At 35.6% G+C, this 461,373-nt stretch carries 445 protein-coding genes, 1 tRNA gene, 24 pseudogenes, 3 riboswitches and 3 other annotated features (2 of these 476 cut by a window edge); of the genes and pseudogenes, 324 read left to right on the top strand and 146 right to left on the bottom strand.

The window, feature by feature from the left end; translation table 11 throughout:
• The 10 genes and pseudogenes from MHH66_RS22580 to MHH66_RS22535 all read left to right on the top strand — a co-directional run.
• Positions 1 to 425, top strand: partial view of a DUF3238 domain-containing protein gene (locus MHH66_RS22580; protein ID WP_078184500.1) — the 3' portion only. It extends 160 nt beyond the left edge of the window; the window shows 425 of its 585 coding nt (coding positions 161–585); the start codon falls outside the window, past its left edge; it ends in the stop codon at positions 423 to 425.
• Positions 426 to 558: 133 nt separating this feature from the next.
• Entirely contained in the window at positions 559 to 1,143 is a 585-nt protein-coding gene (locus MHH66_RS22575; RefSeq protein WP_078184501.1) for a DUF3238 domain-containing protein, read from the top strand.
• A gap of 388 nt (positions 1,144 to 1,531) precedes the next feature.
• Positions 1,532 to 2,611: an RNA-guided endonuclease TnpB family protein gene (locus tag MHH66_RS22570; RefSeq protein WP_033714645.1), complete on the top strand. Its 1,080-nt coding sequence runs from the start codon at positions 1,532 to 1,534 to the stop codon at positions 2,609 to 2,611.
• A gap of 198 nt (positions 2,612 to 2,809) precedes the next feature.
• On the top strand, positions 2,810 to 3,073 hold the full coding sequence (locus MHH66_RS22565) for a metal-sensitive transcriptional regulator (RefSeq protein WP_000456201.1): 264 nt from the start codon (positions 2,810 to 2,812) through the stop codon (positions 3,071 to 3,073).
• An 88-nt stretch (positions 3,074 to 3,161) separates the two neighbouring features.
• A complete protein-coding gene (locus tag MHH66_RS22560) occupies positions 3,162 to 3,722 on the top strand; it encodes a sulfurtransferase TusA family protein (RefSeq protein WP_002186722.1) in 561 nt (186 codons plus the stop codon).
• Positions 3,723 to 3,760: 38 nt separating this feature from the next.
• A complete protein-coding gene (locus MHH66_RS22555) occupies positions 3,761 to 4,897 on the top strand; it encodes an MBL fold metallo-hydrolase (RefSeq protein ID WP_078184502.1) in 1,137 nt (378 codons plus the stop codon).
• A 21-nt stretch (positions 4,898 to 4,918) separates the two neighbouring features.
• The gene (locus tag MHH66_RS22550) at positions 4,919 to 5,149 is read left to right on the top strand and encodes a sulfurtransferase TusA family protein (RefSeq protein WP_002029907.1); all 231 of its coding nucleotides are present in this window, start codon (positions 4,919 to 4,921) and stop codon (positions 5,147 to 5,149) included.
• Positions 5,150 to 5,187: 38 nt separating this feature from the next.
• A complete protein-coding gene (locus MHH66_RS22545; RefSeq protein ID WP_002010729.1) occupies positions 5,188 to 5,547 on the top strand; it encodes a rhodanese-like domain-containing protein in 360 nt (119 codons plus the stop codon).
• 88 nt (positions 5,548 to 5,635) lie between these two features.
• Positions 5,636 to 6,112: pseudogene (locus tag MHH66_RS22540) on the top strand (DsrE/DsrF/DrsH-like family protein); the annotation flags it as partial.
• A 40-nt stretch (positions 6,113 to 6,152) separates the two neighbouring features.
• A complete protein-coding gene (locus tag MHH66_RS22535; RefSeq protein WP_002029911.1) occupies positions 6,153 to 6,926 on the top strand; it encodes a sulfite exporter TauE/SafE family protein in 774 nt (257 codons plus the stop codon).
• Between the two features lie 33 nt (positions 6,927 to 6,959).
• Here the strand turns inward: MHH66_RS22535 and MHH66_RS22530 are convergent, their stop codons facing one another.
• Together MHH66_RS22530 and MHH66_RS22525 are read right to left on the bottom strand one after the other, a co-directional pair.
• Positions 6,960 to 7,400, bottom strand: coding sequence for a hypothetical protein (locus tag MHH66_RS22530; RefSeq protein WP_002029912.1), 441 nt, complete (start codon positions 7,398 to 7,400; stop codon positions 6,960 to 6,962).
• Positions 7,401 to 7,548: 148 nt separating this feature from the next.
• Positions 7,549 to 8,754 (bottom strand): LCP family protein, encoded by a 1,206-nt coding sequence (locus tag MHH66_RS22525; protein WP_063219344.1) that lies wholly within the window; start codon positions 8,752 to 8,754, stop codon positions 7,549 to 7,551.
• A 314-nt stretch (positions 8,755 to 9,068) separates the two neighbouring features.
• On the opposite strand from MHH66_RS22525, the pseudogene MHH66_RS22520 reads away from it, so the two are divergent.
• Positions 9,069 to 10,068 (top strand): annotated as a pseudogene (locus MHH66_RS22520) (YhdH/YhfP family quinone oxidoreductase).
• Positions 10,069 to 10,103: 35 nt separating this feature from the next.
• Here MHH66_RS22520 and MHH66_RS22515 read toward each other — a convergent pair.
• The 3 genes from MHH66_RS22515 to MHH66_RS22505 all read right to left on the bottom strand — a co-directional run bounded on the left by MHH66_RS22515 (position 10,104) and on the right by MHH66_RS22505 (position 14,648).
• Entirely contained in the window at positions 10,104 to 11,759 is a 1,656-nt protein-coding gene (locus MHH66_RS22515) for a Na/Pi cotransporter family protein (protein ID WP_078184503.1), read from the bottom strand.
• A gap of 510 nt (positions 11,760 to 12,269) precedes the next feature.
• Positions 12,270 to 13,259 (bottom strand): NAD(P)-dependent alcohol dehydrogenase, encoded by a 990-nt coding sequence (locus MHH66_RS22510; RefSeq protein WP_063219341.1) that lies wholly within the window; start codon positions 13,257 to 13,259, stop codon positions 12,270 to 12,272.
• A 186-nt stretch (positions 13,260 to 13,445) separates the two neighbouring features.
• Complete coding sequence (locus MHH66_RS22505; RefSeq protein WP_078184504.1) at positions 13,446 to 14,648, bottom strand: MFS transporter; 1,203 nt, start codon at positions 14,646 to 14,648, stop codon at positions 13,446 to 13,448.
• 321 nt (positions 14,649 to 14,969) lie between these two features.
• On the opposite strand from MHH66_RS22505, the gene MHH66_RS22500 reads away from it, so the two are divergent.
• The 8 genes from MHH66_RS22500 to MHH66_RS22465 all read left to right on the top strand — a co-directional run bounded on the left by MHH66_RS22500 (position 14,970) and on the right by MHH66_RS22465 (position 22,562).
• On the top strand, positions 14,970 to 16,058 hold the full coding sequence (locus tag MHH66_RS22500; protein ID WP_078184505.1) for a DUF871 domain-containing protein: 1,089 nt from the start codon (positions 14,970 to 14,972) through the stop codon (positions 16,056 to 16,058).
• 78 nt (positions 16,059 to 16,136) lie between these two features.
• Positions 16,137 to 18,077, top strand: coding sequence for a BglG family transcription antiterminator (locus MHH66_RS22495; protein WP_078184506.1), 1,941 nt, complete (start codon positions 16,137 to 16,139; stop codon positions 18,075 to 18,077).
• Positions 18,078 to 18,187: 110 nt separating this feature from the next.
• Complete coding sequence (locus MHH66_RS22490) at positions 18,188 to 18,508, top strand: PTS lactose/cellobiose transporter subunit IIA (RefSeq protein WP_002125414.1); 321 nt, start codon at positions 18,188 to 18,190, stop codon at positions 18,506 to 18,508.
• A 1-nt stretch (position 18,509) separates the two neighbouring features.
• Positions 18,510 to 18,815: a PTS sugar transporter subunit IIB gene (locus tag MHH66_RS22485; RefSeq protein WP_002087440.1), complete on the top strand. Its 306-nt coding sequence runs from the start codon at positions 18,510 to 18,512 to the stop codon at positions 18,813 to 18,815.
• 76 nt (positions 18,816 to 18,891) lie between these two features.
• On the top strand, positions 18,892 to 20,202 hold the full coding sequence (locus MHH66_RS22480; protein ID WP_001013048.1) for a PTS sugar transporter subunit IIC: 1,311 nt from the start codon (positions 18,892 to 18,894) through the stop codon (positions 20,200 to 20,202).
• Positions 20,178 to 20,456 (top strand): hypothetical protein, encoded by a 279-nt coding sequence (locus MHH66_RS22475; protein ID WP_002087437.1) that lies wholly within the window; start codon positions 20,178 to 20,180, stop codon positions 20,454 to 20,456. Before MHH66_RS22480 ends, MHH66_RS22475 begins: the two co-directional genes overlap by 25 nt.
• The gene (locus MHH66_RS22470; protein WP_078184507.1) at positions 20,446 to 21,531 is read left to right on the top strand and encodes a DUF871 domain-containing protein; all 1,086 of its coding nucleotides are present in this window, start codon (positions 20,446 to 20,448) and stop codon (positions 21,529 to 21,531) included. Before MHH66_RS22475 ends, MHH66_RS22470 begins: the two co-directional genes overlap by 11 nt.
• Positions 21,532 to 21,638: 107 nt before the next feature.
• On the top strand, positions 21,639 to 22,562 hold the full coding sequence (locus tag MHH66_RS22465) for a HEAT repeat domain-containing protein (RefSeq protein ID WP_016126599.1): 924 nt from the start codon (positions 21,639 to 21,641) through the stop codon (positions 22,560 to 22,562).
• Between the two features lie 54 nt (positions 22,563 to 22,616).
• Here the strand turns inward: MHH66_RS22465 and entC are convergent, their stop codons facing one another.
• The 4 genes from entC to MHH66_RS22445 all read right to left on the bottom strand — a co-directional run bounded on the left by entC (position 22,617) and on the right by MHH66_RS22445 (position 27,741).
• Positions 22,617 to 24,071, bottom strand: coding sequence for a cell wall-binding protein EntC (gene entC, locus MHH66_RS22460; protein ID WP_078184508.1), 1,455 nt, complete (start codon positions 24,069 to 24,071; stop codon positions 22,617 to 22,619).
• Between the two features lie 717 nt (positions 24,072 to 24,788).
• Positions 24,789 to 25,940: an ABC transporter permease gene (locus tag MHH66_RS22455; protein WP_002063918.1), complete on the bottom strand. Its 1,152-nt coding sequence runs from the start codon at positions 25,938 to 25,940 to the stop codon at positions 24,789 to 24,791.
• A 26-nt stretch (positions 25,941 to 25,966) separates the two neighbouring features.
• Positions 25,967 to 26,641 (bottom strand): ABC transporter ATP-binding protein, encoded by a 675-nt coding sequence (locus MHH66_RS22450; RefSeq protein ID WP_002087431.1) that lies wholly within the window; start codon positions 26,639 to 26,641, stop codon positions 25,967 to 25,969.
• Positions 26,638 to 27,741: an efflux RND transporter periplasmic adaptor subunit gene (locus tag MHH66_RS22445; RefSeq protein ID WP_078184509.1), complete on the bottom strand. Its 1,104-nt coding sequence runs from the start codon at positions 27,739 to 27,741 to the stop codon at positions 26,638 to 26,640. Before MHH66_RS22445 ends, MHH66_RS22450 begins: the two co-directional genes overlap by 4 nt.
• Positions 27,742 to 27,952: 211 nt before the next feature.
• Between MHH66_RS22445 and MHH66_RS22440 the strand changes: the two genes are divergently transcribed.
• From MHH66_RS22440 to MHH66_RS22425, 4 genes are all read left to right on the top strand, one after another.
• Complete coding sequence (locus tag MHH66_RS22440; RefSeq protein WP_002029937.1) at positions 27,953 to 28,687, top strand: YwaF family protein; 735 nt, start codon at positions 27,953 to 27,955, stop codon at positions 28,685 to 28,687.
• 87 nt (positions 28,688 to 28,774) lie between these two features.
• Positions 28,775 to 29,641, top strand: coding sequence for an ABC transporter permease subunit (locus MHH66_RS22435; RefSeq protein WP_063219336.1), 867 nt, complete (start codon positions 28,775 to 28,777; stop codon positions 29,639 to 29,641).
• 1 nt (position 29,642) lies between these two features.
• Positions 29,643 to 30,647: an ABC transporter permease gene (locus MHH66_RS22430; RefSeq protein ID WP_078184510.1), complete on the top strand. Its 1,005-nt coding sequence runs from the start codon at positions 29,643 to 29,645 to the stop codon at positions 30,645 to 30,647.
• Positions 30,648 to 30,786: 139 nt separating this feature from the next.
• On the top strand, positions 30,787 to 32,709 hold the full coding sequence (locus tag MHH66_RS22425) for an FtsX-like permease family protein (protein ID WP_078184511.1): 1,923 nt from the start codon (positions 30,787 to 30,789) through the stop codon (positions 32,707 to 32,709).
• Between the two features lie 38 nt (positions 32,710 to 32,747).
• Here MHH66_RS22425 and brnQ2 read toward each other — a convergent pair whose 3' ends face one another.
• The 4 genes from brnQ2 to MHH66_RS22405 form a co-directional block, all read right to left on the bottom strand.
• Positions 32,748 to 34,064: a branched-chain amino acid transport system II carrier protein BrnQ2 gene (brnQ2, locus tag MHH66_RS22420; RefSeq protein ID WP_002029943.1), complete on the bottom strand. Its 1,317-nt coding sequence runs from the start codon at positions 34,062 to 34,064 to the stop codon at positions 32,748 to 32,750.
• Between the two features lie 220 nt (positions 34,065 to 34,284).
• Positions 34,285 to 34,854: a spore coat protein CotJC gene (gene cotJC / locus MHH66_RS22415; RefSeq protein ID WP_078184512.1), complete on the bottom strand. Its 570-nt coding sequence runs from the start codon at positions 34,852 to 34,854 to the stop codon at positions 34,285 to 34,287.
• 12 nt (positions 34,855 to 34,866) lie between these two features.
• A complete protein-coding gene (locus tag MHH66_RS22410) occupies positions 34,867 to 35,130 on the bottom strand; it encodes a spore coat protein CotJB (RefSeq protein WP_002140482.1) in 264 nt (87 codons plus the stop codon).
• Positions 35,131 to 35,138: 8 nt separating this feature from the next.
• Positions 35,139 to 35,354: a spore coat associated protein CotJA gene (locus MHH66_RS22405; protein ID WP_000357172.1), complete on the bottom strand. Its 216-nt coding sequence runs from the start codon at positions 35,352 to 35,354 to the stop codon at positions 35,139 to 35,141.
• Positions 35,355 to 35,462: 108 nt separating this feature from the next.
• Between MHH66_RS22405 and MHH66_RS22400 the strand changes: the two genes are divergently transcribed.
• The 5 genes from MHH66_RS22400 (at position 35,463) to MHH66_RS22380 (ending at position 37,855) form a co-directional block, all read left to right on the top strand.
• Complete coding sequence (locus MHH66_RS22400) at positions 35,463 to 35,837, top strand: VOC family protein (RefSeq protein ID WP_002063930.1); 375 nt, start codon at positions 35,463 to 35,465, stop codon at positions 35,835 to 35,837.
• Between the two features lie 275 nt (positions 35,838 to 36,112).
• The gene (locus MHH66_RS22395; RefSeq protein WP_078184513.1) at positions 36,113 to 36,394 is read left to right on the top strand and encodes a YkvA family protein; all 282 of its coding nucleotides are present in this window, start codon (positions 36,113 to 36,115) and stop codon (positions 36,392 to 36,394) included.
• A gap of 11 nt (positions 36,395 to 36,405) precedes the next feature.
• On the top strand, positions 36,406 to 37,011 hold the full coding sequence (locus MHH66_RS22390; RefSeq protein WP_002134575.1) for a DedA family protein: 606 nt from the start codon (positions 36,406 to 36,408) through the stop codon (positions 37,009 to 37,011).
• A gap of 110 nt (positions 37,012 to 37,121) precedes the next feature.
• On the top strand, positions 37,122 to 37,490 hold the full coding sequence (locus MHH66_RS22385; protein WP_063219330.1) for a DUF3992 domain-containing protein: 369 nt from the start codon (positions 37,122 to 37,124) through the stop codon (positions 37,488 to 37,490).
• Positions 37,491 to 37,510: 20 nt separating this feature from the next.
• A complete protein-coding gene (locus tag MHH66_RS22380; RefSeq protein ID WP_078184514.1) occupies positions 37,511 to 37,855 on the top strand; it encodes a DUF3992 domain-containing protein in 345 nt (114 codons plus the stop codon).
• Between the two features lie 56 nt (positions 37,856 to 37,911).
• Here the strand turns inward: MHH66_RS22380 and MHH66_RS22375 are convergent, their stop codons facing one another.
• On the bottom strand, positions 37,912 to 38,337 hold the full coding sequence (locus tag MHH66_RS22375; RefSeq protein ID WP_078184515.1) for an S-Ena type endospore appendage: 426 nt from the start codon (positions 38,335 to 38,337) through the stop codon (positions 37,912 to 37,914).
• 355 nt (positions 38,338 to 38,692) lie between these two features.
• On the opposite strand from MHH66_RS22375, the gene MHH66_RS22370 reads away from it, so the two are divergent.
• Positions 38,693 to 41,155, top strand: a complete 2,463-nt coding sequence (locus tag MHH66_RS22370) for a LamG-like jellyroll fold domain-containing protein (protein WP_078184516.1) — start codon at positions 38,693 to 38,695, stop codon at positions 41,153 to 41,155.
• A gap of 80 nt (positions 41,156 to 41,235) precedes the next feature.
• Positions 41,236 to 41,439 carry a hypothetical protein gene (locus MHH66_RS22365; protein WP_000391506.1) on the top strand — a complete coding sequence of 68 codons (204 nt, stop codon included), beginning with the start codon at positions 41,236 to 41,238 and terminating at the stop codon, positions 41,437 to 41,439.
• Positions 41,440 to 41,583: 144 nt separating this feature from the next.
• Here the strand turns inward: MHH66_RS22365 and MHH66_RS22360 are convergent, their stop codons facing one another.
• Positions 41,584 to 42,987 carry an amino acid permease gene (locus MHH66_RS22360; protein WP_002029953.1) on the bottom strand — a complete coding sequence of 468 codons (1,404 nt, stop codon included), beginning with the start codon at positions 42,985 to 42,987 and terminating at the stop codon, positions 41,584 to 41,586.
• A gap of 289 nt (positions 42,988 to 43,276) precedes the next feature.
• Between MHH66_RS22360 and MHH66_RS22355 the strand changes: the two genes are divergently transcribed.
• The 10 genes from MHH66_RS22355 to MHH66_RS22310 all read left to right on the top strand — a co-directional run bounded on the left by MHH66_RS22355 (position 43,277) and on the right by MHH66_RS22310 (position 51,807).
• Entirely contained in the window at positions 43,277 to 44,404 is a 1,128-nt protein-coding gene (locus MHH66_RS22355) for a cation:proton antiporter (RefSeq protein ID WP_078184517.1), read from the top strand.
• Positions 44,405 to 44,528: 124 nt separating this feature from the next.
• Positions 44,529 to 44,858, top strand: coding sequence for an outer surface protein (locus tag MHH66_RS22350; protein WP_078178214.1), 330 nt, complete (start codon positions 44,529 to 44,531; stop codon positions 44,856 to 44,858).
• A 17-nt stretch (positions 44,859 to 44,875) separates the two neighbouring features.
• A complete protein-coding gene (locus MHH66_RS22345) occupies positions 44,876 to 45,739 on the top strand; it encodes a MurR/RpiR family transcriptional regulator (RefSeq protein ID WP_002010793.1) in 864 nt (287 codons plus the stop codon).
• A 155-nt stretch (positions 45,740 to 45,894) separates the two neighbouring features.
• Positions 45,895 to 46,779 (top strand): N-acetylmuramic acid 6-phosphate etherase, encoded by an 885-nt coding sequence (gene murQ, locus MHH66_RS22340; protein ID WP_002125454.1) that lies wholly within the window; start codon positions 45,895 to 45,897, stop codon positions 46,777 to 46,779.
• Positions 46,780 to 46,802: 23 nt separating this feature from the next.
• Positions 46,803 to 48,167, top strand: coding sequence for a PTS transporter subunit EIIC (locus tag MHH66_RS22335; RefSeq protein WP_063219326.1), 1,365 nt, complete (start codon positions 46,803 to 46,805; stop codon positions 48,165 to 48,167).
• A 50-nt stretch (positions 48,168 to 48,217) separates the two neighbouring features.
• The gene (locus MHH66_RS22330) at positions 48,218 to 49,291 is read left to right on the top strand and encodes a DUF871 domain-containing protein (protein ID WP_078184518.1); all 1,074 of its coding nucleotides are present in this window, start codon (positions 48,218 to 48,220) and stop codon (positions 49,289 to 49,291) included.
• A 153-nt stretch (positions 49,292 to 49,444) separates the two neighbouring features.
• A complete protein-coding gene (locus MHH66_RS22325) occupies positions 49,445 to 49,849 on the top strand; it encodes a DoxX family protein (RefSeq protein WP_001077748.1) in 405 nt (134 codons plus the stop codon).
• 182 nt (positions 49,850 to 50,031) lie between these two features.
• The gene (locus tag MHH66_RS22320) at positions 50,032 to 50,832 is read left to right on the top strand and encodes an MBL fold metallo-hydrolase (protein ID WP_078184519.1); all 801 of its coding nucleotides are present in this window, start codon (positions 50,032 to 50,034) and stop codon (positions 50,830 to 50,832) included.
• Positions 50,832 to 51,236: a nuclear transport factor 2 family protein gene (locus MHH66_RS22315; RefSeq protein WP_078184520.1), complete on the top strand. Its 405-nt coding sequence runs from the start codon at positions 50,832 to 50,834 to the stop codon at positions 51,234 to 51,236. Before MHH66_RS22320 ends, MHH66_RS22315 begins: the two co-directional genes overlap by 1 nt.
• A gap of 88 nt (positions 51,237 to 51,324) precedes the next feature.
• Entirely contained in the window at positions 51,325 to 51,807 is a 483-nt protein-coding gene (locus MHH66_RS22310; RefSeq protein ID WP_002063949.1) for a PRK06770 family protein, read from the top strand.
• Between the two features lie 33 nt (positions 51,808 to 51,840).
• Here the strand turns inward: MHH66_RS22310 and MHH66_RS22305 are convergent, their stop codons facing one another.
• Entirely contained in the window at positions 51,841 to 52,752 is a 912-nt protein-coding gene (locus tag MHH66_RS22305) for a DMT family transporter (RefSeq protein WP_078184521.1), read from the bottom strand.
• A 206-nt stretch (positions 52,753 to 52,958) separates the two neighbouring features.
• Between MHH66_RS22305 and MHH66_RS22300 the strand changes: the two genes are divergently transcribed.
• Positions 52,959 to 53,453: an Lrp/AsnC family transcriptional regulator gene (locus MHH66_RS22300; protein ID WP_063219320.1), complete on the top strand. Its 495-nt coding sequence runs from the start codon at positions 52,959 to 52,961 to the stop codon at positions 53,451 to 53,453.
• A gap of 291 nt (positions 53,454 to 53,744) precedes the next feature.
• Positions 53,745 to 54,200, top strand: coding sequence for an N-acetyltransferase (locus MHH66_RS22295; protein ID WP_063219319.1), 456 nt, complete (start codon positions 53,745 to 53,747; stop codon positions 54,198 to 54,200).
• Between the two features lie 78 nt (positions 54,201 to 54,278).
• On the opposite strand, the gene MHH66_RS22290 is transcribed toward MHH66_RS22295, so the two are convergent.
• A complete protein-coding gene (locus MHH66_RS22290; protein ID WP_063219318.1) occupies positions 54,279 to 55,049 on the bottom strand; it encodes an SDR family NAD(P)-dependent oxidoreductase in 771 nt (256 codons plus the stop codon).
• Between the two features lie 140 nt (positions 55,050 to 55,189).
• Here MHH66_RS22290 and MHH66_RS22285 point away from each other — a divergent pair, with 140 nt between their 5' ends.
• The 5 genes from MHH66_RS22285 (at position 55,190) to MHH66_RS22265 (ending at position 58,992) form a co-directional block, all read left to right on the top strand.
• On the top strand, positions 55,190 to 55,549 hold the full coding sequence (locus MHH66_RS22285) for a MerR family transcriptional regulator (protein WP_002188427.1): 360 nt from the start codon (positions 55,190 to 55,192) through the stop codon (positions 55,547 to 55,549).
• A 492-nt stretch (positions 55,550 to 56,041) separates the two neighbouring features.
• Complete coding sequence (locus MHH66_RS22280) at positions 56,042 to 56,398, top strand: DMT family transporter (protein ID WP_002134594.1); 357 nt, start codon at positions 56,042 to 56,044, stop codon at positions 56,396 to 56,398.
• A gap of 2 nt (positions 56,399 to 56,400) precedes the next feature.
• The gene (locus MHH66_RS22275; RefSeq protein ID WP_063219317.1) at positions 56,401 to 56,715 is read left to right on the top strand and encodes a DMT family transporter; all 315 of its coding nucleotides are present in this window, start codon (positions 56,401 to 56,403) and stop codon (positions 56,713 to 56,715) included.
• Between the two features lie 138 nt (positions 56,716 to 56,853).
• A complete protein-coding gene (locus MHH66_RS22270; RefSeq protein ID WP_078184522.1) occupies positions 56,854 to 57,429 on the top strand; it encodes a TetR family transcriptional regulator in 576 nt (191 codons plus the stop codon).
• 360 nt (positions 57,430 to 57,789) lie between these two features.
• A complete protein-coding gene (locus MHH66_RS22265) occupies positions 57,790 to 58,992 on the top strand; it encodes an MFS transporter (RefSeq protein WP_078184524.1) in 1,203 nt (400 codons plus the stop codon).
• A gap of 53 nt (positions 58,993 to 59,045) precedes the next feature.
• Here MHH66_RS22265 and MHH66_RS22260 read toward each other — a convergent pair whose 3' ends face one another.
• On the bottom strand, positions 59,046 to 59,384 hold the full coding sequence (locus tag MHH66_RS22260; protein ID WP_002087382.1) for a winged helix-turn-helix transcriptional regulator: 339 nt from the start codon (positions 59,382 to 59,384) through the stop codon (positions 59,046 to 59,048).
• A gap of 169 nt (positions 59,385 to 59,553) precedes the next feature.
• Between MHH66_RS22260 and MHH66_RS22255 the strand changes: the two genes are divergently transcribed.
• Positions 59,554 to 60,093, top strand: coding sequence for an ester cyclase (locus MHH66_RS22255; protein ID WP_063219315.1), 540 nt, complete (start codon positions 59,554 to 59,556; stop codon positions 60,091 to 60,093).
• Between the two features lie 19 nt (positions 60,094 to 60,112).
• A complete protein-coding gene (locus MHH66_RS22250; protein WP_078184525.1) occupies positions 60,113 to 60,658 on the top strand; it encodes an NAD(P)H-dependent oxidoreductase in 546 nt (181 codons plus the stop codon).
• A gap of 146 nt (positions 60,659 to 60,804) precedes the next feature.
• Here MHH66_RS22250 and MHH66_RS22245 read toward each other — a convergent pair whose 3' ends face one another.
• Positions 60,805 to 61,323, bottom strand: coding sequence for a general stress protein (locus MHH66_RS22245; RefSeq protein WP_078184526.1), 519 nt, complete (start codon positions 61,321 to 61,323; stop codon positions 60,805 to 60,807).
• A gap of 32 nt (positions 61,324 to 61,355) precedes the next feature.
• A complete protein-coding gene (locus MHH66_RS22240; protein WP_063219313.1) occupies positions 61,356 to 63,095 on the bottom strand; it encodes an SgrR family transcriptional regulator in 1,740 nt (579 codons plus the stop codon).
• Positions 63,096 to 63,249: 154 nt separating this feature from the next.
• Here MHH66_RS22240 and MHH66_RS22235 point away from each other — a divergent pair, with 154 nt between their 5' ends.
• Entirely contained in the window at positions 63,250 to 64,512 is a 1,263-nt protein-coding gene (locus MHH66_RS22235) for an MDR family MFS transporter (protein WP_078184527.1), read from the top strand.
• A 51-nt stretch (positions 64,513 to 64,563) separates the two neighbouring features.
• Here the strand turns inward: MHH66_RS22235 and MHH66_RS22230 are convergent, their stop codons facing one another.
• The 3 genes from MHH66_RS22230 to MHH66_RS22220 all read right to left on the bottom strand — a co-directional run bounded on the left by MHH66_RS22230 (position 64,564) and on the right by MHH66_RS22220 (position 67,613).
• On the bottom strand, positions 64,564 to 64,767 hold the full coding sequence (locus MHH66_RS22230; protein ID WP_078184528.1) for a hypothetical protein: 204 nt from the start codon (positions 64,765 to 64,767) through the stop codon (positions 64,564 to 64,566).
• Between the two features lie 161 nt (positions 64,768 to 64,928).
• Positions 64,929 to 66,128 (bottom strand): ABC transporter permease, encoded by a 1,200-nt coding sequence (locus tag MHH66_RS22225; RefSeq protein WP_078184529.1) that lies wholly within the window; start codon positions 66,126 to 66,128, stop codon positions 64,929 to 64,931.
• A gap of 60 nt (positions 66,129 to 66,188) precedes the next feature.
• Complete coding sequence (locus MHH66_RS22220; RefSeq protein ID WP_002125494.1) at positions 66,189 to 67,613, bottom strand: amino acid permease; 1,425 nt, start codon at positions 67,611 to 67,613, stop codon at positions 66,189 to 66,191.
• 146 nt (positions 67,614 to 67,759) lie between these two features.
• A riboswitch (Lysine riboswitch) is annotated at positions 67,760 to 67,941 on the bottom strand.
• Between the two features lie 201 nt (positions 67,942 to 68,142).
• Between MHH66_RS22220 and racE the strand changes: the two genes are divergently transcribed.
• Complete coding sequence (gene racE, locus MHH66_RS22215; protein ID WP_078184530.1) at positions 68,143 to 68,970, top strand: glutamate racemase; 828 nt, start codon at positions 68,143 to 68,145, stop codon at positions 68,968 to 68,970.
• 51 nt (positions 68,971 to 69,021) lie between these two features.
• On the opposite strand, the gene gapN is transcribed toward racE, so the two are convergent.
• Positions 69,022 to 70,461, bottom strand: a complete 1,440-nt coding sequence (gene gapN, locus MHH66_RS22210) for an NADP-dependent glyceraldehyde-3-phosphate dehydrogenase (protein WP_002125495.1) — start codon at positions 70,459 to 70,461, stop codon at positions 69,022 to 69,024.
• Positions 70,462 to 71,089: 628 nt separating this feature from the next.
• Between gapN and MHH66_RS22205 the strand changes: the two genes are divergently transcribed.
• The 5 genes from MHH66_RS22205 (at position 71,090) to MHH66_RS22185 (ending at position 77,396) form a co-directional block, all read left to right on the top strand.
• Positions 71,090 to 72,850, top strand: coding sequence for an ABC transporter ATP-binding protein (locus MHH66_RS22205; protein ID WP_002125499.1), 1,761 nt, complete (start codon positions 71,090 to 71,092; stop codon positions 72,848 to 72,850).
• Positions 72,847 to 74,847, top strand: a complete 2,001-nt coding sequence (locus MHH66_RS22200; RefSeq protein ID WP_002140515.1) for an ABC transporter ATP-binding protein — start codon at positions 72,847 to 72,849, stop codon at positions 74,845 to 74,847. Before MHH66_RS22205 ends, MHH66_RS22200 begins: the two co-directional genes overlap by 4 nt.
• A gap of 303 nt (positions 74,848 to 75,150) precedes the next feature.
• Positions 75,151 to 75,948 carry an amino acid ABC transporter substrate-binding protein gene (locus tag MHH66_RS22195; protein WP_002030008.1) on the top strand — a complete coding sequence of 266 codons (798 nt, stop codon included), beginning with the start codon at positions 75,151 to 75,153 and terminating at the stop codon, positions 75,946 to 75,948.
• Positions 75,935 to 76,633, top strand: a complete 699-nt coding sequence (locus MHH66_RS22190; protein ID WP_033706449.1) for an amino acid ABC transporter permease — start codon at positions 75,935 to 75,937, stop codon at positions 76,631 to 76,633. The genes MHH66_RS22195 and MHH66_RS22190 overlap by 14 nt, the downstream gene beginning before the upstream one ends.
• 28 nt (positions 76,634 to 76,661) lie before the next feature.
• A complete protein-coding gene (locus tag MHH66_RS22185) occupies positions 76,662 to 77,396 on the top strand; it encodes an amino acid ABC transporter ATP-binding protein (RefSeq protein WP_078184531.1) in 735 nt (244 codons plus the stop codon).
• Positions 77,397 to 77,447: 51 nt separating this feature from the next.
• Here MHH66_RS22185 and sasP read toward each other — a convergent pair whose 3' ends face one another.
• Entirely contained in the window at positions 77,448 to 77,651 is a 204-nt protein-coding gene (gene sasP / locus MHH66_RS22180; RefSeq protein ID WP_000013349.1) for a small acid-soluble spore protein, SasP family, read from the bottom strand.
• A 653-nt stretch (positions 77,652 to 78,304) separates the two neighbouring features.
• On the opposite strand from sasP, the gene MHH66_RS22175 reads away from it, so the two are divergent.
• Positions 78,305 to 78,550 carry a hypothetical protein gene (locus MHH66_RS22175; protein WP_002087367.1) on the top strand — a complete coding sequence of 82 codons (246 nt, stop codon included), beginning with the start codon at positions 78,305 to 78,307 and terminating at the stop codon, positions 78,548 to 78,550.
• Between the two features lie 16 nt (positions 78,551 to 78,566).
• On the opposite strand, the gene MHH66_RS22170 is transcribed toward MHH66_RS22175, so the two are convergent.
• Positions 78,567 to 80,027: a YheC/YheD family endospore coat-associated protein gene (locus tag MHH66_RS22170; RefSeq protein WP_002010847.1), complete on the bottom strand. Its 1,461-nt coding sequence runs from the start codon at positions 80,025 to 80,027 to the stop codon at positions 78,567 to 78,569.
• A gap of 19 nt (positions 80,028 to 80,046) precedes the next feature.
• On the bottom strand, positions 80,047 to 81,099 hold the full coding sequence (locus tag MHH66_RS22165) for a YheC/YheD family protein (protein ID WP_002010850.1): 1,053 nt from the start codon (positions 81,097 to 81,099) through the stop codon (positions 80,047 to 80,049).
• Between the two features lie 125 nt (positions 81,100 to 81,224).
• Here MHH66_RS22165 and MHH66_RS22160 point away from each other — a divergent pair, with 125 nt between their 5' ends.
• Complete coding sequence (locus MHH66_RS22160) at positions 81,225 to 82,370, top strand: DUF445 domain-containing protein (protein ID WP_078184532.1); 1,146 nt, start codon at positions 81,225 to 81,227, stop codon at positions 82,368 to 82,370.
• A gap of 143 nt (positions 82,371 to 82,513) precedes the next feature.
• Positions 82,514 to 82,867, top strand: a complete 354-nt coding sequence (locus tag MHH66_RS22155) for a YlbF/YmcA family competence regulator (protein WP_063219306.1) — start codon at positions 82,514 to 82,516, stop codon at positions 82,865 to 82,867.
• A gap of 152 nt (positions 82,868 to 83,019) precedes the next feature.
• Here the strand turns inward: MHH66_RS22155 and MHH66_RS22150 are convergent, their stop codons facing one another.
• Together MHH66_RS22150 and MHH66_RS22145 are read right to left on the bottom strand one after the other, a co-directional pair.
• Positions 83,020 to 83,616, bottom strand: coding sequence for an NDxxF motif lipoprotein (locus MHH66_RS22150; RefSeq protein WP_078184533.1), 597 nt, complete (start codon positions 83,614 to 83,616; stop codon positions 83,020 to 83,022).
• A gap of 24 nt (positions 83,617 to 83,640) precedes the next feature.
• Positions 83,641 to 84,180 carry an HAAS signaling domain-containing protein gene (locus MHH66_RS22145; RefSeq protein ID WP_407060701.1) on the bottom strand — a complete coding sequence of 180 codons (540 nt, stop codon included), beginning with the start codon at positions 84,178 to 84,180 and terminating at the stop codon, positions 83,641 to 83,643.
• A gap of 418 nt (positions 84,181 to 84,598) precedes the next feature.
• Between MHH66_RS22145 and alsS the strand changes: the two genes are divergently transcribed.
• The 4 genes from alsS to MHH66_RS22125 all read left to right on the top strand — a co-directional run bounded on the left by alsS (position 84,599) and on the right by MHH66_RS22125 (position 89,519).
• Complete coding sequence (alsS, locus tag MHH66_RS22140; RefSeq protein ID WP_078184534.1) at positions 84,599 to 86,287, top strand: acetolactate synthase AlsS; 1,689 nt, start codon at positions 84,599 to 84,601, stop codon at positions 86,285 to 86,287.
• Between the two features lie 16 nt (positions 86,288 to 86,303).
• Entirely contained in the window at positions 86,304 to 87,062 is a 759-nt protein-coding gene (gene alsD, locus MHH66_RS22135) for an alpha-acetolactate decarboxylase (RefSeq protein ID WP_002125519.1), read from the top strand.
• 218 nt (positions 87,063 to 87,280) lie between these two features.
• Positions 87,281 to 88,360 (top strand): glycosyltransferase, encoded by a 1,080-nt coding sequence (locus tag MHH66_RS22130; protein WP_002125520.1) that lies wholly within the window; start codon positions 87,281 to 87,283, stop codon positions 88,358 to 88,360.
• A 49-nt stretch (positions 88,361 to 88,409) separates the two neighbouring features.
• Complete coding sequence (locus MHH66_RS22125) at positions 88,410 to 89,519, top strand: glycosyltransferase (RefSeq protein WP_063218435.1); 1,110 nt, start codon at positions 88,410 to 88,412, stop codon at positions 89,517 to 89,519.
• Between the two features lie 179 nt (positions 89,520 to 89,698).
• Here the strand turns inward: MHH66_RS22125 and MHH66_RS22120 are convergent, their stop codons facing one another.
• The gene (locus tag MHH66_RS22120; protein WP_063218436.1) at positions 89,699 to 90,313 is read right to left on the bottom strand and encodes a DNA-3-methyladenine glycosylase; all 615 of its coding nucleotides are present in this window, start codon (positions 90,311 to 90,313) and stop codon (positions 89,699 to 89,701) included.
• A gap of 134 nt (positions 90,314 to 90,447) precedes the next feature.
• On the opposite strand from MHH66_RS22120, the gene MHH66_RS22115 reads away from it, so the two are divergent.
• On the top strand, positions 90,448 to 91,320 hold the full coding sequence (locus tag MHH66_RS22115; RefSeq protein ID WP_063218437.1) for a Cof-type HAD-IIB family hydrolase: 873 nt from the start codon (positions 90,448 to 90,450) through the stop codon (positions 91,318 to 91,320).
• A 394-nt stretch (positions 91,321 to 91,714) separates the two neighbouring features.
• A complete protein-coding gene (locus MHH66_RS22110; protein WP_078184535.1) occupies positions 91,715 to 95,680 on the top strand; it encodes a SpaA isopeptide-forming pilin-related protein in 3,966 nt (1,321 codons plus the stop codon).
• A 101-nt stretch (positions 95,681 to 95,781) separates the two neighbouring features.
• Here the strand turns inward: MHH66_RS22110 and MHH66_RS22105 are convergent, their stop codons facing one another.
• Positions 95,782 to 97,485, bottom strand: coding sequence for an S-layer homology domain-containing protein (locus tag MHH66_RS22105; protein ID WP_063217448.1), 1,704 nt, complete (start codon positions 97,483 to 97,485; stop codon positions 95,782 to 95,784).
• Positions 97,486 to 97,735: 250 nt separating this feature from the next.
• Between MHH66_RS22105 and MHH66_RS22100 the strand changes: the two genes are divergently transcribed.
• On the top strand, positions 97,736 to 99,226 hold the full coding sequence (locus MHH66_RS22100; RefSeq protein ID WP_002010930.1) for a coproporphyrinogen III oxidase: 1,491 nt from the start codon (positions 97,736 to 97,738) through the stop codon (positions 99,224 to 99,226).
• Between the two features lie 271 nt (positions 99,227 to 99,497).
• Positions 99,498 to 101,054 carry a fatty acid--CoA ligase gene (locus tag MHH66_RS22095; RefSeq protein WP_078184536.1) on the top strand — a complete coding sequence of 519 codons (1,557 nt, stop codon included), beginning with the start codon at positions 99,498 to 99,500 and terminating at the stop codon, positions 101,052 to 101,054.
• A 38-nt stretch (positions 101,055 to 101,092) separates the two neighbouring features.
• Here the strand turns inward: MHH66_RS22095 and MHH66_RS22090 are convergent, their stop codons facing one another.
• A complete protein-coding gene (locus MHH66_RS22090; protein WP_078184537.1) occupies positions 101,093 to 101,560 on the bottom strand; it encodes a hypothetical protein in 468 nt (155 codons plus the stop codon).
• Positions 101,561 to 101,911: 351 nt separating this feature from the next.
• Between MHH66_RS22090 and MHH66_RS22085 the strand changes: the two genes are divergently transcribed.
• The 4 genes from MHH66_RS22085 to MHH66_RS22070 all read left to right on the top strand — a co-directional run bounded on the left by MHH66_RS22085 (position 101,912) and on the right by MHH66_RS22070 (position 108,479).
• Positions 101,912 to 103,381 (top strand): SulP family inorganic anion transporter, encoded by a 1,470-nt coding sequence (locus tag MHH66_RS22085; protein WP_012260397.1) that lies wholly within the window; start codon positions 101,912 to 101,914, stop codon positions 103,379 to 103,381.
• Positions 103,382 to 103,715: 334 nt separating this feature from the next.
• A complete protein-coding gene (locus MHH66_RS22080; RefSeq protein ID WP_078184538.1) occupies positions 103,716 to 105,236 on the top strand; it encodes a putative polysaccharide biosynthesis protein in 1,521 nt (506 codons plus the stop codon).
• A gap of 143 nt (positions 105,237 to 105,379) precedes the next feature.
• On the top strand, positions 105,380 to 106,468 hold the full coding sequence (gene csaB, locus MHH66_RS22075) for a polysaccharide pyruvyl transferase CsaB (protein WP_078184539.1): 1,089 nt from the start codon (positions 105,380 to 105,382) through the stop codon (positions 106,466 to 106,468).
• 148 nt (positions 106,469 to 106,616) lie between these two features.
• Positions 106,617 to 108,479, top strand: a complete 1,863-nt coding sequence (locus MHH66_RS22070) for an S-layer homology domain-containing protein (RefSeq protein ID WP_078184540.1) — start codon at positions 106,617 to 106,619, stop codon at positions 108,477 to 108,479.
• Between the two features lie 99 nt (positions 108,480 to 108,578).
• Here MHH66_RS22070 and MHH66_RS22065 read toward each other — a convergent pair whose 3' ends face one another.
• Positions 108,579 to 109,958 (bottom strand): O-antigen ligase family protein, encoded by a 1,380-nt coding sequence (locus MHH66_RS22065; RefSeq protein ID WP_078184541.1) that lies wholly within the window; start codon positions 109,956 to 109,958, stop codon positions 108,579 to 108,581.
• Between the two features lie 329 nt (positions 109,959 to 110,287).
• On the opposite strand from MHH66_RS22065, the gene MHH66_RS22060 reads away from it, so the two are divergent.
• The 4 genes from MHH66_RS22060 to MHH66_RS22045 all read left to right on the top strand — a co-directional run bounded on the left by MHH66_RS22060 (position 110,288) and on the right by MHH66_RS22045 (position 113,323).
• Entirely contained in the window at positions 110,288 to 111,076 is a 789-nt protein-coding gene (locus MHH66_RS22060) for an enoyl-CoA hydratase (protein ID WP_078184542.1), read from the top strand.
• 514 nt (positions 111,077 to 111,590) lie between these two features.
• Complete coding sequence (locus tag MHH66_RS22055; RefSeq protein WP_078184543.1) at positions 111,591 to 112,670, top strand: RNA-guided endonuclease InsQ/TnpB family protein; 1,080 nt, start codon at positions 111,591 to 111,593, stop codon at positions 112,668 to 112,670.
• Between the two features lie 120 nt (positions 112,671 to 112,790).
• Positions 112,791 to 112,979, top strand: coding sequence for a hypothetical protein (locus MHH66_RS22050; protein ID WP_078184544.1), 189 nt, complete (start codon positions 112,791 to 112,793; stop codon positions 112,977 to 112,979).
• 17 nt (positions 112,980 to 112,996) lie between these two features.
• Positions 112,997 to 113,323: a nucleoside triphosphate pyrophosphohydrolase gene (locus tag MHH66_RS22045; protein ID WP_078184545.1), complete on the top strand. Its 327-nt coding sequence runs from the start codon at positions 112,997 to 112,999 to the stop codon at positions 113,321 to 113,323.
• A 20-nt stretch (positions 113,324 to 113,343) separates the two neighbouring features.
• On the opposite strand, the gene MHH66_RS22040 is transcribed toward MHH66_RS22045, so the two are convergent.
• Positions 113,344 to 113,523: a hypothetical protein gene (locus tag MHH66_RS22040; protein ID WP_078184546.1), complete on the bottom strand. Its 180-nt coding sequence runs from the start codon at positions 113,521 to 113,523 to the stop codon at positions 113,344 to 113,346.
• A 127-nt stretch (positions 113,524 to 113,650) separates the two neighbouring features.
• Here MHH66_RS22040 and MHH66_RS22035 point away from each other — a divergent pair, with 127 nt between their 5' ends.
• The 3 genes from MHH66_RS22035 to MHH66_RS22025 all read left to right on the top strand — a co-directional run bounded on the left by MHH66_RS22035 (position 113,651) and on the right by MHH66_RS22025 (position 117,737).
• Positions 113,651 to 114,700: a M42 family metallopeptidase gene (locus MHH66_RS22035; RefSeq protein ID WP_078184547.1), complete on the top strand. Its 1,050-nt coding sequence runs from the start codon at positions 113,651 to 113,653 to the stop codon at positions 114,698 to 114,700.
• Positions 114,701 to 115,007: 307 nt separating this feature from the next.
• The gene (locus tag MHH66_RS22030) at positions 115,008 to 116,612 is read left to right on the top strand and encodes an N-acetylmuramoyl-L-alanine amidase (protein ID WP_078184548.1); all 1,605 of its coding nucleotides are present in this window, start codon (positions 115,008 to 115,010) and stop codon (positions 116,610 to 116,612) included.
• Positions 116,613 to 116,783: 171 nt separating this feature from the next.
• Complete coding sequence (locus MHH66_RS22025; protein WP_002087319.1) at positions 116,784 to 117,737, top strand: TRM11 family SAM-dependent methyltransferase; 954 nt, start codon at positions 116,784 to 116,786, stop codon at positions 117,735 to 117,737.
• 153 nt (positions 117,738 to 117,890) lie between these two features.
• Here the strand turns inward: MHH66_RS22025 and MHH66_RS22020 are convergent, their stop codons facing one another.
• Complete coding sequence (locus tag MHH66_RS22020) at positions 117,891 to 118,106, bottom strand: YflJ family protein (RefSeq protein ID WP_002030060.1); 216 nt, start codon at positions 118,104 to 118,106, stop codon at positions 117,891 to 117,893.
• A 240-nt stretch (positions 118,107 to 118,346) separates the two neighbouring features.
• On the opposite strand from MHH66_RS22020, the gene MHH66_RS22015 reads away from it, so the two are divergent.
• The 7 genes from MHH66_RS22015 to MHH66_RS21985 all read left to right on the top strand — a co-directional run bounded on the left by MHH66_RS22015 (position 118,347) and on the right by MHH66_RS21985 (position 124,997).
• Entirely contained in the window at positions 118,347 to 118,700 is a 354-nt protein-coding gene (locus MHH66_RS22015) for a DUF3870 domain-containing protein (RefSeq protein ID WP_001225455.1), read from the top strand.
• A 529-nt stretch (positions 118,701 to 119,229) separates the two neighbouring features.
• Positions 119,230 to 120,168, top strand: coding sequence for a glutarate dioxygenase GlaH (glaH, locus tag MHH66_RS22010; RefSeq protein WP_078184549.1), 939 nt, complete (start codon positions 119,230 to 119,232; stop codon positions 120,166 to 120,168).
• Between the two features lie 58 nt (positions 120,169 to 120,226).
• On the top strand, positions 120,227 to 121,429 hold the full coding sequence (gene lhgO / locus MHH66_RS22005) for an L-2-hydroxyglutarate oxidase (protein ID WP_078184550.1): 1,203 nt from the start codon (positions 120,227 to 120,229) through the stop codon (positions 121,427 to 121,429).
• Between the two features lie 141 nt (positions 121,430 to 121,570).
• Positions 121,571 to 122,032, top strand: coding sequence for a VOC family protein (locus MHH66_RS22000; RefSeq protein ID WP_078184551.1), 462 nt, complete (start codon positions 121,571 to 121,573; stop codon positions 122,030 to 122,032).
• A 256-nt stretch (positions 122,033 to 122,288) separates the two neighbouring features.
• Positions 122,289 to 123,341, top strand: coding sequence for a proline racemase family protein (locus tag MHH66_RS21995; RefSeq protein WP_078184626.1), 1,053 nt, complete (start codon positions 122,289 to 122,291; stop codon positions 123,339 to 123,341).
• A 19-nt stretch (positions 123,342 to 123,360) separates the two neighbouring features.
• The gene (locus MHH66_RS21990) at positions 123,361 to 124,338 is read left to right on the top strand and encodes an ornithine cyclodeaminase family protein (RefSeq protein ID WP_078184552.1); all 978 of its coding nucleotides are present in this window, start codon (positions 123,361 to 123,363) and stop codon (positions 124,336 to 124,338) included.
• Between the two features lie 146 nt (positions 124,339 to 124,484).
• A complete protein-coding gene (locus MHH66_RS21985) occupies positions 124,485 to 124,997 on the top strand; it encodes a protein kinase (protein WP_078184553.1) in 513 nt (170 codons plus the stop codon).
• A 107-nt stretch (positions 124,998 to 125,104) separates the two neighbouring features.
• On the opposite strand, the gene MHH66_RS21980 is transcribed toward MHH66_RS21985, so the two are convergent.
• Positions 125,105 to 125,443, bottom strand: a complete 339-nt coding sequence (locus MHH66_RS21980) for a hypothetical protein (protein WP_078184554.1) — start codon at positions 125,441 to 125,443, stop codon at positions 125,105 to 125,107.
• A 470-nt stretch (positions 125,444 to 125,913) separates the two neighbouring features.
• On the opposite strand from MHH66_RS21980, the gene MHH66_RS21975 reads away from it, so the two are divergent.
• The 5 genes from MHH66_RS21975 (at position 125,914) to MHH66_RS21955 (ending at position 131,418) form a co-directional block, all read left to right on the top strand.
• A complete protein-coding gene (locus tag MHH66_RS21975; RefSeq protein WP_078184555.1) occupies positions 125,914 to 127,503 on the top strand; it encodes an ABC transporter substrate-binding protein in 1,590 nt (529 codons plus the stop codon).
• 122 nt (positions 127,504 to 127,625) lie between these two features.
• On the top strand, positions 127,626 to 128,576 hold the full coding sequence (locus MHH66_RS21970) for an ABC transporter permease (RefSeq protein WP_002035186.1): 951 nt from the start codon (positions 127,626 to 127,628) through the stop codon (positions 128,574 to 128,576).
• A gap of 6 nt (positions 128,577 to 128,582) precedes the next feature.
• A complete protein-coding gene (locus MHH66_RS21965) occupies positions 128,583 to 129,434 on the top strand; it encodes an ABC transporter permease (protein WP_002035185.1) in 852 nt (283 codons plus the stop codon).
• A gap of 27 nt (positions 129,435 to 129,461) precedes the next feature.
• Positions 129,462 to 130,454, top strand: coding sequence for an ABC transporter ATP-binding protein (locus MHH66_RS21960; protein ID WP_002087306.1), 993 nt, complete (start codon positions 129,462 to 129,464; stop codon positions 130,452 to 130,454).
• A complete protein-coding gene (locus MHH66_RS21955; RefSeq protein ID WP_078184556.1) occupies positions 130,447 to 131,418 on the top strand; it encodes an ABC transporter ATP-binding protein in 972 nt (323 codons plus the stop codon). The genes MHH66_RS21960 and MHH66_RS21955 overlap by 8 nt, the downstream gene beginning before the upstream one ends.
• 411 nt (positions 131,419 to 131,829) lie before the next feature.
• On the opposite strand, the gene MHH66_RS21950 is transcribed toward MHH66_RS21955, so the two are convergent.
• Both MHH66_RS21950 and MHH66_RS21945 read right to left on the bottom strand, forming a co-directional pair.
• Positions 131,830 to 132,129, bottom strand: a complete 300-nt coding sequence (locus MHH66_RS21950) for a hypothetical protein (protein ID WP_013246223.1) — start codon at positions 132,127 to 132,129, stop codon at positions 131,830 to 131,832.
• Positions 132,130 to 132,145: 16 nt separating this feature from the next.
• A complete protein-coding gene (locus MHH66_RS21945) occupies positions 132,146 to 133,183 on the bottom strand; it encodes a lipase family protein (RefSeq protein WP_078184627.1) in 1,038 nt (345 codons plus the stop codon).
• A 257-nt stretch (positions 133,184 to 133,440) separates the two neighbouring features.
• Here MHH66_RS21945 and MHH66_RS21940 point away from each other — a divergent pair, with 257 nt between their 5' ends.
• Entirely contained in the window at positions 133,441 to 133,746 is a 306-nt protein-coding gene (locus MHH66_RS21940) for a hypothetical protein (RefSeq protein WP_063217468.1), read from the top strand.
• Positions 133,747 to 133,812: 66 nt separating this feature from the next.
• On the opposite strand, the pseudogene MHH66_RS21935 reads toward MHH66_RS21940, so the two are convergent.
• Positions 133,813 to 134,160: pseudogene (locus MHH66_RS21935) on the bottom strand (alpha-ketoglutarate transporter); the annotation flags it as partial.
• A gap of 322 nt (positions 134,161 to 134,482) precedes the next feature.
• Between MHH66_RS21935 and MHH66_RS21930 the strand changes: the two are divergent.
• The 5 genes from MHH66_RS21930 to MHH66_RS21910 all read left to right on the top strand — a co-directional run bounded on the left by MHH66_RS21930 (position 134,483) and on the right by MHH66_RS21910 (position 137,559).
• Positions 134,483 to 135,751, top strand: coding sequence for a histidine kinase (locus MHH66_RS21930; RefSeq protein ID WP_078184557.1), 1,269 nt, complete (start codon positions 134,483 to 134,485; stop codon positions 135,749 to 135,751).
• A complete protein-coding gene (locus MHH66_RS21925; protein WP_162532035.1) occupies positions 135,727 to 135,882 on the top strand; it encodes a hypothetical protein in 156 nt (51 codons plus the stop codon). The genes MHH66_RS21930 and MHH66_RS21925 overlap by 25 nt, the downstream gene beginning before the upstream one ends.
• A 393-nt stretch (positions 135,883 to 136,275) precedes the next feature.
• Positions 136,276 to 136,800: a hypothetical protein gene (locus MHH66_RS21920; protein ID WP_078184558.1), complete on the top strand. Its 525-nt coding sequence runs from the start codon at positions 136,276 to 136,278 to the stop codon at positions 136,798 to 136,800.
• Positions 136,801 to 137,087: 287 nt separating this feature from the next.
• A complete protein-coding gene (locus MHH66_RS21915) occupies positions 137,088 to 137,249 on the top strand; it encodes a hypothetical protein (RefSeq protein WP_165689461.1) in 162 nt (53 codons plus the stop codon).
• 151 nt (positions 137,250 to 137,400) lie between these two features.
• The gene (locus tag MHH66_RS21910; protein ID WP_002087303.1) at positions 137,401 to 137,559 is read left to right on the top strand and encodes a hypothetical protein; all 159 of its coding nucleotides are present in this window, start codon (positions 137,401 to 137,403) and stop codon (positions 137,557 to 137,559) included.
• Positions 137,560 to 137,776: 217 nt separating this feature from the next.
• Here MHH66_RS21910 and blaIII read toward each other — a convergent pair whose 3' ends face one another.
• Positions 137,777 to 138,724, bottom strand: a complete 948-nt coding sequence (gene blaIII / locus MHH66_RS21905) for a class A beta-lactamase BlaIII (RefSeq protein ID WP_078184559.1) — start codon at positions 138,722 to 138,724, stop codon at positions 137,777 to 137,779.
• A 563-nt stretch (positions 138,725 to 139,287) separates the two neighbouring features.
• Complete coding sequence (locus MHH66_RS21900) at positions 139,288 to 140,610, bottom strand: MFS transporter (RefSeq protein ID WP_078184561.1); 1,323 nt, start codon at positions 140,608 to 140,610, stop codon at positions 139,288 to 139,290.
• A gap of 224 nt (positions 140,611 to 140,834) precedes the next feature.
• Between MHH66_RS21900 and MHH66_RS21895 the strand changes: the two genes are divergently transcribed.
• From MHH66_RS21895 to MHH66_RS21870, 6 genes and pseudogenes are all read left to right on the top strand, one after another.
• Positions 140,835 to 142,424 carry an ATP-binding protein gene (locus tag MHH66_RS21895; protein ID WP_078184562.1) on the top strand — a complete coding sequence of 530 codons (1,590 nt, stop codon included), beginning with the start codon at positions 140,835 to 140,837 and terminating at the stop codon, positions 142,422 to 142,424.
• Between the two features lie 19 nt (positions 142,425 to 142,443).
• Positions 142,444 to 143,121: a response regulator gene (locus MHH66_RS21890; RefSeq protein WP_078184563.1), complete on the top strand. Its 678-nt coding sequence runs from the start codon at positions 142,444 to 142,446 to the stop codon at positions 143,119 to 143,121.
• Positions 143,118 to 144,086 (top strand): tripartite tricarboxylate transporter substrate binding protein, encoded by a 969-nt coding sequence (locus tag MHH66_RS21885; RefSeq protein ID WP_078184564.1) that lies wholly within the window; start codon positions 143,118 to 143,120, stop codon positions 144,084 to 144,086. Before MHH66_RS21890 ends, MHH66_RS21885 begins: the two co-directional genes overlap by 4 nt.
• A 225-nt stretch (positions 144,087 to 144,311) precedes the next feature.
• The gene (locus MHH66_RS21880) at positions 144,312 to 144,713 is read left to right on the top strand and encodes a (deoxy)nucleoside triphosphate pyrophosphohydrolase (RefSeq protein ID WP_002134691.1); all 402 of its coding nucleotides are present in this window, start codon (positions 144,312 to 144,314) and stop codon (positions 144,711 to 144,713) included.
• A gap of 113 nt (positions 144,714 to 144,826) precedes the next feature.
• Complete coding sequence (locus tag MHH66_RS21875) at positions 144,827 to 147,727, top strand: DUF3427 domain-containing protein (RefSeq protein WP_078184565.1); 2,901 nt, start codon at positions 144,827 to 144,829, stop codon at positions 147,725 to 147,727.
• Positions 147,728 to 148,026: 299 nt separating this feature from the next.
• Positions 148,027 to 148,152 (top strand): annotated as a pseudogene (locus MHH66_RS21870) (nuclease domain-containing protein); the annotation flags it as partial.
• A 35-nt stretch (positions 148,153 to 148,187) separates the two neighbouring features.
• Here the strand turns inward: MHH66_RS21870 and MHH66_RS21865 are convergent.
• Positions 148,188 to 148,253, bottom strand: a tRNA-Val gene (locus MHH66_RS21865).
• 390 nt (positions 148,254 to 148,643) lie between these two features.
• Between MHH66_RS21865 and MHH66_RS21860 the strand changes: the two genes are divergently transcribed.
• The 5 genes and pseudogenes from MHH66_RS21860 (at position 148,644) to dnaB (ending at position 154,701) form a co-directional block, all read left to right on the top strand.
• Positions 148,644 to 150,698, top strand: coding sequence for a hypothetical protein (locus MHH66_RS21860; RefSeq protein WP_078184566.1), 2,055 nt, complete (start codon positions 148,644 to 148,646; stop codon positions 150,696 to 150,698).
• A gap of 495 nt (positions 150,699 to 151,193) precedes the next feature.
• Positions 151,194 to 151,768: pseudogene (locus MHH66_RS21855) on the top strand (MerR family transcriptional regulator); the annotation flags it as partial.
• 252 nt (positions 151,769 to 152,020) lie between these two features.
• Positions 152,021 to 152,346, top strand: a pseudogene (locus MHH66_RS21850) (nucleoside triphosphate pyrophosphohydrolase).
• A 208-nt stretch (positions 152,347 to 152,554) separates the two neighbouring features.
• Positions 152,555 to 153,415, top strand: a complete 861-nt coding sequence (locus MHH66_RS21845) for a DnaD domain-containing protein (protein ID WP_078184567.1) — start codon at positions 152,555 to 152,557, stop codon at positions 153,413 to 153,415.
• The gene (dnaB, locus tag MHH66_RS21840; RefSeq protein WP_078184568.1) at positions 153,412 to 154,701 is read left to right on the top strand and encodes a replicative DNA helicase; all 1,290 of its coding nucleotides are present in this window, start codon (positions 153,412 to 153,414) and stop codon (positions 154,699 to 154,701) included. The genes MHH66_RS21845 and dnaB overlap by 4 nt, the downstream gene beginning before the upstream one ends.
• A 92-nt stretch (positions 154,702 to 154,793) precedes the next feature.
• On the opposite strand, the gene MHH66_RS21835 is transcribed toward dnaB, so the two are convergent.
• Positions 154,794 to 155,579, bottom strand: a complete 786-nt coding sequence (locus MHH66_RS21835) for a TrmB family transcriptional regulator (RefSeq protein ID WP_078184569.1) — start codon at positions 155,577 to 155,579, stop codon at positions 154,794 to 154,796.
• Between the two features lie 110 nt (positions 155,580 to 155,689).
• On the opposite strand from MHH66_RS21835, the gene MHH66_RS21830 reads away from it, so the two are divergent.
• Positions 155,690 to 156,457: a TSUP family transporter gene (locus tag MHH66_RS21830; protein WP_078184570.1), complete on the top strand. Its 768-nt coding sequence runs from the start codon at positions 155,690 to 155,692 to the stop codon at positions 156,455 to 156,457.
• 143 nt (positions 156,458 to 156,600) lie between these two features.
• Here MHH66_RS21830 and MHH66_RS21825 read toward each other — a convergent pair whose 3' ends face one another.
• Positions 156,601 to 157,488: a DMT family transporter gene (locus MHH66_RS21825; protein ID WP_078184571.1), complete on the bottom strand. Its 888-nt coding sequence runs from the start codon at positions 157,486 to 157,488 to the stop codon at positions 156,601 to 156,603.
• Positions 157,489 to 157,615: 127 nt separating this feature from the next.
• Here MHH66_RS21825 and MHH66_RS21820 point away from each other — a divergent pair, with 127 nt between their 5' ends.
• A complete protein-coding gene (locus tag MHH66_RS21820) occupies positions 157,616 to 158,002 on the top strand; it encodes a hypothetical protein (RefSeq protein WP_235676407.1) in 387 nt (128 codons plus the stop codon).
• Positions 158,003 to 158,172: 170 nt separating this feature from the next.
• Positions 158,173 to 158,328, top strand: coding sequence for a hypothetical protein (locus MHH66_RS21815; RefSeq protein WP_016128825.1), 156 nt, complete (start codon positions 158,173 to 158,175; stop codon positions 158,326 to 158,328).
• 173 nt (positions 158,329 to 158,501) lie between these two features.
• On the opposite strand, the gene MHH66_RS21810 is transcribed toward MHH66_RS21815, so the two are convergent.
• Positions 158,502 to 159,077: a TetR/AcrR family transcriptional regulator gene (locus MHH66_RS21810; protein WP_078184573.1), complete on the bottom strand. Its 576-nt coding sequence runs from the start codon at positions 159,075 to 159,077 to the stop codon at positions 158,502 to 158,504.
• Between the two features lie 143 nt (positions 159,078 to 159,220).
• Between MHH66_RS21810 and MHH66_RS21805 the strand changes: the two genes are divergently transcribed.
• Positions 159,221 to 160,696 carry an MDR family MFS transporter gene (locus MHH66_RS21805; protein WP_078184574.1) on the top strand — a complete coding sequence of 492 codons (1,476 nt, stop codon included), beginning with the start codon at positions 159,221 to 159,223 and terminating at the stop codon, positions 160,694 to 160,696.
• Between the two features lie 40 nt (positions 160,697 to 160,736).
• Here MHH66_RS21805 and MHH66_RS21800 read toward each other — a convergent pair whose 3' ends face one another.
• The 8 genes and pseudogenes from MHH66_RS21800 to MHH66_RS21765 all read right to left on the bottom strand — a co-directional run bounded on the left by MHH66_RS21800 (position 160,737) and on the right by MHH66_RS21765 (position 168,122).
• A complete protein-coding gene (locus MHH66_RS21800; RefSeq protein WP_078184575.1) occupies positions 160,737 to 161,264 on the bottom strand; it encodes a permease in 528 nt (175 codons plus the stop codon).
• Positions 161,261 to 161,743, bottom strand: coding sequence for a hypothetical protein (locus MHH66_RS21795; RefSeq protein ID WP_078184576.1), 483 nt, complete (start codon positions 161,741 to 161,743; stop codon positions 161,261 to 161,263). The genes MHH66_RS21800 and MHH66_RS21795 overlap by 4 nt, the downstream gene beginning before the upstream one ends.
• Positions 161,736 to 162,077 carry a PadR family transcriptional regulator gene (locus tag MHH66_RS21790; protein ID WP_078184577.1) on the bottom strand — a complete coding sequence of 114 codons (342 nt, stop codon included), beginning with the start codon at positions 162,075 to 162,077 and terminating at the stop codon, positions 161,736 to 161,738. The genes MHH66_RS21795 and MHH66_RS21790 overlap by 8 nt, the downstream gene beginning before the upstream one ends.
• A 406-nt stretch (positions 162,078 to 162,483) precedes the next feature.
• Positions 162,484 to 163,005: pseudogene (locus MHH66_RS21785) on the bottom strand (TrmB family transcriptional regulator sugar-binding domain-containing protein); the annotation flags it as partial.
• Between the two features lie 115 nt (positions 163,006 to 163,120).
• Complete coding sequence (locus tag MHH66_RS21780; RefSeq protein WP_060489073.1) at positions 163,121 to 163,726, bottom strand: response regulator transcription factor; 606 nt, start codon at positions 163,724 to 163,726, stop codon at positions 163,121 to 163,123.
• Positions 163,704 to 165,293, bottom strand: a complete 1,590-nt coding sequence (locus MHH66_RS21775; RefSeq protein WP_078184579.1) for an ATP-binding protein — start codon at positions 165,291 to 165,293, stop codon at positions 163,704 to 163,706. Before MHH66_RS21775 ends, MHH66_RS21780 begins: the two co-directional genes overlap by 23 nt.
• A gap of 79 nt (positions 165,294 to 165,372) precedes the next feature.
• Positions 165,373 to 167,343 carry an FtsX-like permease family protein gene (locus MHH66_RS21770; protein WP_078184580.1) on the bottom strand — a complete coding sequence of 657 codons (1,971 nt, stop codon included), beginning with the start codon at positions 167,341 to 167,343 and terminating at the stop codon, positions 165,373 to 165,375.
• Between the two features lie 23 nt (positions 167,344 to 167,366).
• Positions 167,367 to 168,122, bottom strand: a complete 756-nt coding sequence (locus MHH66_RS21765; RefSeq protein WP_060489079.1) for an ABC transporter ATP-binding protein — start codon at positions 168,120 to 168,122, stop codon at positions 167,367 to 167,369.
• 544 nt (positions 168,123 to 168,666) lie between these two features.
• Here MHH66_RS21765 and MHH66_RS21760 point away from each other — a divergent pair.
• From MHH66_RS21760 to MHH66_RS21745, 4 genes are all read left to right on the top strand, one after another.
• Positions 168,667 to 168,798, top strand: coding sequence for a type A2 lanthipeptide (locus MHH66_RS21760; protein ID WP_060489082.1), 132 nt, complete (start codon positions 168,667 to 168,669; stop codon positions 168,796 to 168,798).
• Between the two features lie 84 nt (positions 168,799 to 168,882).
• Entirely contained in the window at positions 168,883 to 169,014 is a 132-nt protein-coding gene (locus MHH66_RS21755; protein ID WP_060489082.1) for a type A2 lanthipeptide, read from the top strand.
• 84 nt (positions 169,015 to 169,098) lie between these two features.
• On the top strand, positions 169,099 to 169,230 hold the full coding sequence (locus MHH66_RS21750; protein ID WP_060489082.1) for a type A2 lanthipeptide: 132 nt from the start codon (positions 169,099 to 169,101) through the stop codon (positions 169,228 to 169,230).
• A gap of 82 nt (positions 169,231 to 169,312) precedes the next feature.
• Complete coding sequence (locus MHH66_RS21745) at positions 169,313 to 169,444, top strand: type A2 lanthipeptide (protein ID WP_060489082.1); 132 nt, start codon at positions 169,313 to 169,315, stop codon at positions 169,442 to 169,444.
• 328 nt (positions 169,445 to 169,772) lie between these two features.
• Here the strand turns inward: MHH66_RS21745 and MHH66_RS21740 are convergent, their stop codons facing one another.
• Positions 169,773 to 169,919 carry a YjcZ family sporulation protein gene (locus MHH66_RS21740; protein ID WP_000540380.1) on the bottom strand — a complete coding sequence of 49 codons (147 nt, stop codon included), beginning with the start codon at positions 169,917 to 169,919 and terminating at the stop codon, positions 169,773 to 169,775.
• A gap of 200 nt (positions 169,920 to 170,119) precedes the next feature.
• On the opposite strand from MHH66_RS21740, the gene MHH66_RS21735 reads away from it, so the two are divergent.
• Positions 170,120 to 170,356 (top strand): hypothetical protein, encoded by a 237-nt coding sequence (locus MHH66_RS21735; protein ID WP_002134711.1) that lies wholly within the window; start codon positions 170,120 to 170,122, stop codon positions 170,354 to 170,356.
• A gap of 127 nt (positions 170,357 to 170,483) precedes the next feature.
• Here MHH66_RS21735 and MHH66_RS21730 read toward each other — a convergent pair whose 3' ends face one another.
• Positions 170,484 to 170,789: a hypothetical protein gene (locus tag MHH66_RS21730; protein WP_078184581.1), complete on the bottom strand. Its 306-nt coding sequence runs from the start codon at positions 170,787 to 170,789 to the stop codon at positions 170,484 to 170,486.
• Between the two features lie 179 nt (positions 170,790 to 170,968).
• Entirely contained in the window at positions 170,969 to 171,124 is a 156-nt protein-coding gene (locus tag MHH66_RS21725) for a hypothetical protein (protein WP_165689460.1), read from the bottom strand.
• A 424-nt stretch (positions 171,125 to 171,548) separates the two neighbouring features.
• Here MHH66_RS21725 and licT point away from each other — a divergent pair, with 424 nt between their 5' ends.
• The 6 genes from licT to MHH66_RS21695 all read left to right on the top strand — a co-directional run bounded on the left by licT (position 171,549) and on the right by MHH66_RS21695 (position 177,590).
• A complete protein-coding gene (gene licT, locus MHH66_RS21720) occupies positions 171,549 to 172,397 on the top strand; it encodes a BglG family transcription antiterminator LicT (protein WP_078184582.1) in 849 nt (282 codons plus the stop codon).
• Positions 172,398 to 172,541: 144 nt separating this feature from the next.
• Entirely contained in the window at positions 172,542 to 174,434 is a 1,893-nt protein-coding gene (locus MHH66_RS21715; protein WP_078184583.1) for a beta-glucoside-specific PTS transporter subunit IIABC, read from the top strand.
• A 95-nt stretch (positions 174,435 to 174,529) separates the two neighbouring features.
• Positions 174,530 to 175,966 (top strand): 6-phospho-beta-glucosidase, encoded by a 1,437-nt coding sequence (locus tag MHH66_RS21710; protein ID WP_078184584.1) that lies wholly within the window; start codon positions 174,530 to 174,532, stop codon positions 175,964 to 175,966.
• Between the two features lie 177 nt (positions 175,967 to 176,143).
• Complete coding sequence (locus MHH66_RS21705) at positions 176,144 to 176,602, top strand: MarR family winged helix-turn-helix transcriptional regulator (protein ID WP_078184585.1); 459 nt, start codon at positions 176,144 to 176,146, stop codon at positions 176,600 to 176,602.
• Complete coding sequence (gene pssA, locus MHH66_RS21700; protein WP_078184586.1) at positions 176,595 to 177,179, top strand: CDP-diacylglycerol--serine O-phosphatidyltransferase; 585 nt, start codon at positions 176,595 to 176,597, stop codon at positions 177,177 to 177,179. The genes MHH66_RS21705 and pssA overlap by 8 nt, the downstream gene beginning before the upstream one ends.
• 39 nt (positions 177,180 to 177,218) lie before the next feature.
• Positions 177,219 to 177,590 (top strand): ATP synthase subunit I, encoded by a 372-nt coding sequence (locus MHH66_RS21695; RefSeq protein WP_078184587.1) that lies wholly within the window; start codon positions 177,219 to 177,221, stop codon positions 177,588 to 177,590.
• A gap of 122 nt (positions 177,591 to 177,712) precedes the next feature.
• On the opposite strand, the gene MHH66_RS21690 is transcribed toward MHH66_RS21695, so the two are convergent.
• The 4 genes and pseudogenes from MHH66_RS21690 to MHH66_RS21675 all read right to left on the bottom strand — a co-directional run.
• The gene (locus tag MHH66_RS21690) at positions 177,713 to 177,814 is read right to left on the bottom strand and encodes a YjcZ family sporulation protein (protein ID WP_000505688.1); all 102 of its coding nucleotides are present in this window, start codon (positions 177,812 to 177,814) and stop codon (positions 177,713 to 177,715) included.
• A 644-nt stretch (positions 177,815 to 178,458) separates the two neighbouring features.
• Complete coding sequence (locus MHH66_RS21685; protein ID WP_078184588.1) at positions 178,459 to 179,634, bottom strand: MFS transporter; 1,176 nt, start codon at positions 179,632 to 179,634, stop codon at positions 178,459 to 178,461.
• A gap of 292 nt (positions 179,635 to 179,926) precedes the next feature.
• Positions 179,927 to 180,238: an ArsR/SmtB family transcription factor gene (locus MHH66_RS21680; RefSeq protein WP_000433545.1), complete on the bottom strand. Its 312-nt coding sequence runs from the start codon at positions 180,236 to 180,238 to the stop codon at positions 179,927 to 179,929.
• Positions 180,239 to 180,413: 175 nt separating this feature from the next.
• Positions 180,414 to 180,515 (bottom strand): annotated as a pseudogene (locus MHH66_RS21675) (TetR family transcriptional regulator); the annotation flags it as partial.
• A 244-nt stretch (positions 180,516 to 180,759) separates the two neighbouring features.
• Here MHH66_RS21675 and MHH66_RS21670 point away from each other — a divergent pair.
• Both MHH66_RS21670 and MHH66_RS21665 read left to right on the top strand, forming a co-directional pair.
• Positions 180,760 to 181,377 (top strand): VanZ family protein, encoded by a 618-nt coding sequence (locus tag MHH66_RS21670; protein ID WP_064774543.1) that lies wholly within the window; start codon positions 180,760 to 180,762, stop codon positions 181,375 to 181,377.
• 41 nt (positions 181,378 to 181,418) lie between these two features.
• Positions 181,419 to 181,673, top strand: a pseudogene (locus tag MHH66_RS21665) (hypothetical protein); the annotation flags it as partial.
• A 244-nt stretch (positions 181,674 to 181,917) separates the two neighbouring features.
• Here MHH66_RS21665 and MHH66_RS21660 read toward each other — a convergent pair.
• The 3 genes from MHH66_RS21660 to dhaS form a co-directional block, all read right to left on the bottom strand.
• Positions 181,918 to 182,025 carry a YjcZ family sporulation protein gene (locus tag MHH66_RS21660; RefSeq protein ID WP_000505673.1) on the bottom strand — a complete coding sequence of 36 codons (108 nt, stop codon included), beginning with the start codon at positions 182,023 to 182,025 and terminating at the stop codon, positions 181,918 to 181,920.
• A 294-nt stretch (positions 182,026 to 182,319) separates the two neighbouring features.
• Positions 182,320 to 183,318 (bottom strand): DhaKLM operon coactivator DhaQ, encoded by a 999-nt coding sequence (dhaQ, locus tag MHH66_RS21655; protein WP_078184590.1) that lies wholly within the window; start codon positions 183,316 to 183,318, stop codon positions 182,320 to 182,322.
• Positions 183,319 to 183,337: 19 nt separating this feature from the next.
• Positions 183,338 to 183,904 (bottom strand): dihydroxyacetone kinase transcriptional activator DhaS, encoded by a 567-nt coding sequence (dhaS, locus tag MHH66_RS21650; RefSeq protein WP_078184591.1) that lies wholly within the window; start codon positions 183,902 to 183,904, stop codon positions 183,338 to 183,340.
• 178 nt (positions 183,905 to 184,082) lie between these two features.
• Between dhaS and dhaK the strand changes: the two genes are divergently transcribed.
• The gene (dhaK, locus tag MHH66_RS21645; RefSeq protein ID WP_078184592.1) at positions 184,083 to 185,834 is read left to right on the top strand and encodes a dihydroxyacetone kinase subunit DhaK; all 1,752 of its coding nucleotides are present in this window, start codon (positions 184,083 to 184,085) and stop codon (positions 185,832 to 185,834) included.
• Between the two features lie 97 nt (positions 185,835 to 185,931).
• Here the strand turns inward: dhaK and MHH66_RS21640 are convergent, their stop codons facing one another.
• Positions 185,932 to 186,483, bottom strand: a complete 552-nt coding sequence (locus tag MHH66_RS21640) for a DUF4352 domain-containing protein (RefSeq protein WP_078184593.1) — start codon at positions 186,481 to 186,483, stop codon at positions 185,932 to 185,934.
• Positions 186,484 to 186,775: 292 nt separating this feature from the next.
• Here MHH66_RS21640 and MHH66_RS21635 point away from each other — a divergent pair, with 292 nt between their 5' ends.
• On the top strand, positions 186,776 to 187,165 hold the full coding sequence (locus tag MHH66_RS21635) for a hypothetical protein (RefSeq protein WP_078184594.1): 390 nt from the start codon (positions 186,776 to 186,778) through the stop codon (positions 187,163 to 187,165).
• Positions 187,166 to 187,234: 69 nt separating this feature from the next.
• Here MHH66_RS21635 and MHH66_RS21630 read toward each other — a convergent pair.
• Both MHH66_RS21630 and MHH66_RS21625 read right to left on the bottom strand, forming a co-directional pair.
• Positions 187,235 to 187,492: pseudogene (locus MHH66_RS21630) on the bottom strand (hypothetical protein); the annotation flags it as partial.
• 35 nt (positions 187,493 to 187,527) lie between these two features.
• Entirely contained in the window at positions 187,528 to 187,734 is a 207-nt protein-coding gene (locus MHH66_RS21625) for a hypothetical protein (protein WP_078184595.1), read from the bottom strand.
• A 256-nt stretch (positions 187,735 to 187,990) separates the two neighbouring features.
• A riboswitch (SAM riboswitch) is annotated at positions 187,991 to 188,098 on the top strand.
• Positions 188,099 to 188,332: 234 nt separating this feature from the next.
• Here MHH66_RS21625 and MHH66_RS21620 point away from each other — a divergent pair.
• The 3 genes from MHH66_RS21620 to MHH66_RS21610 all read left to right on the top strand — a co-directional run bounded on the left by MHH66_RS21620 (position 188,333) and on the right by MHH66_RS21610 (position 193,008).
• Positions 188,333 to 189,391: an LLM class flavin-dependent oxidoreductase gene (locus MHH66_RS21620; RefSeq protein ID WP_016093174.1), complete on the top strand. Its 1,059-nt coding sequence runs from the start codon at positions 188,333 to 188,335 to the stop codon at positions 189,389 to 189,391.
• Positions 189,384 to 190,340: an ATP-grasp domain-containing protein gene (locus MHH66_RS21615; RefSeq protein WP_063217510.1), complete on the top strand. Its 957-nt coding sequence runs from the start codon at positions 189,384 to 189,386 to the stop codon at positions 190,338 to 190,340. Before MHH66_RS21620 ends, MHH66_RS21615 begins: the two co-directional genes overlap by 8 nt.
• Before the next feature lie 283 nt (positions 190,341 to 190,623).
• Positions 190,624 to 193,008 (top strand): immune inhibitor A domain-containing protein, encoded by a 2,385-nt coding sequence (locus MHH66_RS21610; protein WP_201096074.1) that lies wholly within the window; start codon positions 190,624 to 190,626, stop codon positions 193,006 to 193,008.
• A gap of 638 nt (positions 193,009 to 193,646) precedes the next feature.
• Here the strand turns inward: MHH66_RS21610 and MHH66_RS21605 are convergent.
• Both MHH66_RS21605 and MHH66_RS28665 read right to left on the bottom strand, forming a co-directional pair.
• Positions 193,647 to 194,477, bottom strand: coding sequence for a VanW family protein (locus MHH66_RS21605; RefSeq protein ID WP_061689897.1), 831 nt, complete (start codon positions 194,475 to 194,477; stop codon positions 193,647 to 193,649).
• Positions 194,478 to 194,565: 88 nt separating this feature from the next.
• Positions 194,566 to 194,769 (bottom strand): annotated as a pseudogene (locus tag MHH66_RS28665) (hypothetical protein); the annotation flags it as partial.
• A 692-nt stretch (positions 194,770 to 195,461) separates the two neighbouring features.
• Here MHH66_RS28665 and MHH66_RS21595 point away from each other — a divergent pair.
• Positions 195,462 to 197,201: an S-layer homology domain-containing protein gene (locus MHH66_RS21595; protein WP_078184596.1), complete on the top strand. Its 1,740-nt coding sequence runs from the start codon at positions 195,462 to 195,464 to the stop codon at positions 197,199 to 197,201.
• Positions 197,202 to 197,324: 123 nt separating this feature from the next.
• Positions 197,325 to 197,969, top strand: a complete 645-nt coding sequence (locus tag MHH66_RS21590) for a hypothetical protein (RefSeq protein ID WP_078184597.1) — start codon at positions 197,325 to 197,327, stop codon at positions 197,967 to 197,969.
• Positions 197,970 to 198,279: 310 nt separating this feature from the next.
• On the opposite strand, the pseudogene MHH66_RS21585 reads toward MHH66_RS21590, so the two are convergent.
• From MHH66_RS21585 to MHH66_RS21575, 3 genes and pseudogenes are all read right to left on the bottom strand, one after another.
• Positions 198,280 to 198,438, bottom strand: a pseudogene (locus MHH66_RS21585) (IS4 family transposase); the annotation flags it as partial.
• Between the two features lie 75 nt (positions 198,439 to 198,513).
• Positions 198,514 to 199,542, bottom strand: a complete 1,029-nt coding sequence (locus MHH66_RS21580; RefSeq protein WP_002202913.1) for a sensor histidine kinase — start codon at positions 199,540 to 199,542, stop codon at positions 198,514 to 198,516.
• The gene (locus MHH66_RS21575) at positions 199,539 to 200,213 is read right to left on the bottom strand and encodes a response regulator transcription factor (RefSeq protein ID WP_063217516.1); all 675 of its coding nucleotides are present in this window, start codon (positions 200,211 to 200,213) and stop codon (positions 199,539 to 199,541) included. Before MHH66_RS21575 ends, MHH66_RS21580 begins: the two co-directional genes overlap by 4 nt.
• 246 nt (positions 200,214 to 200,459) lie before the next feature.
• Here MHH66_RS21575 and MHH66_RS21570 point away from each other — a divergent pair, with 246 nt between their 5' ends.
• From MHH66_RS21570 to MHH66_RS21540, 7 genes are all read left to right on the top strand, one after another.
• On the top strand, positions 200,460 to 201,227 hold the full coding sequence (locus tag MHH66_RS21570) for an ABC transporter ATP-binding protein (RefSeq protein WP_002202911.1): 768 nt from the start codon (positions 200,460 to 200,462) through the stop codon (positions 201,225 to 201,227).
• Positions 201,214 to 203,091, top strand: a complete 1,878-nt coding sequence (locus MHH66_RS21565; RefSeq protein ID WP_063217517.1) for an ABC transporter permease — start codon at positions 201,214 to 201,216, stop codon at positions 203,089 to 203,091. Before MHH66_RS21570 ends, MHH66_RS21565 begins: the two co-directional genes overlap by 14 nt.
• Before the next feature lie 396 nt (positions 203,092 to 203,487).
• On the top strand, positions 203,488 to 203,802 hold the full coding sequence (locus tag MHH66_RS21560; protein ID WP_001078071.1) for a PadR family transcriptional regulator: 315 nt from the start codon (positions 203,488 to 203,490) through the stop codon (positions 203,800 to 203,802).
• Positions 203,803 to 203,818: 16 nt separating this feature from the next.
• Complete coding sequence (locus tag MHH66_RS21555; RefSeq protein ID WP_078184598.1) at positions 203,819 to 204,430, top strand: DUF2812 domain-containing protein; 612 nt, start codon at positions 203,819 to 203,821, stop codon at positions 204,428 to 204,430.
• A gap of 257 nt (positions 204,431 to 204,687) precedes the next feature.
• Complete coding sequence (locus MHH66_RS21550) at positions 204,688 to 205,344, top strand: uridine kinase family protein (RefSeq protein WP_078184599.1); 657 nt, start codon at positions 204,688 to 204,690, stop codon at positions 205,342 to 205,344.
• Between the two features lie 75 nt (positions 205,345 to 205,419).
• Complete coding sequence (locus tag MHH66_RS21545; RefSeq protein ID WP_002202908.1) at positions 205,420 to 205,857, top strand: NUDIX hydrolase; 438 nt, start codon at positions 205,420 to 205,422, stop codon at positions 205,855 to 205,857.
• A gap of 390 nt (positions 205,858 to 206,247) precedes the next feature.
• On the top strand, positions 206,248 to 206,808 hold the full coding sequence (locus MHH66_RS21540) for a DUF2199 domain-containing protein (protein ID WP_078184600.1): 561 nt from the start codon (positions 206,248 to 206,250) through the stop codon (positions 206,806 to 206,808).
• A gap of 103 nt (positions 206,809 to 206,911) precedes the next feature.
• Here the strand turns inward: MHH66_RS21540 and MHH66_RS21535 are convergent, their stop codons facing one another.
• Both MHH66_RS21535 and MHH66_RS21530 read right to left on the bottom strand, forming a co-directional pair.
• Positions 206,912 to 207,019 carry a YjcZ family sporulation protein gene (locus tag MHH66_RS21535; RefSeq protein WP_078184601.1) on the bottom strand — a complete coding sequence of 36 codons (108 nt, stop codon included), beginning with the start codon at positions 207,017 to 207,019 and terminating at the stop codon, positions 206,912 to 206,914.
• Positions 207,020 to 207,284: 265 nt separating this feature from the next.
• Positions 207,285 to 207,755, bottom strand: a complete 471-nt coding sequence (locus tag MHH66_RS21530; RefSeq protein ID WP_078184603.1) for a hypothetical protein — start codon at positions 207,753 to 207,755, stop codon at positions 207,285 to 207,287.
• A gap of 273 nt (positions 207,756 to 208,028) precedes the next feature.
• Here MHH66_RS21530 and MHH66_RS21525 point away from each other — a divergent pair, with 273 nt between their 5' ends.
• From MHH66_RS21525 to MHH66_RS21515, 3 genes are all read left to right on the top strand, one after another.
• Positions 208,029 to 208,418 (top strand): general stress protein, encoded by a 390-nt coding sequence (locus tag MHH66_RS21525; RefSeq protein WP_063217523.1) that lies wholly within the window; start codon positions 208,029 to 208,031, stop codon positions 208,416 to 208,418.
• A 50-nt stretch (positions 208,419 to 208,468) separates the two neighbouring features.
• Positions 208,469 to 208,669: a CsbD family protein gene (locus MHH66_RS21520; RefSeq protein ID WP_078184604.1), complete on the top strand. Its 201-nt coding sequence runs from the start codon at positions 208,469 to 208,471 to the stop codon at positions 208,667 to 208,669.
• A 75-nt stretch (positions 208,670 to 208,744) separates the two neighbouring features.
• Positions 208,745 to 208,996, top strand: coding sequence for a GlsB/YeaQ/YmgE family stress response membrane protein (locus MHH66_RS21515; protein WP_000522902.1), 252 nt, complete (start codon positions 208,745 to 208,747; stop codon positions 208,994 to 208,996).
• Between the two features lie 182 nt (positions 208,997 to 209,178).
• On the opposite strand, the gene MHH66_RS21510 is transcribed toward MHH66_RS21515, so the two are convergent.
• Positions 209,179 to 209,379 (bottom strand): methyltransferase, encoded by a 201-nt coding sequence (locus tag MHH66_RS21510; protein ID WP_002140674.1) that lies wholly within the window; start codon positions 209,377 to 209,379, stop codon positions 209,179 to 209,181.
• Positions 209,380 to 209,577: 198 nt separating this feature from the next.
• On the opposite strand from MHH66_RS21510, the gene rsbV reads away from it, so the two are divergent.
• From rsbV to MHH66_RS21485, 5 genes are all read left to right on the top strand, one after another.
• The gene (gene rsbV, locus MHH66_RS21505; RefSeq protein WP_063217525.1) at positions 209,578 to 209,916 is read left to right on the top strand and encodes an anti sigma b factor antagonist RsbV; all 339 of its coding nucleotides are present in this window, start codon (positions 209,578 to 209,580) and stop codon (positions 209,914 to 209,916) included.
• Between the two features lie 6 nt (positions 209,917 to 209,922).
• Entirely contained in the window at positions 209,923 to 210,405 is a 483-nt protein-coding gene (gene rsbW / locus MHH66_RS21500; RefSeq protein WP_063217526.1) for an anti-sigma B factor RsbW, read from the top strand.
• Complete coding sequence (sigB, locus tag MHH66_RS21495) at positions 210,368 to 211,144, top strand: RNA polymerase sigma factor SigB (protein ID WP_063217527.1); 777 nt, start codon at positions 210,368 to 210,370, stop codon at positions 211,142 to 211,144. The genes rsbW and sigB overlap by 38 nt, the downstream gene beginning before the upstream one ends.
• Positions 211,145 to 211,214: 70 nt before the next feature.
• Complete coding sequence (locus MHH66_RS21490; protein WP_002011070.1) at positions 211,215 to 211,655, top strand: ferritin-like domain-containing protein; 441 nt, start codon at positions 211,215 to 211,217, stop codon at positions 211,653 to 211,655.
• Positions 211,656 to 211,979: 324 nt separating this feature from the next.
• Positions 211,980 to 213,122, top strand: coding sequence for a fused response regulator/phosphatase (locus MHH66_RS21485; RefSeq protein WP_063217528.1), 1,143 nt, complete (start codon positions 211,980 to 211,982; stop codon positions 213,120 to 213,122).
• A 39-nt stretch (positions 213,123 to 213,161) separates the two neighbouring features.
• Here MHH66_RS21485 and MHH66_RS21480 read toward each other — a convergent pair whose 3' ends face one another.
• The 3 genes from MHH66_RS21480 to MHH66_RS21470 form a co-directional block, all read right to left on the bottom strand.
• Positions 213,162 to 214,019 (bottom strand): CheR family methyltransferase, encoded by an 858-nt coding sequence (locus MHH66_RS21480; RefSeq protein WP_002168988.1) that lies wholly within the window; start codon positions 214,017 to 214,019, stop codon positions 213,162 to 213,164.
• 16 nt (positions 214,020 to 214,035) lie between these two features.
• Positions 214,036 to 216,726: a response regulator gene (locus tag MHH66_RS21475; RefSeq protein WP_078184605.1), complete on the bottom strand. Its 2,691-nt coding sequence runs from the start codon at positions 216,724 to 216,726 to the stop codon at positions 214,036 to 214,038.
• Between the two features lie 207 nt (positions 216,727 to 216,933).
• Positions 216,934 to 217,185: a hypothetical protein gene (locus MHH66_RS21470; protein ID WP_002168986.1), complete on the bottom strand. Its 252-nt coding sequence runs from the start codon at positions 217,183 to 217,185 to the stop codon at positions 216,934 to 216,936.
• Between the two features lie 235 nt (positions 217,186 to 217,420).
• On the opposite strand from MHH66_RS21470, the gene MHH66_RS21465 reads away from it, so the two are divergent.
• The 4 genes from MHH66_RS21465 to MHH66_RS21450 all read left to right on the top strand — a co-directional run bounded on the left by MHH66_RS21465 (position 217,421) and on the right by MHH66_RS21450 (position 218,947).
• Positions 217,421 to 217,561, top strand: a complete 141-nt coding sequence (locus MHH66_RS21465) for a hypothetical protein (RefSeq protein ID WP_002011076.1) — start codon at positions 217,421 to 217,423, stop codon at positions 217,559 to 217,561.
• A gap of 36 nt (positions 217,562 to 217,597) precedes the next feature.
• On the top strand, positions 217,598 to 218,128 hold the full coding sequence (locus MHH66_RS21460) for a general stress protein (protein ID WP_063217531.1): 531 nt from the start codon (positions 217,598 to 217,600) through the stop codon (positions 218,126 to 218,128).
• 165 nt (positions 218,129 to 218,293) lie between these two features.
• The gene (locus MHH66_RS21455) at positions 218,294 to 218,497 is read left to right on the top strand and encodes a DUF4028 family protein (protein WP_063217532.1); all 204 of its coding nucleotides are present in this window, start codon (positions 218,294 to 218,296) and stop codon (positions 218,495 to 218,497) included.
• Positions 218,498 to 218,635: 138 nt separating this feature from the next.
• Complete coding sequence (locus tag MHH66_RS21450; protein ID WP_078184606.1) at positions 218,636 to 218,947, top strand: YbjQ family protein; 312 nt, start codon at positions 218,636 to 218,638, stop codon at positions 218,945 to 218,947.
• A 120-nt stretch (positions 218,948 to 219,067) separates the two neighbouring features.
• Here the strand turns inward: MHH66_RS21450 and MHH66_RS21445 are convergent, their stop codons facing one another.
• From MHH66_RS21445 to MHH66_RS21430, 4 genes and pseudogenes are all read right to left on the bottom strand, one after another.
• Positions 219,068 to 220,255 carry an MFS transporter gene (locus tag MHH66_RS21445; protein WP_078184607.1) on the bottom strand — a complete coding sequence of 396 codons (1,188 nt, stop codon included), beginning with the start codon at positions 220,253 to 220,255 and terminating at the stop codon, positions 219,068 to 219,070.
• A gap of 70 nt (positions 220,256 to 220,325) precedes the next feature.
• Positions 220,326 to 221,006: a FadR/GntR family transcriptional regulator gene (locus MHH66_RS21440; protein ID WP_078184608.1), complete on the bottom strand. Its 681-nt coding sequence runs from the start codon at positions 221,004 to 221,006 to the stop codon at positions 220,326 to 220,328.
• 137 nt (positions 221,007 to 221,143) lie between these two features.
• Complete coding sequence (locus MHH66_RS21435) at positions 221,144 to 222,160, bottom strand: zinc-dependent alcohol dehydrogenase family protein (RefSeq protein WP_063217535.1); 1,017 nt, start codon at positions 222,158 to 222,160, stop codon at positions 221,144 to 221,146.
• Between the two features lie 475 nt (positions 222,161 to 222,635).
• Positions 222,636 to 222,821 (bottom strand): annotated as a pseudogene (locus tag MHH66_RS21430) (hypothetical protein).
• 94 nt (positions 222,822 to 222,915) lie between these two features.
• Between MHH66_RS21430 and MHH66_RS21425 the strand changes: the two are divergent.
• The 4 genes from MHH66_RS21425 (at position 222,916) to MHH66_RS21410 (ending at position 225,886) form a co-directional block, all read left to right on the top strand.
• Complete coding sequence (locus MHH66_RS21425) at positions 222,916 to 224,133, top strand: sensor histidine kinase (protein WP_078184609.1); 1,218 nt, start codon at positions 222,916 to 222,918, stop codon at positions 224,131 to 224,133.
• Positions 224,123 to 224,767: a response regulator gene (locus MHH66_RS21420; RefSeq protein ID WP_063217537.1), complete on the top strand. Its 645-nt coding sequence runs from the start codon at positions 224,123 to 224,125 to the stop codon at positions 224,765 to 224,767. The genes MHH66_RS21425 and MHH66_RS21420 overlap by 11 nt, the downstream gene beginning before the upstream one ends.
• A 163-nt stretch (positions 224,768 to 224,930) precedes the next feature.
• Positions 224,931 to 225,365 carry a hypothetical protein gene (locus MHH66_RS21415; RefSeq protein ID WP_063217538.1) on the top strand — a complete coding sequence of 145 codons (435 nt, stop codon included), beginning with the start codon at positions 224,931 to 224,933 and terminating at the stop codon, positions 225,363 to 225,365.
• 122 nt (positions 225,366 to 225,487) lie between these two features.
• Positions 225,488 to 225,886: a hypothetical protein gene (locus tag MHH66_RS21410; protein WP_078184610.1), complete on the top strand. Its 399-nt coding sequence runs from the start codon at positions 225,488 to 225,490 to the stop codon at positions 225,884 to 225,886.
• A 66-nt stretch (positions 225,887 to 225,952) separates the two neighbouring features.
• Here the strand turns inward: MHH66_RS21410 and MHH66_RS21405 are convergent, their stop codons facing one another.
• A complete protein-coding gene (locus tag MHH66_RS21405; protein ID WP_000273535.1) occupies positions 225,953 to 226,093 on the bottom strand; it encodes a YflJ family protein in 141 nt (46 codons plus the stop codon).
• A gap of 152 nt (positions 226,094 to 226,245) precedes the next feature.
• Here MHH66_RS21405 and MHH66_RS21400 point away from each other — a divergent pair, with 152 nt between their 5' ends.
• Positions 226,246 to 226,608 (top strand): hypothetical protein, encoded by a 363-nt coding sequence (locus MHH66_RS21400; RefSeq protein WP_078184611.1) that lies wholly within the window; start codon positions 226,246 to 226,248, stop codon positions 226,606 to 226,608.
• Between the two features lie 27 nt (positions 226,609 to 226,635).
• On the opposite strand, the gene MHH66_RS21395 is transcribed toward MHH66_RS21400, so the two are convergent.
• Entirely contained in the window at positions 226,636 to 226,821 is a 186-nt protein-coding gene (locus MHH66_RS21395; protein WP_000539550.1) for a YhzD family protein, read from the bottom strand.
• A gap of 353 nt (positions 226,822 to 227,174) precedes the next feature.
• Between MHH66_RS21395 and MHH66_RS21390 the strand changes: the two genes are divergently transcribed.
• The 23 genes and pseudogenes from MHH66_RS21390 to MHH66_RS21280 all read left to right on the top strand — a co-directional run bounded on the left by MHH66_RS21390 (position 227,175) and on the right by MHH66_RS21280 (position 251,162).
• Entirely contained in the window at positions 227,175 to 228,416 is a 1,242-nt protein-coding gene (locus MHH66_RS21390) for a metallophosphoesterase family protein (RefSeq protein ID WP_078184612.1), read from the top strand.
• Positions 228,413 to 231,337, top strand: coding sequence for an ATP-binding protein (locus MHH66_RS21385; protein ID WP_078184613.1), 2,925 nt, complete (start codon positions 228,413 to 228,415; stop codon positions 231,335 to 231,337). Before MHH66_RS21390 ends, MHH66_RS21385 begins: the two co-directional genes overlap by 4 nt.
• A 41-nt stretch (positions 231,338 to 231,378) precedes the next feature.
• A complete protein-coding gene (yhaM, locus tag MHH66_RS21380; RefSeq protein WP_002030183.1) occupies positions 231,379 to 232,323 on the top strand; it encodes a 3'-5' exoribonuclease YhaM in 945 nt (314 codons plus the stop codon).
• 498 nt (positions 232,324 to 232,821) lie between these two features.
• On the top strand, positions 232,822 to 233,751 hold the full coding sequence (locus MHH66_RS21375; protein WP_063217543.1) for an AAA family ATPase: 930 nt from the start codon (positions 232,822 to 232,824) through the stop codon (positions 233,749 to 233,751).
• Positions 233,748 to 234,845 carry a DUF58 domain-containing protein gene (locus tag MHH66_RS21370; protein ID WP_002202897.1) on the top strand — a complete coding sequence of 366 codons (1,098 nt, stop codon included), beginning with the start codon at positions 233,748 to 233,750 and terminating at the stop codon, positions 234,843 to 234,845. The genes MHH66_RS21375 and MHH66_RS21370 overlap by 4 nt, the downstream gene beginning before the upstream one ends.
• Positions 234,846 to 234,856: 11 nt before the next feature.
• Entirely contained in the window at positions 234,857 to 235,627 is a 771-nt protein-coding gene (locus tag MHH66_RS21365; RefSeq protein ID WP_063217545.1) for a hypothetical protein, read from the top strand.
• 133 nt (positions 235,628 to 235,760) lie between these two features.
• Positions 235,761 to 235,989: pseudogene (locus MHH66_RS21360) on the top strand (quorum-quenching N-acyl homoserine lactonase AiiA); the annotation flags it as partial.
• Between the two features lie 522 nt (positions 235,990 to 236,511).
• Positions 236,512 to 237,456: a ring-cleaving dioxygenase gene (locus MHH66_RS21355; RefSeq protein ID WP_002202895.1), complete on the top strand. Its 945-nt coding sequence runs from the start codon at positions 236,512 to 236,514 to the stop codon at positions 237,454 to 237,456.
• A gap of 55 nt (positions 237,457 to 237,511) precedes the next feature.
• On the top strand, positions 237,512 to 238,489 hold the full coding sequence (locus MHH66_RS21350) for a ring-cleaving dioxygenase (RefSeq protein WP_078184614.1): 978 nt from the start codon (positions 237,512 to 237,514) through the stop codon (positions 238,487 to 238,489).
• A gap of 256 nt (positions 238,490 to 238,745) precedes the next feature.
• Positions 238,746 to 239,840: a response regulator aspartate phosphatase gene (locus tag MHH66_RS21345; RefSeq protein ID WP_078184615.1), complete on the top strand. Its 1,095-nt coding sequence runs from the start codon at positions 238,746 to 238,748 to the stop codon at positions 239,838 to 239,840.
• Positions 239,841 to 240,143, top strand: a complete 303-nt coding sequence (locus MHH66_RS21340; protein WP_063217549.1) for a hypothetical protein — start codon at positions 239,841 to 239,843, stop codon at positions 240,141 to 240,143. It begins immediately after the preceding gene.
• Positions 240,144 to 240,382: 239 nt separating this feature from the next.
• A complete protein-coding gene (locus tag MHH66_RS21335; RefSeq protein WP_063217550.1) occupies positions 240,383 to 241,255 on the top strand; it encodes an alpha/beta fold hydrolase in 873 nt (290 codons plus the stop codon).
• 77 nt (positions 241,256 to 241,332) lie between these two features.
• Positions 241,333 to 241,533 (top strand): sporulation YhaL family protein, encoded by a 201-nt coding sequence (locus tag MHH66_RS21330; RefSeq protein ID WP_002087191.1) that lies wholly within the window; start codon positions 241,333 to 241,335, stop codon positions 241,531 to 241,533.
• Between the two features lie 211 nt (positions 241,534 to 241,744).
• On the top strand, positions 241,745 to 242,194 hold the full coding sequence (locus tag MHH66_RS21325) for a helix-turn-helix domain-containing protein (protein ID WP_002087188.1): 450 nt from the start codon (positions 241,745 to 241,747) through the stop codon (positions 242,192 to 242,194).
• A gap of 90 nt (positions 242,195 to 242,284) precedes the next feature.
• Positions 242,285 to 242,845, top strand: coding sequence for a glycerol uptake operon antiterminator GlpP (glpP, locus tag MHH66_RS21320; RefSeq protein WP_000394293.1), 561 nt, complete (start codon positions 242,285 to 242,287; stop codon positions 242,843 to 242,845).
• A 227-nt stretch (positions 242,846 to 243,072) separates the two neighbouring features.
• Positions 243,073 to 243,894, top strand: a complete 822-nt coding sequence (gene glpF, locus MHH66_RS21315) for a glycerol uptake facilitator protein GlpF (protein WP_002030197.1) — start codon at positions 243,073 to 243,075, stop codon at positions 243,892 to 243,894.
• Positions 243,895 to 243,906: 12 nt separating this feature from the next.
• Positions 243,907 to 245,397 (top strand): glycerol kinase GlpK, encoded by a 1,491-nt coding sequence (gene glpK, locus MHH66_RS21310; RefSeq protein ID WP_002011107.1) that lies wholly within the window; start codon positions 243,907 to 243,909, stop codon positions 245,395 to 245,397.
• A gap of 133 nt (positions 245,398 to 245,530) precedes the next feature.
• Positions 245,531 to 247,213, top strand: coding sequence for an aerobic glycerol-3-phosphate dehydrogenase (glpD, locus tag MHH66_RS21305; protein WP_002134793.1), 1,683 nt, complete (start codon positions 245,531 to 245,533; stop codon positions 247,211 to 247,213).
• 115 nt (positions 247,214 to 247,328) lie between these two features.
• Positions 247,329 to 247,661 carry a PadR family transcriptional regulator gene (locus MHH66_RS21300; protein ID WP_078184616.1) on the top strand — a complete coding sequence of 111 codons (333 nt, stop codon included), beginning with the start codon at positions 247,329 to 247,331 and terminating at the stop codon, positions 247,659 to 247,661.
• Positions 247,654 to 248,427 (top strand): VanZ family protein, encoded by a 774-nt coding sequence (locus MHH66_RS21295; RefSeq protein ID WP_061674044.1) that lies wholly within the window; start codon positions 247,654 to 247,656, stop codon positions 248,425 to 248,427. Before MHH66_RS21300 ends, MHH66_RS21295 begins: the two co-directional genes overlap by 8 nt.
• A 510-nt stretch (positions 248,428 to 248,937) precedes the next feature.
• Positions 248,938 to 249,471 (top strand): sigma-70 family RNA polymerase sigma factor, encoded by a 534-nt coding sequence (locus MHH66_RS21290; RefSeq protein WP_002011110.1) that lies wholly within the window; start codon positions 248,938 to 248,940, stop codon positions 249,469 to 249,471.
• 4 nt (positions 249,472 to 249,475) lie between these two features.
• Positions 249,476 to 249,883 carry a PadR family transcriptional regulator gene (locus MHH66_RS21285; RefSeq protein WP_002168969.1) on the top strand — a complete coding sequence of 136 codons (408 nt, stop codon included), beginning with the start codon at positions 249,476 to 249,478 and terminating at the stop codon, positions 249,881 to 249,883.
• A gap of 7 nt (positions 249,884 to 249,890) precedes the next feature.
• Positions 249,891 to 251,162 (top strand): FtsW/RodA/SpoVE family cell cycle protein, encoded by a 1,272-nt coding sequence (locus MHH66_RS21280; RefSeq protein WP_078184617.1) that lies wholly within the window; start codon positions 249,891 to 249,893, stop codon positions 251,160 to 251,162.
• A 6-nt stretch (positions 251,163 to 251,168) separates the two neighbouring features.
• On the opposite strand, the gene helD is transcribed toward MHH66_RS21280, so the two are convergent.
• The 3 genes from helD to MHH66_RS21265 form a co-directional block, all read right to left on the bottom strand.
• Positions 251,169 to 253,505: an RNA polymerase recycling motor HelD gene (gene helD, locus MHH66_RS21275; RefSeq protein ID WP_078184618.1), complete on the bottom strand. Its 2,337-nt coding sequence runs from the start codon at positions 253,503 to 253,505 to the stop codon at positions 251,169 to 251,171.
• A gap of 267 nt (positions 253,506 to 253,772) precedes the next feature.
• Positions 253,773 to 254,645 (bottom strand): peptidylprolyl isomerase PrsA, encoded by an 873-nt coding sequence (prsA, locus tag MHH66_RS21270; RefSeq protein ID WP_063217555.1) that lies wholly within the window; start codon positions 254,643 to 254,645, stop codon positions 253,773 to 253,775.
• 447 nt (positions 254,646 to 255,092) lie between these two features.
• Complete coding sequence (locus MHH66_RS21265) at positions 255,093 to 255,287, bottom strand: hypothetical protein (protein WP_000172693.1); 195 nt, start codon at positions 255,285 to 255,287, stop codon at positions 255,093 to 255,095.
• A 118-nt stretch (positions 255,288 to 255,405) separates the two neighbouring features.
• Here MHH66_RS21265 and MHH66_RS21260 point away from each other — a divergent pair, with 118 nt between their 5' ends.
• The gene (locus MHH66_RS21260; protein WP_002134804.1) at positions 255,406 to 255,741 is read left to right on the top strand and encodes a DUF1878 family protein; all 336 of its coding nucleotides are present in this window, start codon (positions 255,406 to 255,408) and stop codon (positions 255,739 to 255,741) included.
• Positions 255,742 to 255,746: 5 nt separating this feature from the next.
• Here the strand turns inward: MHH66_RS21260 and MHH66_RS21255 are convergent, their stop codons facing one another.
• The 3 genes from MHH66_RS21255 to MHH66_RS21245 all read right to left on the bottom strand — a co-directional run bounded on the left by MHH66_RS21255 (position 255,747) and on the right by MHH66_RS21245 (position 257,609).
• The gene (locus MHH66_RS21255; RefSeq protein WP_002134805.1) at positions 255,747 to 256,304 is read right to left on the bottom strand and encodes an HTH-type transcriptional regulator Hpr; all 558 of its coding nucleotides are present in this window, start codon (positions 256,302 to 256,304) and stop codon (positions 255,747 to 255,749) included.
• 299 nt (positions 256,305 to 256,603) lie between these two features.
• Positions 256,604 to 256,966 (bottom strand): YtxH domain-containing protein, encoded by a 363-nt coding sequence (locus tag MHH66_RS21250; protein WP_002011120.1) that lies wholly within the window; start codon positions 256,964 to 256,966, stop codon positions 256,604 to 256,606.
• A 208-nt stretch (positions 256,967 to 257,174) separates the two neighbouring features.
• Positions 257,175 to 257,609, bottom strand: a complete 435-nt coding sequence (locus tag MHH66_RS21245; RefSeq protein WP_001016832.1) for an HIT family protein — start codon at positions 257,607 to 257,609, stop codon at positions 257,175 to 257,177.
• Between the two features lie 562 nt (positions 257,610 to 258,171).
• Here MHH66_RS21245 and ecsA point away from each other — a divergent pair.
• The 6 genes and pseudogenes from ecsA to MHH66_RS21215 all read left to right on the top strand — a co-directional run bounded on the left by ecsA (position 258,172) and on the right by MHH66_RS21215 (position 263,821).
• Positions 258,172 to 258,915, top strand: coding sequence for an ABC transporter ATP-binding protein EcsA (ecsA, locus tag MHH66_RS21240; protein ID WP_001292616.1), 744 nt, complete (start codon positions 258,172 to 258,174; stop codon positions 258,913 to 258,915).
• Entirely contained in the window at positions 258,908 to 260,119 is a 1,212-nt protein-coding gene (locus MHH66_RS21235; protein WP_063217556.1) for an ABC transporter permease, read from the top strand. The genes ecsA and MHH66_RS21235 overlap by 8 nt, the downstream gene beginning before the upstream one ends.
• A 13-nt stretch (positions 260,120 to 260,132) precedes the next feature.
• Positions 260,133 to 260,840 carry an ecs operon protein EcsC gene (ecsC, locus tag MHH66_RS21230; RefSeq protein WP_063217557.1) on the top strand — a complete coding sequence of 236 codons (708 nt, stop codon included), beginning with the start codon at positions 260,133 to 260,135 and terminating at the stop codon, positions 260,838 to 260,840.
• Positions 260,841 to 260,976: 136 nt separating this feature from the next.
• A complete protein-coding gene (locus MHH66_RS21225; RefSeq protein WP_078184619.1) occupies positions 260,977 to 261,714 on the top strand; it encodes a (Fe-S)-binding protein in 738 nt (245 codons plus the stop codon).
• A 2-nt stretch (positions 261,715 to 261,716) separates the two neighbouring features.
• Positions 261,717 to 263,139: pseudogene (locus MHH66_RS21220) on the top strand (LutB/LldF family L-lactate oxidation iron-sulfur protein).
• Entirely contained in the window at positions 263,120 to 263,821 is a 702-nt protein-coding gene (locus MHH66_RS21215) for a LutC/YkgG family protein (protein ID WP_078184620.1), read from the top strand. Before MHH66_RS21220 ends, MHH66_RS21215 begins: the two are co-directional and overlap by 20 nt.
• Before the next feature lie 193 nt (positions 263,822 to 264,014).
• On the opposite strand, the gene MHH66_RS21210 is transcribed toward MHH66_RS21215, so the two are convergent.
• The gene (locus MHH66_RS21210; RefSeq protein ID WP_100248569.1) at positions 264,015 to 264,128 is read right to left on the bottom strand and encodes a sporulation protein YjcZ; all 114 of its coding nucleotides are present in this window, start codon (positions 264,126 to 264,128) and stop codon (positions 264,015 to 264,017) included.
• A 156-nt stretch (positions 264,129 to 264,284) separates the two neighbouring features.
• Here MHH66_RS21210 and MHH66_RS21205 point away from each other — a divergent pair, with 156 nt between their 5' ends.
• From MHH66_RS21205 to MHH66_RS21140, 14 genes are all read left to right on the top strand, one after another.
• Complete coding sequence (locus tag MHH66_RS21205) at positions 264,285 to 264,869, top strand: TetR/AcrR family transcriptional regulator (RefSeq protein WP_078184621.1); 585 nt, start codon at positions 264,285 to 264,287, stop codon at positions 264,867 to 264,869.
• A gap of 2 nt (positions 264,870 to 264,871) precedes the next feature.
• On the top strand, positions 264,872 to 265,042 hold the full coding sequence (locus MHH66_RS21200) for a hypothetical protein (protein ID WP_002188645.1): 171 nt from the start codon (positions 264,872 to 264,874) through the stop codon (positions 265,040 to 265,042).
• Positions 265,043 to 265,125: 83 nt separating this feature from the next.
• Positions 265,126 to 265,602, top strand: a complete 477-nt coding sequence (locus MHH66_RS21195) for a PH domain-containing protein (protein WP_063217561.1) — start codon at positions 265,126 to 265,128, stop codon at positions 265,600 to 265,602.
• Entirely contained in the window at positions 265,595 to 267,034 is a 1,440-nt protein-coding gene (locus tag MHH66_RS21190) for a PH domain-containing protein (protein ID WP_063217562.1), read from the top strand. The genes MHH66_RS21195 and MHH66_RS21190 overlap by 8 nt, the downstream gene beginning before the upstream one ends.
• 200 nt (positions 267,035 to 267,234) lie before the next feature.
• Positions 267,235 to 267,888 carry a DUF975 family protein gene (locus tag MHH66_RS21185; RefSeq protein WP_078184622.1) on the top strand — a complete coding sequence of 218 codons (654 nt, stop codon included), beginning with the start codon at positions 267,235 to 267,237 and terminating at the stop codon, positions 267,886 to 267,888.
• Positions 267,889 to 268,107: 219 nt separating this feature from the next.
• On the top strand, positions 268,108 to 268,542 hold the full coding sequence (locus MHH66_RS21180) for a hypothetical protein (RefSeq protein ID WP_002087154.1): 435 nt from the start codon (positions 268,108 to 268,110) through the stop codon (positions 268,540 to 268,542).
• A 9-nt stretch (positions 268,543 to 268,551) separates the two neighbouring features.
• Positions 268,552 to 268,818, top strand: a complete 267-nt coding sequence (locus MHH66_RS21175) for a CPCC family cysteine-rich protein (protein WP_002168957.1) — start codon at positions 268,552 to 268,554, stop codon at positions 268,816 to 268,818.
• 417 nt (positions 268,819 to 269,235) lie between these two features.
• A complete protein-coding gene (locus tag MHH66_RS21170; RefSeq protein ID WP_078184623.1) occupies positions 269,236 to 269,772 on the top strand; it encodes a TetR/AcrR family transcriptional regulator in 537 nt (178 codons plus the stop codon).
• A 172-nt stretch (positions 269,773 to 269,944) separates the two neighbouring features.
• Positions 269,945 to 270,035: riboswitch (cyclic di-GMP riboswitch) on the top strand.
• A gap of 58 nt (positions 270,036 to 270,093) precedes the next feature.
• The gene (locus MHH66_RS21165; protein WP_340867207.1) at positions 270,094 to 277,923 is read left to right on the top strand and encodes a SpaA isopeptide-forming pilin-related protein; all 7,830 of its coding nucleotides are present in this window, start codon (positions 270,094 to 270,096) and stop codon (positions 277,921 to 277,923) included.
• A 5-nt stretch (positions 277,924 to 277,928) separates the two neighbouring features.
• Positions 277,929 to 278,357 (top strand): LPXTG cell wall anchor domain-containing protein, encoded by a 429-nt coding sequence (locus MHH66_RS21160; RefSeq protein ID WP_340867205.1) that lies wholly within the window; start codon positions 277,929 to 277,931, stop codon positions 278,355 to 278,357.
• 800 nt (positions 278,358 to 279,157) lie between these two features.
• Positions 279,158 to 280,153, top strand: coding sequence for a hypothetical protein (locus MHH66_RS21155; protein WP_078184048.1), 996 nt, complete (start codon positions 279,158 to 279,160; stop codon positions 280,151 to 280,153).
• 259 nt (positions 280,154 to 280,412) lie between these two features.
• Positions 280,413 to 280,709, top strand: a complete 297-nt coding sequence (locus MHH66_RS21150; protein WP_063217632.1) for a hypothetical protein — start codon at positions 280,413 to 280,415, stop codon at positions 280,707 to 280,709.
• Between the two features lie 74 nt (positions 280,710 to 280,783).
• Positions 280,784 to 281,260, top strand: a complete 477-nt coding sequence (locus tag MHH66_RS21145) for a PH domain-containing protein (RefSeq protein WP_002186468.1) — start codon at positions 280,784 to 280,786, stop codon at positions 281,258 to 281,260.
• A complete protein-coding gene (locus tag MHH66_RS21140) occupies positions 281,253 to 282,671 on the top strand; it encodes a PH domain-containing protein (protein ID WP_078184049.1) in 1,419 nt (472 codons plus the stop codon). Before MHH66_RS21145 ends, MHH66_RS21140 begins: the two co-directional genes overlap by 8 nt.
• Positions 282,672 to 282,791: 120 nt before the next feature.
• On the opposite strand, the gene hmoB is transcribed toward MHH66_RS21140, so the two are convergent.
• A complete protein-coding gene (gene hmoB / locus MHH66_RS21135; RefSeq protein ID WP_078184050.1) occupies positions 282,792 to 283,307 on the bottom strand; it encodes a heme-degrading monooxygenase HmoB in 516 nt (171 codons plus the stop codon).
• A 127-nt stretch (positions 283,308 to 283,434) separates the two neighbouring features.
• Here hmoB and MHH66_RS21130 point away from each other — a divergent pair, with 127 nt between their 5' ends.
• The 4 genes from MHH66_RS21130 to hemY all read left to right on the top strand — a co-directional run bounded on the left by MHH66_RS21130 (position 283,435) and on the right by hemY (position 289,179).
• Positions 283,435 to 285,552: a transglycosylase domain-containing protein gene (locus tag MHH66_RS21130; protein ID WP_078184051.1), complete on the top strand. Its 2,118-nt coding sequence runs from the start codon at positions 283,435 to 283,437 to the stop codon at positions 285,550 to 285,552.
• Between the two features lie 189 nt (positions 285,553 to 285,741).
• The gene (gene hemE, locus MHH66_RS21125) at positions 285,742 to 286,788 is read left to right on the top strand and encodes a uroporphyrinogen decarboxylase (RefSeq protein WP_002011155.1); all 1,047 of its coding nucleotides are present in this window, start codon (positions 285,742 to 285,744) and stop codon (positions 286,786 to 286,788) included.
• 14 nt (positions 286,789 to 286,802) lie between these two features.
• Positions 286,803 to 287,738, top strand: a complete 936-nt coding sequence (gene hemH / locus MHH66_RS21120) for a ferrochelatase (protein WP_050000049.1) — start codon at positions 286,803 to 286,805, stop codon at positions 287,736 to 287,738.
• Positions 287,739 to 287,757: 19 nt separating this feature from the next.
• Positions 287,758 to 289,179 (top strand): protoporphyrinogen oxidase, encoded by a 1,422-nt coding sequence (hemY, locus tag MHH66_RS21115; RefSeq protein WP_063217635.1) that lies wholly within the window; start codon positions 287,758 to 287,760, stop codon positions 289,177 to 289,179.
• Between the two features lie 61 nt (positions 289,180 to 289,240).
• On the opposite strand, the gene MHH66_RS21110 is transcribed toward hemY, so the two are convergent.
• Positions 289,241 to 290,593, bottom strand: a complete 1,353-nt coding sequence (locus MHH66_RS21110; RefSeq protein WP_002125811.1) for a DUF4026 domain-containing protein — start codon at positions 290,591 to 290,593, stop codon at positions 289,241 to 289,243.
• Positions 290,594 to 290,834: 241 nt separating this feature from the next.
• Between MHH66_RS21110 and MHH66_RS21105 the strand changes: the two genes are divergently transcribed.
• On the top strand, positions 290,835 to 293,201 hold the full coding sequence (locus MHH66_RS21105; protein WP_078184052.1) for a DUF6359 domain-containing protein: 2,367 nt from the start codon (positions 290,835 to 290,837) through the stop codon (positions 293,199 to 293,201).
• Positions 293,202 to 293,314: 113 nt separating this feature from the next.
• Complete coding sequence (locus tag MHH66_RS21100) at positions 293,315 to 293,614, top strand: hypothetical protein (protein WP_063217638.1); 300 nt, start codon at positions 293,315 to 293,317, stop codon at positions 293,612 to 293,614.
• Between the two features lie 48 nt (positions 293,615 to 293,662).
• Here MHH66_RS21100 and MHH66_RS21095 read toward each other — a convergent pair whose 3' ends face one another.
• Entirely contained in the window at positions 293,663 to 294,508 is an 846-nt protein-coding gene (locus MHH66_RS21095; RefSeq protein WP_016094587.1) for a hypothetical protein, read from the bottom strand.
• Between the two features lie 240 nt (positions 294,509 to 294,748).
• Here MHH66_RS21095 and MHH66_RS21090 point away from each other — a divergent pair, with 240 nt between their 5' ends.
• The 6 genes and pseudogenes from MHH66_RS21090 to MHH66_RS21065 form a co-directional block, all read left to right on the top strand.
• Complete coding sequence (locus tag MHH66_RS21090; protein ID WP_002134844.1) at positions 294,749 to 295,150, top strand: BlaI/MecI/CopY family transcriptional regulator; 402 nt, start codon at positions 294,749 to 294,751, stop codon at positions 295,148 to 295,150.
• A 2-nt stretch (positions 295,151 to 295,152) separates the two neighbouring features.
• Positions 295,153 to 297,090, top strand: a complete 1,938-nt coding sequence (locus MHH66_RS21085; protein WP_063217639.1) for a M56 family metallopeptidase — start codon at positions 295,153 to 295,155, stop codon at positions 297,088 to 297,090.
• Between the two features lie 273 nt (positions 297,091 to 297,363).
• Positions 297,364 to 297,936 (top strand): TetR/AcrR family transcriptional regulator, encoded by a 573-nt coding sequence (locus tag MHH66_RS21080; RefSeq protein WP_002064145.1) that lies wholly within the window; start codon positions 297,364 to 297,366, stop codon positions 297,934 to 297,936.
• Between the two features lie 206 nt (positions 297,937 to 298,142).
• A pseudogene (locus MHH66_RS21075) lies at positions 298,143 to 298,367 on the top strand (hypothetical protein); the annotation flags it as partial.
• 641 nt (positions 298,368 to 299,008) lie between these two features.
• A complete protein-coding gene (locus MHH66_RS21070) occupies positions 299,009 to 300,139 on the top strand; it encodes an RNA-guided endonuclease InsQ/TnpB family protein (RefSeq protein ID WP_078184054.1) in 1,131 nt (376 codons plus the stop codon).
• A gap of 143 nt (positions 300,140 to 300,282) precedes the next feature.
• Positions 300,283 to 302,703, top strand: a pseudogene (locus tag MHH66_RS21065) (YhgE/Pip family protein); the annotation flags it as partial.
• 83 nt (positions 302,704 to 302,786) lie between these two features.
• Here the strand turns inward: MHH66_RS21065 and MHH66_RS21060 are convergent.
• Entirely contained in the window at positions 302,787 to 303,506 is a 720-nt protein-coding gene (locus tag MHH66_RS21060; protein WP_078184055.1) for a hypothetical protein, read from the bottom strand.
• A gap of 343 nt (positions 303,507 to 303,849) precedes the next feature.
• Between MHH66_RS21060 and MHH66_RS21055 the strand changes: the two are divergent.
• The 3 genes and pseudogenes from MHH66_RS21055 to MHH66_RS21045 all read left to right on the top strand — a co-directional run bounded on the left by MHH66_RS21055 (position 303,850) and on the right by MHH66_RS21045 (position 305,103).
• Positions 303,850 to 304,051 (top strand): annotated as a pseudogene (locus MHH66_RS21055) (hypothetical protein).
• A gap of 47 nt (positions 304,052 to 304,098) precedes the next feature.
• The gene (locus MHH66_RS21050) at positions 304,099 to 304,401 is read left to right on the top strand and encodes a DUF2087 domain-containing protein (protein WP_033708874.1); all 303 of its coding nucleotides are present in this window, start codon (positions 304,099 to 304,101) and stop codon (positions 304,399 to 304,401) included.
• 24 nt (positions 304,402 to 304,425) lie between these two features.
• Entirely contained in the window at positions 304,426 to 305,103 is a 678-nt protein-coding gene (locus MHH66_RS21045) for a Yip1 family protein (protein ID WP_078184056.1), read from the top strand.
• A gap of 83 nt (positions 305,104 to 305,186) precedes the next feature.
• Here the strand turns inward: MHH66_RS21045 and MHH66_RS21040 are convergent, their stop codons facing one another.
• The gene (locus MHH66_RS21040; protein WP_078184057.1) at positions 305,187 to 305,540 is read right to left on the bottom strand and encodes a PH domain-containing protein; all 354 of its coding nucleotides are present in this window, start codon (positions 305,538 to 305,540) and stop codon (positions 305,187 to 305,189) included.
• 149 nt (positions 305,541 to 305,689) lie between these two features.
• Here MHH66_RS21040 and MHH66_RS21035 point away from each other — a divergent pair, with 149 nt between their 5' ends.
• A complete protein-coding gene (locus MHH66_RS21035; RefSeq protein ID WP_078184058.1) occupies positions 305,690 to 306,199 on the top strand; it encodes a GNAT family N-acetyltransferase in 510 nt (169 codons plus the stop codon).
• A 215-nt stretch (positions 306,200 to 306,414) separates the two neighbouring features.
• Entirely contained in the window at positions 306,415 to 307,428 is a 1,014-nt protein-coding gene (locus MHH66_RS21030; protein ID WP_002087115.1) for a LacI family DNA-binding transcriptional regulator, read from the top strand.
• Between the two features lie 39 nt (positions 307,429 to 307,467).
• Here the strand turns inward: MHH66_RS21030 and yhfH are convergent, their stop codons facing one another.
• Entirely contained in the window at positions 307,468 to 307,596 is a 129-nt protein-coding gene (yhfH, locus tag MHH66_RS21025; RefSeq protein ID WP_078184059.1) for a protein YhfH, read from the bottom strand.
• 202 nt (positions 307,597 to 307,798) lie between these two features.
• Between yhfH and MHH66_RS21020 the strand changes: the two genes are divergently transcribed.
• The 22 genes and pseudogenes from MHH66_RS21020 (at position 307,799) to MHH66_RS20915 (ending at position 333,688) form a co-directional block, all read left to right on the top strand.
• Entirely contained in the window at positions 307,799 to 308,533 is a 735-nt protein-coding gene (locus tag MHH66_RS21020; protein WP_002125830.1) for an MBL fold metallo-hydrolase, read from the top strand.
• Between the two features lie 9 nt (positions 308,534 to 308,542).
• The gene (locus MHH66_RS21015) at positions 308,543 to 309,532 is read left to right on the top strand and encodes a lipoate--protein ligase (protein WP_002125833.1); all 990 of its coding nucleotides are present in this window, start codon (positions 308,543 to 308,545) and stop codon (positions 309,530 to 309,532) included.
• 145 nt (positions 309,533 to 309,677) lie between these two features.
• Positions 309,678 to 310,103, top strand: a complete 426-nt coding sequence (locus tag MHH66_RS21010; protein ID WP_078184060.1) for a hypothetical protein — start codon at positions 309,678 to 309,680, stop codon at positions 310,101 to 310,103.
• A 177-nt stretch (positions 310,104 to 310,280) separates the two neighbouring features.
• Positions 310,281 to 311,813, top strand: a complete 1,533-nt coding sequence (locus MHH66_RS21005; protein ID WP_078184061.1) for a fatty acid--CoA ligase family protein — start codon at positions 310,281 to 310,283, stop codon at positions 311,811 to 311,813.
• A gap of 185 nt (positions 311,814 to 311,998) precedes the next feature.
• A complete protein-coding gene (locus MHH66_RS21000) occupies positions 311,999 to 312,250 on the top strand; it encodes a hypothetical protein (protein ID WP_000435463.1) in 252 nt (83 codons plus the stop codon).
• Between the two features lie 309 nt (positions 312,251 to 312,559).
• Entirely contained in the window at positions 312,560 to 313,615 is a 1,056-nt protein-coding gene (locus MHH66_RS20995; RefSeq protein ID WP_002011197.1) for a sulfate ABC transporter substrate-binding protein, read from the top strand.
• A 21-nt stretch (positions 313,616 to 313,636) separates the two neighbouring features.
• Positions 313,637 to 314,464, top strand: a complete 828-nt coding sequence (gene cysT / locus MHH66_RS20990; protein ID WP_002011198.1) for a sulfate ABC transporter permease subunit CysT — start codon at positions 313,637 to 313,639, stop codon at positions 314,462 to 314,464.
• Between the two features lie 11 nt (positions 314,465 to 314,475).
• Positions 314,476 to 315,333, top strand: a complete 858-nt coding sequence (cysW, locus tag MHH66_RS20985) for a sulfate ABC transporter permease subunit CysW (protein WP_000433837.1) — start codon at positions 314,476 to 314,478, stop codon at positions 315,331 to 315,333.
• A gap of 12 nt (positions 315,334 to 315,345) precedes the next feature.
• On the top strand, positions 315,346 to 316,419 hold the full coding sequence (locus tag MHH66_RS20980; protein WP_078184062.1) for a sulfate/molybdate ABC transporter ATP-binding protein: 1,074 nt from the start codon (positions 315,346 to 315,348) through the stop codon (positions 316,417 to 316,419).
• Positions 316,420 to 316,967: 548 nt separating this feature from the next.
• Positions 316,968 to 323,678: a DNRLRE domain-containing protein gene (locus MHH66_RS20975; RefSeq protein ID WP_165689452.1), complete on the top strand. Its 6,711-nt coding sequence runs from the start codon at positions 316,968 to 316,970 to the stop codon at positions 323,676 to 323,678.
• Complete coding sequence (locus MHH66_RS20970) at positions 323,675 to 324,157, top strand: hypothetical protein (protein WP_063218764.1); 483 nt, start codon at positions 323,675 to 323,677, stop codon at positions 324,155 to 324,157. The genes MHH66_RS20975 and MHH66_RS20970 overlap by 4 nt, the downstream gene beginning before the upstream one ends.
• Before the next feature lie 323 nt (positions 324,158 to 324,480).
• Positions 324,481 to 324,993, top strand: coding sequence for an SMI1/KNR4 family protein (locus tag MHH66_RS20965; RefSeq protein WP_002158948.1), 513 nt, complete (start codon positions 324,481 to 324,483; stop codon positions 324,991 to 324,993).
• A 166-nt stretch (positions 324,994 to 325,159) separates the two neighbouring features.
• The gene (locus MHH66_RS20960; RefSeq protein WP_063218763.1) at positions 325,160 to 325,537 is read left to right on the top strand and encodes a hypothetical protein; all 378 of its coding nucleotides are present in this window, start codon (positions 325,160 to 325,162) and stop codon (positions 325,535 to 325,537) included.
• A 92-nt stretch (positions 325,538 to 325,629) separates the two neighbouring features.
• Positions 325,630 to 326,376, top strand: a pseudogene (locus MHH66_RS20955) (RHS repeat-associated core domain-containing protein); the annotation flags it as partial.
• A 55-nt stretch (positions 326,377 to 326,431) separates the two neighbouring features.
• Entirely contained in the window at positions 326,432 to 327,136 is a 705-nt protein-coding gene (locus MHH66_RS20950) for a hypothetical protein (RefSeq protein ID WP_063218762.1), read from the top strand.
• Between the two features lie 102 nt (positions 327,137 to 327,238).
• The gene (locus MHH66_RS20945; RefSeq protein WP_063218761.1) at positions 327,239 to 327,703 is read left to right on the top strand and encodes a DUF6882 domain-containing protein; all 465 of its coding nucleotides are present in this window, start codon (positions 327,239 to 327,241) and stop codon (positions 327,701 to 327,703) included.
• 136 nt (positions 327,704 to 327,839) lie between these two features.
• Positions 327,840 to 328,769 carry a hypothetical protein gene (locus MHH66_RS20940; protein ID WP_063218760.1) on the top strand — a complete coding sequence of 310 codons (930 nt, stop codon included), beginning with the start codon at positions 327,840 to 327,842 and terminating at the stop codon, positions 328,767 to 328,769.
• Positions 328,770 to 328,826: 57 nt separating this feature from the next.
• Positions 328,827 to 329,675 (top strand): hypothetical protein, encoded by an 849-nt coding sequence (locus tag MHH66_RS20935; RefSeq protein WP_063218759.1) that lies wholly within the window; start codon positions 328,827 to 328,829, stop codon positions 329,673 to 329,675.
• 10 nt (positions 329,676 to 329,685) lie between these two features.
• A pseudogene (locus MHH66_RS20930) lies at positions 329,686 to 329,937 on the top strand (hypothetical protein); the annotation flags it as partial.
• Positions 329,938 to 330,375: 438 nt separating this feature from the next.
• Positions 330,376 to 331,482, top strand: a complete 1,107-nt coding sequence (locus MHH66_RS20925) for a metallophosphoesterase (protein ID WP_078184063.1) — start codon at positions 330,376 to 330,378, stop codon at positions 331,480 to 331,482.
• A gap of 133 nt (positions 331,483 to 331,615) precedes the next feature.
• The gene (locus MHH66_RS20920; protein ID WP_078184064.1) at positions 331,616 to 332,593 is read left to right on the top strand and encodes an HD domain-containing protein; all 978 of its coding nucleotides are present in this window, start codon (positions 331,616 to 331,618) and stop codon (positions 332,591 to 332,593) included.
• A gap of 483 nt (positions 332,594 to 333,076) precedes the next feature.
• Positions 333,077 to 333,688 (top strand): hypothetical protein, encoded by a 612-nt coding sequence (locus tag MHH66_RS20915; protein ID WP_002087082.1) that lies wholly within the window; start codon positions 333,077 to 333,079, stop codon positions 333,686 to 333,688.
• A 67-nt stretch (positions 333,689 to 333,755) separates the two neighbouring features.
• On the opposite strand, the gene MHH66_RS20910 is transcribed toward MHH66_RS20915, so the two are convergent.
• Both MHH66_RS20910 and MHH66_RS20905 read right to left on the bottom strand, forming a co-directional pair.
• Positions 333,756 to 334,877 (bottom strand): anti-sigma factor, encoded by a 1,122-nt coding sequence (locus MHH66_RS20910; RefSeq protein WP_078184065.1) that lies wholly within the window; start codon positions 334,875 to 334,877, stop codon positions 333,756 to 333,758.
• Between the two features lie 5 nt (positions 334,878 to 334,882).
• On the bottom strand, positions 334,883 to 335,368 hold the full coding sequence (locus MHH66_RS20905; RefSeq protein ID WP_078184066.1) for an RNA polymerase sigma factor: 486 nt from the start codon (positions 335,366 to 335,368) through the stop codon (positions 334,883 to 334,885).
• A 136-nt stretch (positions 335,369 to 335,504) separates the two neighbouring features.
• Between MHH66_RS20905 and MHH66_RS20900 the strand changes: the two genes are divergently transcribed.
• Positions 335,505 to 336,407 carry an AraC family transcriptional regulator gene (locus MHH66_RS20900; protein WP_033730687.1) on the top strand — a complete coding sequence of 301 codons (903 nt, stop codon included), beginning with the start codon at positions 335,505 to 335,507 and terminating at the stop codon, positions 336,405 to 336,407.
• 153 nt (positions 336,408 to 336,560) lie between these two features.
• Here the strand turns inward: MHH66_RS20900 and MHH66_RS20895 are convergent, their stop codons facing one another.
• Positions 336,561 to 338,303 (bottom strand): ATP-binding response regulator, encoded by a 1,743-nt coding sequence (locus MHH66_RS20895; protein WP_078184067.1) that lies wholly within the window; start codon positions 338,301 to 338,303, stop codon positions 336,561 to 336,563.
• A 9-nt stretch (positions 338,304 to 338,312) separates the two neighbouring features.
• Complete coding sequence (locus MHH66_RS20890; RefSeq protein ID WP_002064182.1) at positions 338,313 to 339,014, bottom strand: response regulator transcription factor; 702 nt, start codon at positions 339,012 to 339,014, stop codon at positions 338,313 to 338,315.
• 139 nt (positions 339,015 to 339,153) lie between these two features.
• On the opposite strand from MHH66_RS20890, the gene MHH66_RS20885 reads away from it, so the two are divergent.
• From MHH66_RS20885 to aceA, 11 genes and pseudogenes are all read left to right on the top strand, one after another.
• Complete coding sequence (locus tag MHH66_RS20885) at positions 339,154 to 340,002, top strand: CPBP family intramembrane glutamic endopeptidase (RefSeq protein ID WP_078184068.1); 849 nt, start codon at positions 339,154 to 339,156, stop codon at positions 340,000 to 340,002.
• 1 nt (position 340,003) lies between these two features.
• On the top strand, positions 340,004 to 340,360 hold the full coding sequence (locus MHH66_RS20880; protein WP_016094570.1) for a hypothetical protein: 357 nt from the start codon (positions 340,004 to 340,006) through the stop codon (positions 340,358 to 340,360).
• Positions 340,361 to 340,391: 31 nt separating this feature from the next.
• Positions 340,392 to 340,691, top strand: coding sequence for a hypothetical protein (locus tag MHH66_RS20875; protein WP_078184069.1), 300 nt, complete (start codon positions 340,392 to 340,394; stop codon positions 340,689 to 340,691).
• Positions 340,692 to 340,913: 222 nt separating this feature from the next.
• Positions 340,914 to 342,182 carry a M48 family metallopeptidase gene (locus MHH66_RS20870; RefSeq protein WP_002166167.1) on the top strand — a complete coding sequence of 423 codons (1,269 nt, stop codon included), beginning with the start codon at positions 340,914 to 340,916 and terminating at the stop codon, positions 342,180 to 342,182.
• Between the two features lie 135 nt (positions 342,183 to 342,317).
• A pseudogene (locus MHH66_RS28660) lies at positions 342,318 to 343,097 on the top strand (MCP four helix bundle domain-containing protein); the annotation flags it as partial.
• Entirely contained in the window at positions 343,092 to 344,045 is a 954-nt protein-coding gene (locus tag MHH66_RS28655) for a methyl-accepting chemotaxis protein (RefSeq protein WP_445661876.1), read from the top strand. The pseudogene MHH66_RS28660 and the gene MHH66_RS28655, both read left to right, overlap by 6 nt.
• Before the next feature lie 219 nt (positions 344,046 to 344,264).
• Positions 344,265 to 345,161 (top strand): DMT family transporter, encoded by an 897-nt coding sequence (locus MHH66_RS20860; protein ID WP_078184071.1) that lies wholly within the window; start codon positions 344,265 to 344,267, stop codon positions 345,159 to 345,161.
• Between the two features lie 401 nt (positions 345,162 to 345,562).
• Positions 345,563 to 346,219: an S-layer homology domain-containing protein gene (locus MHH66_RS20855; protein ID WP_078184072.1), complete on the top strand. Its 657-nt coding sequence runs from the start codon at positions 345,563 to 345,565 to the stop codon at positions 346,217 to 346,219.
• Between the two features lie 347 nt (positions 346,220 to 346,566).
• Positions 346,567 to 347,244, top strand: coding sequence for an S-layer homology domain-containing protein (locus MHH66_RS20850; RefSeq protein WP_063218747.1), 678 nt, complete (start codon positions 346,567 to 346,569; stop codon positions 347,242 to 347,244).
• A gap of 176 nt (positions 347,245 to 347,420) precedes the next feature.
• Positions 347,421 to 349,010 (top strand): malate synthase A, encoded by a 1,590-nt coding sequence (aceB, locus tag MHH66_RS20845; protein ID WP_078184073.1) that lies wholly within the window; start codon positions 347,421 to 347,423, stop codon positions 349,008 to 349,010.
• Positions 349,011 to 349,035: 25 nt separating this feature from the next.
• Positions 349,036 to 350,313 carry an isocitrate lyase gene (gene aceA, locus MHH66_RS20840; RefSeq protein WP_063218745.1) on the top strand — a complete coding sequence of 426 codons (1,278 nt, stop codon included), beginning with the start codon at positions 349,036 to 349,038 and terminating at the stop codon, positions 350,311 to 350,313.
• 136 nt (positions 350,314 to 350,449) lie between these two features.
• Here aceA and MHH66_RS20835 read toward each other — a convergent pair whose 3' ends face one another.
• Positions 350,450 to 350,944, bottom strand: coding sequence for a DUF6584 family protein (locus tag MHH66_RS20835; RefSeq protein WP_002011284.1), 495 nt, complete (start codon positions 350,942 to 350,944; stop codon positions 350,450 to 350,452).
• Between the two features lie 275 nt (positions 350,945 to 351,219).
• On the opposite strand from MHH66_RS20835, the gene cspA reads away from it, so the two are divergent.
• Together cspA and MHH66_RS20825 are read left to right on the top strand one after the other, a co-directional pair.
• The gene (gene cspA, locus MHH66_RS20830; protein ID WP_002011282.1) at positions 351,220 to 351,423 is read left to right on the top strand and encodes an RNA chaperone/antiterminator CspA; all 204 of its coding nucleotides are present in this window, start codon (positions 351,220 to 351,222) and stop codon (positions 351,421 to 351,423) included.
• Positions 351,424 to 351,449: 26 nt separating this feature from the next.
• Positions 351,450 to 351,711, top strand: a pseudogene (locus MHH66_RS20825) (hypothetical protein).
• Between the two features lie 50 nt (positions 351,712 to 351,761).
• Here the strand turns inward: MHH66_RS20825 and MHH66_RS20820 are convergent.
• On the bottom strand, positions 351,762 to 351,947 hold the full coding sequence (locus MHH66_RS20820; RefSeq protein WP_002011281.1) for a hypothetical protein: 186 nt from the start codon (positions 351,945 to 351,947) through the stop codon (positions 351,762 to 351,764).
• A gap of 416 nt (positions 351,948 to 352,363) precedes the next feature.
• Between MHH66_RS20820 and MHH66_RS20815 the strand changes: the two genes are divergently transcribed.
• The 8 genes from MHH66_RS20815 to MHH66_RS20780 all read left to right on the top strand — a co-directional run bounded on the left by MHH66_RS20815 (position 352,364) and on the right by MHH66_RS20780 (position 363,814).
• Positions 352,364 to 352,945 carry a competence protein ComK gene (locus MHH66_RS20815; RefSeq protein WP_002064195.1) on the top strand — a complete coding sequence of 194 codons (582 nt, stop codon included), beginning with the start codon at positions 352,364 to 352,366 and terminating at the stop codon, positions 352,943 to 352,945.
• 244 nt (positions 352,946 to 353,189) lie between these two features.
• Positions 353,190 to 353,786, top strand: coding sequence for a DUF4306 domain-containing protein (locus MHH66_RS20810; protein ID WP_078184074.1), 597 nt, complete (start codon positions 353,190 to 353,192; stop codon positions 353,784 to 353,786).
• Positions 353,787 to 354,141: 355 nt separating this feature from the next.
• A complete protein-coding gene (locus tag MHH66_RS20805; protein WP_002140801.1) occupies positions 354,142 to 354,735 on the top strand; it encodes a TVP38/TMEM64 family protein in 594 nt (197 codons plus the stop codon).
• A 56-nt stretch (positions 354,736 to 354,791) separates the two neighbouring features.
• A complete protein-coding gene (gene lepB, locus MHH66_RS20800) occupies positions 354,792 to 355,355 on the top strand; it encodes a signal peptidase I (RefSeq protein WP_016119804.1) in 564 nt (187 codons plus the stop codon).
• Between the two features lie 116 nt (positions 355,356 to 355,471).
• Entirely contained in the window at positions 355,472 to 358,987 is a 3,516-nt protein-coding gene (gene addB, locus MHH66_RS20795) for a helicase-exonuclease AddAB subunit AddB (protein ID WP_078184075.1), read from the top strand.
• Complete coding sequence (gene addA / locus MHH66_RS20790; protein ID WP_078184076.1) at positions 358,984 to 362,709, top strand: helicase-exonuclease AddAB subunit AddA; 3,726 nt, start codon at positions 358,984 to 358,986, stop codon at positions 362,707 to 362,709. Before addB ends, addA begins: the two co-directional genes overlap by 4 nt.
• Positions 362,710 to 362,732: 23 nt before the next feature.
• A complete protein-coding gene (locus MHH66_RS20785; RefSeq protein ID WP_002064201.1) occupies positions 362,733 to 363,011 on the top strand; it encodes an RNA polymerase alpha subunit C-terminal domain-containing protein in 279 nt (92 codons plus the stop codon).
• 95 nt (positions 363,012 to 363,106) lie between these two features.
• Positions 363,107 to 363,814, top strand: coding sequence for a DNA alkylation repair protein (locus tag MHH66_RS20780; RefSeq protein WP_078184077.1), 708 nt, complete (start codon positions 363,107 to 363,109; stop codon positions 363,812 to 363,814).
• A 55-nt stretch (positions 363,815 to 363,869) separates the two neighbouring features.
• On the opposite strand, the gene gerPF is transcribed toward MHH66_RS20780, so the two are convergent.
• From gerPF to MHH66_RS20745, 7 genes are all read right to left on the bottom strand, one after another.
• On the bottom strand, positions 363,870 to 364,085 hold the full coding sequence (gene gerPF / locus MHH66_RS20775) for a spore germination protein GerPF (protein WP_001141570.1): 216 nt from the start codon (positions 364,083 to 364,085) through the stop codon (positions 363,870 to 363,872).
• A 42-nt stretch (positions 364,086 to 364,127) separates the two neighbouring features.
• Complete coding sequence (locus tag MHH66_RS20770) at positions 364,128 to 364,514, bottom strand: spore germination protein GerPE (protein WP_063218741.1); 387 nt, start codon at positions 364,512 to 364,514, stop codon at positions 364,128 to 364,130.
• A 14-nt stretch (positions 364,515 to 364,528) separates the two neighbouring features.
• The gene (gerPD, locus tag MHH66_RS20765; RefSeq protein WP_001052805.1) at positions 364,529 to 364,723 is read right to left on the bottom strand and encodes a spore germination protein GerPD; all 195 of its coding nucleotides are present in this window, start codon (positions 364,721 to 364,723) and stop codon (positions 364,529 to 364,531) included.
• Positions 364,724 to 364,729: 6 nt separating this feature from the next.
• A complete protein-coding gene (gene gerPC / locus MHH66_RS20760) occupies positions 364,730 to 365,344 on the bottom strand; it encodes a spore germination protein GerPC (RefSeq protein ID WP_001070757.1) in 615 nt (204 codons plus the stop codon).
• Between the two features lie 67 nt (positions 365,345 to 365,411).
• On the bottom strand, positions 365,412 to 365,618 hold the full coding sequence (gene gerPB / locus MHH66_RS20755; RefSeq protein ID WP_001012505.1) for a spore germination protein GerPB: 207 nt from the start codon (positions 365,616 to 365,618) through the stop codon (positions 365,412 to 365,414).
• A 14-nt stretch (positions 365,619 to 365,632) separates the two neighbouring features.
• On the bottom strand, positions 365,633 to 365,854 hold the full coding sequence (gene gerPA / locus MHH66_RS20750; RefSeq protein ID WP_001111190.1) for a spore germination protein GerPA: 222 nt from the start codon (positions 365,852 to 365,854) through the stop codon (positions 365,633 to 365,635).
• Positions 365,855 to 365,950: 96 nt separating this feature from the next.
• Positions 365,951 to 366,130 (bottom strand): aspartyl-phosphate phosphatase Spo0E family protein, encoded by a 180-nt coding sequence (locus MHH66_RS20745; protein WP_002087032.1) that lies wholly within the window; start codon positions 366,128 to 366,130, stop codon positions 365,951 to 365,953.
• A gap of 243 nt (positions 366,131 to 366,373) precedes the next feature.
• Here MHH66_RS20745 and MHH66_RS20740 point away from each other — a divergent pair, with 243 nt between their 5' ends.
• On the top strand, positions 366,374 to 367,276 hold the full coding sequence (locus MHH66_RS20740) for a fumarylacetoacetate hydrolase family protein (protein ID WP_002125896.1): 903 nt from the start codon (positions 366,374 to 366,376) through the stop codon (positions 367,274 to 367,276).
• A 34-nt stretch (positions 367,277 to 367,310) separates the two neighbouring features.
• Here the strand turns inward: MHH66_RS20740 and MHH66_RS20735 are convergent, their stop codons facing one another.
• Positions 367,311 to 367,595, bottom strand: a complete 285-nt coding sequence (locus tag MHH66_RS20735) for a hypothetical protein (protein ID WP_078184078.1) — start codon at positions 367,593 to 367,595, stop codon at positions 367,311 to 367,313.
• A 105-nt stretch (positions 367,596 to 367,700) separates the two neighbouring features.
• Positions 367,701 to 368,891 carry an ornithine aminotransferase gene (gene rocD, locus MHH66_RS20730; RefSeq protein WP_000616665.1) on the bottom strand — a complete coding sequence of 397 codons (1,191 nt, stop codon included), beginning with the start codon at positions 368,889 to 368,891 and terminating at the stop codon, positions 367,701 to 367,703.
• A gap of 150 nt (positions 368,892 to 369,041) precedes the next feature.
• On the opposite strand from rocD, the gene MHH66_RS20725 reads away from it, so the two are divergent.
• Positions 369,042 to 369,410 (top strand): YisL family protein, encoded by a 369-nt coding sequence (locus MHH66_RS20725; protein WP_002011256.1) that lies wholly within the window; start codon positions 369,042 to 369,044, stop codon positions 369,408 to 369,410.
• Between the two features lie 57 nt (positions 369,411 to 369,467).
• Here MHH66_RS20725 and MHH66_RS20720 read toward each other — a convergent pair whose 3' ends face one another.
• The gene (locus MHH66_RS20720) at positions 369,468 to 370,022 is read right to left on the bottom strand and encodes a DUF2777 domain-containing protein (RefSeq protein ID WP_002140810.1); all 555 of its coding nucleotides are present in this window, start codon (positions 370,020 to 370,022) and stop codon (positions 369,468 to 369,470) included.
• A 242-nt stretch (positions 370,023 to 370,264) separates the two neighbouring features.
• Here MHH66_RS20720 and asnB point away from each other — a divergent pair, with 242 nt between their 5' ends.
• The 3 genes and pseudogenes from asnB to katB all read left to right on the top strand — a co-directional run bounded on the left by asnB (position 370,265) and on the right by katB (position 374,270).
• Complete coding sequence (asnB, locus tag MHH66_RS20715; protein WP_078184079.1) at positions 370,265 to 372,112, top strand: asparagine synthase (glutamine-hydrolyzing); 1,848 nt, start codon at positions 370,265 to 370,267, stop codon at positions 372,110 to 372,112.
• Between the two features lie 192 nt (positions 372,113 to 372,304).
• Positions 372,305 to 372,566: pseudogene (locus tag MHH66_RS28650) on the top strand (ferrochelatase); the annotation flags it as partial.
• Between the two features lie 237 nt (positions 372,567 to 372,803).
• Positions 372,804 to 374,270: a catalase KatB gene (katB, locus tag MHH66_RS20705; protein WP_078184080.1), complete on the top strand. Its 1,467-nt coding sequence runs from the start codon at positions 372,804 to 372,806 to the stop codon at positions 374,268 to 374,270.
• Between the two features lie 202 nt (positions 374,271 to 374,472).
• Here katB and MHH66_RS20700 read toward each other — a convergent pair whose 3' ends face one another.
• Positions 374,473 to 375,705 carry an ammonium transporter gene (locus MHH66_RS20700; protein ID WP_002158903.1) on the bottom strand — a complete coding sequence of 411 codons (1,233 nt, stop codon included), beginning with the start codon at positions 375,703 to 375,705 and terminating at the stop codon, positions 374,473 to 374,475.
• A gap of 157 nt (positions 375,706 to 375,862) precedes the next feature.
• On the opposite strand from MHH66_RS20700, the gene MHH66_RS20695 reads away from it, so the two are divergent.
• Together MHH66_RS20695 and MHH66_RS20690 are read left to right on the top strand one after the other, a co-directional pair.
• Positions 375,863 to 377,218 carry an alpha-amylase family glycosyl hydrolase gene (locus MHH66_RS20695; RefSeq protein ID WP_078184081.1) on the top strand — a complete coding sequence of 452 codons (1,356 nt, stop codon included), beginning with the start codon at positions 375,863 to 375,865 and terminating at the stop codon, positions 377,216 to 377,218.
• Positions 377,219 to 377,267: 49 nt separating this feature from the next.
• Positions 377,268 to 377,495 carry a hypothetical protein gene (locus tag MHH66_RS20690; protein WP_078184318.1) on the top strand — a complete coding sequence of 76 codons (228 nt, stop codon included), beginning with the start codon at positions 377,268 to 377,270 and terminating at the stop codon, positions 377,493 to 377,495.
• 38 nt (positions 377,496 to 377,533) lie between these two features.
• Here MHH66_RS20690 and MHH66_RS20685 read toward each other — a convergent pair whose 3' ends face one another.
• Complete coding sequence (locus MHH66_RS20685; RefSeq protein WP_002030284.1) at positions 377,534 to 378,025, bottom strand: YajQ family cyclic di-GMP-binding protein; 492 nt, start codon at positions 378,023 to 378,025, stop codon at positions 377,534 to 377,536.
• Positions 378,026 to 378,309: 284 nt separating this feature from the next.
• Between MHH66_RS20685 and MHH66_RS20680 the strand changes: the two genes are divergently transcribed.
• From MHH66_RS20680 to MHH66_RS20645, 8 genes and pseudogenes are all read left to right on the top strand, one after another.
• On the top strand, positions 378,310 to 379,164 hold the full coding sequence (locus MHH66_RS20680; RefSeq protein ID WP_002158901.1) for a CvfB family protein: 855 nt from the start codon (positions 378,310 to 378,312) through the stop codon (positions 379,162 to 379,164).
• 144 nt (positions 379,165 to 379,308) lie between these two features.
• A pseudogene (locus MHH66_RS20675) lies at positions 379,309 to 382,005 on the top strand (RHS repeat domain-containing protein); the annotation flags it as partial.
• A 19-nt stretch (positions 382,006 to 382,024) separates the two neighbouring features.
• The gene (locus tag MHH66_RS20670; protein ID WP_078184083.1) at positions 382,025 to 382,387 is read left to right on the top strand and encodes a hypothetical protein; all 363 of its coding nucleotides are present in this window, start codon (positions 382,025 to 382,027) and stop codon (positions 382,385 to 382,387) included.
• A gap of 172 nt (positions 382,388 to 382,559) precedes the next feature.
• Positions 382,560 to 383,165 (top strand): RHS repeat-associated core domain-containing protein, encoded by a 606-nt coding sequence (locus MHH66_RS20665; RefSeq protein ID WP_234803702.1) that lies wholly within the window; start codon positions 382,560 to 382,562, stop codon positions 383,163 to 383,165.
• Between the two features lie 104 nt (positions 383,166 to 383,269).
• On the top strand, positions 383,270 to 383,623 hold the full coding sequence (locus tag MHH66_RS20660; protein ID WP_078184084.1) for a hypothetical protein: 354 nt from the start codon (positions 383,270 to 383,272) through the stop codon (positions 383,621 to 383,623).
• A gap of 406 nt (positions 383,624 to 384,029) precedes the next feature.
• Positions 384,030 to 384,473 (top strand): hypothetical protein, encoded by a 444-nt coding sequence (locus MHH66_RS20655; protein WP_078184085.1) that lies wholly within the window; start codon positions 384,030 to 384,032, stop codon positions 384,471 to 384,473.
• Between the two features lie 139 nt (positions 384,474 to 384,612).
• Positions 384,613 to 385,098 carry a hypothetical protein gene (locus tag MHH66_RS20650; protein WP_078184086.1) on the top strand — a complete coding sequence of 162 codons (486 nt, stop codon included), beginning with the start codon at positions 384,613 to 384,615 and terminating at the stop codon, positions 385,096 to 385,098.
• A gap of 86 nt (positions 385,099 to 385,184) precedes the next feature.
• On the top strand, positions 385,185 to 385,880 hold the full coding sequence (locus tag MHH66_RS20645) for a hypothetical protein (RefSeq protein WP_078184087.1): 696 nt from the start codon (positions 385,185 to 385,187) through the stop codon (positions 385,878 to 385,880).
• Between the two features lie 126 nt (positions 385,881 to 386,006).
• Here the strand turns inward: MHH66_RS20645 and prsA (MHH66_RS20640) are convergent, their stop codons facing one another.
• Positions 386,007 to 386,864 (bottom strand): peptidylprolyl isomerase PrsA, encoded by an 858-nt coding sequence (gene prsA / locus MHH66_RS20640; RefSeq protein ID WP_002011303.1) that lies wholly within the window; start codon positions 386,862 to 386,864, stop codon positions 386,007 to 386,009.
• A gap of 129 nt (positions 386,865 to 386,993) precedes the next feature.
• Complete coding sequence (locus MHH66_RS20635) at positions 386,994 to 387,125, bottom strand: DUF3941 domain-containing protein (RefSeq protein ID WP_001120851.1); 132 nt, start codon at positions 387,123 to 387,125, stop codon at positions 386,994 to 386,996.
• Between the two features lie 100 nt (positions 387,126 to 387,225).
• On the opposite strand from MHH66_RS20635, the gene MHH66_RS20630 reads away from it, so the two are divergent.
• Positions 387,226 to 388,083 (top strand): YitT family protein, encoded by an 858-nt coding sequence (locus MHH66_RS20630; RefSeq protein ID WP_002125914.1) that lies wholly within the window; start codon positions 387,226 to 387,228, stop codon positions 388,081 to 388,083.
• A 26-nt stretch (positions 388,084 to 388,109) separates the two neighbouring features.
• On the opposite strand, the gene MHH66_RS20625 is transcribed toward MHH66_RS20630, so the two are convergent.
• The 3 genes from MHH66_RS20625 to MHH66_RS20615 form a co-directional block, all read right to left on the bottom strand.
• Complete coding sequence (locus tag MHH66_RS20625) at positions 388,110 to 388,307, bottom strand: DUF3813 domain-containing protein (protein WP_002011309.1); 198 nt, start codon at positions 388,305 to 388,307, stop codon at positions 388,110 to 388,112.
• Positions 388,308 to 388,448, bottom strand: a complete 141-nt coding sequence (locus MHH66_RS20620) for a hypothetical protein (RefSeq protein ID WP_000516816.1) — start codon at positions 388,446 to 388,448, stop codon at positions 388,308 to 388,310.
• Positions 388,449 to 388,553: 105 nt separating this feature from the next.
• The gene (locus tag MHH66_RS20615) at positions 388,554 to 389,363 is read right to left on the bottom strand and encodes a Cof-type HAD-IIB family hydrolase (protein WP_078184088.1); all 810 of its coding nucleotides are present in this window, start codon (positions 389,361 to 389,363) and stop codon (positions 388,554 to 388,556) included.
• Between the two features lie 490 nt (positions 389,364 to 389,853).
• Here MHH66_RS20615 and MHH66_RS20610 point away from each other — a divergent pair, with 490 nt between their 5' ends.
• Together MHH66_RS20610 and clpB are read left to right on the top strand one after the other, a co-directional pair.
• On the top strand, positions 389,854 to 390,033 hold the full coding sequence (locus MHH66_RS20610) for a YjzC family protein (protein ID WP_002086997.1): 180 nt from the start codon (positions 389,854 to 389,856) through the stop codon (positions 390,031 to 390,033).
• 171 nt (positions 390,034 to 390,204) lie between these two features.
• A complete protein-coding gene (gene clpB, locus MHH66_RS20605; RefSeq protein ID WP_078184089.1) occupies positions 390,205 to 392,805 on the top strand; it encodes an ATP-dependent chaperone ClpB in 2,601 nt (866 codons plus the stop codon).
• A 33-nt stretch (positions 392,806 to 392,838) separates the two neighbouring features.
• Here clpB and MHH66_RS20600 read toward each other — a convergent pair whose 3' ends face one another.
• Positions 392,839 to 393,021, bottom strand: coding sequence for a YjzD family protein (locus tag MHH66_RS20600; RefSeq protein ID WP_001211111.1), 183 nt, complete (start codon positions 393,019 to 393,021; stop codon positions 392,839 to 392,841).
• Between the two features lie 155 nt (positions 393,022 to 393,176).
• Here MHH66_RS20600 and MHH66_RS20595 point away from each other — a divergent pair, with 155 nt between their 5' ends.
• The 7 genes from MHH66_RS20595 to MHH66_RS20565 all read left to right on the top strand — a co-directional run bounded on the left by MHH66_RS20595 (position 393,177) and on the right by MHH66_RS20565 (position 399,650).
• Positions 393,177 to 393,911, top strand: coding sequence for a hydrolase (locus tag MHH66_RS20595; RefSeq protein ID WP_063217364.1), 735 nt, complete (start codon positions 393,177 to 393,179; stop codon positions 393,909 to 393,911).
• Between the two features lie 29 nt (positions 393,912 to 393,940).
• Entirely contained in the window at positions 393,941 to 394,813 is an 873-nt protein-coding gene (locus MHH66_RS20590; RefSeq protein WP_063217365.1) for an NAD-dependent epimerase/dehydratase family protein, read from the top strand.
• Positions 394,814 to 394,877: 64 nt separating this feature from the next.
• Complete coding sequence (locus MHH66_RS20585) at positions 394,878 to 395,054, top strand: ComZ family protein (RefSeq protein ID WP_002011319.1); 177 nt, start codon at positions 394,878 to 394,880, stop codon at positions 395,052 to 395,054.
• 598 nt (positions 395,055 to 395,652) lie between these two features.
• On the top strand, positions 395,653 to 396,585 hold the full coding sequence (gene fabH, locus MHH66_RS20580) for a beta-ketoacyl-ACP synthase III (protein ID WP_001100550.1): 933 nt from the start codon (positions 395,653 to 395,655) through the stop codon (positions 396,583 to 396,585).
• Positions 396,586 to 396,616: 31 nt separating this feature from the next.
• Positions 396,617 to 397,855, top strand: a complete 1,239-nt coding sequence (fabF, locus tag MHH66_RS20575; RefSeq protein ID WP_078184090.1) for a beta-ketoacyl-ACP synthase II — start codon at positions 396,617 to 396,619, stop codon at positions 397,853 to 397,855.
• A 115-nt stretch (positions 397,856 to 397,970) separates the two neighbouring features.
• On the top strand, positions 397,971 to 398,762 hold the full coding sequence (locus MHH66_RS20570; protein WP_063217367.1) for a DUF2268 domain-containing protein: 792 nt from the start codon (positions 397,971 to 397,973) through the stop codon (positions 398,760 to 398,762).
• 141 nt (positions 398,763 to 398,903) lie between these two features.
• On the top strand, positions 398,904 to 399,650 hold the full coding sequence (locus MHH66_RS20565; protein ID WP_002030367.1) for a YjbA family protein: 747 nt from the start codon (positions 398,904 to 398,906) through the stop codon (positions 399,648 to 399,650).
• 267 nt (positions 399,651 to 399,917) lie between these two features.
• On the opposite strand, the gene trpS is transcribed toward MHH66_RS20565, so the two are convergent.
• Together trpS and MHH66_RS20555 are read right to left on the bottom strand one after the other, a co-directional pair.
• The gene (gene trpS / locus MHH66_RS20560) at positions 399,918 to 400,907 is read right to left on the bottom strand and encodes a tryptophan--tRNA ligase (protein WP_000110999.1); all 990 of its coding nucleotides are present in this window, start codon (positions 400,905 to 400,907) and stop codon (positions 399,918 to 399,920) included.
• A gap of 74 nt (positions 400,908 to 400,981) precedes the next feature.
• Positions 400,982 to 401,199 (bottom strand) — a binding site (T-box leader).
• 105 nt (positions 401,200 to 401,304) lie between these two features.
• On the bottom strand, positions 401,305 to 401,685 hold the full coding sequence (locus MHH66_RS20555; RefSeq protein WP_033708890.1) for a DUF3899 domain-containing protein: 381 nt from the start codon (positions 401,683 to 401,685) through the stop codon (positions 401,305 to 401,307).
• Positions 401,686 to 402,004: 319 nt separating this feature from the next.
• On the opposite strand from MHH66_RS20555, the gene MHH66_RS20550 reads away from it, so the two are divergent.
• The 5 genes from MHH66_RS20550 (at position 402,005) to MHH66_RS20530 (ending at position 407,718) form a co-directional block, all read left to right on the top strand.
• A complete protein-coding gene (locus MHH66_RS20550; RefSeq protein WP_002125925.1) occupies positions 402,005 to 403,660 on the top strand; it encodes a peptide ABC transporter substrate-binding protein in 1,656 nt (551 codons plus the stop codon).
• A gap of 125 nt (positions 403,661 to 403,785) precedes the next feature.
• Complete coding sequence (opp3b, locus tag MHH66_RS20545) at positions 403,786 to 404,715, top strand: oligopeptide ABC transporter permease (RefSeq protein WP_000534165.1); 930 nt, start codon at positions 403,786 to 403,788, stop codon at positions 404,713 to 404,715.
• The gene (gene opp3C, locus MHH66_RS20540) at positions 404,712 to 405,728 is read left to right on the top strand and encodes an oligopeptide ABC transporter permease (RefSeq protein WP_012260546.1); all 1,017 of its coding nucleotides are present in this window, start codon (positions 404,712 to 404,714) and stop codon (positions 405,726 to 405,728) included. Before opp3b ends, opp3C begins: the two co-directional genes overlap by 4 nt.
• An 18-nt stretch (positions 405,729 to 405,746) precedes the next feature.
• On the top strand, positions 405,747 to 406,790 hold the full coding sequence (locus MHH66_RS20535; protein WP_002011337.1) for an ABC transporter ATP-binding protein: 1,044 nt from the start codon (positions 405,747 to 405,749) through the stop codon (positions 406,788 to 406,790).
• Complete coding sequence (locus MHH66_RS20530) at positions 406,783 to 407,718, top strand: ABC transporter ATP-binding protein (protein WP_002086978.1); 936 nt, start codon at positions 406,783 to 406,785, stop codon at positions 407,716 to 407,718. The genes MHH66_RS20535 and MHH66_RS20530 overlap by 8 nt, the downstream gene beginning before the upstream one ends.
• Positions 407,719 to 407,908: 190 nt before the next feature.
• Here the strand turns inward: MHH66_RS20530 and MHH66_RS20525 are convergent, their stop codons facing one another.
• Complete coding sequence (locus MHH66_RS20525) at positions 407,909 to 409,354, bottom strand: MATE family efflux transporter (protein ID WP_078184091.1); 1,446 nt, start codon at positions 409,352 to 409,354, stop codon at positions 407,909 to 407,911.
• 354 nt (positions 409,355 to 409,708) lie between these two features.
• Between MHH66_RS20525 and MHH66_RS20520 the strand changes: the two genes are divergently transcribed.
• Positions 409,709 to 411,355, top strand: a complete 1,647-nt coding sequence (locus MHH66_RS20520) for a peptide ABC transporter substrate-binding protein (RefSeq protein ID WP_063217369.1) — start codon at positions 409,709 to 409,711, stop codon at positions 411,353 to 411,355.
• Positions 411,356 to 411,384: 29 nt separating this feature from the next.
• Here MHH66_RS20520 and MHH66_RS20515 read toward each other — a convergent pair whose 3' ends face one another.
• On the bottom strand, positions 411,385 to 411,588 hold the full coding sequence (locus MHH66_RS20515; RefSeq protein ID WP_000559981.1) for a hypothetical protein: 204 nt from the start codon (positions 411,586 to 411,588) through the stop codon (positions 411,385 to 411,387).
• A gap of 579 nt (positions 411,589 to 412,167) precedes the next feature.
• Between MHH66_RS20515 and spx the strand changes: the two genes are divergently transcribed.
• Positions 412,168 to 412,563 carry a transcriptional regulator Spx gene (gene spx, locus MHH66_RS20510; protein ID WP_002011348.1) on the top strand — a complete coding sequence of 132 codons (396 nt, stop codon included), beginning with the start codon at positions 412,168 to 412,170 and terminating at the stop codon, positions 412,561 to 412,563.
• Between the two features lie 50 nt (positions 412,564 to 412,613).
• Here the strand turns inward: spx and MHH66_RS20505 are convergent, their stop codons facing one another.
• The gene (locus tag MHH66_RS20505) at positions 412,614 to 413,288 is read right to left on the bottom strand and encodes a TerC family protein (protein ID WP_061674935.1); all 675 of its coding nucleotides are present in this window, start codon (positions 413,286 to 413,288) and stop codon (positions 412,614 to 412,616) included.
• A 436-nt stretch (positions 413,289 to 413,724) separates the two neighbouring features.
• Between MHH66_RS20505 and mecA the strand changes: the two genes are divergently transcribed.
• The 4 genes from mecA to pepF all read left to right on the top strand — a co-directional run bounded on the left by mecA (position 413,725) and on the right by pepF (position 419,229).
• On the top strand, positions 413,725 to 414,408 hold the full coding sequence (gene mecA / locus MHH66_RS20500) for an adaptor protein MecA (RefSeq protein WP_002011351.1): 684 nt from the start codon (positions 413,725 to 413,727) through the stop codon (positions 414,406 to 414,408).
• 72 nt (positions 414,409 to 414,480) lie between these two features.
• Positions 414,481 to 416,025, top strand: a complete 1,545-nt coding sequence (locus MHH66_RS20495; protein WP_078184093.1) for a cardiolipin synthase — start codon at positions 414,481 to 414,483, stop codon at positions 416,023 to 416,025.
• A 91-nt stretch (positions 416,026 to 416,116) separates the two neighbouring features.
• A complete protein-coding gene (locus MHH66_RS20490; protein WP_078184094.1) occupies positions 416,117 to 417,352 on the top strand; it encodes a competence protein CoiA in 1,236 nt (411 codons plus the stop codon).
• Positions 417,353 to 417,402: 50 nt separating this feature from the next.
• A complete protein-coding gene (gene pepF, locus MHH66_RS20485) occupies positions 417,403 to 419,229 on the top strand; it encodes an oligoendopeptidase F (protein ID WP_002134970.1) in 1,827 nt (608 codons plus the stop codon).
• Between the two features lie 132 nt (positions 419,230 to 419,361).
• Here the strand turns inward: pepF and MHH66_RS20480 are convergent, their stop codons facing one another.
• From MHH66_RS20480 to MHH66_RS20465, 4 genes are all read right to left on the bottom strand, one after another.
• Positions 419,362 to 419,535 (bottom strand): hypothetical protein, encoded by a 174-nt coding sequence (locus MHH66_RS20480; RefSeq protein WP_002086970.1) that lies wholly within the window; start codon positions 419,533 to 419,535, stop codon positions 419,362 to 419,364.
• 230 nt (positions 419,536 to 419,765) lie between these two features.
• A complete protein-coding gene (locus MHH66_RS20475; protein ID WP_002011359.1) occupies positions 419,766 to 420,659 on the bottom strand; it encodes a ClpXP adapter SpxH family protein in 894 nt (297 codons plus the stop codon).
• Positions 420,659 to 421,057: a globin domain-containing protein gene (locus MHH66_RS20470; protein WP_000043388.1), complete on the bottom strand. Its 399-nt coding sequence runs from the start codon at positions 421,055 to 421,057 to the stop codon at positions 420,659 to 420,661. The genes MHH66_RS20475 and MHH66_RS20470 overlap by 1 nt, the downstream gene beginning before the upstream one ends.
• Positions 421,058 to 421,242: 185 nt before the next feature.
• Complete coding sequence (locus tag MHH66_RS20465) at positions 421,243 to 421,821, bottom strand: CYTH domain-containing protein (protein WP_078184095.1); 579 nt, start codon at positions 421,819 to 421,821, stop codon at positions 421,243 to 421,245.
• 144 nt (positions 421,822 to 421,965) lie between these two features.
• Between MHH66_RS20465 and MHH66_RS20460 the strand changes: the two genes are divergently transcribed.
• Genes MHH66_RS20460 through MHH66_RS20445 form a run of 4 tightly spaced genes read left to right on the top strand, consistent with a single transcriptional unit; the run spans position 421,966 to position 424,731 of the window.
• Entirely contained in the window at positions 421,966 to 422,337 is a 372-nt protein-coding gene (locus MHH66_RS20460) for a UPF0738 family protein (protein ID WP_078184096.1), read from the top strand.
• A gap of 30 nt (positions 422,338 to 422,367) precedes the next feature.
• The gene (locus MHH66_RS20455; RefSeq protein ID WP_002125951.1) at positions 422,368 to 423,006 is read left to right on the top strand and encodes a GTP pyrophosphokinase; all 639 of its coding nucleotides are present in this window, start codon (positions 422,368 to 422,370) and stop codon (positions 423,004 to 423,006) included.
• A gap of 18 nt (positions 423,007 to 423,024) precedes the next feature.
• A complete protein-coding gene (locus tag MHH66_RS20450; RefSeq protein ID WP_078184097.1) occupies positions 423,025 to 423,822 on the top strand; it encodes an NAD kinase in 798 nt (265 codons plus the stop codon).
• 15 nt (positions 423,823 to 423,837) lie between these two features.
• Positions 423,838 to 424,731, top strand: coding sequence for an RluA family pseudouridine synthase (locus MHH66_RS20445; protein ID WP_063217372.1), 894 nt, complete (start codon positions 423,838 to 423,840; stop codon positions 424,729 to 424,731).
• 45 nt (positions 424,732 to 424,776) lie between these two features.
• Here the strand turns inward: MHH66_RS20445 and MHH66_RS20440 are convergent, their stop codons facing one another.
• From MHH66_RS20440 to MHH66_RS20410, 7 genes are all read right to left on the bottom strand, one after another.
• Complete coding sequence (locus tag MHH66_RS20440; RefSeq protein ID WP_061674938.1) at positions 424,777 to 426,171, bottom strand: peptidase G2 autoproteolytic cleavage domain-containing protein; 1,395 nt, start codon at positions 426,169 to 426,171, stop codon at positions 424,777 to 424,779.
• Between the two features lie 223 nt (positions 426,172 to 426,394).
• On the bottom strand, positions 426,395 to 427,135 hold the full coding sequence (gene prpE, locus MHH66_RS20435) for a bis(5'-nucleosyl)-tetraphosphatase PrpE (protein ID WP_063217373.1): 741 nt from the start codon (positions 427,133 to 427,135) through the stop codon (positions 426,395 to 426,397).
• A gap of 79 nt (positions 427,136 to 427,214) precedes the next feature.
• The gene (locus MHH66_RS20430; protein ID WP_078184098.1) at positions 427,215 to 428,375 is read right to left on the bottom strand and encodes an FtsW/RodA/SpoVE family cell cycle protein; all 1,161 of its coding nucleotides are present in this window, start codon (positions 428,373 to 428,375) and stop codon (positions 427,215 to 427,217) included.
• Between the two features lie 130 nt (positions 428,376 to 428,505).
• Complete coding sequence (locus MHH66_RS20425) at positions 428,506 to 429,432, bottom strand: glycosyltransferase family 2 protein (protein WP_002030400.1); 927 nt, start codon at positions 429,430 to 429,432, stop codon at positions 428,506 to 428,508.
• A 6-nt stretch (positions 429,433 to 429,438) separates the two neighbouring features.
• On the bottom strand, positions 429,439 to 430,197 hold the full coding sequence (locus tag MHH66_RS20420) for a class I SAM-dependent methyltransferase (protein ID WP_002030399.1): 759 nt from the start codon (positions 430,195 to 430,197) through the stop codon (positions 429,439 to 429,441).
• A gap of 224 nt (positions 430,198 to 430,421) precedes the next feature.
• Positions 430,422 to 431,267, bottom strand: coding sequence for a TylF/MycF family methyltransferase (locus MHH66_RS20415; RefSeq protein ID WP_002186420.1), 846 nt, complete (start codon positions 431,265 to 431,267; stop codon positions 430,422 to 430,424).
• 123 nt (positions 431,268 to 431,390) lie between these two features.
• Positions 431,391 to 432,296 (bottom strand): BclA C-terminal domain-containing protein, encoded by a 906-nt coding sequence (locus MHH66_RS20410; protein ID WP_078184099.1) that lies wholly within the window; start codon positions 432,294 to 432,296, stop codon positions 431,391 to 431,393.
• Between the two features lie 165 nt (positions 432,297 to 432,461).
• Between MHH66_RS20410 and MHH66_RS20405 the strand changes: the two genes are divergently transcribed.
• The 10 genes from MHH66_RS20405 (at position 432,462) to MHH66_RS20360 (ending at position 440,483) form a co-directional block, all read left to right on the top strand.
• Entirely contained in the window at positions 432,462 to 433,559 is a 1,098-nt protein-coding gene (locus tag MHH66_RS20405) for a tetratricopeptide repeat-containing glycosyltransferase family 2 protein (protein ID WP_063217377.1), read from the top strand.
• Positions 433,560 to 433,714: 155 nt separating this feature from the next.
• Positions 433,715 to 434,404 (top strand): class I SAM-dependent methyltransferase, encoded by a 690-nt coding sequence (locus tag MHH66_RS20400; RefSeq protein ID WP_063217378.1) that lies wholly within the window; start codon positions 433,715 to 433,717, stop codon positions 434,402 to 434,404.
• On the top strand, positions 434,401 to 435,087 hold the full coding sequence (locus MHH66_RS20395) for a glycosyltransferase family protein (RefSeq protein ID WP_002140852.1): 687 nt from the start codon (positions 434,401 to 434,403) through the stop codon (positions 435,085 to 435,087). The genes MHH66_RS20400 and MHH66_RS20395 overlap by 4 nt, the downstream gene beginning before the upstream one ends.
• Before the next feature lie 11 nt (positions 435,088 to 435,098).
• Positions 435,099 to 435,779 (top strand): glycosyltransferase family protein, encoded by a 681-nt coding sequence (locus tag MHH66_RS20390; RefSeq protein ID WP_063217379.1) that lies wholly within the window; start codon positions 435,099 to 435,101, stop codon positions 435,777 to 435,779.
• Between the two features lie 14 nt (positions 435,780 to 435,793).
• On the top strand, positions 435,794 to 436,531 hold the full coding sequence (locus tag MHH66_RS20385) for a sugar phosphate nucleotidyltransferase (RefSeq protein ID WP_002030415.1): 738 nt from the start codon (positions 435,794 to 435,796) through the stop codon (positions 436,529 to 436,531).
• 8 nt (positions 436,532 to 436,539) lie between these two features.
• On the top strand, positions 436,540 to 437,085 hold the full coding sequence (rfbC, locus tag MHH66_RS20380) for a dTDP-4-dehydrorhamnose 3,5-epimerase (protein WP_002011381.1): 546 nt from the start codon (positions 436,540 to 436,542) through the stop codon (positions 437,083 to 437,085).
• A 15-nt stretch (positions 437,086 to 437,100) separates the two neighbouring features.
• Complete coding sequence (gene rfbB, locus MHH66_RS20375) at positions 437,101 to 438,072, top strand: dTDP-glucose 4,6-dehydratase (RefSeq protein ID WP_002125972.1); 972 nt, start codon at positions 437,101 to 437,103, stop codon at positions 438,070 to 438,072.
• 11 nt (positions 438,073 to 438,083) lie between these two features.
• Positions 438,084 to 438,938: a dTDP-4-dehydrorhamnose reductase gene (gene rfbD, locus MHH66_RS20370; protein WP_063217380.1), complete on the top strand. Its 855-nt coding sequence runs from the start codon at positions 438,084 to 438,086 to the stop codon at positions 438,936 to 438,938.
• Between the two features lie 108 nt (positions 438,939 to 439,046).
• Positions 439,047 to 439,817, top strand: coding sequence for an enoyl-ACP reductase FabI (gene fabI / locus MHH66_RS20365; RefSeq protein ID WP_002011384.1), 771 nt, complete (start codon positions 439,047 to 439,049; stop codon positions 439,815 to 439,817).
• A 147-nt stretch (positions 439,818 to 439,964) separates the two neighbouring features.
• Entirely contained in the window at positions 439,965 to 440,483 is a 519-nt protein-coding gene (locus MHH66_RS20360) for a CotO family spore coat protein (protein ID WP_002030408.1), read from the top strand.
• 48 nt (positions 440,484 to 440,531) lie between these two features.
• Here MHH66_RS20360 and exsY read toward each other — a convergent pair whose 3' ends face one another.
• The gene (gene exsY / locus MHH66_RS20355) at positions 440,532 to 440,996 is read right to left on the bottom strand and encodes an exosporium assembly protein ExsY (protein ID WP_002166137.1); all 465 of its coding nucleotides are present in this window, start codon (positions 440,994 to 440,996) and stop codon (positions 440,532 to 440,534) included.
• A gap of 124 nt (positions 440,997 to 441,120) precedes the next feature.
• Here exsY and MHH66_RS20350 point away from each other — a divergent pair, with 124 nt between their 5' ends.
• Complete coding sequence (locus tag MHH66_RS20350; protein ID WP_000899658.1) at positions 441,121 to 441,480, top strand: DUF1360 domain-containing protein; 360 nt, start codon at positions 441,121 to 441,123, stop codon at positions 441,478 to 441,480.
• A gap of 164 nt (positions 441,481 to 441,644) precedes the next feature.
• On the top strand, positions 441,645 to 441,830 hold the full coding sequence (locus MHH66_RS20345; protein ID WP_044438098.1) for a hypothetical protein: 186 nt from the start codon (positions 441,645 to 441,647) through the stop codon (positions 441,828 to 441,830).
• A gap of 76 nt (positions 441,831 to 441,906) precedes the next feature.
• Here the strand turns inward: MHH66_RS20345 and exsF are convergent, their stop codons facing one another.
• The 6 genes from exsF to MHH66_RS20315 form a co-directional block, all read right to left on the bottom strand.
• Entirely contained in the window at positions 441,907 to 442,410 is a 504-nt protein-coding gene (gene exsF / locus MHH66_RS20340) for an exosporium protein ExsF (RefSeq protein ID WP_078184100.1), read from the bottom strand.
• 167 nt (positions 442,411 to 442,577) lie between these two features.
• A complete protein-coding gene (gene cotY, locus MHH66_RS20335; protein ID WP_078184101.1) occupies positions 442,578 to 443,048 on the bottom strand; it encodes a spore coat protein CotY in 471 nt (156 codons plus the stop codon).
• Positions 443,049 to 443,192: 144 nt separating this feature from the next.
• Entirely contained in the window at positions 443,193 to 445,259 is a 2,067-nt protein-coding gene (locus MHH66_RS20330) for an ATP-dependent helicase (protein WP_078184102.1), read from the bottom strand.
• Between the two features lie 223 nt (positions 445,260 to 445,482).
• Positions 445,483 to 445,905 (bottom strand): GNAT family N-acetyltransferase, encoded by a 423-nt coding sequence (locus tag MHH66_RS20325; RefSeq protein WP_002064289.1) that lies wholly within the window; start codon positions 445,903 to 445,905, stop codon positions 445,483 to 445,485.
• A gap of 1 nt (position 445,906) precedes the next feature.
• Positions 445,907 to 446,425, bottom strand: a complete 519-nt coding sequence (locus MHH66_RS20320) for a YjcG family protein (RefSeq protein ID WP_002011397.1) — start codon at positions 446,423 to 446,425, stop codon at positions 445,907 to 445,909.
• Positions 446,426 to 446,515: 90 nt separating this feature from the next.
• Positions 446,516 to 447,247, bottom strand: a complete 732-nt coding sequence (locus MHH66_RS20315; RefSeq protein WP_002030493.1) for an alpha/beta hydrolase — start codon at positions 447,245 to 447,247, stop codon at positions 446,516 to 446,518.
• A 203-nt stretch (positions 447,248 to 447,450) separates the two neighbouring features.
• Here MHH66_RS20315 and MHH66_RS20310 point away from each other — a divergent pair, with 203 nt between their 5' ends.
• Both MHH66_RS20310 and MHH66_RS20305 read left to right on the top strand, forming a co-directional pair.
• Positions 447,451 to 448,362 (top strand): DMT family transporter, encoded by a 912-nt coding sequence (locus MHH66_RS20310; RefSeq protein WP_002030492.1) that lies wholly within the window; start codon positions 447,451 to 447,453, stop codon positions 448,360 to 448,362.
• Positions 448,363 to 448,542: 180 nt separating this feature from the next.
• Positions 448,543 to 449,118 carry a Crp/Fnr family transcriptional regulator gene (locus tag MHH66_RS20305; protein WP_061674952.1) on the top strand — a complete coding sequence of 192 codons (576 nt, stop codon included), beginning with the start codon at positions 448,543 to 448,545 and terminating at the stop codon, positions 449,116 to 449,118.
• On the opposite strand, the gene MHH66_RS20300 is transcribed toward MHH66_RS20305, so the two are convergent.
• Positions 449,108 to 449,779 carry a DUF4386 domain-containing protein gene (locus MHH66_RS20300; protein WP_078184103.1) on the bottom strand — a complete coding sequence of 224 codons (672 nt, stop codon included), beginning with the start codon at positions 449,777 to 449,779 and terminating at the stop codon, positions 449,108 to 449,110. The two genes, MHH66_RS20305 and MHH66_RS20300, sit on opposite strands and share 11 nt — an antisense overlap.
• An 87-nt stretch (positions 449,780 to 449,866) precedes the next feature.
• Here MHH66_RS20300 and MHH66_RS20295 point away from each other — a divergent pair, with 87 nt between their 5' ends.
• Positions 449,867 to 450,262: a PH domain-containing protein gene (locus MHH66_RS20295; RefSeq protein WP_078184104.1), complete on the top strand. Its 396-nt coding sequence runs from the start codon at positions 449,867 to 449,869 to the stop codon at positions 450,260 to 450,262.
• A 24-nt stretch (positions 450,263 to 450,286) separates the two neighbouring features.
• On the opposite strand, the gene MHH66_RS20290 is transcribed toward MHH66_RS20295, so the two are convergent.
• The gene (locus tag MHH66_RS20290) at positions 450,287 to 450,685 is read right to left on the bottom strand and encodes an Ig-like domain-containing protein (protein ID WP_078184105.1); all 399 of its coding nucleotides are present in this window, start codon (positions 450,683 to 450,685) and stop codon (positions 450,287 to 450,289) included.
• A gap of 163 nt (positions 450,686 to 450,848) precedes the next feature.
• Positions 450,849 to 452,327 (bottom strand): sodium/proline symporter PutP, encoded by a 1,479-nt coding sequence (gene putP / locus MHH66_RS20285; protein WP_078184106.1) that lies wholly within the window; start codon positions 452,325 to 452,327, stop codon positions 450,849 to 450,851.
• Positions 452,328 to 452,635: 308 nt separating this feature from the next.
• Positions 452,636 to 452,874: a binding site (T-box leader), on the top strand.
• 42 nt (positions 452,875 to 452,916) lie between these two features.
• Positions 452,917 to 453,161, top strand: a binding site (T-box leader).
• Between the two features lie 51 nt (positions 453,162 to 453,212).
• Here putP and trpE point away from each other — a divergent pair.
• The 9 genes from trpE to MHH66_RS20240 form a co-directional block, all read left to right on the top strand.
• Positions 453,213 to 454,631 (top strand): anthranilate synthase component I, encoded by a 1,419-nt coding sequence (gene trpE / locus MHH66_RS20280; RefSeq protein WP_063217386.1) that lies wholly within the window; start codon positions 453,213 to 453,215, stop codon positions 454,629 to 454,631.
• A complete protein-coding gene (locus MHH66_RS20275) occupies positions 454,628 to 455,215 on the top strand; it encodes an aminodeoxychorismate/anthranilate synthase component II (RefSeq protein ID WP_063217387.1) in 588 nt (195 codons plus the stop codon). The genes trpE and MHH66_RS20275 overlap by 4 nt, the downstream gene beginning before the upstream one ends.
• Entirely contained in the window at positions 455,212 to 456,237 is a 1,026-nt protein-coding gene (trpD, locus tag MHH66_RS20270) for an anthranilate phosphoribosyltransferase (protein ID WP_078184107.1), read from the top strand. Before MHH66_RS20275 ends, trpD begins: the two co-directional genes overlap by 4 nt.
• 1 nt (position 456,238) lies before the next feature.
• Positions 456,239 to 457,000, top strand: coding sequence for an indole-3-glycerol phosphate synthase TrpC (trpC, locus tag MHH66_RS20265; protein WP_002125998.1), 762 nt, complete (start codon positions 456,239 to 456,241; stop codon positions 456,998 to 457,000).
• The gene (locus MHH66_RS20260) at positions 456,997 to 457,611 is read left to right on the top strand and encodes a phosphoribosylanthranilate isomerase (RefSeq protein ID WP_078184108.1); all 615 of its coding nucleotides are present in this window, start codon (positions 456,997 to 456,999) and stop codon (positions 457,609 to 457,611) included. Before trpC ends, MHH66_RS20260 begins: the two co-directional genes overlap by 4 nt.
• Entirely contained in the window at positions 457,608 to 458,801 is a 1,194-nt protein-coding gene (trpB, locus tag MHH66_RS20255; protein WP_002086917.1) for a tryptophan synthase subunit beta, read from the top strand. The genes MHH66_RS20260 and trpB overlap by 4 nt, the downstream gene beginning before the upstream one ends.
• A 3-nt stretch (positions 458,802 to 458,804) precedes the next feature.
• Entirely contained in the window at positions 458,805 to 459,581 is a 777-nt protein-coding gene (trpA, locus tag MHH66_RS20250) for a tryptophan synthase subunit alpha (RefSeq protein ID WP_016094533.1), read from the top strand.
• 74 nt (positions 459,582 to 459,655) lie between these two features.
• Positions 459,656 to 460,006 carry a DUF4029 domain-containing protein gene (locus MHH66_RS20245; RefSeq protein WP_078184109.1) on the top strand — a complete coding sequence of 117 codons (351 nt, stop codon included), beginning with the start codon at positions 459,656 to 459,658 and terminating at the stop codon, positions 460,004 to 460,006.
• 127 nt (positions 460,007 to 460,133) lie between these two features.
• Positions 460,134 to 461,373, top strand: the 5' portion of a protein-coding gene (locus tag MHH66_RS20240; protein ID WP_078184110.1) for an L-lactate permease. It continues 260 nt past the right edge of the window; the window shows 1,240 of its 1,500 coding nt (coding positions 1–1,240); the start codon lies at positions 460,134 to 460,136; its stop codon lies beyond the right edge, outside the window.

Below are 461,373 nucleotides of genomic sequence, written 5' to 3'. Positions count from 1 at the left end.
AAGTGGTTGTTGATTTTTATAAAAGAGAAATTTTCACATATGCAGATGCTTGTATCGTTACTGTGAAAATTACAAATCCAGATGGCTCAATTGAGTATCAAAAAGGAGAAACAAGTACAGAAAACATTGCATGTACAAATATTGTATGGAGTGAAGATGAGGTTTCATTTGAAATGAGAGCAAGTGCAAGTAATCCGTTAAACGCGGCAGCACCTGCAGCTGATTATTTTTTGACTATACGAGTTAATGAAAGTGGTACTGTGCATGTTGAAGGTTTACATGATGGTTTTCCTTGCTATGAATTTTATAAACAAATAGACTTTGGTTCATTTGAATTAATATACACACATGATTTCAGAGAAACGGATGATACCCCAGCAGCACTAGCTGGAGAAATGGAATATAGTTTTAAAGCGACAATCTAATAAATATAGCGCTATTTTTCAGAAGGAAGTAGCAAACGTAAAAGAGAAAGCTATTGGTTCTAGGATTGAAATTGTGGTCTATTTTATTCAATAGTATGCAGTATATAAAATTAGAATTATAGGGGTGTTTCTTATGACGAATATCGTTAAAATTAGAGCCAGTGTATTTATTCCAATGTCTTGGACAGAACCGCGGAAGGATGTACAAACAGGGAAATTAATCCAGTTTGAAGGTGATTCACGTGAATTTACACCACATGCGGTAAATACTATGCGCTCTAGAGTTGAGCAAGAGGTAGTAGTGGACTTTTATAAAGAAGAAGTGTTTTCATATGCAAACACGGGTATTACGACAGAGAAGGTCACAAATCCAGATGGTTCTGTGAATAAAAGAACAGGAAAAGCGAGTACTGAAAATATTGTGTGTACGGATATTTCATGGAATTCTGATGGTGTGCAATTCAAAATGAGTGCAAGCGCTAGTAATCCGTTAAATGTGTATGCCCCTCCTGTGGACTATTTATTAACTGTATGTGTGAACAAGGATGGTAGTATCGATATTCAAGGAGAACATGATGGATTCCCTTGTTTCGAATTTTATAAGCAAGTAGATTTCGGTTCATTTGAACAAATTTATACACATGATTTTAGAGAAACTGGTGATACACCTGAAGCGTTAGGTGGAGAGATGGATTATAGTTTTACAAAGAGGTTATAAGGCATAAGATAGTAGACCAGTTAACCTCTAGAAGGTTGAGAAAAAAATAAGCCTCTTTACAATATACCATCAAGGGTATATTGTACAAAGTTACAGCCCTTTCCGAACGAGAAAGCCCATCGCCTTTAGGCATGGGATGAAAGTGAGGTTGGATACGGAGTGCCACTAAAAATCGTAAGGTTCGTGGTACTTTAAGTATAAAAAGTATAGGTAGTTTCATTGGGTCTTTTTGTTGTGATTTTTCGAAAATAAATGATACATTGTAACTATGGTAAATGATTATAGAAGAACGTTGCAAAGTTTATGGACACGTTCTTATTTTGTTTCTACAGCTAAAAATGTAGCAAATGAAAATATGTTGAAAATCAAAAAACAAGGGGTGAAACGTATGTCACAGACCCTAACAGTGAAAGTGAAATTGATTCCAACAAAAGAACAAAGTCGTTTATTAGAAGAAAGTAGTCGTGAGTATATCAAAGTCATGAATATGCTTGTATCGGAAATGGTTGAAGCAAAGAAAAGTACGAAAAAAAGCACAAAAGATATCGAAGCGAATATCCCCAGTGCGGTGAAGAATCAAGCAATCAAAGACGCGAAAAGTTTGTTTGCTACAAAAGTAAAGAAAAGTAATTATAAAATCATTCCGATTCTAAAGAAACCTGTTTGTGTATGGAACAATCAAAATTATTCATTTGACTCCACTCATATTTCAATCCCGTTTAAGGTAAATGGAAAGTCCACTCGTTTAAAGGTCCGTGCTTTATTAATCAATAAAAAAAATCGCAATTTGGATTTGTTAAAACATAAGTTAGGTACACTTCGTATCACAAAGAAATCGAATAAGTGGATGGCCCAAATATCTGTCACACTTCCTACAAATGAAAGAGCAGGAACGAAAGTTTTAGGGGTAGACCTAGGCCTCAAGGTCCCTGCAGTAGCAATCACAGATGATGACAAGGTTCGTTTCTTTGGGAATGGTAGGCAAAATAAATATAGGAAGCGTAAGTTTCGTAGTGTTCGTAAGAAGTTAGGAAAAGACAAAAAAGTGAATGTGATTCGGCGATTTGATGATAAAGAACAAAGATGGATGCAAGATAAAGATCACAAAATAAGTCGTGAAATCATTGATTTTGCAATTGCTAATCATATTTCTGTCATTCGTTTAGAGCAACTAACGAATATAAGACAGACGGCAAGAACAAGCCGTAAAAACGAAAAGAACCTACACACTTGGTCATTCTATCGTTTGGCACAATTTATTGCTTATAAAGCAACGATAGCTGGTATTCAGATTGAATATGTGAATCCAGCTTATACAAGTCAAAGTTGTCCGAAATGTGCTGAAAAGAATAAGGCTCGAGATAGAAAATACAAGTGTCCATGTGGGTTTAAGACACATCGTGATATCGTTGGAGCGATGAATATTCGCTACGCAACTGTGATTGATGGTAACAGTCAATCAGCCTAAGCACCTATATGGTCTGGTTTAGGAGGGGCAATGAGATGCCCTTATCTTGAAGGCTGTTCAAAACAGAAATGGACTGCGAACGCTTAGTCATTCAAGAATCCCACCCGTAAATCCGTAAGGATTCGGGCTTGCGACTTTAGTTGTGGGAGTCTCAAAAAGTAATGTATAATATAGTTATAATTACGGAGGTGATCTACAGTGGAATATAATCAAGATATGAAAAATAGATTGAAACGTATTGAAGGTCAAGTTCGTGGTGTGCTTCGCATGATGGAAGAGGGAAAAGATTGCCGAGATGTTATTACACAGTTAACTGCATCCCGTTCTGCACTTGATCGTACAATTGGACTCGTTGTTGGAACAAATTTAGAGCAATGTTTGCGCGAGCAGTTTGAGACAGGTAATGGCTCAAATGAAGAGTTAATTAAAGAAGCTGTTCAATTACTTGTAAAAAGCAGATAATCTGTCAAACGTATGTGTTGACAGATTTTCAAAAACATTTTATTATACCCCTACAGGTATGCGTATAATGGTTAGGGAGGAAATGATTATGAGTATAAAAGTTGATATGAATTTAGACTGTAAAGGCTTGGCTTGTCCGATGCCAATTGTGAAGACAAAAAAGGCGATGGAAGGATTGGCATCAGGACAAGTTATTGAAATAGAGGCGACGGATAAAGGATCGACATTAGATATACAAAGTTGGTCAAATAAAGTAGGGCATCAATATATTGGAACGAAACAAGAGGGAGATATATTAAAGCATTATGTACGAAAATCCCATGAACATGAAGTAAATGAAGTTGTGAAGTATCCTCATACAATTACGAATGGGGAATTGCAAAATATATTATTAAGTGGTGAAGAGTGCACTGTATTAGATGTTCGTGAAGAAGCGGAATTCGTCTTTGGTCATATTCCATCCGCAATTTCGGTGCCGTTAGGTGAATTAGATAGTGCTATGTTAGACAGTGCGAAACCAATTTATGTTGTTTGCCGAACTGGTAACCGTAGTGATGCAGCTTGTCAAATGTTGAAAGAGAAAGGTTATTCAAATGTGAAGAATGTCATTCCAGGTATGTTAGAGTGGCAAGGGAATGTGGGGAAATAAAATTTTTTAAATAAAAACATACCCATGGGGGTAATTGGATGAGTGTTAAGATATTACAAGCAAAAGATGTCGCAGAGAAAGTTTTATTCGGAGAATTGTTTATTTTAGATGTTCGTAATGAAACGGACTATGAAGATTGGAAAATTGAAGGGAAACAAGTTTCTTCTATAAATAAACCGTATTTTGACTTATTAGATGGTGTAGATCATATTGTAAATGAATTGCCGAGGGAGAAAGAAATTTTAGTCGTATGTGCGAAAGAAGGTTCTTCGCAGTTTGTCGCAGAGCAATTGTTACATGCCGGATTCAATGATGTTTATTATTTAGCTGGTGGTATGAAAGCTTGGAGTGAATATGTAAAGCCGTTAAAAGTAGGAGATGTACAGGGCGGAGGAAGTGTATATCAATTTAACCGTCTTGGAAAAGGCTGTTTATCTTATATGATCGTCTCAAACGGTGAAGCAGCAGTTATTGATGCAGTCAGAACGGTTGAAGCATATGAAGATTTTGCGGAAGAGCATGGCGTTACTATTACGAATGTCATGGATACACATTTGCATGCAGACCATATTTCTGGAGGACGTAGGTTAGCTGAAAAAGTAGGGGGTACGTATTGGTTACCTCCAAAAGATGCGGAGGAAGTCGTTTTCTCATATAAACCGCTTGTTGAAGGATCTGTTATTACGGTGGGGGGTACCAAAATTGAAATTGACGCATTATACTCACCGGGGCATACGATTGGAAGTACATCATTTATTGTAGATGATTCCTATTTATTATCAGGCGATATTTTATTTGTAGATTCAATCGGGCGTCCAGATCTTGCTGGGAAGGCGGAAGACTGGGTAGGGGATTTACGAAATACTTTATATAAACGTTATAAGGAATTATCTCAAGATTTAATTGTTTTACCGGCTCACTATTCAAAAATAAGTGAAATGGACGACAGAGGTATTGTGAGTGCGCATTTACAAGATTTATTTAAGGAGAATGTAGGGTTAAATATTGTTGATGAAGTAGAGTTTCGTAAAACTGTGACAGAGAACTTACCGCCTCAGCCGAATGCTTATGAAGAAATTCGTCAAACGAATATGGGTAAGATTTATCCGAGTTTGGAAGAAGAGCGTGAAATGGAGATTGGTCCAAATCGCTGTGCAGTTCATGATTCATTATAAAATAACAAACTGGAGGAATAGATGATGAATGTAAAACAAGTATTAGATGCGAAAGGTTTAGCATGTCCAATGCCGATCGTAAGAACGAAGAGAGCGATGGATACTTTACAAACTGGAGAAGTGTTAGAAGTACATGTAACGGATAAAGGATCAGTAAAAGATATTCCAGCATGGTCAAAAACAGGCGGTCATGAAATAGTAAAGCATAATATAGAGGACGATGTACTGAAGTTTTGGATTAAGAAGGCGTAGTGAAGAACTAGTTTTGTAAAGGCGGAGAGGTTGGTTATATGAATACAATATTAAGTACGCTTTTCATTGTAATTGCTGTATGGTTTGTTATTTCACGTTTTTTACCGGTGAAAGGTGTTCAAAATATAAATGGAAAAGAATTAAAGAGTATAGTGGGAAAACAGGGAAAGCAGTTTATCGATGTTCGTACAGTAGGTGAATATAGAGGAAATCATATGAAGGGATTTCAGAATATCCCGCTAAATGAGTTAGCTAGTAGAGCAAATCAATTAGATAAAAATAAGGAAATAATCGTTATTTGTCAGAGCGGGATGAGGAGTAAGCAAGCAGCAAAAGTATTAAAAAAATTAGGGTTTCAGCGCGTTATCAATGTTTCAGGTGGCATGAACGTTTTGTAAGGAGAAAGTAGGATCAGGTGTAGCTAGATAATTTGAGCCTTTTTACAATTTTTAAAATACCCCTATAGGTAATTAGGAGGAGAACAACATGGAACAACAGAAGAAAACGACGATTGTTTTATTTAGTGGAGATTATGATAAGGCGATGGCAGCTTATATTATTGCAAATGGTGCAGCGGCGTATGATCAAGAGGTGACTATTTTTCATACTTTTTGGGGATTAAATGCTTTAAGGAAAGATGAGCATGTGAAAGTAAAGAAAACGTTCATAGAAAAAGTATTTGGAAAAATGATGCCGCGCGGCGCTGATAAGATGGGATTATCAAAAATGAATTTTGCTGGTATGGGGCCAAAGATGATTAAAGGTATTATGGAAAAACATAATGCGATGCCTTTACCAGATTTAATTGATTTGGCTAAAGAACAGGGAGTTAAACTTGTAGCTTGTCAAATGACAGTAGATTTATTAGGGTTAAAAGAGGAAGAGATTATGGAAGGGGTAGAGTTTGCAGGAGTAGGTGCATATTTAGCAGATGCTTCGGATGGGAATGTGAATTTATTTATTTATTTAAATCACCTTCTTTTTAGAAGGCGGGGGATACAATATGAGTTTAACAGTACTGCTTTTTATTATTGGGTTTATAGGGTCGTTTATATCAGGAATGGTTGGGATTGGCGGGGCAATTATTAATTACCCGATGATCTTATACATTCCAGTATTGCTAGGATTTGCTGGATATACATCACATGAAGTGAGCGGTATTACAGCGATTCAAGTATTCTTTGCAACTTTTGCAGGCGCGTGGGCGTATAGGAAAAGTAACGATATGGATAAAACTTTAGTTGTGTATATGGGAGCTAGTATATTAATAGGAAGCTTTGTAGGTAGCTTTAGTGCGAATTTATTAAATGAGCATGCTGTAAACGTTGTTTACACATTACTAGCTACTATTGCGGCTATTATGATGTTTATACCGAAGCGAAGCAATCGTAAGGGGACAGAAGGAATTACGTACAATAAGTGGCTCGCTAGTTTGCTAGCGTTTATTGTAGGAAGTGTTTCCGGCATTATTGGGGCTGGTGGTGCATTTCTTTTAGTACCGATTATGCTAGTTGTTTTAAAACTACCGATACGTACGACAATAGCAACATCTATCGCTATTACTTTTATTTCCTCGATAGGAATTACTACTGGGAAAGTGATTACTGGACAAATAGTTGTTATTCCGGCTCTTATCGTTGCGATAGCAAGTTTATTTGCCGCTCCTCTTGGAGTGAGAGTAGGGAAGAGAGTGAATCAAAAAGTTTTGCAATACGTATTGTCTACTTTAATTGTAGGAACTGCGATAAAGATGTGGGTTGATATGATATCGAAATAAAAAGATGGTGCTCTTGTAGCACCATCTTTTTAATTACGCCCAAATCACTTTCATTAAGTTCTTATATTCATCGTTTGCCAGTTTATATAGCATTCTCGTATGTTCAAAGACAAGTGCGGGATTAAAGTTTGGTTCTGAGAATGCAAGAGATGTTGAAATATCAATTGCATTTTGTTTGTTTAGCGTGAATTTTGCAAATCGATAAGATGTGTTTAATTCATTGATGACATGTAAAATATCATTTGTTGATGTTGAATCAGGTACAAGAGCAACATTGAAGCAGTATATATCCACAGCAGGATGTTCGCTTTGGAAAGCAGCGATAAGTTGAATTTTTGCGCCAGCTTCTGTTTCTAATCCTACTGAAAAATGTACCGAACCATCATTTTCATCTATATTTTCTTCCATGTATATATCGTTTGATTTTAAGTACTCTTTAAAATCTGAAATGTTATGTTTTACTGCAGCTTTCATATGTATGAGCCCCCTGATAATTGGAATAGATTACTACTATTTATTATAATTTAAAAATATTAAAAAAGATAGTTGGAAAGTTCTGATTTTTTATTTTGAAAGCATTAAAAAGAAGCAGTGCTCTACCTCCATAGAGCACTGCTTCACTTTATTCATTGTCATTAGACGATGTTTCTGTATCTGCACTGTTATTCTTCTTATTTTGAGTTTCATCGTTACTTGATTCGCGTTCACTCGTATTTTCAGACGTAGATTCTTTTGTTTTCTCTGAGTTTGTTTTTTTCGAATCAGAATCAGATTTTGTATAGGCAGGTAGTCCAAGGTGACTACGAAGTTCGTTTGTAACATTAGCTAATTCTTTTTTATCTGGATTGTAGTAGTAAGTTCGACCACCACCAGCTGACTTACTACATGTATCATCACCTTTTGCCATGTAACAATCTTCACCTTGAAGTTGTAATTTCTCAATTTCCGAATCCGATCCATATTTATAGAATGAAAGCATGTCATCGAATGTTAAGTTTGTAACGAATTGTCCGTTAATATCATCAATGATGTTACCAACTTTTGTTACGGATCCAACGCTTGTTAGTTTCTTTAAAATGGCTTCGATAACGAGTTGCTGACGTTGACCACGCATCGCATCACTATCAATGTGCCTTGTTCTAGCAAGAGCAAGAGCTTCTTCACTATTTAACTTTTGAACACCTTTTTTCAGGTGAATTGCTTCGGCGTTATCATTACTATCTTGTTCAGTAAACTCAACTGGTACGTCAACTTCAATGCCGCCTAAATCATCAACGATTTTCATGAATGATTTAAAGTTGAATTTTACAAAGTAATCGACGGGAACATTCATTAATTTTTCAACTGCATCAATACTAGCTTGTGGTCCACCATCTTTTCCGTTTTTAGTAGAACCAAATGCATGAGCGTGTGTAATTTTATCTTTTTTCTTTTCTACTGGAATATAAGTATACGTGTCACGTGGAATACTTAATAGCTTTACAGTTTTGCTATCTTTATTAAACGTTGCAAGTAATAGTGCATCCGTTCTTATAGCTTCACCATATTCTTTCCCACGGACATCGCTTTCATCAACACCCATTATTAAGACAGAGACGTTATTTGTAATAGGTTTTACAGCTTTAGCACGTAAATCAGACTTATCACCGCGTGCTAAATCGTGAGCGGCGTTTCGAACAGCAGAAGATGCTTTATTTACTAAAAACCATGTATAACCGCCACCTATTATTAAAACTAATAGAATAACGCTTATAATAATTTTTGTTTTTTTCTTACCTTTTTTCGGTTTATTGCGTGTATTTTCTTGCAAAGATGGGTTTTGCTCCATTTCTTGTACTCCTTCATTTGAATTGAAATACGACACTCATATCCACTTATTATAATGAAATTTAGCGAAAAAAAACATTACAAATCATTTACATTTCGTAAAAATTCAATTTATTTATAAAAAGTCAGATTTTCTATATTTTATTTTTAAGATGTAGAACAAGTATAATGTGTTTTAGTAGAAATGAAAATATGTAATGTGAGAAAGTGATAGAGAAGTAAGATTTGTTGAAATATAGCCAAGAAGATGTGATTAGCTGTATATGTACTTCTTATATAATAAAGAAGGATTTTACGGATGAAGGAGAGAGCGTAATGAATCATACACCATTCCGAGCAATTGTCGTGAAAGAAAAGGAAAATAATCAATTTGAAAGAAAGCTTGTTGAGAGAGAAGTAAATAGTTTACCTGAAGGAGACGTATTAATACGTGTTCATTATTCTTCATTAAATTATAAAGATGCCCTTTCAGCTACTGGTAATAAAGGTGTAACGAGAACATATCCTCATACACCTGGCATAGATGCAGCGGGAGAGGTAGTTAGTAGTGAAAATAACGCCTTTCAGGAAGGCGATCAAGTTATTGTAACTGGATATGATTTAGGTATGAATACTTCTGGTGGTTTCGGAGAATATATTCGCGTGCCATCATCTTGGGTTGTTCCTTTACCGAAAGAAATGTCTTTGAAGGAAAGTATGATGTACGGGACAGCCGGTTTTACAGCTGCCTTATCGGTATATAAGCTCATTAGAGCGGGAATTACGCCCTAGTATGGGAGATGTTTTAGTAACGGGTGCTACGGGCGGAGTAGGCAGTGTAGCAGTTAGTATTTTAGGGAAGCTAGGATATAGCGTAGTAGGGGCAACAGGGAAAATGGAAGAGAAAGAGATGCTGCTACGTTTAGGTGCAAAAAAGATGATTCGCCGCGAGGAGTTGAGTGATGAATCAGGAAGACCGATGCTTAAAGGAATATACGCTGGGGTTGTCGATACCGTAGGTGGAAACATGTTAGAAAGTTCTTTAAAGGTGGTTAAGTATGGAGGTTGTGTAACAACGTGTGGTAACGTAGCGGGGCATGAATTAAATACAACTGTATACCCATTCATATTACGAGGGATTAGCCTTTTAGGAATAGATTCAGTTCAATGTCCAGTAGATGTGAGAAGAGAAGTGTGGGCATTGCTAGCTGGTGAGTGGAAAAATTCAGAGCTATTATCTTATACAGAAGAATGTACATTAAAAGAATTAGATGAGAAGTTTACACTTATACTGCAAGGAAAGTTAAAAGGAAGAACTATTGTAAATATGAAATGAAAAAAGAGACGCTCAAATTAGCGTCTCTTTTCCTATTATAATGATTGTTTTATTCCTATTTTTCCTTGTTCGCCCAAAACACCGTCAGCAATATTTACAGCATGATCACCGATACGCTCTAAGTTACTTACCATATCAACGAAGATGATGCTTGCATCACCTGAACAGCTACGTTCGTTTAGACGTAATACGTGACGTTTACGAAGAACACGTTCCATTTGGTCAATTTTACGTTCTTTTGCAATAACAGTTTGAGCTAGTTCAGTATCGAAGTTTGTTAAAGCTTCAACTGAGTCTTGTAATGTTGAAATTGTTAATTCAAGCATTTCATTTAGTTCAGCTAGTGCTTCATCCGATAGTGAAACACGGTTTGAAATTTGGAAATCTACAAGTTCTACAAGGTTTTCTACATGATCACCGACACGTTCAATATCTCCGACAACACCTGCTAAAACGGAATGTTTTTCAGAATCTGAAGGTGAAAGTGGTTTTTCTGATAGTAAAACTAAATACTCGGTAATTTTTTTATCTAAATTGTTAATAGCGCCTTCTAATTGAGTAGCCATGTTCGCGTGTTTTTTGTCTTGTGTATTTAAAAATTGGTTTGCTTCTTTTAATCCATGTAATGAAAACTCAGCCATACGAATGATTTCTTTTTGAGCTTCTGTTAAAGCGATAGCTGGAGATTGCTCAATAAAGATTGGATTTAAATGTTGCGGTTTGAAGTTAATAGATGCATCTTCACCACGAATAATTTTTGTTACAATCCAGGCTAATACTGCAATGAATGGGAACTGAATGATTGTATTCGTTACGTTAAACGTCCCGTGTGCAAATGCAATCGTCATTTCTGGATTTAAGTTTAATGACGTTTGGAAATATTGAATTAAACTTGTAAATGGTATCAATATAATCGTAAAGATAATGGTACCGATAATATTAAAGATAACGTGAACTAATGCTGCACGTCTTGCTGCAATTGAAGTACCGATTGCTGCTAATACTGCTGTAATTGTCGTACCGATGTTATCACCGAATAATACAGGAAGGGCAGCTTGTAAATCGATTGCACCCTGGCCAAATAATTCTTGTAAAATACCGATTGTTGCGCTTGAGCTTTGTACAATTAAAGTGAAGACTGTACCGACAATAATTCCTAGAATTGGATTATCACTCATGCTAATCATTAAATCTTGGAATGACTCTAAAGAACGAAGAGGTTTCATACCTGCGCTCATTAATTCTAAACCGAAGAATAACATACCAAAACCGAATACAACTTGACCTACAGAATGTACTTTTTTATTTTTAAAGAAGAATAGTAAAATCGCTCCAACTGCCATAACTGGGAGAGCGTATTCTCCGATTTTAATTCCGATAATAAATGCAGTAACTGTCGTACCGATATTCGCACCCATAATAACACCAATTGCTTGTCTTAATGTCATAAATCCGGCACTTACAAGTCCGACCGTTAAAGCAGTTGTTCCTGAACTTGATTGAATTAATACAGTAACTAACATACCTGCTAGTACACCCATAAGTGGGTTCGTTGTAAAGCGATCTAGAATATCGCGAAGACGATCTCCAGCTGCTTGTTGCAGTCCATCGCCCATGTATTTAATCCCGAATAAGAAAATACCTAATCCACCAATGAACTGGAAGATCATTTCTTGAACATTATATTCCACGCATTCCACTCCTTAAATTTCATGTACGATGTAATTATTAACTGAACCTTGAGTGACTGTAAACGGTTTGTTAGTAAAATTTACACTAAATTTACAAAGAGGTGAAAAGTTTACAAATCTTTAAAGAAACACCTGTATTTAATTGGTTTTTCAGATAATATATCTGATCGGTTTGTAAAGAAGTCACATTTATCACACTATTTTTGGATAGTAAAAATAGGTGAAGGGAAACTACCCAATTGGATATGCGGATTGGAATTTTATTTTGTTATGCTGATGGTTCTTTGCATATTTTTTGATTAAAGTTAGAAAAATATGTAGGGAAACGGGGGAGGTTTGAAATGGATTTATTTAATGAGAGTAAAAAACGATTAAATTATTTTAAACTGTTTTCTTTTGAGATGCTCGCAACAATAAAAAAGAGCAATTCGCATATGAATTTGCTCTGCTTTTTTATGTTAAAAACTTTCGGTGCTTTGCATTTTAACAATTATGCAAAGTGTTTTTTCTTTATTTAGAATCGTCATTATGCTCCATAGTTATGACGACATTTCCCTTCTTATGTCCTTTTTCAACATATATGTGAGCTTCAATAATTTCCTCAAAAGTGTATTGCCTATCAATGACCACTTTTATTTTACCGTTCTCAACAAGTTTTTTAAGGAAATTTAATGCTTCGGAAGTTTCAGGTGCGTTTTGACTTAATATGAGTTTCACGCGACTTGTCAATTTAGTCCAGAGCATTTGAGCACTTGGTAACGGTTCAACGATATTTATATAGGTACCATCTTCTTTTAACATTTTAATACACTCTGAAAAGGAGCTCCTGTTTACCGCTTCAAAGATAACATCATAAGTTTCGTCTGTAGTAGAAAAATTTTTTGTGGTGTAATCAATTACTTCGTCAGCTCCTAGAGATTTGACCAATTCTAAATTGGAGCTACTGCACACACCTGTAACTGTTGCGCCGAAATACTTGGAAATTTGTACTGCATAACTTCCGACACTTCCAGAAGCTCCGTAAATAAGAATGTTTTGACCGCTTTGAACGTTAGCTTTCCTAAGGAAAAACAAAGCTGTACGTGCTCCAATTGGGATGGCTGCGGCTTTTTCATAGGATATATTGGAGGGCTTGATGCACACTGCTCCACCTTCAGGTAGGCAAATATACTCAGCATAAGAACCAAAATTTACTTGGGTAGCTGCAAAAACTTGGTCTCCTTTTTTAAATCGTGTGACGTCTTTTCCTACCGATTCAACTTCACCAGCCAATTCCATTCCGAGTATTTGTTTTTTCGGTTGCTTAAAGCCAAGTGCGATTCGAGCGGGTAGCCAAACAGAAGAGGGAACCGTAAAACTTCGTGAGCGAATATCTCCTGCTGTTACGGTTGTCGCTTTTATTTTTACTAGTATTTCATTGTCCTTAGGAGCAGGTTTTTCTATCTCTTTCAGTTGAAGAACGTCGGGGAGACCGTATTTTGTGTACACTATTGCTTTCATTAATATTTCCTCCAATTCGTTCTATATATATTAATATCATACGAACAACATGAATAAATAGAACAGCGGTTCACTCTTCAATACAATGCAAAAAGCAGTGTGATTTTTTTAGGAATCCACTGCTTTTTGTATTTGTGTATATATGATTTTCTTAGTCCAAGTATCTCAAAAAAGAATCAATTAGCATTACCCAACAGCTTTTTCTGTATTTTTATCTCTATGCTTTTGTTTTCTTATACTTGTAATATAAATGAACAAGAAAGCAATAAGTAATAAAGAGGAATATCGATATACAGTTGCATAATTGGTAAAGTGTGCAATGAATCCAAAAATAATCGCTCCAGCACCAATTCCAAGATCAAATGCTGAGAAGAATGTTGCTGTTGCTACTCCTCTCCGGTGCGGTGCTACTCGGTCAATCATCCATGCTTGTAGTGCCGGTTGAATTGCTCCGAAACCACTGCCGTAGCACGCTGCGGCAATAATTAAACTCGGAATTGTAGTTGTATACGACAGCAAGATAATACCTGTAAACGTAATAATAACTCCTGGAATGATGACGAATGTATGGCCTTTCGTATCATATAATCTTCCAGAAAACGGACGAGTTACAGCGATTGCAAGTGCGTTAAATAAAAAGAAGAGACTGATATCAGCAATCCCGACTTCTGTAGCAAATAATGTGATAAAGCTCCCAATTCCCCCGTACATTAATGTAATACATAATATTAATAGTGAAGGAAGTAAAGCTTTACGCTCAATAAATCCATCGAGAAAGGTACCAGATGTTTGCTGTGGTGGTTGCGGCGATTTTTTGATTTGAAGTAGTTTCGTTAATATTAATGAAACTATTGTGCATGAAAGTGCACATAAAAAAAGAATCGTGAAGTTATATGCTTGCATAAGCCAAAGTCCGATAAGCGGACCGAGCGCCATGGCGATAGTTCCAGAAAGACCGAAATACCCCATGCCTTCACCGCGGCGAGCTTGCGGAATTAAATCTGAAACGACAGTTCCGTATGTAGTCGTTGTAATACCAAAACCAGCTCCGTGTAAAATTCGAACGGCAAGCAATAGGAAAATGGTAGAAGCGAAAAGATAACTGCCCATAGCGAGTAAACAAATAGCGGTACCGATCATTAAAATGATTTTTTTGTTGAATTTCTGCAAGGCATTTCCAGTTAGCGGCCTAATAAAAAGTGCTGCAACGGTAAACATGCCGACAACGAATCCGATATTTGAACTTGTGCCCCCAATTTCTTTCACATAAACAGGTAAAGTTGGAATTAACATTTGAAATCCTAAAAACATACATAAGTTTGCTAGAATTAGCGCAATAAACTCTTTTGTCCATAACGGTTCTCGTTTTACGAGTACTGCCTCTCCCATATATTCATCCCCTATATAAAAGTTTTCTCTATTCTTTCGAGTATATGTATTGGTCAACGTAACAGTCAAGGAAGGTGCCTTGAAAACGTATAACAATTTTCGAGGCGAAAAAACTGACAAATTTGTGGAAAGACTACACAACTATGAAAAAAAGATGTAAAGTATAGATGTATAGACTAGTAGTTGTTATGAATGATAGAAATTATTTTTTCTTTAAAGAAAGCGAATTCAAATGGTAGTGGACGAGAAGGGGATACATACTTTTTTCACTACAAATATTTGAAAGGGTTTACAATATGATGAAGAAAGAGGCGTGTACATATGAGACGATTTGGTATTTCTATTTATCCAGAACATTCGACAGTAGAGGAAGATAAGGAGTATTTAACATTAGCAAGTAAATACGGATTTACACGTGTATTCACATGTTTATTATCTGTAGATGGCGAAAAAGAGAAAATTGTAGAAGAGTTTAAAGAAATAATTTCTCATGCGAATGCATTAGGGTTCCAAGTATTGGTTGATATTAGTCCGTCTGTTTTTGAGCAACTAGGTATTTCTTATAATGATTTATCGTTTTTCCATGAACTAGGTGCTTACGGTATTCGTTTAGATGTTGGTTTCTCAGGATTAGAAGAATCGATTATGACGTACAATCCATACGGTTTAAAAATTGAGATTAATATGAGTAACGGTACGAAGTATGTAGATAACATTATGAGTCATAGACCAAATCGTGAAAATTTAATTGGCTGTCATAATTTCTATCCGCATCGTTATTCAGGATTATCATACGATCATTTCATTAAATGCTCGAAACAATTTAAAGATTACGGTATGAGAACAGCTGCTTTTATTTCATCATTCGATGCAACATATGGACCTTGGCCAGTAACAGAAGGGTTATGTACGTTAGAGCAACATCGCGAATTACCGATGACAACACAGGCGAAGCATTTGTTTGCAACAGAATTAATTGATGATGTTATTATTGCGAATGCTTATGCTTCAGAAGAAGAATTACAAGCACTAGGTGCGTTAAATAAAGAGAAACAAACATTTGATATAGAACTATACGATACAACAACAGATTTAGAAAGAATTATCGTATTAGAAGAACCTCATTTTTATCGCGGGGATGTATCTGAATATATGATTCGTTCTACACAAAGTCGTGTGAAATATAAAAAAGAAGAGTTTAAACCGCATAATACGCGTGAAATTAAGCGTGGCGATCTTTTAATTGATAATGAGCAATATGGCCAATATAAAGGTGAATTGCAAATTGCTTTAAAAGATATGGTGAATACAGGAAAAACAAATGTAGTTGGCCGAGTTGTAGAGGAAGAAATCTTCTTATTAGATTATTTACAAGCTTGGGATAAGTTTGGATTTACGCTAAAGAAATAATGAACGCGGGATAAAGGGGAAAAAACTACTGATTTCAGTGGCTTTTTCCCTTTTATATAAAGAGCGAGAGGAAGAGCTATGACAAAAGTGCATCAGCGATTAATTTCCATTTTAGAGGAGTTTTTAGAAGAGAAATCGATGTTAAGTCGAGCTTTTTTAGCGAGCCGTTTACACGTATCAACGAAGACGATTCAAAAGGATATAAAATTATTAAATGATATATTGGAAGAACACGGAGCGAAAATTGAATCACAAAGAGGGAATGGGTACGAGCTAGAAATTATACAAACTAAGAAGTTTGAAGATTTTTGCGTAAATGTATTTCAAAAACAGACAGAAAAGATTCCAACTTCTTATGAAGAAAGAGTAGCGTATATTTTACACCGTATTTTAACGACAGATGGGTATGTGAAGCTTTCACAGCTAGCGGAAGAGATTTATGTGAGTAAATCTACTGTAAACTTAATTATGAAAGATGTTACGGATATTTGTAGTCGCTATGAGTTACAAATTGAAAAAAGACCATATTATGGTATACGTATTGTAGGAGAAGAATTTAATATTCGTTCTTGTTTATCACAATATGGTTTACCGCGGTATGAACATACTCCGTTTCATGAGAACTATGAGCAGACGGACACATATTTATCGTTACCCCATATTTCTCTCATCCGCTCAGTTATACTAAAGTATATCGAGGGAGGAACGATATATTTATCAGATATAGAAATTGATAATTTATCAATTCATATTGCGATTGCTTTAAAGAGATGCAGGGATGATCATTACATTCAAGCACTGCATGTAGAGGAATCTGAACTTATAATAAAGAAAGAATATAAAATTGCGAAACAGATTTTAGGGAATTTAGGGGCAGAGCTAAAGCTTCAATTTCCAGAAGAAGAAATTTTATATGTGACGATGCATTTATTAAGTACTGCTGTTACAGCGAGAGATCGCTATGAAAATGTGGAAGAGCTATTAGGGAAAGACGTATATGCATTCATGCAGCATATTCTTTTCAAAGTAGCGGAAGAACGGAATCTTACTTTTTATTACGATGAAGAATTATTATTTGGTTTTGGTGTTCATTTAAAAACGTTATTAAATCGTTTGAGATATAAGTTAAATACGAGAAATCCTCTTTTGGCAGAAGTGAAAAAAAATTATCCATATGCTTTTGAAATTGCAGTTCTCGTTGGAGATATAATTGGTGAATATATGGGTGAATCCATTCCAGAGAGTGAGATTGGTTATATTGCCATTCACTTTGGTGGGGCGATGAGCCGCTTGCAGGAAAATAATCAAAAGAAAAGATGTTTATTAGTTTGTGCAACTGGTCAAGGGAGTGCACAACTACTGAAATATAAAATTCTATCACATTTCCGAGATAAACTAGAGATTGTAGGTATTACAGGGTACTATCAATTGAAAGTGGAAGATCTTTATAAAGATAAAATAGATTGTATTATTAGTACGATTCATATACCGAGTGGTTTGCCTGTTCCGGTTATAAAGGTAAACTCGATATTTGATGATAAAGAGATTAAATCAATTGGTAAGCAGTTATTTACACATGTGAATGATAGTATGCAGCAATACATTAAGGAAGATTTGATCTTCTTAAATCGTAGTGCTTCTACGAAAGAAGAGGTTATTCAGTTTTTATGTGAGAAAGCTGCTGAGAAAAACTATGTACCCGCAAACTTTTATGCTTCTGTTATGGAGAGAGAGAACACATCTCCTACAGCGGTTGGAAACTTAGTGGCAATTCCGCATCCGATGCAATTATTAAGCGATACGACATTTTTGATGTTTTGTACACTCGATAAGGCGATTGACTGGGGAGATAAAAAAGTACAAGTTATTATTTTATTTAGTGTGAAGCGCAATAATAATGAAGATTTACAAAAGCTTTATGATTTTTTATATGATATTATGTCTAATCAAACTATAATAGAAAAATTGCATCAGGCTCAAGCTGTTGATGATTTTCAAGAAATCTTACTATCATTATGAAAAAGTATATTAAAACTTCCGTTACATAACGGAAGTTTTTTATGTTTAATTGTATGCGTTTTCATAATAAGATGAAAATATAGAAAAAACATAGCTTGGAGGAATTTAAAATGACTGATATGCAAACTCCATTTGCGTTAATTTTACATGGTGGTAACGCGAGAAGCGCGGCACTTGAAGCAATTGCTTTTGCAAGACAAGGAGATTTTCAGAATGCGAGTGAAAAGATGGAACTTGCTAGTGAGGAAATATCATCCGCTCATCGTATTCAAACCGATTTAATTCAAGAGGAAGCAAGAGGCAATCATGCAGAAATAAGTTTATTATTAGTGCATGCACAAGATCATTTAATGAATGCCATTACAGTGAAAGAACTTGCTGAGGAATTTATTACTCTTCATAAACGAGTGGAAGAGAAAGTGACAGTATAATATGTACATTTTATTATGTTGTGCAGCAGGCATGTCAACGAGTATGGTTGTAAGAAAAATGCAAGAAGAGGCAAAGAAACAAGGGAAGGATTATAAAATTAAAGCAGTTGATTCGGAACTTGTGAAACTGGAAATAAAAAATGCTGATGTTGTTTTAATTGGACCACAGGTGAAGTATTTGTTTCCAGCGGTAGAGTTTCTTGCAAAGTCATACGATATACCAGTTGCAATTATAGAGCAGCGAGATTATGGTATGTGTGATGGTTTGAAAGTACTTAAGCAAGCTGAACAATTAGTTTTAGCGTAATTATATTTTTTTAAATATAAACATTATAATGTTATAACTTTTACTTTTGTCAGATTGAACATAGGGAGGGTTATCGATGAATGGTTTTATGAGTTTTATGGAACAGAAGATTATGCCAACAACGCAAAAGATTGCGGGGCAACGACATTTATTAGCAATTCGAAATGGAGTTATTTCTACATTACCGTTAACGATTGTCGGGTCATTTTTCGTTATCTTTTTAAACTTACCAATTGATGCATATATGGAGTGGATTGCACCGTTTCGTCATATTTTAGATATTCCATTCCGATTTACAGTAGGCTTAATGGCTTTATACGCAGCATTTGGGGTAGGGGCCTCACTCGCGAACTTTTATCAGCTCAATCAATTAAGTGCAGGATTATTATCTGTACTCGCCTTTTTACTAGCATCAGTTGAACCAATTCAAATAACAAAAGCTGTACCAGGTGTTATTGATGCAGGAAGATATATTTCAGTAGGGACATTAAGTGCAACTTCTTTATTCGGAGCTATTGTGACAGCATTAATTGCAGTAGAAATTTATCACTTTATGATTAAGCATAATATTTCGATTAAATTACCAGATAGTGTACCACCAGCAGTTGCAAACTCGTTTGCAGCATTAATTCCAACTTTAGTAGTTATTCTTTTATTCTGGGGTATTCGTTACGGTTTGAAATTTGATGTAAACACAACAATCACATATTTAATCGCACCATTAAAATCAGTATTAGTAGGAAATAATTTATTCGGCGGTTTATTAACAGTATTCTTAATCGTGTTCTTCTGGTCGTTCGGTATACATGGCCCAGCGATTTTAGGACCAATCATCCGTCCGATGTGGGATTCAGCAATTCTTGAAAATATGGAAGTATTCACGGCTACAGGAAATGCACATCAGTTACCAAACTTATTTACAGAGCAATTTATTCAATGGTTCGTATGGATTGGTGGATCAGGCTCAACGTTAGCTTTAGTAATTATGTTTATGTTCTCTAAATCTAAGTTCTTAAAAGAGTTAGGTAGATTATCATTCGTACCAGGTTTATTCAATATTAACGAGCCAATTATTTTCGGGGCACCAATTGTAATGAATCCAATCTTAATTATTCCGTTCGTTATTACACCGTTAGTTACAACGACGGTATCATATTTCGCAGTTGTTTCAGGTATGATTCCGCTCATGATGGCGAAGCTGCCATTTACGATGTTAGCGCCAATTGCAGCGATTATTAGTACGGACTGGACAATTATGGCTGGTGTACTTGTACTTGTTAACTTTGTTATCTCATTCGTTATTTACTATCCATTCTTCAAAATGTATGAGAAACAACAATTAGCAGGAGAGGAGAAAACAGAATGCTCGGAGCAATTATCATCTTAATTACATTCGTGGCGGGGCAGTGTATTGCACATTATTCAAAGTGGGTACAAAGTAAATCGCTATTAGTTTTACTACTTGTGTCGATATTATTTATTGGATGTTCAATGGGGGCTTATGTGGCATTTAGTTTAGAATCACCGTACTTTATCATCGTACCAACGATTTTATGTGCAACATGTTTATCTGCAAAATATAGATTTACGAGCATGGCATTAATACAACGTGTGAAGGAGATGCAAAAGCATGGAGCGTAAATTAGGAATTTCACTTTATCCAGAGCATTCAACGAAAGAACAAGATATGGCATACATTTCGGCAGCGGCACGCCACGGTTTTTCAAGAATATTTACATGTCTATTATCTGTGAATCGTCCGAAAGAAGAAATTGTAGCTGAATTTAAAGAAATTATTGGGCATGCAAAAGAGTATAATATGGAAGTTATTTTAGATGTAGCTCCGGCTGTATTCGATCAACTTGGTATTAGTTATAGTGATCTATCATTCTTTGCAGAGTTAGGTGCAGATGGAATTCGTTTAGATGTAGGGTTTGACGGGTTAACAGAAGCGAAAATGACGAATAATCCATATGGCTTAAAAATTGAGCTGAATGTAAGTAATGATATTGCCTATTTAGAAAATATCCTTTCGCATCAAGCGAATAAATCAGCTTTAATTGGTTGCCACAATTTTTATCCGCAAAAATTTACTGGTCTTCCGTATGATTATTTCATTCGCTGTAGTGAACGCTTCAAAAAGCATGGTATTCGCAGTGCAGCCTTTATTACATCGCATGCAGCTGACATCGGTCCATGGGATATTAATGACGGATTATGTACGTTAGAACAACATCGTAACTTACCAATTGAAGTACAAGCGAAACATTTATGGGCAACAGGGTTTATTGATGATGTTATTATCGGAAATGCTTATGCGAGTGAAGAAGAGTTAGAGAAACTAGGAAACTTAAATCGTTACATGTTACAGCTAAAGGTACAATTTGTAGAAGAAGCGACTGAAGTAGAGAAGAGAGCGACACTGCAAGAATTACACGTAAGACGCGGTGACATAACAGAGTATATGGTACGTTCTACAGAAGTACGTAAAAAGTACAAAGACTATGACTTCCCAGTGCGCGAAAGTGTACGACAGGAAAGAGGGCAAGTTGTAATTGGTAATAACTTATTCGGAAAGTATAAAGGTGAACTACAAATCATTCTGAAAGAAATGCCAATAGATGAACGGAAAAATATTGTCGGTACAATTGCAGAAGAAGAGTTATTCTTACTAGATTATGTAGGAGCTTGGACACAGTTTACTTGTGTGGAATAGGGAAGGTAAGAGAGGGTGCTATAGCAGCCTCTTTTTTCTGTTGAAATAGTAGTCTATCGTATATAGAATTCAAAGGGATAGATTTAACTTGGACGGGGGAGAAGGAGATGGAAGAGTATATAGATGATTTATTAAGGCGGATGGCGGATGAAGAAGCAGGTATTCGGCAATGTGCTTATGAAGAAGCGAGGCAGTTAAATGATGTATCGCTTTTTTCTTGTTTCCAAGAGAAAGTAATGGAAGCACGAAAAGTATATATAAAAACAAATCTTTATTTTTTAATTACACGACTTGCAATAAATACTAAAGAGATGTATATTGCAGATTATTTGATAGATCGGTTAGAAAGTGAAGAAAGCAGGATGGTGTTAGATAGCATGCTCATAGATTTAAGTAAATTATCTGAAGCAAGCAATGCACATAAAATTATTCCTTACATATATCATAAAAATAGTGGAGTTCGTTATTCTGCTGTCATCGCTTTAAAGTTGTGTAAATCGTTGGAAGCAGAAGATGCTTTATTGAAGTTACTTACAGTGGAAGAGAATCGAGATGATATTGTAAATATATGTGCCACTTTATATGAGATTGGAACAAAGCGATCAATCTTACCTTTAACAAAGCTTTTACATTGCGATAGTGCTTATGTTCGTTCAACTGTTATTGAGGTTTTAGCGAAAATAGGGGGAGCGGACTTACAAATAGTTTATATTGAAGCTTTAAAGGATAGAAATGTTATGGTGAAATACGAAGCTGTTCGAGCTATTTATGCATATGGAGATGAAATGGCGATTCAACCAATTAGCGAACGTGTAACTAAAGTTGTTTCTAGAAGACGTAAAAATGAAGTAGAGCCTACTGATGAATCAGAGATCGTCATTGCTCTTCGTTTCTTACATAAGTTTGCTACTCATGAAGAAGTTTTAAAGACGTTTGATAAAGTATATAAAAAACGAGGAAACTTGTTTTTGTCAGAGAGAAAATGGATTCGGGATAATATTAGTTACTTTCAAGAGAAAGAAAGAGTGTAAGAATCATAAAAAAAGAGTTAGCCTCAATAATGAGACTAACTCTTTTTTTAATAATTAGTTTAAAATTTTCACTGTAACTGTTTTACGTCCCCAGTTACTTGATGTACCTTTATCTGGCATTAAAACATCGATTTTATTTCCTTTAATAGCTCCACCAGTATCACCAGCGATTGCTACTCCGTAACCTTCAACCCATACTTTTGAACCTAATGGAATGACACTTGGATCAACTGCAATTAGTTTCATGTTTGGATTAGCTGTTAAGTTATGACCCATAGCTGATTTTACTTGGTCTCCTGCTTTGTAACCATTTTCAAGTGGATCCGCTGTGTAAGCTGTTGCTTGAACTCTTAATTCACGAGAAGAAGATGGTGCACTTGTTTCAGTTTCTTTTGCAACAGGTTGTTGTGTAGCTGGTTTTTGAGCTTTAGCCGCTTCACGAGCTTTAGCTGCCTCTTGAGCCTTAGCCGCTTCACGAGCTTCAGCTGCTTCCTCGGCTTTAGCCGCTTCACGAGCCTTAGCTGCTTCCCCGGCTTTAGCCGCTTCACGAGCTTTAGCTGCCTCTTGAGCCTTAGCTTCTGCTTGAGCTTCAGCTTCTGCCTGAGCTTTGGCTGCTTCACGAGCTTTAGCTGCTTCTTGAGCCTTAGCTTCTGCTTGAGCTTTAGCTGCTTCAGTTGCTTCTTGAGCTTTAGCCGCTTCACGAGCTTTAGCCGCTTCTTGAGCCTTAGCTTCTGCTTGAGTTTCAGCAGCTTCACGAGCTTTAGTTGCTTCTTGAGCCTTAGCTTTTGCTTGAGTTTCAGCAGCTTCACGAGCTTTAGTTGCTTCTTGAGCCTTAGCTTTTGCTTGAGTTTCAGCTACTTCCCCGGCTTTAACTGCTTCACGAACTTTAGCTGTATCTTGAACGTTAGTTACTTTTTCAGCTTTAACTACTGGCTGAACTTTAACTGGTGCTTTTCCTGTTAAGTAAGGAATGTGTACATAAGCTGTTTGGCCGTTATATTCAAATTGGATCCAATCATTTTGTACTTGGTGTGTTGTTTCGATTACATCATCTTTTTTCAATTTACCAAGAATCGCTGAATCTGTATTTGCTCCAGCACGTACGTTTAATACGTTTGCTGTTACGTAGTAAGTATCTTTTGTGTAGTCAGCGCTTATGAAAGCCTCTTTACCACTATTTAATTTAACTTTTGACCATCCGTTTTCTGTATGTAAAACGTTAACTTTATATCCATCTAATAACTTTCCGACAACTTGTGATTCAGTAGTTGGGTTTTCTCGTACATTTAGTACATCAGTCGTTACGATTGTTTCTGCTTTAGCAGATGTTGTGAAAATCCCAAGACCAAAAACCGCTGCTGTTGCTATACCCATAAATTTTTTCATAATAGCCTCCATTGCATTTGTTTTCGTTGACCTCATTATAGCAACCATTATTTTCTTATTTGCGGAAAACACAAAACTACAAAGCATTCGTAACGAGGCATTAATATTCTGTAATAATTCCATTTATATCCTGATAGCGTTTTCTTTGCGTTTTTGAGGGGATTAGAACATACGATTCATAAAATCAACACTTTTTTAATTACTAATAGATTAATAATGTTTCATTAGTGTTACTTGAATGTTTCTGTAATGTTACAAAAAAGGGATATTTAACTATTTGAATCGTAATGTAGTTATGAAAATATAATCTTCTTGTGTGTGAAGTCGTATATATAGGGGGGATTTTAATGAAATAGAGATATAATTGTTACAAAATAAGTTGTAGTATGGAAAAAATTACGCCTTGAATTTGTTCTTTTACATATTATTTTTGCAATAATAAGATTGTAGGATAGTGGTAATGCGAAATGAAAGTTGCAAGGATAAAAAGATAATCGCAACATGAAACATATATAATAGAAGAAACATGATTTAAAGGGATGATATCGTTATGAGTTGGTTCGCGAGTTGCAGTAGAATTATCCCGCTATTTGTGGGCAGTAAAACCCTCACCTCAAAATTCGGCTGAAGCAAAGAAGTTAGGTGGGAGATTAACTGCCGGTAAAAGCCCGATTGGTGAAGGCTAATAATCAGTGGGGGATGAACAAAACCCCCACTGATTATAGTTTCACTTTATATAATAGAAGTTAGAGGTTCTTATTTTTGTCAAAACGTCGATGAAATTACATTTGCCTTCAACAAAATAAAAAACGTAGGAGTGTAAACTCCTACGTTTTTTATTTACTCATATCGTAAACATTCAATTGGATCAAGTTTTGCAGCTTTGTTAGCTGGTAGTAAACCGAATGCAATACCGATTAGCATTGAAATACCTACTGAAAGAAGTCCAAGTTCTTTTGAGATAACGAGTGGCCATCCGGCAAAGATTGAGACGATCCAAGCGAAGAATATACCGAGCATGAATCCGATGAAACCACCGAGTCCTGTTAAAATACAAGATTCAATTAAGAATTGTGTTAATACTTTACCGCGCGTTGCACCAAGTGCTTTACGAATACCAATCTCACGTGTACGTTCTGTTACAGATACAAGCATGATGTTCATTACACCGATACCACCAACAAGTAAGGAGATAGCAGCAATACCACCGAATACCATTTTCATCATACCAATTGATTCGTCTAATTGCTTCGTAAACTCACCCATATCTTGAGCTTCAAATTTATGCTCAAATTTAGGAGCTTTCATTTCGTTTAAAACAGAAGCAGCTTGTTTTTCTACACTTTTACGTTCTGCTGGCGAAGTTAATATTAATCTTACAGAGTCATACTCAGTTACTCCTGAGATTACAGGAGCGTTTTCAAGTGATGTATAACCTTCTGACATAGCCATTCCGAAATCATTTTTTGCTTCATACACACCGACTACTTTATATGGCTTTCCTTTTATATCAGTATATAAATTTGATTCCCAACCATTAAACAATTTGTTGAAAGCTTCTTCATTTAAAATAACAGCAGGAATTGCTTGCTTTAATTCACTATCATTTAATTCACGACCGTGAACTAATTTTATTTTCGCATCTGTCATGAAGGCACCTGTTCCACCTTTTAAATCAAGAGAGACATCTTTTGAACCAGAAGATGCTTTTACTTTCATACTTACATCTGGATAAACATCTTTAACGCCAGGAACAGTTTGAAGACGTTTTAACATATCAGCTGTAATTTTGGCACTATCAGTTCCGTAATCAGGGTTGTTGTAGTAAATCGTTACTTCAGTATCTTTTCCTTGGCCTAACTCTTTTTTAAACTTTGCATTTGTACCATCACCCATTGAAATGATAGTAATAATGGCGCTAATACCGATAATAATACCTAGCATTGTTAATATAGAACGCATTTTATGAGCAAAGATAGAGGAAAGGGCCATGCGTATATTTTCACTCGTGTTCAAAATTAACCTCTCCAATCTTGGACGATATTTCCGTCACGAATTACAATTTGACGTGCTGCCGCTTCCCCAATTTCACGATCGTGGGTAATCATAATGATTGTTGAGCCTTGTTTGTTTAATTCGTAAAAGAGATCCATAATTTGTGTACTTGTTTTCGTATCAAGTGCACCCGTCGGTTCATCTGCTAAGAGAAATTTCGGGTTATTTACGATTGCACGTGCGACTGCGACACGCTGCTTTTGTCCACCTGACAATTCATTTGGTAAGTGAGTAGCACGATCAGCTAAACTGACTTTTGTTAAAGCTGCTAATGAGCGCTCACGTCTTTCTTTTTTATCGACTCCAGCGTAAATAAGAGGTAGTTCTACATTTTGAAGTGCTGTAAGTCTCGGTAATAACATAAAGTTTTGGAATATGAATCCGATCTCTTTATTACGAACATGTGCAAGTTCTGTTTCAGACATGTTTGAAATGTTTTGACCAGCTAGTTCGTACGCACCTGTCGTTGGTTTATCTAAGCAACCGATAATGTTCATTAATGTTGATTTACCAGAACCAGACGGTCCCATAATAGAAGTGAATTCTCCTTGGTTTAGTGTTACATCAATTCCATGTAATATTTGAACGGACTCTGCACCATTTTGGAAAGATTTCGTGATGCCTTTTAAGTTAATCATTGAGTGACAACCTCCATACCGTCTTTTAAGTCTTTTTCAGGTTTAGAGATAATTTCCTCTCCTTTTTTCACTCCAGAAACTTTTGCTTCGCTATCTGTCTCAAATTCAACAGTAACTGCTTGTTCTTTCGCTTTACCGTCTTTTACAACGAAGACAACATTTTTGTCACCTTTTTTCACAATGCTGCTTTTCGGAACAATCGTACCAGTTGCTTCGCCAGATTTACTTGTTACGTAAACATGGAAGCCGTTTTGTAATTCTTCACTATTATCTAATGTGACAGTGAATTGATAATTAGAAACAGTTTTATTTTCGTCCATGCTCTTTAATGGTGTAGAACCGATTTCTGTTACTTTTCCTGTCCAAGTCTTACCAGCGACAGTTTTTGATGAAACAGTTACTTCTTGCCCAACTTTCATACTAGCAAGTTCATATTCAGAAAGTTGACCTTTTACTTTAAATTGACCAGCGTGACGAAGTGTAATGCCACTCATACCTGTTTTTTCATCAGCAGTTTTTACGATATCATCAATTACACCGTCGGCTGGACTTGTTACAGAAAGTGTGTTTACTTTCTCTTTTGCTACTTTAATCATTTCATCAGCTTTTTCTACTTCAAACTTCTTCATTTCAAGTTGTGATTCTAATTGCCCAACTTCAATTTCTGATGCTTTTAATGCTTCAGCTGGAAGGCCTGCATTTTTATCTTTTTGTAATTTTTGTTTCGCTGCATCAATTTGTTTTTGGAACAATGTTACTTCTTTTTGTGCGATTTTCTTTTGCATTTCTACTTCTGTTACACCTTGTTTAGCAGTAGGGTCATTATATTTAAATAGAAGCTGACCTTTTTTCACTTCATCACCTTTTTTAACAGCTAATTCATACGTACCTTTTGTTGGATCGAATGAAATTGTTTCAATACCATTTGGAATAACTTCGCCGCCAAATTTTTGTGCATTTTCAATTTGTTTTTCCGTAATTTTATAACCGCTATATGCCATTGCTACTTCTGAACTACCGCCAGCAAATGCAAAATATGATCCAGCTGCAATTCCGATCGCTACTACACTAGTAATTAACACTTTATTTTTCTTCTTCATCTATTTATCACCTTTTCGTTCGTTTTAGTATCTACATTAAGTATAGAAGAGGTGAAGAATCTGACAAATCGTTTTAGCTTACAATAACCTTACAGTTTTGTAAGGTATAAATATGTAAATGTAAGGTGGAGGTTTTCCTAGTTTAAGCAAATGAATTGACTCGTTGTTTTTTTCTAATAATAATATTGTATGAAGGAGAGGAGGAAGGAAGATGGAAGCTTATTTTAGTGCGCATCCATTAAAACCATTTATTCCGTACTCGAGGCAACATGTCATTATATTATTTATTATGTTGGTGGGGATATTTTTTCTGTATCAATACCAAGATTTATTGCGTCAAAGTGAGTGGAATATAACGGTTCGATATGCGATTGCATTTCTATTTATAGGAAGTGAGATTGGACTTCATATGTGGGAATGGAAAGCCGGTATTTTTGAGCTAGGCACTTCATTACCATTTGAGTTATGTACGATTAGTTTATTGTTAGCATCGATTATGATTGTAACGAAAAGCTATCGAATATATGAGATTGTGTTTTTTACAGGAATTATCGGTGCATCGCAAGCCATTTTAACGCCGAACGTGCAATACGCTTTTCCGCATTTTCGCTTTATAGAATTCTTCATTGCACATGTATTACTCATTTGGGCACCGCTCTTTATGACGTGGGTAGAAGGATATAGACCTACCTTGCAATCGATTAAGCGTACGATGATATTTTTAAACATAGTAATTCCAATCGTTTCATTTGTTAATTATAAAACGGGTGGCAATTATATGTTTTTAGCTCATAAGCCAGAAACTGCTTCATTACTCGATATGTTAGGGCCGCATCCCTACTATATTATTTCATTAGAAATAGCTGCGCTTATGGGATGTTTCATTTTGTATATACCATTTGCGAAAAGAGAAGGGCATGCGCATAAAGAATCACTAGGATCATAACCTAGTGATTTTTTTATTATAAATATTTACAATTCAGAAAATTAAGAATAAAATTAAATGGTAAATTATATAGAGAGAAGGGGGAAAATGGTAAAGAAAGTTTTTTTGAATGGGATGGAAATGACAATTCAATTTATCATTTCAATTTTGGGTATTATTTTTTTAGGGGCACTGCCGAAATTATTTTATGGATTTGAGCTGAATGTATCAGCGTACATAAAGAGTTTAAAAGAAGTATTTGCGAAATTAATGGATATTTCCAATATGCAATATGCAAGTGATAAATTTTTATTTCCACAGTTGTTTGTTCATTATAAAGAAACAATGGTTATTTTCTTGTCTGCATTTTGCATTTCATTATTTGTAGCATTTTGTATCGTTTATATGATTATGAGTAGTTCACCGCGTATACAACATCGAATTAAATCATTTCTCATCTTCCTAGAATCCATTCCAGACATTCTTCTTATTTTGGGATCACAAATTTTAGTTATATGGTTTTTTAAACAGACAGGTTTTTTACCCTTTCAAATTGCGTCAATCGGAGGCGAGTCTATTAGAGGATTGCCAATATTTTGTTTGAGTATACCGACTACGATTCTGTTTGTAAAACTGTTAGTGCTTCGTTTTGAAAATGAGCTAGAAAAAGATTATGTACTATTTGCTAAGGCGAAAGGGTTGGGGCGTTTTCACATTTTAAATCGTCATATTTTACGAAATGTGTTGCTTAGTACACTGTTCTTTGCGAAAACGAATATTTTTTTTATGTTATCTAATTTATATATTATAGAATGGATTTTTAATACGAGAGGTATTTTTATGTTTTTGAAATCATATCCGGATATTAGGGTTGAGGTTTTCATCGTTAGTGTGCTGCTTATTTATATTCCGATTTTTATTTTGTTTAAATTGTTTCATTATCTCATTCCAGCTGCGATGAAGGAGAGGCTATAATATGTGGACGTATATAAAACGCGATAAAAGATTTTGGATAAGCATTGGGTTTCTTCTCATATTAGTTCTTTTGAGCATCGGAAATACGATATGGAATGATGGACATATTAGACAAGTTACGTTGCAATATGATGCGGATGAAAATCCACAAGTACCACCGTTTTCACCTTCATTACAATTTTTACTTGGGACAGACCGGAAAGGATATGACCTTTTACATTTAGTAATTGAGGGAGCAAAGTGGACGATTGGAATATCGTTTTTAATCGCATTACTTAGAATGGTAATGGGTGTGTTTTTCGGTGTTTTGCTCGGAACATACATAAAAAAAGGCTTTTCAAAGATTGAGGCTTTCTTTGATAGTTTTACAGTCATTCCAACAGTTATGATTGCGTATTTCTTGCTTCGCTCTGTGAATACCTTTGGAAATGGAGAGGAAACAACAACCTTTTTTGAAAGAGCTTCGTTTCAAGTTTTATTACTTGTAATGCTTGTGATGCCAGTTATTGCACTGTATGTTGCGAAGGAAGTACGTAAATTGAGAACCGAAGAATTTATTGAAGCTGCGTGCATATTGGGTGGATCGAGAAGGCACATTGTTATAAAGCATATTTTCCCGCATCTCTATATGACGTTTATACTTGTATTTTTTCAGCAGTTTACGCAAACTCTTACTATTTTACTGCACTTAGGATTACTGGAAATATTCTTTGGTGGAACAGTTCAGTTTTTAGGACCGATAGAAGAAATAGAATCTTACACGCATGAATGGTCAGGTTTAATTGGAGTCTATTTTAGATCATTAACAGTGAATCCGTGGATTCCGCTCGTTCCCATCACGTTTTTTGGACTTACTATTTTTTCAGGAAATATGATTGTAAAAAGTATAGAAGAGGCGATGATGAAAGTAAGGTTAGGAGGAGAGATAAAGAAGGACGTTGCAGAAGAGGAACAATCTGCTGTGCAGTCAAAAGAAGAGTTATTTACTTTTAAACATACGATGTGAAGAACCTAGGAAACTAGGTTCTTTTATTTTGCTATATTACAATATCGTAAGAGAGATGTAATGAAAATCGATAGGGGAGAAATACAATTTCGTATACACTTCATGTATAGAGAAATGCGAGAGCAGGTGAAGGTGTACGATGGATTTTTTAGAAGTATCAAAACGTAGTATAAAACGAAATATGAAAGATTATTTTCTATACTTTATTTCATTAGTAGGCAGCATTATTATTTATTTTACATTCGTATCGATTAAACGAAATGAAAGTGTAGTAGCGCTTTTAAAAGAATCGGATAAAGTGGAAACGACATTTACGTTTGCACAAATTTTATTGATTATTTTTTTAACGATTTTTATTTTTTATTGTAATAGCTTCTTTTTACGAAAGAAGAAGAAAGAAATTGCATTGTATAGTTTATTAGGAATTCGTAAAGAAGAAATTGCTAAGTTACTCTTTTATGAAACACTATTAGTTGGTGCTGCGGCAAGTGTACTAGGTATTATTTCTGGTTTATTTATAGCGAATATATGTGCAGGGCTTCTTGTGAAGTTAATGGGAAGTGCGTTTACGTTCACATTTACGATTTCATTTTTATCTATAGTAGAAGTCCTTATAACGATAGGTGCGATTTTCTTTATTGCATCATGGAAAAGTAAAAAGTTAATTTATGAGCATCGTTTAGTTGAATTACTATATGGTGAAAATCAGAAGGAAGAGGCACCTACGTATTCAAGTAAGAAGGCAAAACGAGCGATTGTTTTATTAATTACAGGTTATATAATTGCGTTACTCACACAAGTTTTTGGGTTTGGAGCAATTTTTATTACAGGTCTACTTATTTTTGGGTGTATTGTAAAAGGTACGTTTTTACTATTTGAGCAATATACAGTGAAATCACTCCATAAAATAAAGGGAGATAAAATGAAATATTGGAATGGAACGAACATTTTATCGATTTCTTCACTGTTCTTTAGAATAAAAGGGAACGTAAAGATGCTTGCGTTATTATCTTTATTAAGTGCAGTGACGCTATGTACAATTGGGATTAGTTCTAGTATGTATTATGGGGCTCAGAAAACGGCGACATTAATGAATCCAGTTAGTTATGAGTATGTAACAACTGGAAAGGAATTAGATAAGAAAGTTAGAGAAGAAATTCAAAAACATGAGTTAGGAATCAAAAATGAAACATCCGTAGCTTTACTTTCTACGCAAGGGAAGATAGATGGAGAACAAATATTAACTGGGTATTTAATAGGTAATGGTAATGTACAAGTTATAAAAGAGTCGGATTTTAATAAATCAGCTTCTATGTTAGGGAATAAAAAAGCTGTGCTTCATTCGGAAAAGGAAGCAATTTTATTAGATCCGTATAAATCATATAACATTGAAAAGAATTCGCTTGAAGGAAACAACGTGTCCTTTGAAGGGATGAAGAATGGTATAACAATTGTTGAGCATCGTGAGGAAACAATTGTTAGTGCGAAACTTGCGCCAGTTGGACTTGTTGTTCAAGACTCGTTATTTAATAAGTTGCAGCAAGGAAATGCTGTTTCAACAGTTAGCGGATTTATCGTTGAAGGAAACGGTAGTAGAGAGCTAACGAAAGAGTTAGGGACTATCCTATCTAAGGAAGAAAAATTCCAATCATTTGAACAGGCGAGTCAAGCTGAGTTGCAAGATGGTGCAGTGTTGTTATTTGCAAGTGTATTTTTAGGGATTGTTTTTATTCTTGCTACTGGCTGTATTTTATACTTTAAACAAATAACAGAAGCGCTGGCAGAGCGACCAGCATACGGAATGTTAAAGAAAATCGGACTAACGAAAAGAGAAGCAACAGAGTCTGTAAGAAAACAAGTAGGAGCGATTTTCGTAGTACCATTACTGCTTGCGATTTGTCATACATTCTTTGCATTTTTAAGTTTGATGGGCTTTACAGGGATGTTTGAATATAGTCTTCCTTTACTAGGTAGTATAGGAGTGTATATCATGATTTACTTAGGCTACTATATGTTAACTGTTCGCTCATATACAAATACTGTATTCAGCGATAGAAAATAAAAAGAAGCAAGCATGGATTTCATGCTTGCTTTTTTTCTTTATTTTGTAGAAACTTCACCTGCAGCTTCTGTTTGTGGAATACAGTATCCGATTATACCACCGATTATTGCTGGAACGATCCAGCCGATTCCTAAGTTATAAAAAGGAATTGTGTGTACGATATTAGCGATAAAACTTGGTATCATTCCCACATTATCAAGTGCATGAATACAGCTAATAATGAATGCTGCGATCATCGCTCCGATATAGACAGAAGGTTTACGTTTCGTATATTTATCGATAAATGATACGAAAATTAAAATGATTGTAATTGGATATAAAATAATTAATACGGGTAATGTAATTTTGATTAATAAACTTAATCCTAAGTTTGAAATAACGAAGCTAAAAATACAAACGTATAGTACAAGCTTCTTATATGAAACATTTGTTAATACTGTTGTGAAATAGTTGGCGAATGCACTTACAACACCGATTGCAGTCGTTAAACAAGCAGCTATAATTGCGATACTTAATAAAACATTACCGCTTGTCCCAAAAAATTGATACATAATAGTTGCTAATAGTTGACCGCCATTTTCAAATTGTCCTAAGTTTCCGTTTGAAGCGCCGATATAACCTAGTAAGAAGTAAACAATTGTTAAGAAAAGAGCCGCAATGCTTCCGCAAATAATTGTATATTTTGCAATGGATTTCTTATCTTGTATCCCGTTTTGGCGAATTGCATTTACAACAATTGTTGATAATACGAGAGCTCCGATTGCATCTAATGTTAAAAAGCCTTCGAGAAATCCTTTGAAAAATGGGATTTCTTTATAGTCACCAACTGGTTCTGCGAACGATACTGGTGAAAGAATCGCCTTTGTTGCCATAATTGCAATAATTCCAAGCAAAATTGGCGTTAATATTTTTCCGATATGATCTACTAATTTGGATGGATTTAACGATAAGAAGTAGACGACTATAAAGAAAATCGCACTAAAAACTAACATAGAGTACCATTGATCTGGGAAAAGTGGTGCAATCCCAATTTCATAAGATACAGTTCCAGTTCGTGGAATAACAAATAGTGGGCCGATGGAAAGATAAATAATGATAGCGAATACTGCTGCGAATTTTGGGTGGACACGGCTCGCTAAAGTATTAAAACTACCACCAGCAAGGGCAACAGCGACGATAGCTAGTAAAGATAAACCGACATCTGTAATAATAAATCCTGTAATGGAAACCCACATATTTTCTCCGGAAGAAAGACCGAGAAGAGGCGGGAAAATCATATTACCAGCACCGAAGAAAACTGCGAATAGTAATAAACTAATCGAAAGTATTTGCGCTGGTTTTAAAGTTGTACGCATATAAAGAAAAGCCTCCTAATGAGCGTTTTTTTGTCGAAAATTCAAATAATTTGTCGATTAACTGTTATTATTTTAAAGGTCTGATGACTAGAAAGCAAGAGGGAATTTTAAAAATATTTTAAAATAATGCGTAAAATTGAATAAATATACTATTTATATGTTAATGCAGGAAGAATTTCACTTTTAACGTAAAAAAACACATATCGCTAGGATATGTGTATTAAAAATAAATTTGCCTATCACGTTCTTCTTTTAAAATTTCTACAGCCTCTCGGAAACGTTGAGAATGGACAATTTCTCGTTCGCGTAAAAAGCGTAAGCTATCATTTATATCGGGATCGTCTGATAAATCAATTAGCCATTGATAAGTCGCTCGTGCTTTTTCTTCAGCTGCAATATCCTCGTATAAATCTGCGATAGGATCTCCTTTCGCTTGAATGTAAGTGGCAGTAAAAGGAACACCACCTGCATTATGGTAAAACAAGGCGCTATCATGATTCGCATAATGCGCGTCTAATCCGGCAGCTTTCATTTGTTCAGGTGTTGCATCTTTTGTTAATTTATAAATCATTGTAGCAATCATTTCTAAATGTGCGAACTCTTCTGTACCAATATCGGTTAGTAAGCCAACGACTTTATCAGGAATAGTATAACGCTGATTTAAGTAGCGCAGAGCAGCAGTCAGTTCGCCGTCCGCACCACCGTACTGTTCAACTAATAATCTTGCGAGTGCTGGATTACAAGTACTCACCTTAACAGGATACTGTAATTTTTTTTCATAAATCCACATAGTTTCTCTCCTTCATATTTGCCATGGCCACGGTCCTTTGCTCCATTCCCATGGAGCGTTAGAATAACTATTTCCAAACTGCTGAAGTGGTCCGTATTTTTCTTCAATTTTTTGTTTTAATACTCTTCGTTTATAAGAAAAATCGTTGAATTGATTTATAGCTGCAGTATCGTCGGGATGCGTATCTAAATAGAGAGTAAGTTCAACTAATACAAAGTCTAATTCTTGAAGTTCTTCAATCCATTTGTAATATTCATCAGGCAATGTTTGTGTCACGTCTTTATTCACCGTCCTTTTTTGTAAGGATTTTCATAATAATCATAAAAGGCAGGCCATAAAGTCCCTTTTCTTAAAGCTTCTTTTGGTGTGAATTGGGGTAAATTAGTTGGTTGAAAACCCATATATAAGTGCGGGGGAGTTGAGTAATATTTCTTTCCAATTGGAGGACAAGGATCGTTTGGACCATGATAAGGTATGTAGGATTTCATGAATTTATCCATGTCACAACCCTCCTTTATAAATGAAATATCCATCACTACGTATTATATTCGTACATAATTGCAAATTATGACTCATATAGAAAACTAAGAGGGACAGGGGGAGTACGGATGGAAAGTATTACGACATGCATTGTATTAGAATCTAAAAACTTAAAGGAAACATTATATTTTTATGAAGGAATTTTAGGTTTTAAACCGAGCGAGGAGAGGCCGCAATTACGTGTAACAGGTGTTTGGTATGATATTGGTTCGACGAGAATTTGTTTTGTTGTAAACAGGGGATTGGGAGAGTATAGAGAGACTGTCACATCATCAGCTACAGAGATATTTTTAAGAACCTCAGATATCGAGCGGATAAAGAAAAAATTAGAGTTTTATCATATATCATTTGTGGAAGATTGCTGTGGTGAAGAAGTAAGAATAACTTTCTATGACCCAGATCGTTTTAAACTCCAATTTGTATTAAAAGAGAATACAGAATAGCTTCTTTTGTAATGTAATAATCTTAATGGCGAATGAAAAAAATATTGACAAGCCCCTCCAAATATCTTAATGTGATTGTATAAAATTGTGTATCTAAAGGGGAGTAACTTATTACAGTAAAGTCGTCATTACAGGGAGAAACCCTCGGCTTTATTGGCAACGTTTCGTTGTTAGTGAGACCTTTACCAGCAATGGTAAAGGCCCCTTATTGTCTTTTTAGGACCCTTACCATATTTGGTAGGGTCCTTTTTGTATACAAAGAGAGGAGATAGAAAATGAAAAAACTTTTTAGTAGATTAAGAGTTGTATTTCATGTCCGCCGTTTTGTTCCATTCCTATTTGACTTTTTTACTTCAAAAGAGGTTTCAATAAAGAAGAAAATTTTATCTATTGCTTTTTTAGTTGGTTATGTAGCGATGCCGCTCGATTTAATTCCAGACTTCCTACCGCTCATTGGTATTTTAGATGATATTGGAATTGTGTTATTTATTTTGAACCGAATTGTAAAGATGGCGCCAGTTCAATTACAAGAAAAGCATAACGTAAACGTAGGATAGGAGTTGAAAATATGGAGCAAATTATTTTAGATATAATCGAGTTTTTAAAGCAGTTTTCTTATTTTGGAGTCGTGTTAGCTTTAACTTTTGAGTTTATTCCAGCAGAGGTAGTTTTGCCTATGGTTGGATATTGGGTATACGAGGGTGATATGAATTTTTGGCTAGCTGTATTAGCTGGAACACTAGGGGGAACGACAGGACCATTAACGTTATACGCACTAGGTTATTACGGTGGTCGTCCTCTATTAATAAAATACGGGAAATACTTCTTTATTAAAGAAGAACAAATTCAAAAAGCAGATGATTTCTTTGAGAAATATGGGCCGGTTGTAGCATTTTTAGGACGCTTCATCCCGGGAGTTCGAACGCTTATTTCCGTTCCATGTGGTATGGCGAAAATGAACATATGGAAATTTAGCATATATACATTTGTAGCAATGTTCCCGTTAACGACTTTGTATATTTATTTTGGAATGAAATTAGGTCCGCATTGGGAAAAAGCAGCGGGTGTTGTTGGACAATATATGCTACCGATATTAGCCGTCGTTCTTATTATTGTAGGTGGTATTTTAATCTATAAATTTATGAAAAAACGAAACAGATCGGAATCTATCTAGTCATTGGTAATGGAATTTGCATATTTTTTGAAAATAGATGAATAGTACAGGCAAAAGACTCTGAGGGACATACACATATAGGGAATATAAAAGAGAGAGGGGAAACAACTATGTCTTGTGAGTGCTCAGGGTCAGCATTAACTTGCTGTCCAGATAAAAATTATGTGCAAGATAAAGTGTGTAGTCCGTGGTCTGCTACTGTAGTTGCAACAGCAATTGATAATGTTCTCTATACAAATAATATTAACCAAAACGTAATTGGTACTGGTTTTGTTAAATATGATGTTGGACCAGGCCCGATTACTGTAGAAGTACTTGATTCTGCTGGGGCTACAATTGATACACAAACATTAAACCCAGGAACGAGTATTGCTTTTACGTATCGCCGCTTTGATAGTATACAAGTTGTGTTACCTGCAACACCTGCTGGAACGTATCAGGGAGAATTTTGTATTACAACACGTTATCCACTTTCATAGCAGAATAGGAGAGGATCAAAATGGGAATGAGAAGTTCCGGTTTGTCTTGTTGTTCTAATAAAACGCTTGTACAAGATCAAGTATGTACAGACTGGTCTATTACAGGTGCTGGTACTCAAATTGTATACACGAATAACATTACACAAGAAGTGTACGGTTCAGGTTATGTGAAATATGATGTAGGCGCAAACCCGATCACCGTTGATTTTTTAGTAGGTGCTACAGTAGTTGATACAATTACTGTTCAACCGCAGAGTAGTGGTACTTTTACTGTCCGATATTTTACTACAATTCGAATTACTACGACAGGAACAACTGTTAATCAAGGAGAGTTTTGTATTACAGTACGTTATCCGATTTCATAAAAAAGCATACCGTAATGGTATGCTTTTTTTGCTGAAGAAGTAATGAAATAGTTATTTTATAAACAACATGTAAATTGGCAACAGTACTTGCCTTCTAAATATAGTGAAGGATTACTTTGTATATTGATAATACTGACAGACTGTAAATCTTTTCCTGTGTAAGAAATTGTATTACCAGGAAACACAGTGAAAATATTGGTTACTGCTCCAACGATTTGAATTGTAATTGCTTCGGTGCTGCTAGTACTATTGTAAACCGAGACAGTACCTGATATAAGCAGTATCCCATCACTTTGCCACAGTATCATTGATTGTAGTGCATCTTTGGTAGAGGGAATGGTGTTGTTAGTTATGAGGAAATTCCCTGCAAATTCATTTGTTACTCGCTCACAACTTGGATTTGGAGGAGGGGGCGGTGGACAAGGGTCTGGACAAATGATAGATAAAGGAGCGAAACAGCCAATATTTTTTTTGTTCTTCAATACAACCCCTCCTTTTTAAGTTGTCTTTTACTACTATTAAATGTAGAAGCATGGCCGATGTGTTAAGAAAAGAAGAAAATTTTTAAAATTAAGATTGTCTAATAGGCTTACACAGCTTAACTTATCATTAATGTTATAGAAAAGATTATATGTGAATAGACATGGGAAAAGAATGATCAGACTCTTTTAGACAAAAGGTGGTTGTATACAATAGTAGAAGTAGTGTTGAAGTTAATGAACAATTAACTGTATATTTACAAAAATCTAATAAAATTAATTTGTCATTTAAACGGAGTTAATATGTTTTCGTTACAATAACCCTTGTAATTAATCAATTATTATGAGGAGGATTTACGTGGACAGAACTGTTTTACGAAAAGTAAAAGGCCTTATTGGAGTATTAATGGTGTTTGTATTGGCATTCGTATCATTTCCCTGGAGTACGTCGGTTAAAGCGGAAGAGAAAAAGCAAGAAAAGGCACCAAGTGAGAAGAAAATTGTTTTCCCAGTTGTAAGTGATGTGCATATTAAGAATAGTGGAACAGATGATACGTTTCGTTGGAAACGAGCGATTGAGCAATTTAATACGCTTGCACCAAAGCAAGATGCTTTTGTTATTGTAGGAGATTTTACTGATTCTGGGTCACTGCAGCAATATGATCGTTTCATGCAAGTGTATAACGAAAATGCAAATAAAGATGCGGTACGAATGAATTCTCTAGGTAATCATGATTATTGGAACGGTTTATCTGTAGAGGGAGCGCAGAAGCGTTTCTTAGAAAAGACAGGAATGGAATCGGTTTATTATCATAAGGTGGTAAAAGGGTATCATTTCCTTGTTATGTCTCCAGAGGATGGGACAACACATGGGTATTATTCGGACAAGCAAATTAATTGGTTAAAAGAAGAAATGGCAAAGGCACAAAAAGATGATCCAGAAAAACCGATTTTTGTGTTTTTACATCAACATATTAAAGATACAGTGTACGGTAGCCAAGAATGGGGAACGAAAGATAGTGCGAAAATTAATGCGGTATTAAAAGAATATCCACAAGTAATTACGTTTTCAGGTCATTCACATTATCCGTTAGATGATCCAAGATCGATTCATCAAAAAGATTTTACGTCTGTTGGAACATCTTCTGTAAGTTATATGGAAGTTGAAGGTGGTAAAGTGCAAGGGAATATCCCTTCAGAATCTCGTGCATTAAGCCAAGGCTTATTAGTAGAGGTAGATGATAAGGAAGTAACAATTAATCGTCGTGATTTCCATACGAATTCTTGGACAGGCGAGCCATGGAAAATTCAGTTGCCATCAAAGAAAGAAACATTTACGCATGTAGAAGATCGTGATAAAGAAAAGCCATCTTTTGCAAAAGATGCGAAATTGTCAGTATCAAATGTAACGGAAAATGCAGCAACAGTAACATTCCCGCAAGCGGTGGATAACCTTCTTGTTCATTCTTATCGTGTACAAGCGAAGGATAAGCAAACAGGTGAGATTAAAAATAAGTTATTAGCATTCTCAGAGTTTTATCGTGATCCAGTTCCAAAAGAACTTACATTTACACTTGCAGGATTAGATGGCGGGAAATCATATACACTTGAAGTAGTTGCGATTGATTCATTCGGCAATGAAAGTGTACAACCATTAACGGCAGAAATTACTACGAAAAAAGATAATATTGACCCGAATGTGAAAGTACCAAAGGCAGATGTTTTTGATGTAAACTTTGCAGATGGTACATTTAAAGACAGTTCATCATTTGGTACAAAAGGTGATGTTAAGGGCAATGTGACTATTGAATATGATAAAGCATTGAAAAAGAATGTTATGAAGTTAAACGGAAAAGCAAATACATTTGGATACCTTCCATTTTCAGCAGCACAAAAAGAAAAAGTAGCAAATTCATTTACGTTAGAAACTGTATTTTCAATGAATGAAATTCGCGGACAAGGTATTTTGCAAAATACAGAGAGCGGTGGAATTGGTTTTGAGTCTACAGGAAGTGGCTATGTAGAATTATGGGCTCATATTGGTGGAAGCTATAAACGTGTTGGCGTTCAATTAGAAGCAAACAAAACGTATCATTTAACAGGAACGTATAATGGAAGTGAAGTAGCAATTTATGTAGATGGTAAAAAAGTAAATAGTCAGCCAGCTCAAGGGAAAGTATATCATCCGAACGTACCATTCGCACTTGGTGCAGATCCAGATAGCAACGGAAATGGCGGTATTCCGTTAAATGGACAAATTGCATTAGCAAAATTATATAGTAAAGCATTAAGTTCTTCAGAAGTAGTAGCGGCATATAACGAGTTTTCTACTCGTACAAAATTAGAGCAAGTAAATGCGTTATATGAAGAGAGTGGAAAAGTGAAAGAAGTGTTGGCTGGTACTTATGAATTTGGTGAAAAGCCAGGTCAGTATTCACAAGCAGCTTTTAACGAATTACAAAGAAGTTATGACAATGCAAAGAAAGTGTTTGAGAATATAGCAAGTACAGGAGAACAAATTGTTCAAACGTATAATGAATTAAAAACAGCAAACCAAACATTTGTACAATCAAAGGTAGCAGAAGAACAGCCAAAAACACCGAAAGAAAAATTACAAGTGAATATTGAATCTGCAAAAGCTTTAGTAAAGAAAGCGCAAGATGGAAATGTAACAGACGGTTCTGTTAAATCATTAAGTCAAAAAATCACAGTTGCAGAAGCTGTGTTAAAAGATAAAAATGTAAAAGATGAGTATGTGGAATCAATGAATCGTACGCTAGAGCACGCTATTTCACTTGTTGAAAAAAGCATCAACAAATAAGGTATAAGAAAAAGAAGCTTATCATGATAGGCTTCTTTTTTGTTATACTAAAAGTAGTATAGAAAAAGGGAGCGAATAATTTGGAAGAGAAAAAGCTAAAAAGAATTCTTGAATATGTATGGATCGCCGTTGTGCTCCTTGTAGGATATTATTTATTAAAAGATAAAAGTATATGGATTCTATTTTTAATGACATTTTTATTAGCGGGATTAGGAACGCTATTTATTAACTTTTTCTTTGATAGTGTAAACGCGTGGAGAAAGAAAAAGAAAGAGACGAAGTAAGGGAGAATAAAGTGAAACTTTAATCAGTGGGAGTCTTACTGCCCGGCAAATAGCGGGATAAGTATACAAAAGTTGATCGGTATATTTTTCGTTTTACAATCGTTAATGAAAATAGCTCGCCTTTATTATAGGCGAGCTATTTTTTTATACTTCTTTTTTCTCATCATTTGTTTTTTTAGTAGCTAAATGACTATGTTTTCTAGAGTAGAAGAAGTATACGCATAAACCGACTATAAGCCAAAATGAAAAGCTGATCCATGTCGTTTTGGACAAATTAGTCATTAAATATAAACAACAAAGAATAGCGACAACCGGTAGTGCAGGTACGAGTGGTGTGCGGAAGCCTCGTTTTAAATCAGGATGAGTTTTCCGTAAAATAAGTACAGCAAAGCAAACGAATGTGAAGGCTGTTAACGTACCGATGTTTACTAAATTCGCTAGTAAATGTAGGTCTAAAAGTCCTGCTAATAAAGCTGCAAATACTCCAGTAATCCATGTGTTTAATAAAGGGATTTTTACTTTTTTATTTACGCGTGATAAAGCTTTTGGGAGTAAGCCGTCTCGGCTCATTGCATAAGAAACACGAACTTGTCCATACATAACGACTAAAAGAACGGTTGTCATTCCTGTCATCGCACCTACTGCAAGTAGCCCCGCAATAGTATCTTCACCAACGAAATGTAGTGCAAATGCAACTGGATCAGAAACATCTAATTGTGTATAAGGAACCATACCTGTTAAAACGAAAGATACGATCATGTATAAAACTGTACAAATAAGAAGGGAACCGATAATGCCAATTGGTAAATCACGCTGCGGTTTTTTCGTTTCTTCTGCCGCAGTTGCGATTGCATCAAAACCTAAAAAGGCGAAGAAGACAGTGGCAGCGCCAGTAATAATACCGTCGTACCCGAATGGAATGAACGGTGTCCAATTTTCAGGTTTTACATATTTTGCGCCTGCTACGATAAAGGCGATAATAACTGCTAATTTGATAAGGACCATAACATTATTAATGCGTGCGCTTTCGCGTATACCAAAACTTAAAAGACCAGTAATGAGAAGTAAAATACAAACAGCTGGTAAATCAATGAGACCACCTTTCCCTGTACCAGGGGCCGAGGAAATAATGGTGGGAAGGTGTATATTGAACCCTTGAAGCAATGATTGTAAGTATCCAGACCAGCCAACAGCTACCGCTGCAACAGCGAGTAAATATTCGAGCATTAAACACCAACCAACGATAAAGGCGACGACTTCCCCGACTGTCATGTATGCGTAAGTATACACACTTCCTGAGACAGGAATAGAAGAAGCAAATTCGGCATAACAAAAGGCTACACAAGCACAAGTAAATGCAGCAATAAGGAATGATAGCATAATACCAGGGCCAGAATGTTTTGCCGCTACGATACCTGTTAATACAAAAATCCCTGTCCCAATTACGGCGCCGATTCCTAAAAACGTTAAATCGAGTGCCGTTAATGTTCGATCTAGCTGTCTTGGTGATTCAGTACTAAGTGCTTTTTTTCGTAATAATGACTTCACTTTGAACTCTCCTCCTTTAGTTTTCATTTCCATAACTGCGAATATAGTACGAGCCCATTGGAAAAGAGTATGTAAGTGAATGAAAATACAGTTATGGTATGTAGTTTTTTAAAATTTCTGGGTTAATCTTATTATAATTCAGAATATTTTGTCAAATAAAATTTTAACAAATAAAAAGCCGGTTGTAAGGAGAAACTATGTGCAGAAATAGATGCAGGTTAACAATCAGTAGAGATGAAGAATAATCCACTGATTAAAGTTTTACTTTATTATAGTAGGAGAAGATGTTATGTTATTTTATTTTGAACTTGTCGTCATTTTACTTTGTACGAAATTAGCTGGTGATATTAGCGTTAGACTTGGCCAGCCCTCTGTACTTGGTAAATTAATCGTTGGTATTATTATCGGTCCTGCTGTGCTAGGTATTATTAATAGTTCAGAACTTATTGATGAGCTTAGCGAAATCGGTGTTTTGCTACTTATGTTTATGGCAGGACTCGAAACTGATTTAGAAGAGTTAAATCGTAATTTAAAATCTGCATTCGCAGTAGCGATGGGAGGAATTATTTTCCCATTCCTTGGTGGGTATTTAGCAGGACTTGCGTTTGGAATGTTACAGTCGCATGCGATCTTTTTAGGGTTATTACTTTGTGCCACTTCGGTTAGTATTTCTGTTCAAACATTAAGAGATTTAGGGAAAATGAATACGAGAGAAAGTACGACGATTTTAGGTGCAGCTGTATTTGATGATGTAATTGTCGTTATTTTATTAGCATTTGTGATGAGTTTTTTAGGTACACAAGATGTAAATGTAACGCTAGTCATTGCAAAGAAAATTATCTTTTTTGTAAGTATTGTTTTCATCTCTTGGAAAGTTGTTCCATGGATTATGAAAATGCTCGTACCACTTCGCGTAACAGAAGCATTAATTAGTGCAGCTCTTATTATTTGTTTCTCTTTTTCGTATTACAGTGAACTGATGGGGATTGCAGGTATTATTGGAGCATTCGCAGCTGGAATTGCCATTTCTCAAACAGAGTATAAGCATGAAGTGGAACATAAAATTGAACCAATTGCTTATGCAATATTTGTTCCAGTGTTCTTCGTAAGTATCGGAATGGAAATTACATTTCAAGGTATAGGAAGCCAGCTTTGGTTCATTATCATCATGACTCTTATTGCGATATTCACAAAGTTAATCGGATCAGGTTTAGGCGCAAGACTGACAGGATTCAACCTTCAATCTTCTATTAGTATCGGTGCGGGAATGGTTTCGCGCGGAGAAGTGGCGCTTATCATCGCAGCAAATGGACTTGCGGCGAATTTGTTAGCGAAAGAAAATTTCACAGCGATTGTCATTGTTGTTATATTGACGACAATTATTACGCCGCCGCTTTTGAAGAAGTATTTTGTATAGAGAGGAAGGGCTTATCTGATGTAGGTAAGCTCTTTTTTTATTGCAAAATGCAGTGGTCATGTAGCATGAATGGATTGTAATTATGATAAAATCTATGTATGTGATATGACAAGGAGAGGGAAGTGTGAAGATTACAAAGGGGAAAGTTATAGGTGTAATCATACTTATTGCACTATGTATACCATTTACTGCATGGAAAGAGTCGAAAGTGAAAAATTTTCCAATTTCTATTTTTTCTTCCTATGTAGAAGACGAAAATCCGAAAGACTATAAGTACACTGCTTTTGTACCTGACTTTGCAATTTGGATACATGGATGGGAAAAACAGCGATCTGAAGGTGAAATAACGTCATATAAAAAAGGGGATCGAACTGTAATTGTTCACCATCCACCTGGCAATGATGGTTTTTATCTATATGATACAAATGATATTAGAGAATATACGCAACCATAAGAAGTGGAGGTTAAATAGTGAAAGCTTCAACATTACTATTTAAAATTGAAAGTAATATGGATCAATTTTCACCAGCCGAAAAGAAGGTTGCCATGTACATAATGGAGAATGCAGAAATTGTTCCGAACTTAACGACGAAAGAAGTGTCAACGAATGCAGGCGCAAGTGAGGCAAGTGTTGTTCGCTTTTGTAAGTCGATTGGGATTGGGAGCTTTAAATCATTTAAAATCGCGCTCGTTCGTGAATTAACGATTGCTGATTATAATATTAATGATTTTTCAGTGATGAATACGGAAGATGGACCGTACGATTTGTTTAATAAAGTTACATATGTGAATAAAGCTGCAATTGAGGCGAGCGTTACTGCGATAGATAAAAAGGAACTTGAGAAAGCTGCAGATCGTATTGTAAATGCAGATAAAATTATATTTTACGGAGTAGGCGGATCAGCTACTCCGGCGATGGACGGGGCTTATAAATTTACAAGGCTCGGGTTTACAGCGATGATGCTATCTGATTTTCATATGATGTTGCCGCTTGTGACGAATTTAAAAGAGGGCGATATATTTGTTGCGATTTCAACTTCTGGTCGTACGAAAGATGTACTTGAAATGGCACAATATGCGAAGAAGCGAGGAGCTACAGTTATTGCGATTACGAAGCTAGACCAATCATCTCCTTTATATAAAGCGGCAGATATTCGCCTTTGTATGCCGGATGTAGAGCAAGACCATCGCATTGCGAGTATTGCTTCGAGAATGACGCAACTGAATATGATTGATGCTTTATATGTGATTACTTTCAATCGAATTGGTAATAAAGTATTAGATCAATTTATGGAGACGAGAGAAGAAGCATTACGGTTACGGAAATTGAAGTAGAAGAAAAGATGGGGAGACTCATCTTTTTTATTATCTTGGACACAAATATGTCATGTTGTGAAATTTTATTTCATAAAATAAGAAAGAGTTATTGATTTTTAGTTTCTTAAAGTTATAATAAAAGTGTGAAATATAATTTCGAAGAGGGTGGCAATATGTTAGAGAATTTATCGACAGAACACCGTAATGAGAAAACGATGAATCTAGATGAGATGAGTATAAAAGAAGTTTTACAAAGTATGAATGAAGAAGATCGAACTGTTGCGTTAGCAGTTGAAAATGAAATAGAAGAAATTGAAAAGGTTGTACAAATTGTTACTAAGTCTTTTGAAGAAGAAGGCCGTTTAATTTATATTGGGGCTGGTACGAGTGGCCGTTTAGGCATTTTAGACGCAGTAGAATGTCCCCCGACATTTGGAACAGATGATAACATGGTTCAAGGATTTATAGCAGGTGGATTGAAAGCGTTTACTAAGGCGGTGGAAGGTGCCGAAGATCGTGAAGAGTTAGCAAAAGAAGATTTAAAAAGTATTGGATTAAACGAGAAAGATACGGTTATTGGAATTGCAGCAAGTGGTAGAACACCCTATGTAATTGGCGGATTGAAATATGCAAGTAGCATGGGAGCAAGTACAGCTAGTATTTCCTGTAATAAAAATGCTGAAATAAGTAAATATGCAAAACTAAATGTGGAAGTGGAAACAGGCGCAGAAATATTAACAGGCTCAACACGGTTGAAGGCTGGCACAGCGCAAAAGTTAGTACTCAATATGATTTCTACAGCGTCTATGATTGGTGTAGGGAAAGTATATAAAAACTTAATGGTAGATGTTCAATCTACAAATGAAAAATTGGTAGAACGCTCAAAACGAATTATTGTTGAAGCGACAGGCGCTAGTTATGAAGTAGCTACAGAGTGTTATGAGAAAGCAGATCGAAATGTGAAAGCTGCAATCGTTATGATATTACTACAGTGTGAATATGGGGAAGCACTAGAAAAATTAAAAGGTGCGAAAGGATTTGTGAAGAAAGCACTTTAAACTTTGGGGAGGGGGATTCTATTATGAAGAAAGAAGAGAGAATGGCCAAAGAAATTTCAGAGCAGCTTGGGGGAGTAAAAAATATTCGTGGCATTGCTCATTGTATGACGAGGTTACGATTAACGCTTCATGATGAAAGTAAAGTGAACATGGACCTTTTAAAAAAGGTTGAAGGTGTTATGGGCGTTATTGAAGATGAAACACTTCAAGTTGTTGTTGGACCAGGGACAGTAAATAAAGTAGCAGCTGAGATGGAAGGTTTAACGGGACTGCGAATTGGTGAGGTGGCAGATCACCACCTTGAAGATCTTGGGCAAGAGATGAAGTCAGAGATTAAGAAGAAAAATAATACACCAGTGAAAAACTTTTTAAGAAAAATAGGAAGTATTTTCATTCCGCTAATTCCGGGGCTTGTTGCGTCAGGAATTATAAATGGAGTTGCTAACTTCGCAAAAAACGCAGGTGCTGATCCGAATGCAACATGGCTACAAATGTTACTACTTATTGGCGGCGGTATCTTTACATTTTTAGGGATTTTAGTCGGTTGGAATACAGCGAAAGAATTTGGCGGGACACCAGTTCTTGGAGCGATTGCGGGTATTTTAATTTTCAATCCAGCGATGGCAAATGTGAAATTATTTGGTGAAGCAATGGTACCCGGGCGGGGCGGATTGTTTGCAGTTATTTTTGCAGCATGGCTTATGGTAGTAGTTGAGAGAAGAGTACGAAAAGCAGTGCCGAATGCAGTTGATATTATTGTAACACCGCTTATTACTGTATTAGCTGTAAGTATAGTAACGATGTTAGCGATTCAGCCAGTAGCAGGCTTCTTATCTGATGGTATTACAAGCGGTATTAATGCAATTTTAAATGTTGGCGGAGCATTTGCTGGAGCTGTGCTTGCCGGAACATTTTTACCTCTCGTAATGGTCGGATTACATCACGGTTTAACACCGATTCATATGGAATTTATTAATCAAACGCACGTAACGCCTTTATTACCAGTACTCGCAATGGCTGGCGCTGGGCAAGTAGGAGCAGCAATTGCGATTTATGTGAAAACAAAAAATAAACGCCTTCGTAATGTGATTAAAGGTGGATTACCAGTAGGATTTTTAGGAATTGGCGAACCGCTATTATACGGGGTTACATTGCCACTTGGGAAACCGTTTATTACTGCTTGTTTAGGAGCGGCTGTCGGTGGTGCATTCCAAGCTGTTATGAAAACGGCTTCACTCGGAATAGGTGTATCAGGATTATCATTAATTCCGTTAATTGCTGATAATAAATATTTATTATATTTCCTTGGATTAGTAGTTGCATATATTTTCGGATTCATCTTTACGTACTTCTTCGGCTTTAAAGAAGAAATGGCAGAAAACATATAGAGAAAGGGATTCCTTTCTCTTTTTTTATATTAATAGAAGGAGAGATTTATATGATAGGAGTTTCAATTTATCTTTCAAAAGAGCGAGTAGAGAAACAAGAAGCATGGTTAAAACTAGCGAAAGAAAACGGATTTTCATCTATTTTTACATCTCTTCACATTCCAGAAGATGATCCGAATACGTATAAGGAGTTAATTCAAATACTTGGGAAACAAGCTCTCGAAAATGAAATGGAATTAATGGTTGATGTCTCTCCAAAATCGTTAAACCATTTAGGGATGACTTATGAAAATGTGGAAGAGTTATTAGACTTTGGCATTACGGGTTTACGAATGGATTACGGTATTACGCCAAAAGAAATCGCACGTGTATCTCATAAGATGAAGGTAGCTTTAAATGCGAGTACGATTACAGAATCATTTTGGAAAGAGCTACTTGCGGAAAATATACGAGTAGATCGAGTAGAAGCGTGGCATAATTTTTATCCGCGTCCAGAAACAGGACTAGCAAAGTCGTTTTTGCAAAAACAAAATAAATATTTACATGAGTGCGGAATAAAAACGATGGCGTTTATTCCGGGAGATGGTGAAAAACGCGGTCCGTTATATGAGGGTTTACCAACTTTAGAAAAGCACCGCTATATGCGCCCGCTTCAAGCATATTTAGAACTTGTGCAAGATTGTGCTGTTGATAAAGTTTTAATTGGCGATATAAGCGGGAGTTTAGAAAGTGTACAAGAAATAGCAAGTGCGAGTAGAGGGATTATTCCGCTGGGATATGAGCCATTTATAAATGAAAATGAAGTATTAAAAGTGGTAGAGAAAGTGCATACGAATAGATTAGATCCAGCACGTGATGTCATTCGCTCTGTAGAATCAAGAGAAGAAAATAAAGTTGCATTACAACCGATGAATACAATTTCAAGAAAACGAGGCAGTCTTACAATTGATAATGAATTGTACGGTAGATATGCTGGGGAGATGCAAGTTGCTGTAAATGATTTACCTGTAGATGAGAAAGTGAATGTTGTCGGAATGGTTGTGGAAGAGGACGTACCGTTATTGCCTTATATTGGTGCTGGAAAAAAGTTTCAACTTTTTCTGTGTGATAAAGTAAAAGCTTGAATTAGCGCTATTTTATAAAAGACATTATTCGTAAAACGGATAATGTTTTTTGTTTTCTTTAAAAAAAGCATTTGACGAATGAAAAGAAATACCGTATTGTTTTGTCTTGTGAATAAATGTTCACCATAACAAAACAAAGAAGGAGAGTTCAAAATGAATCAATATATTGGGAATTTAATTATTCGTATCGTGTTAGGAGTGACATTCTTTGCACACGGTTTAGCAAAGTTTCAATCAGGTATAGATAACGTAGCAGGATGGTTTACAAGCATCGGTTTACCAGGTGGTCTTGCATATGGCGTAGCAACAGTTGAATTAGTTGGTGGTATATTATTAATTATCGGTTTAGGCGTGAGGTATGTAGGATTGTTATTCGCTCTTATTTTGGCTGGAGCTATCGTAAAGGTAAATGGAGCAGCAGGTTTATTAGGGGATGGAAAGAATCCAGGGTATGAATTAGATCTTGCATTATTAGCAATGGGTGCGTATTTATTTGTTGTAAAAGCAGAAGGATATGTAGATCGTTTCTTAAAAGAGAAAGTAATGAAAACGAAGTAAATTTTATTTTTTTAGTGTTGACTTGATGACTTGGTGTAACTATAATGATTACACCAAGTCGATTAGTAATAAAATGATTCGTATATTTTTTTATTCTAGTTGTAACTAACTTAGTTACAACTAGAATAAAGCTTAAAGAATAAAGGAATATAAAAGAGTAAATAAAAAGTGGAGGAAATAACATGTCAAAATTACATTTAGAGGTTTTTACAGGATCTGAGCAAGCATTTCAAGTTACATCCACAATTGTATACGGAGAAAAAGATGCAATTCTTATCGATGCACAATTTTTATTAAGTGATGCGCACCGTTTAGCAGCTCAAATTATTGAAACAGGAAAGAATTTAACTCATATTTATGTGACTCATTTCCATCCAGATCACTATTTTGGATTAAATGTATTACATGAAGCATTTCCAGAAGCGAAGATTGTTGCATTACGGAATACTGTTGAAGATATTCGTAACACATTTGAGAAGAAAGTGGAACAGTGGAAACCATCTATTGGGCATAATGTTCCTCATCAACCAATTGTTCCAGAGGAATTAACAGAAGAGAAATTGATTTTAGAGGGAAATGATTTAATCATTAAAGGTAGTTTGCAAGGTGATACACCGAATAATAGTTATGTATGGATTCCATCATTAAAAGCCGTTGTTACAGGCGATATCGTTTATAACAATACTTTCGTATGGACGTTAGAAACAGATGCTGAAGCTCGTCATAAATGGTTAGAAACATTAAGTGAACTTGAAAATCTTCATCCTGAAATTGTTGTAGCGGGTCATCGTGATTATGACGTACCAAATACAGCAGACGCGATTAAACATACTCGTAAATATTTAGTTGCATTTGATGAAGTTCTTGCAGGAAATCCTTCAAGTGAAGAAATTCAGACGGCAATAAAGGAACGATTCCCGCGCGTTAAAGCGTTAGAAATTGGACTTGTTTTAGCGGCAAATGCATTTGGGGTGAAAAAATAATGGTACAAAAAACAAATTTAGAAATTGTTCGAAGCACATATGAAGGACCATCTTCTTCAAATGCAAAACATTTAGCGGAAGCTCTCTCTGAAAAAGTAGAGTGGACAGAGGCAGCAGGTTTTCCGTACGGCGGAACGTATATAGGTACAGAAGCTATAATGGAAAATGTATTTAGTCGTTTAGGATCAGAATGGGATGATTATAAAGCGAGTGTAAATACGTACCATGAAGTAAACGGAAAAGATGTGATTATTGCTGAAGGTGTTTACTCAGGAGTTTATAAAGAGACGGGAAAATCATTTGAGGCGGAATTTGTTCATGTATGGCAGCTTGAAAATGGAAAAATCGTGAAATTTAAGCAATATGTGGACAGTTACATTGTACGAGAAGCGATGAAGGCTTAAAATAAAATAAGGAAACAAATGGAATCGACTATGTGCAGGCGATTCCATTTGTTTATGTAATTATTAGGGGGAATGGGGAGTACATAATATGAAAAAATGGATAATAGGGACAATTACAATGATTGTAATTGCGGTAGGAGCTGTATTCGGTGTTACTAAACTTCTTAATTATATAGAGGAGGAGGAGAAGAGCCTTAAAGTACAAAAAGTAATGGATCAACAAGGGAAGAAAGCAAAGGAAGAGAAGCAACAAGCTAGTGAAGATGAAATTATTTCTACAATGCATAGGATGGTACATCAAAAAGTGAAATCCTCTGATAAATGGGGATTTATCGAAATGACAAATAAGGAAATTCGTAGTGCGAAGAACGCAGTAGAAAGCAGTACAAATTTTAAATATAAAGCAAAGCTACTTTCTACTTTAGAGCGCTGGGAGAAAGGGGATTTTTCACAAACGGTTGAGGATCATAACTTTTTGTGGGAAATTCAAGGTGGTGATACCGGAAAGGCAACAGAACGTTTATCGCCAGAAGAAGAAAAACAGTATGTGAAAGAAATGAAAGGTAAATAAAAACATCGCCACTCTGGTGGTGATGTTTTTTCATTAAGAATGCTTTCGTACTAAAGCTCTAGTCGTCTGAGGAGAAACAGTTTTAAAATGAGAGAATAAATAGCACCCTGTAACGACGATAATTGTCCCGAAAATTTGAGTCCATGTTAGTTCTTCTCCAAGGAAAATAAATGCTAAAATAGCTGTGAAAATTGGATTGAAATTTAGAAAAACGCCCGATGTAGTAGCTCCTAATTTCTGTACACCAATGTTCCAAAATACCATACAAAGGACCGTTGAAACGAGTCCTGTATATAAAAGTGATGTTATGAAGGAAGAATTAATATTGGAAACAGTGAAGCTTCCTATGTTAAATGGAAGCAATAAAATGACGCCGAAAATACCAGAATATAACGTCGCCATTAGCGGTGTAACTGTTTTTGTCGCCCATTTACTAGAAACAGAATAAATACCCCAAATACATACTGCCGCCATCATCCATAAATCTCCGCTATTAAAATGTAGTGAAAATAAAAGTGCGAAATTTCCTTTTAAAAGGACGAGCATAACCCCGAAAAATGAAAGAATCATAGAAAGAATTTGAAGCATATTTACTTTTTCTTTTAGAAACAGCACAGAAAATAATGCAATTGAAATAGCGTTCAATGTAGAAATAAGACCTACATTCGTTGCGGATGTTTTTTCTAGTGCTAAAAATTGAAAAATGTTGAAAAGGGCGACGCCTGTAATTCCCATAATTACTAACGGGATTATAGCAGCACGCGGTGGAATAATTTTCTTCTCTTTAAACCATACGAGTGGTAATAAACAAACAATCGCAATCATCCATCTTAAACTTGTCAGTGTCATCGGAGACGCATGATCGACAAGTGATTTCCCAACGACAAAATTTCCTCCCCATAATAAGCTTGTTAATAATAGTAAAAAGACGTAAAAATAAGGCATACTAAAAACCCCTTTGTTGAAATAAGAATGAACTTGTAAATAATTTTAGCATTTTTCTTTATTATCTAATATATTCTTTTGTATAATGGTAAAAACTCGATAAAATGTTTCGTTAGAAATCTTATTTACAGAAAAACATTCAGTTTTATATAAGTTATGAGATGTTTCTTCGAATAATCGTCGGTAAGAAAAAAGGGGGAATTTTGATGGAGTCATCTGTTATTAAAGTGCTTGATGATTTGGATGTGAAAATTTTAGATATATTGCAGAAGGAGTCACAAGTAAGTAATGCAGAACTAGCACGCCGCGTTAATTTATCACCAGCTGCGATGCATGCAAGAATAAAAAGATTAGACGGGGAAGGATTCATTGATAAGCAAGTAGCAATTTTAAATCAAGAAAAGCTTGGATTTGATTTATTATGTTTCATTTTTATGAGCACGAATATTCATCAGTATGAAAAGCTTGAAGTGTTAGAACGAGAATTAGAATCTATGCCTGAAGTGTTAGAATGTCACTGTTTAACAGGAGAGTATGATTATTTATTAAAAGTTGCAAATCGTGATCGTAAGGAACTGGAGCATTTTATTAGGAAACTAAATAAATTAGGGATTACACGTATACAGACGAGTTTAGCACTTCGTGAAATTAAATATTCGACGGTATTGCCGATACGAAATGAGGAACCGAGCATCGATTAAGTTGCTTGGTTTTTTGTTTATGTAAAGTGAAACTTTAATCAGTGGGGGTTTTGTTCATCCACCACTGATTATTAGCCTTCACCAATCGGGCGTTTAGGGGCAGCCCGACTCCCACCTACCTTCTTTGCTTCAGCCGAATTTTGAGGTGGGAGTCTTACTGCCCGTTAATGCGGGATAAAATTCAGAAAAGTGATTGACGGAGAGAAAAGAGAGATGTATTATTATATGAAATTATGAATTAAAATTCATATAATGTTATAAATATTAATGCTGGGGGCAAGGGGATATAATATGAAAATCTTTAATGCGGTTACAAGTGATGTGAAAGAAATTTATAATCTCATTGAAATGTATGCAAAAGAAGGAGTTGTTTTGCCGCGTTCTCTTTTGTCTCTCTATCAATATTTACAATGTTTATATGTTATGAAAGAAGGGGAGGAAGTCGTTGGAGTTGCTGGTTTGCATGTGTTAGGAGAGGATCTCGCAGAAGTACGATCGTTAGTAGTTTCGCATACATATGCAGGAAAAGGGATAGGGCGTAAGTTAGTGAATCATGTAATGAATGAGGCGGCAAAGATAAAAGTGAACAGGGTAATTTCTTTAACATATGAAACAGAATTTTTTCAAAAGTGCGGGTTTGATTTTGTGAATAGACAAGCATTGCCAGAAAAAGTGTGGATTGATTGTAGACATTGTCCAAAAGTTGATTATTGTGATGAGGTGGCGATGATACGGTATGTGGGGTGAAATTTTTAGAGAGAAAAAAGACCCACTATTATTTAAGAAATAGTGGGTATCTATATTTTAATCAGAAATGAGATGTTGTTAAGAATTTGAATTCGTTTGTCTCACTGCAAAATTAAAAATGGGATTTTTAAGCTCATAGTTATAAGTAGAACCATCGACAAGTCCTACAACTTTATCGCTATCATAAAGGTCGAGCATAAATTGTGCCATTTGTTTTGCAGTGTGGAATTTTGGTACAACATTATCGTATTGGAATTCATCAATATCAAATGAACGTTTTGCGAATTCTGTTTCAGTTGCAGCAGGAGCTAAAACTTTTGCTTGTAGTTTTGCACCTTGTTCTTTCAGTTCGTGAGATAGTCCTTCTGTAAATGCACTTACATAAAATTTCGTAGCGCAATACGTAACAGCATTGGCAACAATCGTATATCCACCGCCTGATGAAACGTTAATAAGCTGTGTTCCTTCGGTCATTGAATAATCTCGAACGAAAAGGGAAGATAGTATTGTTAGTGCTTCTATATTTACATGCAACATCGTTTCTATCTTGTTTAAATTTTGTTCAGCAATTGAGGCGAAATTACCAAAACCTGCGTTGTTAATCCACGTTTCAATTTGAAAACTTTGTAGACCTTCATAAAATTTATAAACTTCTTCAGTGACTGATAAATCAGTTCTTCGAATGACAACATCCAATTCCGGATGCATTTCGTTAATTTTCAATTTTAATTCTTCTAATTCTGCTTGTCTTCGAGCTACAAGTATTAAGTTTTTTCCGCGAGATGCAAAGGCTAAAGCGGATTCATAGCCAATTCCTGAACTAGCACCAGTAATAACAGTATATTTCATATAAAAGCCTCCTAAATTCAAATTAATTTATCATGGTTAGATTGTATTTGTTAGAGTATACTCTAAGTCAAATGTTTTTTATAATTTGGATAAGGCAGTAAAATATATGAGAGTAAATGGCGTGCGGAGGGAGAATGGTTATGTACACAATTAGCGAGGTAGCTAAATTATTAGGAGTGAGCACACATACATTACGTTATTATGAAAAGGAGAACATATTAATTGCAAATCGCGATGCAAATGGGAATAGATTGTATGAAGAGTCACATATAAAGTGGTTGCAGTTTGTAATGAAATTAAAACAAACACAAATGCCGATAGCGAAAATAAGAGAATATGCTAGATTATATTTAGAAGGGGAGCATACAACCGAAGCTCGTTTACAGCTCTTAGAAGATCATAGGAAATCTATTCAGATTCAAAGAGAAAATTTAGAAGTTACAGAGAAGATGCTCGAAAATAAAATTATTGCATACAAAGACTCGTTGAAAAGTAAATAGCGTACAAAATATTTCGTTCTTTGTTGCATGTTGAAAAGGGAGTACAGGTCTTTGTTTTGAAATTTATCTATGAGTATTTAATTATAATGTGCCGATAAATTAAAAAAGAGCAGTTAGCTAAAAGCAACTGCTCGATTCAAAGGGATCTCCAAGGGGGGAATGGAGAAAATATTATGTTACTACCATTATTGACAGATTATTAAGAAATATACATGTGGATTTAAGAAATTTAAAATATTTTTTGGTTAATAGAATCCGGGTGTTGACACTTTATCAATTGGTCATGTAGAATATTTATGAATGACATTCAGTCATTTTTTCTGTGAAAGGGTGTAGATAAGTAACTTTTATATGTAGTTAGCTTAATAACGGAACAAATATAAGGATAAATGAGGATGATATTGGTTTTTTAAATAGTAGTTAGCGTGAGATTATATTTTTTAAATTAAAAATGACTGACGGTCAGTCAGTAAATAATAGAAGGTGAGAGATATGAAAAATAAAGCTTGGTTATATGTCATATTAACATGTATCTTTGAAATTTTTTGGGTGTTTGGTTTTAATACAGCTCATACTTGGTGGCATTGGGTCATTATTGTAGGAGTTATCGCTGTTGATTTTTACTTCCTATCGAAAGCGTGCGAACATCTTGCAACAGGGACTGTATATGCTGTGTTTGCCGGAGCTGGTACGGTAGGTACTTTCCTAATGGATGTATTCCTTTTCGGCGGCAGTTTCAGTGTAGGAAAACTATTCTTTATCGTGATGGTCGTAGCGGGCGTTATCGGTTTAAAACTGGCTGATAATAAAGAAGAAACCGCGGAAGAAATTGTGAAAGGAGCTGCTTAAAAATGGGTTGGTTTTTCGTATTTTTTGCTGCAATTAGTGAAATAGTCGGTGTGATAGGCCTTAAAATGTATAGTAAAGATAAGACGTTAGCAAATGGAGCGATTTATATAGGTGGATTTGCAACTTCCTTTGCATTCTTATACACATCTTTCTTGTTCTTACAAGTAAGTGTAGCTTATGCGGTTTGGATTGGCATTGGAACAGCAGGAGCTGTTTTATTAAATATGTTTCTGTTTGGTGAATCGAAAAGTAAGGCACGTTTGATTAGTGTAGCTCTTATCGTATGTGGAGTTACGGGATTAAAGGCTCTTTCATAAGAAAAGGATATTAAAGTTAAATCTCCTAACGATTTGTTGGGAGATTTTTATTATGAAAAGTGCACGATGATTGACAGTACAGCTAGTTATTTTATAAAATGAGTGACAGTCATTCAATACGCGTGTGAAAGGGTTTAGATGATGAATAAAAAAGAAAAAATTGTCTATGCAGCTATTGAAGTGTTTCAGGAAAAGGGCGTTGAAAAAACGAAGATTTCTGATATCGTGAAATTGGCTGGCATTGCACAAGGAACTTTCTATTTATATTTTCCTTCTAAGTTATCTGTTGTGCCTGCAATAGCAGAAGTGATGGTTGAGAAGATGATACTTGCAGTGAAAGAAAAAGTACAGAACGATTCACCTTTTTCAAGTAAAGTTGAGCAAGTAATAGATGCAGTATTTACCTTTATAGCTGAATATCGTGAAATACAAGCATTAATGTATGCGGGCCTTGCATCAACTGAACATATAAAAGAATGGGAAGCTGTGTATGAGCCTCTTTATATATGGCTAAGTGACTTTTTAAGTGAGGCAAAAGAATCAGGTGAAATTCGTGATTCGGTTCACGCAGAGCGAACAGCGAAGTTATTTATCGCTCTTGTTGAATCAGCAGCGGAACAAGTTTATTTATATGATCATAAAGATGATGAGCAAGTCGAGCTACAAAAGGCAGAAGTACTAGATTTTTTAACACATGCACTACATATAAAGTGAAACTTTAATCAGTGGGAGGGTTCATCCCCACTGATTATTAGTTGAACCAATCGGGCATTTAAGGGCAGTTATCTCCCACCTAACTTCCTCGCATTCGCTGAATTTTGAGGTGGGAGTCTTACTGCCCGTTAATGCGGGATAAAGAAGTAGTAAGATGAACCTGTCTGAAAAGGTAGGTTCATTTCTGCGGGAAACTGAATGATAGTCATTCACCCTGTGTTTATGTATGTGTGGAAGGATAGAGTGAAATTCTAATGAGTGGGGACATCTTTACTCAGTATGAGCCCACAAATAGCAGGATAAAGAAAAAGCTTCTTGGGCATTATTTTTGAGAGGAACTACGGGAAGAGGTGTTAAAAATTGAAGAAACCGATAAAAGAACAAAAGATGGTATTGATCATTCTTTTGAGTAATATATTTATCGCTTTTTTAGGGATTGGATTAATCATTCCGGTTATGCCATCCTTTATGAATGATATGAATTTAACAGGAAAGACGATGGGTTATCTCGTTGCAGTGTTTGCAATGGCGCAGCTTATTACTTCACCTATTACGGGTCGTTGGGTCGATCTTTACGGTAGGAAGAAAATGATAATCATTGGATTATTTATTTTTGGTGTTTCAGAGCTTCTTTTTGGATTAGGTACAGATGTGTGGATGCTTTATGCAGCGAGGGTGTTAGGTGGAATTAGTGCTGCATTTATTATGCCGGGTGTTACGGCATATGTTGCGGATATTACATCTATTCAAGAACGTCCAAAGGCGATGGGCTATCTTTCAGCAGCTATCAGCACTGGATTTATTATAGGGCCTGGAATCGGCGGATTTATTGCAGAATACGGTATACGTGTGCCGTTCTTTGTGGCAGCAGTGATTGCCTTTATAGCATGTGTGATTTCCATCTTTATTTTAAAAGAACCGTTAACGAAAGAGCAAATTGCAGAGATTTCTGCTAATACGAAGGAATCAAGCTTTATCGGGGATTTAAAGAAATCATTAAATCCAATGTATGCAATCGCATTTATTATTGTATTTGTACTCGCATTCGGATTATCGGCATATGAAACTGTGTTTAGTCTGTTTTCTGATCATAAATTTGGTTTCACACCGAAAGATATTGCTGCAATTATTACGATTAGCTCCATCTTTGGGGTAGTTGTGCAAGTATTTATGTTTGGCAAATTGGTTGACATGTTCGGTGAGAAAGTATTAATTCAAATATGTTTAATTGTAGGTGCAGTATTAGCATTCGTCTCAACTGTAGTCTTTAATTATTGGAGTGTACTTCTCGTTACTTGCTTTATTTTCCTAGCATTTGATTTACTTCGTCCAGCTTTAACGACGTTTTTATCAAAAGCAGCTGGAAAAGAGCAAGGATTCGTTGCTGGTATGAACTCAACGTATACGAGTTTAGGAAATATCGCAGGACCAGCGATGGGCGGAATATTATTTGATATAAACATTAATTATCCATATGCATTTTCAGGTGTTGTTTTAATCGTTGGTCTCGGCATTACATTTATGTGGAGAGAGAAACAACTAGCTCAAAGTTTTGCGAAGTAATGTAGTGAATAAAGAAAAGCCTCTTACTATTTTTATGGTAAGGGGCTTTTCGTTTATAAACTTAATCCAAACCGCTTTAATTCAATAAATATCCCCTCTAATTGCTTTCCTTTATCCGTTAACGTGTACTCTACGCGAGGTGGAACCTCTGGATATACTTTTCGCGTTATAATCCCTTGCGTTTCCAATTCTTTTAGGCGAAGCGATAAAGTTTTCGGACTAATCCCATCCATTGATTTTTGTAAATTACTAAAGCGTAAAGTTCCTTCGATAAGAAGGTCACGAATGATTAAAAACGTCCATTTTGTACTAATTACGTCAAGCGTTTTAGCGATAGGACAAGGTATACCAGGTAAACCTTTCGTTAATACAACTGGATCTATATTGCTCATGGAAATAGCCTCCATAAAAATTTTTCGGATGAATTTTCCTTATCGTATCACAAAACTATCTTTTTGGTAACTATATGAAAAAAATACCACTACTTCCATAAAGGAAGTTAGTGCATATACAATAGCAATACGAAATACAAAGGGTTTGTATGAGAAGGAGGTGATTTCCATGAGTATAAAAAAGTTGTTTGGGTTCTTTAGTTTTTTTGTCATTTGTATTGTGCTTGTAGCATGTAGTGTTGAGCAAAAAAATGAAATTCAGTTATTAAAGGAAATGCCGAAGCCAAAAGCAATGACAATTGATTCTTCATTAAGTAAAAAGGAAGCGACAGAAATCGTGCATGCAGCTCAGCGTTTTTATGCATTTTGGGATACAGGTAAAGAGGAGCTTATTCCGCAGACGGTTACTGAAAATTTTTTCGATAACACACTGCCGAAAGGTCGACCACAAGGCACTGAAGGATTAAAGCTTGCGGCGCAAAACTTTCGTAAAGTAGTTCCTGATATACATTGCGAGATTGAAGATTTATTAGTGGTTAGTGATAAAGTAACAGCTCGTCTTTCTTTTACAGGAACTCATAATGATAAGAAAATCAATTTTTTTGCAATTGATATTTTGCATGTGAAAGACGGAAAGATAACGGAAGATTGGCATTTAGAAGATAATCTTACGCTGAAGCAGCAACTGGGGTTAATAGCTGAGGAATAAAATAAGGGAGAGAAAAGTGATGAAAAATATATTTATTATAAATGGACATGAAAAATACGGTACGAAAGAAGGTCGATTAAATAGAACGTTAGTTGATTATATGATAACTGTATTAAGTGAGAATCATTATGTGAAAACAACGACGATTCAAGATGGATATAGTATGAAAGAAGAACAAGATAAATTTCTATGGGCTGATGTTGTAATTTATCAAACACCTATTTACTGGTTTAGTGTACCGGGATTATTTAAAACATATATGGATGAAGTGTATGAATACGGTTTGTTCTTTAAAGGTGCAGATGAATATGGAACAGGTGGTTTATTAAAAGAGAAGCAGTATATATTTTCTACAACTTGGAATGCACCTGAAAAAGCATTCGGAGATAAGACGAAGTTCTTTGAAGGAGAAAGTTTAGAATCAGCACTTAGTCATTTACATCGTGTGCAGAAGTTTCTTGGTATGAGTCCGTTAAAGAGCTTTGCTTGTTATGATGTGGTGAAAAATCCGGATATTGAGAAATTTTTGATGGACTTGAAGAATCATTTGGCTGAGGTAATTTAATAGTAGTTTGCATCTTTGTGCGTAAAAAGGTTCATCTTTAAACATGTAAAAGAAGGTACTACTAAGGAGGTAGTACCTTCTCTTGCATTCATAAAAATTTCTTAGTTTTTCTTAGCTTAAAGTCTTCATAAGCGGAATTTAACCTTTTATGAAATACGTTGAAAATCTTTACTCATACAGGACTGTTTTAGTTTTTTTGATTTGACTAAATGTTTAATATCAGAGATGTTATCGTATGAAAGCTGAGTATGATAATAGTTAATGTACTCAAATAATGCAAAAATATAAATAAATAGAGTGAATGATAGCCCACCTAAAGGTAAGTGGGGATACCAAATTACAAAATCAATAGTAAACGTAATAAATCCCGTGATAAGTAATGCTATATTTATCTTTTTAAGTATTTTTAAATATTGAATCATCCTAATGGGTGTAACAGATGTTTTCTCTTTTTTTAGTCGTTTCCACTTTACGTACCAGTAAAGTGTTCCTTGTAATAAGATAAACTCTAAAAGAAGAAATGAGATCCAAAAAGAATATAAGGAATATAAATGTAACGTAGGATAAGCATAATTAAGTAAGTAACTTGTGAAAATAAAAGTAATGACTGAAAATAACTCACCTGTGTATAGATAGGAAAGCCTTTTTTCTAGGTTGCTTTTCATGGTTCTTCTCCTTTTATAAAAAACTTCACATTTTAATGCGGGGATGGCTGTATCCATAACTTCGCAAAATTCGCCCAACCGAATGAATCAATTGTTACGTTTTTTAAAGAAGAAGGGTATGTTTTTCTTTTTAAAACGTGATAGTTAAATAAAATGATGTTTTCAGCTTGTAAAAACTCTTCGATCTCATACATGAGCTTATACCGTTTTTCTTTATTGTCTTCTAATAAAAAGGTATCAAGTAAACAATTAATTTGTTTTGCATAGTGTGGGTCCATGAATCGATTTACGAAGCAACTTTTATTTTTAAATACATTTAAAAATGCAATTTCATGATCAGCAGCAAACACTTCGCCCATAAAAATAATATCCGCATGTTTATCAATAGAACGATCCATATAATCTGAAACGAGAAATGGGTGAAGTTCTACGTGTACTCCTAATTGTTCGCAGCGTTCTTTTAGGAAATGTGCATCATTTGCACTATCTTTAAATGCGAAGAAATAAATATGTATCGTTTCTCCATTATAGGTGCTCTTTTTTAAATAATCTTTCGCTTTTTCTAAAGAGTAGGATCTTCCATGAGCTTGGCGGCTTCTTTCAGGGAAAAAGCTTGATGCAGCAATTGTTCGTCGCCCCTCTATATTACGAAGTATCGTTTCAACGTCATATATTTCTCTCCAAGCTTTACGAAAGTAAATGTCGTGGTGGGGACCAGGTTTTGTAAAGTTGAAGCTAGCATAAATACAGCCTATTTCTTCTATTTGTATGTCATGTCTTTCATTTTCATTCTCATTTGGTAATTCATAATCAGCATCTATTTGCACATGATCAGGAATACCCCAAAATTCAATACGGTCTAATAACGCGCGCTCTTTAAAATAATGGGTGAACGCTTCGAGTACGATATTATCTTCAGAGTAATGAGCAAGCCTGAAAGGTCCAGTACCTATATAATGATGATTTTGAACGGCTGCATCATGTGGCAAAATTGCTAGTTGCATGGAACTCACATAGTGTAAGAAAAATAAATTTGGTTTTGCTAAATGAAATCGTATTTGCAGTGGTGATGGTGTTTCAATTTGAACAATTTCCTGTGTTAACCATGCGTAAGGAGATTGAGCTTGCTGCAATCTTTCAAATGAAAATTGTACATCTTTAGAAGTTAGAACAGTTTCGTTATGAAAATATATATCTTTTCGTAAATGAAACGTCCACGTAAGCCCGTCTTCGCTTAATTCCCACGTATGTGCAATGTGTGGTTCCATTTTTTCTGTAATATCGTTATAAATGACTAATGTATCAAAAATTTGGTTAATAAGATGACCCTCTGTTGTTACAGCCGTAAAAGCGGGATCTAATGGTAATATCTTTCTTGATATAGGGATCTTCAATATGTCATACATATCATTTGAAGGTTCGTATCCAAAATGATGATGTAGTTTATTTTCTATCTTTTTTTGAATTGCAAGGGGTAGAGGTTCTTTTAAAAGAAGAAAAACATCCTTTAACTTTTCTTGCGCTAACAGTTCATCTGTATAGGATTCAATTGCTTCTAGGAAACTATGTGCAAATAAAATTTCCGTTTTATTTCCGCGACCACGTCCTGGAGTCCAGTGAATTAATTGCTCCTCGTTCATTTTCTTTAATAAAATCTTTACGTTTTTCGTACTGCAATATAAAACATCCGCTAATTCTTGTAAGCTATTTCGTATATGTTGTTGGTCTTGTGCATGTAATCTTAAACGAATGTAATAGTCCATAATTTTCATATATACACTTCCTTCTATAATAAAGTGAAACTTTAATCAGTGGGGGTCTTACTGCCCGTTAATGCGGGATAAAAGGGGAAACTCTTTAGAATATTCTAACCTTTTTCTTCCTCTTTTTCAAAGTAAAATGAATAAGCATAAGGAGGGGGAAACAATGGGATTTTGGAGTATGCACCGAAATATAAAAATCAGAATTATAACTTCGTTTTTAACACGCACTGTATCCACAATGATTTTTCCATTTATGGCGATTTATTTTTCAATAAAATTAGGTAGTGCGATTGCTGGTGCTTTATTACTCATCAATGTGCTAGCTGCATTAATTATCGGTTTATATGGTGGGTATGTTGGAGATCGGCTCGGTCGTAAAAAAGTAATGATTATCGGCCAAAGTATACAAGTCGTTTCCATTGCTTGTATGGGAATTGCAAACTCAGATTATGTAGATTCACCGTGGCTAACATTTGTGTTTATGTTAGTGAATAGTTTAGGATCTGGACTTATGAATCCAGCGACGGAAGCGATGTTAATAGATGTGAGCACACCTGAAAATCGAAAAGTGATGTACAGCATTAACTACTGGGCTATTAACTTATCAATTGCGATTGGAGCAATATTTGGCGGATTACTATTTGAGAACTATAGATTGCAATTGTTTATCGGATTAACAGTTATTGCAGTTATTACTTTATATGTGATGGCTGTATATATGGAAGAAGTGTATGTGGCACGAAAAACGGTGGAGAAGAAAAATGTATTAAAAGATATGGCAGATAGTTATAAAGTCGTGATGAAAGATAGAGCGTTTTTAATTTTTTGTGCAGCAAGTATATGTACACTATCGTTAGAGTTTCAAATTAATAATTATTTAGGGATACGTTTACAGAAGGAATTTGAAACGATTCACCTTTTCTTTGGCGATGGTTTTACTTTTGATTTAACAGGTATTCGAATGCTGAGCTGGATTTCAGCAGAGAATACAATTTTAGTTGTGTTATGTTCGGCGCTTCTTATTAAAATGCTGAAAAGCTTTAACGATTTAAAAATTTTATATGTAGGCTTATTCATTTATACAATTGGATTTACAATACTCGGAACGAGCAATAGTTTATGGATCTTATTAATCGCAGGGCTTTTCCAAACTGTAGGAGAGATGATGTATGTGCCAGTTCGTCAATCTATTATGGCAGATATGGTGCCGAATGAGGCAAGAGGCTCTTATATGGCGATTAACGGAATGGTCTTTCAAGTTGCGAAAATGAATGGTGCATTAGGTGTTATGCTAGGGTCATTTATTGTATCTTGGGGCATGAGCGCTCTATATTTCATCGTTGGTATGAGCAGTATTTTATTATTTATGAAGGCGATAGGGAAAGAGAAGTATCAGAATGAAGGAAATGTTTCTCAGATTGGATGAAACTATATAAAAGCGAACCAGTTATACTGGGACTCGCTTTTTATATAATTTTTAAAACGGATCAACTTCAGCTAAGTCAGGGTTGGCATTCGGACTTGTTAATAAGGTTTTCAGCTCACCTACTTCTGAGAGAGCGACGAGGATATAACCACTAATAAGGACGATGAGTCCGATGACACGTAATGTTTGCAGTGAAATTTCACGGCTATGTTCTTCTGAATCGTGTGGTGGCGTTGAAGGTGGATTATTGTTCATAATAAGGCTCCCATCTATTTTTATTTACATATGTGTAAATCATTATTTAACGTATGGATAGGAATTGTATAGTCATTTTCACTATATGAGAAATGCCTACGAAAAGTGATTAGAAATTTTAGGACGAGAAAAAGAGGCTGTTATGTACAGCCTCTTTTTCGTTAAAATGAAGAAATGCGTTTCTTCGTTTTTGGTACAATAATAAACCTTATCCAAAGTACACCGATTACCATAATAATCAAAGCATGTAGTAATTGTCCTGTAGAAATGAGTATAACACTTGAAAATACAATGAGTTGAATACTTAGCAATATGAAAATTAAGCTAAGAAATTGACTCATTCGTTCTTCAGTATCAATTGGATATAATGCTACAATAATATTTCCCGAAAAATATTTCCACAGGGAACGGAGCTGCATAGAAATCATATATAGGACGATATAAGCGATAGCACCTTTTACATATATATTCGGAATAAAATATAGAGCGAAAGCACCGATCAACCCTAAGCGAATATATATACCGAAATAATCATTACCGCGTAAAAATGCTAGTGTATGTAAATAGAAGAAAGTTGCTCGTTTTTTATGTAATAAAGGTTCAATCCAATTTGTAAGCCATTTTCTTTTATTTACTTGCTTATTCAGTTGCGGAACATCGGTGAAAATGCTAGCAAATTGATAGAAACGAACGTCCATTTTTTCTTCTTGTTCGATTATGTAATCCCACGGTATTCGTTTTGTAGGTTGTTTCTTCGTGTATAGAAGCAGGAAAGCAAGAAGTAAGAGTAGTCCGCCTAACACGATCACATTTGCAGTATAAAACAGCATGTAAATGATCAGGGCGTTACAAGCAATGCGAATGATAAACCATATGCTTTTTTCATAACTATCACGCCACATCCAATGTATGTATATGTTCCAGCCCTTTAGAATCATTAAAATTATAAAGATTGTACATAAGAAAGGTACGGTTAGTTGTAATGATTGCATGGCAAGCGGTACGATAACAAGGAACGTAAATATAAGCGGGAAAAGCTGAATGATGTAATTATATAGAAGAGATTTTTTAAAATAAGATGTTAATTTCTCTTCTAATGCAAGTAAATAGACAGCGTCCGGTTTTTGAATAAATGTGCGAACTTGGCATCTCGTTATAATGAGTGTAAGTACGATCGTGATGAGTAATAAAGATATTCCTTTAGAAGGATCCGTTTTAAGAAACTTAGCGTAATAATATGCACCTACACATGAGACGAAGATGAAGCTATATAGTAAACCGTTAATCATACGTGCAAAGTATGTGATGGCATTTTGAATATGTTGTTGAAAGCGAGAGCTCCATAGTGATTCGATTGACATGTTTTTCACCTCTTTTTTCTATTATATATGTTTTATAAAGTAAAAAACGAGCAAATTGCGTTACGCAACTTGCTCGTTTTTCTTTTCTTTATTTTTTTTCTGATCACGATTCATTAATGGATAGAAGGCAAAGCCAATTCCGAATAAACCAATTCCGAGAAGAAATGTTTTTATATCGGATGCGCCGGTTTTAATAACCCATAGTGCATAGCAAAGTGCGATAACTGCAACTACACCATCCATAATTCTTGAACCCATTTCATTCTTATATGTTTCACCAGTTGCGACTAGTTTTAACTGGAAGATTGGTGAAACGAGATATGGAATGAGGTAGGCCAGTGTTGATACGGTAATAACGAATGTATAAGCTTCCGCAATTGTTCCTGATAATGTTGAGAATAAGAACACTTGCGACATAATGTTTGTTAATCGTAGTGAATGAATTGGACTTCCTTTTTTATTCGTTTTTGCGAAGAAGGAAGGGAAGAAACCTTCTTTTGCTGCTTGATAAGGTACTTCTGAGCTTAATAAAATCCAGCCTAATATTGAACCGAATAGGGAAGTAAGAGCAAGTAATGCCATAAGTTTCCCGCCGCCGTGACCCATTGCAGCGTTTAATGCATCTGCTAATGGACGTTCAGAAGCTTGTAATTTATCAACGTGAAGTACACCCATTGTTAAAATTGTAATACCTAAGTAAATTGCAACTGTGATAAGTAATCCTGCAACAGTTGCGCGTTTTACCGTTTTTGGAGAGGTAGCTCGGTTTGATAAAAGAACGGCTGATTCAATCCCGATAAATGCCCAAAGTGTTGTAAGAGCAGCTAAGTTTACTTGTGAAAGTAGACCGTGTGATACGCCTTCTTTATCGATCATCGGTGTGTACCATTGTCCAAACTTTGAAGCTTCGAACGCAAATAACGTAACGACGATGAATAGAAGGAATCCAGTCACTTTCGTTGTTGTTGCTAAGAAGTTTAGCTTCCCAGCTCCGCTTACACCGTTTGTTAAAATTAAATGTGTTCCCCAAAGTAAGACAGAACAAATAGTAAATGTAATTAGTTTTCCAACTTCTATATTGAAAGAGCCAATTGAAAATAGTAGTCGTGTATCTTTCATAATTGGGAAGAAGAGCGATAAATATCCCGCGAAAGATGTAATAATGGCAACGTTACTTGCCCAGTTTGCAACCCAATATCCCCATACCATGCTGAAACCAGCCATTTTCTTTCTTTTTGGTGTTGAGAATAAAGCATATGCATGACTTTGTGGTCCTGTCGTTAAATCAGGACGACGAATTGCTAAATTACCGAAAACAAGAGCTAGCATTAAAACACCAAACCCTGTTGTTAACCAAGCTAAAGTGACACCGAGTGGGCTTGCTGTTTGTGCTAACGTACTTGGCACCATGAAAATACCAGCGCCAACCATGTTACCGACAACGAAAGCTGTTAGTACCCAAAAGCCCCATTTTTTTTGTTGCATAGAAAATACCTCCAAAGTTAGTATAACCAAGTCAAGCGAGGAGATATGTATGTCTTCCTGATAAGGAAGAGAAGGTCCAAACAAAACAAAAAAAGCACGTAATCTGCCGCTACATGCTTTCTATCTTATAAGAAACCCACGACATACCTCTCGATAGCTCTCCACAAACGAAACGTTTGTGACAGTTCTGCACTTATTAAATGCAGACCCAGCAAGCGTGTATGGTGGACACGACTTACTTCGGCAATCATTCCTTTCTCATTTCTTCATCAATGCCACTACATCTCCTGAAATGATACTCTTAATGACTGCAACCTCTACCTCACCGAGATACGAATGAGGATTTATGTATTAAATTAACATGTTTAAGAGTAACAAATGTATTTTTATACGTCAATGGATATGGTAATAATCAGATTATAGAGAAGAGTTTGTGATTAAAAGTGAGAGGGATTGTTATACAATATTTGAATTTTCGTAATATAATACATGTTATTAGTGCTAGAAGATTGAGAAGGGGATGAAGTATATGTCTGTATGTAATAAAAATTCCGTAATAGGTGTACTAGATTCAGGGGTCGGGGGATTAACAGTTGCTAGTGAGATTATGCGTCAATTGCCTAAAGAGAGCATTTACTATATTGGTGATAATGAGCGTTGTCCGTATGGGCCAAGAAGTGTAGAGGAGGTACAATCTTTCATATTTGAAATGGTTGAGTTCCTCAAACAGTTTCCATTAAAAGCTCTAGTGGTAGCATGTAATACTGGTGCAGCTGCTGCATTGACTGATTTGCAAGAAGCACTTTCCATTCCAGTTATTGGCGTTATACATCCGGGAGCAAGAGCTGCAATTAAAGTGACAAAGAAAGGGAAAATAGGGGTAATTGGAACTGTAGGTACGATAAAATCTAACATGTACGAAAAAGCATTACACGAGCTTGATACATATTTGGAAGTGCATAGTCATGGGTGTCCGACTTTAGCTACAGTTGTAGAAAATCACTTAGAAGATACAGCATATGTAACGCAGCAAGTGAAACAAGCTTTACTGCCATTAACGAAAGAAGATATAGATACGTTAATTCTTGGGTGTACGCATTATCCACTTTTAGAGTCCTATATAAAAAAGGAGTTAGGAGAGGCTGTGACAATTATTAGCTCTGCAGAAGAAACAGCGATAGAGTTAAGTACCATTTTACAGCACAAAGGAATTTTGTCTGACAATCTTAATCCGAAGCATCGATTTTTTACAACAGGCTCTGTTTTATCGTTTGAACATATTGCTGAGCGTTGGCTAGGGTATCAAATTTCTGTAGAATGTTTGAATTTACCTATGGAAAAACAACTCGTGAACTAAATTGTATAAAAAGAAGCTGATCTAAAACTAGATCAGCTTCCACATATAAGATTAAACTAAGTTTAATACAGTTACTTTTTCACGTGTCATAGACTCAAGGCTCTTATGAATACCTTGTGCGCCCATACCTGAACCTTTTATACCGATGAATGGGAAGTGGTCAGGACCGCGCTCTGTGCGTCCGTTAATTTGAACAGAACCAGTGTCGATTTTGTTAGCAATTGCAAACGCTTTGTTAATGTCTTTTGTGAAGACACTTGCTTGCAGACCGAACTCTGATTTGTTAGCAATTTCAATCGCTTGTTCATCAGAAGAAACACGGATGATTGGAAGGATTGGGCCGAATGGCTCTTCCCAAGCAACTTTCATTTCTTCTGTTACGTTGTCAATTAATGTTGGGTAAATTAAGTTGCGCTCACGTTTGTTACCGATAACGATTGTTGCACCTTTTTCTACAGCATCATCAACTAAGCCTTGAACGAAGTCAGCAGATTTGTCGTCGATTAATGGGACGATTGTGCTGTCTTGTTCTGGAGATCCAACTGATAATTTAGCTACTTGCTCTTTTAATAAGTCAACAAGCTCGTCTGCTACATTTTCGTGTACAAGTACACGTTTAATAGCTGTACAACGTTGACCAGAGTAAGAGAATGCACCGCTTACGATATGATTTGCAGCATCTTGTAAGTCAGCATCTTCACGAACGATACCAGGGTCTTTACCACCAAGTTCTAATACAAGTGGAATCATTGCAGCTTTTTTCGCTAAGTGCTTACCTGTGTTTGTACCACCTGTGAACGATACCATATTGATGCCAGGATGTTCTACTAAGTAGTCACCAATTACAGAACCGCGTCCTGTAGCTACGTTTACAAGACCTTTTGGAAGGCCAGCTTTATGAAGTGCTTCAACCATTTTAACACCGCTAATTGCACCTTGTGTTGCTGGTTTGAAGATAACAGCGTTACCCATAATAAGTGCTGGTGCAAGTTTTGCAGCAGATAAGTTTACTGGGTAGTTAAATGGTGCGATTGCTAATACAACACCAAGTGGTGCGCGTTGGATAATCGCAAGTTTAGATTTCGTTCCGCCAGGGAAGCTATCGCCCATCATGCTTTCTCCGTGCATATGAAGAGCTTCTTCAATAGTGTAACGAATGAAGTCAGCTGTACGAACAACTTCTTTTTTCGCATCTTTATATCCTTTACCGACTTCTTTCATAATGATATCGGCAATTTCATCTTGCATATTTACGAGCTCATCAGCCCATTTATATAAATATTTTGCGCGATCTTGTAGAGAAGCTTCAGCCCATGATTTTTGAGCTTCTTTTGCAGATGCAATTGCTTCATCCACTTCTCCTTGAGTAATTGCTTGTACTTGCCCAATTACTTCGTGTAAGTATGGAGATGGAATGTCGATTGTTTGACCTGAAGAGCTTTCTCTCCATTCTCCGTTTAAATAAAATTTGTACGTATTGCTAGTTGTCATGATTAGTCCTCCTAAAATAGCAACTTGTAAGAGTGAGTATAAGGTGATTGTAGGTGGTTTGATAATATTTTTCAAATGAAATGTTTGTGAAAACGATTTCTTATTATTTTTTTATTTTGTATGCCCTTTCTTACAGAAGATTCTCTTATTTCAAACTGAATTATAAGTAGAATGCATCACTTTCATTTTTTGTGATAAAAGATGATTTTATTCTAAAGCGAAAAAAACAATTGACAGAATACTCAATAAAGTTGTAAGATTATAAATGGAAAATAAATGAAGGGGGTGTGCGTAATGATTGTAATCGTAAATGTAATGGGCTTAGCTCTGTTAAATGGCGGAAAACATTCATATCATTACGCAACCCGTGCGGATATATAGGACCTTTTTGTCTTATGAGAAGCGTACGTTGCGTATATCGTAACGTACGCTTTTATGCATTCTTTTGCATATCGTCAAGCGGCGGTATGCTTTTTTTTGTTTATTTTCCTCGTTACTATAAAAAATCAGAATTTGGAAGGTGGAAAAATGTGATGAAATTGTATGGCTTACGAAATGTAAATGTGATGGGTTTGGATAGCGGATAAAGAAATGTGAATCAAACGAGAAAGAGAAAGGAGAGGTTATATTGTTTTCAGTATTACTAAAGTTAAGCTGGTTTTTTAGAGAGCATTGGAAAAGGTATAGTATTGCAATTGGGGTACTTTTAATTGTAAACGTGATAGAGGTAATTCCACCGAAAGTGTTAGGGATTACAATTGATAATATTAAAACGGGAGCCTTAACGAATGAGGCGATTATGCAATATATTCTTATTTTACTTGGGGTAACGATTGGTGGGTATGTACTTACTTTCATTTGGCAGCACCAACTATTTGGCGGTGCGTTCGTACTTGAGAAAACGATGCGTTCAAAATTTATGGGGCATTTACTTAAGATGACACCGACGTTTTATCAAAAAAATCGTACTGGCGATTTAATGGCGAGAGCGACAAATGATTTAAAAGCAATCTCCATGACAGCTGGTTTTGGTATATTAACGCTCGTTGATTCTAGTCTATATATGCTTACAATCGTTTGTATGATGGGCTTTTCAATTAGTTGGCAGTTAACATTTGCTGCGCTTATACCGCTTCCGATTATGGCGTATGCGATGAATAGATACGGAAAGAAATTGCATGAAAGATTTACAGTCGCACAAGATGCGTTCGGGGATATGAACGATAAAGTACTTGAATCAATTGCGGGTGTACGCGTTATTCGTGCGTATGTACAGGAGAGCGCTGATCAAGGAAGGTTTCATCATTTAGGAGATGACGTATACGAGAAAAATATGAGAGTAGCAAGAATCGATGCATTATTCCAGCCAACTGTAAAAATGCTCGTCGGTCTTAGTTATTTAATTGGTTTAGTGTACGGTGCATATCTCGTATTCCAATCAAAGGTGACACTTGGTGAGCTCGTTTCTTTTAACGTCTATTTAGGGATGATGATTTGGCCGATGTTTGCAATTGGTGAATTGATTAATGTTATGCAAAGAGGAAATGCGTCGCTCGACCGTGTAAATGAAACGTTAGCTTATGAACCGGATGTAAAGAATCCGAAAGATCCAAAGGTTGTACAAGAGCCAGATTACATTCAATTTGATAATGTTACTTTTTCATATCCTTCATCAATTGAAACAAATTTAAAAAATGTTTCATTCTCATTAAAACAAGGAGAGACACTTGGAGTTGTTGGGAAAACAGGAAGCGGGAAAACGACGCTCGTTCGTCAGCTTCTTCGTCAATATCCACTTGGGGAAGGGGATATTGCGGTTTCTGATGTGAAGCTAGATAAAATTACGAATGATAACGTACTTGGCTGGATTGGGTATGTACCTCAGGAACACATTTTGTTCTCAAAAACAGCGAAGGAAAATATTTTATTCGGAAATAGAGAAGCGACTGAAGAAGAACTTGAAAAAGCGATTGAAATAGCTGCGTTTAAAAAGGATTTAGAGTTTTTACCGGAAGGTTTAGAAACGCTCGTTGGAGAGAAAGGTGTTTCTTTATCAGGTGGGCAAAAGCAAAGGATTTCGATTGCGAGGGCTGTTATTCAAAATCCGGAAATTTTAATTTTGGACGATTCTTTATCAGCTGTTGATGCTCGTACTGAAGCGGCAATTATTGAAAACATACGAACAGAAAGAAGCGGGAAGACGACGATTATAACAACGCATCGTTTGTCAGCAGTGCAGCATGCTGATTGGATTCTCGTTATGGATAACGGTGAGGTTATTGAAGAAGGTTCGCATGAAGCGCTCGTTCGAAATGGGGGCTGGTATGCAGAGCAGTTCGAAAGACAACAAGGTGAAAGTGAAAGTACGGATAGTGGGGTGAAAATATGAGTGTTTCAAAACGATTGTTTCAATACGCGATGAAAGTAAAAGGGCCGATTTTTGCAGCGATGGCGATGCTATTTGTTTTCGTTATTGCAGAACTCGCGGGTCCTTTCGTCGCAAAAACGATGATCGATGAGCATATCGTTGGAATAGAGAGACCCTGGTATGAAACAGAAAAGAGTGAGGATGCTGTTTCATATAATGGCGCCTTTTATAAGCGAAGTGATCGCTTTGAACAAGGTGAGCAAAAAGGGAAAGAAGTCCGAGTGATTCAAGTTGGTTTTCAGTACTATTTTGTACCGAATAAAATAACGCTTGAAGGAACTCGTTCTGTTAAGGGTGATGTGCTTACAGTACAAAGTGGTAAGGCAGTGCAAGTGTATAAATCGAAAGCCTTAACGAAAGAAGAAGTATTTGCGTTTTATAAACCAGAAATAAATAGGTTATTACTACTTGGCGGTGGATATTTCGCTTTATTAGTAGTCGTATCATTATTTGCATACGGAAAGCAGTTCTTCTTACAGAAGGCGGCAAACAAAATTATTCAAATTATGAGGGAAGACGTCTTTTCTCATATTCAAACGTTGCCAATTCGTTATTTTGACCATTTACCAGCAGGGAAAATTGTTTCGCGTGTAACGAATGATACAGAAGCGATTCGTGATTTATATGTAACAGTGCTTGCGACATTCGTCTCTAGTATCATCTATATTATCGGGATTTTCGCTGCGCTATTTTTACTTGATGTAAAACTGGCGGCACTATGCTTACTCATCATCCCAATTTTAATTGTTTGGGCGATTATGTATAGAAAGTATGCGTCTGTATACAATCATAAAATGCGTTCGCGTTTATCGGATATTAACGGAACAGTGAATGAATCAATTCAAGGGATGCCAATTATTCAAGCATTTCGTCAAGAACATGAAACGAAGAAGGAATTTGAAGAGTTAAATGGTGATTATTTTAAATATCAAAATAAAATTTTAAATTTAAATGCAGCAACTTCGCATAATTTAGTGTCTGTATTAAGAAACATCGCTTTTACAGGTGTAATTTGGTATTTCGGTGGTGCTTCATTAAGTGCTTCTGGCCTCCTTTCTCTAGGGATACTGTATGCTTTCGTCGATTATTTAACGAGATTGTTCTCGCCAATTACGAACATGGTGAACCAACTTGCTAACTTAGAGCAATCGCGTGTTGCATCAGAGCGCGTCTTTGAATTGCTAGAGGAAAAGGGAGAGGCAGTAGAAGAAGAACGTATGCCTCGCTTAACCGGAAATGTGAAATTCGATAATGTTTCGTTTTCTTACAATGGAAAAGATGAAGTATTAAAAAATATTTCTTTTGAAGCGAAACAAGGGGAGACAGTGGCACTTGTCGGTCATACTGGATCAGGAAAAAGTTCCATTATGAATGTGCTCTTTCAGTTTTATGAATTTCAAAAAGGGAAGCTTACGATTGATGGTCATGATGTAACAGAGATGCCGAAACAAGCAACACGTGAACATATGGGAATTGTATTGCAAGATCCGTTTTTATTTAGCGGGACAGTGGCATCCAATGTAAGCTTAGAAAATGAAAAAATTTCAAAAGATCGCATCGTGAAGGCGTTACGTGATGTTGGTGCGGAAAGGTTTGCGAACAATATAGATGAAAAAATTACGGAGAAAGGAAGTACACTTTCAACCGGAGAACGTCAGCTTATATCGTTTGCTAGGGCACTTGCTTTTGATCCTGCTATTTTAATTTTAGATGAAGCGACTTCCAGTATTGATACAGAAACAGAAGCGATGATTCAACAAGCGCTAGAAGTTGTGAAAAAAGGACGAACGACGTTTATTATCGCTCATCGTCTTTCAACAATTAAGAGCGCTGATCAAATTATTGTGCTTGATAGAGGAACGATTTTGGAAAAAGGTTCCCATGATGAATTAATGAAAAAGCGCGGGCGTTATTACGATATGTATAAAACGCAAATGGAAGGAAACCAGAGTGCTTAATTTTTAGAAGAACTTGCGATTTTCGCAAGTTCTTTTTTGATCGGATTGTCCGCTTAGAAGTTAATATATTTCACCGGCTGAAAAACTTATAAATAAGTAGGTATTGTTTTACCTTTTTCTTTATAAATGCTATATTAAAAAATGTTACTTATTTTTTGTATGTAGCGCTATTTTTCCATTTTGTTTGATTATGAAGAAAAAGGTTAAACTAAATAAGAACATTTTCATTGAAAAATTGTTCGAAATTGCATACAATCAATATAGTTTTTAAATTCCTATCAGAATACTTGGAGGACTACTATCATGAAAAAATTATTTTCAGTGCTTGCAGTAACTACATTAGCGATTGGGATTGTAGCGGGCTGCGGTAAAGAAGAGAAAAAAGATACAGCTAATCAAGATGCATTACAGAAGATAAAACAAAGCGGTGAGCTTGTAATTGGTACAGAAGGTACATATCCACCATTTACGTTCCACGATACAAACGATAAATTAACTGGGTTTGACGTTGAATTAGCAGAAGAAGTTGCAAAACGTTTAGGTGTAAAGCCTGTATTTAAAGAAACACAATGGGATAGCTTACTTGCAGGAATAGATGCAAAACGTTTCGACATGGTTGCGAACGAAGTTGGTATTCGTGAAGATCGCCAAAAGAAATATGACTTCTCTAGTCCATATATTTCTTCTTCAGCAGCATTAGTTATTGCGAAAGATAAAGATAAACCTGCTACATTTGCTGACGTAAAAGGATTAAAAGCAGCACAATCTTTAACAAGTAACTACGCAGATATTGCTAAGAAAAATGGTGCGGAAATCACAGGTGTAGAAGGATTTAGCCAAGCAGCAGAATTATTAAGTTCTGGCCGCGTTGATTTCACAATCAATGATAAATTATCAGTGTTAAACTATTTAGAAACGAAAAAAGATGCAAAAATTAAAATTGTAGATACAGAAAAAGAAGCGTCACAAAGTGGATTCTTATTCCGTAAAGGTAGCGACAAACTTGTACAAGAAGTAAATAAAGCGTTAGAAGATATGAAAAAAGATGGTACGTACGATAAAATAACGAAAAAATGGTTCGGTGAAAATGTATCTAAGTAGCGCATTGATGTCAGATCGATTGTCTACTTGGATAGATATTATGCAGACTTCCTTCGCGCCTATGCTGAAGGAAGCTGTCTTTACGACAATTCCGTTAACGCTTATTACATTTATTATCGGTATTATACTTGCGACGTTAACCGCGCTCGCACGTATTTCAGGTAGTCGTATTTTACAATGGATTGCTCGTATCTATGTATCTATCATTCGCGGAACACCACTTCTTGTACAGTTATTTATTATTTTCTATGGTCTTCCAACTCTTAATATTGAAGTTGAGCCATATACAGCAGCAGTTATTGGATTTTCATTAAATGTAGGTGCATATGCATCTGAAATTATTCGTGCTTCTATCCTTTCAATCCCGAAAGGACAGTGGGAAGCAGCTTACACAATTGGGATGACATACCCGCAAGCATTGAAACGTGTTATTTTACCACAAGCAACACGCGTATCAATTCCGCCGCTTTCGAATACATTTATTAGTTTAGTGAAGGATACTTCATTAGCGTCGTTAATTTTAGTAACAGAAATGTTCCGAAAAGCGCAGGAAATTGCGGCAATGAACTATGAGTTTTTAATTGTTTATTTTGAAGCAGGTCTAATTTATTGGGTAATTTGCTTCTTATTATCTATCGTGCAACAAATATTAGAAAAACGTTCAGAACGTTATACTCTAAAATAACCCTTTCATAAAAGGAGTTTTTGTTTTTATGATTTCAATTCAACATTTACAAAAAAGTTTCGGAGATAATACCGTATTAAAACATATAGACCTATCAGTTGAGAAGGGCGAAGTGGTTGTTATTATCGGGCCATCTGGATCTGGTAAAACAACATTCTTACGTTGTCTCAACGTGTTAGAAACGCCGAACGCTGGTAACATTCGCATCGGCAATAAAGAGCTCGATTTCTCTCAAAAAGTATCGAAGAAAGATATTGTAAATCTTCGTACGCAAACAGGTATGGTATTCCAGCACCATAATCTATTCCCGCATTTAACAGCAATTCACAATGTAATGGAAGGGCTCGTTACAGTGAAAAAGATGGGGAAAGAAGAAGCGAAGAAAAAAGCAAACTATTTCCTTGAAAAAGTTGGTCTTGCGGATAAAGTAGACTTATATCCGTTCCAATTATCAGGTGGACAACAACAGCGCGTTGGAATCGCTCGTGCGCTTGCGATGGAGCCAGAAGTTTTACTATTTGATGAGCCAACGTCAGCACTTGATCCTGAGCTAGTTCAAGAAGTTTTAAAGGTTATGAAAGAACTTGCTAAAGAAGGAATGACGATGGTCATTGTAACGCATGAAATGCGCTTTGCTCATCAAATTGCGAACCGTGTTATTTTCATGGATGGCGGTGTCGTTGTCGAACAAGGTACACCGGGAGATGTATTTACAAATCCAAAAGAAGAACGAACGAAGAAGTTTTTACAAATGTTGCAATAAATTAAGGAAGGTCTCAAGGCATATGCCTTGAGACCTTTTTGCCATATATATTTATTTTTGGAATCCGCCAAGGCTTTGCTCAGCCATTGCAACTAAACGTTTTGTAATTTCTCCACCAACAGAACCGTTAGCGCGAGCCGTAGAATCTGCTCCTAATTGTACACCAAATTCTTGAGCGATTTCGTACTTCATTTGATCGATTGCTGCTGTTGCACCTGGTACTACTAATTGATTGTAAGAACTTTGGTTTGCCATAGGAATATATCCTCCTTAGAGTTATAAAAATTTTTTTGGTTGGACTAGCTGGATTTGAACCAGATTATCGCCCCGTTTGGCGCTAATCCATCGGTAATTAAGTTTGTACTCATAGTATGGATGTTACCTAGAAAGATATACAAAAAAATAATTTGTAAATTTTGTAAAAAACATTTCATCATTTCGTAAATTATGAAATAAGAGTAATCGTTGTATTTTTAAGAAAGAAGGCTAAACTAAGAGCGAAATCATATGCGTTTTTTTCTTTGTATAACCAGCTTGGCTTACTTAACTTATGATTTGTTAAAGTGAGACAAATTCCAGTTTAGTAAAATGAAAATTAAATCGGGAGCAACTGCATAGTTCTGTTTTAACCCAGGGTGGGCAGAAAAAGGAACTGACCGCGTCTATGCACGGCTAGATGCTCTTTTTAATCTAAAAAAGAGGCTTTTAAACGAAAATGTAATTAAAGTGAGAAAAATTAAAGCTTAGTAAAATGAAAATTAAATCGGGAGCAACTACATAGTTCTGTTTTAACCCAGGATGGGGCAGAAAAAGGAACTGACCGCGTCTATGCACGGATAGATGCTCTCTTCAATCTAAAAAAAGGGCTTTTTAATTGTTTTTAAACGATAACGTATGGAGGAATCATGATGGGAATTTGCCCGCTTTGCAACGCGCTAGAATCACAAACATATTCTTGTCAAAATTGCCAAGGTATACTCCAAGATTATGGGAAAACTGTAGATTACATAGACGATTACAGTGCATATATGGATCAAGAATTATTAAGTGCAGTAGACGGTTTAACACATAATAATTCACAGGAGTATTGCAATCATGTTTTTTATTGCGGAGTATGTAATGTGGAAACAGAAGTTGTAGTGAAGCTCGTTTAAATAAAAAACTTCCACCTTATGAAGGAGGTGGAAGTTTTTGTTTTTGTATTTGTGAGTTAATCATAGGGGAAGGGATGTTTTCGGTATGTGACGAAGGACCTGATTTTATTTGTGACATTTTTTCTTTCGTGTCGCGCAAAGAGTGTTCAGTTAAATAGATGGCATATTCATAAAATAATTGGCGCGTAAGTTCACTTTGTTCTTTTAACTTTTCATCTTGGAATACAGTTCGCCCCGGTTTAGAATTTGCTTCAAATAGCCACGGGTTTTCCGTGGTGTCTAAACCAATGTCAAAACCAATTTCTCCAATGTTCCCGGTTACTTGCCCATCAAGTGCATAACTGATTTGTAAGGCTGTTTGTTTTAGTTTATTTTCAATTTGAACTTGCTTTGTTGAATCAGGAAATAGTTCCTGAAGTAATTTCGTATCACCGCCGCTATTTACATGAGTTGTTAAGCTACCTTTGCCGGCGATTTTTGCGACGATTGCACTGACTACCCAATTACCAAAATGGTTTTTATTTGTATGAATGCGAAAATCGACGGGTTGCCCTTCGAAGCGGAGCAGTGAGATACCTTGTTGTACGATAAACTTTTTTAAATCATGTCCTTTTAACACATGGTTAAGAAGGGCTTCTAATGATTGATACTTTCTTAGTTTGTTTTGTTCATTTTCACGATAACGACAATAGTAGCAATTATCAGTTTGAGAATAGAGTATTTGATGAATATTTCTTCCGAAGCTACCGTGTATTGGTTTCATATAAATGTACTTATACGTACCGAGAAGTCGTTCTACTTGTTCAAAATGTTGAAATACTTCTGTATTTGGTAAGAATGGTTTAATTGAATCTTCTTTCATTAAAAGTTGATGCACTTCCCATTTATTGAAAAATCCCGGATTAAACCACGGAATCGCATAGTCGCTTTCTAAACGTTTTTTTGCTCTTACGATAGGTTTGTAATTTTCTGCTTGCCGATTTGGTAATCGGTCGTAAATGACATTTGGTAAAGGGACTTTGTTTTTTACCCATTTTCCTTCTTGAAAGAAGTACCCTTCAATTGTTTCCTCTTCCCAGTTTATATGTTGAATGCCGAAGACAAATACAAATGGCTGCAATGTGAATGGTGGTGTTAATAACTCACTGAGAGAGATGGAACGACTTCCTAAAGGAGAATTAGAATCATCGTTAAAGCCAGTTGTGAAAATCCCGATTAATGGGCCGAAAACAATGGTTTGATTGTGTAAGAAGGCATGGATTGTTGCTGAATGCGGTAGTAAAAGATCGGCTGCAATCTGTTCGCCAATAATAATTTCTCGCGTGAATGAATAATGAATTTTAATATTCTCACATGTAATATAACGTAAGCCAAAGAAAAAGGATGTAATTGGTGGTGTAATAGAAAAAACGTAAGGTAAAGTAATACTATTTGGATGCTCATCTGAAATACTTAATGTATATATGTGCTCTTTCAACGGGGATTTCCTCCTTTCGTTATGGTGTAAATCGGCTAAACTTTAATGGACCATGAAAAATTTGTTCAGCCAGTTCGTCGTTGTACCTAGTATAAACATCGTAAGAAGGCATCGTATTGACGTACATAAGCCAAATGGCACCTTTTTGATCCATAATGGTAGAAAGCTCTAGTTCAAATAATGAAGAATAGGACTGATCGAGTGTTTTAAACACTTCATTTACAACATCATGTAAAGCATCTTTTAATAATTGAACGCCAGTTGGAGAAAGTAAATATTTAATTTTAGAAAATGGATGTAACATAGAACGTTCTGTTGCTGAAAGTAAAAATTGTGCTGGGAATGAAGATTTTTGTATAAATTGACCGAGCACTTTCCAATTCTGTTCTTTATTTTTTTGCATAATGGTTCGAATATGAATCGGATATGATAGTTGATTTGGAGGTTGTAACATTGGATGAATCATATAACGGAATGAGTGTATGTTCGATTTGCACCATGATATAAATTTATCTGTTCGTTTGAATTGAGTAGAAGTATGATGTTGTTCATTTATTGTATCGATATGAAATGTTTTATTTTTGTAAGTGGCCCGATATAAATTTTCATTGGAGTGTATATTGATTGGTCTTATAATAATATCTCTTGTTTCTAGTAGTAATTTAAAAATTCCTTGTACTGTTCCTTTTATTATTTTTGGTACGTAAGGGGAAAGACGTTTATTAGTAAGAAAAAGATTGTGTAAATCGCTTGGGTTAATAAGTGTGTTGTTTAAAAAGGTAGTGGAAGAACGTTTGTGTAATGAATGAATAATCGCATTTGCTTGTTGGAATTCCTCATCCTCTTTGAAATGACAACGATCATATATATATGAAGGAATGGGAAAGGTTTGATCTATCCAATTTCCTGTATCTGTATCGTAAATAAGACCAGAAACAAGATCTGTCTTTGAATCAATGCTAAACGGTGTGAATTGGGCAACGACGTTATGATAAAGACGAGCTCGCTTAGCGATTTCGGTGTAATACGTTTGCTCGTGATGGAGCCCGGAAGTTAAAAGACCAAGAACCAACGAAATCACTCCTTTAGTAATAAGATGTTTGCATTATAGGCGAAGCTATATATTGCAAATACGTTTTTATACCATTATACTTTTGTCCGTATGATGATATGCTATAGTTTTGGAGAAGTGAAAGGTTGATTGTGATGAATATATGGTTAAATATGTTAATAACGACAGGGCTCGGGGCAATTATTGGAGGATACACAAATCATTTAGCGATAAAAATGTTATTTCGTCCTCATCGTCCGATTTATATTGGGAAGTTTCAAGTTCCATTTACGCCAGGGTTAATTCCGAAGCGCCGCGATGAGCTTGCTGTTCAATTAGGTAAAATGGTTGTAGACCATTTGTTAACACCAGAAGGAATCGGAAAAAAACTAACAAATAAAGAGTTTCAAACCAGTTTAATTCGCTGGACACAAGTGGAAGTTGATAAAGTAATTACAAATGAACAGTCGTTACGGGATATGTTAGAAAAATGGAATTTAGAACATGTAGAAGAAGAGGCGATCGGGAAAATCGAACATGTTATTACAGAAAAAATTCATGCATTTTTAGCAGAGTACTATACATATACATGGGAACAGGCGTTACCTCATTCTGTTCATGAAAAAGTAGAGAATGCGATTCCGAATGTAGCATCTTTTATTTTAAAAAGAGGAATTAGCTTTTTGGAAAGTGAAGAAGGAAAGGAACGCCTTTCAAAAATGATTGATGACTTTTTCGCTTCCAGGGGAACGCTGCTTAACTTAGTTGGTATGTTTTTAGGGAATGTAAGTTTAGTTGATCGCGTGCAGCCGGAAGTCATTAAGTTTTTAGGACAAGATGGAACAGAGCGTCTGTTAACTGATGTACTGCAAAAAGAGTGGGAAAAGTTAAAAGGAAGAGACGTAAAAGAATTAGAAACGTTCGTAGAGAAAGAAATGATTGTGAACTCCATATTGTCAGCGGTTAAAGTAGAGGAAACAGTGAGTAGATTTTTAAATCAGTCTGTTCAGCAAGTATGTGAGCCAGTTCGAGAAACAATCGTTGAAAAAGTGGTCCCTAGCGTAGTAGAGAAAGGCTTGAAGTGGGGGACAGAAAATGTGGGAAGTATATTGGGAAATCTACAGCTTGCGGAAATTGTCCAGCAAGAAGTATCTACATTTTCAACAAAGAGACTAGAAGATCTCGTATTGTCCATTACAAAAAATGAGTTAAAAATGATTACATATTTAGGGGCGTTATTAGGAGGAACAATTGGATTTATTCAAGGCTTGTTACTCTTGTTCCTTAAGTAATAAAGATGGGTGTATAGAAATAAAAGTGAAATTTCTTCCCATCTCTTGCATAGTTTGATATGGTAGGAAGAGGTGCGTATGTAAATGCACTTAAAAGGCAGTGCGAGCGAAAAGCGCTAGCCTTCTAAAGGAGGAAAAATAAAATGACAAAAAACATTCATGATGTTGCATATGAATTACAAAAAACAATCGCTGAAAACGAAGATTTCCAAACATTAAAAGCAAGCTACGCAGCAGTTCAAGCTGATACTGCTTCAAAGAACTTATTCGATGAGTTCCGTACAATGCAACTTGGCCTACAACAAAAAATGATGCAAGGCCAAGAAATCACTGAAGAAGATAACCAAAAAGCACAAGAAGTTGTAACTCGTATTCAACAAGATGCAAAAATTACAAAGTTAATGGAAACTGAGCAACGTTTAAACATCGTTATCACTGACGTTAACAAAATCATCATGAAGCCACTTGAAGAATTATATAGCGCGCAACAAGCGTAATGATGGAAGACGCTCCTAGTATGGGGGCGTTTTTTTTGTGGGGAATTTGATAGTCCTTCCACAAAAAAATCCCCTTCGAAATAGCCATGTGTTAGTGACTATTTTGAAGGGAATATATGATGTATCTTTCAATTTCCCTTTTACATATATAATTACTTGTTGAAATACTCAGTTTTAATATTTTTTTCCTTCAAAAACTTTTCAATCTCTTTTTGCTTTCTACCATTAACTTTCTCAAAGCGTTTTGTAAAAGAAAAATCAGTTTTGAATAAGTTACCATCTTGCGCGAGTTTGTCTAATTCGTCCTCTAGTTCTACTGAAAGTGCCGTAGATGCTGAAATAAAATCATGAATTTCCTTCGAAGGCTGTTTGTAATCATTGGGGATCGTATTGTTACTAATAAAAGTATGGAAATTCGCATCATTTTGTTGCGCTAAATCTACTAGTTGTTTTAATTTCTCTCGGTCGGATTCAGTGACATTCTCGTCAGACATAGATGATGAAAGTGGAACGATGTTTTCGTCTAACTCTCCGCTATAATTTAAATACGTCTTTATATTTTGTTTCATTTCGTCTTCGTTAATCGTTTCATTCTTTTTTGAGGAAGTGAATATAGTTTCTGGAATTTTTATCGTTACATCTTTAATAGATTGCACATCGTTTTCTTCCTTAGGTTGTGCACTGTTTGAACAAGCTGATAGAAATAAAATTGTAAGTAACATGAGTAGATATAAAGTATACTTCTTCATTTTAATCTCCTTTTATATTCATTATTATCTTTGTAAAATAGCTATATTCCATTTCAAATACTTTACTAAAGTTGCGTATAGATGTTTTACCATTTGGTAAGATATGACGGATATGAGTAAACCGCTGCAAAAAGCGATGAACACATTATAAACATCGGAATAACTAATTTGATGAAATCCTTTAAAAAAGCCTAACCCTATTAATAAAATAGGTGAGATGATTAATAGTGGAGTAGCAATGATAAGGGCTAGAAGAATCGGTAATAAAAAGAGTAGTACGAAAAAGGCGATAATGATAAAGGCAAAGTTTAAAACACTTAAGCTCATAACAGAAAATAGTGCGGTTATCATATTTTTGAAGCTTCGTTTATTGTCCGTGTTTTGTATTGCATAGGAAACATTAAGCTCTTTCGCGATCGTTTTAGGGTTTCCTAGTTTTCTAGCAATTTCTTCTTCACATTTCCCATCCTGTTTAGCACTGATAAAATGAGTTTCATACTCTGAAATAATATCTTTCTTTTCTAAACTAGGCATATTCCGCAGGGAAGAACTAAGTTGTTCCAAAAATTAACTTTTGTTCATAACAATCACTTTCCTTTATAAAATGATGAATTACAGCTGAGAATTCTATCTTTTGAAAAGGGGATACGAATTATAAGGTGCGTTCCAATTATTGGGCATTCCAATATTTACAAATATACCATTTAGTAATGTTCTTTGCAAGGTACTATAATTTTATTAATACTGTGATTAGATGGGATTTTTTCGTGCATTTTTAGAGGAGATATAAAAAAATTATTTTAGGATAAACAAAGGTTTGTAAGCGCATTCCTTAGAGGTTGTCAAAATACTGTCAAATTTATATCGTTGGAAAAATAATGCATTTGTAATATAATGATAAACAATACTTCACCACATTAATTAACTAGGTGAAATTAAAAATCTTTATTACACACATTATGAAATAAAGGGATGATTAGTTTTGAGTACAGATGTAAAAGCAAACGACGTGAAAACAAAAACAAAAGGAGCAGATCTTGTTGTTGATTGTTTAATTAAACAAGGTGTTACACATGTTTTCGGTATTCCAGGAGCGAAGATTGACTCTGTATTTGATGTACTGCAAGAAAGAGGACCAGAGTTAATTGTTTGTCGTCATGAACAAAATGCAGCTTTTATGGCAGCTGCTATTGGTAGATTAACAGGGAAACCGGGCGTATGTCTTGTAACTTCAGGACCAGGGACATCAAATTTAGCGACAGGTCTTGTTACTGCGAATGCGGAGAGTGATCCCGTTGTTGCTTTAGCTGGTGCAGTTCCGCGTACAGATCGATTAAAACGTACGCATCAATCTATGGATAATGCTGCATTATTCGAACCAATCACTAAATATAGCGTAGAAGTCGAGCATCCTGATAATGTACCAGAAGCACTTACTAATGCATTTCGAAGTGCTACTTCTACAAATCCAGGAGCAACACTTGTAAGCCTTCCGCAAGACGTTATGACTGCGGAAACGACAGTAGAATCTATCGGTGCGCTTTCTAAGCCACAGCTTGGAATCGCTCCCACAAATCATATTGAATACGTAGTAGAAAAAATAAAATCAGCAAAATTACCAGTTATTTTACTCGGTATGAGAGCAAGCACCAATGAAGTAACGAAAGCAGTTCGTGAGTTAATTGCTGGTACAGAACTTCCTGTTGTTGAAACGTATCAAGCAGCTGGTGCAATTTCACGTGAGTTAGAAGATCATTTCTTCGGCCGCGTTGGATTATTCCGTAACCAACCAGGTGATATTTTACTAGAAGAAGCGGATTTTGTTTTATCTATCGGCTATGACCCAATTGAGTATGATCCGAAATTCTGGAATAAACTTGGCGATAGAACAATTATTCACCTTGATGATCACCAAGCAGATATCGACCATGATTACCAACCAGAGCGTGAATTAATTGGCGATATCGCTTTAACTGTAAATAGCATTGCGGAGAAATTACCGAAGCTTGTATTAAATACGAAATCTGAAGCAGTTTTAGAACGATTACGCTTGAAATTATCAGAGCAAGCAGAAGTTCCAAATCGTGCTTCAGAAGGTGTTACGCATCCACTTCAGGTCATTCGTACACTTCGTTCTTTAATTAGTGACGATACAACCGTTACATGTGACATCGGTTCCCATTCTATTTGGATGGCGAGATGTTTCCGTTCTTATGAACCACGTAGACTATTATTTAGTAACGGTATGCAAACGTTAGGTGTTGCACTTCCTTGGGCAATTGCCGCTACTTTAGTTGAACCGGGCAAGAAAGTTGTTTCCGTGTCAGGTGATGGTGGTTTCTTATTCTCTTCGATGGAATTAGAAACAGCGGTACGTTTAAATGCGCCTGTTGTCCATCTCGTTTGGAGAGATGGTACATATGATATGGTTGCGTTCCAACAAATGATGAAATACGGTAGAACATCAGCTACAGAGTTTGGCGATGTTGATCTTGTGAAATATGCAGAAAGTTTCGGTGCAATAGGTCTTCGTGTCAATACACCAGACGAATTAGAAGGTGTATTGAGAGAAGCGTTAGAAGCAGAGGGTCCTGTCATTATTGATATTCCAATTGACTACCGTGACAACATTAAATTAAGCGAAAAATTATTACCAAACCAATTAAACTGATGGGGGCATGAGTGAGATGACTGTTGCGCAATTAATTGATATTGATGCAAAAAGAACGAAAATGAGTAATGAAGTATATCAAACATCTACAATGCTTGCGCTATTAGATGGTATATACGATGGTGTTATTAACTTTGAGGAACTGAAAGAACGTGGTGATTTTGGCATCGGTACATTTGATCAATTAGATGGTGAAATGATTGCGTTTGATAATGAGTTTTACCATTTACGTTCAGACGGTTCAGCGGAAAAAGTAGAACCGGAAGAAACAACACCTTTTGCGACTGTAACGTTTTTTGAAAAAGAAATGAGTTATACGGTAGAGCATCCGATGAATCGTGAAGAAGTGGAAGCATTATTACATGAGTTAATGCCAAGTAAAAACTTATTTTATGGTATTCGAATGGATGGAACGTTCCGTGAAGTTAGAACGAGAACTGTTCCAAGACAAGAAAAACCGTATACGCCGCTCGTTGAAGTGACGAAATCACAACCGATCTTTTCATTTAAAGATACAGAAGGTACGCTAGCTGGATTTTGGACACCAGATTACGCGCAAGGTATTGGTGTAGCTGGTTTCCACTTACATTACATTGATGATGAAAGAAGCGGTGGCGGACATGTTTTCGACTATGTTGTAGAAAACTGTACGATCCAAATTTGTCAAAAAGCTCATATGCATTTAGCACTTCCTGAAACAGCTGATTTTATGGCAGCTGAATTATCAAGAGAAAACTTAGAGAATGATATTGCGACCGCGGAAGGTGCGGAGTAAAAAGGAATCGAAATTATGTATTCTCTATATAAAGAACCGAGGTCTTGTTCAGGCTTCGGTTTTTTTCATTGATTTGCAATCTTCGAGTGAAATTCCCCTATCCAATTTCACTGCACCGCCTCATTATGTTTCTTTTGTAAAATGAAAACTCAATTTTGAAGCAAAAGAAATATAAATTTCTCTCCAAACATATACATCAAAAGGATAGGGGGGATATGATGGAAAACTCCATTACTATTAGTTTATGCATGATTGTAAAAGATGAAGAACAAACTATATCAAAATGCTTAGAATCGGTTAAAAGTGTTGTGGATGAAATTATTATTGTAGATACAGGTTCCACAGATGCTACAAAAGAAATTGTGAAGAAGTACGACGCGAAAGTTTATGATTTTCAATGGATTGAAGATTTTTCAGCGGCACGAAATTTTGCGTTTTCTAAAGCTACAAAAGAATATATTCTTTGGCTAGACGCAGATGACATAATAGATACGGAAGATATAAAGAAATTGTTGCAGTTAAAACATACGTTAGATCGTAGTACGGATGCAGTATCTATGAAATATTATTTAACTTTTGATATAGAAGGAAATCCAACACATTCTTTAAGGAGATATCGATTAGTCAACAGAAGTAAAAATTTTCAATGGTATGGATTTGTTCATGAATATTTAGAGGTGTATGGAAATCTTATAAATAGTGACGTAGGGGTAAGTCATAAAAAAGAAAAAGCATATACTAATCGTAATTTGAAAATATATGAAAAACATCTTGAGAGTGGAAAAGAGTTTAGCCCCCGCGATGTGTACTATTATGCAAATGAATGTAAGGATCACAGATTATTTGATAAGGCTGTTAAGGGGTATTCTAGGTTTTTAGATGAAGAAAAGGGTTGGGTTGAAGATAACATTCAAGCTTGTTTAAAAAGAGCCGAATGTTATTTAGAATTGGGGGACTTAAAAAAATCTATACAGTCTTGTTTACAATCATTTACGTATGACACGCCTAGAGGAGAACTTTGTTGCCACTTAGGACGTGTATTTTTGCAACAAGGGGAATATTCTAAAGCGATATATTGGTACCATGCAGCAATTGACGGGCCAAGGCCAAAGGATTCGCCGTTTGTCCGAGAAGAGTGTCATACATGGTTGCCGCATATTCAACTATGTATTTGTTATGATCGAATAAAAGAATATGAAAAGGCAATTTATCATAACGAACAAGCTGCACTGTTCATACCTAATAATCCGAGCATTGAATATAATAGAAAATATTTTGATAGTTTATCGGAAAAATAATATTTAATAATACTAGATATCATTTTGGCTGCTGAGAGGAGTTTGATTCATGCTCACAAGTATAATTATATTGACTCATAATCAATTACAGTATACAAAAGAATGCATCCAAAGTATTAGAACTTATACAGTGGAACAAGAGTATGAGTTAATAGTTGTGGACAACGCGTCAACAGATGGTACTGTAGAATGGTTACAAAAACAATCGGATATTATGCTAGTGGAAAATGCGGAGAATATGGGTTTTCCAAAGGGATGCAATCAGGGAATTAAAGAGGCAAAAGGTGACAATATTCTATTATTGAATAATGATGTGGTCGTAACTGAAAATTGGCTAAGCAACTTAATTCGGTGTTTATATGAAAGTAAGGATACTGGAGCGGTAGGGCCCATAACTAATAATGCCGCTTACTATACTGCTATACCAACCTTTTATAAAGATATTGAAGGAATGCAGAAGTTTGCAACTTTATATAATCAAAGTGATAAAAATAAATGGGAAGAACGTATGAAATTAATCGGATTCTGTATGCTTATAAAAAAATCAGTGTTAGATGAAGTTGGATTATTAGATGAACGATTTACACCGGGGAATTATGAAGATGATGATTTGTCACTAAGAATGTTTGAAAAAGGATATAAACTGTATTTATGTAAAGATACATTTATTCATCACTACGGAAGTGTCTCATGGAAAGAAGATAGTATGAAATTTTCTGTAGTTTTACATGCAAATAATATAAAATTGTATGAAAAATGGGGATTTTATGGTGAAAGTTTATACATTCATTATGATTTACTAGCAATTGTAGATCGATTTGCGCCTGATCAAGTGAATATTCTTCATATAGGAGCTGGATGTGGTGCAACTTTATTAGAAATGAAAAGGCGTTACCCGGCAGTTCCCATATTTGGAGCAGAAATTAATGAAAAAGCAGCAGCTCTTGCAAATAGGGTAGCTCCTACAACTTCTGCTGAGTATGACAAGTTACATGAGGTATTTACAGATGAAAAATTCCAGTACATTTTGTTATCACATCCTATTGAGCCAGCGAAATTACCGCATGTCATACAATCTATGTCACAACTTTTAACGCCAACAGGAACTTTTATTATGTCGAAATTCAATTTAGATAATTATTATACATTAAAAAAATAATGCTTTTAAGATTTTTTCTTTGGAGATGAACTGTATTTGGCAATGCTTTAGGAACAACGGTTTCTTTTATAGAAACAAAACCGAAATCCGATCCCGGATTTCGGCTTTTCGACGTGTGATGAATTATGAAAAAAGAGCTATCCTATAAGTTGGTTTCACTTACTTACAGGATAGCTTCTTTATTTTGAAACAAACGGATGCTTTTCATAATAAAACCGCCATGGGTAGTGAACGGCTTCTTCTGCGTAATCAATATTAATACGAGGGCCAGCTATTATGTTATGTGTGGATAATAAATGTTCTTCTTCCGGAACTAATTCAATATGTAACGTATCACTTTGTAATGATACCCCGCGCTCTTCTAAAGTGATTCCGAGCGCGCGGCATAGTTTTCCGGGGCCATTTGTTAAGTTTTTATACTGAGCTTTCGTAATGTCGGTTTTGTTGTAGCGCGCTAGTTTCATGTCTTCGATTCCATCTACAGGTTCAAGAGCACGAATGAGAACTCCTTGCGGGGTGCCGATTGGTGCTGTAATTACGTTAAAGCAATGATACATGCCGTAAATTAAATATACGTAAGCATGTCCTGGTGCGCCGAACATTACTTCTGTTCGATCAGTCCGTCTGCCTCCGTAACTATGAGCGGCCTTATCATCTGGACCTTTGTATGCTTCTACTTCTACAATAATTCCGCTCCGCTTTATGCCGTCTACAATATGAACGAGTTTATGTCCGAGTAACTTCTTTGCGACCTCTAACGTATCGCCTTCATAAAAAGAAGGAGGTGCCTGCATTGTACTATCTCCTTTGCCAGTTGTATATGTATATAGTAAACCAAATTTTCAGTAGTAATTCTAACTCGTTCTATTTACTACATTTATTTCATAAATTATGGATAGAGTACAACAGCGAAGAGGGGGAGTGCGACATGATTTATCGCTTACTAGCTCTTAATATAGATGGGACACTACTATACAACAACGGAAAAATCGCAAAAGGGTTAAGGGAGACAATTGACTTTGTGAAAAGAAAAGATGTATACGTTACATTGTTTACGAATCGTAATTTTCAATCTGCTCATAAAATAGCGAAGGCGTTAAAATTAGATTCTATATTAGTTACACATGGTGGTGCCTTCGTTTCAGCATCGTTAGATAAGCCGTTCGCTCAAAGGAGATTATCTGAAGAGAAAACCTTTAATATTGTGCAAGTGTTAGAGCATTTTGATTGTAATGTTCGCATTTCTCATGAACGATATTCAATTGGTAATCGTGAGAGAAATACACCAAACTTAATTGCGCGTACTGTATTATCAAGCGCAGATCCATTATTTTATCCGGTTCAATTTGTAGATTCGCTAGGGGATGCACTGCGTGATCATCCAGTAGCTGCACCAAAAATTGATATTGTTTTCCATACGAAAGGTGAAAAAGAAAGAGGGATGAATACGTTAAGAAAGGCATTTCAAGATGTAGAGTACGTTGAGTGTGATGAAAGACGTATAGAAATTCTCCCTCAAAATGTATCAAAACTACGTGGTTTACAATTACTTGGGGAGCATTTAAATATTAACCTTAGTGAAATGGTTGCGATTGGAGATAGCGTAGAAGACTTAGAGGTAATTGAAAATGTTGGGCTTGGGGTAGCAATGGGGAACGCCCCTGTAGAATTAAAGCAAGCGGCGGACTGGATTACACGTTCTAATACTGAGAACGGCGTAGAGTACATGATTAAAGAGCATTTTCGTAAGCAATTCCCGCTTCCTTTTTTAAAGAATCATAAACATACACCGAAACGATGAAAGAAAAACGTAGCTTTTTGGCTACGTTTTTTTGTTGAACTTATTAAAATGAATGAAAACGTTTTAGATTGTGAATTGTGTATGGAATATATACAATTTACTTGAATACTCTAGGAAACTGTTGTAAAGTGGATGATGTTGCCAAAGTAGTTACACCATATGAAATATTCTCCAGGTTAATTTTGTTGAGCTCCAAACGCAAAAAACACTTCCGCATGTTAGTTTAGTTCACGTATTATCTCAAAAATGGATTGTAGTAATTTTATTAATGAGTTGTAGAGTTTCTTTGTTTTATTTAAATGGATTATTTTAAGTTAATGTGAGTAAGACTTGGTACATACGAAATGTACTTCTTTTTGTGGTTTTAGGAAGTTTAAAAGGGGGAATGAATTTCTTGAGGAAATCATTTAATCAAAAATTTAAAAAAGTAAGTAGTAGTTTTATAGTTGTATTACTAATATGTATGAATTTTTTAATCCATTTACCATTTAAAGCAGAGGCAGCTACAACAGAATTAAAAGGTTTAGGTGATGTATCTTATTACAACGCCATCATTTTTGGAGATCATAGTGCAACGAGTGCGGATATTGAGGGTGCGATGGCTGTTCAAAAAAATATGAACGCATCAAGTTATACAGTCCTAGCGGCTGCAACTGGAGCAAACAACTTAGCTGGAGCAACATGGAAAGATGAAGGATATCCATCATTATTACTAGGTGGTCAATTTACGAAAGCGGGAGCAGGACAAGTAATTATCCAAGATGGAACAGTGGCGATGACAAAAGATGGCGACCCAGAAGGTGCAATGAAATCATCTTATGACCGTATCTCTTATAAAGAGCAAGCAGAGATTGATGCCAAGTTCAAAGAATTTAGAAAAGACGTTGATGGTGTAATTGGAGATGCGAGTCAATTACATACTGATAAACCAAAACCTAATATGAGCTTTGGAATCGGTGAAGATGTAAACAACCCTAATATTTACGTTTCTTCAGGCTTAACAGGAAAGAAAATATTTGATGTAAAAGATGTTTATCTTCCGAATGTAAATAACAAAGACTTTATTGTTATTTATTCAGACGCAGAAGAAGTGAATTTTGGTAGCGGTGCAATTTTGTACGATACGAGAAATACTGGGATGGCAACAGACTTAATTAATACATCTCAAGCATATGACCCTAATTCAGCTTTTACTGAGTTAGCTAGTAAAGTCATTTGGGTGTTCCCTAATGCTACAAAGATAACAACTAAAGGTTATGGTGTAGTAGGTAGTGTGTTTGCGCCTAATGCTGTTGTAGAGACAAAAGGTGGTTCTATTAACGGACAAGCCTATGTTGGAGGATTACACCAAAGAGATGGATTTGAGGTTCATAACTTTAAATTTAATTGGCCAAAGTGGAATAAGCCAGTAGTTGAAAAAGGAAACTTACAAATTAAAAAAGTTGATGCAAATGATGAAAATATTGTTTTAAAAGACGCAAAGTTTGATGTTATAGACAAAGATAATAATGTTGTGGCTACTGTTACAACGAATGAAAAGGGTATTGCTGAAATCAAGGATTTACCACTTGGTGACTATTTTGTAAAAGAAATAAGTGCACCAGAAGGATATATAAAAGTTGATACACCAGTAAAAGTAACAATTGATAGTACAAACGTAATTGAAATTGTTATGAAGAATACGAAAAAAGTAGAGAATGGCCAATTTAAATTATTGAAAAAAGATAGTGAATCTGGTCAACTTCTACCAGGTGCAAAATTTGATGTTATAGATAAAGATGGAAATGTTGTTGAAACAATTATTACAGATGGTAAAGGTGCAGCTTTATCAAAACAACTTCCAGTTGGAACATATACATTAAAAGAAGTTGAAGCACCAAAAGGTTATGAACTATCATCTAGCTCAGTTCGTGTTGATGTAGCTGCTAATAAAACAGTGACTGTAGATGTGTTGAATAAAAAAATCGCTGAAAAAGCTACAGGCCAATTTGAAATCGTAAAAGTAGATGCGAATGATAAAACGAAGCTATTATCGGACGCAGAGTTTGAAGTGTATAAAGATGGTGAAAAGGTAGATACGTTACGAACAGATAAAACAGGTAAAGTAATATCTACGAAATTAGAACCAGGAAAGTATACATTAAAAGAAACGAAAGCACCACAAGGATATAAGTTGTTAAAAGAAGAAATTGAAGTCGTTGTGGAAGCAAACAAAGTAGTACAAGTACAAGTAGAAAATGCGAAAGAACTAGGAAGCTTACAAGTAATCAAAAAGGATGCAGAGAGTGGAAAAGTTCTAGAAGGCGCAGAATTCAGACTGAAAAACGAAAATGGTCAAGTAGTTGGAGAAGCGAAAACAACGAATAAAGATGGTGTTGTGACATTCGAAAACTTAGTGCCAGGTAAGTATACGCTAGAGGAAACGAAAGCGCCAGAAGGCTACAAAGCGGTAGAATTAAAAGTGGAAGTAAATGTTGTAGCAAATGAAGTAGTAAAACAGGAAGTAATGAACGAAAAAGTTCTGGGTCAATTTGAAATCGTAAAAGTAGATGCGAATGATAAAACGAAGCTATTATCAGATGCAGAATTTACTGTGTATAAAGATGGTAAAAAGGTAGCAGAGTTGAAAACTGATGAGAGTGGAAAAGCGATGTTACCGAAATTACCATTAGGTGAATACACAGTGAAAGAAACGAAAGCACCAGCAGGTTACAAGATTTCAAATAAAGAATGGAAAGTAACAATTCAAAATGAGAAAGAAGTAGTAAAAGTAGAGGCAGAAAATGAAAAACTCTTGGGCTCTCTACAAATTATTAAAACAGATGATAAAGATCAAGCGGAACGTTTAGCAGGCGCAGTATTTACATTGAAAGATGCTAAAGGAAATGTTGTAAAAGAAAAAATTACAACAGATAAGTCTGGAACGGTTAAAGTAGAAGGACTAGTACCGGGTGAGTATACGTTAGAAGAAACAAAAGCACCAGAAGGTTATGAGTTAACAAAACAAGTAATTCATGTAACAGTCGACGGTGAAAAAGTTGTTGATGTAAAAGTAACGAATAGTAAGAGCCTTGGTCAATTTGAAATCGTAAAAGTAGATGCAAACGATAAAACGAAGCTTTTATCAGACGCAGAATTTGAAGTGTATAAAGATGGTAAGAAAGTAGAGATGTTACGAACAGATAAAACAGGTAAAGTCATCTCTGGAAAATTAGAACCAGGAAAATACACGTTAAAAGAAACGAAAGCACCAAAAGGATATAAATTACTAAAAGAAGAAATTGAAGTCGTTGTGGAAGCAAACAAAGTAGTACAAGTACAAGTAGAAAATGCGAAAGAACTAGGAAGCTTACAAGTAATCAAAAAGGATGCAGAGAGTGGAAAAGTTCTAGAAGGCGCAGAATTCAGACTGAAAAACGAAAATGGTCAAGTAGTTGGAGAAGCGAAAACAACGAATAAAGATGGTGTTGTGACATTCGAAAACTTAGTGCCAGGTAAGTATACGTTAGAAGAAACGAAAGCGCCGGAAGGCTACAAAGCGGTAGAATTAAAAGTGGAAGTAAATGTTGTAGCAAATGAAGTAGTAAAACAAGAAGTATTGAATGAAAAAGTGAAAGAAAAAATCACAGGTCAAGTAGAAATTACAAAGATAGATGCTAATGATACAGAGAAAAAATTAGAAAGTGCAGTGTTTGAAATTCTGAAAGATGGAATAAAAATAGACACATTAACATCAGATAAAAATGGTAAAGCAACTTCGAAGAAACTGGAACCAGGAGATTACGTTTTAAAAGAAGTCCAGGCTCCAGAAGGATATAATTTATCTGATAAGGGAATTGAATTTACGATTTCTAATGAGAAAGTAGAAGTTATAAAGCTTCAAATTACCAATGAAAAAGAAACAGGAAAAGGTCCAGAGAAACCAGGTGGAGAGACAGAAACACCAGGTGGAGAGACAGAAACACCAGGTGGAGAGACAGAAACACCTGGTGAAGGAACAGAAAAGCCAGGTGAAGGAACAGAAAAGCCAGGTGAAGGAATAGAAAAGCCAGGTGAAGGAATAGAAAAGCCAGGTGAAGGAACAGAAACACCTGGTGGAGGAATAGAAACACCAGGTGGAGAGACAGAAACACCAGGTGGAGAGACAGAAACACCTGGTGAAGGAACAGAAAAGCCAGGTGAAGGAACAGAAAGCCCAGGCGAAGAAGTAGAAAAGCCTAACTTACCAGAAAAAGAACAAGGCGGTTCTAATAATCAAAAACTTCCAGCTACAGGGCATAATACGGATTACCTTCCATTTATAGGTGTAATTCTGGTGTTATTAGGAATACGTTTAAGATTTATGACTAAAAATAGTTAATAGATGTATAAAAGGCAAAAGAGATAATATTATCTCTTTTGCCTTTTAGGTTAATACAGAAGGATTAAAGTAAAAACATCTATATTTAGTTATAAATGTTTTTAAGCTTCAATCACGTTAAGCATTCTGTTTATAAATGCAGCTGCGTGAGCACGTTGTGATGGTCCTTTTGGTACGAATTGATTAAATTCATTACCTTTTACAATTCCATATCCATACACTCTTTGTACTTCTTCTTTAGCGTAAATTAAGTTTTGGTCTACGAATGGTAGTTCAACTGGTTTTGCGAAAATACCAGCGTGTTTTAGAGAACGATCAATCATAATAACAGCTTCTTCGCGTGTAATTGTAGTATTTGGATCAAAGGTATTATCACCACGTCCGCGGATTATGCCTGCGCTTGCTGCACGATTAATACCGTCTCTTAAAGATGGATGTACTTGTTCTAAGTCTGTGAAATTAGCATTTCCACTTGGTAATTGTAAAGCACGAGTAATTAATGTAGCAAATTCAGCACGCGTTACAAGACGTTCTGGGAAGTACTTGCCGTTCCCTTCTCCTTGCATAATGCCTCTAGCTGCTAATTGACGAATGTCTGATTCATACCATCCACCTGTAATGTCATCAGTTACTGGATCTTTTCGGTTTTCCTTATAGTATGTTTCAGTTCCTTTTAAGAAAGCATCCCATTGTCCGCGTTGAATCATATACGCAGGGCAATTTTTTCCTGACCAAAATTGGTGTTTTTGGACCTTATCTAGAGAAATATTTAATTCGTTCATTAAATAAGCTGCTAATTTACGGGCATTCTCTACCGCTTTTTCATAGTTTCCATCTTGATTAACGGCAATTTCAATTCCGATAGATTCATAGTTTCCAGTTTTATTTCCAGCATGCCATCCAACTTCATTTACTGGAAGATGTTGATAAATTTCTTTATCATCTACTGTGAAATGCCAAGATGCGGCGCGATCAGCTGTTCCGCGTGCTTGACTATCTAAGAATTTTGCGTGATTTAGAGCATTGGCACCTTTCGCTGGATTAGCCGTTTCGTGAATCGTAATATATTTAGGGACCATCGCGTAGCCAGGGCGAATATCGTCATTTCCTTTTGGGACAATCATTTCTTTAAATGTAACGCCATAAATATTGTTTGTTTGTAGAGTAGCTGGAGCTCTCAATAAACTACTTTTAGCAGAACGACCGTTTTTTAATAATGAAGCTTTTGTACCTTCAAATGTAGCAGAAGGTGCATAAATCCATTTTGATGTTTCATTTATTTGGACTTTAAACCAATTTCCTGCTTGTTCAGTAGGAATAATTACTTGAGGCTGTAGTTTACCCTCTTCTTTAAACGTTTGGAATGGTAATGAATGTATGGAAGCTTCTTCTTTCACAATTAATTTTTGATTAGATAGTTTATGAATCTCTTGAACTTCTAAGCTATTATCATTGTTATTTATCCACCCCGCGCCAGCTGGAGTTGTTATGTAGTATGCATTCCCTTTTTTCTTTGTCGCCGTTACGACTTGTTCTGTAATCTCGATATTCGATTTGTTTTTTAAATCATTCGCGGTATATAATGAATGTTTTTTTGATGTGTATAGTAGGAATTGGCCAGTAACCTCGATATCTTCTTCATGAGTACTATGCTCTTTCACATGCTCTTTGATACTTTTAAAAACTTGATCCTCCGTATATACTTCGGCGGATTTTTCAGCATTCTCTGCAAATGAATAAGTAGGTGCAAGAACAGTTTGTAATGCAAGAGAGAGAGTTAAAACACTATAAAATTTCTTTTTCATATTTTTTTTAACACATTAGATTATGGAATCTAGTGTTAACATTCCTCCTTTATATATTGTATTTTCACTATGTATAGATTTTCGTACTAATAAATTTTAACAAGAGAAAATCATGATGTCTATATACATGAGCGATATTCATAAAAAGAATTATTTGAAAAAATGTAAGAGAAACAGGTAAAACCTTCTGTATTGACCTTCAAACGCCCTTCAAGTAAACTAAAGAGAGTTTGCAAATGAAAAGGTGATAATGTTGTTAATTTCAATTAAAACGTTACAAGATGATCGTTTTTTACGTCCGCTACAAAATATTGGCGGTTTATTTTTTGAAGAGAGCACGATAGGGTTTGAGAAAGAAGAAGCAAATCTTATCGTTGATATACAGATAGAAGGTAATGTGACAGCATCGGCTCGTTTAACAGATGTTGCAACCGGAAATGTATATGAAGAAACATTCGCAAAAGATTTATCTGCTTTCACAGAAGAAAAAGAACGTATGAAGCAAGTGAAACATGTTGTTTCTTACGTATATCTTTCTGTACTTCAACAGCTAACTGGACTTGAACAGAGCTGGGGAATATTAACTGGGGTACGCCCAACGAAACTTCTTCACAAACTGCTTCAAAATGGTATGTCAAAAGAAGAAGCGCATAAAGAACTTCGTGAAAGTTATTTAATTCATGAAGAGAAAATTGAACTTCTTCAGCGTATTGTTGATTGCCAATTAGCGGTTGTTCCGGATTTATACCGTTTGAAAGAAGAAGTAAGTATTTACATCGGTATTCCGTTTTGTCCTACAAAATGTGCGTACTGTACGTTCCCGGCTTATGCAATTAACGGACGCCAAGGATCAGTTGATTCGTTCTTAGGCGGGTTACATTATGAAGTTCGTGAAATTGGTAAGTTTTTAAAAGAAAAAGGTGTTACAGTTACGACGATTTATTACGGCGGCGGTACACCGACGAGTATTACAGCAGAAGAAATGGATATGTTGTATGAAGAAATGTACCAAGCTTTCCCTGATGTGAAAGATGTACGTGAAGTAACAGTTGAGGCAGGTCGCCCAGATACGATCACACCAGCAAAGCTAGAAGTGTTAAATAAATGGAATATTGACCGTATTAGTATTAATCCGCAGTCATACCACCAAGAAACACTAAAAGCAATTGGACGTCATCACACTGTAGAAGAAACGATTGAGAAGTATCATTTAGCACGTGAAATGGGAATGAACAATATTAATATGGATTTAATTATTGGTCTTCCTGGTGAAGGATTAGACATCTTTAAGCATACGTTAGATGAAACAGAAAAGTTAATGCCAGAATCGTTAACAGTTCATACGTTATCATTTAAACGTGCTTCTGAAATGACGCAAAACAAACGTAAATATAAAGTAGCAGGTCGCGAAGAAATTACTGCGATGATGCATGAGGCGGAAGAGTGGACGAAGAACCATAATTACGTACCATACTATTTATATCGTCAAAAAAATATTTTAGGTAACTTAGAAAACGTTGGGTATGCAATACCGACGCAGGAAAGTATCTACAATATTGTTATTATGGAAGAAGTACAATCGATTATCGGACTTGGTTGCGGGGCATCAAGTAAATTTGTTCACCCACAAACAGGAGCAATTACACACTTTGCGAATCCGAAAGATCCGAAATCATATAACGATGGCTTCGTGAAATATACAGAAGATAAACTGAAAATTTTAGAAGAGCTATTCGTGTAAGAAGAAGGGGGTTGTTCCGGTTTGGAACAGCCTCTTTTTATATTGTCAGTTTTTGTTGGTAAGTCGATATATTCGAAAAATAGCTGATATAAATTGAGTTGCGTCCGATATATTCAAAAAATCGCCGATATAATTTCATTTACCATCAAACGGTCCATATGTAAAACTATGTCGATAATAATCAGAAAAATTAGTCATATTATTAGAGGACAATGTCTACTTATAGACGAAATGATAGATTTATGAAAGAGAAAAGGGGGAAATTGTTGGCATGTACATGACGATAGGGAGAATTTTTGATTTGACAGTTGGCAAATATCCGAATAAAGAGGCGTTAGTAGAACCAGAAAAAAATATTCGTTGGACATATAAACAGTGGGATGAGCAAATAAATAAAACGGCGCAAGCTCTATTGAAAGAAGGAGTAAGAAAGGGAGATTGTGTATCTGTTTACCTATATAACTGTCGTGAATTTGTAAACGTTTACTTAGCTTGTGCGAAAATTGGCGCGATCTTCAATCCAATTAATTTCCGCTTAAAAGCAAAAGAATTATCGTATATCCTCCAAGATGCAGCCTCGAAAGTAGTTGTCTTTGAAAAAGCAGTCGAATCAACAGTTACTATGATTGAACGAGATTTTCCAAATTCGTCTTTTTGGTACGTGGAAGACGATGCACCTTCCTATGCTAGTTCTTACCATGAAAAAGTAAATGAAGCATCAGCTGAGAAAGTAGATATTGTAGTCGATGAAATGGATTTTTGTTCTATGCTTTATACGAGCGGAACGACTGGTCATCCGAAAGGCGTACTACATCGCCATCGTGATATGGCTGAGCATAGTATGATTTGTACGTATTTCATAAAATATAACAGGGATAGCGCCGGGCTTGTGGTAGCACCTTTATATCATTGCGGCGAGTTAAATGCTGGAATCATACCGCGCATTCAAGTTGGCGGAAAGAATGTTATTTTACATCATTTTGATACGGATAGAGTATTACATACCATTCAAGAAGAGAAGATTACGACGTTTTTTGCAGCACCGACGATGTGGAATATGTTACTGCAAAAAGATCTAACTAAGTATGATTTAACTTCAATGAAAATCGGTGTATATGGCGGGGCTGCGATGGCTCCGGCGTTAGTGAAGGAATGTAAAGAGCGTCTTTATATTGATCTTGTCCAAATTTACGGAATGACAGAAATGGGACCAGTTGTTGCGTTTCTCGTAGAAGAGGATCAAATTACGAAAGCTGGTTCAGCAGGAACACCGTGCTTTAGCCATGAAATTCGAATTGTGAAACCGAACGAAGATGGACCAGCAGAGCCAGATGATACGTTGCCTCCTTATGAAGTAGGGGAAATTATTTTGCGCGGTCCAACTATGATGGCTGGTTATCATAATCGAGAAGAAGCAAATGCAAAATCGATGTATAAAGGATGGTATCACTCTGGTGATTTAGGATACTTCGATAAAGACGGCTATTTATTCGTTGCAGACCGCGTTGATGATATGGTAATTAGCGGTGGCGTAAATATTTATCCTCGCGAAATTGAAGATTTTCTTCATAGTCATCCTGGTGTATTAGATGTTGCAGTACTTGGTGAGCCAGACGAACTATGGGGAGAGCGTGTCGTTGCGGTCGTTGTAAAGAAAGATAAAAATATTTCAGAAGCTGATTTAGAAATGTATTGCAAAGAAAGTGATGAATTAGCCGACTATAAACGTCCGCGTCATTACTTATTTGCAGATGAACTTCCTCGTAATGCGAGTGGGAAGTTGCAAAAATTTGTGCTGAGAGAGTCGTTAAAAGGTATGAAAAAATAATGAAAAAATGCCTTTCCAAATTCGGAAAGGCATTTTTATTACTTGCGTGAGAAACCTTCTTCATCAAGGTATTCCGCAGCTTCTGGATAAGAGTTGAATGTACCGTCTAAGTTTACGCCAGCGTAAACATTCCACATGTCATCCTCTTGAATAAGAGTTAGGATATGACCGTCTTCGTTCTTCCATTCTTCTTCTGCAGCAGGTTCCATTGCTACAATTTCCTCTGGCTCCTGTGATAGACGTTCAATTACTTTTTCAATTAATGAACGCAGTTCTTCTTCTGAAAACTCACGGATGTTAATCATACCTTTAGCATCTGTTTTATAACCTTTAATGAAGTATGCATATACAAATCCGTTTCCATTTGGGTGTAAATGATATACAACGTTCTTTTTATCTAAACGACTTTCTTCAAAGTGAAAGTTTACGCGTTTTAATGATACGTTCTTTCTTTCTAATTCCGGGAAAGATTCAATAATCGATAATTTTTCTTCAAAAGTTAGCATAGTGCCTCCAAGTATATAGTAAAAGATTTAATTTGTTCATTATAGCATAGTTGTAATTGTTTCCAAAGGTAAGGGGGAAACTTTTATTTGGATGCGTTTACTTCACGATACTGTAAAGAGTTTCTTATAAACGGGCTAACGGATGAGTATTTTTAGGTGTACAATGGAACGTGGACTTTATCCCGCATTAACGGGCAGTAAGACCTCCACCTCAAATTTCGGCGAATGCGAGGAAGTTAGGTGGGAGATCAACTGCCCGTAAACGCCCGATTGGTGCGGGCTAATAATCAGTGGGGATGAAAAAACTCCCCACTGATTAAAGTTTCACTTTATATGAAGGTGGTTATTTATATGTTTCAAAAAATAGCAAAGGAATGTTTAGCAGGATTTACTGTTGCGATTGTTGCGTTGCCGCTAGCAATTGCATTTGGTATTGCCGCGACAGGGACGTCTGAGGGAGCACTTGTTGGATTGTATGGTGCGATTTTTGCAGGTTTATTCGCAGCGTTATTTGGCGGGACACCTGGGCAAGTAACGGGGCCAACTGGACCAATTACTGTTATCGCAACAGGAGTTATTGCGACGCACGGCTTAGAGGCAAGTTTTATTGCCTTTATGATGGCAGGGTTATTTCAAATTTTATTCGGTGTATGTAAGCTCGGTTCTTACGTTCGATATATTCCGTATCCTGTCGTTTCAGGATTTATGAATGGTATTGCATTAATCATTATTTTAGGTGAAATAAAGCACGTACAAAATAGTTTTCTACTTGTTGTGTTAACGATTATTGTAATGATTGTTTCTGGCAAATGGATTAAGGCGATTCCGTCTAGTTTAGTAGCACTAGTCGGTGTGACAGCTTTGCTTCCTTTATTTTCTTCTCTACTCGAAGGACTTACAGTAAAGTTACCGATTATCGGAAATCTTTCATTAAATAAAGTAATTGAAAAGATTGGAACCATTCCAGAAGCGATGCCTACGCTTCATATTCCATCTTTAAGTGGAACAGGAATAGCAACACTTATTTTACCAGCGCTTAGTATTGCTTTATTAGGATCGATTGACTCGTTGTTAACATCGGTCGTAATGGATAATGTGACAGGTACACGTCATAAAAGTAATAAAGAGCTCATTGGACAAGGTATCGGTAATATGATGAGCGGATTGTTTGGCGGATTAGCAGGTGCAGGTGCGACTGTAAGGTCTATCGTGAATATAAGAAGTGGTGGTAAAACAGCACTTTCGGCATGTATGCATAGTGTTATATTATTTATTTTTATTATGGGTCTTGGTTCGGTCGTACAATACATTCCGCTTGCTGTATTATCAGGTATTTTAATTTTAACTGGTATTGGAATGTTCGATTGGGAAAGCATGAAAAAGATGCATGTCGCTCCTAAAGGTGATGTCGTTGTTATGCTCGTAACGATGATTGTAACGGTGAAGTTCGATTTAATGATTGCTGTTGCATTCGGTATTATTCTTTCGTTCATCATATATATGGTGAAGTGTAAAGAACGTAAAACTTCTATCGTAAAAGAAAGAGAAGAAACGTACACGATTCAAGGGCCGCTCTCTTTCCTATCAGTAGATCGTATTTTCTCTACTTTACAAGATGTGAAGTCACCGGTTGTTTTACGTATGAAAGATGTGCGTTATATGGATGTATCAGGAGCTATGGCATTATTAAATTTTGTTGAGCAATCAAATAAAGTAGGAGCAAGTGTAAAGCTTGAGCAAGTACATCCGAGTATTGAAAAAACAATCGTAGTAATGGCGAACGATGAACAGAAAGAGCAATTGAAAATCTTAAGTGTTTAGATGGTAATTAGAATATCTCACAATCTTACATACATTATAATGTAGAGTTGTGGGATATTCTTATAATGTTTTTAGTAATATGTATCGCATTGATAGAGAAGAAGAGCTTTTTTGAGTAACAGAAACAGTGATAATATGTACATATATAATGGAAAGAATTAGAAAATTAATTGTGAAGAAATAGGCGTGAACTGGTTCTCTTTTCTATTTTGAAAAAAAAACCAAGTATTCAACCTATAATAAATTTGTTATGATAATCAATGGGATAAAGTGAATCCCTATCGTTTAAAACAATATGTTTGAGAGTATATGTATAAAAGAAAAGAGAAAAAATATGAATAAAACATTTGTAAAAGGAGCAGCAATTTTAACCATTACAACTTTTTTGTCGAAATTGCTTGGTAGTTTTTTTCAAATTCCATTACAAAATATTGCAGGAGATGAAGTGCTCGGTATTTTCCGCCTTGTTTTTCCTGTATATATGATTGCTCTTACATTATCGGTAGCCGGAGTTCCGCTTGCAATTTCGAAATTAATTGCAGAGTTGAACGAAAAAAATAAGCAAAAGGAAATTGCGAAATTATTTAAATCAGCGTCAATTATAGGGATAGCATTTGGCGTTTTCGGCTGTTTAGTCATTGTATTATTTTCTATTGAAATTGCAAATATGCTTGGTGGACAAGAAACTAGAATGCCGTTGCTTATTACTTCATTAGCATTACTCATTGCGCCATACATGGCGGTTTATAGAGGGTATTTTCAAGGTTTCGGTGATATGAAACCAACAGGGGTATCACAAGTCATTGAGCAATTTGTACGTGTGTTTTTTATGCTAATAATTGCTTACATACTAGTATCATGGGATAAGAGTAATACTGTTATTACTAGTGGTGCGATGGTTGGCTCTTTTCTTGGAGTCATTAGTTCGCTTATATATTTGCGTATAAAATATAATAGAAGTCCATACTACAATAAAAGCAATTCCTATTCGCTCCGAGATTTAAGAGAAAACGGCAAAAAGATATTGCGGGTATCGATCCCAATCGCTATCGGAGCTTTATCAATGCCACTTTTAAATTTAGTAGACTCGCTTACAATACCACATGTATTACAAGGATCATCAACAGAAATTCAAGAACAATTTGGAATATACAGTCGCGGTTTTGCATTCACGCAAATAATTGTTATTTTTGCAAGTGCAATTGTATTTCCGTTAATACCACTCTTAACTTCCGCATTGGCCAAAAGAGATATAAATTTGGCGAAAATAACAATTCAAAATACAAATCGACTAGCGCATGTTTTGACAGCACCGTTAACAATATGGTTGATGGCATTAACAGTACCGTTAAATATCGGATTGTTCACAGACGTAAAAGGCAGTAGTATGTTAACAGTTATGATTGGCAGTTCGTATTTTACTGCGGTTATGGTATTAACAATAGGTGTTTTACAGGGGATTAATCGTTCTGCACAAGCTGCATGGATTGTTATTGGCGCGAGTTTTGTGAAAGTCGTGTTAAACATGATGTTAGTGCAGGAGTTTGGCATAGATGGAGCGGCGTATAGTACATTAATTACTTACGTATTGATTTGCATTATAAATTATTTGTATATTCGAAGCTACATTGCCTATTCTATTCATTTAAAAAGCTTTTTTGGTGTGCTAGGAATAGCATGTATTTTGGGACTAGGATTGTATGAACTGTGTAATGTGATAGATGTTACATCTTCAAGAATTATGACGTTATTATTCAGTGGTATAGCATTAAGTATTACAACCATTTTGTATGGTGTATGTGCTTTGAAATTAAAATGGATATCAATAAAAAAAATACCATTTTTGAAAAGATAAATATAGAAATTTAATTTTTTATTAAAATTCATATGAGCTGATAAAGAGGAAACTATGTAGGGTATTAAGTGTTTAGGTAAGGAATGGGTACCAGTTTATGTTAAATGAGATAAACGGTTACCTAGTTTTGGAGGAGATTTAGGGTGCGTTTAGTCTTATCAGGATATTATGGTTTTTATAATGTTGGAGACGAGGCGATTCTACAATCAATTATTGAATCGTTAAGTAAAGAGAACCCGGATATAGAACTATTAGTACTATCAAATGATTCTAAATATACAAAGGAAATGTATGGTGTAGAATCGGTAGATCGCTGGAATATAAAAGCTGTTTATCATGCGATTAAAAACAGTGATGGAGTTATTAGCGGTGGCGGGAGCCTTCTTCAAGATCAGACAAGTACGAAGAGTATTCTATATTATACGGGTATTATGGGACTCGCTCGATTATTAAAAAAGCCGTATTATATTTATTCACAAGGAATAGGGCCAATTACAAAAGGATATAATCGTCTATTAGTAAAATGGAACTTGTCAAAAGCTTCCTATGTATCAGTTCGAGATGAGGATTCGTTTTTATATTTAAAAGGACTTGGTATAAAAAACGATATTGAAATTGTTCCAGACCCTGTTTTAACATGGAAACGAACAAAACAATCGGATTGGTTGCAAAAGCATTCGATACATGGAAAAGTAATCGCGGTTAGTGTACGTTATTGGCATGCAAAAGAAGATTATATAAAAAAATTAGCTATGGCATTAAAAAAATTAAAGCAAGAAGGATACCAAATTTTATTTGTTCCAATGCATGAGCCATTTGATCAAAAAGCTTCGCGTGAAGTAATAGAATTAATGGGAGAAGAGACGTATATGCTTCCATATAAAATGGATATCGACGAGAAAATATTCATTTTATCACAATGTTCATTACTAATTGGTATGCGTCTTCATGCACTTGTTTTTTCTGCAGTAGCCAAAACTCCAATGGTCGGGATTTCGTACGATCCGAAAATTGATTCGTTTTTAAGTCAAGTGAATCAGCCAGTTATAGGAAGTGTGGATGGCGAATGGAGTGCTGAGTATTTATATGAACTTGCAAAAAAGCAATTAATGCAACAAGGAACTGTGCAGCAAGAGTTACAATTAACAATAGATGAACTTCGGTTGCAAGGCAAACAGGCAACAAAGAAACTCATTGATCATATGGAAAAAGACACTTTATTAAAAAAGTAAAGTGTCTTTTATTTTGTTTTTTAATTTAATGAAAATTCTAATTATAAAAACGTTTTATGTTAATTTCTATTTATTATGCTAAAATGATTGCGATTATTATATAATCAAATTTGTGATAATAAATTCGTAGATTACGAGGAGGATAACCTTGAAGACTTTTTCAAAAGGTATAACAGCAGTGGCATTAACGGGATCATTACTTTTAACTCCTATTTCAAGTTATGCGGCAAATGATGATATTACAGGACATATGTTTGAGACGCATATGCGTTCACTTATTACTAAAGGAGTTTTAATGGGGTATGGTGAGAATGTATATGCGCCTGATAAACTAGTAACAAGAGCAGAGTTTGCTACATTCATAGCAAGGGCTTTAAATTTACCGAAAGCTGATTCGAATTTCGAGGATGTGCCGAAGACTTACGGTTTATATGATGGTGTAAGTAGAGCATATGGAGCGAAAATTATTAATGGTCGTACTAACGAGACATTCTCACCAAATGATGTGATTACACGTGAAGAAATGTCGATAATGGTAAAGCGAGCGTTAGACTATAAAAATATTAAAATAGCTGTAAGTCCGCTTACCTTTACTGATAAAGATAGTATTAACTATAAAGAGCATGTACAAGTTATGGTGGCTACTCAAATTATTAAAGGGTATCCAGAAGATAATACATTTAGACCACATTTATCAGCTACAAGAGGTATGGCTTCAGCTATGTTGGATCGCATGCTTCAGACAATTGAAAAAAACGGAAATAGCAATCCTGTAGAAACTAAGAAATATGTCGTGATAAATGTAAGAGAAAACGGAACAGAGCAAGAAGTAGAGCGCTATAATACGTATAAAGAAGCGGTTACGGCTGCTCAAAATAAAGGTATGAATGCGGTGAAATACGAGAACGAATTTTTATGGATTAAAGATGGTTTTGCAAGTGCGAAGAGAATAACTGGGCAAAATATTATTAATATTTATGACGAGAAATTGTCAGCAGTATATACATATATTCAGTATGGAACAGAATTGAAAGTGTTAGAAATTGGCGAAGATCGTGTGAAAGTTCAAGTTTCTGGTTTGACAGGTTATGTGAAGAAGAATGAAATCACTTTAATTCCTACAAATGAAATGAAACAGTCTTCTTATTATGTGAAATCAGATGGATATTTATACCATAAATATTATACATATAATACAAGCTCACCTGGATATACAGAATTTAGATATGGTGTGGCACCTTCTTTCATGAAGCAAGGACAGCAAATGTATAGTGTAGATGGAAAGACATTTGGAGACGAAACTTTCTATCAATATTTCAATTATTTATCATTACGTTCGAAAACAGGTTATACAGCTGAACAACTAGATAGTTATGTGAAATCGATTAAGCCAGACTCTCCATTAATTGGTTTAGGAAAGAAATTTAAAGAAGTAGAAAGCAAGTATAATGTAAATGCATTATTCTTATATTCATTAGCAATTCATGAAAGTTATTATGGAACAAGCGCTCTTGCAAAAGACAAAAATAATTTATTTGGTTTAAAAGCAACAGACGATAGTCCATATGGTAACGGGGAAGCATTTAATTCAAAAGAAGATTGTATTGAACATGCAGCAAAAGTATACATGAATGAAGGATATTTAAATCCAGGACATTGGCGTTATACAGCAACATATACAGGTGATAAAGCTGCTGGTTTAAATGCGAAATATGCATCTGATGCGAATTGGGGTAAAAAAGTAGCGGGGCATATGAATCGTTTTGATTCTTATTTAGGTAAAAAAGAATACAACAAGTATAAACTTGCTCGTGTGAAGAATGATGTGGAAGTGAAAAAGGATCCTCATAGATCAAATGAACGACTTTATCGCTTAACTACAAATAAAGTTGTAACAGTTACAGGTGAAGAAACGATAAATGGACAAGTGTGGGTTAAAATTATTTCTGATAATCCTGCTGTAAATGAAGCATATATCGCAAAAGAAAACTTAGAATACGTAACACACTAATTAAATATAAAAGAGAAAAACTGTTTATCTAGATGCGTTTATAAAAAAGGTGCTCCAAAAGCCAGCATAACTGACTTTTTTGAGCACCTTCTTTTTTTATTATTCAATTTCAAAATCAACAATTAAGTAAGCGAGTATAACGACGAAGAAAATACTAACGGATGGCGCTGTTAATACGTGCCCGGACATAAAACCGACTCCAAGTGATAGGACAACGGTGCTAGCTAATAGCATATATTTCACGGTTAATATTTTCTTAAAGTTTGTTATGACGCGAATGAATAATTTAATACCGAAGTATAGAAGTGGTAGTAAGTAAATAAGGAAACCGACGATTCCGAATGCAAAGAATAGATCGTGGAAGTCCATTTCGATTAATTTAATTTTAACCGTATAGTTACCAGCATAGCCCATTCCGAATAATTTTTGTGATAGTGGTGCGTCTTTATAATATTGTTTGTATACTTTTAAAAACTTATCGCGATCACTGTAAATTAAACTTTTCATTTCAGAGTCTGTTAGTTCACCCTGCTCATGTTTTTCTTCTTTAATTACTTTTCCTTCTTTTCTATCCTTTTCTTCTTGTACTGATTTTTTGTATTCGTATATTTGCATGTGGATGCCCATATTTTTTGCGATAGGAGTATGTGGTGTAAGTACAATTAAACCTCCTAGTACAATAGCGACAACAACTGTATTTACGAGATATGTGAATCCTGTTCCTTCTTTTTTGCGATGAATCATATATTCAATGAATGAGAATAAAAGTGCCACGCCAAGCGTTAGAACAATTGCACCATATCCTACTTTCGTTCCGACCATAATACTTGCATACATCGCAAGCATTGTTGGAATCCAGTAATAGATTTTCGAGAAAGAAGTTGTTTTATGAATCGAATAGAGCACTACGATTGGGAACATAATTGCAAAAATAGAACTTAAATCATTTCCAGCAAAGAACCAACCTCTTGAGCCAATCTTTGAGTGAGGGTAGCTTGGGAAATCTGTACCAGTTTGCATTGCAACAATCAGTGTGATGCTTAAAATTAAAGTTGCATATAAGAAATATGTAATGATTTTATGCAACGTATATTCTTTATTTTTCAACTCTTTAAAGACGATGGTATATCCAAACAGTAGCACAATTGGATATATGCTCTTTAAAATAAACTTTACTTCTTCGCCAAATGAAACTGGAGATTTAATCATCATATTATTTGCAAGACCAATTGCTAGTACGATCCCGAGTAGGCATAAATAGAGAATGTACTTTTTCGCTCCAGGTTGTTCTCTATGAAGAAGTAGATAACCTAATGCAAGAAGCATAAAGGCGAAACGGACTACGATTCCAACTGTTGCGCTCATGTGTAATACATAGATTGAAAAAGACGTTAATAAATCTAAAATTGGTTGAAACACAATGAATAGCAATAGGAAATGCGGGAAGTAGTTATCCGTTTGTTTCAACTTATTAACCATATATTCCTCCATTTCTTCATTCCTTTAGTTCAATACCCAAGAGATGGGGATAAAAGCCTTGTTTACATAATAAGGCGAATGAATTTCAATATTTATTTTTTTGCATCAAAATTAAGAATACACCATTTCATTGTAATGGTAAATAGATGAAAAATATTGATAAACCGACTTTAATTTCTATATTTTTTAACGGAATTGGATGTTTTATACGGAGATATATACAAATTACGAGAATATTAGACAGAAAATTAAGAAAAAAGAAGGATTTTTAATATGCTTTCTATAATTATATAAGTATAATCTTTATGTGGAAAAGAGGGGTATTTATAATGGAAGTAACAAGTAAAACAGAATCTGTTGTTGTGAAATATGAAGGGCGCGTAGCAACGGTTATGGTCAATCGTCCAGAGGTTTTAAATGCATTAGACGAATCAACGTTAAAAGAGTTATTACAAAAGTTGAAAGAAGTGGCGGAAAGTTCTGTTCACGTTGTTGTGTTATGCGGAAGTGGCCGTGGTTTTTCTGCGGGTGGAGATATTAAATCGATGCTTTCAAGTAATGATGAAAGTAAGTTTGAAGGTATCATGAATACAATTTCTGAAATCGTTGTGACGTTATATACGATGCCGAAGCTTGTTATTAGTGCAATTCATGGGCCAACTGCTGGACTTGGATTAAGTATTGCATTAACAGCTGATTATGTCATGGCAGATATATCATCAGTTATTGCGATGAACTTTATTGGAATCGCTTTAATTCCAGATGGTGGTGGTCATTTCTTCCTTCAAAAGCGTGTGGGTGAAAATATGACGAAGAAAATCATTTGGGAAGGGAAGAAGTTATCGGCAACAGAAGCATTAGACATCGGTTTAATTGATGAAGTAATCGGTGAGGATTTCCAAATGGCTGTGAAGCAAAAAATTAATGAGTGGTTACAAAAACCAATCAAGGCAATGATTCAAACGAAACAAATTTTATGTGAAGTAAATCGTTCTAATTTAGAACAAACGCTTCAGCTCGAAAAGCGTGGTCAATATGCGATGAGACAAACAGCGGACCATAAAGAAGGGATTGCAGCTTTTCTAGAAAAACGTTTACCAGCATTTAAAGGGGAATAAAGTGAAACTTTAATCCGTGGGGGTTTTGTTTATCCCCCGCGGATTATTAATTTTACTGCCCGTTAATTCGAGATAAAGGGAAGAAAGTGCTAACACATTTTAGTATAATTGTGTTAGCACTTTTTTTAGGAGTAATAAATGAAGAAAATGATTGGTATTGTCGCTATTATTTTACTTACAGCCCTTCCCGAACGAGAAAGCCCATCGCCTTTAGGCATGGGATGAAAGTGAGGTTGGATACGGAGTGCCACTGAAAATCGCAAGGTTCGTGGTACTTTAAGTATCCAAAGTATAGGTAGTTTCTTCGAGTCTTTTTGTTGTAATTTTTCGAAAGTAAATGATACATTGTAACTAGAATCAATGATGATAGAAGTGCGTTTCAAAGTGTTTGAGAGGAAAATCTCCTCACCTCATGTAGTTGTAAAGTCTATGGACACGTTCTCATTTTGTTTCTATTGCTAGGAATGTATCACATGAACGATGTTGAAAATCAAAAAACAAGGGGATGAAACGTATGTCACAGACCCTAACAGTGAAAGTCAAATTGATTCCAACAAAAGAACAAATCCGTTTATTAGAACAAAGTAGTCAGGAATATATCAAAGTCATAAATACACTTGTATCAGAAATGGTTGAAGCAAAAGAAAGTACGAAAAAAAGCACGAAAAATATTGAAGCAAATATCCCAAGTGCGGTGAAGAATCAAGCAATCAAAGAAGCGAAAAGTTTGTTTGCTACAAAAGTAAACAAAAGCAAGTATAAAATCATTCCGATTTTAAAGAGGCCTGTTTGTATATGGAACAATCAAAATTATTCGTTTGACGCCACTCATATTTCAATCCCGTTTAAGGTAAATGGAAAGTCCACTCGTGTAAAAATCCGAGCTTTATTAAGCGATAAAAACAATCGTAATCTGAATCTGTTAAAACATAAATTAGGTACACTTCGCATCACAATGAAATCGAATAAGTGGATGGCCCAAATATCTGTCACGCTTCCTACAAATGAAAAGGCAGGAACGAAAATTTTAGGAGTAGACTTAGGTCTCAAAGTCCCCGCGGTAGCAATCACTGATGATGATAAGGTTCGTTTCTTTGGAAATGGTAGGAACAACAAATATAGGAAGCGTAAGTTTCGTAGTGTTCGCAAAAAGTTAGGAAAAGACAAAAAAGTAAATGCCATTCGGCGAATGGATGATAAAGAACAAAGATGGATGCAAGATAAAGATCATACAATAAGTCGTGAAATCATTAATTTTGCGATTGTAAATCATATTTCTGTCATTCGATTAGAACAATTAATGAATATAAGACAGACGGCAAGAACAAGCCGTAAAAACGAAAAAAACCTACACACTTGGTCATTCTATCGTTTGTCAAAATTTATTGAATATAAAGCGATATTAGCTGATATTCAGGTTGAATATGTGAATCCAGCTTATACAAGTCAAAGCTGTCCGAAATGCGCTAAAAAGAACAGGGCACAAGACAGAAAGTACAAGTGTCCATGTGGGTTTGAGACACACCGTGATATCGTTGGGGCGATGAATATTCGCTATGCAACTGTGATTGATGGTAACAGTCAATCAGCCTAAGCACCTATATGGTCTGGTTTAGGAGGGGCAATGAGATGCCCTCATCTTGAAGGCTGTTCAAAACAGAAATGGACTGCGAACGCTTAGTCATTCAAGAATCCCACCCGTAATTTCGTAAGGATTCGGGCTTGCGACTTTAGTCGTGGGAGTCTCAAATATTATGCTTTGCATAGTACACCATCTCTTGCGGTACGGACTGTATTATTCTTTGAGGGACATCCAACTGTTGCTTTCTCTGGTGAAGTGAAGGAAGAACGGGATGTGAAAAAAGAGTGGTTTTTCTATAAAGCAGAGCTTGGGTGTTATTAAAAATAGGAGGAACAGTGATGTCAATTTATAACAAATTAGTAAGAGATCGTATCCCGGAGAAAATTTTAATGTCTGGAAAAACATATACATCACAAAAATTAACAGGACAAGCTTACATACAAGCGTTAGCGAAAATTGGTACAGAAGAAATTCGTGAATTTGCTTCGATGAAAGAGCGTGAACATGCGCTAGATTCACTTGCAGATGCACTTGAAGTTATTGTTTCATTAGCTCGCGCAGAAGGTGCAACAATTGAAGATATAGAGCGTATTCGTAAGCAGAAAGAAGAAGAGCGCGGCGGGTTTACAAGAGGGATTTATTTGATGGACGTTTCGGAAGAGTAGTTTTATAGAAAAAGCACAGCTTACTCAGTAGCGCTGTGCTTTTTTCCTACAATTAGGCTAATGATTAAGAAGATAATAGTTAATGCCCAGCCAATTGTAATTGAGGTAGTAGTGTGAACGACATAAGAGACTTGTAAACATAGTAATGATGATAAAAACCAAATAAGTGCAATATGTACATGTTTTTTCATTACATTCATTTTTGTTATCTCCTTTTCACTTACTAAACTAAATTTTACTATAATTTAGAAAATTAGACTATATGAGTAGAGGTTTTATTGTAATTTCGCTATACTAAATAGTAGAAAAAACGAGGGGGAAACGACAATGGCACATCATGCGAAAGAAACGATGGAATTAATCAAGGAGCTTGTCTCTATTCCAAGTCCATCTGGAAACACGGCGAAAATTATTGATTTTATTGAAAACTATGTAAGTGAGTGGAATGTAGAGACGAAGCGTAATAATAAAGGCGCTCTTATTTTAACGGTTAAAGGGAAGAATGATGAGCAGCACCGTTTATTAACTGCACATGTTGATACGTTAGGCGCAATGGTGAAAGAAATTAAGCCAGACGGTCGTCTTCGACTATCTATGATTGGTGGATTTCGCTGGAACTCTGTAGAAGGGGAATATTGCGAAATTGAAACGTCAAGCGGTAAGACGTATACAGGTACAATTTTAATGCATCAAACTTCTGTCCATGTGTACAAAGATGCAGGGGAAGCGAAGCGCGATGAGAAAAATATTGAAGTGCGTATTGATGAGCGTGTCTTTTCAGCAGATGAAGTACGTGAGTTAGGAATTGAAGTAGGAGACTTCGTTTCATTTGATCCACGCGTTCAAATTACGAAGAGTGGATACATAAAATCACGCCATTTAGACGATAAAGTAAGTGTAGCAATTCTATTGAAATTAATTAAAAGATTACAAGATGAAAAGGTAACATTACCATATACAACACATTTCTTAATTTCTAATAATGAAGAAATTGGGTACGGTGGAAACTCGAATATTCCAGAGGAAACGGTAGAATATTTAGCAGTTGATATGGGAGCGTTAGGTGATGGACAAGCATCTGATGAATATACAGTATCTATTTGTGCGAAAGATTCTAGCGGTCCATACCATTACGCTTTACGTAAGCATTTAGTTGAACTGGCGAAAGCGAATGCTATTGAATATAAAGTGGATATTTATCCATACTACGGATCAGACGCATCAGCTGCGATTCGCGCCGGATTTGATGTGAAACATGCGTTAATTGGAGCTGGTATTGATTCTTCTCACGCATTTGAGCGAACGCATGAAAGCTCGATTGCACATACGGAAGCGCTTGTTTATGCATATGTAATGTCTAATTTAATTGAAGAATAATTTCATAGATAATAGAGAGCTGATTAAAGATACTATTTTTAATCAGCTTTTCATTTGGAGAAGCGATTAGGAGACATGTCCTAATCGCTTTTTTATCCCGCTATTTGCGGGCTGACTAATTTTTTACTTTATATACATTCATTACAAGTTATATATATGCGATTTTCGTTATACGGCGGAAACGTATTTACTATAGATATATAATGTTATACACTATGAAAGGAATTAATTGATAGTTAATATTTTTTAGTTAGATTGATTGAAAAAGTTGCATGAATATGAAGTTTTGAGAGGAGATTTATTTTTCATGAAGTACAAAGCAATAGTCGCAGGCTTATTAGCAGCAAATTTACTAGCACATCCAATTAGTAGTTTAGCAGAAACGAAGAAATTTCCCGATGTTTCAGACAATGCGTGGTCAAAAGACGCAATTTATTATTTAGTAGAGAGAAATGTAATTAACGGTATGCCAGATGGTAACTTTATGCCATACGGAAATTTAACACGTGCCCAGGCAGCAAAAATTATCGCAACAGCAATTGGTGCTAAAGTAGATCCAAACGCGAAGCCGTCTTATAATGATGCAAAAAATAATTGGGCAGCCCCATTTATTGCAGCCATGGAAAAAGAGAATATTATTAAAGGGCGAGAACCAGGAGTATTTGATCCTGAAGGGAAAGTAACTCGTGCTGAAATGGCAGCTATGCTTGTAAGAGCATATGAATTGAAAAGCCAAGTAACAGGACCAGTGCCTACAAAATTTGCTGATTTAGAAAATCATTGGGGTAAAGAAGAAGTTAATATTTTAGTAGAATTAAAACTTTCTTTAGGTACAGAGGATGGCTGGAAACCGAATGATTCTATTACGCGTGAACAAGCAGCTCAACTTACTGCGCAAACAGATAAATTTAGCAAAAATAGTGATCGCCCAGTAGAAACAAAGAAAATGTACATAGATAGAAAATTCATTACATATCACGCACCATCATTAGGTTCTGGGATTAGTGCAAATCAGCATAATCCACAAACGGTTGAAATTAAAGAAGAGCGAGATGGATGGATCAAAATTGCAACAAGTAACGGTGATAAATGGACACCTTTAGTAGAGAAAACAGAAGCTATTAATGAAGGATTCACTACATATGCAGAAGCTTTTTCTTCAAAAGTAATGGGAACACATAACGCACAACAAGTAACTGTTATTGAAGAGAAGGACAGCTGGATTCGCATCCGCATGGGCGCTGGTTTCCAATGGGTTAATAAAAACCAATTAAATCCAGTTAAGCAAGGTAACTTCTTAGAAGGAAAAGCGATTATCATTGATCCAGGTCATGGTGGAGCGGATTCAGGTAATCCAGGTTATTATGAGAAAGAAAGTCAAACCGTATTAGATGTATCATTACGATTACAGAAAATATTTGAGAAAAAGACACCATTTACTGTGTTATTCACTCGTACAGATGATACACGTCCAGGAACAAGTGCTTCTGATTCTTTAAAGAAACGTGTAGAATTTGCTCAAAAAAATAATGGGGATATCTTTGTAAGTATCCATGGTAATGGTACGGAAAGTAAAAATGGACAAGGTACAGAAACGTTCTACTATGAATCAGCGACAGCAAGAGGAACAAATCCTAACGTATCAGAAAGTCGTTTACTAGCAGAAAAAATTCAAGAGCGTCTTGTAGATGCACTGGGAACAAAAGATCGTGGTGTGAAAAAAGGCGATTTATACGTAATTAGAGAAAATACAATGCCAGCTGTATTAGCAGAATTAGCATTTGTAGATAATAAAAGTGATGCAGATAAACTAGCTACACCAGCACAGAGACAAAGTGCAGCGGAAGCTATTTATCAAGGTATTTTAGATTACTACGAAGAAACGGGTAACAACGTATCTTCTTTCCGTTAATTAATAGAGATAATAGTAAAAGAGATTGCCAATAGGCAGTCTCTTTTATTTGTGAAACGAATTATAAAGGTTTCTCTTTATTTCGGGCATGTGATATCATTTAATTTTATATAAATAGTATTCGAGTAATTGTAATCATAACAATTTAAAACGATAAAGGATGATCATAGATTGAATAATCATAGTAAAACACCTGCATGTATATATACATATGCGTTTCGCGAAGAGGAGCGTGCTTTATGTTACTTGGAAATGCGCTCGTTCTTTGGGATGGAGTCTCACGTTAATATTTTGAAAAGTGAAGTCAAGATTGCTCCGAGTAGAAGTCCGTTTATTAAAGAGCGCGTTGAGGTTATGTATGAAGGGGACGACTTAGAAAGCATTTTGGAACAAGTGGAACAAATTGACTTGGCGGGAGCGACGTTCAAAGTCATCTTCGTTAAGATTAATGACCTTGTTGGAGAGAATAAAATTGAATATGGAGACAGACGTCTTATTGAGCGAGACCTCGGCATGCATATTGAAGGAGAAGCAGACGTTCGTAATCCAGAGCGTGCATTCGGGATTGTTCCTCTTGGCGGACGTTGGTACTTCGGACACTATGTAGAAAGTGATCCGGTTTGGTATCATCACATAAAAAAACCGCATAGCTACTCGACATCACTGAGCACACGTGTTGCTAGAGCTGTCGCAAATATCGCTGTACCGAACCCAGAGGGAGTACGAGCTATTGACCCGTGCTGTGGTATTGGAACAGTAGTAGTAGAAGCACTTTCTATGGGGATTAACATCGTTGGTAGAGATATAAATCCACTTGTGGTTCTTGGAACGAGAAAAAACATCGCACATTTCGGGTTTGAAGGAACAGTAACAAATGGCCCGATTGAAGAACTTACTGAGAACTACGACGTCGCAATTATCGATATGCCGTACGACCTATTTACGCACGCAACACCAGAAGATCAACTCTCGATTCTGTCAAGTGCGCGCCGCATTGCAAAAAAAGTAGTCGTTGTAACGATGGAAACAATGGACGACATGATTCATGAAGCGGGATTTGAAATTACAGACCGCTGTATCACAAGAAAAGGATCATTTTCTAGACAAATTCTTGTTTGTGAATAGGAAAGAAAGGTCACCCGTTTGGGTGACCTTTTTTGGTTTGTATTATTGTAGCTTGATGTGTGATTGGTTGGTGGAATGGAAGGAGGGATTTGGCGATAAGTCGATATTCCATGTCGAATCGCCGATATATTCAGAGAATCAGCCGATATCAAATTATTCTTCTTTCGTTGTCTCTTGTTGTGCGATTAATAAATTGCGTAATACGTGTGCGCGGTAACTTTCTAGTTTTCGTCCTTCATGATAGCGAACACCTAATTTTTTTAGCTCAGCTACGTACCAGCCTTTTGTTCCGTAATACATGAGACCACTTCCTTTTTTCTTTTGAACAGTATATGTGCCTGGGTGAGAGAATTTTCTTTTTTTATTCATGAAATTCGCGGAGTTTGATATTGAATATTCAGTTTATTTTTATTATGATTAACTTATTATCGGATGACAGTGATTAGCCTCGCTGTAAGCCCAGATTTATGTTTGAAAATGAAGAGAGTAACTTCTTTCCACTTGAGCTTCTTTAGCAGAAGTACGAGCTATAAGGATAAGGGTAGTAAAATTCAATGCAAATGTGTACATTGTTTTTCTGGCTCTTAACATAGTAACGGAGGATGAAATATGCGTAAAGGGACTTTTTTTATGGCAGGACATTCGAGACTTCCGAAAGGTATGGCTGTTCGCAGTATGTATGAAACATTAACAATTACAATTGAGGCAGATCATAAATATCATGTCATTATTGAAGCATCATGTACGCTTGCGACAGAGCATGGTAGAGACTTCGTCGCTCAAATGTTGAGAGGACATAGTTTGCAAGATGGTATTGAGGAAATCGTTCAAGATATTACGGACCATTATCAAGGAAAAGCGCAAAATGCTATCGTCAGTGCGGTGAAAGATTTACATCGCCAATATGTAAGTTATTTAAATGATGAACAGCCCAGGGGAGAGTACGAGGAAACAACACCATAAAAACTATCTAGTTTACAACCATAAACGAGAGCCAGTTGTATTTCTTTTAAAGAGATACGACTGGCTTATTTTATTGAGGAGGCAAGAACTATGAAAAAGTTAAATGAAGTGTAAGTTGTAAAACAAGAGATGAAAAAAAGAGGGTGCGTAGAAAGTAAGGGGATTTTTAAAACATATAAAGTATGTAGAGAAAATAATAAAAAACGAATTGACAGTTAGAATATTTTGAATTATTATTTAATTAATGAGATCCATACGAGAAATTAGCCTTCTCTATATTCGATCTTGCTTTCCTGTTTTACAAATATTTTCATACAAACTGTCTATTATTATTGTACTTTAAGAGATTAAAGAACACTCGTAATTATGAGCCAGTTGTACGTTTCTACGATTTTATGTCGTGGTATGCGTATAACTGGCTTTTTCGTTGTTAGGACAGTAAGACCGAATCTCAGCATAAGAAGATAAGGATAACTGTCTGTAAAAAGCGTCAATACATTCTTCATATTTAAATTAGGGAGGAATTGAAATGTCGATTATTACAGAACAAAATGCAAAGATGAAATTTGCAAAGAAATATGAGGGGTATGAAATTGCTCCTCATCCAGAGCATAAACGTTTATATCATATTGTTTTAAATCAGCAATTGCTTAAGCAGTTTTTTGAAGAGGTAAAAGAGCATTCAGAGCAGTCACTGCAATACATTCCCTATTCTCGGTTTAATCTTGCGGATGGAATGAGAAAGATTTTTGGGCAATCATTTATGGATAACATTCGCGGCATTGTTCATGACCGTGAAACGGGCGGATTTACAATTGGGGTACAAGGTGAAACGTCAGATCCAGCAGACTACGTGAAATTTGCAACAGCATTAACACATTTAATCGGGGAGCCAAACTTTGATGCAATGACAGGAACGTACTATGCTAGATTTAATGTGAAAGATACGGATAGTAGTGATTCTTATCTTCGTCAAGCGTACCGATTGTTTACACTGCATACAGACGGTACATTCGTTGATGAGCCGACAGATTGGCTTCTTATGATGAAAATTGAAGAGCAAAATGCAGTAGGCGGAGAATCTCGTTTACTACATTTAGATGATTGGGAAGACCTTCATAAATTTAGAAATCATTCGCTCGCATCTGTTAAGGTTACGTATAAAGCGCCACCAAGTAAAAATGCGCAAGAAATCGTCTATCGTGAAACGTTTTTTGATGTGAATAACGCACCATGTATTTGCTTTATTGATCAGTTCGCTTATCCAGATAATATTGAACAAGCAAACTATCTGAAAGACTTATCATATTCTGTTGAAAACTCACCAGCAACACATGCATTGAAATTACCAATTGGTGACTTAGTTCTTTTAAACAACTTATTTTGGATGCACGGAAGAGCTGCGTTTGAGAAAAATAAAGATTTATATAGAGAACTAATGCGTCAACGTGGTTGTTTTTCTAAATAAGTTTGTACGGCGGGTCTTAAAAAAGACCTGCCTTTCATCATATTAAGGGGGAAGTAGGATGTATGACTTTATAATTATTGGCGGAGGAATTGTTGGCCTTTCAACGGGAATGGCTTTAACGAAAAAATTCCCTCGTGCGAAAATCGCGATCATTGAAAAAGAAAAGGAACTTGCACATCATCAAACTGGACATAATAGCGGAGTAATTCACTCTGGAATTTACTATAAACCAGGGAGTTATAAAGCAAAGTTTGCCAAAGAAGGAAATGCAGCTATGGTTCAATTTTGTGAAGAAAATGACATCGCTTATGACATGTGCGGAAAAGTAATTGTCGCTACAGAAAAGGACGAACTTCCTCTTTTACATAACTTATATGAGAGAGGCTTACAAAACGATTTACATATTGAAAAAATAGATAAGGAAGAATTAGCTGAAATTGAACCGCATGTAAAAGGACTTGGCGCAATCCGTGTTCCTTCTTGTGGGATTGCTGATTATAAAGGAGTAAGTTATGCGTTTGCTCGCTTAATTCAAGAAAGCGGGGGAGAAGTACATTTAGGAACAGCGGCGGAGCGTATTACTGAGAAGAAAGACGCTGTAACAATTGAGACAAACAAAGGCACATTTAAAACGAAATTTCTCATTAACTGCGCTGGATTACATAGTGATCGTATTGCGAAAAAGACAGGTATATTAACAGATATGAAAATTGTTCCGTTCCGCGGTGAATATTACGAACTTGTCCCAGAAAAACGCAATCTCGTCAAACATTTAATTTATCCAGTTCCAAACCCAGAATTCCCGTTTTTAGGTGTTCATTTCACAAGAATGATAAACGGGGATGTACATGCAGGACCAAATGCAGTATTAAGCTTTAAGCGAGAAGGCTATACGAAAACAGACTTTGATATAAAAGACTTCATGGAAACAATGACATACACAGGCTTTTGGAAAATGGCGATGCCAAATATGAAAGAAGGCATAAAAGAAATGGTGCGCTCATTCAGTAAACAATCATTCCTAAAAAGCTTGCAGCGCTTAATACCAGAGCTTACAGAGAAAGATATCGTGCCAACCCATGCAGGAGTAAGGGCACAAGCCATTTTATCAAACGGAAATATGGTTGATGACTTCTGCATTATCCCCGGCATCAATTCTCTGCATATTTGCAACGCACCATCCCCGGCCGCAACGGCTAGTATAAAGATTGGTGAGGAGATTGCTAAGCAAGTGCCGGATGTGGTGGCGGTTAGGATTTGATGGGTCAGGGTGATTTTTCTTTAGTATCAGGGCTACGAAATTGAAAACTATTTAAAGAAAATACGAGATCACTTCTATTTCTAGTTTATTAAAATAGGATTTATAGTAAGAATCTCTAAAAATATAAAGGAGGGATATGCTTTGTTTCCAGGTACTTTATATGAAACACATGTTAAAACAAAAAATTTAGAAGTGGCAAAAGAGTTTTATACTAAACTTGGATTATTTCATGCTCGCACTATTGAAGAACGCCGTGTAGCATTCTTTTGGTTTGATAAAGAAAATAAGAAGGAACAAATGCTGGGCATTTGGGAAGTATCGGAAGAAGCATTCCATACAAGTCACTTTGCATTCAAGGTTAACTATGAAGAAATCATTCATGCAAGAGAATGGCTTCTTAATAAAGGAATAAACCCAAGAGCCGCTTTCGGTCTTGAACCTTCCGAGCCTATGGTTCAAACGTGGACACCGACTGCAAATCTTTATTTTTATGATCCTGACGGCAATTCTTTAGAATTTCTATGTTTACTTCCTGAAAAGAAAAAAGTAAAACAAGATGTCATGTATTTGAGTGAGTGGGAAAGCTTGGAGAGTGAAGAATAAATTCGATTTTCAACTCAAATCCCGCAAAACTATGGCTTAAATCACCCCCTGAGTTTTCGGGGGATCTTTTTGTTTTAGGGCTAATAATCACCTACTGTATAAAAAAATAGACAGTAGTATGTATTTTTCAAAAAATGTATACAGATTTATCCCGCATTAACTGCCCATAAAAGCCCGATTGGTGTGGGCTAATAATCGGTGGGGGATGAAGACCCTCCGACTGATTAAAGTTTCACTTTATACTCTATGCGTTGGCATGATACTTGCAATGAAAATAGTATTAACATATAGGGGAGAGATAGAAATGAAGGTTAGTAAAATATACACAACAATTGATGCTCACGTAGCTGGGGAACCACTTCGAATCATTACGGGCGGAGTGCCAGAGATAAAGGGAGAAACGCAACTAGAAAGACGCGCATACTGCATGGAACATTTGGATCATCTTCGCGAGGTTCTTATGTATGAACCGAGAGGACATCACGGCATGTACGGTTGTATCATTACTCCGCCCGCAAGTTCTCATGCTGATTTTGGCGTATTATTTATGCACAATGAAGGCTGGAGTACGATGTGTGGTCACGGAATTATCGCTGTTATTACAGTTGGAATTGAAACAGGTATGTTTGAAGTGACAGGTGAAAAACAAAAATTCATTATTGATAGCCCTGCCGGGGAAGTTATTGCGTATGCAACATATAACGGGAGCGAAGTAGAGGCAGTATCATTTGAAAACGTTCCTTCGTTCGTATACAAGAAAGACATTCCTATCAAAATAGATGACTATGAATTTCAAGTAGATATCGCGTTTGGCGGAGCATTCTACGCTGTAGTGGATAGTAAAGAGTTTGGTTTGAAAGTCGATTTTAAAGATTTAGCTGCAATTCAAACGTGGGGCGGTAAAATTAAACACTACATTGAAAGTCAAATGGAAGTAAAACATCCACTTGAAGAAGATTTAAAAGGAATATACGGAGTTATTTTCTCAGATGAACCGAAAGGAAAAGACGCTACTTTAAGAAATGTAACGATCTTTGCTGATGGGCAAGTCGACCGTTCCCCTTGCGGTACAGGAACATCCGCAAGAATCGCAACTCTTTTTGAAAAAGATGCCTTACAAAAAAGAGAGATGTTCATCCACGAATGCATTACTGACGGCCAATTTGAGGGAGAAGTATTGTCGGTAACAGCGGTAGATACATATGAAGCTGTCGTTCCGAAAGTAACGGGGAATGCATTTATTACAGGATTTCATCAGTTCGTTGTAGACCCGAGAGATGATTTGAATAGGGGATTTTTGTTAGAGTAGAAGGAGGAGGTGGAAAGATATGCTAGTCATAAGCGCGAACGAACAACGAAACTTAGTAAATATGAAGGAAGTCATTGAATACGCGGCGCTTGCTTTAAAAGAATTTTCAGCAGAAAGAACGATCACACCAATTCGTGGCTCATTACCATTTGCGAACGAGCAAAATACCGCATTAATTATGCCTTCAGTAGCGGAAGGACTCGAAGCGCTCGGTTTAAAAGTAGTAACGGTAGCTCCGCATAATAAAAAGATAGGAAAGAAAACGATAAACGGGATCGTTATGCTATCAGACTTTCAAACGGGAGAACCGCTTGCGCTTTTAGAAGGATCGTACTTAACGATGATTCGAACAGGTGCCTTATCAGGAGTAGCGACAAAACATTTAGCTCGTCATAACGCAAAAAACTTATGCATTATCGGTACAGGTGAACAAGCGAAAGGAATTGCAGAAGCTGTATTCGCGGTTAGAGATATCGAAAAAGTAATTTTATACAACCGAACAGAAGAAAAAGCGTATGCATTTGCGCAATATATACAAGAAAAATTCAGCAAACCAGCGTACGTCTACAGAGATCCAAATGAAGCAATAAGCGAAGCAGACATCATCGTCACAACAACGAATGCATCCACACCAGTCTTCTCAGAAAAACTACAAAAAGGCGTCCACATAAACGCCGTCGGTTCATTTAGACCGAGCATGCAAGAACTACCATCTCACGCCATCGCGAACGCAAACAAAGTAGTAGTCGAATCAAAAGAAGCAGCACTAGAAGAAACGGGTGACCTTCAAGTTCCTATAAAAGAAGGATTATTTGAAGCGAGCGACATCTATGCTGAACTTGGTCAAATCATTAGCGGAGAAAAAGCTGGTAGAGAGAACGATGAAGAGATTACTATTTTCAAATCAGTTGGTTTGGCGGTAGTAGACATTATCGTTGCGAAGTATTTGTATGAAAAAGCGGTGGAATGTGGAGTGGGGAATAGGATTGAGTTTTGAGGCTGCCTTTTGGTGGTCTTTTTGTTTATAATGCGCGTATGCATCTCAATTGTAATGTGTAGTGTTTGCAAAGAAATTATGTGATGTATCATATATTCTGTTAAAATTAAACAAAAATGCATATAAAAAATTGCAGGTGAGAAACCTTGGATTTAGTTCGGAAATTAACTCGTATTTATGGCTTAGGGCTTTGCTGTGGGTTGTGGAGTAAAGCTGAAGTAATTCAATGGTGTGATAAATTGATTGAAGCAAGTGACAGTCCGCCATATGAAATAATTGAGATATCCTTAATGTCTAAAGCAAAGATAGATGATATTGAAGGGAAGTTATTTGAGTTTAGTAGCACAGTTGATGAAGAATACACTGTTAAGTTAACTCTTTCCGTCATTCATGAAAAACTAAAAGAACATGAACTGACCATTGAAGAATCAATTAAATGCACCACTAGACTTTTAGTCAACAGGGGGGTGCATTGGGAGGCGGAATACTTTGAATTGTATAGTCTAGACGATAGCTATGACTTAGCTAAAGATGGTGTTCATTTTGATTTAAGTCAAGTTATTCATACATATATTGAAATGTTAAGTATTTATAGTAAGTATTTTAGTGGGTTTGAAAAACTGTATTTTAAAGTAATGGGAAATGAATGGAGATTTTAATGTATATCAGTATTTGATTAGCTTTGTTTGTCCCTTATTTTCTAATTGGAGAATAAGGGACAAAGTTTTATGAAGGAGTAAATTTAGACACTAAGTATGCAGCTTTTTTACCATTCCCGCCATTCTTCTGTTATATCTTCTTCGGATTCTAAGCCAGCTATTCGTGCAGCTGCATCGATAAATTCATAGAGATCTTCTCTTTCCATTGTTTCGATAAAATGGTCATGTTCGATATTTAGTTCATTTAGTTTAATAACTACCTCTTTAACGACTTGCATTATTTCGACTTCGGTTGGATTCTCTCCCAATTGCTCTAAATTGTTAATGTAGGTGTCGAGGACTTTGTTTGTTGCACTTATATTTTCTTCAGTGAAAAATTCCCCATCTTCATCATACTCAACCCATGAGGTTGTTGGTTTATTTTTTTTCAATTCATCAAATGTCATGATAACCTCCTAAATGTGTTTTTTGTCCTTAATTTCATTCTACATTTTCGATCATATATAACAATCATTTTAGAGGGATTTTCTGTAAGTTGATAGTTTTTCAACTCATTTTATGAGGCTACTTATTCGTGGTCTTTTTATTTTCCCCTCCGCATAAATATATTTTATCCCGCATTAACGGGCAGTAAGACTCCCACCTCAAAATTCGGCGAATGCGGAGGAGTTAGGTGGGAGATCAACTGCCCGTAAAAGCCCGATTGGTGAAGGCTAATAATCAGTGGGGGATGGACAAACCCCCACTGATTAAAGTTTCACTTTATCGCAAGAATTCATTAATAGATTTCAAACTGTCTACCTTTGCGAAAAAGTTTGACAATACATACGGGTAGTGGTAATTTAAAACCTATAAGAAAACTCGGTATTAATTCCGAGTTTTCTTATAGGTGTAAATAGTCGAGAGGGGTCGAAATATGAAGAAGAAGTTGTTTGCATTACCATTTGTCCTACTATTACTTATTGCATTAGCGGCTTGCTCAGGGGAGAAAGATTCTTCGAAGCAAGCGAACACTAGTAAATCAGGGACTCCGAAAGACGGAGGAACGTTAACGGTTGGTGTTAGTGATAATCCGGATACGATGAATCCGCTTTATGCGAATGATCGTGTGTCGTTAACGATACAGCAAGCTTTATATGCACCGTTGTATCATATGGAAGACGGTAAGAAAAAGTTTGTTCTTGCTGAGAGCTTTACGCCTTCAGAGGATCAATTAACATGGACGTTAAAACTAAAAGATAATTTGAAATGGCATGATGGTAAGAAAATTACATCAGACGATATTGTATTTACATTCCAATCTATTTTAGATGAGAAGCAAAATAGTTCAAGCCGTGAAAACTTTATTTTTAAAGGAAAGCCGCTTGAGGTAAAAAAAGTGGATGAGCTAACGACTCAATTTGTATTACCACAAGTAAGTGCATCTTTCGAAGGGGTTATGAATGACTTCTTCCCAATTCCGAAACATGTATTTGAAGGTGAAGCGGATTTAGTGAAGAGTAAGAAAAACCTACAACCTGTTGGATCAGGTCCATTTAAATTAAAAGAGTTTAAATCAGATGAATATGTTGCGCTAGAGCGATTCGATGATTATTTTGCTGGTAAAGCGAAATTAGATTCTGTCGTGTACCGCGTTGTAAAAGATCGTAATACAGCAAACGTTTCACTACAAAATGGTCAAATCAATATGAAAATGATTGAACCGCAAGACTTTAAGAAATTAGATAGCACTGGGAACTTCTCAATGGTCACATTCCCTGAAGGTAGATTATTCTACTTAGCTTATAACTTTAATACAGACCTTATGAAGAAAAAAGAAGTGCGCCAAGCGATTGCGCATGCATTAGATAAGAAAGAAATGATTAACTCAGCGTTCGTTTCTAGTCAATTTGCAGAACCGGCAAATTCAATCTTAACGCCAGACGCTATGTATTATGCGAAAGATATTAAAGAGTATAAGTATGATCAAAAAGAAGCGAAAGATTTATTAGCAAAAGCTGGTGTGAAAGATAAAGAAAAAATCCGCGTTATGTATGTAACGAATAATAAAATCATGGAAAGTCTAGCACTTTATACACAGCAAAAATTACAAGAAGTTGGCTTACAAGTTGAACTGAATGCATTAGATGCTAGTGCGGCAAGTGAAAAAGGCTTAGATAAAGCGAATAAAGACTATGACATTACATTCGGTGGTTACATAATGGGACCAGAGCCAGATTCATATAAGAGCTTATTCTTAAGTAATGCAGAATACAATTATGCACGTTATAAAAATGCTGACTTTGATAAGTTATGGGAAGAAGCTGCGGTTGAAACAGATAAAACGAAACGCGCAGAGCTATACCATAAAATCCAAGATACAGCTAGAGAAGACTTACCTTATCTTCCAATCGCATATCCGAAAGCAGTTATTGCAGTAGATAAAAAGTTTGATGGATTAAAAGAAGCAAAAGCAATTCCAGTTACAATGTTTGAAGATCTATCGAAAATTTATGAAGTGAAATAAGAAACTGTAAAGAAGCTGGTGGAAATCAGCTTCTTTATCCCGCTTTAATGGGCTAATAATCAGTGGGGATGGACAAAACCCCCACTGATTAAAGTTTCACTTTATCTTGAGGGGGGAAGTTTGTGTATAAAGTAATTGCAAAGAGGCTTTTAAATGCGATTCCGCTTTTATTTGTTATTTCTATTATTTCTTTTCTATTAATAAAACTAGCGCCGGGCGATCCCGTTCGAAACTTTGTAACGCCGAATATGAGTCCAATTGATGTCGAGCGTATTCGCAAAAGTTTAGGACTAGATCAGCCGATTTACGTGCAATATTTTTTATGGTTAAAAAATATTTTAACAGGGAATTTTGGGTACTCACTTCAAAACCATCGTCCTGTTTTAGAACTTATTACAGAAAGATTACCCGCAACAATCGGGTTAATGGGATCATCTTTACTCGTCTCATTTGTAATCGCAATCCCGCTTGGATTATTTACAGGTGTGAAAAAGAACTCGTTCTTTGACCGCATTGTGAACTTCATCTCCTATGTGGGAATCTCAATGCCAGTTTTTTGGTTCGCGTTACTATTAATCTACTTATTCTCTTTAAAGTTGAACATGCTTCCGAGTATGGGTATGCGCACAGTCGGTCAAGATTCCTTCTGGGATATTGTTCAGCACGGTATTTTACCTTGCATGGTGCTAGCGTTCCAAAACATCTCTGTCTATATGAGATATATTCGCTCAAGTACAATTCAGCAATTAGAAGAAGATTACGTACAAATTCAATATGCGTACGGTGCTTCACAGAAAACAGTTTTATTTAATCACGTACTTCGAAACGTATTAATACCGATCATTACAATTTTCGGATTATCTATTCCGAGTTTAGTAGGCGGAGCGTTCATTACGGAAACAGTATTCTCATGGCCGGGACTTGGTTCACTCGGGGTAAATGCTATTTTTAGATTTGATTATCCAATTATTATGGCAATCACATTATTATCATCGTTCATGTTAATTCTCGGTAATTTAATTGCTGATATTTTATATGGCGTAGTAGATCCGCGCATTCGAATGAGGGGGTGATTTGGAATGAACAATAGGAGATTTCAAACGATAAAAAATAGTTTTACAAAAAATAAGTTTGTAGTAATGGGAGTTATTATACTGGGTGTTTTAACAATCGCGTCTCTTTTCGCATTCGTATCACCGTACGATCCTAGTAAAATGTCGATTCCAGATCGTTTACAAGAACCGAGTATGAGTCATCCGTTCGGCACAGATGATTACGGAAGGGATTACTTAACGAGAGCGTTATATGGCGGACGAGTTTCCCTTGCTGTTGGTTTTCTAGCGATGGTTGTTTCCATTACAATCGGAACCGCAGTAGGAACAATTAGCGGATATTTTGGCGGAAAGTTAGACAACTTCTTAATGCGAATTGTTGAAGTTTTAATGTCAATTCCATCATTCTTTTTAATGCTGTTATTAAATGCGTATTTAAAACCAGGCATTACAACGCTTGTTCTTATTATTGGATTACTAACGTGGATGGATACCGCGCGTATCGTAAGGGCAGAAACGTTATCTGTAAAAGAGCGTGAGTACGTTTTATATGCAAAAGTATCCGGACAAAAATCATTGATGATTATTGTAAGACACATCATCCCTAACATTTTATCGACCATTATAATCGCAGCGACATTAACAATTGCGACATCGATTTTAATGGAATCATCACTTAGCTTCTTAGGGTTAGGTATTAGAGAACCAGATTCTTCTTGGGGCAGCATGCTAAATAATGCGCAAGGATACATAGGTGAAGCTTGGTATTTAACACTCTTCCCAGGGTTCCTTATTCTATTAACTGTACTAAGTTTTAACGTAATCGGTGAAGCGTTGAAAAAAGCTTTCGCACCAAAAGGGGCTCATCATGAGAACTAATGTTTTAAGTGAGGGGGAGTGAAAAGCGTGTCTGAAAAACTATTAGAAGTGAAAAACTTAAAGACTTCTTTTTTCATAGAAGACGGCGAAGTAGAAGCTGTTCGCGGCGTTTCATTTAGTTTGAAAAAGGGTGAAGTCGTTGGGATTGTTGGCGAATCGGGAAGCGGAAAGAGCGTTATGGCGAAATCGGTTATGGCTCTCGTTACGCCTCCGGGGAAAGTGAAAGAAGGAGAGATTCTTTTTCAAAATGAAAACGTGCTTTCTAAATCGGAGAAAGAATTACGCTCTATTAGAGGAAATCAAATTTCACTTATTTCCCAAGATCCAATGTCGGCATTAAATCCAGTTGTGAAAATTGGTAAGCAAATGACAGAAGTAATTATAAGGCATCAAAAAGTGAAAAAGAAAGAAGCACAAAATATCGCGGTCAACTTACTAAAACAAGTCGGTCTTTCTTCACCGGAAGAAAGGGTAAAACAATATCCGCATGAACTAAGCGGCGGTATGAAGCAGCGGGTTATGATCGCAATGGCAATGTCTTGTAACCCAGACCTTCTCATTGCGGATGAACCGACGACTGCGCTTGATGTAACGATACAAGCACAAATACTAGATTTAATGAAAAACTTAAAAAACGAAACGAATATGTCATTACTTCTTATTACACATGATCTTGGAATTGTTGCGCAAAACTGTACACGCGTCATCGTTATGTACGGCGGGCTTATTATGGAAGAAGGGCATGTACTTGATATATTCCAATCGCCGAATCATCCATATACGAAAGGGCTATTAAACTCTCTACCGAAAATATCGAACGGCGTAAAAGAAAGACTAGCACCAATTCAAGGTGTAACGCCCAACTTACTACATCCGCCGAAAGGGTGCCCATTCGCAGAGCGTTGCCCACATAAAATGGACATTTGTGAAAAAGAACGTCCACCATATTTTGAAATCGGAAACGGAAGACGCTCTATGTGCTGGCTAAACGATAGGGCGGTAGGTGATTCCCATGCATGAAGAAAACTTAATTGAAGTTCGGAACTTAAAAAAGTATTTTCCTATTAAAAAAGGACTATTCGGCAGAAAAACAGAGCAATTAAAAGCAGTCGATGACCTAAGCTTCACAATTAAAAAGGGTGAAACATTCGGACTAGTAGGAGAATCAGGCTGCGGAAAATCAACGACAGGAAGAAGTATCATTCGCTTACACGATGTAACTTCAGGTAACATTCTATTCGATGGAAAAGATATCGCAGATCTAAAAGAAAATGAACTAAAAGAATATAGAAAAAGAATGCAAATCATTTTCCAAGACCCATACGCATCATTAAACCCGACAATGAACGTATTCCAAATTATTAGCGAACCGATGAACATTCATGGCTCTTACACAGCCGAAGAAAGAAAAGAAATCATTCTAGACCTGCTCAAAAAAGTAGGACTAAAAGAAGAACACCTATATCGCTACCCGCACGAATTTAGCGGAGGCCAAAGACAGCGCATTAGCATCGCGCGCGCACTATCTGTAAAACCTGACTTCATCCTATGTGACGAACCAATCTCAGCACTAGATGTCTCAGTCCAAGCACAAGTCGTAAACATGCTGCAAGACATCCAAGAAGAAACAGGCGTCACATACTTATTCATCGCACATGACCTATCCATGGTAAGACACATATCAGATAGAATCGGAGTCATGTACTTAGGAAACATAGTAGAAATTGCCGACAGCGAAGACCTATACACAAAACCGGCACATCCATACACACAAGCACTACTCTCATCCGTGCCAGAACCAGATCCAACAAACACAGGCAAAGAACGGATCATTCTGCAAGGCGAAGTTCCAAGCCCACTCAACTCACCATCCGGCTGCAAATTCAGAACGCGCTGCAAATTCGCCACTGAAAAATGCGCACAGGAAGTACCGAAGATGGTTGAGATTGCGAAGGGGCATGAGGTGGCTTGTCATTTGTTTTAGGGGGGAAAGCATCGGGGGGACCTGGTGCTTTTTTGTTTTACGTGGCCATTAAGTTAACAAAGGAAATTATTAGATATGAAACACTTCTTGTTTCAGAGATAACAAGCTTTGATTGCCGGTGTTCCAAAATTAAGTGGAGAAATCACCATGGGTATTATGTGGTAATCAAAGGGAACAGCTTCTACAAAATTAAGTGTTTTAGAATTCAAGTCATTTTTTATAGTAAATAAATTCAATATGTAGTACATATTATTTTGTAAGATGAAACAAATATTAGTTATACATGCATAATTTATAATAACCTTCATATTGGTAAGGTTAAATTTAGACTTAAGTATGACAAATAAGGAAAGCTAAGATAATATATAGTTATTGAAGCCAGAAATGGATACATTAGGGTGTTTTTTTATACTAATATTTAGGCCCCATCATCATGAATTGATTCGCGAAGCTATCCATTGCTCTTCTATATCTATCTAAATCATCTCCTATCTTTCTAAATTCATCGATTCTATAGACGAGCTCCTTCTCTACTTCACTTAACCTTCTTTCAATTTCTTTAGCGGTATTTCCTTTCCAGCTATGTGCTAATAGTGTTTTTATGGCATTGACATTCTTTCTGTGATTTTCTAATTCTAAAATACACGATTCTAAATTATTTTTGGCACCTACTACATCGGCAGCATGTGCTATAACATCATAATTTTTCATGAAGATCACCCGTTTTTCAGTTTTGTTTATCAACAGTTTCAAATTCAACCGCTCTTTGTTCAATGAAATCAGCCTCAGAACGAATACGTTCCATATACCCTCTTTGAAATCCATAAATACCGTATGTAAGTGTATTTATTAAATTGCCATCAACACTAGCTGGCGATTGTTGTAATACATTAATAATTTTATTGCTTGCTTGTACGATCTTTTGGTTAATATCATCAATTTCCCTTTTTAAATCTGAAGTAATTTGTTTAACTTCTTCGACTGTTAAATGAATTGTAACCCCATCAGCGCGCGGGGACCCCTGAATTTTCTCTCCTGTATCGCTATCGTACATATTCGGTATATTCAAATAACCGTATTTATCGTGACTAAGGTTATCCATGGAATGAAAGCTTGGACCCATAAAACCCATGAAAAAACGAACAGTATTATAACCATTTGTTAAAAAAGGTAAAAATGGAATATAACTACTTGCATCATGAATCCTATTATCATTTTTTATATCTGGTTTATCTGTATAAAATAAATGACCTATACGACCTCTATTTTTATTATCATTTCCTCTAAAACCAGTAAATACAGTATCATTGGGGTTTCCGATAGTTGTAATTTGATCTTTATAATCTCCCCTTAAGGCTTTTTCCTTTTTATCTTTAGGTAATGAATCAATAACATTTGGAGCTTCGTAACTAACAACTGCTACATCATTCATAACCCCAGCGTATTCACCTAAACCACCACCTAGAGAATGGCCGGTTAATGTAAGCTGGTATCCGTCTAACCCATTTTTAGGGTCTTTCATATATTTCTTTACTTCTTTTGTTAAATCATCAGCATTAGTAAATTGACTTTCTGCAACTATTTTTTGCTTTCTTTCTTTCGCCATAGCGAAATTAAATTGTTCAGTTAAAGGAAGTGATGAAGTGTCAAAGCTATTCATTTTTTCCAAACTATCTTGATTTTTTCTAAAACGATTACCCATAACATCAAATACATCTGCATCATAAAAATCAGGTGCTTCCCAAGAGCCGCGAAAAGCAATCACAACTTGTTTTGTTTCTTCATTCTTGTAAACAGTGGCATCAAAGCTATTTTTTGAGTTATGAAGAACAGCACCATTTATTTCTACAGGTTTCCAAATCTCTTTTTGTTTACCAAATTCTACAACTTCTGTGAGAGCATCACCATAACTACTAGTAGCCAAATGGGAAAGGCTTTTATCTGAAACTGAACTTCCCATATTTCCATCTCCTCAAAAAAGATTTATAGTTATATTATAAATCTTCTTAAGGAGGAAATATATTGAATAAGAGAAAAAAGGTGAATATTGCTATTTTTACGATTTTATTATTAATAATAGGCTACGTATCTTATACAATGTACAACAAAAATATTACGCAAGATAAAGCTTCAAAAGTAGCAATAAATCATATGAAGGATAAAGAAAATATAGATCTTGTAGTTACTAAAGTTGAGATTTTACATGGAGTACGTGATGGTTTTATTGATGTAGAAGGTTATTCTAAAAATGATAAGAAAAAGGTAATCCGCGTTACGATAAACAAAACGCAAAACTATTTAGTCTCCGGTTGGGGATTTAAGGATTAGAGGTAAATGATTAGATTACTCAAATAGTAAATTCAAATGAGAGAAAGGCACCTGAAGGTGCCTTTTTTAACTAGATTTATTATTAACTAATGTATCCCCACCACCAAGCTCCGCCTCAATCTGCGAAGTCTTCGATGACTCATCCATACGCCAATAAGTAATAAAGCTTATTGCGATACATCCAGCTACGTAGAAATAGAATAGTGATTCCATTCCGATACTTTTTAGCCATAATGCGATGAACTCAGCTGTTCCGCCAAATATCGCAACAGTTAGTGCATACGGTAAACCTACGCCAAGTGCGCGAATTTCAGTTGGGAAGAGCTCTGCTTTTACAATTGCGTTAATGGAAGTGTAACCAGTAACGATAATGAGACCGACCATCATGAGTAAGAATGCTACGATTGAATTTGTATAATTTGGAGTGACCCAATAAAGTGAGACAAGGATAAAACACCTCTAATTTGTCGTATGTAGATGTAAACGACAAATTAGAGGTGTTTTTTCATGTACCACTTTCGGGTTCACTCAGGACCTAGTGCTTTTTTCTTTTGTAGGAGTCGGGGTGCTTGGTGGTTTTTGCGAAATTTGTCGGTAAGTCGATATATTCGGAGTTGTGTTCGATATAATTGGATAATCGTTGATATATTTTTTTAGGGTGTGGTATTCATTGGTAGAAAGAGTTTTCCGGGCGTATGATACAATGGGAGTAGCTCGTAAATAAGGAAGTGAAAGTATGAATGCTATACAATTTGTTCAATTTTATGTAATGAAAAGTGCTGAAAAGATTGATGAGTTATATATACGTAAAGAACAAGGTATAACAATTCTCCCCATTATAAAGCAGACCCCACGTAAGATTATGAATACAGCAGAACTTCTTTTTAGTGAAGAAGAAGTTTCAGATGTTTCTACTACTATTACAAAAAACTTTTATTCACCTAATGTAAGGAAAAGAGAAAGTGATGTTTTAAAGTGGTTAACGATATATGAAATGCTAGATTGTATAGAACGAGGGATTTTCATTAAGGAAGTTCGTTTTGAGAAAGATGGTAAAACGGTTCGTGACATTTTTTATCGAATGGGATATGGCTTGTTTACATATATGGAAAAGGAACGACAGTTAGAAAAGTTAAGAGAGGAAGAGATTTTACATCAATGGATGCAGAAGAAGCAGTCTATGCCAAAGTACACAAATGAGTATACGGAAAGATTATGGAATGTTTTGGAGCACATTGAAAACGATATCGAGAGTACTTTGCCTCCTATAGATGAAAAACGTTGGTCGTTTCATAAGACGGTTCTGTTTTTAGAGTTTCTACTCGCTACATATAAAATTAGTTGTGAGAAGCGTACATTTGATTGGAAAGAGATTGGCGCGGCGTATTATGAAGTGATTGGTGGTTCTAAAAAGTTTGATCAACATAAGAAAGAGTTTCTTGATCAGTTAGAAGATATGTTAGATGCTCCGCCGCATTGTTTAGGTTTAGTTAGCTTAGGTACGGTGACGCCTATATTTTTTTGCGGGAAATTACAGGAAGGTAATACGTATTATGAGTGTGATACGGTTCGTTCATTAACGGATTTAGTTGTATTTCGTCATGAGTATAAAACAGATGCGAAGGTTTTATGGCTTGTTGAAAATAGAGCGATATTAACGAGGATGGCAGCGGAGAGTGGTTTTGTAGCGAGTACGGATAGTCTCGTAGTTGGAGTGGATGGTCAACTACGCAGTGGGCATAAAAAGTTTATACAAAGCGTTCTTGCACATTCTCATTCTATAAAAAAAATTATGATTTGGACGGATTACGATGGTGCAGGAGAAGTGATTAGTGATGCGTTATTTGAATTGGTAGCACCATATGAAAGGCATGCACGCTGGATTTCTGCGGATGGAAGAGTGTTAGATAAGAAGGAGTTTGAGGAATCAACTTACTTAAGAGAAAGTGAGCAAGAAGAAAGTTTAGGAGGTGTGGATACTTGGATGGAATGGATCAGTCAGTAATTTCGATTTTACAAACAGATTCGTCGCATATTTCAGTACGAAATGCGATGAAAGATTTAAATAAATTATCAGGTGTTATTTCAGAGCTTGGACAGGGGAGGATTATATTTAATTCCCTTCCATACTTCTGATGGGGTGGACATCAATGAGATGTTGTTTTTTGTTCACGGATTTTTAACATCTTTATTTACAGTGTTTTGAATGTAATAATAAAAAGTTTGCTTTCATATTAGAAAAGGTTAGTCCCTCACTTCACTGCAGTTAAAAACCTCACATCCAAAAACAAAGGGGAACTCAATTGTTCAAACTCATATAAAGTTTCAATCTTGTCTAAGCATCCATTAGGATATACAATTGATCATCTATTTTTCTTTACATAATCTCCAGATACAGTCCATATCAACTATAGATTCTTGTCTTATGCTAAATGTAATCAAAAAGCAAGTAGATAAAGATAATGACTAAAACATTAACTCTAGATACTTTTTTGATGAATATTACAAATAAACAGGAGGTAATGAAAAATGATTAAAACATTATTAGCAGGAGCACTTTTAAGTACAGGATTGGTAGCGGGAGGTGCAGTAGGTGCAGATGATGCGAAAATGGACAATTTAAAGTCAAATGAAGATAGTTCAAATCAAGTAATTACACAAAGTGCAGATGGAACAACGTCTTTCTCACAAAACTTTGATTTACCTAAAGATGCAGTGCCAGCAACTCCTAAAGGAGACGTAAAAACTGTTGAAAGAACAGAAGGTACAGGTTCTCAGGAAGGAAAAATGGTACCAGCAAAAGAAGGTGCAGATTCTCAATCTGGATTTGAAATGGGAGCCCCTGAAAAACCAGAGCATGCAAAAACTGTTGAAAGAACAGAGGGTACAGACTCTCAAGAAGGAAAAATGGTACCAACAAAAGAAGGTACAGATTCTCAATCTGGATTTGAAATGGGAGCCCCTGAAAAACCAGAACATGCAAAAACTGTTGAAAGAACAGAAGGTACAGACTCTCAAGAAGGAAAAATGGTACCAACAAAAGAAGGAAATTAAATAATATATAGTTATAACGAAGAGCATCCAAAAGGGGTGCTCTTTTTATATTGTAGGGATTAACTAGTTTTACTCAATATAGAACTATAGGAGGACTTCAAGCTAGAATAGGGGTTACTGTCTCTTCAAATCATGGTGTTGGAAGCACTAGTTTTGGTGGTAACGTTACAACATAAACATTTTATTAGAGATTTTCTAAATTTACATACACTCTAGATGGACTACATATCAACTTCAGATACTTGTTTTATGATACAAGTAATCAAACAAAAGGAGGGCAATACAAAATGATTACAACAGTATTAACAGGGCACTCTTTTAAGTACAGGAGATTATTAACAGGTGGAGAAAATGTTGAGGATGTACAGACAGATAAACATATTCCATATGAACAAAATGAATTGCAGCGGACTCTAGAAAAGTACGATTCGAAGAAATTTGAGTTATAAAAAGAAAATAGATAAATATAGTGAAAATAGATAAATTGACAAGAGAAAAGCACTTTGTGTATATCACAGGTGCTTTTCTCTTGTCATTTTGATATAGGGTTTGAATTAAATTTTTACACTAAAATATATACGGCAAAAAGGGGGGAGTTCATTGCACAAAGTTATTTATGGAATATTAATTTTAATTTATACTTTGTATTCATTTTTTGTAAGTGATGGAAGTGAAGTAAGGTTTATTATGGTGTTAACTATAGTACTTATCTTTTCTGTAGTTTTAGAAAAAGGAAATGCAAACAAAACGACTGATTAAAGGTCTTTTTGTTTGCATTTTTTAGTTGGCTATTAAAGTCCAGATGTTTTAGGGATAGCACCAAATCGCCATCAAGCTTAAAGGACGATTTATCCCCAAACAATAAAAATGAGCTTTTTATTACAAGTTAGCACCAAATTTCGTTTTTGGGACACTATCAAATTTTTATTTGATGAAAACACCCGCCTAAAATAGAAAACTTTTAACCTATTATCATTTATTCCGTAGCTTTTAAGGTATTTAACACGACTTTGGTTGCGTCTGCAATAAGTTTGTCATCGTATTTAGCATCTTCTTTATCATGATTAGAAAGTATAGCAAGAACAATCGGCTTTTTATTTGGTGGCCAAATAATTGCGATATCATTTCTTGTTCCGTAAGATCCCGCGCCTGTTTTATCAGCTACTTCCCATCCTTTTGGTACGCCCGCACGAATCAATTTATCTCCAGTTGTATTTCTCTTCATCCAATCTACTAATAGTTCACGTTTTTCTATTGGAAGTGCAGTTCCTAATGTAAATGATTGAAGTGTCTTAGCTATCGCTTCTGGTGTACTGGTATCATGTGTTTCTCCTGGATGCACTTCATTTAATTCAGGTTCAAATCGTTCTGAAGTAGTAACAGTATCTCCCATTTCTCTCAAGATTTTTTCAAATTCAGAGGGCCCCCCTAACTGTTTAAGAATCAAATTATGTGCTGTGCTGTCACTATATCGAACAGAAGCATCTGCAAGTTCTTTTAACGTCAGTCCTGTATCAACATGCTTTTCAGTAATTGGATTATAATTAGAAAGATCTTCATGAGTATACGTAATCCTTTGATCAAGAGCTTCTAATGAGTTCTTGCGTAAAAGAGCGCCCACAGCTAATGATTTAGATGTAGATGCAAATGCAAAACGATCATCTGAATGATAAGCAACAGTTTGATTTGTACCTGTGTCCAGTGCATAAATACCAAGCTTAGCATCATATTCTTTTTCAAGTTTAGCGAAAGATTGATTACCTGTATTTTCTTGTTTAATTTGATTAGCTTGATTCGTTTGTTTAGGTGGTTCAGATTGAGTGTTACTATTGGAACAGCCTATAAGTGATACACATGAAAGTAATACTACAGGCACAATCTTTTTGTAATGTAAAATGTTAAAGAACTTGTTTAAAACGAACATAAATTTTCAACCTCTTTCAAGAATATATGGATTTTGTCTAGGTATTCTAAATACCAATGCAATTAAAGATGGCATAGGGTAACAATACTACTGCAACTAAAATTTCACAGGTTAAAGGACATCCAAAACGTTTATATGATTGATAAGTCACGGTTTGGGCTGTTTCTTTTTTGTTTCCACTTGTAATGGTTCACCTGTGAAAGTATTAAACTTGTAATACTTAACCGTAGTATTACAATACATATTTTTTACTTTTGGGAATAATAAGTCCTTTCTTTTTTTTGTAATACATAAAAATAGATGTCAAACGGGATATGTTGTATCCAATCTGGACAACTAATGTTAGAAATACACTTATTAGACACTCTAAGTAATAAATTTGTTCCACTTTAAGATGAGGAAGAATTTTGGGGTTGTAAAATAACGATGGAACTACGGGTTTTTTCGTCATACAAAAACCTCTACATGTAAGTAGAGGTTTTTAAATTGTATATTAATGAATTATGCTTTTTTAGATAAAGCAAATCGAGTTCAGGTAAACGAAGAACATAGAATACATAATTTTAACTAGATTTATTATTAGCTAGTTTATCTCCACCACCAAGCTCTGCCTCAATCTGCGAAGTCTTCGATGACTCATCCATACGCCAATACGTAATAAAGCTTATCGCGATACATCCAGCTACGTAGAAGTAGAATAGTGATTCCATTCCGATGCTCTTTAGCCATAATGCGATGAACTCTGCAGTCCCGCCGAATATCGCAACGGTTAGAGCATATGGTAAACCTACGCCAAGTGCGCGAATTTCAGTTGGGAAGAGTTCGGCTTTTACAATTGCGTTAATGGAAGTGTAACCAGTAACGATAATAAGACCGACCATCATGAGTAAGAATGCTACGATTGGTTCTGTCGTTTTTTCCATAAAGAAGAAGATTGGTGCTGTTAATAAAGTTCCGAGAATACCGAATGCCATTAATAATGGGCGACGTCCAATTTTATCGGATAGTAGCCCCGCAATCGGTTGAAGTACGACGAAAATAAGTAGTGCGACAAAGTTAATCCAGCTTACAACTTCTTTCGGGAGACCGACTGTGTTTACCATGAACTTTTGTAAATATGTTGTGTACGTATAGAATGCAACAGTGCCTCCTAGTGTTAGGCCGACTACTGTTAATACTGCTTTCGGGTGTTTCATAAGAGCGCGAACGGTTCCTGCGCTTTCGCGGTTTTTCGATTCCATATTTGAGAACTGCTCTGATTCATCCATTGTACGTCGAAGCCATAATACAGCTACTGCGCCCATTGCTCCAATAATGAATGGAATACGCCATCCCCAAGCTTTCATATCTGGTTCGCTTAGTAATTGCTGAAGAACAATTTGAACGCCCAACGCAACCATCTGCCCAGCAACGAGCGTTACATATTGAAAACTTGAATAAAAACCACGGCGTCCACTACTAGCCATCTCAGATAAATATGTTGCGGAAGTTCCGTACTCTCCGCCGAGTGATAATCCTTGCAGTAAACGGGCGAGAACTAAAATAATTGGCGCCATAATACCGATACTTTCGTAACTAGGTGTACAGGCGATAATTAAAGAACCACCGGCCATAACCGTAATAGAAAGAGTTAATGCTGCCCGGCGTCCGTGCCGATCTGCATAGCGTCCCATTAATAAACTTCCGATAGGGCGCATTAAAAATCCGACTGCGAAAATAGCTGCTGTGTTCAGTAACTGACTTGTTGGATCTCCTTTAGGAAAGAACTCTGCTGAGAAGTAAACAGCGAAAGCAGAGTAAACGTACCAATCGTACCATTCAATTAAATTGCCGACTGAACCTTTGAAGATATTGCCGGCGACTCGGTTAGATTTTGCTTGAGCCATAATAATTCCTCCTCTTGCTTATAAATAAAAGGTATATATGAAAGCGTGTTCAATGTAGTTGAATTGTACTGTTTTTTAATTGAAATCTCAATATTATGACAATTTTATTCTTTTTGTACTTTATGTACATGGAGAGTTTTAATAGTTGCTTCATTATTAGTTTTGTCATAATAATAGAAAAAGGAGATTGATAGTTTTGAATATTTTATCAAAGGATATGGAGTATGAAGAAATCACGTAAAGTGTCATTACAAACGAAAATAGTAAGCTTAATTATTACATTAATTTTATTTGTCGTTCTTCTGTTAGCAGGAATATTTGTTTACATTCAGTCCGTTGATACGAAGCGGCAAGTGGAGCAGTTAGCACTGCAAACAGCTAAATCCCTTTCTTTTATGCCAGCTATAAAAGATGCTTTTCAATATAACGAGCATAAAAGTACCATTCAATCCATTGCGGAACAAGTTCGTGAGCAAGCTGGTGCAGATTATGTAATTATAGAAGATCGTTATGGCGTTATGTATTCACATTCTAATTCGGAGTTGATTGGTACAAAGAGTAACAATCTATATAACTATGAAGCACTCACTTTTGGTGGCTATTATACACTCGAAGGAAATGGTGCAAGTGGCCCGGCTTTAATGGCGAAGGCGCCTATTATTGTTCATAACGGAGACTACGATCAAGTTGTAGGCGTTGTGACAGTAGAGTTTTTAATAAAAGGTATTGAATCTAACATACTGAGCAGAACGAAAGAAATCATACTCTTCTCTTTAGCGGTGTTACTAGTTGGAATTGTTGGCGGCATTCTTCTAGCACGTAGCATTCGTAAAGATACACTCGGTTTAGAGCCAAATGAAATTGCAGCTTTATACCGGGAACGAAGTGCGATACTACTATCTATAAAAGAAGGGATTATCGCTATTGATCAAAACGGTTGTATTACTATGATGAACACTTCGGCAGAAGAGATGCTGCATGTAAGTGATGAGTATATGCAGCAGCACATTTCAAAAGTTTTACCGGAATTTAATATGGAGAGAGTGCTAGAAAACGATCAAGAAATCGGGTTTCAAGATAAAGTGTTTATTTTAAACATGACACCAATACTCGAAAATAACAGTACAGTAGGCGTTGTATGTAGTTTTAGAGATAAAACAGAATTGCAAAACCTTGTTAACACAATATCTGAGGTAAGAAAATATTCAGAGGACTTACGTGCTCAAACGCATGAATTTACAAATAAACTTTTCGTCTTATCTGGTTTATTGCAGTTAGGACACTACAGAGAAGCAATTGAATTTATCCAACAAGAATCTAATGTTCATCAAAGCCAAAACCATATTTTATTTCATCAAATTCACGATGCGAAAGTACAAGCTATTTTATTAGGGAAAATCGGAACAGCATCTGAGAAGAAAATTGATTTTCATATTGAAGGAGATAGTGCGCTTCAACCGTTACCAGACTATATAAAAGTTTCGCACCTTATTACGATCCTTGGAAACATAATCGACAATGCATTTGATGCGGTGAGTGAACGAGAGGGAAAGAGTGTTTCCTTCTTTGTTACGGATATTGGACACGATATTGTGTTTGAAGTGATAGATAGTGGAGCAGGGATACCGGCAGAAAAAATCACGACCATTTTTCAAAAAGGGTTTTCAACGAAAGGAAATGATCGTGGTTACGGGCTAGCAAACGTGAAAGAAATGGTAGATCTACTAGAAGGAACAATTGAAATTCAGAACGAGAAAAATGGGGGAGCTATTTTTACAATTTATCTTCCGAAAACATTGAGAGAAAGTACATGACAAACAGGGGGATGGGCATATGTTGAAGGTTGCAGTTGCAGAAGATGATTTCCGCGTCGCGCAAATTCAGGAAGAGTTTTTATCAAAAATAAAGGACGTAAAAGTGATTGGAAAAGCATTGAACGCGAAAGAAACGATGGAACTACTACAAAGGGAAGAAATCGATTTGCTTCTATTAGATAATTATTTACCAGACGGAATCGGCACAGACCTATTGCCGAAAATTCATGCAGACTTTCCAGACGTTGACATCATTATGGTTACTGCGGCGAATGAAAACCATATGTTAGAAAAAGCAATTCGAAATGGCGTAAGTAACTACCTTATAAAACCGGTCACGTTAGAAAAATTCGTTCGCACAATTGAAGAATATAAAAGAAAGAAGCAACTATTACATAGTAACAATGAAGTGAATCAAGCACTTATCGATAACTTCTTCGGCATTTCGCAAACACAAGACATAAAAAACTTACCGACAGGTGTAGATCCGCTAACACTGCAAAAAGTGAAAGGGGTTATAAAAGGATTCGAAGAGGGAATTACAATAGAAGAAATGGGAGAACAAATGGGTGCCTCCAGAACAACCGCAAGAAGATATTTAGAATACTTAGTAGCGACAAATGAATGCACAGTAGAGTACACATACGGCATTATCGGACGACCAGAACGAAAATATCGAATAGGACGAGGACTATGAAAAAACGATTATTACTATGTATATGGATCATGACAGGAGTAATAGCTGGTTGTTCTTCAGAAAAATCTCAAACGAATACAGTAAACATAGACAAAGTAGAAATCGTTGCGCCAAACGTTCAAGGAGCAGGGTGGGACTTAACAGCACGGGCGATGCAAAAAACACTAACAGAAGAAAAAATCTTCACAAAACCAATCACTGTCACAAACAAAGTAGGTGGCAGCGGTGACGTCGGATGGAAATATACGAAACAAAAAGGTGGTCACGTACTGGCGATTAACTCAAGCTTACTCATAACGAACAACCTACTAGGCCACAGTAAACTAACATATAAAGACTTCACCCCACTCGCGACACTCGCATCAGATTGGGAAGTCGTTGTCGTCTCAAAAGACTCAAATATAGAAAACGCAAACGAACTAATGGAACAACTCAAACAAGACAAGAAAAACTTCAAAATCGGCGTTGCCCCAGGCCTAGGAAACGACGATCACCTATCATTCGTACAAGTAAGCAAAGCATTTGGCATAAACCCTGCCGAACTACAATTCTTCGTCTACGAAAACAAAGAAAAAATCATAAACGCCCTAACGAACAAACAAATAGGCGCCGCAACCATGACCCTATCCGAAGCCGAAAAACAATACAAAGCCGGCAAAATAAAAATACTAGCCGTATCCGCACCAAAACGCCTAGACCGACTACCAGAAATCCCAACATGGAAAGAACAAGGAATCGACGTTGTCTTCCAGCACTGGAAAGGGATTATGGGCCCGAAAGATATGACGGAGGAAGAGATTGCTTATTGGGATAGTGTTATTAAGAAGATGGTGGAGAGTGATAGTTGGAAGGGGATTTTGAGGGAGAGGGGTTGGGAGAGTTTTTATAAGGGGAGTGGGGAGAGTAGGGGGTTTTTGGAGGAGAGTGATTTTAGGTATGAGGAGATGGTGAAAAAAGAGGCTTAAGAGGGAAGTATTCGATCATGCTTTATTTTTGTAGTTACTTCTATATAATATAAAAGAGATGAGAGTGTTAGGCTAATTACATTAAAGGTGCTAGATAGGAATAGATAAATTCTGTCTTACTGTTTAAAAATATATTAGTCGTTAAAAGATATAAAAGGCATTTTTCAGTCTATAAGGTGTGGGAATGTAAATTATAGAGTTTCTGTGAGATTTAAGGAGGATATAATGAAGAAAAATATTTATGTTGTTGGAGCAGTAATTGTCCAAGATGAGAAAATTTTATGTGCACAAAGAGGGCCATCTAAATCGCTACCTCTTATGTGGGAATTTCCAGGTGGGAAAATAGAAGAGGGAGAAACACCTCAAGAGGCGTTAAAGCGTGAAATCGATGAAGAAATGCATTGTAGCGTGCAGATTGGTGAACAAATTGATTATACAGCCTATGAGTATGATTTTGGTATTGTTCATTTGAAAACTTTTTATTGTAAACTTGTTGAAGGAAGTCCGGTTTTAACTGAGCACGTAGCAATTAAATGGTTATATCCGAATGAACTGGCAGATTTAGAGTGGGCACCTGCGGATATCCCGACTATTGAGAAATTATCAAAAGAATCGCTTGTAAAGTGATTTGATTAAAAACTATTCGTTTTATGCGGATAGTTTTTTTATTGTAATAAATTTGCACTTTAAATCAGTGAGTAATACAATTAGTATAAAAATTTGTCATAAATGGTGATCATATGGAGAATTTCATTCAAAAGTTAGAAGGGTCTTTATATAAAGGATTTATTGATCAAGAACATAATCATTCTGGAATATATAAGCCTAAATTATTAGTAAACAATACGAAGAAAAATGAAATTGTTTTAAGCTCATTGTTGGAAGAGCTTGAAAATAGTACAGCCTTTATTTTCTCAGTGGCTTTTATTACGGAAAGTGGGCTAGCGACTTTAAAATCACATTTCCTTGATCTTAAACAAAAAGGGGTTAAAGGACGTATATTAACATCTACATTCTTAAATTTTAATACACCAAAAGTGTTTAGAGAGTTAATGAAACTTGAAAATGTAGAAGTAAGATTAACAAATTTATCTGGTTTTCATTCAAAGGGATACATATTTGATAACAAAACACATTGTTCATTAATTGTCGGTAGTTCAAATCTGACTGCACATGCTTTGAAGGTAAACTATGAATGGAACGTTAAGTTAACATCGCATGAAGATGGAGAGATTGTACAGCATTTTAAGAATCAATTTGAAGAAGTTTGGGAGCATTCTCAAGTATTAACTGAAGAGTTAATTGGAAATTACGAAACAATATATGAACAAGTTGCAGAAAATAAGTTACTAGATCGAGTTATAGAATTACCTGGTCAATATCATAATTCAATTGAAGAAGCTTTGAAAATTACTCCAAATAAAATGCAACAAGCTGCGTTAAAAGAAATACAAGCTATTCGAGACGCTGGAAAAGAAAAAGGATTAGTTATCTCTGCAACAGGAACGGGGAAGACATATCTTTCAGCATTTGATGTCAGAAATTTTGCACCTAAACGGATGCTATTTATTGTTCATCGAGAGCAAATATTAAATAAAGCAAAATCAGATTTTCAAAAAGTTCTTGGTGGAGCCGATGAGGATTTTGGGATTTTATCAGGATCAAATAAGCAAATGAATGCTAAATATTTATTTGCGACGATCCAAACCATTTCAAAAGAGGACACTTTACATCAATTTGATCCTGAGCTATTCGATTATATTTTAATAGATGAAGTTCATAAAGCTGGTGCTAGTTCTTATCATAGGGTTATGGATTATTTTAAACCTAAATTTTTAATGGGAATGACTGCTACACCTGAACGTACAGATAATTTTAATATTTATGAGCTCTTTGATTACAACATTGCTTATGAGATTCGTTTGCAAGAAGCACTTGAAGAAGATATGCTTTGTCCGTTCCATTATTTTGGAGTAACTGATTTTGAATATAATGGTGAAAAGATAGATGACACTACGATTTTATCTAAACTTGTTACGGAAGAACGGGTGGATCATATAGTTGAAAAAGTAAAATACTATGGTTTTTCTGGTGAAAAGGTAACAGGATTAATGTTTTGCAGCCGAAAAGATGAGGCTGAACAATTATCACATGCTTTAAATAACAAAGGTTTTCGCACATTTGCATTAACCGGCGATCATTCACAACAGGAAAGAGAACTGCGTGTGAACCAATTAGAAAATGGCATACTTGATTATATTTTAACAGTAGATATTTTTAATGAAGGAATTGATATTCCAAGTGTGAACCAAGTTGTTATGTTAAGACAAACTCAATCAAGTATTATCTTTATACAGCAGCTGGGGCGTGGGCTTCGAAAACACAATTCGAAAGATTTTGTTACGATTATTGATTTTATTGGAAACTATAAAAACAACTATTTAATTCCGATTGCTCTTTCAGGGGATAGATCACAAAATAAAGATAATATACGTAGATATACAAATGACACGAGTTATATTAAAGGCATTTCAACAGTTAACTTTGAAGAGATAGCGAAAAAGCAAATCTTTAAAGCGATTAACGATAGTAATTTAACAGCAATGAAAATATTAAAAGAAGCTTTTGGTGAGTTGAAAAATAGAATAGGAAGAATTCCATATCTATATGACTTTATAGTAAACCATTCTATTGATCCAGTTGTACTTGTGGAAGGATATTCGAATTATTATCAGTTTCTATTGAAAATGAAAGAGGATGTCCCTGTATTAACAGAGTACGAAAATAAAGTTTTAACAATGTTTTCATTAGAAGTATTAAATGGAAAACGTAAAAATGAAATTGTTTTATTAGAATTGTTACTAAAGCAAGGAAAAGTTGATAAAGATGAGTATTTAAAACAACTTAAAAAATCTAATTGCTTAACAGATGATGATACGATTACGTCTGTGCAGCGGGTTTTTGAGTTATCATTTTTCACACAGAATAACCAGAAAAAATATGGTGAAAAGCCGATTCTCGTATTGCAAGAAGATAATACGTACATGTTTAATGATCTAATCCGAGAAAGTTTAGAAAAGAATGAATACTTCAAGTATATGGTAATGGACATCATTAAAAGTGCGAAAGAAAAGAACAAAAACTATGAGTGTGATAGTAACCTTACTATATATAAAAAATACTCAAGAAAAGATGCATGTAAACTTTTAAATTGGCACATTGATGAGACTTCAACTATGTATGGCTATAAAACCAAATACTCTACTTGCCCAATATTTGTCACATATCATAAAAACGATGAGGTAGAATCCAGTGTGAACTATGGTGATGAATTCCTTAATCAAGATGTTCTTAAATGGTATACAAGAAGTAATAGAACATTAAAGTCAAAGGAAGTTCAAACAATTATTGATGCTAAAGAAAATAATATTGATGTCCATATTTTTGTGAAAAAAGATGATGACGAGGGAAGCGACTTTTACTATTTAGGAAAAGCGAGACCTGATAAAGCAAGTGTAGAACAAACTGAAATGCAAGATAAAAGTGGAAAAGAACTACCGGTTGTTACGATGAATATGATTATGGAGAAATCGGTGGATAATAAGCTGTATGATTATTTAAAGGATAGTAATATTTTTTAGGTAGATTAAATTTTTAATGCTTGTCTAGCTTAAAAATGATTAACGGGATAGTAGTATTAGTGGATAGGATAAGGCTGTATCAAAATGGCATTGGAGTATGCTTTTGATATGGCCTTATTTATTAGAATTTAATGTGTTTTTTGTTAGGTTTGTAGGTTCAATGGGGATGGATCTTTCTTATATGCTGCAGTGTGTAAATAGAGGTTATCAGAGTAGGTGATGATAAGGTGCATATGATTAGTCAGTTTGCAAGTGGTGGGGGGAGGATGTTACGTTGCGGATACTTTGTTCTCAATTAAGATGTTATTCAAGTGAAGCAAGATGGCTTATACGTAACGCTAGATGAAAGTAAAACTGCGAAAAGAACGTTTACACATCCAGAAACAGACGAGGTAATAGAACTTTACTTCCAGAAAAGAAATGGTTAACTGGGAAATTCAGTAATAGCAAGCAAACGTGATTCCGGTTAGGCTCGAACTCACGACCTCCACCCTGTCAAGGTGACGCTCTCCCTGCTGAGCTACGGGAGAAACGTTGATTTAAAGGGGTTTTCACAGGTTTGTATAAATGAAATTCCATTAAAAAAGCAATGGTTATTGTAAGTTCTGTGACCATTTGTGACCACAAAATTATGTGCTTAGTTGTCTGTATATGAGTTTGTTTATTTGTAACAGTTATTGAAATGTCGATTATAATATATTGTTTTATAAGATTAAAATATTGATAAATATAGGAACTTCCTATACAAGGATAACCAAATTATTCTAATTTTTTATGTAATTTTTGGTATAATAAGATTCTAAAAGGTTGGTAAAACATTACAAAATATAAAACGAATTGTTATATCTGATTAAAATAATTTAATGTGTATTATTGAGGAGTAAATTTTTTAAAAAAACATGGAAGGAGTATAGATATGTCAAAGAATCAGCTAACTAGAAATATGGAGAAATTATTAAAAAAATTAAAAAAAAGCCTGAAACAATCCGATATAGATAAGGCAAGTATATATCTAAAACAGGGATGCGAAATTAGTGGTTCAACTTTTTTTGTCGTACTAAAAAGTAACGTATATGATATGTTCGGAGAAGATTACAAAAGAGTCTATGAATTTTTGGAGTTAATAGAAAAGGATGAATATATTTGTTCTAATTTTTCTAATGAAGCGTTGGATTTCTGTCAAAATATAAAAAAAATATACAGGGATTTTTTACCGGTTTATCAAAAATCAAGAGAAAATAAGAATCAAATGATAAATGAGTTACTTAGTAAAAATAAAAAGGACATAAAAAATGTACTATATTATTTTGAACAATTGATTTTCCAAGAATATAAAAGGCATTCAAATGAAAAGTGTTTAGAAATATATAGTCAATTTTTATACGACACTAATTTATTAGCTGATAGCATAGAATTAGAGAAAAAGCAGGAAATTAGGTGTGGAAATAATAATGAAGAGTTTGTAAAAAGGCTAATAATGGAATACGGCTTGATAATAGAGTTTAAGAATAACTTTTTTGATTTATTAAGTGGAAGATACAATTTTTCATTAAATGAAAATTGTTATATTTTCGAATCCTCCGATAATAATCTCGACTTAGTGACGATTTTATATGAGGCTAACAGACAACAGCGAAGAATGATATCTTTAGATAGAAGAGGTGAGCGATTTACCCGGTCATTATTCAGAAGAACAAGTTTAGAATTTCTGTATAAAGATTTTGGATATAAAGTAGATGATGAAATAGAAAATGGTATTACTATTCAAGATATTTATAATGTCTGGGATAGTATTTGCGAATTTGTTGATAATATTAATACATCTAAATCAACTTGGTTAAGGATAAATTATGAGGGAATTATCAAAAAGGATTTTAAAAAAATTATTTCAAAGGAACAGTTTTACAAAGTTCTTGAGAACTATTTTGTATCGAATATAGAGAAAGTTGATTTGTACTTGTATCCTGTTCAAAAGTATAAATCTCAATATTTGATTTTAAATTGGGGCACAGATATTGAATTTACATATTTGCTAAATAATATTGTTCCTAAAGCCATAGATAAGAAGTTTTATGAAGCTGAACTTATAGATGATTTAAAGGTAGTAAAAGAGTTACTGTTTAAGAACAATAACGAATTTTTAGTCTATCCAAAGAATATAGAGTTTAAAGATTTATCAATAGAGATTGATTTGATGTTTATGTATGACAAAACATTATTTATTGCTGATGTCAAACACACTATGAAGAAATTTGAAAGTATAAGTAATTTAAGAAAATTAAATTATACATATGATGGCATTATACAAGTAGATTATATTTGTAAATTTATTGAAAGAAATAAAGATTTATTTATTGCTAAATTAAAAAAAGAAAAGAATATTGATGTACCTGATTTCGAAGAGGTAAAGGGATTTTTATTAACAAATGAAGGGAAGTTTTCTGGAGTACATTTAAATAAAAATGTTCCCATTTTAACTCGAGAAGATTTCTGGAGATTTTTTGCTTATCCTGTTGTTTTAATCCAGGATATAAATAGATTAAGCAAGACAGGGGTTAATTTTATAATAAAGCATTGGTGGGATTTTTCTAAGGCACCTAGTTTAGAAAATTTCTTGAATTATCTAGCTAATCCTTTTAAAGATAATTTTGCTTTTAAACAATATACTGTTATGGGCGAGGAGGCTTTTTATATAGCTGGAAAAAAACTAGTTTATAAAAAGTACAAGATAAATTATCAGGAACTAAATTCTTTTTCTAAATATAGAGAAAAAGATTATGGGGTGTTAATTGAACAGAAGATTAATAATATGAGGAATAAAGGTGTAAATGAATGGATAGATGCTTTTTATGTAATAGATTTTACTAAAAAGAAATTGGTGAGTACTGTTAAAGATGTTAAAGACATTAACTATTGGATGGAACTCCAAACTGAATTTTTTAAATTTGATGACACATCAAATAGAAAATAGTAGCCGAAAAGATACCGTATGTACATTAGTTTTGTGTTTTGGGGTGTGGAGTATTGCTATTTTTATATTGAGTAATGAAAAATTATTAATGTAACAATATTTTTAGAAGGATATGAAAAAATGATTGAACAAATATTTTTATTTTAAATTCTGTGAGCTAATTGAATGATAAGATAGCCTCTTAGATATTGATATATAAGTGTAAAAGTCCCCTCTTAATAATAAAGAAGGGACTTTTTGTGAAATTGTATTTGTAGGTGGGAAGACATTAAATCTTAAGGAGAATTACTGTTTAATTTAAACCATTTTGTGTTTTAGATTCCAATTTATTGTTATAAAAGCTTAGTAGTGCGATACCTTTACCAGATAAAGATTCAAATTCATATATTTTATAATTATAACTTTCGGAGGTTAATTTCCCTTCACCATCAATAGGTTTTATACATTCCTCATATGTCATACCCAATTGTAGTTGTTGAAATTCATCTAATGTAATATAAGCATATCGGTTTTTCGCTTGGGGAAATTCAAAATATTATATTGCAGCGTGATGTAGAGACTGAAGATTTTTTAAGACAAATGCATTTTCAAAGAGAAGTGCTTTTGGCAGAGCAAGAAAGAATTGCGAAGGTACTTTCGCATATGGATGAGATGACGAAGAAGTTTCAAAAGGAAGAAAGAGTGGATATCGCTTTGTTTTCTTCGTTTCTTCAAACTTTTATATGGGAAAAAGAAAATAAAGAATGGTTAAGGGAACACTTATCAAATGAGAGTGTTCAAGTGTTTTATAACAGTAAGGAATTAAAAGAAAAGTTTGATCAGCGCTTTATGGATGTGATAGGGAAGTTGAAAAGATATAAGGAAGAGGAGAAGGATCCGAGTCATCATGATGTTCAAGTTACTTTGAAGGGATTTTTCAATTTAATAGAAGAGATAACGAATTATCTTGATACCCCTCAAGGTGATATAGAGGATATAATCAAACAATCTAAAATCCCATGGGCGAATTCCCCGCTCTTTTTACGAGTGAGGAAGAACAGTATATAAAAGAAGCGATGAATAAAATATAGCCTGTAAGTAGACAGTTTCCCCATTAGTAATAAAATAGGGAAGCTGTCCTTCTATTTTATTAAGCCTAAAAACTATTCTCGATATCATATTTTATCCTTTTTTCATTGAGTATCATCGTAAGATAAATTCTTCTGTTTTTTTACCTTTATAAGTATTTTTACAGGTAGTTCATTTGATGAATTTCAATTTGTATTATCTGACAAATTAATTAAATAATTTATAGAAGAAAAACCAAACGGAGGGAAACCCCCATGCCAACCTACAACAAACTAATCCGAAAAAAATCCCACAAATAATAAAAACCAACGGAAAAACACCCACAACAAGAATTCTATCCGAAGACGAATACATAAAAGAAATCTGCAAGAAAACACAAGAAGAACTAACGGAATACATCGAAGCAAAAACAAAACCCCACAAACTAGAAGAACTATCCGACCTATTAGAACTAATAAACGCCCTAGCCGAACTCGAAGGCACAACACTAGAAGAAATCAACAACATCCGTAAAAAGAAAGCAAAAGAAAGAGGCGGCTTCTCAAATCGAGTTTTCCTAATCAAAGTAACCGATAATTAGCCCTCATAAGCCCCTTCCATACCCCTTACAAGCCCCTATCAAGTAATAAATCACTAAGAAAAAACACAACAAAACAAAAACACCAACAAACACCGTAGTAGTAGTAGTCAAAAAAATTTTGAAATAACACGCCAAAAACCGGGCCCTCCTTCCTATATATAGTACAAAGAGGAATTTTCATTTTTGAATGGAGACGGGAGGAACTTTGATGGCGGTGTATCGTAATGTGCAGGTGAATTTTTGGCAGGATGATTTTGTTTTGGATTTGACGCCAGAGGAGCGGTATTTTTATGTTTACTTATTAACTTGTTCGAAGACGACGCAGTGTGGTATTTTTCCTTTCCCGAAGCGGTTAGCTGAGATGGAGACGGGTTATAATCGGGAGACTGTTGATAAGCTTGTGCAGCGTTTCATTGATTATGGGAAGATTCTTTATGATGCGGATACACGAGAGTTATTCGTTTTAAATTGGCTTCGTTATAATCCGGTGACGAATACGAATGTGGAGAAGTGTGTGCTTCGTGAGCTGAAGGGTGTGAAGAATAAGGAGTTTGTACATATGTTTCTTCAGAAGTGTAAGGAGGAGGAACTGAATGTTCCGATGCTTTTAGCACATTTTGGTATGCCTGGTGATTTGGCTATCCACGATGTTGATCCAGTTTGCGATGAGACAGAGGAAGAAGAGGTTATAGAGGAAGAAACGGGAAGTAAGGTGTTCACGTTTTATGAACAACATTTTGGTAGTTTGTCTCCGTATACGGTAGAGGAATTGAATGCGTGGATGAATGATTTGTCAGAGGAGCTTGTGCTGAAGGCTCTTCAAATTTCGTATGAGAATAAAAATCGGAAGATGGCTTATGTGAAGGGGATTTTGCGGGGGTGGCACGGGAAAGGATTTACGAAATTGTCTGAGGTTGAGGCAGATACGGCTCAGTTTAGGAAGAAAGGGTCGTCTGTTAGTACTGGGGAGACGGAGAATTTTTTGGCGAAGTGTGAGGAGTGGGAGAAGAATGTGCCGTCAGAGGAAGAGTTGCAGCGCTTTTTAGCGGAACGCGGGTGGCGGCCATGAGTATTCAAAATGTGGAGGCGGAAAAGACGGTGCTAGGTTCTCTGTTACTTGATGGAGAGCTTATTAAGGAGTGCCGTTTGACGGAGCAGTATTTTTCTATGCCAGTGCATAAGTCTATATTTCAGTTAATGCGAAAAATGGAAGAAGAGGGGCAACCGATTGATCTTGTGACGCTCATTTCTAGAGTAGATCCGAATTTTTTGAAGGGGATCGGAGGAATGGAGTATTTTATAGGGTTAATGGATGGTGTGCCTGCGACTAGCAACTTCTCTTATTATGAGGGGCTTGTTCGAGGTGCATGGAAAATGTATCAGGCTGGTGTTCTTGGGCGCAAGATGGGAGAGCGTCTTATTGCGGAGAAGAATGAAAAAATTATTGGTGAGACGATTACGGAGCTTTGTGAGTTAGAGGAAAAGGACTATGTATGTGAATTTGATTTGAAGGATGCGTTAGTTGGGCTATATGAGGAGCTTCATCAAGATACGAAAGAGAATACTGGTATTGAGACTGGTTATACATCGTTAAATAAGATGACGTGCGGATTACAGGAAGGTGATTTTGTCGTTCTTGGTGCGCGTCCTTCTATGGGGAAGACTGCGTTTGCGTTAAATGTTGGGCTACATGCGGCGAAGTCTGGAGCGGCAGTTGGGCTGTTTTCATTAGAGATGAGCAGTAAGCAATTGTTAAAAAGGATGGCGTCTTGCGCGGGCGAAGTGTCAGGAGGTAGGCTGAAAAATCCGAAGCATCGTTTTACGATAGAAGACTGGGAAAAGGTGAGTAAGGCGTTTGCGGAGATTGGTGATTTGCCACTTGAAATTTATGATAAGGCCGGTGTTACAATGCAGGATATTTGGATGCAGACTCGTAAGTTAAAGCGGAAGCACGGTGATAAAAAGCTTTTAGTCATTGTGGATTATTTGCAGCTCATTACGGGTGATCCGAAGCATAAGGGCAATCGATTTCAAGAGATTAGTGAAATTTCACGTAAGCTTAAGTTGTTAGCGCGTGATTTAAATGTTTGTATAGTGGCGTTATCGCAATTGTCTCGTTCCGTAGAGTCACGTCAAGATAAGCGACCACTTTTGTCTGATTTAAGAGAGACGGGACAAATTGAGCAAGATGCGGATGTCATTATGCTTATGTATCGTGAGGATTATTATGATAAGGAAACGATGCAGAAAGAGATGACGGAGATTCATGTGGCGAAGCATCGGAATGGACCTGTGGGGAGTTTTAAGCTGAGATTTTTGAAGGAGTTTGGGCGGTTTGTGGAGGGGAATAGTTAAAAGACTGGAGTATCACTTTGTAAATAAAATAAAGCATAAGTGTTCTATTTCATTAACTTATGCTTTATTTTTTGATTCTTTCAATATGCTTCTTATTTTTCCATAAAGAAAGATTTTCTCTCTGCAGTAATCCATTGCTGCAAATCATCTTGGCTACGTCGGACAAGTCGATTTACTAAAACATCATGCCACACATAATCCTCTAATAGGTATATATGAACAGGGTCATCTGTATAAAAAGCAATATTACGCTCCTCAAGTGATGGTCCATAAATCATCTCTTTAGAATCTATCGACAAAATAAACCAATGTTCTGTAGACCGGGTTTCGGTATAAGGTGTTATACGGTGGGTTTCTAGATTTTTAATGGGATTTTCAACATGTAGGGTAATACCTTGTATTGTAACTTTATCAGCTACTTCAGATAGATCTTCTTTTAACGCTTCATACATCTCATCCCACATTGAAATGATAATACGTCGTTCTGCTTTTTTTATTAATGCCTGACAATAGCTAATGATTGTTTTATTGTCTTTTAAAGTAATCACTCGATTATCCATTTTTTCCTCGGAAGTTTCTAGTTTTTTTAATGAATCACTGATTCCTTCATAAGTAGACTGCCATTCTGATTGAGCCTTCTGTAAAAAGATTTCAACAGGTAGAGGTGAATAGCGAGTGGTGTCATTTATTTCTTCCTTCATGACAATTCCTTTTTCTACAAGGTTACCTAAAATCTCATAAATTCGCGCTCTTGGGACACCTGAATCCTTACTCACTTGGTAGGCTGTGACAGGCCCCTGTTTAACAAGAGATACATAAGATTTAGCTTCATATTCATTGAAACCAATTTTTTTTAGCTGTTGCACTATGTAGTCCACTTTTTTCGTCCTCCGATGTTTGCTTTTATATTTTAACGTTACAATAACTGTTTACATTTAGCAAATTATTAGTTACTATTCGGATAGTGACTAAAGGGGAGGTTAACAATATGGATTTTTATTTAGACCCATCCGTATTAATTATTTTGATTGCTTTTGGATTTTTAGCTGCATTTATTGATTCAGTTGTAGGTGGTGGTGGACTCATTGCCTTACCTGCTTTATTATTTACAGGATTGAATCCAGCAAGTGCAGTAGCTACGAATAAACTAGCGTCGACAATGGGGTGTGCAACTAGTAATATTGTGTTTTATCGTTCTGGTAATCTTGATTTGAAATCGGCGTTTAAATTAGTTCCACTCACTTTCATAGGTTCCATAATAGGGGCATGGACCGTTCATTTAATGAACCCAGAACTACTGAAGCCATTGATGCTGATCATGCTTGGTGCGGTCGCTATTTATACGATATTTAAAAAGGATTGGGGTAGTATTTCCACTCATAAGAAATTGTCTGGTCGACACGTCATTATTTTTACTTTCTTTGTTTTTGCTATTGGCTTTTATGATGGATTTCTAGGTCCTGGAACAGGTTCGTTTTTAATGTTTTCTCTTTTATTTATTGGGTATGATTTTTTAAAAGCAGCAGGTAATGCGAAGCTTCTTAATTTAGGAAGTAATGTTGGTGCATTGTTGATGTTTATGTATGTAGGGCAAGTGAATTATGCGTATGGTTTTATAATGGGGATTGCTCAAATTGCTGGAGGGATTGTTGGCTCCAAATTTGCTATAAAAAAAGGAAGTGGTTATGTTCGTGCCCTTTTCATTACAGTAACTTGTTTATTGTTAGCGAAAAATCTTTATGATTATATTCATTAAGTAATTTTCAACATTTTTTAGATGCTACCTCATTCGAAGATAGCATCTAAAAAAAGGTCATTTAAAAGAAAATTTAAGCTAAGAGAATGAAAATAATACAAACGACTATTTTCGGGGTATGTTTAACTATCTTAATAAAATACTTACTCCACATTCTTCTTATAATTAACCCGCAACAACCCCTTAAAATCCACCTCAGCAATCAATACACTTACTAATATAAGTGTCGCCCCTAAGTATCCTTTCCCTGTGAGAGTTTCACCCGTGAAGAAGAAGGCAAATCCTGCTGAAAAGACAGGTTCTAATGAAAAGATAAGACCCGTATGTGTGGGTGTAGTGTATTGCTGGGCGATAACTTGCACAATGAATGCGACTGCGGTGCAAAATATGCTTAAGGCTAAGATTATTAGCCAGGAGTCGATAGTGCTAGGAAGTTTTGGAGTTTCCATCACTAATGAAAAAAGAAGACTAAATAGGCCGACAAAACCTAGTTGTATTACTCCAAGTGCAATTGAATTCACATGTTTTGTTACGCTTCCAGTAATGATGACGTGAATCGCATAAAATAAGGCAGACAGTATGCAAAATATATCGCCGTTACCGATCTTGAATTCACTAGTTAATGTTAGTAATCCGATTCCTATTATCGTTAACACAATTCCTAATATAACTTTCTTTTCAGGAATGTGTTTTAAAAATATAGCTGATAATATCGGAATGAAAATGACTGTGAGACATAGTAAGAAACCGGCATTAGACACGCTTGTATACTTTGTACCGAAAGTCGCGAAAATATAGACGATAAATAAAACGGAAGCTAGTATAAAAGCATATTTTACAGTTTTTAAATCGACTTTGAATAAATGTTTGTAAAATATTAAACCTGATAAAAGAAAGGCAATAATAAATCGCAATGCGATTAAATTATATTCTTCTATGTCATCAAGACCAACCTTTGTAAGTAGGATGGATGCACCCCAAAAAAATGTAACTAGTAGTAGCATTAAATCAGCTTTTAATTGAATTTTCATTTCTATTCCCTCGTTATGTATAATTTATGATCCCATACCCCTATCCCCATTGTTTATTTTAATATTAATTCTGAATATTTGGAACAAAAATTTATCGACGTTTAATTCTATAGTTACGCATGACTTAATGTTATCTGCCGCGAAAACATTAGCGGAGTTAAATCCGAAAATGACATTCATTTACGTATCTGGTAGCGGCACAGATAGTACGGAATCAGGACGTACAATGTGGGCAAGAGTGAAGAGACGAACGGAAAATGAATTGTTACGTTTACCTTTCAAATCTGTGTATATGTTTAGACCAGGATTAATCATTCCGGCAAATAGTGTGAAATCAAAAACGAAATTGTACCAATTGATGTACGATGTGATGAAGCCTTTTAATCCACTATTGAAGCGATTCGGCAGTGTTATAACTTCTGAGCAATTGGGAAGAGCTATGGTGCGAGTTGGGAAAGAAGGGTATTCTAATTCAATCATTGAAAGTTCGGATTTGAAGAAGATCGGTAAATAATAGTGTGTATATAAAAGCCTGGTTTAGAAGGGCTTTTTTTTCTATGTAAAATTTCATTTGTTTTGTTTACATAATATCTTAACAACCGTTTGGTAAAATATATTTAACTGCATATTGTGAGGGTGGGTGGTTATCCCTTCTTTCTATTTGGAAGGAAAGGAGGTGATAATATGGAGTTTTTGTTTGATCTTGTAAAAGAGTTTGTGAAAGCGACTGTACGTGAAGTTTCAGCGTATTTTTTGCGGAAGCAACTTCTGGATAAGGACAACAAAAAACCCACTCCGCGCCGTAGGAAGCAGAAGGGTGGGTTTCGTAAAAAGAAATAACTTATAATAACCACCACCCTATACGGTAGCAGTTAGGGAAGAGATGTTAGCGCATCTCTTCTTTTTATTATATGCAATTTCATTCGATGTCACACTTATATAGTATTCTACTGAAAATATATCATATGTCTATTTTGGGGTCAATTTGATTACATGATCTAAAAGTTGTAATACTACTCCTTTTCAAACTGAAAAATATCCCGGTTAATGAGTTGATGGAAGTGCCTATCCATTTCTGCCGCAGAAACTTTTCTTTCATTTTGAAACCACCATGTGCTTAATGAGGTGATTACTCCTGAATAAAATTCAATGATTAAATCATTTGGCATCGTATGGTTTTTGCAAAGTTGATTTAACGCTTCTGTTTCTTGTTTTCTTGTTTCGTGACTTAAATAATGTATGCGGCTATTAAATTGTTCATCAGACATTTGCGTCTCTAATATTTTACCGATTTCTTCATGATGTAGGAATTGTTCCATTACTTGAAATGGCTTACTTAATCGATCTGAAATCGGTATTTCAGTAATCATCTCGCCATATCGTTTAAACCCAAATGCTAATAAAGCATCTTTATCTTCAAAATGTTTATAAAAGGTTGTTCGGTGTACCATCGCGCGATCACATATTTGGTTAATGGTGATAGAACTATATTTCTGTTTTGATTGCGTCATTAATTCAAATAAGGAATCCCATAGTAATTTATGTGTACGTCTAATACGTAAATCAAGCTGTTTTTCACTATCGTTCATCTACAATTCTCCTTTTTTGTAGATTAAATATACAATGGCTTTAAATTGATTCTCCCTTTTTAATCTACATATGTATATTATATTACATGTGTTCCGGTGTATTTAAAGCTTTTTAAGTAAAAAAACAGGAGGAGAATCAATACATGAATATGACAACTAAGAGCCCTACAAGTGGCAAAGTTGATACTTCTAATATGAAACATACCCCGATTTTAATTGCATTACTTTTAGGGGCAATGGTTGCATTATTAAATGAAACGTTACTGGGTAATGCGTTAACGGTATTAATGAAAGAATTTGACGTAACAGCTTCAACTATTCAATGGCTTTCTACAGCTTACATGTTGGTGGTTGGGGTTTTGGTCCCAATTACAGCGTTACTTCAGCAATGGATCACAACGAGACAAATGTTTTTGATCGCGATGGTAACATTTTTAGTCGGTACATTAATTGCGGGATTCGCACCGACATTTGCCGTTTTGTTAGTCGGGCGTATTGTCCAAGCAGTAGCGACGGGGTTAATTTCACCGTTATTAATGAATACGATTTTAATTATTTGTCCACCTGAAAAACGTGGTGCCACGATGGGATTAATCGCACTCGTTATGATGTCAGCCCCAGCAATTGGTCCTACATTATCTGGAGTAATTGTTGATTCACTGAATTGGCGCTGGTTATTCTACTTTGTCGTTCCGATCGTAATTATTTCCATTGTAATTGGAATGAAGTACATTCAAAATGTTTCAGAGTTAACAAGGCCAAAAGTAGATTATCCATCTATTCTTTTATCAACATTAGGCTTCGGCGGGATTGTGTATAGCTTTAGTGCATCCGGTGATTTAGGCTGGTCCGATCCGAAAGTGTATGGTGCTTTAATTGTTGGGCTTATATCACTATGTATTTTTGTCGTGCGACAATTAAAAATCGATAATCCAATTTTAGAACTACGTGCATTTAAAGTTCCGATGTTTACAATATCAGTTGGATTAATCGTCATTGTGATGATGTCCTTATTTTCAACGATGACTTTATTACCGATGTTCCTGCAAACAGTTTTACTCGTTACAGCCTTTAAATCAGGACTAATAATGCTTCCAGGAAGTATTATTAGCGCCATAATGGGACCAATCGCAGGTAAACTATTTGATAAATTTAGCCCGAAAGTTGTTATTGTTCCCGGTATTGTGTTAGTAGGGATTGCAATGTTCTTATTTAAAGGCATTACTCCTGACACATCAATGGTACAAATTATTGTCATGCATAGCGTATTAATGGTCGGACTCATGTTTGTAATGACAGCACAAACATATGGGTTAAATCAATTAACACCAGATCTATATCCGCACGGAACAGCGCTGTTTAATACGTTACAGCAAGTAGCTGGCGCAATTGGTACGGCTATATTTATTTCGAAAATGTCTTCAGGAACAACTAAGTATATGGAAAGCTCAGCAAATCCAATGGACCCAGTAGAGAAGTTAAACGGTTTAACATCTGGATTCCAAGGTGCATTTACACTTGGATTAATTTTTATCGTTATTGCTTTTATCGTATCGTTGTTCTTAAAAGAAGAGAAAAAGGAAGTAAAGGCAGCGCAGGTTTTACAGAACGAGAATTAAGGTTCATATAAAAAGACATCTTTACGATTAAAGATGTCTTTTACATTTCCTCCGTAACATCATACCGTAACAACTGCCCCTGGTCATAAAACTTCTCAAAAATAAGACCCATTACATAGAAGAATACTAGACCGAAGCCAATATGAATAAGTGTAAATGTCGCTCCAAATGAAGAAAATTCATACACCATAATTGGTAATTTCGCAGTTGTCCAAACGCCTAAGAAAAATACGATGTATCTAATACTTGCGCCTTTTTTTAATAGTAGTGCTGCAATTGGGAAGGCAACGTAGAGAGGACCAGCTGCAATGCCGCCTAATAATAGAGAGAATAAGATTCCGTATACGCCGGAATTTTTGCCCATATATTTCATGAGCGTTTCTTTCTTCACCCATTGATCAAGTAATCCTACAAATATGAGGACAGGGGGAAGGAGAAACAACATATCTAAAATGCTATTCCCTGTTAATTGTAATGCGCTCCATCCTAAAGATTGATTTATAAAAGTTAATACAAAGAGTCCCAGTAATAAGATGAAAAAGAAGCGATATCTTTTTAGTTCTTTCATACCATCACCACCCAAATGATATAGGAGAATAGGAGGGACATGAGCAATGCAGATGCATTACGTGCGTAAGCAAAGCTTCGTCCGAATATCTTTTGTTCCATCGGTAAAGTTGTAAGCCCTACTGACATGAGTGTAGACATAAGTGCCGCAACTTGAGGAAGGCCTGCACCGTGTTGGACTAATGTATTGCCGAGTGGAAATACGACGAAGCTTGGAATAAGTGCAACGGAGCCGAGTATCGCTGAATAAACAATGCCGATGAATCCAGATTGCTCCCCAATAATGGAAGAGATGAAAGACGGCGTTAATATAGAAAGCGATAAGCCAACGAAAAGCATAATGGAGAGCATCGCAGGTAGAAGATTGCGAAACATTTTCCACGACTTCATTAGAGCTTCTTTCGTTTTATTGCGGTCTTTCATAAAAGAAATCCCCGTAAGAATAATGGCTAAAGTGTAAAGGATAACGCCGTTAATCATGATTGGATTCCTTTAAGTCTTTATATTTGTCTATGAAAAAGGATAAGTTCTTCATTTTTTCTTCAATATCCATTTGGAAATCTGCCAGTTGTTCCTTTCCAGCAGGGGTAATTTTGTACATCTTTCTCGGTTTGTCTTGATGATCTGTACTTACGTAAGATTCAATTGCACCTTCGTTTTCTAATTTCTTTAGCGTACGATATAAAATGGCGCTATCGATTGGATTAACTGGAAGTTCTTCCTCGCACTTTTGCAATAATTGCCCGCCATAGTCATCACCTTCTGCCAAAAATAACAAAAGAAATGCACCTGTATGTCTTCCTGTATGTTTCATGGATATACCTCCTTGAATGAATTAGAATTAATACTGTTAATGACAGTATACTGTTGTTAACAGTATATGGTGCATGAAGTGCTATGTCAATTTTAATGTTATATGTACTGAAAAAAAGGTAAGAAAATTTGTTACGAGGAAAGCGTAAATGAGAATGAAATAAAGGAAGCGGAGGGTATTTAAAATGAAACGTACAACAGAATTGGTATTAGGACTGATTGGTGGAGTTGCTTCCGCTGTGGAGGTAGAAGGGGCAGGTAGTGTTATAGGTTTAGGGTGAGGAGCAGTTGTTTGTACATTAGATACTTCTTTTTTAGATAAAATAAAGCTTGCGATTGAAATCAAAATAGCTAATCCAGCCATATAGTAGCCATTCGCATATGCTTTGTTTTTTTGAATATGTTTCTTATTCTTCCATAAAGAAGGATCTTCTCTCTGTGGTAATCCAGTGTTCTAAGTCATCTTGGCTGCGTCGGACAAGGCGATTTACTAAAACATCATGCCACACATAATCCTCTAATAGGTATATATGAACGGGGTCATCTGTATAAAAAGCAATATTACGCTCCTCAAGCGATGGTCCATAAATCATCTCTTTAGAATCTATCGATAAAATAAACCAATGTTCTGTAGAGAGGGTTTCTGTATAAGCTGTTATACGATGGGCTTCTAGATTTTTAATGGGATTTTCAACATGCAGGGTAATGCCTTGTACTGTGACTTTATCAACTACCACAGATAGATTCTCTTTTAACGCTTCATACATTTCATCCTACATCGAAATGACAATACGTTGTGCTGCTTTTTTTATTAATGTCTGACAGTAGCTAATGATTGTTTTGTTGTCTTTTAAAGTAATCACTAGATTATCCGTTTTTTCCTCAGAAGTTTCTAGTTTTTTTAATGAATCACTGATTCCTTCATACGTTAAAAATCAAAAAAGATTACATAGTGTTGGGAACCTTAAAGGATTTCCCAACACTATGAAAAAAACGCCTATTTCATATAGACGTTTTTTTCATAAGATTTGCTTTACAATATCTTTAATAATTAGGCTGAATATATCCCAGTTTTATACCCTTAGTAACAGCTTCTAAAGAGGATGAAACATCTAATTTATCAAACACATGTTGAATATGATTAGAAACTGTACGTTCACTGGCGTATAACATAGAAGCTATTTCTTTACGTTTATAGCCATCGCATAGTAATTGCAAAATTTGTTTTTCACTATTGGTCAATTCCTCTACATTTTCTGTAGATATTGGAAAGTGATATGCGCCTTTATTAATTTCATTTAATATTTGTAGTAACGCCTCTGGTAAAATATTCTTATTAATAAAACCACTTACACCTAATTTTTGAGCTTCATACTGGTAAACAGGTAAGTCATAACCTGTCAATATAACTATTTTTGTATCACATTTACTATCCAAAATGATTTTTGCCACCTCTAAACCATCTTCACTGCTGATGTTACTTAAATTAATATCTAATAAGGTGATGTCTGGTTTAAATTCATTGATAATTGTAATGACATTTTCAATATTTTGTAATGAATGGAATTGATCTATTTCGGAATAATCCTCCAGAGCTATTTCTAAGCTTTTTGCAAATAAAGCATGGTCATCTATTAATAAAATGTTCATAGGAATCGTCTCCTTTCATGGGAATAAGAATAGTAATACATAAACCAGAAGGGTTGTAATCTGAAATTGTCATTTTACCGTTTAATAAAAATAGTTGTTCTTTAATTGAGTTCAATCCTCTATGCTCAATAAGAATGTTGGTTTGAGTAGGTGATAGCCCCTTTCCATTATCTTTTACTACAAGTTTGATTTCGTCATTCTCTTGTGTCAAATGCAACATTAACTTTGAGCATTGTGAATGTTTGAATGCATTTGTTACCAATTCTTTTAAAATTCGGTATACAACAAGATGATAGGGTTCAACTAAAAATAAATCTTCATTACACTTAAAGGATATATCAATGTTTTTCATTTTATATTTTTGTTGTATCATTTCAAGTAAATTGCTATAGTTTTCTTTTAATGTGAGTGTTTTTAATAGAGTTGGATGATACTCTTGCATTTGCATGCGTATTGAGTGGTTTAAGTTATCTAGTGTTTCTACTATTATTTCATGAATTTCTTTTTTGCTAGATTTATTCATCATATTTTTAACAGCTAAAATGTCTTGTAATATTTCATCATGTAAATAATCAGAAAAACTACTTTTTAACTTTTCTTCTTTAGCTATTTGGATAAGGTTATGCACATAAGAATTTTTTGGTAAAGTTTTTAGTTCCTCTGTATTTAAGTTCGAGATAGTGTTTTTTGTGTCTTGGAATAATAATGTGAAATAAAGTTCGATGAACCAAATAATGGTATGTATAATTATAAAATAGGTAATCATATTAAATTTAAATAATACTCCGAGTAAGCTAATGAAAATAAGGAAACATAAAAACATTAAAGCAATTTTACTTTTTTTTAAAAGAAAATATTTTCTCATAGATATATGATTTTTAAAAGCTATTGCATGAATACTAAATAAAGGTAACAAAATTATAATATACCATCCTAAGTTACTTAAATATTCCGGACGCTCTGCAAAGAACACGGCATATAAAATAAAAGGGAGAATAAGAACAGTAACAGATTTGAGCAAGTGCTTTTTTTCACTTTTAAAAACAAAGTTAATTCGTTTTCGATGCTGGAGGAACAGATAAATAATGCAACTAAAACTAATAAGCCATTGAAATGAATATAGAATGGAAAAGATCCTATCGCTTATCAAGTTCGCAACCAATGTTAATAGACATATAATTTGTAAAATCCAATCTTTCACTTTTTTATAATCATAGGTAGAATTTTGAAAAAAGAAAAGGAGTAAAAATTGGACGATTTGATATAAAATTAATACACTAAGTAGCATACTAAGTGTTTGAAAGATTGGTTCTTCATGAAGAGTGAGTAAAAACTGCCATGAAGCGAAAAAAATTAAGTTAGAAAATTGCGATAATGTGTTATTGTTTTTTAAGTTTACAAAACTGATATATGCACCATAGGTGGACATTATTGTTATAAGCATTAATGGGAGCAATTTTGCTGTTCCGACAATAGTATTTGTTGAAAATTCGTAACATAAAAAAATAATCATACAAAGTTGATTAATTAAAATCAAAATTTGTTTTTGTTCATAGTATTTTTTCATAAAATCACTTGCCTTTACTAGATTAAATACAGATAAAGCTGATGTTTGTTGACTATCATCAGCTTTATCTGTAGATTTTTTAATTTTTCTTATTAAATATAATTTTATAACATGCTCTTTTTGTTAACAAATAATAAACGATATAAACGACAGTAAAAATAATTACTGCAAAAAGAATAGGTAATACAAAGGCACTGCTTTTCCCTAATAGATCATCCATTAAAGCTGTTTTATAGGCTATTAATGCAAAAATACTATGTGTTAATCCTAATACATAGGGAATACTAAATAATGTGAAGATTTCTTTGCTTATTATTCTTTTTATCTTTTTCTTGTTATATCCCATTCTTTTTAGTATTATAAATTCACTTTTATTTGCCATCGTACTTGAAAGGTTATGAAAATAAAGGATACTGCCTGTTGCAATAAAAAAGATGATAGTAACAAAGCTAATGAGCAAGAATGTTGAACTGTTCTGTTGAATAATATAATCATTTTTTTGGTAACTACTTGTAAAATAAATATTATCTTTAAACAGTGGAGCTAATTTTTCATAAACTTCTTTGTTATCCCTCATATCTACGCCATTAAAACTTATTATAGTTTTTTCTGTAAGTCCTAGAGTTGTTATTTCTTTATAAAGTTGATCCGAAATAATAAGCGTTCCTACACTATTTGCAAAGCCAATTGGATTAAGTAATGTAGTCTCTTTTATTTTTACATCTACGTTAGTTGTAGGTGCTAAGTTTAAAGTATATATTTTCCCTTTATCTATATTTTCTTTTTCAGGTCGATATTTTACTAGAATGCTTTCATTTTTAGCTAAATTATCAAACTCTACTTTTTTATCTTGAATATGTATTAACTTCCTGTAAGCTGATTCAGAGATAAGATCAAATCCGTGTTCCTTCTTTATACTATATTCTTTAGGTAAATTTGTAGAATTAGATTCCCCGTGGATAATAGTTGTTTCTGTGTATTTTGTATTTTCTTTACCAAAAGTATCTTGTACAGTTTTAATTGCCTTATTAGTTAATTCTTTATCTTCCAAAGGAAACTCAATAGCTGATGGCACGATACGTTCTGTAGCGGCAACTGGATAGTAAAGTGTCAGTAGAGTAGAACTAAATATTGCTAAAGTTCCTGCGGTTAATAAGGTTAACAAAATTAAGGTTTTTGCTTTTGAACGGATTTTAAATATAAAGTTTGGAATGATAATAATATTCGATTCCTTATAAAACCATGTTTTATTTTTCTTCAGCTTTTGAATAACATAGGGTAAAAAAGAATGAATAAAGAAGATCGTCCCTAGTATTACACTTAACATTGTTAGAAGAGCGATTGGTGAAAACCCAATTGTTTTCCACAGGGATTCAGTTCCTCTTGTAATATCTATAGCTAAGTAATAACCGATTAAAATCAAGAATAATCCTAGTAAGGAAAAACTTGTTTTAATTTTCACTTTCTTTTCTTCTTTCTTTTCCATGCGGACTAAATTTAGTAAAGAACTCTTTCGAAGAATAATCCAGTTTGATAAAGATAGCACAGAAAGAACAGCAAAAATAAAAGTAAAAGTGAATAGTACTGCATTAGGATTAATAAGTGGTACTTTAGAAGTATCGATTTGTAATTTTAGTAATGTAATTATCGCTGCCACAATTCCTTTATGGACAATAGAACCAAAAGCAATTCCTACAAGAAGAGCAGCAAGACAAATTATAATATTTTCAAAAGTTAACAGTTTTAGCATTGTTGATTTTCGGTATCCTAAAAGTGAATAAATTCCAAGTTCTTTCATTCTTTTTTTCATAAAGAAAGTATTAGAGTATGACATATAGAATAGTACAAATGCCATAACAAAGATTGCCACTGTTTTGGACATTGTTTCTACTCTACCATCAGACGAAATTTTTTCCATGACAATGTCGTTCATGGAAAAAGAAATAAAGGAGAAAAACACCATTAATACAAAAGCTACTGATATGAAATAGAATGAATAGAAAGAAAAATTATTTTTTAAATTCTTTTTTGCTATTGTAAATAATCCCACAGTCCTGCCTTCCTTTCATACTCCTAGTTATATCGATTTTCATCAATTTTAGAGATTTCCTTTAAAATCTCTTCAAAAAATTCTTTTCTATTTTGTTCATTTCTTCTTAATTCTTTTATAATATTTCCATCCTTGAATATTAAAATTCTACTTGAAAAACTTGCTGCATAGGCATCATGAGTAACCATTAAAATTGTAGTTTGAAGTTCCTCGTTTACCTCTTTTAATTTTTGGAGTAGTTCTGTTGCAGAATTTGAATCTAACGCGCCTGTAGGTTCATCTGCAAATAAGATACTTGGCTGCTTCGCAAGAGCTCTGGCTGCTGCAACTCTTTGTTTTTGTCCACCAGAAAGTTGACTAGGGTATTTTTCTAATTGCTCAAATATTCCAAAACGCTTTGCTAAATTTTCTATTGTTGATTCAATTTCCTTTGGGGATTTTTTTAACAGAGTAAGTGGAACGGCAATATTTTCTTTTACTGTTAAACTATCAAGCAGGAAATACTCCTGAAAAATAAAACCTAAATAATCCTTCCTAAAATCTGCAGATTTATTGTTGTTAAGAGTTTGGATATTGACTCCGTTTATAAAAACATCACCATCTGTAGGTGTGTCGATAGTGGATAAGATATTTAACAAAGTCGTTTTTCCAGATCCAGAAGCCCCCATAATACCCACAAACTCGCCCGCTTTAATATCAAAAGATACTTTATTAAGTCCTGGTAATTGATTTTTGTGATAAATCTTTGTCACATTTTTTGCAGATACTAATGCATTCATCATACTTTCTCCTTTCAAATTATTACTACATTCAGTTTAAGAGTTAATATATAAAGATTCGTGAGTAAAAAACGCAATATTCTATTCGTATACCTTGCTCTATTCTTATTTAGTTCATCTTTACTTTCACAACTTGCATTAGAATCACTAATTGGTATTAAAAGTATTTTTTTGAAAAAAATGATTTTAATGTATAAATTTTGATGTGTAATGAATCTCGCAAGTGCGAAAAAGATTGAAAAGAGAGAATGTTATGATTTTTATTTTGCGTAAAAAGTAATTCGTTCATGATACTCGCTCCTCTTAATCTACTGCTACATTAAGTTTATAATTTAATCTCAAAAGGTTCGTGAGTAAAAAGCGCAATGTTTTATTCGCATACCTCATGCTCTATTTTTTCTGAAGATCATCTTTGTTTCCGCAACTTGTAGTAGAATATGAAATTGGTATTAAAAGTATTTTATTGAAAAAAATACTTTTAATGTATAAATTTTGATGTATAATGAATCTCGCAAGGACGAAGCGTAGAAAGGAGGTGAAAAAAATGGAAGAGCTAAAAAGTGTAGTAATGACGGTAACAGATGAGGAATTACAAGAAGCAGCAGGTGCAGCAGGTTGCGGTTGGTTATGTACAGTAACGGATGATTGTCCAAATAGTGTATTTGTATGTTGCTAATTCGAGGGTTTTTATTCTGAATATTTAGAATTTATTTGTTTTTTTTATAAAATTACGTATTCTAAATTTAAGGGGGAAATAAAAATGGAAGAGTTAAAAAGCGTAGTAATGACGGTAACAGATGAAGAATTACAAGAAGCAGCAGGTGCAGCAGGTTGCGGTTGGTTATGTACAGTAACAGATGACTGCCCAAATAGCGTGTTTGTATGTTGCTAATTTGAGGTTTGCTTATTCTGGAAATTAAGATTTATTCCTATTTATTTGTAAAACCTATATATAGAAATTAAAGGAGGTGAGGGAATGGAAGAGTTGAAAAGTGTAGTAATGACAGTAACAGATGAGGAATTACAAGAAGCAGCAGGTGCAGCAGGTTGCGGTTGGTTATGTACAGTAACAGATGACTGCCCAAATAGCGTATTTGTATGTTGCTAATTTGAAGTTACTTATTATGAATCTTGCGATCATTTCATTCGAAACTATTGAACTTATATAAAATTTTAAGGGGGAAATAAAGATGGAAGAGTTAAAAAGCGTAGTAATGACAGTAACAGATGAGGAATTACAAGAAGCAGCAGGTGCAGCAGGTTGCGGTTGGTTATGTACAGTAACAGATGACTGCCCAAATAGCGTATTTGTATGTTGCTAAAATGAAATTTAATTATAAAGGCGTTTTTTGCATGCTTAAGATTCTTTTCCAGAAGGATTTTTATAAGGTGAAGCAGATTAGAGTGAATTAAGTTGAGAGAGCATATTTAGAAGATGGGATAGGATTTAAAAGAAACGCCTGTAAGAATAATATCATTAATTAGGATTAGACACTTTTAAGTCTTTGTATCTATGAAAAAGGATAAGTTTTTTATCATTTCTTCAATTATGTCTTTTCTAGAGGGGGACTTTGTACATCTTTCTCGGTTTGTCTGGATGGCTGTACATCAAAAAACACAAAAAAAAGACACTCTCAAGAGTGCCTCTCCTTAGCAGCCGAATCCGCCGCCCCAACAACTAGCTCCAACGATGATTAATAAGATAAAGAGCACAACAAGTAAGGCGAATCCACCGCCAAAACCACAGCCTCCACCACAACTACCACCATAGCCTCCACAACTACCACCATAGCCCATATTAACTCCTCCTTCCATAAAGTCCATATATTAATGGATTTATATCACTTTATGTTTTTACGGATAAACTTGAGCAGGTCCTTTTGAAAAAATAAAAGTACTCGGTATTTTAAAAGAGTTGACGAACTTATTTTTGTCACGAGTATTCCGCTTATTACATATGGTATTTTATTCTGTGCATTGGGGGAAAGGAGATCGTTATGGCTAATTCTGAGATGATATTACGTTTACTTACGGATTTAAAGATTGAGCAGCAAGCTTTAAAAGAACAGCTGGAGAAAATGCAAACAGCTTTGAGTATTCTTGAAGAAAAACCAACTATTCTTGAAGAGAAATCAGCTACTCTTCAAGAGAAACCAGTTGTTACAAAGCAACGTGGACATTCTGGGTTTCCAACATCTTTTCGTGATTGGAGAGCATCTTCTCAAAAGAACTAAGGAATCCTGTTATAGTGAGTTATACAAAATCACAAATGAAAAAGTACAGTCTACTGTAGTTAATACAGAGGCTGTACTTTTTGTTATGTTAGTATAAGTTGTGATAGGTGGTTTGTATTTTCTTTGACTATTCCACCTTTAACTCGATCCCTTCATCCAGCATATCTCCATTAATTTTCAAAGTTAATCCTTGCGTATTTTTCGGTACATCTAATGAATCGGCAGAGCGTATTGATATGTATACATCAGAAGAATCTCCATGGATGGGAAGTTCTTTTTGAGGATCCTTGTTGCTAAGTTCATCATTCTTTGTTTCTTTAGAAGTCTCCTGTTTGTTTTTCGTGTTACTGCTAGAGGCATCATGTGAACTGCAAGCGGATAATCCAAATAAGAATGTGCTACATAATAATGTTGTTAATAACTTTTTGTTCATATTGTGTTCCTCCAAAATAGAAGTACTTTTATGGGTGCCATAATGATTTGATAAATCTATATTTTTCTTTATATGTATAAAATGGTGCACCTTATTATATTGATTTTGGAATTAAAAGGAAACTTAATAAGGATTTCTCCGACTGGATACTCGTTTGCCGTTTTTTTATAAAGAGATATTTAATGATCTATAACACTCCAAACAGTTTCATCACTATCTTGGTCCCAATAAGCATATAACTCGCTTACTTTTCCTTTCGCATTGCTTGCTTGTTCATCTTCTAACCAAACTTTTTTTATGGCTGTATCAATGTTTTCGAAAATTACATTACCCATCATTAAATCCCCCGATGTTTAACATGAAAAATAAATGTAAATAAAAAAGACACTTTACAGTGTCCTTTTTATTTGAGTTATGCGCATTGCTTAATAAGACGCTAGTTCCTCAGTCTGACTATGAGTAACTATGTAGGGTGATTTAATTATAACATTTTAACCAGTAATGGGTCTATATGGAATTTGATGAGGAATTGAAAAATGATTAGTCATATTTTCCTTTGTAAAAAAAATTTCAATAATTTATTATTGCAAACGCTTACCCCTTGTGTATAATAAAGGTAAGTTAATAATTACAAGGATTGTTACTGTTCGGCAGGCAAAACCTAAATTGATCCAAGGAGGCTACAGATGTAGTTTTTTGGAATCAGTTTAGGTTTTTTTATTACCTTTTGTGACTTTAAGAAGAAGAAGGCGGAACAATATGAGAATCCATAAAATCTTAAATAACAATGTTGTTTGTACGATGAAGGATAATGAGACAGAAGTTGTACTTATGGGCAGAGGTTTGGGATTTCAGAAAAAAGTAGGCGATGCGATTGATGAATCTAAGATAGAAAAGACCTTTGTGCTAGAAACAAGAGAATTATCAGAGAAACTCGCTAGGTTGCTAACTGAAATTCCTGTAGAAAATTTAGAGATTACAGAGAGAATTATTCAGTTTGCTAAGACAGTTTTGCCTGGGACTTTAAGTGATTATATTTATCTTACATTAACGGATCACTTAAGTTTCGCTTTAATTCGGCATAAAGAAGGAATGGATCTTAAAAATACTTTGCTTTGGGAGATTAAGAGATTCTATCAGAAAGAGTTTGAAATTGGTCTACAAGCTTTGAACATCATTGAAGAAGAGACTGGGCTTAGACTTTCTGAAGATGAAGCAGGATCAATTGCACTACATTTTGTTAATGCGCAGCAAGGAGAGCCGGCGATGCAGCAAACGGTGGCGATGACGAAGATCGTCCAAGATATTTTAAATGTTGTTAAGTACCACTATAAGATGAACTTAGATGAAAATTCATTTAATTATAGTCGGTTTGTAACGCATTTACGATATTTTGCTCAGCGTTTAATGCAGAAGGAATTAAATTCGGCAGATGATGATTTTTTATATGAGCAAGTGAAAAGTAAGTATCATGAAGCATATTGTTGTACAGAAAAAATTGAAGCATACTTACGAAAAGCGCATAATAGTCATCTTTCAAAAGATGAAAAAGTGTATGTAACGTTGCACATTCATCGTGTAACGAAACGCAATGAATTATGTAATTGAATAAACGGGATTGTTACTGTTTGGCAGGCAAAACCTAAATTAATTTCTATTTGAGTGGTTAATACATATCACGCGGATAGGGTTGGTTTAGGTTTTTTCTTTTATAAATGATAAATGGGATGGTTATAAGGAGGGGAACCTATTATGAAATATGAAAAATTAGCAAAGGATATTTTGAAAAACGTAGGTGGAAAAGAAAATGTACATAGTGTTGTTCACTGTGTGACTCGCTTAAGATTTCAATTAAAGGATGAGGGGAAAGCAAATACAGAAATACTGAAAAATATGGAAGATGTTGTTACTGTTATGAAAAGCGGTGGACAGTATCAAGTTGTTATTGGAAACCATGTATCCGATGTGTATAAGGCGGTCGTTACGGTCGGGGGCTTTCAGGAAAAAGAGGAAGAAGCTGATAGTGAGAAAGGAAAGAGTAGTCTCATAGATATTCTTTCTAGCATTTTCACTCCTATTTTAGGAGTACTGGCTGCAACGGGGATGATTAAAGGTTTTAATGCACTATTTGTAGCATTAGGTTGGTTAAGTACTCAGTCAGGAACGTATCAAATATTAAATGCGGTTGGCGATTCGTTATTTTATTTCTTCCCAATCTTCCTAGGATATACAGCAAGTAAGAAATTTGGAGGATCGCCTTTCATTGGTATGGCAATTGGGGGAGCTTTAGTTTATCCAGCTTTATCAGGTTTAAAAGCAAGTGAACCATTATATACGCTATTTGCTGGAACGATGTTTGAATCACCAATTCATATTACGTTTTTAGGAATACCAGTTATTTTAATGAATTATGCATCATCTGTTATTCCAATTATTCTCGCTACTTATTTTGGATCGAAAGTAGAAAGAACGTTAAAGAAAGTTATTCCGGATGTTGTGAAAACATTTTTAGTACCGTTCTTCACATTGCTAATCGTTGTACCAGTCACATTTCTTGTTATTGGCCCAATTGCGACGTGGGCAGGACAATTTTTAGGACAGGCTACACTTTGGATTTACAACTTAAGCCCGTTAGTAGCAGGGATAGTACTTGGTGCTTTCTGGCAAGTACTCGTTATTTTCGGACTTCATTGGGGAATTGTTCCGATTGGCTTTAATAATTTAGCAGTGCACGGTATCGATCCTATATTAGCGCTCATATTCGCTACTTCATTTGCTCAAATTGGGGCTGTTCTTGGCGTTTGGATGAAAACGAAAGATCAGAAATTAAAAACGCTAAGTATTCCAGCTTTTATTTCAGGTATTTTCGGCGTTACAGAGCCGGCGATTTATGGTATTACACTTCCTCTTAAAAAGCCGTTTATTATGAGTTGTATTGCTGGAGGAATTGGCGGCGGAATACTTGGCGTATTCGGTACGCAAGCTTATATGACAGGTGGTCTTGGAATATTTGCTCTTCCAACATTTATTAGCCCTAAAGATGGGATTACAGCTGGATTTTGGGGCGCAATTATTGCAATGGTTGTTTCCTTAATACTAGGTTTTGTTCTTACTTATTTATTTGGTTCCAATAAAAAACAAACATCTACAGAAACAGCGGAAGCAATTGATAAAATAGCTGCATCAAACGATGATGAAGTAATCTTTAGTCCTTTTAACGGTGTTGTAAAGCCGCTCGAACATATTGACGATGCTGCATTTGCATCAGGTGCGTTAGGTGAAGGAGTTGCGATTGAGCCTTCAGAAGGAAAGTTGTTTTCACCGGTTTCAGGTAAGGTTTCTGCACTTTTCCCGACGAATCATGCAGTAGGAATTACAGCGGATTCAGGTGCTGAAATTTTAATCCATATTGGAATGGATACTGTAAAACTAGATGGTGAATTTTTCTCTTCACATATTGAACAAGGAGTGAGAGTAGAAAAAGGACAATTACTTATTGAGTTTAATATAGCTGAAATTCAAAAGGCGGGTTATATTGTGACAACACCAGTTGTTGTTACAAATTATGATAAATATAGCATTAAAAAAACTGAAGTAGAAAAGATTCAAGCAGGAGATTCTTTACTAGAGTTAGCAGTTAAATAATAGTTACATTTCATACAGGTTTAAACGAAGAAAGGTATTTTTTAAAAATAGTAATGCCTTTCCTCGTTAATTCTTATATAAAGGAGTTTTTCTATATGTCTAAAGTTATTTTTCCTAAAGGATTTTTATGGGGTGGAGCGATTGCAGCCAATCAAGTTGAAGGAGCATATTTAGAAGACGGGAAAGGGTTAACGACGGTGGATCTATTACCAACTGGTGAAAACCGTTGGGACATTATGAAAGGAAACATTCATTCATTTACACCGGTAGAAGGGGAGTTTTATCCATCACATGAAGCAATTGATTTTTATCATCGTTATAAAGAAGGTATTGCGCTGTTTGCAGAAATGGGATTTAAAGCGTTACGCGTATCCATTGCATGGACACGTATTTTCCCAAATGGTGATGATGAAAAGCCAAATGAAGCAGGATTAAAGTTTTATGATAATTTATTTGATGAACTGTTGAAGTATGGCATTGAACCAGTCGTTACGATGGCTCACTTTGATGTTCCTGTTCATTTAGTAGAAACGTATGGAAGCTGGAGAAGTAGAAAGCTTGTCAATTTCTTTGAGACGTATGCAAAAACGATTTTTAATAGATATAAAGATAAAGTGAAATATTGGATGACATTTAATGAAATTAATATGCTTTTACATTTACCTTTCATGGGAGCAGGGCTAGCATTTAAAGAAGGTGAGAACAAAAAACAAATTCAATATCAAGCAGCGCATCACCAACTTGTCGCAAGTGCTTTAGCTGTGAAAGCGTGTCATGAAATTATTCCAGATGCGAAGATTGGTTGTATGCTTGCTGCAGGTGCGACGTATCCATATACATGTAATCCAGATGATGTTCTACGCGCGATGGAGCAAGACCGTGAATCATTCTTCTTCATTGATGTACAAGCAAGAGGAGAATATCCTGGATATGCGAAACGATTCTTTAAAGATAATAGTTTAACGATTGAAATGGAAAAAGAAGATGAGTCCATTTTGAAAGAGTATACCGTTGATTATATTGGCTTTAGCTATTATGCTAGCAGAGCAACAAGTACGGATCCCGAAGTGTTAAAAAGTATAACGAGCGGAAATGTATTTGGTTCTGTTGAAAACCCATATCTTGAAAAATCAGAGTGGGGATGGACAATTGATCCGAAAGGCTTCCGTATTACAGCGAACCAGCTTTACGATCGTTACCAAAAACCTTTATTTGTCGTTGAAAATGGTCTTGGTGCAATTGATCAATTAAATGCTGAAGACGAAGTAAACGACGACTACCGTATTGATTACTTGCAAAAACATATGACGGAAATGTCAGAAGCAATCCAAGACGGGGTAGATATTATCGGATATACAAGCTGGGGACCGATTGATCTTGTAAGTGCCTCTACTGGAGAAATGAAAAAACGTTACGGATATATATACGTTGATAAAGATAATGAAGGAAAAGGTTCATTAAAAAGATCGAAAAAGAACAGTTTCAATTGGTATAAAGAAGTAATTGAGACGAATGGTGAGAGCCTGAAATAGTAAGTAGAAGAAGACATCAATTAAGATGTCTTCTTTTTTGTACAATGATAAGTAAAGGATGGAGCTATATTTCCCTTTACACGAACATAAAGGTATAATATAGTTTAGTTAACTTAACTAAACTAAACTAAACTACATGTTAAAACGAAAAAACAGCATGAGTGGAGGAAGAATGCTATGACTAGATCGTATAAAGAAGTAATTAATGAAATGAACCGAGCCTATAATGAATTCTACATTTTACTATTTCAGGAATTGAAAGATGAGTTCGGTCTTACAGGACAGCAAGAGAGCATGCTATTTCATATCAATTTAAATGAAAACACGACAGCAAATCACATTGCGAGCACTTTTAATATATCGAAAAGTGCTGTGAGCCAAGTTTTATCTAAATTGGAAAAACAGAAGATGATTTCGAAACAAGTAAATCCTAATAATAAACGGGAGTATTTCCTTACACTTGGTCCAAATGGTAGTAAGTATATAGAGCGGTTGTCTGAGTTAGATGATGTATTAATTGAGAAATACTTTTCTAAAATCGACATAAATGCTTTAGAGCAAATGACGGATACGTTAACGAAAATAAATAAAGTGATACTGGAAGAAAAACAGAAGGATCTTGATTGTAATGAGTAAGAATTTAGAGGGAGCAATTAGTAGAAAGGAGGAGAAGCATGTTATGAGTTACATACCAAATATGATTACGATAGCAAATTTTGTATGTGGGCTTTTGGCTATTTACGCTATTCTCGTTCACGATATGTATTTGGCAGTAGGTTTTATTATTACAGGTATGTTATTTGATTTTTTTGATGGCATGGTTGCCCGGAAACTTAATTCTGTTTCGGAAATAGGTGGGGAATTAGATTCATTTGCGGATTTAGTGACCTTTGGTGTGGCACCGTCTATTCTTGCATATAGTGTTGCTTTAAAAGATTTGCAGTCGATCGGCATGCTATGTGCGCTTGCTTACAGTATTTGCGGAATGCTTCGGCTTGCAAGATTTAATACACAGCAAAGCAAACTTCCGACATTTATCGGCATGCCAATCCCATTCGCGGCAATGTGTCTCCTCATTTTATGCTTTTTAAATAATCCAGTTTCCGTGGCGTTTGGCACATGCATACTCGCTTACTTAATGGTGAGCAAAATCAAATTCCCTCATTTTAAAAAAGATATATCGGAAAAATTGGAGTCTGAAAGATGGAATTGATGATACGTAAATACAATGAGAGAGGTAAAGGAGTGCGTCATGATTCGTATGGCACTAAGATCATTTAACATACAAATATATTGTTTGCTAGGCGTGATGTTATTGGGATGGTTTATAACACCTTTCCCAGCCCATTTTGTAGGGATAAGCATTGGCCTTTTGGTGAGCATGTACTGCGTTTGGATTTTAGGAAGACGTATTGAAAAGTTTGGAGATAGTATTGTAAAAAAAGAAAAAGCACCAATGCTTGGAATGATGAATCGATTTGCAGCCGCGATACTCGGTGCGATTATTATGTATGAAATTGAACACCATGATTTCATGTGGACATTTGCAGCTGGAATTATGGGTGGGTATTTCTTGATTATTATTAATTTAGGATATTACAGAATGAGAGATGCGAAGAAATAAAGTGTTGTGTAAATAACTAATTTGGATGACTTGAATGTATGAACCTAAAAACTTTCCTTTATGGAGAGCTTTTTATTATGAAGAAAAGACACCCATATAAGAGTGTCTTTTCCGATAGTTTTTTAGCAGAAGCAAGAAGCTCCAACAATGATCAATAAAATAAACAATACAACTAGTAAAGCAAAGCCGCCGCCACAACTACTACAACTACCACCAAATCCCATAATAGTTCCTCCTTTAATAAGAGGGGAAAACAAGGGGTCACTCATGTATTTTAACGGATTCAATTTACTTTATGTTTTTTACGCAATAATTGAGCAGGTCCTTTTGAAAATAAAGAAAAGACACCCTAAGGTGCCTTTCTCCGACTTGAACCATCTTGATTTTAATAATATTGGACTCCCGTCCAAATATTATTTTACCATGTTAAGTTGTTTTTGGAAATATGCCATATCGATAATTACAATATACGTTTTAGTTTTTAAATTATTTATCTTTCTAAAAGTTGAAATTAATAAGAACCCCATAAATGATAAACCATTCCACTAACGAAAAATACTAATCCTAAAAACAAAACAATTAAAGCAAGTACTCCATTTTGATTATGTTCCATAAAATTAGCTCCTTTTAGATTTATTTTTATTCCGCTATTTGTGGGCAGTAAAACTCCCACCTCAAAATTCAGCTGGAGCCCTGCTGCCCGTAAAAACCTGATTGGTGAAGGCTAATACTCAGTGGGGGGATGAACAAAACCCCCCCCACTGAGTAAAGTTTCACTTTATATACAAAAAAGCCTTTAGTCGTAATTATGGCTAAAGGCTTTGATCATTATACTTTTTAGTTTATAAAATTTGAAACTGAAAATGTACTAACTTGATAATGAAGCTTGGCTATTAGAATTGAAAAATTTTAGTTTTATTATAATTAAAAGAAATGAGAGTAGTGTGAAAATGAATCCGCTCCAAATAAGCTGGTGAATACCTAAGTTTGAAATGAACCAGCCTCCAATAGTTGTTCCTAAAGTAATTCCGAGATTTGAGAATGAAACGAATAGGCTATTACCAAATTCAGGTGCTTCTTTAGCTTCGCTTATTAACCATGTTTGACCAACGATTAATCCACCAGCATGTACGATTCCCCAAATGAATACGATAAAAATCATTGGAACAAGGTAGGAACCTAAATAATAAACCAATATGTAAACAATAGAATATAGAATAGGGAATGATATTACAGTGTTTATTATGCTTTTTTGCAGAAGACCACCAAATAAATGATTACCTAAAATCATAACTATACCAAATATGAATAGCATGATACTGATGAGAGATCCATTCATGGAAGTTACTTTTGCAAGGTACTCAGCGAAGTAGCTGTATACGGAAAACATGGCTGCAAAAAGGAATGTGACGGTTAAAATATTTAACCATAATCCTGGTTTGCCGAGTATACGAATTTGTTTGCCGAAAGACATTTTTTCTTTAACAGGCATAGAAGGAAGTAGGAGTAGTATTCCAATGAATGCAAGAGTGTTAACGAATGCTCCGAATAAGAAAGCCATTTCGAGTGAAAATTGGTCTGCAAGGTAAGAGGTTAGTGGTACACCTAAAGCAAAGCCAACAGTAATTCCCATGAAAACTTTTGTAACTGCTTGACCGCTCTTTTCTGGAGGGACAAGTTTAGCAGCTGTTACAAGAGCAATTGAAAAGAAGAGTGGGTGAAGTGCTGCCGGTAAAATACGAAAAATAAGCATGATTTCAAATTGTGTTGTATAAGCGTAGATTATATTTGAAATAACAAATATGAAAATTGCTGTTAATAAAATTATTTTGCGATTAATACTAGAGACGAGCAGAATTAAAAACGGACCAGAAATAGCAACAACTAGTGCAAATATACTTACTAAAAATCCAGCTTGTGTAGTTGAAATTCCAAATTTTTCAGTGATTTGTGGTAATACGCCGACAATACCCATCTCGGTAGTAATAATTCCGAACACACCTATTGCGAGTGTCAGAATAAGTAAAGGATTTACTTTTTTCATTTATAAAACTCTCCATTCGTATCAGTATTTTGAAAGTAAATTCATTAACAAAGAAGTATTATTACAAGTATGATTGGATGCCAATATTATCAGGACTATGTAATTCGAAATACAATAACAGATATCTAAATAACTAGATATGATATGTTAAAAAATTTTCTCCTTTCTATGTTTCTTGCTTTTATAGGTAGTGCAATTTTATAAAAAAATAATTGGATACCTGTAAAAAAGCAGAATGTGTGAAAGCTAATAATCAATCAATTGATATGTAGATTGATTATTAGCTTTCATTTTATAATTCGTTTTGAACGTATTCAGAAAACTCTCGTATTGTTTTTTCATTTCGGCGATAGTAGGTCCATTTTCCAATTCGGTCAGAGTCTAGTAATCCTGCCTTTTTCATTGTTAATAAATAACTAGAAATAACCGATTGGGCTAAGCCAGTTTTAAGCTGGATATCTCCTACACACACTCCAACTTGAAAGTTAAGGCCTTGCTCTAGATAAGGTTTTTCATCGAAATAGTTTTCTGGATTTTTCAACCATGATAAAATTTGACATCTTGTTTCATTTGACAATGCTTTATAAATTAATAAAGGTTCCATAAGGATATTATATCTACTTTTATAGATTTGTAAATGGGTTTTGGTGATTTTAAGGGGAGAAGGTATACGTGAGCCCCTTAAATAGGAATGAGGTGCTCTTGATCTGTACCTTTTGTAAAGGACATTCTAAAAAAGATGATTTCTGTATGCAAACAGGAGTCATCTTCTTTAAATTCTATTGATAGCAAGAGTGATTATAGTACGTCATATATTTCTTAATTTCATGTTTTAACTGAACAAACGATTCACATGATTTTATATATGTTTCATCGGTTAAAACACTACGAGGTTTTCGTGTGCAAATGATAATATTGTTAGGTTTAAGCATGTTGTTGCCTAGCTATCAATGGCGGATTCCTAAGAAGAGTAATAATAAAACCCAACTGAAGATTTAAGAAAAATTTTATGTTTACCCCATTTTTTATTTTAAAAGTTTTTCCTATCCTATAAATGAGTTACATCAAGAAGGATACTAAAAACGATAAAGTCATAGATGAAAATGTAAAGTTAGGGGATTCTGCATGGATACAGAAGTTTTGATGAGTTATTTGTATACTTATTTCTTTACTATTATTTTTTTTATTGTGTTTCAAATTGGGTTTTATTTTAAAGCGAAAAGAAATATATCTATTGGGCATTTTCTATGGGTATATGTTTTTCTATTCTACCTTTCGCTAGTATATGGGGTGACGCAAATCGCGACTGTATGGGATATAAGTAGATACGAAACGTGGATTCGTGTCAGTCAAATTAATTTGACTCTATTTGATACGGCAGGTAGTACTACGTATCTTTTGAACATTGTACTGTTTATGCCGTTCGGTTTTTTATTACCGACTATTTGGCCACAGTTTAGAAAAATGAAAAACACTGTATGTGCGGGATTCTTTTTTTCATTGGCAATTGAGTTAAATCAATTACTAAATAATAGAATTACAGATATTGATGATTTATTTACGAATACCCTCGGGGCGATTGTTGGGTATGTAATATATAGAGTTTTATTCAAAATGATATGTAAAAGAGAGGAAAAAAAGCTTGATACCAACTCTTCTCTAGTCATAAAATACGAGGCTATTTTTTGTTTAGTGTGTTCATTTGTAGGTGCGATGTTAATTTATTATCCTGGAGACCTGTAATCATCCAATGAGATACGACCTCGTTTATAAAATGATTCTAGTATTTCTTCCAATCAGCACAAGATTCTCTCTATACGTTATTAAGTTATTCAGCGGACTGTAAGATTATCAGCAATAATACTGGTGAGATTGGATTAAAGGCTGACAGTTTCTATCCAAGCTTTTCATTTATGTATGATGCGCAAGAATTATTTATTATTGGCGGGGAAGAAAAGTGGTCACATATCCATTATATAAAAAGATTTTTTCATCTTGAGCAGATTACAGATGAGCTAACTATTGATGTAAGAAAATGAATTTAATGATGATGTGTGTGTTAATTATATAAGTTTTGGATCTAAGGAATTAAAGTTAGTTGAGCAACTTTGTGTAGGGGAAGGATTATTTATATGTCACACTAAAGACCGAAAGTGATAAGGTGCTGTATAAATAACTAATTTGGATGACTTGAATGTATAAACCTAAAAACTTTCCTTTATGGAGAGTTTTTTATTACAAAGAAAAGACACCCATATAAGAGTGTCTTTTCCGATAGTTTGTTTAGCAGAAGCAAGAAGCTCCAACTATGATTAATAAAATAAACAATACTACTAATAAAGCAAAGCCGCCAGAAAATCCACAGCCGCCACAACTACCACCAAATCCCATAATAGTTCCTCCTTTAATAAGAGGGGAAAACAAGGGGTCACTCATGTATTTTAACGGATTCAATTTACTTTATGTTTTTTACGCAATAATTGAGCAGGTCCTTTTGAAAATAAAAAAAAGACACATTAAGGTGCCTTTCTCCGACTGGATAACCGCATTTCGAAACTGGTGGATAACTTGCAAATAGTATGTATGCTTCGATTTATTTACAGATACCTAAGATTTATACATTCTTCATATAAGTCAGTACTTTTGATTACTAAACGTTCAATCATCATAAGGTTTAGTTTATTGTTACCAACCACTCGCTCTAACATCCGCCTTCAACCACTTCACCCAATCCGAATCTTCTATTTTAAGCAAACTGAGCGAAACACCTTTCATATCTAAAGAAGTGAGAAGGGTACCAACCTTTACGAACTTCACATGTAAGCCTTCCAGCTCACATAAACGGCGAATATCGTTTGCGAAAATGTATTGTTCCATTAATGGTGTCGCACCGAGTCCGTTAATGAGGATGGCAAAGTTGTCACCTTTTCTCCAGCGATAAATGCTTTTTAGTTTGTTCATAAGTTCAATCGCTAATATTTCAGAAGAGGATAGTGCTTCTTTGCGGTAACCTTTTTCGCCATGAATACCAACGCCGTAAAAGACTTCATCGTCGTTTAATGTGAATGAAGCTTTTCCTTGTACTGGATCGTTTGCAGGTGAAAGGGCGACTCCTAATGTGTGTAAGTTTTGGATGACAGCTTGTCCAAGTGTTGTTAGTTCTTCTAAAGAATGACCGCTCTCAGCGGCCGCGCCTACTATTTTTTGAACGAAAACAGTGCCCGCTACGCCGCGTCTTCTTTTATTAAAGGAAGTATCATCTTCAATTGAAACGTCGTCATTTACGATGATGTGGTCAATTTGTCTTCCTTCTTCTTTTGCGATTTGTTCTGCAGCTAAAAAGTTTTCTACGTCATCTTTAAAGTTTTTTATGATGAATAAAATACTTTTATCTTTTGGCATGAGGCGAGTTGCCGCAATAATTTGTTCCACTGTAGGCGGAGTGAAGATACTGCCGTTTACTGCCGCCATAAGCATTCCGTTTCCTACATAGCCAATATCAGCTGGTTCGTGTCCGCTACCACCGCCGCTTATAATAGCGACGTCTTGCTTCAGTCTTTCGATATCTTTTACATAAATGATGTTATTTGTTTCGTCGTAATTTACTTTGTCGTTATGTTCAAAATAAAAGCCATGCAGCATATCTTGAACAATATTTTGTACATCATTCATAATCTTTTTCATTGCTTTTTCCACCCTTTAATTACTTTGCTGATTGCTCGAGTAAAAGTAGTAATTGATTGTTTATCATATTTTTCATGAGAGAAGACATAATGGACGGATCTACTTCACATTTACTTTCAATCCAATCTTTTATCGTCCCAACGAAGCCGTGACTATAAAAAGAGGCAATCGTATTTTTTGTCTCATTCGAAAGGCTGAATCCACAGCTCATCGATAGTTCATCAATAATCTTCATATATAAGTTTTTCGTATGCTCAAATAAATAGTGATTAAACGAGTTTTGCTCAATGACTTTAAATGCATTTCGGTAAAATTTTTGATTTTCGTAAAAGTAATCAAATAATAAATCGAAAATGTTTTCCCATGTTTCATAATCAAGAAAGTCTATAATATTTTCTTTCGTTTCTTCTTTATAAATCCAGCTTAATAGTTCGAATTTATCTTTAAAATGATAGTAAAAAGTTTGCCTGCGCATTTGACAGTGTAACATAATATCGCTCACTGATATTTTATGAAACGATTCTGTTTCCATTAAATGTTTCAATGAGTTCGCGATTATCTTTTTAGAAATTATAGAAGAGGTCATCTGAATCATCCCTAGAATGTTAGTAATATAAAAATCCTATCTATAAATGAGAGCGGTGTCTTTAGACAGATTGTCCATTTTGTCCGTTTACTATAAAACGCTTTCATTTTAACATGAGTAGTAAGAAGAAGATTTCAAATATATCACAATATATTAAAGGAATTGAGGGAGAATCACAATGAAAAAAATTATAAACAAACCAGAAACATTAGTAATGGAAATGTGCAACGGAATGGTTATGGCTCATCCAGAGCTTGAGTTTTTGAAAAAATATAAATTTATTAAGAAGAAAGAAATGAATGAAAATAAAGTAACGTTAATTAGTGGCGGCGGTAGTGGTCATGAGCCAGCGCATGCAGGTCTAGTCGGAAAAGGAATGCTGGATGCAGCAGTGTGCGGAGATGTGTTTGCTTCTCCTTCACAAATTCAGGTATATCAGGCGATTAAAGAGACAGCTAGTAAAAAAGGTACGTTATTAATTATTAAAAATTATAGCGGCGATATTATGAATTTCAAAAACGGTGCACATTTAGCGACTGAAGATGGAATTGAAGTCGACTACGTAAAAGTAGACGATGATATTGCGGTAGAAGATAGTTTGTATACAGTAGGACGCCGCGGCGTTGCTGGAGTTATTTTAGTACATAAAATTGCCGGCGCAGCAGCGGAAGCAGGAATGGATTTAGGAGCGGTGAAAGCTGTAGCGGAAAAAGCAGCGGCTAACGTGCGTACAATCGGTTTAGCATTAACTTCTTGTACAGTTCCAGCGAGCGGATCACCTACTTTTACACTTGCGGAAGATGAAATGGAATACGGCGTAGGTATTCACGGTGAACCAGGTATTAAACGTGAAAAAACGCTGTCAGCAGATGAATTAGCTAACCGTATGACAAATGATTTAATAAAAGATTTAGGAGTAAAAGATGGCGAGGAAATTGCACTTCTTGTAAATGGTTTTGGCGGCACACCACTGCAAGAACTATACTTATTTAACAACGCAGTTACGAGAGAATTAGCTGCTAGAAACATTAAAATTAATAGAGTATTCGTCGGTAATTATATGACGAGTATCGATATGGCTGGTATGTCTTTAACAGTGATGAAGTTAGATGACGAGCTAAAAACGTTATTATCGAAAGAGTGTAATACACCTGCATTTAAAGTAGATGGACCAGTTGAGAGTGTAGAGTACGTGAATGTGCTTGAAGATGTAGAAGAGACGGAAGTTTCATTTGAACTAGAAACAGCGGAAGAGCACGCTGTTATTAAAGATAATGTCATTACATTAAATAACATGATTTATCTCGTTGATAAAATGAGTGACATTATTATTAAAAATGAAGTACCGTTCTGTGAGTTAGATACACATGCAGGTGACGGCGACTTCGGAATGAGTGTGGCAAAAGGATTTAAGCAATTAAAACGTGAGTGGCATTCTATTGTAGAACAAGAAAATGTAACGATCGGATCATTCCTTGACGGTTGTTCAATGATTATTATGGAACATTGCGGCGGGGCTTCTGGTCCAATTTGGGGCGGAGCATTCCGCACAGCTAGTAAAGCAGCAGGCGAGAAACGTGAATTAACAGCCAACGAGTTCGCTGAAATATTGCAAGCGGCACTTCACGGCATACAATCTATCGGTGAAAGATCGTTCGGTAGAGGAGCGGTAGTTGGTGATAAAACACTTGTTGATGCACTTGCTCCATGTGTAGACTCTTGGTTAAATAGCGCTTCAAACGAAGAAGATATGAAAACTGCCTTTGAAAAAGGAGCAGAAGCAGCGGTTAAAGGAGCAGAGTATACGAAAGAAATCGTCGCTCGCATGGGCCGCGCCGGTACAGTTGGTGAAAGAAGTTTAGGCTATCCTGATGCAGGTGCACATGCGCTTGGAGTTATCTTTACGGAGATTGCGGATAGTTTGAAATAGGAATTAGAAAGTCCCTCTGCCTTAAGGCGAGGGACTTTTGTATATTCTTCATTTGTATCTATATCAAATTTTTCATTGCTTTTTGCTTATTTGAGACTTAGTTTTTTTGTGATTGCAGCTTATCGATTTTCCAGTGTGCTCCTAGAGGATCTAAAGAGCTTTCAATATAAAACATATATTCATCTGCGGTACTTGGTACTTCAAAAGCTATTTTTAATTCTACCGTTTCATTTGGTTTAACTTGTATATCAGAAGGGTTTTGATCAAGCACCTTTCCTTCATAGGCCTTTCCGTCTTTTTCATCTTTTAAGTTATATTTTAATTCTGATAGTCCAATCGTTTGACCTCGTACATTTTTTACAGAGACATTAACAACGACGGAATCGTTACTAGCATTTAAATATGCATTTTGAACGGCGGTCAAGTAATAGCCTCCCTTAACACTCTCACCAACTAATAAAATACCTTGTTCCAAGCGGCTCATATCTTCTTTTTCTTCAAAATTTATTAATTCTTCATTTTCATTTTTTACGGTTGGTTCTTCTATTGGACCATTTTCAACGGCACTATCTTTTTTATCTTGTGTGCAAGCAGCCGTAACACTGACTAATACTAGAATTAAAGTAAGTAATATGAATAATTTCCTCATAAAATTTATCTGTCTCCTTAAGTTTCTCAATTTTGTTCAGCTATACATATAAGATTAACATAATGTCTCATTATTGGATCAAAATAGGGGGTATTTTAGACACCTTATTCTTTTTACTTTTAATATACATTCGGTTGGTTCTCACGATATTTTTTAATCTTTTAAATCATTGTCTTAGTAATACCAAGGGTTATTATAGATATATTAATCATATAATTTGTCCCTATCAAAATGAACGTTTCTTGCATCTAATATATTGTAAATATATTTTATTTTGAAAGGATGTGATTATATGGCTCATAAATCTACTGGAGTGTTTCGAGTTCCAGTTTCTGAAAATGGGATTATTCCAACTGCTCTCAACATTATGTTAAACAATGATTCAGGCTGTCATACTAGTAATGTAACGATAAGTGTTAAGAGAAGTCGAAACATTTCTTTCCCGACTCAAAATGAGTTAGTTGAAATCTCTCGTACGTTTGTTTCTTTAGAACCAAACAGAACAACTAAGATTGTGTTGTTTACGCCAGAATTCGAAATAGAAGATTTTCTTGATGTCATCGTTAGTGGAAATAAAGATGATGTTAAGGATGTTCTTGTATATTCTTTCTTAGCAGATTCAGCAGGTCACAATCTGCCATCTACTGTTTTCAGAAATGCAGAATACACTTTTGCATGCTGACACCGTGATGATGTATTCTTTACTGTCATATATCTGAAGGGAAATGTTAAATAGGAGTCGATTTAACTTTTATTTGGGTTCTCCAAAGAAGTCTGCTTTAGCTAAATAAACAAGAAATTTAGTGTCTATTATTCCGAAAACAACTTTACAGAGGAACGGATTTTTCCTAGTGAAGCAGTACCTATAGATGAAAGTACCCAATATTCCAATTCTAAAGGTAGGCGAAATGCTTGAATGCTACTATCATTGTTTTTTTATTAATATGATTGGTGTATTTACTCTAGTTGTAGCGAAATCGTCCGTTGTTATCATTCCTACTGTATCATTAATAAACATCTGCATAATATGTAATTAGTATTATTTTATTCTTTAAATATCTCCGGTTTTTCAACTCTAAATGATTGCACCTCACCGCACTCTAAACAAAATGTGGTTAATAGTTTGGAACGTTTCCCTCCTGAAAAGAATCTACTAGATTCATCCTCACAAACATCTGCATGATAAGCAGATCCAACCCTTCCTTCTTTAAATGTAGTAGAACCACAATTCTCGCATCGTTTATTTTTCATGTTACTAACACCTCATTTGATTGATATTTATTTTTCTGTGTTTTTAAGATAGAAGTAAAGCAACTTGGTTATAAATGATGTTTTCGACATGATACAACATAGCCCTTTATATATCCGCAAGTAAAACAACATAATACCCTATAAATCTCTATAACAATATGATGTTTCATATATCATTTAATGTTTATCGGAAAAATAAGTATTAAAGTATTGAGTTTTATTATTCTGATGATTATAATAAATAAAAAACAAACAATTCTTATGTTGAGAAGTGGAGGGACGGGCCCTATGAAACTTCGGCAACCTCGTTTTAGACGAAAGGTGCCAAATCCTGCAGGTGAAAAAAACACCTGAAAGATAAGAGCAGTTCACTTAGTCAAGAAGGCTACTCTTATTTCGATAAGAGTAGCTTTTTTTATCCCGCATTAACGGGCAGTAAGACCCCCACCTCAAAATTCAGCGGAAGCAAAGAAGTTAGGTGGGGGATCAACTGCCCGTAAAAGCCCGATTGGTTCAACTAATAATCAGTGGGGGATGAACAAAATCCCCACTGATTAAAGTTTCACTTTATGGCTAAAAGATAAAGGGGGAATATGTAGTGGAGTATGGTTTTTGGTTACCGATTTTTGGGGGATGGCTTCGAAATGTAGATGATGAATCTATGCCACCTACGTTTGAGTATGCAAAACAAACAGCGCAAGCGGCAGAACAATTAGGTTTTTCAACAACGCTTATTGCGGAATTAAACTTAAATGATATAAAAGGTGTTTCAGCACCAAGTTTGGAAGCATGGACAACTGCGGCAGCACTTGCTGCGGTAACAGATCGATTAGAGATTATGACAGCTGTAAGACCTGGTTTTCACAATCCAGCAGTTACAGCGAAAATGGCAGCGAATATTGATCAATTAAGTAATGGCCGTTTTACATTGAATGTAGTTTCAGCATGGTGGGAAGAAGAAGCGAGACAGTACGGCGGGGTATTTACGGCACATGATGAACGATATGATCGCACAGAGGAATTTGTAACAGTTTTGAAAGAGCTTTGGAAAGAAGAAGAGTTTTCTTATAAAGGGAACTTTTATGAGCTTCATCATACACATTTAAGTCCAAAACCTGTGCAGAAACAAGGCATTAAGATCTATGCAGGTGGTGAGAGTGAGCGAGGAAAAGAAGTAATTGTAAATCACGCGGATGCATATGTAATGCATGGCGGAACAGTGGAAGAAGTATTTGTGAAAATAGAAGATATGAAGAATCGTAGAAAGAAAGTCACAGAGGAGCCATTGCAGTCATTCGGGCTTGCGGCTTACGTCATTTGTCGTGATACAGAAGAAGAGGCGTTAGAAGAATGGAGACGCATAACGGATGTGAAAGACGATGCTTTAGGTTACGCGGGTTATCAAGACTTTATTAGTAAATCGCATTTGGAACAGCAAGTGAAGCTAAATGATTATTCCGTATCTAATCGCGGGTTACGTCCTAATTTAATCGGAACACCAGAACAAATTGCAGAAAGGATACTTGCTTTTGAAAAAGTGGGTGTTACGTTATTACTTTTACAATTTTCGCCACAGCTTGAAGAGATGAAACGATTTTCTGAAAAAGTGATGCCATTAGTTGAAGCAAAAAGAAAGGAATTGATTACAAATGAGTAAAATTTACATATTACATGAGAATAAGGAATGGACGGATCATTTGGTGAAAAGATTGGAAGAACTGGAGTTACCTTATGAGGAGTGGTTTTTAGATGAAGGAACTGTTTCGTTAGAACAAGAACCTCCCCAAGGTGTTTTTTATAGCCGTATGAGTGCCTCTTCACATACGAGAGGGCATCGATATGCACCTGAATTGACTGAAGGGGTTCTTGCTTGGCTAGAGGGATACGGACGAACAGTATTTAATGGGTCTCGTGCATTACGCCTTGAAGTAAGTAAATTGAATCAATATGCAGCATTAAGAAATTTTGGGATACAAGTGCCGAAAACAATTGGTGCTGTTGGCCGTGATAATATAGTAAAAGCAGCAAGGGAGTTAGGGGAAGTACCGTTCATTACAAAGCATAACCGTGCAGGTAAAGGCCTTGGTGTTCAACTTTTTCATTCTATTGATGCTTTAGAACAATATTTGGATGGTCCGACATTTCAAGAACCCATTGATGGAATTACTTTAATCCAGCAGTATATTGAAGCGCCAGAACCATATATTACACGTTGTGAGTTTGTAGGCGGTCAGTTTGTATATGCAGTTAAAGTAGATACATCAGAAGGATTTGAGCTTTGTCCAGCAGATGCGTGCTCTATTCACGATGCTTTTTGCCCAGTAGGAGAAGAGAGTAAGAAAGAGTCGTCAACAAAATTTGAAATTATATCGGACTTCCAAGAGCCAATTATTGAACAATACAAAGAATTTTTGAAAGAAAATGAAGTTACCGTTGCTGGTATTGAATTTATTCGCAGTTCGGATGGAACAATTTATACGTATGATATTAATACAAACACAAACTATAATTCTGACGCAGAGTCTGTAGCTAATCAATTTGGTATGCTTGAGCTTGCTAAATTCCTTGGAATAGAATTAGAAAAACAAGTAGAGTCAGTTAAATAATGTTGATTAAAAAATAAGGTTCTGGTGCAAACCTTTGCTAAATTAATAGTATCAGTATGTCCAAGTTTAAGAGCGTACTTACAAGGTTTTTAGAGTTTTTGCACCAGCAAGAAAAGTATCAGTTTTTATGTTGTATTTTTTATCCTACGTATCCCGCCCTGCACAAAAAAATATTTCTCAACATTTTATTTGTTGAAAAAGATTGAATATTCTCTATAAAGAGAATATTATGTTTCTATCGGCAAAAAAAACGATAATTCGCAGACACTGGGGAGGAAATGCATTGAAAAAGAATAAGAAGTTAAAACCATTATCAGTTTTAGCAACAGCAGCAGTACTAAGTAGTAGTTTTGCTTTTGGAAGTCATGCAGCGTATGCTGATTCGCCATCATCTCTACCAATAGATGAGCATTTAATACCGGAGGAGCGTTTGGCAGAAGCGCTAAAACAACGGGGCGTAATTGATCAATCTGCATCACAAGCTGAGACGTCAAAGGCTGTCGAAAAATATGTTGAGAAAAAGAAAGGGGAAAACCCTGGTAAAGAAATCTTGACAGGAGATAGTCTTACGCAAGAAGCTTCTGATTTTATGAAAAAAGTAAAAGATGCAAAAATGAAGGAAAATGAACAGGCGCAGCAGCCAACAGGAGGGCCAGTAGCTGGACAAGGTGCAGGATTGAATTCTAGTAAATTAAATGGAAAAGTACCTACTGCACCAGCGAAGCAAGAAGAGTACAACGGTGCTGTTCGAAAAGATAAAGTACTTGTTTTACTTGTAGAATTTAGCGATTTTAAGCATAACAATATTGATCAAGAGCCAGGATACATGTATTCTAAGGACTTTAATCGTGAACATTATCAAAAAATGTTATTTGGTAATGAACCATTTACGTTATTTGATGGATCGAAGATTAACACATTTAAACAATATTATGAAGAACAATCTGGCGGGAGCTACACAGTTGATGGAACTGTAACGGAATGGCTTACTGTTCCAGGAAAAGCTTCAGATTATGGTGCGGATGCAGGAACTGGCCATGATAATAAGGGTCCTTTAGGGCCACGCGATCTTGTGAAAGAAGCATTAAAAGCAGCGGTAGCAAAAGGAATTAATTTAGCAGACTATGATCAATTTGATCAATACGATCAAAATGGTGATGGAAATAAAAACGAGCCAGATGGCATTATTGATCATTTAATGGTTGTACATGCTGGCGTTGGTCAAGAAGCTGGCGGCGGTAAATTGAAAGATGATGCGATTTGGTCTCATCGTTCAAAACTTGGATCAAAACCATATGCGATTGATGGCACAAAATCTTCTGTTTCGAATTGGGGCGGAAAGATGGCTGCATACGATTATACAATCGAGCCTGAAGATGGAGCAGTTGGTGTGTTTGCGCATGAGTATGGTCATGATTTAGGCTTACCAGATGAGTACGATACAAAGTATTCAGGACAAGGTGAACCTGTTGAGTCATGGTCTATTATGAGCGGCGGCAGCTGGGCTGGAAAAATTGCAGGAACAGAGCCAACGAGTTTCTCACCACAAAATAAAGAGTTTTTCCAAAAGAATATGAATGGCAACTGGGCGAATATCGTTGAGGTAGATTATGATAAACTTCGCACGGGAGTCGGTGTTGCAACATATTTAGATCAAAGTGTTACAAAATCAAAACGACCAGGAATCGTTCGTGTTAACTTGCCAGACAAAGATATTAAAAATATCGAGTCAGCATTTGGTAAGAAGTTTTATTACAGTACAAAAGGAAATGACATTCATACAACACTTGAGACACCAGTATTTGACTTAACAAATGCAAAGGATGCTAAGTTCGATTATAAGGCATTCTACGAACTTGAAGCGAAGTATGATTTCCTTGACGTATATGCGATTGCAGAAGATGGAACGAAGACACGTATTGATAGAATGGGCGAAAAAGATGTAAAAGGCGGCGTGGATACAACTGATGGTAAGTGGGTTGATAAATCATACGATTTAAGCCAATTTAAAGGGAAAAAAGTAAAACTGCAATTTGAGTATTTAACAGATATTGCAGTAGCTTATAAAGGATTTGCGTTAGATAATGCTGCATTAACTGTAGATGGCAAAGTTGTTTTCTCAGATGATGCAGAAGGCGGGCCAGCAATGACGTTAAAAGGATTTACTGTATCTAACGGATTGGAACAGAAAAAAAATAACTACTACGTAGAGTGGAGAAATTACGCTGGTTCTGACACGGCGTTAAAACATGCGCGTGGTCCAGTCTTTAATACAGGAATGGTTGTATGGTATGCGGATCAAAGCTTTACAGATAACTGGGTAGGTGTTCATCCAGGTGAAGGATTCTTAGGAGTAGTAGATTCTCATCCAGAGGCAATCGTAGGTACATTAAACGGACAACCGACTGTGAAGAGCAGTACGCGTTATCAAATTGCCGATGCGGCATTCTCATTTGATCAAGCGCCAGCATGGAGAGTAGACTCGCCAACTCGCGGTATCTTTGACTATAAAGGATTACCAGGAGTTGCAAAATTTGATGATTCTAAGCAGTACATCAACAGCGCTATTCCAGATGCAGGACGTAAGTTGCCGAAATTAGGATTGAAGTTTGAAGTAGTAGGTCAAGCTGAAGACAAATCTGCAGGTGCAGTTTGGATTCATCGATAGAATAAGGTGAAACTATGAGAGCTGTCCATAAGTTGGTGAAACTGACTTATGGACAGCTCTTTTCTTATTCTAGAAACGTGGCAGTTTAGTTTAGGAACCAGTTCATTGGAAAGGAAGATATAAAATTTATTTTCAATAAAAACGAGAAATGATATCTCTAGAAAATTTCCTTTTCCTTCCACATGCGAGGTATAAAACAAAGGGAGAAAGTCAGTAGCGGTCCTGTTATATTCTGCATAGCAGCGATTTATATGTCGAGAAATCAAAATAGATTTATGTAGCATGCCGCTTTAGTTTTAAAAGTAGAAATAAATCAACAAATTACAATGTAGCATGATTTAAATTAATTGAAATGCATGAGCAAAAATACATTCTCATACGAAATTTTTATTAAATTACAAAATACTTATCAGATTTGATTGTAAGAAATGATAAGTATAATTGATTTTTTATGATGTACAGAAAAAATTAATTATCACATCCCTTTATTTTCACACTAGAACCTAAAAAGAGGTTCTGTTACAAAGTTTTTTAACAAGAAAAAGTTATGTTGCAAAAAGGGTTGTGCCTATTAATTATATGAAGAGAGGCATGTAGTGTGTTACTAGACAAAAATACTTGATACACCAATGTTACCTTCACTCACCCTCCTCATTATTATAAGCTAATAGTGGTTCGTACATCATTATAGCGTGATTCTCCGTTACATATTGGTCTTCTATAAACTGTTTCTGTTGAGTATATACTTTACGTTGAATAACATTATGTCGTATATAACCACCCCAGTATGCAGATTGGATTGAGTGTTCTTTTTCATATACTTCATATTGATAAAGCTGCGGATGGGCAATTCTCCACTCACCGACTAAATGCTTATCTGTAATATAAAGGTGAAGTTGATACGATTGGTCCGTTTCATTTTTGATTTGTAAATCCAAATAATTATAAGAACAAGTCGCTCCACTTCCAAATGGTTGGGTCCGCTTGGAATCAGGAAAGACATCAAAACTATGACGATATCGCTCTGTTACTGTCAATGGTGTATGTAAGGTCATCCAATATATTAAATTTGAAAGCTGACAAAGCCCTCCTCCAATGCCTGCTTGAAAAGATCCATAGTGTAGTATCATGCCCTCTACATACCCTTTTCTTCTCGTAGGCTTACCTATTAAACGCCAGTAAGAGAATGTTTCTCCCGGTCTAATGACGATACCATTTAGTTGTTTAATAGCAATCTTCAAATTAACAACTTTATTCTGTTGATACCATATATCTACATCTTTGAGCTTACGAAGTAGTATCGTTCGATGCTGAATCGCTGTATAGGGTAACTTTTCTTGTTGAAACGTTTTTGCATATGTTTTTCCATCTGCTAACCACTGAATGTACCTCTTTGTAGAGTAATACCATGTCCCTAGTAGAATGCGATACTTAGACCGCTGTTTAGGACGTAAGTTCACTAAATTCATTTTATTTCCTCTCTCCATCGTTTTCATATGTTACCATTTCCGTAATTACGATCCCAATCAATTGTCTTATTAATGCCTTTGAATTTACCCAAGTTTTCCCGCACAGAACTGTAATATTAATTGTCGCATTCTCTCGTTTTTTAACTACATTCTTATATGTATATCCATCAATAAATTGTACTTTTCTTAGCTGCATAGTAATTAACATAAATAGATAAGAGACGCAAAAAAACAGTATAATTAATCTAATGGGGACCTTGTTTTTTCCATTTTTCGAATTGCTTATAGTCATGTGAAACTCTGCCTCAATATGATAAATTCAAATAAATACATTATAAATATAAAGGATAACCTTAAATAAAGAATAATGAAAATTAAAGAAATTCTAAAGAATCAATATATTTTTACTAAATATTGATTGATAATAAGTTGTTTTTTGAGACTTTACTAGGTTCTGTTGCAAAGTTTCTTAGCAAATAAAAAGTTAAGTTAATTACAATGAATCATGTTAAAAGGTATGTTCTCAGGATTATATTGTGATTTTAATGGAGATAGCATTGTTTTTTAGGCTACATTTTAGCGAAATAAAAGCTTAAAAATCGATATGTATATTTACAATGTTACATTAGTATTTTTCTTTTTATTTATCCCGCTATTTGTGGGCAGTAAAACTCCCACCTTAAAATGCGGCTGGAGCAAAGAAGTTAGGTGGGAGATCAACTGCCCGTAAACGCCCGATTGGTGAAGGCTAATAATCAGTGGGGGATGAACAAAACCCCCACTGATTAAAGTTTCACTTTATATATTCGCAAGTAAAATAGCATAATATCAGTATGAATCCCTATAGTGATATGAATTTTTGCATATTTTGAAATTCAGTATATCCTCCGAAAAGTTTTGATTGTATAATGTGTTTTGTTATATTATTTTAGATTTTTCGACAAAAAACAACAAAAAATAGAAGACGTATTGGGAGAAGGCATTATGTACACAAAACTATTAAAATCAATTACATCATTATCACTTATTGGTGGTGCGTTATTATATACAAATGGCAGTGATGTGAAAGCTGCGGAAGCGGGCGTTTTTTCTGATGTACCAACATCGCACTGGTCATATCCTGCGATTAAAGACTTAGCGAGCAAAAATATTATTTCAGGTTATGGAAATGGGATGTTTGGTTTTGGTGATGTTGCGACGAGGGAGCAAGTTGCAGCTTTAATTTATCGTGTGTTAGTACCGAATAAGCAAGGTGGTACGTTTAGTAATGATGGTGCTCGTTATGTATTAAAAGATGGGTCTACTTTAAACAATCCGTATCGTGATATTCGCTCAGGTTCTACAATGTTTCCGGAAGAGGTTTTAACGTTAACGAAATTGGGGATTTTTAAAGGTGATGGAAATGGCGGTTTTAGACCGAAAGATTCTGTTAGCCGTGCAGAAATGGCGCAAATTATTAAAAATGCGTTCCAAGTTTCAGCTAAACAAAAACATACATTTAATGATGTTCCAAATGGGTTTTGGGCAGAAAACGCGATTAGTGCGGTGCAGTCAAACGGGATTGCATCTGGTACAGGAGACGGGAAATTTGAACCAGCTAAAACGGTAACGCGTGAACAGTATGCACAGTTTTTATATAATGCATTGAAATATAAAAAGCCTGAGGTTGCGGTGCAAGATACAGAAGATGCGGCATTATTAACAGCATTCAAAAATGAAGTACAAACGCGTATTAATACGTATGAAACGAATATTACACTTCCATATAAAACGAAAAACAGTAATACAAAAGAAGTGATGAATACACTTTTCACCGCATATAAAGAAGTCGCAAGTAAAAATGAGTATACAAATTATAATAGATCGAATGTTTCATACTCACTATCTGGATCGCCAGGGAATTATACGTTTACGCTAAATATTACATATCGTGAAACGAAAGAACAAACAGAATATGTGATGAAACAAGCGAAAGCGATTGTTTCTTCTATTATTCAAGTCGGGATGGATGATCATGAAAAAGTGAAGGCGATTCATGACTATGTTGTAAAACATGTTTCTTACGATACGTCTTATAAAGCGTATACAGCATATGAGGCACTCGCGAATCGTTCTGCCGTTTGCCAAGGTTACACACTATTAACCTATCAATTATTAAAAGAAGCTGGAATTGAGAATCATTTTGTAGTAGGAACTGGAGACGGTCAGCCTCATGCTTGGAATTTAGTGAAAATCGATAACAAGTGGTACCATCTTGATACGACATTTGATGATCCAGTGCCAGATGAACAAGGCCGCGTAACATATTCTTATTTCAACTTATCTGACGAGCAAATTGCAAGAAATCATGAGTGGAACCGCGTGGACTATCCGCAAGCTACAACAAACTATTATAGTACATTAACAAATAAAATTGCGACAGGTGGTACGAAAGCACCTGCATATCAGCAAATATTGAAAGATACAAAGTTAAATTATTTAGGAAATGAATATATCGCAAATAACTATAATGAATTCAAAAATAAAATGCAGCAACGTTATAGCACAAAGTCAGCAAAGATTGAAATCCTTTATAAACAATCAATGGATGGCGCATTGCAAGATGTGAAAAAAGTAATTGGAGAAATCGGTTATCCGCAAGGAGCGAACCGTGTTTCTTATAAAGCGGAGCCGTATAATGCGAAAGAAGGATATTCTTTAGTGACGATTACGTTTATGTATTGATAATGAAAAAAGCATCTATTGCAGGTGCTTTTTTTATTATTTCGGTTCGACATAATGTGACAACGGAGCATAACAGCATCTGTTATGATAACTTTGGAAATTTTACATTTTGGAGGATTAGTAATGAATAAAAAGAAGATTTTCGCTGTGTTAATAGGAATCGCAGTTTTAATTGTAATTATTAATGTAGTTGTTACGAAAGGGAACACGACATCAACTAGTGAAAAAATGTACACTGAGAAAGAGTACAATAAATTAGTAGATGAGCATTTTGAAGAAGCGCAAAAGTTAAAAAGTGATAAGCGTGTATTAGAAACTGAAAATAAATCTCTTGATGCACAAGTTAAGAAATTAAAAGATGAGTTAGCGAAAAAAGAGCAACAAGTAGCGCAGCAGCCAGTTCAACAAGAACAACCTAAGCAACAATCACAACAACCAACACCAGCTCCACAGCCAGAAAAGAAAGAAGAGCCTAAACCAGAACAGCCTACGGGTGCATTCGCAAATCCTGTGAAAAGTATAAATAAAACAGAGGCAATGAATAAAGTGAAAGAAAAGGCGAAGCAAGACTTCCAAGATGACTATATGACGCAGAACTTTGTTGCTGAGGAGCAATCAAAAGCATTCGACTTCTTAAATGGAGTAGAAATCAAATCACAAGAAGAATTAAATGTGATGAAGAATGCATTGAAAGATTTTCCTAACGATTTTATGACAGTGAAGTTTGTTTATGAAGAGCAAATGAAGGCGAAGAATAAGCAAGGGTAATATAAAAAACGCTATCTTTTAAAAAGGTAGCGTTTTTGATTTTTTATCCCGCTAATTGCCGGGCAGTAAAACTCCCACCTCAAAATTCAGGTGGAGCAAAGAAGTTAGGTGGGAGTCGGGCTATCCGTAGACGCCCGATTGGTGTGGGCTGATTAAAGTTTCACTTTATGGGGTCCCGCCACATCGCTATCAAGCTAAGCTTATGCAAAGTCAATTTTAGATGAGGTTGTTTCTTTTTTCTAAAGGGCAAGTGTAGTTGATTGAAAGATTCGCATACGAAATAAACCATAGCGGGTTTCACTTTTTTGAATTAAGCGGCTTGATTATGAGACAGGGTACAATTGTAAACGACACCTAATATATCAAAGACTGTTTTCTTCTCATATCGATGAGATTTCCGCCCGTTTTGCTGTAGGAGATTAAAAAGGCGAATTAGAACCTTTGATAACCTTTGGGTGTCTTTCTGTATTGGGTAACTCTTTATACATATAGAAATACTTTAATAATTTTTAAGAGTATTCTAAAGGCATTCCTGGTCTACTCTTCACAGGAAATGATAGTAATTTCTTATTTTTGGGAAATGGATAGTAACCCTTGTATATTTTCCTTCTTGTGATTGAATAGAAATATCATGTCCCAATTTCAAAACCATTTGTTTTACAAGGTACAGTCCCATCCCAGTAGATTTTGTATGTGTTCTTCCAGTAGAACCTGTGAATCCTCTTTCGAACACACGATGTATATCTTCTTGCTTTATCCCAATGCCTGTATCTTGAATAAGCAATCGTTTTTCTTGATGATCCTCCTCAAAACGGAAAAAAATCTCTCCACCATCATTTACATACTTTAAAGCATTTGCAGTAATTTGGTCTATGATAAATGCAAGCCATTTGCTATCGCTTTGAACGAATTTCTGCACTTCCTCCATATGAAAGTGAATTCGTTTCGTGATAAAGATTTTGGCATATTTTTTTACACTTTCTTTAATGATTTGATTCAACTGTACATCTGTAATGAAATAGTCTTTAGAAAACGAGTCAATCCGTGAATAGTAAAGAGCCTGTTCCACATAATTATCAATTTTGTTCAGCTCATCTTCAAACTTATCTACAAGAAAATCTACTGTTTTTCCTGTACTGTTCTCAATGAGTAAATTACTTGCGGCAATTGGAAGCTTTACCTCGTGAACCCAGGACATAATAAAATCTTGGTGATCCACTTTCTCGTGAATCAACTTTTGAAGTTGCTTAGAATGATTGTCCCTTACTATTTTTATCATTTTGACATATAAAGCTTGTTCATAATTTTGTGGTTCAAGCATTTCTACAGGAAAGTCTTCTTTCTGACTCTCAATTAAATCATTTAGTTCTAGGTAAAAGGACCTACGGTAATAATATCCTATAGTAATATACAGACTTACAGAGAGGAAACAAATAACATGAGTATAGAGCAGGTTTTGAAGAACGAGATTCCGACTATCGTTTACAACCATAATTAATGAAACAAACAACATTAAAGTGAAGTACAGTATGAAAAAGAATCGTTTATCTTTTATATATTCAAAAAAACTCATAAAATGATATACCCGTAGCCTTTCTTAGTAGTAATGAAACCGTCTTTACCGAGGTCAGTAAATTTTTTGCGTATCCGTGCAATGTTAACCGTTAAGGTGTTTTCGTCCACGAATCTTTCATCAGCCCAAAGACTGCGCATTATCTTTGTTCGGCTTACAACAGTCCCTTTATTTTGCATGAGAAGTTTTAAAATAATAAATTCATTTTTTGTTAGTGTAATCGCTTCATTCCCATAAGACAGATTGTAGGATTTAAGGTTGAGTACAATTCCATCATGCTCAATAACTTTCAACTCTATGTCTTCTATATACGTATACGTCCTGCGCAGGAGCGCATTAACCTTTGCCATTAAAACATCTGTGTGGAACGGTTTATTAATAAAATCATCCCCGCCCATATTCATTGCCATTACCATATCCATTGGTGTATTGCGAGATGAAAGAAAAATAATCGGCGCTTTTGAAGTTTCTCTAATTTTATTACACCAGTAAAATCCATCAAATGATGGTAAATTAATATCCATTAGTACAAGATGAGGACTATTGTTTAAAAATATTGATAATACTTGGTCAAAATCTTCTACCTTTACTGTAGTAAATCCCCATTTTTCTATTGTCTCTCCCAACATATCTCTAATTGTTTTTTCGTCTTCTACAATCATAATTTTCATAGTTATTCTCCCAATATTAATAATAATTTGTGTTATATGTTACGTGTTCATACTGCTGCATTAAATTACGATGGCATAATCATCTATATCACATTATAGTGGAAAAAAATAAAGAAAAAAGGGATATTTGTTGTAAGGTGACAAAATTGTAAGGTTAACCTAAACAACTGTAAGGTTATTGAAGGGTTACATCATATAGAATAAAGCCTGGAAGAAAAAATAACTTCTTTAATGGAGGAAATATATATGAAATCAATAGTAGACGCAAAACAAATAAAAAAAATGTATGGAGCAAAAGGAAATACGTTTACTGCATTACATGATATTGATTTAACTGTTCGCGAAGGTGAGTTTGTTGGAATTATGGGACCTTCAGGTGCCGGGAAGTCCACACTTTTAAATATTTTGGCGACCATAGATCGGCCGACATCCGGTGAGATTTTGATTGATGGGACGAGCATACTAAACATGAAAGAAGAACAATTATCTGCATTTAGGCGGGATAAACTCGGTTTCATTTTTCAGGATTACAATTTATTAGATACGTTAACAGTGAAAGATAATATTTTGCTGCCACTTGCACTAGCAAAAATGAATGTACAAGAAATAGAAAATAGAGTTAACGAGATTTCAGAGCGCTTTGGTATTCGTTCCATTTTAGATAAATACCCGTATCAAATTTCAGGGGGGCAGAAACAACGCACAGCTGCTTCACGAGCGATGGTATCTAAACCCAGCTTAATTTTAGCTGACGAGCCGACTGGAGCACTCGATTCAAAATCGGCAGCAGACTTATTGGAGAGCTTACAAAATTTAAGCCAAGAAGATAAAGCAACCATCCTCATGGTAACACATGATGCTTTTGCAGCTAGCTATTGTAAACGCGTGTTATTTATTAAAGATGGCACGATGTTTACCGAACTTGTAAAGGGGAATTCTTCCGGCAAAGATTTTTTCAAAAAGATATTAGATGTATTGTCCATTCTTGGAGGTGGTACAAGTGACGTTATTTAGCTTGGCGAAAAAAAATATTAAAGGGAATTTAAGCAACTACCTTCTCTACATTTTCTCTATGGTGGTTAGTGTCGTGATTTGCTATACTTTCAACTCATTATTGTATACACCAGAAATTAAAAATGCAGTTAATAATATGGAAGGTACAATGTCACAAACCTCTTTCGTTTTAATAGGATTCATAGCGGTTTTCATCGGATATTCTAATGCATTTTTCACGAGAAAACGTAAAAAAGAAGTAGGTATGTACTCCCTACTTGGCGTGAGAAAAAAAACCATCGCAAGAATGCTGTTTTTTGAAAATGTAATTATCGGGGCTATCACTTTAATATGCGGGCTCGTATTAGGGATCATATTATCTAGATTGTTTATCATGTTACTCCTTAAACTCGTAGGTGCTCCGGTCGATGTAAGTTTTAGCATTCCTATGGATGCAATTATGAATACCACTATTACATTTACGGTCATTACAATTTTCACATCCCTTCAATCGTATCTTTTAATTTATCGCTTTAAATTAATTGAATTATTCCATGCAGAGAAAAAAGGGGAGAAAGTACCAAAAGCATCTATCGTTTCTGCCGTAGTTTCGATCATTTTACTGGTAAGTAGTTATTGGCTTATGTTTAACGAGGCAGCAATGCTTTCTATGCCTCTTGTTGCCATTGGAACGTATTTATTATTTCGTTCTTTAACTGTGTATTTACTAAAGCGTGCACAAAAAAATAAACCGAACTACTATAATGGGATTAACATCATTGGAACATCTCACTTGCTGTATCGTATAAAAGGAAATGCCCTTATGCTTACAGTTATTGCATTACTAATTTCAGTAGCACTGCCATATCTTCAAGCCAGTTTCTCTGAATATTCAATTACTGAAAAAGATGCTCATGAAACAGCTCCTTTTAGCTATATTCATCTTTCAAAAGATGAAACATATGACAATCAAATCAAACGGGTTATTTCAAAAGACAAAGATCATCCGATTACAGCGCAACTAGATATCCCGATTATTCAAGTAAAAGGGAATACTTCAGCACCATTCCAAGATAAAAATGATCTTTCTGTTAATTTGATTTCAGAGAGTGTATTTCATAAAATGAACAATATTCTAAAATTAGGAGATATACCAAATCTTTCTGGTGAGCATGCTATAGCATTTAAACGATACATTAATCAACCAGCCACTGATTTTATTAACCATCAAGTCAACATTTTGTTACCCGAGAGAAATTATACTTTTAAGCTCAACAAATTAGAAAAAAAATCGATACAACTAACATCTGGTTCTGAGCTTCTTTACATTGTAATTGATAATGAAATGTTTGACAGTGTTGCAAAACAAATCAGTCCAATCACATATAAAGCGTATAAAGTAGCGGATGAAAAAACAACAAAGGAAACATCTGAAATAGTAATGACGCTAGCAGGGAACGATACTCATATGCGTACGTTCTATAAAGAGTATAAAAAAATAAAGGCACTTACAGGAATGAAAATCTTTGTAGTTAGCTCTTTAGCATTAGTTTTACTAGTTGCAACAGGAAGTGTTATATACTTCAAACAGCTAACAGAAGCACATTCAGATAAAAATCGCTATGAAATTTTACGGAAAATAGGTGTAAATAAAAAAGAAGTACGGACTACGATAGCAAAACAAACATTATTTATATTTCTCCTTCCGCTAATTATTGGGATACTAAATGCAGCCATGTTAACAATGTCAGTATCCTTACAATATAGCATGGACATACAGCAAGATATCATTTCATTTATTTATGCTATGACAACGTATGGTGTAATCTACCTTGCTTACTACGTGTTAACCATTAATTCATATAATAGAATTGTGAATAAATAAACATGAACCACCTCTCGAATATCGGGAGGTGGTTTAATATATTTAACAAAACAAGATGCATAGTGAACTGTGAGCTAATTAACATGTTTCAAAAATATGTCTTAACGTACAATTTTCTTTTTTGATATGGTGATCCCATGCCTATCAACTTAAGAAAAGTAAACACCTCAAAAACAAAAAATGAACTGATTTCCCCAAATTACTAACTATAGAGAAATAAATTTTTCGTTTAGGGGGTAATTAAAAATCTTAGCTTGATGGCGATGTGGTACTACCCTTTTATGGACAATAAAGCTCTTCCTACATTTGACATATACAGTCTAACTGTATAAAATGAAACTATACAGTTGAACTATATAGTTTGACTATATATTTATCGTTACACTGGAGGTCTTTATGAATAGAGATAAAAATTTACCATTAACGGAAACAACGTATTACGTTCTTTTAGCTTTATTAGAACCAGCACACGGGTATTTAATTATGCAAAAGGTGGAGGAACTTAGTAATCATCAAGTGAAAATCGCGGCGGGTACATTATATGGTGCGGTTGAAAATTTATTAAAGCAACAATTAATAGAATCGGTAAAAAGTGAAGATAAACGAAGAAAAGTGTATGTCATTACTGAACGCGGGAAAGAAGTATTACATTTAGACTTTATGAGAATGCAGCACATTATTGGGGTTACAAAAAGCTTATTAAATGTATAGTTAGGGGGAAGCGAAGATGTGGAGATTGAAATTCTTTTTAGACTTTGAGAAAGAAGAGAAATGGTTAGAAGAGATGGCTTGGAAAGGCTATCAACTAAAAAGTGATACATTCGGTTATAGATTTAGAATCGCAGAACCGGAAGATACGAAAATTAAAATAGACCATAGAGTATTTAATAGACGAAGTGATTTTATTAATTATTGTACGTTATTTGAAGATAGTGGCTGGAAGCATATAGCCGGTAAATGGTGGTCTGGTACGCAATATTTTAAAAAGGTAGATGAGGAAAGTGAAGATGACATTTTTTCAGATCAAATGTCACGAGCAGGGAAGTACAAGCGTCTATCTAAGACATTTTTAGAAATGGCGATATGTTATTTACCGCTGTTAATCCTATTCATGTTTAATAATACAATTGATCTAGGAGCGATTTTAAATCCGAAAGACCTATACTATACACCAGGATTATGGGATATGCACGGCGCAGTATTTTTAGGATCATTCTTATTTGAAACGCCATTTGCATTAATGAGGGGCATTTCATGGTTGTTTATCCCAGCTGCAATTGGTATGTTTTTCTTTTTTTCATATAAAGCAAATCGATTGTATGAAGAGAGAAAATACTAGGAGGACCCCCTTAAAGCTCATGCTTTGAGGGGGACTCTTTTTAATTTGTAAATGGTGTACTTGGTTAGCTTGATGGGCATGTGGTACTACCCTAAATAACAATAAAATCCTTCGAAAATTAATATAGTTTTTTAAAAATAGAGATGATACGATGGATAATAATACCATTTTTTCACTTCATGTATGATTTTACGGTAGGATACCTCTATATTAAGATGATATAAATAAGGGGATATATTAGTAACAGGGGGAGAATAATGAAAAAGTTATTACAAGAAATTATAAATTGGATCAGTATGACCGATGAACAGATTGTTATTGGCATTTCAGGACACGGTGCTGCCGGAAAAACAACGTTCGCTAATAAGCTCATAAACCAATTAAATCAAAATAAAGTGAATTATATTAATACAGATCCATACATTGTTAGTTCAAATGTACGAAAGTATACAAATATCCACTATACATATCAGAATGAAAATCATTATGATAAAATGACAGCTTGTCATCCATCAGCCCATCATTTGTCTGCGTTAGAAAGAGATGTTCAAATGGTAAGAGCTGGTTTAGATTTTTATACAATGGATACACATTATATAAAAAGTGAGTTAATTTCTTCGGAAAATAAGGTGACGATTGTAGAAGGAATGAGTGTCGCATTTATTAATCCAAATTTATTTGATTTGAAAATTTATTTCTATACAGATGGAGAAACAGAATTAATGAGAAGGTCTAGCCGTGATATTATTGAAAGAGGAGCCGATATTAATTACTTAAGGAAGTCTCATGAAGAACGTCGGATTCAGTATGAAGTGTTTATGCATGCGTATAGTCAACATTTTAATATTATTATCAAAAATTCCAATGAAACAATATGTTTAGAAAAAAATACATTTGAGTTTTATAAAGTTTAAATGCAAATACTTTATTTACTAAAATAGCAAGTTAGTGAATAAATTGTTCATATTTTTTCGGAAGGAAGTTAAGCAATGAGAGCACCGTACCAAGTATTGATATTTCCTTATATAAAAACTGACGATTCCATTCAATATGCTATTTTTAATCGAAGTGATTATGGTTATTGGCAAGGAATAGCTGGTGGTGGAGAAGATGGTGAGACTCCTATTGAATCAGCAAAACGGGAAGCATTTGAAGAGGCTGGTATTACAAGAGAAAGTCCATATATAAAACTAGATTCTGTGTCTTCACTACCAGTAGAGGATGTAGTTGGTGAATTTCTTTGGGGGAAAGATGTTTATGTAATAAAAGAATTTTCTTTTGGAGTTAAAGTTCCTACAAAAAATATTAAATTATCTAAAGAACACTTCAATTATAAATGGCTGTGCTTTGAGGAAGCCGTAACGCTTTTAAAATGGGATAGTAACAAAACGGCTTTGTGGGAATTAAACAAAAGGCTGTTAAAATAATTAAAGTGTTAGTTAACAAAGCCGATAGTGGAGCGAGAATTAAACAACTTAAAAAAGCTTTGCTACATTACCTATGTAGTAAGGCTTTTTTCTTAGCGTACGAAATTGCGTTTTGTTGGCGGCACCCCGCTAAGAGCATGCAAGATTTTATACAGTTTTTCGGCTAATCCAATAACAAACGAGAACCCTAAAACCGCGCCAGGATAGGAATGTATAAAAAAATGCATAGATCCATAGAACAAAAAAAGGAGATTTACTTGTGAGATTAGGGGTCCTCCTTATTATTGCTACCGATAATGAGACGTTATGTCAACTTTACATGAATATGATATACATATCAATTCTCATATATAATTTAAGATAACGATGAAATAAGGAGCATATAATCAAATGCGTAGAAGAAGATCGTATGGAAGAACAAATAAGAAAGAAATTAGCTATGAAAAATTTCGTTGTACTCATTCCGAACAGGAGCTACCAATGAGCTATGGAAGTGATGCCCCTATTTATTATTACAATGTTCCTGAAATGGAAAGACAAAAACGCTTTGAAATAAATTCTGATATCTGCATTATGGATGGAGAATATTACTTTGTTCGAGGTTGTATAGAAATTCCGATTATAGATAGTAACGAAATATTTATTTGGAATATATGGGTATCTTTAAGCGAAGAAAGCTTCAATAAAACAATGGAATTATGGGAAGCGAAAGAAAGAGAAACAGAAGAACCTTACTTTGGATGGCTTTCTACATCAATCCCTGGTTATCCCGATACATTAAATTTGAGAACACATGTCCATACAAGATCCATTGGAATAAAACCCTTTATCGAATTGGAACCGACTGATCATCCTTTAGCAATTGAACAGAGAGAAGGAATTACTCTACAAAGAGTTGCAGAAATTAAAAAAATTGTTACTCAATATAATCGAGAAGAGAATTCTGAGTAAAACATATTACAACTTCCAATAACGATAATTATGTAAATAAGCTGTCCATATGGGCAGCTTATTTTATTTTTTGTTTAGCACGGGGATCTTTTCCGATAGTTTTTTAGCAGAAGCAAGCAGCTCCAACGATGAGTAATAAAATAAACAATACAACTAATAAAGCAAATCCTCCAGCGAAGCCACAGCCGCCACAACTACCACCAAAGCCCATAACAGTTCCTCCTTTAGATAGGAGGGGGAAGACAAAGGTTCACTCATGTGTTTTAACGGATTCAATTTACTTTATGCATTTATGAATGGAGCAGGTCCTTTTGAAAATAAAGAAAAGACACCTTATAAGGTGTCTTCCTTCGATTTGAAACATTTTAAGTTTAATAATATACGGTCTCGCCACTTACCTATTAGGCTGGAATTTTATAGTGTTTCTGAACAAAATTTTTTGCTAAATTTGAATCCTTAAGTTGATGGGGATCCTTTTATGTTTTATCATTTTTAAAAAAATCCTTCATTATCTTAGCGCTTTTAATATTCACCGTCACAGCTTCTACTTTATCTTTCTTCTCATCTTTAGCAATCGTAATTTGTTCCTTATTATCAACCCACACAAGAAACTCTTCTTTTGAGTCATCTTTATATGTAACGGTTATAGTAGAATGCGCAGATTGTTTCTTTTTTTGATCTAGTTTGATTGTTTTAGGAGTGCCTTTTTGGACTGCAGAAGCGATTGATTGTATCATTTCCTCGTTATCTGTTTGAGATTTGGAACTAGTATTACTTGTTGTTCTAAGCATCTCAATGTTGGTAATGTCTGCAGAGTTTAATTGAATGGCATTTTTCGTATTTTCTTGCTTAGTTGTTGAAGTATTATTTGTAGTAGAAGTGCTTGTACAGCCTATTAAAGTGAAAGATAGAGCGGTTAGAGCGCATATAGATATGATTTTTTTCATAGTATCCCTCCTTACGTTTAATTGTAACAATTTTCTGTTATTTTAGGTAGTTATTGTAAGGAGATAATTTTGTAAATCATAGGGAGACATGTTTACTAGTTTTCATGATGTTCGTATGAATAATATGAAGCGTATATATGAAAAATATGCGGTTCATTCTCTATCAAAATCAAAATTCACATAATTTTTTTCATATTTTATGTTTAACATTTCGAAAATGGGTGTATTACATATAATATAACAAATAATTCATTTTAGAGGAGGAAGTTAAAGATGGAAACGAAGTATAGTAAACCTTTTGTATATGAATTTATTACGGAGAAAGAGGTCATGAATGCAGCGAATGATCTAGTGAAGAAAGGAATCGACCAAAAAGATATTTACGTATTAACACATGAGAAAGAAAGGACAGATAGAATCGCAGACAATGCAGACGTGAATACAATTGGAATAAAAGAAGAGGGGATTGGGACAAGTATTATTAATGTTTTTCAAAAAACAGGAGATCAGTTAAGAAATAAGATGCAAGAGTTAGGACTTAATGAGGAAGAAGCTAACTTTTATGAAGAAAAACTGGATGAAGGGAAAATCTTATTATTCGTTAAGGATTTAGAAAGAGTCGGTGAATGGTTACAAGAAAGAAGATGCACGTATTCTATTTAAATTCATACTCTTTAAATCTACAAATCTATTACGAAAAGGAGATTGGAAATATGAGTGAGAGCGGGCTAAAAGAACAAATTACTGGTAAAGTTGAAAAGAAAAAGGGACAAGTAAAAGAAGGAATTGGTGAAGTTACAAAAGATAGAGAGTTGAAAAATGAAGGGAAGTGGGAGAAGACGAAGGGAACTGTAAAAGAAAAAGTCGGAAAAGTGAAACAAAAGATAAGTGATGGATTGGATAACAAAGAATAATACATGTTTATCAAGCTTTGGTTAAATGCCAAAGCTTGATAAATCCATTATAAAAATAATATAGGAGGTCTAATTGTGGGACTTATTATTACGTGTATTGTAGGTGGACTTATTGGTGCGTTAGCTGGAATGATTACAGGAAAAGACTTTCCTTTAGGTATAGTTGGTAATGTTATTGCCGGATTAATCGGATCTTGGGTAGGTAGTGCGTTATTTGGTCACTGGGGCCCTGAATGGGGAGGCATCTTTATTCTTCCAGCTTTATTAGGTGCAATCGTCTTTATTTTAATCGTTACATTCTTTTCTAGAATGCTACGGAAAGCGTAAGTATGATAATGAATAGTAATCTTAAGTTTGTTATATGCGACTATAAGGTTAATAAGCTCATAAAAATACATAAAAAAAGCATCCAATTAAACTAATTTGGATGCTTTTTTTATGTATTTTACATAGGAATGAGTGGAGGATGAAGAACCCCCACTCATTAAAATTACACTTTCTATTATGTATTAAGCTATCGTTACTTTTTTACAATTATTTATTCTTACGACCTGCCTCGGTTCTATATGAGATAAGTCCTCGCTATTACCTATATCAACTACAATTGTATTCGTTAGTATGTTAATAATGGAACCAATTAATTTTGTAGCATGATCGTGTCGATAAGAAAATTGAACAAAATCTCCCTTTTTAAAGCTGTGCTCTTCCATAGATAGATCCCCCTAAAAATAATGTTTATACATTATACATACACAAATTTATAAGGTTTAAACATTTGGTAGTATTTTTTTTAGTGTTAAGCTGAGAAAGGTGTAGAAAATTTATTTATAATTAAAATGAAAAAAATATGTTTAAAACTAATTTTTATGGGTAATTAAATAGTAGTAGTTTGAGATAAGGGGGCGGAAATGATGAATTTGGCAATAAATATTTTGCAAAATGAGTTAGGTTATACAGTACAACTTAATGGTGAGATTGATGCGTATACGGCATCAGATTTAAAAAATAAGGTAATGCCTATTGCAAGTGAGAAAGAGGTTTATATAGTAGTAGATTTTAATAAGGTAGATTATATGGATAGTACAGGTTTAGGCGTTTTTATAGCGCTATTAAAAGCAATTAAGAAAAATGATGGAAAACTAGAGTTTATTGGTGTATCTAAAAGGTTAAAAAGATTATTCGATATTACAGGACTAACAGAAATATTAAATTTGAATTCAGATTTTGAAAAAGTAGAAAGAAGGTGACTAGGGATGATGGAGAAATTTGAAAAGATAGAAATGAAAATTCCTGCAAAAGCAGAATATGTGGCTATTATTCGTTTAACAATGGCTGGTGTTGCGAATCGAATGGGCTTTGCTTATGACGATATAGAAGATATGAAAATTGCTATTAGTGAAGCATGTACAAACATTGTACAACATGCATATAAAGAAGACGTTGGAGAAATTACAATTGTCTTTGGCCTATATGAAAATCGATTAGAAATTATGGTTGCGGATAATGGAGTTAGCTTTGATTTTAGCACCTTAAAAAGTAAAGTTGGTCCGTATGATATTAATAAACCAGTAGAACATTTGCCGGAAAATGGTTTAGGTTTATATTTAATAAATACGTTAATGGATGATATACAAATTATGCATGATGAGGGCATGACAGTTTTAATGACAAAATATATACAAAGAGAGCAGGTGGAGAATGATGGAAATCCAATCTCAACCTACAAATCTTACTAAAGAAGACGTTATTAAACTAATTGCAGAATTCCAACAAAACCAATGTGATGAAGCGCAGGAAAGGTTGGTTAATCACTATAAAAATCTCGTATATTCCATTGCATACCGCTATTCAAAAGGTGGGCCGATGCATGAGGATATTATACAAGTAGGGATGTTAGGGCTCTTAGGCGCAATAAGAAGGTATGATTATTCGATAGGGAATGCTTTTGAACCGTTTGCAATACCTACGATAGTAGGGGAAATAAAGAAGTATTTACGTGATAAAACTTGGGGCGTTCATGTTCCAAGGCGAATTAAAGATTTAGGCGGAAAGATTAAACTTGTGATAGAGGAGCTAACAGATCACCTGCAACGTTCACCGAAGATTATAGAGATTGCAGATCATTTAGGACTATCCGAAGAGGAAGTGCTAGAAATTATGGATGCGAAAAATAATTATCAAGTATCTTCCTTAGATGATGTAGTTGAAAATTCATCTGATGGAAGTTCGGTAGCGAGAATTGAATCTGTAGGTGAGGTAGAGCAAGGATATGAACAGACAGAAAGACGTCTCGTTTTAGATGATATTTTTAACGTATTAAATGATACGGAAAAGAGTGTTATTCATTATATATTTGGAGAAAATTTAAATCAAAAGGATACAGGAGAGCGGTTAGGTATTTCACAAATGCACGTTTCTCGTATTAAAAGACAAGCAATAAGTAAATTGAAGCAAGCGGCGTTTTTAGATACATAAAAAATTAAAAATAATTATGTTTAAAACATGAGAAAAGGGGTAGTTATTAAGTATAGGAGGAGATATTAAAATGTCACACGATGTGAAAGAACTAATCGAAGGATTGAATGAAGATTTAGCAGGAGAATACTCGGCAATTATTATGTATAACCATAATGCAGCTACGGTTTCTGGTATATATAGACAAGTGTTAAAACCTTTCTTTGAATCTGAAATTAGTGATGAACAAGGACATGCCCTATATTTAGCGGAGAAAATTAAGACGCTAGGTGGTACACCTACTACGATCCCTTTACCAGTGAAACAAGTAGAAGATGTTAGAGAAATGTTAGAAGCAGCTAGACAATCAGAATATGAAACAATTAAGCGTTATGAAACGAGAAAAGAACAGGCAGCGAAATTAAATATGACAGAGTTAGTTGTAAAGTTAGAAGATATGATCGCAGATGAAACAAATCATATGGAAGAATTAGATCGCCTTTTAAATGACAAAGCAATGGTGTTAAATTAAAAGTGGAAATTTACCCCACTTTAATGGGCAGTAAGACCCACACCTCAAAATGCAGCGAAAGCAAAGAATTTAGGTGGGGGTCGGGCTGCCCATAAAAGTCCGATTGGTTCAACTAATAATCAGTGGGGGATGAAGAAAACCCCACTGATTAAAGTTTCACTTTATAGAGTGAAAGAACAAACTCTCATTTCTAGGGGGTTTGTTCTTTTGCTGTATAAATACGTATGAGTAGGAAATTTTTATTTTATAACTGAGTATGTAATACTAGAAAAATAGAAAATGATAATAGATTTACATTTTAAATAAGAAAAGGGGAAATAACTTGTGTCCATTTTAATTGTCGATGATAATCCGGTTAACATCTTTGTAATTGAAAAAATTTTAAAACAAGCCGGATATCAGGATCTTGTATCGCTTAATTCTGCACAAGAGCTTTTCGAATACACCCATTTTGGAAAAGATTCTTCCAGGCATAATGAAATTGATTTAATACTATTAGATATCATGATGCCTGAGATTGATGGACTTGAAGTTTGTAGGCGATTACAAAACGAGGAGAAGTTTAAAGATATTCCTATTATTTTTGTAACAGCTTTAGAAGATGCGAATAAATTAGCTGAAGCGCTTGATATAGGCGCAATGGATTATATTACGAAACCTATAAATAAAGTTGAATTGTTAGCTCGTATGCGTGTGGCATTACGCTTGAAATCGGAATTGAATTGGCATAAAGAACAAGAGGAAAATCTTCGTAATGAATTAGATTTAGCTACACAAGTACAAAGAAACTTATTAAGTAGCCCATTAAGAGAAGATCATATAAAAATTGAAGCAAGTTACTTACCTTCATTCAAACTAGCTGGAGATATGTATTATTGGTATAAAATCGATGAAAACCGCTACGGTATTATATTATTAGATGTGATGGGACATGGTGTATCTGCTTCATTAGTTTGTATGTTTATTTCGTCTGTATTACGTGAATCGATTAAATGTTTAATCGATCCGGAACTTGTCATTAAAGACTTAAATAAATATATGACTCTTTTACATAATGAGAATGACAATATTCCATATTATTTTACAGCAATATACTTAGTAGTTGATACAGAAAAGAGAACAATTGAATATGTAAATGCAGGACATCCTTCGGGATACGTTTTAGTTGATGAAGAGAATATAGTTGAATTAGATCGCGGGAGTTGTGCGGTAGGATTTTTTGATGAAATAAAAGTCGAGAAGACAGTCATACCTTTTGAGAAGAACGCTCAAATATTATTGTTTACAGATGGTGTTCTTGAAGCAATTGCAAATGATGAATTTGAGTCTGAAGAGAAATTACGTGCTTTTACAGAAAGAAAATGGGGAGATTTAGAAGAAGAGATAGAAGGGTTTTATAAGGAAGAACAGAAGAAAACACAATCAGATGATATGTGCCTAATTATGATACAAACGAATGCGAAATAAAAAGCGTATGAAATCCAAACAGAGGATTTCATACGCTTTTTATTGTATTTTTTGATAGATTTGTTCGTTAGGATTAAATTGGATATAATGCGGCATTATATCTGAAAAACGAAGAGTTTCTTTATTTCCTAAACATAGGAATCCATTGTGGCCTAAACTTTCATAAAATAGTTGCTGTACTTGGTTTTGAAGTTTACTCGTAAAGTAAATTAAAACGTTACGGCAAAGTATAATATGAAATTCGTTAAAAGATTGATCGGTTACTAAATTATGCTGTGCAAAAATAATGTTTTGTAAAAGGGATGGATTAAAATAAGCAAAACGATTATCTGTTGAATAATAGTTAGAAAATGCTTGTGTACCGCCAGCTTGTAAATAGTTTTTCGTATAAGTTTGCATTTTATTTAACGGAAGGATGCCTTGTTTTGCTTTTTCTAACACATTTGTATTCATATCTGTTGCGTAAATAACAGCTTTTTCACTTAATCCTTCTTCGTGAAGTAAGATGGACATTGATAACACTTCTTCACCAGTTGCGCATCCAGCATGCCAAATTCTAATTTCAGGATACTTTTTTAATTCAGGAATAACATGCTCTCTTAACGCTTTAAAAAAAGTAGGGTTACGGAACATTTCAGTTACATTAATGGAGAAATCATTTAATAATTGTTCTAAAAACCCTTCCTCATGAATTACTTTTTCAATTAATTTTGAAATGGTAGGGATATTAGAGAGCTGCATTCTATTACAAATTCTTCTATAAATAGATGTGCGAGCATATTGGCGAAAATCAAATCCTGACAGTTTAAATACCGCTTCCAATAGTAATTCAATTTCTAAGTTCGTACGCTTATCCATATCTACGGATGGATCAAAATTATAATACTTATTTTCCACTTAAACTAAACCTCACTTATTTTATTAACCATACACTCATTACCGAATAGAGCTGATGTAAATTTAATGGTTTACTTATATAATCTGAAGCGCCAGCAGATAAACATTTTTCTTTATCATTTGGCATTGCTTTAGCAGTTAATGCGATAATAGGTATTTCATGTAACCCTAAATTCATTCGGATATGTTCCATCGTTTCATAACCGTCCATATTCGGCATCATAATATCCATTAAGATAAGGTCAATATTTGTATTGCTTTTTAGTATTTCTAAACACTCTATGCCGTTTTGTGCAGTAATAATGTTGGCATGTTGTTTTTCTAATGCATTTTGTAATGCAAATATATTTCGATGATCATCATCGACAATTAAAATAGTTTTCTCTTGGAAGACGTTATTTGTTTCTGGAGTAACTATAGTTTCCTCAACAACTTCAGCAGGAATAATGTCATCTATCGTTGCTGCGACTTCTAAATTGGATAACTGTATATCATTTAACCCATTTGGAAGGTTAGGAATATATACTGTGAAAGTACTGCCTTCTCCTAAATTACTCTCTAACGTAATCCAACCGCCTAATAATCTAGCAAACTCTTTACAGATAGATAATCCTAAGCCTGTACCACCATATTTCCGAATCGTTGCGCCATCTGCCTGTTGAAAGGCTTCGAAAATGAGTTGATGCTGTTCTGTAGCGATACCAATACCAGTATCTTTTACTGAAATTGTAATCCAATCATTACTTATAGACTGCATTTCATTACTCAAATTGGTTGTTTCTATCGGATCGAAATGTAAAGAGACGGATCCTTTTTCCGTGAATTTAAATGCATTGGATAATAAGTTTTTAATAATTTGCTCAATCCGCTTTGCATCTGTATAAAATAAATCAGGAATAATATCACTGTCTTCAATAGTAAATGCGACATTTTTTTGTGCAGCTATATGTAAAAAGTTTTGATGCATATTTGCTGCCATGTCACTTATGTTCGTTGCTTCAAAAATAACATCTAGTTTCCCAGCTTCTACTTTAGATAAATCTAGTATGTCATTAATTAAAGTAAGTAAATCTTTCCCTGATGAATGAATGACGGTTGCTAATTCAATTTCATCATCGGATAAATGATTATCATGATTTTCTCTTAACATTTCAGATAATAGTAAAATACTATTTAACGGTGTGCGTAATTCATGTGACATATTTGCTAGGAATTCTGATTTGTATTTTGAGCTACGTAATATTTCACTTGCTTTTTCTTCTAATTCTGATTTAGTAATTTGTAAGTCAGCTGTCTTTTGCTCGGCCTCTTCAGTTCTAGACTCTAGTTGTTCATTAGTTGTTCTTAATTCTTCGGCTTGCATTTGTAGTTCTTCAGCTTGCGTTTGTAATTCTTCTGATTGAACTTGCAACTCTTCTGTCATTGCTTGTGATTCATGTAAAAGAGTTTGAATTCGCATACGTCCCATAATACTATGGATGGTTAGACCTAGGTTATCAACGGTTTGTTGAATTAAATCTTGATGTAAGTCTGAAATCTCAGTTACACTTACTAACTCCATTACTGCGATCACTTCATCTTCAAATAAGATAGGGACGACTAGTAGGTTTTGAGGGCGTATTTCTAATAAGCCGCTAGTGACATAACGAAATTCTTCTGGTATTTCTCGAAGAATAAAGCTTTGTTTTTCTAAAGCACATTGCCCAATTAAACCTTCACCCATTTTAATGGATTGTTTTCCAATATCAGCACCTTGATCAGCGAAAGAAGCTTTCTTTACATAGTAGACAGTTTCTTCAATTTCTTCACGTACATAGAATGCACCGCAAGAGGTTTGCGTTTTTTGTATAACTCCACTAAGAATTTTTTTACCTAACATCTCAATAGAAGGTATACCTTGATACATTAAAATTAATTCTGCAAGCTCGGTTTGTAACCACTCTCTTTTAGATATTTCGTCTAGTAGGTGGTTCGTTGTATGAGCAAGCTCTTTTATTTCATCCCGCGTGTTTACATGAATTCTTTCAGTAATTTTTTCTTTAGAAGAAATGGATTTAATAGCTTGAATTACGTTTTTAATCGTTTTTGTAATGGAATTCGAAATATAGAGTGAAATGATAATAGAGATACAAGAAAGTAAGAACAATAAACTGTATAACCAAATCTCTAATTTATTATTTTCAGTATCTAATTGTGCAGCTCTTTTTTTCGTTAGTTGCTCCTCTACACCACGGAAGTTAGTTAGCTGCGATTGTAATGACTGAATTTGAGTCGTGTCGATTGCTTGTATGTTATTACTATTATGATTTGTAATTAATGGATGAATCTCTTTATTAATCCAACTATTAATATTTTCGTTAATCTGTTTTAATTTTTCTTGCTGAGAGGGATTATCCTCTAATAGAGCCAAAAGATCTTGATAATGTTCTTCGTAATCCTTTTCCGCAGTATTCAGGGATTGCACGTAATTTGCGTTATTAGAAGTAATAAATCCTTTCGCTTTATTTTCAATTGTTAGCAATTCTTTCTCCACTTGATTCGTTAAATTAAGAACTTTAAAATCGTGATCAATAATAAAATTACGAGATTTTTGTAAATTGGAAATCTCATTGTTTAACATAATGAAAGAAATAAGTAAGAACAAAATCATAACTAAATAACCAGCCATAATTTTGTAGCGAATACTAAATTTTGCTTTCGATTTCATTAAAAATTCCTACCTTCAAGGTTATTCAAAGTTTTCAATTGTAAAGGATGAAAAACGTAATATATATTATATCAGTTTTCATAAGGCCAAACTAGAAATCCCCCTATTGTATTAGGGGGTCTCGTTTTGAATAGAGGAAATCAGTTTGAAATATAAAAACATATATGAAAAGTAACGATCGAGGGAATAGGGGGGATAATAAAACTTTTAAGAAGGAAAGAGTGTTCTTAAAGCTTTTTTTGCATCTATTCCTTCAAAGATAAATAATACAAGCTCTCTCTTTTTTACAGTAAGGAAAAAGGATATTAATGTGCTTAAGCTTTTAATAGAAGTAAGTGTTCCGTGTTTACTTATAAATAAATTAGTTTGAAATGTTGTCATTAAAGCATAAAAATGATGAATCTGCTTTATTGTAGGTGTTTCATTATAAAGAATAGTAGTAGATTGGATTGCATTCATCGAAATATTCCTTTCTGTATAGTAAGCATAACAATATAAACATACCCGTTTTAAAAAATGTTAAACATATAAATAAGAAAAATATAATTCTAGTTTTTTAGGTTTAGAAAGGGTTACGAAGGGTATACATATACTACAAAGAGATTGACTGAAGATGAATTGTAAGATTTCTATGTTTAGTAGATTAGTCTATCAAAATATAATTTTACTTTAAATAAAAAGGAGTCTGGTATACATGAATGAAATGATGATTGATATTACATTTGATTTAATTTACTTGTTAAGTAGTTCGCTTGTAATGCTGTTACTATTCGCTTTTTTCGTAAATGGTTATGTTAATAAGAAGGTTAGTGTATACAGAAATGAAGAAAGATAAAGATACATTATATAAAACTTTAGGAGGTTAATAGTTATGGATGTAGATAGAAAAATAGTAGGTATTTTTAGAACAATTGATGATGCGGCATTCGTTATTAATGAATTAAAAGATAAAGGATACTCGGCGGGTAACATTTCAGCTATTGCGAAGGATCAAAAGGAAATTGAACATCTGGAAGAAAAATCGGGTGAAAAAGTGAATAGTGAAACGCCACATAAAGCGGATATCTTTTCAGCGACAGGGCTTGTGGCAGGAGGAGTAGCAGGCGGACTTGGTGGTTTATTAACAGGTCTTGGTATACTTGCTGTTTCTGGAATGGGTCCAATCGTAGCAGCGGGACCTATCGCAGCAGCTATTGGAGGAGCCGGTATTGGCGGAGGAGCTGGAAGTTTAATAGGAGCATTTATCGGATTAGGAATTCCCGAAGAACATGCTAAAAAATATGAAGAATACATTTACGATGGAAATATATTAATTTTAGTAGATGCAAAATTAGATGATAAGTTAGAAATCTATAAAATATTTGATAAGCATAATGCTTATAACTCCGATTTCTTTAAATAATATTTACTTCACATATCAATGATGAAAAATGTAAAAATAGTGAATATCGTTTTTGATCTTACAACTTTGGCGCGGCCGAGGAGTCGTATGACTATAAGAGAGGAAGGGCTTATAGTAAAAGATCAAGTTCTATTATGATATTAAAAAGGGAAGAGGTGTCTTTTCGTGATTGTAAAAATATTAAAGGATAGTAGTAATAGTTTCCTTTGTACAGTTCAAAATCAAAATGGGGAGAAGTATGTGAAGAAATGGTTTAGTAAACAGAAAAACAAGGAAGAAGTAGGGCGACCAACTTTTAAAGAAGTAGAAAAGGATTGGAAAGAAAATAGAGAATCGTTTATGTATCCGAATGTTAAAGCACTTTATTAAGCATAATAGGCGCTTTATTATTACAAAATTGTCACACTCCTGTAAGGTAATTCAATAGATTAGATACTTTTTCCGTGTCATAATAAAGACATAAGAAAGCGCATTAAAAAACTACAACTTATTAGGAGAGTGTCAGTCATGATTGTAACAACAACGTCTGGAATTCAAGGTAAAGAAGTTATTGAGTATATCGATATTGTAAATGGTGAAGCTATTATGGGTGCAAATATTGTCCGCGACTTATTCGCTTCCGTTCGTGATGTTGTCGGTGGTCGTGCTGGTTCTTACGAAAGCAAGCTAAAAGAAGCTCGTGATATCGCAATGGATGAAATGAAAGAACTTGCAAAACAAAAAGGTGCGAACGCTATCGTTGGTATTGACGTAGATTATGAAGTTGTTCGTGATGGAATGTTAATGGTTGCTGTAAGTGGTACAGCTGTACGTATATAAGTAAGTAAAAATACAAGCTCACCCCTTGAAGCTTATGCTTTGAGGGGATTTTTTTGTTTTCAAGTTGTAGAAGTAAAAAGAATGAGCTTGATCCTTTAGGAAAAAGCCCATTCTTTTTATTTAAGCTATAAGATCTTTCGCTTCTACTTCCTTTTTGTTCATGACTAAAGTTAACATGAATAAAATTAAGCTTAAAAGTGCCATTATAATAAAAATTTGCGTATAACCATCAAAATAGTCACGAGCGATTCCTGCTAGGACAGGAATGAATCCGCCCATAATGTATCCTCCGGACTGCATCATAGCAGTCCATGCACTCGCATCTTCTGAAGTTTTTGTTTCATATAGCGGTAGCATGAGAGCGAGTGGGAATACGCCGCCGAGCCCGATACCTAGTAAAATAGAAGGGATCCATGGTGTAGTTAGTGGGTAAATCATAAGCGATAAACCTACGAGTACAAAGCATATACTCCCTAATAACCAAAGTGCTCGGTTTTTATAAATATCCGCTAATGCTGGAATTAAAAAGCTGCATATCATTTGAACAACTGTAAAAACAGTTGTGAGAGTACCAGCTTGTTCGCTACTGACACCCATATTTTGATTTGCGGGCGCAAGCCAAGTTGTAATGGAGTAAAAGATTCCTGATTGTAGTCCGAAAAAGATTGTGAACAACCATGCTTTTTTATTTCTTAAAGGTAAACTATTATTCTTTTTATCTTGTGTGCTCGTATTCTTTTTTCGTTTCATAACCGGATACCAAAATATAATAGCGATTATAGTAAGTACACCCCAAAAAGCGAGTGCCATATTCCAATCGTCTTTTAATACATGTTGTAAAGGAATCGTTAATCCTGCACTTAAAGAAGCGCCAGTTCCCATGCCTACTGAATATATTCCAATCATTAAGCCGATTTTCGTAGGGAATTTTTCTTTAATAAAACCTGATAGTAACGGACCTGCAAGTGCAATTCCAATGCCGATAAATAAAGAGCTCGCGAATAATGTGGAAATGGAAGAGGTAAAAGCCCTCATACATGTAGCAAAGCCAATTAAAATAAGACAAGCCATAATTGCTTTTTCTGCCCCATATTTTTTAATTACCTTCCCAGTCAGTAAGGCGAATGTCCCCATACAAAAAACAGGAATAGCTGTTAAAAAGCTAACGGAAAAATTGCTTATATTTAGGTCTTGTCGGATGGTTTCTAATAAAGGTGAAATAGATGTAATTCCGATACGTAAATTAATGGAAACAAAAAATAGTGCTAGTATATACAAATAAGTTCGTCCTTGATGTTTCAATTTGATTTTCTCCTCTCATAAACATCAGATGTTATTGAGTATATCATCTGATGTTTAAGTGTAATATATAAGGAGCTTATTTCAGCTCCAAATTTTGAACGGCGAATGTTCGTGCCTCTTCGGCATTTTGTTTTAAAATAGCTTGGAATAATTTTTCATGAATTTCAGAGTTATCTTCATAATTCACTGTATTTAATATTAATTGGCTTAAAATGTGGCGAAGGGCAGGTACGAAAGATTGATACAAATCAAGTAGAACTTCGTTTTTGCTCGCCTTTGCAATTGCTAGATGAAACTGAATGTCTGCATCTATGTATGCTACATAATTTCCTTCTTGAAGGGCGTGTTTTCTTTTATTCAAATGTCCTTTTAAGTATAAAAGATCCTCGTCGCTTCGGCGCTGTGCCGCTAACATCGCTACTTCTTTATCTAGCATATTTCGTGCTTCATACACATGATTTATATTAGCTGCTTGCAATCGTTTTTCAAATGAATCTTGCGTTGTATTTAGTGAGACAATACGAGTACCTTGTCCTTGTCGAACTTCTAATATGCCAGCATGTACTAATATCTTTATGCTTTCTCGCAATGTTGAACGTCCTACTCCTAACTCTTCCATTAATTGCGGCTCTGTAGGGAGGCGATCACCAACTTCATACTCGCCAGAAAAGATTTTTTCTTGTAGACGTTCTAGCACTTCATCGACTAATTTCCGCCGAGAAACTTTTGAAAAAGATTTCTTTTCGTTTATATTCATCTGCTCATCTCCTGTTATATTCGCTTTTATGATAACCAATTTAAGTTCTGTTGACAATGTTATTTTTTAGGTAGTTGAAGCGGGGATACTAAAATAGGGTTTATAAGACATAAAAAAATCTATTTTGAAAAAATCAATCAAAATAGATTCTTCAATTGCATTTGATAACTCGTCAAAAACACTTTCCCTTTCGTTTTCTCAGCAGACTGCACAATATCAACCGCACTTTTCACATCTGCTAAGTCATATGTAGAATGGACTGTCATGAAACGTAATTGCTTATTTTCCACTAGGCGAATTAAGTGACGAAACGTTTCTTGCCATTTATATGGTGCTACTTCTTTATTCCAATGTCGTAAATGAAATATGTTCGCGTGCACTTTTGCTTTTGTGACAATCTCTGCCCAGTTAACTTGTATTCCTGATAGAAGGCCGATCGTTAAAAAGCGCCCGTTTGGACGTAAGGAGAAAGCTAATTCATTTCCATCCGGTCCTCCGATAGAATCAATCGCAGCATCTGCACCGAGCCCGTTTGTTAATTCCATAACGGTTTCATAAAGCGGGGCAGTGGAAGTATCAATTACATATTCGGCACCGAGCTGAAGTAATTCCTCTGTATGTTTATTATTTCTCGTAACAGCAATTAATCGGAAGTTTAAAATTTGTGATAACTGAGCAAAAAGATGACCAATAGCGGATCCGCAAGCATTCACTAATAAAACGTCATTACTCTGTAAGTTTAACGTTTCTGTACATGTAACCCATGCCGTAAGGGGATTAATATACATTTGTGCCGCTGTAAAATCATCAATGGAATCAGGAATAGGGACTACAAATTCAGCTGATGTTGTAACGAACTCTTGCCAAGTACCATCCCCGCGTAACGGTAAAACACGTTTACCGATAAGATCTCTAGTAACGCCCGCGCCTACATCTTCTACAATACCAACACCTTCATAACCAGGTATGTTAGGTAAAGGGATTCTATGTGCATATGCTCCGGTTACTGGAATTAAGTCAGATGGATTAATCGGTCTAACTAACATACGAACTAAAACTTCATTATCTTTTAATGGTTCTATATTTTTATATTCAACTTGTAATACATCTTTTGGGTTACCAAACTCATGAAATTGAATGTATTTTCCGTGCAAGATAAACGTTCCCCCTTAGTTTGATTGGGTTAATTATAGCATTTTTGGTTTAAATGATTATTTCATTAGCACTAAATAAAAGGGAACAGAAAGTCGTCGTTTATATATCTGATAAAATCGTAGAAAATGGTATTGCTGTGTTTAAAAAATTTAATGAAAAATAGGCTCGACCCTTGAAGTTTATGCTTTGAGGGGATTTTTATTGTGCAAATTTCAAAAAGATACATTAATTATGTAGCATTGTATGAATTGTAGAATTGATTTTCTAAATAAGTTATTAGGTATATAGTAATATAATAAAAAGACGCCCTTGTGAGCGTCTTTTTCCAACTTGAGATAGGTATATCATTATTGTTCTGCTAAGGTACATAATTCTCGTTTAAAGCTTTCTCACACAAATGATCTGTGTATCAATTTTTTTGATATACAGATCATTTGTATGATAATTCTTATAGATAATTGCTGAATAATAATTTTACATAAATGCTTTTAAAAGTTCTTGAACTAATGGAATTACTCCACCTACAAATTTTAAAACTGCCATTGCGATTTCCATATGATTGCCTCCTTTTTTAAATAGTAAGATGTAATAAATCTATCTAACCTCATTATAGTAAGCGCTTACAAAAACATCAATGCATTTCGATATGCAATATTTCATATTTGTATTCGGTAATGAGGATAAAGAGGAATCAGTAACCTATCAAAATATAAGTCGTATCTTGTATAGTATAATGTAATGGTGGAGGTCAGATATGAAAAAAATAAGTTTAAATATAGATTTGGATACAAATGTATTGGAAGTGGTATTTATTCCAAGAAGGTTTATTATTTTATGGATTACACTCGTATATATAGCTTCAATGCTTTTAGAATTTCGTAATAATATTTTCTCTATGGATAGTTTTTTCTTTACAATAGTCATTGTTATTCATACTATTTTTCATTGGTATGCGAGTTCATTAAAAAATAGGCAATTGTTGTACTTCTTTTTTGTACAACTTTTCATTGTGTTTTTGGCTGCATTTATTGCAACAAATGCTTCGATAGCGATTTTTGTTGGATTAACTCCTATTTTAATCGCCCAAAGTTTATATGTTTATAACAATATATTTAAAGTAATGGCAGTTTTTACTCTTATGTATGCAATATTTTGTGCTGCAATTAGTATCAATTATGGTGTGAATAAATTAGCTATTCTTATCTCTATGTTTCTTTTAGTGTTAGCAATTATTATTCCTTTTTCTTATATTAATAAGCAGCAATTTGATGCACGTAATCGTATACAGAGCTATATTCAAGAGTTAGAGTCTGCATATATGAGAGTGGAAGAATTGACATTAGCTAATGAAAGGCAGCGTATGGCAAGAGATTTACATGATACGTTAGCGCAAGGTTTAGCAAGCTTAATTATGCAATTGGAAGCGATAGATGCCCATATGCAAAAAGGGAATACAGGACGATCTCAAGAGATTATGAAACAAACTATGATAAGAGCGAGACAAACTTTACATGATGCAAGGTTGGTTATTGATGATTTGCGTCATACTACAAATTCATTTAATGGAGCAGTAAAAGAAGAGATTCAACGTTTTTCTGAAGCTACGTCTATACATGTGAGATTTACTATCCAAAGTCCACCGTATATTTCAAGCGTAGTAAAAGAGCACTGCTTATATGTAATTAGTGAATGTTTAACGAATATCGCAAAACATTCACAGGCAGCAGATGTAAATTTAAATGTTGAATATATCGATGATCTTGAAAAACTTACTATTGAAGTTGAAGATAATGGAATTGGTTTTGACACTAGATATATTGGTAAGAATCCTGGACATTATGGTTTAATTGGTCTAAATGAGCGTGTTCGATTGATTAAGGGAGAAATACATATATTGAGTGAGAAGATGAAAGGTACGAAAGTGTATATTCAAGTGCCTATAAATAAAGAAGGAGATGGCCATGAAGCATAACGTATTAATTGTAGATGATCATTTCGTTGTAAGAGAAGGTCTGAAATTAATAATAGAAACGAGTGATTCATTTCAAATTATAGGTGAGGCTGCAAACGGAGAAGAAGCCCTTTCTTTCATAGAAAAGAAGAAACCTGATGTCATTTTAATGGATTTGAATATGCCTAAAATGAGTGGTTTAGAAACAATTGAGGCTTTGAATGAAAAACAAAACCATACGCCGATTATTATATTAACTACTTATAACGAAGATGAATTAATGGTAAAGGGAATTGAGTTAGGGGCAAAAGGATATTTGCTAAAAGATACGGATCGTGAGAATTTGTTTCGAACGTTGGAAGCGGCTATTCGAGGTGAGATTTTACTACAACCAAATATTATGGAAAAGATAGTGAAGTATAAAAGGAAAGAAGTACATGCTGATAAGGTTGCAGAAAATAACTTAACAGATAAAGAATTGTTTGTGCTGAAAGCTATTGCACGCGGATATAAAAATAAAGAAATTGCATTTGATATGGGGATAGCTGAGCGAACGGTAAAAGCGTATTTAACAAATATATACAATAAATTAGGTGTTAATTCACGATCAGAAGCAGTAGCTGTATCTATTGAAAGGAAGTTAATTCATTTTTAAAACATTATATATGCCCAATCGTACATTATAGGCTTGCCCTTTTGTACGATTTTTTTATTTCTTCCTTATGTTATGCTTCAGAAAGTATGAGAGATTTAAGAACAATCTAATTGCATTACAATTATAGACGTTTCTCATGTAGGAAAGGAAGAAGAATAATTAAATGGAAACTTTGTTTTTAATTCCTGTATTAATTTTCTTTATTTGGCTGCAAAGCAAACAAAGAAAATTAAACTGGATAGATATTATAACTTTTCTCATGATGATAGGGATTATTACTTATACGGCGCCGCAACAAATGACTAGGGATTTACAAGCAGAGTTACTGGCAGTTACGCTTATTTCTTTCGCTATTGGTGTTTGGCAAGGTGGGGGAATTACAGTCTGTTATGAGGATGAAATTTTATATATTACAAATGGAAAACAGTATTCCATTTCATGGATTCTCTTAATAATTGGCAACATAATTATTATTAATATATTTGAAGGTGGATTTACATTTAATGGATCGTGGTTTCTTTTGTGTGGTGTTGTCATTACATCTGGGGTGAAAAACAGTATTCTATGTGTTCTGTACAAATTAACAGTGCGAAATTGAATGGAAAACCAAAGCTATTTTCTTTTACCCCAACATAAAACGTATTGCTGTAAGTTCATTAAAAGACCGTAGTTGATAAAAAATGAGATGGAAGTATTGGAAGAATGGGGGAGTTAACGTAGATGTTTCTACCTATTACTACATTTGATAGGTTTAGTTGGCTGGGGAATGTTGCTTTCTCTTCAGAAAAGACTAGTAGAAATCGAGCGCTATCGAGGGCTGAAGAAAGAGATGTTAATTTGTGTAATAAGAACTGTATAGGTTCAGTTAATAATATGCATCAAAAAATAACGATAGATTCTGTGGAATATGGTGATAATTGTGTATTGGGCTGTGCAGAACCTCATTCAACAATTGTCATAACAAGTAGTGATATGTATGTTGGAAGCGGACCGGTTAATAAGTATGGAGAATTTAAAATATATACAAATGATTATCTGGAAGAGTATTCGGTAATAGAGATTCAGTTGATAATGGGCGGTTTCTATCAAGGAAGTATAACGGTAAAGTTAAAAAGTTAAGGTATGATGATTTCCTTTTTATTTAGTAAATAAAAAGGAAGCAACCGTAGTCGCTTCCTACATCTATTAAGCCGAAGCTTTCTTCATTCTCTCAAGTAAACTAGATAAAATATGTGTACGATAAGATTCTAGTTTTTTACCTTCGTAAGTACGAATCCCTAATTTTTTAAGTTCTTTTACATACCAACCTTTGCTTCCGAAATACATGTGATCGCTCCCCTTCAACTTTGTTTATTTGTCCTGATTGTACTTGGAGGTACAGGTAATATAATGAAGGAAATGAATTTCGCGCGAAAATGGTTAACTTTGTTGCAAAAGACATATATACTAAGGGTAGTATATAACGAGGTGGGCAAGACGTGATTATAGAGAAGCACGAAATTCAAATTGACCAAATTACGAGCGGTAAAGTGAATATCTTTACTTTCTATAGAAATAGAAAGCAAGTTGATGATCATTTTTTACGATTGCAAGAACCATCGCTTACAGCAAACTACTTCTTCCATTTTCATTTTGATGCAGAGAGCTTGCATCTTCTGCAGGAAGAGTTTCCGGGCGTATATCCGTACGACCGTAGTGACACGATTCACGACTGGACGGAAAAGATGAAAGCGGAATTGCAACATCAGATCCAAACAGGTAAATGGAATAAACGCGTACGTATCGGTAATCGCATTCAAGATGTGGTGTTTACGTGGTGTGACGAAGATATAGTAGAGTGAAAAAGAAGCGGATGACGCTTCTTTTTTTTAGCGCTGGAATAAAACGAGCTTACCTGCAGAAGATGTGCAGCGATGTGTTTTTTCATGCAATCCTTTTTCTTGTAAAATAGATTCACCTTTTGCTTTCGCTTCTTTTTCAGTTGCTGCCTCGAATGATTCGTCTAATGCTTTTGAACCATCTTTTTCAAAGACTGTTAGAACGTATACTCCCATGAAAATTCCCTCCAATAATTAAAATCAGAATCTTATAACTATTTTGGCATAAATCACTAGAATATGCAAAGAAATATATGACATTGCGTGTTACAATAAAGTGAAACTTTAACTAATGGGGAGTCTTTTCATCCCCACTAGTTATTAGCCTTCACCAATCGGGTATTTATGGGCAGTTTACTTTCAGATTGGCTTCTTTGCCTACTGCCCGTTAATACGGGGTAAGGTGAAACTTTAATCAGTGGGGGATTTTTTATTTCCTGCTTATTACTAGTTTTCAACAATTGAGCATTTATTGTTTGTGTTCATGCGGATAAGATGAAACTTTTGAACTATAGAAAGGATCGTTATTTGTGAAACAAGTGAAGTTTATACATGCGGCTGATTTGCATTTGGATAGTCCGTTTAAAGGGATGGAGATGAATGTTGCGCAGTCTGTTTGGGAGAGAATGAAGCAGAGTACGTTTGAATCGTTCGAGCGTATTGTTGATAAAGCGATTCAAGAGCGCGTTGATTTCGTATTACTAGCTGGGGATTTGTATGATGCGGAGACGAGAAGTTTGAGAGCGCAAGTGTTTGTGCGTGAGCAAATGAAGAGACTGTCGCAGTACGATATCCCTGTTTTTATTATTCACGGTAACCACGATCATTTAGGGGGAAGCTGGGCGGCAATTGAGTTTCCGGAAAATGTTCATGTGTTTACGGAGCCTTATGTAGAAGAGAAATCATTTTATAAAAATGGTGAGCTTGTAGCTTCTATTTATGGGTTTAGTTATTTGCAGCAAGCGGTAACGGATAATATGACAGCGCAGTATACGAAAATGAGTGATGCGCCTTTTCATATTGGAATGCTTCACGGAAGTGTGGAAGGGGATGCAGAGCATAATCGCTATGCACCGTTTCAAATTCGTGAGCTGAAGGAAAAGCAGTTTGATTATTGGGCTCTTGGCCATATACATAAACGTGAAATTCTAGCAGAAGAGCCGTACATTATTTATCCAGGTAATATACAAGGGCGTCATCGTAAGGAGACGGGCGAGAAGGGTGCATACCTTATTGAACTCACGAAACAAGGATCGCAGTGTTCGTTTTTCCATACTGGGGATGTAGTGTGGGATGAGATTGAAGTTAGTATCGATGGACTTGAAACTGTTGATGATCTTATGACGAGCGCGTCAAGTGCGATGAATGAATGTCGAAGAGAAGAGGAAGGCACGCTTTTAACTGTCGTATTTACAGGGCAGGGGCCACTTTCTCCTTATTTGCGTGAAGACAAGCGCGTGGAAGAGATTTTTCATATTTTAGCAGCGGGAGAAGAGCGAAAAGACTTTGTGTATGCGATGAAGTGGAAAAATGAGACGGTTTCTTTTGCGGAAATTGAACGTTTGAAAGAAGAAAATCATTTCGTCGGTAGTGTGCTGAAAGAGTTAGAAGCTTTCACAAATATGGACGGAGTGTTGCGCACCATTTGGACATCTCCTGTAGCACGTAATAGCATTGAAGCTTTTACGGAAGAAGAGAAGAAAGAGATTCAAAAGGAAGCGGAAAATATTATTTTAGAGCAATTATTCCAGCAAGAGAGGGATAAAAAATGAGAATTGAAAAACTCCATATTTATGGCTATGGAAAACTAGAAAATGTGGAAATGGATCTGTCAATGCTGACGGTACTGTACGGTGAAAATGAAGCGGGGAAATCGACAATTCGCTCGTTTATGAAAAGTATCTTATTCGGTTTTCCAACGAGAGGACAACGCCGTTATGAGCCGAAAGAAGGCGGGAAGTATGGCGGAGCGGTGACTGTTCAAACAGAGAAGTACGGCCGTTTGAAAATTGAACGATTGCCAAAGACGGCAGTAGGCGCGGTGACCGTTTATTTTGAAGACGGGAAAATTGGCGGCGAAGATATTTTAAACGATCTATTAAGCGGTGTGAATGAAAGCTTATTTGATTCTGTTTTTTCATTTGATATGCATGGTCTTCAAAATATTCATCAGCTCGGCGAAGCGGATATCGGCAATTATTTATTTTCGGCCAGCGCAGTCGGAAGTGATGCGTTATTGCAGTTAGATAAAAAATTAGAAAAAGAAATGAATCAGCGTTTTAAGCCGAGTGGTCGTAATCCTGAAATTAATGTGTCACTGCAAGAGATGAAGAAAATTGAGGAAAAGATGAAAGAGTGGCAAGGGAAAATTGGCACGTATGAAAAACAAGTCGAGCAGTTAAAAGAAAGTGAAGAGAAACTTGCTTCTGTTCGTGCGGAAAAAGAGTCAGCCGAAAGACGAAAGCAAGATTATGAAATATTAGCGGCGCTTGAGCCTCTCGTTATTGAAAAGAGTGCGCACGAGAAAGTGTTGAAAAGCGAGAACGGGCAGTTTCCTGTAAACGGAATGGCGCGCTATGAGGCGGTAAAGGCAAAGATAGAACCGCTCCAAGTACAAGTAGATTCACTTCAAAAAAAGATAGAAACAGTGCAATCAGAAATTGATTCCACAGAAATAGATGAAGCATTTTTACAAAAAGAAAGTTACGTAGAAGAACTTCGTATGCAGCATATGTCTTATGAAAATGCACGCCAAGAAATGCGTGATATGACGGGAAGTATTGCGAATATAAAAGAAGAAATCGCAGAACTACAGCAACAAATTGGAGCCACTTTTGAACAAGAGACGGTTCTTTCATTTGATATAAGTTTAGCGACGAAAGAATTAATTACGCAAACGGTGCAAAAAGCGAGAGAGTTAGAAACGCAAAAAGCACAACTTGATGATCGTTTTAAAACAGCTCAGGAGCAATTAGAAGAGCAAGAAGAAAATATAAGACAAATCAGCCAGCAAATGCTAGCTGATGAAGAACGAAATACGTTAGTTGAGAAAGAAAAATCATTTCAGGATGCGGCATTTTTAGGAATGGGTGCAGAGAGAATGAAGCGCAAGTATGAGGAAAAAGCAGGGGCGGCTATGCAAAAGAAAAAACAGTGGCAAAGAATTTGTCTTCTGTTACTTCTTATTAACACGCTTGTTTTATTCACGAGTTTATTTATAGATAACCGCTTGCTGTTATTTATTAGTGTGATTGTGTTTGTAGGGATTGTTTTAGCACTCGTTTTATATAAAGATCCTTCGGGTGGATTACAAGAAGAGCTTCTTACTCTTCAGCAAAGTGCTGGCGGGCGTCAAAGTGAAGAGGCGATGTCCGTTCGTTATCAGTTAGAAAAGGATGAAGAGATTCGAAAGTTATTTGAGCGAGAGTCGTATAAGTTGCAGCAAATGGAACGAGCTTATGATAAAGTCGTTTCATCGTATGAAGAATGGGAGAGAGAAACTTTCCAAATAGGAGAACAAGTAGATGCGTATAAAACGCGCTATATGTTCCCTGAATTTTATACGTATGCGCACATATTGCCGGCGTTTGAGCGTATTGAAAAAATGCAGCAATTATATCGTGATTTAGAGAAGCAAAGTGCGCGGAAATCTTCATTGTATGAAATAATTTCGCACTTTGAGCATAAACTAGAAACTGTTATCGGTAGTAAAGAGTATAGTAATTTGCATGAGGCGAAAAGTCGTATGCAAAATGAGAAAGAAAAGCGCCAAACTTGTAAGCAGCTGAAAGAGAAGCTGGCGGAATGGCAAGAAGAATATGAGTTCATGCAAGAGCAATTAAAACAACTGCTAGTAGAGCGAGATGGGTTATGGCATATTGCAGAATCTACAGATGAAGAGATGTTTTTAGAAGCAGGTAAACTGGCAGAGAAACGTGAAGATGCGGATAAGCAAGTGGGGCGTTTATTACCTCAAATTGATCTGTTAGAACAGCGCTTAACGAGTTTGTCATTAGCTGAGCATTATGAGGCTGACGGTTATGATGAAAAATTAAAGCAAGAAATTACAGCCGCGCAAAACTGTCTTGCAGGGGAGAAAGAACTGACAGAGCGTATTGCGAAGCATCGAATAGAAATTGCGAATTTAGAAGAAGGCAGTACGTATGGTGATTTACTACATGAGTGGGAAATGAAAAAATCACAAGTGCGTGAACAAGTGAAGAAGTGGGCTGCATATGCGGCCGCAAAGACGGTGTTAACGAAAACGAAGCAATATTATCATGAAGTGCATTTGCCGCGCATTTTACAAAAATCCGAAGAGTATTTCGTGTATTTAACGGGCGGACGATATAGTAAAATATTCTCACCGTCAGAGGCGGAACCGTTCATTGTCGAACGTAACGATGGTATGCGTTTTTACAGCCATGAACTAAGCCAAGCGACAGCGGAGCAGTTATATTTATCGTTACGATTTGCACTAGCGAAAACGTTTGAGCATGATTATCCATTTATTATTGATGATAGTTTCGTGCATTTTGATGCGGTAAGGACGAATCGAACGATTGAACTAATAAAGGAAATTGCGAAAGATAGACAAGTTATCTTCTTTACGTGCCATGCGCATCTACTCACGTATTTTACAGAAAATGAGATTATAAAATTAACGCGTAAGCGTAAAGAAAATGAGTTGTAGTATGCTATACTAAAAGTAACTGATTTGGTGGAGGAATTCGAATGAAAAAGAAAATTGTAGAATATGAAGTTGGTGAACAAGTCGATGTTTTCTTGTTAATTAAAACAGCGACAAAAGGTCTCGCAAGCAATGGTAAGCCGTTTTTAACAGTAATCTTACAAGACCCAAGTGGAGATATTGAAGCGAAGCTATGGGATGTATCACCAGAAGTTGAGAAACAATATGTAGCGGAAACGATCGTTAAAGTAGCTGGCGATATTCTAAACTACAAAGGACGTATTCAATTACGTGTGAAACAAATCCGTGTTGCGAATGAGAATGAAGTAACGGATATCTCGGATTTCGTAGAAAAAGCTCCAATAAAAAAAGAAGATATGGTCGAGAAAATTACGCAATACATATTTGAAATGAGAAACCCGAACATTCAGCGTCTAACAAGACATTTGTTAAATAAGCACCAAAACGAATTTTTAGAATATCCAGCAGCGACGAAAAATCATCACGAGTTCGTATCTGGACTAGCTTATCATGTCGTATCGATGTTAGATTTAGCGAAAGCTATCTCGGCTCTATACCCATCGTTAGATAAAGATTTACTATATGCGGGCGTTATTTTACACGATCTTGGTAAAGTATTTGAGCTATCTGGACCAATTTCTACGACGTATACGTTAGAAGGAAATTTACTTGGCCACATCTCTATCATGGTGAACGAAATTGGTAAAGCAGCAGAGGAACTACAAATCGATGCAGAAGAAGTATTAATTCTTCAGCACATCGTCCTTTCTCACCACGGAAAAGCAGAATGGGGTAGCCCAAAACCACCATTAGTAAAAGAAGCAGAAATTCTGCACTACATCGATAACTTAGATGCAAAAATGAACATGATGGACCGCGCATTAGGACGTACAAAACCAGGCGAATACACAGAACGTGTCTTTGCTCTTGATAATCGTTCGTTCTATAAGCCGACGTTCCATAATTAAGATTGTGGATAGTAATGGCCTCATTAAGTGTTAAAAGCTTAGTGAGGCTGTTTTTGTATTAAAAATTAAATGAAATAGTTAAGAAGTACGCATAGGTTTAACGAAGAACGATTAAAACATATCTCACCACTAGAATGGGAGCAGATTAACTTTTTAGGTGAGTACCGATTTAATATGACAGATATCAAAGTTAGAATCCCTTAAGCCTTTACAACTGATCTAAAAATAAGAGCCTAATTTTATGTTGGAATTTGTTTAGAGTATATTTTCGTTAAAATGTTGGTGGGATCCCATGCCCATCGAGCTAAGAAATTGGTTATTCCCCAAACCGAGAATTTCACGTGTTTTAGTTTAAGAACGTTAGTTATTTAATCTTAAAAGAACAGCTCTTTCTAAATAAGGGGTAGCACTAATAAAATCTGTATTTTCCAGTTTATAGAAAATGTTTATTGTGATAAAATATCAGAAAAATCAAATAACATAAAGGGGATAAGGAATATGAACATATTAGAAAAAATTAAAGAAAACGTTTCAAAGGTTATTGTAGGAAAGGAAGGAGTAATTGATTTAGCGATGATTGCATTAGTTGCAAATGGACATGTTTTATTAGAAGACGTACCAGGAACAGGGAAAACAACATTAGCCAAAACTCTTGCGAAAAGTATTGATGGGGCTTTTCAGCGTGTTCAATTCACATCGGATACGTTGCCGGGTGATGTAGTAGGATTAGAATACTTTGATATGAAAGAAAGTGATTTTAAAACGAGAAAAGGACCTATTTTTGCAAATTTAGTTTTAGTAGATGAAATTAACAGGGCTGTCCCGCGAACACAATCAGCGTTGTTAGAGGTAATGGAGGAGCGTACCGTAACAATTGCGGGCGTAACGCATGTATTACCAAATCCATTTATTGTATTAGCAACACAAAATCCATTAGAATCGGCAGGAACTTTTACACTTCCAGATGCGCAGCTAGATCGCTTTCTATTAACCATTCGGCAAGGGTATCCAGATCGTACATATGAAAAAGAAATGCTAAAACGATTTAAAGAAAATAATCCATTTAACGATTTACAAAGTGTTGTAACTCTTTCTGACATATTAGAGTTGCAAGAGCAATCTAAAAGAATCCATATACACGATGAGGTGGAAGAATACTTGCTTGATATTGTAGAAGCAACGCGAAATCATGATTTGATAGAAATCGGGGTTAGTCCGCGTGGGTCTTTAGCTTTTATGAGAGCGGCGCAAGCAAGGGCATTATTAAAGGAGCGGGAATATGTAACTCCTGATGATTTGAAAGCTTTGGCAACTCCGGTTTGTGCTCATCGATTAACGTTAACGATTGAAGGGGATATGAAAACAACTAAAGTAGATGTAATGCAAGGAATTTTAGAAAAAATTGCAGTGCCGGTAGAAAGTGTATGAATGAGATTATAAAAAGGAAAAATCCGTTGTTGGAACCTCTCTTTATAGGTGGAATCGGCGTTATTTGTCTTATTCTCTTTGTTTTTACAAATCAATTTTTTATTGTGATCCTCTTTTTGTTTTATTTGTTGTTAGCTGGATTTTTACATTTGTATATGAAAGTAGTCATGAGAGTGAAATGGGATATCTCCCAAAATCAAAAGAGATTATTTATGAATGAAAGAGGAGAGTGTGTAGTGCAAATTATAAATGAAGCACGTTTTCCAATCTTTAAAGCAACTCTACAGTTTCGTTCGGATGCACAAATAGAGTGGGAAACGGATCAGAAGATGCAGCGTTCGCATCACTCTTATCAAATTCCTCTCCAATTAGACGGAAGAGATAGGATAACAATTATGATAGAGGGGAGTGCAAATGAAAGAGGGAGTCAAGGGTGGCAAGCCGCAGAACTTATAATATCAGATCCATTTGGCCTTTTAACGTATTACTTGCCTATTGAACACAAGGAACTCCCTGAATTTCATATTCTTCCGCAAATGTTGAAAGTAATGATACCTGAAATAAAAACATGGAAGCATGGATTTCGCAGTGCGGCTGTTTCTCCGTTATATGATGAAACGAAAATAGTAGGTGTGAAAGAATATGAAGGGGAATCATTTCGCTCTATTCATTGGGGGGCGACTGCGAAAACTGGGGTTATTAGTGCGAAAAAATATGAACATACACAAGGTGATCGATATGCGCTTTATGTAAATGTATTAGGGAAAACGGGATATACGCTTCGTACAGATATGGAATATTTAATTCAAGTCGCTGCTGGAGTATGTCGGGAATTAATCTCGCAAGACTGCTCGTTCGAACTATGGATAAATGGCGTACGGGAACAAGGCGTCATTCACTTAAAAGGTGGAAAGCACCGAAAACAACTTTATAAAGCAATGGATTTGTTATCTTCGTTAACAGAAAAAGATATACCATTGAATGCACATTTCTTTTATCAAACAGGATTTCGCAGACAAGAAGCAGGGGGTATTCCATTAATTATTGGATATCCACCGGAAAAACAAAAAGGGTGGATACAAATTGTGAAGTAAAGGGAGGAATGGTGAATAAATTGAAATGGGGATTGCGTGTTATATTTTGTTTTCTAGCCATTAGCGCTTGTCTTGTATTAGCAATTGGGATAACGAAAGGTGCATTTTTTGCAAAAGAGAAGGTGTTAGATTTTTTTTATCAGGAGGGAGAAGTTGGTGTATTTAGTGAAGAGACGATACGGAAAAGCAAGGGAGGCCTAGAAGGAAGCGAAAGGGGAGAAGCTCGGGAGCCAGGGGATGATTTAGGAGGGGCATTAGGTGAAATTGATAATCCTCCTGATTCTGATAAAGAGGGATATTTTAAGAAGGCAGAGGTTGAAAGATTTTCCCGAGATACAAAGGGACAAAATGACGATGCAGGGTTTATAGGGGGGAGCACTGAAAATATATTTATACAAATTGGCATCCTATTCGTAGTGATGGTAATCGTATTTTTTATCTTTCGCCGTATGCGGAATAAGAAGCAGACAATTCATCATATACATTTGAAACAAAAAGAAGTACGAAAAATTGGGGAAGATGCAGAACAAGAAGACCGAGATAGCTTAATACTGCCAGCGGAAGAAGTAAGAGCAATGCTAATAAAATGGGAGCTAACATTATCAAAGTTTGAAAAGAGAAGGCTACAAGAGACGGTTCAACAATGGTTTTCACGTATTCATAAAAACAGTAATATTATTCCAATTTATGAGAAAGTTAGATATGGAGAAGAAACTGCTTCAAATGAGGAGTTACAGATGATGCGGAAATGGATACATGAAAATGTAAAGAAAAGTTTATAATGAAAAAAGAGATAGAAGGAAAAAGTTTGTTACTAGCGGAAGTATTACGATATTGTGTCATCCAAACGGAGGGGCGAAGGTGGATATATAATGACTGATAAAAAAACTGTATTTTTTATCAGCTGGCCGCTGTATGTTAGATCACTCTTCGGTTAATAGTATGCCTACTCCTGGTAAACTTCCGAATTTACCTGTATGGAGCTATCTTTTGAAAGACACAGGAATGTCAGAAAGCGCAGTAAATAATGAAGAGATTTTTAAGGGAACGTTTGTTGAAGGTCAGATTCTTTCAAAAAATGAAACTGGATGATAGAATTGTAAACATTTTAAAACGAGTGGGCTCTGCACCAGAAGGTCTTCTCTGAGTTATTATCTCTCATTTGTGGTAGGAAGAAAAAGAATATAACTCCTCATCGCCATCAGGTTAAGAATTTCATTATTCTCCAAAACGACAAAAGTACACTGAATTCTCATAAACAAACAACTGTGGTGAGATAAAATTTTTGTTTTGGGGCATGGGGAGCTTTGAGTCTTTAGCTTGATAGTGATGTGACGCTATCCCATATAAAAATTAATGATTTTACACCCTAAATGTTATTTAACTAAAAAAATATCTCGAATTTGAGATTTTATACTTGCTTTTTAATCACTTGAGATGTAAAGTGATGGTAACGAAAGCAAATGAGTCATATGAAAAACATACACTCAGTTGTTTTCGTCTTACACAGTAAAATAATTTATGAATGAATTCTATCAATGCAGCTTATTTAGTAAAAAACTATGACTAAGCTATAAAAATATAATGAGAATAAATTGAAAAGCTAAGAAGTATATTATTTTTTTAGTTATCACTTGACTAGTAAAATGAAATGGAGGAATCACCGATGTATGAAATTAAAGGGCATCATCACATTTCAATGGTTACGAAAAATACAAATGAAAATAATCACTTTTATAAAAACGTGCTTGGTTTACGTCGTGTGAAAATGACGGTAAATCAAGATGATCCGTCAATGTATCACTTATTTTACGGAGATAAAACAGGAAGCCCAGGTACGGAATTATCATTTTTTGAAATTCCTTTAGTAGGAAAAACATATCGTGGTACAAATGCAATTACTCGAATTGGATTACTCGTTCCTTCAGAGGACAGTTTGCATTACTGGAAAGCACGATTTGAGGAATTTGATGTGAAACATAGTGAAATGACAACATATGCAAATCGTCCTGCTTTGAAATTTGAGGATGCTGAAGGTCTTCGTTTCGTGCTACTCGTTTCAAATGGGGAAAAAGTTACGCATTGGGAAACGTGGGAGAAATCGGAAGTTCCTGCTGAACATCAAATTCAAGGAATGGGTTCTGTGGAAATGACAGTGCGTAGACTTGATAAAATGGCGAGTACACTTACAGAGATGTTTGGTTATACAGAGGTTAGCCGAAATGACGAAGAAGCAATTTTTCAGTCTATCAAAGGAGAAGCCTTTGGAGAAATAGTTGTGAAATATTTGGACGGTCCTTCTGAAAAACCGGGCCGCGGTAGTATTCACCATTTAGCAATTCGTGTGAAAAACAGTGCAGAGCTTGCCTATTGGGAAGAACAGGTGAAACAAAGAGGTTTCCATTCTTCAGGAATTATCGACCGTTTCTATTTTAAAAGCTTATATTTCCGTGAATCAAACGGAATCCTTTTTGAAATTGCGACAGATGGACCAGGATTTACAGTTGATGGAGATGTGGAGCATCTAGGAGAAAAACTTGATTTACCGCCGTTCTTAGAAGATAAGCGAGAAGAAATTGAAGCGAATTTAGCTCCGATTGAAGAGAAGTAATAGAAGAAAAAATACAACTTTAACATATAAATGAAAACTATTGGAGGAATATAAAATGAACCAATTAAAAGGAATACACCACGTTACAGCGATTACAAGTAGTGCAGAAAAGAACTATGAATTTTTCACTTATGTGTTAGGAATGCGTCTCGTTAAAAAAACAGTAAACCAAGATGATATTCAAACGTACCATTTATTCTTTGCAGATGATAAAGGTAGTGCAGGAACAGATATGACATTCTTTGACTTCCCGGACGTTCCGAAAGGTGTACACGGGACAAATGAAATTTCAAAAACTTCATTCCGAGTTCCAAGTGATGCGGCATTAGCATATTGGGTGAAACGTTTTGATCGTCTTGAAGTGGAACATACAGGAATTAAAGAGCAATTTGGTAAGAAAACTCTTTCTTTCGTTGACTTTGATGATCAACACTATCAATTAATCTCAGATGAATTGGATAAAGGGGTGGAATCAGGTACACCGTGGCAAGACGGGCCAGTTCCATTAGAATACGCAATTACTGGATTAGGACCTGTATTTATTCGTATCGCGAACTTTAGTTATTTCAAAGAAGTACTAGAAAAAGTTCTATTATTTAAAGAGATTGCTCAAGAAGGAGAATTCTACCTATTTGAAGTAAACGAAGGCGGAAACGGTGCTTCTGTCATTGTAGAACATAATACGATTCTTCCTGAAGCACAACAAGGTTTTGGTACAGTGCATCATGCAGCATTCCGCGTAGAGGATCGCGCTGTATTAGAAGAGTGGATTGAGCGACTAAGTCGAGTTGGACTCCCTTCATCTGGTTATGTAAATCGTCACTTCTTTGAGTCATTATATGCAAGAGTTGCGCCGCAAATTTTATTCGAGTTTGCAACAGATGGCCCTGGTTTTATGGGAGATGAGCCTTATGAAACGCTTGGAGAGAAATTATCTTTACCTCCGTTCTTAGAGCCAAAGCGTGAAGAAATCGAAAAATTAGTTCGTCCGATTGATACAGTGAGAAGTACTAAGGAATTTATTAAAGAGTAAAGATAGAAATAATAAGTAGAAGAGCAAGTAGTTTTAGCGAATCGCTGGAATTGCTTGCTTTTTTATTTGGGCTATAAAACTTTCTGAAAAATGTTTCTCAAGTTTTTTAAATAGAAATATTTGGTATAATTCATTTAAATTATAAATTTTCTGACAATTATTTTTCAATACATATAAAAGGGGTGATAATATACAATTCGGATAATTGTATAAAAATTCTAATTTTTTGAATTTGGAGAAAAGGGGATGCGAAGGTATGGGAACAGATGTAGTAACGAAGGAGCAAATGAAACATTCTTTAGATAATTGGTATCGTGTAATGTTGCAGCAAAACATAGAGAAAGCAACGGAAATGAAAGAAGAAATTAATAGTACGATTAGTGGGTTGGACGTGGATCAGGATGTATTGCTTTATCATACATTATTGAATTTTAGATATGATGCATTAGTTGATTGGATTTCAATTAGAGAAGATAGTTTTGATAAAGTGGAATCTTTCGAAATTCCGGAAGAAGGCTTTCTAGCGTATTACTATCACTTTTTCAAAGGGTTTCATTGCACATTAATTTCAAATTATAACGAAGCGAAACAACAGTACGAACAAGCTGAGAAGTTATTGAAATATATTGCAGATCCGATAGAACATGCGGAGTTTAATTATCGGATGGGGAATTTCTATTATCATTCCTATCAACAAATCAATGCGATTGATTATTTGAAAAAAGCAAAAGAAGATTTTACGAAGCAACAAGGATACGAGATTAATTTTGCTTTATGTGAAAATATTTTAGGGTTATGTTGTATAGACTTAAGACAATTTGAATTAGCAGAGGAAAACTTTAATGATGCATTAAATATTTTCCAACAAGCTAATCATGAAAAGTATACTTTAATGGTTAGAAATAATTTAGGATGGCTATATGGTAGTCAAGATTTATCTGATTTAGCGATTAGACATTTAAGTGAAGTTACTCAAAAAATGCCTGGAAATTTTAAAGCGATTTTTACTGAAGCAGAGGAAAATTATAAATTAGGTAGGATAGAAACTGCTAATGAGTTAATAGAATTAGGCTTAAGAATTTGTAATGAATTACAAAATAAAGAATTCCAATATCGATTTATAATTTTAAACGAGCTGAATATTAAATCCAGTGCTAGTCAATTAGAGAAAGTAATTTTAGAAAGTATTTTATATTTTGAAGAACATTCTCTTTTAGAGTGTGTTAAAGAATACATGGAGATATTAGCTGATAAGTTTTATCAGGAAGAAAATCATGAAAAAGCTAGTAAGTACTTTTTTATTAGTAGTCAAGCTCAAAAAAGAATTTTTAAAAAAGGAGCGTTAAAATAAATGAAAAAGACTAGTTTGTTCATTACTGGTTTAGTAGTTACACTGTCAATTGGATTGAATTCTTTTGCTGGATTTCAAGAGCAATCGTTAAATAGAGGAGATACAGGCGGAGCACCAGCAAGACCAGACTATGTTAGCTTTAATAAGGGGGATACTGGTGGAGCGCCAGCAAAACCAGACTATGCTAGTTTTAATAGAGGAGACACGGGCGGAGCACCAGCAAGACCAGAGTACGTTAACATTGGTGAAACAGGCGGAGCACCTGCAGATAATAGAGGAGACGGCGGAGTAAGCCAACTCTAATAACAAAGAAAAGGACTTCAAAATGAAGTCCTTTTCTTTGTTATTAGGACATGTAGAGAAAAGAATTGACTTACTTTAAATGTGTAACTATAATAGTTACAAAGTAACAGTTAATAATGGCAGTGAGTAATATTTTTTTAACATAATTGTAACTAACGCGGTTACAATTAAAATTAATCATAAAACAACCAAATAATGTAAAAACTTTAAATAGCAACAAGAGAAAGGAGACGGGAATTTTGAAACGGTTTAAATTTTATTTTATTAGCGGTATTGTGCTCGTTTTGTTAATCGTATGTAACTTCGTTGATAAGCCGATTGCGAAGGTTGGAGAAGTGAAAGATACTGTGATGATGAGGATGAATACGAAAGAGAGTATGGCGCAGATTGATGGGCAGACGATTTATTTTAAGCAAATTGGTGAGGGGAAACCGCCTTTACTTATGCTTCACGGGTTCGGTGGTTCTTCAGATGGGTTTAGTGATATTTATCCGGAACTTGTAAAGGACCATACGATTATTGCGGTTGATATTTTAGGGTTTGGGCGTTCTTCTAAGCCAATTGATTTTCAGTATTCGTTTCCCACGCAAGTGAATTTATATTATAAGTTAATGAAGAAACTCGGATACGATCAATTCGCAGTACTTGGTCATTCGATGGGCGGAGAGATGTCTCTAAATTTAGCGTATTTATATCCGGATGCAGTAACGCATCTCGTTTTAGCGGATTCTACAGGAATAGAGTCTTTCCAGCAAAAAGAAAGTTATGAAGTGCCGCCACTATCGACAGACTTACAAACTGTAACAGAGATTACGGATTATAATAAAAATGAAGTGAAAAATAGTCGCGATGATAAAGAGCATTATGATCAGCTTACGAAAATGAGAGAGCGCCGCATTGCGATGGAAGCAGATAAAATTAAGGTACCGACTTTAATTATATGGGGACGACACGATAAGAGTGTTTCTTGGAAAAATGGTGAACTGTATCATGAGCTATTTGCAAATAGTACGTTCCATATCATTGAAAAAGGATACCACGCACCGTTTCGCCAGGAGCCAATCGAGTTTATGGAATATGTACAAGCGTTCTTCGCGAAAAATCCACAATAAAATTTTAAGCATAAATCCACTTCTTTCCTCATAAAGTGAAACTAATAAGGCTTGTCTAAGGAAAGGGATGAACGAAAGTGGAAACTTTACCATGGTGGATTTATCTTGTAATCATTGGGATTGTACTAAGTGGCTACATGGTTTTATATACTTCGAAAAAAGAACAAGAGATGGATAATGATTTTATCGAAAAAGAAGGCGAAGTATATATGAAGCGTTTAGAAGAAGAGCGAGAGAAGCGGAATCAGGATAGTGATAAAGATTCGGTATTGCTTTAATAGAAAAAGTTTGAAGAAGAGAAATGGATTTTGTTTCTCTTCTTTTTATTGTTCGGGAAATTATTATAGAAGAAAAGCATATGAAATCCACATGATACATAGCGTGCATTACGCTGTAACGCACAAGTTGCACAGGTTACGCAACGATAACTAGCTTTACTCTTCATCATTTATTTGACCATACTAGACATAGAGAGGTGATAAACACAGTATGATTTTTAGTGAACGTTTAAAAGAAGAAAGGGAAAAAAGAAATTGGTCGCAAAATGATTTGGCTGAAAAAATTCATGTAAGTAGGCAGTCTGTTTCGAAATGGGAGACGGGAAAGAACTATCCGAGCATTGAAATTATTATTCATTTAAGTGATCTATTCGGTATTACAATTGATGAGTTATTGAGGAGTGATGAAGAGTTGACGCAAAAAGTAATTGAGGATAGTAAGCAATTAGCGTATCCGAAATGGAAGGTGTTTTTCGATAGTCTATTTATGATGGGCGTATTTTTATTTATTACAAAAATCGTTGTATGGGCGTTAAATAAGTTTGCAGGAGCAAGCATTACAATTGTCGCAGATGCACCATATGTAATGAATTTTTTACCGCTCCTATTAATGATTATAGGTGGTACGGTTTCTGATAAGTTGAAGAAAATATATAGATAAGAGAAAGATTTGTAAGAAATCCCCTACACTAGCTGTTCTTTTCACCCAAATTGTGTACTATAAAGGATAGATAGGAAGGGGACGTTTAGAATGGAATTTCATGAGCAAAAGATTTTGCCGGCAGTGAGGCAAATTAAAGATTTGGAGAAGCTATTACATAGTTCGTATGAGTATATAGTTATTTTAGATATTCATGTCGGTCAATTGAAGAGTGTTGTGTCGCTCGCGAAGCAGCATAATAAAAAAGTATTTTTACATGTGGATTTGATCCATGGATTACAAAGTGATGGGCATGCGACGGAGTTTTTATGCCAAGAATATAAACCGTACGGGTTATTATCGACAAAGGCGAGCGTAATTATGAAGGCGAAGCAAAAAGGTGTCGTCTCCATTCAACGCATCTTTTTAATTGATTCTAGCGCAATGGAAAAGAGCTGTAATTTGCTAGAAAAGACGAAGCCGGATTATATAGAGGTGCTTCCTGGTGCGTTAACGGGTGTCATTGCTGAGGTGAAAGAGCGTACAGGTGTACCAATTTTAGCAGGTGGTTTTATTCGAACGGTAGAAGACGTTGAAAGAGCGTTAAATGCTGGTGCGACAGCAATTACGACATCGAAAAAAGAACTATGGAAACATTACCAAAAAAAGTGACGAAAATGTGAAGAAATTCTGTTGACACCGCTTTCATTAAGGGTTAACATTATAGACAAGTTAATAAACGTGACGGAGAAAAGAAGAGATCCACATTTTATTGTTTCTATATATACTATATAGAAGCATGTAAGCTGTGGATCTTTTTCTTTTGAAAAAAACGAATGGCCATTCATTTTACCTCTATCACTTTTCGAAAGCATTTAAATTGATTGTGGAGGGATTTTATGTCAGCATTTTTAGGGGAATTAATAGGGACTGCATTGTTAATCTTACTTGGTGGCGGTGTTTGCGCTGGTGTAAGTTTAAAGAAATCGTTTGCGAAAGATTCTGGTTGGATTGTAATTACAATGGGTTGGGGTCTAGCGGTTGCTATGGCAGCGTATGCAGTTGGATCAATTAGTGGGGCACATTTGAATCCGGCTTTAACGATAGGACTTGCTTTTAAGGGAGCGTTCCCATGGAGTGATGTACCTATGTATATCGCAGCACAAATGATTGGGGCAATTATCGGGGCAGTTCTTGTATATTTACATTACTTACCACACTGGAAAGAAACAGAAGATCCAGGAACAAAGTTAGGTGTATTTGCAACAGGTCCAGCAATTCCGAACACATTTACAAACCTTTTAAGTGAAATGATTGGAACATTCGTTTTAGTATTTGGTATATTAGCAATTGGAGCAAATAAATTTGCAGATGGTTTAAATCCATTTATCGTAGGTTTCTTAATTGTAAGTATTGGTTTATCATTAGGTGGAACAACAGGATACGCAATCAACCCGGCTCGTGATTTAGGTCCGCGTATTGCACACTTCTTCCTTCCGATTGCAGGAAAGGGCGGTTCAAACTGGAAGTATGCATGGATCCCGGTAGTTGGTCCAATTTTAGGTGGATCACTTGCAGGATTATTCCATCAAGTTGTATTTGAAGGAAAACAAAATTCAGCACTTATTTATGTGATTATTACAACTGTGATTGTACTAGCAATCTCTTATATGACAAGTAAAAAAAGTGGAGCTACTACAAATAGTAGAAAAGTAGCATAGGGGGAAACTGATATGAAAAAATATATTCTTTCATTAGACCAAGGAACAACAAGCTCACGCGCAATTCTTTTCAATAAAGAAGGAAAAATCGTTCATTCAGCTCAAAAAGAGTTTACACAACATTTTCCAAAGCCAGGCTGGGTTGAGCATAATGCACAAGAAATTTGGGGATCTATTTTAGCAGTTATCGCAACTTGCTTAAGTGAAGCAGATGTGAAGCCAGAACAAATTGCTGGTATCGGTATTACGAACCAACGTGAAACAGCGGTTGTATGGGATAAAACGACTGGAAAACCAATTTATAATGCAATCGTATGGCAATCTCGTCAAACAGTTGAAATTTGTGATGAGTTAAAAGAAAAAGGTTATAGCGAGATGGTTCGCGAAAAAACAGGTCTTTTAATTGATGCATACTTCTCTGGTACGAAAGTAAAATGGATTTTAGATAACGTTGAAGGTGCAAGAGAAAAAGCAGAAAACGGCGAGTTATTATTCGGAACAATTGATACATGGCTTGTATGGAAATTGTCTGGCGGTAAAGCGCACATAACAGATTACTCAAATGCATCACGCACATTAATGTTTAACATTCACGACTTACAGTGGGATGATGAGCTTCTAGATATGTTAACAGTACCAAAGAGCATGCTTCCAGAAGTACGTCAATCATCTGAAATATATGGAGAAACAATTGATTATCACTTCTTCGGTCAAAATGTACCGATCGCAGGTGTAGCTGGTGACCAGCAAGCAGCATTATTTGGACAAGCTTGTTTCGGTGAAGGTATGGCGAAGAACACTTACGGAACTGGTTGCTTTATGTTAATGAACACAGGCGAAAAAGCAGTAGCTTCTGAGCATGGCCTATTAACAACAATTGCATGGGGTTTAGATGGTAAAGTGAATTACGCATTAGAAGGAAGTATTTTCGTAGCTGGTTCTGCAATTCAGTGGTTACGTGACGGACTGCGTATGTTTAAAGATGCGAGCGAGAGCGAAGTGTACGCTAGCCGTGTTGAATCAACTGAAGGTGTATACATAGTACCGGCATTCGTAGGACTAGGTACACCGTATTGGGATAGTGAAGTACGCGGCGCTATGTTTGGTGTAACACGCGGTACGACGAAAGAGCATTTCATTCGTGCAACGCTAGAATCTTTAGCATACCAAACGAAAGATGTACTATGCGCAATGGAAGCAGATTCAGGTATTGAACTAAATACATTACGCGTTGATGGCGGAGCAGTTAAGAATAACTTCTTAATGAAGTTCCAAAGTGATATTTTAGACGTTCCTGTAGAGCGTCCAGTGATCAATGAAACGACAGCTTTAGGTGCAGCATACTTAGCTGGTCTTGCGGTTGGATACTGGAAAAACCAAGATGAAATTAAAGCACAGTGGCATATGGACAAACGCTTTGAACCAACGATGGAAGCGGAAACAAGCGAAGAGCTATATGCTGGATGGAAAAAAGCAATTGAAGCAACTAAAGCTTTCAAATAATCATAAACAGTGTTATAATGATGACAAGTTAATAATTCGGTAGGAGATTTGGAGAGACCACAACACGCTATAGAGGCGAAATCTATAGCGGAGCTTGTGGTCTCTTTTTTCGTTATCAAAGGGAGGAATTACCATGAAATTTTCAAGTAAACAACGTAAAGACGTATTAAATGGAGTAAATAAACAAGAGTTAGATGTGATCGTAATTGGTGGAGGTATTACTGGTTCTGGTATTGCATTAGATGGGGCAACACGCGGTTTATCAACGATTGTGTTTGAAATGCAGGACTTTGCAGCAGGTACATCAAGTCGTTCAACGAAACTTGTACACGGCGGTTTACGTTATTTAAAACAACTTGAAGTGAAAATGGTAGCAGAGGTGGGGAAAGAGCGTGCGATCGTATATGAGAACGGTCCCCATGTAACAACACCGGAGTGGATGTTACTTCCGTTCCATACAGGCGGCACGTTCGGGTCATTCAGTACATCAATCGGTCTTCGTGTATACGACTTCTTAGCAGGTGTAAAACGAAGCGAGCGCAGAAAGATGTTTAACCGTGAAGAAACGCTAAATAAAGAGCCTCTTGTAAAACAAGAAGGATTAAAAGGCGGCGGTTACTACGTAGAATATCGTACAGACGATGCGCGTCTTACAATTGAAGTAATGAAAGAAGCGATTGAACATGGTGCGAAAGCTGTTAACTACGCAAAAGTAGACAGTTTCTTATATAAAGATGGAAAAGTATGCGGTGTACGTGTAATCGATTTACTAGACGGAGAAGTGTATGAAGTTTACGGTAAGAAAATTGTAAACGCAGCTGGTCCTTGGGTAGATACACTTCGTGAAAAAGATAACTCTAAAAAAGGGAAAGTACTTCAGTTATCAAAAGGTGTGCATTTAGTAATTGACCAAAAACGTTTCCCATTAGGGCAAGCAATTTACTTTGATACACCAGATAAACGTATGGTGTTCGCGATTCCTCGTGAAGGAAAAACGTACGTAGGTACAACAGATACGTTCTATGATAAAGACGCAGCTGTACCGCACATGACAACAGAAGATCGCACATATATCATTAATGCGATTAATTACATGTTCCCAAGCGTGAAAATTACAGAAAAAGATGTGGAATCAAGCTGGGCTGGTGTACGTCCGCTAATTTATGAAGAAGGTAAGAATGCATCTGAAATTTCTCGTAAAGATGAAATTTGGACTTCTGAATCTGGTTTAATTACAATCGCGGGCGGTAAATTAACAGGATACCGCAAAATGGCTGAAATGGTAGTAGACTACGTAACGAATCTATTACAAAAAGAAGGCCATAGCGCATATAAGAAGAGCGATACGAAACATATGCCAATCTCTGGTGGTCATGTAAGTGGTTCACACGGATTCCCGGCATTTGTTGCGAAAAAAGCAGGCGAAGGTACGAAATATGGTTTAACGACAGCACAAGCGGAAAAATTCGCGAAATTCTACGGCTCTAACGTTGACGTACTGTTTGACTTAGCGAAAAAACATAAAGACGAAGCGAAAGAATACAACATGCCGCTAGACGTTCTAATCCCGCTTGTATACGCAATGGATTACGAAATGACAGCGAAACCAGTTGACTTCTTCGTACGCCGCAGAGGCGCTGTATTCTTCAACATCCACTGGGTATACGAGTGGAAAGAAGCAGTAATCAACTACATGGCTGCGAAACTAGGCTGGAGCAAAGAAGAGCAAATGAAATATACAGCTGAATTAGAAAAAGCATTAACAGACGCTGTAATTCCTGTAGATCAACAAGAGCAGGCGGCTGCGTTAGCGTAAAATAGAGAACCACCTGAAGGGGAGCCTTTAGGTGGTTTTTTTTATGGGGTATTATTTCAATTGTGTTGCATAACGACATATGTTGTTATACGATGTATATAAGGAGGTGGTATTGTTGGACAAAGAAATCTTGAAGGGAAGTATAGATATTTTATTACTTTCTATCATTGCAAAACGTGATACATATGGATATGAAATAGCCCGAAGTTTAAAGGATGCAAGTGAAGATTTGTATAGTATGGGGCAGGGAACTTTGTATCCAGCTTTAAAGCGATTAGAAAAAAAAGAATTTCTTGAATCTTATTGGAATCAATCTGAGAATGGGATGAAAAGGAAATTTTATACTATTACAAGTAAAGGGAAAAAAGAATTGCAGAAGAAAGTGAACTCTTGGGAGCGTGTAACATCATTAATTCAAACTTGTCAGAAAGGAGTTATTTATGAGTGAATTTGATGAGTATATTAAGTCCATTTTAGCTTATTCAGAACTTAGTAATATTGAACAGGATGAGCTATTTCTAGAAATATATGATCACTTGAACAGCTTGAAAGAAGAATATATGGAACAAGGTATGAATGAAAAAGAAGCGGTGTATAAAGCGATTCAAACTTTTGGCGAATCAAAAGTTATTGGTTTAGAGATTAATCAATCGGTATACGAAGTTCCTAGGCCATTAAAGGTAGTATCAAAAATTTTATGTATTCCTTATATAATCATTTGTTTTATTGTCTTTTTAGGAGCGTTTATTTCAAATTCTACATTTGACTCTGTTCGTAGTTTGACAGGTGGAACTGTCTATCATCCTATTGAATTTTGGCAGCAATTTTTACATATATCTGATTTAGAAACGCTGTTACAACTTTTTGGAATAACACTTTGGCAAATTAAAGATTTTATTGCACATCCAGGTCCTTGGGGGAACTCAACGTATTGGTTAACTGTTTTGCAACATATAATATTGGTAGTTCCATTTGGATTTTTCGTTCCAGTGTTGATCAATAAAGTGACGAACTATAAGAAAGCTTGTAAGTGGTATGCTATGACCTTTTTTGCTTGGGAGTTATTACATTTACTAACTTTATCTGATGTTTTTGATGTGTGGCGGATTGCTATAAATATGCTCGGTGCATCGATAGGATATCTTTTATTTATAAGCCTGATACAAATGGATAATAAATTTAGGGTTATGCGCAAGAAGATATTTGAAAATTAACTTGCTATCATGTAGTTAAAATTATATAAATTAGTTCGATGGTAATAGAGTATCACTGAAAACATAGGTATTATGTATTGAGCCGATTTTTTATACTCGTAATAGATGTTGTTAGTTGTTTATTCATACTGTTATGAAACTGTTGCATAATCTGTCTTTATTGGCGCCATAAATGATGATAGCGTCGAAATGAAATACACAGCTGAACTAGAAAAAGCATTAACAGACGCTGTAATTCCTGTAGATCAACAAGAACAAGCGGCGGCGTTAGCGTAAAATAGAGAACCACCTGAAGGGGAGCCTTTAGGTGGTTTTTGTTTTATTATGAATGCACTAAAATTTTGACTATAAGTGAATATGAAGTGTTGTATCATAATAAAAGGTTTACTCTTAGTAAAGAAAAATTAAAGTTAAAACAACGGTAGGGACACTACCATCCGTATTTTTTTAGGGATTTATAAAACTTTTCCATGGCGTGCGTCGTCTAATAAATGGGAAGGAGGAAATGATGTGGATGAATTAACGGTAGAAGCGTTTGAAATAGAAGATAAGGAACTCCTTATCGATGAAATAATGAACAAGTATGGACAAGAAGTCTTACAGCTTGTGTATTCATATGTGAATAATAAAGAAGTCGCTGAGGATTTAACGCAAGATATATTTGTGAAATGTTATAAATCTCTTCATACATACAAAGGGAAATCGAATGTGAAAACGTGGTTGTGGAGAATTGCGATTAATCAATGTAAGGACTACATAAAAAGTTGGTATAACAAAAAGGTGATCGTGACAGAGGATGAAGCTGCTTATATTGGGGTTCAAAATGATAGTGTCGAACAAACTGTTATTCAAAATGCGAAGGACCGTGAACTGGCTTCTGCAGTAATGAATTTACCGATAAAATATCGGGAAGTCATTTATCTATTTTATTATGAAGAACTATCAATTAAAGAGATTGCTATTGTAATAGAAGTGAAGGAAAATACGATAAAAACGAGACTGAAAAAAGCGAAGGAGCTTTTGAAGAAAGGATTGGAGGAATAATCAAATGGAAGATCGATTAAAAGGCCTGCGAAAATCAATGGAGAATACAACGTTTAAACATTTGAGTTTTTCTGATCAACACCGAAAGCAGGTGCGCGAAAAAATCAATGCATCACACGAAAAGGAAGAGGACATCTCGTTCGCCATTTTACAACTCCTCAGTAATGAAAAAACAGGATACGAATTGTCACAGCTACTACGAGGGAGAGGGATTCGAAAATTCGAAGGAAATGAAGGTTTTTTATATACTGTATTACATCGTCTAGAACAGAATCGTTTTATCCAATCAAGTTGGGATCATGCAGGAGCTAAATATTATCAATTAAATGATAAGGGAAGAAAGATGCTGCGAAAGGCAGAAAAAGATTCTACGAAGGCACGGTTTATATTAAAAGGATTAGTACAGGAGTGAGATAAAATTGAACAAAAAAGGGGAGCGTTTTTTAAGTGAAGTTACCAATCACATTAAATCAAAAGAAGCAAAGAGCTTTGTAGCAACTGAACTAGATTTTCACTTAAAACAGGCGAAGAGCACATGGATAGAAAAAGGGTTAAGTGAGGAAGTTGCTGAAAATAAAGCGGTGGAACAAATGGGAAGTCCAATTAAACTAGGGCAGGAGCTTAACAAACTTCATAAGCCAAAGGTTGATTGGTTCTTAATTATTTTATTAGTGGCTGCTATGGGGTTAGGGTTTTTGCCAGTTTTAGCTTTTGGATATACGAATGATGTAATAATGAATAAGTTGATATTTGTTATTCTGGGTGTTGTAGCAGCTCTTGGGATGATGCTGATTGATTATCGGATGTTAGAAAGACTCGGAGGGTTGTTTTATACAATCGGAGTACTTATCCTGTTAATGCTATACTGTTTTCCAAACGCTTCGATGGCTGGCGAACCGTTAATAAAAATTGGTCCCATTGCAATTGACTGTTTAATGGCAGTGCCGTTCTTTTTTCTAGCTTGGGCTTCCATTTTCAATGGTAGTAGGATAAAGGTTATGCATCTTGTGGTTTTATATTTATTTTCTTTGTGTTTATTCTTAACTGTAGCAACTCTTTCAACGGTTTTTATCTATATCACGATGGTATTCGTTATGCTTTGGTGGAGTAATTTAGGAAAGAAAAAGGTATTGATTATTACAATTGTACCAATTTGTTTATTGATTATAAGGGTATCCTTTTCCTGGTCCTCAGTAAAAGGATATCATTTGGATAGATTTTTAGGATATTTAAACCCAGAGCGTGATGCAGGGGGCGCAGGGTTTATGTATGTACGTTTAAAAGAGGTAATGTCGTCAGCAGGTTGGTTTGGTACATCTGGAGATACAAAGTTCATCCCTGCTCCAGATACTGACTTTGTGTTTGCAAGTTTGACTTACTATTACGGGTATTTCCTTGCCTTGGTCCTTGTTTTAATTCTTTCTCTTTTTGTAGCAAGGTTAGTAATCATATCTTATAAAATAAATGATCGGTATGGTAAATTGCTTCTCGTTGGAGGAATGACTCTTTTTGTAGTTCAGTTCATTTATAACGTGGGCATGATCCTAGGCTTATTACCGATTGCTGCTATATCATTGCCTTTTATTAGTTATGGATTAACACCAACTTTATTTCATGCGCTTTTAATGGGGATCGTGCTAAGTGTATATCGACGTAAAGATATGTCGTTTAGAATGAAAAAAACACCTTGATAAAAATCAAGGTGTTTTCGTTATACATTTAAAACTCTCCGAAGCAGCCCCTGTTACAAAAGGACTAACCTCACCAACGCTATAAAGCTGTAATTCATGCATTGCGCGTGTACAAGCAGTGTAGAACAATCTACGTAGGCTTTCATCACTGTACACATCTTTAGAAGCATCGTAAATAATGACAGCATCAAATTCGATACCCTTCGCTAAATAAGCAGGGATAACGACGATGCCTTGCTCGTACTCGGCTGAGTTACTTTTCACAAGTTTAATATTCTCGATATGACTGAGTGCCTCGTATGCAGTGGCACTTTCAGCTGCGGATTTACATATAATTGCGATCGTATTGTGCTGTTGTTTTTGTAGTTCAGCAACTTTAGAAGTGATACGATCATGCAGTTCGCTGTAATCAGAAACTTTAGTCACTGTAGGTTTCTCGCCGTCACGTTCAAAGGCGTTAATATTCTTTCCTTCCGGCACGAGATAGCGTGTGAATTCAATAATCGGTTTTGTTGATCGATAGCTACGAGTTAAGTTGATGCCGTTTGTTTCATCTGGTCCGTATAAGCTAGTAAGTGTATTGAAATTCACTGCTTCACTCGCATGGGCAAATATCGCTTGGTTAAAGTCTCCGAGCACTGTCATTTTTGCGGCAGGGAAGAGACGTTTTAAAAACTCGAACTGAAACGGAGAATAATCTTGTGCTTCGTCTACAAGTACGTGTTTAATCGATCTGTTCGTTTGGAAGCCTTCAATTAATTCTTTTAAAAGTAAAAATGGAGTCGCATCCTCATAATGTAGCTTTCCTTCATCAAGCATGTTCACAGTTAATGAACAAATTTCGTCCCATTCTTTAGGCTTTTCGCTAGTAACCCATGATGCATCTGTGAAGAGTTGTTTATATATGCCTGTAAAATTGATAAAACGTAGCGTTTGAACGCCTTTACGTAACGGTTTTAATTTTTTACGGACAATCATACGTCCGAGTACTTTCGTTTCTTTTTCATAATCATTAAAGGAGTTGTCATCAAACTCGCCTTTTTTCTGTAAGTATTTATAAGCTTTTTGATATTCATCTTTACTAAGTAGTTCAATTTCTTCTTCTACCCAAGGCTTTTTCAGTTCTGTTTTTTCAATTGTGTCTATTTGTTTGTTTAGCCAATCCGTTAACTTCTCAATTCGATTATGGAAGCGGAGGGAGGAGTCAGTGTTGTAAAATTGTTCTGTAATTTCTTTAGCAGAAGCAATTAACTTTCCTCTAAATTTCATTCCTCTAAATAGCATGCCTGAAGATTCAAGGGATTGTCTGTACGCTCTAATCATCTCGAAAAATTGAGTGGATGCTTTAAATCGAATGCTCGCATTTCGAGTTTTATAGGTAGGGCTATTCGTTTCAGTTAACATATATTCTAATTGCTCATAAGGGTCTTCAACGTCAAATGCCTTACTGAGTCTATGGTTTAAATATTCTTGGAATGTCACTTGCTGCATATTTTCTTCACCGAGTTCAGGTAGTACGTTAGAAACGTAGCTGTTGAACATAGAGTTAGGGGAGAAGAGAATAATTTGATCTGCTTTTAACCATTCGCGATATTTATATAGTAAGTAGGCGATTCGCTGCAGGGCAGCTGACGTTTTACCGCTACCAGCAGCTCCTTGAACGATAAGTAGTCGCCCTTCATCGTGACGGATAATTTCATTTTGCTCGCGCTGAATAGTAGCAACGATACTTTGCATATGTTTGTTTGTTCCTTTTCCGAGCGCTTGTTGCAGAATTTCATCGCCAATTGTGAGGCTCGTATCGAACATGGAATCAATCTCGCCATTCTGAATAATATATTGTAATTTCTTCTCCACATTGCCGCAGATTACGCCTCCTGGTGTGCTGTATTCAGCCGGTCCTGGTGGATAATCGTAGTAAACACTTGAAATTGGTGCGCGCCAATCGTATATAAGAAAGTTTTCTCCACTTGCATCGGTAAGTGTAGCCACCCCGATATAAATTTGTTCTGCGCCAGATTCGCCTTCTTCTTTGAAATCAATTCGTCCGAAGTAAGGTGCTTTATGCATACGGCGTAGTGCGGCAAGTCGATTAAAGGTGTGCTTATGGGTAATTTGTGTTACGGCTAGTGACTGAGCTTGTTGTCTTAAGTTGATAACTGTTTCAAGATAATCGTCAAAAGTATCAGTGTTAACTTTAACATCATCCCAAAAGTGTTTACGAATGTTGATTACTTCTGCCCGGCGTCTGCCAGTTTCGCTTTCCAGTTTATCAATTTGCTCCGTAATCGTTTCTATTACGGTATCCAATCGTTTTTGCTCTTGATCAAGTTTTTTATTCATACGTAAGCACTCCTTTAAAAGTGAAAAATAGAGGTTGACTGAAGATGTGTTTTGTTGTACAATTAAGATACGGATAAATACATTCTATTGTTTTTAAGAATGCGTTTCTGTACTAATTTAACATAGTTTTTTAATTTAATCAATGATAATAAGATAAACCTTGGTTTCGTGTTGAATGGAGTAAGGTGAGGGAGTATATCGATTTATCGGCAAAAAAACTACTACAAAATAAAAAAGCTTGGGGCTACCCAAGCTTTTTTCACTTCATTATTTCTTTTCGTCTTTTTTAGCGTCAGCTTTTGGCTCTTCGAAAAGATCTTTCAAATCTTTATCGTCAACTTTTACGTCAGCTTTTTTGATTTCTTTCATCATAAGATCATTCATAAATTGAGCATCTTGTGTTTTTTCTTGAACTACTTCTTTTTTGATGTCAGCTTTTGCTTTATCGAAAGTTGCGTCAGCATGAGTCTCAGTTACTTTAATGATATGGTAACCATGCTGTGTTTTTACTGGTTCACTTACTTCATCTTTTTTCAGCTTACGAGCAGCTTCATCGAATTCTTTTACCATTTTATCTGGTCCGAAGAATCCTAAGTCGCCACCTTTTTCTTTTGAACCTGGATCTTCAGAGTACTTTTTCGCTAACTCTTCGAAAGATTTACCTTGTGCAAGTTCTTCTTTCACTTTTTTAGCAGTCTCTTCATCTTTTACAAGAATATGGCTTGCTTTAATTTCTTGCTTATAGTCCTCAAATTTTGCTTTTAAGTCTTTATCAGTAATTGCTTTTTCAATCGCTTGTTCTTGAGCTAATGAAGCGCGAACGCCATTTTTAACTGTTTCTTCTTTAAGGCCTTGTTGTTTCATTAGTGTATCGAATTGGTCACCGACTTGCTTTTTCATTTCATCGAACTTTTTGTCTACTTCTTTTTCATCGACTTTGTAGTTTTTAATAAGTACTTTTTCCATAACCATGTTATTTAGTACTTGTTTACCAGCTTGTGTCTTCATTTGATTGTAGAACTCTTCTTTAGTGATGTCACCAGCTTTAGATGTAACAATTTTGTCTGATGATGATGATGTTCCACATGCTGATAATGCGATTACACTTGTTGCGGCTAAGGCAAGCATAGCTTTCTTCATTCAATAAACACTCCTACTATTATGTATTTTTAATTTATCCCATACGAATGAAGAAACGCCTTATGATAGGTTATTTTCGTTCATAAGAACCTGATTAAGTCTCACTGATGTCTTTGCTTTTTTTATATGTAAAAGCATGCTTAACAGGGCTTACCGAGGCTTTAGGATAAAGTTTAGATGCGTGTCGTTTATTTCATAGTATAAGCAATATGTACAAAATTTAATATATCATATTTCGACGGGTTTTCCTATTGATAAAGAAATTTTAACCAGTTTGTGTCAGATTTTGAAAGGGTACCATATTGGGCGGATGTCGCATATACAGAAAAGAGGAGGGGATGGGGGATGAATTCAAAACTTATTTTATTACTTGTACTGTTTATTTTATTAGTTATAGTAGGTATAATTTGCTTATAGAGGAAAAAAATGAGGAAGGGGCTTCCTTCCTCACTTTCCATGAAATATAATTTCTACATAACTAGAAATTAATAGAATGGTAATACATACATTAATAACTCGAAAGACACCGGGCTGGCGGCTCGCAGATATTTGTTTTCGCTCACACAGTGTATGTGTCATGAAATTCGTGTAAAATATAACAAGAAGTGCGAATGCAACAAAAACAACGGTTATAAGAGTCATGAGGCGAGACCTCCTTTTGGCTAAAATACCTATACTTTATATATTGTATCATACGATATTTTGTTCGTGTTACAAAATTCAGAAATAGAAGACTTTGTGTTAGGAAGCGAGGGAGAAAATGGACGTTGTAAGAAGACTAGAACAAGCTGAATACTACGTAGACCTACTATTTAAAATGATTGATGAAGAAAAGTGTCCATTTTATTCTTTAATCATAAAGAAAAAAGCTCGTAAAAAAGACATTGAACGCATACTAAAACTTTGTGAAAAACTGAACGAACAATATGTAGTGGAGAAAGCAGAAGGCCTTCTATTGTTTGATGCGCTATTAGATCAATTTGAAAAAGCGCTTCCACATCAGCTCGAAGTACACGAAACTGCGGAAGCGCTAGCAAAACAAGGTTTATTTAAGCCGCTTATGAATGAATTCTTAAGCATGATTGCGAAAAAATAAATAGATTATTTCTTAACTAACTTTTGATCAGATTCCGTAAAGTTCTCCTCAATATCTTCTAATGATTTCTCAAAAATATCGATGAAGTCTTGTCCGTAAATATTGCGAAGGATCGCAATAAGTTCGATATTTTCTGGGAACTTACCGTAAAAATTACGAAGTTCAAGTGCCCCATTAAAAACAGAATTATTTTCAGGGTCATACTCCTCCATTAAGCGAAGTAGTAATTCTTCCCCTTTGTCTGTAATTTCAATGTACGTATTTCGTTTATCATCTTCTTTTTTTGAGAATATAAGATAGCCGCGTTCTTCAAGCTTTTTAGAGAAGTTAAACGCCGTTGATACGTGCATAACTCCAAACTTAGCAATCTCAGAAATAGAAGCCCCTTTTAAATGATAAGCGATGGTTAAAATGTGATGCTCATTAATGTTTAAATCGTAAGGTTTAATCCATTGTTGCCAATCTTTCTCTACGCATTTCCATAACGCTTTCGATAATTGAGCAATACGTTGGCTGAAAATCATCGCTTCTTTTACCGAGTAATTTTTTTCTCCACTTTTCATTTACTCACCCACTTTAACATTCTTTTTTCATTATTATCTATTATGCCAGTAAAATAAAAATTAATAAAGTCTTTTTGTGAGAATTGTGAAAATTTTTCGGAAAAATAACATTCTATACAAATCATGCATAACTATGGAAGCGTTTTATGAGTCGAGAATACATGTGTTGTCTTTACATGTTAAGGGATAACATATATTGTAAATGCATAAAAACACGGCATATCTATGTGATATGCCGTGTTAAGGTCAATTTGTATGAAAAATATTTGTTATATGCAAAAAACTAAGCAGGAATATGTTTACGCTTTTTCTGGAACGGCTTCTTGTAGTTTCTCAATTGACTTTTGAATGTCTAAAATTTCTTTTTCGATATGTCGTTTGTTTTGAGAAATATCTTGTTTCCAGTTAGAAAGCGTGTCATGCATATCGTCTTTTAGTTCTTGGAATACTTCTTTACCTTCTGAAGCAGTTTCAACGATTTGACGCTTTAATAACTTCGTATCAGCTGTAATATCAGCTAATGTTTTTTTAATATCAGTTCCTTTTTCTTTCAGCTTACCGCGCATAGCTTTACCAGAAGAAGGAGTTGAGAAAAGAACGGCTAGTCCAGCAACTGCTCCGCCGCAAAGTACACCTGTAATAAAGGATTTAGCTTTTGACATAAAAGGAAACCTCCTTATTTTTCGTTCGTATTCATGATGTATAAAAGTGTGCATACCTTTAAGACAAGGGGAAGAAAAGCGAGCTTTTCTCTCTTGTACATGCTATGCACAAAAAATCATACCCCCGGCATTTTTTGTGAAGAAAGAAGCCATACAATAAATGCCAGAGGAATCGGCTTATTATGTATTACTTCTTATTATAGTGGCACTATTTCACACTATTTGCAATTGTACTTGCGATGTTTTGTAAATTTTCCATTGTGTATTCATTTTGGTGTGATTTCCAAACAGCACCGAAACCATCGTTTTCACCGTAGCGTGGAATTAAATGAAGGTGGAAGTGGAATACAGTTTGTCCAGCTTTCTCGCCGTTATTGTTAAGTAGGTTGAAACCAACTGGATTAAATTCTGCTTTCATTGCATTTGCGATTTTTGGAACGACAGCAAAAATATGTGATGCGATTTCTGGCGTTAACGCAAAAATGTCTTGTTTGTGTACTTTCGGAATAACAAGAGTATGTCCTTTTGTTACTTGACTAATATCTAAAAATGCAAGTACATGTTCATCTTCGTATACTTTTGAGCAAGGGATTTGCCCGTCAATGATTTTACAAAAAATACAATTGTCCGCTGTATGATTCATCGATCTCATCCTTTCAAATAGTCTTAGCCGTATTTTACCATAATTACATAGGAGAACAAACACGAAAAACAGGAAGCTGACTCAGCTTCCTGTTTTCTGAAGATGGATTGAAAAAGCATTTTTTATAATTTACGGTTCGCAGACACCTCATTTATTTAAGAAATGCACGGTAAATCGGCTAAAGTTTCTGCCGTAGACACCCCATTTTCAAGTGAAATGAATTGCAATCTTTTTTTAAAATGAAATTGTTTATTTTTTAAAACAGTATATGCTCTTTCGGAGACACCCCGTTTCGAAAATGAAACAAATTATCTGGTTATGTGTAAATTTCATTGTCCAACTTGGACACCCCATTTCATGATGACTTCACTATGTTGTTGTACTCATCAATTGGTGGTTGCTTTTTCAATGTGTTCCTTCTTCACTAATTATGATGTCCGCTTTTGTAAAAATATATGCCAAGAAATTTAAATTTTTTTTTAAGACATCGATACTATGTAGTACAGCGCCATTTTTGGTAAGATGAATGTAGAATGAATACTAATGAAGAAAGTGGTGTCGTATGAGCGAGTTATTGCGTGTAGAAAATGTTACAGGAGGATATACGAAACGACCTGTACTGCAAAATGTTTCGTTCTCTGTTAATAAAGGCGAACTTGTCGGCTTGATCGGTTTAAATGGAGCCGGGAAAAGTACGACAATTAAACATATCATCGGTTTAATGGAGCCGAAAAAAGGAACTGTCACAATTAACGGGAAAACAATTCGTGATGATATGACAGCGTACCGTTCTAGTTTCTCCTTCATTCCAGAAACGCCAGTATTATATGATGAGTTAACGTTAGAAGAGCATTTGAAATTAACAGCGATGGCGTACGGTGTAGATGAAAAACAATATGAAGAACGCGTAGGGCAACTATTACAAGAGTTTCGCATGAAAAATCGCTTAAAATGGTTTCCGTCTCATTTCTCAAAAGGGATGAAACAAAAAGTGATGATTATGAGTGCATTTTTAGTTGAACCATCACTTTACATTGTGGACGAACCTTTCGTGGGGCTTGATCCGTTAGCGATTCAATCACTTCTTCAAATGATGGATCAAATGAAAAAGAGTGGTGCGGGCATCTTAATGAGTACACATATTTTAGCGACAGCAGAGCGCTATTGTGATTCATTCATTATTTTGCATCAAGGTGAAGTGAGAGCGATGGGAACATTATCAGAACTTCAATCCGGGTTTAATATGCCTGGTGCAACGCTTGATGATATTTATATTGCGTTAACGAAGGAAGAAGATTATGAATAGCACAGCGTTATGGAAAGAACGATTTCGGCACTTTCTAAAAGAAGTTCGTACATATAGTAAATACGTATTTAATGATCATTTGAAATTTATTTTCGTATTTATCATCGGCGCAGGAGCGTATTATTACCAGCAATGGTTACAAACGTTAACACCTTCGTTTCCGACAGCGATTGTTATGGCAGTCTTACTTGGCCTCGTATTAACAGCTGGGTCAGTCCAAACGTTATTAAAAGAAGCAGACCTCGTGTATTTGCTGCCAGTTGAAGAAAAGTTAAAGCCTTATTTTACGAAGGCATTTCTTTTTACGTTTATGATTCAGTTATACATAATCGCAATGGTAGCCGCTGCGCTTGCCCCGTTATATTTCCAGCAAATGAAACAAACAGGTGCCAATTACATATGGATTGTAATCGCGTTTGTCATTGTAAAAGCGTGGAATTTATTCGTAGCGTGGGAAAAATCATTTTTAACAGATCAAAATGTACAAAGAGCGGATTGGTTTATTCGTTTTATTTTAAACGGCATATTTGTGTACGTCCTTGTAGAACGTACTTCAGTCATTTTTACCGGTGTGATTGTCTTTCTTATGGCGCTATACCTTGCTTTTATGCATCAAAAGGTGAAAGGAAAGCCGCTAAACTGGGAGTATTTAATTTCTGAAGAAGGTAAAAAAATGATGCTGCTATACCGCATTGCGAATATGTTCGTTGATGTACCAGCGTTAAAAGAGAGAGTATCACGTAGGAAATGGCTTGATTTCATTCTTTCGATGATCGGTGAGAAACGTACATATTTATACTTATATACGAGAACATTTTTAAGATCGGGTAACTATTTCGGATTATATATGCGTTTACTCGTTCTTGGTGGAGTCATTCTTTACTTCATCCCATTTTTATATGGACGTTTTATCGTAAGCCTTGTTTTCTTATACTTAATCGGCTACCAGCTCTTAACCCTTTGGAAACATCACCGTATGAAAGTTTGGCTTGATTTATATCCGGTAGGGGGAGACGAGAAGAAGAGAGATTTCCTTACTTTATTAAATGCGATTCTTATTATCGGCAGCGTTGTATTTACAGTTATATTTGCACTTGCGACGAAAGATTTCATAATGACCGGCATTTTATTTGTCGTAAGCATATTATTTAGTATTGGTTTCGTTTATCAATACGGTGCGAAACGCATTGAGCGTTTAAACTGAAGGGAATGAACCTATGATTACATATGAAGAGAAGGTTATAAAAGAATTGGAGCAGTGGAAAGCTACATTCATGAAAGATTCTTCTATGATGACACGGTTCTCTAAAAAAGTGCAGGTGAAAGTGCAACAACTAGTGCCCGCGAAAGTGCAAAAGGTACTAACAGAAACGATTCGGATGATGGTGCAAACAATTAGTGCTGGATCAAACTTCATAAAACCGAAGCTAAAAGAAACGAACTGGTCACTGCAAAGAAGAGATGATGAAGTACGTAAAAAAATGGATGAGTACAAAAAAGTCGCAGCGGCAGAAGGGGCAGGAACAGGGGCAGGTGGTATTCTCCTTGGCCTTGCCGATTTCCCGTTATTACTTACTATTAAAATAAAATTTTTATTTGATGCAGCAACATTGTACGGATTTGATACGAGTAAAAAAGAAGAGCGCCTTTTTATTCTTCACGTTTTCCAACTTGCTTTTTCAAGTGACGATTACCGAAAAGAAATATGGAAAGCGATTGAAACGTGGGATACAGAAGAAGAAAATCATATGGACTGGGAAAAGTTCCAAACAGAATACCGAGACTATATCGATTTAGCAAAAATGCTCCAGCTCGTCCCAATCATCGGTGCCCCGGTCGGAGCATATGCGAATTATCAATTGTTGCAAAGGCTTGGGGAAGTAACGATGAATTGTTATCGTATGCGCTTGCTTAGTAGAAATTAATTTGTTTTACAAAAAGCATCCTAAATTACACATTTAGGATGCTTTTTTTATTTTTATTCATATTTTAAATTTTTTTACCAATAATATACAGATAAAGTTACTTGAGCTTACTTTACTGTATTTAGGGGTGCAAAATATGAAAGTATCAATATTTATTACTTGTGTTGCAGATGTTTTTTATCCAGAAGTAGGGAAAGATGTTGTGGAAATTCTTGAAGGTTTAGGGTGTGAAGTTGATTTTCCTAAAACTCAAACTTGCTGTGGACAACCTGCTTATAATAGCGGGTATGTGAAAGAAACAAAAACAGCTGCAAAACATATGATTGAAGCCTTTGCTAGTTCAGAATATGTTGTGGCACCATCGGGGTCTTGCGCTATGATGGTTCACGAGTTTTCTAGCTTATTTTCTGACAGTGAAGCGGATTGGAAGAAAAAAGCTACTGAACTTGGAAATAAAACATATGAATTCACACAATTTCTAGTTGAAGTGTTAGGGAAAGAAGACTTAGGTGCGGAGCTTCATAAAAAAGCAACGGTTCATACATCTTGTCATATGAGCCGATTAATGGGGATTAAGGAACCACCGCAAAAACTATTAAAGTGTGTAAAGGGACTGGAAGTTGTTTCATTGCCGCATAATTATGATTGTTGCGGATTTGGAGGGACATTCTCGGTGAAAATGCCAGAAATCTCTGAGCAAATGGTTGAAGAAAAAGTAAAGCATATTATGGAAACCGGTGCGGAATTGTTAATCGGGATGGATTGTAGCTGCTTAATGAATATAAAAGGACGTTTAACACGTAATGGTTATCCAATTGATGTAAAACATATTGCTCAAGTATTAAATGAAGATCGAAAACAAGGGGGGATATAGAGATGGGAATGAAAATTGGGAACGATCCCTTTCATAAGCGTACTGCAACAGGTATTGGGGATCAATTTATGCGACAGGCTGTCAGGAAAGCGCAAGATGGTCTGAGAGTCAAGAAATTAAAAGCTACTGAGAGTCTTGGGAACTGGGAAGAATGGCGAGCTTTAGGAGAAGAAATTCGAAAGCATACATTAGAAAACCTTGATTATTATTTATATGAGCTGAGTGAAAATATTGAGAAAAACGGTGGTTTCGTTTATTTCGCAAAGACTGCAGAAGACGCAAGGGAATATGTAAAAGAGATTGTAAAAAAGAAAAACGCGAAAAAAATTGTGAAATCAAAATCGATGGTAACGGAAGAGATTAGTTTAAATGAAGCGATTGAAGAAGCTGGAGCGGAAGTGTTAGAAACAGATCTTGCTGAATTTATTCTACAAGTGAACGACCACGATCCTCCATCACATATTGTTGTTCCGTGTCTTCACAAAGGTAAAGAACACATTTGTGAAATATTTAAAACAAAGTTAAATTACACTGGAACATCTGATCCTACGGAAATGGCGAGGTTTGTAAGATCGTATTTACGTGATGATTTTTTTGCAGCGGATATAGGGGTGACTGGATGTAACTTTGCTGTTGCAGAGTCGGGATCAATTTCTATCGTAGCAAACGAAGGAAATGCAAGACTTACTACGACACTTCCGAAAACGTTGATTACAGTTATGGGGATGGAACGTATTGTCCCAACATGGGAAGAGCTTGATGTTTTAGTAACACTTCTATGCCGAAGTTCTGTAGGACAAAAGTTAACAAGTTATATTACAGGGTTAACTGAGCCTGGCGGAACAGATGGACCTGAGGAATTTCATTTAGTCATTGTTGATAATGGCCGTTCCGATATTGTAGGAACAGAGTGTCCTCCAGTGCATTCGTTGCGCGGCATGTATTAATGTGTGTCCTGTATACAGGCATATTGGTGGGCATGCATATGGCTCTATTTATCCAGGACCAATTGGAGCTGTGTTGACACCGCTTTTAGGGGGATATGATGAATATAAGGATTTACCTTACGCATCTAGCCTTTGTGGTGCTTGTACAGAAGCGTGTCCAGTGAAAATCCCGTTACATGACTTATTAATTAAACATCGCAGCCGCATTGTAGAAGAAAAACGATCACCTGTAGCTTGGAACGTGGCTATGAAAGGTTTTGAAAAAGCGGTGAAGAGTCCTAGACTATTTTCTTTTGCAGCGAAGAGCGCTCCGTATGCATTAAAACCTCTTGCGAAAGGTGATAAGATCGAGCGTGGAATTGGACCGTTAAAAGCTTGGACGGATGCGAGAGATTTTCCAGTTCCGAAAAAACAACCGTTTCGAGAGTGGTTTGAAAAACACGAAAAGGAGAACAATGATGGCCATCCAAAATCGTGAGGAATTTTTACTCCAGTTATCAGAAAAGCTTGGTAGGAAACGTCCAGAAGCAGTGAAAAAACCGAACTGGTCTTTTTCCCCGCAGTGGGATGTTTTTGACGGACTGGCGCAAGACGAACTTGTATTAAAGTTAATAGAGCACTGCGAAGTCATTCATACAGAAGTAAAGCGAACAACAAAGGGAAATTTTGTTGAAACATTGGGGTCTTTTATAACAGATTGGAATATCAAATCTGTTATATGTTCGAATGATGAGCGCTTTAATGAGTACGGTCTTACGCCATGTTTCAACAATGAAGGAACAACACATTTTCGTACATGGGGATTAGATCATAAAGAAGAGGACGTAAAATTTGCGAAAGCTGCTGACCTTGGCATTACGTTCAGTGATATGACTTTGGCAGAATCAGGAACCGTTGTACTATTTAATGACGGGTTAAAAGGAAGACATGTGAGTCTTCTTCCGGAGTCATATATTGCAATCGTTCCTAAAAGTACGATTGTGCCAAGATTAACCCAAGCTACAAAACTGATCCATAATCAAAATAAAGCGGGAGAAAACTTGCCGGCTTGTGTAAACTTCGTTTCGGGTCCGTCAAATAGTGCGGATATTGAAATGAACCTTGTCGTAGGTGTACATGGGCCAATTAGAACAGCGTATATTATTGTGGATGATCAATAATGATTTACGTGTGCGAGTTGGAAATATAGATGAAGCATTATAAGAATACTGAAAATAGAAAGCGCTGGCTGTTAAATATAACCGGGGCTTTCTATTTTGTGTGCCCTTACTGGTGAAGAAACCTTAAGAAGGAAAATTTTAATCTCTGTTTAAGTTTTCTACGCTACTATAACTAACTGAATTGTGTCTTTTCTTAGAAGCTAAACACACTATAACTAGCTCCAATTATAATGAATACGATAAAGAGCAGAATGAGTAATAAAAGCCCACTACTACCGCTCTTACCATCTTTACCGCCAGATCCCATATGAAAATCCTCCTTATCGTTATACATTGTTTTTACTTTATATTTTTCTAGGTTCATCAAGAAGTTCCTTTTAAAACTCTAATTAACTTGCAAATCATTCATTTTCATTTTACAATTTACTTACCGACCGGTAAGTAAAAATAGAAGAGGTACAGTATGACAAAAAATTTACAAACATCGCAGCACATTGTAGATGCATCATTTAAACTAATGGCAGAGCATGGCATTGAGAAGATGAGTCTTTCAATGATTGCGAAAGAAGTAGGCATATCAAAGCCAGCTATTTATTATCATTTTCCGTCTAAAGAAGCGCTAGTTGATTTTTTATTTGAAGAGATTTTTTCTGAATATCAATTCGAGGGTTACTTCGTTAAAGAACAATATACGAAAGAAAATTTTGAAGAAAAATTAATCGCAGATGGTTTACATATGTTGTCTGAGTATAGAGGTCAAGAAGGTATATTACGCGTTATAAATGAATTCATCGTAACTGCGACGCGAAATGAAAAGTACCAGAAACGCTTATTTGAAATACAAGAAGAGTTTTTAAATGGATTCGACGATTTATTAAAGAAAGGTGTGGAACTTGGTGTTGTGTCACAACATGCAACTGAAGAAAACGCGCATACGTTAGCGCTCGTTATTGATAATATGAGTAATTACATATTAATAGGATTCGATTTAAAGTATAAAGAAATTTGGATTCGAAATGTGAAAAACGTAATGAAGGAGGGGGAATAAAAATGAAAATGCAGAAAAACTGGTGGCTCGGTTTTCTGGGGTTAATTGGAATTTATAAAATCCCAGGTATGATTGAAGCTTTTCAAGCGGATAAAGGTTGGTTCGCGTTAATTAGTTTAGTTTGGCTGCTTTGGTTCGGGTATTTTATTCCTGAGAAAAAAGAGGATAAATAATAAATTTTCAATTTTATGTAAAGTTATGTAAAATATAGATTGAGACAATTCAAATATTAGATTAATAGATTTGGAGTGGTTACATGGATCCATTGAAAAATGAAATTCATCCTGACATGGTCAAGGTGTGGAAAGTTCGTGCTGTAATTGAGGAAGGGATCGGTATTCTCGTCATTTTAGCTTACCTGTTCCTTATGATAAAGTTTGATTGGTGGGCGTGGATTTTGTATGTGATGGTTGGGTTAACAGTTGCGCTAGCACCATTTTCGTACTTTGTATTCCCGAAACTACGTCAGCGTTATTATAGCTATCAATTAAATGAAGAAGAGCTTGAAATTCAGCACGGTCTTTTCGTAGTAAAGCGCGTATTAGTACCGATGATTCGTGTACAGCACGTGACAATTGAACAAGGGCCAATTATGAGAAAATATGGATTAGCAGAATTACATATTGCAACGGCAGCAACTTCTCACAGCATTCCAGGCTTAACGATGTATGAAGCAGAAATGTTAAAAACGAGAATCGCAGAATTAGCGAAAGTGAGTGATGAGGATGTATAAGAGGCAGCATCCCATTACGATGTTATTAGAATTAAAAATAACAGACTTTATACCATTACTTATTTTCATGTTTAGTTTAAATGGAAAGTTTCCATTTTGGTATTTAATTCCCGCTGGATTCGGTTTACTCACCGTCTTTTCAGCTTTTGAAAAATGGTATTACACAACATACTGGGTTGAAAATAACGTATTACATGTGAAACAAGGGCTCTTTGTGAAGAAGGAGAGCTACTTAAATAAAGAACGTGTTCAAACGATTAATACAAGTTCAAACGTGTTATATCAAATGCTCGGTTTAAAGAAAATTCAAATCGAAACAGCTGGCGGAGGCGATGATGCAGAAGTTAGCTTAGCTGGTATTACGGAAGACGAGGCGAAGGAGCTTATTTCCTTACTAAATGAGCCAACTCCAGAAGTGAAAGCAGAAGAAACATCAGAAGAAGTAGTAGAAAAAGAAGTTATGACAGAGGAAAAGCAAGCGACAGAGTACAAATTAACTTTGAAAGAAATTTTATTAGCATCTGTTACATCTGGTCAGTTTGGACTATTATTCTCATTAATCTTTTTCGTGTATCACCAAGTAGATGAGTACATTCCGAAATGGATAAAAAATAGCGTAGAGTCGTATGTAATGGATCATGATATATACGGCTGGATTTACATGGTAGCTATTTTACTCGTCCTTTCGTGGATTATATCTACAATTGGTTACGCGTTAAAACATGGTAATTTCACAGTAAATCGAAAAAACGATGAAGTGCGTATTTCTCAAGGATTACTTGAAAGGAAAGAACTTGTACTAAAGTTACACCGCATTCAAGGGATTACGATAAAAGAAGGTATTTTCCGTCAGATGTTCGGTTATTGTGCTGTGCAAGTCGAAGTCATTCAAAGTAAGGGATTGGGAGAAGAGAAAGACAAAGTTACGCTGCATCCGATTATTCGAAAAGATCGTGTGCAAGAGTTACTCGCTCATTTACAATTGCCATATGAACTGAATACAAATATTACTGCATTACCAAAAGCAGCCTTGCGCCGTTATTTAATTGATAGTTTCATTTTCTTCGCAATGCTAGCAATCCCGCTTACTGGGATAAGCATATACTTTGAAAAGTATTTCATCATGTGGGCGTTGTTACCGCTAGCTATCCTCATCTTTACACTTGGATACGCAACATTTAAAACAAATGGTTACGGTGTAAACGGAGAACAAATTACGATTATACATCGTAGTATTGGGAAACATACAGGACTTGTAAGAAGAAGACACGTCCAATCAATTGAAAAAACACAATCATATTTCCAGCGCCGGGCGGATTTATGTACGTATACGTTTTCTAGTGCATCATCGAATTATAAACTAGAGCATACGAGAGTAGAAGATGCGGAGAGAATGCAGGATTGGTATAAGAAGAAATTAAGTGAGAATTAAATAGAATGGCTTGCCTAGTATGAAAGGCAGGCTTTTTTGTTATGGAGAAATGAGTAGTTTGATTCATATATGGGTGCAAATACAGCTCACATTTCTCAATACGTATCAGAAAAAAGTAGTACCTTTCTATTTCAGGGAAATTCGTGAAATTTTTGATATAAATGGTATACTAATATAGAAATAATATTAGGAGGTTATATATGATAAGTCAGTTGAAAAGAGAAGCACTTGATGCATTAAAAGGAAAATGGGGATTAGCGGTAGGGGCAACCTTATTACTTGGAATCCTTATTGGAGCTATCGAACTTCTAACCACAGGTGTTTTCTCAATGTTTTGGGGTTGGGAAGAAGCAAGTGATTCGCTTACAGTAACTATTATTGCAATGCTTATTATCGGTCCGTTAACAACGGGTGCCTATTACCTAGTTTTAAATGTAATTCGTGGGACTAATGCTAGTATCGGTCATTTATTTAGATGGTTTAGCGATGGAAGTAAGTTTATGAAGGCATTTTTAACATATTTACTAATGTATGTATACGTAATTCTATGGACATTACTTCTTATTATTCCGGGTATTATTAAATCATTTTCTTATTCTATGACGTATTTTATTTTGAATGATCATCCAGAATACACAGCGAATCAAGCAATTACCGAAAGTCGCCGTATGATGAACGGACATAAAATGGATTACTTTTTACTATGCTTAAGTTTCCTTGGCTGGTTCATTTTAAGTATTCTTACTATAGGAATCGGTTTCTTATGGTTAGCACCTTATTTCTACGCGACATCGGCAGCATTTTATGAAGAGATTTCAAAAGAATATTATAAAAAAGAAGGTACTACTTTCTAATAAACCACCTAAACCACTTGTCCCCTAAAGAATATAGGGAACAGATGGTTTAGGTGTTTTGATATGTGTTCTGTTTTCGGGGTTCACTTCAGGATAAGGTATAGGTTTTTATATAGAAATTCTTCCCTCTATGTTTTATCATAGAGGGGTATTTTTTCATGTGAAAATGATAGAAAATAATGAATAATATATGTGAAGGGAAAAGTGAGGTGAGCATGATTGAGGAAATTTTTAATTCCGTATTCCCATTCTTTATTAAGTTTATTTATTTCAATGACGATAGTTCAAATATACGATGAGAAGGGGATTTTCGAAGGAGGGCTATTTTCTATTTTTACGAATCTTTTTATTGCTATGGCCAACATGTTGGCTGCTACTTTGATAATTGGAATCCCTGTTGTTTTAGTTGGCTGTCTTCTTGGGGAGATATTGTTTAGGTGTGTTATTTTACCTGTAAAGCTACATTTTATTCCATCCTTAATTTTATATATTCTCTTAGCTATAAGTATTGTTTTTGGTTATGAAGTTATATCTGACGGGTTCCCTACAATATATGAAAATACGCGTATTGTTGTAATGATGTACTTTATGGGACTAACTGTCATTTGCTCTATTACATTTTTAGTAAGCAGGACTACATATGAAGAGAAATAAGGTGATTATATGAAATACACTTGTCCATGCTGCGGATATAAAACGTTAGAAGAAGAACCACCAGGTACATATGAAATCTGTAACATATGTTATTGGGAAGATGATCCTGTTCAGTTTAACGATCATGACTTTGAAGGCGGAGCAAATGAGCCCTCGTTAAGACAAGCACAGAGAAATTTCATTGCGTTTGGTGCTTGCGAGGAATGTTTTGTTGGATCAGTTAGAAAGCCGACTAGTGAAGATGTGAAGGATGCTAGTTGGAGAGAAATTTGTTAAGTGGTTTATAGGTAGAAAATGTTATTACTTATAGAAAGAGAAGTAATAACATTTTTTATTTAGTGATTAAAGAATTGGCATCTTCTTATAAAATAAAACAATAAAGCTGATAGGGTGGTAGGAAGACCAGCGTCGAAAAATGCTTGAAAACTAAAGGATAGGAAATCGACTCGTTAAAATTGTATTTCACATTTATGGGAATATTAGGAATTTATATAAATGTATAGATGTATAGTTTACGGAGTGTATTTAATGTTATCATATTGGATGATATGGAAATTTTTAATAGAAGAAGCAACTAACAATTCAAATGTAATGAAGCCTATATTGAATAAAAAATATCTAGTAGTATTCAACAATATTAAAAATAAAATACGTATTTAGATAGAATTAGTAGAAATGAGGGTTTAAAAAGGAATGAACACGAGCATAACACGGCAAAAAATTTTAGCCGCCGCTTCTCAAATTGTTCAATTTAAAGGAGTAGCTAAGTTAACTTTAGAAGCAGTAGCAAAAGAGGCAGGTGTAAGTAAAGGTGGGTTATTGTATCACTTTTCAAATAAAGAAGCTTTAATAGAAGGCATGATACTTAAAGGGACAGAGGAGTATCATGGTGCTATTCATAATAAGGTAACGGAAGACACAGAGAAGAAAGGAAGGTGGGTTCGTTCTTTTGTAGAGGAAAGATTAAGTAATGAGAAAAGAACAGAAGAGTTGTGTAGTAGTATGATGGCAGCATTAATGCTAAAACCTGAATTACTTGAGCCATTACAACAAGCATTTCAGCAATTGCAAACTAAAATAGAAAATGATGAAATGGATTCTGTTTGTGCCACAATTATTAGATTAGCAGCTGATGGATTATGGTATTCGGAATGTTTAGGGGTCGGAAGACTAAGTCCCGAATTAAGAGAAAAAGTGATTCAAACCCTTATTAATGCTTCCTATAAATAGAATATATAAACTATAGAATAAAAGATAATTCCCCATTGGTTTATTTAATCCGGTGGGGAATTATTTTTTTATTAGAATAATAGAACAATTTTGCAGGGTGTTGAATTATAACCGTCCAGACGGTATAGTAATATTTGGTTCAAAAGGAAAATGAAACAAAAAAAGAATAAAAAAATATTTTTAGCACACTATTCGAAAGGATAGGCCGCAAAGCTTAGAGTCTACGGTAATATATTGGTTACTAAGATCGTCTGGTTGCACTTTTTGATGCAATCGGACGATCTTTTTTATTATATAAATATAATATTCAAGGAGGAAAATATGCAAGCGAAAAGTACTAAAAGGCACATTTCAATGGTTTCATTAGTTTTTCTAGTATTATTTTCAGTGCTGAATGTGTGGGCTCCAGTTATTCAAGCTGCTGTGATGAAAAGTCCAGTAGATGAGATTAATATTTCCCGTACTGATGGCACGACATCTGAACCATATCAGGCTTCAGATGGTATGAAAGTAGAAGTGAAGTGGTCTGCTAAAGAACAGATAAAGAGTGGAGATCAATTCACAATTGATATGCCAAAAGAATTTCGAAAAGATCTTATGAATATGAGTTTTCCTTTAAAAGATGCTGAAGGAAAAACAGTTGGTACATGTGAGATGAAAAAGGGTCTATTAACGTGTACTATGGGTGATTATGTAGAAGGAAAGAATAACGTTAAAGGTTCTTTATTTGTAGAATTCTACTTTGGTCTAGAAGCATATGATGGCGTGAAAGAAATTCCATTAGAATTTAACGTTGATGGTCAAATCGTAAATAAAGAAGTAAGTGTAAGTAATACGACAGAGAGACCCAAGCCACAGCCAAATACAGATAATTTATTGAAATGGGGCTCTTATAATCAAGAAGATCCGTCCATTGCTGACTGGCTTGTATATGTAAATGCAACTGGAACAGAAATGCAAGATCTTAAATTAACAGACACATTAGGACCTGGGCATGAGTTAATTACAGACAGCGTAGTATTAGAAGAGGCTGTATTTGAAGATGGTTATGCACCAACAAATATTAAACCAGCAGATTTATCTAAAATTAAAATCAATGCAACGAAGACTGGATTTACAATTGAATTTCCAGACAGTTCAAAAGGTTATATTTTAAGATATAAAACAAAGATTACAAATCCTGCTGCAAAACCTCATAAAAATACAGTGAAATTAGAAGGCAAAAATATTAAAACTGAAGAAAAAGTAGGACAAGTATTCGTAAGTGGTGGGGGAGGAACCGGTTCAGGTGACGATAATCCACCTAGCATTGAAAAAAATATAGTTGATGAGAATGGTAAGCTTGTAGAGAATCAGCAGTTAACACAAATGGATCAACCTATTCAATACCAAGTTGGTACGCATATACCGAAAGATCCGCCTAAGTATACATCAATGGTAATTAGTGATGATTTAGAAGATGTTTTAGAAGTATTAGAGGCAAAAGTATATGATCAAAATGGCCAAGATATTACTTCTAAAGGAACACTAACGATAGATAAACAAAAAAGTGAAGTAACATTTACGTTCGGTGAGAGTTTTGACTATAAGTCATATGAAGACCAGATAATTAACTTGAATATTAAGGCGAAAATTAAAGCTGATGCAGACTTATCTTCTTATGTAGATAAGAAGATTCCTAATAAAGCAGAGTTACATTATGATGATAATAAATTAACATCGAATGAAGTAACGGTTACGCCGCCTGAACCTCCAAAAGACGGTACAGTAGCTATTCATAAAATAGATGCTGAGAATCCGAATAAAGGGTTAACAGGTGCCGAATTTGAAGTTCGAAATAGCGAGGATAAGGTTGTTGCAGTACTGAAAACAGGCGAAAAAGGTTTTTCAGCACCTCAAACTTTAGCACCTGGAACGTATAAAATTTATGAAAAAGTAGCACCTGAAGGATATCAAAAATTAACAAGTCCGGTAGAGGTTACACTTCAAGCTGGAGAAACAAAAACAATTGAAATTAAAAATACCATGCAAAAGGGTCAAATTGAATTAAAGAAAATTGATTCGGAAAATGGTGAAAAACCATTAGCAAATGCAGAGTTTGATATAGTAAAAGACGGTGTAGTAGTTGAACATATTCTTACAGATAAAGACGGTAAGGCAATTTCTAAACCGTTAGCACCAGGAAAATATATTTTAAAAGAAACGAAAGCGCCCGAAGGATACCAATTAAAAAAAAAAGAGTTTGAAGTAGATGTAACAGGGGATGGTATATTCCCAATACAAGTAGAAAATGCAATGGTAGACAAAGGCTCAGTAGAAATTACAAAAGTGGACAAAGAAAACGGCGCAGTATTAGCGGGTGTCGAATTTGAAGTCCAAGATGAGAAAGGTGAAGTAGTAAGAAAAGTAACAACAGATAAAGAAGGAAAAGCAAACGTTTCAGATCTATCAGTAGGAAAATACAAATTAGTAGAGACGAAAAGCTTACCAGGTTACAAAAAACTAACAGAGCCAGTATCATTTGAAATTAAAAAAGGTATGACGACAGTCCTATCATTGAAAGTAGAAAATGAGCAGTTAGACAAAGGCTCAGTAGAAATTACAAAAGTAGATAAAGACAGCCAAAAAGCATTAGCAGGCGTAGTCTTCGAAGTGCAAGATGAAAAAGGCAAAGTGGTGAAAAAAGTAACGACAGATAAAGATGGAAAAGCGAATGTCTCAGACTTATCAGTAGGAAAATACAAATTAGTAGAGACGGAAAGCTTACCAGGTTACAAAAAACTAACAGAGCCAGTATCATTCGAAATTAAAAAAGGTATGACAGAAATCTTATCATTGAAAGTAGAGAATGAGCAGTTAGATAAAGGCTCAGTAGAAATTACAAAAGTAGATAAAGACAGCCAAAAAGCATTAGAAGGTGTAGTCTTCGAAGTGCAAGATGAAGCTGGAAAAGTAATAAAGAAAGTAACAACAGATAAAAATGGGAAAGCAAAAATTGCAGACCTATCAGTAGGGAAATACAAACTAGTAGAAGTTGAAAGTTTACCAGACTATAAGAAACTAACAGAGCCAGTATCATTTGAAATCAAAAAAGGCATGACCGAGGTACTATCATTAAAAGTAGAAAATGAAATGGTAGATACCGGAAACGTAGAGATAACGAAGATAGATAAAGATAATAAGGCGCCGTTAGCGGGAGTAACGTTTGTTGTCCAAGATGAGAAGGGCAATGAGGTGAAAAAAGTAACGACAGATAAAGATGGAAAAGCAAATGTTTCAGATTTACCTGTAGGAAAGTATGAATTAGTAGAGGTAGAAAGTTTACCTGGTTATAAAAAGTTAGAAAAACCAGTATCATTCGAAATTAAAAAAGGTATGATGAAGTCTTTAACATTTACTGTAGAAAACGAAATGGTGGATACGGGGAATGTTGAAATCACGAAAATAGACAAAGATAGTAAAGCGCCATTAGAAGGTGTTGTGTTTGAAGTACGTGATTCAAAAGGTAAAGTAGTTACTAAAGTAAAAACGGATAAAGATGGAAATGCAAATGTTTCAGATTTATCTATTGGAAAGTATGAGTTGGTAGAAGTAGAAACACCAGCAGGATACAAACCGCTAGAAAAACCAATTTCATTCGAGATTGAAAAAGGTAGAGTTACAGCATTACAATTAACTGTCGAAAATGAATTAGTGGATACAGGAAATGTAGAAATTACAAAAGTAGACAAAGAAAATAAAGATGCTTTAGCTGATGCCGTATTTGAGATTCAAGACGAAGCAGGACAAGTAGTCGCTAAAATAACGACAGATAAAAAAGGGCACGCACAAGTTACTAATTTATCAGTTGGAACATACAAGTTGGTAGAGGTAAATGCACCAAAAGGATATAAGCAATTAGTAGATCCTATTACTTTCCAAATTGAAAAAGGTATGACAAAATCTCTTGCTTTAACAGTAGAAAACGAAATGTTAGACAAGGGTAATGTAGAAATTACAAAAGTAGATAAAGAAGGCCAAAAAGCATTAGCGGGCGTAGTCTTTGAAGTACAAGATGAAGCAGGCAAAGTAGTAACAGAAGTAACGACAGATAAAGATGGAAAAGCAAAAGTCTCAGACTTATCTGTAGGCAAGTACAAATTAGTAGAAAAAGCAGGCTTACCGGGATACAAAAAACTAACAGAGCCAGTATCGTTCGAAATTAAAAAAGGTATGACGAAAGTTTTATCATTGAAAGTAGAGAACGAACTGTTAGATAAAGGTTCAGTAGAAATTACAAAAGTGGACAAAGAAAGTGGCGCAGTATTAGCGGGCGTAACCTTCGAAGTGCAAGATGAAAAAGATAAAGTAGTAACAAAAGTAACAACAGATAAAGATGGAAAAGCAACAATTTCAGATTTATCAGTAGGGAAATATAAGCTAGTAGAGGTAGAAAGCTTACCAGGATACAAAAAACTAGCGAAACCAGTATCGTTCGAAATTAAAAAAGGTATGACAGAAGTCCTATCAATGAAAGTAGAGAACGAAAAGTTAGATAAAGGTTCAGTAGAAATTACAAAAGTAGATAAAGACAGTCAAAAAGTATTAGAAGGCGTAGTCTTCGAAGTACAAGATGAGCAAGGAAAAGTAGTAACAGAAGTAACGACAGATAAAGAAGGAAAAGCAAAAATTTCAAACTTATCTGTAGGCAAGTACAAATTAGTAGAAAAAGCAGGCTTACCAGGATACAAAAAATTAACAGAACCAGTATCATTCGAAATTACAAAAGGTATGACGACAGTCCTATCAATGAAAGTAGAAAATGAGCAGTTAGATAAAGGCTCAGTAGAAATTACAAAAGTAGATAAAGACAGCCAAAAAGTATTAGCAGGCGTAGTCTTTGAAGTACAAGATGAAGCAGGCAAAGTAGTAACAGAAGTAACGACAGATAAAGACGGAAAAGCAAAAGTCTCAGACTTATCTGTAGGCAAGTACAAATTAGTAGAAAAAGCAGGCTTACCGGGATACAAAAAACTAACAGAGCCAGTATCGTTCGAAATTAAAAAAGGCATGACAAAATCTCTTACTTTAACAGTAGAAAACGAAATGTTAGACAAAGGTTCAGTAGAAATTACAAAAGTGGACAAAGAAAGTGGCGCAGTATTAGCGGGCGTAACCTTCGAAGTGCAAGATGAAAAAGATAAAGTAGTAACAAAAGTAACAACAGATAAAGATGGAAAAGCAAACATTTCAAATTTATCAGTAGGGAAATATAAGCTAGTAGAGGTAGAAAGCTTACCAGGATATAAAAAACTAGCAAAACCAGTATCGTTCGAAATTAAAAAAGGTATGACGGAAGTTTTATCAATAAAAGTAGAGAACGAACTGCTAGATAAAGGCTCAGTAGAAATTACAAAAGTAGATAAAGACAGTCAAAAAGTATTAGCAGGCGTAGTCTTCGAAGTGCAAGATGAGCAAGGCAAAGTAGTAACTGAAGTAACGACAGATAAAGAAGGAAAAGCAACAATTTCAGATCTATCTGTAGGAAAGTACAAATTAGTAGAGAAAGAAAGCTTACCAGGTTACAAAGAACTAACAGAACCAGTATCATTTGAAATTACAAAAGGTATGACAGAAGTCCTATCGTTGAAAGTGGAGAATGAGCAGTTAGATAAAGGCTCAGTAGAAATTACAAAAGTAGATAAAGACAGCCAAAAAGTATTAGCGGGCGTAGTGTTTGAAGTACAAGATGAGCAAGGTAAAGTAGTAACTGAAGTAACGACAGATAAAGACGGAAAAGCAAAAGTCTCAGACTTATCTGTAGGAAAGTACAAATTAGTAGAAAAAGCAGGCTTACCAGGTTACAAGAAGTTAACAGAACCAGTATCATTTGAAATCAAAAAAGGTATGACAGAAGTTCTATCATTAAAAATAGAAAATGAAATGGTAGATACGGGAAATGTAGAGATAACGAAGATAGATAAAGATAATAAGGTATTGTTAGCAGGTGTAGTCTTCGAAGTTCAAGACGAAACTGGCAAAGTAGTAACAAAAGTAACAACAGATAAGGAAGGAAAAGCAAACGTTTCAGACTTATCTGTAGGAAAGTACAAGCTGGTAGAAGTAGAGAGCTTACCAGGATACAAAAAATTAGAAAAGCCGGTACCATTTGAAATTAAAAAAGGTATGACAAAATCTCTAGCGTTCACTGTAGAAAACGAAATGGTGGATACGGGGAATGTTGAAATCACAAAAATAGACAAAGATAGTAAAGCACCATTAGAAGGTGTTGTGTTTGAAGTACGTGATTCAAAAGGGAAAGTAGTAACAAAAGTAAAAACGGATAAAGATGGAAAGGCAAACGTTTCAGATTTATCTATTGGAAAGTATGAGTTGGTGGAGGTAGAAACATCAGCCGGATACAAACCACTAGAAAAACCAATTTTATTCGAAATTGAAAAAGGTAGAGTTACAGCATTACAATTAACTGTCGAAAATGAATTAGTGGATACAGGAAATGTAGAAATTACAAAAGTAGACAAAGAAAATAAAGATGCTTTAGCTGATGCCGTATTTGAGATTCAAGACGAAGCAGGACAAGTAGTCGCTAAAATAACGACAGATAAAAAAGGACACGCACAAGTTACTAATTTATCAGTTGGAACATACAAGTTGGTAGAAGTAAAAGCACCAAAAGGATATAAGCAATTAGTAGATCCGATTACTTTCCAAATTGAAAAAGGTATGACAAAATCTCTTACTTTAACAGTAGAAAACGAAATGTTAGACAAGGGAAATGTAGAAATTACAAAAGTAGATAAAGAGAGCCAAAAAGCATTAGCAGGCGTAGTTTTTGAAGTGCAAGATGAGCAAGGCAAAGTAGTAACAGAAGTAACGACAGATAAAGATGGAAAAGCAAAAGTCTCAGACTTATCTGTAGGCAAGTACAAATTAGTAGAAAAAGCAGGCTTACCGGGATACAAAAAACTAACAGAGCCAGTATCGTTCGAAATTAAAAAAGGTATGACGAAAGTTTTATCATTGAAAGTAGAGAACGAACTGTTAGATAAAGGTTCAGTAGAAATTACAAAAGTAGATAAAGAGAGCCAAAAAGCATTAGCAGGCGTAGTTTTTGAAGTGCAAGATGAGCAAGGAAAAGTAGTAACAGAAGTAACGACAGATAAAGAAGGAAAAGCAACAATTTCAGATTTATCTGTAGGTAAGTACAAATTAATAGAGAAGGAAAACTTACCAGGATACAAAAAATTAACAGAACCAGTATCATTTGAAATTACAAAAGGTATGACAGAAGTCCTATCGTTGAAAGTGGAGAATGAGCAGTTAGATAAAGGTTCAGTAGAAATTACAAAAGTAGATAAAGACAGTCAAAAAGCATTAGCAGGCGTAGTCTTTGAAGTGCAAGATGAGCAAGGCAAAGTAGTAACTGAAGTAACGACAGATAAAGAAGGAAAAGCAACAATTTCAGATTTATCTGTAGGAAAGTACAAATTAGTAGAGAAAGAAAGCTTACCAGGTTACAAAGAACTAACAGAACCAGTATCGTTCGAAATTACAAAAGGTATGACGAAAGTTTTATCATTGAAAGTAGAGAATGAACTATTAGACAAAGGTTCAGTAGAAATTACAAAAGTAGATAAAGAGAGCCAAAAAGCATTAGAAGGTGTAGTCTTCGAAGTACAAGATGAAGCTGGAACAGTAGTAAAGGAATTAACAACAGATAAAAGTGGAAAAGCAAAATTCTCAGACTTATCTGTAGGAAAGTACAAATTAGTAGAAAAAGCAGGCTTACCAGGTTACAAGAAGTTAACAGAACCAGTATCATTTGAAATTACAAAAGGTATGACGAAAGTTTTATCATTGAAAGTAGAGAATGAACAGTTAGATAAAGGTTCAGTGGAAATTACAAAAATGGCTGCTGAAAGCAAGAATATATTATCAGGAGCTGTGTTTGAAGTTCATGATGAAAAAGGTAAAGTAGTAGCGAGAGTAACAACAGATAAAGAAGGAAAAGCAAAAGTCTCAGATTTATCTGTAGGTAACTACACACTTGTAGAAGTAGAAGCACCAAAAGGATATGAAAAATTAACTAATCCAATTCCATTTGAAATTACAAAAGGAATGATAAATTCAGTTCAATTAGAGAAGTATTAAACGAATTGAGTCATTTAGCACCACCAGGTCCAGAAAAACCAGATCCAGAAAAACCGGAAAAACCAGATCCAGAGAAGCCTGGAACAACAGATCCAGAGAAGCCTGGAACAACAGATCCAGAGAAGCCTGGAACAACAGATCCAGAGAAGCCTGGAACAACAGATCCAGAAAAACCGGAAACAACAGATCCAGAAAAACCGGAAACAACAGATCCAGAGAAGCCTGGAACAACAGATCCAGAGAAACCTGGAACAACGAATCCAGAGAAGCCTGGAACAACGAACCCAGAGAAGCCTGGAACAACGAATCCAGAGAAACCTGAAAAAGAATTACCGAAGACAGGGCAGAAAATGCCTGTGGAACCATATATGGGAGCACTTCTTGTAATGATGAGTTTTGGATTACTCGTATTAGGTAGAAAAAAGCAAGGATAATAAAAGTGAAAAGGTATCCTCAAAGTATTTGAGGATACCTTTTTTATATTATTTGGCATAAAAAAAAGCATCTAGCAAAAGAATTAGCTGCAAATAAAAAACACAAGGGAAGATAAATGTCTTCCCGCTTCACGAATGTGCTTATTTCAAAAAAAGTATAAAAACTAGCTTTATTATATATATTTGATGTGTAAAGGTATGGAAGGAAAAGTTTATACGTTTTCGTAGTGTTTTGTTGAAAAAGAGCAATCTATGTAATTAATTTTAACGATTTAGGAAATAAGTCCCGTTCTTAAAGCGTTTGAAGAGCGATAGTCCAATAGTAGGTGGGAGATGAAATTAGGGTTGGAATCTTATTGGATCTTAAAATGTAGAGGGGGGAAAATAATGTAAAAAAACTATTGTATGTTTAAAACCTTTATGTTACATTTGTGTTACAAGAGAGTTACGAGTCGTGACTTTTGTTACATTTTGTTTTCTGTTGCTTTTCGGTATGTTACAGATTATAGTTTGTATTCCAATTAGCTGAGAATATTTAAAGCTGAAGAAATAGCAAACTATAAACGAAAAATGATTTTTCTATGTGTATAAGAGTGTGTGTAGTAAAGATTCTGAGTAAGGGCTTTATTAAAATTCCTTTCTGTCTTAAAAGAAGAAGAAAACCAACTACCAACTATTTAGGAGTTTTAAGTAATGATAGTAAATGAAATGTACAGTACATATTTACTTTCAGTCTAATTACTACACAGACTTTTATACATATGATGTTATTGTTTTAGGTATATATAGGGGGAGAGAAAATGAGAAAGTTATTAACGGTAATTGGACTTACGTTTTTAATGCTAGCTGGATGTAGTAATGGGGATTTTGACAAAGCAATGGATGAAGGGAAGACCGCGTTAACGAATAAAGAATATAAAAATGCTTTATCATCATTTGAACGAGCATTAGATGAGAAAAAAGATGATTCAGATGCAACAGTGCTTGTAGAACAAACGAAAGTAATGATTGAAGCAGTGAAGTTAAAAGAAGAAACAAAGGTAGAAGAATCAATCAAGTCATTTGGAAAAGTAGAGAACATGAAGAATGGAAATAATACGCTTATAAAACAAGCCAAGGAAGAACGAACAGCATTAGTAGCGATCTTAGAACAAAAAAAGAAGTATGAAGAGCAACTGGTGAAAAGCGAAGAGTTAATAAGTAAGAAAAATTATGCAGAAGCGAAAGAGATGTTAAATAAGGTAGTTTCAGAAACAAAAGATAACAAGAACCTTGAAGAATATAATAAAAAGGCTTTAGGATTAATCACTAAAATTGATGAAGAGGAAAAAACTGCAAAGAATGTAACGGCAGCAGCGAAGGCACAAAAAACTGATGCAGTAACGAGTCAAAAGGTAGCGACAGAAAAGAATCAGAAGGTAGCGACAGAAAAGAACCAAAAAGCAGAGGCAGAAAAGAATCAAAAGGCAGTAACAGAAAAGAACCAAAAAGCAGAGACAGAAAAGAATCAAAAGGTAGCGACAGAGAAGAACCAAAAAGTGGATACGGAAAAGAATCAAAAGGTAGAGACAGAGAAGAAGCAAGATGCATTTACTTTTGAGAAAGCTAAAGAATATATCAAAAATGAATATAAAGAAGAATATGATTACACACTAGAGAATACGCAAGTAGAAAATGGAAAGAAATATTATCAAATTAGAGTGCGTACGACATATAAAATAGAAGGTGCAGCTGGACCAGGATTTACTGGCGTATTCAAAGTATTTGAAGATGGTACAATTGTTGAAATACACTAAATCGATAAAAAGGGTATCCTCAAAGTATTTGAGGATACCCTTTTAAGTTTGTTTAGCATAAAAAAAAGCATCTAGCAAAAGTACTAGATGCAAATAAAAACACAAGGGAAGATAAATGTCTTCCCGTTTCCCGTAAGTAATTATATCAAAAAAATTATAAAAAACTAGCTTTATTTTAAATATAATGAATGTGTGAGGCTATGAAAGTAAAAGATTACACTATTTTCGTAGTGTTTTATTAAGAAAAGGAGTTGTGTCCATGATTAATTTCAAGCCAGAAAATTTAAACCAACTATTAAAAGTGACGTTAATTAGTGCGAATAAATCTTATGATGCGATTAAAGATTATGAATTTACGGGAGAAGCAGTAGTATTCCGTGTAGACTTCGAATATATTGACGTTTCTCTAATGATTATAGATATGTTAGGAAGATCAGCTTCTAAATTTAATATTTTGCCATTTGCTCGTCCTAATACGAATGAAATAGATTACATTCAGTTTCAAGTGTATTCCATTAATGAAGGGAATTTTAAAGAAATGCTCGACACAATGTAAGGAACTATAATTTTACAAAACTGTATATAACAACTAATATATAATTAATAAATTCATATAATTGGAGTGATGAGATGCAGCCGTTAGAGAGGGAGATTCATTCTAATATGCTAAAAGTGTGGAGAATTCATGCTTTAATTGGGGCGGCAGTTATACTAGCAGTCGTAATTGCGTATTTCTTTTTTATGATTAACTTTAACTGGTGGGGCTGGTTGTTTGGATTGTTAGTGACAGGAGCAGTTATATACATACCACTCGACTATTTTGTATTTCCAAATTTACGTCAACGTTATTATAGTTACAGATTAAATGAAGAAGAGATTGAGATTCAAAAGGGAATGTTCGTTGTGAAGCGCGTACTTATTCCGATGATTCGTGTGCAGCACGTAACGATTGAGCAAGGACCAATTATGAGAAAGTATAATTTAGCAGAATTACATATTTCAACAGCGGCAACTTCGCATAGTATTCCAGGCTTAACGAAAGAAGAAGCAGAACAGTTGAAAAGACAAATTGGAGAGCTTGCGAAAGTGAGTGATGAGGGTGTATAAGAGGCAACATCCGATCACGATATTGTTAGGTATTCGAATTGCGAGTTTGTTACCACTTATTATGCTTGTTATGTTTAAACCTGAAGAACAAGTGAAGCCTTGGTATTTATTTTATCTTTTCCTTCTGTTTGTTTTATTCATTATGGCTATTTTCTCAGCTGTAAAATGGTATTTCAAAGTATACTGGGTTGAAAATAATATTTTACATATAAAACACGGTGTTTTTGTGAAGAAGGAAAGTTATTTAAATAAAGATCGTGTGCAAAACATTAGTACATCTTCTAATGTCATTTATCAAATGCTTGGGCTTACGAAATTAAATATAGAAGTAGCGGGCGGCGGTAGTGAGCCGGAAGTGATGTTAGCTGGTATTAAAGAAGATGAAGCGAAGGAACTGATTGCCTTATTAAATAAAAAAAGAAGCGCTGCGAGTGAAGAAGTACCCATGGCAGAAGAAAGTAAGACGATTTATCAGTTAACGATGAAAGAGATTTTAGTAGCTTCCATTACGTCTGGTAGATTCGGATTAGTGTTTTCTGGATTACTTCTTATTTACACAGAGTTTAATCAATTTCTTCCAGAATGGCTCATAAATAAAGTGGAAGCGTATGTGATGGATAACGGTGTATATGAATTAATCGTTATGGCCGCGATTTTAATGGCGGTTTCGTGGGTCGTTTCGACAGCTGGTTATGCGCTAAAATATGCGAACTTTAAAATAGAGCGAAACGGAAATGAAATTCGTATTGTGCAAGGGTTATTTGATAAGAAAGAGTTTGTCTTAAAGCTCCACCGCATTCAAGCAATTACTGTGAAAGAAGGAATTCTCCGCCAGCCTTTCGGTTATTGCTCTGTCGAAGTGGAAGTCATTCAAAGTATAGAAGCGGCAGGGAATGAAGTGATGTTACATCCTTTTATGAAGAAAAAAGATGTACAGCAGCTACTTGCCTATTTACAGTTGCCGTATGAAATAGAAGAGGCAATCGTTCATTTACCGAAGGTTGCATTACGCCGTTACGTCGTAATGGGCTGGATTACAAGTGCTGTGCTCGCTGTGCCAATCGCTGGTGCGAGTATATATTTTAAACAACATACTGCGTTGTTCGTTCTTATACCGCTATTTATTGTATTTACAATACTTGCATACGCTAGATACAAAAGTGGTGGATATATGATACGAGACAATCAGTTAGTAATGGTGCACCGAGGTCTCGCGAAATATACAGGGATCATGCGAAGAAGGCATATTCAAGTGGTCGGATACAATCAATCTTATTTTCAAAAGAAAGACGAGTTATGTACAGCTGCTGTAGCGGTGGCGGGACATGGTTATGAAGTGAAGCATATGCGAAAAGAAGACGCGCTTCGCATATATAATTGGTATAAAGAAAAAGGAAACACCGGTGTGTAATGGTGTTTCCTTTTTTGTGTGTCGTCATTTGTCGATAAGTCGATATATTTCGAGTTGCGCCGATATATTCGAAAAATCGCCGATATAATTTCACATACCGCTGACTCCGAACTCCGAAAATTAAACTAACACATCAAAAGTAGTCACGAACGACGGGCGAGAGAAAATGCTTTTTTGCTGTTCTGCATGTGGATGCGCCTGAACCTGAGCCTGAGCCTGAGCTTGTCCTTCTGCTTGTGCAGGGCGTTTTTTATGAGCGTTTTCGAATGAACGTGATTCTGTCCAGTCTTTAAAGTTTTGCTCAGTTTCCCACATCGTTAAGATGACATATGTATCATTACTTAATGGGCGAAGAACACGGATTGCTTGGAAGCCAGGCTCATTTTCGATTAGACCAGCACGGTTTTTAAAACGGTTTTCAAATACAGGGCGACCTTCGTCTGTTACAGAAATGTTGTTACAAACGATGTAGCCAGATTGTCCTTTAAATTCTCCAACAGCGTCTAATACGTCATACTGAAGCGAGCCTTCTACAGATTCTTCAGTATTTTCTTTATAAAACATATCTTTTTCGTTATTTTTTGCAGTGAAATGTGCTTGTTCTAGAGGTGTTTCGTATGAAATAATAGCCTTCATTTTAATGCCCCCTTTATGGTTTGTCTCTATTATATCAATTCTCTTAAAAAACTTCGAAGATTATATACATAAAGATACTTCTTTTTCAAATAATAAATGTACCATCATTTGGAAAGAAGGCCGATGTATGAAGAAAGCAAAGTGGACTTTATTAGGCGGGGTAGCAACGTTCGTAGTAGCGATTGTACTCTATAAACTTATTGTGTTAACTGGTGGCTATATGATGGATGAAAAGCAGCTTGTTTTCCACTCTTCATCACGTATCGTTGACCAGAAAGGAAAAGAAATTACGAAGTTATATGTAGAAAATAGAGAGCTCGTGCCGATTGAAGAAATTCCAAAGTACGTGCAGCAAGCATTTATTGCTGTGGAAGATTCTCGTTTTTATGAGCATCAAGGAATTGATTACCCTTCTATATTTCGGGCGCTTTATAAAGACGCGTTAGCTGGAGAGAAGGTAGAAGGCGGTAGTACGATTACGCAGCAACTAGCTAAAAACGTCTTTTTAACTCGCGAAAAAACATTTACGCGCAAATTGAAAGAGATCGCAATTTCTCTTCAATTAGAGCAAAAATATACGAAGCAGCAAATTCTTGAAATGTATATGAACCATATTTATTTCGGTCATGGGGCATATGGTATTCAAGCGGCAGCAAAGTTGTATTTTAATAAAAATGTAGAAGATTTAACAGTGGAAGAGGGAGCTATGCTTGCAGGGCTTCCGAAAGCGCCAAATGGCTATTCACCGTACTTATCCCTAGAAAAGAGTAAAGGGCGCCGTGATCTTGTTTTGTCACTTATGCATAAACAAGGCTATTTAACAGCGGAAGATAGTGTTCGTTACCAAGGGAAAACAATAGCTCTTTATAAAAATTCAGATGAACGTGAACTCGCATATATGCCGTATATCGATATGGTTATAGATGAAGCGGCGCGTTTATATGGTTTATCGCATCAAGAAGTACTGCGCGGAGGATATACGTTTGTCGTACCGATGGATGAAAAAGTTCAAAAGGTAGCATATAACCAGTTTCAAGATGCGAGAAATTTCCCTGGTAAAGAAAACGGGGCGCAAGGTGCATTTTTATTAATGGATAATCAGACTGGCGGAATTAAAGCCGCGATTGGCGGAAGAGAGTATGTTCCGAGAGGGCTTAATCGCGTTTTTGCAAAGCGGCAGCCTGGTTCTGTTTTAAAGCCGCTTATCGTATATGGACCTGCACTTGAGACGAAGAAATATAATCCATATTCTTTATTAACGAATGAAAAAAGTTCGTTTGAAGGTTATGAACCTCGAAATTATAATCATGAGTATACGAAAGAGATGACGATGTACGATGCGGTATTAGAATCAGCAAATGTGCCAGCTGTATCTTTATTAAATGAATTAGGGGTAGATGAGGGAAAGCAATATTTAGAGAAAGGGAATGTTCATATTGCGGACTCAGGTTTAAGCACAGCACTTGGCGGGCTAAAAAATGGTGTGTCTCCATTTGATCTTGTCAAAATGTACCGATCTTTTTTAGCAAACGGGAATATTATCGAACCGCACGTTATCGATAAAGTATTAAATAGACACGGGGCGGTTATTGGAGAATCATCAAAAGCTGAAACGAAAGTCTTTTCGAAGCAAACGGCATGGTATATGACAAAGATGCTTGAAGGAGTTGTGAAAGAAGGTACGGCGAAAGCTGGCGTATATAATGGAGCTTTAGCTGGAAAAACAGGCACAACTTCATTGCCGAATGATGACAATGGTGCGCGTGATATGTGGTTCGTTGGATATACACCGAATTTAGTAGGTGCAGTTTGGATTGGCTATGACCGCACCAATAAAGAGCATCAATTACAAGATGGAAATGCATCTGCAACGATGTTATTTAAAAAGATTTTAACGAAAGCAAACATACAAGATAAAGCGAGTTTTCATAGGCCAAAAGGTGTTGAAACAATTGGACTGCCAATTCGTTTAGATAAGATTCAAAACGTGGAAGCAAAACTAGCATTTAGTCCTTTCGGTTTATTTGCAATGAAACTAAGCTGGACGCCGCTTCCTGATGAGCGAATTATGTATCGGATTTATAAAGTTGAAAAAGGAATTCATACTCACGTTGGAACGGCAAAAGGAACGGGGAAATATGAGGAGAAGTTTATTAATATATTCTCAAAACCAAGTTTTTACGTTGTGCCATATAACACACAAACGAACCGTGAAGGAGAAAAGTCAAAAGTAGCTAAACCGTAGTTTTTCTCTGTGCTATAATAAGAATGTTGTGAAAATAGTAAACGTTTTTACGAACGTTTGTGTCAATTTAATGAACAACGTACATAATGTTATGCATTTTGTTTTTACAAGCTGTATAGTAAAAAAAGATAAATATCGGAATAGAGCATATTTAAAGAAAAAGCATTGGTAAGGAAGGGAGCTAGGGTCTTGGTAAGAACTATAAATGAGACATTTTTAAAAGCATGTAGGGGGGAACGTACAGAGTATGTACCAGCATGGTATATGCGTCAAGCAGGTCGTTCACAGCCGGAATATAGAAAGATAAAAGAGAAATATTCTTTATTTGAAATTACACATAATCCAGAGTTGTGCGCTTACGTTACAAAGTTGCCAGTTGATCAATATAACGTAGACGCAGCAATTCTTTATAAAGATATTATGTCACCACTACCTGCAATTGGTGTTGATGTGGAAATTAAATCTGGCATTGGTCCAGTTATCGATAGTCCAATCCGTTCTTTACAAGATGTAGAAAAATTAGGGGAAATCAATCCAGAAGATGACGTACCTTACATACTAGATACAATTCGTTTATTAACGACAGAAATGTTAGATGTACCGTTAATCGGTTTTTCAGGAGCTCCATTTACGTTAGCGAGCTATATGATTGAAGGCGGTCCTTCTCGTAACTATCATAATACGAAAGCGTTTATGTATGCAGAGCCGAAAGCTTGGTTCGCTTTAATGGATAAGCTTGCAGATATGGTTATTACATATTTAAAAGCGCAAATTAACGCAGGAGTAAAAGCGGTTCAAATTTTCGATTCTTGGGTTGGAGCAGTAAATGTAGCGGATTACCGTATATTTATTAAACCAGCGATGGAGCGTATTTTTGCAGAAGTTCGCCCGATGGGTGTTCCAATGATTATGCACGGCGTAGGTGCTGCACATTTAGTGAATGAATGGCACGACTTACCGCTTGATGTAGTAGGTTTAGATTGGCGCTTACCGATTGAAGAAGCACGCGCACGTGGTGTTCACAAGGCGGTACAAGGAAATATGGATCCTTCATTCTTATTAGCACCTTGGCCTGTTATTGAAGAACATGTAAAAGGTATTTTAGATCAAGGGATGAAGCAGCCAGGTTATATCTTTAACTTAGGTCACGGCGTATTCCCAGAAGTAAATCCAGATACATTAAAACGCTTAACTACATTTATTCATGAGTACTCTAAAGAACAGTTAGCGAAGTAAAGGAGATTGTCTGTATGAAAAAGAAAATTGGTTTGCTTGTAATGGCATACGGAACGCCATATAAAGAAGAAGATATTGAACGTTATTATACACATATTCGCAGAGGAAGAAAGCCAAGTCCTGAAATGCTAGAAGATTTAACAGAGCGTTACCGTGCAATTGGTGGTATTTCTCCTTTAGCTACTATTACATTAGAGCAAGCTAAAAAGTTAGAGACACGTTTAAATGAAATACAAGATGAAGTAGAGTACCACATGTATCTTGGTTTAAAACATATTGAACCGTTCATTGAAGATGCAGTACAAGCTATGCATAAAGATGGAATAGAAGATGCAATTGCACTCGTTCTTGCCCCTCACTATTCTACTTTTAGCGTGAAGTCGTATGTAGGACGAGCGCAAGAAGAAGCAGGAAAACTTGGAAACTTAACAATTCACGGCATCGATAGCTGGTATAAAGAACCGAAATTTATTCAGTATTGGGTCGATGCAGTGAAAGGTATATATAACGGTATGTCAGAAGCAGAACGTGAAAAAGCAGTGTTAATCGTATCTGCACATAGCTTACCAGAAAAAATTATCGCACTCGGCGATCCATACCCGGATCAATTAAACGAAACAGCTGACTATATTGCACGTGGTGCTGAAGTAGCAAATTATGCAGTTGGCTGGCAAAGTGCTGGAAATACACCAGATCCTTGGATTGGTCCAGATGTACAAGATTTAACGAGAGAATTAAATGAAAAGTACGGCTACAATTCATTCGTATATGCACCAGTTGGATTTGTTGCGGAACATTTAGAGGTTTTATATGACAATGACTTTGAGTGTAAAGTTGTAACGGATGAAATTGGCGCGAAATATTATCGTCCCGAAATGCCTAACGCGTCGGACGCATTTATCGACTGTTTAGCAGATGTTGTATTAAAGAAAAAAGAATCTGTAATGTAAGTAGAAAGGGGGAGCTTACTTGAGGAAAAAAGTTGTGATCATCGGCGGTGGCATCACAGGATTAACAACAATGTATAACTTACAAAAAGAAATTCGTGAAAAAAACTTGCCGATAGATGCATTGCTTATAGAAGCGTCTGGTAAACTTGGCGGGAAAATTCAAACCGTTCAAAAAGATGGATTTACAATTGAACGCGGTCCTGATTCTTTCTTAGCAAGAAAAGAGAGCGCAGCTAAATTAGTGAAAGAATTAGGACTTGATGCTGAACTTGTAAATAATAAGGCCGGTCAATCGTTCGTTCTCGTAAACAATCGGTTACATAAAATGCCGAGCGGTTCAATGATGGGAATTCCAACGCAAATTACGCCGTTTCTATTTTCCGGATTGTTCTCCCCAATTGGTAAACTAAGAGCTGGTTTTGATTTATTAATGCCTAGATCAAAACCAGTTTCTGATCAATCACTCGGGCAGTTTTTCAGGCATCGCCTTGGAAATGAAGTTGTTGAAAATTTAATTGAGCCATTATTATCTGGTATTTATGCAGGGGATATTGATGAAATGAGTTTAATGTCAACATTCCCTCAAATTTATCAAATTGAACAGGAGCACCGTAGTATTTCACTCGGTATGCGTACGCTCGCTCCAAAGCAAGAGAAGGCTGAATTGAAAAAAGGAATCTTTAAAACTGTGAAAACGGGTTTAGAATCTATAGTAGAATCTCTTGAAACGAAGATTCCTAATGATATGGTAATGAAGGGAACTCGTATCGAAAAGGTTGCAAAACTTGGTGATAGTTATACGATTACGCTTAGTAACGGAAAAGAAATGGAAGCAGACGCGATTGTAGTTGCGACGCCGCATAAAGTATTGCCATCTATGTTTGCGCAGTATAAGCAGTTTCGTTTCTTCCGTAACATTCCGTCTACATCAGTTGCAAACGTGGCACTTGCTTTCCCAAAGTCTGCAATTCAGAGTGATATTGATGGTACCGGATTTGTCGTATCAAGAAATAGTGATTATACAATTACAGCGTGTACGTGGACACATAAAAAATGGCCACATACAACGCCAGAAGGAAAAACGCTTCTTCGCTGTTACGTCGGACGCCCAGGTGATGAAGCGATTGTTGAACAAACTGACGAAGAAATTGTACAGCTCGTATTAGAGGACTTACAAAAGACAATGGATATTACAGAGGATCCAGAGTTTACAATTGTAAGCCGCTGGAAAGAAGCGATGCCTCAATATACAGTAGGCCATAAAGAGCGAATGAAAAAGCTCACAACATTTATGGAGGAAGAATTGCCAGGTGTGTATTTGGCAGGTAGTTCTTACGCTGGTTCTGGTCTTCCGGCTTGTATTGAGCAAGGTGAGTTAGCGGCGAAACGTGTGTTATTTCATTTAGAGAAAGTAATGGAGACTAAATTAGTCGCACATTAAAATATTTCAAACAAAACGCCTTCAATTATATTGAAGGCGTTTTGTTTATTATATAAAATACTTATTCGCCAATAAACATATATAAGTTATTTGGCTTTATAACGGCATCTCCTGCATAAATAACCCACTCTGTTAAGTTATCAAAATCTAAATGATAACTATTTCCTTCACTCATATCTTCTATAAAATATGGTTCATTAATGAGTATTCCTTGAATGAAATCTTCGGTAATGTTTTGCATTTCAAACCACATATGTTCACTTTTTCCTTCTTCGTAGGAGACACCAAACTTAGCGAGGAAACGAAAATCTTCATTTGATTGTTCAATGTGAAAAATGTTGCTGAAATACCCGAAAGTATTCTTCGCATTGTAAGCCATACGATCAGTTTCACTATTTGTTTTATAGAACATGAGCCCTGTAGCTTCCTCGTGTTCTTTGAAAAAACTTTCAATATATTCTTCTGAAGTATTAAACTTGAATAAGAGAACGGATGGAGATTGATGGTATTCATCTCGGTCATCCATCCCGCCAAGAAATACGTTTTGTGCATCTATTGGTTGTAGTTTCACTTCTTCATCCTCGATTGAAGATAATTGATCCATACTCGTTTTATGCCCAATATAAGATAATCCTTTTTCCCATGGAACAGCTACTGTATGTATAGAACCTTGCTGACTATGCGCGATAACGATAGGCTCATTCATAGGGACTTGTCCATTCTCAACGGCATTATTAGCAAATGTTTGAAAGAGATCACCAATGCCGTAATAGGAAGAAATACGATTTGGAATAATTAATTCTATTTCTGTTACGCCTGCTCTTAAAAGGCCGTGTGTATGAAACCAATATTGCGTAGGCTCACCTTCTTTATCGTCTTCATAAACGGAATGAATAACATACAAGTCAGGAATGTCAGGTAATAATTCATTTTCAACGTGATATTCAATATAGCTTCTAGATATCACTTTCATTGCGGCACTTGAATCGATTACAAATAACAAGTCTGGGGCGAGGTTCCATAGAAACTGTAACTGCTGGAAAAAGCAGCCCAGCACATCGCCTACAAATAGCGTACGAGTGAAAATTTCAGTGCCATAAGCAGCATCTTCAAAATTACGATCTACGATTGTAGAATCTTGTCTATTGTACATTTTATATTCTTCTGGGTCATTCGCCTCATCAATATGCAGTTCATACGGTATGATTTTTTCATCCATATGTAACTCGACAATAAGGCTTATCTCATCACTATAAACAATTTTCAACTCATCAACTTTAGTAGAGATAGTTTCTAGCCGCTGTTTTAACTGTTCAATTGTAATTTTAGTTGGTATAACAGCAATCATATCTGAAAAATGACGTTCTAATGTTCCATTCATAGCTGCGCGGTATGTTTCTATTTGCACTTCCATCCAATCACTCCTATTCAAATGAATCTATTTTACATGCCAATTAAATTTCTATATTTTCTGTTTTCTCTCTCTAACATTATAGAGCGTATTCGTAGAAGGTGTAAAATTATTATTTTGTATTATAGTTTGAAAACTTGTAAATTAAATAAATTTTGTGTAAAACTTGTCGAAATATAGTTCTATATAACGAATCATTTGATATGATAGAAATGCTGAGAAAATATGAATTAGGGAGAGGGAAATGGCTGTGAAGAAATTATTAAGTGTCTTTTTATCATTGATGTTATTGCTTTCATTTACTGGAACTTTAGCGCAGGCGGAAGAAACTACTTCTATGTCAGTAGAAAAAGCAATTCAAGTATTTAAGCAGCAAGGGAAAACGAAGGGGATAGTGGAAGGATATATCGTTGGGTATACGCAAAGTCCTTCTAAATACACGAAAGATCCGGCTAAGTTTGACGACACAAACGTGGCAATTGCCGATTCGCCAAACGAAACGAATCCAGACAAAATCATGCCTGTTCAATTGCCAAAAGGCGATGTGAGATCGACAGTAAATGTGAAAGACCATCCTGAAAATATCGGAAAGAAAGTTAGGTTGACAGGGACGCTTGAGTTATATTTCGGTAGCCCAGGTTTAAAATCAGTAACAGCTCATAAGTTTCAAGGAGAAGAACAAAACCGCGTTAGCGATGTAGTGGCATCACCAAATGGTGGGGAAGTCGCAAAAGGAACAGCAGTAACATTAACAACGAATACAGAAGGAGCAACAATCTACTATACGTTAGATGGCTCTAATCCTACAAATAAAAGTGTTCGTTATAAAGGACAAATTGTAGTGAATGAAAATAGTGTAGTGAAAGCAATCGCTGAAAAAGAAGGGCTTACTTCTTCAGCAGTTTCGACATTTTCATTTATAATCGTAACAAATGAACCAGTTCGTATTCATGATATTCAAGGGAAATCACATATTTCTCCTTACAATGGGAAGAAAGTAAACAATGTGGAGGGCGTTGTCACAGCGCTTGATAAAAATGGTTTTTATATAGAAGATAATCAGCCGGATAATGATCCAGCTACTTCTGAAGGTATTTACGTATACAAAAAAGATGCGAATGTAGCAGTAGGAGATCTTGTCCAAGTTGATGGAGAAGTAGAAGAATATGTTGGACCTGGATATGCAGAGCGATTTGAAACAGACTTAACGACGACGGAAATTAAGGCGAGTCGCGTTGCTGTAATCGCAAAAGATCAACCTTTACCAGCGCCGATTTTATTAGGAGAAAACGGTGTGAAAATCCCTGATCAAATTATCGATAATGATGCATTCGGTCTATTTGATCCAAATGAAGATGCAATCGACTTTTATGAAAGTGTAGAAGGTATGCGCGTTACGATGCCAACACCAAAAATTATCGCTCCGCAGAAAAACGGTAATTTATATGTAACAGTAAAAAATGGCGGAGATAAAGTAGTAACGAAGTATGGTACACCTTTATTAGATAAAGAGCAATTAAATCCAGAGCGCCTTTCTGTAAAAGTACCTCGTGATTATGTTGCGAAAGTAGGCGATACGTTCACTGGAGATATAACAGGCGTAGTAGGATATGACTACGGTTCGTTCCGCATTTCGCCAGTAACGGAATTACCATCTGTAGTGGACGGCGGATTTAAGCAAGTAGGGGCAAATATTCAGCCGCGTCTTGATAAGTTAACAGTTGCTACATATAACATTGAAAACTTCTCAGCGAACAAAAAAGAAACAACAGATGAAAAAGTGAAAGCGTTAGCTTATTCTATTAAATATAATTTAAAAATGCCTGATATTATCGGTGTACAAGAGATGCAAGATAATAATGGAGCAATCAATGACGGTACGACTGATGCATCTTTAAGCGCAAAACGTATCATTGATGCTGTATTAGAAATTCGTGGACCGAAGTATGAGTATGTAGAAATTGCGCCGAACAACAATCAAGACGGCGGGGCACCTGGAGCGAATATTCGCGTCGGTTTCTTCTATAACCCATCTCGTGTGAAATTAGCGACAGTACCGAAGTTACTAGATAAAAATGTAGTTCGTATTGGAGACGAAAATCCTTTATTTGAAAGTACACGTAAACCGTTAGCGGCAGAATTTACGTTCCAAGGACAAAACGTTGTTGTCATTTCAAATCACTTAAACTCAAAACTAGGAGATGCAACGCCATTTGGAAAAGTGCAGCCGCTCGTATTAAAGAGTGAAGAAAAACGAGTTCAATTAGCACAAGAAGTGAATCATTTCGTACAAGGTATTCAAGAAAAGAATACAAATGCACCAGTTGTTGTATTAGGTGATATGAATGACTTTGAATTCTCTAAACCTTTAGAAGCACTAGAGGGAACGATATTAAAAGATATGTTAAACACAGTGCCGAAAGAGAACCGCTACACGTACATTCATGAAGGTAACGCACAAGTGCTAGATCATATTTTAGTAACAAACAACATCGCACCGCACACAATTGTAGACCCTGTACACTTAAACTCAAACATTATGAAAGAACATGGACGTGTAAGTGACCACGATCCAGTACTTGCTCAAATTGATTTGAAGAAGGCTTCTTAAATAGTCGAGAAAGAACGCTTAGAAATATACTAAGCGTTCTTTTACATTATTAGGAATTCTTATGGTAAAATAGATTGAATATTCATTCTTTAGTGCAGGGGAGGTGTAGACATATGGTAGCCCGAATAAACGGAAAATTAATGAATCAGCTTGCAATTTTTTTTAGTACGATCGTCATGCTTCAGTTTGTAGCTGATATAACAGGGCTTACACAGAATCTAGATAGTATGTATTACTTAATAAATACAGCAACTTCCTATATAACGTTTAGTTTGGCGGTTATTTTTACTTTAATCGGTGCAAGAAGAGAATTAAGTAAATATGCAATTATTTCATTATGTTTAGTGGTAGCTATTAAAGCAATTTACTTTGCGGCTGTTGTTATTTTGTGGGGATTGGCTGGTACGCCGTAAATGAATAAAAAAACCTAATTTCCAAGAAGACATGAGGAAATTAGGTTTTTATGCTTGAAACGCTTTTCTACATCGATCTCTTCTTTGTAGTCTTCTTTTGTACCTTTTTCTATCACGCTGTACGCCTTTTATATACATACATAGGCTAACGAAGAAGAAGAAGGTACATTGCATCGTTAATATGTACGGTGACATGCCATGTAACGGTTGCTTTGGATCATATAAATGAATAGGTGCCCCGCCTATTGTAGGGAATATCGTATTTAGCAGGATGTAAGGAATGGCGGTAGTTGCAAATGGAAATAGAAGCGCCATATAATCTTTTTGTGACCATGCAGATGCAGCAAGTCCTAAAAGAGCCATTAAACCTGCAAATAAAAAATTAATTCCGATATATACAGTAATGTAAGTGATGGGAGTATCGTAATATAAGTTTGCGAACATCCCGTTATCATTTATAATGCCTGAACCAGCCGTCGGTTCTCCGTCTGGAATGGTTAATTTGCAAAATAATAATGATAAGATGAATGGAAACGTATAAAGAGTTCCTCCGCAAAAAAATGTAACGATATATTTCATTACTGAATAAGGAAATATAGAAATTTCTTTACTGACAAACGGTTTAAAACCATCTGATTTATCCGAGTTGTAACTTGTACTAAAGGGAAGGCTCGCAATAACTGGCATTAATAACAAATAAACATCCATTTCATTGCCACGAAATCCAATCCATTTGATATCCGTTGATATAGGTCCATTCGCAGCGTCTCCTAAATAACGAATTACATAATAATAATGATAAATAGAAATAAGAGCTAATCCACTAAACATAATAATTAAAGAAACACGATTACAAAAAGCTTGCCTTATATTTAAACGAAGCGCACGCATCATGACTGAAAAAGCCTCCACTATTTTTATAAATCTGTCTACTTTCTATATTACTATTAAATGTAAGGATTTTCTTGTTTTTTTATTTGTTTATTAGAAAAAGAGAAATTTAAGTGTTGTCAGGTAAGGTTTCAATACAAGACTTACAAAAGTTGTTTTTTCTAAAATATGGTTGACAATTAAGTATTACATTTGTAATCTTAAAAGTGGATTACAAATGTAATACGAGGGGTGGAAAACAATATGACAAATAAATTACCTAAAATATCTGAAGCAGAATTAGAAATTATGAAAGTGTTGTGGTCAAATTCTCCACAAACAGCGAATAAAATTATAGAAGAACTGGAAGATACAATGGACTGGAAACCGAAAACCATCCGTACATTAATTAACCGGTTAGTACAAAAGGAAGCCGTTTCTTACCATCAAGATAAAGGGCGCATGTATGCTTATTTTCCGCTAGTATCACAAGATAATTATTTACAAGTTGAAACGAAATCTTTACTAAAGCGCTTTTGCGGCGCGGCGTTTAAGCCATTACTTGTCAATTTCTTAAAAGAGGAAAAATTGTCTTCAGAAGATATTAACGAACTGAAACGCATTTTAGATGAAAAGACCGAGGAGAATAAGAGGAAGGATAGATAAAAATGATAGATATGTTTATAAATATATACCTTCCTCGAATCTTTGATTGGCTTATAGAAACGTCACTTATGGCTAGTATATTAGTTGGATTTATCTTATGTATAAAAGTTCTATTTAGAAATAAGTTAACGCCGAGATGGCAATATATGCTGTGGATCGTACTAATGATAAGACTTCTTCTGCCATGGTCACCGGATAGTTCGTATAGTATTTATTCGCTACTTTCCTATAGTTCTAGTGTATCGGAAGTTATTCCAAAAAATATGCCGTCTACTGAGAGTATAGTGAACATAGAAACCAATCATACAGTGGAATTGGAATCAAATTCTGAAACTGTGACAAAAAATGGTGAACCTGAAGTAAACGCGAGTGCGGAACAACAGACTACATTTTCTTTATACAAACTTGCTCTATATGTTTGGCTAGCTGGGGTAATCGTATTAGCAGTCATAACGTTTATTACAAATAGACGTTTATATTCTTACATAAAGAAACAAGCGGATATTACGGATGAACAGGTCATTACAGTGTTTAATCGCTGTAAGCAGTCTATGAAAATGAAGAAGGCAGTTTCATTACGTCTAGCAGGAAAGATTGCGAGCCCAACTGTTTTCAGTTTCTTTCGTCCGAAAGTATTACTATCAAAAAAACATATGAAAGTATTAAATGAGCAACAATTACAATATGTCTTTTACCATGAGTTAGCTCATATTAAGAGAAACGACGTAGCTGTAAATTGGATTATGTACAGTTTGCTCCTATTAAATTGGTTCAATCCGATTCTTTGGTACGCCTATTTCTGTATGCGAGAAGATCAAGAATTAGCCTGTGATGCATATGCGCTTACTTTTATAGATAAAGAGGAGCAAATTGCATACGGTCATACAATTATTACTCTTTTAGAACATTATTCCTATCAAGCACCAAGCCTAGCAAATTTAAGTAGAAATAAACGAACACTGAAAAGGAGAATCGTTATGATTAAAAAGTTTCAAAAGAAATCGTATCGTCTTTCTTTACTTGGAATCATTGCTATAGCAGCTATAGCAGGCGGATTTTTATTAAATGCAAGGATAACTGAGGGGGATGAAAGACAGAAAGAAAAGGTTGTAGAAAAAAAGCAATCTAAAGCGGCTTTTGAAAAAGCGATAGAAACAGTATTAGGTACACCGGAGAATGCAAGTAGAGAATGGGGTATGTCAATAAAGTCATATAAAAGGGATACAGATTTTTTGTATTTGGCAGAAAAGAATTTTACAAAAGAAGAATTTGAACAATATATTCAATTATTTAAGGAAGCTAAAGAAATTCATAAAAAAGCAATGGTTAAGAAAAAAGTGCCTGAGAATTATGATGGAGATACAAAGGAATTTAAACGTGAACGCTTGAATAAAACGGATCAAGAACGACTAGCTATTATTGAGAAGAAATTAATTCCACTTTCGGAAAAGGTGGAGAAGTCTTTAACATATACTGTGGAAGAAGCGAAAGATCATGTACCATTTCAAATTAAGCAGCCGACTTATATAACTGAAGGTTATGAGTTAAAAAGAGAATGGGCTGACTCATATTTTGGAAGAGATGTAGAATTAGTTATTAAATCAGAATATACAAAAGGGAAATATGGTTTTACAATTTATCAGTCAAGGATGTATGTAGGTGGTAATAAGGATCCACTACACTACATGATGCCTGGAGAAGATAATTTAGAAAGTTATAGTTTAGACGGGAAAGGAATGGTCTATAATAAATCTTCTCATGGAGAGGGTAAGTTAAAAGGTGTCAAAATGTTTGTACCAGCACAAGGTAAGAATAGTGAGTATCAAATTGTTATAGTGAATGATATTTTTACAAGAGGTACAAAGATATACGAAGAGATAATCGATGATGAGCTAACTAAGAAAGAGATGGAGAAAATATTACTTTCTATGTCAAAATAAAAGACAGTGTTCTTAAACTTTTGGTTTTAAGAACACTGTCTATTTAATTAGATTCCTAGTGTAATCTAGCCAGCAATTATTATGAATATATTCTAGCTTTCCATACAAGTATAATTTTTGATACACTATGGACAGTATGATATAACTTGACTGGAATGTTTTTATACTGGGAATAACTAAAAAGAGAACTTGTATAGAATGTAAGCGTGTGGTAATATCAAAGATGTACTGATTGACTATATTATCCAATTGGTCATTTTTGGAGGTGACGATGTGGCGATAGATCGAAAACGTTCTATTATTGAAGCTGCAACAAAGTCTTTTTCAGCGTTCGGTTATAAAGCAACAACGATGGATCAAGTTGCGAAGTTAGCGAATGTAGGAAAAGGAACAATTTATACTTTTTTCAAAAATAAAGAAGAACTATTTGGTGAAATTATCTCTAATTTAATTACAGAAATGAAGCAAGTTGCAGCAAATGCAATTCGTTCAGATATTTCATTTTTTGAAAATGTACATAGAGCATTATATAGCATATTAGAATTTAGAAAAGAACATCAGCTCATGATTAAATTAATTCAAGAAGAGCGCGATATGGGAACGAAAGAAGTACAAGAAGTGATGCAACAAGTAGATGTGGAAATCGTTTCTGTTATTCAATCGTATTTAGAAATTGCGATTGAAAAGGGTGAAATTAGCAAATGTGATCCAGAAATTACAGCGTTTATTATGCTTCGCCTATACGTATCGCTTATTTTTGATTGGGAAAAAAATCATGAACCGTTAGAAAAAGAAAAAATATCGGAATTATTCGAACTTTATTTACTAAAAGGATTGTCAAATTAAGATAATCCTTTTAATATTATAAAAAATGACTAATTGAACAAATTGGTCAATTGTATAAGGAGGATGGTTAAATATAATCATGTAGATGAAAATGTGCATAGTATAAATTCGGGGATAAGGCATATGTATGAACAGATATAGCCTTTTTATTTGGGTGAAAATGACTGAAAATACATTTTGGTCATTTTTGAAAAGGGGGATAAATTATGAAATGGCATAAGTTGCTTAGTAAAGAATTTGCAGAGATTATAAAAAGTAAAAAAATATTAATCCCAATCATTGCGGTTTTATTTGTACCGATTTTATATGCGGGTATGTTTTTATGGGCCTTTTGGGATCCGTATGAACAGCTAGATGACTTGCCAGTTGCGGTAGTCAATTTAGATAAAGGTGCAGAACTTGATGGGAAACCAATTGAGGTCGGGAAAGGGTAATTAACTGTTACGATTTATTTAACCAATTAAAACTAAAGTTAATTAAATATATCAGTAAGCCCTGCTAGTCAAGTGATTGGCTAGTAGTGAGGGTTAACTGCGGGCAATCCCTAAAGCTGATTGAACTACAACGTGGCTAGAAATGGCGAGCGTGAATGTCGCGAAAGCAGAAAAAATCAATCAGATGGTGCAAGGTTAAATCCTAAACACTAGAACAATGGGTCTTCCGCCTCGAATCATCTAAGTCAAAATGGATAAGATGAACGTTCAACGACTATCTCGTATAACTGACGAGAGTACATCACAAGCCTATGGTGGTGGAAAAATCCTCTATCTCTAAGTAGATAAACATATAGTCTGCGCTCATGTGAAAACATGAGAAGTTCATAAGAGAACTGGCTAAGGAATTGCGTCCTTAGTTGAACGAGATAAATTTAATTAAATCTATCAAGTCTCATTGAATCTACCGAATCTATGCATTATGGTAAATGCAATGAGGTGAGAATAATAATGAAATTTTTACGAGTTAGTCAGGTATCGGAATTAACAGGTTTGTATCCTAGTAGTCTTAGGAGAATGCTGATGGAACACGCTACTATTCAGAAGAACAAATCTTTCATTAAAGAAGTTAAATTCTGATGATATTAGCGAAGAAAGTCAGACTGATTCCAACGCCTGAACAAGAAAAAGTGCTTAGAAACCATGCTGGAGCTGCAAGATTTGCTTATAACTATTGTAAAAGAATGAGTGATAGATACTATAAGCTATTTGGAAAATCTGTTTCACAGTTAGCTTTACAGAAACGATTTACAAAGATCAAGAAGCGAAAGCAATATGAGTGGTTAAAAAATATCAACGCACAAGTTCCCAAACAGGCTTCAAAAGATTTTGACAAGGCGCGAAAAAATTCGTTCGAAAAGTACCAAAATGGTTATCACACTTCTTATAAATCCAAAAAAGATTTAATCCAAGGATTTTATGCCAATTATGAAAGACTGATTATAGGAAAGAAAGTAGTTCATATTCAGTCTATTGGAGAAGTGAAAACAAGCCAACAACTACCAAGAAACAAAAATCCATCCAATCCAAGAGTTACATTTGATGGTCGTCACTGGTGGATTAGTGTAGGGTTCCAAGAAGACTTTGAATTACAAGAGCTAACCAATGAGTCGATTGGTGTGGATGTTGGTTTAAAAGAGCTGTTTGTGGCTTCTAATGGTATGAAAGAACGAAATATAAATAAAGATGCTAAGGTTAAAAAACTTTTGAAAAGGAAAAAGTCAGCGCAAAGAGATATGTCTAGGAGATTTAAAAAAGGTGTAAAAATTCAATCTGCCGGATATGAAAAAGCTAAAGCGGAGCACCTGCGGTTATCTAGGAAAATTACGAATATCCGAAATAACCATATCCATCAAGCAACAGCAAAATTGGTGAAAACCAAACCAATGAAAATTGTTGTGGAAGACTTACCTATCTCAAACCTGTTAAAAAACAAAAAACTCTCGAAAGCATTTTCATTTCAAAAATTAAACTTCTTCTTTCAATGTTTGTCATACAAGTGTGAGAAATATGGCATCGAGTATGTAAAAGCTGATAAATGGTTCGCCTCAAGCAAGATTTGCTCATGTTGCGGAGTTAAATACGACCATTTAGTTCAACTAGAAGGACAGTGGAGTTTAAAGATTCGTGAATGGAACTGTGTTGGGTGCAATAGCCATCACGATAGGGATGTAAATGCTGCGATAAATTTATCAAGATGGGTAAAATAAATGCTTGATAATAGGAGGTAACGATACTGCCTCGTGTGGAGTGTTATACCCCTCGTCCCTTTGGGGTTGCGAGAACACTTTGAAGCACTAACTTGTGTAAATTTGATTGAATTGTATAGATTTAGTTAAGTTTATCGTATCGGCTCGTTGATAACTTAAAAGATAATACAAGTTTCAAATGGGAATTTGTAAGTGAAAAAGAAGCGAAAAAAGGAATGGAAGGTAGAAAGTATTACATGTTAGTACGCATTCCAGATGACTTCTCAAGTAATGCTACAACGTTATTAAAAGATGATCCAAAACCATTAAACTTAGAATACATTCCAAACGAAAGCTTGAACTTCTTATCTTCACAAATTGGCGGAACAGCCATTGAAAAAATTAAAGGTGAAGTATCAAGTACGTTAACGAAAACATATGCAGAGAAAATGTTTGATTCCATTAAAGACGTCTCAAAAGGATTAGCAGATGGAGCGGACGGAGCGAATAAGTTACATGATGGAGCTAGTGAGTTGCATGATGGATCAGGTAAAGTGACGGATGGACTCCATACACTTCAAGGGAAATCTGGAGAGATGAAAGATGGAGTTGGGAAATTAGCAGATGGATCTAATAAATTACAAGATGGATCCGAGAAAGTAACAGCAGGTTTAAATACATTAAATAGCAAAACGGGTGAGATGCAGATAGGTATAGGGAAATTACAAGATGGATCCGAGAAAGTAACAGCAGGCTTAAATACGTTAAATAGTAAAACAGGTGAGATGCAGACAGGTATAGGGAAATTACAAGATGGATCTCAGAAAGTAACGGCAGGTTTGAATACATTAGTAAGTAAAACAGGTGAATTAAAAACAGGAACGAATGAATTATCAACTGGCATGGAAAAACTTGCCGAAGGACAAAGTAAATTAGAAGGAGTTTCTCAAAACATTGAAAAGGGTTTGCAAGAGTTAAATAGTACAGTGAAAAATTCTGTTGCAGGCTTAGAGGAAATGCAGTCGAAAGTTCCTACTATATTAAATACGGTAAATCAGAAAATAGATGGTGCTGGAGAAAATATAAGTCAGTTAAATGAAGTCGCTCAATCAACAGCAGGGGATGCAAAAACTGCAGCGCAAGATGTTGCAAATTTACAAAAACAAATCGAGAGTTTACCAAAAGAATATCAAGAGCAGTTACAACCATATATAACAAATGCGGCAAAAAGTACAGCGACGGTTCAGCAGAAAGCTGCCGGAGTAGCAGGTGGAACAAATAAATTAAATGAAGAAGTAAAACAATTAAAAGGCGAAATACATCAAACAACAAGTGATGCGCAAAACAAATTACCGAATACAGCGGGATTGAAATCTTTAACGGATGGTATTGAGAAATTAGCCAGTGGACAAAAAGGATTTGTTGAAAATTTCCAAGGATTTGGTAAGAATTTAAATGCAGCAAAAGAAGGCGCAAATAAATTTAAAAACGAATCCGGTCAATTAATTGATGCGATAAATCAATTAGCAGATGGCTCGGGTCAAGTAACAGGTGGCTTAGACACATTATCTGCAGGAGCAAATCAAATGGCAGGTGGCGTAAATCAATTAGCAGATGGTTCAAGCCAAGTGACAGGCGGATTAGGTACATTATCTGTAGGAACAAACAAAATAATAGGTGGCGTAAATCAATTAGCAGATGGCTCGGGTCAAGTAACAACTGGCTTAGGTACTCTAAATGGTGGCCTAAATAAAATGTCAACTGGCTCAACCCAGCTAATCGACGGAGTAAATAAGCTAACAGACGGCTCTGGAAAAGTGACTGACGGACTCGTAAAAGTAAACGACGGTTCAGGTGAACTTGCTGAGAAGCTTGGTGAAGGCGCAGAAAAAACGGGAGAAGTAAAAGGAACGGATAAAACGTATGATATGTTTGCAAGCCCTGTAAAAGTGAAGACGGAGAAAATGGCGGAAGTTCCAAACTACGGAACAGGATTCACACCGTATTTCTTATCGCTCGGTTTATTCGTTGGGGCATTACTATTATCTATCGTATACCCATTACGCGATACAGTCGGCGTTCCGAAATCAGGATTCAGCTGGTTTATTAGTAAGTTTGGTGTTTTACTATCAGTCGGTATTATTCAAGCAATAGTAGCAGATGTCATATTACTATTCTGGTTAGGTGTAGAAGTACAAAGTATTCCATATTTTATACTCTTTAGTATTGTTACGAGCTTAGCGTTTATTTCATTAATTCAATGTTTAGTAACAGCATTCGGTGATGCAGGGCGTTTCATCGCAATCATCACATTAATTATTCAGCTTACAACAAGTGCTGGAACATTCCCGCTAGAGTTGATTCCGAAGTATTTACAACCATTCAATGCTTGGTTACCGATGACATATTCTGTATCAGGATTGAAAGCAGTCGTATCAAGCGGAGACTTTAACTTCATGTGGCAAAATATTGGGATACTCATGATCTTTATCGCTGTATTATCACTTGGAACAATTGCATCCTTAACTTGGATGCACAAACGACAATTTAGAAATATTGCTGAAAATCAATCGATTGAAGCGTAGAAAAAAAGCACCTTTTCGGTGCTTTTTTATTTTAACTTATCGTTTGTATAGGTCAGTCTACTATGTTAGTGTTTCTTTTTATTTTAGTTCTTTAATTCCATTTTTATTCTTTTTAATGCTAATTCAGCTGCCAATTTCCCGTTATGTTGTCCATGTTCTTTAACCCAATTTAGTTTTTCGCTAGCTGGTACGTATCTATGGAAATCTAGAATTTCAGCCGCTCTCTCTTGTACCCACATATCCGGGTCGTCCAAGAGGGGAAGTATTTCATGCAATTGCGCGTAAGGAGTTAAAGCCATAATTGAAAATAAATAGTGAGCTCTTTTTTCTTCAGTTAATTCAGGTTGTTTAAGAAGGTTTTTCAATTCTTTAATGGTGTGTACATCTTGCTGTATTTGCAATTCATCCGTATTTTCTTTGGAACAAGGATAATGTTTTGGAAGTTCATACCAATCGACTTCAGGACTTTCTAATAGAGTGTTTATTAACGTTTGTACATTAGGATATACTGGGGACAAATCCATTTCTTCATGGTCTATAAAACAAACTCTGCCTGATAGCGGCCCTAACATGTAAACACCTACATAATTGGAGTTATCATCTGTCCATAATGGGAAAACTTCTGAAATAGTAACATCTTCATGTAGGTATAAATACACTTCCATGGCTTCTTCAAAGGATAATAAGCGTATTAAAAAGTCATTCTTGTGCTGCAAATAGATTGGATTTTTGAAAGCATTCATCATTTCTTGAGGTAATGATATGTTAAAAAAAGTTGCAATTTGATTAAATAAATTGTCCATTATGTATTCTCCATTCATTATATTTAAAACTAACTCGAAATTTGAACCTCTTCATAAATGGAAATGAATGTTTCTTGGGATTTTTCCGTCATCAACAATTTCGTATTCTATTTACTTATACTCCTATAAATTTTTTACTATACATTTATAATACAAAAGTCCTTTGCAATAACACCAATGTTTTAGAAAATAGATTTTTTATTTTCTTCATTAATTCGGCTATTCTAGAGGCTCAAACAATTTGTCTTTGGAGCTATTGCTTTTAACTTCTGATTGCAGTCTAAACAAAAGAAAAGGAATTACAACAATTTGCAGAGAAACATAGAATAGAGGAGTTGATACGATGAAAGGAAATCTTACTTATTATTTTATCTTAAATCCGCTAATCATCTTTCTTGTTTACGCCCTTTCACCTATCTTGTTTTCATAAAGAAAAATATATAAATATGAAAGATGCACTAGGAATACTTTTATTCTACTATGTGCTAATTAGCGGGTATTACCTTATGGATGTTATAAGTAAAAGAATGAAGAAGAATAGTTAAGACAAACGATAAATTTTATTGCATAAAAACCGATGGAGGACAACAAAATGACTGAAAGTGAAATGAAATTCAGGGATACGACGATTCGTAACTTTTTCGATAAAGAGGACCGCCTAAAATCGATTCCAGGTCAAAAGAAGAAAAAACTAGTATTGTTAGAGCATTTGATTAGCAAATTTAACGCTGAAAATCAGTATACGGAAAAAGAAATTAATACATTCATAAAACAATATCATGATGATTTTTGTACGATTAGACGAGAGTTTATCGTGCACGGATTTATGGATCGAGAGGATAATATGTACCATATAAATGGGAGAGAAGTATGGACGAAGTGGGAGGAGTTATAAATGTAATGAGGAAGGGGGATTCTCTTGCAAGCTAGTAGTCTTATGTATGAAGAGATTTCTGGAAAACCATCGATTTTTGGGATATTCACTTCGCCAACACTACAATTCAAAAGGATGAAGAATCAAAGAAATATATTCTTTCCACTAGCCCTTTTAATTGTGCTTATTATAATTTCAAGTGCCTTAATGTCTTGGAATTCTTTAAATAATCCTGCACTCAGTATGTTTCATGATAAAACGGGATTTACTGTTCCGAAATACATAACTTTCTTTACTACATTTGGATTTTCAACAGTCAGTGGAATCGTAGCTATACTTTTTGCACCTATATTCTATAAGAACATTATGATTTTCTTTGGAGTTGATATTAACTATAAAGAAACGTTCCCGGTAATTATTTATGCTTCGTTTGTATTAAGATTAGGGATGATTTTAAACGGATTAATTGCATTTTCTCTAAGTGGGTATGAGATATCTTATACAGGTTTAGGTGCAATAGCGACAGATAATATGATTTTGCATACAATCGCTCAAAGAATAGATATATTTAACATTTGGTATTACGTTTTATTAGGAATAGGTTTAAAAACGATAACGAATTTAAATAAAGACAAACTTATCCCTCTTATTATTGTACTTTTCGTTTTCACTAGTTTATTAGCAAGCATGGCTGGGTTTATGCAGGAAATAGCTAAACCGTAAGGATAGGTGGGAGTCGGGCTGTCCGTAAAAGCCCGATTGGTGAGGGCTAATAATCAGTGGGGGATGAATAAAATCCCCACTGATTATGAATCCGTGCTAGTTTTGCATTTTCTCTGTAGTAAGTCTATGAATTCTTCAATATTTGAACTTGTAATGTATCCCACCGTTATATATTCATCTTCATAATAAAATATTATTTTTTTGTCAAAAATTCTTCTCTTCGTTTCTATAGATACAATTTTTTCATACTCAAATTCGGAAATTAATGTATTTTTATATTGGCTAAAAAAGAGAATTCTTCTATTAGTAGCAAGTAGCATGCCTGGATATGGGACTTTATGCGTATTTACATAGTTAGTAAGTGAACATTTTAAAGTAGATAAAATCTTTTCTTCTTTATGTAGTAGTTGTTTTGCGGCTGTTAAAATTGGATTCATTGTATACATTCCTTTTATATAGATGTAAGGATATTGTGTCAAAAGTGAAAAGATGCTCAATATGCAATGTTGCATATTGAGCGTTTTAGAGATTCTTAGTTTGATAGTTCCAATATTATTTTTAAAAGAAAAAGGTAAGAGGTGATTCAGTGATACGATTAGCAAAAGAGATTGATGCAGAATCAATTATAGATATTAGAAAAGAAATTATATTATCGGAAACTACTACAAAGTTTTTTATAGTATCTCCAAATAAATTACCAAATGATATTGATGCAGAAAAAGAAAAGATACGGAAAAGCAATGAAAAAGGGAATCTTTATATCGTTTATGAAGTAGATAGTAAGGTCGTTGGATTTTTGCTTTTCAATCGCTACGAACTAGAACGTCTACGACATGTAGGTACAATGGGAATGGGGATTAGAGAGGCGTACTGCAATCAAGGCATTGGTACGAAACTAATTGAATTTCTTATTAGTTGGGCTAAAGGACAGAAAGGTTTAGAGAAAATTTGCTTAGGTGTAGTTTCTGTTAATGATAGGGCAATTAAAGTGTATAAACGTATGGGATTTGTAGAAGAAGGAAGACAAAAAAAGCAAATCAAATATGAAGATGGAACATATGGAGATGACGTATTGATGGGGCTTTATATTGAATAAAATACATATTTTTTAGGAAATGTATATACAAGATGATATGTACATTTCCCCCTACTGTAAACTTCTAAAACTAATATAAATTTCCTTCCTATTAACAGACTTTTCCCTATGTATAATATTAATATAGTAAAATCATAAGAACCTATATTGCAGTTTCCAATAATATACTATATAATCAGGATAAGAAAACGTTTTCATGCAAAGGGGGAAATTTCGTGTCGACTATCGAGGACGTGGCGAAATTAGCGGGGTTATCAAGGACAACGGTTTCTAGGGTGATCAATAATCATCCATATGTTTCAGATGAGAAGAAGAAAAGGGTTCAATTAGCAATGAAGCATTTAGGCTTCGTTCCTAATTCTGCGGCGAGAAGGCTTCGTAAACAAAAAACAGAAACAATTGCGGTGCTTGTTCCAAGGATTACAAATCCTTTTTTTAGTAGATTTATTGAAGCAATCGAGATTGCTGCTTCTGAACATAAATATAAACTGATTATTTGTCAAACAAGATATTTACCGGAAAAAGAGATGGAGTATTTACAATTATTATCTACGAAACAAGTAGATGGGATTATTCTATGTTCACTAGAAAATCCATGGGAGAATGTGGAGCCATACTTGCAACACGGTCCAATCGTGTTATGTAATGAATATATTGAGGAAGCAAATGTTCCAACAGTGAAGTTCGATCATGCACAGGGTGCATACATAGCTGCCAATCATGTATTAGAACAAGGATATCGTAATCTGATTTTTTGCCGTGGCAACGAAACGAAAGTAGTGAGCCAACAGCGAAAAATGGGCTTTTTACGCGCTATTACTGAAAAGAGTAGAGAAGTGGAAGCGATCGATTTTCTTGAAAACGCTTTCTCTTGGGATGATGGAAAACGAATATTCAATGAAGTATTAAAGGACAAAAAAAATCCTACCGCGATTTTGGCAGGAGGCGACGAGGTTGCAGCTGGAATTATCTCAGAGGCGAAACGCCATGGTTGGAGTATTCCAGAAGATCTCGCTGTGATCGGTTTTGATAATCAAATTTTAGCGCAGATTACAGAGCCAGGTATTACGACAATTGAACAACCAATCGACGAGATGGCCCGAAAAGTTGTCGACTTAATGATGGATAAAATCCATACGAAAAATTATCGACAAAAAGAATTGTATGAGTTTGAACTGGAGCTCTTGGTGAAAGGTTCAACGATGAAGGATACGATGTTATTAGCCTAGTAGACTATGTCTGCTAGGTTTTTTTATGTTTACAAACTACTATTCTTCGTGAACGCAATCGTCACATTTGTTATGGTATGCTTCGTGCTGCTCATCAATTTCCTTTCCGCAATGAGAACAAGTTTTCGTCGGTAAATTTCGGAAAAACTCCATTGGTTGATCGATCATGTCAATCCCTCCATTTCCATTTCTTACTATCATTGTATTAGTACAAATAACAAAAGTCAACAACTGTTTTATAACAAAAGTGAAAATTAATGAAAAAGTTTAGGAAATGGATTATAGTTAACAATGTAGGATGTAAGTAAAAAACTTTCTCAAGTACGGAAAAAACGGCATTCCTACGCGGTTTTAGAAAGGATGGATACATATGAAGATGACTGTTGTCGGCTTTTGGGGCGGCTTTCCAGAAGCGGGAGAAGCAACGTCGGGGTATTTGTTTGAACACGATGGTTTTCGTTTACTTGTAGACTGTGGCAGTGGTGTACTAGCACAGCTTCAAAAATATATAACACCATCTCATATAGATGCAGTTGTACTGTCGCACTATCATCATGATCATGTTGCAGACATTGGGGTATTGCAATATGCGAGATTAATTACAAGTGCGACAAAGGGACAACTACCGGAATTACCAATATACGGTCATACGTTTGACGAGAATGGATTCCGTTCTTTAACGCATGAACCGCATACGAAAGGAATCGCCTACAATCCAGAAGAAACACTTCAAATTGGACCGTTTTCGATTTCATTCTTAAAAACTGTTCATCCTGTTACATGTTTTGCGATGCGCATTACAGCTGGTAGTGACGCTGTAGTATATAGCGCAGATTCCAGTTATATTCCTGAGTTTATTCCGTTCACAAAAGATGCTGATCTTTTCATTTGTGAGTGTAATATGTATGCACATCAAGAGGCTGCAAAAGCAGGGCATATGAATAGTACAGAAGTAGCAAGTATTGCGAAAGATGCAAATGTAAAAGAACTTTTATTAACGCACTTACCGCATACAGGCAACCCATCTGATTTAGTAACAGAAGCAAAACAAATTTTCAGTGGCCATATTACGCTAGCGCATAGTGGCTACGTATGGAATTCATGAGGTGATACGATGTTATTTATTGATAATAAAGGGATTACAGATCCTAGAATAAACTTAGCGATTGAAGAATATTGTGTGAAGAATTTAGATATTAACGAAACATATTTACTGTTCTACATTAACAAACCTTCCATTATCATTGGTAAAAATCAAAACACAGTAGAAGAAATTAATGCAGATTACGTAAAAGAACAAGGAATTCATGTCGTTCGTCGTCTATCAGGCGGAGGCGCAGTATATCATGATTTAGGAAACTTAAACTTCAGCTTTATTACGAAAGATGATGGAGATAGTTTCAGCAACTTCAAAAAGTTCACAGAGCCTGTAACGAAAGCGCTTGGTAAATTAGGCGTAAATGCAGAACTAAGTGGTCGTAACGATATTTTAGCTGAAGGTAGAAAAATTTCAGGTAACGCGCAGTTCTCAACGAAAGGTCGTATGTTTAGTCACGGTACGTTACTATTTGACTCTGAAATCGATCACGTTGTATCGGCACTAAAAGTGAAAATGGATAAAATTCAATCAAAAGGAATTAAATCAATCCGTAGCCGCGTTGCGAATATTACAGAGTTCTTAAACGAAAAAATGACGACAGAAGAGTTTAGACAACTTCTTCTAGAAACAATTTTCGAAGGAGAAACAGAAATTCCAACGTACGAATTAACAGAAAATGATTGGAAAGAAATCCATAAACTTTCTGAAGAGCGCTACCAAAATTGGGATTGGAACTACGGAAAATCTCCGAAGTTCAACTTACAACATTCACACCGCTTCCCAGTTGGACAAGTTGACGTTCGTCTTGAAGTGAAAAAAGGAACAGTAACAGAATGTAAAATTTTCGGTGACTTCTTCGGATCACTAGATGTTCATGACATTGAAGAGCGTCTAACAGGCGTACAATTTGATAAAGGTGCATTCACTGTAGCTTTAGAAGGCGTAGATATCGTACGCTATTTCGGTAATATTACAACAGAAGATTTCTTACATTTATTCTTCTAAAAGAAGAAGCCATCCCGAAATATCTTTTGGGATGGCTTTTTTATTATGAATTCATTTACCGTTAAAAGCGTCCCTAAAAACATCTACTAGCAGGACATTCTTTTATTATAAAGGAAGTATATATAATTAAAGGAGGATGATCGAAATGAAAAGGATAATACACTTTATATTATTGATCAGCTTCGTTATAGGGATGACAGCTTGTAACGATGAAACTTCTTCAAACCGTACGACTTTGTCTATTGGCAAGCCAGCGAAGGATAATGTCATATATTATACGCATACAAATAACAAACAAAAAATAAATGATGTACAAACTATGTTTCAAAATAAGAAATGGAAAAGAAATGAAACGTTTAGTAGCGTTAATAAAACGCCAGATGTTGTCTTGTCGATAGATGAAGAAAATAAAGGATTACCGACACTATATGTTACAGTCTACTTGCATAAAAATGGAGCGGACGCTCTCAATTTGTATGGAGAGTATACGGCTTTAAATAAAGAGGAAGTTGAAAAACTTAGGGGAAAGATGAGGGCATATTATCCTACAATGATTTTAGCTACAGTTTAACTATATGTTTGTACCTGTTTCTTTCACATATAATTCTCGTATCTTACTAAAGTGTTCTGGAAGAAAGTGGTCGATGTATATTCGATTAATGGAATATCACTTGCTACTTTAATTTTCTTTTAATATAATTAATTTAGAATTTTTAAATATTCTAAATTTTATAAAGGTGGGGTTTGTGTGAATCTCGTTCAATCTTTGGCTGAAACGGCAAAAAAGAAGGGGGATAAACCGGCGTACATATTTATGGATCAGTCGGTCTCTTATGACCAATTAAACAAAATGGTCACTAGGTTTTCTAGCAATTTAGCAAAAATGGGCATTGGAAAAGGGGACAATGTCGCATTAGCTGTAGGCAATTCACCACATTTTTTAGTAGGTTTATACGGAACGATGAAAGCCGGAGCAACTGTCATTCCGATTAATCCAATTTATACAGCAGACGAAATACATTACATATTACAAAATGGAGATGTAAAAACAATCATTGTACTCGACGTCCTTCTACCTGTTATACAATCTCTTACAACAAGACTTCCTTCACTTGAAAATATCATCATATGCGAAACCTCATCAGATTTTACTCATACAGAAACGGAAAAAATGAAAACGTTTACTAGTTTTATAGGAACTGGAGATATAACTTACGAAGGTCCTGAACTAGATGAAGAAGATGTAGCTGTTATTTTATACACTTCAGGTACAACTGGAAAGCCAAAAGGCGCTATGTTAACACATAAAAACCTATATAGTAACGCAAGCGATGTTGCGTCATATTTACAATATACTGCGGATGATCGCGTCGTTGCGGCATTGCCGATGTTCCATGTGTTCTGTTTAACAGTTGCAGTAAATGCGCCGATTGTGAACGGGGCAACGATTTTAATGGTACCGAGGTTTAGTCCGAAAGAAGTATTCCGTATTTGTCGTACGTATGAACCAACGATTTTTGCAGGTGTGCCTACGATGTACAATTACTTATATTTATTTGAAGAAGCAAGCGCAGAAGATGTAAAGACGCTTCGTCTCTGTATTTCAGGTGGTGCGTCAATGCCTGTTGCCCTTCTGCAAAACTTCGAAAAACGTTTTGATGTGATTGTTTCAGAAGGATACGGCTTATCAGAAGCATCACCAGTTACTTGTTTTAATCCGTTAGATCGTCCTCGTAAACCAGGTTCGATTGGTACAAATATTTGGCACGTAGAAAATAAAATTGTGAATGAACTTGGGGAAGAAGTGCCTGTCGGTGCAGTTGGGGAGCTAATTGTTCGCGGACCTAACGTTATGAAGGGTTACTATAATGCGCCAGAAGATACAGCTGCGACACTTAAAGACGACTGGCTATATACAGGTGACTTAGCGAAAATGGATGAAGAAGGTTACTTCTATATCGTCGATCGCAAAAAAGATATCGTCCTAGTTGGTGGTTATAACGTATACCCTCGTGAAGTAGAAGAAGTATTATATACTCACGAATCTGTGGCTGAAGTTGTCGTAATTGGTGTACCGGATGAAAACTTAGGAGAAGCAGTGCGAGCTTACGTCGTTCTGAAGCAAACGAACGTAACAGAAGAGGAGCTTACGCATTACTGCACGCTGCATTTAGCGAAATACAAAGTGCCAAAGAGCATTGAGTTTTTAACAGAATTGCCGAAGAATACAACTGGTAAGTTGTTACGAAGAGCTTTGAGAGAGAAGGCATTGCAAGTATAAAAATAAAGATATCCATCTCTATGACTACATGTTTAGAGATGGATATCTTTTTGTCCTGTAAAAGCTCGATTCGTGTGGATGGACAAAATCCCTACTGATTAAAGTCTCACTTTATTTTTTAGAATTGGTTAAGCTATAAGCCCATATATTTAAACCGTAATATTGCTAATAAGGAGGAGATATACGTGGAGCAGAAGGAATTACGCTTACGGAAAGTACAATATCTTATTTGTGACATTATGGATGAAATGAATATGGAGAGTGAAAAGAAGAACTTAGAAACATTGCAAAAGGTAATTGATCACCTTTCAGGAGCGATTGGGGATTTAGTGGATCCATCGGGTACGTATTCATTAGATTATTTAGAGAGAAAAGTGCATACTGCTCATTATTTATTGTTTAAAAATGATCGGAAAGCATATTTGTGTAATAAATAGGTATTATTCGTTTAATTTTTTATTTCACATTGATAATCATTATCAATGTGATAGTTATGTTGGGTATATTCATATAATTGAAACTAAAATCAGTGGGATTCCATTCCCGCTGATTTTTAGCTTGTATGAAGTTTCTTATATAATAATTCTGAATTCCAAGTTGACACATGTGAATTACGGAATTAAAATGGAAAGAAATCAAACAGAATACAATAGAAGCTCATCAGAGAAACTGAAGGCGCACAACGTTCACTTTTGTGAATAGATTGTGTGCCTTTTTCTATTGTACAAACTAAGGGGGCTTTATATATGAAACAGTGGAGTAAGACAGCATTAATGAAAAGTACAGGTGTTTTATTATCAGCATTTGTCCTTTTGTCAGGGTGTGGTTCGGCAACATCCACTAACAATTCTGAAGGAAGTGCAGATAAGAAGACAGTCGAACTTTTAAATGTTTCATATGATCCAACGCGTGAGTTATATCAAGATTTCAATAAAGACTTTGCGAAGTATTGGAAAGAGAAGCATGGTCAAACAGTAAATGTAAAGCAATCACACGGGGGATCTGGAAGTCAGGCACGCTCCGTTATTGACGGTTTAGAAGCAGACGTTGTAACACTAGCGCTCGCTTATGATATTGACGCGATTAGTAAGAAGAAACAACTAGCAGAAGATTGGCAGAAGCGACTTGCGGATAATTCTACTCCGTATACATCAACGATTGTATTTCTTGTTAGAAAAGGAAACCCGAAAGGAATTAAAGATTGGGATGATTTAACGAAAAAAGGTGTGTCTGTCATTACACCAAACCCGAAAACATCTGGGGGAGCACGGTGGAACTATTTAGGGGCGTGGGGATATGCACTGAAGAAATATAACAATAGTGAAGATAAGGCGAAAGAATTTGTCGGTCAAATTTATAAAAACGTGGAAGTACTAGATTCAGGAGCACGCGGGGCAACGACAACTTTCGTTGAAAAAGGAATTGGTGATGTGTTAATCGCTTGGGAAAATGAAGCGTTATTATCACAAAAAGAACTTGGAAAAGATAAATTCGAAATTGTAACACCTTCGATTAGTATACTTGCCGAGCCGCCAGTAGCAGTTGTAGACAAAGTCGTTGATAAAAAAGGAACGAAAAAAGTAGCAGAAGGATATCTTGAATATTTGTATTCAGAAAAGGGGCAAGAAATTGCGGCGAAAAACTTTTATCGCCCTCGTAATGAAAAAGTAGCAGAGAAGTATGCATCACAATTTCCGAAAGTTCAATTATTTACAGTTGATGAACTATTTGGAGGCTGGAAAAAAGCACAAGAAAAGCATTTTAATGATGGCGGCGTATTCGATCAAATGTATAAAAAATAAGGGGGGATGAGGTGACGTTATATGAGGAAGAAGCGTGTCTTACCAGGGTTTGGATTATCTCTTGGATTTACAATGCTATATATGAGTTTATTCGTACTTATACCACTTTCTATCGTATTTATTCAAACATCGCAGCTAGGCTGGAAGAAGTTTGCTGGGGTTATAACGAGTGAGCGCGTGCTGCATTCGTATCAAGTAAGTTTCACAACTTCACTTGCAGCGGCAATCGTAAATGCCATTTTTGGTTTATTAATTGCTTGGGTACTCGTTCGCTACACATTTCCAGGGAAGCGGTTATTAGACGGACTAATCGATTTACCATTCGCTCTTCCGACTGCTGTAGCTGGTATTACACTTACGACGCTTTATGCGGAAAATGGCTTTATTGGAAAAATATTTAGTGTGTTTCATATAAAAGTAGCTTTTACCCAGCTCGGCATTATTGTTGCACTTACGTTTATTGGCTTACCATTTGTCGTTCGAATGGTGCAACCAGTGCTGCAAAGTATTGATAAAGAAGTAGAAGAAGCAGCTTCTAGTTTAGGGGCGTCACGCTTCCAAATATTTGTGAAAATTATTTTGCCAGAAATATTCCCGGCTCTACTTGCTGGTTTTTCACTCGCCTTTGCGCGGGCGTTAGGGGAATATGGATCTGTCGTGTTCATTGCAGGTAATATGCCGATGAAAACAGAAATTGCACCGCTTATGATTATGACAAAACTCGAACAGTATGATTATGCAGGCGCAACAGCTGTAGCGGCTGTGATGCTTATTATTTCTCTCCTTTTCCTACTATTTATTAATATGATTCAAACTTGGAGCAGAAGGCATGAATTGAAAAGCGAATAGGAGGGGAGAAAATGGAACCAACATTATTAGAAAAGAAAATAGTAAAAAGCGTATCAGTTAAAAAAGAATCTAAGTTTGTACCCATTCTATTCATTACGATAACAGTTTTATTTTTATCTCTCTTTCTATTACTGCCGCTCGTGACAATTTTTATGAAAGCATTCGAACGAGGAATTGATGTATATATTGCCGCAGTAACAGATCAAGAAGCATTTTTGGCAATTAGGTTAACACTTCTCGTTGCTTTAATCGTTGTGCCGCTGAATACGATATTCGGAATAGCTGCGGCTTGGCTTATTACGAAGTTTCAGTTTAAAGGAAAGCAACTATTATTATCTCTTATTGAACTGCCGTTTGCTGTATCACCAGTCATTGCAGGATTAGTATTTGTTTTACTTTTTACACCTCGTGCAGCCTTTGGCGGATGGTTAATGGAACATGGGATAAAACTCATCTTCTCTGTCCCTGGCATTATCATTGCGACGATATTTGTTACGTTTCCGTTTGTTGCGCGTGAATTAATCCCAGTTATGCAGGCGCAAGGAAAGAGTGAAGAAGAAGCGGCTCTATCACTTGGCGCAAGCGGCTGGAAAATGTTTTGGCGCGTCACATTGCCAAATATAAAATGGGGCCTTTTATACGGCATGATTTTATGTAATGCCCGGGCCATTGGTGAATTCGGAGCGGTTTCCGTTGTGTCTGGTCACGTGCGCGGCGTTACAAATACGATGCCGCTTCATATTGAAATTTTGTACAATGAATATCAATTTTCAGCAGCGTTCGCTGTGGCGACTTTAATGTCACTCATCGCAGTTTTTACGCTCGTTATAAAAAACTGGATTGAGTGGAGAATGGAAAAACGACAATAAGGAGTGAGTGCGGTGAGTATTCAAATTCAAAATGTATCAAAACAATATGGTACATTTCAAGCGCTGACAGACATTCATTTGGATATTCCAAAAGGTGAACTGGTCGCTTTATTAGGCCCATCAGGTTCTGGGAAGACGACATTATTACGAATTATTGCAGGACTAGAAGAAGCGGATGGAGGCTCCATTTCATTTGATGGAGAAGATTTAACTGATATTCACGTAAAAAACAGGCAAGTCGGTTTCGTCTTCCAGCACTATGCACTTTTTAAACATATGAATGTATTTGAAAATGTCGCTTTCGGTTTAAAAGTAAGAAAGAAAAACTTACGACCTTCAGCTGAAGTAATAAAAGAAAAAGTAACAGAACTATTGAAACTAGTAAAAATGGATGGTTTCGCAAAACGTTATCCAGCGCAATTATCTGGCGGACAACGCCAACGTATCGCACTAGCCCGGGCACTGGCAGTCGAACCGGAAATTTTATTGCTAGATGAACCGTTCGGTGCACTTGATGCAAAAGTACGGAAAGAATTGCGAAGATGGCTCCGGAAACTACATGACGAATTTCAAATTACGAGCGTATTCGTAACGCATGATCAAGAAGAAGCGCTAGACGTTGCGGACCGCATCGTTGTAATGAATGAAGGACGCATTGAACAAATGGGAACGCCGGAAGAAGTATATGAAAAACCAGCAAGTCCGTTCGTATATGACTTTTTAGGAAACGTGAATTTATTTCACGGCCGCGTTCATAAAGGTAAGCTAAATGTAGGATCAGTGGAGCTAGAAGCACCAGAGCATAAGCACGTTTCAAACGTAGACGGAGTGGGATACGTAAGACCACATCACTTATCAATCGATCGTACGAAACAAAGTATAGATGCCATCCCGGCGAAAGTAACATACTCTCATGCAGTTGGCCCTGTCGTATATGTAGAATTGAAGCGCGACGGAACAGATGAGTATCTAGAAGCAGAAATTAGTAAAGAACAGTTTAGACAACTAGGCATTCAAACAGGTGAGTTTGTATACGTACATCCGAGAGAAGTGAAGGTGTTTATTCCAGAGGATTTTGTTATTTAGGAGAGTTAAAATCAGCAATCTATTAATAAGAGGAAGCCTCCTGAAATATATTTTGGGAGGCTTCCTCTTTGTTTGTAGTGATAGTTTTTCGTATGCGAAATGTAGTGGGGAAAAACTATAGATATCATAAGAAGAGGGGGAGCGTGTTCAAACAGTTATTTGGTATGAATAGTAAGGAAGATATTCTTATTACCCGCTATAAATAATGGTATTACAGTTAGGGAACCATATTTACCCCAGGAATATGAAGCTCAGTGTACTAGATTCATTGAATGCTAGAACAAAATGGAAAGTGAAAATAAAAAGGTTAGTTGAATGATGTTCATATCATGTCGCTAGCAAACAATAATAGATACAATTATCGTTAATCTTTAAATGTATAACAAAAACAGTTATCTGTAATAAATTTTATAAAATTGTTGTTAAATTGTCGGATTTTATGCACAAAATCTTCAAAAGTTCAAAACTATATTTACTTTACTCTTTCATTTATTTAGATTGGTATATTTAACATTATTATGTTAAAAATATTTCAGCGAGGTGAGTTTATGAAAGAAAAGAAACAAAAGAATTGGTATAGGTACTTAATCCAACTTATGGTAGTTGCATTAATTGTTACCTCTATACCACTGAATGGATTGGCGGAAACAGCACCACCGTTTACACCATCTCCGAATTCAGAACAAAGTCCAGAAGTAGAAAAGAAAGAGGAAAAGGAGTTACCAGCTCCACATCCAGATCAGTTAAAGAAGGATAAGGCTAAAGCACAGGCAAATCCGACTGAGATTGTAGAAGAAAGAACGGAAACAGAGAAAGTTTTCGATAATAATGATGGTACTTATACGAAAAAGGTATATACGGAACCGATTCATATTGAGAAAGATGGAAAGTTAGAAGAGGTTTCACCGAAATTAGTAGAAGCATCAAATGCAAAAATTGTAACGGAAAATACAAAATTAGAACCAGAATTTGAGAAAACAACACAAGATGGAAAGTACGTTCAATTTAAAATAAAAAATCATAATATTCAGTACAAATTAATAAGTGCAAATGGTGAAAAAGGTGAAGTGAAGCCATCACCAGTTACTGCAACACATGAAAATAATACAGTCTGGTATAAAGGGATTTTCCCAAATATTGATTTAAAGAGTACGACGTTTAATGAAAATGTAAAAGAAGATTTTGTATTACGTGAATATACAGGGCATCATATTTTTACGTTTGCATTAGAAACAGATTTAACACCGAATATACAGGAAGATGGTTCAATCGACTTCCAAAATGAGAAAAAAGAAAAAGTCTTCACATTACCGAAACCGTATATGAACGATTCAAATATAGATCAACAATCAGGTGAGGCTGTAACGTCAGATGCGGTTCGTTACAATATTGAGAAGACAGATGGAAAAACATATATATTAACTGTTACCGCAGATCCAAAGTGGTTACAAGCACCAGAACGAAAATACCCGGTATATGTAGACCCTTCAATTGAACTGGATAATTTTGAAAATGCTTATGCTTCAAGCGCGTATCCAACTGTCAATTATTCAGGAGGAAAGCTTTGGGACGCTGGTCAAAATGCTTATACATTAAAAGTAGGTTATTATGACGGGGCCTCTGGGACAAACTTTTCATTCATTAAACCAGACGTTTCAAATTTAAAAGGTGCAAAGGTTGAAAGTGCAACATTCCATGCCTATGCAGTTTGGCATTATTATGGAAATCAACCAAATGGTGTTTGGTTAGATGAAGTTACAGGTGGATGGAATGTCGGAGGTATTAACTGGAATAATAAACCAGGTTCTAACAACATTGCACACGCTGATGTAGGCCGCGGAAAATGGGCTCAGTTCAATGTAACGAATACAGTGAAAGCATGGGTAGAAGGTGCGAGACCAAACAACGGTTTTAAGCTACATGCAAATGGAAATGGTCAGAATCATTGGAAAAAGTTTATTGCAGCTGAAAACGGAGAAAATGCACCGCACTTAGAAGTTAAGTATTCGTATGCAAAACCGAATACACCGAGAGTACAAGCTTACTCGAATGGGAGTGGAAGTAGTTCAGGTCACTTTAATGTACAATGGGATCCAGTTCCAGGAGCAACAGAGTATAAAGTAGCTATTTTTAATGGATATGACTATGAATATATTTCAGTTGGTAATGTGACAAGTTGGACAACGAAGGATAAAAAAATATTCCCAACGCCAGAAGAAATTGCACAAGGGCGTTACTGGATACATGATGATGGAAAAGGGGCAGAAGCACCTACTGACCCAGGACAAATATATAAAAATGCTTATCAAGCAGGAGGTCCATACGGGGATTATAGCGGAAGAAGTAGCTACTGGATTCGTATTGTGGCAGAGTATCCATTTGGTGATAGTCCGCTTTCTGATGGAGTAGTTCCATTTATTCCACTAGAACAAGTGAAAAAACCAGACGGTTCAGCATATATCAATGCGACAGATCAGCAAACTGGTTATGTAACGCTGAAGTGGGACTCAGTTCCAGCAGCAACAGGTTATAAAGTTTGGATTTATAACGGAAAAGATTACGAAGCGTTCGATGTAGGAAATAAAACAAATTGGACAACGCAAAATGAGAAGATTTGGCCAACAAAAGATGAAATAACGAAAGGCCAATATTTACTTCATCACGATAAAAAAGGTGCAGAATTAGCAGTTGATCCATCACCTGTGTATAAGAATTCTGGTGGAATCTATGCAGGTTCGAAAAACTACTGGTTCCGTGTAACAGCGTATAGTAAAGCTGGGCATGCTGAAAGTGAAATTTCGCATGAGTTTGTTCCTAAATTCTCCCAAGATTTTGGATTTATAGGGATGTTTGATTACTGGGCATCAGTTCCGGTGTTAAATGGTAAAGTAAATGCTACAAATGGTAACTTTATCATGAGTGAGAAAGATATTACATTATCAGGGCGCGGGCCGGATGTATCAGTAGAAAGAACGTATAATAGCCAAAGTAAAAAGATAGGTTTATTTGGTACGGGTTGGTCTAGTGGATTAGAAGAAAGAATTTGGGCCGACGGAAATGGAAACTTACTTTTAATTTCTGCCGACGGTGCGAATATTACCTTTACTAGAACAGGAGATAATACATATCAAGCTCCTACTGGTATATATTTAGAAATTAAGCAAGTATCAGGTGGATATGAAATAAAAGATAAAGACCAAACTGTTACTTTCTATAAATCTGGCGATGCACAGGGGCGTATTGAGTATACAAAAGATAAATATGGAAACACGACGACATATGAGTATGATGGTGAATCCCGTTTATCAAAAGTAAAGAACGCTTCTGGTAAAGAGTTATTAGTACAATATGATGGAAATAATAAAAAAGCAGCAAGAGTAATCGGTCCAGATAACAAGACGATTACATTTAAGTATGATGGTGATTTACTAGTTTCTTCTACAACACCAGAAGGAAAAGTATATAAATACGGATATGATAATAGTTTACTAACATCTATTTATGATCCGCAACATACAGATGCAAAACCGTATAAAACATCGTATGCATACGAGAATAATAGATTAGTAAAAGTGACAGACCCATTAGGGAAAGCTACGACATTAGCATATAATACGGATGCGAAAGAAGTTACGTTAACGAATCCTAAAGGGCGCAAGACTGTTTATACGTATAACGATGCTGGAAATCCAGTGAAAACAGTCGAAGATTCTGGGCGTCTGAATTTAACAACGGCGTATGAATATAATGCAAATAATTTAGTGAAAACTACGACTCCTAAAAATCAAACAGAAACTGCGACCTATGACGGTAATGGGAATGTTACGTCTGTTACCGATGAAATGGGGACAGAAAAGTTTGAGTACAATAAAGATAATGGGATTATAAAGGCGACAGATAACGAAAATCGTGAAACGACTGTTGCTTATAAAGCAGCAAATACAGAAGTGTCTGAAACAGATCAATCAGCACATACATCTTCTGTTACTCAACATGATAAATATGGTAATCCAATTGAAACAAGTAAAGACCTGGGTACAGGCGAAAATTTGATTCAAAATCCAAGTTTTGAGACTGATATAACGAAACAATGGACGAAAACAGCAACAGATAATAATACTGGAGCGATTGTAAAAGATACAAACCCAGCCCTAGGTGGTCTGGGTGGAGATTCGTCATTAAAGATTACAACAAAAGCAACCAATAATGATTGGGGTTTCATTGCAGCCACTCAAGAAGTGACATTAGAACCAAATACAACGTATACATTAAGTGGTATGGTGAAAACGGATTTATCCAATGGTGCAGCTTTCTTCAATGTACAGTCATTAAATGAAAATGGTGCCGGTATAGATGGTGGTTGGCACGATACTCGTCATAATAAAGTGCAAGGGACGCGTGACTGGGTCAATCGTCAAGTTACTTTTAAAACGACAGAGCAAACGAGAAAAGTAAAAATCTATTTACAAGTAGAAAATGGCGGTTCTGCTACAAGTGGTTCCGTATGGTTTGATAAATTACAGCTTGAAAAAGGAGAAGTTTCTTCTAGTTTCAATCCTATTACAAATAGTAGTGTAGAGAATGTAACGGAACAAGGATGTATTCCTGGATGGATTCGAGGAGACGGAACAAGTTGTGATCCAAAAGATGTTTCTCATCAGGAAAGTTTTACAGGACATTCGTCTATTGTATTAGAGCGTGGCCAATATGGCGGTTCAAATGTAGGATATGGTCATCATATAAATTTAAATCAGAAAAAGGCAGAACCAATCACGTTAACAGGAATGTCTAAATCTGAGAATGTAGAAAATGATGCGCCAGATAAACTATCACGAGACTATTCAATTTGGGCAGATGTTTACTATCAAGATGGCAGCGGTGAAAATTATCAAGCAAAATTCCCAAGCGGTACAAATGATTGGAACCGTAGTGCAGTTGTCATTCCAGCTAAGAAACCAATTAAGCGTATTCAAGTGTACCTATTATTTAGAAACAATAATAAAGGGAAAGTATGGTTTGATGATGTTCGTTTACTAGAAGGAAATGCTCTTATAAAAAATGAGTACGACAACGATGGAAATGTCATCGCAGCGTATGATGAAGAGGGGCAAAAAAACACCTTCGCATACGATGCATCAGGAAATAAAAAAAGCGAGACAGATGAAAAAGGAAATACAAAATTATATGATTACAACAAAGATAATCTATTAACGAAGGTTACCTTGAAAAATGGTACTTCTGTAGGCTATCTTTATGATCATAATGGAAACACAACAGAGAAATCTGTCATGTTTGGTGGGAAAACACAAACCCACAAATATGAATATGATGTAGATAATAAAAATACAGTGTATATCGATGCGTTAAATCGTCGTATTGAACACACGTATGATGAAAATGCAAACAAGATTAAAACAAAAATGCCAAACGGCTCTATTTTAGAATCTGTATATGATACAGCAGATCGCGTCGTTGGTGAAAAGCGCAACGGAAAAGATTCATTTACATTCGAACGTGATCAAAATGGACAAGTTACGAAAGTAAAAGACCATGTCAACGGTGTAGAACGCACGAAAACATACGATAAGGCTGACCGCGCGACAAGTGCAACGGATAGCCGAGGCGGAAAAGTTGACTGGACATATCACGACAAAGCAAACAGTAAGACAGAAAAATTAAAAGAACAAATAGTAACGCAAGGTGGATACACAAATAAAGTATCATATGACTACAACACGTTAGATCAAAATATACGTATGACAGACGGTTCTCAAACGTATCGATTTGATTATGATGATCAAGGGAATGTTCGTACGTATACAGCAGGAAATGGTTCAGGTTCTACCTTTAACTATGACCATGCGAACAAGATTAAAGATTTAGTAGTAGGTACGTCAAACAGTATTCTTCTTTCTGAACGATATGAATATGATCAATCGGGTAACCGTACGAAAATTAAACATGAAGGTGCGGGCGGAAACGTAACAGAAACAAACTTTGTATATGACCCGATTAACCAATTATTAAATGAAGCATTACCAAACGGAACAAGTAAATCATACACATATGATGGATTTGGGAACCGTACAAGTGTTAAAGTTGTAGAGAATGGAAAAGAAACAAAGTCTATAGCGGCAACGTTTAATGACGGAAATCAACTTGTGAAATTCGGAAACGAAACGTTAACGTATGATACGAATGGAAATCGTACATCTGATGGAAAGTACAAGTATACATGGAACGAAGATGACCAGATTGTAGCGATTACAAAACAAGGTGAGGGCAATGCATTTGCGACTTATAAATATGATAATGATAGTCGTCGTATTGAAAAGAGTGTAAATGGTCAAGTAACACGCTACTTCTATGATGGAGATAGCATTAATCCGTTATATGAGACGGATGGTAGTGGAACTGTACTTCGTCAATATGTATACTCTATGGATGGCGCACGTTTGGCAATGAAATCAAAAGGGCAAACGTTATACTATCACTACAACCCACGTGGTGATGTAGTTGCGATGACAGATCAAAATAGAGAAGTTGTAGCAACGTATGAATACGATTCATGGGGTAACGTATTAAAGAGTGATACAAAAGGTATAGCAGCAGAGAATCCGTTTGGATATGCGGGATACATGTATGATAAGGAAATTGGCACGTATTATCTGATGGCACGTTATTATAATCCAGATCATGGTGTGTTCTTATCGGTTGATCCTGATCCGGGTGATGAAGATGATCCTGTTACACAAAATGGTTATACGTATGCGGATAATAATCCTGTGATGAAAGTTGATCCGGATGGACATGCACCCTGGTTACTTATTAATGCAGCTATAGGAGGATACAGTGCTTATCAGGCTTATAAGTCTGGAAAAAGTCGAAAAGAAATTTTATTAGCTGGTGCAATGGGATTTGTTGGCGGTGGAAAAGGAAAAATTGCTAAAAAAGCTGTTGGTTTTGTAAATGATCGTGCCGTAAGAGGATATACTAAACAGATTTTTGAAAAAAGAAGAGCTATCACTCCAAGTAATATTAATCAGCAAAAACGGAAATTCTTAGGTAATAATCATGTGAAAATAAGTGCTGGAAAATGGAGAAGTGCAGATGGTACTAGACAGTTTAGGGCAAAGAAAAATGATATAACAGGTCAACATGGTTTTCCTCATGTACATTTTGAATTTTTAAAGAAAAATGGAGTTGTTAAGAAAAATGTACATGTTAGATATAGTTCAAAGAAAGGGAAAAAGAAATGATAATATTAGAAGTGCAAACATATACAAAAGAAAACTTACAAGAGTATATTGAATTATTCGATGATGAAGAGCTAGAATTAAGCTTAGTGGGTGAAATATCTGATTTGGTATTAAAATTTGATATAGAGGGGGCTCGAAATATATTACATGCTTTAAAAAGCAGTCCAATCCAAAAAGGGATAGAAATAATTTTGGATGAATCAGTAAATTTCAAAGAAACATGTCATGTGAAAAAAGTAAAGATTAACTTTACTAATATATCAGAATTCGAATTATCAAATGTTGTTGAAGATAGTTTATTTTATAAGGATGGTATAGTATTTTTAAGTTTTTATCATGAGGCGATAGATGCTACTATATTTAAATTGGAAGAATGTATTGAAAAATATGTATTTTCTCCTGCTGAGATTATTGATCTTTATTATGAAAATCGAGAAATAACTTTGTATGGCGAATTTGTACATGCAGGTGAAAGATAATAAAAATTAATACAGCTTTTTCATGAAAAAATTTTATAAATTAAATATAATTTGTAGATTCGGTGCAGCTCAAAATTTAAACAGGTAGTTTAATTTTGGGCTGCATTTTTTATTTTAAATGCCTTAGTACTTCAAAGGCAGTAAACATATTAAAAGTGTTAAAGCATATCCTAAACATGCTGGAAATCCTAATAATATCAGGTTTGTAACACGTAAAGAACATTTAAGTCTTCATGGTGGAAAAAGTAGGTGAGTCACTAGTTTGCCTATGGGTATAAAAGTTTATCGTTTTGAAGGAGATATAGATAAAAGGAGTTTGAAGTATGCAAAATATAATTATAAAAAAACTGGAACCCGTATATGGAAAGGATAAAAAAACTGTAAGAACTGGAACTAGGGTGTTTGGAAATATAGATAAAGTTAATTGGATGAATGTGGTAAACCCGCCCCTTAGTAAAGAAGAAATTCAAGTATTTGAAGATGAGATGGAAACTGTATTTCCAGAACCATATAAATATCTACTATCTCTTATGAACGGAAGCTTTTTGGCAAATTTAGTTCGTATAGCAGGGCAGCCGAAAATTGGTGGTCTTTCTGATGAGGAAGAATATTTTCAACCGTTTGATTTGTATAGCTTTCAACAACTATATGCGTCTAAAAAAATTCCTGATTCATATTTTGTCTTTGCAGATTCAATGGATTTGGGCACAATATATGCTATTAGCGAAGAGAATAGAGTATTAGAATTACATTTAAGAAATAAGAAAGTTTTAAGAGATCTAGGAACCATGGAAGAATGGTTAGATTTATTATTAGAAGAGGCAATACGAATATAAGTAAATTTAATGAACGACTAAGATGGTACAATTAAAACGAAATTCAGCTGGAGAAAAGAGTTTAGGTTTGAAGAAAATTAATTTGTAAAATTTTAGTATAAAATAATAATCAGTGGGGATTTTCTTCACTGATTATTATTTTAAGTTATTAGTAGAATGAGAAAGGATGTTTTTCTTGGAGTATCATAATAAAATAAAACAGCTTTTAGAGTGTGTAAATTGTTTAGAAGATAATGAAATTGAGTTAAATTGCGACGGAGAAGAAATTACAATAGAGTTATTTAATAGCGAAGAAATAGAAGAAGGACAGATTGGGTACCGTATTACCGATAATGGGGAAAGTTTAATGAGTGATGAAGAAGAATCTTGGCAAGAAGGTTGGATTGTAATTGGCTTAGATTCATATATAGGAGATCCTATTTTTGTAGATACTAAAGATATAGCGTGTGCAGTGTATACTGCTGAACATGGAGAGGGAATTTGGAATCCCGTACTTGTAGCAGAAAGTATAGATCAGGTAATCCAAGCGGTTAAGCAGAAATAGATTGTTGAAGAAGGTGTCTCCAAAAGATCATTTTTAATGACCTTTTGAGGCGCCTTCTTTCTTATATAGATAGATTTTTATTGGATATGTAATCACAAGGACAAACGTTATATTACCACTATAACCCTCGTGGTGATGTAGTTGCGATGACGAATCAAGATAAAGAAGTTGTAGCAACGTATGAATATGATTCATGGGGTAACGTATTAAAGAGTGATACGAAAGGTATCGCAGCAAATAATCCATTTGGATATGCAGGATACATGTATGATAAAGAAGTTGGTATGTATTACTTAATTGCAAGATACTATAACCCAGACCATGGTGTGTTCTTATCGGTGGATCCTGATCCGGGTGATGAGGATGATCCAGTTACACAAAATGGATATACGTATGGTGATAATAATCCGGTGATGATGATTGATCCAGATGGGCATCTTGCTTTTGGTGCAGCAGGTATATACTTTGTGCCAGGCGTTGGTAAAGCTGCCTTATTGGCAACTTTAGCAGTTGGTGGTGCGTATGCTGCTTGGCGTATTGGTGCAAAAATCAGAGTCATGCAGGCTCGTAGTAAACCGTCAGGACCAGACCCAAAGGAAAAGGGGAGTCCACATACAAGATATAAAACTAAAAATGGAAAAGTGACTGAATATGCAACTTATGGAAAAGGAGGAGTGTTGAGGAAACAATTTCGTGGAGAAGGAAAACCGCATGGTGATGTTCCTCGACCAAATGTTAAAACTAAAAATCAATACAATAGAAACCCTATAACTAAGAAGAAATATCCGAAAGAAAAAGTGAGAAAACCATTTAAAAAGGAATATCCAAGAGGATATTAAAAAAAATATAGTTATTGAAAAATGCTTGTATTCATAACAGGAAGGAGGGATGGACATGAAATATTACAACGGTGGATTTATGATAATTTCAGATGAAACAGAGCTTATCTATCAAACTTGTATAAGTGAGGGATTGTCCTCAATTATTTTAACAATAAGTAATAGCGTACGGCCTACATTCCCTGATTATTGGTTTTTCCCTTGGTCCAATACAAATGAAAATGAATCTATTACTAAACTAATAAATTCAAGATTAAGGATTAGTAAAGAGGAGCATGAACAGGCACAATGTTTTTTAGATACATTGATACAGGAAAAAAGGTTTTCCTGGCCAAATGTTTTTAGAGATTTAGAGGATGCGAGATTTTTTAAGAAACACTATTTAAAGGGTATAGAGAATTTAGAAATCACTAGTTTGAATCTTTCAGAAGAGTATTGGACGGATTTTCTATTGAATGAGCGAGAAGAAAATGATTTCGAGTGTTCTATATACCATTTTCTAGAAAACGCATTACCCTTCTGTATCAATAACCATGAAATGTTAGGTTTTGATATATGTGGTTATAGTAACAATAATTTTTATTCATTTATTCATAATAACTTACAAACGGATTTTAAAAAGTATGGTAAGAATTTAAATGATTTATCACTTGTCGCTAATTATGAAGATGCACAATATGTTATTCATTTAATTGATAATCAAAAGATAGAGGCGGAAGAGATATTGTGGTACCCTTGGCTAATTTTGAAGTGTTCATAATTTATAAAAATGATGCAATTTTTTTGTAGTTTTATATAGGTTTTGCGAGAGTAGGATATATTGTTTGTAGCGGGGATTTGGAAGCAAGGGAGCGCGTTATAATTGGTAATGACAAATGAACAATTCGAGAGTTATCTTGATATGTGTTATGACAAATTAGAAAGTAAACAGCAAAAATTCATTTCGGATTATAATATCGATAACTTTGATGAATATTGGTATGATCAAGGTCAATGCATATTACAGTTTAAAAATAATGGTCAAGTGTTACTTGAATTTAGTGTTGTATTTATAGGTTCTTGGTCTGGAAAGAGTAACAGTTGGATGTGGTCTTGGGCTAATGAGAGTGCGGCTGATTATGCAAGAAGTAAGTCTAACTGTTTGAAAGATTTACAAAATATTACAGGAAATGAGGTTTTTATAAATTCACTTTTTGAATGCGATCAAGAAATGGCGTATGAGCTAGCAGCCTTTTCCATTGAATATTTAGATGCAGAAGGAATGTATATAGTATCAGATGAGAGAAATGATTTATTTATGGCGGTTATGTTACCGAATGGATTGTAAGTAGAGCCTACTAAAAATTATAGATAAGGTAAGATGAAAAAGGAAGAGCTAACGTAAGCTCTTCCTATTATCTGGTGGAAGTGAGAGCATTCCGACTGAATTAGATTATTATCAATTTATTGGAGGTCTGTTAGTTATGAAAAAACTAGTATTTAATAAGCGGATAGATTTTTCATATATAGAAGGAGAAATTCTCTGTATTACAACGGGAAACAAACAAGATATTATAATTTTAGTACTGGATAAAAAGGTTAATGATACTTATTTTTATAAAATTATACACTCGTTGAAATCTGGCGTTTTGAAACAATATACTATAGAAAATGATCAATATTTTAACTTTATTCAACCTTTAGGAGAAAATTGGATTGTGGTTAAAAGTTTCGTTGAGAAAAAGGAAGATACAACGGCTACAATTTTTGATAAAAAAGGAAACATCATTGCTTCATATTACTTAGGAAATGGAATAAAATATTTTCAAGTTGATGAAGAAGAACATGTATTGGTTGGGTATAGTGAAGAAGGTATATTTACTTCTGTAGAGGAATTGTTTATTTCAGATGAAGATTTTGATTCGATAGATTGGGAAAATATATATGATACTAATAAATTTGAAAAGAGCGGATTAGCTATTTTCTCTAAGAATGGCGATTTAATTACTAATGAATTCAATAATTCAATAAAGAGATCTGTCTGTGATTGTACAGCGATAAATATACAAAAGACAGGTGAGATTCTTATGTCTTACTATAACGAGCAAGGAACATATACATTCACACAGATTCATAAAGAACGATGTGAACAAGTTATCCTTTATGAAACAACATTGCATCATACATCATTATATTTAAAAATGAAAAATAATATAATATTTGGTGTAGATAACAATCAAATCTATGCACATTCACTTATAAATAGAAAATTAACAACTCTGTTAACGATAGATGGCGATGGGAATCCTATTCAATTTGAGTATATTTTTTCAAGGGATCAAACAATATATGCTGTTAAAGGGAAACGAATATTTTGTTGGGAGCAATATGGGATTTTAGAAGAGGGAGAATAAATAGAAGTTTGACGCTTATTTTTTATGTTTAGAATCAATGAGAGGATTTTCATCTATATGAAAGATATCGCATGTAAAGAGTTAGTAAGTTTTAAGGATATTGTTGAAGCTTATCAGTTAAAAAAAATGAGTTTGGATTATAAACAAAATGTGATTTTACTAGTACAAGATAATACGAATCAACCTTGTATTATTTATTTGGATAAAAATAATGTGAATATAAGTAAATTCAATTTAAACGTAGATATCGATGTTGAATCTGTATTATGTATGCAACGAATCGGAGAGAAATGGTTACTTATATTTAGTTATGAAGATGATAATGCGGTTATTTATAATGCGGACGGAAGTGAATATTGTAAGTTTTATGCCGGAGAAGGGATTCAAGATTGTCAGGTTGATGTGAATGAAGATATATGGGTTAGTTATTGTGATGAAGGAATTTTCGGAGATTGCCCAATTGGAGCAAACGGGATAGTTGCTTTTGATTCTAAAGGTCAATTGATTTTTGATAGTTATGATCAATATGTAGAAAAATATAATATACCTTATATAGATGATTGTTATGCAATGAACGTTATAGATGGAGATGTTTGGCTCTATTATTATTCAGAATTTCCTTTAGTTCAAATGAAAGATAAAAAATTTCATATGTCGTGGAATGAAATCAATTTAACTAGGGAAATATGGTCGGAAAGTTTTGCGGTTGCTCAAGATAAAGCAGTATTCATTACTCGAGATAAAAAGTTGGTTGTTTATGATTTAAACAATAATCATGTGTATGATAGCAATCCTTGTAATGAACTAGGTGAGCCGATTCAATTTGTTAATTATTATAGCCGCGGATCTGTTATGTATTTTCAGACGGAAGATGGGCTGTATTATGTTGATGTGTTTAATATATGAGGCGATAAACGTGAACGAACGTTTAAAGAGAATTGCAATGTTAAGAGAAAAGGTAGAAGAAAAAGCTACTAGATAAAAGTTTTTTATGTTATGTTCGTCCATAAAAGGATTTGAGATTATTAGCGGGAAGAAAATTGCTTCCTTAGTAGACTTTTTAATAAATGAAACACCGAATCCGGTCAAAGTTATGAGTGCATTAAATACTGAACAAGTTATCAATGAAATAAAAGAATTTGAACGTGAGTTAGATAATTTATTATCTAATTTTAAACCGACAAGAAAAAATACTTTGATAAACAATGATAATAATTTAAAGGGTGATAAGATGAATAATAATGATATGAATTATATATGTTTAATTTGTGGTTTTGACGAATTATTAGATCCACCATATGAAGATGATGATCCATCATATGAGATTTGTTCATGTTGCGGCTTTCAATTTGGTTATGATGATTGTGATCAAGGGTATACGTTTATTGAGTATAGAAAAGAATGGTTGAAAAAAGGTGCGATTTGGTTTAATAGTGCAAAAAAACCAGCTAGATGGTCATTAGAAAAACAACTAAAAAACATCGAGTAATTTCGTGGAATAAGAGTTAAATAAAGCAGTCTTATTACGGTCCGTTTGGAGTGCTTAATATTTACGTTAAACGTGCATAACAAGTTATAATAGAAGAAATCAATAAGGAGGCTAGCAGTGAAAAATTTTCGTTATCTCAATATATTCACTATTTTAATTGTATACACACTACTCATGTTTTACATCGGCTGGAACGGATGGGTTTGGCTTCATGCGGTGTTCGGCTGGGAATCTTGGGGATATTACGCTTTCGTAGTTGGCTTCATTTCATATGCGTATATTCTCGTACAAGTGTTTAAATTCCTTCCTTTCCTGCGAACGGTCGGTTCAATTTGGTTTGCGGTTATACAATACGCGCTTATGTTATTGCCGTTAGCCGATATTGCCGTCTTATTATTACAGTTTTCAGTGGAGAAAGAGACGGCAATTATTTGGACAGGGGCAGTCACTTTACTCGTATTTTTCTTTATCTTCGCATACGGGGTATTTAATGCGTATAGCCCGGTTGTAAGAAAGTATGATGTACATATACCGAAAAAAGTAGAAGGGCGTAAAAGTTTACGCATTGCGATGGCTTCTGATATGCACTTCGGTAAACTGTCTGGAGTTGCTCATTTAAAGAGACTCGTTCGTCATGTAAATGAAATGAAACCCGATATTATTTTACTGCCGGGTGATATTATCGATGATCATCCAGGTGTGTTCATTCAGAAAAATATGGGACCAATCATGAAACAGATGAAAGCTCCATTAGGCGTATATGGTGTGTTAGGAAACCATGAATATTACGGACGAGCTGTTCCTGAGTTTTTACAAGAGATGGATAAGATTGATATTCGTATTCTTTTAGATGAAGTCATTACAATTGAAGATGATTTTTATCTCGTTGGAAGAAGGGATAAAACAGAGCGAGATCGTCAAAGCTTTGAAAATCTAATGAGTACGGTAGATAAATCGCTTCCTGTTATCGCAATGGATCACCAACCATTTGAATTAAAACAAGCAGCGGACGCCGGCGTTGATTTATTATTATCCGGTCACACGCATCGCGGACAAATGGCTCCAAATCATATTGTGACGAGAAAAATGTACGAACTAGACTGGGGATACGCACAAAAAGGTGCATTCCACGCAATTGTTTCTTCTGGATTTGGATTCTGGGGACCACCGCTTAGACTGGGAAGTAGATCTGAGATTGTGCAGGTTGAAGTTACATTTGAATAGGATTGTGAAATAGAGAGCTGAGTGCTCTCTATTTTTTAATTTAAAGGTACAAAATATTCGAGTGAAGTTCTTTATTTACTCTCTGAAAAAAGAGATACTATAAGAAGACTCTGCTTGAAAAGGGGGATTATAAGTGATCATATCAGATGTAATATACGGTGAGTTTAAAGTAGATAAAGTGTTAGAAGAATTAATTTTAAGTAAACCTGTGCAAAGGCTGAAAGGGGTTCATCAAGCCGGAGCAAGTTACTTAATGAATGAAAAATGGAATGTAACGCGTTTTGATCATTCAGTTGGTGCTATGTTGTTAATTAAAAAACTTGGTGGTTCAGTAGAAGAACAGATTGCTGGTTTACTGCATGACGTATCGCATACTGCTTTTTCTCATGTGATTGATTATGTTTTTGATAACGAAAATGAAAGTTATCATGAAGAAATATTTAGTGCTGTCGTTAAAAACTCGGAAATTCCGGCGATTCTTTCAAAACATGGTTATAACTATGAAGATATTTTGTTAGATGATTCGAAGTGGACGTTACTGGAAAGATCCGCACCAGAATTATGTGCAGACCGAGTGGATTACACATTGAGAGATATGTATACATATGGATATGTTTCTTTAGAAGAAGCTCAAAATTTTTTAGAAGATTTGATTGCAGTGAATGGAAAAATGGTTCTTCAAAATATCGAGATTGCTGAATGGTTTACGAAGACGTATTACAAAGAAGTAATCGATTTCTTTATGAAACCAATTAATATTTATGGAAACGATATGTTAGCTAAAACGTTAAAATTAGCCCTTCATAAAAAGATAATCCATCCAGATGATTTTCTTTTTGAAGATCATGAGCTTATTACGAAATTGCAGCTATGTAAAGATCAAGAAGTAGATGCTTTATTAAGAAAAGTTCATCCAAGTATAGAAGTAAAAGAAGATAGAAATGAGTATGATCTACATCAGAAAAATAAAGTGCGTCTTATTGATCCTCCATTACTTCGTGAAGGTGAAGTTGTTCGATCGTCTGTTGTATCGGAAAAAATAAGACAGATGAGCGATATCGCTTATGAAAAGGCGATAAGAGGGATGTATGTGAAAGTGATTTCTAATTAGTTTATTTGTAATAGGAAAAGGTGTCATCAATATGATGACACCTTTTCGCTTTAAAGGGTTGTTCGTATGGAAATGTGTTACATTTTTACGATACTACTTTATTTTACCAGACAAATGCCTTTTATGGTAAAAAATAAAACTTGTAAAGTTTTCCACCAAAAATAATTTGTGAAAAAAGTACTAATTTTTAATGTGACAAAAATAATATATTTTTCAATAATCGCTTTAGAATCTTTCGTTCTTTATATATAGATTGTTATATTTTTTAAGGTAATTTAAAGGTTTTTGTCGTTTTTTGTTGTAATTTTTATATTATGATAAACATAATGTTCGGAATCAGCCATTATAACAGAAAAATTTTTAAAAAACAGAATTGAATCATATTGCTTATTTTAATATAATTTATTTGTTAATTAATAACATATTTAGGGTATGATTCTTTATTGCGGTGAGAATTCTTTTTAGCATAGGAGGATTTACAGAATGGTTAAAACGGCAAAACCTGAAATGATGAATGAATTAAAAGAAACAGTTTACAAATTCTTTCCGAAAAATATTGTGAAAGAAGAAGGATTGTACGAGGAGTCCAAAGAGCATAAAAAGTTTGTAGACTTGAAAGAGAGTTTTATAAAAAACGAAAGCTCTCAAAAGGAAGTTTTGTCTTTAATCGAGTCAACATTTTGTGATTATCACGTGTCAGACTATACAGATTTAAACCTATATAATTGTTTAGAATATAATGTGTTACTAAATGGAAAAGAACCGATGTTAAATGATGATATTGATTGGATACGAAAATCAAGAGGCGAGCGCCTTGATTTAGGGGTTTTTGTTAGCTTACTTGATAAATATTATTATTACTACGTATTAAAAACAACATATGATGAAGATGTAAGGGAATGGACTTTTGAAACAATCGATGTAGAAATGGATACCATTTGTGAATTTGATAAACTAATGAATACAAAAGGATTTGTAAGAGTAGAACGAGAAGTTGCTAGAACTGCAATTCCCGATATAGAAACGGAATGTTTACGTATGGGGGAAGTTAACGTATTCCACGCTTTATTCACAGATTCTGTTAGTGAAATATAGGTTTTAAATTATTAAAAAGGTTGTGTAGAAAATAGCTGCTATTTTCTACACAACCTTTTCATTTTCACTAATCAAACCAATTCCAAACCTCAATATCTCCAAGAGTCGCATAACGTACGTGCGGGGAGTTTTGTAATTTTAATAATTCTTTCGACGGCCCCGTAATGACAATGCCGTATACTTTTACGCCGTTATCTTTTACATATTTATAACGTTTATCTAAGTTGAGTTCTTTCTCAGGAAGTGCTGCTATTTTACTTACCGTTTTTTTATGGATAGAAAGGACGCGCATCATTTCGATTACTTGATTTTCTGGCGTTTTGTACTTGTCTGCGTTACTATCTAGAAATCTTACATGTTCTGGAAATCCTATAGCTTCTCCGCCATGTAAGATATAGTCATCTACATTTTTTCTTTCTTGTCCTGTATCTAAAGCGTACCATACAGGAGTTGGAGGGAGTTCTTGTGCTTCGAATATGCTATATAAAAGCGGTTCTAATTCTTTTAAAGTGTAAGTTTTATCAAAAGAAATTGCTACTTCTGCAACGGTTCCATCATGTACTTTTGCAAGTGTATCCCATATTTTTTTTGAGGAATCCTTTAAATAATCACCCTGCTTTGTTTTGGGATGAACAAAGAAGAGTTTTGGTTGATAGAACGGATTCATCCAAGTTTGTTTCGTGACATCTACAGATGATAAGAAGCTTTTTGTTTCTACTGTACCGAGTGGCATTTCTTTTTTGCCGACGGTTCTTACTAAATCGAAGCTGCTGTTCGTACGGAAAAAAGCTTCTACACTTGTTCCGCCCCCCATAACACGGCTATTTGGGATAGTTGCTTCAAGTGCAAGCGAAGGAACTTCTCTAATTTCTTCTAGCCTTTTATCATTATTAGCTTGAAAATAAAAGGCTGATAATACCCCACCGATTATATATATAACGATGCAAATGGATAATATAAAACCAAACGTTTGTAACCGATGTTTCCACTTAATTCTCCAAAAAGGAACTTTAAGATCTTTTGGCGGTAATTTTTTCTTTACGGGTTCACTCTTCGCAAGCAATTCATCTAAATGAGCTTCACATTCTGCACAAGTTTCTATATGACTTTCTAACTGTTCTTGTTCGTCATGTGTGAGCGTTCCTTTTTCGTATTTCGTCCACAGTTTTTTAAACTCTGCACAACCCATCTGTATCACTCCTTTATGCTTTTCGTTTCTTTTCGTCCTCGGTGTAATTCAATTTTTACTTTTGCTAACGAGAGACCAGTCATTTCTGCTATTTCCTTATAAGAGAATCCGTAGTAATCTCGTAGTAGTAACACATTTCGTCTTTCGAGCGGAAGAGAGGATATACTTTGTAACCAACTAGCAATCGCATGTTTTACGAAATAAGAGTGTTCTGTACTTGGCACGTTTGGTAAATGGAATTCTTCAATTTGCGTTGTTTTATACTTCTTTTCTTTTCGGTACCAATCGATAAAGGCGTTGTAGGCGATTGTAAATAACCACGGCCTAATTTCTTCTCCTTTATAATAGTCAATATGGACGAGCATCCGGTAAAATGTTTCTTGCATGAGATCTTCAGCACTATGAGAATCTCCGGTTAGGGAGAGAAGATAGCGAAATAAATCTTGCATATGCTCTGAGTAAATTTCTTCTAATGATTGTTTGCGTTTCACTACATTTCCCTCCCTTCATACATAACAACGAAATACATATAAAAAAGTTACAATTTTTATGGAATTATAGTAAAAAACGTCAAGAATTGGATAGGATTCTCTTTTATCATAATACATATAAGGCGGGTGAACAGAGATGGAAAGCTATGAAACACAAATTCAAAGGTCAATTGATTATATTGAGGAAGATGTAATGGAAAAACAAACGCTGCGTAATTTAGCACGTGTTGCAGGTTTTTCTGAGTCGCATTTTCATCGTGTATTCCAGGCGTTAGTAGGCGATACAGTAATGGAGTATGTTCGAAAGAGGAGGTTAGCCCGGGCAGCTTATCAACTTTCTCATACGGATGAAAAAGTTATTGATATCGCATTTGAGCATGGCTTTCAATCTCACGAAACGTTCACGAGAGCCTTTAAAAAATTATTTCAAATGACACCAAGTGAATATCGAAAACAAGAAATTGAAACACCAATGTATTATAGAGTGAATGTAAAACAAAGAAAATTAAATCCATATTTAGGGGGCATACAAATGGAATATCGTATTGTAAATAAACCAGAATTTTTAATGGCGGGTTATGAGCTGAAGACGACAAGTAAAGAAGGAAAAAACCATCAAGACATTCCAGCATTTTGGCAAGAATATTTACAAAAAGATCTTGGAACGACGATTCCGAATCGTAAAGATACGAGCCAATGGGTAGAGCTAGGATTATGTACTGATTTTAATTTAGAAACAGGGGACTTCACTTATATTATCGGAATGGAAGTTACAGACTTTGAAAATGTACCAAATGCAGTTGCAAAGCGTACATTCCCATCCGCAACGTATGCAGTATTTACAACGCCGAAAGTTCCTCATGAAGAAATGGTATCGTCTATTCACCAAACGTGGAATGCAGTATTCTCAGAATGGTTCCCGCATTCAGGATACGAACATTGCGGCGTTAATGAGTTTGAGCTATACGATGAACGTTCCCATGCAGACAAAAGTGAGTTCGCTCAAATTGAACTTTGGATACCGGTGAAGAAGAAATAATAGAAAGAAAGACCGTTCAAAAGGTATTTTTGAACGGTCTTCTTTTATTAATAGGTTGCTACTATTGTTGTATTTTATAGTTAAGTCGATATAATTTCATTTACTAGCGCGCTGTTCCGAAAAGAGAAAGGTGCTTTATAAAAGCACCTTTTCCTACGAACTAAATGGAAACACAAGTATAATCGTCGTTCCTTTTCCAACTTCACTATCAATGAAAATCGTTCCGTTATGGGCATGAACGAGCTGTTTTGTAATGGCGAGACCAAGTCCAGTTCCGATGTTGCTTTCTTCTGTATTCGTTCCTCTGTAATATCGCTCGAATAGAAGTTCTTTCGTTTTATCATCCATACCTTTTCCATTATCTGAAATAGATAGTGTAAATGAATTTTCATTTTGCGAAAGCTTTACGATTACGTTTGTCGTTTCATTATTATGTTTTACAGCGTTTGCTAATAAGTTTTCGATAATACGTTGGAACCATTTTTCTTCAATAAAATATTGGATTTTGCTTGAACTTGGCACGAATTCAATGTTTTGATTTTGTAGTGTCGGGTTATTAATAAATTGTAATAGTACTTTTCGGACGAACTGATTAATTTCAACATTTACGTGTTGCGCAGGCAGAGTATCATTTTTTAATTGATATGTTAAGCTTAAGTCGTCAATTAATGTAGTCATATATTGAGATTTTTCTTTCATTACATGGCCAAATTGTTGAATGTCTTGATCCGTCCAATTATATTGTTTCGATTCTAGTAATAATGCATAGCCGTATATAGAGCTAAGCGGTGTTTTTAGATCATGCGTCAGGCCGGTAATCCACTCTTCACGTGTTTGTTGCAGTACTTTTCTCATTGCATCGTTCTTTTTCAAAGTAATAGAAAGGTGCTCTAGTGAGTTTGTAACATCTTTAAATATGCGGAACGACCATTTTTCTTTACCGGAGCGCCGAAACCGAACAGGTTTGCCTTTTTTACTAACAGGTTCTTCATATTTTCCTCCGGCTATGTTTTTAAGCCAGCGCATCGTGTGTAATAAAGGCTTTCCAAACTTATTTCCATACCAAATTGAAAGAATGACTAAATAAGCAAACACAATAAGGAGGATTAAGCTGCATCCGATTAGAAGTTTCTTGGTAAATATATCATCTAATTCATCATCTGGATAATAATGAGCGTTTGGGGCGGATACAACGACGAGATGACCGCTATTTGAATCGTAAAAACTAGATGTATTTTCTTTATAATTCCACGGCTCTTTTTCATTAAGAGCCGTTTTTATAGCCGAAAATGTTTTTTTCTTCCCAGTTGGATAGGAAAAAACTTCTTCGCCATTGTTATTAAATATTTGCAGTGTTGCTTTTTCTTTAGAAAGTAATTGTTTTTCTTGTTCAGTTAATGCAAATTCATTTAATGATAAAGAAGGGTGTCCTTGTTGTATCGTTTTTAGTAATGCATTACTTTTTAGTTTGGCACCGTAAATAACGATCACTGGTTTCTTTTCTAATTTAATTTCCCAATAGTTAAATTTATAAATATTGTTGTTACTATTCTGTAAATACGTAAGTAAGGATGTCTTTGTGTAAGAGGTCGGAATATCGTTAGGCGTATTAAAGTTGTAAAGGACCTTTCCATCTTCAGCTACAATTTGAAGCCAATCACTCTTTTCTGTTATTAAATCTTTTACCTCAGATTTTAAAGTAATGTTATTGTCTTCAGAAGAAATATATTCGGAGATTGTAAAGGTATCATAATCAGAAATATTAGGTTCATATAAAGTACTATTAAGAAGAAAAATTAAATAAGAAAAAGAAGCAATTACTGCGATAAGTAACGTAACTAAGACAAAAACGTGTTGTAAAATAAACTGGATTATAAGTCGTTTATTAAAATTCATATCTTTAACCTACTTTGTAATGAACTTATAGCCAAGTCCACGAACTGTTTTTATGTATTCTGGTTTACTTGGATCTTGTTCAATTTTTTCACGTAGTTTTCGAATGTGAACCATAACAGTATTATCATCTCCATTATAGGCAGGTGCTCCCCAAACTTTTTCGTATAATTCTTCCTTCGAAAATACGTAGTTTGGATTCTCACAAAAGAATAGTAGTAGTTGAAAGAGTTGAGCGGAACATTCGACAACGTTTCCATCTACTGTTAGTTCCGCAGAATGTTGATCAATTTCAAATCTCCCAAAAGAAAAGGAGTATATTCTTTGTTCTTGTATGTTTTGTTTCATATGTCTTCGGAGTTGAGCTTTCATACGAGCGACTACTTCTAGTGGATTAAATGGTTTCGTAATGTAATCATCCGCACCGTATGAAAATCCGGAAATTTTATCTACATCAGATGTTTTTGCTGTTAGGAAGAAGATAGGGCAATCCGTTTTTTGGCGAATGATTGGACAAATGTCAAAACCGGATTGTCCAGGAAGCATTACATCTAAAATAATTAAATCGTAATTGTTTTGCTCGGTGAGAGATAAGGCTATTTCCGCAGATGTTGCAGTTGTAATATGAGAAAAACCTTCTTTTTCAAGAATGGTAGTTAGTAATTGTAAAATTGCTGTTTCATCATCAATGAGTAGAATATTTGCGTGATACATATGAATCCCTCCTAATTTCCTCGAATATCATATCATCTTTTTGTAACTTATGGAATTTTTAAGGAAATTTTAAGGTTTTCTTTCACAAAAAATTAAGATTCAAATGATATGATAAAAGTAACATGGGGAGGAGATGAATGTGAATCCGTTTCAAACGATGCGAGCTAGATATTTTTTAATTGTATTTGCATTACTAATTTTAATAGCACGAAGTAGTAATGAAGTGCTAGAAAATACATTTCATATACAGAATTCATCTTTTATAAATATGCTTATATTTTATATCCTTCCAATAATATGGCTTTTTTACGGATATAGAAAGCATCGTGTTTCATTTTCATTATTTATTAATAGAAACGAAACATTTAACCTAGTGCAAGTTTTGTACATCGCGATTATACTTTGTATGTTTAGTTACGGCTATCTTATTTTATATATGTACAGCTTTGCATGGATTACACCAGATTTTATTATGAATGCCTTGCATGAACCGATTATAGATAGTACCGGGGGATATGTATTTCAATTTATTAGGGTTGTATTTATCGCACCTATTGTCGGAGAGTTTGTTTTTCGAGGGTTTTTACTGCAGCGTTTTGCAGCAAAATGGGGAACGAGTGTAGCGATGATTGCAGTGGCACTTTTATTTGCGATATTACATGTCGATTTTCTCGGTGCCGCCGTATTTAGTATCGTATTATCAATCGTATATATTCGTACGAAAAGCTTACTCATGCCAATTGCGATACATATGTTAAACAATACATTTGTACTCTGTGCATCTTTCCTAGTAAGTAGAGAAAAAATCATGAGTTTTGCAGATTTCTCAAACTATACGACGTTCTTTCCAGGACTTATTATTTTTATAACGGGATTAAACTTAGTACTCATCTTTTTATTTGTTAACCGCAAATATTGGAGTAAAGAAATGCCAGCTATATATGTAGAGCAGGAAAAAATCTTTTCAGACGTAGTGGGGAGTAAATGAGATGAAGAAAACGTTTGAAAAAATATTGAAAGACATTATAGAGTCTACGTCTCTTACAGATATGTGTGATAAAAGCGTTTGTCATTGGGTGCAACCTGTAGTAGATACAATTGTGTTTCCAGAGTATTACTTATTTTCTAGTACTCATGTAAAAGAAAATATTATTTCTCTTGTTATTGTGTTAGGGGTTTTACTAATATTTGGTCTAATTGTAGAAGAAATGATGAAGCGCATCTTCAAAAAAAATGAAGAGAAGTATATGTGGGTTCATAAAGTATTCGAGAAAGTAATGGTGGCTTTCCTTTTGTTTTATGGCATGAAAACAATCATTTACTTTATAGCTTTGAAACATCATTAATTCGAAATTTGAAAGGGATGTATAAAATTATATGAATGAAACAATATCATCAAATAAGTTTTTTTATTTGATTGTACTGAGTTTAGTATTGATTACGACAGTAAATGTTGTTCTTCGCTGGGAGGAAGCGTATTTCTTTATGTATTTAGCACTCCATTTGTTGGGAATATTATGTATAAGCGGCGGAATAGTTGCTGAAAAAAAGAGTGAAGAAAGCGTTAATTACATGTGTGTGACCGGTCTTATTTTACTTTTAGCTGTGCAAGGTATTATGAAATATAGTTCTTTTTCTCTGCAAGATTTTAGTTTGTTAATAGATGTACTTCCTTAAGAAGGATTTTAAGGACTATGAATATATACGATATGTAAAAGGCATTGGTTTGTAAGTACATTTCTTATACCAGATTATGAGCCGGTGAAACTCTTCTTGTAATAGAAGAGTTTTTTTATGTAAATTGAACGAGCTAGAACAATTATCACGATTAGCTTGTTCTAATTTTGAAAGTACGAACTTACAATAATAATAGACAGGCAGCATAGAGGAGGGAATAGCGTGAGGAAAGTTATTGGGTGGTCGCTTTTTTTATACGTTGGGTTTGCGTTACTTATATATTGGTATTTATTTGGATGGAATCATGAGCTCATTCCGGACATGTATAAAGGAACGAGTGCAGATCCAGAAACTTTTATGAATGCGAGGGAGCTTACGCTAAGTCAAGATTATTCGCGTGTGAAAAATTTACTGTTCTTTTTAGCGACGCCTCTTGAATGGATTATTTTATTATTTGTACTCGTGCTCGGTATTTCAAAAAAGTTTGAGAAATGGTCGAAGGAAACGACCAAAATAAATGTCTTACAAGTTGCAATTTATTTCTTTTATTTATCACTACTAACAACAGTTCTTGCATTACCGATGCAATGGATCGGGCGTAAAGTGTCCGTTGATTACGGCATTTCCACGCAAAGTACACAAAGCTGGATAAAAGATCATGTTATCGATTTTTGGGTGAATTATGCGACTATGTTACTCATTGTTACAGTTCTTTTATGGCTTATCCGTAAATTCCCGAAGAGATGGTGGTTAGCAGGATGGGCGCTCTCTGTACCATTTACAATCTTTTTAACGTTCGTGCAACCTGTTATTATTGATCCACTTTACAATGATTTCTCGACGCTAAAAAATAAAGAATTAGAAACGAAAATTTTGACAATGGCAGATAAAGCTGATATTCCAGCTAAACACGTATATGAAGTAAATATGTCGGAAAAAACGAATTCGTTAAATGCATATGTAACGGGAATTGGCCTTAACTCTCGCATTGTAATGTGGGATACGACGCTTAAGCAATTAAAAGATAAAGAGATTTTATTTATAATGGCTCATGAAATGGGACATTATGTTATGAAACATATATATTGGGGCGTTGGGAGTTATATTTTACTATCGTTTATAGGTATGTATGTAATTAGTCGAATTTTAAATTTGTGTATTCGAAAATGGGGAGATACGCTGAAAATTTCAAAAATGGCATGTTTCTCGATTTTACCTTTATTTTTCTTAATTTCCTCTGTATTATCTTTTGCATCACAACCAGCAACAAACTACGTTTCACGTATAGAAGAACGAGCGGCAGATCAATATGCTTTAAATATGACGAAAGATGGGAAGTCTGGTGTGAAAACTTTTCAATATTTATCAAAAACAAGCTTAAGCCAAGTGAATCCGCCTGCGTTAGTGAAATTTTTCTTATATACACATCCACCAATTTTCGAAAGAATTCATACGTTTGAACAATATGAAAAACAAAAAAACAAGAAGTAGCGATTATGCTACTTCTTTTTTATAGAAATATAAGTTTGGTATTGGGAATATTTATCATTGCTTTTTATTGTGATTTTGTAAATAATAAGCTATAAAATTCTAAAAATCTATATATAAAGGAATAAAGGTGGAAATATGTATTTTTTACAAAATTTAAAAGTGAAACATAAATTATTCTTACTTATCTCATTAGCAGTTTTGGGCATGGCAATTATGAGTTGTGTAGCAATTAATTCTATTAATAAGATTAAGCACGATACAGAGGTTGTAGTAGATGATTATCAAAATTCTGCAGTTTTATTAGAAGGAATGCTTCGTACACAAAATTCACTAGAATATAACTTACTAGAATTAATTACAACGTCACAAAATGAGGGGACAAATAAAGAAGGGATTATTGGTAATGTTGAAAAGGATCTTAAAAAATATGATTCTTTATTAAAAGAATATGATGATGGCGTTAATTTAAGTAAGCAAGAGGATGAGCTGTTTCAGAAGATGAAGAAATCTTTGCCAAGTTATATGGAGACATATAAGAAGTTGTTTGACAAAGCAAAGGGAACAAATGAATCTCAAATGGTAAACGAATTTCAAAAGGACTTAAAACCGAAGGGAGTAGAGTTAGCTGGTTATGCTGTAGATTTAGAAGAGTATGTTTCAAATTTAGCTGACCAAGTATTTAAAGATTCTCAAAAAATGATAGATCGGTCCGTTATTACCTTTATCATTCTTGCAGTAGTTACTACAATCATTATATGTATAGTAAGTTATATTATTAGCAAACTTATAGTTGCTCCTTTACAAACGGTTAGTCGTATGATGGAAAGAGCAAAAGAGGGAGATTTAACTGTACATGGTGATTATAATGCTAAAGATGAATTAGGTATATTAGTAAGTGATTTTAACGAGATGATTGCAGGGCTAAGAACAAATATGCAAGAAGTAGAGAATAATATTCAGCTTTTATTCCAACATGCAGACGGAGTAGTATCTGCATCAGAAGTATCTAGCGGTGCAGCAAAGAAAATCACTATGGATATTGAAGAAGTTGCCAATGGCGCAGAGAGCCAAATGCAAGCAATGGAACAAACTGCGGGTGCGATGGAAGAGTTGACACAAGGAATGCAGAGCATAGTGAATACATCATCCTCTGTAAATGAATTGTCTGCTCAATCAGCATTAGATGCAGAGAGTGGTAACAAATTAATGAAACAAATGATTCAACAGATGGATACAATCCAAAATTCAGTACATAGCGGTGTGAAACAAGTAGAGACTATGAAAGAACAATCAGAAGAAATTGTTAAAATCATTGATGTTATGCAAGGTATTACCTCTCAGATTAACTTATTAGCATTAAATGCCGCAATTGAGGCTGCACGTGCTGGAGAAAGTGGTAGAGGATTTGCAATTGTGGCAGATGAAGTAAGAAAATTAGCAGAACAATCTAGTGATTCTGCAAAACAAATTGAGAAACTTATTATTCAAGTTATGGGAACAACGAACCATACGGTACATATGATGGGGAAAGTAGATACTGAGGTGCAGGCAGGTACTCAAGTAGTAATGCATACAGAAAAAGTATTTGGAACAATTACAGAAAAAGTGCAGCAAGTATCTGAGCAAATTCAAACGGTATCTATGTCTACAGATGAAATTGCAGCGAGTAGTGAGGAGATTTTTGCTTCTACAGAAGACATGGCGCAAATTTCTCAAAGGTCATCTGATCGAACTGATAGGGTAAAAGAGTCTATTCAACAGCAAGAAAAATCAGTTCAAGAAATCTCAGTTTCAATTGAGCATCTGCATAGCGTAGCAGGAGGATTAAAGCAGATTGTTTCACAATTTACTCTTCAAAAATAATATATTTAAGTTTATATATAGTGAAATTCCTCTGAGTAAATAGCAAAAAAATCATCCTTTATAAGAAATAAAGGATGATTTTTTTATTATGAAGATTTGGTGTGAATTCTACTTTTCACATTCTATTTTTTTACAGTTTTTCAATTGTGATATATAATGATATGTAATGTTTTTAGAATTTTTAGTTTATAAAGAGATGATTGTAGGGGGAGGAGAAAATTGTTTCATTCAAAATCAATGCCGGCTATAAAAATGATTCTTTCGATGTCTATTTTCGGATCGATTGGATTTTTTTCTGTCCAAACGGGTTTACCATCTTTTGAATTAGTATTTATTCGTTGTATTTGTGCGACTTTATTTTTAACGCTATGTTGGTTTGCAACAGGACAATATAAAAATGAGAAATGGAATAAAAAAGAAATTGTGCAAATATTAGCGTGTGGCGTATTTCTCGTTTTTAACTGGGTGTTTTTATTTAAAGCGTTTGAACTCATGTCGATTACAATTGCGATTTCAGTGTATCATCTCGCTCCAATTATCGTATTAATGATCGGTAGTATCGTATTTAAAGAGAGGCTAACAGTATTTGCTGTTATGTCCATTGTTATTTGTTTCATCGGTACAGTTTTAGTAGCTGGGGTAGATGGAAGTATGTCGCTTGAGAAACTTATGTCGTCTGGAATGGTGTGGGCGCTTCTTGCAGCTTTATTTTATGCATTTACAACGTTGCTCGGAAAAGGAATTAAGCATACGAGTGCATATGCGATGACCTTTTTACAAACGTTTTTAGGCATATTTTTATTGCTACCATTCGTAGATTTCGGGAAGTTTCAAGGATTAACAGAGATGAACTGGATGATGATTACTGCGACAGGACTTATACATACTGGGTTTGTATATTACTTATTTTTTGACAGTTTAAGAGATTTACCGACGAGACTTATTTCTGTATTAGTGTTTTTAGATCCTGCTGTTGCAATTTTGTTAGATACGATCTTTACTGGATTCAGACCGACGAGTATGCAAATTGTAGGGATTGCCTTAATATTTGTAGGAATGGCATTTACTTTCTGGAAGCCGAGGGATGAAAGAGTGAAAGTGTACTCAGAAGCATAATATTTACCGGGATTAAAAGTAGCTACGTCATTAACGTTAATAGGTGGAATGTTTTTTAGTGCAAATGGACAATATTTGCACTTTTTTTGTCTGAAAAATGAAGTTTTTATAAGCAAAGGATTTAATGAAAATCTTATAGAATATGTTAGTGTACAACATTGTAAATCCTTTGAAACTGAAGAAGGATTTACAGAGTATACGTCATAATAATTTGTCTATGATTCGGTATACCAATTGAAATGAGGACGGATTTGCTTCCCTTTAGTAGTAATCTTCAAAATAATAGATGTTAAAAATGAATGTATTACATGAGATTTGTAAATACAGCATATGTAATATGGAAAAAGAATGTAGTCTATTATTTTCCATTTTAATAAAATGGAAATGAAGGAGAGAGGGCAATGAAGAAAAGAATGTTGCGTATAATGACGGTAGCGACTATTATGGGTGGTTTATTATTAAATGTAAATGTTCCTAATATAAAAGCAGAAGAGTATCCAGAAGTGATTGTATTTGATGATGTTCCAGTAGACTATTGGGCATATGAATATATTATAGACGTTGCATATAATAAAGTTATGCTAGGTTATGGAAATGGGAAATTTGGTGTTGGTGATAATGTAACGCGAGAACAAGTGGCGGCAGTACTATATCGCGCACTTAATATAAAACATGAAGGACAGTCACATAATCCGTATAAAGATATTTCTGAAAGATCAACAATGTTTCCAAAGGAAATTTTAGCATTAACAGAACATGGTATTTTTAAAGGTGATGAGAAGGGGAATTTTAGACCGAGGGAAACGATAACACGTGCAGAAGTAGCACAAGTCCTTACACGAGCATTTTCATTTGAAGTGAAGAAGAAACATACATTTACAGATGTACCAAATACTTATTGGGCAAAAAATGCAATTAGTGCATTGCAATCTAATAATGTCATAATAGGAACAGGGAATGGAAAGTTTGAACCAAATAAATTTGTAACACGTGAGCAATATGCAGCATTTTTATATAAGGCTATTATGAATTTTCATTTGAAAGATGAGAAGTATTAAGCGGAAATTCAAAAGTTGTTTAATAGAAAGGTGAAAATATTTTAATTATAGTAATATGTTATTTTGAAAAAAGTGCAAAAGTTTTGCGCTTTTTTTATTTAATTCATGTATATTTATTCACTTTAATACAAAACATGAATTTACCAAAAATGAAAAAACAGGTGTGTTAAAGTGACAATTCATAAGAAAAAGATATTATTTAGTAACTTTATTATCAACGAAGTGTAAAGGAAAGTATGTGAAAAGAAGTTCACAAATTAGACAAAACTTATATAAATAAGTATATTGATACGTTTTTATTAATTCTTTATAGTAGAAAAAAAGTATGTTTTTAGGGGGAAAATGCGGTGAAGAAAAAGTTTTTAAAAATAGCAACGGCTTTAACAATTATGGGTGGAGTTGTATTAAGTGCAGAAGGTACTAAAGTAAATGCTGAAGTAGTTGTGAAGCAACAACAAGCAAATTCTGTTGTATTTAAAGATGTACCGAAAGGACAGTGGTATTCTGAAGCTATTCACACTCTAGCAGGCTGGGGAATCATTAAGGGTTATGGAAATGAGCAGTTTGGTTTTGGTGATAATGTAACACGTGAGCAAGTAGCGGCTTTAATTTATCGTACGTTTGATTTTAGCGAAGTGTTTGAGGAAGGCGACGTACTTGAGAATCCATACAAAGATATTAATGAAAACTCAACAATGTTCATAGAAGAAATTTTAGTATTAACAGAAGTAGGTATCTTAAAAGGTGATGGAAATGGGAGCTTTAGACCGAAGGATACGCTAACACGTGCAGAAATGGCACAGGTTCTTACGAATGCTTTTGAATTAGAAGCAAAGGGACCTCATACTTTTAATGATGTTCCAGCAGATTCATATTCATGGGCAGAAAATGCAATTAGTGCAATACAAACAAATAATATTACAATGGGAATAGGCGAAAATAAATTTGGTCCGTCTATGAGCGTAAAGCGCGAACAATATGCAACATTCTTATATAGAGCAATTTTAAATGATGAGCAACAATAATTTATAAAAAGAGCTGGTGTTATACAACACCAGCTCTTTTTTTGCTTGAAATAAATATATCTTTGGAGAAAATTTGTTAAATCTTCAAAAAAAACTTCCTTTTCTGAAGATTTGTTATATAATATAAAACATAAAATCAAATCTGTTATAAGACAGTTTAAGAAGGGGATGCTAATATGTCGACGCAAACTTCACGGGTTACACTGGCCGGAGAAATGTTACCAGCGTACAACGAAATATTGACACCTGAGGCGCTTAGTTTTTTAAAGGAACTGCATGAAAATTTCAATGAACGCCGCACGGAACTTTTAAAAAAGCGTGTGGAGAAACAAAAAAGAATTGATGCAGGGGAGTTTCCTACGTTTTTAGAAGAAACAAAGCATATACGTGAAGGAGATTGGACAATTGCCGAGCTTCCGAAAGATTTAGAGGATCGCCGCGTGGAGATTACTGGGCCGGTGGATAGAAAGATGGTCATTAACGCTTTAAATTCAGGAGCACATCTTTTTATGGCAGACTTTGAAGATTCGAATGCACCAACTTGGAGAAATGCTGTCGAAGGTCAAATTAACTTACGAGATGCGAGTAAGGGAACGATTTCACATAAAAATGAAAACGGAAAAGAATATCGTTTAAATAGTAAAACAGCTGTATTAATTGTGCGTCCGAGAGGATGGCATTTAGAAGAAAAACATATGCAAGTTGACGGCAAGAACATGTCTGGCAGTTTAGTAGATTTTGGTTTGTACTTTTTCCATAATGCGAAGACGCTTTTAGCAAAAGGAAGTGGCCCGTACTTTTACTTACCGAAAATGGAAAGTTACTTAGAGGCAAGATTATGGAATGACGTTTTCGTATTCGCTCAAAAGTATATCGGTATTCCGAACGGAACGATTAAAGCGACTGTGTTAATAGAAACGATTCACGCTTCATTTGAAATGGATGAAATTTTGTATGAACTAAGAGATCATTCTGCTGGTTTAAACTGCGGACGATGGGATTATATATTTAGTTTCTTAAAGAGCTTCCGTAATCATAATGAATTTTTACTTCCGGATAGAGCGCAAGTCACGATGACAGCGCCGTTTATGCGCGCGTATTCTTTGAAAGTTATTCAAACGTGTCATCGTCGTAATGCGCCAGCAATCGGAGGGATGGCGGCGCAAATCCCAATTAAAAATGATCCAGAAGCAAATGAGGCAGCTTTCGAGAAAGTGCGTGCTGATAAGGAGCGCGAAGCTTTAGACGGTCATGATGGGACTTGGGTTGCCCACCCGGGACTTGTACCGGTTGCAATGGAAGTATTTAATCACATAATGAAAACGCCAAATCAAATTTTTAGAAAGCGTGAAGGAATACGTGTAACAGAAAAGGATTTATTAGAAGTACCGATGGGAACGATTACAGAAGGTGGTCTTCGCACGAATATTAACGTCGGTATTCAATATATTGCATCTTGGTTAAGCGGGCGGGGAGCAGCTCCAATTTATAACTTAATGGAAGATGCAGCAACAGCAGAAATATCAAGAGCACAAGTATGGCAGTGGATTCGTCATGAGGGTGGAAAGCTAAGTGATGGCCGTAATATCACTTTTAAATTAATGGAAGAATTGAAAGAAGAAGAACTAGCAAAAATAGAAAGAGAGATTGGTAAGGAAGCATTTAATAAGGGGAGATTTGAAGAAGCTACAAAACTGTTTACAAACCTTGTTCGTAATAACGAGTTCATGCCGTTTTTAACATTACCGGGTTATGAAATTTTATAAGAAACAAGAAAAGGGGATGGAACATATGAAAAACGAAAGAATTGATAAATTGCAGGAAAGCTGGGAATTAGATACGCGCTGGAAAGGGATAACACGTCCATATACAGCTGAAGATGTAATTCGTCTGCGCGGATCGATTGATATTGAACATACGTTAGCGCGCTGCGGTGCAGAGAAGCTTTGGAAATCACTTCATACAGAAGATTATATTAATGCACTTGGGGCATTAACAGGAAACCAAGCGATGCAACAAGTGAAGGCTGGATTAAAAGCAATTTATTTAAGCGGTTGGCAAGTAGCGGCAGATGCGAACCTTTCTGGACATATGTATCCTGACCAAAGCTTATACCCAGCGAACAGTGTGCCAGCTGTTGTAAAACGAATTAACCAAACACTTCAACGTGCTGATCAAATTCAGCATATGGAAGGTAACGGTGATACGGATTATTTCGTCCCAATTGTGGCGGATGCTGAAGCTGGGTTTGGTGGACAGTTAAACGTATTTGAATTAATGAAAGGGATGATTGAAGCGGGTGCATCTGGCGTGCACTTTGAAGACCAATTATCTTCAGAGAAAAAATGCGGGCATTTAGGCGGAAAAGTATTATTACCGACGCAAACAGCGGTGCGTAATTTAATTTCGGCACGTCTTGCTGCGGATGTAATGGGTGTACCAACAATTATCGTCGCTAGAACAGATGCAGATGCGGCAGATTTAATTACGAGCGATATCGATCCAGTTGATCAAGAGTTTATTACAGGTGAAAGAACACCAGAAGGGTTTTATCGTACGAAAGCAGGTCTTGATCAAGCAATTGCACGTGGTTTAGCGTATGCGCCGTATGCAGATCTCGTTTGGTGTGAAACGTCGGAGCCAAATTTAGAAGATGCAAAACGCTTTGCGGACGCAATTCATAAGAAATATCCAGGGAAGCTACTCGCTTACAACTGTTCTCCTTCATTTAACTGGAAACAAAAACTAGATGAAAAAACGATTGCAAGCTTCCAAAAAGAAATTGCATCGTACGGTTATAAATTCCAGTTCGTAACGCTTGCTGGATTCCATTCATTAAATTACGGCATGTTTGAATTAGCGCGTGGTTATAAAGAGCGCGGCATGGCAGCGTACTCTGAATTACAACAAGCAGAGTTCGCAGCAGAAAAAGATGGTTACTCTGCAACGCGTCATCAACGCGAAGTAGGAACAGGATACTTTGATGAAGTAGCACAAGTAATTACGGGCGGTACTTCATCAACGACTGCTTTAAAAGGATCTACGGAAGAAGAGCAGTTTACGAAATAAAGGTATAAGTAGGTGCCCCAAAAAATATTTTTGGGGCACTTTTCTTATTTATTATTACGTCGCTGACATTGTTAAACTTTGTCGGAAAGTTGATGTAATTTTATTTGTCGTCGTATTGTGGGACGTTCACTTCTATTTAAAATATCCAATCCAATATAGTGAATATACCAACGATAGCAGTAAAAAGAAGGAATGCGAATAATGATAGACAGCCCCATGTAAATAGTTTGTCTTTCCATGTTTCTTCATAATCATCAATTAGTTCCTCTATCACTTTTTTCTGCAATGGCTGTAAGGGACGTTCGGTGTGTAGTCCTGTAATAATGTTACGATCTCCTTTGAATTTTAAAGCACGTACAATATGATAAGAGTCGTTTCCCATCGATTTTTCAAATTGTAGACATGCCGCGTGCATAACATCTGTTTTCTCTTTTTCAAGATACCAATACCGTCCAGCCATTTCTGGGTATTGTAATGTAAAGTAAATGTCACCGAGTTTTTTCCTAAGTGCTAATTCATTCGGATAAGTAGTGATTAATCCGTGTAATCTATCTCTTGCTTTTCCAAGGTTGTTATTTTCAATATCTTTTTCAATTCTCTTTAATGTTTTTTTAGGGATTATTTCTGTCATACACGCCTCCTTATTAGAATAGGTATGGTTATATTTTATAAGAAATACTAAAATTTAGAAATTTTATTTTTAAAAAGATTGTACATTCTATTTTAAGTGTGTTATGATAATACCAGTTGAATAATTAAATTAAGCAATCCATATATTATCAAATGCCGAAAACAAACGGGAAAAAGTATGTGAGAACTAGTTTATGTTTCGAATTTGATAATGTGTGGATTCTTTTTTTATACATGAAGACTAAATAAAATGTATTTTCGTAGGAGGAAATAATTATGACAGTTACAGGACAAGTAAAATGGTTTAACAACGAAAAAGGCTTCGGTTTCATCGAAGTTCCAGGCGAAAACGATGTATTCGTACATTTCTCTGCAATCGAAACTGATGGTTTCAAATCTTTAGAAGAAGGCCAAAAAGTTAGCTTCGAAATCGAAGATGGCAACCGTGGACCTCAAGCTAAAAACGTAATCAAACTATAATTTTATAGTTTATTATAGAAAAAAGGATGGCTTATGCCATCCTTTTTTTTGTTGTTGAGATATACGATATTTATATTAGTAATAAAGACAGCCTAAAAAGTACGATTGAAGAAATAAAGGCGTACTCGAAAACTTATGAAAATGATAAAGTGACGGTAATTGATTTGAGGAAGTCTCATTCTCGGTATTTAGATCAAGAACCATATATAATCATAGTACAGGTTGAAAGAGATACAGAGAATCTTGGAAGAAAAAATAGTAGGTTTTTTTGAGGGTGAAGAAGAATGAAGGAAATGGCAATCAGTATGTAAAAAGGGCTTTCCGTAAAGGAAGGCCTTTTAGTGTTCTTTCACAGCTTTTTTCTTTTCACGTTTCTTGCATTCTGGACATTTAGATTTACGAAAAGGCTTCGCGAAGAACAGTAAAATAAAAAATAAACCGAATATAATACTCGCTGAATTTTTTACGATAACAATGCTACTATTTTTCATTTGAATTGTTGGATGATCTTGCTTTTCTTCCATGAGAGACCTCCGTATATTTGATTTATCCCGCATTAACGGGCAGTAAGACTCCCACCTCAAAATTCAGCTGGAGCAAAGAAGTTAGGTGGGAGATCAACTGCCCGTAAACGCCCGATTGGTTCAACTAATAATCAGTAGGGGATGGACAAAACCCCCACTGATTAAAGTTTCACTTTATATTTTAATTATAGCAAAGTTGATTGTTGTAATGATGTGAAAAGAGGGGGCGATTATAAATAATTTTTATATAGTCATTAACGTGTTTATTTTCATATTATTATTTTGAGATTTATAAAATGTTTGATAAATGATAAAAGATTGTAAAAAAGCGTAATCTGTAAACCATTTCCTTTTCATAGGTGCTAAAATTATATATGCAGCTGCTAATATAAATGGAAAAAAGGAGATAGTAGACTATGGAAAGTAAAGTAGAACGTTATGTCGAAAACTATGTTGTAAGCAAAAATACAATGGCCTTACTTCCTGTTGTTCTAGGAGAAAAGAAAGTTGTTACGCGAATTGTTGAAATGGAAGATTCTTTTTTCGTATTTCAAAAGCCTCTTGATATTATAGAGAGAAGTTGCCGGAAACATGGTTCTAGTTTCTTTGGAAGAAAAGAAGGAACGAAGGAGTTAACTCGTATTACACATAAAGCTCCTATCGCAATTAGTCCGACAGATCAACTTTATTTTTTCCCTACGTATTCTTATTCTCGAAAAGAGTGTGCGTGGTTATCTCATTTTCATATTGAAGGTAATAAAGAATTAAAAGATGGAAATCTTATTATTAGATTTATAAATGGTTTCGCTGTGAAACTAGAAATGTCAAAAAGTAGCTTTGAAAATCAGCAAAATCGTACAGCGAAATTGCGGACAGAATATGAAGACCGTAAGAAAAAACAAGGGAATCCTTGCTTTAAAGAGATTGATAAAAATGAAGAATCTAAATTAACACCAGCATATGAGAACGTGTATTTCGTGAAGGAAGGCGAAGTGTAAGAGGGAAAGGATGGGGAGACTCATCCTTTTTGATTTCGTTATATATACTATTTACACGGTAAGATTCATAAATAAAACAAGGTTAATTTCCTGAATTTTTGTTCTCTAATAACTTAAGGTAATATACAATTACAATATAAGGGTTATTTTCCTAAATATACTTAATGTAGTGTGATTATATATCATTTTATATTCGCGGTATACAGGATAGTTCTTTCCTTATTATATAAAAAAGGGGGCTGTTATGTTGAAAAGGACCATGTTATTTTGGGCGCAATATATTCTTGTGTTGCCTATATTATTTCTTACCTTTATGTTTACTGGTTTCGTTGGGGGTCAGTTAATGATAGGTGCTGATAAACAACATTTTATTTTTACGCCTCAAAATGCAACAGAATATAGTCAAATTAGTGAAATTGATAAATTGCTATTTGCTTTTTCAATTCAACCAGTTGTCACCATAGTATTTCTTCTATCGATTGTGTACGTACTGACACTTATTGTCTTTCAAATTATTGAATGTAAGAAGGAAAAAAAGATATTACATAGTTTACAATATATGGTTCTCATACCGATTTTTCTTTACTTGTGGTTAGGAATAATGCAATTTTCCGCAGTTGATTTAACTTGGATAGATAATTGGCAAGAGCACCTTATATTCACTCCTACTACTATAACGAATGAGCAAGAGATATATACGATTGATAAGTTTTTATACAAATTTCGAATGCTACCTATTCCAAGTACAGTATTAATACTATCTTTCTTATATTTATTAATACTTATCGTGATTGATAGTATACGCTTACTAAAAAAGTTTCTTGTAAGAACTAGTCATTAGAAAAGGAGAATTGTTTGAAGGTATAACAATTATTTGTCATTACTCATTTCCATATAGGTAGAAATAACCTTACGCGTAGTAAGGGTTTTTTTGAAACTACAGATTGACACTTTCTGTAGTTTCTTCTTTTTTATAATATGTAACCGTTAAATTATAATCTGTGCGTGGTGTCTAAATTATTCTCATGTCGTGTCGAATATTGAAAGATTATCATAGCGTGATAATGAAGGAATTCTAATGAAAGATATGGAAACTTTAATAAATACATCTCCATATGTCGTATCTACCATTTCCTCTTTCATTTAAGCAATGATACAGTAGAGGTAGTAATTAGAGTAAAGGGGTAAAGTGTAGAATGGATTTTCAAACGATCAAAGAGTATTTTTCACCAGAAAATATGGATCATATTGTTGAAAGTTATCGTGCGTTCGGACCGCTTCTCGGTATTGGCTTACCGATGATAGAGGCGCTTATTCCGGCATTGCCACTCATTGTGTTTGTGTTGGCGAATGCTGTTGCATTTGGTTTTTGGTTCGGTTTTCTTTATTCATGGATTGGGTCAGTAATTGGTGCAATGCTTGTATTTTTCATTATTCGTAGCTTTGGAAGAAGTCGTTTCTTTTCTTTTGTAAATAAGCATGAGAGAGTGCGAAAAGCGATGGGATGGATTGAAAGAAAAGGGTTCGCGCCAATCTTTGTTATATTTTGTTTTCCGTTCACACCATCTGCGCTTATAAATGTTGTAGCTGGTTTGTCTCGCATTAGCGTAAAACAGTTTGGACTAGCATTAGCATTTGGAAAGCTTGTTATGATCTTTATTTTAACGTATATCGGTCATGATTTAGCGTCATTTATTCATAAGCCCGTGAAATCGGTTATTGTGGGCGTTGTTATTTTTATTTTATGGTATGTCGGTAAAAAAATTGAAGTAAAGTTAGAACTACATTAGGAAAAGTCTTCTTTGTAAAGATAAGCTTCATCATTAAAGGGCGAGGGGAGAAGCGAATGAAGAAAACTTTGAAAAAAGAAGGGCTAGAGTGGGTAAGAACAATTTTAATTGGTGTACTATTAGCTGTATTTTTTCGAACGTTTTTCTTTTCAACGTACGTTGTAGAGGGGAAGTCAATGATGCCGACATTGCAAGATGGAAATATGCTCGTTGTGAATAAGGTGAGTTATCAAGTAGGGGACTTGAATCGATTTGATGTCGTCGTTTTTCATGCGAATAAAAAAGAGGACTATGTAAAGCGAATTATCGGTTTACCTGGGGATCATATCGAATATAAGCATGATAAACTATATATAAACGGACAATTCGTGGAGGAACCTTATTTAGAGACGTATAAGAAAGAGACGAATGGACGGCAATTAACAGGTGATTTTAAATTAGAAGAATTAACGAAAGAAAAGTTTGTACCACCTGGTTCTATTTTTGTAGTTGGTGACAACCGCCTTGGTAGCTGGGATAGTAGGCACTTCGGCTTTGTGAAAGCTGATACAGTTGTCGGTAAAGTTGATTTACGATATTGGCCGATTCAAGAGGTACAAACGAATTTTTCAAAAGGCTGATATAATAAAATGAGTATAAGGAAAAGACAAACGAGTATGTTTGTCTTTTTTATCGTCCTATAATACAATTATGATAGCAAACTAACGTTCGTTATGTAAGTGAAAGGTGGGGTTACATGTCACTTCGATTTGTGATTGGTAGAGCTGGAAGTGGAAAAAGTACACTTTGTTTACACGAAGTGCAAGAAGAGTTAAAACAGCGCCCAAGAGGGAAAACAATATTATATCTTGTGCCAGAACAGATGACATTCCAAACGCAGCAGGCGTTAATTGGGAGTGAAGATGTAAGAGGTTCTATTCGGGCACAAGTTTTTAGTTTTTCGCGATTAGCGTGGAAGGTGCTGCAAGAAGTTGGCGGAGCGAGTCGTCTTCATATTGATGAAGCTGGTGTACATATGTTGCTTCGTAAAATTGTAGAATCTCGTAAAGATGGACTATCTGTGTTTCAAAAAGCAGCGGAGCAAAACGGTTTCTTTGAACATCTTGGTAGTATGATTGCTGAGTTTAAACGTTACAATGTGACGCCGTCTAACGTATATGAAATGTGGCAACAATTAGACACGCATAGCAGTAGTGCAGAGCAAAAGCTACTAGCGAATAAAGTGTATGATTTACAGTTACTATATGATGATTTTGAACGTGCTTTAATCGGAAAGTATTTAGATTCAGAAGACTACTTACAATTATTAATTGAGAAGCTTTCAGACTCTGAGTATGTAAAAGGCGCGGAAATTTATATAGATGGATTCCATTCATTTTCTCCTCAAGAGCTAGAAATCGTTAGAGGGCTAATGAAATTAGGAACAAGAGTAACAATAACATTAACGATAGATGAAAAAACGTTAGCGCAGCCAGTGAATGAACTAGATTTATTTTATGAAACGACGTTAACGTATGAAAAAATAAAACAAGTAGCGCGTGAAGAGAAAATAGAAATTGAAAAAACAATTCCACTTATGGAACAACCGCGTTTTCATTCTCCAGCATTAGCTCATTTAGAAACGCATTATGAAGCGCGTCCGAATGAAAAGTATCATGGTGAAGCGAGTTTGACAATTAGTACAGCAGCTAATTTACGAGCTGAAGTAGAAGGTGTTGCTCGTGAAATTAGAAGACTTGTGGCGGCTGAAGACTATCGTTACCGAGATATCGCAGTCCTTCTTCGTAACGGAGAAAGTTATTACGACGTAATGCGAACGTTATTTACGGATTATAATATCCCGCATTTCATTGATGAAAAACGCCCGATGTCACATCATCCGCTAGTAGAATGTATTCGTTCGGCACTCGAGATTATTAGCGGGAATTGGCGTTATGATGCAGTGTTCCGCTGTGTGAAAACAGAACTTTTATATCCACTAGACGTAAGAAAAGAAGCGATGCGCGAAGAGATGGATGAGTTCGAAAACTACTGTTTAGCGTACGGTGTACAAGGGAAGAGATGGACTTCTGAAGATCCGTGGATGTATCGTCGTTATCGTTCTCTTGATGATGCGAGCGAAATGATAACAGACAGTGAGCGTGAAATGGAAGAGAAAATAAATCGACTTCGCGACGTTGTAAGAACGCCAGTTATTCGTATGCAAAAAAGACTGAAGCGTGCTGGAACAGTTATGCAAATGTGCGAAGCGGTATATTTATTTTTAGAGGAGCTTGACGTTCCGAAAAAACTAGAAGAATTACGTGTTCGTGCAGAAGAAAATGGAGATTTCTTATTTGCGACAGACCATGAGCAAGTATGGGAAGAAGTGATGAATCTTCTTGATACGTTCGTTGAGATGCTTGGCGAAGAGAAGATGTCCCTTTCAATGTTTACGGAGGTTATGTCGACAGGTCTTGAGGCACTTCAATTTACGAACATTCCGCCGTCACTAGATCAAGTGTTAGTTGCTAATATTGATCATTCTAGATTATCAGATATTAAAGCGACGTTCATTATTGGAGTAAATGAAGGAGTGATTCCAGCAGCGCCTATGGATGAAGGTATGCTTTCTGATGAGGAGAGAAATGTTCTCACCGCTGCAGGTATCGAATTAGCACCAACGACGAGACAAACTTTATTAGAAGAACAGTTCGTTATGTATCAAATGGTGACGAGAGCATCTGAGAAGTTATACATTTCCTGTCCGCTTGCGGATGAAGAAGGAAAGACGTTACTTGCTTCTAGTTTTATTAAAAAAATAAAAAGAATGTTCCCTGATGTGAAAGAATCGTTTATTACGAATGACGTAAATGACTTATCGCGTTCGGAACAAATCTCATATGTAGCAACGCCAGAAGTAACGTTGTCTTATGTCATGCAGCAACTGCAAACGTGGAAGCGATACGGATTTGAAGGGAATTTAGACTTTTGGTGGGATGTATATAACTTCTACGTTACTTCAGATGAATGGAAGCAAAAAAGTAGCCGTGTGTTATCAAGTTTATTCTACCGAAATCGTGCACAGAAACTAAGTACAGATGTAAGTAGGGATTTATATGGAGATACAATTAAGGGAAGCGTTTCTCGTATGGAACTATTTAATCGCTGTGCGTACGCTCATTTTGCCCAGCACGGTTTATCGCTAAGAGAGCGTGATATTTTCAAACTTGATGCGCCAGATATCGGTGAGTTATTCCATGCAGCGCTGAAGAGAATTGCAGACAAGCTATTACGTGAAAATCGGACTTGGGCGGATTTATCAATAAAAGAGTGTGAACACCTTTCTGCTTTAGTAATAGAAGAAATTGCACCGTTATTACAAAGACAAATTTTATTAAGTTCGAACCGTCATTTCTATTTAAAGCAAAAACTACAACAAATCATTTTCCGTACGTCACTTATTCTTCGTGAACATGCGAAGTCGAGTGGATTTGTACCAGTTGATTTAGAAGTACCGTTCGGTATGGGCGGGACTGGATCTCTTCCGCCAATGGAATTTGCGTTGCCAAATGGTGTGAAGATGGAAGTAGTTGGCCGTATTGACCGTGTTGATAAGGCGGAAGATGAGAGTGGTACGTTCCTTCGTATTATTGATTATAAATCAAGTTCGAAAGCGTTAGATTTAACAGAAGTGTATTACGGACTCGCACTTCAAATGTTAACGTATTTAGATGTTGTTACTTCAAATGCACATACGTGGATGAAAAAGGGCAGTACTGCATCACCGGCGGGTGTATTGTATTTCCATATTCATAACCCGATTGTTGAGATGAAAGGCGATGCATCTGAAGAAGAAATTGAGAAAGAAATTTTAAAGAAATTTAAAATGAAAGGTCTCGTACTAGGAGATGCTGACGTTGTGCGTTTAATGGATAATAAACTTTCAACAGGAAGCTCAGATATTATTTCTGCTGGTCTGAAAAAAGATGGTAGTTTTAGTGCGCGTTCTAGCATTGCAAGTGAACAAGAGTTTAACGTACTTCAAAAATATGTACACCACTCGTTTGAAAATATCGGAAAAGACATAACAGAAGGTGTTATCGATATTGCTCCTTACAAAAAGGGGAATAAAGCGGCATGTACGTTCTGTAACTTCAAATCTGTTTGTCAATTTGATGAATCACTTGAAGATAACCAATTCCGTACGTTAAAAGATATGAAAGATAGCGAAGCGATGGAGAAAATTAGAGAGGAGGTTGGCGGAGAATGATAGAAAATTGGCCTCAGAAACCAGAAGGTAGTCAATGGACAGATGACCAGTGGAAAGCGGTTGTAGCGAACGGACGTGATATTTTAGTCGCAGCGGCAGCTGGATCAGGGAAAACAGCGGTATTAGTTGAACGTATTATTAAAAAGATTATAAGTGAGGAAAATCCAGTCGATGTCGACCGCCTGCTCGTTGTAACATTTACGAATGCAGCGGCGCAAGAAATGAAAAATCGAATTGGGGAAGCGTTAGAAAAAGTATTAATTGATGGGCCAGGTTCACAGCATATAAGAAAGCAGCTTAGCTTATTAAATAAAGCTTCCATTTCTACAATTCATTCATTTTGTTTACAAGTTATTAGAGGATATTATTACATGCTTGATGTCGATCCTCGTTTTCGTATTGCGAACCAAACAGAAAATGAGTTATTAAAAGAAGAAGTGCTAGATGACATATTAGAAGAAGAATATGGAATCGAAGATAATAGTATTTTCTTTGAACTAGTTGATCGTTATACGAGTGACCGTAGTGACGATGACTTACAACGAATGATTTTAGCGCTTCATACAGAATCAAGAGCGCATCCAAACCCGGAGAAGTGGCTTGATAAATTAGTAGAAGCATACGACGTTGAAGGAAAGACGATTGAAGATTTAGTGTACGCTTCTTACTTATTAGAAGATGTGAAGTTTCAGCTTGAAACAGCGGAAAAGCATATTCGTAAGGCGACTGAACTCGCAATGCTTCCTGATGGTCCAGCGTCTCGCGTTGAAACTTTACAAGCGGATTTAGCTTTACTTGGAACGTTATCCTCAGCAGCTCGTGGATCGTGGACAAGCGTTTATGAAGCGATGCAAAATGTATCGTGGCAAACGTTAAAGCGTATTAAAAAAAGTGATTACAACGAAGATGTTGTAAAACAAGTAGATTCTCTTCGTAATAAAGCGAAAGATGAAGTGAAGAAATTACAAGAAGAGCTATTTAGCCGCAGACCCGAAAGTTTCTTACGAGATTTTCAAGATATGCATCCTGTATTAGAAAAACTCGTGAAGCTTGTAAAAGTATTTACAGAGCGTTTCCAAGCGATTAAGCGAGATAAAGGAATGGTCGATTTCACAGATTTAGAGCATTTCTGTTTGCAAATTTTAAGCGAGCAAAGTGAAGGCGGTGAAATGAAGCCGTCAGCAGTAGCACTTCAATATCGTAATAAATTTGCTGAAGTACTAGTTGATGAATATCAAGATACGAACTTCGTACAGGAATCAATTATTAAATTCGTAACGAAAGATTCTGAGAGTGAAGGAAACTTGTTCATGGTAGGTGACGTAAAACAGTCAATCTATCGTTTCCGACTAGCAGAGCCTGGTTTATTCTTAGGAAAATATAAACGTTTCACACAAGAAGGATCGGGCGGCGGAATGAAGATTGACTTAGCGAAAAACTTCCGTAGCCGTCATGAAGTGCTAGCAGGTACGAACTTTATTTTCAAACAAATTATGGGCGAAGAAGTCGGCGAAATTGATTATGATGCTGACGCTGAATTAAAGCTAGGTGCTAGCTATCCAGAAGGTGAAGATGTAGCGGCAGAGCTATTATGTATTCAGCAAACTGAGGAAGAAGTGCAAGACGGTGAAGAAGGTGCCGAAGTAGAAAAAGCGCAGCTTGAAGCTCGTCTTATGGCGCAGCGTATTAAAGCAATGGTCGATTCAGGCTATGAAGTGTATGATCGTAAAACTGATAGTATGCGCCCAGTGCAATATCGTGATTTCGTTATTTTACTTCGCTCCATGCCATGGGCGCCGCAAATTATGGAAGAGTTAAAACTACAAGGAATTCCGGTATATGCTGACCTTGCGACTGGTTACTTTGAAGCGACAGAAGTAAATATTATGATGAACGTATTCCGCGTCATTGATAACCCGATGCAAGATATTCCGCTTGCAGCTGTACTTCGTTCACCGATCGTTGGACTAAATGACGAAGAACTTGCGACGCTTCGTGCTCATGGAAAGAAAGGCTCGTTTTATGAAGTGATGAGCTCATTCTTAAAGGGAGCGCCGCTTGAAGAAGAACAAGAATTGCATGATAAATTAGAGTGGTTTTATAACTTACTGCAAGGGTGGCGTGAATTTGCGCGTCAACAATCTCTTTCTGATTTAATTTGGAAAGTGTACGGTGAGACAGGCTATTACGACTTTGTCGGCGGTTTACCAGCCGGAAAGCAAAGGCAGGCAAACTTACGCGTACTATATGACCGTGCAAGACAATATGAAGCAACATCGTTTAGAGGATTATTCCGCTTCTTGCGCTTTATTGAGCGTATTTTAGAACGCGGAGATGATATGGGAACGGCGAGAGCCCTTGGAGAACAAGAAGATGTTGTTCGCATTATGACGATTCATAAAAGTAAAGGGCTAGAGTTCCCAGTCGTATTTGTAGCTGGACTTGGTCGCCGTTTTAATACACAAGATTTAATGAAGCGTTTCTTACTTCATAAAGATTTCGGTTTCGGTTCACAATTTATCGATCCTCGTAAACGAATTAAATATACGACATTATCGCAACTAGCGATTAAGCGTAAAATGAAGATGGAATTAATTGCGGAAGAAATGCGCGTACTATACGTAGCGTTAACACGTGCAAAAGAGAAGTTAATTTTAATTGGAACAGTTAAAGATGCAAATAAAGAAATGGAAAAATGGCTCGATGCAAGAGAGCATAGTGAATGGTTATTACCAGACCATATTCGTGCCGGAGCGTCTTGCTACTTAGACTGGATTGCACCTTCCTTATATAGACACCGTGATAGTGAAATGCTTCTTGAATTAGGACAAGGAAATATTCCAGGCGAAATTTATGAATATAGTGCTAGCTGGAAAGTAGAAGTTGTTGAAGGAAAAGATTTACTTGCACCAGAACCAGTTCAAGAAGAGAAACAAGAGTTATTAGAAGCGCTTCGCGATAAAAAAGCTGTTCCGTTAGAAAGTGAACGGAAAGAAGAAGTGTACGACAGATTGATGTGGGAATACGGGTATGCGGACGCGACATCTCACCGTGCGAAACAGTCTGTTACAGAAATAAAGAGAAATTATCAATCTGAAGAAGGTAGCGATAACGCCTTTATTAAAAAACTTCGTGCACCAATTAAAACACGTCCGCGCTTTATGGAGAAAAAAGGGCTAACATACGCAGAGCGAGGGACAGCACTCCATGCCGTTATGCAGCATGTAGATTTGAAGAAACCAATTACGATTGAAGTTCTTCAAGAACAAATTGCAAGAATGGTAAATAAAGAACTATTAACATTTGAACAAGCTGAAGAAATAGCGATTGAAAAGGTAATTTCATTCTTTGACAGTGACTTAGGTAAAAGGGTATTAGCAGCAAAAAGTGTTGAGCGCGAAGTACCATTTACGATGATGCTTTCAGCAGAAGAAGCGTATCAAGATTGGCAAGGGAAGAAAGGCGAATCAATACTTGTCCAAGGGGTTATCGACTGCATGATCGAAGAGGAAGACGGAATTACTTTAATCGACTTTAAAACAGATACGATTGAAGGAAAGTTCCCAGGCGGATTTGATCAAGCGAAACCAATTTTAGAAGACCGATACAAAGTACAGCTTTCACTATATGCAAAAGCACTCGAGAAAAGCTTAAAACATCCTGTGAAAGAGAAATGTTTATATTTCTTTGATGGAAATCATGTTGTAAATATTGACGAATAGAGCTTAGAAAGGGGTTATGGATTATGGCGACGTTAAGAACTTGTGATCAAGGACACGAGTACTACAAAAGTAGCGATTGTCCAACTTGCCCAACCTGTGAGAAAGAGAGAAAGCCAAAAGAAGGCTTTCTTTCTCTTCTTTCAGCACCAGCAAGGCGAGCGTTAGAGCACCATGGAATTCATACTCTAGAAGAACTTTCAAAGTATAGTGAAAAAGAAATTTTGAAACTGCACGGTATAGGGCCAGCATCTTTACCTAAATTGAGAACGGCTTTAGAAGATAAGGGATTATCATTTAAATAAAGAAAAACTAATCATTAGTGGGGAGTAGTATCTTCACTAATGATTAGTTTATATAATCGAATTGATTATAATATTAAGAAAGGAAGTGCAATACTATGGATTTCGAAACAGTAATGCAAGAGCTTGAAACTCTCGGTAAGGAACGAACTAAAAAAATATACATATCTAATGGTGCAAAGGAGCCACTTTTTGGCGTAGCTACAGGTGCTATGAAACCAATCGCGAAGAAAATAAAAATCAATCAAAGTTTAGCTGAAGAGCTTTATGCTACAGGTAACTATGATGCGATGTACTTTGCAGGCATTATTGCAGATCCAAAAACTATGAACGAATCGGATTTTGATCGTTGGATGGATGGGGCGTACTTTTATATGCTGTCCGATTATGTGGTAGCAGTAACTTTATCAGAGTCAGATTTTGCACAAGACGTTGCTGATAAATGGATTGCAAGTGGTGACGAACTAAGAATGTCAGCGGGATGGAGTTGCTACTGCTGGCTTTTAGGGAATCGAAAAGACCATGAATTTTCCGAAAGTAAGATTGCCAATATGCTAGAAGTTGTAAAAAATACAATTCATGATGCGCCAGAACGTACGAAATCCGCTATGAATAATTTTCTAAACACTGTGGGGATTTCATATGTGCCGCTACATGAAAAGGCAGTTGAAACTGCAAAGGAAGTAGGCATAGTGGAGCTAAAACGGGACAACAAGAAAAGTAGTTTTCTAAATGCTTACGAAAGTATTCATAAAGAACTTGATAGAGGAAGACTCGGATTCAAACGTAAATATGTAAGATGTTAAAATTAAAAGAAACAGCCCTAGCTCTACACAAAATAGAGCTAAAGCTGTTTCTTTTTTACGCTGTTCCAATTTGATCTTGGTCTGCAACGTCCGAATCAAATGTATTTGTTGCGCTAACGCCGCTAAAAGTGTTGACGACAAATCCGACATTGGAAGCCCCAGAGCCGTTATAAGCTTTCGTATTTTCTTTCGGAGACACGTTATAAAAATCTCCTAAGTTGAAAGAGCCGTTACTGTTTTGAACGACAAGATTTCCTACAACCGAAGGCATACCATCCACCTACTTTACTAAGCTTTTTAATTACTATATGAATTATTTAGAGGAAGGTTCATCAGTAATAAATTGGCGGATTTGTAGCGTGCGAGAATTATTAAAAACATAGTCAACATTGCCGATTTGGAAGCACGCGGAATTTAAAATTGTTCGCAAGTGAACATCATTTACTTCAATAAAAGGGCACTCATTTACAATATTTAGTTTTACATCTGTTGTTCGCTTTGGAATTGTAATGTACTCATCTGTAAAGATTTCAAACGCATCAAAACGACCTTCACCTTTTATATAACAAGGGATTTCTCGATGAACGATAAGTGCTCTATTTTTTAATTCTATTTGATTAGAATCCCCGGCCTGGAAGACAGCTGCAACCCCCATAGAAACGATAGAAACATTTTGTACAATTGAAGTATGACGGAGCATAATTTTTCCTCTCCTCAACCTGGAGTCGGAGGGACATCTGTTACTAATGGTACAAATGGTCCCTCTGTAACAGATTCGAATGGCGTATCAAGAATAGAAGAAAGGATGAGAAGGTTTGCATCTCCAATTAAAAATAATGCGGAAGAAGAAACCCCGTTCATTTTAATCTGGCCTACTTTTAACTCGCGGTTTACAACATTTAAATTCATGCATACTCACTCCTTTCGGAAATTGCCCGGTATGTGTTGAATAAAGGAAAGGAACGCCTTGTCAATATCTTGTTTCATCGCTTGAATAATGATGTCTCGTAAATAATCGGGATCTGTGGAAATACCCTCATACGATTGAACTTGTGATAAATAATATGGAAGTCTATGTTCCATCTGTTTTTTTATGTCATCCACCATCATTTGTCGATACATCTCATCAAGCGGCGTTCTCTCTTCTTGTTCAAAATGGAGAATTCGACTATATGCTTCTTCATCTAAATAGCGATGCATTTCTTGGAGGATACCTTGATAAAAGTCTGGATTTGTTTCTGTTTCAGGATTTACTTTTAATGTTTCTGTATCCACTTGAAAATCTTCAATTTGTTGCCCTTTTGTTGAAAATGGATTCAAGCCAATATTTAAAGTGCCGTTTAAATTTTCTACTTTTAATTGATCGAATTTATATTCCACTTTTCCTATAGAAGAGGAGGGACGACTTTTTAACTCATTAAGCTCTTCTTGTAGTAGGCGAACTTGCTCTTCAAGGTTTAGAATAGTTTGCTGCTGTATTTGGAGAGCTTGTTGAAGTTGGTGTAGGTAAGTATATATATCTTGATTCATTTGTGAAACCTCCTTTTCAATAGGGAGGGGAAATATATTCCTGCTATATATTTATGACAAGGATACCTTAAGAAGAACTAGTTGATGGTTTGATGGAAATAATTTGTCCTTTCGCATGTAAAGGGCGAAGCGGTTCTGTAAATCCGCCAGAATTTGAGAATTTAGAAAGAGCCTTAATACTACCTGCAGTTCCAATTTGAAAAACGGAAGAGGTCGTAATGCTATCGATTTTAATGCTGTTAATGATGATACTTTGGTTCACATAAAAATTCAATGCAATCGCCCCCTTTAGTTCGAACCAATTATTGCTTGATCAATTACATCTGAATCATTGACGGTCGTTGAGCTTTGATAATTGTAGACAGAGACGTTATCCCCAACATTAAATGAACCGGCTCCGGCAAAAGCGCGTGAATAACTAATAGGCCTAATCGCAAATACATCTCCAATATGAAAAATACCACTTGATCCAATGTTAACGATACGAATATGTCCGACCATAGCTGGCATACAAAACACCTTTCGTTTTTAAAATTTTCTTTTCTACTATTGTATGGGCGTTTTCAATAAAATGTGTATTTTTTCGAAATAAAAGAAACACATACGTTATTGCGTATGTGTTTCGAACATTTGAGTATGTGTGCAATCTGTATGTATAGGCCAAACAACATTTAAGAGCCTGTCCAATTCCTGGCTACAATCTACTGTTTTTTGAGAAGTCATTCCGTAGCGTTCAGCAAAATAGATCATTTTTTCGCGTTTTTTTTCGATAGCTTGCTCAAACATTGAAATCGGCTCCATCTCTCAATAAATTTTATGTATATATGTAGTACATATTATACAAAAATCCCATAAAAAAGAAACATCTTCGCTAAAAAAAGTATAATTTCTACATTTTATGTCAAATAACGGATGAGGAACAAATGTAAGAATGGTTGAATATTGTAAAAATTAGCGTGTGTAAGAAGGTTTTTTTCTTAAGGATGCGAATACAATTATAGGGTATGAGTTTTAGGATGGAGAGTGGAAATGTTGCGTTTTGTAACGGCGAAGAAAGAAGAAAAAGTATTTGTAGGTATTGTGGATGAAGAGGAAGAAAAGGTATTACATTTAAGAGAAGCGCAAAGACAAAAAGGGGAAAAGGTTACTATCCCAATTACCATGTTAGAGTGTATTGAAAGAGGAAGCGAATGTCTTGAGAAAGTGTACGATATTGTAAATTGGGCGAAGGAAAATGCGGGATCGGCGTATTATCCGTTAGCAGAGGTGAAAATATTAGCACCGATTCCAAGGCCGAGAAAAAATATTCTTTGTGTTGGAAAGAACTATCGTGAGCATGCGGTAGAAATGGGCGGAGTAGAGTCTATCCCTGAAAATATAATGATTTTTACAAAGGCGCCAACAACAGTGATTGGAATTGATGAGCAAATTAATGGTCACCCTCACGCGACGAATGAACTTGATTACGAAGGTGAACTAGCAATCGTTATCGGTAAGCGAGGGAAACAAATAAAAATAGAAAAAGCTCTTGATCATGTTTTTGGATATACAGTTATAAATGATGTAACTGCTCGGGATATTCAAAGAAAACATAAACAATTTTTCCTAGGGAAAAGTTTCGATACATTTTGTCCGATGGGACCGTATTTAATTCATAAATCGATGGTTAGAACGCCGAATGCATTACACATTGAAACAGTGGTAAATGGAGAAGTAAGGCAAACTTCAAATACGAGAGAAATGATTTTTTCAGTAGAAGAAATTATTTCAACTATAAGTAAAGGCATGACATTAGAGCCAGGAGATATCATTGCAACAGGGACACCAGCTGGTGTTGGTAAAGGTTTTACACCACCGAAGTTTTTACATGCTGGTGATGAAGTTGTTATTACAGTAGAGGGAATTGGTACGCTTAGAAATATTGTGAAATGAAAAAAGAGCTATCTTGTGAAAAGATAGCTCTTTTCTATGGGTGTGGATTAACGGAGTAATCTATGATGGCGAAAATATACAATCCGATTAATGCTAAAGTACAAATTCCAATTAGCATAACTGCAAGTGCGCTTCTCTCACGGCCAAAACCGAAAATTGTAAGGAAAACAGCAGCCCAAAATGATGTTTTGAGTAGTGTGAATGTATTAGGAGTTGAATAATGGCTGAGTAAAGTTGTAGATAATATGAAGCCGATGAATGTCATAGAAATAAAAATTGTAGCTAAATTGTTAATGTGTTTACCGTATTTCAATAGCATACAGTTACCCCCTTTTTAACAAAAACAGAATATTCAATTTTATTTTACGATAAACTACTAAAAAAAGAAAGAGGTTGTCCTATATTTAGGACAACCTCACTATGATTAAGATAGTACAGCTTTAATTTTTTGGAACGCCCACTCTAAATCTTCTTCAGAGATTACTAGAGGTGGTGCAATACGAATTACGTTTTCGTGTGTTTCTTTACATAATAGCCCAGCTGCTTTTAGTTGTTCACAGTAAGGACGAGCTGGCTCGTTTAATTCGATACCGATGAATAAACCTTTACCGCGAATGTCAGTAATCATTGGGTTATCAATTTCTTTTAATTGCCCAACTAGTTTTTCTCCTAATTGAAGAGAACGCTCTGTTAATTTTTCTTCTTCTAATACTTCAAGAGCTGCAATAGAAACAGCACATGCAAGTGGGTTACCACCGAATGTAGAACCGTGAGAACCTGGCTCGAATACACCTAAAATGTCGCTGTTTGCTGCAACACAAGAGATTGGGAATACGCCGCCGCCAAGTGCTTTACCAAGTATGTACATGTCAGGAGTTACATTGTCCCAGTCGCAAGCAAATACTTTACCCGTACGGCCTAAGCCTGTTTGGATTTCATCTGCTACGAATAAAACGTTTTCTTTTTTACATACTTCAAAAGCTTCTTGTAAGAAACCAGCTGGTGGAATGTTAATTCCTGCTTCACCTTGGATTGGCTCTAAAATGAATGCAGCTGTATTTGGTGTAATCGCAGCTTTTAACGCTTCTAAATCACCATAAGGAATTACAATAATGCCAGGAAGCATTGGACCGAAGCCGCGCTTGTACTCTTCGTTTGATGACATAGAAACAGCACCCATTGTACGTCCGTGGAAGTTATCTTCACAAACGATGATTTCTGCACGGTTTGCTTCTACCTTTTTCACATCATAAGCCCAGCGACGAGCTGTTTTAATTGCAGTTTCAACAGCCTCTGCACCTGTATTCATAGGAAGTACCATATTTTTATTTGTTAGTTTCGCAACTTTTTCGTACCAAGGACCTAATTGATCGCTATGGAAAGCACGAGAAGTTAACGTCACTCGATTAGCTTGGTCAATTAAAGCGTTAATGATTTTTGGATGACGATGACCTTGGTTTACTGCAGAATATGCACTTAATAAGTCCATATAGCGGTTTCCTTCAGGATCTTCTACCCAAACGCCTTCTGCTTTAGAAATAACGATTGGAAGTGGATGGTAGTTATTTGCCCCGTATGTGTCTGTAAGTTCGATAATATCCTTAGTTTGAATCATGATTGTTCCCCCTTTTGTTATTACAAGAAGTTTGTAAATACTCTAAATATTATAGCATTTAAATATAAAAAAGCGAAACATTTCCTGAAAATATATGAACATGTTATCATATAGAGTGAAAAAGTGTGAAAAAGAGGAGGCAGGGATACGATGGTACATATGCATATTACAGCATGGGCGTTAGGATTAATTTTATTCTTCGTTGCGTATTCACTTTATTCAGCAGGAAGAAAAGGTAAAGGTGTACATATGGGGCTTCGCCTTATGTACATTATCATTATTGTGACAGGTTTCATGTTGTACATGAGTATTGTGAAGACGGCAACAGGTAGCATGCACATGTGGTACGGCATGAAAATGCTAGCTGGTATATTAGTAATCGCTGGAATGGAAATGGTTCTTGTGAAAATGAGCAAAAACAAACCAACAGGGGCGGTTTGGGGCTTATTTATTGTCGCGCTAGTAGCGGTATTATACTTAGGACTAAAATTACCGCTTGGCTGGTACGTATTCAAATAAAAATAAAACCACCTTATAATCTCACATGTTTGGGAGATTATAAGGTGGTTTTTTACTTTATGTCGCATCAATATGCAACTCTTCTCCGTTTACTTTCGTAAATCGCAAAATATTTTTATTAGAGGAAGAGTGGCGTACAAAATGATGCTGCAATGTACAAATCATTTCGTCGTTATCGAATAAAAGAATATTTACTCCTTCGCATGCTTCCTCTTTTGGCAAGAAGGATAAATAATTATGACAATACATGCAATCATATAAAGAGTAATTAAGTGATTGCAATGATTCGGTTAATAATGTAAAGACAGAGTCAGGTAATTCCTCAAGCCATTCATTATAGCTAAGAAGTAATTTTTTTCGAATTCGTATCATTTCCCCGTTTTGGAGAGAATGTTGTTCATTTGCAATTTGTAATATGTCTTGTTCATAAAAACGAGCTGGTAGCCAATTGTTGTTATATAAAATTTCAAAACCATCTTCAGCAATATCTTCTAATAGAAAAGCCTCATCATTTTCATCATCAAAGAATACCCATTCTTTGTTTATATATTCTACATTACCGACTGTATGAGCGCGCGGTTGGTTATACAAAATATGTTTGCGTTGTATCATAGTTCATTTCTCCTTTTATAGAAATAGTTATTCTTGTTATGGACAGTTCGTACGTTCTTTATAACTAGACACACCTAAAGATAGATGGGCATACAATAAAACACGCTTTACACTGTGAAACTGCTATTCCATATGTGGATAGTTATTTATCGTCAAGTTTGTTGTTTTTATGTATCCGCACTCATAGGGTGGGGATTACTGCACGTTCAGAAACAGATATTAGATTAGGAAGGATGATTCTTATGTGCGGGATTACAGGATGGGTGGATTATAAACGCTCATTAGAAGGGGAAAGGGACATCGTGACGAAGATGGCGGAAACGCTAGCGAAACGCGGTCCAGATGATAATAAAGTTTGGATTAAAGGGAACGTCGCATTTGGGCATAAACGGTTAATCGTTGTAGATCCTGAAGGTGGTAAACAACCCATGACTTGTTTAAAAGACGAAACGAGTTATGCGATTTGCTATAACGGAGAGCTCTACAATACAGAAGATATTCGCAAAGAGTTATTAAGAAGAGGTTATACATTTAAAGGGCATTCCGATACAGAAGTACTATTGGCATCTTATATTGAATGGAAAGAAGAATGTGTCGATCATTTAAACGGTATATATGCGTTTGCAGTATGGGATGAGAAAAATGAACGAGTCTTTATTGCCAGAGATCGATTAGGTGTAAAACCGCTTTTTTATAAATATGATAGCGGACGATTATTATTTGGTTCAGAGTTAAAAGCGATACTAGCGCATCCAGATGTGAAGGCGGAAGTAACGTTAGAAGGGTTGTCAGAAATATTTGGCCTCGGACCATCTAGAACGCCTGGTCACGGTGTATATGCTGGTATTCAAGAACTGCGTCCGGGTCATGCAATGACGTTCTCAAAAGACGGTTTATGCATATGGAGATATTGGAATGTAGAAAGTAAAAAACATGAAGATTCATTTGAAGAAACAGTAGAGAAAACTCGTTTTTTATTACAAGATGCGATTACGAGACAATTAGTTTCTGACGTACCACTATGCACTTTTTTATCAGGAGGTGTAGATTCAAGTGCTATCACAGCAATTGCCGCGAAAGAGTATGAAAGATCAGGGAAAGGTCAATTGCACACGTATTCTGTTGACTATGAAGATAACGACAAATATTTTAAAGCGAATGCGTTTCAGCCGAATTCAGATGCACCATTTATTAATTTAATGACAGAGACATTTCAAACAATTCATCATCGCTGCGTCATTTCTAATGAACAGCTAGCACAGTATTTAACAGAAGCAGTACTCGTTCGCGATTTGCCTGGTATGGCAGATATTGATTCTTCATTATTATGGTTTTGCCGTGAAATAAAACAAGATTTTGTCGTCGGTTTATCTGGAGAATGTGCAGATGAAATATTCGGCGGTTATCCGTGGTTTTATAGAGAAGATGATTTACAATCAAGTGCATTTCCGTGGATGCGTTCTACAGAAGCGCGTGAACAACTTCTGAAGAAAGAATGGAGAAATAAATTAAATTTACAACAATATGTGCAAAGGCGCTATGAAGAATCCATTCAAGAAGTTCCTATTTTAGAGGGAGAAAGCCCATTAGAAGCGAAGAGACGACAATTATTTTATTTAAACATGGTATGGTTTATGACAACATTATTAGACAGAAAAGACCGTATGAGTATGGGGGCAAGCTTAGAAGTACGCGTTCCATTTGCGGACCACCGACTTGTCGAATATGCGTGGAATATTCCTTGGGAAATGAAAATGTATAAAAACCGCGAAAAAGGTCTATTGCGTAAGGCTTTAGAAGGATTACTTCCAAATGATATATTGTATAGAAAGAAAAGTCCGTATCCGAAAACGCATAACCCGCACTATACGAAAGCAGTCACAGTATGGCTCCAAGATTTATTAACGGATAAAGGCTCAATTTTGCATGAATTGTTCGATAAGGAGCAATTGAGCGGATTGATCCAGTCTGGCGGCAGTGCATTTCAAAAACCGTGGTTCGGGCAATTAATGACTGGGCCGCAACTTTTAGCTCATTTAGCGCAAATTCATGTTTGGTTTAAAGAGTATGGGGTAAATATTAAAGAATAGAGGAAAGGGCGGCTTACAAAATATATGTAAGTCGCTTTTTTATTAAATGAATTGTCATATAAAATTCGAAATCATATTAGAAATAATACTTATTTAGAATTATTATTTTGACGTACTTATTATTGCTTGTTATAATTGGAAACAAATGTTCTTGAAAAGGATTCTCATTTCCAAAATTGAGGTGCTATATAGATGACGAAGAAAATAGGTTTGCTTGTGATGGCGTATGGAACGCCGGAGTCATTAGATGATGTATACTCGCATTCGTCATGGGCGTAAGCCGTCTGAAGAAGCGCTCCAAAATTTAATCGGACGGTATAAAGCAATTGGTGGAATTTCACCGCTTGGGAAAATAATGAAAGAGCAGGCGCATAAATTAACAGATTCAATGAATAAAATGTTTACAGAGTATGAATTTTTTTGTTACTTAGGTTTAAAACACATTGCTCGATTTAGGAGTTTTATATGACACCGATTATGAATGTAAAGTTGTAACTGATGAATTAAATGCCGCATATTTTAGACTAAATATGCCCAATTCACAATCTGTATTTATTGCTTGTTTAGCTGAAATTGTTTCCAAAAAAATGAAGGAAATAGTTGACAAGGATTTAATTTTGAATAATAATTAGTTTATAATAATTTTAAATAAATAATAATTACTATGAAGGAAAGAGGAGGATCACCCTTGATGAATCCAAATAAGCGCTTAACAACAAACCAAGGTGCTCCAGTTGGAGATAATCAAAACTCTCGTACAGCTGGTCGCCGTGGACCGGTATTGTTAGAAGACTATCATTTAGTAGAAAAACTTGCTCACTTTGATCGTGAACGTATTCCTGAGCGTGTTGTGCATGCACGTGGTGCAGGTGCTCACGGTGTATTCGTAACGAAAAACAGCATGCAGCAATATACGAAAGCAGCGTTTTTACAAAATGAAGGAACTGAAACACCTGTATTCGTTCGTTTCTCAACGGTTATTCATGGTCAAGGTTCTCCAGAGACAGCTCGTGATCCCCGTGGGTTCGCTGTTAAATTTTATACAGAAGAAGGAAACTATGATATCGTAGGTAACCATTTACCGGTTTTCTTCATTCGTGACGCAATTAAATTCCCTGACATGGTGCATTCTTTAAAGCCAGCACCTGATACAAATGTTCAAACGCCAGATCGTTACTGGGATTTCATGACGTTAACTCCAGAATCTACACATATGATGACGTGGGTATTTTCTGATTATGGTACACCGGCAAACTACCGTGAAATGGAAGGATTCGGCGTACATTCATTTAAATGGATTAATGCAGAAGGTAAAATTGTTTACATTAAGTATCACTGGAAACCACAGCAAGGTGTACGTAACTTAAGTGCAAAAGAAGTCGAGCGAGTGCAAGGAAAAGACTTCAATCATGCAACTCGTGACTTGTTCGATGCAATCGAAAAAGGAAACTATCCGAAATGGGATTTACACGTACAAGTGATGCAACTAGAAGAAACGGATTCTTTAGATTTCGATCCACTAGATCCGACGAAAGTATGGCCGGAAGATCGCTTCCCATTAATTGAAGTAGGGACAATGACGTTAAATCGTAACCCGAAAAACTTCTTTGCGGAAGTAGAACAAGCGGCGTTTACTCCAAGTGCAACTGTAAATGGTATTGAACCATCTGAAGATAAATTATTACAAGGTCGTTTATTCTCTTACCCAGATACGCAGCGTTATCGCCTTGGTGCAAACTATTTACAAATTCCTGTAAACTGCCCGTACGCAGCTGTTCGTAACCAACAACGTGATGGTGCGATGCAAGTGGATCAAAACCCATCTACAATAAACTATGAACCGAGTCGCCATACTGAAAATCCGGTTGAAGATCCAGCTTACCGCGATTCAACTATGAAAGTAGAAGGCTACGTATCTCGTGAAAAAATTGAAAAACCAAATGACTTCAAACAAGCGGGTGAGCGTTACCGTTCATTCTCTAAAGAAGAGCAAGACAACTTAATTGCGAACTTAACAAACGACTTAAAAGGCGTAAATGAGCAAACGAAATTACTAGCTATTTGCAACTTCTTCCGCGCAGATCATGACTACGGAATGCGTTTAGCAGGGGCGTTAAATGTTGATATTACGCAGTATGTAGGGAATGTTCCGAAGTAAATAGGAAAAGACGACTGTTAAACGGTCGTCTTTTTTGTGTAAAATCATGCAGGGTATTTTGCGTTTTAGCTATGTCGGAATTCGTCGGTAAATCGATATATTGAAAGAAACGATCGATAAATTTATGGGAATACAGGATGGGGTGTGCTAATCAGTGCGATAAAAGAGATGCAATCTACTATTAATAGATTGCATCTCTTTTTTAATTTACTCGCTCAGTATACTCATAAGCTTTCTCCCCATGCATCGAAATATCAAGCCCCATTTGTTCTTCGTGCTCATCGACGCGAACAGGGAGGAAGAAGTTAATGGCTTTAATAATGGCGTACGTCATTATGATCGTGAATGCATATGTTGCGCCGATTGCTACAAGTTGTTTGAAAAGAAGTGCAGCATTCCCGTAAAATAATCCGTTAGCGCCATCACCGTTTACAGTAGTAGTTGCAAATAGTCCAGTTGCGATACCGCCCCAAGTTCCTCCGATGCCGTGGCATCCAAATGCATCGAGTGTATCGTCGTATCCGAATTTGTTTTTTAAGAAGAAGACAGCACCGAAACATAATATACCGCCAATTGCTCCGATAAGAAGAGCGGAGAAAGGTGTAACGAATCCGCAAGCTGGCGTAATTGCGACTAAACCAGAAACAACCCCGCAAGCAGCTCCCATCGCAGTCGGCTTTGATTGGAAGAACCATTCAGAAAGCATCCAAGTTAGAGCTGAGGCAGCCGCGGCTATATTTGTATTAATAAATGCAGTTAAAGCTACGTCATTTAAAGATAATGCACTACCGACGTTAAAACCGAACCAGCCGAACCAGAGTAAGCCTGCGCCTAACATTGTAAATGGTAAATGATGAGGAGAGGTACCGCTTATGTTTTTTCGTTTTCCTAGGAAGATAGCTAATACGAGACCGGCAACGCCAGATGTGATATGAACGACATTACCGCCAGCGAAGTCGAGCGCACCGAGTTCTCTCAGCCATCCGCCAACGCCCCATACCCAATGAGCGACAGGATTGTAAACGATTGTTGTCCAAAGAAGGATAAAAATAAGAAAGGCAGAAAATCGCATTCTTTCGGCGAATGCCCCTGAAATTAAAGCGGGAGTTAAAATAGCGAACATGAGTTGGAACATCATAAATAAATTGTGAGGAATAGTAGATGAGTAGTCTGGGTTTGGTGCGTAGGTAACTCCGTTTAAACCGAACCAATCGAGATTGCCGATAAGTCCGTGCCAATCTGGTCCGAATGATAAAGAATAACCGATAACAATCCATTGAATCGAAACGATGGCCATTGCGCTATAACTGTGCATGGTCGTGCTGAGTACGTTTTTACTGCGAACCATACCCCCGTAAAAAAGTGCTAATCCTGGTGTCATCAACATGACCATTACTGTAGTTACAAAAATAAAAACTGTATCTCCCGTATTCATTCTCTCTCCTCCTATGATGTTAGAAAAAATAACATCGACTTGTTATGTTTCATATCATATTCGAAATAAAAAGAAAAATCAACTAAAAGTTCAGAAAACTTTTTAAGTCGTGTTAGAAAACCTAACATTAGGTATTTTGGAGGAATAAAATCAACGTATGCGATTTGTTCTGATAATTGGTATAATATTCTTACAATTGGGAGTTTGGGGGATGCGTGTGAAAAGAATATGGACTAAGGAACTATTCATTTGTTTTTGTTTAGCTGTTATTTTGTTTGTACCAGTACATACTTTTGCGGAAGAAAAAAGGGAATGGCGAGATGAAGTTATATATTCCATTATGATTGATCGCTTCAATAACGGAGAACCGAAAAATGACAAACAGTTAGACGTTGGTAATTTAGAAGGGTATCAGGGCGGAGATATAAGAGGGATTATAAAAAGATTGGACTACATAAAAGAAATGGGATTTACTACTATTATGCTTTCACCGCTTTTTGAAAGTGAAAAGTATGATGGATTAGGCGTTCGAAACTTTCAAAAAGTAAATGAACATTTCGGAACAGAAAATGATGTGAAAGAACTTGTAAATGAGGCTCATCAAAAAGGAATGAAAGTTGTCTTTCAATTTACGTATGAAGAAAATGAACAAAGATTAATAGACTCGATGAAATGGTGGATAAAAGAAGTCGATTTAGACGGAAGTTATGTGATACATAGTGAAAAAAAGCCGCGTACTTTTTGGGATGAAGTGCAAAAGGATTTGCAGAAGGTAAAGAAAGATTTTCGTATTATGGCAAAGGAAGATAATGAGTACTATAAAAAAATAGTAGAGTCATTTTCAAAAGTAGATATGTCTGTGAAGCCTTTATATGATGTGAGCGGAAAAGAAGAGGAATTCGCTACGTTTTTAGATAATCAGGAAACAAAGCGGTTTGCGCGTATTGCAAAAGAAAATATGTATTACCCGCCGTCTCGTTTAAAACTAGCGCTCACTTACTTATTAACATCCCCGGGGATACCGAATTTTTATTACGGAACTGAAATCGCATTAGATGGGGGAGATGCTCCAGATAATAGACGATTAATGGATTTTAAATCGGATGAAAAGTTTATGCAACATATAACGAAGCTAGGTGAACTTAGACAAGCGAGACCATCTTTACGACGCGGTACGTTTGAACTTCTATATGATAAAGATGGAATGAGTATACTAAAAAGAAAGTATAAAGACGAAGTAACATTAGTAGCGATTAATAATACGAAAGAAACGCAAAAAGTTTCCTTACCTGTAAGTGCAATTGGTGATAAACAAGAGTTAAGAGGATTGTTAGAAGACGAAATTATAAGAGAAGAAAACGGAAAATTTTACCTTGTTTTAAAGCGCGAAGAGTCGAATGTGTATAAAGTTAGCGAAGAAACTGGTGTGAATTGGTTATTTATCTCCTTAATAGTCGGTGTGAATGTATTGTTTATTGCATTTTTAATTGTGGTTAAAAAGAGGAGGAAATGAGGGGGCTCTCTTTTGCGCTTAATTGATAGTTTATGATGAGGTGAGATGTTTGAGAAAAAAGAAGTGGTTCGCTCTATGTTTTTGTCTTCTTATCGTATTCGTAAGTTTGTATTTTGGGGACAACGGTGACGATGGGGAATTTGTTCGGTGGGGCGATAGTGTTCATTCTGTTGATACAGCGGTTCTTAAGAGAAATAATATTAAATACAAAGTTGAAAATGATAAAGTGTATATTCCAGAAAAATCATTTGATAAAGCAATATATTGTTGCTCGTAATAAGTAGAAAACCTCCTCTGAATAGAGGAGGTTTCTTTTTAGCGGTAGTTAATGAACTGTACGTCGATTGGTAAGTCAACGCTGCGAACGGCTGCGATTACTGCTTGTAAGTCATCACGGCTTTTTGCTGTTACGCGTACTTGGTCATCTTGTACTTGTGTTTTCACTTTTAATTTCATTTCTTTAATGATGTTGTTGATTTTTTTCGCGTTATCTTTATCGATACCTTGTTGCAGAGTTGCACGTTGGCGAACAGTGTTACCAGATGCAGTTTCAACTTTTCCGTAGTCCAAGTTTTTAATTGGAACGTTACGTTTTACAAGTTTAGAAATTAGAACGTCTTTTACTTGGTCTAATTTGAACTCGTCATCAGAAGTTAAAACAAGTACTTCTTTTTCTAATTTAATATCACTTTTACTACCTTTAAAGTCATATCGGTTTTGGATTTCCTTTAATGCGATGTTAATTGCGTTTGTTACTTCAGGTAATTCTACTTTCGAAACGATGTCAAAAGAACTCTCTTTTGCCATAGTTAGCACCTCCAAATAAATTTCTATCTTTTAATGCACCTAAATAGGCTATGTAATATACATATTAAAGTATAGCGGAAAATACATCGATTAGATAGAGTGTTGCAACTTAAGTGTTTTGACGGATCATCCGTAGGGTAATATAGTCCTATAGATAAAGTCTTTATTTAATTATAGTGAATTTTGGGCAGTTGGACAAATAAAGGAAAAATCGTGTTATAATTAACTTTTGTTTGGAATGATAAAAAAGATAACTTTATATATATAGAAGGGAATTAAAAAATATGTATTTGCAATTAGGATCGATTGAACAGGTAACTGTTTTACGCGAAACGGAAATCGGATATATGGTTGGAAACGAAGAGGAAGAAATCTTCCTACATAAAAACGAATTAGCTGGAGAAATTGCAGAAGGCGATACGATTGATGTATTCTTATACCTTGATCACCAAAATCGTATTTCAGCAACAATGAAGGAACCAATTATTACAACACATGATTGGAATTGGGTAAAGGTTGTAGAAGTTATTCCTAGTTTAGGTGTGTTTGTTGATATTGGTGTATCAAAAGATATACTAATTCCACTTGATGAGTTTCCAATTTATATGCCAGTATGGCCTGAGGAAGGCGACGAATTATATTGTACGTTAAAATTAACGAATCGTGATCGTTTAATTGCTCTTCCGGCAAGAGACAGTGATATGCAAGAAATTATCGTAGATGCAACGCCATCTATGCGTAATAAAAACGTAAATGGACGTGTGTATCGCTCACTTCAAGTTGGTTCATTCATACTAACTGACGAGCATTTCCGTGCTTTCTTACACCATACAGAAAGAAAAGAACAAGTCCGCATCGGTGAGCGCGTAACAGGCCGTATCATTGACGTGAAAGATGACGGTACAATCAACATTTCACTTCTTCCTCGTAAAGAAGAAGGAATGGAAGATGATGCAGCAGTACTTTATGCATATATGGAAGAACGAGGCGGAGCGATGCCTTTTTGGGATAAGAGCAACCCAGAAGACATTAAAGAACGTTTCAATATGAGTAAGGCTGCCTTTAAGCGTGCACTTGGTAAACTGATGAAAGAAGAGAAGATTTACCAAGAAGAAGGCTGGACTTACTTTAAAAAATAAAGTGAATGAAAAAGATCTATTTTTCTCTAGTTTTTTAGGAGGAAAATAGGTCTTTTTTTTTATTTCATTTTTTTGTAAAAAAAGACAAATTAATTGAAAATTCGATATTTTCTTGATATTATTCGAAGTGTTAGGGATTATTTTAAAAAAGGAGAAGTTTCTTCTAGCTTTAATCCGGTTACAAATAGTAGTGTAGAGAATGTAACGGAACAAGGATGTATTCCTGGATGGATTCGAGGAGACGGGACAAGTTGTGATCCAAAAGATGTTTCTCATCAGGAAAGTTTTACAGGAGGTTCGTCTATTTTATTAGAGCGTAGCCAATATGGTGGTTCAAATGTAGGGTATGGTCATCATATAGACTTAAATCAGAAAAAGGCGGAACCAATCACGTTAACAGGAATGTCTAAATCTGAGAATGTAGAAAATGATGCGCCAGATAAACTATCACGAGACTATGCGATTTGGGCGGATGTGCATTATCAAGATGGCAGCGGTGAAAATTATCAAGCAAAATTCCCAAGTGGGACAAATGATTGGAACCGTAGTGCGGTTGTCATTCCAGCTAAGAAACCAATTAAGCGTATTCAAGTGTACCTATTATTTAGAAACAATAATAAAGGAAAAGTATGGTTTGATGATGTTCGTTTATTAGAAGGAAATGCTCTTATTAAAAATGAGTACGACAACGACGGAAATGTGGTTGCTGCATATGATGAAGAGGGGCAAAAAAATACATTCACGTACGATGCATCAGGAAATAAAAAGAGCGAGACAGATGAAAAAGGAAATACAAAATTATATGATTACAATAAAGATAATCTATTAACAAATGTTACATTAAAGAATGGTACCTCTGTAAGCTATCTTTATGATCATAATGGAAATACAACAGAAAAATCTGTCATGTTTGGTGGGAAAACACAAACACACAAATATGAATATGATGTAGATAATAAAAATACAGTGTATATCGATGCGTTAAACCGTCGTATTGAACACACATATGATGAAAATGCAAACAAAATTCAGACAAAAATGCCAAATGGTTCGATTTTAGAATCTGTATATGATTCAGCGGATCGCGTCATTGGTGAAAAGCGAAATGGAAAAGATTCAGTTACATTCGAACGTGATGAGAATGGACAAGTTACGAAAGTCAAAGACCATGTCAACGGCGTAGAACGTACGAAAACATACGATAAGGCAGACCGCGTCACAAGTGCAACGGATAGCCGGGGCGGAAAGATTGACTGGACGTATCATGACAAAGCAAACAGTAAGACAGAAAAGCTAAAAGAACAAACAGTAACGCAAGGTGGATACACAAATAAAGTATCGTATGACTACAACACGTTAGATCAAAATATTCGTGTGACAGACGGTTCTCAAACGTATCGATTTGATTACGATGATCAAGGGAATGTTCGTACGTATACAGCCGGAAATGGTTCAGGTTCTACATTCAACTATGACCATGCGAACAAAATTAAAGATTTAGTAGTAGGTACGTCAAACAGTATTCTACTTTCTGAACGATATGAATATGACCAAGCGGGTAACCGTACGAAGATTAAACATGAAGGTGCGGGCGGAAAAGTAACAGAAACAAACTTTGTATATGACCCGATCAACCAACTATTAAACGAGACATTACAAAACGGAACAAGTAAATCATACACATATGATGGATTTGGTAACCGTACAAGTGTGAAAGTTGTAGAGAATGGAAAAGAAACAAAGTCTATAGCGGCAACATTCAATGAAGGAAATCAGCTTGTAAAATTCGGGAACGAATCGTTAACGTATGATGCGAATGGAAATCGTACATCAGATGGAAAGTACAAGTATACGTGGAACGAAGATGACCAGATTGTAGCTATCACAAAACAAGGGGAGAGCAATGCATTCGCAACTTATAAGTATGACGAGGATAATCGTCGTATTGAAAAGAATGTAAATGGCCAAGTAACACGTTATTTCTATGATGGGGATAGTATTAATCCGTTATATGAGACAGATGGAAATGGGAACGTCCTTCGTCAATATGTATACTCTACAAGTGGCGTGCGTCTAGCGATGAAATCACAAGGACAAACATTATACTATCACTATAATCCTCGTGGTGATGTAGTCGCGATGACAGATCAAAATAGAGAAGTTGTAGCAACGTATGAATATGATTCGTGGGGTAATGTATTAAAGAGTGATACGAAAGGTATCGCAGCAGATAATCCATTTGGATATGCGGGATACATGTATGATAAAGAGATTGGTATGTATTACTTGATTGCGAGATACTATCAACCAGAGCATGGTGTGTTCTTATCGGTGGATCCTGATCCGGGTGATGAAGATGATCCGGTTACAATGAATGGATATACGTATGGTGATAATAATCCGGTGATGATGGTGGATCCGGATGGGCATATAGCTTGGTGGGTTGGTAGTGCGGCTATAAGTGCTGGTTTTGAAGTAGGAAAGTATCTATATAAAAATAGAAATAAGGGATACACATGGAAAGGAGGAATTAAAGCAGCGGGATATGGAGCGGTAAAAGGTGTGGCTTTTGGTGGGCTAGGAAGGACCTTTGGCTTTATTAGTCCTCTTAAGGGCTTGGGAAGAGGAGTTTTTCAAAAAAGAAGTTTCACACCTGCAATTAGGCAAGGAATAAGCAATACAAAACGATTGATGAATAATCCTAGAAAACATATCCAAAGGAATCCAGGAGTTCGGCTAGATGGAATGAAGAGGGCGAAAAAACAAAGGGAAAAAGCGTTTAAAAATTCAACGACAGCAAAACTTATGAAAATTTCTAATGCTGTAGGAAAACGTAGATAGAGAAAAGAAGGGATGCACAGTGTGGATAGATTTTTTAGAGTTTATAATAGTTTTGAGTTTAAGTTTAATATTAATATTGATTGTTTTATTTCAAGAAGGTTGTGTAATTAATATTAAAGAAAGTATTAATAATAGTAGGATTTTGTTTATTATTCAAGGCATACGTATGTTCCTAGGAATGTGGACAGTATTTGTGACAGAAACTACTATAATTGCTATATCAAAAGTGACGGCAATCCAATTGCTAATTTTGCTTACTATTTGTACATGCTCGAAGTATGTACAAAAAAATGGTGAAAATTGGCTAATTACTATAGTTGCTTTTGTTATTTATGGTGTTGGTACTTACATGTATATTCAGTTTGCTTTTAGAGGCTATTAATATATCAACAGAAAAATTAGTGGTTAGAAAGATTCATTTGTTAAATGTGTGTAAATGAAAAGTTACCATATGATGTAGAAGGGGATGAAGAATAAATAGAGAAATGATTTGGGGAAGGAAGAGCGAATATAGGCTCTTCTTTCTTTATATATGTCACAGTGATGTAGTCGCGATGACAGATCAAAATAGAGAAGTTGTCGCAACGTATGAATATGATGCATGGGGTAATGTATTAAAGAGTGATACGAAAGGTATCGCAGCAGATAATCCATTTGGATATGCGGGATACATGTATGATAAAGAAATTGGCACGTATTATCTGATGGCACGTTATTATAATCCAGATCATGGTGTGTTCTTATCGGTAGATCCTGATCCGGGTGATGAAGATGACCCAGTTACAATGAATGGATATACGTATGCAGACAATAATCCGGTAATGAAGATCGATCCTGATGGGCATGCTCCATGGTGGGTTGCAAGTGCAGCGATGGGTGCTGGTTTTGGATTAGCTTCTTATTTATACAAAAACAGGAAGAGTGGATATAGTTGGAAAGGTGCTTTAAAAGCCACAGGGACAGGTGCTTTACGTGGTTTGGCTTTCGGAGGAGTAGGGAGAGTTTTAGGTTTTATAACTCCTGTGAAAGGGGGGCAAGACTTCTGGGGAAAACTATCCAAGGAAGAGAGACTGTCCCGTTTAAACAGGTGGGTCGTAATGTATCCCGATTGGCTAAAAATCCGAAAAAATATTTTGGAAGGCTTCCAGGAGCGAGGTTAGAGAGTATAGCTAAAGCGAGGAAGAATTCTACAAAAGCAAAGTTAATGCGTATTTCTAATGCGATAGGAAAGCGTAAATAAATTTAAAGAAGGAGAATTGAAGAATTGATAGCGGTTTTGGAATTTATTGTGATTCTTGTTTTAAATATTTTAATAGCGTCTGTTATTCTTTTGCAAGATTACTATGCGGGTAGTATAAAACTATTTTATTATCAAAAAATCGCTGCTGCGGTTATAGTTATACGTTCATTTTTGAGTATATGGATTACCTATTCTATGATAGCTACACTATTGGGGACATTAAAAATCTTAGTAGTTCAATCAGTTATATTACTTTGCCTTTGGGGGCTTATGCAGTATGTAAAGAAGTGCGGGGGAAAGTGGTATATTACAATGATTGCACTTATTATTTATGGTCTTAGCTGTTATTTTCATATTATGTATGCTATGACAGTGTAGAAGAAGTTTATAAAATGTAGGAAATATTGGTGTATATAATGTTGGTTTAATTGTAGTTGTATTAGCGATTATGTTAAAAAAGGACAATGTAAAGTGGTAACGGTGTTAGTAGTGAGTCTAATATATGCTATTTTAATAAGTTTTACTTCCTATATGTCGCTCTTGGGTTACGCAATTAACACGATAATTGTAATTTTTCTGGGAGTTAGTTTCTTCTTAGCTGGTATTTTTGAAAAAGAAAAGTAAATTCAGTGTATCTCAAAATCTAAACAGGTAGTTTGATTTTGAGATACACTTTTTTGATACAAAGTAATCCGCTATACGAAACAGATGGAGAAGGAAATGTGATCGCAAGTTACGAATATGATGCTATTACTCTAAGGTATTGTTCGCAGAAGGATAAACAATGGAAGAAGGTCATATGGTGGAAAGAAGAAAAGAACTTGAGATGGTATTTTTAGGGGGCGAAAAAAAGATAACCATTGCATCATTTGGATCTTTGTATCCAAATGATGATGAGTTGTATTTACGTGATTTACAACTGAATTTCTTAGCTTTATCCTCAAATAATGTCCATTATGAGTATAAAGGGCCAATGTTTTTGATGAGTGAAATAATTGGATTTGGTAAAAAACTAGAAGCATTACTACGAAAAGAAATTAAGGAAGCTGTATTGAGTGCCGATGAAGAGGAAATGGATCTTAAAGTGAAGCTCAAAAGAAATCGATTTTTCGTATACTTTACTTTTTCTAAAAATGATTTAAAGAGTGAAAAATGGGAGTATGAAGTATCATTTGAAGCGGATGTAAAAAGTATAGAAGAGGTATGTTATAACATCAAAAAGTTATAGGATTAACTATTCTATAGTTTTTAGAAGGTAGGATAGTTTTAGCATTAAAACTAAAAATGGTGAAAAATTAGGGGAGCCAATCAAATAATCGAAATGAACCTTCATTCTTTAGGAAATATGAAGTAATGAGGCTGATAATATGCATATTTGGACGCTGAGGAATTGGAAAGAATATTATAATTTAGAAGAGAAGAGTCACCGTACGGGACTACGATTGAAATTTGATACAGATGTTGATCCTGAAGTAAGAAGAGCCATTAAGGAATTTTGTAAATGGTTGCGCCGAGAATACTTTTTCCCAATTAGAGTACCTATTTATGTGAAAACTTCATATAAAATAAAGACAATGGATGGAGAGCTAGTCTATGGTACTTTCTTTGGGCCGTTTGATCGAAATGTTGAGCCGTATATTCGTATTTCGACAGGGGATTATTATGATACGGTGCAGAAAAATGGAAAAGATAAAGCTTTAGGGTACTATCTGGTTACTATTGCGCATGAGCTAACGCATTATTTCCAATGGATTAATGATATAAAACTAACGAGAATTGGATATGAGAGGCAGGCTACTGCTTATTCAGGATATATTATTGATGAGTATAAAGGAACTAGAGAGCATCCGTAAAGTAGAAACTGTATAGCTAGCCGGAAGTATGAGGATTCCACATTTGTAATGAATGTTTAGTAACCCTTGGAAAAGGAGATATGCATATGAAATTTTATAACGCTGGATACCTCATAATTTCCTATGATAGGGAACTTATCTATAAAGAATGCAATATTGAGGGACTATCAAAAACGATTTTAACGATATGTAATGGGATACGGCCTACATTTCCGGATTATTGGTTTTTCCCTTGGTGTAATTCAAATAAAAATGATCCTATTGCTCAGATGATAAATGGAAGATTGAAGATTAGTAAAGAGGAACATGAAAGTGGACAATCTTTTTTAGATACACTAATGGAAGAAGAAAAGTTCTCGTGGCCGAATACTTTTAAAAATTTAGAAGATGCGAGATTCTTTAAGCGAAATTATTTAAAAGGGATAGAAAATTTAGAGATTATTAGTTTGCATCTTTCAGAAGAGTATCGGACGGGTTTTTTAATGAATGAGCGAGAAGAAAATGACTTTAAAGTTTCTATATATGACTTTCTCGAAAGTTCATTACCTGTTGATGTTGAAAACGATGAAATATTAGGATTTGATATATGTGGCTTTAGTAACAATAATTTTTATTCTTTTATTCATAACAATTTACAAGAGGATTTTGGTAAGAAATTAAATGAATTATCACTTGTTGATAAGTATGAAGATGCAAAGCAGATTATTCATTTAATTGATAATGGGGAAATTGAGGCAGAAGAGGTATTGTGGTATCCGTGGTTAATTGTGAAATGCATATAATCTTTTAAAGAAAGAGGTATAAGCACCGGATTAAAATGGAGATAGAACTAGATCACATCAATTGGCATTATAAAAGTCTGAAGAAAAAGCACGACCTTATTTGAAAAAATAAGATCGTGCTTTATTTTAGTTCTCTTTCCCAAAAAGATGAGAAAATGTATCTTTCAAGTCACTATCGTTTATTTTAATATCCGCCTTTTTTAATTCATCTTGTAATAATTTTTGACCGAAGGAAGGGTCGGCAAGACGTTCTTCTTCTAAGTCTTTACGTATAGAGTCTTTCACTTTATCGTAAGGTTGTAAATCTTTTTTATCAGTTAGTTTAATAATGTGATAGCCGTTTGGTGATTTTACGGGATTGCTAATTTGGCCGGGCTTTAATTTGTAGGCAGCTTTTTCAAATTCAGGTGTCATTTTTCCTGCCCCGAAGTATCCGAGGTCTCCGCCATTATCTTTTGATGCTAAATCTTGAGATTCTTGTTTTGCTAATTCTTCAAATGAAGTGCCGGTATCTAATTTCTTCTTTATCTCTTTCGCTTCATTTTCGTTACTTACTAAAATGTGACTAGCTTTAATTTCTGGTTTATAGTGGTCTTTCACATCTTTTTCTGTAACGCTTTGTTTAATCGCTTCATTCAATGCAAGTTTGAATTTAATTTGATTTTTGAAATCTTCTTCATCTTTTAAACGATTATTTTCTAGTGTTGCTTTGAATTGTTCTCCGTATTGATCTTTTGCTTTTTCTACTTCTTTATCTACTGCATCATCAGATACTTTATATTTTTTAGTAATAACATCTTGTGCTACCATTTCGTATAGCGTGTCTTTTCCGTATCGATCTTTCAATTGTTTTTCGAAATCGCTCTTCGTAATGGTTGAGTTTGTTGTTGTAGCGATTGTGGCCGAGTCATTTTTTTGTCCGCAAGCAGATAGCATTAATATACTTATTAGTGCAGTGATAATGAATGTACTTTTTCCTTTCATGCTAACACCTCATCCGAATATGTTATCGCTATTGTAGAATATAGAAGTGAACATGAAGTGAATTTTTAATGTTTTTTCCTGTGAAATGTAAAAAAAGTACATCAACATTAACGTTGATGTACGATGTAATCAAAGGTGATCGGTTTTCTTAGAATATGCACGTTTTCCTTGCTGAATATTTTTTTGCTCTTGTTCATTTTTTTGAGTGCGCTTTGCATTATTGTCGCGTGCTTTTTTGTCGTTATCGCTAGTATGTGGCATATGTATCAACTCCATTTCTAAACGTTGTATGTTTATCATTTCCTTTTTCGTAAAGACTATGTATAGCGGTGCATTCATGAATACTAAAGGTGGATTAGAAATGGATTTGAAGCTGAATTATACTGAACTTATTAAGAAGTTAGTCGTTGTAATTATTGCGGGTTTATTAAATGCGATTGGGATGAATTTATTTTTAACACCAGCGAAAGTGTATGCGAGTGGTTTTGCTGGATTGTCTCAATTATTGTCACAAATATTAGGTGACTTTTTATCTATTCATATATCTACGGGGGTATTGTTTAGTTTGTTTAATATTCCTGTCGTTATTTTAGCGTGGAAAAAGGTTGGGAAGGCCTTTACATTTTTTAGTTTTCTTTGCGTTGTATTTATGACTTTGTTTTTAGAAATTATCCCAGTTAGAGCGGTTTCGCACGATATTATATTGAATGCGATTTTTGGTGGGATTATTTCAGCGATTGGGGTAGGGGTTGCTTTAAAGTGGGGGGCTTCTACAGGTGGTCTAGATATTATTGCTATGATTTTATCAAAAATAAAAGATAAGCCTGTCGGCACGTATTTTTTCTTCTTTAATGCACTTATCATTATCGCTGCTGGCTACGTGTATGGATGGGAAAAGGCATTATATACTTTAGTCACTTTGTATGTATCAACGAGAATTATTGATGCGATTCATACCCGTCATGTGAAGATTACGGCATTAATTGTTACAAAGAACGGGGCAGATGTGCGAAAAGCGATTCACTCTCGCTTAGTGAGGGGGATTACAACTATACCAGCAACAGGTGCTTATACAAATGAAAATAAAGAAATGTTAATGATTGTTATTACTCGTTACGAGTTGTACGAATTAGAGAGGGTTATTAAACAAGTGGACCCAGGTGCATTTACAAATATACTGCAAACGGTCGGTGTGTTTGGATTGTTTAGAAAAGATTAAGGAGGACCAAAGCTGGTCCTCCTTTTTTAATGCGAATTCGTAATGTTTTGCAATTGCTCCTGCATTTCACGTAGCTGAACTTTTTCAGCAGTTGAAGAGTTTGCATAAGCAGAGTGCAAAGAGTTTTTTGCTCTATAAACGAGTTCCTGTTGTTCAGCGCCACTTGAACAAGAAACGGCACTTGAAACAGCGTCTCTAGCTTGTTGGAATAGTAAGTTCCCCATTTAAACCCCTCCAAATGAAGAGTTACTTCTCGCTTTTTCTGCCTCAGCTAATGTACCTCTGTACGGGAATCTTGCATCATGCTTCATAACAGCATCGGCTCCTTGCTGGATAAAACGTTTTGATTTGTTCTTTTTACCCATTCGAAAAACCCCCTTTATTTAGCTGAAAACAATTGACGCGCTTTCTCTTGCGTCTAATAATAGTATGAGCGTTTGGCGAGAAACTATAAGCAGGGAATTTTTAGATTACAATCCAAGAACCTCTTCTAAATATAGAGCGATACCATCTTCTTCATTCGTTAATGTCGTATGATTTGCGAGTGATTTTAATTCAGGAATTGCATTACCCATTGCGATTCCATGACCAGCAAATTCGAGCATTTCAAAGTCGTTATCCTCATCACCAAAAGCGATAATTCGCTCTTTAGGAATGTTATAATGGCCTGAAATTTTTTGTAATCCGACAGCTTTATTTAATCCGCTTTTTACAATTTCAATAATTGGCCAAGGTGCACCCCATTTTCTATGGTCGATGACTTCAGCATGCATATCTGTTAAATGTTGGCGAATTGCAGCAGAATGCTCGTCATGTGCATCGATTAATAAGCAAGTTGGATGGTCGTTTAAAATATTTAATAAATCTCCTGTGAAAATCTTTGGAGAACCGAATTCAAAAATATGTTTTTTATCTTCATCAATTTCACGGACATACACATCATCGATGACTTCAGCATAGACATTTTTCACGCCGAAATCAAAGCAAGCTCGGACGATTTCTTGCGCTGTTGAAAGTTCAAGAGGAGAGTGATGTGTTCCCCAACTTGAATCAAGAGGGTGATGCACGTAAGCTCCATTAAAGTTTACGATTGGTGTGTTAAGGCTAAGTTCTTTATAATAATCGTAACTAGCGCGGAATGGACGCCCTGTTGAAATAACGACAATATGTCCTTGTTCTTTTGCTTTTGCAATTGTGTTTTTCGTTCTTGGAGAAATTATTTTGTTGTCTGTTAATAAAGTTCCGTCTAAGTCTAATGCGATTAAATGTTGTTTGTTCATAATTTCACCTCTTATAATAAATTTTTTGATTCTATCTGTATTTCCGTTTTTAATATGCAGAAATAAGAGGTTAGACTGGGTAAAACTACTGTAGATGAAAGTTTCACTATATATCCATCTTACGTCGCGAAGCGCTGTGGTGTCTACTATTTCTCGTTGGAAATTAGGGAAAGTCAATATCTTTTTAGAAAGTTCAAACAATGTTTCTTTCATTATGTACAATTTGTGAAAAGGGTTACATTGTTTGAATGATGCGACTTATAATGAACATGTAATCTTCTCGTATATGTTTGACTCTCCTTTGAAACTGGCCTAAAGTAGGTTGGTTTCTTTTTTTTCAACAAATATGCCAATAATTCCTGCTTAAGCTTGTGTAATTATATATATGTACATGGGTAAACCGTAGTACTTGTTTCCTAAACATGACAGAAAAGCTTTCTTTTAAAATGGATATACTAATGAGGCAAGACGTCATGGAAGGAGAATGGAAATGGGACAAAATCGCAGGTTTCGTTCAGGGCAAAAGGCGCCAAATGATGGCATTTACGTAGAAATTGGTGAAACGGGAAGTATGGTGAAAAATCCGCAAATGGTACAATTAACTGCCGGTGAAAAGTTTCCAGAGAACGCAAATCATAACCGTCAGTGGACATATAAAAGAAAACCGTAACAGAAGCCGCAATCGTTATTGCGGCTTTTTTGATTAGGAAAATGAATGTTACTTTTTCTTTTTCCAATAATAAGTTTGAACTACATAAGCAAAATTATTGTATAAAAAAGTCAGTTGGCGTATAATCAAATCAAAGGTCAAAGAAAGTCAAATATTTGGAGGGCTGTAAAGATGGACTTAAATCAAATGACAACGAAAACACAGGAAGCGATTATGAGTGCTCAATCTTTAGCGGTATCTCATCATCATCAAGAAGTAGATACTGTTCATCTATTGCTTACGTTATTAGAGCAACAAGACGGATTAACGGTACGTATTTTTCAAAAAATGAATGTCGATATAGAAGCGTTAAAGCAAGGCGCCGAAAGTTTAATTAAGAAAAAGCCTTCTGTAACTGGAAGCGGGGCAGAGGCAGGGAAATTATATGTAACAGGTGCTTTGCAACAACTGCTTGTAAGAGCAGGAAAAGAAGCGGAGAAACTGCAAGATGACTACATTTCAATCGAACATGTATTACTTGCTTTTTCTGAAGAAAAAGGCGATATAAATCAATTATTCGCAAAATTTTATATTACGAAAGATAACTTATTACAGTCTTTAATGACAGTTCGGGGGAATCAAAGAGTGACTAGTCAAAATCCAGAAGCAACTTATGAAGCGTTAGAAAAATATGGCCGTGATTTAGTGGCTGAAGTAAGAGCGGGGAAAATTGATCCTGTAATTGGCAGAGATAGTGAAATTCGCCGCGTGATCCGCATTCTTTCACGCAAAACGAAAAATAACCCCGTTTTAATCGGAGAGCCAGGTGTTGGTAAAACAGCAATCGTTGAAGGATTAGCGCAGCGTATTGTGAAAAAAGATGTCCCAGAAGGATTAAAAGATAGAACAATTTTCGCTTTAGATATGAGTGCACTTGTGGCCGGAGCAAAATTCCGCGGTGAGTTTGAAGAACGTCTGCAAGCTGTATTAAATGAAATTAAAAAGAGTGAAGGTCGCATTTTATTATTCATTGATGAACTTCATACAATCGTCGGCGCTGGTAAAACAGAAGGAGCGATGGATGCGGGAAATATGTTAAAACCAATGCTAGCGCGTGGTGAACTGCATTGTATCGGGGCAACGACATTAGATGAATACCGTAAATATATTGAGAAAGATCCAGCGTTAGAAAGACGTTTCCAACAAGTGTTAGCAGAAGAGCCAACTGTTGAGGATACAATTTCCATTTTACGTGGTTTAAAAGAGCGTTTTGAAATTTATCACGGTGTAAATATTCATGACCGCGCGATTGTAGCAGCATCTGTTTTATCAGATCGATACATTTCGGATCGCTTCTTACCTGATAAAGCGATTGATCTAGTTGATGAAGCTTGTGCAACAATTCGAACAGAAATTGATTCTATGCCAACAGAACTAGATGAAGTAACGCGCCGCATTATGCAGCTGGAAATTGAAGAAGCTGCTCTTGGGAAAGAAAAGGACTTAGGTAGTCAAGAGCGCCTAAAAACATTGCAACGTGAGTTATCGGATTTAAAAGAAGTTGCAAGTAGTATGAGAGCGAAATGGGAGAAAGAAAAAGAAGACATTCATAAAGTGCGTGACTTACGTGAGCATTTAGAGCGCTTGCGCCGTGAGTTAGAAGAAGCAGAAGGAAATTACGATTTAAATAAAGCAGCTGAGCTTCGCCACGGGAAAATTCCAGCTATCGAAAAAGAGTTAAAAGAAGCGGAAGAGATGGGTGCACATAATAAACAAGAGAATCGCTTATTACGCGAGGAAGTAAGTGAAGAAGAAATTGCAGACATTGTTTCAAGGTGGACTGGTATTCCTGTCGCAAAACTCGTTGAAGGTGAACGTGAGAAATTATTACGTCTTGAACAAATTTTATCAGAGCGTGTTATCGGTCAAGAGGAAGCGGTAAGCCTTGTATCAGACGCAGTACTTCGTGCTCGCGCTGGCATTAAAGATCCGAATCGTCCAATTGGTTCATTTATTTTCTTAGGCCCTACAGGTGTTGGTAAAACTGAGCTTGCAAAAACGTTAGCGCAAACATTATTTGACAGTGAAGAGCAAATGATTCGTATCGATATGTCTGAGTATATGGAGAAACACGCAGTGTCACGCTTAATTGGAGCGCCTCCTGGATATGTTGGATATGAAGAAGGTGGACAATTAACAGAAGCAGTAAGACGTAAACCATATTCTGTTATTTTGTTAGATGAAATCGAAAAAGCACATCCAGAAGTATTCAACATTTTATTACAAATTTTAGACGATGGCCGCATTACAGATTCACAAGGACGTACAGTAGACTTTAAAAATACGGTTATTATTATGACTTCAAATATTGGATCTGCTCACTTATTAGAAGGGCTAGAAGAAGATGGTTCTATTAAAGAAGAGTCAAGAGAACTTGTAATGGGACAATTAAGAGGACATTTCCGACCAGAATTCTTAAACCGTGTCGATGAAATTATTTTATTCAAACCTCTTACAAGGAATGAAATTAAAGGTATTGTTGATAAGATTGTACAAGAATTACAAGGGCGTTTAGCAGATCGCCACATATCATTAGAATTGACGGAATCTGCAAAAGAATTTGTTGTAGAAGCTGGATTCGATCCGCTGTACGGAGCTCGTCCGTTAAAACGATACGTACAGCGTCAAGTTGAGACGAAATTAGCGAGAGAATTAATTGCAGGAGCGATTACTGACAATAGTCACGTAGTGGTTGATGTAGAAAATAACGAATTAGTCGTGCGTGTGAAGTAAAAAAAGAGTTCGGATAAAATCCGGACTCTTTTTTTAGTGTTGTTCTACTGGCTCGTTTGGAATCGCAGCTGCAATCGCTAATACTAATACCGCAAGAACAACTGAGAAAATAGACGCTTGGTTAAAATCGTATGTACCGCCAGTCATAGAGCCGATTACGTAGCTCATCATATGTACAAGTGCGAACGACCAAATTAATGCCCAAATGAAACGCATATTTTACACCTCTATTCGTTCAATCTGTCCTTATTGTAACACAATTGAAAAAAGAATATAGAAAAATATTTGTAGATTTTTCAACGCAAATTTGCATTCTGTTCATACATTATAAAGAGTACTTTTATACGTTTAGAAAATAAGGCGGGGGAAAAATGAGTATTACGGAACGTTTTTTTTACTTAGAAAAAGAACCATGTGTAATTTATTTACCGGAAAAGCCAAATGGATTTTCTGTTATGCTCCTAGGAGATTATAACTATTTTATTGAGAATGGTACAAGTTTATGGACACAGCATGCAGGGAGAGCTTATTTTTTACAGGGCCTTATTGAAAAAGGTTATACGGTCTTTTCATCTAACTTATACGGAAGGCATTGGGGGAACGATCGAGCTGTTCGTCTTGCAAAACGTTTGTATGATGTCGTTCTAAGAAAAGAGACATTGAATGCGAAAATGCACATTATGGCAGATGGTATGGGAGCGCTTGTAGCACTGGAGATGATGAACAAATACCCTGAATGTATACGTTCTGTCGTTATGTTAAATCCGTGTTTAGATTTACCAGAATATGTGGATTTTGAGAAAGAGCATAAGTTTTTTTACAAAAGATTAGTGAAGGAATTAAGTTTGGCGTATGATTCCAAAGAAGAAGAATTAGAATCAAAAATAAATAAGAAATCATTTGCGCTTCTGCCATCTTGTGTACCTGTTAAAATTTTTGTCTCAACACAGGAAAAAAGAGGAAGAAAACAATTGTTACGTAAATACGAGAAAATGAGGCAATTCAATCAATGCGATACTTCTGTTTTATTCCATCTGCAAGATGTGAAATATAAAATGGTTAGACAAACGACTGATTTCTTTAAAAAATATGAAGAAGAATTGTGAAGCTCCCATATACATAAATGAGGAGCTATTTGTTTCAAGGGGAAAGGGTTGGTGGTATGAAACGCGTGCTGATTATAGGTGCACTTACGTTTGTAGGTTATCACCTTGTGAATAAAATGATTGCAGAAGAAGTAGAAGTATGTGGTCTTGATTTTGATGAATTTGATAGTATGACAAAAATTAATGAAGAGAAATTATTGTTGATTGGGCGGAATGCGTTATTTACGTACTATTCTATAAGGGATGAAGACGGATGGCGATCGGTAGAGGAAGAGAGTTTCGATACAGTTTATTTTTGCTTGTATGAGCCGAATCAGCAAAGTGGATTTCGGAATGAAAGGGTCATATTACAATATTTAAAACGAATCGTAAGGATGTGTGAAAAAAATAAAGTAAAGTTAAATCTAATTTCTTCTATTGAAATAGGAAGCACTGAAGAATCCGAAAACAAACATCTATTTTCGAAAGTGGAAGAAGGGTTGAAAAAAGGCGAATTACAATATAGTGCATATCGAGTTCCTACATTATATGGGCCATGGCAACCGTCGTTTATGATGTATCATCAGCTTATTTTATCAGAACTTGATGAAAAAGAGTGCCGTTGTATAAATGGAGAAAAAGGAAGTGATTTACTTTACGTTGAAGATGTATGTGAATATTTATGGGAAAATGGAATGAATGTAAAACACCTCGGTATATATAATTTACTTAGTGGAAAAGAAGAGTTATGGGAAAAAGGTATGAGTCTTTTACATGCAGATGATAAAGTAAATAACAAAAATGTGGAAGTAAGAGATGAAGCTGTAGAGGTTATTTCTATTCAAAAAAATACACCAGTAGAATTCGGTTTAAATAAACAATTGGCACATATGAAAAAATATAAAGAGTTATACGAAGGGTAGCATGCGTGTTACACTATTGTATGGATAATTGATTGAAAAGCTTTAATGGAGAGGAAGAGATTACATGAACGAAAAAAGTATGCAATTTTTACAAATCGCAATGAAGCATTTACCAGAAGCAAAGGCAATTTTAGATTCTAATGGAATTGCACTTGATATGGAGAAAGCACAGCCGGTGTTAGAGCTATTGATGAAAGTAATGGGCGAAGCATATGAGCTTGGGAAAGCAGATAAAGAATAAAACCAAACCCTTCTTTTTTGATGGGAGAGAGGCTCGAGCCGTGGATAGAAGCGGTTGGGGCCTTTTTTTGTTTCGAGCGGAGTGAAACCAGAGGAATGAGGTAGTTAAGGGAGAAGGTTGTGAGGAGAATGCTCTAATTTTGAAGGGAAAGCAGATAAAGAATAAAACCAAACCCTTCTTTTTGATGGAAGAGAGGCTCGAGCCGTGGATAGAAGCGGTTGGGGCCTTTTTTTGTTTCGAGTGGAGTGAAACCTGAGGGATGATGAGGCTAAAGGGGAAGGTTATGAGGAGAAGGTCTTAGTTTTGAAGGGAAAGCAGATAAAGAATAAAACCAAACCCTTCTTTTTTGATGGGAGAGAGGCTCGAGCTGTGGATAGAAGCGGAAAGGACTTTTTTGTTTCGAGCGGAGTAAGGTCAAAAGTATTGGGAAGTTTATCTTTTGAAAGGATAGGAATTTTTCTGTTTCTTTTAATGAAAAATAAAGTTAGTAATACGCTGTCTTATTTTTTTAGCTGAAATATATTCTAGACAAAAGTACATTTATGTTTTAAAATTAGTACCAAGTCATAATAATTGATATAAAACGGAGGGCTGCGATGTGAACGTGGGCATTTTAGGGATCGGAAGATATGTGCCAGAAAAAGTAGTCACAAATCACGATTTAGAGAAAATCGTAGATACATCTGATGAATGGATTCGTACGAGAACGGGAATTGCAGAAAGACGCATTGCCGATGATACAATAGATACTTCATATATGGCGGTAGAGGCTTCTAAAAAAGCACTTGAAGATGCCGGGATTAGCGGAGAGGATATCGATCTTATTTTAGTGGCAACAGTAACGCCAGATCGCGCATTCCCAGCAGTAGCTTGTGTAATCCAAGAAGCAATTGGCGCAAAACACGCAGCCGCAATGGATTTAAGTGCAGCGTGTGCTGGCTTTATGTACGGAATGATTACAGCGCAGCAATTTATTCAAACGGGAACTTATAAAAATGTATTAGTAGTTGGTAGTGACAAACTATCTAAAATTGTAGACTGGAACGATCGAAATACAGCAGTACTATTTGGGGACGGAGCAGGTGCTATCGTAATGGGAGCTGTTTCGGAAGGGAAAGGTGTACTTTCTTTTGAATTAGGAGCGGACGGAAGTGGCGGTAAGCATCTTTATCAAGACGAGTATGTTATGATGAACGGCAGAGAAGTCTTTAAATTTGCTGTTCGCCAACTTGGTGATTCCTGTCTTCGCGTGTTAGAAAAAGCGGGACTTACGAAAGAGGATGTGGACTTCTTAGTACCACATCAAGCGAATATTCGTATTATGGAATCTGCAAGAGAAAGATTAAATTTACCGAAAGAAAAAATGAGTATGACAATTGAAAAGTTCGGTAATACATCGGCTTCTTCAATTCCAATTGCAATGGTAGAGGAATTGCAAAATGGACGTATTCAAGATGGTGATTTAATTATACTAGTCGGTTTTGGCGGCGGGTTAACATGGGGAGCAGTAGCTCTTCGTTGGGGTAAATAAGGACTGAGAGAAAAAAAGGAGTGTATTTTGTATGGAAAAAAAGAGGGTCGTAATTACAGGGCTAGGAGCTGTTACACCGATCGGAACAGATGTTGAAACAGCTTGGGAAAACATTAAAAACGGTGTATCCGGAATCGGACGACTTACAAGAATAGATTCAGAACAAATTCCTGCAAAAGTAGCAGCAGAAATTAACGACTTTGAAGTCGAAAAATATATAGATAAAAAAGAAGCGCGCCGTATGGACCGCTTTACGCAATATGCAGTAGCAGCAGCGAAAATGGCAGTTGCGGATGCGAAGCTTGAAATTACAGAAGAAAATGCACCACGCATTGGTGTATGGGTTGGTTCTGGTATTGGTGGTATGGAAACATACGAAGAACAATTTAAGATTTTTACTGAAAAAGGTCCGCGCCGCGTGAGCCCATTCTTCGTACCAATGATGATTCCAGATATGGCAGCAGGTCAAGTGTCAATCGCTACAGGAGCGAAAGGAATTAATACTTGCTCTGTAACAGCTTGTGCATCTGGAGCAAACTCAATTGGTGATGCGTTTAAAGTAATCCAGCGCGGTGATGCTGATGCGATGATAACAGGCGGAGCAGAAGCGCCATTAACAAGTATGGCATTCGCTGGGTTTAGCTCAGCGAAAGCATTAACATTCAATGAAGATCCAGCAATGGCTTGCCGCCCATTCGATAAAAATCGTAGCGGTTTCGTAATGGGTGAAGGATCAGGAATTCTTATTCTTGAAGAATTAGAGCACGCATTAGCACGTGGTGCTCACATTTATGCGGAAATTGCTGGTTATGGTGCAACTGGTGATGCGTTCCATATTACAATGCCTGCTCCTGGCGGTGAAGGCGGAGTTCGTGCGATGCGTCAAGCTTTAGCTGATGCAGGTCTAGAGCCAAAAGATATTGATTACATTAATGCACATGGTACAAGTACAGATGCAAATGAAAAGTATGAAACGATGGCAATTAAAGAAACTTTCGGTGAGCATGCATATAAAGTAGCGATTAGCTCAACGAAATCAATGACAGGTCATTTATTAGGAGCAGCTGGTGCTGTTGAAGCGATCTTCTCTATTAAATCAATTACAGACGGAGTAATTCCTCCGACGATTAACTATGAAACACCAGATCCAGAATGTGATTTAGATTACGTACCAAATACAGCGAGGCATCAAGAAGTGCGAGCTGTATTAAGTAATTCATTAGGATTCGGTGGTCATAACGCAGTATTAGTATTTAAAGCATATAAATAATATGTACAATAAGGTGTCTTTTCGTAAAGTATTACGAAAAGATACCTTATTTATTTTTAATCACCTTTACGTTCCTTTCTTTTTTGCATATACATAAGAAAAGGAGGGATGAAGGTTGGGGGTTGTTGAAACGGCAGAATGGTTACATCTGTATTATGGACGTCCAGAGAAGCTTTGTGAGAAATTTACAAAGTATATTCCATTGCCAAAAGAGAGACTGTATCGCTTTTTAATCTCTAAAGGTATGTATCGCCCAGTAATGCGGGGAGAGCAGGAAATTAAAGAGTTAGAGAAGAAAGAAATTTGGAAAGAACTTAGCATGGAGTATGAAAAATTGAAAGGTTGGCTAAAAGGTCCAGATGTCCCTATCTTTATTTTATTATCAGATTCATACAATCGAACTGTACAAGAGGAATATAACGGGAAGGCTGGCTTATCTATGCGTCACGTTATTTTCTTATTCGTATGTGGACGTAATTCAGTAGAGGAACTAAAAGCTTTATTAACGCATGAATACCATCATATATGTAGGTTACATCAAATTGAGACGAAAGAAACAGAGTATACATTACTTGATACGATGATTATGGAAGGGTTAGCTGAGCAAGCTGTGTATGAAAGGTATACAGAAAAAAGATGTGCACCGTGGACTACTTACATTTCAAAAGAAGATGCTATTTATTATTGGAGGAATTCAATACAAGAACGAATAGGCGTAAAGAGAGGTACGAGGGAGCATGATGTTTTATTAAATGGACTGCACTCGTATCCGAAAATGATTGGCTATGCACTTGGATTTCATATTGTGAAAGATTGTGTAGCATTTGAAGGAGAAAATACACTTTCTTTATTATCTATAGATGCGAAAGAAATCTTGAATAAAGCAAATACATTTCATGTTTCATGAAAAACAGGGGAGCTATCTCCTGTTTTTTTTATATTATAGAAGAAAAAATAATAATTAGAATATATTTCCTCAAGTGGAATAAAGTTAAGCGAAACTGAACATAATGATTGGTACAAACAGTAGTGAAGTGAGGGGTAGTGAATGTTATATCTACATGATGTATGGGTAAATTGGTTTGAAGGTGAAGAGAATGGGTATAACGTTTGTCATTTTTACGAATGGCGGAAAGATGATACGATTGAGCTATTAGATCAAGTGCCATTATTAAAAGTAGATGCCACATTATATCATTACATCGAGAACGAATTATTAGAGCTTCCGCAAAAATTATTGGAAGACGTATATCATAAGGCTTATATTCGTAAAAATCACGAACGTTTGCAACAAGAATATTGTTTTGTAGTTACAGATGGAAAAGGAATTATTGCGATTGATTCAATCGGCTATAATGTGCCAATTAGAAAAAGTAGGCTTATACCGCGTCAAGAACAGATGGTATATGAGATGGTAGAGAATGTGCAAGCAGAAAAGTATGAGTTCCAAGTGGAAGAGATTGAAAAAGAACATCATATTTTATCACCGTCGCCTTTCATTATGAACGGCCTAACTCGTAAAGAAAGACAGTTAAAACAATTATTATTTATGGCATTAGATCAATTACATACAACGAAAAATCCAGCTGAAATTCGCTATTGGTTCACAGAGTGGGATCCATCAGCGTACGGAATGGTCCAACATATGGAGTTTGAAGATGTTTGGGCTAAACTTTATGATGAAGCGAAAACTGGATGGTCTGAGAAGCACGAGCAATTATGTGAGCGCCTTGTAAAAGGACAGCCGTTTTTTGAAAAGTTATGGGAAATGGAAAATGAGCAGAAGGTAAATTAAAAAAACCGCCAATTGGCGGTTTTTTTTATGGAGGTGACAAGAATGTTCGGTGGCTTCGCGCCTTCCTGCGAGGCAAAAAGCGCCTCTACGTCAGGAGCTCCATCCCCCTCACATTCTGAACGAGCCGCTTCCGCTTTTTGTAGTAATCCAGCTCTGGCAGCAAGCTCTTCGTGTCTAAGAACCTTCCGCATAAGAAGACAAAAAGCGTCTTCTATGCGAAAGGTTCTTAGACACGAAGAGCTGAACGAGCTGCCTCCGCTTTATAAGTTACCTACGTTTTCTACTCAGTCCCATTGCGTTTTCTACTTTGCGTAGTTGTTTGAATGCAACGCGGTTTGCTTTTTCTGCACCTTTGTCTAGAATTTCGTCTAGTTCTGGTGAGTTGATTAGTTCGTTATATTTGTCTTGGATTGGACGAATTGCTTCTACGACTACTTGTGCTAGGTCGCCTTTGAAGTCCCCGTATCCTTTTCCTTCGTACATTGCTTCTATTTCTTCAACTGTTTTTCCAGAGAATGAAGAGTAGATTGTTAATAAGTTAGAGATTCCAGGTTTGTTTTCTTTATCAAATTTCACGATACCTTCAGAATCAGTTACAGCACTTTTAATTTTCTTTTCAATTGTTTTTGGTTCATCAAGCATACTGATCATTGCTTTTGGATTCGGATCAGATTTACTCATTTTTTTCGTAGGTTCTGTTAATGACATAACGCGAGCTCCTACTTTTGGAATACGAATTTCAGGAACAGTGAACACTTCACGGAAGCGTTTGTTGAAACGCTCTGCTAGGTCGCGTGTTAATTCCATATGTTGTTTTTGATCATCACCAACAGGTACGATTTCAGTGTTGTAAAGTAAAATATCAGCAGCCATTAATGGTGGATACGTTAGTAATCCAGCTGGAACTGAATCTCTACCAGAAGATTTATCTTTATATTGCGTCATACGCTCTAATTCTCCAACGTAAGCAACTGATTGCATAATCCATCCTAGTTGAGCGTGTGCTGGTACTTCTGATTGTACAAATAAAGTAGCTTTTTCAGGATCGATGCCACATGCTACATAAAGTGCAGCAAGACTGCGAATGTTTTTACGAAGTTGTACGGGATCTTGAGGTACTGTAATCGCATGTTGGTTTACAATACAGAAATAACAGTCGTGTTCATTTTGAAGCTCTGTAAATTGCTTCATAGCTCCTAAATAGTTTCCAAGTGTAATTGTTCCGCTTGGCTGAATACCAGAAAAGATAACTGACATAAGTAATTCCTCCTAAAATTGAATGTGCGATGGGGAAGAGAAGGCATACAAAAAAGCCCATTCATCCCAAATTACATAGGGACGAATGGACCGCGGTACCACCCTAATTATTTCACAGCTGTGAAATCTCTCAAGATCCATAATAACGTCTGGATATAACGCCAAAGCCTACTACTTTCGGTTCGGTTTGGTGCTCAAAAGCCCATTCCATACTGCGCAATTACTTGTTCACACCAGCCACAAGCTCTCTGAAATTGCCTCAATATGTACTCTTCTTTATCATCGCATACATATAAATTTATTTATTGTTACCTAAGCTCTTTTAATATGAAAGAACTAAAGTTTTATAACAAAATGTTTTGCTGATTATTATATCATATGGGATAGTGTTTGCAAACTACATCAAAATAGTAAAGCTAATGAGGATCGAGAACAATCCAAGTACGATACCGGTAATACAAATCGGATACGTCCATTTGAATGAATATGTTTTATAAATACGTTCTTTCTTATCGATAGGTTCCTCTGCTTCTTCAATTAAAGAGTCAATTTTTTTATTCGTACCAAATACTCTTTGGAATGCGTAAATTGTTACGTTAAAAAATCCGTTTTGAAATATGAATAAAAAACCACCTATAAGAATAAAAACCAATGCAATATAGAATGAGATGTTGACAAAATTCAACAAAAAATGTGATGAAACGAGGAATGCGCCCACACTAGAAGCGATTATCGCAACCAAAAATAGTATACAAGTATGAAAAAAAACTTTATTCAAAATATTCCCCTCCGTCAAAATATTACTAGAATTATTATACTATAAAAGTTATAATAAGTAATATAAATAATTTTTTGAAAATTATACGCAATTGAGGTTCTAATTTCAAGATGATGGTAGCAATGTTAACGTATCCCTTTACAAAAAATTAAAAATATAAACATTTTATTAAAAATTTTAACAAAAAAACAAAAAACTATATTCACAATCGTCATATTATATGTATAATGAAAATTGTAGAAACTTGGAGATTATTCTTTCAATTCTACTTTTCTACAAGTGAGGGTACAGTAAGTGCAATTAGGGGAGGCAACACAACATGAAGAAAAAGATACCGTTATTACTTGCATCAACTTTAACGGCAAGTATGTTGCTTGGCGCGTGTAGCTACCAGAAAGAGGACGCTAAAGCAAAAGGAAAAGAAAACACTACTAGTAGTAGTAACGGAAAACAGATTCTTAATTTAACAGAGTTATCTGAAATTCCATCAATGGATGCATCGTTAGCATCAGATTCTGCATCTTCAACAGCATTAAATAATACGATGGAAGGTTTATATCGTACTGGCAAAGATCAAAAGAGAATGCCTGGGATTGCTGAAGATGTCCAAAAGCTAGATGATGGGAAGAAATACATATTTAAGTTAAGAAAAGATGCGAAATGGTCGAATGGGGAACCTGTAACAGCGAAAGACTTTGTGTATTCATGGAAAAGAGCAGTAAATCCAGATACAAAAGCGACGTATTCATACATTATGTTCGATATTAAAAATGCAGAAAAAATTCATAAAAAAGAATTACCTGCTGACCAATTAGGTGTAAAGGCGATTGATGATTATACATTAGAAGTGGAATTAGACAATCCCGTTCCTTACTTTATTGATTTAACGGTTTATCCGGTGTTCTACCCACTAAATGAGAACTTTGTGAAATCACAAGGTGATAAGTTTGGTTTAGAGGCAAATACAACATTATATAACGGGCCATTCGTTATGAGTGATTGGAAACATGAACAAAGCTTCCAATTTAAGAAGAACCCATCATATTGGGATAACAAGACGGTTAAAATCGAAGAGATAAATTTCAATATTGTGAAAAATACATCGACTGATGTAAATTTATATGAGACAAATTCGATTGATCGTGCGGCTCTAACATCGGAATTTGTTGATAAATTTAGACAAACTCCAGAGTTCCAAACACGAAAAGAAGCTGGAGTTGCCTACTTAAGATTTAATCAAAATAATAAGTATTTGAGTAATAAAAACTTAAGAAAAGCAATTTCAATGTCCTTTGACCGTGATAACATTGCAAAAGTTATTTTAAACAACGGCGCAATCGGTGCTTACGGATTTGTTGGAAAAGATTTCGCTGAAGGTCCGAATAAAAAAGACTTCCGTGCTGAAAATGGAAATCTAGTTGAAACGGATTCAAAAGAAGCGAAAAAACTTTGGGAAACAGCAAAGAAAGAGCTTGGCACTGATAAAATTGAACTAGAATTCTTAAGCTTCGATAATGAAGATGCGAAAAAAATTGGCGAATTCTTAAAAGGTGAGATGGAAAAGAACTTACCTGGTTTAACGATCAAAATTAAACAGCAGCCATTCGCACAAAAAAATAAGTTAGAAGACTCTCAAGAATATGATATGGCGTTTGGTATTTGGGGTCCAGACTTCCCAGATCCAGTCTCATATTTAGATATGTTTGTTACGAATGGTTCACAAAATAAAACAGGATATTCTAATCCGAAATATGATGAGCTAATTCTAAAAGCAAAAACAGATACAAAAGATTTACAAGCTCGCTGGAACAACCTTTTAGAAGTAGAGAAAATATTAATTAAAGAGGATGCAGTTATTACTCCGATCTTCCAAAAAGGTTCAGCATATGTGGTAAAAGGTGCCGTAAAAGATATTATCCCAATTAACTATGGTGGTAGATTAACTTACAAATGGGCATCTGTTGAACAAAAATAATCTTTTTTCCATCGTTTACAAGGGTATATGCCTATGATGGGCATATGCTCTTATTTTAAAGAATAAAAGTAAGAATATTTTAAACTATCTTATTGCTTTTGAGAAAAACGGGGAGGTGCTTGACTATGGGACGTTATGTATTAAAACGTTTCGTGTACATGGCTTTGACATTATTTTTAATTACTACACTGACTTTCTTTTTGATGAAATTACTACCGGGTTCTCCGCTTAAAAACCAGGAGAAGCTATCACCGGCACAAAAAGAAATCATTCTTGAAAAATATGGATTAAATGATCCAGTACCAGTTCAATATGCACGTTACTTAGGTAACTTAGCAAAAGGTGATTTAGGGGTATCATTCCAATATGATAACCGCCCAGTAACAGATATGATTGTGGATCGTATTGGACCATCAGCACAACTTGGTTTACAAGCGATTATATTAGGAACATTTATCGGTTTAATTTTAGGAATCGTTGCGGCGCTTCGTAACAATACGTGGGTCGATTATGGGGCGACAATTATTTCCGTACTCGGGATGTCGGTACCCTCATTCGTATTCGCCGCATTACTACAATATTTCGTAGGGGTAAAGCTTGGTTGGTTCCCAGTAGCATTCTGGAAAGGACCGGAGTTTACAGTAATGCCTACAATTGCCTTATCGATGGCAGTTATCGCAACAATCGCACGTTTCGCTCGTGCAGAGTTAATTGAGGTTATGCAAGCAGACTACATTTTAACAGCGAAAGCGAAAGGAATTAGCCAAGGCGTTATCATTATCAAGCACGCACTGCGTAACGCATTAATTCCAGTTGTAACAATTTTAGGACCAATGGTTGCAGGATTAATTACAGGGACACTAGTTATTGAGCAAATTTACGCTGTACCTGGACTTGGGGAACAATTCGTTAAATCGATTACAGTGAATGACTATACAGTTATTATGGGAACTACAATTTTCTATAGTGCGATCTTCATCTTAGTTATTTTCATTGTCGATATTTTATACGGAATTATTGATCCTCGTATTCGTTTAGCGGGAGGGAAAAAATGATGAAAGATGTACAAAAATTATCTCCAGATTTATTTCAACCAGCCAATCAGAGTAATGTTGATAATGAAGTCATTGCCCGTCCAAGCTTAACGTTTTGGCAAGATGTAAGAAGACGTTTGTTCCAACATAAAGGTGCAATGTTTGGTTTCATATTATTAATGCTTATTGTACTACTAGCAATTTTAGGACCGATGGTAAGTAAGCATTCTTATAAAGAGCAGGATTTAGGTCGTGCGAAAATGCCACCGAAAATTCCAGTGATTGAAAATGTTCATTGGCTACCATTTGACGGTACAGATCAATATGGTGTTGACCAATATGAAAAACGTGATATTAAAGAGTACTTCTGGTTTGGTACAGATGATCTTGGCCGTGATTTATGGACAAGAACATGGGAAGGTACACGAGTATCATTATATATCGCTCTTTTAGCAGCAGCGATTGACTTAGTAATTGGGGTTGCATACGGAGGTATTTCAGCCTTCTATGGCGGCAGAGTAGATAATATTATGCAACGTATTATGGAGATCATTAACGGTATTCCATACTTAATCATCGTTATTTTAATGGTAATCATTATGGGATCAGGTATTTGGTCAATTACACTTGCTATGGCAATTACAGGTTGGATAGGGATGTCGCGTATCGTTCGTGGACAGATCCTAAAATTAAAAAACCAAGAATATGTATTAGCATCTCGTACATTAGGGGCAACGAATACACAGTTAATTGTGAAGCACTTAATTCCGAACGTAATGGGACCAATTATCGTAATGACGATGTTTACAATTCCAACAGCGGTATTTGGTGAAGCATTCTTAAGTTTCATCGGACTAGGTATTCAGCCACCATTCGCATCACTTGGTTCTCTTGTAAATGATGGTTATAAATCAATTCAAACGTATCCACATATGATGTTCATCCCAGCGGTTGTCATCAGTATGTTAATCTTAGCATTCAACTTAATTGCAGACGGATTACGCGACGCGTTAGATCCAAAAATGCGTAAGTAAAAGAGGGGAGAAGTAAAAATGAAAACATTGCTAGAGGTAAAAGATTTGCAAGTCTCCTTTGATACACATGCAGGTGAAGTACAAGCTGTACGCGGTGTTACTTTTGATTTGAAAAAAGGAGAAACATTAGCGATTGTAGGAGAATCTGGTTCTGGTAAATCAGTTACTTCTAAAGCGTTAATGGGATTAATTCCGAATCCTCCAGGACGTATTAAAAACGGTGAAATCGTGTTTGAAGGTCGTGACTTAACGAAACTAACAGAAAAAGAAATGCAGCAAGTACGCGGTAAAGATATTGCGATGATTTTCCAAGATCCAATGACATCATTAAATCCAACGATGACTATTGGTAATCAGATTATGGAAGGTCTTATTAAACACCAAGGGATGAGTAAAGCAGATGCACGTAAAGTTGCTTTAGAATTAATCGACCTTGTAGGTATTCCAAATCCAGAAGCACGCTTAAAACAATATCCTCACCAATTCTCAGGTGGTATGAGACAACGTGTAGTTATTGCGATGGCGTTAGCTTGTAATCCGAAATTATTAATTGCCGATGAGCCGACAACAGCGCTAGACGTTACAATTCAGGCGCAAATTTTAGAACTTATGAAGGACATTCAGCAAAAAACAGAAGCAGCAATCATTTTCATTACGCATGACTTAGGTGTAGTGGCAAACGTTGCAGACCGAGTTGCGGTTATGTACGCTGGTAAAGTTGTTGAAATTGGAACTGTTGATGAAATTTTCTACAATCCAAAACATCCATACACATGGGGCTTAATCGCATCTATGCCAAGCTTAGATGGTGCAGAGGACGAGCTATATGCGATTCCAGGAACGCCTCCAGACTTATTAAAACCGCCAAAGGGTGATGCTTTTGCACCACGTAACCCGCAGGCATTGAAAATTGATTTTGAAATGGACCCACCTTTATTTAAAGTAAGTGATACACACTATGCGGCAACTTGGTTACTTCACGAGCAAGCTCCAGAAGTAAAACCACCGGCAGTCGTTGAAAAACGCATTCTTCAAATGAAAGCAGGTGAACAACATGACTAAACAACGTGAGAAATTAATTGAAGTAAAAAATGTAAAGCAGCACTTCGACGTGAGTGGTGGTGTTGTCAAAGCGGTTAATGATATTTCATTTGATATTTACCGCGGAGAAACATTTGGTCTTGTAGGAGAATCAGGTTGTGGTAAATCGACAACTGGAAGAACGATTATTCGTTTATATGATGCAACTGCTGGTGAAGTGTTGTTCGATGGTGAAAATGTACATGGTAAAAAATCACGTGCAGAGCTGAAGAAGTTCAACCGTAAAATGCAAATGATTTTCCAAGATCCATATGCATCATTAAATCCTCGTATGACAGTAGGGGATATTATCGCAGAAGGTATTGATATTCACGGACTAGCAAAAGGCAAAAAAGAGCGTATGGACCGTGTTCATGAATTATTAAATACAGTTGGTTTAAATAAAGAGCACGCAAACCGTTTCCCGCATGAATTCTCAGGCGGACAACGTCAACGTATCGGTATCGCTCGTGCGCTAGCTGTAGAACCTGAATTTATCATTGCTGATGAACCAATCTCAGCACTTGACGTATCGATTCAGGCGCAAGTTGTAAACTTACTGAAACAGTTACAAAGAGAAAAAGGTTTAACATACTTATTCATCGCCCATGATTTATCAATGGTAAAATACATTAGTGATCGCATTGGTGTAATGTACCGTGGTCAAATCGTTGAGTTGACAACAAGTGAAGAGTTATATGCGAATCCAATGCATCCATATACAAAATCACTACTATCTGCAATTCCGCTTCCAGATCCAGATTATGAGCGCAATCGTAAACGTATCGTATACGATCCATCTCAACATCAATATGGTGAGGAAGCACCAACAATGCGTGAAATTCGCCCAGGACATTTTGTATTATGTTCTGAAGCAGAGTATAAGAAATATAAAGAAATCTATCAATAATAAAGTAGAGCCATTCTTCTATTACAGAAGGATGGCTCTATTTTTTATACTAATTAAACTTAATTTAGTATAAAGAGATTTTATCCAAGTTCTTTTTCTGTTTAAAGACAGCAAATTAAGAGTTTCCAAGAATGAAGAAAAGGCGACTGAAATCCAGCCGCCTTTTTCTTCATTTAGAAACACTTTTATTTTACTGCGCCTGAACAGAAACACTCTCATCTTGCTCATTTGGTTTAACAAGTGCATAATTTTCCCACGATCTACTTCTCCAGCGGAAGAACATAATAATTGCTCGCGTCCATTCGTCGATAGCAATCGCTAGCCAAATACCAACGAGCCCCATGTCTAAATGGAAGGCGAAAAAGTAACCGAGTGGTAAGCTCATTAACACCATGGAGAATGCGCCGATTAAAACAGGGTATTTTGCATCGCCAGCTGCACGAAGTGAATTAATGATGACGATGTTCATCGTCCGTCCTGTTTCAAGTAGTACACTTAGTAAAAGAACGCTTGCCCCTAGAGCGATAATATGAGGATTATCCGTAAATAGTCCCATTAATTGTGTGCGGAATGTAACAACGAGCATGACCATAAATAAAGTTACACCAATCGCCCATTGTACACTTTTCCATACGCGTGTGTAAGCTTCATCCTTTTCATTTCCGCCAACTAGGCGTCCAACGATAATAGCTGTTCCCATACCGATAGCAATGGCGAATAAATAAGTGAACATGGAAATGTTAGTAGCGTATTGTCTTGCAGCTAACGATTCCGTACCTAAGTATGTTGCGTAATATAAGAAGACAATTTGACAAGCTTGATACATGACTTGTTCGAATGCAGATGGAATGCCGATCTTCAAAATTTTGCCAACGTATTCTTTTGATAAAGTGAAGTAATATTGTAATTTCACACGGTATTCCATAACGCGGTACAGTAACCAGAAGAAAACGATAAGTGCGATTAACCGGCTGACAGCGGAAGAAATCGCGGCTCCTTGCACACCAAGTTCAGGGAAACCGAATTTCCCGAAAATAAGTACGTAGTTTCCGGCGATATGAATAATATTCATTCCAAGCGAAACAAACATTGCTTGCTTTGTAAAGCTGTGAACGCGGATAATTGCGGCTAATGAGTTAATAATAGCTTGAAGGAAAATAGCTCCTCCGACGATGGATAGATAGCTTTGTGCATACGTTAGTACATCGCCTTGTAAATTCATTGCCATCATCATATGTTTTGAAAATAAAAGAAAACCAGCGCTTATAATGAGTCCGACCACTAAATTTAATGTGACGGCTAATGCTGATATTTTTGATGCTTCCATAAAGCGTTTAGAACCGAGGTATTGGGATACAACGATAGCTGCACCATTCCCGATGACTTCTAGTACTAAAATCGCGATATGAAGGTATTGATTCGCTGCACCAACCCCAGATACAGCATCGTCTGATAATGCACTTAACATGAAAGTATCAGCGATCCCCATCAGCATAAAAAGAAAAACTTCTAGAAAAATAGGCCATGTTAATAAGAATAAACTTAATTTCTCTGTTGGCCCGTTTTTTGAGCGAATTGCTGTCATGTCCGTCCCCTCTTTACCGATATCTATTTTTAGCAAAGTGTATCGTAACACACTTTCATATCCTTTGCACTTATTTTAGCCTACATATTTTCAATATGAATAAACCTTCATTTTATGACAAAAAAGGAGGAATAATTATGCACAAGATATTATAAAATATAAAATTTATTTTCCTCTGATAATTTAGAAAAGTATAAAAGTTGTCATTTTTAACACTTTAGTTCAATAAAAACGCAGTGTGAAACGTTTACAAATGCACGTGGTGTTAACAGAAAATTTTAATAAAATAGAAATATAAATATACAAAGAATATATTTGTGTGTATAATACGAATTATTAGAACATATATATATTTCTTTCTGTTTGAAAATGAAAGGGCTAACATTTTTTTTGGAGGGTGGAAGTATGAAAAAAAAGATACCAGTTTTTGTAGCATCAACAGTAGCAATGAGCATGATTTTAGGGGCATGTGGCTACCAAAAAGATGAACCGCAAGCGAACGCAAAAGGGGATAGCGGGAAAAGCGGTGCGAAGCAAGTTATTAACTTAATTGAAACACAAGAAATTCCAACGATGGACCCAGCGTTATCAGCTGATGCAGTTTCTTCAAAAGTAATGAACAATACGATGGAAGGCCTATACCGCCTTGGGAAAGACGATAAATTAGTTCCAGGTGTAGCGAAGGAATTCCAAAAGTCAGAAGACGGTAAAAAGTATACATTTAAATTACGTGAAGATGCAAAATGGTCAAATGGTGAACCTGTAACGGCGAAAGATTTCGTGTATGCATGGCAAAGAGCAATTAATCCAGATACAGCTGCGAAATCGGCGTACATTATGTACGATATAAAAAATGCTGAGAAAATTAATAAAAAAGAGATGAGTCCAGACCAATTAGGTGTAAAAGCGATTGATGATCATACACTAGAAGTGGAATTAGATAATTCTATTCCATATCTTGTTGATTTAATGGTCTATCCGATCTTCTATCCTGTTAATGAAAAGTATGTGAAAGAGCAAGGGGCGAAGTTTGGTTTAGAAGCAAATACAACACTTTATAACGGACCATTTACATTAAGTGATTGGCAACATGAACGTAGCTTCAAAATGACAAAGAGCTCATCATATTGGGACAATAAAGAAGTGAAGCTTGAGGAAGTGAACTTTAATATTGTAAAAGATACGTCTACGCCAATTAATTTATATGAAACAAACGCAGTCGATCGAGCGACGTTATTAGCAGAGTTCATCGATAAATATAAAGGAAAACCAGATTTCAAAACGGTAGAAGATACTTCTGTATTCTTCCTTCGCTTAAATCAAAAAGATCCAGCTTTAGCAAATAAAAATATTCGTAAAGCAGTTTCCCTTGGTTTTGACCGTAAACCATTCGTTGATACATTATTAAATAACGGTTCTAAGCCAGCGACGGGATTAATTCCTGACAATTTCATTAAAGGACCGGATAAAAAAGATTTCCGTGTTGAAAATGGAGATATTATAAAACCAAATGTAAAAGAAGCGAAAAAGTATTGGGAAGCTGGTAAAAAAGAGCTTGGTAAAAACGAAATTGAATTAGAGCTATTAAATGAAGACGTTGAATTATCGAAGAAAACTGGTGAATATTTAAAAGGTGAGTTAGAAAAGAATTTACCAGGTTTAACAGTGAAAATTAAACAACAACCATTCGCGCAAAAACTAAAATTAGAAGATGCGGGCGACTTTGTAATGTCATTCTCTGGATGGAGTGCAGACTTCCCAGATCCAGTTACATATCTTGATATGTTCGTAACTGATGGGGCACAAAATAAAATGAAGTATTCTAATCCGAAGTACGATGAGATTATTATGAAAGCGAAGAAAGATGGAAGCGACGTAAATGCTCGTTGGAAAAACTTACTTGAAGCAGAAAAAATGTTACTTGATGACGCTGCGATTGTTCCAGTATATCAACGTGGTAGAGCATATTTACAAAGAGAAACAATTAAAGATATGTACAACCATAAGTATGGCGGGGAAGTAAGCTTCAAATGGGCATCAGTAGGAAAATAACAAAAAAAGCAGGTAATTACCTGCTTTTTTTAGTACGTACGTTTTTTATAAATGCCTTTTCCGCCAACTTGGTTCCAGCCAGATTGTACATCTAAACTTTTGTTAACAAACTTCATTTTTTCTTTCCCACCAAAGAGTTTTTCACCGATGCTATTTGTAATGACACCAATCAATGCTGTTATTCCGATGATGAGGGTAGCAACAATGATAAAATCAGTAAAAAAAGCGATCATATGCAAATTCCCCCTTTGTCTGTCTGTATTTTTATTGTATGAGATAAATGGTAAAAAAGAAAGAAATGTCAGAAAAATATTGGGTTTATTTTAGAAAGCATATAGACATGAGCGGAGAGATTTGTTAAAATAAGAACAAATGTTCCTTTTTCTTCTAACCTTTAGAGTCTTACATTTCTCAAGTGTTTTGTCGGGAAAAGGTAAGAAAACGCTCTCTTTTTAATGGGGAAGATTATGAAACTGTAATTGTATATCAAGTGAAGATTATTGTAGAAAGTAAGTATCAAAAGGGTTGAGGACCGTTGTTAAAGGACAGTTTTACTGAGTATAATCATGTTGCATAGCAGTGGAGTACACGGAGGGATTTTCTCAACTAGCAGTAAATTCACTGTATATTTCTTGCAAAAACTATTGTATAATGATTATAGAAGTTACTTATTAAAAGTAATTATTGTTGCTTACATGAATTGCGATTTTTTACTTTGCTATAAGACAAGTTATCGCGAAAAATTGCGGAAGTTAGAAATTTAAACTGTAATTAGTACAGAATTTGTACTCTTTAAGGAGAGTGAGCTTTGTATGGTAACATTATATAGTTCTCCAAGCTGTACGTCTTGTAGAAAGGCGAAATTATGGCTAGAGGAAAATCATATTCCTTATACAGAACGTAATATTTTCTCAGATCCATTAACGATTGATGAGATTAAAGAGATTTTACGTATGACAGAAAGCGGAACGGATGAGATTATTTCTACTCGTTCAAAAGTTTTCCAAGAATTGAATGTGAACTTAGAGTCTTTACCACTTCAAGATTTATATAAGATGATTCGTGACTATCCAGGTATTTTACGTCGTCCAATTATGATTGACGAAAAACGCCTTCAAGTAGGTTACAACGAAGATGAAATCCGTCGTTTCTTACCACGTACAGTAAGAACGTTCCAATTACGTGAAGCACAGCGTCTTGTAAATTAATTATAATAATATGAAAACCTTCTACCTATTATAGAGTAGAAGGTTTTTTTTTACTGTTTAACATTACGTAATCGCACTTGTTGAACGATAAAGCCTATGCATAAAATGGTGAAAATGAACAAATAAGGGATACTTGTGGCAAAACTAGGATTATGATGAAAAAACGTTGCAAGTCTGTCTTCATGTGTAATCATTTTTCCTGCTGTATAGGCGAGAACTGCTGCTCCGCAATAAATGAGAAATGGAAAGCGTTCCATGAGTATTAAAATAAGTTTGCTTCCCCAAATGATAATCGGGATAGAAATGAATAAACCGATAATTACGAGTGAAAGTTTTCCGTGAGCTGCTCCTGCAATGGCAATAACATTGTCAAACCCCATAACGAGATCCGCGAATACAATTGTACGCACAGCTTGGAATAAAGTTGTTTTTCCTTTGATAGAAGAAAGATCGTTGTTATTATCAGTGAGTAAATTGACCGCAATTAATGTAAGTAAAATTCCGCCGGTGAGTTGTAAAAATGGGATATCAAGTAAATAGACAGCTAGTATCGTGAGGAGAATTCGTAGCACAATTGCTAACATAGTACCAATCAAAATGGCTTTATTTCGTTTTGCTTCAGGTAAATTTCGGCTAGCTAGTGCGATGACAATTGCGTTATCGCCACCTAGTACAACATCGATACCGACAATCATTAGTACAGATGTTAAAAACTCTAAGTCCATTCGTCTGCCTCCATTTATGATGTTTTAATAAGCGAAATATATGTATGTGGTGAAGAAAGTTTGTCTAGTTTTGATCCCGCGTTCCCAGGGACAAAATAATCACCTCTAATAGAAGTTTCACTTTATTACAGTGTACGAGGGAATATGGGAATGTATGTCCAAATTTTTTGCGAGCAGTGAATTGGTATAATGGTATATTTATTCCGATTGGTGCGAGCTAATAATCAGTGGAGGATGAAAAAAATACTGATTATTGTTTCACTTTATGTAAAAAGTCGAATACAGATAGGTATATAACTATTTTTGTAAAATAAATCGATTTTATTTCCCTTCTGGAGAATCTTATCATAAAATGAGAGTACAAGAATCTATTGTTTTGTCATATGAGTGGGGAATCCCTTCATAACAATTCTAAGCAGGAAGGGAGCGTTGTATTTTGGATATTGAAAGAATTAATGACCATACGATGAAATTTTTTATTACGTACATTGATATAGAGGACAGAGGGTTTAATCGTGAAGAAATTTGGTATGATCGCGAACGAAGTGAAGAGCTCTTTTGGGAGATGATGGACGAAGCTCGTGATCATGATGATTTCTTTATCGATGGGCCGTTATGGATCCAAGTGCAAGCAGTCGATAAAGGGATTGAAGTACTTGTAACGAAAGCGGAGCTTTCAAAGGATGGACAAAAGCTGGAACTACCAATAGGTGTAGACAAAATTATAGACATTCCTCTAGATGAAGGCATCGAATCATTATTCCAGCAAGAATTAGTGGAAGAGGTAGAAGAACAAGTAGGAACAAACTTTAATGAAGATGGTACGTTTGGCTTTTTAATTAAGTTTAATGATTTTGAAGATGTGATTTCATTAAGTCATCGTCTTATCTTTGAAGATATAAAAGATGAATTACATTCATTTGAGGACCGATATTATGTATATGTGGAATTCGATGAAGTGCTACATGATGAAGAAGAAATTGATCGTATTTTAAGTATTGTTTTAGAATATGGAGAAGAATCTACTTTAACGATTCACCGTGTAAGTGAGTATGGGAAACAGGTTGTGAAAGAGCGTGCACTTGAGACAATTCGCAACAATTTCCCTCCTAAAATGTAGGCCGATTTCTATAGTATGAAATCGGCTTTTTTTATGAAGAATAGGAAGGCTTTCTTAGTAAGGAGGTAAGAGATGAAAAACACGTTAAAACTACTTTTCTTTTTTCTACTATTGTTCGCATTATTTGTTTCATTACGCATGTTTATTGATGTAGCATTTTATTCGGATGTCATTGGGATAAAGGATGTTTCTATTTTAGGTATTATTAGTATTTTATTTACGGTTTCCGCATTTTTAATTGGATGTGTTATTTTCTTAGAAAACCGCCATCCGTCTAAAACACTTACGTGGTTAATCGTACTAGGTATTTTTCCGGTGTTCGGTTTCTTTGCTTATCTTTTATTTGGACAAAATTTTCGTAGAAAAAGAATGTTCCAAAAGAAGGCATTACTCGATGAACAGGCGTTTTTACAATATAAGGGACACGAAGATTACGAAGAACGGATTTTACGAAATCATAAGCATCAAGAATTGTTATTTCGTTTAGCAGATCGACTAGGTGCTTTAAATATTTCATTTCAAACTGAAACGAGGACATTAACAAATGGAGACGAAACGTTTCAGGCAATTTTAGATGGGTTAAATCGAGCGAAACACCACATTCATATGGAGTATTACATTGTGCGTGATGACAAGCTCGGTACAGAAATTAAAGATATTTTAATAAAAAAATCAAAAGAAGGCGTTGTCGTTCGTTTTTTATACGACGCGGTTGGAAGCTTTAAATTATCAAATTCGTATATTGAAGAATTGAATGATGCAGGAGTAGAAATGATTCCATTTTTCCCTGTGCGCTTTCCAATTTTAAACGATAAAATTAATTATCGAAACCACCGAAAAATCGTTATTATAGATGGAAATGAAGGGTTTGTAGGTGGATTAAATATTGGTGATGAGTATTTAGGGAAGGATAAATATTTCGGTTTTTGGCGAGACACGCATTTATATTTACGCGGTGAAGCAGTTCAAAGTTTACAGCTGATTTTCCTTCAAGACTGGTTTTATATGACTGGTGAGGCGGTATTAGCACCTGAATATTTACAAGCGGAAGCAGTTGAGGGTGATCATTGGGGCGGAGTCCAACTTGTTGGAGGTGGACCGGATAATAAATGGGAAACAATTAAACATTTATATTTTGCAATGATTGCTTCAGCTAGGAAATCGATTTGGATTGCAACACCATACTTTATCCCAGATGGTGATATTTTATCTGCATTAAAAGTAGCTGCACTTGCTGGTATTGATGTTCGTTTGTTAATGCCAAGTAAGCCAGATAAGCGGACTGTCTTTTATGCATCAAGATCGTACTTTCCGGAGTTATTAGATGCAGGAGTAAAAATATATGAATATGAAAAAGGTTTTCTTCATAGTAAAGTTGTCATCGTGGATTCTGATCTCGCATCAATTGGGACAGCTAATATGGATATGAGAAGTTTTCATTTAAACTTTGAAGTAAATGCCTTTTTATATGATACAGGTAGCATTCGAAAGCTCGTTCAAGATTTTAAAGACGATTTAGAAGAATCCAGTGAAATTCATGTTGACCGATTTCATAAGAGACGTCTTCATAGGCGGATTGTTGAATCGACGTATCGGTTATTATCACCTTTATTATAGAAAGAGATGTCCTAATTTAGGACATCTCTTTTTTTGAGAGGAATTTGTAGTAAATTGTAGAATACAAGAAGTTGAAAGGGTGTGATGGTGGATGTTTATTGCAAGGAGAGAAAACGGAGAGAAAATTCATCTATTATATAACCGGGATGAAGAACGTTTACGCGAAATGCGTAAACGAGAAAAATTCTTTTGTACAGCTTGCGGAAAAGAAGTGCAAATGAAATTAGGAACACAAAAGAGCTGGCATTTTGCTCATAAGAAAGTGGATTCATGTCTTACCTTTTATGAAGCAGAATCTATGTATCATATGCACGGTAAAGAATTGTTATATAGATGGTTGAAACGTCAAAATTTTCATGTGGATATAGAGCATTACCTTCCAAAAATCCAGCAAAGACCAGATGTTTTCGTAGAGAGAGCAGGTAGGGAAATTGCGATTGAATATCAATGCGCCAATCTCTCCATAGAACAGCTTTCTAAACGAACATACTCGTATTGGCAAGCTGGTATACAGGTCATCTGGATCATTGGTGGAAATCAATTAAAAAAGCAATCTGCATATTGGATGAAATTTTCCTCACTTCTGGCTTTCTCCTTACAATCTTATCCTCAGCCATTTCTTATGTTCTTCTGTCCGAAACAAAAATCGTTTATGAAATGCGCATTTATCACTCCGTTTTCTACAAATGTCTCTTTCTCACATACTATTTATTTACCAACTGATACGACTACTGTTGACATGCTCTTTTCCTCTGTTCCTTTCCAAAAAGAGGTATTAGGACAAGAATGGAAGAGAAAAAAGAACCATTTTCGGCAAAACGCTCTATCTATCTGGAATTATAATCATAAGTCACTACTCCGCCTCTTATATCAATATAAATGTACCCCAGCGAGCTTTCCTTCTGAAATCGGTGTTCCGCTCCCATCCGCGTTTGCTTTTCAAACAAATCCATTTACATGGCAAGCTTTTCTATACATGAAGTGTATAGGTGAGCTTGCGGTAGGGAATTGTATTTCCCTTCAATATGTGTGTAGTTATGTAAAAAAAAATACGAAAATGCGCTTACTTCCGTACTTTTCACAACATATATGGAAAGTAGCGGTTACTGAATATATGACTTTTTTATGTTTTGTAGGCGTGTTGCATAAAGTAGGGACTTATACGTACCGAAAAATGAGGAATATAGTTATGTTACAGGCGGAGGAGGAAGTTAGGAAATATGATGAAATTTGCTTAGCACATGCACTATCTCTATTTGAGACAAAGTTCAACATGAGAGAAGAAAAAGGGGATATAATAAAGAATGAACGTGAAGGAATTACATAAGAAAAACAGAATTGTACTTAAGTAGAGATATTTAAAGGAGGGCTTACAGAATGTCTGAACAAAATAAAGCAAAAACATTACCAGATCGCAATGAGATTGAAGAAGCAAGCACATGGCGATTAGAAGATATTTTCCAAACAGATGCAGAATGGGAAAAAGAATTCCAAGCTATTAAAGAGCTATTGCCAAAGTTAACTGAATTTAAAGGGAAGCTTGGCGACTCTGCAGACAATTTGCTTGAGGCATTGCAATATGAAGATGAAATTTCAATGCGATTAGGTAAGCTATATACATATGCACATATGCGTTACGATCAAGATACAACAAACTCTGTGTATCAAGCACTGAATGATCGCGCAACAAATTTATACTCACAAGTATCTAGTAGCACAGCGTATATCGTACCTGAAATTTTATCTATTTCAGAAGATACATTGCAAACATTTTTACAAGAAAATCGAGAACTAAGTGTATATGAGCATGCATTAGAAGAAATTACACGTCAACGCCCGCACGTATTATCTGAGGCAGAGGAAGCGTTATTAGCAGAAGCATCTGAAGTGATGAGTGCATCAAGTAATACATTCGGTATGTTGAATAATGCGGATTTAAAATTCCCATCTATTAAAGGTGAGGATGGAGAAGAGGTAGAAATAACACATGGCCGTTACATTCAGTTTTTAGAAAGTGATGATCGTCGTGTTCGCGAAGATGCATTCAAAGCTGTATTTGAAACGTATGGGAAATTTAAGAACACATTTGCAAGTACGTTAAGCGGGGCAGTGAAACGTAATAATTTCAATGCACGTATTCGTAAATATGACTCTGCTCGCCAAGCAGCATTAAGCAATAATAATATTCCTGAGGCAGTATACGATCAACTCGTTGAAACGGTAAATGACAACTTACATTTATTACACCGTTACATTGATATTCGTAAGCGTGCACTAGGACTTGATGAGCTTCATATGTACGATTTATATACACCACTTGTACAAGAAGTGAAAATGAATGTGAAGTATGAAGAAGCGCAAGACCTGTTATTAAAATCTTTAAACGTACTTGGTGATGAATATGTTGAAATTTTAAAAGAAGCATATGAAAATCGCTGGGTAGATGTGTACGAGAATAAAGGCAAACGAAGCGGAGCATATTCATCTGGTGCATACGGAACAAATCCGTATATTTTAATGAACTGGCATGATAATGTAAATAATTTATATACACTTGCTCATGAGTTTGGTCATTCGGTGCATAGTTATTACACAAGAAAGACACAGCCACACGTATACGGTGATTATTCAATCTTCGTTGCAGAGGTAGCATCAACTTGTAATGAAGCGCTTCTAAATGATTATTTATTAAAAACGACAGAAGATAAAAAAGAGCGTCTATATTTATTAAATCATTATTTAGAAGGATTCCGTGGTACTGTATTCCGTCAAACAATGTTTGCAGAGTTCGAGCATATCATTCATAAAAAAGTACAAGAAGGACATGCGGTTACACCAGATATGTTAACGGAGATCTACTACGATTTAAATAAGAAATATTTCGGGGATGCTTTAGTAATCGATAAAGAAATCGGTTTAGAATGGTCTCGTATTCCGCACTTCTATTACAACTATTACGTATATCAATACGCAACAGGATTTAGTGCAGCGACTGCGTTATCTAAACAAATTTTAGAAGAAGGACAACCTGCAGTAGAACGTTACATTAACGAATTCTTAAAAGCGGGAAGCTCCGATTATCCAATTGAAGTGTTGAAAAAAGCAGGAGTTGATATGGCATCTCCTGAACCAGTGAAAGAGGCACTTCAAGTATTTGAAGAGAAATTAAATGAATTAGAAGCGTTATTATTTGAAGAAAAGTAATGAGAAAAGACGAGGGGTTTTATCCTCGTCTTTTTTGTTTGAAAATGTTTTTGTCGATATTTGTCGAAAAAATAAGGAGGATTTCCTTACTTTTTCTAAATTAGAAGGCAGTTTTACAGTTGATTTTTGTAATTAAAATCCTTTAAATCGTTTTCTATAGTTGAAATAAGAGACAGCGATGACGATAACTCCGAATAAAAGAGGGAAGGCAATAATTTTAGGAAAAGCTTGTAGTAGAGAAAGGATGTACAAGAAAAAAGAAACAATGAAAGCTAGAAAAATTAGCGCGATATGAGACTTTTTCATTAATAAAACCTCCTAAATGTTCTTTTTTATAGCTTATTCAAAAATGAAAACGTTTAGAATGTGACAAAAATGTGAAATTCGACAAAAGGGGTTGTCATCTGACGTCGAATCTTGTAATATAATAAGCGTGAACGAATTCACATACAAACATATACCCCTTTGTTTGAACGTGAAAATTTCTCCCATCCCCTTTAATATTTTTATAAGCCGTAAAGAAAAAGACCTGGTGTTTACACCAGGTCTTTTTCTTTTGCTATCCATTTCCAATAACGCTCGCACTTCACTTCAATCATTTGTACTTTTCGTTTTAGTTGTAATTTTTTTAGTTCACGCTCTATTTCTTGCTGAGGGCAGTCATATATAAATGAGATTTCCTTTGAAGAAATAAATTGTGTTGCTTCTAGTAATACTTCTAAAGGAGGTAATGGTTCTGGCTCAATTTCGCATTTTACCAGTTCTTTTAATAGCTGTACGTATACATCATAGGAATAAATCCCTGTGATTTTAATACCTTCCTCATCTGAATTTGCATGAAAAAATAGGAGGGAAGGTATTTCTGTAATATGCATCTCATTTGTGAATTTTAGGTCGCATTGGAAAGCTTTTTTTGCGCTAACTGAGTGTAGGTCTTTTTTAAATTCCTCTACATCAATGCCACTATCTTTAGCACATGTAAGCAATAATTCACAGTCAGGGTTTGATACATTTTCAAGAAAAATGTATTCTTGGAGTTTTCGCAAAAACTTCGAACCTGCTTTTCGGCCTTGCAACTCCGCCGCCTTAATTGCCATCGAAACTAAATACGGTGTTGACGACGCCTCTTGCATATGTACTTTTCCATCACATGAAAAACCTTGTAAACTTGTTGTCTTTTCCCACACAAATCGAATATTAGCAGGTTTATTCCATTTGTGTGAGGAAGCGTTCGCCCCGTCCACTTTTCCTGTTACTATATGACGAATAGAGAAGTATTTTCCATACTCAAGCCATAGTTTAATAATAAATGGCTCGATATCCCAGCAATCTTTACAAAGTGGATCAATAAATAAATATGCTTCTACAGATTTATGCTCGCATGTGGAAGGAGAAGGCATATTTATATGCTTTGCTTCCTGCTTATCCATTACACTTCACCTGTTTCATTTGGAGTATTGACCATATGTTGAGCAGTTAATGCTAAACGTTCAAAAACAAACTCTCTTATATGACCGTGCACTCCTGTATCATCCATTGCTTGCTCCATACATGACAGCCAAGCTTCTGCGCGTTTTGGAGTAATCTCAAACGGAAGATGGCGTGCTCTTAGCATAGGATGCCCATGTTCTTCAGTGTATAAATTAGGACCACCTAAATATTGTGTTAAAAATTGTTTCTGCTTCCTAGCAGTTTCTGTTAAATCATCCGGGAAGATCGGAGATAAGTCAGGGTGTTCACTGACATAGGAATAAAATGTATCCACTAATGTTGCAATGCATTGTTCACCGCCGATTGCTTCAAATGGTGTCATCGGTTGCTTGCTCATCCTTTATAAACCCCTTTTTCCATGAAATGTATATCTATTGTAGCAATGGAATGTTATGAAGAGCAACTAAACAGCCTTCATAACATTCTTTGCTTATTCTATATGTTGCTAATAAATCTTTTGCTTTTCAAAAAGGTGAAATGTAGCCGTAAGTACAGCTCTTCTTCACTGATGGAAATTTTACTTTAGCGCTCTTCGTTTTGTTTGGCAAGGAAAAAGCGTTTTACTTTGTTGTTTGTATGACGAACTGGTACGTTATGTTGCTTTAATAACCTTATAAATGCTGCTTTACCGGTCTTTTCATCTTGCACTTCGTATTCAATTTCATAATCATCGTGATTGTAATAGAAACTATGATCAAAGACAAGCGTTCCGCCTTCAAATAATATTTCAGCTCTTTCTGTTGTTAAACTACCCATATAAGTTAAAGAGGAAACGGGAATTTGTAATTTGTGTAGCTGATCCATTACAGTTCCTTGAATGATTGTGTTTGTTTCCATCATAAGTTGTGCTTCTTTTTCTGTTACAGACTGATGAGTTTCTAATAAACCAATTTCAGCAGGTTGTTTTAATGTTAATGTATAAGTTCCATCTTTATGACGAATACGAAGTGCAGAGCCCGTATCTTTTAAAGCGAAGTGAGGCGTTTCAAAGTAGTGATTTACTTGTTTTGTAAATGCTTCAATAGAAAAAGATTTGCATAATGTTTGGAATTCTTCCTCTGTAACCATATTTTTAAATTCAATTTCAATTTCTTGTGTCATTGTATGCGCTCCTTTTGAAAAATAATTCTTTCCACATTATCGCTTTTTCGCAAATTTGGTTCAATGTTTTATTTGTTTGCGTCCATGTTATGATACAATAATACTGTTAAGTAAGACAGGAAGTTGAGATGGAGGAGTTCGAGTATGCAAAATAAAATTCAAGTTAAGAGCGTAGAAATGAGAGAGAATGCGCTTATTTTTTGTGCGGAAAATACTGAAATAGAGGTAAAGGAGTTAAGTGCGCGTAATCACGTACTTGTAGACTCAGACAATTTATCATTTTTATATATCTTAGAAAATGAATCATCTTTCATTTATGTAAGTATTCCGCATACATGCTGGGAAGCAGTGCATGAAGCGATGAATAAAGATACAGCGATGTTTATTCGCGTGAATGATGTTGAAATAGAATTAGAAGGATTAAAAGAAGAAGTAGAGTATTTAGTTGAAAATATTGAAGGTAATGCAAATTACGGAGAAGAACTAGTAACTGGTGTAGAAAAAGTGTTTCTATAAGCAAATGGATTGATTTTGGTGGTGGTTGAAATGAATCGTAATTGGGAAGAATTTTTAGCACCGTATCACCAAGCGGTGGCGGAGCTGAAAGTGAAACTAAAAGGAATGCGTACTCAATTTGCAATGTTAACGGAGCATTCTCCAATTGAGTTTGTAACAGGAAGGGTAAAGTCGGTTGCAAGTATTATTGATAAAGCGGAGAAGAGAAATGTACCGCTAGACCGAATTAGAGAAGATATGCAGGACATCGCGGGCCTTCGAATGATGTGTCAATTCGTAGATGAGATTAAGCCTGTTGTAGAATATCTTCGAAAACGAAATGATTTTGACATTGTAGAAGAACGTGATTATGTAACGCAAAAGAAAGATAGCGGCTATCGCTCTTACCACGTTGTCATTAGTTATCCTGTTCAAACGATACAGGGGGAGAAAAAAGTGTTAGTTGAAATTCAAATTCGCACGTTAGCAATGAATTTTTGGGCAACGATTGAGCATTCTTTAAATTACAAATATAGTGGACGTTTTCCTGAAGATATTAAAATACGCTTACAACGTGCAGCGGAAGCGGCGTTTTTATTAGATGAAGAAATGTCTTCCATTCGTCTTGAAATTCAAGAAGCGCAAAAGGTCTTTTCACGAAAGCAGGAAACGAAAGATTCTGAATCATAAACTAAAGGGTGTTGGGCGATGAAATTTACAATTATGTCAAAGGGAGATCAATCATCAGATACACTAGCAAGTACGATGAAAGAATACTTGTTAGATTTTGGGTTTACAATGGATGAAAAGGAACCTGATATTGTAATTTCTGTTGGGGGAGATGGAACGCTTTTATATGCATTCCATCGTTACCATAATCGATTAGATGAAACCGCATTTGTTGGTGTACATACAGGGCATTTAGGTTTCTATGCAGATTGGTTACCGACGGAAGTAGAGAAGTTGGTGATCGCAATCGCTAAAACACCGTTCCAAGTGGTTGAATATCCACTTTTAGAAGTGATTATTCGCTATGTGAATGGTAGTAAAGAGTCGCAGTATTTGGCGATGAATGAAGCGACTGTAAAAAGTGCAGAAGGTACATTAGTAACAGAAGTGGAAATACGCGGAGAGTATTTCGAAACGTTTCGCGGAGATGGTCTTTGTATTTCTACTCCTTCAGGAAGTACCGCGTATAATAAGGCGCTTGGCGGAGCAATTATTCACCCTTCTATTGAAGCGATTCAAATTGCAGAAATGGCATCTATCAACAATCGTGTATTTCGTACGGTAGGTTCGCCGCTCGTACTGCCGAAGCATCATACATGCGTTTTAAAGCCGGCTGCAGGAATGAACATGCAAATTACCGTGGATCATTTGACGATGGTTCATCAAGATGTGAAATCAATTCAGTATCGCGTTGCAAACGAGAAAGTACGATTTGTTCGTTTCCGTCCGTTCCCATTCTGGAAACGTGTTCGTGACTCGTTTGTTGCAGATAAATAGAGAGGGTTTATATATTTGAACAGATTTACATTGAAATGGGATATAGGGCTGGCTGAAGAGGGAACTTTAGTTAGAGAATTTTTGAAAACAAAAGGGATTTCGAAAGCTGCTTTAACGGATATAAAGTTCCGCGGGGGAGCAATTGAAGTAAACGGTCAACACACAAGTGTTCGTCACAAGTTACAAGCTGGTGAAGAGTTACAAATCTTTTTTCCAGTGGAGGAAAGAAGTGAAGGGATGGAAGTGGAAGAGATCCCTTTATGTATCGTATATGAAGATGATGCGGTTCTCGTTATAAATAAAGAAGCAAATATGTCGACGATTCCGTCTAGGGAGCACCCGTCAGGAAGTATTGCAAACGCTCTTTTATATCATTATGATAAACAAAGTCTTGCAAGTACGGTGCACATTGTGACGAGGTTAGATCGTGATACTTCAGGGCTTATGCTAATTGCGAAAAATAGATTCGTTCACCACCTTTTATCGAAGCAGCATCAACAAAAAGGGGTGAAACGAACGTATGAGGCAATCGTTCATGGGACTATTTTAGAAGAAGTAGGAACGATTGACGCGCCAATCGGACGAAAATCGGATAGTATTATCGAGCGAACTGTCTGTGAAGATGGTCAAAGAGCTGTTACTCATTTTAGAGTGTTGGAGAGTTCTTCCGATAAGACGCATGTAGCGCTTGAGCTCGAGACGGGAAGAACACATCAAATTCGTGTACATATGGCATATATAGGACATCCGCTACTTGGGGATGATCTATACGGTGGCCGAAGAGATGTGATAAAACGTCAAGCGCTGCATAGTACATCTTTGACGTTTTATCATCCAATTTTAGAAAAGGGAATGACTTTTACCGTAAGTATCCCAGAGGATATGCAATACGCTTTACATAACAATTAAAAGGGAACAAAATTCTTATCATAAAAAGAATTTTGTTCCCTTTTTTTAGCGGAATAATATTAAAATTTGATTTTCACCAGTACGTTTTATAACGAAAAAGCCACTTTCAGCTTTCGTGGCAATGCCGTCATCATTCGGACGACAATATCCGTGTGTTTCGCAAGTGCCGTCATCACGTACTAACATTTGTCCAATTAATCCGACAGGAAGCCACTCAGTACGGTCTCTTCTTGATATATACTTACAAGCTGGATCCCATTCTGTATTTAAAAGAGGTCGTATTTCTTGCGTATCCGTACGCGTATATTGACGTTTTCCGAAGCTGTCTGTTTTATAGCGTTTTTGCCAACTTAAAGCACCGCTATTTCCTATGAGAGCGGGGGTAGCGCTAGATATTCCTAATATGAATGAATCATTTGAAGTAGCTTTTCGAATTTTTTCTTCGCTACTAAATGTAATGAAATAGCCGATATCAATAGGGCTATGATCTGCTGCCTCAAACATTTGTGCAAAATCAGTACCACCTGCATTGTAAGAAGCACCATCGATATACATTTCTCCGTTATGGGCAAGCCATTTGGCACCTATATTATAATCAGTGTCATTTGTCCCATTTGCGATAAACCAGGAATAAGCTTCTTCTGCTGTACCAAATTTACCCATAATATGGCTGCCTGCAAAATTAGCTGTTGATGTATGATTTCCTTCCGCATGAGATGAGAATCCGTTAGCGATAGTTGCGGTTCCTTCTGCATGTGCTGCTTCGCCCAAAGCAATTGCATGTTTTCCTTCTGCATGAGAATAAGAGCCGCCTGCTGTCGTTTCACTCCCTTCGCTATGCGAACTATGTCCAGTTGCCTTTGTTTTTGTCCCTTCTGCATGAGAAAAGGGACCCGTTGCATGTGTAAGAAGCCCTTCTGCATGTGAAGCGATTCCATCAGCTTTAGAGTGAAGTCCTTCTTTATATGCGTGACGAGCTCCTTTGTTATTTTCTTTTTTTATAGGTGTAGGTACAGGAGCCTGAATAGGGGCGGATCTTTCTATTTGTACATCGTTGCCCGAGATTAATGCTTCTTTTATTTTTTTTACTTGATTTATAATAGTAGCTGGAATTTCTGGTTGTACTTTTTCCTTTATTGCTGCAGGAATGTTTTCTTCTATATTTTCTTGTATCTTTTCCGAATTAAGCACAGGTTCATCATTATTAGAAGCGAGCTTCTTTTTTTGTTTTGCTTTTATTTTCCTGCTATCTATAATTCGCCTCATAACAGCATTTTCTAAAGAGATATATTTTTCTCTCGGTTTGCTTTTTTTTGATGACTCTTGTTCTTCTATTTCTTCTATAGCTGCAGCTCGAATACTGCACCAGTTGTTAATTCCATACATGGGATGGTATAAAGGGTGGAATTTTCTTTTTTGTTTAGAAGATTTTTTCTTCATTCCGTCACCTCCTGCGACAGTATATGCCGTGCAATTAAAAAAAGATGCACTTTATTGCATCTTTTTTTAATTGCTTTATCTAGTTTTAGTGTGGAATATGTCTAGAAAACACCATGATCCTCTGCAAATCGTGAATTGTATTAAGTAGAGGTATTTATCCCGATTGGTGCGGGCTAATAATCAGTGGGGGATGAACAAAACCCTCACTGATTAAAGTTTCACTTTATGAAATTGGGCGGAACTTTTCAGGGACAAAAGGTAGGGAAGAAGGGACAGAAACGGTCTCCAACTCAGGGTAACGTAGTCCAGTTAGTTTACCACCAAATACAGCACCAGTATCAATATTGACTGTATGATTCACAAAGCGAGGTTCATTGACAGGTGTATGTCCATAAACAATCCATGTTTTACCCTTATACTCTTTCGCCCAATCTTGGCGGACAGGTGAGCCGTCAGGGTGTTTTTCGCCTGTAATATCACCATATAATACAAAGGTTTGTACTTTTTTATCTTGTCTTCCTATGTAATCTTGCCGAATACCAGCGTGACAGACGGTTAAATTTTTTTCATCCAGTATGTGATATAGCGGTGATTGTTCGTAAAGAGTAATGAATTTTTCTTTTATTATTTGTTGCTTATTAGAAGGCAATGCTTCATATTCTGCAACAGTTGTTTCGAGCCCGTGAGCGATTGTAACATTACGTCCAAGGAAGAAACGATACAGTTTATTACAGTGATTCCCTGGAGCATAATAAGCATCTTTTCTATTTATTACGAGCTCCCATACAATTTCAATCATCCGTAATGAATGAGGACCTCGGTCTGTAATATCACCAACGAATGCAAGCCTTCGTTTTGCGTTATGAATTGGGATACCACTATCCCAGCTATACCCTAGTTTCGTTGTTAAATCTTGAAACTCTTGGAAGCATCCGTGAATATCACCTATAATGTCATATTTCATATTTAAACCTCCAGCTCATTTTTTCATTAGTATATCTAAAATGGACATAGAAAAAAACCATACCGTTTTTCGATATGGTTCATTTAAACATAAAGATTTTAGTTCTTGAGCGTACGTTTAAAATAAATCCAATAGCAACCATATATGTGAGCAGTGAACTCCCGCCGTAGCTCATAAGCGGTAACGTTATTCCTGTAATAGGGAGTAAACCAATTGTCATCCCAATATTTTGGAATACTTGGAACGTAAACATTCCAATTGTACCAGCGCAAATATAACTACCGAAAGGTTCATTGCTTTCTAAAGCGATATGGATCATTCGGTAAATGAGTAAGAAAAAAAATGAAATAATAACACTTGCTCCTAAAAAACCGAATTGTTCAGCGATATTTGTAAAAATAAAATCTGTATGTGGCTCTGGAAAATATACTTGTCTATTTTCCCATCCTTTTCCTTGCATCTCTCCTGATCCAGTAGCTAAAAATGCTTGTCTTAATTGGTATCCTTGTGCGTCATATTCATAAGGTGCAAGCCAACCATAGAAGCGATTTAATTGATATTCTTTTAGAATGTGCTCTTTAAAGAACTCTGTATGCGTGAAATAAATATATGTTAAAGTAGAGCCTATGGCGAAAATACCGGAGGTTAATCCGAGGATAAAGCGCCAACGTATACCAGAAACTAAAACCATTGTTGCAAGCATCGCTGAAATGACCATTGTGTTTCCTAAATCAGGTTCTTTTGCGATTAGAAGTAGTGGAGGTAAACTAGCTGCAAATATTTTTAAAAGTAAAACGAAATCTTCACGAGTTGTCCGAAAAAGGTATTTTTCATTATGATTCGCTATAATTCGTCCAACGACGATAATCAAAAATAATTTCATAATTTCAGAAGGCTGAAAGTTTCCGATGCCTGGAAGTCTGTACCACGCGGTAGCCCCTTTAATTGTAACGGCGCCAGGAACTTGAAGTTCTAGGCCAATTAGAAGTATGAGTGCAAAGCTATATAAATACCAAGCAATTTGTTTATAGCGATCGAAATCAATAACCATAATAACACCAATGGCGATAAATCCAATGGCATACCATTGGATTTGTTTTAATACAAAATTTACGTTTTGTAAAAATGGTGGTAAAGAAGCTTGTGCACTTGCGATAGCGAAGCAGCTAACAATCCCAATGGCAAATAAAATGAATATTAATATGTAGTCTATTTGATATTGAGTGTTCGGATCTTTCACTGTATGAATTCCTTTCTACTGCTCTCTATATTAGTGGGTTTTAGTTGGTGCATCACATAGTTTAAAAAGAATGTATGAACTATACGCATTATTCACGTAAAGCTCACACATTTTATTTTCGCAGAATAGACTAATGATGTAGCTCTTTTATAATTATGTCCAAACAATGGGAAAGACGTACATGTGCATCTGGAATGAGGTTTGGTAGCTGGCTATAATATTCTAAGGAACCTTTACACCATTTATAAGCGCTAATTAGACCTAGTCTATAATCTGTATTATCTTGTAAAAATCCGTATTCTTTTGAAGTTATAACGAGGTGCGTAAAATCCTCAGATCCTTCAAGGAGCTTGCTGTGTATTTGTTGCCCAGTATGGTAGCGAAATTGGCTTAAAGGTTCGGATATGTATACTGCGTCTCCTTTAGAAAGTAAGGAAATCCATGATGCCATATCGACACTACAAGAATAGTGCCTTCCTTTTAGCGTGCCGAAAGGTTCAGTGAGTAACTGTTTTCTAAACAGAATAGTTGTAGGTTCACCGATAATGTTATGTCCACCTTTTAACATCCAGTCGCCTAAAAATATTCCGTTTAATTGAATGTCTTCGCTATATAATCTTTGTGTTGGATGAGCATCTCCAATTAAATTCCCGTGATCATCAATACGTACTCGATAAGAAGTTATAAGAGCGAGATTTTTATTTGTGTCTTGCTCAAAATAAGCCATCATTTTTTGTATTTTATGATTATAAAACACATCATCGTCCATTAAAAAATTTATATACTCCCCATTAGATTTCTCTAAGAGCATAAGATCGTTATGAAATTGTCCTAAAGTAGTGGTATTTCGAATGTATGTTATGTTTTTATAATTAGGTAAATACTGTTCATTTATTAAGATTTCTGTTTCATCATTTGTACTATCGTCTCCTATAATAATTTCAATGTTTGGATAAGTTTGTGCTAATGCACTTTCTAGAGCAATTTTGAAATAATGTGGTCGATTATAAGTGGGAATAAGGATGGAAACGAGAGGTGACTTTTTTTTATTATTCATACGAAACTACCTTTCAGAAGCTTTTTTTGTAAGAACGATATCTTGATAACTTGTATACTCATTTCTGCCGCACCATAAACCATAATGCGGTTTATTAATTACCTCTAAGCCATGTTTATTTAATAAGGTGCGGATATCTTCTTCAGGATAGGCAACTGCGAAATTAGGAATATCTTTATTCACAACATAACAATTTTCAATTTGATGATAAAAACCTAATGTACTTAGCCCAGAATTTAAGTAATAGGATGATTCAGGGTTAATGAGAAAGAAGGTAATAAAACATCTCCCATCTTTTTTTAGAACACGTACAATCTCAGATACGTAATGTTCTAATTCTTTCGGAAGGAGATGGGTAAATACAGAAGTTAAAAAAATAAAATCGAATGAATCGTCTTCATATGGAAATTTGTATTGAGAAGCATCTTCTTTTCCTTCTGGGTTGTAGAATTGATTATATATATCAACGTGTTCAAAATGGAAATTGCTACGGGCAGTTGAAATATTATTTTTGCACCATGTAATGCCATCTTTAAATAAATCAAATCCATAATAAGCTCCATCATCACCTAAGTAATTCATTAATGGAACCGCCATTCGACCGACACCACAACCTACATCTAACACTGTTTCATTGGATTTTAAACTACCAATTTGAATAAAATGCTTTATGAATTCTTTTCCAACCTTTTGAAAGTCGCCACCTACATATTGGACGAGTTCGGGAGGTGGGATTAATGCGATTTTTTTTTCAAGCTCGCTCATAATTTCACTCCTTCCTTGTAGTAAATAGGGAACCAACATTTTTAACATGCAGCTAACATTTTATAGTGGGAGGGGAAACGATATTAGAACTGTTGCGATATGTAAAAAGCTCCCTAGAACAACTGGAAATAGTAATGGGAGCTTTTGTTTTTATTTATCATGCTATTGGCGAAGGCTAATAATTAGTGTGAGATGGAGAAACCCTAACTGAATAAAGTTTCGCCCTATTCTTTTCGCCAATAAACCCCGAATACATCAATTTTAGTAATAGGAGCTTTTAAGTTTCTTTGATTTCTAAAGTCTGTCACGGCCTCTGCACAAGCTGGTAGTCCATAGTCATCAATAATAATATAGCCGCCCTTAGAAACTTTATCGTATAAGTTCACGAGACCATCCATTGTGGATTCGTACATATCACCGTCAAGGCGTGCAATTGCAATTTTTTCTATTGGTGCTGTTGGTAAAGTATCTTTAAACCAGCCTTTTAAAAATTTTACTTGATCATTTAATAAATCATATTTTCTAAAATTCTCTTGTACTTGTTCTAAAGAAACGCGTAAGTAATCGAAAGAGTGTAAATAATCTCCGTAATCTTTCGGATAGTGTTCTAAATTCGGTGTTGGCAAACCTTCAAATGAATCTGCAACCCACACATTACGATCAGTAATGTTATTTGCCTGTAAAAAACCATTCATAAAAATGCACGATCCCCCGCGCCACACACCTGTTTCAATAAAATCACCTTCTATATTTTCACGGACAACTGTTTCCAGTGCTTCATGTAATTGATTCATTCGTTCCCGGCCGATCATACTGTGTGCTGCTCTGGGCCAATCCATCCCATCTTGACGTTCACTTTTTAAAACATCTGGTTTCACAATTTTCAAGTTATGGTTTTCAGCATATTGCTTAATGAATAAAGGAAGTGGTACGGTAACTGGTTCATATGGGAGTTCCTTAGAAATATGTAATGAAGCAGGTAAGTATGGCTCATACTCTAGCCATATTTCAAATAAAATTGTTTTCTTTAACAACTCGAGATAAAGCTGAACAGCAAATTTATTTTCCATATTTGTGCCTCCTGCAAAATGTCATACAACAATATGATTATGTAGATAGTGAAAGTTTCATGCTTGAATTCATAATTGAAAAAGCAGTAAAACTGATATCAGTTTTACTGCTAAGTAAAAAAATTAAGCGATTTTTTCAATAATAATGGATGCACTTGTACCAAGAGCTAGAGATAATCCAAGTCCTGTAACAACAGCTTCAACCATTGATGGCGTTATTGTAATTTGTGTAATTGCCTGGATAACGAGAGGCGCTCCAAGTGAGATTAAACTTGTTCCAGCGCCAGGTATATTAACGCCGTTCACTTGAATTGCAAGGCTACCTAATATACTTACTGCTGCAGTATATGCGATAACAGTAATTTTATAGAATCCAGTTTCACTTATGATGAAAGTATCAGCGTCTAATTGAGAAATTGCTGTACCAAACTGAGATCCAACCGTGTTAAACGGTACAGGATCATTAATTCCAAGAGCTAAAGAAATTGTAGCAGAGTTAAATGCATACAATCCTGCTGGAAGTCCTAATCCAGATGGCCCAGTAGGCCCAGTAGGCCCAGTCGGTCCAGTCGGTCCAGTCGGCCCAGTCGGCCCAGTCGCACCAGTTGCACCAGTGTCTCCAGTCGGCCCAGTAGGTCCAGTTGCGCCAGTGTCTCCAGTCGGCCCGGTAGGTCCAGTTGCACCAGTGTCTCCAGTCGGCCCAGTCGGTCCAGTTGCACCAGTGTCTCCAGTCGGCCCAGTTGCGCCAGTGTCTCCAGTCGCGCCAGTTGTACCAGTGTCTCCAGTCGGCCCAGTAGGCCCAGTAGGTCCAGTAGGCCCAGTAGGTCCAGTAGGTCCAGTAGGTCCAGTAGGCCCAGTAGGCCCAGTAGGTCCAGTAGGTCCAGTCGGCCCAGTCGGTCCAGTCGGCCCGGTTGGAAGTGTAAACGGTGGTATTGGTGGTAAAGTTGGACCTACAAGATTAGGATCAAATGCACTAGCTGATAAGAATTCATCAGGATTTAAGCCATCTGAATAATTATTATTTGACATAAATTCACCTCCATAAAGCTTTCATTATATAGTAGATGCAAAATCACAAGAAAATGACACGGACATTTGAATTATTAAAAAGAAATCTTAAATAGCTTGAACAAGTTAAAAAAATGGAAAGTTTATTGTATGTATAACATATGATTGAGTTGGAAGAGGGTGATTATGTTGAACAAGCAAGGAATTACAATTAGTCTATGTATGATTGTTCGCGATGAGGAAAATACAATAGATCGATGTTTGGACGCGGTAGAAAAAATTGTTGATGAAATTATTGTAGTTGATACAGGATCCACTGATCGAACGAAGGAAATTGTAGCAAAATACACTTCTAACATACACGATTTTCCGTGGATTGATGACTTTGCGGCAGCTAGAAATTTTGCGTTTTCAAAAGCAACGCAAGAATATATATTATGGTTAGATGCTGATGATGTGTTATTAGAGGAAGCTCAAGAATCACTGAAAACATTAAAACGAGAGTTAGATGGTAAAGTTGACGCTGTTTCTATGCCTTATTATCTTGTAATGGATTCTAATGGGAAACCTTTATATTGCACAAGAAGATATCGACTTGTAAAGCGTGAAAAACAATTTCAATGGTTTGGAAAGGTGCATGAGTATTTAGCTGTTTCTGGTGAGATTTACAATAGTAATGTCGCCATTACACATAAGAAAGAAAAAGAAATAACGAATCGTAATTTGAGAATTTTTCAAAATGCTGTAGCAGCTGGAGAAGAATTAAGCCCGAGAGATTTATTTTATTACGGTAATGAATCTATGGATAATCAAAAATACGACGATGCGGTTCTTCTGTATGAAACATTTCTTAATCAAGAGGAAGGATGGCATGAAGAGAAAATTTATGCATGTGGTAAGTTAGGAGATTGTTATGCGAAGTTAGGAGACTGGGAGAAGGCAGTTGAAACTTGTACGAAGTCGTTTCGTTATGGTATTCCTAGAGGAGAGAATTGTACAAGAATAGGATATATATATATGGAACAACAAAAGTATAATGAAGCGATATTTTGGTTTAAGCTAGCAACTGAAGTGCCGCTAGCAGAGGATAGTCCTTTTCACAGTCCGGCTAGTTATACGTGGATTCCATATTTACAAATGTGTATTTGTTATAGCAGATTAGGAGATCAAGATAAAGCTTATTATTATAATGAATTGGCAGCTTCTTATGTTCCGAATAATGCTGCGATTGAATATAACCGTAAATATTTTAGAGGCATCTATGATAAACAATATAAAATGTAATTTGGTCTATTTTTAGGAAATGACTTGTCGCTATTCTAATGATAGTAGAATGGCTATATATTAGATTATCGGTAATGCAACCAATAGAGATGGTATCCTTTGTAGAATATCTTTTGTTTATATTTCAAATTCAATTTGCATAAGGAGTGTGTGAAATGAATCGGGAGAAAAGTTCTTTATACGAAGAAAAATCTGAACATTATTATAATGCGATAAATCCTAATTTATTCAAGCATATAAAAAAGGAATGGCAAGAAGTTCTTGATATTGGTTGCTCGAGCGGTGCATTAGGAGCGGCTATAAAAGAAAGTGGAGCACGTGTATCAGGAATTGAGGCGTTCCCAGAGGCTGCCGAAAAAGCGAAAGAAAAACTAGATCATGTTATTTTAGGTGATATAGAAACAATGGATCTTCCTTATGAGAAGGAACAATTTGATTGTGTCATATTCGGGGATGTATTAGAGCATTTATTTGATCCGTGGGCTGTCATAAAGAAAGTAAAGCCATATATAAAAGAAAATGGTGTGATTTTAGCTAGCATACCAAACGTTGCGCACATTTCAGTATTAGCTCCCTTACTCGCTGGAAATTGGACGTATACAGAATATGGCTTATTAGATAAAACGCATATTCGTTTCTTTACTTTTAATGAAATGCTAAGAATGTTTTTAAAAGCAGGATATTCTATTAGTAAAGTAGATCGTGTATATGTTGATCATAAAATATATGAGCCACTTATTGAAGAGTTATATGGAATTTGTAAAAAGTATCGTCTTGGAAGTGGCTTCATGGCTGAGACAGTTGTATTTCAATATATTATTGAAGCAGAAAAATCACAATTATGAGTGCTGCAGAAAAAACAATACTATTTGTTACATGTATAAATGATCGGAAATTGTATGCACAATGTGCGCGACATATATTGAAATTGGCAGTACCTCCTGGGTATACTATACAATTTATGCCGATTCGAAATGCAAAAAGTATGACGAGCGGATACAATCAAGCCATTTCACATCCAGCGAAGTATAAAGTGTATTTACACCAAGATGTCTTTATTATAAATGGAGCCTTTCTATACGGATTAATTCAATTATTTGAGGAGCATGAACATCTTGGGATGATTGGGATGGTTGGATCCCAATATGTTCCTCCAAATGGTGTATGGAACGAAGGGCGTGGGATTGTCGGGAAAGTCATTGGTTATATGAACGATTTGTTTTATATGGCAAGTTTAGAGCAACCATTTCATGAATCGAAAACATTTATTCCTGTGGAATGTATTGACGGTTTATTGATGGCGACACAATATGATATTCCGTGGCGAGAGGACTTATTTGATGGGTTTGATTTTTATGATGTATCCCAATCTTTTGAATTTAAAAAAGCTGGGTATACAGTCGGTGTCCCTGTGCAGCGTGATGCTTGGTGTATTCATTATCATTTCGATGTAAATATGACGAACTATGAAAAGTATAGAAAAGTATTTGTAGAGAACTATATGTCAGATGTGAATAAGGAAGAATAGAGGGCTACAAAATGAAAGATCATACAATATTAGTCGTTGTTTGTGTAAATAATGAAGAGCTTTTCGAGCAATGCGAAAGGCAAATAAGAAACATTGTTGTTCCCCCTGGCTATGTAGTGCAAATTTTTCCGATACGAGATGCGAAAAGTATGGCAAGTGCGTACAATCGAGCACTTTCATATCCGGCGAAATATAAAGTATATATACATCAAGATACTTACCTTATTAATCGTGATATGTTTTGTACCCTCATTTCTCTTTTTAAAGAAAATGAAAAGCTTGGTTTAATTGGAGTAGCTGGTGCTCAGTTTTTACCGAGTAACGGGATATGGTGGGAAGGGAAAAATTTAGTAGGGAAAGTGATTGAGTACAGAAGACAGAATTATCAATTATTAAATTTGGATCAGGGGTTTTATGGAAATCAATCTTTTATGTCAGTGCAAGCAATCGATGGTTTACTCATGGCAACGCAGTATGATATTCCGTGGCGAGAGGATTTGTTTCAAGGATTCCATTTCTATGATGTGTCACAGTCTTTAGAATTTCAAAAGGCTGGATATTTAATTGGTATCCCTAATCAAGCAAATCTATGGTGTATTCATTACAACGGAGATGAGTTTGATGCGGATACATATGAGAAATACCGGGAAATTTTTGTGGAACATTATAAAGAGGTGCTATCTCCATCATAAGGGAGAGATGAAGGATGAAAGGGATTATTTTAGCAGGCGGGACAGGATCGAGATTATATCCAATAACGAAAGTAACGAATAAACATTTACTTCCCGTTGGGCGGTATCCGATGATTTATCATGCGGTATATAAGCTGAAGCGATGTGAAATTACAGATATTATGATTATTACCGGTAAAGAGCATATGGGAGATGTTGTGAGCTTTCTAGGAAGTGGTCAAGAGTTTGGTGTATCCTTTACGTATCGTGTGCAAGATAAGGCGGGTGGGATTGCGCAGGCACTAGGGCTTTGTGAAGATTTCGTAGGAAATGATCGGATGGTAGTTATATTAGGAGATAATATCTTTTCAGATGATATTTGCCCGTATGTTGAAGAGTTTACAAGTCAAAAAGAAGGGGCTAAAGTGCTGCTTCAATCTGTAGAAGATCCCGAGCGATTTGGTGTAGCGCATATTCAAGGCCGAAAAATAATTGGAATTGAAGAAAAGCCGAATGAGCCGAAAAGTTCTTATGCTGTTACGGGAATTTATTTGTATGATTCGAAAGTCTTTTCTTATATAAAAGAATTAAAACCTTCCGCAAGAGGGGAACTTGAAATTACAGATATAAATAATTGGTATTTAAAACGAGGAGTACTTACTTATAATGAAATGAGCGGCTGGTGGACTGATGCGGGAACGCATGCTTCTCTTCAAAGAGCGAATACGTTAGCGCGGGATATAAACTTTGGGAAACAGTTTAATGGAGAATAGGTGAAAATATGAAAGTTGTAGAAACAAATTTTACCGATGCGAAATTGTTAGAACCGAGATTGTTTGAAGACGAGCGAGGTTTTTTTACTGAAAGTTATAATAAGAAGATGCTAGAATCGTTAGGGATTACGCATTCATTTCTGCAAGATAACGTATCTTATTCAGCGCATTCGGGGACGATTCGAGGGCTACACTTTCAAAAAAATCCGAAAGCACAAACGAAACTCATTCAAGTTATGCAAGGTGCAATATATGATGTTATCGTTGATTTGCGAAAAGATTCACCTACATTTAAAAAGTGGAGAGGTTATATTTTAAGTGCGGATAATCATAGGCAATTATTAGTGCCGAAAGGATTTGCTCATGGTTTTTGTACACTTGTACCTCATACAATTGTTATGTATAAAGTAGATGAGTATTATAGTGCTGATCACGATTCCGGTTTGCTTTGGGAAGATAAAGAATTATCAATTCCATGGCCGGTAACAAATCCTATCTTGTCCGATAAGGATCGAATATTACCATTACTTCAGGAATATGAAGATAGTTTTTAAGTAGGAGAGTTGTTTATGAATATATTAGTTACAGGTGGAGCTGGATTTATTGGAAGTAATTTCATTCACTATATGTTAAAAAACTATGAAACATATAAAATCATTAATTACGATGCATTAACATATAGCGGGAATTTAAATAATGTAAAGTCTATTCAAGAAAATCCTAACTACTCATTTGTAAAAGGGAAAATCCAAAATGGAGAGCTGCTGGAACATGTTGTTAAGGAACGTGACGTGCAAGTAATTGTAAATTTCGCAGCTGAATCACATGTGGATCGTAGTATTGAAAACCCAATTCCTTTTTATGATACGAATGTAATAGGTACAGTCACGCTGTTGGAGTTAGTGAAAAAATATTCACATATTAAACTCGTGCAAGTATCAACAGATGAAGTATACGGTTCTTTAGGGAAAACAGGAAAGTTTACCGAGGAAACCCCGCTAGCTCCTAATAGTCCATATTCTTCAAGTAAAGCGAGTAGCGACATGATAGCCTTATCTTATTATGAAACGTATCAATTACCGGTTATTATAACGCGTTGTTCTAATAACTACGGACCGTACCAATATCCTGAGAAATTAATTCCGTTAATGGTTACGAATGCGCTTGAAGGAAAGAAACTACCATTATATGGTGATGGATTGAATGTAAGGGATTGGCTGCATGTAACGGATCATTGTAGTGCAATTGACACCGTTTTGCATAAGGGATGTGTAGGAGAGGTGTATAATATCGGCGGAAATAACGAAAAAACAAATGTAGATGTTGTGGAACAAATTATAAAACTTTTAGGAAAAACGAAAAAAGATATTGAATTTGTAACAGACCGTTTAGGTCACGACCGTCGTTATGCGATTGATGCACAAAAAATGAAGAATGAGTTTGAATGGGAACCGAAGTATACGTTCGAACAAGGATTAAAAGAAACGGTGGAATGGTATAAAAACAATGTAGACTGGTGGAAACCACTAAAAGAAAAGTAAGGGGCATGTAGATGAAAGAACGGATTATTATAACGGGAGCGAACGGTCAGCTAGGGAAGCAACTACAAGAAGAGTTGAATTCTGAGGAATATGACATATATCCATTTGATAAAAAGTTATTAGATGTAACAAATATATCCCGAATTAAGCAAGTGGTACAAGAAATAAAGCCACATACAATTGTTCATTGTGCAGCGTATACGAAGGTAGATGGTGCTGAGAAAGAACAGGACCTTGCTTACTTAATAAATGCGATTGGAGCTCGAAATATAGCGGTTGCTTCACAATTAGTAGGGGCTAAGTTAGTGTATGTCAGTACCGATTATGTATTTCCAGGTGACAAACCGGATGGCTATCATGAATTTCATAATCCAGCACCGATAAATATATATGGAGCTTCTAAATTTGCAGGAGAGCAGTTCGTAAAAGAGTTACATAATAAATATTTTATAGTTCGTACATCGTGGTTGTATGGTAAGTATGGAAATAATTTTGTGAAAACGATGCTACGATTAGGAAAAGAGAGAGAAAACATATCTGTTGTAGCGGATCAAATTGGCTCTCCTACGTACGTGGCAGATTTAAATATGATGATTAATAAGCTCATTCACACTTCTTTATACGGTACGTATCACGTATCCAATAGAGGATCATGTTCTTGGTTTGAATTTGCCCAAAGAATATTTTCGTATGCAAATATGAAAGTGAATGTATTACCTGTTTCAACTGAAGAATTCGGATCGGCGGCTGCGAGACCAAAATATTCTATCTTTCAACATAACATGCTACGATTAAATGGTTTTTTACAAATGCCTACTTGGGAAGAAGGATTAGAAAGGTTTTTTATAGAAACAAAAAGTCATTAACAAATTTATGTTAGTGACTTTTTTGTTTGCCTTTAAGAGGTTTTATGGTACTATAATTATAGTATCAGGTACTAATAACAAGTATAAGTATTTCTGGGAGGATATATCATGGAACTATTACAAGGGAAAACATTTGTTGTTATGGGCGTTGCGAACCAAAGAAGTATTGCATGGGGAATTGCTCGCTCTTTGCATAATGCAGGTGCAAAATTAATATTCACATATGCAGGAGAGCGTTTAGAAAGAAACGTTCGTGAACTAGCGGAAACATTAGAAGGACAAGAATCACTTGTATTACCTTGTGATGTAACGAATGATGAAGAACTTACAGCTTGCTTTGAAACTATTAAGCAAGAAGTTGGTACAATTCACGGTGTTGCTCACTGTATTGCCTTTGCAAATCGTGATGATTTAAAAGGCGAATTTGTAGATACTTCTCGCGATGGATTTTTACTTGCACAAAATATTAGTGCATTCTCTTTAACAGCTGTAGCAAGAGAAGCGAAGAAAGTGATGACAGAAGGCGGAAATATTTTAACTTTAACATACCTTGGCGGCGAGCGCGTTGTGAAAAACTATAACGTTATGGGTGTTGCGAAAGCTTCGTTAGAAGCTAGCGTGAAATATTTAGCGAACGATTTAGGACAACATGGCATTCGCGTTAACGCTATTTCTGCAGGACCAATTCGTACGTTATCTGCGAAAGGTGTAGGCGACTTTAACTCAATCTTAAAAGAAATTGAGGAACGCGCACCACTTCGTCGTGCGACGACTCCAGAAGAAGTTGGAGATACAGCAGTATTCTTATTCAGTGATTTAGCACGCGGAGTAACAGGTGAAAACATTCATGTTGATTCAGGATATCATATTTTAGGATAAATATAATAGGAATTAAAGTTTAAAAAGGACAGTCTCTAAACGTTGAGACTGTCCTTTTTAATTGTTCCCAGAAAGAACGATTTTTAACGAAAGTTCTAGCCACGTTATGAATATAACTATAATAGTACACGATTTATCCAGCTACGTATGGAAGTGGGAGGGACGAGTGTGAAGAATAAAAATAAAAGTTCAACAGTTGGAAAACCGTTGTTATATATTGCACAAGTAAATTTAGAACTCGCTGCACCGAAAATAAAAAGAATTATTTTAACGAATTTCGAAGATGAGGATCAAAAAGAGCAAAGTAATAGAAATGAAAGTATTGTAAGTAGTGCTGTGGAAGAAGTGGTAGAACAAGAGAAACAAGAACCACGAGAGGAGCCTCAAGTGGAGGTGGAAGAAAAAGTAGAGGAAGAGCAAGTGAGAACGGTCCCTTACAATAAATCCTTTAAGGATATGAATAATGAAGAAAAAATTCATTTTTTATTAAATCGTCCTCATTACATTCCAAAAATAAGATGTAGAATAAGAACGACGACCGTCTCATATATAGGATCGATTATATCTTACCGTAATGGCATTGTATCCATTATGCCACCAAATAGTATGAGAGATATTCGATTATCTATAGAAGACATCAAATCGATTGATATGGCCGGCTTTTAAATATGTAAAGGTGGTAGAAAGCTTCTACCACCCCAATAGTTTTTTAGTTTACTTAACTATAGAAACGTCGCGTAAGCACTGAATAGCACAGAAGCAGCTTAAATCAACAGTAATGCAAGTAGATGTCGAGATTAATCTTGCATTTGGTATAGCTAAAAACGTACAAATTGGATCGTCGCCAGGTGGTACAGGAGACCCGTCACCTAATACTACAGTTAACACACGTAAGACAGCACAGCTATCATCATCTACGCTTTCCACACGGAAAATTGGAGATCGGCAGCTAGTAAGGCTTGAAGATGGTGCAAATGCTTCAAAAGGTTCACCAGTTTTTGTGTATAAAATAAAAGGGCGTGTATTTGCTACTGCTGCAGTATTGTGTGCTCCTAAAAATGGAATTTCACAACCAGAACCACATGTTGAACTAGAGCAATCTTGTAGTTCATTGATGAATTTTACGACGTCAACTACGCAGTGAGAAGAGCTATGGTGTTTATTTTCGTTACAACTCATTAATGTCACTCCTTATCTTCTTGTTTGTATTTACATTAATAAGATATTGGAGTGGGGGAGATTTGGTCACAATCTTAAGACCTTTTTTTTTAAATAGGCTAAAGAGGATAGGGAAGGTGGAATTATGTTATTTACAAGCTGGCTTTTATTTTTTATTTTTGCGCTAGCTGCATTTAGATTAACTCGTCTTATTGTTTATGATAAAATTACAGCTTTTTTGCGAAGACCGTTTATTGATGAGTTAGAGATTACAGAGCCTGATGGAAGTGTATCGACTTTTACAAAGGTGAAAGGGAAAGGATTAAGAAAGTGGATTGGAGAATTATTAAGCTGCTATTGGTGTACAGGTGTGTGGGTTAGTGCTTTTTTATTAGTTTTATATAAATGGATTCCTATTGTTGCAGAGCCTGTACTAGCATTATTAGCCATTGCAGGCGCAGCAGCGATCATTGAAACAATTACAGGATATTTTATGGGAGAATAATAAAGTGAAAATTTAATCAGTGGGGGGCATCCCCCGCTAATTATCAGCCCTCACCAATCGGGATAAACCTTCATGATGTTAGAAAAAGCGGAGTTTAAGAGGATGCGGGAACGGAAATAAGGAGTTGTTCATATAGTAAATAGACAGAATTGACAGTAGAGGAGATGTTTGCTGTGAGCAATAATCCAAGGCGAAATTCATATGACCTGCAGCAGTGGTATAACATACAGCAACAGCAACAAGCACAACATCAGGCATATCAAGAGCAATTACAGCAACAAGGGTTTGTGAAAAAAAAGGGATGCAACTGTGGGAAAAAGAAGAATACAATAAAACAATATGAAGAATGAAACACTCATGTTACGGTGAGTGTTTTTTATTGTAAAAATAAAAAGCGGTATTTCAATTAAGAAATACCGCTTTTTACTAGCTAATTTGTGCAACTGTTAATGCTGCAGCACGGATGTCTACAGTTCCAAGCAGTTCAACTGGTACAATTTGAATTAAGTCACCAGGGTTTAAGTTAATAAGAATAACACCACTGGATACGTCTACTTCACCGGTACCAATAACGTTAGAGCGAACCGCTGTACCTGATCCAGGAATAATGTTAGCTGGTGTACCTAATGATAAGAAGAAACGACCAGCTTCTGGTGCAGTAGGAACGTTATCAAGACTAATCGTTAATGTATAACTGATTTGATAAATACCAGCTACTTGAATTCGAATACCGTCTCCGACACTTACTGTATTATTTATTACAGGAACAGTAATATTTGGGTTTGGACTTACGCTAGGTAATAGTAGTGGTGTGAATAGTGAAGCGAACTGAGGTGCAGAAGCGTTGAAAGCAAAGCCGAAGGCAGGTAGTGTACTAGCTGGTTTCGCTTCGCAATCAATCTTAGTAAATTCGCAATCAGAAGAGAACATGTTTTTCACTCCTTTATCTGTTTCTACTTTTAGTTAATGAAAAGGACAGGTTCTATGTTCTAGACAAGTTCCCAATTTTATAAAAAATACATAATAATACCTTTTAAGCATGGATTGGGTGGCAGAATCATCTGCCACCCAATCCATGCTTAAATTAGTATTCAGTTTTATATAGAAACATCGCGTAAGCATTGAATAGCGCAGAAGCAACTTAAATCAACAGTAAGACAAGTGGAGGTTGATACTAGTCTTGCATTTGGTACAGCTAAAAACGTACAAATTGGATCGTCAGCAGGTGGTACAGGAGAACCATCACCTAATACTACAGTTAATACACGCAATACAGCACAATCATCATCATCTATACTCTCTACACGAAAAATTGGAGATCGACAGCTAGTAAGGCTTGAAGATGGTGCAAATGCTTCAAAAGGTTCTCCAGACTTTGTGTATAAAATAAAAGGACGTGTATTCGCTACTGATGCAGTGTTATGTGCTCCTAAAAATGGAACTTCGCAACCAGATCCACATGTTGTGGTTGCACATTCTTGTAGTTCATGTATAAAACGAACGACATTAGATACACAGTTGAAATCACAATCATGGTGATGATGATCTTCATTACAATTGCAGCTCATTATGTTCACTCCTTATCGTGAGTTCTGACATACACTATTACAATATGAACGGGATATGGTTGATATTACGTTAATTCTCAGGATAGAAACAGGGAATTTATATAGAGGGGATGTACATATCGTGATATGGAAAAAAGACACCCATTATTTAATGGATGTCTTTTCAGGTAAATCTTTTTGCGTAGTATATAGAAAACGAGATATATCTAGTTTCTTTCCTCTGAAAAATTGCGGGGAGGAAATGTAAAGTTCTTCTTTTGCGCGTGTAATGGCGACATAGAGTAATCGTCGTTCTTCTTCTAATGCTTCAGAAGTCTCCGTCACACGGTCATTTGCATCTTTTAAAGAAGAAGTATGCGGCAATATACCATCGCTTGCTCCGAGTAAAAAGACGCATGGAAACTCAAGGCCTTTCGCGTTATGAATTGACATAAGCGATACAGCATCTTTTTGCGGCATTGTTTTTAATGCTTCCATTTCTTTTTGACCTTGAATGGCCTCGTTAATAAATTGTAAGTAAGCTGGAATATCCGTAAAGCGAGTTGCTGATTCCATTAATTCTTCTAACATTTCTTCTTGTATGTCCTTATGCATCGTAAAGGAAGAACGATCATTACTTTGTAAGTACTCTAAATATTTTCCTTTACCATGAATAATTTCTTTCAATGCTTTTTTCGGTTCTAGTTCTTTTATAAACTTAATAAAATCGATTCGCTCATTTACTTTTTTAACTTGAAAAGGTTTCAAGCTTGGGTTTAGTAATAGAAAATGAAGAAGAGAAGGGAAACGGCCCTCACCATATTTCCATTGTTCACGTTCAATAAATGAAATGCACTCATCACGGCCAATATACATTGTTGGTAATATATTTGAAAGTGATTCGAGGCGGAACGGTTCAAGCACGAGTCGTAAGTGATCTAATACGGGCCTAATTAAAGAATGTTCGTAGAACGATTGGCTCGCTCCATGTTTAATAAATGGAATCTTATGAATTGTAAGCTGATCAAGTAAAGAACGGCTTACAGAATGTGTACGATATAATAAACAAAAATCTTTATAATTTCGTTCACCACTATCTACTTTTTCCTGAATGAGTTGCAAAATTTGATTTGCTTCATCAAGAGTTGTCGCAGGTCGTGCATAAAACGGCTGCATGCCATCGTTACGAACAGAATATAGCTCTTTATCAAAACGTTCTTGATTGAGCTTAATAACTTCATTTCCAAGTCCTACGATAAATGGATTAGATCGATAATTCGTATTAAGTGCGATAATCGTAGTATTATCAAATTCCTTTGGAAAAGATAAAATAATTTGGTGACTTGCCCCTCGCCAGCCGTAAATCGCTTGATCGTCATCACCTGCGATAAATAAATTATTTCTCGGCGTGGCTAACAATTTTACAATTTCATATTGTGCATACGACGTATCTTGAAACTCATCTACTTCAATGTAATGAAAACGCTCTTGTAATTGAGTAAGCAGGGGAGCGTTATTTTCTAACATATAATACATTTCTAATAAGATGTCGTCAAAATCGATATAATTGTGTCGTTGTTTTACCTCTTCGAAACGTTCGTATACTTCTTTGAACTCTTGTTCAACCGGTGTTTTCGCTTTTACATCTTTCGGACGATTCAATTTGTTTTTCTCAAGTGAAATCATAGCGAGTATCGTTTCGGCATCATAATCGTCTTTTAAGCGCAATTCTTTCAAAATTTTCTTTATCATAATTTGTTTATGTTTTTCATTTGCTAAAATTTGCTGATTATATCCTTGACTACGAAGCAATTTTAAAAAGACAGAGTGGAATGTACCAGCAACGACATAGCTACTTGCGGCATGATTCATACCAGGTAAATTCGCTACACGGCTTCGAATTTCTTCAGCTGCTTTTTGTGTAAACGTCAGCAGCAAAATATTTCGCGGATGAACATGTTTTACATTAACTAAATAACCAACGCGAGTTGTCAAAACAGATGTTTTACCACTTCCAGCACCAGCTAGTGTAAGGACAGGTCCTTCTGTCGTTTGCACTGCTTCTAACTGTTTTTCATTTAAATAAACACCTTGCTGTTCTAAAGCGCGGAAATACGCCGCATCTGCATCTTCTTCCATAATTAAATGGGTAGATGTTTTCGGAATATGATACGTCGCTTGCGGAATACCAGCGTGTGTTAACGATTTTTGTGAAAATTTTTCTTGTGTCATATATTCACCTTCAAAACTATAGCATCAACATTTAACTTTAGCGGAAGAAAAAGAAAATAGCAATGTAAAAAACAGGAGGGGCTACCTCCTGCTACAAAATTACCCCGCTATTTGCGGGCAGTAAAACTCTCACCTCAAAATTCAGGTGCCCGTAAACGCCCGATTGGTGAAGGCTAATAATCAGTGGGGGATGAACAAAACCCCCACTGATTAAAGTTTCACTTTATAATTCTTTTATCATTACGACGTGCGGGATATTTGCTTCCATAAACACATCAGAAGCCGTCACGTATCCTAGCTTTTTATAGAAAAATTCAGCATGTGTTTGAGCATGGAGTTTCAATTTCGGTAGAGACTCTTCCTTCGCATACGCTTCAAGTGCATCCATAATGATTTTACCAATGCCTTTTTTACGATGTGAAGCTAGTACGCAAATGCGCTCCATTTTTCCTATTCCATCAACGATGCGAAAGCGACCAGCACCAACTGGAACATCATTATCATATATAACAACGTGTGTTGAAATCTCTTCAAACTCATCATACTCTTCTTCTGCAGAAACACGTTGCTCATTTACAAATACTTGCTTACGTACAGAGAATGCATCTCTTAGTTGTTCGTCCGTTTGTACGATTTGTGCGTGCAAATTAGTTGTTCTCCTTTCCAAGGTGGAATGTTTCATGTACAGTCCACGTTCCATTTTCTAATTGGTATAGAAGGTGGAAACGATCGATTGGTTGCTCATAATAGAAATCTTTCATACGTAATCGACCTAATACATCAGCGTGCTCTGCGTCTGATAAGTCTTGACCGATTGTTAAATGAGGTACGAAAGAGTACTCGCGCTCTTGTGTAAAGAAACCATTATGCATTTCTTCATTTAAGAAGGTAAGTTCAGGTGTTTTTTCTACTTTAAAATAAAGAACATTATTAACAGGTGCGAATGAACCGACTTTCCCAACATGAAGGGTGAAAGGGTTCGTTTTATTTGCGATTGTATGTAACTCATTCACAATCGATTCTAATTGTTCATCTTGCGTCTCAAAGGGTGTTTTCAATGTAATATGTGGCGGAACTAATGCGTAATGCGGATCATAACGTTTACGTAATCCGTTCGCTTTATCTTGAATCATTTTTGATGGGAAAATTACAATTCCTAATTTCATGTTCCAATTCCTCCCTTTGCAAGTCTAGTTAGATTTTGAGAATAAATCTCTTTATCTATTATATCAAATTATTCTGAATACCGCTCTCTATTATTTCATTGATAGGATATGAGAAAATGCTTTTGGTAAATCTGCTTGCCAATATTTCCATGTGTGATTCCCTTCAAACTCTTCATAATGCGTGATGAAATTTCTATCTGTAAGTAGTTTATTTAACTCGCGATTCGGTTCTACGAAATCAGATACTTGTCCGTCTGTACGCTTGACAGCTGTTTCTTCGGTCCCAATTACGTGATAAAGATCTAGCGCCCCCGGATTTTTGAAATCTTTTGCTAAGTTCATGACTGTTTCATCAACAAATGGTGATTGCATAACGACCTTACCAAATGTATGCGGATACATAAGTGCGGTCATGAAGGAAACTGTACCGCCGAGAGAATCTCCAATTAAAACGCGTCCTTTACCCATTTGATATGTTGGATAATTTGCATCAATATATGGAGCAAGCTCATGAGCAAGGAAACGAATGTAAGCAGCATTCTTTACATCATTTGGGAAATATTTTTCCTTACGATCGTGTACATTTTTATATGGAATACCGACAATAATTGTGCGGTCGATTTCTTCAGTTTCACGAAGACGCTCAATTACACGGTGCGCTTTACCAAGCTGAAAATAATCTCTACCATCTTGTGCAATAACAACCGTATGCTTATGGAGAGGTGTGTAATTTACTGGTAAATAAACAAGAAGTGTAAGCTCCTCTTGAAGTGATGTACTAAAAAATGAAATTTCTTCAATTCTCCCTATTGTTTGATTCATGTATATCCCCCTAAATAAAAATTTACTGTAATGATTGTAAGAGCAACGCTTGTAGTGAAAAGGAAAGACATAATCACTAATAGGTGCCTTAATTTCTATTTTACCATAATGGTACGAAGAATCTAAAAAATTAGTATTTAAGTTGTGAAAGAAAACGGATATAATGAAGTGGGATTTTTTACAGGTGAGAGGGGAGACAGGATTTGAAACAAGAAAGATCAATCGCACTACCACTAGCAATTTCCATTATAGCAATTTCATTCGCAGCTGTTTTTGCAAAGATGTCCTCAGCACCATCTTCCGTTTTAAGTATGTATCGATTATGGATTATCGTACTTATTATGCTGCCGATCGTTTGGAAAAAACGGGAAGAGTTTAGTAGGATTCAAATAAAAGATTGGGGATTTTTAATTGGATCTGGTTTCTTTTTAGCTCTTCATTTTCTTCTATGGTTTGAATCCTTAAAGCATACGACAGTTGCTAGTTCGACGATTATTTTAGCACTTCAACCGATCGTATCTTTAGTGGGAGGTTTTTTCTTATTTAAAGAAAGAACAACCTATTCAGCAATTGCGACGATGGGAATTGCGATACTAGGCGTAATGTGTATTGGCTGGGGAGATTTAGGGCTAAGTGAGCAAGCAATTTATGGGGATATATTATCCTTTTTAAGTGTAATTGCAGTTGTCGGTTATTTATTTATCGGACAAACGACAGTAAAGAAAGTATCTCATTGGATTTATAGTTTCACTGTATTTGCCTTCGCTGGTATATTTATAGCGATTTATAACGTTATACTTCAAGTGCCATTTACAGGCTATACGAAGTGGGATTGGAGTATTTTTCTTTTACTTGCGATTGTACCGACAGTGTCACACGTCATTAATAATTGGTTATTAAATTACGTAAATGCAACAACGATTTCAATGAGCATTTTAGGAGAACCAGTTGGGGCATCTATACTAGCGTTCTTCTTACTTGGAGAAAAATTAAACGCAATGCAAATTATCGGTAGCATGCTCGTATTGTTTGGTGTATCTGTTTTCTTACTACAGCAACAAAAGCGAACAGCAAAAAATGTGGTGAACGAACCGGCTTATACACAGGAATTATAACGAGCCTATTCTAATATACGAAAAGAGAAGTTATTGGTAACTTCTCTTTTTTTGTTCTATGCAGAAAATAAAACAAATCAATAGGAGGAATCCCCTCCATATAGCATGAAAAAAGATAATATATAGTGGAGTTACATCATACGTTTCTCATACAAATATAGAGGGGGAAGGAGAGACCAAATGAAAGAGATTTTAATGAAATACATGACAAATCTTACAACATTAAGTGAAGAACAGCAGCGCATGATCGTAGAAGAATTACAAATTGAAGAGTATAAAAAAGGAACAGTGCTCCTAGGGCAAGGAGATGTTCCGTCTAAATGTTATTTTGTATTAAAAGGATGCGTGAGGCAACATTGTATAGATGAATCTGGAAAAGAAGTTACATCAAATTTTTATACAGAAGAACAAGCAATCGCAAATTTCAATCATCATAAACAAGATAAATTATCCCCACATACGTTAACGTGCCTAGAAGATTGTCTAGTTGTAGTTGGCGATCTGTATAGTGAAAAGGACATGTATAAGAAATATTCACAGTTAGAAGAAATGACGCGCCAAATGATTGAATACAATTTTGGTGAAGTACAAGAAGAACTTACATTATTTATTGCATCGACACCAGAAGAGCGCTACAAATCATTATTACAAAAACGACCTCATTTAATCGATCGTGTTCCTCAATATCAATTGGCAAGTTATCTAGGTATTACGCCAGAATCATTAAGCAGAATTAAGAAACGACTCAAACAGTAGAGTTTTTTTCACCTCTAAGCAATAGCCATATACTAAATCCTAGTTCACCTGCGATCATCGGTAGTTGAAAGACAACGTTAAGAATGGAAATAATCGCATCATATTGTGAAAACATCGTATTCATTACGTTAATGATGATATAGCCGATTGCAGCAATGAGCAGTAATATACTAATAGTTTTCGGTATGTTTTTAGATTGAAAGGTTACGTATCCTAAGGTGAGAAGATGTAAGCCGAAAATGATTAATCCTACAGACCAAATGTATTCAAAAGCTTCTAGAAATAACATTGTATATGCTTCTGAATTAGCAACTGTGTTTTTTGAAAGAAGTAATACAAATGTTAAATTGAATATAGCAATACCAAGTATAGCTGTATACATAAGACGAAGACAGGCAGCTAGTAATGAGAGGCTAGTATGGATTGGTTTTAGAAAGAAATAAAGAGCCCACGAGGCGATAATATCCGTAATGAAAATGATAATCCATCCGAAAATTTCTGCTTTGAAAAGTGAACTTGAAGTTTGAATATTATGGAGTGTCGTGCTCGGATCTCCTTGTACAACGAGATTTCCGTGAACAAAACCGTAAGAAAAAAATGCAGTGAATGCCATGATAAGAAGAGAAGTGCCGGCAAATAAGGCGAAATTTCGCTCAGTCATAATACGTCCTCCTATTCTAATGTTGTTTTCATTGTAATAGGGAAGAGGAGGAGATTCATTGACTTAAATCAAGGGAGAGGAAGTTTAGTGGAATTTCCATCAAAAAAAGATGTATGGTTATATCCAATTCTTTGTATTGTTGTAGGTGTCTGTTTTGCTCCGATATTTGCAGGGAGCGAATATTTTCTTTTATTTTTTACAATTCCTTTAGCCATACTATTTATTTGGAGTTGGTTTTCAACAAAATATATTGTTGGGGAAGAAACAATTACAATTAGATCAGGTTTCGTTAAAAAACGCATATTTATACGAGATATAAAACAAATTTCAAATACGAAAAATCCAATAGCTGCTCATGCATTATCATTTGATCGACTTGAAATTATTTATGGATCACATCAAACAGAAATTATTTCTCCTAAAGATAAAGAACAATTCATCAATCTCGTTACAAGTAAAAATTCACACATTGAAACAAAGTAAAAGAGTGGCTATGAAGCCAGTCTTTTACTTTGGATTTGTCATATAAGGTTGCACGTGAACGACACATAAGTCGCGGAATTTTCCTTCAGCAGTTGTGACAATTACGACTGCTCTTCCTGCACTTTTTCCAGTAATCGTTACCGTATCACCTTTTGGATGTATTGTGATGACATCAGAATTCATATTTGTCCAAATAAGCTCTTGGTTCGTCGCTTGCATTGGCAAAACGGAAGCTGATAACTCAGTACTTTGCCCAGTTTTTATTTTTAACTTATTTTTTCCAATATGAACCCCGATAACTGAAATAACAGAAGGAGCAATAGAAATTTTGGGTGGATTAGGTTGTATGCTTAAACGAGAAGTAGAAGTGTTTGTGATAGGTGAAAATTTTCTTATATGTTTTTGTTGTAAAGATGCTAACATTTGGGAGTCCCCTTTCTGTATAGGTGTCGATATAAATAATATAAAGGAAGAATGTTATAGTAAATTTAACGAAACATAAAGAAATTGTTAAATTCGAGAAGAGTATTGTCGAAATGCGGTAAAAAGAAAGCTCTGCTGTTACGATAACAGCAGAGCTTCTTCTTTATAGATTATGACGATGTTGTTTTTCGAAATTCTCAAATTGCTCTTCAACTTCTTTTGAAGGTTGCGTTAGTAAACTAACAATTACGATTGCTAGTAAACTAATTGTGAAACCAGGAATCATTTCATATAAGAATTTTGTTAAAAATTCAAACTGAGTCCATATAATAACAGTAGCGGCACCAGAAATCATACCAGCAAGCGCGCCCCATTTCGTCATACGTTTCCAATATAAGCTTAATAAAATAGCTGGTCCGAATGAAGAACCAAATCCAGCCCAAGCGTATCCAACAAGAGCTAAAATCGTATCATTTTGTTTAAACGCTAATGCGCACCCAACTAAGGCGATACCAAGAACAGCCATACGACCGACAAATACAAGCTCTTTATCAGAAGCAGAACGTTTAAAGAATGTATGATATAAGTCTTCTGTTACAGCACTTGAAGTAACGAGAAGCTGAGATGAGATTGTACTCATAATTGCAGCTAAAATCGCTGCTAATAAAAATCCAGTAATAAGTGGATGGAATAAAATTTTTCCAAGCTCAAGGAAAATTGTCTCTGGGTTAGATAATGTCAAATCTTGTTGTGAATAGTAGGCAATACCGATAAGACCAGTAAACATAGCTCCGACAACAGAGAAAATCATCCAGCTCATACCAATTCTTCGTGCGCTTTTAAGTTCTTTTACAGAAGAAATTGCCATAAAGCGTACGATAATATGAGGTTGTCCAACATAACCAAGGCCCCATGCGAATAAGGAAACAATTCCTAAAGTGGAGGCACCTTTAAAAATATCTAAACGTGTTGGATCTACAGATCGAATTGTATCAAATGCAGGTCCAAGTCCGTTTGCATTCATAATTGTTACGATAGGAACAAGAATAAGAGCAACTACCATAATGATTCCTTGCACGAAGTCTGTCCAACTTACAGCTAAGAAACCACCAAATAATGTGTAAGCTACAACAACGCCTGCTACAATGAATAATCCAATATGATAGTTCATACCAAATGAATTTTCAAATAATACAGCGCCTGAAACTAGTCCTGAAGCTACATAAAAAGTAAAGAAAATCATAATAACAAGTCCGGATACTAAGCGTAGCATGTGAGATTTGTCGTGGAAACGGTGTTCCAAAAATTCTGGAATAGTAATAGAGTTGTTTGCAATTTCAGAGTAGGTACGTAAGCGAGGAGCGACATAAAGCCAGTTTGCGTATGCGCCTAATGTTAGGCCGATCGCAATCCAACTACTACTTAATCCAACGCTAAACATTGCACCGGGTAATCCCATTAAAAGCCAACCACTCATATCAGATGCTCCAGCACTTAATGCTGTTACTGCGGGGCCTAGTGTACGCCCGCCAAGCATATAATCTGTTAAGTTGGACGTTCGTTTGTAGGCGAAATAGCCGATTACTAACATCCCGAGCATGTAAATAGAGATAGAAGTTAAAGTTAACATCTGCGTACTCATGTAGTTCCCCTTCCTTTTGTCATGTCTTTTGATGCATTTTGCATATTTATAATCTATCATGATTATTCTGAAAAATCCATATACAAATATGAATTTTCAGAAATGTAAGCGTTTTTTGACATCGTTTTACTTTTTAAATATATAAATTTCAGACGAAAAAACCTTAATTTTAATAGAGTATTTATTATATTTACATAAAAACACGTTGTTTTGTCAATATAATATTGAAAGAAGGGAGAAATAATTTTTTTAAAAAAAGTATTGACTTGTGAAAAAAGTTAGGTCTATAATGAGTGCAACTTAAAAAAATGCAAGCGTTGATGAAGAAGAGTACACATGATGAACATGTCAGAGAGCTGATGGTTGGTGCGAATCAGTATGGAATTGATGTGGAATGGGCTTCGGAGCTTCCAAACCGAAACGAAAGAAGTAGGCTTTGGCGACATGATCTCATCGATACAAGAGACACGTATTATTTTTTGATACGGCAAAGTGCGTTACATTCGTAACGAATTAAGGTGGCACCACGGGAGTACCCGTCCTTTCTATAGGATGAGTACTCCCTTTTTGTGTACAAAAAATTAAATATGTTAAATCGTTTAAGTAAGAAGAGTACGTATATTGGAGACGTTTCAGAGAGCCGGGGACAGGTGGGAGCCCGGTGCGGTGCCATATACGGAATGGGCTTACGAGAGGTATGCTGAACAATTATTTTCAGTAGGCAACCCGGGTTCCGCCGTTACAAGGATAAGGTATATATTTTGTACCTGAATAAAGCGGGATGCTTTTGCGTCCAACCTGAGGTGGTACCACGGTAAATTTATCGTCCTCTACATATTTCGATATGTAGGGGACTTTTTTATTTTTCAGAGTGAGGTGAAAGGCATGATGACAAAAGAGGAATTTATGAAGCAAAAAGAACAAAGAAAAACATTTTTAGTAATCGCCGAAGAAGAAGGAGATAGCATTACGCCAATTTCTTTATATAGACGTATGAAGGGAAAGAAAAAGTTTTTATTAGAAAGCTCACAGCTTCATCCAGATAAAGGGCGCTATTCTTACTTAGGGTGTAATCCATATGGAGAAGTGAAAAGCGTCGGTATAGAAGTAGAACGAACGATGTATGGGCAAACAGAAAAGTTGCAAGGTAACGTATTGCAAGTGTTAGAAGAGGTAATCGCACCATCGCTAGTAGAGAGTCCATTCCCATTTTGCGGAGGAGCAGTTGGTTATATTGGTTATGACGTCATTCGGCAGTATGAAAACATTGGAGCAGATTTACACGATCCATTAAATATTCCAGAAGTACACCTTTTACTATATCGTGAGTTTACCGTTTACGATCATTTACGCCAAAAGTTGTCATTTGTATATGTATGCAGGGAAGACGATTCAGCTTCTTATGAAGAAGTATACGAAAGATTGCAAGTATACAAAGAGGAAGTGCTAAAGGGAGAAGAAGCGGAAGTAAATGAAATACAATCAATATTATCATTCACTTCTTCAATAACTGAAAAAGAATTTTGTGCAATGGTAGAAACAGCGAAAGAATACATTCGGGCCGGAGATATTTTCCAAGTTGTATTATCCCAGCGTTTGCAAAGTGAATGTATTGGAGATCCATTTGCATTATACCGGAAACTTCGAATTGCAAATCCATCACCATATATGTTTTATATCGACTTTCAAGATTACGTTGTACTCGGTTCTTCGCCGGAAAGTTTGTTATCAGTTAGAGAGGATAAAGTGATGACGAACCCAATTGCGGGTACGAGACCGAGAGGGAAAACGGAGCAGGAAGATGAGGAAATCGAAAAAGAACTGTTAGGAAATGAGAAAGAGCGGGCGGAGCATATGATGCTTGTGGACCTAGGGCGAAATGATATTGGCAGAGTAAGTGAAATTGGATCTGTGATGATAGATAAATATATGAAAGTAGAAAAATACTCTCACGTTATGCACATTGTATCTGAAGTTTACGGAACATTGCGAAAACGAATAAGTGGATTTGATGCATTAGCGTATTGTTTACCAGCGGGTACAGTATCAGGTGCTCCGAAAATTAGAGCGATGGAAATTATTAATACGTTAGAGCATGAAAAAAGAAATGTATACGCCGGAGCAGTTGGATATATTTCATTCTCAGGAAATCTTGATATGGCGCTAGCAATTCGAACGATGGTTGTAAAAGACGAGAAAGCGTACGTTCAGGCAGGAGCGGGTATCGTCTACGATTCAGACCCGGTTGCTGAATATGAAGAAACATTAAATAAAGCGAGAGCGCTTTTGGAGGTTATGAAATGATTGTACTTATCGATAATTATGATTCGTTCACATATAACTTGTATCAACTATTAGGCGAGTACGAGAAAGAAATTGTTGTCGTAAGAAATGATCAAATAACAATTGAACAATTAGAGGAGATGAAGCCGAAAGGAATTGTGCTCTCACCAGGACCTGGGAAACCAGAAGATGCTGGAATTTGTATCGATGTTATTCGTCATTTTTATAAGAACGTTCCCATCTTAGGAATTTGCCTTGGCCATCAAGCAATCATATCCGCATTTGGAGGAGAAATTGTTAGAGCAGGGCGCATTAAACACGGAAAAACATCGCGTGTGAAACATAACGGAACGTCAATCTTTTCGTACGTAACGCAGCCGCTAACAGCAATGCGTTACCATTCACTCGTCGCAGTGCAAAATAGTTTGCCGCAGTGTTTTGACATACTTGCGACAGCGATGGATGACGGAGAAATCATGGCAGTTCGTCACAACTATTATCCGCTCTTCGGATTACAGTTTCACCCAGAATCAATTGCAACAGAAGAAGGCGGAAAGTTAATACGTGCCTTTTTAGCAGAAGTGAAAGAGGAGGAGAGAGTATGAACAGTTATCTTCGAAAATTAGTAGAGGGACAACATTTAACAGAAGAAGAAATGTATGAAGCGGGACTTCTTTTATTAAGTGACAACATATTGGAAAGTGAAGTTGCAGCTTTCTTAGTATTGCTGAAAGCGAAAGGCGAAACAGCAGAAGAAATATACGGTCTCGTTCGTGCTCTTCGCGAAAAGGCATTACCGTTTTCAAATCATATAAAAGGCGCGATGGACAATTGTGGAACGGGTGGTGACGGTGCGCGAACATTCAATATTAGTACAACATCGGCATTTGTACTTGCCGGAGCTGGTGTAAAGGTTGCGAAACATGGAAACCGCGCTGTTTCTAGTAAAACAGGAAGTGCTGATTTATTAGAAGAACTCGGTGTAAACATTAGTTGTACGCCAGGTGAAATTGACTACTTATTAGAAATTGTAGGGATTGCCTTCTTATTCGCACCAGCGATGCATCCAGCATTAAGACGCATTATGAAAATAAGAAAAGAATTAAACGTTCCGACGATCTTTAACTTAATTGGACCGTTGACGAATCCGGTTAATTTAGAAACACAATTTGTCGGTATTTATAAGCGAGATATGTTATTGCCGGTAGCGGAAGTATTGCAGAAACTTGGCAGAAAACAAGCGCTCGTCGTAAACGGAAGTGGCTTTTTAGATGAAGCATCATTACAGGGAGAAAATCATGTCGTCGTTTTAAAAGATAATGAAATAGTAGAAATGAGTATTGATCCAGAAAAGTATGGTTTTTCAAGAGTGAAAAATGAAGAAATTAGAGGTGGGAATTCAAAAGAAAATGCAAAGATTACACTCGGAGTATTAAGCGGAGAAAAGAGTGTCTATCGCGATACTGTTTTATTAAATGCAGGTCTAGCCCTTTTCGCAAATGGAAGAGCAGAAACGATTGAAGAAGGAATTACACTAGCGGCACATAGCATTGACTCTGGAAAAGCATTAGCCAAACTAAACTTATTAATTGCAGCAAGCCATGAAAAATTAGAAAGGGTGAATTAAAATGGGGACGATTTTAGACAAAATTGTAGAGCAAAAGAAAGTAGAAGTTGCGGAGTTATATGAAACATATTCACCAGTGAAAGAAAAAAGGAAAACACACTCACTTGTAAAAGCTTTAGAGCAGTTTACTGTAATAGCAGAGGTAAAGCGAGCGTCTCCATCAAAAGGTGATATTAATTTACACGTTGATGTGCCAAAACAAGTGAAAACATATGAAGAATGCGGTGCTGGAGCAGTTTCGGTTTTAACAGACGGTCAATTTTTTAAAGGGTCGTTTCACGACTTAGAAACGGCAAGAGCAGAAAGTAACATTCCGCTTTTATGTAAAGATTTTATAATCGATAAAATCCAAATTGATAGAGCGTATGAAGCAGGAGCAGATCTTATTTTATTAATTGTTGCAGCATTGTCAAAAGAGAAATTAAACGAGCTTTATAACTACGTGCTAGAAAAAGGATTAGAAGCGATTGTTGAAGTTCATGATGAACAGGAATTAGAAATTGCAATCCGATTAAATCCGCACGTTATCGGTATTAACAACCGTAATTTGAAAACATTTGAAGTAGATTTAAGCCAAACTGAAAAGCTCGGAAAACGACTGAATGAGGAAAACCTACTTTGGATTAGTGAAAGCGGCATTCATTCAAAAGAAGATATTATTCGCGTCAAACGAGCTGGTGCAAAAGGTGTATTAGTTGGAGAAGCACTTATGACATCATCTTCTATAAGTAACTTTTTCGAAGACTGTAAGGTGAACATATGAAAGTGAAAATTTGCGGCATCACTGATGTTGAAACAGCAAAACATGCTTGCGAATACGGAGCAGATGCAATTGGATTTGTTTTTGCAGAAAGTAAGCGGAAAATCACCCCAGGGCTAGCGAAAGAAATTATTGGGGAAATTCCAGTCCACGTTTTCAAGGTAGGTGCTTTCGTAAATGAATCAGTAGAAGTGATCCAGAAAATTGCAGAGGAGTGCGGGTTAACGCATGTGCAACTACATGGGGATGAAGACAATCATCAAATTAGGAGATTGAATATTCCGTCTATAAAAGCAGTAGGCGTAGCTTTAGAGAAAGATATTGAATGTGCGAAAAAATACGATACAGATTATCTGTTATTTGATAGCCCGAAAGAAAAGTTCCACGGAGGAAACGGAAAGACATTCTCATGGGAGTTACTCGCACATATGCCAAACGAGTTGCGAGAGAAAACGATATTAGCTGGCGGATTAAACATCCTTAATATAGAAGAAGCAATTCGAACCGTTCAGCCATATATGATCGATGTGAGCAGCGGAGTAGAGACAGAAGGAAAGAAAGATCTAAAGAAAATAAAACAATTTATTAAAAAAGCGAAGGAGTGTTCAAAATGAACTACGCATATCCAGATGAAAAAGGTCATTACGGTATATACGGAGGACGATACGTTCCAGAAACGTTAATGCAATCCGTATTAGAATTAGAAGAAGCATATAAAGAAGCGATGCAAGATGAAGCGTTTCAAAAGGAATTAGATCATTATTTACAAACGTATGTTGGAAGAGAAACACCGCTTTATTTCGCTGAAAATATGACGAAGTATTGCGGCGGAGCAAAAATCTATTTGAAACGTGAAGATTTGAACCATACGGGAGCTCATAAAATTAACAATACAATCGGTCAGGCACTTCTTGCGGTAAGAATGGGTAAGAAGAAAGTTGTCGCTGAAACAGGAGCAGGACAACACGGAGTTGCAACAGCTACTGTATGTGCACTTTTCGGTTTAGAATGCGTCATCTTCATGGGAGAAGAAGATGTGAGACGACAAAAATTAAACGTGTTTCGAATGGAATTACTCGGAGCAAAAGTAGAAAGCGTTGCGGCAGGTAGCGGCACGTTAAAAGATGCGGTGAACGAGGCGCTTCGTTACTGGGTTTCACATGTACACGATACGCACTACATTATGGGATCAGTTCTCGGGCCACATCCATTCCCGCAAATTGTTCGTGATTTCCAAAGTGTAATTGGGAAAGAAACGAAAAAGCAATACGAAGCGTTAGAAGGGAAATTACCAGAAGCAGTCGTTGCTTGTATTGGCGGTGGTAGTAATGCAATGGGAATGTTTTATCCGTTCGTACACGATGAAGAAGTTGCTCTTTACGGTGTTGAAGCAGCTGGAAAAGGTGTTCACACAGAAAAGCACGCAGCCACTTTAACGAAAGGAAGTGTCGGTGTTTTACACGGATCGATGATGTACCTTCTGCAAAATGAAGAAGGGCAAATTCAAGAAGCGCACTCTATTTCGGCAGGGCTGGATTACCCAGGTGTTGGGCCAGAACATAGCTTGCTAAAAGATATTGGCCGCGTTTCTTATCATTCCATTACAGATGAAGAAGCGTTAGAAGCATTTCAATTATTAACGAAAAAAGAAGGGATTATCCCGGCATTAGAAAGTTCACATGCTGTTGCATACGCTTTAAAACTAGCGCCGCAAATGAAGAAAGACGAAGGACTTGTCATTTGTTTATCCGGCCGCGGTGATAAAGATGTAGAGAGTATAAAACGTTATATGGAAGAGGTGTAAAAAATGGGAGTAGAAAAAATTATAGCAGCGTTTGAAAATGGCAAGAAAGCATTTATTCCGTATGTAATGGGCGGAGATGGTGGACTTGAAAAGTTAAAAGAAAGAATTCGTTTTCTTGATGAAGCAGGAGCAAGCATCGTTGAAATTGGTATCCCATTTTCAGATCCAGTCGCAGACGGTCCAACTATTCAAAGGGCAGGAAAAAGAGCATTAGATAGCGGTGTAACATTGAAAGGTATTTTTCAAGCATTAATAGAGGTGAGGCAAGAAGTTCAAATTCCATTTGTACTTATGACATATTTAAATCCAGTACTCGCATTCGGAAAGGAACGTTTCATTGAGAGCTGTCTTGAAGCAGGGGTGGACGGTATTATCGTTCCAGACTTACCGTATGAAGAACAAGACATTATTGCACCGCTCCTTCGCGTGGCGAATATCGCTTTAATTCCACTCGTTACCGTAACGAGCCCTATTGAACGAATCGAAAAAATCACGAGTGAATCACAAGGATTCGTCTACGCCGTTACAGTAGCGGGCGTAACGGGAGTACGTCAAAACTTTAAAGATGAGATTCATAGTTACTTAGAAAAAGTAAAAGCACATGTCCACTTACCAGTAGTCGCAGGATTCGGTATTTCAACACGAGAGCAAATTGAAGAAATGATTACAATATGTGACGGTGTTGTCGTTGGAAGTAAAGTCATTGAGCTGTTAGAAAATGAAAAGCGAGAAGAAATTTGTGAGTTAATACATGCAGTAAAAGAAACAGAAGAGGCTTAAGTCTCTTCTGTTTCTTTTGTGTAATAAATGCTAAAATATACAGAAAATACTTATAACTTAGAGGGTGAGAAGGCATGCTAAGACGTAAACTATTATATCTTCTTTTAACTGTACCATTATACGCTTGGCTCATTAGCATGACAAAAATAGAATTATTGGCTCTATTTCTAGGATATTTATTCATCTTTTCCCAATTAAATCGAATACAAGAGCAATCTATTTTAGAAGTATGTATATTTTCGGTTAGTATAGAACTATTTAGTATCGTTTCGATTGTATTATTAAGTGAATTATTCCAATGGATCCATTCATTTGAATTAATAAAACTTGGGAATATTGTATTGCAAGTAATATGTGCTTATATTGTGTTTGTTGTACTAGAAAAAATGATTGGACAGCAGACGGTTTTTCAGGATAAAAGATAAAATATTAGTTATTCAAAAAAGGAGCCAAGCGGCTCCTTTTTTAAATCTGTTATAAAAATAATTGAAAATCATAACATCTGTTATATAATAGTTAAAAATTGCAATTTTTACGAAAAGAGATGATAGCATGGCCATATTGTTGGCACTTATCCCGATTATGATGATTTTTATTTGTTTGTTTTTGTTTAAACAAACGTCATTAAGAGCCTCATTAATCTCTTATGCCGTTTCTGTCGGAATCGTTTTACTCTCGCCAACGTTTCAATTAGGGATAAGTGAAACTGTACACGCAACAATTAAAGGGTGGTTAATTTGTTTTATTGTCGGATACGTTTTATTTTTCGGTATTTTTTTATTTCACCTCATGAACAAAATGGGATACATCGATCAAGTAGCACGATTTCTAGAACAAGTCACGCGCGATCGATTATTGCAAATGCTTCTTATGTGTTTTGGTATTTGTCCACTCATTGAATCGGTAAGTGGATTCGGTATTGGTTTTATGGTCGCAGCGCCAATCTTTCTTTCGTTAGGCTATAAACCATTTCAAGCTGTACTGCTCTCGTTTATAGGTTTACTTGCAAGTTCATGGGGCGCGATGGCAACGGGTACGATTATCGGTTCTCAGCTTATTAACATGCCGCTCACAACTCTTGGTACAAATACAGCATTATTAAGCATCCCGATTTTCGCATACTTTATCATCCTTTCTTTATACGTTGTCGGTGGCTGGCAGGCAGTTATAGAAAAGTGGAAGGAAGGAGTAGGATTCTTTCTATTATTTTCTCTCGGAATCTATCTTTCTAACGCATACGTAAGTGTTGAACTAGCAGGGATATTAAGTTCTATCGTTACCATTACATTTGGTTTTTTAATCATTAAATTAAAAGGAAAAGATGAGCAAAATCTTTTAACAGAGCATGCGGCGACTGCAGAGAGAGAAGTATCCATTATAAAAATTATTAGTCCTTATATCTTTTTAACGGTTTGTATTTTACTTTCTCGCCTCGTTCCAGCATTACATGATCTGCTCAGGTCATATGCAGTTCTCGATTTAAAATCATATTCTTACAAACTAGAGCTACTATATTCACCAGGGTTTTGGCTCGCCATGACTTGTTTATTTACAATTATTTTCTTCCGCATTCCATCTAATATTATTAAACAATCACTCTCGCAAACGATAAAACAATGGATTCCTTTCGCTATTACAACGACAATGTTTATCGCGATTTCAGAGCTAATGGGGGCATCTGGTATGCATTCATTACTCGCAAAAACAGCTGGTGAAACATTTGGTACGTTTTTCGTTTTCGTTGCTCCGTTCATAGGCGCAATTGGCGGCTTTTTAACAGGTAGTAACGCAG

It is taken from the genome of Bacillus sp. FSL H8-0492 (assembly GCF_038006145.1).
Taxonomy (GTDB): domain Bacteria; phylum Bacillota; class Bacilli; order Bacillales; family Bacillaceae_G; genus Bacillus_A; species Bacillus_A mycoides.
The sequence above is the reverse complement of the archived record's forward strand: the minus strand, read 5'-3'. Positions and strand labels throughout refer to the sequence as shown.

Excerpts from the sequence above, each read along its gene's own strand:
- MHH66_RS21060 (WP_078184055.1), bottom strand. The coding sequence starts at position 303,506 with ATGGACAATTTATTTAATCAAATTGCAACTTTTTTTAACATATCATTA.
- MHH66_RS20490 (WP_078184094.1), top strand. The coding sequence starts at position 416,117 with ATGTTTATTGCAAGGAGAGAAAACGGAGAGAAAATTCATCTATTATAT.
- MHH66_RS20995 (WP_002011197.1), top strand. The coding sequence starts at position 312,560 with ATGAAACAGTGGAGTAAGACAGCATTAATGAAAAGTACAGGTGTTTTA.
- MHH66_RS21995 (WP_078184626.1), top strand. The coding sequence starts at position 122,289 with ATGATACTTGCAATGAAAATAGTATTAACATATAGGGGAGAGATAGAA.
- MHH66_RS20495 (WP_078184093.1), top strand. The coding sequence starts at position 414,481 with ATGAAAAACACGTTAAAACTACTTTTCTTTTTTCTACTATTGTTCGCA.
- MHH66_RS20610 (WP_002086997.1), top strand. The coding sequence starts at position 389,854 with ATGGGACAAAATCGCAGGTTTCGTTCAGGGCAAAAGGCGCCAAATGAT.
- MHH66_RS21750 (WP_060489082.1), top strand. The coding sequence starts at position 169,099 with ATGGAAGAGTTGAAAAGTGTAGTAATGACAGTAACAGATGAGGAATTA.
- MHH66_RS20875 (WP_078184069.1), top strand. The coding sequence starts at position 340,392 with ATGAATGAAACAATATCATCAAATAAGTTTTTTTATTTGATTGTACTG.
- spx (WP_002011348.1), top strand. The coding sequence starts at position 412,168 with ATGGTAACATTATATAGTTCTCCAAGCTGTACGTCTTGTAGAAAGGCG.
- MHH66_RS21680 (WP_000433545.1), bottom strand. The coding sequence starts at position 180,238 with ATGGAACCTTTATTAATTTATAAAGCATTGTCAAATGAAACAAGATGT.
- MHH66_RS21690 (WP_000505688.1), bottom strand. The coding sequence starts at position 177,814 with ATGGGATTTGGTGGTAGTTGTAGTAGTTGTGGCGGCGGCTTTGCTTTA.
- alsD (WP_002125519.1), top strand. The coding sequence starts at position 86,304 with ATGACTGTTGCGCAATTAATTGATATTGATGCAAAAAGAACGAAAATG.
- MHH66_RS21570 (WP_002202911.1), top strand. The coding sequence starts at position 200,460 with ATGAAATCAATAGTAGACGCAAAACAAATAAAAAAAATGTATGGAGCA.
- MHH66_RS22390 (WP_002134575.1), top strand. The coding sequence starts at position 36,406 with ATGGAGCAAATTATTTTAGATATAATCGAGTTTTTAAAGCAGTTTTCT.
- MHH66_RS20595 (WP_063217364.1), top strand. The coding sequence starts at position 393,177 with ATGAGTATTACGGAACGTTTTTTTTACTTAGAAAAAGAACCATGTGTA.
- yhfH (WP_078184059.1), bottom strand. The coding sequence starts at position 307,596 with ATGATCGATCAACCAATGGAGTTTTTCCGAAATTTACCGACGAAAACT.
- MHH66_RS21325 (WP_002087188.1), top strand. The coding sequence starts at position 241,745 with ATGATTTTTAGTGAACGTTTAAAAGAAGAAAGGGAAAAAAGAAATTGG.
- cysT (WP_002011198.1), top strand. The coding sequence starts at position 313,637 with ATGAGGAAGAAGCGTGTCTTACCAGGGTTTGGATTATCTCTTGGATTT.
- glaH (WP_078184549.1), top strand. The coding sequence starts at position 119,230 with ATGTCGATTATTACAGAACAAAATGCAAAGATGAAATTTGCAAAGAAA.
- gerPC (WP_001070757.1), bottom strand. The coding sequence starts at position 365,344 with ATGAATCAAGATATATATACTTACCTACACCAACTTCAACAAGCTCTC.
- yhaM (WP_002030183.1), top strand. The coding sequence starts at position 231,379 with ATGAAAAAGAAAATTGTAGAATATGAAGTTGGTGAACAAGTCGATGTT.
- rsbW (WP_063217526.1), top strand. The coding sequence starts at position 209,923 with ATGATGGAGAAATTTGAAAAGATAGAAATGAAAATTCCTGCAAAAGCA.
- MHH66_RS22435 (WP_063219336.1), top strand. The coding sequence starts at position 28,775 with ATGGTAAAGAAAGTTTTTTTGAATGGGATGGAAATGACAATTCAATTT.
- MHH66_RS22245 (WP_078184526.1), bottom strand. The coding sequence starts at position 61,323 with ATGAAAAGCAACCTAGAAAAAAGGCTTTCCTATCTATACACAGGTGAG.
- MHH66_RS20630 (WP_002125914.1), top strand. The coding sequence starts at position 387,226 with ATGGATTTGAAGCTGAATTATACTGAACTTATTAAGAAGTTAGTCGTT.
- MHH66_RS21185 (WP_078184622.1), top strand. The coding sequence starts at position 267,235 with ATGATAAGTCAGTTGAAAAGAGAAGCACTTGATGCATTAAAAGGAAAA.
- MHH66_RS21085 (WP_063217639.1), top strand. The coding sequence starts at position 295,153 with ATGATAGATATGTTTATAAATATATACCTTCCTCGAATCTTTGATTGG.
- MHH66_RS20805 (WP_002140801.1), top strand. The coding sequence starts at position 354,142 with ATGGATTTTCAAACGATCAAAGAGTATTTTTCACCAGAAAATATGGAT.
- MHH66_RS21635 (WP_078184594.1), top strand. The coding sequence starts at position 186,776 with ATGGCTCATAAATCTACTGGAGTGTTTCGAGTTCCAGTTTCTGAAAAT.
- MHH66_RS21510 (WP_002140674.1), bottom strand. The coding sequence starts at position 209,379 with ATGGAAGAGCACAGCTTTAAAAAGGGAGATTTTGTTCAATTTTCTTAT.
- MHH66_RS20975 (WP_165689452.1), top strand. The coding sequence starts at position 316,968 with ATGAAAGAAAAGAAACAAAAGAATTGGTATAGGTACTTAATCCAACTT.
- MHH66_RS21470 (WP_002168986.1), bottom strand. The coding sequence starts at position 217,185 with ATGAATGCAATCCAATCTACTACTATTCTTTATAATGAAACACCTACA.
- MHH66_RS21110 (WP_002125811.1), bottom strand. The coding sequence starts at position 290,593 with ATGGAAGTGCAAATAGAAACATACCGCGCAGCTATGAATGGAACATTA.
- MHH66_RS22185 (WP_078184531.1), top strand. The coding sequence starts at position 76,662 with ATGATTTCAATTCAACATTTACAAAAAAGTTTCGGAGATAATACCGTA.
- MHH66_RS21190 (WP_063217562.1), top strand. The coding sequence starts at position 265,595 with ATGTATAAGAGGCAGCATCCCATTACGATGTTATTAGAATTAAAAATA.
- hmoB (WP_078184050.1), bottom strand. The coding sequence starts at position 283,307 with ATGAAGGCTATTATTTCATACGAAACACCTCTAGAACAAGCACATTTC.
- gerPA (WP_001111190.1), bottom strand. The coding sequence starts at position 365,854 with ATGCCAGCTATGGTCGGACATATTCGTATCGTTAACATTGGATCAAGT.
- MHH66_RS22220 (WP_002125494.1), bottom strand. The coding sequence starts at position 67,613 with ATGCAACAAAAAAAATGGGGCTTTTGGGTACTAACAGCTTTCGTTGTC.
- MHH66_RS20405 (WP_063217377.1), top strand. The coding sequence starts at position 432,462 with ATGTTGAACAAGCAAGGAATTACAATTAGTCTATGTATGATTGTTCGC.
- MHH66_RS20420 (WP_002030399.1), bottom strand. The coding sequence starts at position 430,197 with ATGAGCGAGCTTGAAAAAAAAATCGCATTAATCCCACCTCCCGAACTC.
- MHH66_RS22445 (WP_078184509.1), bottom strand. The coding sequence starts at position 27,741 with ATGAAGAAGAAAAATAAAGTGTTAATTACTAGTGTAGTAGCGATCGGA.
- MHH66_RS21705 (WP_078184585.1), top strand. The coding sequence starts at position 176,144 with ATGACTAGATCGTATAAAGAAGTAATTAATGAAATGAACCGAGCCTAT.
- MHH66_RS20965 (WP_002158948.1), top strand. The coding sequence starts at position 324,481 with ATGCAAAATATAATTATAAAAAAACTGGAACCCGTATATGGAAAGGAT.
- MHH66_RS21050 (WP_033708874.1), top strand. The coding sequence starts at position 304,099 with ATGACTGAAAGTGAAATGAAATTCAGGGATACGACGATTCGTAACTTT.
- MHH66_RS22505 (WP_078184504.1), bottom strand. The coding sequence starts at position 14,648 with ATGGGAGAGGCAGTACTCGTAAAACGAGAACCGTTATGGACAAAAGAG.
- ecsC (WP_063217557.1), top strand. The coding sequence starts at position 260,133 with ATGATTACATATGAAGAGAAGGTTATAAAAGAATTGGAGCAGTGGAAA.
- MHH66_RS20680 (WP_002158901.1), top strand. The coding sequence starts at position 378,310 with ATGTATTTGCAATTAGGATCGATTGAACAGGTAACTGTTTTACGCGAA.
- MHH66_RS22450 (WP_002087431.1), bottom strand. The coding sequence starts at position 26,641 with ATGATTAACTTAAAAGGCATCACGAAATCTTTCCAAAATGGTGCAGAG.
- MHH66_RS21735 (WP_002134711.1), top strand. The coding sequence starts at position 170,120 with ATGGCTAATTCTGAGATGATATTACGTTTACTTACGGATTTAAAGATT.
- MHH66_RS21285 (WP_002168969.1), top strand. The coding sequence starts at position 249,476 with ATGGAAGATCGATTAAAAGGCCTGCGAAAATCAATGGAGAATACAACG.
- MHH66_RS21165 (WP_340867207.1), top strand. The coding sequence starts at position 270,094 with ATGCAAGCGAAAAGTACTAAAAGGCACATTTCAATGGTTTCATTAGTT.
- MHH66_RS20835 (WP_002011284.1), bottom strand. The coding sequence starts at position 350,944 with ATGACAGAAATAATCCCTAAAAAAACATTAAAGAGAATTGAAAAAGAT.
- MHH66_RS21800 (WP_078184575.1), bottom strand. The coding sequence starts at position 161,264 with ATGAAAGAACTAAAAAGATATCGCTTCTTTTTCATCTTATTACTGGGA.
- gerPF (WP_001141570.1), bottom strand. The coding sequence starts at position 364,085 with ATGCCTTCGGTTGTAGGAAATCTTGTCGTTCAAAACAGTAACGGCTCT.
- MHH66_RS20725 (WP_002011256.1), top strand. The coding sequence starts at position 369,042 with ATGGTACATATGCATATTACAGCATGGGCGTTAGGATTAATTTTATTC.
- MHH66_RS20535 (WP_002011337.1), top strand. The coding sequence starts at position 405,747 with ATGAAAACATTGCTAGAGGTAAAAGATTTGCAAGTCTCCTTTGATACA.
- MHH66_RS21790 (WP_078184577.1), bottom strand. The coding sequence starts at position 162,077 with ATGAAACATACAGGAAGACATACAGGTGCATTTCTTTTGTTATTTTTG.
- gapN (WP_002125495.1), bottom strand. The coding sequence starts at position 70,461 with ATGACAACTAGCAATACGTACAAATTTTATTTAAACGGAGAATGGAGA.
- lepB (WP_016119804.1), top strand. The coding sequence starts at position 354,792 with ATGAAGAAAACTTTGAAAAAAGAAGGGCTAGAGTGGGTAAGAACAATT.
- MHH66_RS20390 (WP_063217379.1), top strand. The coding sequence starts at position 435,099 with ATGAAAGATCATACAATATTAGTCGTTGTTTGTGTAAATAATGAAGAG.
- trpC (WP_002125998.1), top strand. The coding sequence starts at position 456,239 with ATGGGGACGATTTTAGACAAAATTGTAGAGCAAAAGAAAGTAGAAGTT.
- MHH66_RS22130 (WP_002125520.1), top strand. The coding sequence starts at position 87,281 with ATGGAAAACTCCATTACTATTAGTTTATGCATGATTGTAAAAGATGAA.
- MHH66_RS21685 (WP_078184588.1), bottom strand. The coding sequence starts at position 179,634 with ATGAAAAAAGTAAATCCTTTACTTATTCTGACACTCGCAATAGGTGTG.
- MHH66_RS21885 (WP_078184564.1), top strand. The coding sequence starts at position 143,118 with ATGAAAAAACGATTATTACTATGTATATGGATCATGACAGGAGTAATA.
- MHH66_RS22525 (WP_063219344.1), bottom strand. The coding sequence starts at position 8,754 with ATGGAGCAAAACCCATCTTTGCAAGAAAATACACGCAATAAACCGAAA.
- MHH66_RS20515 (WP_000559981.1), bottom strand. The coding sequence starts at position 411,588 with ATGATCGCTTTTTTTACTGATTTTATCATTGTTGCTACCCTCATCATC.
- MHH66_RS21765 (WP_060489079.1), bottom strand. The coding sequence starts at position 168,122 with ATGAATGCATTAGTATCTGCAAAAAATGTGACAAAGATTTATCACAAA.
- MHH66_RS21100 (WP_063217638.1), top strand. The coding sequence starts at position 293,315 with ATGGTAGCCCGAATAAACGGAAAATTAATGAATCAGCTTGCAATTTTT.
- MHH66_RS20440 (WP_061674938.1), bottom strand. The coding sequence starts at position 426,171 with ATGAAGAAAAAATCTTCTAAACAAAAAAGAAAATTCCACCCTTTATAC.
- MHH66_RS22400 (WP_002063930.1), top strand. The coding sequence starts at position 35,463 with ATGGAAAGTATTACGACATGCATTGTATTAGAATCTAAAAACTTAAAG.
- rfbB (WP_002125972.1), top strand. The coding sequence starts at position 437,101 with ATGAATATATTAGTTACAGGTGGAGCTGGATTTATTGGAAGTAATTTC.
- MHH66_RS21605 (WP_061689897.1), bottom strand. The coding sequence starts at position 194,477 with ATGAATTTAGTGAACTTACGTCCTAAACAGCGGTCTAAGTATCGCATT.
- MHH66_RS21015 (WP_002125833.1), top strand. The coding sequence starts at position 308,543 with ATGTTATTTATTGATAATAAAGGGATTACAGATCCTAGAATAAACTTA.
- MHH66_RS22500 (WP_078184505.1), top strand. The coding sequence starts at position 14,970 with ATGAGACGATTTGGTATTTCTATTTATCCAGAACATTCGACAGTAGAG.
- MHH66_RS21825 (WP_078184571.1), bottom strand. The coding sequence starts at position 157,488 with ATGAAAATTCAATTAAAAGCTGATTTAATGCTACTACTAGTTACATTT.
- MHH66_RS20615 (WP_078184088.1), bottom strand. The coding sequence starts at position 389,363 with ATGAACAAACAACATTTAATCGCATTAGACTTAGACGGAACTTTATTA.
- MHH66_RS21245 (WP_001016832.1), bottom strand. The coding sequence starts at position 257,609 with ATGAATCATACAGCGGACAATTGTATTTTTTGTAAAATCATTGACGGG.
- MHH66_RS20300 (WP_078184103.1), bottom strand. The coding sequence starts at position 449,779 with ATGACTGAGCGAAATTTCGCCTTATTTGCCGGCACTTCTCTTCTTATC.
- dnaB (WP_078184568.1), top strand. The coding sequence starts at position 153,412 with ATGAGTATTCAAAATGTGGAGGCGGAAAAGACGGTGCTAGGTTCTCTG.
- MHH66_RS21975 (WP_078184555.1), top strand. The coding sequence starts at position 125,914 with ATGAAGAAGAAGTTGTTTGCATTACCATTTGTCCTACTATTACTTATT.
- MHH66_RS21375 (WP_063217543.1), top strand. The coding sequence starts at position 232,822 with ATGAACATATTAGAAAAAATTAAAGAAAACGTTTCAAAGGTTATTGTA.
- cotY (WP_078184101.1), bottom strand. The coding sequence starts at position 443,048 with ATGAGCTGCAATTGTAATGAAGATCATCATCACCATGATTGTGATTTC.
- cysW (WP_000433837.1), top strand. The coding sequence starts at position 314,476 with ATGGAACCAACATTATTAGAAAAGAAAATAGTAAAAAGCGTATCAGTT.
- MHH66_RS20455 (WP_002125951.1), top strand. The coding sequence starts at position 422,368 with ATGAATCGTAATTGGGAAGAATTTTTAGCACCGTATCACCAAGCGGTG.
- MHH66_RS21595 (WP_078184596.1), top strand. The coding sequence starts at position 195,462 with ATGTACACAAAACTATTAAAATCAATTACATCATTATCACTTATTGGT.
- MHH66_RS20450 (WP_078184097.1), top strand. The coding sequence starts at position 423,025 with ATGAAATTTACAATTATGTCAAAGGGAGATCAATCATCAGATACACTA.
- MHH66_RS21145 (WP_002186468.1), top strand. The coding sequence starts at position 280,784 with ATGCAGCCGTTAGAGAGGGAGATTCATTCTAATATGCTAAAAGTGTGG.
- MHH66_RS22430 (WP_078184510.1), top strand. The coding sequence starts at position 29,643 with ATGTGGACGTATATAAAACGCGATAAAAGATTTTGGATAAGCATTGGG.
- MHH66_RS21640 (WP_078184593.1), bottom strand. The coding sequence starts at position 186,483 with ATGAGGAAATTATTCATATTACTTACTTTAATTCTAGTATTAGTCAGT.
- MHH66_RS20735 (WP_078184078.1), bottom strand. The coding sequence starts at position 367,595 with ATGCTATTGAAATACGGTAAACACATTAACAATTTAGCTACAATTTTT.
- MHH66_RS20855 (WP_078184072.1), top strand. The coding sequence starts at position 345,563 with ATGAAGAAAAGAATGTTGCGTATAATGACGGTAGCGACTATTATGGGT.
- MHH66_RS20315 (WP_002030493.1), bottom strand. The coding sequence starts at position 447,247 with ATGAATCAAACAATAGGGAGAATTGAAGAAATTTCATTTTTTAGTACA.
- MHH66_RS21040 (WP_078184057.1), bottom strand. The coding sequence starts at position 305,540 with ATGAATCCAATTTTAACAGCCGCAAAACAACTACTACATAAAGAAGAA.
- MHH66_RS22405 (WP_000357172.1), bottom strand. The coding sequence starts at position 35,354 with ATGGATAAATTCATGAAATCCTACATACCTTATCATGGTCCAAACGAT.
- MHH66_RS21900 (WP_078184561.1), bottom strand. The coding sequence starts at position 140,610 with ATGGCTCAAGCAAAATCTAACCGAGTCGCCGGCAATATCTTCAAAGGT.
- rocD (WP_000616665.1), bottom strand. The coding sequence starts at position 368,891 with ATGATTCAAACTAAGGATATTATCGAACTTACAGACACATACGGGGCA.
- MHH66_RS22020 (WP_002030060.1), bottom strand. The coding sequence starts at position 118,106 with ATGAATAAAAAAAGAAAATTCTCTCACCCAGGCACATATACTGTTCAA.
- MHH66_RS20900 (WP_033730687.1), top strand. The coding sequence starts at position 335,505 with ATGGAAAGCTATGAAACACAAATTCAAAGGTCAATTGATTATATTGAG.
- MHH66_RS21210 (WP_100248569.1), bottom strand. The coding sequence starts at position 264,128 with ATGGGATCTGGCGGTAAAGATGGTAAGAGCGGTAGTAGTGGGCTTTTA.
- MHH66_RS21490 (WP_002011070.1), top strand. The coding sequence starts at position 211,215 with ATGTCACACGATGTGAAAGAACTAATCGAAGGATTGAATGAAGATTTA.
- katB (WP_078184080.1), top strand. The coding sequence starts at position 372,804 with ATGAATCCAAATAAGCGCTTAACAACAAACCAAGGTGCTCCAGTTGGA.
- MHH66_RS22270 (WP_078184522.1), top strand. The coding sequence starts at position 56,854 with ATGATGAATAAAAAAGAAAAAATTGTCTATGCAGCTATTGAAGTGTTT.
- MHH66_RS21830 (WP_078184570.1), top strand. The coding sequence starts at position 155,690 with ATGGATTTTTATTTAGACCCATCCGTATTAATTATTTTGATTGCTTTT.
- MHH66_RS20645 (WP_078184087.1), top strand. The coding sequence starts at position 385,185 with ATGAAATTTTATAACGCTGGATACCTCATAATTTCCTATGATAGGGAA.
- rfbD (WP_063217380.1), top strand. The coding sequence starts at position 438,084 with ATGAAAGAACGGATTATTATAACGGGAGCGAACGGTCAGCTAGGGAAG.
- MHH66_RS21235 (WP_063217556.1), top strand. The coding sequence starts at position 258,908 with ATGAATAGCACAGCGTTATGGAAAGAACGATTTCGGCACTTTCTAAAA.
- MHH66_RS22285 (WP_002188427.1), top strand. The coding sequence starts at position 55,190 with ATGTACACAATTAGCGAGGTAGCTAAATTATTAGGAGTGAGCACACAT.
- MHH66_RS20650 (WP_078184086.1), top strand. The coding sequence starts at position 384,613 with ATGCATATTTGGACGCTGAGGAATTGGAAAGAATATTATAATTTAGAA.
- MHH66_RS21450 (WP_078184606.1), top strand. The coding sequence starts at position 218,636 with ATGATTGTAACAACAACGTCTGGAATTCAAGGTAAAGAAGTTATTGAG.
- MHH66_RS21520 (WP_078184604.1), top strand. The coding sequence starts at position 208,469 with ATGAGTGAGAGCGGGCTAAAAGAACAAATTACTGGTAAAGTTGAAAAG.
- MHH66_RS20320 (WP_002011397.1), bottom strand. The coding sequence starts at position 446,425 with ATGAAATTAGGAATTGTAATTTTCCCATCAAAAATGATTCAAGATAAA.
- MHH66_RS20695 (WP_078184081.1), top strand. The coding sequence starts at position 375,863 with ATGCGATTTGTTCTGATAATTGGTATAATATTCTTACAATTGGGAGTT.
- MHH66_RS20940 (WP_063218760.1), top strand. The coding sequence starts at position 327,840 with ATGAAAAAACTAGTATTTAATAAGCGGATAGATTTTTCATATATAGAA.
- MHH66_RS20970 (WP_063218764.1), top strand. The coding sequence starts at position 323,675 with ATGATAATATTAGAAGTGCAAACATATACAAAAGAAAACTTACAAGAG.
- brnQ2 (WP_002029943.1), bottom strand. The coding sequence starts at position 34,064 with ATGCGTACAACTTTAAAACCAGCGCAAATACTTTCGATTAGTTTATTA.
- MHH66_RS21755 (WP_060489082.1), top strand. The coding sequence starts at position 168,883 with ATGGAAGAGTTAAAAAGCGTAGTAATGACGGTAACAGATGAAGAATTA.
- MHH66_RS20585 (WP_002011319.1), top strand. The coding sequence starts at position 394,878 with ATGAACGAAAAAAGTATGCAATTTTTACAAATCGCAATGAAGCATTTA.
- MHH66_RS22120 (WP_063218436.1), bottom strand. The coding sequence starts at position 90,313 with ATGCAGGCACCTCCTTCTTTTTATGAAGGCGATACGTTAGAGGTCGCA.
- MHH66_RS21775 (WP_078184579.1), bottom strand. The coding sequence starts at position 165,293 with ATGAAAAAATACTATGAACAAAAACAAATTTTGATTTTAATTAATCAA.
- MHH66_RS20410 (WP_078184099.1), bottom strand. The coding sequence starts at position 432,296 with ATGTCAAATAATAATTATTCAGATGGCTTAAATCCTGATGAATTCTTA.
- cotJC (WP_078184512.1), bottom strand. The coding sequence starts at position 34,854 with ATGTGGATTTATGAAAAAAAATTACAGTATCCTGTTAAGGTGAGTACT.
- MHH66_RS20890 (WP_002064182.1), bottom strand. The coding sequence starts at position 339,014 with ATGTATCACGCAAATATTCTACTCATTGATGATGAAACAGCAATTTTA.
- MHH66_RS21440 (WP_078184608.1), bottom strand. The coding sequence starts at position 221,006 with ATGAATATAAACGAAAAGAAATCTTTTTCAAAAGTTTCTCGGCGGAAA.
- putP (WP_078184106.1), bottom strand. The coding sequence starts at position 452,327 with ATGAGTACGCAGATGTTAACTTTAACTTCTATCTCTATTTACATGCTC.
- MHH66_RS22290 (WP_063219318.1), bottom strand. The coding sequence starts at position 55,049 with ATGAAATATACTGTTATTACTGGTGCTAGTTCAGGAATTGGCTATGAA.
- MHH66_RS21265 (WP_000172693.1), bottom strand. The coding sequence starts at position 255,287 with ATGACTCTTATAACCGTTGTTTTTGTTGCATTCGCACTTCTTGTTATA.
- MHH66_RS21170 (WP_078184623.1), top strand. The coding sequence starts at position 269,236 with ATGAACACGAGCATAACACGGCAAAAAATTTTAGCCGCCGCTTCTCAA.
- MHH66_RS21530 (WP_078184603.1), bottom strand. The coding sequence starts at position 207,755 with ATGAAAAAAATCATATCTATATGCGCTCTAACCGCTCTATCTTTCACT.
- MHH66_RS21090 (WP_002134844.1), top strand. The coding sequence starts at position 294,749 with ATGACAAATAAATTACCTAAAATATCTGAAGCAGAATTAGAAATTATG.
- MHH66_RS21425 (WP_078184609.1), top strand. The coding sequence starts at position 222,916 with ATGAAAAAAATAAGTTTAAATATAGATTTGGATACAAATGTATTGGAA.
- MHH66_RS21575 (WP_063217516.1), bottom strand. The coding sequence starts at position 200,213 with ATGAAAATTATGATTGTAGAAGACGAAAAAACAATTAGAGATATGTTG.
- MHH66_RS22065 (WP_078184541.1), bottom strand. The coding sequence starts at position 109,958 with ATGGTTAATAAGTTGAAACAAACGGATAACTACTTCCCGCATTTCCTA.
- helD (WP_078184618.1), bottom strand. The coding sequence starts at position 253,505 with ATGAATAAAAAACTTGATCAAGAGCAAAAACGATTGGATACCGTAATA.
- clpB (WP_078184089.1), top strand. The coding sequence starts at position 390,205 with ATGGACTTAAATCAAATGACAACGAAAACACAGGAAGCGATTATGAGT.
- MHH66_RS22320 (WP_078184519.1), top strand. The coding sequence starts at position 50,032 with ATGTCAAAATTACATTTAGAGGTTTTTACAGGATCTGAGCAAGCATTT.
- MHH66_RS22035 (WP_078184547.1), top strand. The coding sequence starts at position 113,651 with ATGGCACATCATGCGAAAGAAACGATGGAATTAATCAAGGAGCTTGTC.
- MHH66_RS20720 (WP_002140810.1), bottom strand. The coding sequence starts at position 370,022 with ATGATACAACGCAAACATATTTTGTATAACCAACCGCGCGCTCATACA.
- MHH66_RS20530 (WP_002086978.1), top strand. The coding sequence starts at position 406,783 with ATGACTAAACAACGTGAGAAATTAATTGAAGTAAAAAATGTAAAGCAG.
- addA (WP_078184076.1), top strand. The coding sequence starts at position 358,984 with ATGATAGAAAATTGGCCTCAGAAACCAGAAGGTAGTCAATGGACAGAT.
- MHH66_RS21670 (WP_064774543.1), top strand. The coding sequence starts at position 180,760 with ATGGATACAGAAGTTTTGATGAGTTATTTGTATACTTATTTCTTTACT.
- MHH66_RS20915 (WP_002087082.1), top strand. The coding sequence starts at position 333,077 with ATGGTTAAAACGGCAAAACCTGAAATGATGAATGAATTAAAAGAAACA.
- MHH66_RS22155 (WP_063219306.1), top strand. The coding sequence starts at position 82,514 with ATGACAAAAAACATTCATGATGTTGCATATGAATTACAAAAAACAATC.
- MHH66_RS21890 (WP_078184563.1), top strand. The coding sequence starts at position 142,444 with ATGTTGAAGGTTGCAGTTGCAGAAGATGATTTCCGCGTCGCGCAAATT.
- MHH66_RS21780 (WP_060489073.1), bottom strand. The coding sequence starts at position 163,726 with ATGAACATTTTATTAATAGATGACCATGCTTTATTTGCAAAAAGCTTA.
- MHH66_RS21880 (WP_002134691.1), top strand. The coding sequence starts at position 144,312 with ATGAAGAAAAATATTTATGTTGTTGGAGCAGTAATTGTCCAAGATGAG.
- MHH66_RS21020 (WP_002125830.1), top strand. The coding sequence starts at position 307,799 with ATGAAGATGACTGTTGTCGGCTTTTGGGGCGGCTTTCCAGAAGCGGGA.
- MHH66_RS22295 (WP_063219319.1), top strand. The coding sequence starts at position 53,745 with ATGAAAATCTTTAATGCGGTTACAAGTGATGTGAAAGAAATTTATAAT.
- MHH66_RS20665 (WP_234803702.1), top strand. The coding sequence starts at position 382,560 with ATGACAGATCAAAATAGAGAAGTTGTCGCAACGTATGAATATGATGCA.
- MHH66_RS20465 (WP_078184095.1), bottom strand. The coding sequence starts at position 421,821 with ATGACACAAGAAATTGAAATTGAATTTAAAAATATGGTTACAGAGGAA.
- MHH66_RS22090 (WP_078184537.1), bottom strand. The coding sequence starts at position 101,560 with ATGCTAACTTTTGAAGAAAAATTATCGATTATTGAATCTTTCCCGGAA.
- MHH66_RS20470 (WP_000043388.1), bottom strand. The coding sequence starts at position 421,057 with ATGAGCAAGCAACCGATGACACCATTTGAAGCAATCGGCGGTGAACAA.
- MHH66_RS22250 (WP_078184525.1), top strand. The coding sequence starts at position 60,113 with ATGAAAAATATATTTATTATAAATGGACATGAAAAATACGGTACGAAA.
- MHH66_RS22105 (WP_063217448.1), bottom strand. The coding sequence starts at position 97,485 with ATGAAAAAGAAATTTTATAGTGTTTTAACTCTCTCTCTTGCATTACAA.
- aceA (WP_063218745.1), top strand. The coding sequence starts at position 349,036 with ATGAAAAACGAAAGAATTGATAAATTGCAGGAAAGCTGGGAATTAGAT.
- MHH66_RS20245 (WP_078184109.1), top strand. The coding sequence starts at position 459,656 with ATGCTAAGACGTAAACTATTATATCTTCTTTTAACTGTACCATTATAC.
- sigB (WP_063217527.1), top strand. The coding sequence starts at position 210,368 with ATGATGGAAATCCAATCTCAACCTACAAATCTTACTAAAGAAGACGTT.
- MHH66_RS22125 (WP_063218435.1), top strand. The coding sequence starts at position 88,410 with ATGCTCACAAGTATAATTATATTGACTCATAATCAATTACAGTATACA.
- MHH66_RS22455 (WP_002063918.1), bottom strand. The coding sequence starts at position 25,940 with ATGGCCCTTTCCTCTATCTTTGCTCATAAAATGCGTTCTATATTAACA.
- MHH66_RS22480 (WP_001013048.1), top strand. The coding sequence starts at position 18,892 with ATGAATGGTTTTATGAGTTTTATGGAACAGAAGATTATGCCAACAACG.
- MHH66_RS21550 (WP_078184599.1), top strand. The coding sequence starts at position 204,688 with ATGAAAAAGTTATTACAAGAAATTATAAATTGGATCAGTATGACCGAT.
- MHH66_RS22325 (WP_001077748.1), top strand. The coding sequence starts at position 49,445 with ATGAATCAATATATTGGGAATTTAATTATTCGTATCGTGTTAGGAGTG.
- MHH66_RS21710 (WP_078184584.1), top strand. The coding sequence starts at position 174,530 with ATGTCTAAAGTTATTTTTCCTAAAGGATTTTTATGGGGTGGAGCGATT.
- trpE (WP_063217386.1), top strand. The coding sequence starts at position 453,213 with ATGATGACAAAAGAGGAATTTATGAAGCAAAAAGAACAAAGAAAAACA.
- exsY (WP_002166137.1), bottom strand. The coding sequence starts at position 440,996 with ATGAGTTGTAACGAAAATAAACACCATAGCTCTTCTCACTGCGTAGTT.
- MHH66_RS20520 (WP_063217369.1), top strand. The coding sequence starts at position 409,709 with ATGAAAAAAAAGATACCAGTTTTTGTAGCATCAACAGTAGCAATGAGC.
- MHH66_RS21540 (WP_078184600.1), top strand. The coding sequence starts at position 206,248 with ATGCGTAGAAGAAGATCGTATGGAAGAACAAATAAGAAAGAAATTAGC.
- MHH66_RS22195 (WP_002030008.1), top strand. The coding sequence starts at position 75,151 with ATGAAAAAATTATTTTCAGTGCTTGCAGTAACTACATTAGCGATTGGG.
- MHH66_RS20600 (WP_001211111.1), bottom strand. The coding sequence starts at position 393,021 with ATGCGTTTCATTTGGGCATTAATTTGGTCGTTCGCACTTGTACATATG.
- MHH66_RS21660 (WP_000505673.1), bottom strand. The coding sequence starts at position 182,025 with ATGGGATTTGGTGGTAGTTGTGGCGGCTGTGGATTTTCTGGCGGCTTT.
- rsbV (WP_063217525.1), top strand. The coding sequence starts at position 209,578 with ATGATGAATTTGGCAATAAATATTTTGCAAAATGAGTTAGGTTATACA.
- licT (WP_078184582.1), top strand. The coding sequence starts at position 171,549 with ATGAGAATCCATAAAATCTTAAATAACAATGTTGTTTGTACGATGAAG.
- MHH66_RS21930 (WP_078184557.1), top strand. The coding sequence starts at position 134,483 with ATGAATGCTATACAATTTGTTCAATTTTATGTAATGAAAAGTGCTGAA.
- MHH66_RS21580 (WP_002202913.1), bottom strand. The coding sequence starts at position 199,542 with ATGAGTTTTTTTGAATATATAAAAGATAAACGATTCTTTTTCATACTG.
- MHH66_RS20960 (WP_063218763.1), top strand. The coding sequence starts at position 325,160 with ATGTTTTTCTTGGAGTATCATAATAAAATAAAACAGCTTTTAGAGTGT.
- MHH66_RS21130 (WP_078184051.1), top strand. The coding sequence starts at position 283,435 with ATGAAGAAAGCAAAGTGGACTTTATTAGGCGGGGTAGCAACGTTCGTA.
- MHH66_RS20935 (WP_063218759.1), top strand. The coding sequence starts at position 328,827 with ATGAAAGATATCGCATGTAAAGAGTTAGTAAGTTTTAAGGATATTGTT.
- MHH66_RS22100 (WP_002010930.1), top strand. The coding sequence starts at position 97,736 with ATGTTGTTAATTTCAATTAAAACGTTACAAGATGATCGTTTTTTACGT.
- hemH (WP_050000049.1), top strand. The coding sequence starts at position 286,803 with ATGAAAAAGAAAATTGGTTTGCTTGTAATGGCATACGGAACGCCATAT.
- MHH66_RS22560 (WP_002186722.1), top strand. The coding sequence starts at position 3,162 with ATGAGTATAAAAGTTGATATGAATTTAGACTGTAAAGGCTTGGCTTGT.
- trpD (WP_078184107.1), top strand. The coding sequence starts at position 455,212 with ATGAACAGTTATCTTCGAAAATTAGTAGAGGGACAACATTTAACAGAA.
- MHH66_RS21105 (WP_078184052.1), top strand. The coding sequence starts at position 290,835 with ATGGCTGTGAAGAAATTATTAAGTGTCTTTTTATCATTGATGTTATTG.
- MHH66_RS22440 (WP_002029937.1), top strand. The coding sequence starts at position 27,953 with ATGGAAGCTTATTTTAGTGCGCATCCATTAAAACCATTTATTCCGTAC.
- MHH66_RS21395 (WP_000539550.1), bottom strand. The coding sequence starts at position 226,821 with ATGGGAGTATACGTTCTAACAGTCTTTGAAAAAGATGGTTCAAAAGCA.
- MHH66_RS21625 (WP_078184595.1), bottom strand. The coding sequence starts at position 187,734 with ATGAAAAATAAACGATGCGAGAATTGTGGTTCTACTACATTTAAAGAA.
- MHH66_RS22080 (WP_078184538.1), top strand. The coding sequence starts at position 103,716 with ATGAATAAAACATTTGTAAAAGGAGCAGCAATTTTAACCATTACAACT.
- MHH66_RS20895 (WP_078184067.1), bottom strand. The coding sequence starts at position 338,303 with ATGAATTTTAATAAACGACTTATAATCCAGTTTATTTTACAACACGTT.
- blaIII (WP_078184559.1), bottom strand. The coding sequence starts at position 138,724 with ATGTTCGTTTTAAACAAGTTCTTTAACATTTTACATTACAAAAAGATT.
- MHH66_RS22545 (WP_002010729.1), top strand. The coding sequence starts at position 5,188 with ATGAATACAATATTAAGTACGCTTTTCATTGTAATTGCTGTATGGTTT.
- MHH66_RS22225 (WP_078184529.1), bottom strand. The coding sequence starts at position 66,128 with ATGTCAATCGAATCACTATGGAGCTCTCGCTTTCAACAACATATTCAA.
- trpA (WP_016094533.1), top strand. The coding sequence starts at position 458,805 with ATGGGAGTAGAAAAAATTATAGCAGCGTTTGAAAATGGCAAGAAAGCA.
- MHH66_RS20880 (WP_016094570.1), top strand. The coding sequence starts at position 340,004 with ATGAAGAAAACGTTTGAAAAAATATTGAAAGACATTATAGAGTCTACG.
- MHH66_RS21730 (WP_078184581.1), bottom strand. The coding sequence starts at position 170,789 with ATGAACAAAAAGTTATTAACAACATTATTATGTAGCACATTCTTATTT.
- MHH66_RS21370 (WP_002202897.1), top strand. The coding sequence starts at position 233,748 with ATGAATGAGATTATAAAAAGGAAAAATCCGTTGTTGGAACCTCTCTTT.
- MHH66_RS22380 (WP_078184514.1), top strand. The coding sequence starts at position 37,511 with ATGGGAATGAGAAGTTCCGGTTTGTCTTGTTGTTCTAATAAAACGCTT.
- MHH66_RS21345 (WP_078184615.1), top strand. The coding sequence starts at position 238,746 with ATGGGAACAGATGTAGTAACGAAGGAGCAAATGAAACATTCTTTAGAT.
- MHH66_RS21965 (WP_002035185.1), top strand. The coding sequence starts at position 128,583 with ATGAACAATAGGAGATTTCAAACGATAAAAAATAGTTTTACAAAAAAT.
- MHH66_RS21920 (WP_078184558.1), top strand. The coding sequence starts at position 136,276 with ATGATTAAAACATTATTAGCAGGAGCACTTTTAAGTACAGGATTGGTA.
- MHH66_RS22335 (WP_063219326.1), top strand. The coding sequence starts at position 46,803 with ATGAAGAAAGAAGAGAGAATGGCCAAAGAAATTTCAGAGCAGCTTGGG.
- prsA (WP_002011303.1), bottom strand. The coding sequence starts at position 386,864 with ATGAAAGGAAAAAGTACATTCATTATCACTGCACTAATAAGTATATTA.
- sasP (WP_000013349.1), bottom strand. The coding sequence starts at position 77,651 with ATGGCAAACCAAAGTTCTTACAATCAATTAGTAGTACCAGGTGCAACA.
- MHH66_RS20685 (WP_002030284.1), bottom strand. The coding sequence starts at position 378,025 with ATGGCAAAAGAGAGTTCTTTTGACATCGTTTCGAAAGTAGAATTACCT.
- racE (WP_078184530.1), top strand. The coding sequence starts at position 68,143 with ATGTCTGTATGTAATAAAAATTCCGTAATAGGTGTACTAGATTCAGGG.
- MHH66_RS22055 (WP_078184543.1), top strand. The coding sequence starts at position 111,591 with ATGTCACAGACCCTAACAGTGAAAGTCAAATTGATTCCAACAAAAGAA.
- MHH66_RS22535 (WP_002029911.1), top strand. The coding sequence starts at position 6,153 with ATGAGTTTAACAGTACTGCTTTTTATTATTGGGTTTATAGGGTCGTTT.
- MHH66_RS22115 (WP_063218437.1), top strand. The coding sequence starts at position 90,448 with ATGATTTATCGCTTACTAGCTCTTAATATAGATGGGACACTACTATAC.
- MHH66_RS22235 (WP_078184527.1), top strand. The coding sequence starts at position 63,250 with ATGGGATTTTGGAGTATGCACCGAAATATAAAAATCAGAATTATAACT.
- MHH66_RS21810 (WP_078184573.1), bottom strand. The coding sequence starts at position 159,077 with ATGAACGATAGTGAAAAACAGCTTGATTTACGTATTAGACGTACACAT.
- MHH66_RS22315 (WP_078184520.1), top strand. The coding sequence starts at position 50,832 with ATGGTACAAAAAACAAATTTAGAAATTGTTCGAAGCACATATGAAGGA.
- MHH66_RS22015 (WP_001225455.1), top strand. The coding sequence starts at position 118,347 with ATGCGTAAAGGGACTTTTTTTATGGCAGGACATTCGAGACTTCCGAAA.
- MHH66_RS22045 (WP_078184545.1), top strand. The coding sequence starts at position 112,997 with ATGTCAATTTATAACAAATTAGTAAGAGATCGTATCCCGGAGAAAATT.
- MHH66_RS21915 (WP_165689461.1), top strand. The coding sequence starts at position 137,088 with ATGATTACAACAGTATTAACAGGGCACTCTTTTAAGTACAGGAGATTA.
- MHH66_RS22490 (WP_002125414.1), top strand. The coding sequence starts at position 18,188 with ATGACTGATATGCAAACTCCATTTGCGTTAATTTTACATGGTGGTAAC.
- MHH66_RS21460 (WP_063217531.1), top strand. The coding sequence starts at position 217,598 with ATGGATGTAGATAGAAAAATAGTAGGTATTTTTAGAACAATTGATGAT.
- MHH66_RS20770 (WP_063218741.1), bottom strand. The coding sequence starts at position 364,514 with ATGCTCCGTCATACTTCAATTGTACAAAATGTTTCTATCGTTTCTATG.
- MHH66_RS22425 (WP_078184511.1), top strand. The coding sequence starts at position 30,787 with ATGGATTTTTTAGAAGTATCAAAACGTAGTATAAAACGAAATATGAAA.
- MHH66_RS20745 (WP_002087032.1), bottom strand. The coding sequence starts at position 366,130 with ATGTTTGAGCAAGCTATCGAAAAAAAACGCGAAAAAATGATCTATTTT.
- glpF (WP_002030197.1), top strand. The coding sequence starts at position 243,073 with ATGTCAGCATTTTTAGGGGAATTAATAGGGACTGCATTGTTAATCTTA.
- pepF (WP_002134970.1), top strand. The coding sequence starts at position 417,403 with ATGTCTGAACAAAATAAAGCAAAAACATTACCAGATCGCAATGAGATT.
- MHH66_RS22495 (WP_078184506.1), top strand. The coding sequence starts at position 16,137 with ATGACAAAAGTGCATCAGCGATTAATTTCCATTTTAGAGGAGTTTTTA.
- MHH66_RS22395 (WP_078184513.1), top strand. The coding sequence starts at position 36,113 with ATGAAAAAACTTTTTAGTAGATTAAGAGTTGTATTTCATGTCCGCCGT.
- MHH66_RS20330 (WP_078184102.1), bottom strand. The coding sequence starts at position 445,259 with ATGACACAAGAAAAATTTTCACAAAAATCGTTAACACACGCTGGTATT.
- MHH66_RS22575 (WP_078184501.1), top strand. The coding sequence starts at position 559 with ATGACGAATATCGTTAAAATTAGAGCCAGTGTATTTATTCCAATGTCT.
- MHH66_RS21815 (WP_016128825.1), top strand. The coding sequence starts at position 158,173 with ATGGAGTTTTTGTTTGATCTTGTAAAAGAGTTTGTGAAAGCGACTGTA.
- MHH66_RS20950 (WP_063218762.1), top strand. The coding sequence starts at position 326,432 with ATGAAATATTACAACGGTGGATTTATGATAATTTCAGATGAAACAGAG.
- fabF (WP_078184090.1), top strand. The coding sequence starts at position 396,617 with ATGGAAAAAAAGAGGGTCGTAATTACAGGGCTAGGAGCTGTTACACCG.
- trpS (WP_000110999.1), bottom strand. The coding sequence starts at position 400,907 with ATGTCAGTTATCTTTTCTGGTATTCAGCCAAGCGGAACAATTACACTT.
- MHH66_RS21465 (WP_002011076.1), top strand. The coding sequence starts at position 217,421 with ATGAATGAAATGATGATTGATATTACATTTGATTTAATTTACTTGTTA.
- MHH66_RS22275 (WP_063219317.1), top strand. The coding sequence starts at position 56,401 with ATGGGTTGGTTTTTCGTATTTTTTGCTGCAATTAGTGAAATAGTCGGT.
- MHH66_RS21405 (WP_000273535.1), bottom strand. The coding sequence starts at position 226,093 with ATGTATTTCGGAAGCAAAGGTTGGTATGTAAAAGAACTTAAAAAATTA.
- MHH66_RS21200 (WP_002188645.1), top strand. The coding sequence starts at position 264,872 with ATGAAAATGCAGAAAAACTGGTGGCTCGGTTTTCTGGGGTTAATTGGA.
- MHH66_RS21475 (WP_078184605.1), bottom strand. The coding sequence starts at position 216,726 with ATGAAATCGAAAGCAAAATTTAGTATTCGCTACAAAATTATGGCTGGT.
- MHH66_RS20460 (WP_078184096.1), top strand. The coding sequence starts at position 421,966 with ATGCAAAATAAAATTCAAGTTAAGAGCGTAGAAATGAGAGAGAATGCG.
- MHH66_RS22175 (WP_002087367.1), top strand. The coding sequence starts at position 78,305 with ATGGGAATTTGCCCGCTTTGCAACGCGCTAGAATCACAAACATATTCT.
- MHH66_RS20425 (WP_002030400.1), bottom strand. The coding sequence starts at position 429,432 with ATGAATAATAAAAAAAAGTCACCTCTCGTTTCCATCCTTATTCCCACT.
- glpD (WP_002134793.1), top strand. The coding sequence starts at position 245,531 with ATGAAATTTTCAAGTAAACAACGTAAAGACGTATTAAATGGAGTAAAT.
- MHH66_RS21560 (WP_001078071.1), top strand. The coding sequence starts at position 203,488 with ATGAATAGAGATAAAAATTTACCATTAACGGAAACAACGTATTACGTT.
- MHH66_RS21725 (WP_165689460.1), bottom strand. The coding sequence starts at position 171,124 with ATGGGTAATGTAATTTTCGAAAACATTGATACAGCCATAAAAAAAGTT.
- gerPD (WP_001052805.1), bottom strand. The coding sequence starts at position 364,723 with ATGAATTTAAATGTTGTAAACCGCGAGTTAAAAGTAGGCCAGATTAAA.
- MHH66_RS21205 (WP_078184621.1), top strand. The coding sequence starts at position 264,285 with ATGACAAAAAATTTACAAACATCGCAGCACATTGTAGATGCATCATTT.
- MHH66_RS20655 (WP_078184085.1), top strand. The coding sequence starts at position 384,030 with ATGGAAGAAGGTCATATGGTGGAAAGAAGAAAAGAACTTGAGATGGTA.
- MHH66_RS22190 (WP_033706449.1), top strand. The coding sequence starts at position 75,935 with ATGTATCTAAGTAGCGCATTGATGTCAGATCGATTGTCTACTTGGATA.
- MHH66_RS21695 (WP_078184587.1), top strand. The coding sequence starts at position 177,219 with ATGATTCGTATGGCACTAAGATCATTTAACATACAAATATATTGTTTG.
- MHH66_RS21410 (WP_078184610.1), top strand. The coding sequence starts at position 225,488 with ATGTTTCTACCTATTACTACATTTGATAGGTTTAGTTGGCTGGGGAAT.
- MHH66_RS21355 (WP_002202895.1), top strand. The coding sequence starts at position 236,512 with ATGTATGAAATTAAAGGGCATCATCACATTTCAATGGTTACGAAAAAT.
- murQ (WP_002125454.1), top strand. The coding sequence starts at position 45,895 with ATGTTAGAGAATTTATCGACAGAACACCGTAATGAGAAAACGATGAAT.
- MHH66_RS20305 (WP_061674952.1), top strand. The coding sequence starts at position 448,543 with ATGAAAGAGATTTTAATGAAATACATGACAAATCTTACAACATTAAGT.
- MHH66_RS21740 (WP_000540380.1), bottom strand. The coding sequence starts at position 169,919 with ATGGGCTATGGTGGTAGTTGTGGAGGCTATGGTGGTAGTTGTGGTGGA.
- MHH66_RS20400 (WP_063217378.1), top strand. The coding sequence starts at position 433,715 with ATGAATCGGGAGAAAAGTTCTTTATACGAAGAAAAATCTGAACATTAT.
- MHH66_RS21415 (WP_063217538.1), top strand. The coding sequence starts at position 224,931 with ATGGAAACTTTGTTTTTAATTCCTGTATTAATTTTCTTTATTTGGCTG.
- MHH66_RS21150 (WP_063217632.1), top strand. The coding sequence starts at position 280,413 with ATGATTAATTTCAAGCCAGAAAATTTAAACCAACTATTAAAAGTGACG.
- prsA (WP_063217555.1), bottom strand. The coding sequence starts at position 254,645 with ATGAAGAAAGCTATGCTTGCCTTAGCCGCAACAAGTGTAATCGCATTA.
- lhgO (WP_078184550.1), top strand. The coding sequence starts at position 120,227 with ATGTATGACTTTATAATTATTGGCGGAGGAATTGTTGGCCTTTCAACG.
- MHH66_RS21805 (WP_078184574.1), top strand. The coding sequence starts at position 159,221 with ATGAATATGACAACTAAGAGCCCTACAAGTGGCAAAGTTGATACTTCT.
- MHH66_RS21950 (WP_013246223.1), bottom strand. The coding sequence starts at position 132,129 with ATGAAAAATTATGATGTTATAGCACATGCTGCCGATGTAGTAGGTGCC.
- MHH66_RS21095 (WP_016094587.1), bottom strand. The coding sequence starts at position 294,508 with ATGATGCGTGCGCTTCGTTTAAATATAAGGCAAGCTTTTTGTAATCGT.
- MHH66_RS20780 (WP_078184077.1), top strand. The coding sequence starts at position 363,107 with ATGGATTTCGAAACAGTAATGCAAGAGCTTGAAACTCTCGGTAAGGAA.
- dhaQ (WP_078184590.1), bottom strand. The coding sequence starts at position 183,318 with ATGAAAAAGATTATGAATGATGTACAAAATATTGTTCAAGATATGCTG.
- MHH66_RS22475 (WP_002087437.1), top strand. The coding sequence starts at position 20,178 with ATGCTCGGAGCAATTATCATCTTAATTACATTCGTGGCGGGGCAGTGT.
- entC (WP_078184508.1), bottom strand. The coding sequence starts at position 24,071 with ATGGAATTATTACAGAATATTAATGCCTCGTTACGAATGCTTTGTAGT.
- dhaS (WP_078184591.1), bottom strand. The coding sequence starts at position 183,904 with ATGACCTCTTCTATAATTTCTAAAAAGATAATCGCGAACTCATTGAAA.
- MHH66_RS21225 (WP_078184619.1), top strand. The coding sequence starts at position 260,977 with ATGAAAGTATCAATATTTATTACTTGTGTTGCAGATGTTTTTTATCCA.
- MHH66_RS20635 (WP_001120851.1), bottom strand. The coding sequence starts at position 387,125 with ATGCCACATACTAGCGATAACGACAAAAAAGCACGCGACAATAATGCA.
- MHH66_RS20820 (WP_002011281.1), bottom strand. The coding sequence starts at position 351,947 with ATGGAAGAAAAGCAAGATCATCCAACAATTCAAATGAAAAATAGTAGC.
- fabI (WP_002011384.1), top strand. The coding sequence starts at position 439,047 with ATGGAACTATTACAAGGGAAAACATTTGTTGTTATGGGCGTTGCGAAC.
- exsF (WP_078184100.1), bottom strand. The coding sequence starts at position 442,410 with ATGTTCTCTTCTGATTGCGAATTTACTAAGATTGATTGCGAAGCGAAA.
- MHH66_RS20785 (WP_002064201.1), top strand. The coding sequence starts at position 362,733 with ATGGCGACGTTAAGAACTTGTGATCAAGGACACGAGTACTACAAAAGT.
- MHH66_RS22305 (WP_078184521.1), bottom strand. The coding sequence starts at position 52,752 with ATGCCTTATTTTTACGTCTTTTTACTATTATTAACAAGCTTATTATGG.
- MHH66_RS21215 (WP_078184620.1), top strand. The coding sequence starts at position 263,120 with ATGGCCATCCAAAATCGTGAGGAATTTTTACTCCAGTTATCAGAAAAG.
- MHH66_RS20475 (WP_002011359.1), bottom strand. The coding sequence starts at position 420,659 with ATGGATAAGCAGGAAGCAAAGCATATAAATATGCCTTCTCCTTCCACA.
- MHH66_RS21260 (WP_002134804.1), top strand. The coding sequence starts at position 255,406 with ATGGACGTTGTAAGAAGACTAGAACAAGCTGAATACTACGTAGACCTA.
- MHH66_RS21295 (WP_061674044.1), top strand. The coding sequence starts at position 247,654 with ATGAGTGAATTTGATGAGTATATTAAGTCCATTTTAGCTTATTCAGAA.
- MHH66_RS22230 (WP_078184528.1), bottom strand. The coding sequence starts at position 64,767 with ATGAACAATAATCCACCTTCAACGCCACCACACGATTCAGAAGAACAT.
- MHH66_RS22300 (WP_063219320.1), top strand. The coding sequence starts at position 52,959 with ATGGAGTCATCTGTTATTAAAGTGCTTGATGATTTGGATGTGAAAATT.
- MHH66_RS22355 (WP_078184517.1), top strand. The coding sequence starts at position 43,277 with ATGTTATTTTATTTTGAACTTGTCGTCATTTTACTTTGTACGAAATTA.
- MHH66_RS21420 (WP_063217537.1), top strand. The coding sequence starts at position 224,123 with ATGAAGCATAACGTATTAATTGTAGATGATCATTTCGTTGTAAGAGAA.
- MHH66_RS20505 (WP_061674935.1), bottom strand. The coding sequence starts at position 413,288 with ATGGACTTAGAGTTTTTAACATCTGTACTAATGATTGTCGGTATCGAT.
- MHH66_RS22040 (WP_078184546.1), bottom strand. The coding sequence starts at position 113,523 with ATGAATGTAATGAAAAAACATGTACATATTGCACTTATTTGGTTTTTA.
- MHH66_RS22530 (WP_002029912.1), bottom strand. The coding sequence starts at position 7,400 with ATGAAAGCTGCAGTAAAACATAACATTTCAGATTTTAAAGAGTACTTA.
- trpB (WP_002086917.1), top strand. The coding sequence starts at position 457,608 with ATGAACTACGCATATCCAGATGAAAAAGGTCATTACGGTATATACGGA.
- MHH66_RS20810 (WP_078184074.1), top strand. The coding sequence starts at position 353,190 with ATGTTGAAAAGGACCATGTTATTTTGGGCGCAATATATTCTTGTGTTG.
- MHH66_RS21010 (WP_078184060.1), top strand. The coding sequence starts at position 309,678 with ATGAAAAGGATAATACACTTTATATTATTGATCAGCTTCGTTATAGGG.
- rfbC (WP_002011381.1), top strand. The coding sequence starts at position 436,540 with ATGAAAGTTGTAGAAACAAATTTTACCGATGCGAAATTGTTAGAACCG.
- ecsA (WP_001292616.1), top strand. The coding sequence starts at position 258,172 with ATGAGCGAGTTATTGCGTGTAGAAAATGTTACAGGAGGATATACGAAA.
- aceB (WP_078184073.1), top strand. The coding sequence starts at position 347,421 with ATGTCGACGCAAACTTCACGGGTTACACTGGCCGGAGAAATGTTACCA.
- MHH66_RS21175 (WP_002168957.1), top strand. The coding sequence starts at position 268,552 with ATGAAATACACTTGTCCATGCTGCGGATATAAAACGTTAGAAGAAGAA.
- MHH66_RS22570 (WP_033714645.1), top strand. The coding sequence starts at position 1,532 with ATGTCACAGACCCTAACAGTGAAAGTGAAATTGATTCCAACAAAAGAA.
- addB (WP_078184075.1), top strand. The coding sequence starts at position 355,472 with ATGTCACTTCGATTTGTGATTGGTAGAGCTGGAAGTGGAAAAAGTACA.
- MHH66_RS22510 (WP_063219341.1), bottom strand. The coding sequence starts at position 13,259 with ATGAAAGCAATAGTGTACACAAAATACGGTCTCCCCGACGTTCTTCAA.
- MHH66_RS22085 (WP_012260397.1), top strand. The coding sequence starts at position 101,912 with ATGTTTCAAAAAATAGCAAAGGAATGTTTAGCAGGATTTACTGTTGCG.
- prpE (WP_063217373.1), bottom strand. The coding sequence starts at position 427,135 with ATGAAATATGACATTATAGGTGATATTCACGGATGCTTCCAAGAGTTT.
- MHH66_RS21980 (WP_078184554.1), bottom strand. The coding sequence starts at position 125,443 with ATGACATTTGATGAATTGAAAAAAAATAAACCAACAACCTCATGGGTT.
- MHH66_RS22095 (WP_078184536.1), top strand. The coding sequence starts at position 99,498 with ATGTACATGACGATAGGGAGAATTTTTGATTTGACAGTTGGCAAATAT.
- MHH66_RS20625 (WP_002011309.1), bottom strand. The coding sequence starts at position 388,307 with ATGGGGAACTTACTATTCCAACAAGCTAGAGACGCTGTTTCAAGTGCC.
- glpK (WP_002011107.1), top strand. The coding sequence starts at position 243,907 with ATGAAAAAATATATTCTTTCATTAGACCAAGGAACAACAAGCTCACGC.
- MHH66_RS20550 (WP_002125925.1), top strand. The coding sequence starts at position 402,005 with ATGAAGAAAAAGATACCGTTATTACTTGCATCAACTTTAACGGCAAGT.
- MHH66_RS22280 (WP_002134594.1), top strand. The coding sequence starts at position 56,042 with ATGAAAAATAAAGCTTGGTTATATGTCATATTAACATGTATCTTTGAA.
- MHH66_RS21195 (WP_063217561.1), top strand. The coding sequence starts at position 265,126 with ATGGATCCATTGAAAAATGAAATTCATCCTGACATGGTCAAGGTGTGG.
- MHH66_RS21875 (WP_078184565.1), top strand. The coding sequence starts at position 144,827 with ATGGAGAATTTCATTCAAAAGTTAGAAGGGTCTTTATATAAAGGATTT.
- MHH66_RS22330 (WP_078184518.1), top strand. The coding sequence starts at position 48,218 with ATGATAGGAGTTTCAATTTATCTTTCAAAAGAGCGAGTAGAGAAACAA.
- MHH66_RS22240 (WP_063219313.1), bottom strand. The coding sequence starts at position 63,095 with ATGAAAATTATGGACTATTACATTCGTTTAAGATTACATGCACAAGAC.
- MHH66_RS21255 (WP_002134805.1), bottom strand. The coding sequence starts at position 256,304 with ATGAAAAGTGGAGAAAAAAATTACTCGGTAAAAGAAGCGATGATTTTC.
- MHH66_RS22150 (WP_078184533.1), bottom strand. The coding sequence starts at position 83,616 with ATGAAGAAGTATACTTTATATCTACTCATGTTACTTACAATTTTATTT.
- MHH66_RS20290 (WP_078184105.1), bottom strand. The coding sequence starts at position 450,685 with ATGTTAGCATCTTTACAACAAAAACATATAAGAAAATTTTCACCTATC.
- MHH66_RS20360 (WP_002030408.1), top strand. The coding sequence starts at position 439,965 with ATGGAAGTGGGAGGGACGAGTGTGAAGAATAAAAATAAAAGTTCAACA.
- MHH66_RS20385 (WP_002030415.1), top strand. The coding sequence starts at position 435,794 with ATGAAAGGGATTATTTTAGCAGGCGGGACAGGATCGAGATTATATCCA.
- cspA (WP_002011282.1), top strand. The coding sequence starts at position 351,220 with ATGACAGTTACAGGACAAGTAAAATGGTTTAACAACGAAAAAGGCTTC.
- MHH66_RS21590 (WP_078184597.1), top strand. The coding sequence starts at position 197,325 with ATGAATAAAAAGAAGATTTTCGCTGTGTTAATAGGAATCGCAGTTTTA.
- MHH66_RS21990 (WP_078184552.1), top strand. The coding sequence starts at position 123,361 with ATGCTAGTCATAAGCGCGAACGAACAACGAAACTTAGTAAATATGAAG.
- MHH66_RS20565 (WP_002030367.1), top strand. The coding sequence starts at position 398,904 with ATGTTATATCTACATGATGTATGGGTAAATTGGTTTGAAGGTGAAGAG.
- MHH66_RS20345 (WP_044438098.1), top strand. The coding sequence starts at position 441,645 with ATGTTTGCTGTGAGCAATAATCCAAGGCGAAATTCATATGACCTGCAG.
- MHH66_RS21845 (WP_078184567.1), top strand. The coding sequence starts at position 152,555 with ATGGCGGTGTATCGTAATGTGCAGGTGAATTTTTGGCAGGATGATTTT.
- MHH66_RS22260 (WP_002087382.1), bottom strand. The coding sequence starts at position 59,384 with ATGAGCAATATAGATCCAGTTGTATTAACGAAAGGTTTACCTGGTATA.
- MHH66_RS22255 (WP_063219315.1), top strand. The coding sequence starts at position 59,554 with ATGAGTATAAAAAAGTTGTTTGGGTTCTTTAGTTTTTTTGTCATTTGT.
- MHH66_RS22060 (WP_078184542.1), top strand. The coding sequence starts at position 110,288 with ATGGAAGTAACAAGTAAAACAGAATCTGTTGTTGTGAAATATGAAGGG.
- glpP (WP_000394293.1), top strand. The coding sequence starts at position 242,285 with ATGGAATTTCATGAGCAAAAGATTTTGCCGGCAGTGAGGCAAATTAAA.
- MHH66_RS20275 (WP_063217387.1), top strand. The coding sequence starts at position 454,628 with ATGATTGTACTTATCGATAATTATGATTCGTTCACATATAACTTGTAT.
- MHH66_RS20415 (WP_002186420.1), bottom strand. The coding sequence starts at position 431,267 with ATGGAAAATAAATTTGCTGTTCAGCTTTATCTCGAGTTGTTAAAGAAA.
- MHH66_RS21760 (WP_060489082.1), top strand. The coding sequence starts at position 168,667 with ATGGAAGAGCTAAAAAGTGTAGTAATGACGGTAACAGATGAGGAATTA.
- MHH66_RS21715 (WP_078184583.1), top strand. The coding sequence starts at position 172,542 with ATGAAATATGAAAAATTAGCAAAGGATATTTTGAAAAACGTAGGTGGA.
- opp3C (WP_012260546.1), top strand. The coding sequence starts at position 404,712 with ATGATGAAAGATGTACAAAAATTATCTCCAGATTTATTTCAACCAGCC.
- MHH66_RS21555 (WP_078184598.1), top strand. The coding sequence starts at position 203,819 with ATGTGGAGATTGAAATTCTTTTTAGACTTTGAGAAAGAAGAGAAATGG.
- MHH66_RS22465 (WP_016126599.1), top strand. The coding sequence starts at position 21,639 with ATGGAAGAGTATATAGATGATTTATTAAGGCGGATGGCGGATGAAGAA.
- MHH66_RS22310 (WP_002063949.1), top strand. The coding sequence starts at position 51,325 with ATGAAAAAATGGATAATAGGGACAATTACAATGATTGTAATTGCGGTA.
- MHH66_RS20260 (WP_078184108.1), top strand. The coding sequence starts at position 456,997 with ATGAAAGTGAAAATTTGCGGCATCACTGATGTTGAAACAGCAAAACAT.
- MHH66_RS20740 (WP_002125896.1), top strand. The coding sequence starts at position 366,374 with ATGTTGCGTTTTGTAACGGCGAAGAAAGAAGAAAAAGTATTTGTAGGT.
- MHH66_RS21535 (WP_078184601.1), bottom strand. The coding sequence starts at position 207,019 with ATGGGCTTTGGTGGTAGTTGTGGCGGCTGTGGCTTCGCTGGAGGATTT.
- MHH66_RS20480 (WP_002086970.1), bottom strand. The coding sequence starts at position 419,535 with ATGAAAAAGTCTCATATCGCGCTAATTTTTCTAGCTTTCATTGTTTCT.
- MHH66_RS21155 (WP_078184048.1), top strand. The coding sequence starts at position 279,158 with ATGAGAAAGTTATTAACGGTAATTGGACTTACGTTTTTAATGCTAGCT.
- MHH66_RS20350 (WP_000899658.1), top strand. The coding sequence starts at position 441,121 with ATGTTATTTACAAGCTGGCTTTTATTTTTTATTTTTGCGCTAGCTGCA.
- MHH66_RS20910 (WP_078184065.1), bottom strand. The coding sequence starts at position 334,877 with ATGGGTTGTGCAGAGTTTAAAAAACTGTGGACGAAATACGAAAAAGGA.
- opp3b (WP_000534165.1), top strand. The coding sequence starts at position 403,786 with ATGGGACGTTATGTATTAAAACGTTTCGTGTACATGGCTTTGACATTA.
- MHH66_RS21820 (WP_235676407.1), top strand. The coding sequence starts at position 157,616 with ATGTTATCTGCCGCGAAAACATTAGCGGAGTTAAATCCGAAAATGACA.
- MHH66_RS21860 (WP_078184566.1), top strand. The coding sequence starts at position 148,644 with ATGTCAAAGAATCAGCTAACTAGAAATATGGAGAAATTATTAAAAAAA.
- MHH66_RS21385 (WP_078184613.1), top strand. The coding sequence starts at position 228,413 with ATGAGAATTGAAAAACTCCATATTTATGGCTATGGAAAACTAGAAAAT.
- MHH66_RS22485 (WP_002087440.1), top strand. The coding sequence starts at position 18,510 with ATGTACATTTTATTATGTTGTGCAGCAGGCATGTCAACGAGTATGGTT.
- MHH66_RS21250 (WP_002011120.1), bottom strand. The coding sequence starts at position 256,966 with ATGTCAAAAGCTAAATCCTTTATTACAGGTGTACTTTGCGGCGGAGCA.
- MHH66_RS21895 (WP_078184562.1), top strand. The coding sequence starts at position 140,835 with ATGAAGAAATCACGTAAAGTGTCATTACAAACGAAAATAGTAAGCTTA.
- MHH66_RS22555 (WP_078184502.1), top strand. The coding sequence starts at position 3,761 with ATGAGTGTTAAGATATTACAAGCAAAAGATGTCGCAGAGAAAGTTTTA.
- MHH66_RS21745 (WP_060489082.1), top strand. The coding sequence starts at position 169,313 with ATGGAAGAGTTAAAAAGCGTAGTAATGACAGTAACAGATGAGGAATTA.
- MHH66_RS28655 (WP_445661876.1), top strand. The coding sequence starts at position 343,092 with ATGATTGCAGGGCTAAGAACAAATATGCAAGAAGTAGAGAATAATATT.
- MHH66_RS21340 (WP_063217549.1), top strand. The coding sequence starts at position 239,841 with ATGAAAAAGACTAGTTTGTTCATTACTGGTTTAGTAGTTACACTGTCA.
- MHH66_RS22030 (WP_078184548.1), top strand. The coding sequence starts at position 115,008 with ATGAAGTACAAAGCAATAGTCGCAGGCTTATTAGCAGCAAATTTACTA.
- MHH66_RS22550 (WP_002029907.1), top strand. The coding sequence starts at position 4,919 with ATGATGAATGTAAAACAAGTATTAGATGCGAAAGGTTTAGCATGTCCA.
- dhaK (WP_078184592.1), top strand. The coding sequence starts at position 184,083 with ATGAAAAAAATTATAAACAAACCAGAAACATTAGTAATGGAAATGTGC.
- MHH66_RS22470 (WP_078184507.1), top strand. The coding sequence starts at position 20,446 with ATGGAGCGTAAATTAGGAATTTCACTTTATCCAGAGCATTCAACGAAA.
- MHH66_RS21525 (WP_063217523.1), top strand. The coding sequence starts at position 208,029 with ATGGAAACGAAGTATAGTAAACCTTTTGTATATGAATTTATTACGGAG.
- MHH66_RS21545 (WP_002202908.1), top strand. The coding sequence starts at position 205,420 with ATGAGAGCACCGTACCAAGTATTGATATTTCCTTATATAAAAACTGAC.
- MHH66_RS21070 (WP_078184054.1), top strand. The coding sequence starts at position 299,009 with ATGATATTAGCGAAGAAAGTCAGACTGATTCCAACGCCTGAACAAGAA.
- MHH66_RS21350 (WP_078184614.1), top strand. The coding sequence starts at position 237,512 with ATGAACCAATTAAAAGGAATACACCACGTTACAGCGATTACAAGTAGT.
- asnB (WP_078184079.1), top strand. The coding sequence starts at position 370,265 with ATGTGCGGGATTACAGGATGGGTGGATTATAAACGCTCATTAGAAGGG.
- MHH66_RS22200 (WP_002140515.1), top strand. The coding sequence starts at position 72,847 with ATGAGTGTTTCAAAACGATTGTTTCAATACGCGATGAAAGTAAAAGGG.
- MHH66_RS21955 (WP_078184556.1), top strand. The coding sequence starts at position 130,447 with ATGCATGAAGAAAACTTAATTGAAGTTCGGAACTTAAAAAAGTATTTT.
- MHH66_RS20395 (WP_002140852.1), top strand. The coding sequence starts at position 434,401 with ATGAGTGCTGCAGAAAAAACAATACTATTTGTTACATGTATAAATGAT.
- MHH66_RS21615 (WP_063217510.1), top strand. The coding sequence starts at position 189,384 with ATGAGTAAAATTTACATATTACATGAGAATAAGGAATGGACGGATCAT.
- MHH66_RS22385 (WP_063219330.1), top strand. The coding sequence starts at position 37,122 with ATGTCTTGTGAGTGCTCAGGGTCAGCATTAACTTGCTGTCCAGATAAA.
- MHH66_RS20700 (WP_002158903.1), bottom strand. The coding sequence starts at position 375,705 with ATGAATACGGGAGATACAGTTTTTATTTTTGTAACTACAGTAATGGTC.
- MHH66_RS20815 (WP_002064195.1), top strand. The coding sequence starts at position 352,364 with ATGGAAAGTAAAGTAGAACGTTATGTCGAAAACTATGTTGTAAGCAAA.
- MHH66_RS21795 (WP_078184576.1), bottom strand. The coding sequence starts at position 161,743 with ATGATTAACGGCGTTATCCTTTACACTTTAGCCATTATTCTTACGGGG.
- pssA (WP_078184586.1), top strand. The coding sequence starts at position 176,595 with ATGAGTAAGAATTTAGAGGGAGCAATTAGTAGAAAGGAGGAGAAGCAT.
- MHH66_RS20620 (WP_000516816.1), bottom strand. The coding sequence starts at position 388,448 with ATGGGTAAAAAGAACAAATCAAAACGTTTTATCCAGCAAGGAGCCGAT.